This is a genomic window from Eubacterium sp. 14-2, assembly GCF_000403845.2.
Classification (GTDB): Bacteria; Bacillota; Clostridia; order Lachnospirales; family Lachnospiraceae; genus Petralouisia.
The window spans coordinates 854,910-1,316,282 of the sequence record NZ_KE159567.1 but is presented as its reverse complement, the minus strand read 5'-3'; the positions used below and the strand labels follow the sequence as shown (position 1 = coordinate 1,316,282).

The window sequence follows — 461,373 nt, the reverse complement described above, 5'->3', positions numbered from 1 at the left end:
GATACGCCCATATACGTCCTCCATCCGGTGAACCGCATGCAGCCTGTCCTGCACCAGTTCTCCCATGGCCCGCTGAAATTCCGGATATCCTCTGTAACCTAAATGAGAAGCAAAACGGACAACTGTAGATTCGCTGACTCCCACCATCTGCCCCAGCCTGGCTGCAGTCAGGAATGCCGCTTTGTCATAATTATCTGTAATGTAAGCAGCAAGAAGTTTCTGCCCTTTGCTCAAACTTCCATACCGTTCATTGATCCGGTTCAATAATGCGTTACCGCTGCTCATTTTGTTTTCCTCGATTTCTGTTTTTTAAAAATCCCTCCTGCGGCCTTTACACCACAGGAGGAATTTTTATTTCCTGTAAAACCATCCTGCACAACCGCCTGTCAGACAGGCCAGAGGGCCGTCCTTAACATGTGCAGTCTGCAAAGATGCATTTCATTTACTCTGACATCTGCTCGCCCGCAGAGAAGCCTGCAAAACAGGGTTCTCTCCAGTCTGTCTTTTTACACCGGGTAAGCGCCGTTTTTGGTGTCTGCTACAGCAGCGTCCACTCCGGTCTGCTGTGCTTCCCTGTATTTGAAAAATTCTGTGGCAACCTGCGGGAACAGTGCATAGGAAAGCACGTCCTCATCCTGCTGCTTCCACTGTTTCATTTCTTCTTCAATCTTGTGAAGTTCAGGCTCCAGCAGATCTGCATAGCGGCAGGTAATGGCATTTTTCTTGTCTTCGCCCAGTACCTTGTCGATAATTTCCGGATTGAAGGGTTTTACGGTCTGACCGTATTTTCCAAGCAATACGTCTTTTGTCTCTTTGGTAGCCACTTTGTAACGCTCGCCCATCAGTACGTTGAATACTGCCTGTGTTCCCACAATCTGAGAGGAAGGAGTAACCAGAGGCGGCTCGCCCAGGTCTTTCCGCACCCGCGGAATTTCTTCCAGCACTTCCATGTACTTGTCTTCTGCGTTCTGCTCTTTCAGCTGGGATACCATGTTGCTGAGCATACCGCCCGGTACCTGATACAGCAGTGTCTGGATGTCCACGCCCAGTACCTTTGGATTCATAAGACCGCTCTTTAACGCTTCTTCTCTCATGGGACGGAAATAGTCTGCAATTTCCTTCAGCAGCATCTGGTCAAAGGCCGGATCCATTTCGGTTCCCTTAAATGCCTCTGCCATAACTTCCGTAGCCGGCTGGCTGGTACCCAGAGCAAAGGGAGACATTGCAGTATCAATAATATCGCAGCCTGCCTCTACTGCTTTCATATAGGTCATGGAAGCTACACCGGAGGTATAGTGGGTGTGAAGCTCAATTGGAAGGCTGGTAGCTGATTTCAGGGATTTCACCAGTTCTTCTGCCTTATAAGGGGTCAGAAGTCCGGCCATATCCTTGATACAGATGGAATTTGCTCCCATTTCCTCAATCTTTCTGGCCATATCGGTCCAGTATTCCAGTGTATAGGCATCTCCCAGCGTATAGGAAAGGGCAACCTGTGCGTGGCCTTTCTCTTTGTTGGTGGCCGTTACTGCTGTCTGCAGGTTTCTCAGGTCGTTCAGACAGTCAAAAATACGGATAATATCAATTCCGTTTGCAATGGATTTCTGTACGAAATACTCTACCACATCGTCGGCATAGGGACGATAACCCAGAATATTCTGTCCGCGGAACAGCATCTGCAGTTTGGTTTTCTTAAATCCTGCTTTTAATTTCCGCAGACGCTCCCATGGATCTTCCTTCAGGAAACGCAGGGACGCATCGAAGGTAGCTCCGCCCCAGCACTCTACTGCGTGATAGCCTACCTGGTCCATTTTGTCAATAATCGGCAGCATCTGTTCTGTTGTCATACGGGTGGCAATCAGAGACTGATGTGCATCACGTAATACGGTTTCTGTAATCTTAACCGGTTTTTTATTTTCAGCCATGACTTATTCCTCTCATTCTGCCGCCTGGCGGCTTCTAAACTTTATGACGGACTGTTCGAAACACAGCCGCATAAACTCCATATGCGGTACGCCTCACAGGATATTCTGTACATCACTGCTGGCCCGGCCTGTATTTCGGACAGCCACGGTTATTAAAGGTTATTCCTAAATTCCAAAAATTGCCATAAATACGCCGGCTGCCACTGCAGTACCGATAACTCCGGCAACATTCGGTCCCATTGCATGCATCAGCAGGAAGTTGGTGGGATCTTCTTCCGCACCTACCTTCTGGGATACACGGGCTGCCATGGGCACTGCGGATACACCGGCGGAACCAATCAGAGGATTAATCTTTCCTCCGGTAACTTTACACAGTATTTTGCCAAACAGCACTCCTGCTGCAGTACCGAACATAAAGGCAATCAGTCCCAGAGCCACAATCTTTAAAGTTGTGATATTCAGGAATGCTTCCGCACTGGCGGTTGCCCCTACAGAAGTTCCCAGCAGAATAACCACGATATACATCATTGCATTGGATGCAGTCTCAGATAACTGGCGTACCACACCGGATTCACGGAACAGGTTTCCTAACATCAGCATACCAACCAGGGGTGCTGTGGTAGGAAGGATAATACATACCACTGCTGTAACCACGATTGGAAACAGAATTTTCTCCAGTTTGGAAACAGGGCGCAGATTCTGCATCTTGATGGCGCGCTCCTGCTTTGTGGTAAACAGTTTCATAATAGGCGGCTGAATAATGGGCACTAACGCCATATAGGAATAAGCCGCCACGGCAATGGGTCCCATCAGTCCTGTCTGCCCCAGTTTTCCCGCAAGGAAAATGGAGGTAGGACCGTCCGCACCGCCGATGATGGATACGGCTGCCGCTGCCTTGTCGTTAAATCCTAACAGAATTGCCATGAAGTACGCACCGAAAATACCGAACTGTGCGGCTGCGCCCAGCAGAAAACTGATGGGATTGGCAATCAGAGGACCAAAGTCTGTCATTGCTCCCACGCCCATAAAAATCAGGGAAGGAAGAATCGACCATTCATCCAGTGAATAGAAATAATAAAGTAAACCACCTACGCCATTGCTGGTTTCTTCCGGTGAAGCAATAATATCCGGATAAATATTTACCAGCAACATACCAAACGCAATCGGAACCAGCAGCAAAGGCTCAAATCCTTTCTTAATTGCAAAGAAAAGAAACACAAACGCTACCAGAATCATGACATAGTTTCCCCAGGTCAGGTTGAAGAATGCTGTCTGGTGCAGGAGGTTGGATAAAGTTTCTCCTACGTAACTCATATTTTACCTCCAATAATTAATTGTTTAAAGTTGCCAGCAATGCACCTGCTTCTACCGCCTGTCCAACGGTTACGTCAATGCTTGCCACAGTTCCGTCTTCCGGTGCAACGACAGGTGTTTCCATTTTCATAACTTCCAGTACCAGAATGGTATCGCCGCGTTTTACAGCAGCTCCTGGTTTGCTGTCGATACTGAATACTTTACCTGCTGCTCCTGCTTCAATCTTCACATTTCCTGCTCCGCCTGCTGCCGGCGCGGGAGCTGCTGCCGGTGCTGCCGGCGCTGCTGCGGGAGCCGCTGCTCTTCTCGGTGCTGCCGGTGCTGCCGCACCTGCGCCGTTTTCTTCTACAGTAACATCATAAACGTTTCCATTAACAGTAATTGTATAACTTTTCATTTTCGTTTCCTCCTGAATTTACAATTAAAATCTTCTTTTGATGGAACGTACTACAAAATCGTCTGTAGAAGTTCCGGTAGATGCTGCAATCGCCGCTGCGATTACTGCTGCCAGTTCCAAATCATCCTGTGCGTCCAGCACTTCTTCCACAGAGGGAGGAACCGGAGCCACAGGTTCTTTTGCCGCAGGTACTGCCTTACTTTCTTTTCCTTTCTCAAAATAAGAGAGGAATTTAAAGCAGCTGATAATCAGAGAAATCAGAATCAGTACCGCAAATACCACGCCCATTCCCATCAGGGTATTTAAAGCCGCATTGGTCATTTTTTCACCAAGGGTCTGTACCTGGTCTACGGTAATATCTTCCAGTTCCATGTTATGGGCCTTGTAAACATAAGTCAGAATAACCGGACGGTTTTCATAAATAATTTCCTGTTCACAGGTCAGGGTTTTACCGGACTTTGTAATCGTAAATTCGCCCAGTTCTACATATGCTCCCACGCCTTCCTGCGCTTCCTCCCATCGGTTAATCAGGTTCACCATTTTCTCATCATTGGATGCGAGACAGGCCGCTTTCTCGGACTCTGACATGGACTGCAGAATTTCCACGGTGTTCTCACATGAACCTTTCAACTGATCATAGGTGAAACCATTGTAATCAACCTTTGTCGGGTCTTCTCCACATGCTGTCAGGCCGAGCATGATCAGGCACATACTCAGAATCAGCAATATTTTCTTTTTCATAAACTTCACCTTTCTACTTTGCTACATGTTTTCTAACCGGTTCACCTGTTCCTTTTGTATAAAGCATTTCGAATGCCGCCACCGCATATTTTCTGGTGTCATCCGGTGCAATAATCAGGTCAACCTGTCCCCGGCCTGCCGCTGTCTCCACGGAAGACTGGAGTTTCTCATAGGCTTTCGCTTTCTCTGCGATTACATCTGCAGCTGCCCCGTCATACATGATCTTTGCAGCCTGTCCTGCGTCCATCATGCCGACTTTGCTTCCTTCCCATGCGTACACAAGGTCTGCGCCGATGGATTTGCTGTTCATCATCACATAAGCGCTGCCGTAAGCAGTTCCCACAATAATATTTACCTTCGGTACTGTTGCGCCTGCAAATGCTGCCGTCATCCTTGCCATTGCTTTGGCCAGATTCCGCTCGGAACATTCTGTTGCCGCAAATCCTTCCACATTGGTCAGGGAAAGCACCGGAATATCAAAAGCGTCGCAGAAGCTGATAAACTCTGCCGCCTTATTGCAGCCTCTTGCTGTCAGCACTTTGTCAAAACTTTCTGTTTTCTCACCATTTTCATCATAAACTGCAGAGGCATTGGCTACTGCACCGATGGATCTGCCGTTTAACCGGATAAAACCGGTCACCATGTTCCGTGCATAATTCTTTCTGGTTTCCACAAACAGATTGTCGTCTGCAATGTGGGTCAGCGCCAGTCTGGTGTCTTCCTGGCAGCCGGAAAGATTTGCACATACCCGGTTCAGGTCATCTCCGCATTCCTCTTCCCTTCCGCCTTCTGCGTTGCTGCCGGGCAGAATGCATACCAGTTCACGGATTGCTGCCAGAATCTCTTCTGTTGTTCCAACACCGTCAATGCATCCGTTGTTGCTCTCCTGATATGCAGCGTCTGCCGTATCGCATTTTGAAACATGGTTTCCTTTGATTGCATTGGGAGAATTCACAAACATTCTTCCCTTTTCCTTTTCCACAAAAGCAAAATCACTCAGTGCGGGTACAACGGAAAGTCCGCCGCCGCAGTTTCCGAATACTGCACAAATCTGAGGTACTACTCCGCTTGCAGCTGCCTGTGCAGCATAAATTTCTCCAAATCCGTTCAGTGCATCCACGGATTCCTGCAGACGCATTCCACCGCAGTCAATCAGGCCGATCACAGGCGCCCCCATTTTTACTGCCATTTTGTAAATTGCAGTAATTTTTCTGCTGTGCATTTCTCCGATGGTTCCGTTCAGCACGGAAGCATCCTGACTGTACACATACACCAGATTGCCGTCAATCAGGCCGTATCCGGTGATGACTCCATCGGATGGAGTATCAGACTGACTTAAGTCAAAATCTGTGTTTCTTGCAGTTACCAGAGCTCCGATTTCCATAAAACTTTGCTCGTCAAGAAGACCGGAAATTCTCTGTCTTGCTGAGTTGGTAGAATTACTCATTACTTAAACCTCCATAATGTATTTTAATAATTTTACAAAATTTTCTTCCGATTGTAATTGTATCTCTTTTGACGAAAATTTTCAATAGATATTTCAGGAAATTTGTTAAATACTTCACTAATCTGGAAATTCCGGTCATGATTTTTGTCATCCTGCCTGCTCTGTCTCAAAATATAATTCTTTTTCCATAAAAAACAATTTCAGAAGATACTCCTTATACCAGGAAGGCTGCAGCTTTTCGGCGGCTTTTGCAGCATAAACGGGGACTTCCCCAATCTGACGCTCTCCCAGGTAATATGTAACCTTTCCAAGCTGCTGGCCTTCTTTTACCGGGGCCTTAACCTGCTCCGGAATCTCATAGATAGTCCGCACCTCTTCATCCGTCCGTTTCAGTACCCGTATTTTTTCCTCTTTTACAAGCAGGGGAATGGAGACTTCCTGATAAAGCCTTCCGTTTTCCGGCACCGCCTCCTCCACTGTTACATTCGGAAATTCCCTGTCGTACTCATAAACATCCTCACAGTGGTAATTTTCCAGTCCGTAATTCATCAGCGCTCCTGTATCGGCCCATTTCCAGGTTTTGTTGTTGGGCCATCCGCAGGCCAGAAGAGCCACGATAAAAGTTCTATCTTCTCTCTGCAGCGCTCCCACATAGCAGTAGCCCGCATTTCCGGTAAATCCCGTTTTGCCGGACAGGGCTCCCTCCATCATCTGCAGAAATGCATTGTGGTTATTGCAGTTATAATGCTTTGTTCCCGCCAGATTTGTAAACTGATACGAAGGCGTACGGGTAATTTCCAGAAATTCTTTGTTCCGGATACAGTAACTCATAATTGTGGCCAGATCTTCCGCTGTAGTTCCGTGAACTCCCGTTCCATCGCTGGCGTCCAGACCGTTGGGCGTAATAAAATAAGTATCTTTACAGCCCAGTTCACTGGCTTTCTGATTCATTTTCGCGGCAAATCCTTCCACAGAGCCCCCGATATGCTCCGCAATGGCCACTGCTGAATCGTTGTGGGATTCCAGCATCAGGGAATAGAGCAGGTCTTTCAGTCGGAAACTGTCGTCTTTACTCATACCAAGACGCACCTGCGGCATGGAGGCCGCATAGCTGCTGACCTTCACCTCACTCTCCGGATTTCCTTCCTCCAGCGCCAGAATACAGGTCATAATTTTAGTGGTGCTGGCATTCGGCATATGCTCGTATCCATTTTTCTCATAGAGTACCCGGCCGCTTTCTGCGTCCATCAGCACCGCTGATTTTGCATAGAGACTGAATTCCGGCTGACCGGAAACAGCTGTGTCCTGCTGTGACTGTGTTTCCTGCTGCTGTTCTTCGGCAGATACAAGAGGGATTTCTCCTGTTTTTCCCCTTTCAATAATCTGTGTCAGGAAACAGAAACATAACAGTGTCCCGGCCATATATTTTTGTATCTTTTTCCTTTTTTTCATATCTGTTCATTCCTGTAGGTTGTATTTTCTTTTCATTATATGAAAAAACAGCCGGACATAGACTCTTTTATTTCAGAGTCCTGTTCGGCTGTTTTCACAGATCCTGTGTCTTTTCATCCTCTGTTATCTGAATTTCTCCGCCTGCTCCCGGATTAACTCCGGGTCTGCAAAATAATTGATTTTCATGGCAGAACGGACTTTATCCAGTGTTTCAGCTGCTGCTTTTTCTGCTTCTTCGCTTCCTTTTTTCAGTACCTCATAAATATACGGAATATCTTTCTGCAGTTCTTTTCTGCGGTTACGGACTGGCTCTAACACTTCCTGCAATACGTTATTCAGGAATTTCTTCACCTTCACATCCCCAAGGCCGCCCCGCTGATAATGGGCTTTCAGTTCCTCCAGATTTCCATAATCCGGCAGATACCGCTCAAAATGTTCGTTCTGGCAGAAAGCGTCCAGGTAAGTGAATATGGTATTTCCTTCCAGAGAGCCTGGGTCTTCCACCCGCAGATGGTTGGGGTCTGTGAACATGCTCATGACCTTTTTCCTGATTTCATCCGGCTCTTCCGACAGGTAGATACAGTTCCCCAGAGATTTGCTCATTTTGGCCTTTCCGTCCGTACCGGGAAGCCGCATACATGCCTGGTTTTCCGGCAGCAGTACCTTTGGCTCCACCAGAGTTTCTCCGTATACCGTGTTAAATTTGTGCACGATTTCCCTGGTCTGCTCAATCATGGGAAGCTGGTCTTCCCCCACGGGAACTGTGGTTGCCTGAAATGCGGTAATATCTGCTGCCTGGCTGATGGGATATGTGAAAAACCCAACGGGAATACTGGCTTCAAAATTACGCATCTGAATCTCGGCTTTTACCGTGGGATTCCGCTGTAATCTGGACACGGTAACCAGATTCATATAATAAAAGGACAATTCACACAACTGTGGAATCTGAGACTGGATAAACAGTGTGGATTTCTCCGGGTCCAGTCCGCAGGCCATATAATCCAGCGCCACTTCCACCACGTTCTGACGTACTTTTTCCGGGTGTTCCGCATTGTCCGTCAGTGCCTGGGCATCTGCAATCATAATAAACACCTTATCGTATTCCCCGGAATTCTGTAATTCCACTCTGCGCCGCAGAGAGCCCACGTAATGGCCTACATGGAGTTTTCCGGTGGGTCTGTCGCCTGTTAAAATAATTTTACTCATAATTTTCATTCCTCGCCTGTTTCTAATCAATATAAACCGTAATATCTGCTTTACTCCTTATTCTAATCATACTTTTGTTTTCTGTCAACAGACATTCCGCCCGGAACCGGATCCATGGTAGACTGAAACAGAACAATATGCTATCATAGTTGCGGAGGTGATTTTACATGCGCTATCATCATCTGCGCTTTGACATCTGGCTGTGCCTGCTCCTGGCTCTGTTTGTCAGTATTCTTCCCGCCAGTCTCACCGAACGTTTTCTCTCCCGTAATTATGAGAATTATGTGGAAGAACATACGGTGGCGGAAGGAGAAATCGGCGGTATGGCAGGAGCTGATGTTTTTCGTGCGCAGACCATTGAAGATCTGGAAACCCACGACACTTTTACGGTAGTTTCTCCAGGTATTGAATATCGCAACCGGGGCGCCGGATATTACGGAAATCAGTATCTGCATGCCCTGACTCTTCCTTCCGGAGAACGGGTGGCTGCGGCCATCAATATGGAGAATGTTCAGACAGAGGGAGAGTATTATTCCGGAGAAGCCACCCTTCCCGTAGGAAAAACAGTATGGGAAGATCTGACTTCCAATGAAAATTTTATCAGTCAGATTGAGTACAGTGAGCCCTTAAGCCGCAGAGATTTTTACATTGATATGATGGGCAGTGGCGGAAAAGTCAGCCGTGATGATTACACGGAACCTGCTGTAATGCTGGCACGGGTGCTGACTGTCATCATCTTTTTTCCTCTGTTTCATGCTCTGGGTTCCAGACTTGGAATATTTCCGGCATTTTTTACCAGACGAAAAAAGCAGACTTCTGAATGGGAGTAAAAATACACAGGCATTCTCTGTAACACTGTTACAGGCAATTTTCTGTGTGAGGAATCCTGCCGGAATGAAATATTGTCAAAAGAAAAGGAGACATAATTATGAACAATGAACCTGTAAAAAAAATTAACGTACCTTATCTTCTGTCTTACATATTTATACCTGCCCTGGTAACAGCCCTGTGTTTCTGGCTGGGCTATACTTTCTTCCATGACGGAGGTACAGGCGCGGTTATCCTGTTTATGGTTCCATCCGCCCTGTCCCTTCTGTGGTGGATTTTCGGCGGAAAACTGATTTTTAAAGGAAAACGAAAGAAACTGATGAAGGAACTTGAGCACAGCGGATTCCGGCCCAATCACACTTTTGACAGTGATATCTGCACAGTAATTGTGGATATTGAACACGGGAAGCTGGCCCTGATTTTTTTCTGGAACCCATTTCAGAATTATATTCTCCCTGCCAGCCGGATTACCAAAATCTGGACAGACGACGGAAAATCCGGCGCCGGCTTTATGACCGGCAGCAGCCGGGTCAGCTTCCTGTTTACGGTAGACAACATCCGAATCCGTGTCAATACCTTTACTTCCAACAAACGCTGGCGTATGGACAGTGAGTACATTCTTACCGGAATTTCAAAAGCCGATATGATGGCAAACGTACTGACAGAAGCAAAAGAGAGGTCTGCGTAATATGGGAATTTTTCGGAAAATGCGCTCCATTTTTCATGATGACTGGTGTAATCTCTGTCAGAGTGAAATGGACGTTCTGCACAAACAGCTTTATGCCCTGCCGGATATGACGGTGGACCACTATACGTCCCATGAAAATCCTGATTACTACCGGAATCACCTGATTCCGGTGGAAAAAAAGGCTCAGATACCCGCCGGCGTTTATGCCTGCGGCCTTCATGTCTACCGGTGTCCCGGCTGTGGACACCGCCGGACGAAACTTACTACTTTCCTGCCGGTACGGGATCAGGAAAAGACCGAAGAAATCCTGTTTTTTGACAATGGGGAACTGGACGAACTGATTTATCTTCAGAACAATGATTCCCCTGATTTTCAGGGGAAATCTTCGGAACGCCGACATGATTCTGCCGATTCCAGAATCTGTGGCCCATATCACTGTGATTAAAACGACGACTGCCATTTCACAGAGGCGGAAGTCTGTCCACCATGTAACATGATTCGCCCGGTGCGATAATTGATTTCCTGCAGGAAATACTGTGAAATATTACAGTATTTCCTGTGAAATCAAACATATGTGCTCACATATCTTCCAAGGATTCTTTTATTTTTCCCATAAATCCCTTCTTTTTACCATGCTTTTCTGCAGAAGCAGCTCCATCCTGCTTTTTCAGGGACTGGCCGCTGACTTCGTCAAATCTGCGCAATGCCTCTTTTGCTTCATCGTTTAAGCCTGTAGGTACCTGAACTACCAGAGTTACATAGTGGTCTCCCCGGACGGAAGAATTACGCAGGGATGGAATCCCCTTTCCTTTCAGGCGGATTCTGGTATCTGTCTGGGTTCCCGGCTTCACATCATAGAGAATATCTCCGTCAATGGTGCTGACACGCACTTCGCCGCCCAATGCTGCCTGTGCAAAAGAAACAGGCGCTGTAGAATATATGTTCATATCCTGGCGCTGGAAAATAGGATGGCGGCTTACATTTACTTCTACCAGCAAATCGCCTCTGGGCCCTCCGTTAGTGCCCGGTTCTCCTTTTTCCCGAATACGGACACTCTGGCCATTGTCAATTCCTGCCGGAATGGAAACTTTGATTTTCCGGCGTTTTGCAATATATCCGGTCCCCCGGCAGTCCGGACATTTTTCTTTGATGATTTTTCCGGTTCCGTGACAGTCCGGACAGGTCTGCACATTCTGAACCATGCCAAGAAAAGACTGCTGGGTATAGACTACTTTTCCTTTGCCACCGCACTTGCTGCAGGTCTCCGGCTGGGTACCCGGCTTCGCCCCTGTGGTATGGCAGGTGGTACATTCGTCTTTTAATGTAATTTCAATTTCTTTTTCACATCCAAAAGCTGCCTCTTCAAAGGTAATCCGAACAGCCGCCCTTAAATTTGTGCCTTTCATGGGGCCGTTGCTGGCGGAACGGCGTCTGGAACTTCCGCCGAATAAATCACCGAAAATATCGCCGAAAATGTCGCCCATATCCATACCGGAGAAATCAAAGCCGCCTCCGCCGCCCATGCCGCCGTCAAAGGCTGCGTGTCCGAACTGGTCATACTGACGTTTTTTGTCCGGGTCGCTTAAGACTGCATAGGCCTCGGAAGCCTCTTTAAATTTTTTCTCGGCCTCAGTATCACCCGGATTCATATCCGGGTGATACTTTTTGGCAAGCTGACGATATGCTTTCTTGATGGTGCCATCGTCCGCATTTTTATCTACTCCAAGGACTTCATAGTAATCTCTTTTCTGTTCTGCCATGATTATACTTCCTTATAATCTGCGTCTACCACATCGTCGTCTGCACTGCTGTAAGATGCATTTCCCATATCCGGAGCCGGACCTGCTGCTCCCTGGGCTGCCTGTGCATTCTCATACATCTTTGCAAATACTTTCTGTGCACTTTCCATAAGTTTTTCTTTGGCTGCTTTCATCTCGCCAACCTGATCGTCTGTCATATCCTCTGCATTGGGATGTGCTTCCACCATTGCTTTCAGCGCATTCAGATCTGCTTCCACTGCCGCTTTATCGGCTCCGTCAATGTTGTCTCCAACCTCTTTCAATGCATTTTCCGTCTGGAATACGAAGGAATCCGCATCATTTCTGGTGTCAATGGCTTCTTTGCGCTTCTTATCCTGAGCTTCAAATTCTGCTGCTTCTTTCACTGCTTTTTCAATATCCGCATCTGACATGTTAGAACCTGCAGTAATGGTAATATGCTGTTCTTTTCCGGTTCCCAGATCTTTTGCAGAAACGTTTACGATACCATTGGCGTCAATGTCAAAGGTAACTTCAATCTGAGGAACACCGCGTCTTGCCGGCGGAATTCCATCCAGACGGAACTGGCCCAGAGATTTGTTATCTCTTACAAACTGGCGTTCTCCCTGTACCACGTTGATATCAACTGCAGTCTGGTTATCTGCCGCAGTGGAGAAAATCTGGCTCTTTTTGGTAGGAATTGTCGTATTGCGCTCAATCAGTCTGGTAGCAACGCCGCCCATGGTCTCAATAGACAGGGAAAGGGGAGTTACGTCCAGAAGAAGGATTTCGCCTGCGCCTGCATCTCCTGCCAGTTTACCTCCCTGAATGGATGCTCCCAGAGCAACACACTCGTCGGGATTCAGAGATTTTCCGGGCTCCTTGCCTGTCAGCTGTTTTACTTTGTCCTGTACTGCCGGGATTCGTGTGGAACCGCCTACCAGCAATACCTGGCCCAGTTCAGAGGCTGTAAGTCCCGCATCCTTCAATGCATTCTGTACCGGAACTGCAGTCCGCTCTACCAGGTCATGGGTCAGTTCATCGAATTTTGCTCTGGTCAGATTCATGTCAAAATGTTTCGGGCCTTCTGCAGTCGCGGTAATGAAAGGCAGATTGATGTTGGTGGTAGTTGCGGAAGAAAGTTCTTTCTTTGCCTTTTCTGCCGCTTCTTTCAGTCTCTGCAGTGCCATTTTATCGCCGGAAAGGTCAATGCCTTCTGTTTTCTTAAATTCTGCCAGCATATAATCTGTAATTTTCTGATCGAAATCGTCGCCGCCCAGACGGTTATCGCCGGAAGTTGACAGCACTTCAATCACGCCTTCTCCAATTTCAATAATGGAAACGTCAAAAGTACCGCCGCCCAAATCGTAAACCATGATTTTCTGTTCTTTTTCGTTGTCAAGACCATAGGCAAGAGCTGCTGCAGTAGGCTCATTGATAATACGTTTTACGTCCATACCTGCAATTTTTCCTGCATCTTTGGTTGCCTGACGCTGTGCATCATTGAAATATGCCGGAACGGTAATAACCGCGTCGGTTACTTTTTCACCCAGGTAGTTTTCTGCGTCTGCCTTTAATTTCTGAAGAATCATGGCAGAAATTTCCTGAGGTGAAAAATTCTTGTCGTCAATGGCACGTTTGTGGTCAGTACCCATTTCTCTCTTAATGGAAGAAATTGTTTTCTCCGCGTTGGTAACTGCCTGACGTTTTGCCGGCTCTCCAACCAGTCTTTCTCCTGTCTTGGTAAACGCCACAACGGACGGTGTTGTCCTTGCTCCCTCTGTATTGGCGATAACCACAGGTTTACCACCTTCCATAACTGCCACACAGCTGTTTGTTGTTCCCAGATCGATACCAATAATTTTGCTCATAACAGAGACCTCCTCATAAAATATGATTATCTGAATTACATTATTTTACTGCACCACAGCTACCATGCTGTGTCTTACCACGCTTTCCCGGTACATATACCCTTTCTGCAGCTCCTGGGCCACAAACCCGGACTCGTATTCCTCGCTTTCCACCTGCATTACCGCATTGTGAAATTCCGGGTTGAACTCTGCCCCCACCGCTTCTATGGGTTTTACTTCCAGGCTTTCCAGTTCTGTCATTAACTGCTTATATATTTTATCCATTCCCTGTACAAAGGGGTCATCCTTTGATTCTTCGGGAACAGCGGATAATCCTCGTTCAAAATTGTCCACCACCGGAAGGATTTTCTCAATGACACTTTTCGCCCCTACTTCAAACATCTGGGTCTTTTCCTTCTCGGTCCGTTTACGGAAATTGTCAAATTCTGCCATCTGCCGCTGCACCCGGTCAGTGAGCTCGGCAATTTTTTCTTCCTGTTTATTCTTCTTTTCCTTTTTTCTGAAAAAACCTTTTTTTTCTTCTTCCTGTTCTTCTTCGGAAAGAGATTCTTCTTCGGATTCTTCCTGAGAAACTGTCTCAGCTGTTTCTTCTGTCTCTTCCTCTTCTGATAAAATGTCTTCTTCACATTCCTCCGGATTTTCAGGAGCGGTTTTCGCCTCTTCCGGTTCCATATGTTCTGTTTCCTGGCTTTCCATTGCTTCCATTTCTTTCTGTTCTGCCATATCTGTTCACCTTTCTGTTTTTCAGCATTTTCCAATATGGTATGTGTATCTATGTCTTCCTGGATTTTCGGAATACGGTATCAAGCTGATTTTTTAATGTTTTCAGATTATCCATAACATTTTCATAATCCATACGCTTGGGACCGATAATCCCAATGGTACCTGTCATCCCTTCTCCTAACTGATACGTTGCAGTTACCACGCTGCAGTCTTTCATGTTCTGGATGGGAGATTCTGCACCAATATACACCTGAATCCCCGTTTCTTCCTGAGAGGACAGGCTCTCATTTACCAGGCTGATCAACTGTTTCTTCTCTTCAAAGGCATCCAGCAGTTCTCTGGCTTTCCCGGAATCACTCAGTTCGGGATATTTTAAAATATTAGTAGTCCCGCTGGTATAAACCTCCAGCTCCTCATCTTCCTGAATAGCTCCCGCCAGTGCGTCTAACACGTCGCTGACAATATTGCTGTGAATGCCTGCCTGCTCTTTGAGCTTTGCAATGGTTCCCAGGTTGATTTCTTCCGCTGAAAGTCCGTTTAAACTGGTATTCAGCAGAATGTTCAGCTTCAGTAATGTTTCATTATCTAAGGCTTCCCCTGTGGAAATCATCTTATTCTTCACCAGATTGCCTTCCATCACAATCACCGCCAGAAGCTGCTCTTCGTCTACCTGAGACAGCTGCAGGAATTTTACTTTATTCTTATGATAGGAAGGAGAAGTAATCATGGCAGTGTAATTGGTATTTGCTGCAAGCATTTTCGCCATCTGCTGCAATACCTGTTCCATACGCTCCGTATGCTCAATCATGAACTCCTTCATCTCAGTGACTTCCTGATCTTTTTCCTTCATCAGATTGTCTACATAAAACCGGTAGCCCTGGTCAGAAGGAATCCTGCCTGCGGAAGTATGGGGCTGTAAAATATATCCCAGCTCTTCCAGATCCGACATCTCATTGCGGATGGTGGCGGAACTCAGATTCAAATCCGAATATTTTGAAATGGTTCTGGAACCTACGGGTTCCCCGGTATCCAGATAATTCCGGATGATTGCATTTAAAATTTTTCTTTTTCTTTCATCCAGTTCCTGCATTCCTGGCCTCCTGCGCCCCTGTTCTTCTTATGCCGGGCAGTTTCTTTTTCATTTTGTTAGCACTCAGCTTATTGGAGTGCTAACATCCATGTACTTAAAATAGCACTAACGTTTTTTATTGTCAATAGTATTTCTTCGATTTTATAATTTCTTTATAATTATTGCCGCAGTTTTCTGTGGAATACAGATGTCAGAAAAGCACACATCACTTTTTGGCAACTGTCGAAAATCTGTCACTTTCCAAACCGGAACTGATACGCCAAAAGCACCCTTTTCACATCCAAATCATACAATATCAATAAGTAACAATAAGGAGAACTTTATGGAAAAATTAATGGAAATCAGCCATGTGGGTTATTCCTATCATACCATGCAGGGGGAAACGCCTGCTTTATCCAATATAAATTTTACGGTTCATAAAGGGGATTTCCTGGCGGTTGTGGGGCCCAGCGGGTGCGGCAATGGGATGGTTCTGCAGGGGAAACAAATTACGCGGCAGCCACTGATATCTGCTGATTCCTGCTTCATCAATGGCTGCCATAGATAAAAATATGGGCTTCTTCTCCGTCCCAGACAACTTTATCCAGAATCATCCGCAGATATTCCCGCTTTTCCGGTACGGTTAAGGTGTCAAAAAGTCTGCGGAAGCCGGAAAGCTGTTCTAAGAGAACCTCCATCTGCTGTCTGTCCCCCTGAATATTTTTCCCCTCTTCCCCTGATTCTGCGCGTTCTCTTTCCAAGGATGTACATTCTTCATTCAGCTTTCGGATTTCCTTTTCTATCTGCTGAATAAAATTTTCCTCACCGCCGGATTTTGCCAGGACAGAAATAAGGTTCTGTATTTCTTTTTTCCGTTTCTGTATTTCCTGCTCCAGCAGGTCTGCCCCAGTGACTGTCTCTTCTTTTGTGTCATCCATTCTTTCCATAGCTTCCTTAAGCATACGATGGATGTCGGAATTTTCCTCTGTATACCGCAGCACTTCCCTGCACACCAGTTCATCCAGTGTATTTCCCTGCACATTTGGTACGGAGCATTTCTCCCCGTGGGTCATGTCTTTATACGGGCAGAGATAGGAAAATTTCCGTTCCCCCGCTTCTGTTACCTGTTTGGCTGAATAATATTTCGGGCGCATCAGGTGTCCGCAGGAACAATGCAAAATTCCTGAAAGCAAAGCTACGGGATTCTGAGGCTTGTGCCATCCTTCTCCCCTGGAACTGTTTTTTGCCAGAAGATTCTGGATTTTGGAAAAGTCCTGCCCGGATATAATTCCTGGATGCCTTCCTTTCGCTACAATCCATTTTTCCGGTGAATTATTTTTATTCTTATACTGGGTGGAAGAAGTTTTCGCATAGGCAATCAGTCCGTATGTTCCATCTGCCTCTTCCTGTCCCATACATACCTGGCAGCCCAGATTCCAGAAATAATCATAAGCTTCCCTGTCTGCTGTACAGTATACGGGATTTGTCAGAATGTCCCGGATAGCAGTTGTGGTATATTCATTGCCCCGCTTTGTCTGTATGCCGCGGCTCAGAAAATATTTGACAATTCCCATTAAGGACTGATTTTTAAGATATTCCTGAAAAATAAACCGGACGGTCTGCATTTCCTGTTCATCTACCGTCAGACGGAAAGATTTTTTGTTTTTTCCGTTGACAGATACTTTTTCTTCCGCTTCTGCCGCAAACCCAAGGGGCGTATTTCCTCCCAGCCACCTGCCCTTTCTTGCAAGCATTACCATATTGTCCCGCACCCGCTCTGCAATCTGCTCCCGCTCCATCTGGGCGAGAACTCCTGCAAAATAAAGCATGGCTTTTCCAATGGGAGTGGAAGTGTCAAACCGTTCCTTAATACTGATAAAAGAAACATCCAGCTTGTTCAGGGTTTCCACCAGACTGGCCAGGTCTGCAATGTTTCGGCCCAGCCGATCCAATTTGTAGCACACCAGATAATTGCAGTTTCCTTTTTTGATTTCCTGCATCATTTTCTGAAATTGGGGACGGTTGGTATTTTTGCCGGAGTAGCCTTCATCTTCGTATGTTACGATTTCGGCTTCCCCGGCTCCTTCAATGTTATACTGTATGTAATCCCGGCACATGGCAAGCTGGTTTTCCACACTTTCTCCCCGGCCGGTCCATTTGGATTTCCTGCTGTAAATAAAAATGACCATTCTATCTCTCCATCCTTTAGGCCTGTTTCCCGTATTTACGCAGACAGGACATGGCCTGCTCCAGGCCGGGGTTTCACCGCTGTGTTTTTCCCGAAATCACAGCCAGGAATTCCTCAGGCGATATTGCCGGAACTTCTGACCCATTGAAATCTGCAGCGTTTCGCGTAATAATATATTCTGCGCCTATGCTTTTTGCGCACCTGTCCTGCAGACAATCCTCAAAATCTTTAAATTCTGTCATCCTGACTGCCTTTAACACTTCTTCATGATTCGCACCCGCCACTTTCAAAAAGCTACATAAATCCAAAAGCCACTTTCTTCGTTCCTCTTCCGGCGCTTTTCTCAGTATATACCACAAATTTGGAACTGAATGAAATGCAAGGTACCCCTCCACTTCCCCTTCCGAACATTTTGTAAGCACTTTTTCAGACGCTTCAAAAAATGGCTCCCTTGTGGTAAGAAAATCAATGATCACATTTGTGTCAATCAAAACTGCCATATCTTTCAGCCCTTGCCTCCTCCAATTCTTTTTCCGGGTCAAAATCATCTGGTAAATACCGCTTCACCTCCGGCCTTGCTGCATCCAGCCTTTGAAAAGCCTGTATTGCCGTACTCTCCTGTTCCGGACAGAGAGCCGCTGTGTCTGCTTCCTGTGGCATTAACCTTTGAATTACTTCTATCAGGAAACTTATATTATCATCTGACAACCCGCTGATTAACTGCACCGCTTTCTGTTGTAACTCTGACATGGATTCCACTCCTCTTTTTTTAATTTCTGCAATCTGCTGTGTATCTGCAGCACATTTCTTTTCATTTCCTGCTGTAAGTCAAATACCCTGCAGCAAGCTACGGGGCATGACCTGGCTTGTTCTTTCCGCCCCAGGGGGCAGGGTATCTGACCCTCGCGGCATCCGCCAAATATCCGCACAAGCGCGGCTGCCTGGCTCATTGCTCGCGGGAATAAAATGACCATTCTATCTTTCCATCCTTTAGGCCTGTTTCCCGTATTTACGCAGACAGGACATGGCCTGCTCCAAAGTCACACCCGCTTTTTCCTGCAGTCTGGCTAAAATAACTGTATCTTCCAGTCCTTCTTCCTTTCCCAGCTCAATGATCATCTGCACTTTGCGCTGCTGCATTCCCTGCTGCATCCCCTGTTTTACTCCACGCTGTATTAATTTCTCTGATTCTGTCTCAATTACAGTTCCTCCCATAATATTCACCAGCCTTTCCTCATTTTCATTTTCATTTCCATTTGTAATATGTGTAATAATAATATTCACAAATCCCATCAGGTCTATGATTTCATCATCTGACAGTTCCCCGTCTTTATGCAGCCGGAGCATTTCATTCCTGAAATATTTCAAATCCCTGACAGCTTCTTCTATCCTTTCCCCATATGCAATTTCCTTCTCATATCTTGCAACATAAAAAGGAATATACGGAAACAGACGTTTTTCCACAATATATTCTTTTGTAAATTCCGCCAAAATTACATTCTCTGATTTATAATCCACACGCTGCCCGTCGGGAAATGTAAAGGTAATGGTGGTTGATTTTGGTGTTTTATCTGTCCTTTTTACATAAATAACGGAAAACCGCGGCATGGGAATAACAGCATGGCCAATATCCCATATGGCAAACTGCCTTGCAACTATAAATGCATATTCGGCAATTCTGATTGCCATGGAACCATCATCATAGCTCTGGCATTCCAACAGATAAATTTCACTTCCGATTTTCATCAGAAAATCCGAAATCTGTTCTTCTATTACTCCGGTGGTTAAATATCACAGTAGATTACGCAGAACAAATTTTCATATGCAAGGCGGAAGATTGAGCTGTAGCGAGGGCTACAGCGATTGATGACAACGTAGCAGATGGGGGTTTGGGCAAGTAAGATATTGCGATATTTAACCGTCGGAGTAATATTTCCCTGTTTCCATCTGGACTTTCACTTTCTGTCAGATACCCTTCCGAGGGCAGCACATCCACTTTGCATTCCTGCTCCTTTCTGTAAATATTTCTGTTTTTATTATATCGGCAAATCTTACCTGTGACAATAAAAATCATCTTTTCTTCAACGCTTTAGCATGACAGGTTCTTTTCTTCATTTTTTCTGTCATTTCTTTATCTTTATATATTTATTCTACATTTTTGTATGAATATGCCAATACTTTTTTCAGAGAATTTCTACACTTTTATGTAGATTTATTATTGCATTATATAGAAATATTCGCTATAATATTTTTACAGAAAGGAAGTGAACAAATGGCTTTTTCTTATGACAAACTATGGAAATTACTAATAGACAGGAAAATGACCAAAGAAAATTTCCGCATATTAATCAAGGCTTCACCGACAACTATAGCGGCAATGGGAAAAGGCGAAGGAATCTCCCCCAAAGTTTTAGACCGTATATGCACGGCTTTTCATTGCCAGCCTGGCGATATCATGGAGCATGTTCCCAACATTAATACGGCGGAAACAAAACCTTTTTCTGAACACGCTGAACCGGCAAAACCATTTTCTGAATCTAACGAACCAGTCAGATCTTTTAGCGAACGCAGCGAAGAATCTTCGCTTTCCACAAACTAACCGAATAAGATATGAAGAAACCATATCGGCGGGGTACCCGCCGCTGAATTATCAAAAAAATAATCCGGAAAGGAATGTTACTATGTCTTCACTGAAAGAACTGCTGCAAAAAGCAGATTCCTATAAACAAAAAATATCCTCTGCCAGGCCATTGGCAAAAGAAGAACTGAAATCCCTGGATGATTATTTCCGTGTCGGTTTTACTTACAGCAGTAATGCCCTGGAAGGGAATACCCTCACTATATCCGAAACAAAAATACTCCTGGAAGATGGTATCACTGTCGGAGGTCGCCCACTAAAGGACTGCTACGAAGCTGTCGGTCATGGTTCCGCTTACGACTTCATGCTGGAACTGGCACGTCAGCAGGATATGAAAATCACAGAAGATACCATCAGGAAGCTGCATCGCCTTTTTTACCAGAAGGTTGATGCTGATCAGGCCGGACAATACCGTTCCATTCAGGTTTACATTTCCGGAACCGAATATGTTCCCCCCGCTCCTGAGGAAGTGCCCCGACTGATGAAGCACCTTACAGATCAGATTTATTCATCCAAAGTTGTCCTGCATCCTGTTGAACTTGCAGCTATGGCTCACAGGCGGTTAGTGGATATACACCCTTTCATTGACGGGAACGGCAGAACCGCACGGCTCCTGATGAACCTTATTCTGGTCAATGCCGGTTATGGCGTAGTATCCATCCCTCCTGTCTGGCGGAACGACTATATCAACGCTCTTTCTGCCTCCAGACGGTTAAATGACATGGAGCCATTCTGTAAGCTGATTACTGAATGCGTGATTGAGACAGAACGCGATTATTGTCGTCTGCTTAAACTATGAGTGACAGAATATTAAAACGAAAAGGCATGTGCCCGCTGCATATGCCTTTCCTGATATTAAACCTCTTACTCCTTCTCCAGGTTCCGGGTATTTTTGTTTCATGTTCTCCCCCTGTCATAAATGCATATCATACAGGCAATGGAAAAGATTTCCTCCTTCCCCATCTACAGGGATCCCTCTTTAAATTTTTCCAGTTCCCTGCTGATTTTCTGGCAACCCGACCCTTTCTTAACCCTCATCTAAGACTTCCGACAAACGTGTGCCGCAGCTTAATATAAGCAATACGATTTCAAGCTCTTTCATTTTTCCCATCTCTTTCTGTTTGCTATACTATTTTGCCTTTCTCACTTATTCACCTTCTATGATTTCCAGAATTTTAATTCCACAGCCAATAATTATCATTGTAATTTCCAAACCCTGCATTTACTTTCATCTCCTTCCTTAAAATTAATTTCTTTATGTCTTTAATCCAGCATCTCTCCTTTAAGCAGAAAAATGGCAGGAAGGTTTTGTCCCTCCTGCCTGCTGACTCATTATTATAATATACAATAGAATCTGACAACTTTTTCCAATTTATCATAATTCCATATAAATATCCATGTTATGTATATTTTCCAGATCAATATTATTAGTTAAATTCTTCTGCCCATATATACTCCTGCCCATCTGTCGCTGGCATAATAATGCCAGAATCCATTCCTGTCAGTTCACCCTGATGTGTCACAAGTATACTTCCCTCATCTGTCCATGTAAAGGTGATTATAAATCCATAATAATCTAATTGTGCAGTATTAGCATCCACAATTTGCGCTGATTCCTCCAGCATATTTGTGGGATGCCCCAGAACCCCCAATGTAAATATTAAAGTATCTTCTCCAATTTCCAGGATGTCAATCCTTGGCGTAAATCCATCTACATCATAAGGTGTAAGATATGCCCCGACCCTTCCTGCAAAGGTTTCCTGACTATCATTCCTTCCGTTCCGTTCATTCTCAGCCATTTCAATCAGTTCCACATTTTTCTTTTCAAAATCATTCAATATTTCATCCATATTGAACTGTTCAGCCGGAACTGTTCCAACATACCATGACGTATTGTTAAAATATTGCTGCAATTCTTCGCTATCAAAGATATAGCCATGCCTTGCAAATATCTCATTTCTGGCTATCCAGAGTCTATCTGCTTCTATGCTTCTTATTTCTTCTTCTGAAAGATACCTGCTATTGCTATCTGGAAAGATATATTCTTGTGTCACTGCCATATATTCCTGAAGTTCTTCCTCTGTAAAATGTGTAACATCAATTTCTGTAATGCTTCCATCAGCGCTTACCAAGCCTATTCCATTTCCGGCTTCCAAATCAATATACACTGTCTTTCCTTCTAAGTCTCCTGCCTTACTATACTTGTCCGCCAATAATACATCTGCTTCTTCCAAAGTCATTCCAACTTTTACTCCATGGAAATTTAGCATTTCCTCTCCAGAACCTGTAAGTATAATCACCGATACTTTTCCATCCATACAGTCAGCTATTACTTTTCCATCTAAAAGTTCATATCCCATGCCACTCTCATTATATGTAAAACCTGCATTTTTCAACTCTTCTTCTGGTTGCCCAATCAAACCTTCCAGGTCAATGTCCACATTACTTTCTGTTTCCTGTCCATTTCCCAGGTAGTCTCCCTCTCCAATATCACTAATCAAAAACACTGGTATTTCACCATCATCTTTCTGCCCCAGGTATTTTAGGACCCCATTAAAATATGCTTTCTGTGTATCTTCATCTGGCTCCGCATTCATCAACCAGTCCCATTCTTTGACAGGTTTTTCATCTTCCTGCATGATAATGCCTATGTTAATCCCTCCTGTTCCAATGTAAACTCCATAATTATTTTTGTCTGTGTTCAATAAAGGGAAGTCTATGCTTATATTTGCTCTCACCTTTCCTGGGAATCCATCTTCCTGCCACTGCGTAAACCCACCCGTCTCTTCAAGTGTTTTTATCTCTGTCGGTGCTTCCTGTGTATCTCCACTACTTCCACTATACCCATTTTCTTCACTTCCTGATAAAAATATAATACTCAAAACCACCAGAATTACCAGGACTGCACCAACCCCCAGCAATATATTTTTCATTCTGCCTGTTTTCTTTGGTTCTTTTTCAGAAAACCCGTTTTCTGACCGGGCAGGTTCCGCCTGGCCAGACATTTTATTCTCTCCCCCCGTTTTTACATCATCTTTTCCTATTGTCTGCCCACAATATGGGCACTTTTCCCAATCGTCCTTTAATTCTTTTCCACATTTTTGACAAAACATATTTTTCCTCCTCAATCATGTTATTTGCCTTAACATTGCATTTAATATTACAGTGTGCCTATGGTATTACAATCTGATTATTTTGTTTGCTGTTTTCATGCAATTAAAATTTTCTTTTTCACATCAGTATGTGAAAATAAGTATTACAGCCACAATAAATTCAATCATATGTAAGAGTGTCCCATACCCCTTTTGATGTTCTCCTGTCACTTTCTCTTTTACCTCTTTATAGTTTTTTGGCCCATATAAAAGCCATAACGCTACATCACAAAAAATCAGGCCATCAACCACAGGAAGGAAATCTTGTACGACCTCGAACAGACTGCCCTGACCATGAAATAAATTGTGAAAGTTATATGTAAAAATTTGATACAGCAAGTAAGCGATACAGATGATGACTGGAACACATAATATTGACCTTACCATGTGCTCCTGAATTAAACTTTTTATCAAATTCATCTGTCCCTTTAATTCATCCATATCATTGTCTGTCTTTGTTTCTTTCATTTCAACCGTCTCCTTCTTTAATAAACAATCGTAATTTCTCACAATTCGCACAAAACCCTCTGTCTCCAGTCCATATTTTCCAAATATCTGGTTATAAACAAAATGTTGAAATCCCCTTTACGTTAGCTGCCAGCCAAATTATCTTTCACTGCGCTTTGCATCCAAAAATTCCTGCAACTCTGCTGCCGATTTACTGTCTGTAACAGCAAAACACATTTTTTTCTTCGCATTTGACAGTTCTATTTTTCCTGAAAAAATTCCCATCCTTTTACCCACTGAGACATCCAGGATTTCATTATAGGGTACTGAAGTTGCCTTCGTCAAAAAAGGAATCAGCTGAAGCACCCCGTTCGCATGTTCTATATATATAAATCTCTGATTTGTACATAAAATGTATGTGTTAAATGCTCTTGCGCCTTTCAGCCATCTTGTAATGGACAGCTTTTCTGCATGATAGAAACATATTGCCTCTTCATCAGGTTCCAATATTTTTACCATATCCTTTGATATGGAATTGGCGCCATATGCCAATATTACACCACCACTTTCACCTGAAAATGCCTTGCCCAACAGTTCTCCCTTCACTTCTTTGCGATCCCTGCTGCCAACAGCCATTTCATCTGAACCATAATTATCTTTCTGCTTCACACCTTCAGCTTTTCCATGTTTAAACTCTGCTCCGCACCTTGGACATACTTTCCACTCTTCCTCTATCTCATTTCCACAATTTCTACAAAACATATCTGCCCTCCTAATTTTTCATCTCAAGACATATTTAATCTCTAAAAACCCTTTTTCATCCCCACAGCAGGGGGAAATGTTATCTTCCTTTCCTCCAGCCAATTCCTGCATATAGTTTCCACTATGCTTCCTTAAGCATCAAAACAAGATTATAGGACTGTCACAAAAAAGCAAACACATACCAGGAATAGTCCGGGCATTTTATGAATCCCGGCTGTATGTTATGAATTTATCTTATTTTGCAGCAGCCTTTTTAGTTATTCTGCACTCTTCTTTCCAGCTAATAAGGCAATCACCGCAAATATGGCATTGATAAGACACCAGACAGCCCATATGTTTAAATCTGCATAACTTCCAGCCAAAGCAAATCCCACAACTGCGGCAATTCCAAAAAGAACGATAAGCGCTACGTTCCCACCATTTGAGCCTTTCCTGGTCGCAATAGAAACAATTCCACCTGCTATCATCATAATTGCAACTATGATTCCAGCGCTTCCGCCAAATTCCCCATTTTCTTCCAGAGTGTTTACTAAACCCACCATGCAAGACTGAAACGCAACAAGCATAAAAAAGAGAATGGATAAGATACCTGATACAAGTTTCCATGTTTTCATGAAGTTTCCCCCTTTCTTCCGTATTTTTATTAAAACGCAAAAGCGGTTTAATCCTGATTCCTGATTACTTCATCTGTTTTCTATGTCTGACAGAAAAAATCCCCTTTCAGTTAAAAAGCCTATAAAATATTTTCCATTACTCTTATACTCATATTTTCAAAATTATTGTGTAAAATGCATACAAAAATTCAAAATCCACACAATAGAGACAGACCATATACTTATGGTGCAATTCAGATTAAAAATTGTTGGTAAATAATTTTCTCAAGAACTGATATTCTTTCTTCTACCTTATTTCCTTTCTTATTTTCTTCTCGTATTTCTTTCCATGTGTCCATTTTACCAATACTTTAGTATTTTGTAAATATATTTTGTATTCCGTAATTTAATATCAACCTACAGAAAGGAGAACTCCATAATGCTCGGCGAAATCATACGAAACCTGAGAACCGCCCATAACTTAAACCAGGTACAGTTAGCAGGCGCACTAAACGTTTCCAAGCAGACCGTTTCAAACTGGGAGAACAATAATATCCTCCCCTCCATTGAAATGCTGGTTAAAATCTCACAGTTCTTTTCTGTGAGTACAGATTATCTGTTGGAACTGGACGACAGGAATTATATTGAAACCACTGGATTAAGCGATACACAGCTGGCCCATATACAGCAGATTATCTGTGATATTATTGACAGGAAGGGCTAAACTCCGTTTTTTAGATATTGGAAATCTTTCTATATTAATGTCTTCCTTTTTCCAAAAAATTTTCTGCCCTTCCCTCGAAAAATTAAACAGTCATTTCGCATTCGGCATACTGTCCCGCAGGATTGCAACTGCATACTGGTAGCCCTCCATAAAAGCTGCCATTGCCGCCCTGTCTGTCAACTCTTCTATTTTCTGTCTCAGTTCCTCCCTGTTCTGCCCTGAAACAAAGCTGAGCAGATTTTCTATTTCATCACAAATTTACATTACCGTTTTCGCTGTTAGTTTCTTTTATTCTTGTTCTATTGTCCCTGCCTCTGTAAAATCTAAATATCCTGCCACAGAATTGGACGCCTCTGCCCCCCCTGAACGTCCAGTACACCATCTGGAAATTGGAATTTAAGCATAATTCCACTATTCCACCCTGTTTAAAAAAGATATTCCATGCCGCCTGGCTGTGTATCACAGCTATAATATGTAATTCAAATACTGTTTTCTGGCATCTTCTTCCAACTGTTATAATCATTTATTATTTTTTACATCTGGCAGCAACATTTAATTGTTACTGATGATAACCGTTTCAAATCTTTTGTGCGTACAAATTCCAACTAAAAAAATCCCGGAAGCCCAAAATACGGGGTTCCAGGATACGCACAAAAGACTGGTTACCTGCTGGAATGCTGTCTATGCCATACAATTACACATTCTTGTCTTTTCATTATTATTTACTTTCCATTTATATTGTTCTATATTCATATATCCTATATCTTATATCTGTATCTTTTACCTCTTGTTTTGCATTGGGTTCTTTCTTCTTCAAATATATCTTATTTATTCATATATTTTCATCATTTATCAAAATTTAAAAATATATATCATTACCCACATAAATGTAACAAATTAATAAAGGAGAAAATAAACATGAACAAAAAAGAACAAATTTACATCCGTGTCACCAGAGAACAAAAAAGACCTGGGAAGATCTGGCCCAAAAAAATGAACTCACGCTTTCCGGACTGGTAACGCAATGTATGAACAACTGCGAAACCATATTCTCAAAATCCCACAGCAGAATGTTGGCTCTGATCCGTTATGTGCCGAAACAGAGCCATCTGCAATGAAGTCCACAGGAAAGAGCAGCTTCCCTGGCTGCTCTTTTTCCACTCATTTTTCTGTTACTGTAATTTCCAAATCAAAAATCCCCAGGCTTTCATCTGATCAATATTACCCTTTCCCAAACCAGACTTCACAATCTTTCCGAAAGAAAGGCACCCTGTAACAATAATCTTCCTATATCCTTCCCTACGCAGTTATTCCATATATTTTTTATCTGCTGCAGCGCTTTTTTTGCATCGTCCCCCAAATCATCAATCGAGCCTGATACTTTCAGCTCCAGAATAAATGACCTTCCCCGCAGGGACGGACTTTTCACCATGATATCTGACCACCCATTTCCTGACTCACGATTGGACTTCACCGGATAATTCTCACTCTGGCTTAAAATTCCCGCCAGGAAGCCATGATAAAAGCAGACACTTTATCTAACAATTGTTTCCGCTGTTGCTTTGTAAGCCCGGATTCCCTGACTTTCCCGGATATTTTTTCTATCCAGAATTCTTCTGCCTGCTCTCTGCTGAAAACCGAAGATACCTGCTCTGGCATATGTACTACAATCCTGATTTCCTGTTTTTTTCCCGCCATAACAACCACTTCCTGCCAGCAGAGTTCATAGTATACTATGCGCCCGCTGGTAATTTATTCTTTATGGGTTGTTTGAAAGGTTGTAAACATTTACTAAATCACTCCGTTTGTTTCCGCTGCTCTGCCATCGGCAAATCCACCCTCCTCTCCCTCCTGTCAGGACTTCTGGAACCGGAACACGGTTCCATCTTATTTTATGGACAAAAGCTGAACCAGAAAAGCTGCAATGCCATCGGCTATATGCTGCAGCACGACCATCTGTTTGAATGGCGTACCATTGAGAAAAACGTTCTGCTGGGACTGGAAATTCAGAATAAGCTGACACCGGAAACAAAAGAAATGGCACTGGATATGCTGAAAACCTACGGTCTTTACAAATTCAAAGACTCCCGGCCCTCTCAGCTTTCCGGCGGCATGCGCCAGCGGGCGGCCCTGATCCGCACCCTTGTGCTGAAACCGGAAATCCTGCTGTTGGATGAGCCTTTCTCTGCTCTGGATTATCAGACACGTCTCACCGTAGGAGATGATATTGGGGCAATTATCAAAAAAGAAGGAAAAACTGCAATTCTGGTAACCCATGATCTGTCAGAAGCAGTCAGTCTGGGCAGCCAGGTTCTGGTATTAAGCAAACGCCCCGCCACCATTCAGACTGTGGTAGACATTGATTTTCCCCACAATATCAGCGCTTTGGAACGGCGGAATTCCCCGGAATTTAAAAATTATTTTAACAGAATATGGAAGGAGCTGAATGAAGATGAGTGAAGTTTCCCTTGCTCAGCAGAATTTTCTGCTCACTCAGAAGAAGCATAAACGCACTGTCACAGTCAGCAGGCTGTGCATTTTTATTTTATTTCTGGCTGTCTGGGAAGGAGCCGCCAGACTGGATCTGATTGATTCCTTTATCTTCAGCAGCCCCTCTAAAATACTGCTCTGCGCTTATGGAATGATACTGGATCAGACACTGTTCGCCCATATCGGCATTACATTGTTTGAAACCATTGCCAGTTTTCTGCTTGTAATTATTGTCTCTCTGGCAGTGACAGTAATCTTATGGTTAAATAAAGGGCTTTCAGAAACACTGGAACCTTATCTGGTAATTTTGAACAGCCTGCCGAAATCTGCACTGGCTCCTCTGCTCATTGTATGGCTGGGCGCAACCTACAACACCATTATTATCACCGGCGTATCCGTGGCTATTTTCGGTTCCATCTTAAGCCTTTACACCAGCTTTCAGTCTGTGGATCCGGAAAAAATAAAACTGATTTACACCATGGGCGGCAGAAAATACCATGCCCTCATCAAAGTAATTCTGCCTGCCAACATCCCCACTCTGTTCTCACTTATGAAAGTCAATATCGGTCTGTGTCTGGTGGGGGTTATCATCGGAGAATTCATTGCTTCCCGTCAGGGACTGGGCTATCTGATCATTTACGGCAGCCAGGTGTTCAAACTTGACTGGGTTATCATGTCCATTGTAATTCTCTGCATTCTGGCCTGGGGGCTTTACAGCCTGATTACCCTTCTGGAAAAACGCTACCTGAAACATTTCCTGTAACATAAGGTTCTCTCAGGAGCCCCAGCCATTTTTCCGAAACATTCTGCCTGCTTTCATATCCCGAAACAGTCCTTTTTTCAGGGCTGTTTCGGATTCCTGAATTCCTGCCAGACAACCTCTGTTTCTTCCCTGGCGCAGAGGGAAATCCAGTAATCTCCAATCTGTTTCTGAACAAAACTTCTCTTCTGACTACTGCCGGAACCTTTCCCCACGGTATGTTCCTCCCTTTTCTCTTCTTTTGCACAGGCCGAAGACAGCAGGATACGGCTGCCAATGGAACATTCTCCGGAATCTGTTTTTTCCACATCAAACTCTATCTGTTCCACCGGAAAGTACATTCCTTCTCCGGTCATTTTAATGTAGCTTTCCTTCAGAGTCCAGATCTGGAAAAAACGGCTGAACACCGGCCAGTCCATTCTTTCTTCCCCTTTTCCCAGAATATAACACTGCTCCCTGGGGCTGCAGCAACGCCGGATCACCGGAAGTTTCACCTGTCTGATTCTTTCCCCGTCCACTCCCACTTCACACCGGGCAACTGCACACACCACAAGGCCTTTTGTGTTGCTCACATTAAAATAAATACCTTCTTCCGGCTTCCAGAAAGGCTTTCCGTGTATTCCTTTTTCCACATAATTTTTGTTAAATTCCATATGAAAGCAACTTTTAAAACCATGATTTAATATTTCATCTGCCAGTTTCCTCTGATATTTCAGATACTCTCCCGGCTTTTCTCCCTGCCTGAGACAGAAAGCATAATAAATCCTTATCATAATTCACCGTTTCATCTCCAAATCACCATTCGCGCTGGCCAATGGCGTCCTCCACATCGATCTGGATATCAAACCATTTCAGAATATATTCTACGGTTTCTCCTATGCTTTCCCTGGCTCCGGTTTCCAGTTCACTGTCATTTTCTTCAAATTCTTCCTGCAGGTCGTTGATTGCCAGGGTCATTTCGTCAAATTTCTCCTGTACCTTCTCTCTGTCTCTTTCACCTGTCTCCAGAAAGTCAATCACAGCCTGCACCGGAACTTTTATTTTATCCACCAGAAAATCCGGAAAATACCCGTCACGATACATATCCTCCAGCAGCATATAATCTGCGTCAAATTTTTTCATACTGATTTCCTCCATTTCCTGCTGCCTTTACTGAATTTTTATAAAAAATCTTCTTCCTGCTGCCTCTACTGAATTTTTATAAAAAAGTCCTCATAAATGCCAACAGGTATCCTTTCCTCAAAGGAATATTCTTCCGTAGTTTCCTTTTCAAAATTATAAACCACCACACGCTGCTTTTCCGGATCTGCAATCCAGTATTCCCTGACTCCCGCACTCTGATATTTAAACAGTTTGATAAAATAATCCATTCGTCTGCTGCCGGGAGAAACAATTTCAATGACCCAGTCCGGCGCACCGTGGCATCCTTTTTCATCCAGTCTGGAACTGTCACAGATCACAGACAGATCCGGTTCCACATAATTAAAATCGTCTTTATTCAGAAACACTGCAAAAGGTGCCGGATATACTTCACAATCACCTCCCCTGCCCTGAATATAATTTCCGATAGTTCTGTCCAGGATATGAACCAGACTCTGATGTGTTCTGCCTGGAGGCGCCATATCATAAATCTGTCCGTCAATCAGCTCCGCCCGCTGCCCCTGCGGCAGCGCATAAATGTCTTCTATCGTATGAAATTCTTCTTTCCTCAATGCTTCCATATGATTCACCTGCTCTTTCTTTATTTTCTGTTATACAAAAAAAACCCTTTCAGACTTCAGAACGGGAACATATTTCCTGTAAGACAAAAAGGAGCTGTAAATCCTTACAGCTCCCATTCAGCCAAAGAAGGGACTCGAACCCTCGACCTGCGCATTACGAATGCGACGCGCTACCAACTGCGCCACTTTGGCATATGACACGGAACTGTTCTGTTCCGTCCGTGATTGATAATTCTCAATTATTATACCCGCTTTGACAAAGTTTTGCAATCTTTTTTTCCGGAAAATTAAAAATTTTTCTATTGACATTTTCTGGTTTCCATTTATAATGTATTTTGTGTTTAATAATATTAAACACAAAATACATTATCAGTTTGACTTTACAATCACTATACTTTATGTTTATATTCAGAAAGGATGATTTCCATGGACATTGGACATCGTATGAAAGAACTGCGCATCCAGTACGGGCTGACTCAGCAGGAGCTGGCAGACCGCAGCGAACTCTCCAAAGGATTTATTTCTCAGCTGGAGCGCAACCTCACCTCCCCTTCCGTGGGCACCCTTCTTGACATTATACAGTGTCTCGGCACCACACCGGCGGAGTTTTTTTCCGACCCGGAGCCGGAACAGATTGTATTTAAGCAGGAAGACTATTTTATAAAGGAAAATGAGGATCTGCACCATACTATCAAATGGATCATTCCCAATGCCCAGAAAAATGCCATGGAACCGGTACTTATGACGCTGGCTCCCCACGGAACTTCCGAAATCCAGCTTCCCCATGAAGCCGAGGAATTCGGATATGTACTGAAAGGCTCCATACGTCTCTGCTACGGCGGAAGAACCTATACGGTCAGACAGGGAGAATCCTTTTATTTTAAAGCAGGAAAAAAACACTATCTGGAAAATTACAGCGGCAGGGAAGCGGCCATTCTCTGGGTTTCCACTCCCCCCAGCTTTTAGGAGGATAACAAACGATGAGCAAGCGACTGATTGATTTACAGCATATTACCAAATCTTACGATGGACAGACGGTTCTGGACGACCTGAACCTTTACATCCGTGAAAATGAATTTCTCACCTTACTGGGCCCTTCCGGCTGCGGAAAAACCACTACGCTCCGGATTATCGGCGGTTTTGAAGCGCCTGACACAGGCACTGTAATATTTGACGACAAAGACATTACCGGCCTGGCTCCCAACGAACGTCAGCTGAATACGGTATTTCAGAAATATGCTTTATTTCCCCACATGTCCATTGCGGAAAATATCGCCTTTGGACTGAAAATCCGTAAAAAAAGCAAAGCCTACATTGATGATAAAATCAAATACGCCTTAAAGCTGGTGAACCTGGACGGTTTTGAGCGAAGAAGCGTGGATTCCTTAAGCGGCGGCCAGCAGCAGCGGATTGCCATTGCCCGGGCTATTGTAAACGAGCCCAAGGTCCTGCTTCTGGACGAACCGCTGGGCGCTCTGGATCTGAAGCTGCGGCAGGATATGCAGTATGAACTGATACGCCTGAAAAATGAACTGGGCATTACCTTTGTCTACGTTACCCACGACCAGGAAGAAGCACTCACCATGTCGGATACCATTGTGGTTATGAACCAGGGCTACATCCAGCAGATCGGAACCCCGGAAGATATTTACAATGAACCCACCAATGCTTTTGTGGCCGACTTTATCGGGGAAAGCAATATTATTGACGGCCTGATGCTGGAGGACCGTCTGGTAAAAATTCTGGATGTGAATTTCCCCTGTGTGGACGAAGGCTTTGGCTGCAACACCCCGGTAGACGTTGTCATCCGTCCGGAGGATGTGGAACTGGTTGCCCCGGAACAGGGTATGCTGGAGGGAGACGTTATCTCCCTGATTTTCAAGGGCGTCCACTGGGAAATTGAGGTTCAGGCCAATGGCTTTGAATGGCTGGTACAGACCACTCAGATGCATCAGCCGGGTTCCCATGTAGGCATACGGGTAGACCCCTTTAATATCCAAATTATGAACAAACCGGAATCCAGTGACGAAAAGGCGGTGGAATCAGATGCGTAACCTGAAAAGACAGCTCCTGACGGGGCCATATCTCTTATGGATGGCAGGATTTATCCTGCTTCCGGTGGTAATGATACTTTATTATGCCTTTACCACCACCAGCGGCCATTTTACCCTGTTGAATATCACATCCATATCTGCCTCCATCCATATGAAGGCACTTTTGCTCTCCCTGAAGCTGGCACTGATCTGTACCGGAATCTGCCTGATTCTGGCTTATCCTCTTGCCATGATTTTAAACAAAATGAAAATCAGACGACAGGGATTTATTGTATTTATTTTTATCCTGCCCATGTGGATGAATTTCATGCTGCGTATTCTGGCCTGGCGGATGCTTCTGTCTAACAACGGTGTCATCAATACTTTTCTGAGCACCCTGCACCTTCCGCCTCTGGATATTTTAAATACGCCCTTTGCCGTGGTTTTCTGCATGGTGTATGATTTTCTTCCTTTTATGATACTTCCTGTCTATAATGCCATGGCGCGGATTCAGCCGGATATTATTGAAGCCGCCAGAGATCTGGGCGCGGGAAGCGTAACCATATTTTTTAAAATTATTGTGCCCCTTACCATGTCCGGGGTTATCAGCGGCATTACCATGGTATTTGTTCCGGCTCTGACTTCTTTCGCCATTTCCGACCTTCTGGGGGGCGGCAAGGTACTGCTTATCGGAAATGTGATTGAACAGGCCTTTATGCAGGAATACAACTGGAACCTGGGCTCCGGCCTTTCACTGGTACTGATGGTATTTGTCATTGCAAGTATGGCCCTGATGAGTTCTAAGGGAGACGAAGGAGGTGCCGGCGTATGGTAAAAAAATCTGCGGAACGGATATATCTGGCCATTATTTTTCTGTTTTTGTACCTCCCCATTGTGGTGCTGATTATTCTGTCCTTTAATGACTCCAAAACCAGAGTACAATGGGGAGGATTTACCCTGAAATGGTACAAAAACCTTTTTTCTGACAGTACCATTATGGCAGCTTTTGGAACCACCGTTCTGATTTCTCTGGCTTCCGCCCTGTTTGCCACCCTTCTGGGTACCCTGGCAGCTCTGGGCATTGACGCCATGAAAAAACGCAGTCAGGCCATTATGATCGGCGCCACCAATATTCCGCTGCTTAACGCGGATATTGTTACAGGCATTTCCATGATGCTTCTGTTTGTTCGTTTTACCAGACTGGGCATGAACACGGTGTTGATTGCACATATTACCTTTAACATCCCCTATGTTATCCTGAATGTGCTTCCCCGGCTGAAACAGAGCAGCCGCACCACTTACGAAGCCGCACTGGATTTAGGCGCTACGCCCCTGTATGCTTTTGTCAAAATCATCTGGCCCCAGATACGTCCTGGCGTGCTTTCCGGCTTTCTCATGGCAATGACCATGTCGCTGGATGATTTCTCCGTTACCTATTTCACCAAAGGCGCAGGCATCAACACCCTGTCCACCATGATTTATACGGAAATGCGCAAAGGCATTCGGCCGGAAATGTACGCCCTGTCCACCATTTTATTTTTACTGGCTCTGGTACTGCTGCTGTTTATGAACTTCGGACCTTCCGCCCGCAAAGAGAAAAAAGGAGAACTGTCCCCATGAAACATACATCACATTTCCCCCTCAAAATTTCCGGAATACGCAGATTTCTTCACAGGAACCGGAATAAAATACTGCTGCTGGCCGCATTTGCCCTCCCTCTTTTATCAGGCTGCGGCAAAGACTCAGAAAACACCCTGACCATCCTGAATTACGGAAAATACCTGGAACCGGAAGCCATTAAAATGTTTGAGGAAGAAACAGGCATTAAAGTGGAATATGAGGAATATATTACACCGGAAAATATGTACACCAAATACCGGGCCGGCGCCATTGACTACGATTTAATCTGTACCTCAGATTACATGGTGGAAAAACTGATTCAGGAAGGAGAAGTTCAGGAACTGAATTTTGACAATATCCCTCTGAAAGAAAACCTGGATTCCGACTATTTTGATTTTTCAAAATCCTTTGACCCGGAAAACAAATATACCATTCCCTATTTTTTCGGAACAGTAGGAATTCTCTATAACAAAGACATGGTAGATGAATCCAGAGTAAATTCCTGGAATATTCTGTGGGATGAAGCATACAGCGGACAGATTATCATGGCAGACTCTGTCCGGGACTCTTTCATGGTACCCCTGAAACTGCTGGGAGAATCTCTGAATACCACAGATGAAAAAGCCCTGAAACAGGCGCAGGATATGCTGATTCAGCAGAAACCTCTGGTCTATTCCTATCTGGTGGATGAAGCCCAGGACGAAATGATTGGAAATAACGCCGCCATGGCCGTTGTCTATTCCGGAGAGGCAGGCTATGCACTGGAATTTAATGACAAACTTGCTTTTTCCGTACCGGAAGAGGGTTCTAATATGTGGATTGATTCCTGGTTTATTCCAAAATCTGCAAAACAGAAAGAAAATGCCGAAAAATTCCTGAATTTCCTGTGCCGGGAAGATATCTCCATGATGAATTTTGACTATGTGTATTATGCCACCCCAAACATCAGAACCAGAGAATCCCTGGATGAGGAACTGCAGGAAAATACCACGATTTTCCCTCCGAAAGAAACTCTGGACAACTGCGAAGTGTTAAAACCCCTGGACGACGAAGCCACCATGAAGCTGAATCTGCTCTGGAAAGAAGTCAAGGCAGCGGACTGAATGGAAAAAACAAAACAGGCGGACTGCCATACTTAATATTAATTGCGGATAAATAAAAAAGAATGCGCCATGCGCATTCTCCGCCTGCGGCGGGTCGCTTTAGCGACATATTTCTTTTCCGCCGCAGTGCGATAATTATTTTGTCTTATAGGAAAACACTTTCACGCGTTAGTGTGACAAGGTCTTTCCTATAAGACAAAAAAGGTGCTGCAAAATTATCATAACAGATGATTTTGCAGCACCTTTTTATTGCTTACTGTTTTTCTGTATTCATAAAGTATTTCGTACCGTAAATGGTTGCACAGATACCACCTGCATTTGGTTTCTGCATACAGATATCAATGCAGTAATATGGAAAATCAAAATAGCTCTGGCGGCACAGACGCAATTTCCCGTAATTTACTCTTGCATTTTCCCGGTTTTCATGGTACAGTTAAGCCCACACAGAATCTGTGTGAAACATAATCTTCCAGGCTGCCAGCACAGCACAGGAGGTATTATGACATACGAAGAATTTAAACAGCAGCTTGTCACCAGTCTGAGAGAGCTGTTCCCTGCGGGCACCTGTATTACCATTCGCCCTTTCTCTCATAACAATCATATTCTGCTGGACGGCCTCACAATTCTGGAGCCAGGCAGTAATGTTTCCCCCGCCATTTATCTGAACCATTATTACAAGAGTTATCAGCAGGGCACTTCCTTTTCCGCCCTGCAGTCCTGTATTCTCCGCTATTATTATGAACACTGCAGTGTTCGGACTGTGGACACTTCCTTTTTCACCTGTTTTGAAAATATCCGATCCCGAATTGTCTATAAACTGATTCACTACGAAAAAAACAGAGAACTTCTGAAAGAAGTTCCCCATCTGCCCTGGATGGACCTTGCCATTGTATTCTATTGTCTGATACAGGAGAGGTCCGGTAAAAACGCATCCATTCCCATTTTTCATGAACATCTGGATTACTGGAACATCTCTGTGGATACGCTGTTCTCCCTGGCCCGGCAGAATACGCCTCTTCTGCTCTCTTTCTGCTGCGATTCCCTGGCAGATCTTATCTTTCCTGTCCTTGACGTCCTTCCGGAGGAAGAACGCCGCTCTGCCCAGGATACCCTGATCTCTGAAAGCGTTCCCATGTATGTGCTCACCAATCACCTGCGTCTGAACGGCGCCTGCTGCATCCTGTATCAGGATGCACTGAAACAGGTATCCGACCAGTTAAGGGACAGTCTCTACATCCTTCCCAGCAGCGTTCATGAGGTTATCGCCATCCCTGCCTCCCATGCAGGCAATCCCGGAGAACTGCCCCGGATTGTAGGCGAAATCAACCTGGCTGAAGTCTCGCCGGAAGAAATTCTCTCTGACCGTGTCTATTTCTATGACAGAAGTTCACGCCGGCTCTCCCTGTACTGATTTCCTGCTTTCAGAAAAATATTGCGGGAGTATCCGCCAGTATTGGCTTCCGACAGCTCCCGCAGAAATTTTTATACAAGTTCAAGATACAGCTTTTCGTACTTTCCGGCTGACTTCTTCCAGGAATGATCCTCGCTCATACACCGCTTCATCATGGCTTTCCAGTCCTTTGGATGGTTGCAGAACACATCATAGGCATATCGGACAATGGCGAGCATTTCCGTAGCATTGTAATTTGCAAAGCTGAATCCGTTGCCTGTATGCCAGATTTCATTATAAGGCTCCACCGTATCTTTCAGTCCCCCTGTCTCCCGGACAATGGGAATGGTACCGTAACGCATACTGATTAACTGGCTCAGGCCGCAGGGCTCAAACTGGGAAGGCATAAGAAACGCATCTGCACCGCCGTAAATCAGATGGGCCTTTTCCTCACTGTATCCTATGGTTGCAGAAACCCGGTCAGGATATTTCCAGTCGAAATGCCGGAAAAAATCCTGAAACTGTTCTTCCCCGGTACCCAGTACAGCCACCTGCACATTCAGGGTGTTCATCATTTCCTCTAACACCTCCCGGACCAGTTCAAATCCTTTCTGCCGGGTCAGTCTGGACACTATGCCGATTACCATTGCGGAGCTGTCCTTCCGAAGCCCCAGTGCAGCCTGCAGTGCAGCTTTATTCTGTTTCTTCCTGGCAATGGTTTTCACATCGAAATTCGCTTTCAGCCGGGGATCTGTTTTGGGATCGTATTCGGCAACGTCAATCCCGTTCACAATACCGGAAAGTTTTCCGGAAATCTCCCGCATTACGCCGTCCAGCCCTTCTCCGCCCTGCTGGCCCTGAATTTCTCTGGCATAAGTCTCACTGACTGCATTGACCCGGTTTGCATGAAGGATTCCGGCCTTCAGAAAATTTGTTTCCCCATAGGCTTCCATGGCTCCATAACGGTAATGAGAAGGCAGGTCCCGGCAGTTTTCAATATCATCAATCCGCCAGCGCCCCTGAAATTTCTGATTGTGAATAGTCAGCACGGTACGGATATTCCGATAAAATGCACTTTCCCGGTAAAATGCATCCAGAAACACGGGAATCAGCGCTGTCTGCCAGTCATGACAGTGTATGATATCCGGACAGAATCCCAGTTCCGGCAGACTGGCAAGCACTGCCCTGCAGAAAAATGCGAATTTGTTTACATCTTCAAAAATCTGATTATAAGGACCGTTTCCGGCAAAATAATGCTCATTATCTATAAAGTAATAATGAACCCCCTCCACACTGGCCTCATAAATTCCTATGTATTCCTGCTCTCTTGGCATATCTGCATGAAATTCAGTCACATATTTCATATTCTGCCGGTATTCTTCCGGAATACACAGATATTTTGGCAGAATGATCCTTACATCAAATGTTTCCTGATCCAGATATTTCGGCAAAGCCCCCGTTACATCTGCCAGGCCGCCGGTCTTGACAAAAGGATTTCCCTCGGATGCTGCAAAGAGTATCTTCTTCATGTAAAAAACCTCCTACTTATTCTCTCAGCTTATATTCTAACCGAATTTTGTCCGCAATTAAAGCTATAAATTCAGAATTTGTAGGTTTTCCTTTCCCATTGTGAATCGTATAACCAAATAATTCATCAATAGTGTCCATTTTTCCTCTGCTCCATGCAACCTCAATGGCATGCCGGATTGCCCGTTCCACCCGGCTTGGCGTGGTCTGATACTTCTTTGCAATGGAAGGATACAGGATTTTGGTAATGGAATTCAGCATTTCCATATCCTGTACCGACATGATGATGGCTTCACGCAGATACTGATAGCCTTTGATATGAGCAGGTACTCCGATTTCGTGGATAATATTTGTCACATCGCTTTCCAGATTCCGCTCTTCCAGATCCTGCTTTTTCTCATAGGCATTGACTTTCCGTACTTCTGCTACTCTGCGCAGTTCCGAATTCCGCACATGCTTGATACGGTTCAGCACCACTTCGTTGTCAAAAGGTTTCATAATGTAGTAATCTGCCCCCAGGGAAAATGCGTCCTCTGTGATTTTTTCCTGTCCAATTGCGGTTATTATAATAAACGCCGGATGTTTTTTGATATTTTTGTCGCTTCTGATTTTGTCCATCACTGTCAGCCCGTCCAGTTTGGGCATAACAATGTCAAGCAATACCACGTCCGGTTCCTTCTTTTTTATCATTTCGTATGCTTCTTCTCCATCTTTCGCTGTTCCCACTACCTGAAGTTCTTCGTCGCTTTTTACGATGTCTCCCAATTCCCTCAGCATTCTCTCATTGTCATCTGCAATTGCCACATTTAATTTTTCCACGCTAAATCCTCCTGTTGGTTTTCATAATAATCTCTCATAAAAGGCAACTATTTGTATTATATCCGCAAATAAATATTCCTTCAATAAAAAGATTTCTCCGATTTTCGACAAAGAAATCCTGATATTATCATATTCGCACGAACCTTGTCAAATTAGTGCTTTTTTACCATAACATTATTATCATACCGATTGTATCATTATATATTTTGTCGAATTGTGTCGTATCATTTTTGGAAAATGACATTTTCTATTCGCACGAGTGTGCATATTATTTGTTCTTCTACAGGAAGACACTTTGCGCTTTATCGTGACAGGGTCTTCCTGTAGAAGAACAAAGAATCCTGCTTTGCAGGATTCTCCGCCTGCGGCGGGTCGCTTTAGCGACATATTTCTTTCCCGCCGCAGTGTGATAATTGTCTTTTCTTCTATAGGAAATCCGGAGGAATTTCCTATAGAAGAACAAAAGGGCACAGGAAGCCTTTCGGATCTTCCTGTGCCGCTGCTGTTTTCTTTCTGTACTTTAATCTGCCGTTCTGGCTGCTGATGGCCTGCCATTCAGCAAATTTCCGTTTTCCCCTCACAATAATAGCGAAAATACTGCTCTTTTAACGTTTTGTATGCCCCTCGCGGCAGGTGAATATTCTTTCCGATGCTCAGAAAAATTTCCTGAGCATTCATACTGTCCACATGCTCCAGATTCATAATATAGGCAACTCCCACCCTTACAAATTCCTGATATCCGGAAAGCATATCATAAATCTCTGTCAGGGTCATATGCAGCAGGCAGCTGCTGCCGTCCGCAAACTGCAGACACTGATTCTTCCGCTGGGCCTCAAAGTAGACAATATTATTTAAAGCCACACGCTGCATTTTTCCATCAATCCGCAGAATCAGATATTTCCTGCGGTCTTCCTCCACTTCCCCGAAAATCCTGTCCAGAATCGGAAACAATATCTCCTCTGTGACAGGTTTCACCAGATACTGTGCCGCATTCACACCAAATGCTTCAAGGGCATGTTCCCTGGAGGTGGTAAGAAACACAATTCTGCTTCCGTTTCCCATATCGCGCAGTTCTTTTGCTGCTTCAATTCCCGGTTTTTCGGGCATATAAATGTCCATCAGCATCAGATCCGGAACATAATTCTCATTCCGAACCATATGGAGCAGTTCATCTGCACTTCCAAAATGCTCTGTTTTGAAATTTATTTCCGGATGCTCCCTTTTATAACTGTTCAACATCTGTTCTGTCTTATTTAATTCTTCTGTCTCATCATCACAGAGCGCTATCAGATACACAGACTGTACCCCTTTCCTATTTTTTATCAGTAAGATTATGTTACATTATACGACATAAAAATTATTTTCGGTATACTTTCCGGTATACTTTGTGCTTTTTATGGTACATTCTGTTAAAATCTGCTACAGCATTCCCAAAAGAGATTCCCAGGTCTTTTTCTTACCGGTAATCTCTCCATCCGGATTTTTATAACCCAGAACTTTTTTCTGATAAGAATTCACGGCTTCTTCCATTCCTTTTCCAAAATGAGGACGTTCTCCGCTGTCCTCCTCAATGGCTCCTCTGTAATAATTCAGAGCCTTCATCCTCCGTTCCAGAGAAGTCACCACCGGATGATATTTATTATCGCTTCTGGAAACCGTCAGGGTATTGCCAATGGTCTCGTCCCCGGCAATACCATCTGGTACAGAACCGGTGGTTTTCTGCACATCCCGAATAAACTGCTTCTGGGTATAGGTAAAATCCTGTCCGTTCCGGTCATCGCCGGAATAGACTATGTTCCCTTCTTCATCATAAACATACTGGCCCGGCCTGCAGTCTGCAACGGCAAATTCTCTGTTGTGGTAAGCGCCCGTCTGATTCTGGCAGATACCGTTCTTCCAGCCGGAACCCACCCGATACCATATTTCTGCCGGCTCATGTTCCCCCTGGGACGTCCCGGAATCATCCTCCGGTTCTTTCCGTCCGATCTGATTCTGAAAATCTGTCCACAGTCCGGGACTGTCCATCATCTTTCTGGGACAGTATTTTCCTCTGGCGTCAAAATGACGGATGACTCTCTCCACCGGAATATCCGTGTCCCTCAGCAGCTCTCTGACCAGTGCAATGGCGTTTTCACGGGCTTTCCCATAATCTCCGTCGCTGTTTACACAGATTTCAATATTGATGGTATTTCTGTTATCTGCATCCTTCACCGCATGAGAAGCATTGTATTCCACTCCTATGGAAAATGTACCGTCCTTATGTTCTGCAGCCTGACAGACACCGTCTGAACCCGCATAATAATGCACGGACGTGCTTAAATGTCCGGCGGCCTGCGCTGAAGCATGGCGGCGGGCATCTGCTCCTTTCGCATAGTTGTCCGTTTCATGAATCACAATATATTTTGGACGATTTTCATTTTCATATGTATTTTGCGTGGATACATAATCTCTGTTAATGGTCATGCCTGCATTCCTCCTCTATTCATTCCTCCTTTACCAGTTTATTCCTGTCCGGGCTTTGGAAGACCCCTCAGACAGAATTTCTTCACAGAGATTCCGGCGTCCTGTAAGATAAAAAAGAATGCGCTATGCGCATTCTCCGCGCGCGAGCGGATTGCGCAGCAATAAACATCAATCCCGCGAACTGCGCATCATTGTTTTTTTCTTCTATAGGAAATCCAGAGGAATTTCCTATAGAAGAAAAAGAACCCGGCAGGTTGGCCTGTTGCCGACCTGCCGGGTCCAAAGTGAAATATGTTGTATGTATAAGTACAGATAATCTGCCTTCCGGCAAATTATCACCTCTGACACGTTACATATGAACCATTACAGATACTCCATCCGGAATCACTGTAATATGGGCGTCTTTCCCTTTTTCTTCCAGGGCCTTTGCCAGCGCCTCATTCACATCAGCAGCTGTCTCAAAGCCCATTTCCTCTGCCATGGCCCGGTATTGTTCACACATCACATAAATCACTCTGTGACGCATTAAAATCCGGCTCTGAATCTGATATTCCCACTGATCCGGTTTTGTCTGATCCTGCGGAACTTTCAGAATTTCTTCCATCAGGCTTCCAGGACTTTCACAGTTTTTCAATGCCTGATAAAATCCTTCGCCCCCATGACCGTCTCCGCAGCTGGATACCATGATGATAATGCCGTCTTCTCCGGAAGCTGCCTCTGCGGCTGTCATTCCTTTTACAGACTGATACATATTCTGGTCCAGAGGATAACCGCCGTTTGTGGAAATGGCAATATCTGCGGCCTTTTCAGGGGTTACCTGACAATACTGACGGAGGAACCGGCAGCCGGCTGCATGTGCCTCAATTGCATCACCGGCCACCGCATGTACAATATTTTTGTCTGCGTCAATAATGACGTTGACAATGTACTTCTGGTCTGCCATCCTGCTGGCAGCAATCATATCCCTGTGAACAGGATTATTTTCCAGTACGCCTGTGCGGCTGTACGGAGAATCTATAAATGCGGAACAGTGGTTTCCAAGAACTGTAACCGCACTGGATACACCGGGCAGAACGCTTTTGCGCCCGCCGGAAAATCCTGCAAAAAAGTGTGTTTCAATAAAGCCTTCGCTCACCAGCAGATCGGCTTCTGCCGCTATTTTATTAATCAGCAGAGGTGCACCGGACGGAAGCGTGCCCAGATTTACCATATCGTCCATGTTCTGACTGTCATGAATGACAATTTTCTCCTGGTCCACAATTTCTTCCCCAAACTTGCCCACCAGTTCTTCCCTGGTGGTAGCCCGGTGGAACCCTGTTGCAATCAGTAAGGTAATGTCCGCCTGAGGGTTCCCTTCTCTGATTTCCTTCAGCATAAAGGGTATGATATGTCTGCTCGGCACCGGCCTGGTATGGTCAGAACAGATGATGACTGCCTTCTGCTTTCCTCTGGAAAGCTCGGAGAGCTTCGGAGAACCGATGGGATGAGCCATGGCGTCCAGAACAATTTCATCCTCTGTTTTATCTGTCTCTGGCATGGATTCAATGGAGGATTCCAGAATCTCATAATCCAGGTTATCATCCAGATGAAGCATCATACCTTCTCTGGAAAATGGAAGTCTCATATCCATAAAATTCACCTCTATTTTACGCCCATCCATCCGGCAATTACCATCATCTGCACTTCGGATGTACCTTCGTAAATCTCTGTAATTTTTGCGTCACGCATCATACGCTCAATGGGATAATCTTTTGTATATCCATATCCACCGTAAAGCTGCAGACAGCGGCGCGTTACATCAGAAGCATTTCTGGAAGCCACCAGTTTTGCCATAGCTGCCTTATGAGAAAACGGCTCATGGTCATCTTTGGCACATGCCGCCTGATATACAAGAAGTTTTGCTGCTTCGGTGTTTGCCTGCATCTGTGCCAGCTCAAACTGGGTATTCTGGAACTGGGAAATACGCCGGCCAAACTGTGTACGTTCCTGCACATATTTTACAGTTTCTTCAATGGCGCCTTCTGCAATACCAAGAGCCTGAGCCGCAATGCCCACACGTCCGCCGTCCAGAGTCATCATGGCATATTTAAAGCCTTTGCCCGGTTCTCCCACCAGATTTTCCTTTGGAACAATACAGTCCTCGAAAATCAGTTCGCAGGTGGAAGACGCGCGGATCCCCATTTTGTCTTCCAGTTTTCCAATGGAAAATCCCGGAAATCCCTTTTCAACGATAAATGCGGAAATTCCTTTGGTGCCCTGGGATTTGTCTGTCATGGCCAGCACAAAAAACACATCCGCCACTCCTGCATTTGTAATGAAAATCTTAGAGCCGTTCAGCACCCAGTGGTCGCCTTTGTCCACAGCAACCGTTTTCTGTCCGGAAGCGTCTGTTCCTGCGTTTGCTTCTGTCAGTGCGAATGCGCCAATCCATTCACCGGAACATAATTTCGGCAGATATTTCTGCTTCTGCTCCTCGGTTCCGAACTGATAAATGGGGGTACAGCAGAGCGAAGTATGAGCAGACACGATAACTCCCGTGGTGCCGCAGTATTTGCTCAGTTCTTCCACGGTCTGGATATAGGCCAGGGTGTCCATGCCTGCTCCGCCGTACTCTTCCGGAAAAGGAATGCCCAGAAGCCCCATCTCCGCCATTTTCTTTACATTTTCCATGGGAAATTCTTCTGTTTTATCAATTTCTGCCGCCAGAGGCTTTACTTCATTTACTGCAAACTCATGTACCATATCCAGAATATCCTGGTGTAATTCATCACTTTTAAAATCCATAACTTATCCTCCACATTTTTCTGATTTCTTCTGCTTCGTGTGCACAAAACATTGTTTGTATGTTCCGTAATTTATGCTTTCCGTGCTTTAAATGCCGCAGTCAGGGCCGGCACAACTTCATTCAGATTTCCAACAATTCCATAATCTGCCACATCAAAAATCGGTGCGTCTTCATCTTTGTTTACTGCAATTACAGTGTCGGAACCGGAAATTCCTGCCAGATGCTGGATTGCCCCGGAAATGCCCACTGCAAAATAGAGTTTGGGAGCCACCGTCTTACCAGACTGTCCTACCTGGTGTGCATGCGGCATCCAGCCTGCGTCTACCACCGCTCTGCTGCACCCAAGGGTTGCCCCCAGCTCTGCCGCCAGCTCCTCCAGCAGCCTGAAATTCTCTGCGGAACCCACGCCCCGGCCGCCGGATACGATAATCTCAGCTTCCTCCAGATTGACAGCTTCTGCAATCTCGCTGACACGCTCTACCAGAGTAGTACGGATTTCTTCCGGAGCCACATGAATCTCTTCCTTTACAATTTCACCGGTACGCCCTTCCTCATAAGCGCCCTTTTTAAACACGCCGGGCCTTACCGTTCCCATCTGAGGACGGTGCTCCGGACACATAATCGTCGCCATCAGATTACCTCCGAATGTGGGACGTGTCCAAGCTATATTTCCGGTTTCTTCATCAACGTCAATACCGGTACAGTCTGCAGTCAGACCTGTCTGCAGGCGGCAGGATACCCTAGGCCCCATATCCCGGCCATTGTTGGTGGCGCCAATCATCAGTGTTTCCGGTTTATATTTTTCCACCAGAGTAACCATTGCCTTTGTAAAGGCATCTGTGGTGTAATATTCATATTCCGGCCCGTCTACGATAATGGCAGAATCTGCGCCATAGCAGATGGCGTCTTTTGCCACGCCTTCAATATCTTTGCCAATGACTACCGCCACCAGCGGGCATCCTTTCTGGTCTGCCAGCGGTTTTGCCACATTCAAAAGTTCATATCCCACATTTTTTGCTTTTCCGCATTCTGTCTCGATGAACACCCATATATTTTTATAATCATTCAGATTGCTCATATCCGGCCCCTCCTTATAAAAGTTTTGCTTCTTCCAGCAATTTTACCACTTCATTTGCCGCATCTGCCGCTTCCATGCCTGCCAGCTTTACGCCTGATTTTTCCCTGACCGGCGTATAGGTCTTTTTCACTCTTGTGGGAGAGCCCTTTAATCCGCACAGTTCCAGTCTGATGGATGGAATATCTTCTTCCGTCAGCACCTGAATTTCTTTTTTCTTGGCAGCCATTTTGCTTTTGATGGTGGGATAACGGGGTTCATAGGGCAGTTTCACAACCGTTACCACTGCCGGAAGCCTGGTGGATATCATGTCATAACCTGCGTCATATTCCCGTTTTACCTGGATTTCTCCGTCTTTTTCCAGAATATCCAGTGCATATGTAATCTGAGGCAGATTCAGATGTTCCGCAATTTCAGGCCCTACCTGAGCGGTATCTCCATCTGTTGCCTGTTTTCCGCAGAGGATTAAATCGAATTTCAGTCCTTCTTTTTCTTCTATTGCCTTAATTGCCTCAGAAAGGATGTAACTGGTGGCAAGGGTGTCAGAACCGCCAAAATTTCTGCTGGAAATCAGATATCCGTCGTCTGCCCCCACTGCAAGACAGGATTTAATGGCCTCTTTCGCCTGTTCCGGCCCCATGGATATCACAATCAGTTTTCCGCCCATCTGTTCTTTCAGCCTCACGCCCACTTCCTGGGCATAGGTATCAAAGGGATTCACAATACTGGGAACACCTTTGCGGATCAGGGTGTGAGTTTCAGGATCTACCCTGATTTCGTTCGTATCAGGTACCTGTTTCATGCAAACACAAATATTCATAATGCTTCCTCCTCATTTTACAATTTATAACATACTTTTCCCGGATTCAGAATCATCTTCGGATCGAATACACGCTTGATTCCTTCCATAATCGCCATATTGGTTTCTCCCACGGAGTCTACAAGATATTTCACCTTGCCGGAACCAATGCCGTGTTCGCCGGAAACAAGCCCGCCGCAGTCTGTTGCTTCCTTATATATAATGTCAAAGAATTTATCCACACGGCTCTTAAATTCTTCTTCCTCCAGATCGTTGGAGCACTGGTAAATATGAAGGTTTCCGTCTCCTGCATGGCCGAAAGATTTAATGGTCAGCCCGCATTCTTCCCCTGTTTTATTGACAAATTCCAGGTAATCGGCAATTTTATTTACCGGGACTACCACGTCGCATTCATCCAGCAGCTTCGTCTCTTCCATAATTGCTTCCAGGAAAGAAGAACGTGCGGCCCATGCGTCCTTCATTTTTGAGGGAGTATCTGCCACCAGTACGTCAATGGCTCCCTCTTCCAGTACCAGCTCCGCTGCCTGTTCCACCAGAGCATCCACCTCTTCCTCTGAATTTCCATCCAGTGTTACCAGAAGGTACGCGCCGATTTCTGTTCCGTCCAGTTCCTGAGGAAATACGGATTTTCCAATGTATCGCTCGGAAGCCAGCACGATTTCCCGCTCCATAAACTCAATGGCCTGCGGGTCCATATGAGCCATTTTAAATTTTGGAACCGTTGCCAGCGCAGAATACAGATCTTCAAAGGGGATAATCAGGGAAGCTGCCACCCTGGGCGCAGGTATAATTTTCAAAGTCAGTTCTGTGATAATACCCAGGGTTCCCTCAGAACCAATCATCAGATTCAGCAGAGAATAGCCGGATGATGTCTTGGATACAGTGGCTCCCAGGCGGGTGATCTCACCTGTGGGAAGTACAACCGTCATGGCCCGCACATAATCACGGGTTGCTCCGTATTTTACCGCACGCATACCGCCTGCATTGGTAGCCACATTTCCGCCCACACATGCGAATTTTTCTCCGGGATCCGGGGGATACAGCATCCCTTTTCCCTGACAGTCTTCCGCAAGGTCGTTCAAAAGCACCCCTGCTTCAATTTCCACCACAAAGTTTTCCATATCATAAGATTTAATCTTATTCATTTTGGAGATATCCATAAGTACCCCTCCGTACAGAGGCACTGCTCCTCCCGCAAGGCCGGTGCCTGCTCCTCTGGGTGTTACAGGGATGTTGTTCTCATAACAGATTTTCATAATTCCCGCTACTTCTTCTGTGGAACGGGGCTGAACTGCCACATCCGGCATATGCGTCCCATATATGGGCATTTCATCTCTGGCATAATCCGGATTGATATCTTCTCCCTGGAAGACATAATCAGTGACTGCTTTCATCTGTTCCACGATTTCAGGTGTCAGTTGATTGTACATGTTGTTACCTCCTTGAAAATTTTATTTTTCCTGCTGTATTCAGAAACCAGTTTACTTTCTCATTAAAATCCCAGCAAAGACCCGGCATAACAGATCATGCCCGCCAGAACCGCATACAAAAGAAAATATCGAAATACTTTACTCAAAATCCTGCTTTCGGATCCTGCCTGTCCGATGGCTCCCACTCCAATGGCAATTCCCTGGGGACAAATCATCTTCCCGATGCCGGCGCCCATCACGTTTGCCGCTGCCATCCAGGTGGGATTCAGGTCAAGGGCTGCCGCTGTCTCACTCTGCAGTCCTCCGAACAACACACAGGTGGAAGTTCCGGAGCCTGTTACAAATGCACCCAGCGCTCCAATCAGCGGCGCTGCCAGCGGATAAAAGGATCCGGTTACAGCCACTAAAAACTTCGCTATATCAGAAATCATTCCGCTGTAACTCATGATTTTTGCAGTAGCCATCACAGCGCAGATCGTCAGTATGGTTTTCCAGTATTTTTTCAGAGTATGAAGAAAAACCTCCGCCATGTCTTTCGGGCCGGCTCCCTGTATGGCTCCTCCCATGACAGCCGCAAGGAATATCATGACTCCCGGCGTATTAATCCAGTTGAAGGTAAGAGCAGTTCCTCCTTCTCCCGCATACACCGCGACTGTACTCTTAACGCCTGCAATGGCATGATGTATGGGCGGACACAGGGGCGACGTCACCATCAGGAACAGGAAAATCAGAAGAAAGGAACTCCAGGCCTTCAGTCCCTGCGCCACTCCCACAGAATCTTTCTCTCCCGCTGTTTCAGAAACCTGAATGGCGTATTCTTCCTCCGGCTCTCTGTTAAAAATCTTTGCGGCTGCAATGATACATCCCATGGAGCAGATAGATCCAATAATGTCAGGCAGCTCCGGGCCGACAAAATGTGCGGTCAGAAACCAGGGTACTGTAAAGGATATTGCTGCGGTCAGTGTGGTGGGAATCATGCCCTTTAATGCTTTTATTCCTTTTCCGCAAATGCAGACCATCAGAAACGGAGAGATAAAAGTCAGAAGAAACTGTATGTTTACAATGCTTCCCGCCAGTGAAATCAGGTCCGTACCTGTCACTGCTGCCAGCGTCACTGTGGGAACTCCCACTGAACCAAAAGCGGTAGGCGTGGAATTCACCACCAGACAGCCCAAAACTGCACTCATGGGGTCAAGCCCGATGGCCGCCAGCATGGAGGCGGGAATGGCAACTGCTGTTCCAAATCCGGCCATGCCTTCCATGAAATTTCCAAATCCCCACCCGATAATCAGCGCCAGAACTCGTTTGTCTCCGGAAACCCCCGCCAGCATTTTCTTAACAAGTTCCATGGCCCCGGTTTTCAATGTCAGATTGTAGGTAAACAGAGCCGCCACAATCACCAGGCAGACAGGCCACAATGCATTCAAAATACCTTCCAGAGCCGCTGTTGAAATGCACAGGATACTCAACCCCCAGTATCCGCCTGCCAGAGCTGCTGTGATAAAAAGTGCAATGACACATGCTCTGTGTCCGGCCATTTTCAGGCCGCTGATGGCTGCGATCAGCCAGATAATCGGCAGCATCGCAAGTACAAATTCCAATAATAACAAAACACTTCCTCCTTTCTTTATATTGGGTAATCCAATGTATGAATTTATCCCTTATTTATACTTTATTTTTCTTTTATTACTGATTTTATGTTATTTTATTATTTATTGGATAATCCAATTCTTGAGTATATTATAGCACCTGATTCAGAAACATCAAGTGTTTTTTATAATTCCATCAATTTGTCCTAATTTCAGGTTCTGATTTTGTATATATTCACGGTAATTGGATTACCCTATTTGTATAATTTTAGTTCAAAAGTATCATATTTCATGGTATATGGGAAAAATACAGGAAGAATGTCTCCTGTGAAAGAAAGATTAAAACAAAATCAGAAGTGTTCACGGTAACAGTATAATATACAAAAACGAATAATGGATTTCTTTCAAAACATTATGGGCTGTATCCTATATCAGCCCATAATGTTTGCAGCCCTGGTAGATTCCGTCTTCCCAAAGGGCTGCGGTTACATATTCCGCCGCATCTTTTGCCTGCTGCATTCCGTCTCCCATGGCAATGGAATGGGCGGTATATTCCAGCATATCCAGATCATTGGTGCTGTCTCCGAAAGAATAGGTATCTTCATGGGCAACTCCCAGAATCTTACAGATTTCCCGGATTCCTGTAGCTTTACTGTAGCCTTTGGGCACAATTTCCATAAAATCTCCGCCCCGGTGGATAATCGTATAGTCTTTGCCGATTTCCTGTTCCAGCTCTTTCTGACGCTCCCGCTCCTTTAAATAATTTACGCAGAATTTGCTCACCTCCAGGCTGCTTTCATTTCCGGTAACCCGCACCAGCTTTTCGCCCAGCGTTCCCTGCAGCCCCCTGGGAAAAGGAGAATCCTCCGGAAACCGCTCCATATCCAGATAAATCAGATGGCGCCCCTCCAGCACATAGGCCGCCTCCATCTGCCGCAGAAATTCATTGATATGCTGAATATTTTCCGACGGGATTCTGTAATAAAATTTCTCTTCTCCCTGGAACTCTCCATAGGTACCGCACCCTGCCAGGATTCCGTCAAATCCCAGAGGCTTTAAGGGTTCGTCAGGTATAAAAATCCTGGTTCTTCCGCTGCTGATAAACAGGTAGTGGCCCTGCTCCTTCATGAGCCGGAAGGCCTCTCTTGTGCTGTCCGGTATACGCTGTTTCTGATCCCAGATGGTTCCGTCAATATCAAAAAACACTGCTTTTCTCATATTCCTGTCCTCTCTGTAGCTTTCATTCTCTGTATGTATATGCGCTTCATGGTTCACCGGCCTGTCACGATCTGCAAATGCATTCTGTCAGCCCTTCATAGGTGGACTGCCCGGCCTCCCACACCTGTTCCACACCTTTCGATTTCAGGAAAGCTGTGGTCTTTGGACCAATACTGTACACTCTGCACAGATTCCGGTCTGTGCCCAGCGCTTCCATAAACCGTTTTGCGGAAGAAGCGCAGGTAAAAGCCACACCGTCATATTTCTCCACGGACTGCAGCAGCCCCGGCTCCGGTGCTGTGGAACGGTTTTCATATACCACCACTTCTTCAAACCTGCAGCAGTCTGCCAGGGCCTCTTTCAGATGACTGCCTGCATTGCCCCCTTTCAGATACCAGATACATTCCGTTCCGGTCAGATGATTCCGCAGCGTTTCCCCAAGAGCATCGCTGTTAAATTCTTCCGGTATCAGATCCGGACAGATTCCGTAAGAGCCCAGCAGCTCCGCTGTCTTTTTGCCGATAGCGGCCACTTTACAGCCTGCAAGACTTCTTACATCCAGCCTCTGCTGCCGGAAATTTTGAAAAAATGCTTCCACACCGTTTTTGCTGGTGAACAGCAGCCAGTCTCCCTCTTTAAGGTTCTGTAAAACAAAGGTCGGCTTCACATGTTCAATTACCCCCACCTGTACCTCATCCACAGAAGCTCCCTGGTTTTCCAGCAGTTTTTTCAGCCGGGTGGGTTTTTCTCCGATTTTCGGCACCAGATACCGTTTTCCGGACAGGGGACGGTTCTCCAGAAAATTCAGTTCTTCCCGCAGAGAAACCACTTCTCCCACCACAATCAGCGCAGGGGAAATCAAACCTTCCCGGATTACTTTTTCTGCAATATGGTCCAAATCCGAAACGCATGTTCTCTGCTCCGGAGTGGTGGCCTGGGAAATTACGGCAATCTGGGTGCTGCCTGCCATTCCGGCTTCTTTTAATTTCCCGGCAATTTCTCCCACCTTGCTCAGTCCCATCAGGAACACACAGGTTTCCTTACTGTCTGCCATTGCCTGAAAATTGATGTCTGCCAGCTCATCATTCCTGTCATGGGCAGTCACCACATGGAAGCCCAGCGCTTTTCCCCGGTGGGTGATGGGAATTCCGCCGTAAGCCGGCCCTGCAATACAGGAACTGATTCCAGGCACCACCTGAAAAGGCACCCCATGGGCTCTCAGAAACATTCCTTCTTCCCCGCCCCGGCCGAATACATACACATCTCCGCCTTTCAAACGGACAGTTTTCTCATATTCCATGCTTTTCTGTACCAGAAGCCGGTTAATCTCCCCCTGTTTCATGGTGTGGTTGCTGCTGGCTTTTCCCACATAAATCTTTTCACAGCCGGCTTTCGCTTCTTCCAGCAGTTCCGGCGCAGCCAGCCTGTCATAGACTATACAGTCGGCTTCCCGGATTTCCTGCAGACCTTTTACCGTAATCAGTCCCGGATCCCCAGGACCGGCTCCCACCAGAACCACTGTTCCTGCAAGCTGGCTGCGTATTTCTCTGGCTGCCTCACGGGCCAGCTCCTCCGGTTCCCTGCCGGATACGGACGCGTAAGCCTGCCGGCTTCCGCTTTCATTCCCGAACATGGCCCTTAAACAGAACATTTCTTCCCCTTCTTTTCTCAGAACAGCTCCTACCGGAAGGTGGCAGCTGGCCCCCATTTCCTGAAGAAAACTGCGTTCTCCCAACGCTGCCGCTGCAGTCTCTTCATGGCTGAGGGCGTCCAGCATGGCCTTCAGCTTTTCTTCCCCTTCCCGAATTTCCAGAGCAAGAATTCCCTGGGCAGGAGCCGGTATCATCTCCTCCGGTTCCAGATACTGTGTGATTTTATCCTGCATGGACAACCGGTGCAGCCCGGCGGCTGCCAGAACAATCCCGTCCAGTTTTTCTTCTTCCATTTTTTGGAGCCGGGTGTCCACATTTCCCCGGATGCCCACAATGTTCAAATCCGGCCGCAGACGTTTTAACTGGAATTCCCTTCGTTTGCTGCCCGTTCCAATCACTGCTCCCTGGGGCAGCTCCTCCAGTGAGCTTTTTTCGCGCAGAATCAGCACATCTCTGGGATCCTCCCGTTTCCATGCTCTGGTAAATGCCAGACCGGACGCAGGCCTGGCCGGCATATCTTTCATGCTGTGTACTCCAAGGTGGATTTCCCCGGAGAGCAGTTTTTCCTCAATTTCCCTTACAAACACCCCTCTGTCCCCGATCTCATGGAGGGGTTTGTCAAGGATCAAATCGCCTCTGGTCTTAACCACCTGGATTTCAAATTCCTCCTGCGGGTAAGATTCTCTCAGTTTTTTGCATACATATTCCGCCTGGGTAAGAGCCAGCCTGGAACCTCTCGTACCAATTATATATTTCATGTTTTTTCTCCCATTCTTTTAAATCTGAAAAAGCTGTCCCACCAGCTTTTTATATTCTTCCTGCTTTTCTTCGGAATCCAGTTTTTTCAACTCCCGAATCGGCTCCCGCAGAAGCCGCTGCAGCGAAGCATTCAATACTTTTTTCAGAAGTTTCTGCTCTCTTGGAGTAAGCTCCATTTTCCGGTTCAGGTAATCGTAACCGTCCGTCACAATTTCACTGCACCGCTGCTGCAGAGATTCTATGGTAGCGTCCATGCGGCTCTGGAAAAACCAGTCCACCGTCTCCTGCAGCCTGCTCTCTGCCAGTTTTCCGCTTTCTTTTAGCAGGTGCTCCCGCTCTTTCTGATTCCGGTCTGCAATTTCCTGCAAAGTATCCAGATTGATTAACGTCACCTGAGGCTCCTCCCCAAAGGATGTGTCAATATCCCTGGGAGCGGCCAGATCCAGAAACGCCAGCGGCCCGGTGGGAGAAAAATCTTCTCTCCGCACAATCAGATGAGGAGAAGATGTGGCGCTGACCACAATTTCGCACTGTCCGATGGCCTGACGCCATGATTCATAGGGAATCACCTCAAGCAGGGGAAATTCCTCCCGGAGTTTTTTCGCATGAGAATAAGTCCTGCTGCAGGCAGTAACCTGGATTCCCTGATATTCGTATATGTATTTCAGAGCAAGTGAAGCTGTTTTCCCGCTGCCGATGACCAGAATCCTTTTTCCGTCAATACCGTAATCCTCCTGCAGCTTCCGTACGCCGATATAGCTGACAGACAGGGGCTTTTCGCTGACTTTCCATTCTGTTTTAATCTGCTTTGCACAGGTAATGGCGTCCCGCACCACTTTATTCAGTTCTTTTCCGCTGTAACCCATGGTTCTGGAATAGTCCAGGGCATCCTTCACCTGTCCCAGAATCTGGTCTTCTCCCAGCACAAGCGACTCCATGCCTGCGGCAATCCGAAACAGATAGCCCATGGCTTCCTTCCCGGACAGCCTGAGCAGATATTCCTTCAATTCCACATCCGGAAACATCCCTTCATAAATTTCCTGCATCTGTCTTTGCTGCTGTTCTGTTTCATACAGATAATAGACCTCGCTCCTGTTACAGGTGGAAAGCACCATACACTGTTCCACTCCCGCCTTTTCCCCTTTCTGGAAAAATTCCAGCTTCATGGCATCTGTAAACGAGGTCCTGTCCCGCACATCAAGCCGGGCATTCCTGTAATTTATCCCCAAAAAACCAAACTGCATGGTTTTCTTCATCTCCTTGTTGCATTCATTTTCTTCTATTCGCACGAACGTGCATAATTGTTTTTTCTCTTACAGGAAAACGTATTTTCCTGTAAGAGAACAAAGCGGACAGGTCCGCAGGGGTTCCCTGAATCCCTCACTCATGAGGGACCTGGACACTTTGCGCGCCGAGTGCGGTCGCTTTAGCGACATCTTCTATTCGCACGAGTGTGCATAATTTTTTTATCTTACAGGAAAATGTATTTTCCTGTAAGATAAAAAAGGGGCTGCACATCCGGCAGCCCCGCTTATGCCTTATCAGCATAACATATTTTTCGTTATATAGGAAGATAAATTATTCCCCTGGTACCTTTATCCGATATATCCCGCAAAAATAAATGCAAAGATATAGGAGGATGCAGCCACACATGCCCAGGTAACTCCACCCAGTGCAATAGGCTTAAGACCCTTGGAAAATACATCTTTGAACTTAATCTTAAATCCTACCCCCGCCAGTGCAGAAGCAAACAGGAATTTGCTTACCACTTTCAGCAGATCGCTTCCCACATCGCTGAATACGCCATAAGTATTCAGTCCTGCCATTACCACGAACCAGAGAATGAACATGGGGAATGTTTTCTTTACTACTGCCAGAATACTGTCGTTGCTTCCTGCTTCGCCGTTCTTTTTCGCATCTCTTGCCATCAGAACAGTCCAGACAATAGCCACAAAAATCAGCATGGTGGTACGCACCAGTTTTACATTCAAAGCGCCGCTGAATTCCGGATTGGCAATCATGGCCTGATAAGTAGCCTGAGCGCCGGCCACAGAAGAGGTATCATTGATAGCTGTTCCTGCCACGAATGCAAACTGATTCTCTGTAAATCCAATTGCCGGTGCAATATACGGATAGGAGAACGCTGAAATCGTATCAAACAGGAAAATCGCTGCCATACCAAATGCAATTTCCGCGTCTGTTGCCTTGATAATACGGCTTAATGTGGCAATTGCGGTTCCGCCGCAGATACAGGTTCCGCCGCCTACCAGAACAGAAGTATTCTTTGTAACTCCGATTTTCTTACCTATCAGCATTGCAACTGCAAAGGACAGGCAGATGTTGAACAGGATTAAAGGCAGCGCCCTTACACCGGTTCCCATAATGTCAGCAAAGCTCAGTGTTCCACCGGTCATGATAATACCCCAGTTCAGGAACTGCTTGCTGCAGTAAGTGGTTCCCTCTTTGAAATCCTTATCCACAGAAGGGATAATATTACAGATAATCATGGAAACTAATAATGCAACCATTGGTCCGCCCATGACCACGCGCCCGAATACGGAAGACTGTAAATCTGTAGATTTCGTCGCCAGATATCCAATCACCAGGCACAATGCAATGGCGCCATATTTTTTCTTTGAACCCATCTCTCTAACTCCTCCCAAATTAACAGGTTGCTCCTCCTACCAGATGAAGCTGTGCATCCAGTATTTCCTGTTTTCTTTCTAAAATATCATTTGCCAGAAGCTGTTTTTCCACTTCTTCAAATCCGATTCTTGCAATCGTATCTGCAAAACGCTCTCCGGTCTTGCCCTGTTCACGGAAGAACAGAATCGCTTTTTCCACTGTATCCAGAAGTTCTTCTTCTGTGGTGAAAATTTTGGATAAAGGCTGTCCGTGAGCAACTTTCTTGCCCCATCTTCCGCCTATGTAAATCTTATATCCCGGTGTTCCGTCTTCGATTACATCAAACGGGCACTGTTCAATACAGCGTCCGCAGTTGTTGCAGCTGTCTTTATCAATGGCAAGTTCGCCGTCTTCCAGCTTTGCAGCATTCATAGGACAGGCAGTTTCCACCTGACATTTCTTGCAGCCATTGCAGAGGTCTTCGTCCACGTTTGGAATTAACTGGCCTATAATACCCAAATCATTCAGGTCAGGCTTTACACAGTTGTTGGGGCAGCCGCCTGTGGCAATTTTAAATTTATGCGGCAGTTTAACAGTGTGATAGCCTTTGTAGAAACGCTCATGAATTTTCTGAGATAAATCAAAGGTATCATACAGTCCGTACTGGCAGGTGGTTCCTTTACAGGATACTACCGGGCGTACCAGAGAGCCGGTACCGCCGGTCTCAAGGCCTGCCTTTGCAATATACTCACGGAACGGCTCAATATTGTCAAAATGAATTCCACGAACCTCAACGGTAAGACGTGTGGTGAATTCCACATCGCCGTTTCCAAACTTCTCCGCTGCTTCTGCGATCACTTTCGTCTGTTCTGCTGTGATTTTACCATTCACGGTAATCACGCGGCCATTAAATAAATCTGTTCCTTTGTTGTTCAGAAATCCGAGCCCTTTTACTCTTTTGATTTCTTCCGGTTTAATTGTGCATCCCATGTCTCTCAATCTCCTTTTCATATTTTTTATGCTTCAGATAACCGAAAACCCATTAAATATTCAGAAATCCAGATACAATTTTCTGAAATTACAGGTGCCTGAGTTTACAGCTGTCTGTTTTATACTTCCACATCGCTGAATGTAATACCGCCTTCCAGTACCCGTGTATTCTTATAGCCATAGAATTTCAGGCGGTTCTGGAGCAGATAAGCTCTCTTTCCTTTATTACATACCAACAGTATCTTTTCTTCCGGATCCAGACCGTCCACAGGTCCTTCCACCGTGGTCAGTTCCACATAAGGCGCTCCTTCAATGGAAGGCGCAAGGCATGCGTCTACTACTTTATAGCCCTCTGCTGCTCCTGCTGCATACTCTGCCGGGGTAAATGTCTCAAATTTACCATTGATTTTGTTCATCAGAACATTCAGTGTATGCTCAAATGGATGGATTGCTGTGGAAAACGGCGGTGCATAAGCCAGATCCATATCTGCCAGGTCGGTAAGGGTTCCTTTCAGCATGATGCCTGTCACTGCGATATCCACTACTTTATCTACTGCTCCTGCGCCGATTACCTGCACGCCCAGAAGTTTCAGGGAATCCCTGTCTGCAATCATTTTAATCACAAAGGTGCCTGCTCCGGGGAAATAATGAGCTTTGTCATCCACAACGGTAATGACGCTGACCGGATGGAATCCTTCTGCTTCAGCCTGTGCTTCTGTCAGTCCGGTTCTTCCCACATTCATTCCTGGCAGCTTACATACGGCTGTTCCCAGCACACCCCGGTATCCAAGATTTGCACCCATAATGTTCTGAGCAATCAGACGTCCGCTGATGTTGGCTGTAGATCCCATAGGAGACCATGCAGCTTTTCCGGTGAGCGCGTTGTGCACCATTGCACAGTCTCCTGCCGCATAGATATCAGGAAGGTTTGTCTCCCCGTTCTCATTTGTCATAATGGTTCCTTTGAACATTTCCAGTCCGATTCCATCCAGAAATGCTGTGTTTGGCCGGATTCCAGCACTGAGTACCACCAGATCCGCCTTATATGCTTTCTTACTGGTAATTACCTTTTCAACTTTTCCGTCTCCCTCAATTCCGGTTACTGCCACTCCCGTCACCACCGGAATTCCGCTTTCCTGGAGCTTGCCTTCCACATATTCCGCCATCTCAGCGTCAAATCCGGGAAGTGCATGTTCTGCCATATCCAGTACGAAAGGACGAACTCCCTGCAGTTTTAAGTTTTCTGCAATTTCCAGACCAATGTAGCCTGCTCCTACCACTACGGCACGTTTTATGTTTCCTGCGTCCACCACGTCACGAATGCGGATGGCATCTTCCGGAGTCCTTACAAAGAACACATTCTCCAGATCGCAGCCTTCAATGGGAGGTTTCACAGGGCTTGCTCCAACGGAAATAATCAGTTTGTCGTAATCATGAATCTGTTCCTCTCCGGTCTTCAGATCCTTTGCCACAACTTTCTTCCCTTCCGGATCAACCTTCACTGCTTCCGTCTCTGTCAGGACGGTAACGCCTGTCAGTTTGGAATACTTCTCCGGTGTATTCACAATCAACTGCTCCCGTTCCTCAATTACATGGCCCACATAATAGGGAAGCCCGCAGCCCGCATAGGAAATATTCGCCCCTTTGTTGAGAACAACCACTTCATTTCCACGGTCTTCCCGCATCAGTTTTGCAGCCACTTTGGTTCCGGCAGCAACGCCTCCAAGAACTAATACTTTCATTTCATACCTCCTTAATCTATTGAAAATCGACAAAATTTTCTATATTTTTATGATAGCACTTGTTAAATTCCGCGTAAAATAGTAAAATTCAAACAGTACCATAGGCATTATCCTATAGACATATTATCTTCATCGCTATTTATATGATCACATGGGACAACACATGACAGGATATTTTACTCGACAGTTATAATCGGAGGAATAAAAAAGAAAAACGGAGGAGTCACCATGGCTACTTTAAAACAACTGAAAACCTTTATTGCGGTGGTAGAATATAAAAAGATGAGTGAAGCTGCCAGACGCCTGTACATTTCCCAGCCCACTGTAAGCCAGATTATTTCGGATCTGGAAAACGAATATCAGACCAGACTGTTCGAACGGTTCCCCAGGGAGCTGAAAATCACCCCGGCAGGCATGCTTCTGTTAGACAGCGCCAGAGAAATTATTGCAAGCCACGAACATCTGGAACAGTCCATGAAACATGCCAATTCCCTGCGCACACTGCGGGTGGGCGCCACCCTCACCATCGGCAATACCATGATGGGCACACTGGTGGAAGAACTGAACCGCCAGCATCCTGACATTGACGTAACCGTCTTTGTGGACAATACCAAAATCATCGAACACCGGATGATTAATAATGAACTGGACATTGCCCTGGTGGAGGGAATCATTGTCCGGCAGGAAATTATGACAGAGCCTGTGATTGAAGATTCTCTGTGTGTAATCTGCGGAAACAGGCATCCCTTTGCGGGCAGAAATTCCATAACCATTGAAGACCTGCGGCATCAGAATTTCATCATGCGGGAAAAAGGCAGCGGCACCCGCGCCATTTTTGAAAATATCATGCTGACCCATCACATTCCCTTTGTAACCAGGTGGGAATGCAGCAGCCGCTGCGGCATTGTGGATGCGGTACGCCATAATCTGGGCCTCGGCGTCCTGTCCCGGCGCTGTATTTCAGAATATGTGGAAAACGGCGATATTCGCTGCCTGCTTCTGGAAAATGTATCCATGAAGCGATACTTTTATCTCTGTCATAACCAGTGCAGACCTGTTACTTCTCAGATGCAGGATTTCATTCATCTTGTAGAATCCCTGCCCCAGGAGCAGGTATGACCTCCTCAGTTTCGGCAAAACATGTAAAAATTTTCTGTTTCATCTTTCCGGTTAAATTCTGCAGATATGGGAACACTGTTTCCATATCTGTATTATTGTCATCCTATATATCACAGGAGGTCATTATGCCCAAAGATTATGTTGAAGAATTCCGGGAAGATTTAAAGGAATTCCGCGAAATGACAGAAAAATTTTACCGAAAAGACATAAATATCGCCCAATACAAGCGATTTTCCGGAGGTTTCGGAAGTTATGCCCAGAGAGGCGGCGCCTCCAGTATGCTTCGTCTGCGTCTGACCGGCGGGGAAATCCAAAAAGACCAGCTTCTGTTTATCGCAGAAAGCATCGAAAAATATAAAATTTCACTGGTACATTTTTCCACCTGCCAGAGTCTCCAGTTTCACAATCTCTCAGAAGCACAGGTCTGCGCCCTGATAGAAGAATCTTTTGATCAGGGCATTATCACCAGGGGCGGAGGGGGCGACTATCCCAGAAACGTCATGTGTTCACCTCTTTCCGGCGTACAGAAAGGGGAATATTTTGATGTTCTCCCCTATGCAAAGGCCGCTTCTGACTATCTGCTGGGATTTATCCACACGGTAAAACTTCCCCGAAAATTAAAAGTATGCTTTTCCAGTTCTCAGGAAAACATCACCCATGCCACCTTCCGGGACCTGGGCTTTGTAGCCACAGAGCGGAATACTTTTGATGTATACAGCGCCGGAGGGCTGGGCCGGGAACCCCGTATGGGGGCTCTGGTGGCTTCTGATGTGAAGCCTTCTGAAATTCTTTACTGTATCAAAGCAATGGTGGATACCTTTGTCACTTACGGAAACTATGAGAACCGGGGAAAATCCCGCACCCGCTTTATGCAGGATACTCTGGGATGCGAAGGTTATATTCAGGCATTTCAGGAGAAACTGTCTCAGGCATATTCCAAAGAACGTCTGGATATTCATCCTCCTGTTCCTGCATACACCAAACAGGGAGATGGTCACAGGCCCCGGCATCCCCGCATGATTCCCCAGAAACAGGAGGGGCTCTACGCCCTGCATTACCATCCTCCGGGCGGCAGCCCGGACCCTGAGTTTTTCCGCAGTCTGTACAACGCCATCCTTCCCATGGAGGACGTGGTGCTGCGGATTTCTCCGGATCAGAGTCTTTACATTCTCAACCTGACCGGCTCCGAAGGAGAAAAACTGCTGTCCCTGACCAGAGACAGCGCAGAAACTTTATTCGAGACTTCTGTGTCCTGTATCGGCGCCTCCATCTGCCAGATTGGCGCCAGAGATTCCCAGGCTCTGCTGGCCGCCTGCCTGAAACGTGTCCGGCAGGAACATTTCCCCGACGGGGTACTGCCCAAAATCCATATTTCCGGCTGCCCCTCCTCCTGCTCCGGCCACCAGATTGCTTCCCTGGGCTTTCGCGGCGGCGTCAGACAGACCCCGGATGGACCGCGCCCGGCCTTTGCAATATACGAAATGGGCTGTCCATTCCAGGGCCAGGAAACATTCGCCGCAGAACTTGGCCTGATGCTGGAATCTGAAATTCCTGAATTTCTTGTGGAACTGGGAACAGAAATTGCCTCCCGCAGCATGACTTATCATCAGTTTGTAACAGAACATCACGAGGATTTTCTGGAAATTGTAAAAAAATATCTGTAACCCTGGTCTGACAGAATATTTTATAAAAAGAATGCTGCTTTGCAGGATTCTCCGCCTGCGGCGGGTCGCTTTGCGACATACTTCAGATTCGCCGCAGTGCAATAAGAGCTTTATTCTTCTACAGGAAAACACTTTCACGCATTAGCGTGACAAGGTTTTTCCTGTAGAAGAATAAAAAAGGAAGCCCGGTTCCTCATTTATGAAGGACCTGGCTTCTTACACAATACAATATTCACTCAAATCGGCCACAGCCTTACCTGTAGCAAACCCATTGTGCTGCAGGGGAGTATTACATATGATATCCGGGTCTCCGGTGGCGAACAGCGCCATTATCTCCTCCTGGCTGTGCTGCTCCCATTCTTCCCCAGTTGAAAAGACTTTCCCACAGTAACAGACAAAACCAAATATATTTTTCGGCTCATATTCAAAATAGGGCGCCCAATGGTGTTTATGGGTATTTTTCACAGTGATTTTTCCTGTTGCACCTTTAACCTTTAACTGGTATGTCTTTGTTTTTTTCCCGGCCAGATCCAGAGTAACTTTTGTCTTATTCAGTTTCGGGGCTGATTTCGCCCCGGCCTCATCCTGCACAGGTACCACCAGTACAAAAACCACAGCAATAATCGTGATAAATGTCACGAATTTTTTCATGATTTTCATAAATGATACCTCAATTTCTGATATATATGAATATGAGCTTTATGAAATTCAGGCATTACTGAAACTCCTAATATTCTGCTCATAAAACTTCTGCCGGTCCACCGGCTTTCCGTAATAAAAACCCTGAATATAATCGGGACTCAGCATACGCAGCTTTGTCAGTTCTTCTTCTGTCTCAATCCCCTCAAAGCAGACTCCCATCCCTATACTGTGGGCCATGTCCACAATATGCCCGATCAGCTTATAGTCAAAATCACTGGAGACCGCCTTAGAGGTAAAGCTCCGGTCCAGTTTCAGCAGATTCACCCGGAGATTCTTCAGATAAGCAAGGGAAGAATAACCCGTCCCAAAATCATCCAGCGCAATCTTGACCTGATTCTCATTCAGCACATCCAGCAGCCGCTGCACCGAATCATCATAGGAAATCATCCCGCTTTCGGTAAATTCAAACAGTACCGTTCCCGGATTGATGCCCAGCTCCCGAATTGCCGCCATAATTCCGCTTACCACATCCGACTTGCAGATCTGAATAAAAGAAAGATTGATATTGATGCGGAAATTCGGTATCATTTCCTGCCACTCCATCCCCTGACGCATGGCAGTCTGATACACCCACTCTCCCACCGGAATAATCAGGCCGCTCTCCTCCAGAATGGGAATGAAAATTCCCGGGGAAAGCATTCCGTATTCTCCACAGGAAAACCGAAGCAATGCCTCCGCACCCACAATCTGTTCTGTCTTCACGGAAATAATGGGCTGATAAAACACTTCAAATCCTTCGAACCCGTGATTCACCGCATAACGGAGCTTCTCCTGAATATCCAGACTCTTCATATAAGCCTTATAATCTTCCTCCCGGAAAATATAAGAACAGTTCTTGCCGTTTTTCTTGGCCATGCCCAGCGCAAATTCAGAATAATTGCTCAAATCCTCAAAATCCAGCTCTTCACTGGAAAATCCCACCACGCCGGAAGAAATGGTATAAAAGTTCCGGTATCCCTGCTCCCTGCGCTGTTCTTCAATCAGAATCCGGACCTGGTGATATTTCTTCCGGGCCTCCTGCACGTCATCTTCCATAAGCAGTACCAGAAATTCGTCTCCGTTTACTTTATAGCAGCGTTCTGTTCCGCTGACCTGCTCCATACACTGGGCAATCATTTTCAGAACACCGTCTCCCACCTCTATCCCATAGCGCTCATTCACTTCCTTAAAATTATCCACGCCGATGCGAAGCAGCGTTCCCCGTCTTCCTTTCTTCCTGATTTTCTTATAATCCAGCTGAAACTGACGTTCCGCAAACAGTCCCGTCACATCATCTGCCTTGCGCTTGCTTCCGATTTCCGTAATTCTTCCCACCAGCATCCGGCTCATTTCCCTGGTATCCTGAATTACCACACCGCGGCAGCTGATCCAGACCAGGCGCCCCTCCCGGTCCATCCATCGGTATTCCATATCATGTTCCGTCCCGCCCATATATTTCAGACGGTCCAGATCTTCCGATAAAGCCGGAAAATCCTCCGGATAAATTACCTGCTCCAACACTTTTCCTGCATTGGAAAAATGTGCGGAAGGCAAATCAAACTTTTCCAGCGCACGTTGGGAAATACTGTACTCATCTTCGTCCAGATCCAGCAAAAACAGATAGTCATCGGTACATCTGCCAAATACTTCCATAATATACTCAAATTCTTCTTTTCCCGCAAGATTAAACGACGCTTTTTTCTCCATAACTTTGCTCCACATCTTTTCTCACTTCTATCCTGTGTTTCATAAATACTTACCTTAATTGTACCACTTTTTATAAGTTTTTCAATAAAATCAAAAAAAAATTTCGTTTTTTCTGTACAAAATGCAAAAAACTCTTGACCGATATACCGGTATATCGTATAATGAGCCTATAAAATAAAAAAGGAGGAAGTTATGAGTAAAGTTGGTTTTATCGGTCTGGGCATTATGGGAAAACCCATGGCCCTGAACCTGTTAAAAGAAAAGGTTGACCTGCTGGTATACGACCTGAACAAAGAGGCTGTGGAAGAAGTGACAGCAGCCGGTGCATCTGCCGGTACTTATGGGGAAATCGCCGCCCAGTGCAGCATTATTTTCCTGATCCTTCCCAATGGAGACATTTCCAAAGAAGTTCTGTTCGGAAAAAGCGGACTGGCCTCTGCCATGACCAGCGGAACCATTGTCTGTGATATGAGTTCCGTCACTCCTGTAGAATCCCAGGAATGCTATCACGAGCTGGCCAAAATCGGGGTGGGTTTTGTGGACGCCCCCGTATCCGGCGGCGAACCCGGCGCCATCAACGGAACACTGGCTTTTATGGCAGGAGGCGACCAGAAAGACTTTGACGCTCTGATGCCCTGTTTCAATATCATGGGTTCTTCGGCAGTGCTGATTGGCGGCAGCGGCAGCGGTTCTGTCACAAAGCTGGCCAACCAGATTATTGTCAACAACACCATTGCCATTGTATCCGAGGCCTTTGTCCTGGCCACAAAAGCCGGCGCGGATCCCTTAAATGTATATCACGCCATTCGGGGCGGACTGGCCGGAAGCGCTGTGCTGGATGCCAAAATCCCCATGATTGTGGAACGGAATTTCGTACCCGGAGGCAAAATATCCATCAATCACAAGGACATCAAAAATGTGGTGAACACCGCTCATTCCCTGGACGTACCCATCCCCTACTCCGCTCAGCTGTATGAAATCCTGCAGACCCTGAAAATCCACGGACATATGAACGATGACCATGGCGGAATCGTACAGTATTTTGAAGGACTGGCTGACGTTCAGGTGAAAAAAACAGAAGAATAGAAAGGAGGTTTCCCATGTCATTGCATGCAGATGTACTGGATTCTTACGCTCCCCTGGACGAATCCCTGGCAGACACACTCCTGGAGCAGGAGATTTCCCAAAACAACAGAAAAATTGTGGTACTGGACGACGACCCCACCGGCGTACAGACCGTCCACGACATTTCCGTATATACCAGCTGGACAAAAGACAGCATTGCCCAGGGATTTGCGGAGGAAAACAAGCTGTTTTACATACTGACAAATTCCAGAGGATTTACAGCATCCCAGACAGAACAGGTGCATAAGGAAATTGCAGCCGCTGTAGATGAAGTTTCCAGAGAAACCGGAAAAGAATACATTTTTATCAGCCGAAGCGACTCCACACTCCGGGGCCATTATCCGCTGGAAACCACAATACTGAAAGAGGCATTCGAAAAGAACACCGGAAAACCTGTGGACGGCGAGATTCTCTGCCCGTTCTTCAAAGAAGGAGGACGTTTCACCATTGACGACGTCCATTATGTGAAAGACGGTGACAGGCTGGTTCCTGCAGCGGAAACAGAATTTGCCAGAGACAAAACCTTTGGCTACACTGCTTCTGACCTGAAAGAATATGTGGAAGAAAAAACAAAAGGCGCTTACCGGAAAGAAACGGTAACTGCCATCTCCCTGAAAGACCTGCGGGAAATGCGCCTCGACCTCATCGAACAGCAGCTCATGGAAGTCACAGGTTTTAACAAAATCATTGTAAACGCCATTGACTATGCTGACATAAAAGTATTCTGTATCGCTCTGTACCGGGCCATGGCCAAAGGCAAAACCTTCCTGTTCCGCACCGCTGCCGCTATTGTCAGAGTCATGGGCGGCGTATCTGAGCAGCCCCTGCTCACCAAAAAGCAAATGGTGGTAAAGGAAACAGACAACGGAGGTATTATCGTTGTGGGCTCCCATACGGAAAAAACCACCCGTCAGCTGGAAATGCTCAGGGAAAATTCCCACATTGCATTTGTGGAACTGGACGCAACACTGGTCAGAGACGAAGAGGCTTTTAACAAAGAGGTGGCCCGCTGCCTTGCTCTGGAAGAAGAATATCTGAAAGCCGGAACCACAGTCTGCGTTTATACCACAAGAGCACTGATTACCGCTGACACCGGAGACAGGGAAGACGACCTGCGGCTGTCTGTAAAAATCTCGGACGCTGTACAGTCCCTGGTGGGAAATTTATCCGCAGTCCCCGCCTTTGTCATCGCAAAAGGAGGCATTACCTCTTCTGATATAGGCACAAAAGCCCTTGCTGTCCAAAAAGCCAGTGTACTGGGCCAGATTAAACCCGGCATTCCTGTATGGCAGACCGGGGCGGAAAGCAAATTTCCGCTGACACCTTACGTTATTTTCCCTGGAAATGTGGGAGAAATTTCCACACTGAAAGAAGCTGCTGAAATTTTAATGCAAAAATAAGGCACTGCCTGCCAAAGACAAGACTTCCGTTTTCCGCAGGCTGCCCCCCCCCCTTTAAAATTTCAGGAACCATATGAACTGTATCATATATAAGGAGGATTTATTATGTTTCTTTTTTTATCACACCCGCTGGACCCGGAAGGATATGCATGGCCGGGAGAACCTGTTGTCAAAGTAAAGCAGTGCACTGATGTGTCAGAAGACTGCCCGTTCTGCAGTTTCACTTCAGAACTGCCCAACCACTGCGGCACCCACATGGATGCACCCCGCCATTTCGTAAAAGACGGGCTGAACATCAATGAACTGCCCATAGAGTATTTCTGCCATACGAAAGTAGCCCTGCTGGAAATCCCCAAAGGTCCTGCCGAGGGCATCCACAAATCAGACCTGGAGCCTTTTGCTGACACACTTTCTGAAGTTTCCTTTGCTCTGATCCGTACCGGAATGGAACAGTATCGAGATACCAGCCAGAACCTTTACCAGAACGAAGGCGCTTACATCGCACCGGATGCAGGTGATTACCTGACAGAGGAATTCCCCAACCTGAAAGGTGTGGGCATGGACTTCCTTGCCATCGGCTCTGCTTCCTCCAAATGCCCGGAAGGCGAACTTCCCCCGGACTGCCACCGCCATATGCTTGGGTATTATACCGGAAAATTTGTCACCGGTGTGGAAGACATGCATTTATCAGAAATTCCAAAAGGCGCAAAAATCACAAGATTCTTCAATGCACCTCTCAGAATCAAAGGACTGGATTCCAGCCAGGTGGTATGCATTGCTGAAATCGAAGATTAAATCCAAAACAGAAGAGCACCCTTTCGTAAACTCCATTTTGACGAATATCATTTACAAAAAGGTGCCTTGCATGAAAATCAGAGCTGCAGCTTCTGATTTCGCCGTAAAGTATAACGCAAACAGACCATAAAATCAATAGTTTCTTTTATGTATATACAGGTATATACCTGACCATATTACTATCCATTACAGGAGGTGCCATTACTTATGATAAACATATTATGTCTTATTGCTGCCTTCGGCGGCGGCGTTTTTGCCGCTTCCATCGGCGGATTAGCATCTTTCGTCCTCACCGGCGTTTTTGCCATCGCAGGTTCCGTGGCCAGCATGTGCGGCGCAGGCGACGCATCCAATATTCTGCTGAACTATGTTGCCTTCGGTCCTTTTTTTGGTCCGTACGTTGCCTTTGCCGGAGGTGTTGCCGCTTCTGCTTTTGCAAAAAAGAAGGGCCTCACAGAAAACGGAGCCGATACCATTACGCCGCTGTCCGGATTAAATGAGCCTGGTGTACTGCTGGTGGGCGGTGTTTTCGGTGTCATCGGTTTTCTGTTCAAAGAACTGGTGGCGGGAAACCTCTTTGCCGGAACCATTTCTCCCCGTCTGGTTACCGATACCCCCGGACTTACCGTATTCTTCTCTGCCATCCTGGTCCGTCTCCTGTTCGGCGGCAAACTGAGAACAGGAACGGAACTCATCAGCAAAGGAAAAGCCTTTTCCACCACTCTGCTGATCAGCATGTCTTACAGCCTTGTGGTGGGCGGCGTCTATGTGGGCGCTGTTTACGCAGGAGTACCCGTCGAAGGATTTGGCGGCTGCTATCCCCAGCTGATTTTCGGCATGGCCGCCTTTGGCCTGGCATTCGCTGCCATGGGACATAACTTTTTTGGCTGCCATCATATCGTAATCATTGCCGCTGCCGCTGTGGTGCAGTCCTACGGAGCAACAGAAAATCTCTATATTGCTCTTGCAGTCAGCATCCTGTTCGGCACTCTGTCCGGACTCCTTGCCGATATCACCGGCAATATGGTCAACAGCGGAACCGACTCCCATATTGACCCGCCGGCAACTGCCATTTTAATTATGACATTCCTGATTAATGCCTGCTTTCCCATAGGATAAGAGCAGACGTGTTTCTCAAAACAACCTGATTTCTTCTTTTGTCAGAAGGAGCCCTTTCCACTGCCTGGGAAGGGCTCCTGCCTTATGTATCTGATATTATTTCATTCCATCCGGTTACCTTACATTTAAAAAGAAACCTCAGCCCTGCCGGATAAATGCTGTTCTGACTGTTCTTCCTTTTGTTCCAGGAACTGCAGATTGATATTCTGGGCAATTGTCAGATGCCGCTCAATCAGCCACTCCAGCCTGTCCAGATCCCCCTCTTTTATGGTTTCCAGTATGGTCCTGTGCTCGGTAATGGTATCCTCCATTCGGCCTTCTCTGGAAAAAGAAGTTACGTTCAGCCAGAAAATCCGGTACATAAAACTGCGGTAAATTTCAAGCATGGACTCATTTCCCAGATACTGAACCACACTTCGATGAAATTCATAGTCCTTTCTTCCAAATTCCTCACCGGACCCGGTGGAATGAAAAATTTCTTTCTGACTGACCACTTTACTGTTCATTTTCAGAAAATATTCCTGTCCTCTGGACGTGTCCAGATGCAGAGACAGCTGTTTGAAACAATAGGACTCAATGGCATTCCTGATCTGATAGGTCTCATGGATGTCTTCTTTTGTCATACTGTGCAGAATAAATCCTTTGCTGGGCAGCATATCCAGGTAACGTTCCTGTTCCAGTCGCAGCACTGCATCACGAAAAGGAGTTCTGGAAACTCCGGCTTTCTGAGCCATTTGATTTAACGAATAAATTTTTCCGGCCTCCAGCTCCCCGTCTTTTATCATTTCAATCAGATAATCATATGCCTGCCCCTGAAGTGACTGCGATTCTTTCATAACGTATTCTCCCATGCCCGTAGATTTTATTTCTGTTCTTATTATGAACAAAAACTCTGCCTTCGTCAAGTAAGGAAATTCACTTTATCAGGTGTATCCGGCGGCACAAAGCCTCCTCAGATGAAATACGCATAAAATCCGGCTGTCCACATATACTGACTCTGAGGTGAATGCATAATGAAACAATTAAAATGCTGGTTCCTGGCCGGCACCTTTTTTGTTCTGATCATCGGAACCCTTTCCCACTTTCTGTATGAATGGACCGGACGAAATTCTCTGGCGGGTCTGTTTACCCCTGTAAATGAATCGGTCTGGGAGCATCTGAAACTGTTGTTTTTCCCCATGCTGTTCTTTTCCGCCATCATGATTCTGAGTCTGAGAAAAACTTATCCCTGTATTGCTTCCTCTCTTTCTTTTGGAATTCTGGCAGGAACACTGTTTATCCCGGCCTTTTTCTACAGCTACACCTTCATTCTGGGTAAAAATGTATTTGTTCTGGACCTCCTCTCTTTTCTGCTGGGTGTTATCCTTGGGTTTTTCAGCGCTTATAAATTCACCCAAAACTGCAGACTCAGCCCCTGCCGCCTCCTTCTGTACTGTGCTGTACTGGTTCTGCTGCTGTGTTTTATGGTGTTTACTTATGATCCTCCCAATATGGGAATATTTGCTGTGTACCATCCGTAAATCCCCAAACTGCTATTTTGCTATTGACAAATCCTGGAAAACTATTAAAATTAGAATTGGAATAATTCTAATTTTAATAGTTTATTTTATCTTATAGTCAGGAAAGACCTTGTTACGCTAACGCGTGAAAGTATTCTCCTGTAAGACAAAAAACAATTTTATTCAGGAAACATACATGCTCCGGCAAAAAAGAAGCATTTCATAAGCCAGCATGTTTAAAACGCAGAATTTCGCTCTGCGAAATTCTTTTTCTTTCAGTGAGGAGCTTATGACAAAAAACGCTGCGTATATTTTAGAAATAATTAACAGTTCTGAATGCCATTTAACAGCAGAACAGATTTATCTTCGTTTAAAAGATAAAAACCGGACGGTAGCACAGGCTACCGTCTACAATAATTTATCTGCTCTGTACAGACAGGGGCTGATTCGGAAAATTTCCATTGAAGGATACCCGGACCGCTATGACAGAATCCTCCGTCATGACCATTTACTGTGCAGAAAATGCGGAAAATTATCAGATGTTGTGCTGAAAGACCTGACGGAACTGCTGAAAAAACAGGTGGATGTAACTATGCTCTCCTACGATTTGAAAATAAATTACATTTGTGATGAATGTCTGAAAAAAGAACAGGACAGCAAAGACAACCAGACACCCTGTACATTATAACTGTGTATGAAAAAACAGGGTGAAGGAATCTGCCGATTTTTCACTGACTGTCTGTTTATGCCGTAAAGGGCACAGAATGGAGGAAATTATGAAATCAGGAAAAAAGTCTCTGTATGCTGCTATTGCATCTGTCTCCCGCCTTATTGATATGCCCTATGAGCCTGCAAACGGAGAACTCAACCATATCCATCAGAGACTGGTAAACGGAAGAAAAGAATTTGAACAGGCTGTGACAAAAACCATGGATGCAGTGATACAGATGAGTTCCATGGATTTAACTCTGGAATCAAACGTTGAAGCCCTGGAACAGATCAACACTTCCATCTCATCTTCTTCGGGCGCCATCAGCCAGTCAGCGGAACTGACTGCCGGAATTGCCACAGAAGTATCAAAGGCCCACGATAATCTGACTTCCACGATTATCGAGGTCTCTGACGAATCCGGCAAAATAATGGAAGGTATCCGAAACTGTGAAAGTGAACTTACTTCCATAACTGAATTATCCGCCTCTGCCACCACCACAGCCACCGGAATGAAAGCGGATATTCACGGGCTTCTCGATATTATTCAGAACATGAATGAAGCTATTGCAGCCATCAGCTCTATTTCTGCCCAGACCAATCTTCTGGCCTTAAACGCTTCCATAGAAGCCGCCCGCGCCGGAGAAGCCGGCAGAGGTTTTGCCGTTGTGGCTGATGAAATACGGAAACTTGCAGATGAGACCAAATCGCTGACCGGACGCATGGGCGTATTCGTAAATGATATTCAGATTGCCTCCCGCAAAAGTTCCGACAGTGTGGATACCACCGTAGCTGAACTGAAGCATATCAACGATTCTATCCGGAATGTCTGGGAAATCACCGGAAAGAACCGGGCCGGCATGGACAGCATCGCCGATTCCGTTTCTGCTCTGGCCGCTGTCAGTGAAGAAATCAGCAGCTCCATGAACGAACTGGATAATCAGATGCAGCATGTAAATGAACAGTGTCAGAGCCTGCAGGACGACACCGGTTCTCTTACCGGCGCCAGCCAGTCCATCGCAGAACTTGTAGAACCCTCCAAAACAATTGAAAAGCAGCTGGATGAATCTACAAAAATCATGGGAAATATGGCAAAAGATGCCTTTTACATGCTGGACAACCAGATTATCCTGAACTGCCTGAACAATGCAGTCAAAGCCCATCAGGACTGGCTGAAAACACTGGAGAGTATCGCCTGTACCGGAAAACTCAGAATCCTGCAGACAGACTGCACCAAATGCGGCCTTGGTCATTTTTATTATGCATTCAGGCCGGTAAACCCGGCCGTCACCGGGCTCTGGAACGGACTCGACCAGAAACACAAAACATTTCATTCTTACGGAACAGAAATGATTTCCGCTGTCCGCTCCGGCCGCACCGAAGAACTGCAGAACATTTACGAGAAGGCAGAACTCTGTTCTTCAGACCTGATTTCCGATTTCCAGGCCCTGTCCCGGACCATCGAATCACTGTCTGAGCAGCAGGTTCGGATTTTTGAAGCATATTCTTCCATGTCCGATGATATGCCTGAAAACTGAATTTCATTCCCGCAGGAACACTCAGGTCCCTGCGGGATAAATTTTTTCTATGTTCCGAGATTGGTATATCCCATCAGGCTCTCGTCTACTGCTCTGGCAGCTTCCCGGCCTTCCCGGATAGCCCATACTACCAGAGACTGTCCACGATGCATATCCCCGGCGGTAAACACGTGTTTTACACTGGTTTCATACGTTTCTTTGAGCGTTTCCACGTTTGTCCTCTGATTTAAAGCAACCCCAAAGGCGTCTGCCACATATTTTTCCGTTCCCAGGAATCCTGCCGCAATCAGTACCAGATCCGCATCCAGTTTCATCTCGGAGCCCGGCACCTCTGTCATCACCATCTGCCCTGTTTTCTCGTCTTTTTTACGCTCCAGCTTCACTGTGGTCAGGCCGCAGAGCTTCCCGCTTTTATCTTTTAAAAATTCTTTCACTGTGGTCTGATAAATACGGGGATCCTGGCCGAACAGAGCAATGGCTTCTTCCTGACCGTAATCTGTCTTACAGACTTTCGGCCACTGGGGCCAGGGATTATTCCAGGCCCTCTGCTCCGGCGCCTTTGGCATCATTTCAAGCTGTATCACAGAAACTGCTCCATGACGGATGGACGTACCCACACAGTCATTTCCCGTATCCCCGCCGCCGATAATCACAACTTTCCTGCCTTTGGCGGAAATGTACCGGTTGTCTTTCAAATCGGAATCCAGAAGGCTTTTTGTGGTTGATGTCAGGAAATCCACCGCAAAAAAGATACCTTTGGCGTCCCGGCCGGGCACTTTGATATCACGGGGAGTTCTGGCGCCGCAGGCCAGAATCACCCGGTCGTACTCCTTCAGCAGTTTTGCCGCCTTAACGTCCTTTCCCACATTGACCCCGGTAACAAATTCAATCCCTTCTTCTTCCATAATGCGGATTTTCCGGTCAATCACATGCTTTTCCAGCTTCATGTTGGGAATTCCGTACATCAGAAGGCCTCCCACACGGTCATCCCGTTCGTATACGGTAACCTGATGGCCCCGTTTGTTGAGCTGGTCAGCCGCCGCAAGGCCTGCCGGGCCGGAGCCCACAATGGCCACTTTCTTGCCTGTGCGCACCTTCGGCGGTTTTGCTCCGGCAAATCCCTGCTCGTATGCATTTTCAGTGATTCCATATTCATTTTCCTTCACCGTCACGGGGTCACCGTAATGACCGCAGGTACAGGCCGCTTCACAGAGAGCCGGACATACTCTGGACGTAAATTCCGGAAAATTATTGGTTTTCACCAGACGGTTATAAGCCTGCTCCCAGTTACCCGTATAGACCAGATCATTCCATTCCGGTACCAGATTGTGCAGAGGGCAGCCGGACGTCATTCCCATCAGCTCCATGCCGGACTGACAGAAGGGTACGCCGCAGGCCATACACCGGGCGCCCTGCCGCTGCTGTTCTTCTCTGGTCAGAGGCGTGTGAAACTCCAGAAAGTTCCCGGTACGCTCTTTGGGTGAAGCCGCCTTTGCTGTCTGTCTTTCATATTCCATAAATCCTGTTGGTTTTCCCATCTTCCGCGTCCCTCCTTATTGTTTCATATTGGCGTAAAATGCCTCAATCTGTGCCTGTTCCGAACTTAAGCCCTTTTCTTCCATCTGTACAATGGACATCATCATCCGGTTATAGTCATATGGAATGATTTTTTTGAATCCGGGCAGATAACTGCTGAAATTGTCCAGAATTTCTTTTCCTTTCCGGGAATTGGTCAGGGCCACATGTTCCTTTATCATATCTTTCAGTTCCATCACGTCATATTTGGACGTAAGTTCCTCAGAAAATACCATTTCTTTGTTGATTCTGGTATACAGATCATTTTCTTCATCCAGCACATAGGCAATGCCGCCGCTCATGCCTGCCGCAAAGTTTTTCCCGGTTTTTCCAAGAACAACTACCCGGCCGCCGGTCATGTATTCACAGCCGTGGTCTCCCACGCCTTCCACCACTGCAATGGCCCCTGAATTGCGGACACAGAACCGTTCTCCTGCCACACCGTTGATAAAGGCCTTGCCGCTGGTGGCTCCGTAAAGAGCCACGTTTCCGATAATAATATTTTCATCCTGCCTGAATTTCACTCCGGTGGGCGGATATACCACCAGCTTGCCGCCGGACAGCCCTTTTCCGAAATAGTCATTGCTGTCGCCCACCAGTTCCAGCGTCAGGCCTTTGGGAATAAAGGCTCCAAAGCTCTGTCCGCCTGCCCCGGAACATTTCACCAGGAAGGTGTCTTCCTCCAGGGTATCATCAAACCGTCTGGTAATTTCCGAACCGAAAATGGTACCGAAAGAACGGTCCGTATTGCTGACCTCCAGATCTATACTGCGCTTCTGGCCGCTTTCCAGTGCGGATTTCAGCTGTTTCATCAGCACTTTTTCGTCTTTGGTCTTTTCCAGTTCAAAATCATAGACCTGTTTCGGATCAAAAATAACCTTCGATTTTGGCCCGGCAAAGGGATTATTCAGAATACGGGATAAATCCAGCTCTTTTTCCCGTCCAGTCAGATCCTCCCGCATTTTCAGCAAATCGCTTCTGCCCACCAGCTCGTCCAGGGTGCGGATCCCCAGTTTTGCCATGTATTCCCGCAGTTCCTCTGCTATAAACCGCATGAAATTAACCACATATTCCGGCCTGCCTGAAAAACGTTTCCGTAATTTTGGATTCTGAGTGGCTATTCCTGCCGGACAGGTATCCAGATTGCAGACCCGCATCATCACACAGCCCATGGTTACCAGAGGCGCTGTGGCAAAGCCGAATTCTTCTGCACCCAGCATGGCCGCTATGGCCACATCCCGGCCTGTCATCAGCTTTCCGTCTGTCTCAATCCGCACCTTGTTGCGCAGACCGTTCAAAATCAGAGTCTGATGGGTCTCGGAAAGCCCCAGCTCCCAGGGAAGCCCTGCATTGTGAATGGAACTGCCGGGAGCCGCCCCGGTTCCTCCGTCGTAGCCGGAAATCAGCACCACCTGGGCTCCTGCTTTGGCAACGCCTGCCGCCACGGTTCCCACACCTGCTTCCGAAACTAATTTCACAGAAATCCTGGCATCTTTGTTGGAGTTTTTCAAATCGTAAATCAGCTGCTCCAGATCCTCAATGGAGTAAATATCGTGATGAGGCGGCGGGGAAATCAGCGATACTCCCGGTGTGGACAGCCTGGTCCGTGCAATCCAGGGATAAACCTTCTGTCCCGGCAGATGGCCGCCCTCTCCCGGTTTTGCCCCCTGTGCCATTTTAATCTGAATTTCTTTTGCGCTGACCAGGTAGCGGCTGGTGACGCCAAACCGTCCGGAAGCCACCTGTTTGATGGCGGAACAGCGGTTTTTTCCGTCAGAACCTGTCACCAGACGTTCCGGACTCTCTCCGCCCTCACCGCTGTTGGATTTTCCATGCAGGCGGTTCATGGCGATTGCCAGTGTCTCATGGGCTTCCTGAGAAATGGAACCGTAGGACATGGCTCCTGTCTTAAACCGCGTCACAATGGAATCCACACTTTCCACTTCCTCTAACGGTATTTCTTTTTTCGGATAATGAAAATCCAGCATTCCCCGGATATTGGCTTTCTTTTCCTCTCTGTCCGCCGCTTCCGTGTACTGTTTGAACATCTGGTAATCCCCCCGCTTTGTGGATTCCTGCAGCAGATGAATCGTCAGAGGATTATACAGATGGCTGTCTGCGCCGCTTCGCATTTTATGGCGGCCCCGGCTTTCCAGCGTCAGGTCTGTTTCCAGCCCCAGAGGGTCATAGGCACTGGAATGAAGGGCGTCCACATCCTGCTCAATATCTTTTAACGTAATGCCGCCGATCCGGCTTACCGTATTGGTAAAATATTTTTCAATCACATCGGAGCTGATGCCGATTGCCTCAAAAATTTTGGCTCCCTGATAGGACTGAATGGTGGAAATTCCCATTTTTGCTGCAATCTTTACAATCCCGTGGATAATGGCATGGTTGTAATCTGCAATGGCCGCATAGTAATCCTTGTCCAGCATGTGGTCGTCAATCAGCTGCTTTACCGTATCCTGTGCCAGATATGGGTTGATGGCACAGGCTCCATATCCCAGCAGTGTGGCAAAGTGATGTACCTCCCTTGGTTCCCCGGACTCCAGAATCATTGCCAGCGCAGTACGCTTTTTCGTCTTAATCAGATGCTGCTGCAGTGCAGACACCGCCAGCAGAGAAGGAATGGGCACATGATTCTCGTCTACCCCGCGGTCTGACAGTATCAGAATATTGGCTCCGTCCCGGTAAGCCCGGTCTGCTTCCACAAAGAGCCGGTCAATGGCTTTTTCCAGACTGGTATTCTTGTAATAAATAATGGGTATTTCCACTACTTTGAAGCCTTCCACCTTCATGGCCTTAATTTTCATCAGGTCCGTATTGGTGAGAATGGGATTGTCAACTTTCAGCACCTGGCAGTTGATGGGTTTTTCCTCCAGCAGGTTCCCGTCTTCCCCGATATATACGGTGGTACTGGTCACCACCTCTTCCCGGATAGAATCAATGGGCGGATTGGTCACCTGGGCAAATTTCTGTTTGAAATAATTGAACAGCGGCTGGTGATCCCCCGCCAGCGCTGCCAGGGGGGTATCAATTCCCATGGCCGCTGTGCCTTCCACGCCGTTTCTGGCCATGGGAAGAATGGCTTCTTTCAGAGATTCATAGGTATAACCAAAGGTTTTCTGCATCTGCTGGCGTTCTTTTTTCTCATATTCCGGCACACGCTGATTGGGAATTTTCAAATCCTCCAGACTGATTAAATTCCGGTCCAGCCATTCTCCGTAGGGCCGCCGGCCCGCATATTTTTCCTTTAATTCATCATCGTCAATAACTCTGCCCTGTACCGTGTCCACCAGAAGCATTTTTCCCGGACGGAGACGTTCCTTTGCCACAATTCTGGTGGGATCCATATCCAGCACTCCCACTTCCGAGGAAAGAATCAGGTTGTCATCCTCGGTAATATAATACCGGGAGGGCCGCAGTCCGTTCCGGTCCAGTACCGCGCCCATAAGATCTCCGTCGCTGAATACAATAGACGCCGGGCCGTCCCAGGGCTCCATCATGGTGGCATAATACTGGTAGAAATCTTTTTTCTTCTGGCTCATAAGTCCGTTGTTGGCCCAGGGCTCCGGAATAGTAATCATTACCGCCAGCGGCAGCTCCATACCGCTCATTACCAGAAATTCCAGGGTGTTGTCCAGCATGGCAGAGTCGGAGCCTTCCGCATTGACCACCGGAAGCACCTTCTGCAGTTCCCCTTTTAAATATTCGGACTCCATGGTTTCCTCTCTGGCCAGCATTTTGTCGGCATTTCCCCGGATGGTGTTGATTTCCCCGTTATGCACAATCAGACGGTTGGGATGGGCCCGCTCCCAGCTGGGATTGGTGTTGGTGGAAAACCTGGAATGCACCGTGGCAATGGCCGATTCATAATCTCTGTCCTGCAAATCTGCAAAAAACAGCCGAAGCTGCTCCACCAGAAACATGCCTTTGTATACAATGGTACGGCTGGACAGGGATACCACATAGGTGTCGTCGCTGGACTGCTCGAAAACACGTCTTGCCACATAAAGCCTCCGGTCAAAATCCAGTCCCCGCTCCACCCCTTTGGGCCGCTTTACAAACCCCTGCATGATATAAGGCATACAGTCTACGGCTTTCTGGCCAAGCTGTCCAGGAGCAATGGGTACGTTCCGCCAGCCCAGAAATTCCATGCCTTCTTTTTTTACAATGACTTCAAACATTTTTCTGGCCTGGTTCCGTTTCAGTTCATCCTGGGAAAAGAAGAACATGCCGATTCCGTAATCCCGCTCTTCTCCCAGCGTAATTCCCGCTTCCTGGGCGGCCTTTTTGAAAAATTTATGAGAAATCTGCAGCAGAATTCCCACACCGTCTCCGGTTTTTCCTTCTGCGTCTTTTCCGGCTCTGTGTTTTAAATTTTCCACAATTTTCAATGCATTTTCCACAGTCCGGTGGCTTTTTATTCCTTTGATATTAACTACCGCGCCAATTCCGCAGTTGTCATGTTCAAGCGCCGGGTCATACATGCCCATGGCTGTTCTTTTTGTTTCCTGCATTCTCTCATCCTCCCTGCTGTCCATTCCTGGCACTTTATCATGGTAAATCATTGCTCTGTCTGAACTAACTATACACCTTTTTTCCTCCGCTGTAAACAGTTTTTTTCTTTCTGTTTTCAGATAATATGATTATATATAAATATAAATAATTATTTTCAGATAATATAAGGAAGTGTTTTATAAAAAAGCAGTAATTGCAAACAATTCACTGCTGATATTTCCTGATTTTTCTTTTGTCTTACCGTTTAAAATCCGGAGAAAATTCAGATTTTTACGAATTGTGTGAGAATTGTGCAAGAATTGCAGACTGGCAGACATCATTTTTCCGGATATTCTTTCTCTTTCCAGTACCACCAGTTTAATTTTTCCTCTTCGTGCTGTTCATGCTCCGCAAAATATACTGCGCAGCGGTATACATACAGGGCGCACCTGTCCTCCTGAAACCCTTTTTTCAGACAGTCCTGTCCATAGAGTTCTTCCGGATCTTTTCCCTTTAAATCTTCAATACGGTGAATTCCAATATTTTCCAGATGCTGTTTCATTTTTTTCCCGATTCCCGGAATATTTTTCAGATCCCCGGTGGGAAGTCCCGCTCCTGAAGTGTTTTTCGGTGCTTTCATTTGATTTTTCTCCTTCTCTTTCCTTTTCAACATCAGTCTCTGTCAGCTCTCCTGAATACAAATTGTATGTGGGGGAAATTCCATTCGCTGACCTGACTATACCATACGGAAAATTTTTTTACAACTGAAAAAATTTATACAGTCCGCACGAGTGCGCATCCATATTTTTATCTTATAGGAAAGTCATGGACTTTAACGCTTTATAGCAGCAAGGTCTTTCCTGTAAGATGAAAAAAAGACGCCGGCTCATTCCGGCGTCTTTTATATTGCAGCATATCATACTGTCTGCTGAATAACAGGCTGCACTGCTTACTGAAGCAGGGACAGTACACCCTGTGTGGACTGATTTGCCTGTGCAAGCATGGACTGGCCTGCCTGTGCAAGAATATTGTTCTTGCTGTATTCCACCATCTCGGATGCCATATCCGTATCGCGGATTCTGGATTCTGCTGCTGTGGTATTTTCCACAACGTTATCCAGGTTGGCAATGGTGTGCTCCAGTCTGTTCTGAACTGCACCGAGAGCAGAACGCTGTGCGGATACTTTGGAAATTGCGTCTGCAATGGCGTCGATTGCATAGGTTGCGGCTGTTCCGGTTTCATCGGATACATTCAGATTCTTTACACCCAGTCCTGCTGCGTCCATGGCGTCGATATCAACGGTAATCTTATTGGTCATATCGGCGTCAGAACCTACATGGAGATTGAAGGACAGGGATTTTTTCACTTCCACAGAACCCTGTGTAATGGTGAATTTTCCATTTCCATCATTTGTTACGGCAGCTGCCTCGTCGGCTCCAATACTGGAAGCCTTCTGCAGTTCTTCTGCCATCATGGAATAAGCCTCTTTGGCGCTGATTACTTTTTCATCGCTCTTTGGCAGGGCAATGTCACCGATAACGGTATTGGTGGTTGTTCCTCCGTCTGTGCTGACACTGTCACCATCATGAATCTTTGCCAGAATCGCATCTTTTGTAAGTTTAAAGGCTTCTTCATCCACATCCGCTTCATCAACGATTGTATAGGTAATCTGATCTGTACCGCTTCCAATTACTACTGTACCTCCCACAGCCAGTCCGTTGACTGCATCGTATACATCTTTTGCGGCAATTGGAGTTTCCGCTGTGGCTGTCGTGGTAACGCCTCCAATGGTAACGCTGTCCCCTGTACTGAATGCTGCGGCTACTGTGGTAAGTCCTGCCCCTGCTTTGGCGATGGTTGCCGCTGTTTTGTCTACCACTTTTGCAGAGCTGATTTCTCCTGCTTCCAGAGCAGAAACTATGGTAAAGTTTCCCGCCTTCGTCACATCTGAATTATCAGTAGCACCCGCTTTTGTTTCAGATACGGTCACATTGGTTCCCACAACCTGCTTTCCGTCTGCCAGAGCAGATTCCACAAATTTTGCAACTACATCCACACCAACAGTTCCTGCCGCTTCATCAGGGGCACCGCTGCCGGCAGCTACTGTAAATTCCACATCTCCAACCTTTACTTTATCGCCTGCTTTCCATTTCAGGTCATCAGCCGCAATTTTATCGGTTAAAGTATAGGTATTTCCCTGATAGGTTACGCTGTCTCCTGCATTCAGGGTAGTTGTGACAAATGGAACAGCGTCAGATTTTACATACCCGTCCGTAGAAGTATTCAGTTCTCCGGCTTCTTTATGGTTTTCTGAGGTACCAATGGTATATTCCTGTCCGGCAATGGTAACCTTATCTCCGTTTTCCAGAGCTTTATCCAGCGTGAAAGTGGATGTTCCGCCGCCCAAATCAGTGAGTGTTCCCTTAAGGCCTGCGTCATGGGCTGCTACTTTCTGGGTAGTCACTGCACCGGCACGGTTGCCTTTCAGCAGATAAATCTCATTGAATTTGGTTGTCTCAGCCACACGGTCAATTTCTGTGGTCAGCTGGTTGATTTCCGCCTGAATTGCATCCCGGTCAGATTCTGAATTGGTTCCGTTGGAAGCCTGGGTAGCCAGTTCATTCATACGCTGCAGCATGGAATGTACTTCTGTCAGAGCACCTTCTGCTGTCTGCACTGCGGAAACACCGTCTTCTGCATTGGTGGATGCACGATCCAGACCACGAATCTGTTTTCTCATTTTCTCAGAAATGGTCAGACCTGCCGCATCGTCTGCTGCACGGTTAATCCGATAACCGGAAGATAATTTCTCCGAAGATTTTGCCTGAGCGCTGGTGGTAACTCCCAGCATTCTGTTCGAGTTCATGGCTGTTAAATTGTGTTGTACTACCATTGACATAATTTTTCCTCCTTGTCTTTGAATGCCGCAAATCCGTTTGCGTGCATGTGGGCTGCCTCCTGCCTTTCAGTCTGCAGGAGACAGCGGATGTTGTTGTATTCCGGCAGCGCTGCCGGCATTTTATAATAAGCAGAGGATTTCTCCGCATTATTACCTGTGTAACTCTGCTGTCCGCTCTTCCCTGCGCGCTTTCCTGCGCTCCGCCATAAGAATGGCTTTGATTTTTTCCTTTGCTTCCGGGGAAATTTCTCTGTCCCGGTAATGCTTTACCTCGTTGCCCGGATCTGCCGCCATACCGTAACGCTCCAGCGCTTCACTTCTCACAATGTTATAAGCTCTGGGGGCATCAATCAGAATCCGCAGATTGTTGGAACTGCCTCCCGCAAATACCAGCTTGATATCGTCTCCAATCAGCACATATTCCCCTGGTCTTACCGATAATTTCAGCATTTTAAACCTCCTGTTCTCTCCTGCGAAATCCAGACTTCTTTCTGAATCTGCAGGCCGCACATTTCCTCCACAATGGAAAATCCTGTTTTCCTGCACTTTACCGTGGTAAACTTTTATCACATGGAAAATCCGAAGGATTTTTCCTGCACAGAAAAGCTGAAAGACTTTTCCACATAAGAAAAAACTTTTGCAACAGTTCTTACAAAAATGTTGCAGAACGGAGGTATGAAATATGGGAACAACACAACCAATTCGCGGAAAAGATGAACTGAAAAAATTTCTGAATTACTATCAGAACTGCCAGCCCAACATCAGAAACTATTCTCTGGTCCTGTTTGGGCTGCACACCGCCCTGCGTATCAGCGACATTCTGAATCTGAACTGGGAAGACGTTTATGATTTTGACGGGACATGCTTTCGAGACCATCTGTTTCTCAGGGAACAGAAAACCGGAAAAGAAAATATCGTGGCGCTGAATAACCACCTGAAAGAAACACTGAAGCTCTATATGAAAAGCCGTAATCCGGCTCCGGAAGATTATCTTTTTACCAAAACAACCAATTACGGAAGGCCTCTGAGTCGTTCTCAGGCCTTCCGTATTATGAAAAAAGCGGCAGAAGAAACACTGCACACCTCCCATGTGAGCTGCCATTCTCTCCGCAAAACCTTTGGCTATCATGCATGGAAACAGGGGGTTCCGCCTGCTCTGTTAATGGATATTTTCAATCATTCTTCTTATGGCGTAACCAAAAAATATCTGGGAATTGAACAGGATGAGCGGGATTCCATTTTTATGAAAATTGATTTGTCATAAATTTTATCCTGAAAAATGAATCCAGGGGCTAAAGTTTTTCAGAGAAGCTCCGATATAAGAACTGTAAAGAAAAAATGCAACATTTTTGTAAGAAATGTTGCATTTTTTAGTATATCCATTTTATTAGATCTGAAACAAAATGGGCAGACTCCGCGCATATTACTTTTTGAGAATTACACAATGAAAAATTTCAGCCTGGAGATTGATCTTCCAAATTTTTTTTGATATAATTGTTCTATATAGAAATATTCTAACAGGAATTGAGGTGACAACCATAGAAACGAAAGGTGGATTTTATATTACACAGATTAAACAGCTTCAGGACAGGATTTTTGAACGGTTACTCCTTGATAACGGCATTGAAATAAGCGGCGGGCAGGGACGGATTTTATTTATTCTATGGAAAACAGATAATCTTACGATCAGTGAAATAAGTGAAAAAACCTCTCTTGCAAAAAATACCGTATCTGTTGTCATAAATGGAATGGTAAATAAGGGAATTGTTGAAAGAAATATTAACCCCCACAATCGCCGGCAAACGATTGTGTCACTCACTGAGTATGCAAAATCTTTACAGGAAAAATATGAATTGGTATCTCAGCAGATGAACGCATTATTTTATCAGGGCTTTTCAGAAGAAGAACAAAGAGAATTTGAGCGGTATCTTGCTCGAATACTTAAAACCCTGACTGAAAATCTGCATACAGACAAATAATTTTTACAGAGAGGAGCATTTCCGATGAAAACAGGAGAACATATCATTGAATTTATTAAAAAACAAAAAGTGGCATTTATTGCTTCCGTAGATGAAGATGGTTTCCCCAATATAAAAGCAATGTTTGCACCACGCAGGATTGAAGGAAACTGTTTTTATTTTTCAACCAATACATCCGCTATGCGCTCCCGGCAGTTTATGAAAAATCCAAAGGCAAGTATTTATTTTTTCAGTAAGGGACGCTTCAAATATGAGGGCATAATGCTAACTGGTACAATGGAAGTCCTGCAGGACGATAAAACGAAGCGGGAAATCTGGCGTACCGGGGATACCATGTATTATAAACAGGGCGTAACTGACCCGGATTACTGTGTATTAAAATTTACTGCAATAAAAGGCAGATATTATTGTGATTTGAAAACAGAAAGTTTTGATATTGAGGATTTAAAGTGGTAGATGCAAAGGATGCCAGATAGTGCGAAGGGGCGGCAAACAAATATAAATAAAAGGGGTTCCATTTTGGGCAAAATAAGTGCAGTTTCTTTTGACAGTCCCATTGCAGTCAAAGGTTTCTTTTCAATCACTTTCCAGTAAAACAATGCAACACCCGCTATTATAAAATAGCCGTGATAAGTAATCAACGTAGCAGTCTCTGCACCAAACACATCACCCACAAGCATGTTCTTTCCCAATGCAAAATGCAAAAGAATAACAAGTCCTTCCGCTATAAACAAACCTGCTATATAGCATACCCAAAAGGCAGGTATTTTCCTGATTATGAACAGGGATACAGGCATCTCCGTACCATTCCAAGGCGTTTTTCAACCTTGAAGCCTGTATCTTACGAAGAAAAAGAATAAGGGTTTTTGATAGATAGTAGAAATCCAGGGATTTTTATGCTATAATTCGTTACATAGTTGAATACAGATTTTACAGGAGGAAAGATTTCAATGCCACACATAAAATGGGTTGGAATAATTAATAGTGAAATAGCAGATTATCAAAAAGGAAATATGGATTGCAGCGCAAAGAAAATGGTATTACCTGCTACAATAAAAGAAATGATGATAAAAGCATTACCATTTGCGGTTCTTCCATTCATTGTAATTTTTTTATCCATTTTTCTTAAAACTTTTTTTGCAGGTGAAATGACTATATCCCCTGTATTTTTTGTTATTGGATTTATTGCGGGTTTTATCGGATTGATTGCCCACGAATGGCTGCACGCTATTGTATATCCTGCAAACGCAACTGTTTATATAGGTTTTCATCTAAAGTCTTTTGCTGCTGTTGCTCTGGTCTCTTATCCATTGAAAAAATGGAGATTTATCCTAATGTCTTTACTTCCTCTGTTATCAGGGATTGTGCCTGTTGTGATATTCTGGTTTAGCCCTGTTGCCTGGAAGCCCTGGAATGGTTTTTGGTTTGGCCTTTCAATCATGGGACTTATCAGTCCGTATCCGGATTACTTTAATGTTTATCAGGTGCTAAAACAAACTCCACCTGAATGTTACATTCAGAACCACGGTGATGAGACATACTGGATTGAAAATTTATCCAACTCCTGAAAACGTTATCGTATGGATTTCTATTATGGCTATATAAATGCAGGCTCTCCTTACTGCTCAGGCAGTCTTCAAAGGCCTGCCTGTATACTGGCTTCCAGGAAATTTCATAACACTACAAAACTGTGACACAGAGTATTTATTATCACCCCATTATTTTTATGGAGCAAACATAGCAAGCTGTATTACAAACCTTACAGGCAGTGCAGGATATTTCATCTGATTAAAATCCCCAACAAAAAACAACTCTTTGGCAGGATAATAAAATGCAAATGAGCCTGTGGATCCGCTATGACCCACCAAATCACCCTGTCCCAAAAAAGAAGTAAAAAGTTCTCCATGAAAAAACGCCTGTATAAATATCATCAAATCACTTTCCGTCTTTAAAGTGGCAGGAGTTTTCCTGATAGAACGAAAAAAGCAGCAGAGCTTTTTTATGCTCTGCCGCCTCTTTGTACTTATGCAAAAATAATTTTCCTCTGACACAACTTTTAGCTGTCTGATGCTGCCTGATCCTTTCTGTTCAGCAGCCAGATTGCCCCAATCAGAACAGTTCCCGCCAGAACAAGACCTGCTGTGGCTCCTGCAAACACGCCTTTATTCTGCTCCATCCATCCAAACAGCCTCGTCTCCACCCGAAGCACGGAGGTGAGATTTGCCCCAACATGGGCCAACAGCGCTCCGTAAAAATGACCGGATTTTTCCATAAACCAGGCCAGAAGAACGCCCAGCAGGCCTGCATAGACAAACTGCACCAGATTCATATGCAGCACACCGAACAGCAGCGCCGAAAACACCATGGCTGTTATCCTGCTGCGTTGTTCCCGTTTTGTGCCTTCTTCTGTCTTCTTTTCATTATTCAGAATCATCAGGTCACAGAGTCTTCCATACACCACGCCACGGTACAGCAGTTCTTCCAGAAAAGGCGTCAGCAGGCAGGCGCCCAGCAGCTCAAAGAAAATTCCGCCGGCAAAAAAATGCCCCGCCGCTTCCTGATAACCTTCTGAAATTTCCTCCAGTGTAGTCAGCGCCAGCACATTGTTTAACGCCATGCCCACTATCGCTCCTGCCAGGAACATCAGCAGACCGTTGATGATTTTCTGACGGTTTGTTTTCCGGGCAAATGCCATTCCCATATGTTCCCAGAACACAGTGGGTTCTTTTCTGTCCTTCTGATAATATCTGGCAATAAAAGGTATGGTTACCGCCACCGCCGCTGTCTGCAGGGCCATGTACTGTTTCTGGTAATCGGCTCCCAGAAAGGAAGCCAGCATGGCAAACAGGGACATGGCCAGATTCGTCACCACAAAATAAATAAATACGGGATAAATCACATTCCAGGATTTAAACATCGCATTGTTGCTGTAAGGATTATTATTCTGATTCATGATCTCCTTCCTTTTTCCGGTTCTGTACCGCTTTTTCGTCGGACTCTGCTTTTTCTTTCTCCAACGTCTGTACTACGCCGGTCTTTCCATGTTCTTCCGGTGTTTTTTCCTCACCAGGTTTTTTATCGTTTTCTCCCGGCGCTTTTATTTCACCGGTTTTCTTATCTTCTTTTTCCACTACCTGTTCCCCGCTGGTCTCATCCTCAATCTGAAGCTCTGTCTGCCGCACTTTGGCGTCCTGTGCAAGGGCCTGCATAATCCGCCGCACATCTGCCGGTGAAAACATGCCGATGGCTTTCACCAGTCCGTCAATATTATCCCGGTTTACCACCAGACTGCCGCCTTTTTCCAGGGGGATATTCAGACAGTTATCCGGATTGGACACATCGCCCAGACACAGCCTGTTATTCTCATAATCGCACTGGAAAATCACCCCGTTATAGATAATCTCTCCATTTCCGTCTGCCAGAGCAGAATAAGGCGCGTTCCTGTCCCCAATCAGCTTCCGGATTGCTTCTTCCCTTACTTCGTCAGATATATGTTTCAAAATATCCGGCTGTTTTTCCTGTCCATCCTTATCTTTGGCATCTTCATCCTTCCTGTTCCGGGAATCCTCACAGAAAAAGTTGCCTTTCCACATTCCGTCTGCCCCGTAGCCTCTGTACTCCACAGCAGAATGATCCATTTCATTCAGAATTTTTTCCTGTTCCATACGGGCATATTCCGCCGCCAGCTTCCCGCCGAAATTCCCCTTCTTTTCCTCCTGTATCACTCCATCTGCATATCCCTGAGCTGCCTGTGTAAAATAACCGTTTCCGGAAATTCCCTGTACTTTGCCTGACATAATTTTTCCTCCTTACCAGATATTAAAAGTGCGGTAATTGTTTTTTATTTTACAGGAAATCCGGAGGAATTTCCTGTAGAATAAAAAATGGCACTTACTTCCATCTCCCTGGAAATAAATGCCATCCGTAGCTATGATACATATCGGCAATTTCCGGAAAAAATTAACAGTCATTTGTCTGCCATCTTTTTACAGCAGATGTCTGCGCAGTTCCTCCCCGCTCTGTGGGCTCAGATAAGCCGGAGCAATATCAAATACTGTTTTGCATCCTGTCTGGCCTTCCTGGGCCAGGCGATAAGCAGCTCTGGCATAAGCCACAATCACACTGGCGGTAAATTCCGGATTGGAATCCAGTTTCAGGCTGTACTCAATCACATGGCTGTGTTCCTGTTCCCATCCGGTTTTACCGGAACGGATTACAAAACCTCCATGGGGAATTCCGCTGTGATTTTTCAGCAGTTCTTCCTCACTGATAAAATGCACTGTTGTATCGTAATCTGCAAAATAATTGGGCATGGTCTTAATGGTTTCTTCCACCTTTGCCCCGTCTGCTCCCTCTTCCAGTACCACGAAACACTCCCTGGTGTGTTTCTGCCGAGTGGTAAGTTCCGGATTGTCCCCTGCCCGTACAGATTCCAGAGCACTGTCCACCGGAATGGTGTACTGTTTCGCATTTTTCACACCCGGAATCCGGCGGATGGCATCGGAATGCCCCTGGCTGACGCCTTTTCCCCAGAAGGTATAGTCTTTTCCTTCCGGCAGAATTGCGTTGGCATACATCCGGTTTAAAGAAAACATTCCTGGATCCCAGCCCACGGAAATAATTCCCACATGGCTGTTTTCCTTTGCCGCTGCATCCACATTTGCAAAATGCTCCGGAATTTTCGCATGGGTATCAAAACTGTCCACCACATTGAAATGCCTTACATATTCCGGCGTCTGCTCCGGCAGGTCAGTGGCGCTTCCTCCGCAGAGAATCATCACGTCAATCCTGTCTTTCCATTCCTCTGCCTGAGAAATATGGCACACAGCCGCTTCTTCGGTGAGAATGGTAAGGGATTCCGGTTCTCTTCTGGTAAATACAGCCGCAAGTTCCATGTCCGGATTCTGTTTCACCGCACATTCCACACCTCTTCCAAGATTTCCATAACCTAAAATACCAATTTTAATGCTCATCTTCCGTACTCCTTTCCAGATATTCAATGACTTCCGCCAGCGTATCAAAAATTTCCTTTACCCCGGCCTTTCTCATTTCCTCAAAATCTTCTTCAAATCCATAGGAAACCCCGATGCAGTCAATGCCTGCTTCTCTGGCTCCCCTGGCGTCATACCGGCTGTCTCCAATCAGCACCACTTCTTCTTTATCTCTGATGTCAAGACGTTTCATCACATCATTGAGCACTTCTATCTTCGTACCGATATTTTCTTTCAGTCTGGCTCCCCCTATCAGGTCAAAATACTGAGCCACGCCGAGACGTTCCAGAATCCGTCGGCAGGGCACTTCCTCTTTGGAAGAAGCCACGCTGATTTTATAGCCTTTTTCCTTTAATGTCTTTAATGCTTCCTCCACACCGGGAAACAGTTCACATTCAAACAGGCCGATGGTTTCATAACGTTCCCGGAAAACCAGATCTGCCTCTCTGGCCTTTTCTTCGGAAAAATCATATTCTCTCTGAAAAGAGTCCGCCAGCAGGGGCCCGATAAAACGCCGGACTGTGGCTCTGTCCGGTTCTTCCAGCCCATATCTTTCCAGTGCGTACCGCACGCTTTTTGAAACACCTTCTTCCGTATTGACCAGAGTTCCGTCCAGGTCAAACAGAATCGTTGTCTTTTTCATAATGTCTCCTTTCTTCCTGTGCCATTTCCTGTATGGTTTCTCTATTCCAGGCGTTCCAGCAGTTTTCTGCGCTTTTCGTCAAAAAGCAGTTCCCGGTTATACTGATAATACCGTTCACAATTGCAGTCCTGCAAAAATCTGACACTGTAAAATCCCGAATTCAGCTCTGTAATAAACATCACCAGTTCCTGTCCGGTGCCAAAGGCTCCTTCCAGAAAATCAAAGGCATATTCCAACGTACTCAATGCCAGCGCCTGCTGTCGTTCATACCCCTGATTTTCCTCTTCAAACAGTTCTCCCACACGCTGAAATGCTTTCCGGGGTTCCCCGGCCCCTTCCAGTTTCAGGGTCTGCTGGAATTTTTCCATGGTCTGCATCAGTCTGCGGTACTGCTTCTCCTCCTCACGGGTGAGAAGTTCCGCCTTTTTCTTATTTGTATAATCTTTATTTAACTTCTGGCACACACTGGAAAACATCAGGCGTCCATCCGCTGAATCAGCATCTGTTTCCGTCAGCTCCCGAAATTCCAGCAGACAGGACTGAAGCATTTCCATATAATCTTCCCACTGCACCGCCTTTTTCAGTTCCTCACTGACCCTGGAAAGAATCAGCCCCAGAACACTGAGACGTTCATCAAAGGAAGCATGGGCAATTTTTTTCAGAAGGATTTCATCCAGATGTCCCTGAAAAATCTCATCCAGCTGATAATCCGTCTGATATTTATAATATAATTCCAGATAATTTGCAAAATCTTTCGCTATTTTCGGAAACTGGATGTACTGGCCCGCCACTTCCCAATCCACCGTTTTTCCCAGCTGTTCGTATACCTTTATAAAATCTGACAGATCTTCCCATCCTCTGGGGGTGGCAAAATTTTTCCCGTCCACGGCGGTCTCCATCCGATAAAAATTCTGTTTCCTGGTATTCAGATAGGAAATCACTGCTCCGTGAATTCCCTGATGATATGCATATTCCTTCCACACCTCGAAATCTGCTTCCACCTCAGTCTTTTTCACCCGGTCCATGGTCACCACGTCAAATTCCCGGACAGATTTGTTGTATTCCGGAGGATTTCCTGCCGCCACAATCATCCATCCTTCGGGAATCTTATGGGTGCCGAAGGATTTGCACTGCAGAAACTGCAGCATGGCCGGCGCCAGCGTTTCCGACACGCAGTTAATCTCATCAATAAAAAGAATTCCTTCTTTCAGTCCCGTCTGCTCCATTTTTTCATAAACAGACGCCACAATTTCGCTCATGGTGTATTCCGTCACGGCATATTCCCGCCCACCGTACTGTTTTCTGGAAATAAAAGGCAGGCCGATGGCGCTCTGTCTGGTGTGATGGGTAATGGTATAGGATACCAGTCCGATTCCGCACTCTTTTGAAATCTGTTCCATAATCTGGGTTTTTCCAACTCCGGGAGGCCCTAAAAGAAGCACCGGACGCTGGCGGATGGAAGGGATTTCGTAAGCCCCGAATTCATCCTTTTTCAGATAAGACTCTATGGTATTTCTGATTTCTTCCTTCACTCGTCTGATATTCATAATCTGATCCGTCTCTCTTTCTCATAATGTCTGCAGTTCCTCTTCCCCCAGAATCAGCTTAATGGCCCAGGGCGGTACATCCACGTCCTGGTAATCTTCCCGGAAAAATACAAAAGCCGTATCATACACGGGTTTTTTCAGGGGATAAATTCCGAATCCGTCCGTAAAATAAATCAGCCCCCGGAGCTTTCGAAAGGTTTTTTTCTCCAGAAGAGTGTTCACATAGGAAAAAGCCGGACGAAAATCGGTGCCGCCCATGCCTTTCACCTGAAACTGTTCCATATATTCTCCAAGCTGTTTCTGATTTTCGATCACCACATCTGACTGCACCCGCTCATCACACTGGATAATGTGAATGCAAAATCTGCGGTAAAAAGATTCTGACTGACTTAAAATACTGAAGGTTTCCTCCAGAAATTTCCGCACCAGCACTGCTTTGCAGGACATGGAGGTGTCAATGACAATTACAAAATCTTCGATTTTCTGTACTTCACGAGTTTCCTGAGGCTCTATTAATGGCATGTTTCCATATAATTCCATGCCATAATTGTAAAAGATATAATCAAAACTGTCCAGATCCACCTGCATTTCTTCTTTCAGAACGCAGAACTTTTTCAGAAAATCCCGGTAATCATACCGTTCCCGGTTCTCCACCCGAAGCTGTTCCTGCAGTCCCCTGGAATCCTCTGCCGCTTCTTTGGAGAAGGTTTCCAGTTCCGTCTCCATTTTATCCCGGATATCCTGCCACCGGTTCTGCTGCTCCATGGGAGATTTGGCCCCGGAACTGTCCCGCTGCCAGAGCATATGGTCGTCCACTGCAAATTCCTGTATCAGTCTGGCTGTCACCCGGATGTCAGGCTCTGCTTTCTGCAGCAGGTGAAACACACCCTCTCCGTGAATAACAGGTATTTTTTTCAGAAGCCCGTCATACACCGCCCGGCGGTAAGGTCTGGGGGGATTGCGCAGACAGCGCAGAGGCAGACTGTCCAGAACATATTCTGCCGCAATGTCACAGGCCAGATTCCAGTACATCAGTTCTTCCTCCTGTCTCTGTTTCCAGACATGGCCCAACAGACAGTGAAGAATGCTGTGCAGATAACAGCGGTTGACTAAAACGTTCCCGATTTTATACTGTTCTGTGAGAAACTTCGGGTTGTAACGGTAGACCAGACCATCGGTGGCCGCAGTGGTCAGGGACATGGACGGTTCCGGACTCAGGCTGTGAAGGGCCACATCCAGAAAACGCAGGTTCAGGTACAGCTCACTTCTGCAGTCCCGGAGAATTTCATTGCAGATATCCACTTTTTCCAGTAACGCTTCCTCAAACATCATGACAACCTTTCCCGAACAAGTCGAACCGCTTCCGCTTCCCCGGAAACCGCCGGTGGCAGATATCCATCAGGACACTTAAGAGTTCGGTGTTTTTCCGGTCTCCGGCCGCCTGTATCATCTGTTCCAGTTCTTCCCTGGTCTCTGCAAACGATTCTGCCATCCATTTCAATGCTTCCCGCTGCTCCTGTTCCAGAAAATACGCCGCACCTTCCCGGATGTGCTGTCTCAGCCAGAAGCTGTACTCTTTTTCGGCAGTTTCCGATAATTCCCAGGGGCAGGACAGCCTTGCCGCAGACATTTTTATATTATCTGTTAAATCCATATTATATTTCCCGGTTTCAAACAGTTTATCATACTCTGAAAAAATAATTCTGGTGTTCTGAAAGGTATTCCGGTACTGGATGCCCATGCCGTGGGTCTGGGTGGAAATAATTCTGGCCGGCGTATTTTCCACGGCTTCTTCAAAAAATTCCGGATAAACCAGACAACATCCTGCTTTTTCCCGTTCAGAGCTTCTTTCCGGCTCATCCTGCCGGTTCCTGCTGCCGGAAGAAAGTCCCTCTGCCAGAGGCCCGTCCCAGTAACATTCCACCACCACAGACTGTTTCAGATCCTGCAGGATTTCCCGGAGACAGGAAGGCCCCGTTTGCTGCCGGCACACAAGATGGGCCAGCTTTCCGCATCCGGTGAACCCGCCGGCTCCCATATAACTGATATTGCTGTAAAAAGACAGCTTCCGAAACCCGATACAGTTATAAAACACATATCTGCCCAGCCGTCGGATGGTCCTGGGCAGATACAGTTCTTCCAGCGCCTCTCCGCAGATACAGGGCAGGCCGCCGGAATGTTCCGGTTCCCCGTCCATCTCTTCTGCAAAGGCATAATCCGCCAGTTCCGTCACTGCAAGGCCCTCCAGCTCCTCTGGTATTACCACCCTGCCGCTGGCGCCGTAACATCTCAGAATACGGATTCCCTTATCAACTTTTTCAAAGGCAAAGCTCTGTTCTTCCATCCGCTTCCTCTCTTTCTTCTTTGCCGGAGTGTTTTCAGGCAGGCTCTAATCCCTGCTCTGTCAGCCGGCAAATCCTGCTGCAGACCTGGGCCATATAATTCCTGTCATGGGACACGCTGATAATGGCGCCTCCAAAATTTTTAAGAAGTTCCCGGATCACCGGGCCTGAAAGAGGCGAGAAATTCCGGGTGGGTTCATCCAGAATCAGCACGTCATTTCCCTCCATGCTCATTTTCAGAAACAGCAGCTTTGCTTTCTGTCCCCCGGACAACTCCGAAATACTGTGTTCCATTTCGTCGGCTGTATACTTCATGCTGCCCAGATATGTGCAGATTCTGCTGTATTCTTCCTTATCATAAGATTTCTGCAGAAATTCCACCGGGGTTTTTTCCAGTTCCAGCAGTTCTTCATAATTCTGGGGCATATATGCCGCATGAATATCTGTTCTGGCCAGCAGCTCCTCTGCAATCCGGGAAAGCAATGTGGTCTTTCCCGTTCCGTTTTTGCCCACAATGCAGATTTTTTCCGGACCCTGTACCCTGAGATGAATGTTCTGCGCCAGTTTCTTTCCCATTTCAGGCTGCCCCGGCGTCCCGGTTTCTCCCGCATATAACGCATCAATGGTTAAATCAAGAATTATTTTTCCATTTGGCATCCGGATATCCTCGGAAAATCTGGCAAAGATGGAATCTTCTGTGTCCGGTATCTCCGTCCGGTTTTCCTGCTGCTTTTCCAGTCTCCGGCCCATGGCTTTTACGCTGTGCATTTTCTTTTTCAGCAGCTGGCCCCCGTGGGGATTCTGTCTGGTTATCATGTTCTGCTGATATTCTACCTTCTGCTGGATTTTCCGATATTTTTCCATCTGCTTTTCATGCTCGCTGCGCTCCTTGCGGGCAAGCTGTTCCTGCCGCTGCAGACCATTCAGCCTCTCCCTTACATACTGCTCATACCCCATTTTCACTATGGTATGTCTGGCCTGGGTTTTTCGTTTCACCTGCTCCATATGAATAATTACATTGGCTGTCCGCCGGATAAAAGTCTCATCATGGGACACATAGAGCACCGGCAGGTCACTCTGGCTGATAAACTGTTCCAGCCATTCCAGCGTGTCCAGATCCAGGTCGTTAGAGGGCTCATCCAACAGCAGGATATCCGGCTGACTCAGCAGAATTCCCGCCATCTGCATTTTTACCTTTTCCCCGCCGGACAATGTGGCGATTTCCTGGTCTTCAAAAAAGAAACTTTTGGAAAGTCCCAGTTCCCTGGCCAGAGTTCCCAGTTCCCTGGGGGTTTTTTCAAAAAATTCAGGAATATGATAGAAATACTCATCCACCCTTCCCCGCTTCTGCTCCGGAGACAATTCCTGAGCCAGATAGCCCAGGCGATGGTTATTGCGGATAATTTCTCCGGTGTACTCCACATAAGGTTCCACCAGCACTTCCTGATAAATCAGCTTCAGCAATGTGGATTTTCCGTTTCCTTCTTCTCCAATCATTACTGCCTTGTCGCCCGGATGCAATACAAAGGAAAAATCCTTTACGATTTCCCGTAAATCTTTTCTGTGGGTAATAGTTATATTTTTCAGCTGTAACATCATGATACCTCCTCCTGTACTGCTTTCAGAGACGGAATTCAGGGAATTCCCATGTTCTGAAATACGTCAAAATCTGCTTTCACCTGAAGGCAAAGATTGCCGCCGAAAGCAGATTTCTCCCGGACATGATTCCGGTATCACATCATAAATTTTCCATATTGCTCTGCAGACAGACAGTAATCCGTCTGTGCAGACAAAATCCGGAATATCATGTACAAAATCCATTTCAGCAAACAATCAGAAAAAGAATTTCCCCTGCAGAATTCTGTGCAGCAAATACGCCGCCTGGCAGCATATTTTCTTCAGGCAAATCTTTCCATACATTTTCTGTTGATACAAAATGGATTATCTGAACATGTTATTCCTCGCTTTTCTTAATTTATTCTTTCATTCTGGCAGGCCCTGTAAAATCAGCATCCGGCCCCACAGGATGACGTTTCCGCTCCTATTATAGCAAATGAGCCCTGGTGTGTAAAGCCCGTTTCTTCCTGTTATATGATCGTTACCATAAGAATTCCGCTTTTTCCTGCGGCAATGGCCATCTGTAAGGCTTACAGTTCCTCCAGAAGCCGGGCCGCTGTCTTTCCCAGAAGAGGATGCCGAATCCAGGGCGCCAGCTCTGTCAGCGGCTTCAGTACAAACTCCCGGTTCTGCATATCCGGATGGGGGATGGTCAGCTCCGGCGTGTCAATGACACAGTCGTCATAAAAAATAATATCCAGATCCAGTGTTCTGGGGCCCCAGTGCACCAGCCGTTCCCGGCCCGCCGCCTGTTCAATTCTGTGAAGCTGTTCTAACAGTTCCCAGGGAGTCAGCAGCGTCCGCAGTTTTACCATTCCATTCAGAAAATCCGGCTGCTCTGTCATTCCATAAGGCCTGGTGGCCAGAATTTCTGATACCTGCTCCACCACACAGTCCTCCAGATTCCTCAGGCTCTCGATTCCCTGTTCCAGATATTCTTCCCTGTTCCCCAGATTGGAGCCCAGAGCCACAAACACATGATGCCAGCCCCGCTGGATTTCCACAGACACGGCTTCCAGGGGAAGGCCGATGGGCGCCCAGGGTTTTTCGATTTCCAGCCTGATTTTTTCCATGGCGGGAAAAGTAAGCAGCAGGGCCCGTGCCATCTGCTCCGCCGCGGTCTCTATAAGCTGAAAGGTATGTTCCACCATAAAAGACGTCATAAAACGTGAAACTTCTCCATAGTGGATGGTTTTTGTTAAATCATCCTTTAATCCCGCTTTCCTGGTATGGGTATAGAGAACCGCATTAATCCGGAACTTCTGCCCCAGCCTGTTTTCCTCCGGCAGCACTCCGTGTTTTCCAAACACTTCCAGGTTCCTGATGTGTATTCTGTCCAGATTTCTGTTTCTTTCCATATCTGCTGTCCCTTCTGTCTTTCCTGCACCTGTTTCCTCCCAGGCTTTCACTTTTCCACCTGCTTCCATCCTTCCCGGATGGCTTCTGCCATCTGAATGGCCCGTTTGTTTTCCCGGATATCATGAACCCGCACAAAAGCACAGCCGCTCATCACCGCCTGCAGGGTAGTGGCCAGGGTGCCCTCCATCCGCTCCGTCACGGGGAGATTTAAGGTCAGGCCGATGACAGACTTTCTGGAGGCTCCCAGCAGTATGGGGAAACCCAGACTTTTCAGTTCATTCAATTTGCAGATTACCTCCAGATTGTGCTCGTATGTCTTCCCGAAGCCAACCCCTGGGTCCAGTATTATTTTCTCATCTGAAATTCCTCCTGCCCTGGCAAGGGCCAGTGTTTCCTGCAGATCAGATTTCAGTTCTTCCATAAGATTCCGGTAAAGGCTTTCCTTCCGGTTGTGCATCAGACAGCAGGCAGCCCCGGAGGTTCCAATCAGTTTTGCCAGTCCCCTGTCATATTTCAGTCCCCAGATATCATTAATCATATCTGCTCCGGCTTCCAGCGCAGCTCTGGCCACCTCTGTTTTGTAAGTATCAGCAGAAACAGGAATGTCAAACCGCTCTTTTATTTTTTCAATCACGGGAGCTGTCCGCTCCATTTCCTCTTCCGCTGAAATTTGCTGATAGCCCGGTCTTGTGGATTCTCCGCCCACATCAATAATATCTGCCCCTTCTGCTGTCATCTGCTCCACATGGGCAAGGGCCTGGTCAATGGTGTTAAACCGGCCCCCGTCTGAAAAGGAATCCGGCGTCACATTCAAAATCCCCATCACATAGGTATGTTTCTCTGTCTCAAAAATTCTGTTTCCTATCTTCATGCTGTCTCCTCTTTCTGCTGTCTTCGGTTTCCGCTGTCCTCTGCCTTCTGTTTCCCTGTGCTTTTCCTTCTGCCTATCGGCCCATCATGCGCCAGAATTCCTCCTGCAGCCTTTCCTCCTGCTCAAAGACGCCTCTGGTCACCAGTGTTACCGTCTGAGTGCCAGGTTTTTTCACGCCCCGCATGGTCATGCACATGTGCTCCGCCTCCACCATTACCATTACGCCTTTTGGCCTGAGATATTTCATCAGAGCGTCTGCAATCTGAACCGTAAGCTGTTCCTGGAGCTGGGGACGCCTTGCATATACCTCCACCGTTCTGGCCAGTTTGCTCAGTCCCACCACTTTTCCATCGGGAAGATAGGCTATGTGAGCCTTTCCGTAAAAAGGCAGCAGATGGTGTTCACAGGTGGAGTAAAACACAATATCCTTTTCCAGTACCATACCGCTGTCCTTCACCGAAAAGGTTCTGGTAAGATACGTCTCCGGCGTCTGGTCGATACCTGCAAAAATCTCCTCATACATTCTGGCAATCCGGCCGGGGGTTTCTTTCAGTCCCTCCCGGCTGACGTCCTCTCCCATTCCTTCCAGCAGAAGGGTCACAGCCTGTTCTATTTTCCCTTTATCTATCATGGCACATGTTCTCCTTAATCTCTCTCAGATACGACAAAGAGCCAAAAGCAAGTATCACGGCATTTTCCTGCTCTGCCAGAGCCAGCGCAGCGGACACTGCTTCTGAAACCTTCCGGCAGCAGGTCACATCTTCGTGACAGCGGCGGGCCTCCTCTGCCAGAACCTGTCCGTCCAGCCCTCTGGGATGATCCGGCGTAACGGTAAATACCTTAAAGGCCAGGGGCAGCAGGAGCTTTAACATTTTCTCATGCTCTTTGTCTGCAAGTACCCCTATTATATAGATTATTTTTCCATTTGTAAAACCCATTTTCAAAGTTTCCCGCAATTTTTTTGCCGCGTCCTCATTATGAGCCCCGTCCAGCAGAAACAACGGCTTCTGACACACCGCAGAAAACCGTCCTTCCCAACGGGCCTGTCCCAGCCCCTTCACCAGGGCTTCCTCTGGAATCTCCCACCCTGCCTCTCTCAGTACCTTTACGGTTTCCAGTACGCAGACTGCATTTTCCACCTGATACCCTCCTGTCATAGACAGGCGGATTTCTCCCGCTTCCTCACAGAAAAAGCGCAGCTGTCCCTGTTCTCTGCGCACCTGGCGGGCCCATTTTGGTTCTGCATAAGAAAGAACCGCCTGCTGCCTTTCACACACTTCCTCCAGTATCTGCCTGACCTGCGCCTGTGGGGGCATAAGGGCCACTGCTGTTCCTCCTTCTTTGACAATTCCGGCTTTTTTGCGGGCAATTTCCTCCAGACTGTTTCCCAGAAATTTCATATGGTCCATGCTGATGGAGGTGAGAACGCTCACCAGAGGTTTCCTTATTATATTGGTGGCGTCTTCCTCTCCGCCCATGCCTGTTTCCAGTACCACCACCTGACAGCGTTTCCGGTAAAAATACAGAAAAGCTGCTGCTGTTTCAATTTCAAAAACCGTAGGCATCCGACCGCCTTTTGCTTTTACCCGGTCACAGCCTTCTTTCACGCGGTTTACCACCTCCGTAAACTCCGCAGGAGAAATCCATGCCCCATTCACCTGATACTGCTCTCTTCTGTGGAACACCGCCGGAGATGTATACATGCCAGTCCGGTATCCGGCTTCCTGCAGCACAGAAGAAAGCATGGCGCATACGGAACCTTTTCCATTGGTTCCCGCCACATGAATCGTATTCAGCCTGTCCTGCACATCCCCCAGTTCCTTCATCAGGGCTTCCATGGCATCCAGGCCGGGAATGATACCGCCTGTTCTTCCTGTCTCTTCCAGAAATTCCTGTACTTCCTTTTCATTTAACATATTTCTGTCCTCTCTGCCAGTATAATAATATACCTTCGGAAATATCACCAAATTTATAAAGAAATTCTTAATATTTATTATAGTATGTATAAAATTTGATTTTATCAGTTGACTTTTCTTAAAAAGTGAGCTAATCTTTGCTATGGAAATTCTAATATTCATATTTTGTTCACAATTAGTTCACATATTGAATTTTCAGCATAATTTAAGGATGGTGACCAGATGTTTAATACTGCAAAAAACACTTTACAGAAAGTTACAGCAAAATACAAGGCTTTTCGCGAAAAAAGAAATGCCCGTCCCCGAAAGCATCTCCTGAAGCCGGAGCAGAAAGAGACCATGATACATATTCTGAACCGATATTCTCTGGTATTTCATTATCTGTTGTCATGCGGCATCTGCTTTTTTATAGAAGTGATTTCCAGACATTCCTTTATCGGGGCTTTTCAGTTCATGTTCGACCGGAGCCTGGTATTTTTATATAATTCCATGATTGTATTTACCTCTCTGCATCTGGTGTACTTCTTCCGCAGACGGGCCCTGATGCGCACCATTATCTGTGTGGCATGGCTGTTTCTGGGAACCATCAACGGATGTATCCTGGCCAAAAGAGTTACACCCTTTACCTATACAGATGTAAAACTGATTAACGACCTGTTTACCATGCAGAGCAATTATTTCAGCAACAAAGAGGCCCTTGCCGTAATTCTTCTGGTTGCCGCTGTACTGACAGGAATCATAATTTTATGGAAAAAAGGCCCCGTATATCAGGGAAAACAAAATCGTTTTGCCAGCATCGGCGCCATCGGAATTTTTGCATTTTTTATTCCCATGGTAACACAGGCGGCGGTAAGCAACAATATACTGGCAGATTACTTTGAAAATATTGCCCAGGGCTATGAGGATTACGGATTTGTATACAGCTTTTCCGCCAGCGTGGTGGACCAGGGCATGACCGCCCCCAGAGATTATTCTCAGGAAACGGTGGACGCAGCCCTTTCCAAAGTGGAAGACAAACCTTCCGCCGGGGAAGATCTTCCCAACATTATCTGCGTATTGCTGGAATCCTTTACAGACCCAAAAGAAGTAAACTTTTTGAATTTCTCTGAAAACCCGGTGCCCAATTTTGACAACCTGTACAACAACTACTCTTCCGGTTATCTGACGGTTCCGGTGGTAGGTGCAGGCACCGCCAACACGGAATTTGAAATTCTGACGGGTATGGGTATGCAGTATTTCGGACTGGGGGAGTATCCTTACAAAACCATCCTGAAATCCACCTCCTGTGAAAGTGTTGCCTCCGACCTGAAAAATCTGGGTTATGGCTCCCATGTGGTACATAACAACGGCGGTAACTTCTACAGCCGGAGAAATGCTTTTACTCAGATGGGATTTGACAGCTTCATCAGCAAGGAAATGATGAACATCCAGGAATATACGCCTCTGGGCACATGGCCCACCGACGATATTCTCATCGGAGAGGTGGAAAAGGCGCTGGATTCCACAGAACAGCAGGATTTTATATATACTATTACCGTTCAGGGCCACGGTGCATATCCCACGGAAAAAATAATTGAAAATCCGGAAATTACCGTAACCGGAGGGGAAACAGAGGCCAGAAACAACGAATGGGAATACTATGTAAATCAGCTTCATGAAGTAGATAAATTTATTGCAAACCTCACTGACATGCTTTCCAGACGGGATGAAAAAACACTGGTGGTATTTTTCGGAGACCACCTTCCCACCATGGGCCTGACTGATGAGGACATGAAAAGCGGAAGTATTTTCAAAACCAAATACGCCACCTGGAACAATTTCGGTATGGAAAAAGTAAATCAGGATTTGACTTCTTATCAGCTGCTTGCTTCTGCCATGGATCAGGCAGGCATACATGAAGGAACCATGTTCTCTTTCCATCAGAACAGCGGTTATCAGGTTACAGAGGACTCCTCCAGAGACATGGAACTTCTCCAGTACGACATCCTGTACGGAAAACGCTACGCATACCATGGCGAGGATTTATATCCCGCTTCTGAAATGCAGATGGGCGTACAGAACGTAACTGCGGAAAGGCTGGAAGAACGGGAAGACGGTATGCACATATTCGGCAGCAACTTTACTCCCTGGAGCAAGGTATTTATCAATGGCACCAAAGTCTCCACTTCCTTTGTCAGCGATACGGAACTGATTATTTCCATGAGCAATTTTGAAGAAGGCCCCAATACCATTATTGTCAACCAGATGGGTTCTTCAGACACCGTATTCCGAAGCTCCAATGAAATCTCCTGGCTGAAGCCTCTGACAGAACAGCCGGAAGGCACAGAAGAAATTCCGGTGGACGACACGGTGGAAAATACACCCAGCAGCATTGACAAGGCTGTAAACGGAAACCGTACCGATGAAACAGATAATGCAAAAGACAGCGAAGCTGTAGATAATGAAAATGAGAATCTGGAAATTCCAGTAACACAATAAAAAGAATCCGGCTCTGCCGGATTCTTTTTATTGTGCACATTTGTTTTCTGTATTTATGTCTCCATCTGATAATTCTCTGCCTGAGACATAAACAGTTTATAATACAGGTTGTCCGTTTTCTTCATCAGATTTTCATGGGTATCGTAGTCAGCCACTCTCCCGCCGTCCAGAATCAGTATTCTGTCACAGAACACGCTGCTGGACATGCGGTGAGAAATATATACGGCGGTTTTATCCTCCACCAGCCGGTTGAATTTCTCATAAATTTCCGCTTCCGCAACGGGATCCAGAGCGCTTGCCGGTTCATCCAGAATCACCAGGGAACCTTCCTTGTACAGCGCCCTTGCAATGGCAACCTTCTGCCCTTCTCCTCCTGACATTTCAATACCGTCTTCCTCGTATTCTTTTCCGAATCTGGTGTCCAGCCCCTGTTTCAGACTGTCCGTTTTTTCCTTTAATCCCACTTCGTCAACCAGGCGGTTCATACGCTCCCTGTCCGCATCTTCCTGCTGACAGGAAATATTTTCACCAATGGTAAAATCAAACAGCCGAAAATCCTGAAATACCGCTGCAATTTTTTCCATGTAGGATTTGTAATCATAATCCTGAATATTTTTTCCGTTTATGAGAATCTCCCCGCTGTCCACCCGGTACATGCGGCACAGGAGCTTCACCAGCGTGGATTTTCCCGCACCGTTCAGCCCCACAATAGATATTTTTTCTCCCCGGTTTATCCGGAAAGAAACATCATCCAGCACTTTTTGCTGTCCCTTTGGATAGGTAAAGCTCACATGGCAAAATGAAATTTCCTCAATTTCTCCTGTAAAGGGCTCTTTTCCCCTGTCGGCAGTTTCCTCCTCCAGGCCCATAAATTCCATATAGGGCTCCAGAAAAGACAGGCACTGCCAGGTCTGCACCACCTTCATTCCAAACTCCACCACAGAACTGGAAAAATTCATGGCCGCAGACACATACATGGTCAGAGAACCAATGGAAATTCTGGCTCCAAAGGATTCTGACAGAGTGCGAAGCCCCACATAACCATAGCAGACAGCCGTTACCGCCTCGTTCACCCACCGCATGGCCCCCAGGCAAAGGCCGCCCCGCCTGGCTATTTTGATATACAGTCGGTTTCCTGCTTCCGCCTCTTCCATGACCCGGTTATGAAGCATGTTCTGCATCTGATACAAACGAATGTCTTTCTGGTATTCTTTTTCAAAACCAAGCTGAAAATAATATCCGTATTTCCGGTTCAGGGGAATGATTTCGCCGGTAAAAAATCTCTGATATTTTCCATAAGAGGCATAAATCAGAAGCATCAGCGTGATAGACACGCCCAGCACAGCCGGCAGCACCGGCCCCAGGGTTGCAATGACTGCCACAAGGCCCGCCAGCGTCAGAAATCCGCTGAACAGCTCTGACGAACAGGTGACTACCTGTGCAACAGCATCCTGATTGCGGATGGCAAACATGGCCCGTTCTTTTAAATCCAGATAATATGGATCTTCCAGACAGGAGTATTCCAGATTCATGATTTTTTCCGCCATGATTTTATTCATGGAAGGCACCACAAAAGACCGCTTCTCTTTCATTACACATTTCACGGTATGATTCAAAAAGGCAATTCCCACATTTCCCAGCACCACCACAAGGCCCAGAAGCAGCAGAGTTCCGGGCCGACGGCTTCCCATCAGCTCTTCGATGAGAAATTTCGGCATAACCACATTCAAAAGCAGCTGGCCGCAGGTGAGAAATCCACCGAAAATCAGCAGGAGCACATATCCCGGTGAAATCCGCCACACCAGTTTTAAAAAATGTATCAGTATTTTCATCCTGCCTGCCCTTCCTTCTGGTAATATTTTCCCTGTATCTGAAACATCCGGTAATATTCCCCTTTCTGCTCCATAAGTTCTTCATGGCTTCCGTATTCTTTCAGCCCTTCTTTGTCAAATAATGCAATTTTGTCACAGAACCGGGTGCTGGCAAGGCGATGTGAAATATAAACAGCTGTCTTTCCTTCCACCAGAACACTGAATTTTTCATAAATCTCTGCTTCTGCCAGGGCGTCCAGAGCCGCAGTGGGCTCATCCATAATCACCATGTTTCCGCCTTTGTACAGGCTTCTGGCAATGGACAGCTTCTGGCGCTCTCCTCCGGAAAAATCCGTCCCATTTTCATCAATTACCTTTAACATCATGGTATCCAGGCCTTTTTCAAGACTTTCCGCTTTCTCCAGAAGTCCTGCCTTTTCCAGAGCTTCCCGAACCCGTCTGTCATCCGTTCCTTCAGAAGTACAGGAAACATTTTCCCGCAGGGTAAATGCAAATACGTTGACGTCCTGAAATACTGCTCCGTACATCTGATACAGCTCTTCTTTGTGATATTCCCGGATTTCCCGGCCATTAATGTAAATGTGCCCTTCTGTGGGCTCAAACAGCCCGGTCATCAGCTTCACCAGCGTGGATTTCCCGGCGCCGTTGACCCCCACAATAGCAAGACGTTCCCCCTTATGTATCGTGAAATTCAGATGGCTGAATATATTGGTATCGCTGCCGGGATAACGGAACGTCACATCCTCAAACACCACCTCCAGGGTATCTTCCGGCTTTCTGGCTGTCCCGCCCGGCATATTGAGATTTTCATCCAGAAGACGGTAAAAGTCACCCACATACTGGCCCTGCTCCTGAATAAAGGCCAGATTTTCCCCGAAAGACAGCATGGAAGCCATCAGGGAAACAGCTGCCGTCAGATACATGGAAAAGGAACTCACAGCCATTCCCTGCCAGGCCTGATAAATCAGGATTCCATATATCATGCTGTCTGCCAGCAGCAGGGTAAACAGAGAGCAAAACCCAAGCAGGTATTCCCGGCGGGCAATCTGCCCCATAATCTGAGCATAGTCCCGGATCCTGTCTCCATAATTTTTCAGAATACGCTCTCTGAAATTGTAAATGCGGATATCCTTTCCATAAGAGAAATCATGGGTTGTCCGATAATAATAATTCATTTTCCGCTCTGCTTTTGCCACTTCTTCCTTTCGGCTGTAACTGTACCGGTGGCCCTTCCAGGAAACCAGAAGCGTTACCGCCACATGGAAAATAACTGCCAGCAGAATCCACACATTCAGGCTTCCGATTACCACAGCCATACCTGTGATGCCAACGGCCTGGGAGGGAATCTCCGCTAATTTATTGTAAATTCCTTCAATTCCTTCCGTGTTGTTGCTTCCGGCATTCATTCCTCTCTGGTTCCGCTCAAAAAACGACGCATCTTCCGTATGGCAGTAGTCCATGGTTACCATTTTCCTGAAAACGTCACTGAGATAATTCAAACGAATTCTGGTATTGTGAACCCGGATCACATTGTCCAGGTAAACTTTTACCGTGCCGGTCAGTCCCGCCGCCCCCAGGTACACTGCCATGGCTGTCATCAGTTTTCTGGCTGCCTCCTGTCCGCCCTGTTCCAGAATACCGATGGCTATTTTAGGCAGAAATACTGCAAAAAGGGGATAAATCCCGGCCGCCAGCGTAAAGAGCAGAATTCTTATTATCTGTTTTCTGTCCTTCTGGGCCATGTTCTGCAGCATACGCCTCAGCACCTGAAAAAGAGGCATACCGGACTGATTTTTTTCATCCGTCTCTTCTTTTTTCATTTTCCCTCCTTTTCCTTCCTGTCTGCCAGAGCGCTTCCTGCCCTGGCGTCATTTCATTTTCTTCTCAGGGATTACATCTGCCGCAGGGCTCATACCCCTGACTGAGCAGTTCCTGCCTGCTCTGGCTGCTGTACTCCCTGTTTTCTTCCTGCATCTGAGTAACGCTGCCGCAGGAAGGCCGATGGATTTTTCCGGTATTGGTATTGAGCACATATTCGGATTCTGCCAGTTCTTCCTCTGAGAGATCCTGTCCCGTTTCGGCATTATGGCCCGTCTCAGCGTTATGGCCCGTCTCAGCGTTATGACCTTCTGTGCTGTGTCCTCCGGGCTCTCCTGCCTGCCAGCTCTCACTGGGCGAACAGTTCCAGGTAATTTCCTTTCCGTCAGAGACTGCCACAATGGTTCCCTGTTCATCGGTACGGTACACCTTCGCCCCAATACTGCGGAAATTATTCATGGCTCCGGCTCTGGGATGGCCGTAGCTGTTCCCCTCCCCGCAGCTTATCACCACAGAAGACGGATTCACTTCCTCCAGAAATTCCATGGTATTGGCAGTGTCGCTGCCATGGTGAGCCGCTTTCAGCACATCTGCCGACAAATCCCCTCCCTCTTCCATCATATCCTGTTCCGCCTGTTCTTCCGCGTCCCCGGTAAAGATAAAACGGTTCTCCCCGTACTGCAGGAGTATTCCCACAGAATAATCATTCCAGCTGTCTCCGTAGTCCTCTTTGGCCGGAGCTATAATGGTATATTCTGCCTCCCCCAGCTTATATACCGTACCTGGAACGGGATATGTAATCTCTTTCCCTTTTTCTTCAATCACCTTCAGCACATCCTGATATGTCCTGGTATCTTTCTCCAGATCCGGAAGAATCACCGTGTCCCAGGAAAATTTGTACATTACCACATCCAGACCGCCCACATGGTCAGCGTCAGGATGCGTTCCAATCACATAGTCCAGATGCTCAATGCCCTGATATTGCAGGTAAGACCAGAGTGCAGTGCCCTGATCGTTATTTCCGCCGTCAATCAGCATGGCATGGCTTCCCTGACGGATTAAGGTGGCGTCTCCCTGTCCCACATCTATGTAATGGACCTCCAGTGTTCCATTCACGCTGCCACTGGCTGTACCCCGCTGACTTTTCTCCGCTGACAGACTGCCCTGTTCTGCTCCTCCTGTCTCTGACCGGGTATTTTGCCCCGCCGGGTTCTCCTGCAGGAGATTTCCGCAGCCTGCGGTCCACAGGCTCACCAGAAGAAGCAGCAGCAAAACTCTGCTCCACATCTGTTTTCTTCTGTTTTTCAACATCTGTTCCCCTTTCTGTCATCCATTTAAAATGATATTTTTTCTCTGCACGCATAAAACAGAAAGCCGGTCTTTATCAAATAATCCTGAAAGCCCGGCTTTCTGTTCTAATACTGTCCTGAATGAAAAACTTCACAGCGCTGTCAAAAAACAAAAACAGCGTTTTTTATAAATTAAAGTCCACCATAATTCCTTTGATCTCTTCCGGCAGTAAACTCTGTTCTTCCAGAATGAATCTGGTGTTTTCCAGAATCTTCTGCTGTCTGTCCTGAAGATCTTCCACCGGGAGAGACCGCGCTGCCTGAACACCGCTTCTGCGTTCTCTGGTCTGTTTCTGCTTCTCCAGCTCTTCTTCGATTTCCTGCGCCTGCTTCTCCTGTTCTGCCTGAGCTTCCTTCATTTCTTCTTCCTGCTCAGTCTTTTCTTCTTTGGTTTCCTCAGCCTTCTCCACGGTCTCTTCCAGTTTCTCATCCACCGTGTCTTTTGCTTCATTCAGAAGCATTCCCACTATTTCCTTGCTGGCAGCTTCCATGGCCTTCTCAGCGGCTTTGGAGGCGTCCACCATACCATGATGTTTCAGAGCTTCCTGTTTCATGGATTTAATGGCCTTTGTGGAGTCAGAAACCATGGACTGGCCTGTTACCATTTCCTTCTTCCAGTAGCCTGCCTGTTCGTTCAGATCCTTCATATAAGCATCATATTCTTCACCGCCATCGGGATATTCTTCCCTGAGCTGTGCTTTCTGCTCTTCAATGCTCTTCAGTTCTCCGGATGCCTCCAGTGTCTGCTCTTTGCCATCTTCAATCTGAGTCCGGCACTCGTCCATTACCGCATCCACTTCCGAATCTGATTCAAACTGCTTTTTCACAAAGTCCATGGCGTCCTTCATTGCTTTTTTCTTCCTGTCCGCAATTCCGTCCTGAAACAGGTTCAGTTCTGAAGCCTGAATACTTTTGCCCTGTTTCCCTTTATCCTTCTGATCCTTTTCCGCTGCATTTTCCAGACGGTCTTTTCCATACCCGTTTCTCACAGCCATTTCTTTTTCTGCTGCATTTCCTATCTTCATGCCTCTCTGCCCCTTTCTGTGGTCAAAAATCCATTCCAGTCTTCGTTTACCTGCATTATATATCGGTTTTTTTCGGAATTTCCTTAATTTTCCCACATAACAGGGTGTGAAAGGAGCATTTTCTGCCATAAACAGCGGCTGCGTCAGATTACATAATTCACCGTTTCTTTCAGTTCCCGTTCCCATTCTGCCAGATCTGCCAGAGTCACTTTGTCCACCACTTCATTTATGGCGTCATAAAGCATCTGCCAGAACCGCAGAGTAACACACTCTCCCCGGCGGCTGCAGTCATTTTCCGGCTGCTCCAGACAGCTTACCGGAGCCAGACTTCCCTCAATCCGGCGCAGAATCATGCCCACCGTGTATTCTTCCGGTTTTCTGGCCAGGGTATAGCCTCCGCCCGGTCCCCGGATGCTTTTCACGTAGCCGCATTTCTGAAGAACCGAAATAATCTGCTCCAGGTATTTTATGGAAATTTCCTGTCGTTTCGCCACATCCTTCAACCTGACAATCTGATTTTCTTCCAGCGCCAGTTCCAGCATCAGACGCAGGGCATACCGCCCTCTTGTAGAAACTTTCATATGTCATTCCTTCCTGTTCTGGCCACTCAGTCTTCTTCTGCTTTCTTCTCTGTCAGACTTCTCTGATAATTCATATGAGAAATGACCATCAGGGCGATTTTAAACAGCATGGCATCCTCAAAGGTACGGATATCCAGCCCCAGTACCTTTTCGATCCGCTCCAGACGATACACCAGTGTATTCCGGTGTACATACAGCTGACGGGCTGTTTCTGAAATATTCAGATTATTTTCAAAAAATTTATTAATGGTGACGGTAGTTTCCTCATCAAAAATATCCGGCACTTTTTCTCCGAATACCTCTTTCAGGAACATCTCACACAGGCTGGCGGGAAGCTGGTAAATCAGCCGCCCGATTCCCAGATTGCTGTAGGAAACCGTATGGTCTTCCGCATAAAAAATACTTCCAACCTCCAGCGCCATTCTCGCCTCCTGATAGGAGCGTGCAATATCCTGCAGCAATTCCACACGATTGCCATAGCCAACACGCACTTTTACAAGGGCTTCCATCTGAAGGTTATCCACAATCATCTCCGCAAGATTTGCCAGTTCTTCTTCCTGGGAAAGTTCCCGCACATCTTTCACCAGAATCACAGATTTCTCATCTACCTCCGTAATGAAATCCCTGGTGGTAGAAGCAAAAAGATTCTTCACGGTTTCCATTACAATTCCGTCTTTTTTACCGGATACTTCAATAATATATACCACCCGCTGGGCTGTCTCAATATGCAGCTTCTTGGCCTTATTGTACATATCCACCACCAGCATATTGCCCAGCACCACATTCTGCATAAAGCTGTTCCGGTCAAACTGCTCCTGGAAAGCGCTGACCATATTCCGAATCTGGCAGGCTGCCAGCCTTCCAATCATGTAGGCTTCTTCGCTGCCTGCCCGAGCAAGCAGAATATATTCCAGTTCATTCTCTATCATTATCTTAAAAAAATGGCATCCGGAAAGCATCTGGCTCTCCGCCATGGAATCTGCAAAAAAACGAATTGCCTCCTCCATTTCCTCTTCTGGCTGGTAAGTGGAAGCCAGCAGCTTTCCCTTATCACTGTACAGAGCCAGATCCACTCTGGATATTTCCTTGATTTCTTCTAATGTAACCTGTAATTTATGATTTGACAGCATATGTTTTCTCCTAAAAATACCATCCTGTTCCGCTTTGTCCGACAGACATCCATGAAAGGTTCCTGTAAGAAAAAACGGAAGCAACACATCTCTGCATCGCTTCCGAACATTAGTGTTATGAAATTATATTACCGAATTAGTGAGTAATTGTCAATTCAGTTTCTTTATCGAAAATGTGAATCTTTTCAACATCCATTGCCAGCTGGATAGAATCGCCGAGACGTGCCGGTGTTCTGGAATCCACTTTTGCAGTCATGCTGGTTCCATTGATGGTGTAGTATAACAATACTTCGGAACCCAGTAATTCGTATCCGGTAACTTTTGTGTTGAAAATGCTGTCTTTATGAGTCTCCAGAGCAATCTGGGAATCGTCAATATCTTCCGGACGGATACCGATTACAACCGTCTTACCATTATAACGACCGTCAACCAGTTTCTTGCTCTTGGAAGGAGGCAGTGTAATAGCAGTATCGCCAACCTGCAGTTTTGCGGTATCTCCTTCAATCTTGCATACAGCATCCAGGAAGTTCATCTGAGGAGATCCGATGAATCCTGCAACAAACAGGTTATCCGGCTCATTGTACAATTTCTGCGGAGAATCTACCTGCATGATGATTCCGTCTTTCAGTACAACGATTCTGGTTCCCAGTGTCATAGCCTCTGTCTGGTCATGTGTTACATAGATAATGGTTGCGCCCAGTCTCTGATGAAGGGAAGCAATCTCAGCACGCATCTGTACACGAAGTTTTGCATCCAGGTTGGATAACGGTTCGTCCATCAGGAATACTTTGGGTTCACGGACAATTGCACGTCCCATAGCAACACGCTGTCTCTGTCCACCGGATAAAGCCTTGGGCTTACGGTCTAACAGTTTCTCCAGGTCAAGGATTCTTGCAGCTTCTTCTACCTTCTGTTTAATCTCTTCCTTCGGAACTTTTCTCAGTTTCAGACCAAATGCCATATTGTCAAATACGGTCATATGAGGATACAGTGCGTAGTTCTGGAATACCATCGCAATATCTCTGTCCTTGGGTTCCACATCATTTACCACTCTGCCGTCAATGGAGAGTTCACCGGAAGAAATTTCTTCCAGACCTGCCACCATACGAAGGGTTGTGGACTTACCGCATCCTGAAGGTCCTACAAAAATGATAAATTCCTTGTCTTCAATCTCAAGGTTAAAATCTTTAACCGCTTCAAATCCGTTGGGATATTTTTTACAAATATTCTTTAATGATAAACTTGCCATTTTTCATTTCCTCCTGTAATATTCTGTCCCTGCAGAATTCTTTATGTGAATATACTACCAGACTTCCCCCGGAATTACCACCCGCCAACTACACAAAAAGAAGTATTCTTTCCTGTCACATTCGCCAGAAAAGAATACTTCCGCTCTGTCTCTTCGTTACTTTAACGAAATTTATGATGTTTTCTGTACAAATTGACGAATATCCTCTCATTCCGGCTTTCTGGATACATAAAGCGGAAAAACCGTTTCTTCCGGCTATTTCACTCCTGTTGTTCCAAACCCGCCTCTGTTGCTGTTTTCCAGAATCTCTGTCTCTTCAAAGACGATGGCAGGCTGGTTCTCCAGAATCCGAAACTGGCAGATACGGTCATTTTTGTGAATGATGGTATCTCTGGTAGCATAAACGGGCATCCGCCACATATCTTCATTTCCGCAGTAGCTCCCGTCAATTACGCCGCAGCTGTTGACCTGCAGAATTCCATAATTTTTAAATGTGGAGCTTCTGGGCACCACATGGGCTTCATATCCGGCCGGAAGCTCCATGGCAACTCCCAGAGGAATCAGCCTGAATTCCCCTGCTTTCAGCTCCATGGTCTCACTGGCGCGCAAATCAATCCAGTCTGATTTTCCGCCGATATAAGCCAGCTTCTCCAGTTCCGGATCAAAATACTTAATTCTGATTTTTTCCATCAGAAGCCGCCTCCCAGCAGATTCATGGCTACCGGATTATAGGAAAGATCCTGATATGCACGATAGGAATCTGACTGTTCCTGCTGCTTTTCTTCTTCCTCTTCTGCCTTTTCCTGCTGTGCTTCCTGTATCTTTGTATACAAATCTATAAATTTCAGGTAATCTTCGTAGGAAAAAAGCTGTTCCAGAATTCCCTGATAATAGCTTTCCTCTGCTTCTTCCACGGAAGCTGCCGCCACATTGCTGCCGCCGGCTGTTCCTGCATTCACACTGTAGGAAGCATTTGGCGCTGAAACACCCTCGTTCATATACTGGGTGACTTTTACCACATAATTCTGAGTTTCCTTAAAAGGCGGTATCCCGCCGTACTTTGCCACGTTATTGCTTCCTGCATTGTAAGCCGCGAGAGCCAGACTCACATCTCCGTCATACTTTGCAAGCATCTGGCTGATGTATTTGGTTCCTCCCATAATATTCTGATAGGGATCATAAGCGTCTGTCACACCCAGTTCCCGCGCCGTTGCCGGCATCAACTGCATAATTCCCTGAGCCCCGGCTTTGGAGGTGGCGTCCGGTCTGAAGTCAGACTCTGCCTTTGCAATGGCCTTAATCAGATTTTTGGGCACATTGTAGGTTCTTGCTGCCTCGTCAAAAATCTGCTCCAGTGAGGCTGTGGTCTGCAGATAGGAAGAAAAGTCTTCATTCTGTGCCGCCACAGGGGCCGTTGTCTGGGTTCCCGTACTGTCTGTACTCTGTACTCCGTTTACTCTCATGGAACGGACTCCTTTCTGTCACTTCTGAATCATTACAGTTTAATTTTGGAAAGCAGATCTCCCAGGCTGGTGGAAGCATTTTCATGAGACACATATTCTTCCACTTCTTTCGGCCTGTCCACATCCACCATTTCTTCTTCCAGCGCCTTCATGCTGAGGCTTACCTTATTGTCATTGGTGTTCAGAACTTTTACTTTTACTTTCTGTCCCACGTTCAATACTTCAGATGGTTTTCCGATTCTCTTCCTGGAAATCTGAGAAATATGTACCAGCCCGCTGATTCCGTCTCCCAGATCCACAAAGGCTCCATAGGGCATCAGGGATTCCACCGTTCCCTCCAGAATACTTCCCGGCACCATCATGGAAATTTTCCGGTTGTGCTCTTCCTGCTGCTGTTCCTTCAGAATCACTTTGGCAGAAAGTACCAGTTTCTTCCTGGATTCATCTACTGTAATGACTCTTACGTTCACTTCTTTTCCAAGCCATTCCTCTGTGGCTTCCACATAAGAGAGGGCAAGCTGTGAAGCGGGAATAAAGCCCCGGATCCCTTCCACATAGGCCACAACGCCGCTGGGTACAATTCCTGCCACTTTAACGGAAAGCTCTGTGCCTTCTTCCAGGCAGGTATTCAGTTTCTCCCAGGCAAGAATATCATTGGCTTCTTTTCGGGACAGCTGAATGTTGCCTTCCCCGTCGTCTGTCCGTACCACAGTAGCTTCTATCACATCCCCCGGATGTACCTCTTCCATTACATGAAACTCCGGGTCATTGCTCAAATCTTCCACCTTAATAATTCCCTGGGCATAATATTTCAGATCCAGTGTCACTTCCTCTTCACTTACACTGATCACTGTCCCGGAAATAATATCTCCTTCACTGATTTTCCGGAAGGAGGCTTCCAGTTCTTCCCTGTAATCTTCCATAGATTCCGCCATAATCAACACTCCTTTTCACCATGGCCTGGCCATGTATTACATAATTATTTTTATTTTAACAGAAACAGCGGAAAAATACCAGAAAAATATTGACTTTTCAAAGATTATTTACAGCAAATCAGGGAAACACAGCTTTACATCCGCCGGGTTTCCCTGATTTTATCATACTCTTTTTATCTGTTTTTACTGATTGACAATCGCAATTTTAAATCCGTCCATCCGAATATTCGTCTCCATTGCCTCATTAATTTCATCCAATGAGAACTTATGAGACACCAGTTCTCCCACCGGCAGCCCCTGTTTCACGGCCTCTTTCAGCATTTCCATGGCCTGCAGCCAGTCTTTTGCCTGATAGGTCCAGGAGCCCACAACTTTAATCTCTTTGTTGCAGATATCCAGATGGGGATTATAGGCAGCATCGCCATTATTTACAAAGAATCCCAGTTCGCACATGGAACCGCCCCGGCGCACATAATGCCATATGGTGGAAGCTGCTTTTGGAGAGCCGGTGCACTGGAACGCCATTTCAGCTCCCTTGCCTTCTGTCAGTTCTTTTATTACTTTTTCCGCTTCCTCTTTCAGGAAATTCACGGTCCATCTTGCCCCCAGTTTTTCAGCCATGGCCAGACGTTTCTCATCCCCGTCCACAGCAATGATATTCCGGCATCCCATTGTCCGCACAGTGGTAAGAAGAAGGAGGCCAATGGGGCCGCATCCCTGTACCAGCACAAAGGAATTGTGTTTAAAATTAAAAATTTCCTTTGCTTTCTCCACCGCATGAACCACAACTGCGGCAGGTTCAATCAGAAGCCTGCTGTCCGTATCTTCCATATCGGATACATTGAAAATCACTCCTCCGGCATTGATTTTAATATATTCTCCAAACCAGCCATTAAAGAAATGTTCTTCTCCGGCCAGAAGACCGAAAATTTCGCCTCCGTCGCACAGGTGAATCTGCTCCGGATGATTCTTACAGGTATCACAGGTTCCGCAGGGTTTTAAACCGGTTACAATCTTATCCCCCACAGCCAGAGGTTTACCGGAATAATCTGTGGTTACATTCTTTCCGATTTTTACCACCGTACCTGTTCCCTCATGGCCGAGCTGAATGGGGATATAGCCAAAAGGATCTCCCTTATACTCGTGTACGTCTGTTCCGCAGATGCCGCACCCCTCTACTTTTACCAAAACTTCATCTTCATTGATTTCCGGAACCGGAAGCTCTCTGACATCAATTTTCCTTTCCCCTGTCAATACTGCAACCTTTGCTGTCTGTGGAATATTACTCATAAAAATACCATCCTTTCTCCATCTGTTTTTTTACTGTTGAATCTGTACTTTTATTGTAAAATCCCACTGCTTCCGATACAAGTTACATATCCCCGGAAATGTTACATATCTTACACATTAAGGCAAATGTTAAAAATGTTACACCTGCCTCAATATGTAACATTACAGGTCTTTCAGCAATTCATATAATCCTGGCGGCATGGCCGCAATCAGAAGATCTGCCATTTCTTCCGGTGTAAGGGGCATCCTGTTTTTCGTCCACTCGGCTGTCATACAGATGGAGCCATGGCAGTACATACGCAGCAGAAAATCAATTTCCGGTGTTAAAAGGCCATCTCCTTTTTTATGAATGACATCCTTATAAAACTGATAAATACATTCGTAATCATAGTCTATCAGGCAATTCTGGGCAGAAGATGAAAAAGCTGAAGTAAAAAATATCTTTTCTTCCATCATCAGCCTGAATTTTGTAATCAGTCCTTCCCGCAGCGACAGACTGACGCCCATCTGCCGGAATGACTTCTGGGCCAGAATATCAAAATACCAGTTTACCAGATCATATTTGTCTTTGAAATGACGGTAAAAAGTGGGCCTGGTTACTTCACAGGCATCTACGATTTCCGTTACGGTAATCCGGTCCAGCTGTTCCTGCTCCATCAACGATACCAGCACTTTTATAAATTTTCTTTTGATTTTTTCCGATGCATTCATTTGCAGGGGTTCCTCCTCAAATACTGCTCATGGGTTTGCAAAAGTAAGGGCAGACCTTTCACGTTCCGGACAGGCCTTTTGCTGTTCTGCTGTTTCCGGTACACCCGGCGAGCCGGTCAACCACCAGAGAAACGGAAGGCTGAAAATAAATGTCCTTTCCGTTATTGCATTCGTACATAAAATCTTTCAGCGGCTTACTGGTATATTTTGAAAAATCGCCGTATATCCCAATCCTTACGCCATAATTGATGAATTTCTGCAGGATTTCTCCTGCCAGACAGGTACTCAGGATAAAAAAATCATCTGTAACAGCCTCTTTATTCAGGGCTATATCTGAGCATCCCGTTTCGTACTTTACCGTCATAATCAGGTCTAACGCTGACTGGACATCCGTAATCAGCAGCTCATCGCTGCTTACCACTGCAATCTCCGTATTATTTTTCTTTATAACTTCTGTTTTCATTTTTACCTCCATTTATCCTGAACTGGTTTCATTTCCTGCTATTCATACAAACTGTCAGCCAGATGGTCAATCATAAAATCAAAGGTTTCCAGGTGATGATATGGCAGGATATCCCTGTTTCTGATATTCATGATTAAAGAATAAATAACAGACATGGCCAGATCCGCATCCACTTTGCATTTCAGGCAGGGCTGATTTAAAAACAGCTGCCGGCTCATGTCACTGGATTCCTGGATTTTCTTCGCCTGTTCCTCTGATAACCGGTTCATTAAAATTGTGAAGTCCGTACTGTCCGACTCATACAGAAAATTGTTTTTATCATATTCCCGGTAAATGAGCTTCAGGGCTTCTGCAACGCCATGTTTATCTCTGTGCTTTTCTATTACCTCAGACGCCGCCCGGCAGATTTGCTCCTGCACGGAGCAGAGAACTTCACAGAAAAGCGCTTCCTTCGATTCAAAAAAAAGATAAAATGCTCCCTTCGAGATACCTGTCTGCCTGCAAAGGTCATCCACACTGGTTTTCTTATAGCCATACTGCGTCCAGCTCTGCTTACAGGCCTCCTGCAAGCTCCTTCTGATATTTTCCTTTTCCCGTTCTGTAAAACTTCTTGCCATATGTTTCTCTCCTGTCTATGACTAAAAATACTATTTAAGTCATATATATAATACAACCTTTGTACTTAAAAGTCAAGAATCAGTTTTAAAATATATAATCAGTCACTAAACAAAACAATCATGCTCCGATTCCACCTCCACTTCATCTGCCATCATAATCTGTTCCGCAAATTCCATCTGTTATACGTCCTCCCATAAGTTAAGCCTTCAAGCTATTTTGCTCAAAGGCTTTACTTTCATCATGCTCTGAAAATTCTTTTGATAACAAAAAGTCTCCATCTCTTCTTATACCTACAACTAAATTAGAATTCAATATTGTATTAATAATATCTTCACTCATACTTTCTGTATTGTACACATACATTTATTATCACCGTCACTTTGATAATTTTTAAATTTTAAGTCCATCAACAATAATATGTAATCTCACCAAAATATTCATACCATTTTTCCATAATTTCCTTACTATTCGCTTCTATAAACACCAATAATTTTCTTAAATCCTTTGAAGGTATCTGCGAATTATTATTACATACCAGCGTTTTCCCTTTTTTAGTTATCCATACCTTTGTCGAATTTGCTCTTGGGTCATGTTTTGCAATATGGATATGAATAGGTTCCGTTGGTTTATTTTCATTTGACCAGAAGAAAATTATATAACCACCAAATTTAAAAATTTGAGGCATTGTCAAAGCCTCCTTCTTTTGCAAATTCCAGAATTAAATGAGCATTATTTTCAACAAACTCCTTATAATACTCCATTTCAGCATCAGAAAATCCAACTATATTTTCCCATGTATAATCGGGAAGATAACATGTTGCATTATGAAAGCCATCAGAAACAGCTTTTTCAATATAAACTTTAACCCGTCCATCTGACTTCATTTCAGAATGAACAACTTCTGTTGTATCACCTAATGTTGCATAAGGATATACCATAAAATCAGCCTCCATCCATTCTATAAATCTACTATTTCAAGTTTATCAAAGAAAAAAGTAATCCAATCATTATTTACATTTTCCGGAATATAATTTGGCTCTAAGTGCTCAACAGCTATTCTCATTATATCCACCTGATTTTTATATTCTTTCACTATTTTCCTATAATTACTTACAATGGCAGCCCGTTCAACAGGATTTATATCTTGCCTGTTTGATATTTCTTCAATTATGGACTTATTAGCTTCGATTATAGATGGCTTAATATTTTTAGGAGTAACCATCCAGCCTAATGCACCTGAGATCTTATCTGCAAAATTATTGACAACTCCTGCCGCCGGCTCACTTATATTTCCTAAATCAAATTATATTTATCTCCCATGATTATCCCTCCAATCTCACCCAATGAAATAATCCTTTTAACTTTGTATTCTTCTAATACAACAATTCTTCATGAATCCTATGATTTTTGTATCGTTTCCAGTCTCATAGAATTCAATAAGTATTCCTTTAAATTCTTCCAACTTTTCAATGGGTATCTGAAAAATACCCATATTATTTTCAATCAACACCTTATTAGCCATAAGCTGCGCCACGCGCGTTTCATATTGATTACAAATAACACTTCCTCTGTTTTTGTAGTTGTAGGCGCATTAGCAAGAATCGCTTCTGTTTTAGGAAATGTAGTTCCTAATCCTTCCAGATTGGCACTTTTCCATATACTATCTACCAACATCCTTTTTGCCATTTCTATAGCTGTATCTCTCATAATCATAATCTCCAAATTATTTACGCTACTTTTCTTTTACTTCTTTGTCTATATTTCCGTTCAGTTTCGACAATCCTGTTATATTCCAACTCTGTCATTACACAAACTGTTCTGCCTTTTATTATAACAGTTGCCATAGTATTTCCGCAACATTCAAATTTCTTTCCAGGTGTGTATGCATTATTATCCATTTTAATTCCTTCTTTCCATATTTTTTTCACTATAAAAGCCACCAGATTATCTTTCAGTGGCTCTTTCTCATTTCCTATTTACTTCTTTTTAACATCATATCCGCCATTGTTACGTTTTCAATCAAAAACGAAGATGTGCTTGTAATACTTATATCCCGGGGTGTCAACATTGGCGATGTTTTAATTATTCTCCTAAATGTGTAAATTTATAGATATTACAATAGATTGACAATATATGGAATGTTTTGTAAAATAAAAATTGCAAGCAGCGTCCAACGTTTTATTTTGGCCAGATAGGACGGTTAGGTGGTTGAGTCACGTCAGGACAGCAATGTTCTGTTTATCGGATAGATACCCTTGCTAAGAAAGGAGGGTGATAAAGAAGTGACATTTTGTGAATTACTAATTTTTACTTTGGTAACTGGCATTGTTAGCGGAGTAATCTCTGCGTACATAGTCAGATTTCTTGATAAAAGACGCAAAAATGACCGCCACTCGCCAAAGCACGGTCATTAATGCGTTAATGAATTCAATTTATCAGCCACTTTTAATTATTTGGCTCAAACCATCTAACGGATGCTGTTTTGCATTTTTATATAGAGTCTTTTCTATACTCATTATCTTAAAGCATTCTATGTATGCTGTCAACTGATTTATTCGCATATAAGTCTTTATAACGCCATATATTGCTTTATATTCTAATACATTATATACAACGAATATCATGTGCTTTGAGGAAACAGGCTGAGACTGTTTATTATCTTCCGAATGCCTTTTACCATATTGACCACAGTTTCCGGAGACTTCAGTTCAAAGGCAATGTAATCCGTCTGGTCTGCAATATCCCCCTCTGCCAGCGGCAGAGGGATTACCTTATACTTTGTCATTGGTATACCTTTTCTCCAGTTCGTCAAAAAAATCGTTGCAGTCCCGACCTTTTCCTGCAGCAATGTCCCGGTAGCTTTCCATCACCATTTCCCGTACCTGTTTCTGATTTTCATCTATTTCTCTCCGATAATCCAAAACTTGCTGTGCCGGACTCATATAACTCACCTCTTTCACTCAAACATATCTTTAGGATACTCGAAAACCCCTTTCCATACAAGAAAATAACCTGTAAATTTTTTCTTTCCTTTCACATAGTCCTATGATCCCCATTTTATCAAAAGTAGACAAGTTCTCCTCACTTCTCCACGATCAATGTACCTGTCCTTTCTGTGGCTGTTTGAACGGATATTTTGCAGAAATCTCAATTACCTTTCTGTTATCATGTAAAATGGCTTCCAATTCGTTTTAGAGTAAATATATCAATAAATCTATTTCAAAAACACGCAAAAAAACAGGCACCCCAGATTCCTACTTCGAATATGCCTTACTCACTTTAATATCTTTTATATACATCTCCACGATTATCAATGTTTTCAATATTGATTATTTTTAACGTTTCCTTAATTGAATATATGATCCTGACATTTCCAGCTCTTGTACGGTATAAATTCTCATATCCCTGTAGTCTTTTTATATCTGCACCACCTGGCAATTGTTTGATAATATTCATAATTCTTTCCTGTAAAACTCTGTCCTGTTTACGCATAAATTTTAAAGCAGCTTTTTCAAAGGTTACTGTGTACCCATTCATAATGTTATACCCAACTCTTTTGCAACTTCATCCATTGTCATTGTATTTCCATCATTCACCTTTTCTGCATCCGTAATCATTTTCAAATCCCATTCATCAGGTTCTATTTCTTCTCCTGCATAGGCTTTTAAAGATTCCAACATATTAACTACAAATATAAGTTTACTGTCCGGCATATCATCAATTAACTGCATAACGCGTTCTTTATTACTCATACCTTCACCATTCCTTTTGCCATCTCTCTATGTATTTAATATACCATACAGGAAGCAAACATGTAAAGCAATTGTTTCATGATGCAATTCCCTAATCATCCATCTTTGCATTCTTCCATTTTCCCGTCCTATACTTCTTGCAGTTTGACAGCATAGAGTATTTAATGATTGTGGGATAATGCAGCATTTATCAGGCGCATACTCTTTATTACCAGGGAATAACAGATCCTTATCGACCGCCATGGATCCACTGTCACACTCATAATATTCATAGCTCCGCCACTCAGCAAAGGAATCTTTGTCATGTCTCCATAAATCGCACATGTAAGAACCGTCATACACATTGTCATTTTTATAGCAGCGAATATAAATGCCATTCCATATGGAATATGCAGCAGTCCGTTGTGTCACGATGTCACAATCATTGCAAAAAGCTGCAACGTTGTACACAGCGGACAACCATTGTACACGATGTACAACACTTTCCATATTTACGGAATCTGGGTGAACCGAAATCGCAAAGTATATTCACTGTCCAAATCTGGACAATCAGGTTCCTATAATGGGAATACTGTCACCCTTCCAGAATGGTAGGTTGATCCTGCAAAATTAAAAAGTTTTTCATTTTGCCACCTTTACAATGAAGGTAACTAACAGTAACCTGGATTCTTCCAATCGAACTAATCGGCGAATAACCATATATTTTAAAGGATACGCTTAGAATGAGCCTTTCTCCAAACGGAAAAACCCTTGGATTGTCACCACTTTTTCAGATAACTTTTTTAAGGTTGTTCCCCTGTACTCTGCTGGAGTTTGATATCCGAGGGAAGAATGTATTCTGTGATGATTATACCAGTTCACATAATCCCATAACTTCAATTTCAATTCCTTTAAATCCGTAAATGTTTCATTCCATACGAATATTCTCTTTTTTGTTCTATTGGCAGATAAAATATATCTTCTGTTTCAAAAAGGACTGAACATTTCATTCAGCCCTTTCTGTAACTACCATGTTAAATATCCAGTTTTTATATTGGATTTTCTGTACAGATATACACAATGGAACTGTTTATGGAAATTTAATAAATTGATTTCAGAAATCTCATTACTTTTTCTAAATAGCTACCCGATAGTCAACCGCTTTCTTTATCCTTGCCATCTCATTTGAATATATCCTGTATGCTACATTCTTTACTTCCTCTAAAGAATCATATGTATCTGGCTGTAACCTTCTGAGACTGCCTTTGCCAAAAGAATACAGCATATACTTATCCTCTTTTGGTTCATAGTTGATTTTGAATTCCATATTGATTACATCGAATAGATTTATCCTGCAATTACTGCAAACAACCGTTCCATCTGATATAATGTCTTTCCATTCTAAGTCCTTAAACCGCATATATAACTTGCCTCCCTAAAAAATTGAATCTGACCAATATTCCGGCTCTGGTGTTTTCACTTCAATTAACTTTCCATCTTTATCTGTCAATGTAATATCTGTATCCATTTGTATAATATCTTCTGTCTTATATTCCGCTTTCTTTCTATCCTGCAATGCCCTGAAAATCTTCCTGGCACATCTTCTGATCCCGGATTTTCTCAATGGGCAATCTGTTTGAATATTGATCTTTCCTGTCCTTTTCATACTTTTGGTGCAATAATCATCCAGGTCAAAATATCTGCTCAATTCTCCCATTTTACAGGCGAATTCTTTTTTATTTACGGTTTCCATAATGTTTTTCTCTTTCCTGATTCTCTTTCTTTAACTTTTTACTGATATTCCCTGGCTGTGTAGATACTGGACTGCCAATTGCAGCAGGCTTCCATTGTTGATGGTTTCATCCATGGTGCTATCCCATACACGGGGCTTATGGTTTACGGACAGACCTCCATGTAAGCCTGTATTCGCCCATATTGCCACCTGGTACCCAGTTGCACTTACATAATCATCCATGGAATTATAGTCAATAAATACACATGCCCTCTTTGCTAATTCGTCTATCATTCCCGTCATGATGGGCTGTAATGCTTTCTGTAGCTGATCCATGTTACTAATGTGTTTTGCCATTATTTTTCATCTCCATTTTCAATTTCTGCATTTTCTGGTATATGTCCGCTTTTCCTCAAATATCCATCTGCTGTCTGCTGAATGGTAATTGTTCTAATCCACAGATACCGTTTTCAATGTTTTTAAGCAGATTTCTGTTCATGGTCTCACTTAACAGGTGATTCCGGGTTATCTTTAGTTTTGTATATAGTGGATTGCCGCCATCTTTATTGCACATGGGAAGGTTAAAATTACCTTCGTGGACTTTTACTTCCGGTATGATGGAACCGACCTTTGATATTTCTATCCTTTCTCCTTCGGCTAATGCTTTTCTGCATTCATCCATATACATAAGAAGAATACTCCTGCCATTGGTTTTGTTTCTCCTTTCTTTTCGCCAATGAAATGACGCTTTCAATTAGTGGTGTATGTATTTGCCCTCCTGACGCTCTGTGAGGCTCATAGAGACATTTTGGATAAGGTCATGTAATTCCTCAAAATGTATTCAGGCACTAAAATAAGCCCACTATCAATCATATTTCTACAACTGATAATGGACTTATGTATGTGTCCAAATATTTAATTTCACGATGTACAGGATTCTTCCTTTCTTAGATACTAATTTGTTCGTACACTTGTTCTGATTACCTTTTGAATTTTAGTATCAAAAAAACCCTGATTCCTCAGGGTTTCTTAAGCTGCTGACGGGAATCGGACCCGTGACCTCCGCACTACCAATGCGACGCTCTACCGACTGAGCCACAGCAGCGTTTTTCTTACCGGATGGTTTCCCAACCGACTTGTCTAATATACTACACTCTGCATAGATTGTCAATATATTTTTACAATATTTTTGCAAATTTTCCCCGGATGCGCTGCAGGGCATTGTCGATTGCTTTCGGCTCCTTTTCCAGTACCACGGCAATCCGGCGGTAATTCATGCCGCCAAGATACAGGCCAAGAACCTGCTGCTCCAGAAGGCTGAGACTGCTTTCCAGTTTTTCCTGAATCGCCCTGGCGTTTTCCCTGTCGATAAAAAGCTGTTCCGGATTGACATTCTCAAAGGATTCCAGCAAATCCAGCAGGGTATCGGTGCCTTCTTCCCCCAGCTCCGTATCAAGGGAGATATAACTGTTTAACGGCTGATGTTTTTTCCGCTGAGACGCTTCTACCGCATGGTATATCTGTCTGGTAATACACAGGTCTGCAAAATGATAAAAAGACGTATCTTTTTCTTTCCGGTAATCCCGGATGGCTTTAAACAGCCCTATCATCCCTTCCTGGATCAGATCATCCGTATCACCGCCAATGAGAAACATGGCTTTGGCCCGTTTCCGCACCAGATACTTATATTTCTCCATAATGTAATCAATAATATCCGGCTGCCCTTTCCGCAATTCTTCAATTAACATTTCATCGGTCTGGTTCCGGTATTCGGTATCTCTCTGCACTGATTTTTCCCCTGATTTTTCGTTGCTGTTTTACTTCCTTAAGGTAATCAGTATGCTTCGCATACTGGTTACGACGGGTATTGCCCGCATGAAATTCACTTCGTGACAGCGGGCAGGCAGGTAATCAGTATGCTTCGCATACTGGTTACAGGCGTTGCCGCACAATTTCGTATGAAAGCACGCCTGCCGCCACGGAAGCATTCAGTGAATCTATTTCTCCTGCCATGGGAATGGCTGCTGTAAAATCACAGTTTTCCCTGACCAGTTTGCTGACTCCGTCTCCCTCACTGCCAATTACCAGACCGATGGGCCCTTTCAAATCCAGTTCATACATGACAGTTCCGTCCATATCAGCGCAGACAAACCAGATGCCGCGCTCTTTCAGTTCCCGGATGGTACCGGAAAGGTTGGTAACTTTGGCCACCGGCGTGTAGTTGATGGCTCCTGCTGAAGTTTTGGCCACGGTAGCTGTCAGGCCCACAGCCCGGCGTTTGGGAATAATTACGCCATGGGCTCCCGCCAGATTGGCCGTACGGATAATTGCCCCCAGATTGTGGGGGTCTTCAATATTATCAAGGAGAATCAGAAAGGGCGGCTCTCCCTTTTCTTCCGCAAGTTTCAGCATATCCTCCACTTCCGCATATTCGTAAGCTGCTGCAAATGCAATGACTCCCTGATGTTTTCCGGTCTCGGAAAGCTGGTTCAGCCGTTCCTTTGTGACAAAAGTCACAATGGTGTCGTGTTTTCTGGCTTCTCTGGTGACAGAGCGCACCGGCCCGTCCTGGCAGCCTTCCAGCACAAACAGCTTATCTATGGTTTTTCCGGAACGAAATGCCTCCATCACTGCATTTCTTCCTTCAATGGTCAGTTCTTCATATCTCATGACTGTTTTTTCCTTTCCCGTGTTCCGGCAGCCGACTGCAGGGCTTCCGGTCTGTTCTTACAGATTCCTGTTTTTTTCAGGCCCCGCAGAATCAGCTCCATCATGCGTTCTGTCTCGTCTTTCAGATACAGGTAGCCCACCAGCGCTTCAAATCCCGTTGCCCGGCGGTAATCCGCCACTGTTGCATTTTTGGCCATGGTAAAGGATTTGGCATTTCTTCCCCGTTTGTATACGGAAAGTTCTTCTTCTGTCAAATCTGGCAGCAGCGCCTCGGCCAGTTCCGACTGGGCATGGGCTTTTACAAGCTGGGCCGTTCTTTTATGGATAAAGTTCACATGTGTATTTCCCCGGCCCACCATCATGGTGCGGATAACCAGATCGTAAATGGCGTCTCCGATATAAGCCAGCACCAGAGGCGAATAGCTGCGGATATCCGCCCGCTGCATACCGAATTTTCCTAAAATATATTCATTTATGCCCTTTTCCATTTTACCCCTTCTCTGGTATCCTCCAGAATAATTCCCCGTTCCAGCAGAATGCCGCGGATTTCGTCTGCTCTGGCAAAATTCTTTTCCTTCCGGGCTGCCTGCCGCTCCGCAATAAGCTGTTCAATTTCCTCATCCAGGATTTCTTCCTTTTCCTCCAGGATAATACCCAGAATGCCGCACAGCTGTTCCATCCTCTGGTAAAGCTGCTCTGCAAGCTCCCGTGACGAAGTTTCGTCTGTTTTGGTATTGATATATTTTACCAGTTCAAATACAGCAGAAATTCCGTCCGCCGTATTAAAATCGTCATCCATGGAAGCCTCGAATTTTTCCACAAATCTGCCGCTTTCCTCCAGAACCGTTCTTTCCTGGTCCGTAATCTGTTCTGTCAGTGCATTTTTAGACAGATGTTTCAGATTTGAAGCTCCATTGCGGATTCTGTCCAGACCGTTTTTAGCCGCTTCCATCAAATCTGCACTGAAATTCAGAGGGCTCCTGTAGTGGGCGCTCAGCATGAAAAACCGCAGTACCTGCAAGTCATATTTCTCACTGATTTCCCTTACGGTAAAGAAATTCCCCAGTGATTTTGACATTTTCTTATTGTCAATATTTAAAAATCCATTATGAATCCAGTATCTGGCAAAAACTTTCCCGTTGCAGGCCTCGCTCTGGGCAATCTCATTTTCATGGTGAGGGAAAATCAGATCCTCTCCGCCCGCATGAATGTCGATTTCCTCTCCCAGATATTTTCTGGACATAACGGAGCATTCAATATGCCAGCCTGGCCTTCCCTGACACCAGGGAGACTCCCAGTAAGGCTCTCCCTCTTTTTTGGGTTTCCACAGTACAAAATCCAGGGAATCTTCCTTTTCTTCCCCGGTTATTTTAATATCACGGTGCCCCGCCTGCAGGTCATCCAGATTTTTATGAGACAGTTTTCCGTATTCTTCAAATTTCCGGGTACGGAAGTAAACGGTACCGTCTGCCGCCGGATAGGCAAAGCCCTTTTCAATCAGGGTGGAAATCATTTCCAGCATACCGTCAATTTCTTCTGTGGCCAGCGGATGGGTAGTCGCCGGCTTTACATTCATGGCTGCCATGTCCTTTTTGCACTCAGCAATGTAACGCTGTGAAATTTCCTGGGCAGTAACGCCCTCCTCCAGAGCCTTTTTGATAATCTTATCATCCACATCCGTAAAATTGGACACAAAATTCACTTCATAGCCTTTATATTCCATATAACGCCGCACTGTATCAAACACAATCATGGGTCTGGCATTTCCGATATGAATCAGATTATACACAGTGGGGCCGCACACATACATCTTTACCTTTCCCTCTTCCAAAGGAATAAATTCTTCTTTCTGTCTGCTCAGGGTGTTGTATACTCTCATAAGTTCTTCCTCCTGGTTATTTTCCGTTCTGATTTTTCAGTTCCCGCAGTTCCTTTTCCAGATCTATCACCCGGTTACAGAGGGCGGAATTCTCATGCTGCAGAATGGTAATGTCCTCCATCACCGGATCCGGCAGATGTATCTGATCCATGTCGCTTCTGGGAACTTTGATGTTATCCCGCTTTACAATTCTCCCCGGTACGCCTACCACGGTACAGTTCGGAGGTACCTCCTCCAAAACCACGCTGCCCGCACCGATTTTGCTGTTCTCCCCAATGGTAAAGGAGCCGATAATTTTGGCTCCGGCGCTGACCATCACATTGTCGCACAGGGTAGGATGGCGCTTGCCCGTTTCCTTTCCCGTACCGCCCAGAGTCACTCCCTGATAAAGGGTCACATTGTCTCCGATTATGGCAGTCTCACCGATAATCACGCCGCTTCCGTGGTCAATGAAAAATCCTTTGCCTATGACGGCTCCCGGATGAATCTCTATTCCGGTTTTCCTGGCTGCTTTCTGAGAAATTCTTCTGGCTCGGAAATAATGGCCCCTCAGATACTGTCTGTGGGCTTTTCGATAACTTATCATCACCCGAAAACTGGGATAAAGCAATACCTCCCAGGGTGTTTTTATTGCAGGGTCCCGTTCCCGGATCACTTCAAATTCTTCTTTTACATGCTTCCAGAATCCCATTTTCTGCCTGTTTTCCTTTCTGTCAGGATAAAAAAGAATGCGCTGTGCGCATTCTCCGCGCGCGAGCGGATTGCGCAGCAATAAACATCAACCCCGCGAGCTGCGCATAATTATTTTTTCTTATAGGAAAGTCATGGACTTTAACGCTTTATAGCAGCAAAGTCTTTCCTGATAAGATAAAAAACGGATAAATCCATCTCTGTCCAGAGACGAAATTATCCGCACGTTCAGCCACAGATTTCTGTTCTCTTCCTGTTAGTTTATGCAGAAACTTCCTGTTTGTCAATAGAAAAGTCACACCCACTCCCGAAAATCCAGAGAAACATCCTGCAAAAGTTCCACCGCCAGCCGGGAAATATCCATTTCCTGTATTTTCTCACTGACCGGCTCCTGTCTGCCACTGGAAACAGCATCCAGCCGGCGGCGGAATTCCGGTATCTTCCTGCAACTGTCCGTAATTCTTTCCAGCCGGCCTCCTTCTCTGTTCAGGGTAATCTGAAAATATCCGCAGTTGGCTTTCACTGCAGAATCCCGCACCTTCACGGTAAAAGAACGGGGATTCTCACTTTTCAACATGGATACAAAGGCTTCCAGGCTGGCAACCCGAAACATCATCCGCGGCCTGCTGAAGGAAATTTCACAGTCCGGCAGTGCTTTCTGACATAAAAATTCTGCTGCCTGTTCCCCGGAGGGCAATTTGAGAAGCAGCTCTTTTATCTCCGCCGCAGGTTTTTCTTCCGCTTCCAGACCATACACAAGGATTCCGCAGATTTTCTCCTCTGAAGTCAGAAGAAGAACGCCGCCATGCTCCACTCTGGTTTCCTCCAGCAGACGCTGGTAGTAGGCCCTGTCGCGGACTGCAAATATCTGACTCTTTTTCTGCAGAATATCGTTGGACAATCTTACCAGTTCCGCTATATCTGCCTCTTTGGCCTGTCTCCATTCCAGTTCCGGCATATCCGCTGTGTCCTGCCTGCGTTCCGGCTTTGGCATATCTGATATGTCCTGCTTCCATTCCAGTTCCGGCATATTCGCTGTGTCCTGTCTCCATTCCAGCTCTGCGGCTTTTAAATCGGAAACAACAGGAGGAAGTTCCCATTCGTTCTGCCTGGGAAAAAATACAAATCCCTGTCCTTCGTAATAGGCCGGGTCCGCAGGCAAAAGTATGGTAAAAGGGCAATTCTGCTGTTCCAGATCCTGCAGCAGCCTTTCCATTACCCGCCCCATTTTTCCCTGTCTGCGACAGTCCGGCCGGGTCGCCACAGCTACAATATAAGGTATCTGCCATCCTGAGCCGCAAATTTGAAAATCATAGGGATTCAGATGGATCATCACCTGAATTCTGCCTTCTTCTTCCATCACCAGAATACGGTTATCTGCTGTTTTCCACTGGTAATAATAGTCCACGAAGGGGCCGGAATCTTCCGGAAAGGCAGCTTCATATAAAATCCGTGTCTTATGTTTTTCCGGTTGGGTCAGATAACGTATGATTTCCATTACTCTTTACCGTCCGGAACTTCCGTCTGCCTGCGGCATCCGCCGCAGCCGTCACAGGCTCTTCCGCTGTCATACATGGGCAGGCTGCTCTCATACAGGCCCGCCAGCATACAGACCGCCTGAGCGGAAATCCCTTCCTCTCTGCCGGTAAATCCCAGCCTTTCTTCTGTGGTCGCTTTTATATTAATCTGATTTTGAGCAATCCGGAGGGTATGGGCAACATTCTGCTCCATCTCTTCAATAAAGGGGCGCAGCTTCGGCTTCTGGGCAATGATGGTAACATCAATATTTTCCACCACATATCCCTCCTGTCTGAGCAGTTCTCCCACATGGGCCAGCAGTTTCAGGCTGGAAATCCCCTTATAGGTATCATCCGTATCCGGAAAATGCTTTCCGATATCGCCAAGGGCTGCCGCCCCCAGCAGTGCATCCATGACAGCGTGAACTGCCACATCTGCATCAGAATGGCCTTCCAGTCCCATGGAATGGGGAATTTCCACACCCCCCAGTATCAGTTTTCTGCTCTCTTTCAGTCTGTGCACATCATACCCTGTCCCAATTCTCATATATATTCCGATTCTCCTTCTCTAATTTCCTTCGTATGTAATAAGGCTCTCCACGTTGTAACCGGATAATTTTTCTTTGCCTTTTAATCCGGCCAGCTCCATCACAAAACAGATTTTCACTACCTGTCCGCCCAGCTGCTCAATCAGCCCGATAATGGCTTCAATGGTTCCTCCGGTTGCAATCAGATCGTCGATAATGACTACCTTCTGTCCCGGCTTTATGGCGTCTTTATGCATTTCAATAACTGCGCTTCCGTATTCCAGAAAATATTTTGCCGCAATGGTTTCACAGGGGAGTTTTCCCTGTTTACGCACCGGCACAAAACTTTTATGTGCTTCATAAGCCACCGGCACACCGAAAATAAATCCTCTGGATTCCGGTCCAACCACCACATCATAATCCACGTCTTTCAGACTCTCTATCAGTCCGTCAATGGCAAGGTGCAGTCCGTCCGCGTCCTGCAGGATACTTGTCACATCCCGGAAAATAATGCCTGGCTTCGGAAAATCAGGAATACTTCTCACATAATCTTCTAATTTTTTCATTCTCGGTTCCTCCAATCCTTCCTCTTATGGTTTCTCCAAACTTTATGGCTGTTTTATATGTTCCCGTGCACACTGCAATGCAGCCTCCACAGTATCATCCATATCGAAATATTTATACTGTCCCAGCCTTCCGCCGAAAATCACATTTCCTTCTCTGCGGGCAAGCTCCTGATACTTTTCATACAGCTTTATATTTTTTTCATCGCTCATGGGGTAATACGGCTCGTCCCCTTTCTGCCAGCTTTGGGGATATTCTCTTGTAATCACGGTTTTGGGCTGTGTCCCGTATTCAAAATGCTTATGCTCAATGATTCTGGTGTACGGAATTTCATATTCCGTATAGTTGACCACTGCATTTCCCTGATAATTTTCTTCTTCCAGAATTTCTGTCTCAAACCGGAGCGAGCGGTATTCCAGTTCTCCAAAACAGTAATCAAAATATTCATCTATCATTCCGGTATAGATAACAGTTTCCGCAAGACTCTGATAATACTCCCGCTTTTCCAGAAAATTTTCCTGCAGGCGCACTTCGGTTCCTTCCAGCATCCCCTCAATCATTCCGGTATAACCGCCCATGGGAATCCCCTGATAATTATCATCAAAATAATTATTATCGTAAGTAAACCGAACCGGAAGACGTCTGATAATAAAAGCCGGAAGTTCCGTGGCACGTCTGCCCCACTGCTTCTCCGTATAGCCCTTTACCAGCCTGGTATATACGTCTGTTCCCACCAGATTAACAGCCTGTTCTTCCAGATTTTTGGGATGTTCCACTGCACAGGCCTTTTTCTGCTCCTCAATCTTTGCCTTTGCTTCCTGAGGTGTCACCACACCCCACAGTTTATGGAATGTGTTCATATTAAAAGGCATATTGTAGATTTCACCTTTATAATTTGCCACCGGCGCGTTGGTATAACGGTTAAATTCTGCAAATTTATTCACATATTCCCAGACTTCCCGGTTGGAAGTATGAAAAATATGGGCGCCATATTCATGCACCTGGATGCCTTCCACTTCTCTGGTGTAAATGTTTCCGGCAATGTGCTCCCGTTTATCAATCACAAGGCATTTTTTTCCTGCCTTTTTTGCTTCCTGTGCAAAAACCGCACCAAACAGTCCTGCACCTGCAATTAAATAATCGTACGTTTTCATTCTGTCTCCTTTTACAAACTTCCATATCCCCTACCAGTATAGTATACCGCGGTCATTTATACAAGAATTTTTTCTTTTTGAGATTCTCCTTCTGTTATCGTCAAATTTTCTGTAGAATTCTCTGTTTTTTGCAGGAAAAATGTCGGAAATTTCCCATTTCTTTCCACAATTTTAACACCCAGGAGCCTTTTGTTCTGGTATAATAAAAATGAGGTGATTGTATGGCAGTTAGCAATATTTTCAAAAACGATTATATGGAACTGTTAGAAAAATTACAAACAGAAAACCGGACTTTACTGGAAGAAAATAAAAAACTAAATGACACAGTGGGCTGGATGCATGACACCATCTGGCGCCTGGTCCGCAAACAACGTTCCGAGAATTCTTAATTATTCTCAGGCCCGGCCAGTCTAAGGACAGGCCGGGCCTGCTGCCTGAACGGCCGGCTAATCTTCTCTTTTCTTCACCAGCACAATCTTCGTAATCCCATTGCTGGAATCATCTTTTCTAGTCTGCAGTTCCGGAAAAGATTCTATGAGTTTTCCAAATTTGTGATACCCGTAATTTCGGCAGTCAAAATCCGAATACATTTTCTGAATCATATTTCCAAGTTCTGACAGATACATCCATCCGTCCTCGTCTGAATTTTCATCCAGAAGGGAAATCACCATTGCCTTTATGGATTTCAGATTGGTAATAGGCTCCGCATCTTTCACCGGAACTTTTTCCGGCTCCGCATTTTTTCCATTCTGTCTTTTTCCCCGTTCCGGGGGAGCTGTTTTTGGCTCAGGACTGCTGTTTTTGGGCTGCGGATTGTTATTTTTATACAATACGTCCAGTGTTTTAAACTGCTCGCAGGCCCTGACAAAAGGGGTAGGCGTTTTACTTTCTCCCATGCCTACCACGTGTTTTCCTGATTCCCGCAGCCGCATGGCCAGCCTGGTAAAATCGCTGTCAGAAGATACCAGAATAAACCCGTCCACCGGGCTGGTATACAGAATATCCATGGCGTCAATAATCATGGCCGAGTCAGAGGAATTTTTCCCTACTGTATAATTATACTGCTGAATGGGTGACAGGGAATTTTCCAGCAGGGAATCCTTCCAGGAATTTTTTGAACTGGAAGTCCAGTCTCCGTATATCCTTCGTATTGTGACATTTCCCAGTGTCTGGGCTTCTTTCGTTACAATTTCAATATACCTGGAAGATACATTGTCCGCATCAATCAATAAAGCGTACTTCTTTTCATCATCCATCTTACCTCTCCTTTTGTTCTGTCATTTCAGGGAAACGCTGATGAAAGCGTTTCCAGCGCCGGATTTGCGCTGCGATGCAGCAGGTTCCGCTGCAAATCTGTGCGCTTCTGCCGAAGCCTCTGAAGAAATGCTGATAAAATCAGCGCTTCTTCAGACTCCATTATAATACTTTCTTCCCCCGGACACAATCATGCATTGGAAAAAGAATAAATTTTCTGTTTCTGCACCATACTATACCGAGGTGATTTTATGGCGTCTTATGTATCTCCCGGTTTACGGGATCAGTTTGAAACCCTGTCGTCAGAGCTGCAGGACTGCATTCTGGCACGGAATGTTCAGCTTAATACCCTTCAGGACCTGATTCTGGTTCTGGAAGAAATTGTAAAGGAAGCGGAAGGCTGATGTTACCGGCTTTCTGTAAAAGAACAAATCAGACGGCTGCCATTGTTTATTACGGCAGCCGCCCGTTCTTTTACGATTTAATAGTCATGCAGCTGCCGATCTGAGCCATGGCTTCTCTTACCGGACGGCGCAGTTCTTTTTCCTGTGCGCTGCTGATTAATTCAAAGGTACTGCAAAGTCCCGCAATCTGCCGGTCCAGCTCATACAGATCTTCCCGTCTGTTCCGGTGGCTGTTGTCCTCCCGAATCCTGTTTTCCACTTTTTCTTTCAGATAATCTGTTTCTATATTTATCATATGGTATCTCCTCCTGCCTTTTGCTAAATTGTAACGGTTCCAACAATAGTATGCGCAAAATTCCTTTTTTCATGCTATAATAAAAAAGAATACACGGTGCACACTCTCGTTATGCAGCCGAATTCACAGCCACAAACACTGTCTTTTCAATCATGGAGGATATATTTATGAAACAGATTTCTTTCCTGTTCCTGCTGCTGTTGTTCTGCCTCCTTCTTTCCGCCTGCGGAAACAGTCAGACGGAAAAAGCCCCTGCCCTCGCAAAGGACTATCCGGCCGCAGACCACTTTCGAAGTCCTGTCACTTCCGTTCCGCCGGAAGAAATCAACGAAGGATTTTCTTCACCGGAACTGAATGTTCTGGAAGGGATTGAAGTGGAACTGAAAGACTCGGAAACGGAGCTGAACATTCCCGCTGATTTTATCGGCCCGGTCACTCAGGAAGATTTATCTCAGATTGCTTCTGACGCGGGCTACTCCTATGCCGCCCTGAATGAAGACGGAAGCGTCACCATGCGCATGAGCCCCAGTCAGCATCTGGAATTGCTTAAAGGCCTGGCAGATTATATTAATGAAAGACTGGAGGACATGACGGTTTCAGGAGAATATCCGGCATTTGGAGAAATCAGCGCAGACAAAGACTTTACCGTCTTTACCATTGTTCTGTCTTCTGAAAAACAGGAAACATCAAATTCTCTTTCTGCTATGACATTTTTCATGTATGGAAAACTGTATGCCGCCTTTTCCGGGAAGGAACCGGAACCCATACATGTGGAATATGTCAGCGGTGATTCCGGACGGGTCATCGAAGTCTTTGATTCTTCTGACATACCGAAGTCAGATACTCCGTAGCCTGCTGCAGCGGTCTGACCTGTTCTTTTCGCCCCGGAGAGCAGGGTATCTGCACTCACGGGACACTTATTCGCGCGGCATTGCAATAACATTTTATATGGGACAGACATTTCCTGAAATACAAAAACACTACCGATACATCTCGGTAGTGAACTTCCTGCTACTGATATTTAAAATAGCGGAAGAGGGATTTGAACCCCCGACACCACGGGTATGAACCGTGTGCTCTCGCCAACTGAGCTATTCCGCCGCAACCATATATTCTGTGAGTAACTCACAAATGGGACCTACAGGGCTCGAACCTGTGACCCTCTGCTTGTAAGGCAGATGCTCTCCCAGCTGAGCTAAGATCCCATGGTTGTCTGCAGTCTTGACTGCCGACTGCTTGACTATTATAATACGATATGAATACAAATGTCAAGAGGTTTTTACAATTTTTTTTGTAACAGTTCAAATATCGCCAAAATTATGGACAAATCATGCTGCATGAATGAGTTCATTATGACGACGATGAATGGAGGATTTTTTATGAATAAAAAGAGAAATTTCCAGCTGGTTGCTCTGGATTTAGACGGCACTTTATTCAATTCAGAAAGCCAGGTATCTGATGAAAACAAAGCTGCCATCAGAAAGGCTGCCCAGGACGGCATTACTTTTGTGGTATCCACCGGGCGCCCTTACCGGGGACTCCCACTGGAACTGATGACGGAGCTTGATATCCGGTATGCCATTACCACAAACGGTGCCGGAATTTACAAAGTTCCGGAAAAAGAATGCCTGTTTGAGAACTGCATGTCCGCCAGCCTGGCAGCAGACATTGTGGAGGAACTGCTGAAACTGGAAATCCACATGGACCTGTTCGTCCATGGAGACGCTTACACGCCCAGCCAGTGCCGGGAAATTTTTTTAAGGATTGAACGTCTTCCGGATTCCCTGAAGCAATACATTCTTTCCACACGGGAAAGTATTCCGGATATGGTTTCTTTTCTCCGGGAAAATCAGGTTCCGGTTCAGAAACTCACTTTAAATTTCCTGACAGATCCGGACGGGAACTATACAGACCGGGATAACGCCATCCGGATTCTGGATCAGTACCCGGACATCAGCTATCTTTCCGGGGGCTACGGCAATCTGGAATTTACCGGAGCAGGCATTTCCAAAGGCAGAGGTCTGGCACTGCTGTGCGGCTATCTGGATATTCCATTGAAAAACACCATTGCCTGCGGAGACAGTGAAAATGATCTGGATATTATGAAGGCTGCCGGTCTGGGCGTTGCCATGGCAAATGCCCCGGAGGAAATCCGAAATCAGGCCGATGACGTAACCTTAAGCAACGACCGCCATGGAGTGGCCGCCATGCTGGAAAAATGGACGGGCCAGCCCTCCTGACACAGGAATGAACGGTTCCTCTGATTCTGTCATGACACGGGCCCCGTTCCGCCAGCCGCAGGTGACCGGACGGGGCGTGAACGATAATATGTTTTCACCCTTTTTTCACAATTTTTTCACAGTATATTGACATTTTGAAAACTATGTTATAAATTATAAGAGACAGGATAAAGTGTGGCAATAACTTATTATTATGCAGGAATTTCCCAGGAATTTTCTGATATAATACAAAATCTCTGTCGGAATTTAATCAGGAAAGGAATGTACATTATGAGAGAAGGAAAAAAACGCAACAAAATTGTAAGTCTTGTGCTTGCAGCATTCATGATGGTTTCTGTGTTTGCTGTGGCGACTCCTCAGCAGGCAGAGGCGGCAGGTGAGCTGAGTTTAAAAGGCAAAGGAACATCTACTGCAACAATTTCAGATGAGGAATGCTGGGGTGCAACTGAAGAAGCTAATTTTATTAAATTCAAATCCAACGTAACCGGTTATGTCACCATTAAGATTTCAAATAACAGTTCTCTTGTTTCCGGTGGCGCTTACGGTTATATTACACTTAACAAAAGCAAAACCTCTGCCCTTGGCCAGACACGCGAGTATTTTGATACCAGTAAATCCAGTGTATATTATACACGGACTTACGGCGTTAAAAAAGGAAGCACCTACTACTTTAAAGTAGAAAGCGTTGGCGGTGTAAAGGTTAAAGCAACTGTGACCTCTCTTAACAAAGGTTCCAATACTTCCAGAGGGAAAGCAAAAACACTGAAACAGAATAAGACCGCAAAGGGTGTTATTATTGCAGGCGATAAAAGTGTTGACTGGTATAAAATTAAACTGACCAAAAAACAGCAGCTGAAATTGAGTTACAGTGCAAAAACAAATGGCCTTGCTGTATCTAATTCTTCTGCTTATTGTACCAGTGGAATTAAAGTTACTCTTTGCAAGAGCAATGGAAAACCTTTTATTTCCGGCAGTAACAACTATGATGCAATGAACTTAAAGTATCCCAAAGATACCACCACTTATTTTTTAGAAAATCAGTATGGCGCAAGAAGCGGTATTAATCCTGGTACCTACTATGTGAAAGTAGAACGCTATAATAAAACTTCTTCCGGATATTATACCCTTAAGTGGAAATAAGAATTACATAACGCTAACCACTTTTTCACAACATAAAAAACCATTATAACCAAAGAACCGTTCCGTCTGTGATATTCATAGACGGAACGGTTTCTTTTCGATTTTTCATAAATTTTTGTCTGGATACTACAATACTTTTCTAATCTCACAGTCATTTTCATAACGTTTTTATTATTTTGACGTTTCAATATCAATTCTTCCATCTTCTGAAAAAATAACTGCAAAGCATGTGCTTTTTCCTCTTTTCTTTTTCTGTTTAAAGCGTGCGATATAATTGGCAAGAGTATTATATCGTGCGCCACGCCCCGGATCACCCCTGACCACTGCATCTCCATCCAGAATTGCACCAATTGCACTGCACATTCCATCCAAATTTGCCATTAACGCACCATCTATGGCGGTGATTCCCATTATCATCCCATCTTCCTGCTCCATGAGTTGAAATGCCTTCACCTTATGACCCCTGTTCAAACTAACCAGACGTTCTATTTCATCTTTCAAAGACTCTTCATCCATAAAAACAATAGAGGTTCCATGAAATTGTCTGGAAAGTTTTTCAATAATCTTCTTAATATTCTCTCTTTTGCCATCATCAAGATCCATTTCATTCAGTCTTTGGATATGTTCCGGTTCTGCTTTTCCCAACTCCGGAAACTGATATTCTCCGTCCTGGTAGCAAAGTACATCTTTCCCTTTTATAATGACTTTCCAGTTCAAATGTCCCTGAAACTGAATACATGCCTGCGCAATCTTTTCAAAATCTTTCTGTCTGACAATCTCCCGTATTACATATTCTGTCATTGATATCAGAATTCCATGGCCATCATGAGCCGCTTCCATCAATTTTCTTACGGTTCGCAGATTTTTCTCTGAGAGCTTATATTTTTCTTCCCATTTTTTATCTGAACTGCTACCTTCCAGCCGAACACATGGCACATTTGAAACCATATCATCCGGAACAAAATATAATCTTGTGTTCAAGGAACGCTTTTCATAAAACTGAGAAGATATCTGTACTAACAATTGCCAGGGAGGAAGCTGATTCTTCTTAAGTATCTTCTTTACGCATTCATTTCTCAGTTTTTCACCATCCTGAATAAATCCGAAAAAATATGCTCTCCTTCTGTCATTTAACTTTTTTCCTTTTATCCAGCTGGAACTTACATCTTCTAATACCTCAATATAAAGATAATCTGCAAATTTTTCCTGTAACTCGTCCAATACAAGTTCTGCCAATGCCACTGCTGCTTCAGACGTCCCCTTCCCCATAAACACCCAACAGACAGCCTTTTCCTTTCCCCAGCCCTGAATACGGGAATCTTTCAAAACAGATGTTTTTTCAGCCAGTATTTCAAATCCCTGTTCTCTAAAACATGCTGCACAACCATTTTTCTGTTCTTCATTAAATATATATATCTTAATTTTTTCCTTTAACTCTGAAAAGTTTTTTTCCAAAAGATATACTGCATATTTGCAAATATTCAGTTCATATATTTGCCTTCCTGCTTTTTCCATATCAATTCTCCCCAACTAATTCTCCCATCTTTTCAGTCACAACATTCTGATAATCAAATATATACTTCTGTACTCCCAAAATAAATGTTTCAATATTATTTTCCTGCTGTAATTTATATACATTTATCAGTTCTTTCTGTTGGGACCTTATTTCCTTACTATTCCGTTCTTCAAAAGTTCTTCTGCATACAGATAAATACCCTCCCAATTGCTGCAGAACAGATGAATCATACAGTATATTCACAGCGCTCTTTTTATAGGCAGCTATTTCAGGAAGTTTTTTGGGGGATTCTTTCCCTTTAAAATACTCGTCCAAAAATTCGCAGATAGCATTTTTAAAATCCCGGACTCTCCCATTACCAGACTCATCAATTACCTGTATTTCCTTATCACTCCAATAATATCTCAAATCATCCCCCGGGTTTTCCATACAATAAACAACCAATGCACATCTCACCAATGCTTTTGTATTCACGATATCAATGCGTCCCTGATCTGAGTTACTTTGAATGACTGAATCCAGATAATCAAACATGGAAAGCCGCAGCGTTAAAATTCCTATCACATCTGCCACACATTCTTTGAAATTCTCTATGAGCAAGTCCATGGACGCTGATAAATTAGTCATGGTTTTATTCCAGGGAGAATCTGTAAGCCATTCATTTGTTATTTTCTGAATTTTTCTCCTCAGTTTTTTTCGTTCCCGCTCTGCATTTTTTAAATCAGCTTTTTTCATAGTTACCATAAATGTATCTTCCAGCAGATAAGAAAACAGTTCTTCTGATTCTTCCAGAATCTCTTTCATACTCTCCTGCAACAACAGATTCAATATACTGCTATATACCCCGTATTTTTCCAGGTCTTTTTCTAATTTTTTAATTTCTTCTTCTGATATGTCCACATACCTTTTCCTTATATAATCGCTGCTCTTCTGCTGTTCCATCTTTTCCTTCAAACGGGTTTTCAATTCTTTTTCCAGTCCCTTCCAGTAGCCTTCCGGAATTTCTTCCGGCAACTCTCCCTGAAGGGAAATTCTGTAATAATGAATGGTAACATGTGAAAGAATCTTTTCTATACATTTCACTCTTATCTTTCGATTTCTGATATCTTTCCCAACAAAATGCCCTACCTCATGACTGAGCATAACAAACATTAAACGGACGTCATACATTTGATTCTCAGGGATACTTGCAATAAAAATTTTTTCCTCATCTGTCAGAGAATCAAACAACTCCCGCACCTGCATATTATCCGTAATTCCCGGACATGCTATAAACTCATAATTATGTAAAACCCCCTGTTCATTTTCCATAGAATTTAAATATTCTTTCAGATTATAAATATAAGCATTATAAAACGCATTCAGCTTAACAGGCGTCTGATAAATTCTGATATTATAATCCAAAGACTGTGTAAATTGCCGGTCAGATTTTACCGAATTCTGGGCGTATAAACTAATTCCTTTGAATAAATCATAAAAAGATTCAAATAATTTATCTTTTTCCTCTATTGTATGTGCTTTTTCCATAATATTTTTTACCATATGCAGGGGCATAAGCAACGTTCGGAACACATAATCTGAAAAAAAAGTTGTTTCAAACCTTTGTAATACATTCAACGTCTGGTATAAATCCTTCTTCAGATTATGACAACGCACACAATCCGTATTATTAATTAGATCCATCTTACCAAATGCTTTGCGTAACATACTGCTTAAACTTTCAGAGTCCGTCTTCCCTTTGTCTGATTCCGATACACGGATAAACCTTCCATTTGCCACTTTTTTCATCTCATGAGGAGTCCCAATAATAGTGGTCACTCCCGTCAGATAATTTTGATAAAATTCATTAGAATGATTTAGAATACCACTATTATCCTGATACAGCAAACGAAATTTTGACCATGGAACATCTTTTAAAATAATCAGCTCATCATTACACCCTAACGTTGACTGTTTTTCCTTATTCAAATATTCCTCTCCGACAACATCTTTTATCTGATTATAAATATGATCAACACTTCCAGGACTCTGCTCTATGGCATGAATATATACAAAAGGCAGAATTTCTTCTTCTGGCCCATTGTCGCCATTTAATATCTCCCGATACAATGATGCCACTGTAAAGCTATAACACAGTGACCAATTAAAAAGAGAAATTCTTTCTGCTATACTTCCCGCTCCGCGATGCAAACTATCTACCAGTTCAGCTCCGGAAAGATAATTCCTGCTGAGCAATATCAGAATTAAATCACTGTTGTCCAATGTTAAATAAGTGACGGCACGATATCCTTCCTCCTCATTTGTCATAGCTTTTTCAAATTCTCTGCATTCTTTGCAAAATTCAGTGGTTTTTTCCGAATTTTTAAACTGTAGTAAAGAAAGAAACAAAAATGGATACTTTTTCTGTACATTTTCATCCCAAAAACTGTTTTCCCACCTCTCGTCTTCATCGCTCCGGAACCCAAAAATCACCTGTTCCTGGCACTTTCCTGTCATCAGCGTGCTTCGTTCTACAGAATATTTCCATAATCTTTTTAAATCAATTGCCCCTTCTGAGAAAAGATTTTTTCCCACCGAAATTCCATCGTAATAACCATAAGACAGATAGTCCCAATCCTGATGAACCTCTCTGGACGGCGGAAGAAAATCATTATGCAAAATAAATGGTCTGCAAATATTATACATATATACTACCCTCTTTATTGTATCTTACAAAATTTATCCATATAGCATAAAAAGGACCCTGTCTTAAAATAATGAGGGCCCTGTCTGTCAAATATCTATTCTTATATAATCACCAAATGAATCGTAATTTTTCAACTTTGTTTCATCTATTAAAAATTCCTCAACGGTCGGACCAGACAACTTTTTTGCATCCAAAAAAGTACTTGCTTCCGGATTCCGATTCGAAATAATTGTTGAAAACTGCTCCTGGTTATAAGGAATTTCTTTTAGAATACGTGACATTACACATATACCTTCTTTCTATGTTTTATATAGAATGCACAACATCCGGACATTATATGCAAGTTCGACTATGCATCCTAGGTTATTATATGCTATTTTTGTTAAATCGTCAATTAAAACATATTTTATGTTATGATTTTTATGCATTATATCTAATTTTTTCTTCTAAATACATGCATATTTATCCATATTTTCAATTAATTTTTATATAATCCTTAACAGGCATCATCAATTTGCTGCTTGTTCCTTCACAGACTGATACCTTCCTGTTTCAGAGGAACAGGCAACCTGGAATGAAAAGCCATATCCATTTCAGGTTGCTTTTCCCTGTTACATTAATAGCTGCCCATTTAAAATTCATCAATGTTCTGTTTATTTAAAATACGCCACGCCGCTCTCAAACAGCTTCATATCCTGCTCTCCATAGATATTCACTGCCACGCTCTCGCCCCGGCGTTCTGAATGAGCCATTTTACCAAGAACTCTGCCATCAGGGCTGGTAATTCCCTCAATAGCCATATAAGAGCCATTGATATTCCACTCCTCATCCATGGTGGGCCGGCCCTTTTCGTTGACATACTGGGTTGCCACCTGACCGTTTGCAAACAGCTTCTCCAGCCATTCTTCTGGCGCCACAAAACGTCCTTCGCCATGGGATGCAGGATTACAGTAGATTTTTCCAGGCTCTGCCTGTGCCAGCCAGGGAGACTTATCTGTGACCACCTTCGTATAAACCATTTTGGAAATATGGCGTCCAATGGTATTGTAGGTCAGGGTGGGAGAATCCTCATTCTGCTGGCGGATTTCCCCGTAAGGCACAAGGCCCAGCTTCACCAGCGCCTGAAAACCATTGCAGATGCCCAGCATCAGGCCGTCCCGCTCCTGTAACAGACGGTTGACTGCTTCCGCCATTTTCTGATTCCGGAAAGCATTGGCAAAAAATTTCGCGCTTCCCTCAGGCTCGTCTCCGGCAGAAAATCCTCCCGGAAACATGATAATCTGGGACTGCTCAATGGCTTTCACAAATTCATTCACAGATTCCCGGATCTCTTCTCCCCTGAGATTCCGGAATACTTTTACAATGGTATCCGCTCCGGCCCGCTCAAAAGCCTTCGCACTGTCATACTCGCAGTTTGTTCCCGGAAATACAGGAATAAACACAGTGGGCCTTGCCACTTTATGTTTGCACACATAAATCTTATCCGTATGGAACAGTTCTGTCTGCACTTCTTCTTTTCCTTCCACTGCCCTGGTTGGGAATACTTTTTCCAGTGTGCCTGTCCAGGCTTCAATGGCCTCTTCCATGGAAATTTCCGTATCTCCGTAAATAAATTTCTGCAGGTGGTTTACCTCGCCGATAACTCTGCAGTAAGACAGATGACCGCAGCCTCCGTCCTCTGTTTCTGTTTTTGCCCAGGGCTCCATGGCCGCCCCAATAGTTTCTTTCACAAAATCTGCTTTTTCCGCCGGAACCTCTGCAATAAGTTTTCCAAAATGAGGAGAAAACATACAGTCGCTGCACACATCGGATTCCAGGGTAACGCCCAGTTTATTTCCAAATGCCATTTTGCTTACCGCTGCTGCAATTCCTTTTCCGTCTAGGGCATAGGCAGATACAATGGCTTTCTGCTGGATCAGCTCGTGAATGGCGTCGTACAGCTTCATAACCTGAGCATATACCGGCAAATCATACCTGTCTGTGGCAATTTTGAAAATCATCAGCTTATTGCCCGGCTGTTTCAGCTCCGGCGTAATGATATCCTGTTCTTTTGCCACATCCACCGCAAAGGAAACCAGTGTGGGCGGCACGTCAATTTCATTAAAGGTTCCTGACATGGAATCTTTTCCTCCAATGGAGGGCAGCCCGAATCCCATCTGAGCACTGTAAGCGCCCAGAAGTGCTGCAAAAGGCTGGCTCCAGCGGGAGGGTTCTTCGTTCATCCGACGGAAATACTCCTGGAAGGTAAAACGGATTTTCCGGTAATCGCCCCCTGCCGCCACAATCCTTGCCATGGATTCCAGTACCGCATACACTGCTCCATGGTAAGGGCTCCAGGAGGACAGCTCCGGGTCAAATCCATAAGCCATCATGGTAACCGTATCACATTTTCCCTCTGCCACCGGAAGTTTTGCCACCATGCTCTGGGTCTCTGTCAGCTGATATTTTCCCCCGTAAGGCATAAACACACTGCCCGCACCGATGGATCCGTCAAACATTTCCACCAGCCCTTTCTGAGAACATACATTCAGGTCAGAAAGAGTTGCAAGCCAGGCAGCTTTCCTGTCGCCTTTTTTCAGGGCTTCTGCCACTCTGGGAATCTCTTTTTTCTCAAAGAAATTTTCCTCCCGAGCAGGAATGTCCACTTTTACAGAAGTTTCCTGATGTGCTCCGTTGGTGTCCAGAAATGCCCTGGAAATATTTACAATTTCCTTTCCCCGCCATTCCAGCACCAGTCTGGGTTCTTCTGTAACCACAGCCACTTCCACTGCCTCCAGATTTTCCTCTTTTGCCCAGGAAAGGAACTGTTCCTTATCTTCCGGAGCAATAACAACCGCCATACGCTCCTGAGACTCGGAAATGGCAATTTCCGTACCGTCCAGACCTGCATACTTTTTCGGAACTCTGTCCAGGCAAACACGCAGTCCGTCAGCCAGCTCACCGATGGCCACAGATACGCCTCCTGCTCCGAAATCATTGCACTTTTTGATTATATGGGCTACCTCTTCCCTGCGGAACAGACGTTGGATTTTCCGCTCTGTGGGAGGATTTCCCTTCTGCACTTCCGCGCCGCAGACTGCAGTGGATTCCGTATTGTGAGCTTTGGAAGAACCGGTGGCACCGCCGATTCCGTCCCGTCCGGTACGACCTCCCAGGAGAATGATTACATCACCGGGGTCGGAGGTGAGCCGCTGCACCGCCCGTCTTGGGGCAGCGCCCATTACCGCGCCGATTTCCATCCGCTTTGCCACATAATCAGGATGGTAAATTTCCTTTACATATCCTGTTGCCAGACCAATCTGGTTGCCGTAAGAGCTGTAACCGTGAGCAGCTCCCCGCACCAGTTTTTTCTGAGGCAGCTTGCCGTCCAGAGTATTTTTCACCGACACGGTGGGATCGGAAGCTCCGGTCACACGCATGGCCTGATATACATAGGTACGCCCGGACAGAGGATCCCGGATGGCCCCGCCCAGACAGGTGGCCGCGCCGCCGAAAGGCTCAATTTCCGTGGGATGATTATGGGTTTCATTTTTAAAATTCACCAGCCATTCCTCGGTTTTTCCGTCCACTTCCACCGGAACCACAATGGAACAGGCATTGATTTCATCCGATTCTTCCTGGTCCTCCAGTTTTCCTTCTTTTTTCAGCCGTTTCATGGCCATCAGGGCAAGATCCATCAGACAGACAAACTTATCCTCCCGGCCCTGATACATCTCTTTGTGGGTGTTCAGATAATCCTGGTAAGTCTCTTCCATAGGGGCCCGGTAAAATCCTTCCCCAAAGGCAACGTCTTTCAATTCTGTGGAAAAAGTGGTATGACGGCAGTGGTCAGACCAGTAGGTATCCAGCACACGGATTTCCGTCATGGAAGGGTCTCTTTTTTCTTCCTTCTGGAAATAATTCTGAATGTGCAGGAAATCCTTAAAGGTCATGGCAAGGCCCAGAGAATCATAGAGATTTTTCAGCTCCTGCTCCTGCAGTCCAGCAAATCCATCCAGAATCTTCACATCCTCCGGTTCCTCAAAATCATCCGTCAGCGTTTCCGGCTTTTCCAGTCCGGTTTCTCTGGAATCCACCGGATTAATGCAGTGGGTTTTGATGGCTTCAAGCTGCTCCCGGCTCACTTCACCTTCAATCACATAGGTGGTGGCAGAACGGATAATGGGATTTTCTGACTCATTTAACAGTTTCACACACTGCTCTGCAGAATCTGCCCGCTGATCATACTGTCCCGGCAGATATTCCACGCTGAACACCTGGGCTGTTCCTGCCTCAAATGATTCCTCGTACACATGGTCTACCGGAGGCTCGGAAAATACTGTCGCCAGGGCTTTCCGGTAAGTTTCCTCCGAAATATCCTCCACATCATAGCGAATCAGCACCCGTACCCCTGTCACAGACTGAATGCCCAGATAGCTTCTGATTTCTGACTGAAGCTCCCTGGCCTGAATGGCAAAATCCGGTTTCTTTTCCACAAAAATTCGTCTTACGTTGCTCATTGGTTTCCTCCTTCAATTTGTCCTGTTATCACACAGTATAACATGGAATATATAATTAGTACAATTAATATATTTAATACAATTTATATTATTTTCTTATTTACATTTGCCCTATTGACAGATTTATAATCCATACTTATAATAAAAGCAGATTTCACTTATAACATTGAAATATCCGGACTGTTACGAGGGGGAGGCGCCTGTGGACATTAATTATGAACTGTACAAAGTATTTTATCATGTGGCTTCCTCCCTGAGTTTTTCAGAGGCTTCCCGGAAACTGTTTATCTCCCAGTCGGCGGTCAGCCAGTCCATCAAGACGCTGGAAAAGAAACTGGAACAGCCTTTATTTATCCGCAGCACCAAAAAGGTACAGCTTACCTCTGCGGGACAGCTTCTGCTAAAACACATTGAGCCTGCCATTAATCTGATTGAACGGGGCGAACAGCAGCTTACAGATTCCGGCACCCTTGGCCTTTGCCAGCTCCATATTGGCGCCAGCGACACCATCTGCCGGTATTTCCTGGTACCTTATCTGAAACAGTTTCATGAAAAATTTCCGCAGGTTCCCATCAAGGTGACAAACGCCACTTCATTAAGCTGCGTGGAACTGCTCTCTCAGGGCAAGGTGGATCTGATTGTGAGCAATTATCCAAATTCCCGGATGGACAGCTCCTGTATCCGGAAAACAGTGGCCTCTTTCCAGGACGTGTTTATTGCAAATCCTGCCAGTTTTCCTCTGGAGCAGAAGGAAATTTCCTTCTGTGAATTAAATCAGTACCCGATTTTAATGTTGGATCAGAAAAGTACCACCAGTGAATTTTTACATAATCTGTTTCTCCGGTATCAGCTGGAACTGGTTCCGGAAATGGAACTGAGCAGCAACGACCTGCTGATTGACCTGGCGAAAATCGGTATCGGCATTGCGTTCATCCCCGATTACTGTCTCTTTGAACCTACCCCGGAGCTTTACATTGTCCGGACACGGGAGACAATGCCCCGGCGCCAGATTATAGCGGCTGTGAATTCCGGACTTCCGGTTTCTCCCTCTGCAGAGGAATTTTTAAAACTGCTTCCGGAAACTGCCGGCCCTTCATCTGAACTTTAGGGACAGCAGTTCAGACATAGCCCGCATACCTGCCTTTTCAGGAACCGTCTATGTCTGAACTGTTGCCTTTAAACCAGCTTATGGAATCTGATACTCTTAAAAACAGATGTCCTGTAAGCATAAATTATCAAGGAGGAATTTATATGACTTTTAAAATGGTTCACGAAAATTACAATGTACAGGATCTGGACAAATCCGTTGCTTTCTATCAGGAAGCCTTCGGACTGAAGGAAATCCGCCGCAATGAAGCTGCCGACGGCAGTTACATCATTGCATTTCTTTCCAACGAGGAAAGCACCTTTGATCTGGAACTGACCTGGCTGAAAGAAAAAGAAGGCCCCTATGACCTGGGCGACTGTGAATTCCATCTGGCTTTTGAAACAGAAGATTACGATGCCGCTCATGCAAAACATGAGGCTATGGGATGTATCTGTTTTGAAAATCCCGCCATGGGCATTTACTTTGTAACAGACCCGGATGGATACTGGCTGGAGGTAATTCCTGCCAAATAAAAATGAATGCGCACAGCGCATTTTCCGCGCGCCAGCGGATTGCGCAGTAATAAATTTCCTCTCCGCAGGCTGCGTATAGTTGTTTTTATCTTACAGGAAAGAGACTTTCACTCTTTAGCGTGACAAGGTCTTTCCTGATAAGATAAAAAATCTGCTCTTATGTGCAAAAGGCGGATAAACATTCATTCCGTCATTTGCATCCGCCTTCCTGCACCAGGATCTGCCTGTCAGTCTCTGTTCCAGAATGCCTCCACTGCACGCCGCACCCCGGAAAGAGTTACAGGCTGATATGACTCCCACTCTCTGGGAAACAACGACTGATATTCCCGCTGCAAAAACCGTTCATCCAGCAGCAGAATAATCCCCCGGTCTTCTTCTGTGCGGATAACCCGCCCTGCGGCCTGCAGCACTTTATTCATGCCAGGATACCGGAACGCACAGGCAAATCCGGCCTGTTCCCGCTCCTCATAAAACTGTTTCAGAATTTCCCGCTCATTACTGATCTGAGGCAGCCCCGTTCCCACAATGACCACTCCAATCAGGGATTCCCCTTTCAGGTCAATGCCCTCTGCAAACATTCCTCCCATCACGCAGAATCCAATCAGAGTTTTCTCTCGTTTTTCCGAAAACAATCCCAGGAATTCCTCCCGCTCCTGCTCCGTCATACCGCTTTCCTGGCAGACACAGTCCAGCTCCTCCCGGATTCCCTCCCTCTCCTGGAACTTTTCCCATACCTGTTCCATCATTTTATAGGAAGGGAAAAAGACCATGTAATTTCCGGTTTTTCCTCCTGAGGCCTCATAAATGTAATCTGCAATTTTCTGAAATTCCGATTCTGTTCTCCGTGTATATCTGCTGCTCACATCTGTGCCCACCGCCAGAAAATGCTGTTCCTGCCGGAAAGATGTACGGGCATACACTGCATAATTATCTTCTCTGACACTCAGCAGTTTCTTATAATAACTGACAGGCAGGAAAGTGGCGGAAAAAAAGATGGTACTGCGGCCTTTATCCAGGCATTCCTGCAGATTTACCGCCGGATTCACACAGAACAGCTTCAGTTTAAAACTCCTGTCAGATTCATGTTCCGTGTAAATCACATAATTTTCATCCACCCGCTCATGCATATTCAGAAAATGCCGCAACTCCAGATAAAATTCCTGCACTTCCTTTTTCTCCGGAAATGTAATGTCTTTTAAAAAGAACTCCTCCATTGCGGCTCCAAGCTGCATCAGGGAAAAAATCAGCGGACTGATATTTTCCAGTGTTTCACAGGATTCACACTCCCGCTTCAGTTCCAGCAGATGTTTATTGCACCGTTCCAGTCCCCGGACACATTTCAGGCTGTAATTCTTCAGAATTTTTTTCACATGAAGAAAATCTTCCTTGTACAGAACCGCACTGTACATTTCTCTGGCTCTGTCTGCCAGATTATGGGCTTCGTCTACCAAAAACAGGTATTCTCCTTTTACTCCCTCCGCAAAAAAACGTTTCAGATACACATTCGGGTCGAACACATAATTATAATCGCAGATAATATCATCCACCCAGAGGGCTGTGTCCAGGCACATTTCAAAGGGGCACACCTGAAATTCCTCTGCCTGGCGTATCAGAATCTCCCTTGTGATTTCATATTCTTTCTGCAGCAGATCGAAAACTGCGTCATTTACCCGGTCATAGTGCCCCTTTGCACAGGCACAGTGAACCGGATTACAGTCCATTTCCCCGCAGAGACAGAGCTTTTCCTTTGCGGTAATGGTGAGGACACGCCCCCGGTAACCCAGACTTTTCAGCAGCCCGAAGGCCTCCCCCGCCACAGTTCTGGTAATGGTTTTTGCTGTGAGATAAAAAATCTTATCTGCCAGTCCCTCTCCCACGGCTTTTACTGCCGGAAACACCGTAGTAATAGTTTTCCCTGTTCCGGTGGGAGCCTGGATAAACAGTATTTTTCTGCGGTTAATGGTGCGGTATACATCAGCAGCCAGTTCTCTCTGCCCTTCCCGATAAGGAAAGGGAAATTCCAGACCGGCAATGGAAGCATTCCGTTCCACTCTGGCCTCATACTGAAACTCAGCCCATCTTTCATAAGCAGCTGTCAGCCCTTCAAACCATTCCAGGAGTTCTTCTAACGTATAATCCTCATGAAATCTTCGGATTTCTTCTGTGTCCAGATTGCAGTAAGTCATCTGAACGGAAATTTCCGGCAGTTTCTGCTCCGCTGCCACCATATAAGCATAGCATTTTGCCTGGGCCAGATGAACCGGAACCGGCCCCTCCATGAAATTCACATCCTGATAAACCCCTTTTATCTCATCAATGGTTACATGAGTCCCCTCCGTAATCACGCCGTCTGCCCGGCCTTCCAGCACCAGAATATACCGCTCCCGCACCAGCTCTGTTTTCAGAAAAACCTCCGGCTGATAAGACGGCCCCATTCTTCTCTGAATTTTCCAATGTATTCTGCTTCCTTCCTGCATGGCCTCCTTCTGCATGGCCCGGCCTCTTCGATTGTCTATATCGCCGGAACGCAGAATGAATTCCACAAGATTCCGCACAGAGATTTTTATTCTTTCCATTGGTTTTCTGACCCTTCCTCTCCATATACACCGCTGACCGGACTTTCCGGCAGTTTACTGCCGGAGTGATACAAATATTATAGTATGGCTGAAAAGACTTTTGCAAGCATAATTGCTATTGTCTTACAGGAAATACTTTCGCGTGACAGGGTCTTCCTATAGAAGAAAAAAGAATGCGCCATGCGCATTCTCCGCGCGCGAGCGGATTGCGCAGCAATAAACATCACCCCCGCGAGCTGCGCATCATTGTTTTTTCTTCTATAGGAAATCCAAAGGAATTTCCTATAGAAGAAAAAACAGGACTGCCGCACCGTGTTTCCCGGTACAGCAGCCCTGCTCTGTCTGACTCTTCCTATGCTATGGCATATTTGCTTAAAACATTTTCAAAGGTAATATCTTCTCCACCGTATTTTACGGTCAGTTCCTTCTTCACTCCCAGGCCCATTACTCCCAGAATTGATTTTGCATCAATTACCATGCGCTGGTCTGAAATATCTATATCAAAGTCACACATACCAGCAGCACGTACAAAATCACACACTTCATCTACATCTGCCAAGCTAATAACTTTTTCATTCATCATAGTTCTCATCCTTTCTACTTCTGCACTCTGGAACCGTCATCCAGGTGCATTTACAAACACAATTAAGTTCTTATCTGAACTTGTGGCAAATTATGCCACCTTTTTTTCATTTTGTCAACTCTCTGTTTTCTGCCTCCGGAGGTAACATTACTAAAATGATATAGCTTTTTTTACTAATACTCTTTCATTTTAGCCATATTGTTTTACCTGTCTCTGGTACTTTATGTCTGTTCCTTCTTTTTGACTTTGTATAAATTCCCATGATTTTCTATTATTTTATGAGAAATTTGGCAATTTTCACATTTTTACAAATAATTCCGAGGACATTCCAGTAACAGAAATTTTTTTGTTTTTTCTCGAAAACAAAGGGTTATAAGCTCTTCCTTGACTATTCTGTGATAAAATTCTATAATTATTCATAACTATTCAGACGGAGGTGAAACTGCCATGGAATCAAAACATATGCTGTCTGTTTTGCAGCAGGTACAGGAGGGCACCCTGGACATCCATACTGCCTATGAGAAATTAAAAATCAGCCCCTTTGAAGATTTGGGATATGCCAAAATTGACCATCACAGGAAAATCCGCCAGGGAGCTCCGGAAGTGATTTACGGCGCCGGAAAGACAGCGGAACAGATGGAAGGTATTATCCGCTCACTGTTATCCCACTGCCCGGAAAATATTCTGATTACCCGGCTTTCCGAAGAATCTGCTTCTTATCTGTCCCTGCGTTTTTCCCTTACCTATGATAAACTTTCCCGTATCGGAATCGTAAACCGCAGGGAATACTGCACTGCTTCCGGTACTGTCCTGGTAGCCACCGGCGGCACCAGTGATATTCCGGTGGCAGAAGAAGCAGCCCTTACAGCCGAAGTACTGGGCAATCAGGTGGAACGCCTCTACGATGTGGGTGTTGCCGGCATTCACCGCCTGCTTTCCCATGTGGACAGCATTTCCAGAGCTACTGTGATTATTGCTGTTGCAGGTATGGAAGGAGCCCTGGCCAGCGTGATCGGAGGCTTATGCGACTGTCCGGTCATTGCAGTTCCCACCAGCATCGGATACGGGGCCAATTTTCAGGGCCTGTCCGCACTGCTTTCCATGCTGAACTCCTGCGCCAGCGGCGTCAGTGTGGTAAATATTGACAATGGATTTGGTGCCGGCTATCTTGCCAGCATGATTAATCATATAGGAGGTAACCAGATATGAAAACACTTTTTATTGAATGTAATATGGGCGCTGCCGGAGATATGCTGATGGGCGCTCTCTATGAACTTTTACCGGAACCGGAGCAGAACCGGTTTCTGGAGACCATGAACAGTCTCTTTCCCGATAAAATTATGATTTCTGCCAGCCCCTCTGAGAAATGCGGAATCTGGGGAACGAAAATGAATGTGGTGATTCTGGGACAGACAGAAGAAGAAGTAATTTCTCAGGAAACAGGCCATTCCCATCCGGAAGAACACCATCATCACAGTCTTCACACCACTTATCCGGAAATGCTGGCACGAATTGACAGCCTGCCCCTGTCCGCTTCCGTAAAAGAACATGCAAAGGCTGTATATACTTTACTTGGAAATGCAGAAAGCGCCGCTCATCACACCGATATTTCCCAGATTCATTTTCATGAGGTGGGAACCCTGGACGCCCTGATGGACGTTACAGGCTGCTGCCTTTTGCTGGAACTGCTGAACCCGGAACAGATTATTGCTTCTCCTGTTCATGTGGGAAGCGGCAGCGTCCGCTGCGCCCACGGAATTCTTCCGGTTCCTGCCCCGGCAACTGCGGAAATTCTGCGGGATGTTCCCATTTACTGCGGCAATATTCAGGGAGAGCTGTGTACCCCCACCGGCGCCGCGCTGTTAAAACATTTTGTCAGCCAGTTTATGACCATGCCTCCCATGGCAGTGGAAAAAGCAGGCTATGGTATGGGCACAAAAGATTTTCCTTCCGCCAACTGCCTGCGGGTATTCCAGGGAAACATGAACCTGCTTCCGGTCCCCTCTCCCAGACAGCTTCCCGGCTCTTATGCTTCCAGTCTGCCGGCCCGGTTCCAGGAGGATGAAACACATCCGGATTTCTATACGGAGCAGTTCCACAACCTGGATCAGATTCTGGAGCTTTCCTGCAACCTGGACGACATGACGCCAGAGGCAGTTTCCTATGCAGCGGGCCTTCTGATGGACGCAGGAGCACTGGATGTTTTCACCACTTCCGTTCATATGAAGAAAAACCGTCCCGGACTGCTGCTGACCTGCCTGTGCAATCTGGAAGAAGAAAGCCGTTTCAGCAGGCTGATACTGACGCATACCACCACAAGGGGCATTCGTATTCAGCCCTGTTACCGCAGAACGCTGGAGGCCCAGTTCCGCAAAGTCCCCACTCCCTATGGAGAAATTACAGTCAAAATCAGCACCGGATACGGTATCAGCAAATACAAACCGGAATACGAGGACGTATCTGCCGCTGCCAGACAGTGCAAAGTGCCTTTTTCCAGAGTATACGAAGCGGCCATGGACGCCTGCACCCATATGTAAGGGTGTTTTCTTATAGAAGAACAAAGAATCCTGCTTTGCAGGATTCTCCGCCTGCGGCGGATCGCTTCTGCGGCATTATTCCTTTCCGCCGCAGTGCGATAAGAACTTATTTATTCTATGGGAAGACCCTGTCACGCTAAAGTGTGACAGGGTCTTCCCATAGAATAAATAAAACCCGAAGGAATATCCTCCGGGTTATGTATTTCCTGATATTAAATGCTCTCCCAGATTAAGGAGTCATGGAAGCTGCTTCTGTATCAAACAGGCTTTCCTGTAAAGTCAGGATATCAGCTTCATTCGGTGTCCATACATTGTTCACCAGTTCCACGCGTACTGTTACGCTTTCTGCATCGCCGTAAGTAACATTTGCCAGTGTCTCTTTAAAAGAATCTTTCAGCATGGTTACAACTGCTTCATTCAGTGCAGCATCATCTTCTGTATCCCCGTCATAGGCTTCTGCTGCAGCATAGAAACTCTCCATGGTAGGTCCGAAAATATTCATCTTCTCGCATTTTACTTCCACTTCATACGTTTTGCTGTCCTTCTTTTCAGCATCGCCAACGGTATACTTCACATTTTTGTACACATCCTGCAGAACGGTTCTGAACTCTGCTTCCAGTTCCTCGGAAACCTGTGTCTGGTCAGTAATTGACGCCATCTCTGTATCAATTCCCTCGATATAGAGTTTTTCTGCTTCTTCCTTGGTGCCCACTTTTTCTTTTACAAAAGCCTCAGAATCACCTTTGTAGGAATTGTCCAACAAAGCCTTCACATACTGGCTGGCATCAAAAGAGCCGCCGCATCCGCCTAACATCGCTGCCACCAGCACTGCTGCCAGCAACACCATCACTTTTTTCATTTTCCTCATAATATTACTCCTTTTCGTAAATTTAGCTACACTACTATAATAATCGCTTTTCACCCTGTCGTCAATCATTTTTCACCAAAAAATTCAGTCAATATGCATAAAGTGCCAGATATCGGACATACTGTGATTATGAAACGGAATTTTTTTCTTTGTGGACTGACCGGATGGTGTCTTGAAATACTTTTTACCTCTTTTGACTCCTTCCGGAAACGCGAACTGCAGCTTATGGGAAAAACATCCCTGTGGATGTTTCCCATTTACGGCATGACAGCATTTTTCAGGCCTTTCTGCCGCCTGCTGAAACGCTTCTCCCCTGTCCTGCGGGGAGCATTTTATTCATGCCTTATTTTTCTGGGAGAATACGTCAGCGGAAGTATTTTAAAAAAATACCGAATGTGTCCCTGGGATTACAGCGGCGCAAAGACCAGTATAAAGGGCGTAATCCGCCTGGACTACGCCCCTTACTGGATGATTGCCGGACTTATTTTTGAAAAACTCCTGACCCGCACCTCCGGAAAACCTGACAAATCTCTCCAAAATATCTGAATACAGTGCGAAAAATCGGATATTTTCCGGAAAACTGCTACTCTTCTTCTGAACCTGAACTGCCGATATCCAGCGTATTCATGGTTCTTCTCTTCTGTCTGGCTTCCTCTGCAGCCTCCAGAATAAAATCTTTGATTTCCCTGGCATTTTTGATATGGGTCAGGGAAATCTGAGGATGTGTTACGTCACCGGTATAGCATACAACAGTGGCCAGACCGAAAATACGCTCTGTCAGGGTAGTGGTCAGTTTTACATCCTGTATTTTATACATATAACAGTAATTTTCTTCTGTCCGGAGCAGTCCTGTGTTGACGGTCAGGATTTCCTGACCAATGGTATATTTTGTAAAGGTCCAGGGAAGCCCCAAAAACAAAATTCTCTTTTTTTCCTGATACTCTCTGTTCTCACTCATCAAAACACCTCTTTTTATTTTACGTTGCCAGCATTTCTGAAATTTTCACTGCTGTTTTGATTGTACTATACTTTTCCTTTCTCTGCAATTTTTATCTTGAAATTTATAACCTTCTGTTATATGATAGTAAAAATCATTGTTAAAAATCAGGAGGAAAACTATGCAGCATTTAATGAGCCCGCTGGATTTGTCTGTGGAAGAACTGGACCGGCTGCTTACACTGGCAAATGATATTGAACAGAATCCCGGCAAATATGCCCATGCATGTGAGGGCAAAAAACTTGCAACCTGCTTTTATGAACCCAGTACCAGGACAAGACTCAGCTTCGAGGCTGCCATGCTGAATCTGGGCGGAAGCGTTCTTGGCTTTTCCAGTGCAGACACCAGCTCCGCTTCCAAAGGGGAAAGTGTTTCTGATACCATCCGTGTGATTTCCTGCTATGCAGACATATGCGCCATGCGTCATCCAAAGGAAGGCGCCCCACTGGTTGCCTCTCAGAAATCCGGAATACCTGTTATCAATGCCGGAGACGGCGGGCATCAGCACCCCACGCAGACCCTTACCGACCTGCTTACCATCCGTTCCCTGAAAGGGCGTCTTGATAATCTCACCATTGGACTTTGCGGAGATCTGAAATTCGGACGTACGGTTCACTCCCTCATCCATGCTCTGATTCGTTATCCACACATCCGGTTCATTCTGATTTCACCGGAAGAACTTCGTGTTCCCGGCTATATCCGGGAAGATGTACTGAAAAAGAACAACATTTCTTTCCGGGAAGTGGAACGTCTGGAGGACGCCATGGGCGAACTGGATATTCTGTACATGACACGGGTACAGCGGGAACGTTTCTTCAATGAAGAAGATTATGTGCGGATGAAGGATTTCTATATCCTGGATAAAAAGAAAATGACTCTGGCCAAAGACGACATGATTGTCATGCATCCCCTGCCGCGGGTAAATGAAATTTCCGTAGACGTGGATGATGACCCAAGGGCCGCTTATTTCAGGCAGGCCCGGTATGGCGTTTATGTGCGGATGGCCCTGATTCTTACATTACTGGAGGTGAAAGTATGCTGAACGTAGGCGCCCTTACCGAGGGATTTGTATTAGATCATATTCAGGCAGGCTGCAGTCTGTCCATTTACCACGATCTGAAGCTGGACCAGCTGGACTGCTGCGTTGCCATTATCAAAAATGCCCGCAGCAACAAAATGGGGAAAAAAGATATTTTAAAAGTGGAATGCGATATCGACACTCTGGATCTGGATGTGCTTGGTTTTATCGACCACAATATCACCGTCAATATCATCAAGGGTGAAAAAATTGTGGAAAAGCGGGAACTCCATCTTCCAAAGGAAATCAAAAATATTGTCCGCTGCAAAAATCCACGCTGCATCACTTCCATTGAACAGGAACTGGACCAGATTTTTGTGCTGACAGACATTGATACGGAAACTTATCGCTGTAAATACTGTGAGGAAAAATACGAGGGACATAAACGCGTAAGATAACCGCTCTTCGTCCCGGAACATTTCATAAAACCGGCAGAGTTTTCCAGTTTTTCGGAAACTCTGCCGGTTTTTCAGCTCTTTTTGATAAATTCTGTTTTACATTTCGGACAGGTAATGCAAATCTTCCCTTTTCCCTTTGGCACTCTTACTTTCTGCCTGCAGGAAGGACATTTATAAAAATGATAGATTTTCCGCTGCTGTGCCAGTTCTTTTCTCCGGTTCTTCTTTACTGCCAGTCCGTAACGCCAGTTCATGAATTTCTGATTCTCCTGATACCGCTTCTCCACCTTTCTGGACAGCATACGATAATATTCATATCCCATCATTCCCAAAGCAAGTACATAAAAAATATCCCATCGGGAAAACAGAGAAATAACCAGAAATACCATGGAAATTCCCAGATACACCTGTCCCAGCTGGTCTGCCCCGTATCGTCCCATCATAAAATGCTGCATCTTTTGTCTCATATTATCAACTCCTGTTTTTCTTTCCGTTGTTGCAGTTAATGGTAGCGCAGAACCTGCCGGAAGTCAATGGAGTTATTTTCTTTTAAGAATTTTTTATAGTTTGTTAATTCTCAGCAGGAAATTCCTCCGGATTTCCTGTAGAATAAAAAAACCCCGCAGCAAAGCTGCGGGGCCAGGCAGGGCTGTAAGCCGGGTTATGTCGTGGATAATCATCTATCTGGTCTGACTGTCGCCAGTCAGCTCATGCGACCTACCTGAAGCTGGCGGGCCACGTCAACGCTTCCTGTTCGGTCTTGCTTCGAATGGGGTTTACATGTGCCCCGGCTGTTACCAGCCGGGCGGTAGTCTCTTACACTGCCCTTCCACCCTTACTGTCAGATCTGACAGCGGTACATTTCTGTTGCACTGTCCCTGGAGTTGCCTCCGCCGGCCGTTAACCGGCATCCTGCCCTGTGAAGCCCGGACTTTCCTCACCTGCGGTCTTTCGACACCTGCAGCCGCGATTATCCACCCTGCCTGTTTTCCTCCGTTATCCTACCATATCTTTCAGCGGAAAGCAACGGTTTTCTCTTTTATCACAGTGAAAAATGTTCTCAGAATTTTCTCTGCCTGAAAAGAAAGCCCGCATATTTTCACACATTAAAGCAGCTTCCTCCGATAAATTCCCTTAAAATTGAATTTTTCGCAATATCCTCACTGGGCACCGGCAGAAAATAATCCAGGAATTTCAGAAGACGTTTTGCCTCCATGTATTCTGGACAGTCCTTGCCAATCTGGAACAGCAGCGGTTCCGCATACTGCTTCAGAACTGCCAGCTCGTAAATCAGCGCCGAATTGAACATAATGTCCGCTTCATCCTGGAAGGGGAAAATATACTGTTCCTCTCCTCTCCGCACAGATCCCCACATGGCTATGGTCTCTTTTGCGGAAATATTTCTGGTCCTTGCGTCCCTTACCATCCGGCGGATCATTCTCCCGTCTGTGGTAGGCAGGCTGTTATGTTCGTCGATATTCAGCTGTGTCAGCGCGCTGATGTATATTTTCAGTTTACTGGACTCCGGCAGAGATCCGGACAGTTTGCCGTTCAGCCCGTGGATTCCCTCCAGCACCAGTATGTCATTTTTCCCAAGTTTCTTGAAAATCCCCTTGTATTCCCTTTTTCCGGTGCGGAAATTATATGTAGGAAGCTCGATTTCTTTTCCTTCCAGCAATGCGGACATATCATGATTGAACAGTTCAATATCCAGTGCCTCCAGACACTCGAAATTATAATTTCCATTTTCATCTCTGGGGGTATCCACCCGGTCCACATAATAATCGTCCAGTGCAATGGGATGGGGCTTCAGTCCCTGAGCCATCAGCTGAATGGAAAGCCGGTGGGAAAAGGTGGTCTTTCCGGAGGAAGAAGGCCCTGCAATCATAATAAATTTTTTATCCGACTGAGAAGCAATCTGTTCTGCCAGCGTACCGATTTTACGCTCCATCAGCGCTTCCGCCACCAGAATCACATCCCGGATTCTTCCCTGGGCAACTGCGTCATTTAAGGCACCTATGGTTCCTATATCCATTTTCCTGCCCCAGTCCGCCGATTCCTTCAATACATGAAACAGTTTATGGGAAGGAGAAAACTCTGCCGCCTCTTTTGTATTTTTGTCCGGAAACAGCACCACAAATCCTTCTTCATACTGTTTCAGTTCAAAATATTTCAGATACCCGGTATCCGGTACCATATATCCGTAAAAATAATCCCTGTAATTACCAATACTGTATATGTTTACCTTTGAACTTCTGCGGTAGGCAAACAGACGCTCTTTGTCATGCATTTCCAGTTCCCGGAACAGAGCCACCGCATCGTCAGTGGAAATACTGTCTTTTCTGAGGGGTATGGCCTGTTCAGCCAGTGCAGTCATTTCTTTTCTCAGTCTTGCCAGATATGATTCGTCCGGAGTCTCTCCCGTCAGCTCACAGTAGTATCCCTGGCTGATGGAATGAGATACCTTCACCGTCACATGTTTTCCATCCTCTCTGGAAAGATTATACACAGCCCGCTGCATCAGGAAAGTCACGCTTCTGCGGTAAGCCTTTCTGCCTGCCCTGTCTCTGGTGGTCACAAAAAAAAGCTCTCCGTCTGATTTCACCTTCCGGTTCAGTTCCCGCAGACGATTATTAAACAGCACCAGTACAATATCATCCTTATACTGTGCCTGGTACTCCTCTGCGATTTCCCGGTAAGGCGTGCCCTTTTTATACTGTTTTTCCTCCCCGTTGATTTGAATGCGATACATGGTTTCTTCCATCTGTCTCTACCTTCTTTCCATCCTGCAAGTCTACCGGTACAGAAACGGCTGTTTTTCCGGCTGTGCAATAATTCTGATTCCTGAGGTACGTTCCTTCAGATAAGTTTCCATATAAGGAATAAACATTTTCTCCACCCCATAATGGCCTGCATCAATGATGGCAAGGCCCTGAGCCGCACTGTCAATCCCGTCATGATGGTCAATATCCCCGGTAATCAGTACCTGGGCTCCTGCATGAATGGCTTTTTTGATGACACTTTTTCCGGAACCGGGACAGATTGCCGCCCTGGCCACTCTGTCGTCGGGCCTTCCGAAAATTTTCACCAGTTCTACCCCGAAAACCTCTTTCACTTTCTGCGCACATTCTCCCACCGTCATTTCACAGGGAAGGCTCCCCACCTTTCCAATGCCCTTTTCTTCCTGATTTTCCTGAAAAACAGGGTCAAGAACCTGGCAGTCCTCAAGTCCCATGCGCTCTGCTCCAAGCTGTTCCATGCCTTTTATATCAAAATTCGTATGCATGGCGTAACAGGAAATATCATTCTGAATCAGAGTAATGATTCTCCGGCCGGTAAAATCTTTGGTATTTACCTTTTTCAGACCCTGAAAAATCAGAGGATGATGGGTCAGCAGCAAATCTGCGCCTGCTTCCACAGCTTCCCCAATGGTTTCCTCCGTGGCGTCCAGTGCAATGTAAACTGTGTTCACGTCTTTCCGGGGATTTCCCACCAGAAGTCCCACGTTATCCCAGTGGCAGGCGTACCGTTCCGGCGACTGCTCCTGTAATATATCTATGATTTCCTGACAGATCATATGCTTCTCCTTTCCTTCGGATCTTCAAACAGTTCCAGAGCTTTCTGAAGGTCCTCCAGTTCCTCCTGCACCTCTTCCATACGTCTTTGTACATTCTGTCTGGCATTTTCTTTTAAATGCAGCAGAATTTTCTGTTTCTGCCGCTGCTGATTCAGCAGGTATTCTTTCAGCACCGGATGGTTTTCTGCCAGCAGCACAGGCCCGTACCGGAATGCTATTCTGCCATATTGTCCGTCAGACATATGTTCCGCAGATTCTGCAGCATGGGCTTTTATCACAGGATAGTATTTCCCTTCTTCCCGCACCATATTTTCCGCTGTAATTTCATATCCGTTTTCATACAGAAATTTCCGAAAAGCCATCAGTTCCGACTGGGGCTGCAGCACCAGGGTTCTGGCGGCTTTTGCAGCCTGCTCTCCCTGACGGAGAATCCGCATCATCAGGCTGCCTCCCATTCCGGAAATTACAATCACTTCCGCTTCCTGCGGTTTCAGAGCGCTGCACCCGTCTGACAGGCGCGTCTCTATTCTGTCTTCCATGCCGTACCGTCGAATATGCTCTTCGGCCCGCAGCAGCGGCCCCTGATTCACATCCAGGGCAATGGCTTTTTTCACCTTCCCGCACCCCGCCAGATAGACAGGTATGTACCCGTGGTCAGTACCCACGTCTGCCAGAATAGCGCAGTTGTCCACAAAATCTGCCACTGCCTGCAGTCTTTTCGATAATTGTACCATATTTCCACAAGCTCCTGCTCTGTTTGTAAATGCTCAGATTTTAATCCAGATAATCCTTCAGCTTGCGGCTTCTGCTGGGATGGCGCAGCTTCCGCAGAGCCTTGGCCTCAATCTGACGGATTCTTTCTCTGGTAACATTAAATTCTTTTCCCACTTCTTCCAGGGTTCTGGCACGACCGTCATCCAGTCCGAACCGCAGCCTCAACACTTTCTGTTCCCGCTCTGTCAGCGTTCCCAGTACCTCCACAAGCTGTTCCTTCAGCAGAGTAAATGCCGCCGCATCTGCCGGCACCGGCACATTGTCATCCTGTATAAAATCTCCCAGATGACTGTCTTCTTCTTCACCGATGGGCGTTTCCAGGGACACCGGTTCCTGAGAAATCTTTAAGATTTCACGGACACGGTCTACCGGCATATTCATCTCCTCTGCAATTTCTTCCGGAGAAGGCTCCCGTCCCAGTTCCTGCAGAAGCTGCCTGGAAACACGGATCAATTTGTTAATGGTTTCTACCATGTGGACAGGAATCCGGATGGTTCTGGCCTGGTCTGCAATGGCTCTGGTAATGGCCTGGCGAATCCACCAGGTTGCGTAGGTGGAAAATTTGTACCCCTTCCGGTAATCAAATTTTTCCACAGCTTTAATAAGCCCAAGATTTCCTTCCTGAATCAGATCCAGAAACAGCATCCCGCGCCCCACATAGCGTTTGGCAATGGAAACCACCAGACGGAGATTGGCTTCTGCAAGCCGTTTTTTCGCCTCCTGGTCTCCCAGCTCCATACGCTTTGCCAGTTCAATTTCCTCCTCTGCACTGAGCAGAGGCACCTTACCGATTTCCTTCAAATACATACGAACAGGATCTTCGATGGAAATTCCATCCGGAACGGAAAGGTCGATATTCTCAACTTCTACTTCTTCCTCGTCGTCTATGAGGATATCGTCATCGTCATCATCGGAAATCCGCAGCACATCAATATTGTTGGATTCCAGAAAATCAAGGATTTTTTCAAATTTTTCCGCATCCAGTTCCATGTCATGAAAAAAGTCGCTGATTTCCTGGTATTCCAGGACATTTTTTTTCTTTTTCGCTATGGATAACAATTCCTGCAGCTTTTCGATAAATTTGCTTTTTTCTTCCATTTCGTTTCATCCTTCCATTCGTTGTTTATATTTTGTCCTTAATCGTTGGAAATATACAGTTTGCCATGAGGAGTCCCTGCAGCTTCACCACAGAACCCGGACAGCCTTTACGTCTGCCAGGAAAATTCCGCCATTCGAAGCTGCTGCATATTCTTCTTATCTGCAACCAGCCTCTGAAGCCCTTCCATATCTGAGGGATCCAGGTGGCGGGAACGGTAGCTGATACTGTTCTCCTTCAGTCTTATAACCGTTTCTTTCAGGGCTTTTTCACGTTCCGACTGTGTGGTAATCTTCTCCAGCCTTGCATGAAACAGGCCGGCAATCTCCTGCTGCTGTTCCTCCTCGTCAAACATGCTGATAATTCTGGCAGGATTCACCTCTCCTTCCTCTCTGTACTGGGCATAAACTGCCTCCGCTGCCTTCCGGTAAAGCTCCTCCGTAAAATCCTCCGGCCCGATATAAGGCTCTGTGAGCCGGAACAGTTCCGGTTCCTCCAGAAGCCAGGTAAGCATCAGCTTCTGAGACTGCTTCATGCCGTCCTCTCCGGGCTTTTTATGTTTCTCATTTATTCCGGATTTCAGCGGACGGGTTTCTCTGGCTATCCCCACTCTGGTACCCATATGCAGCACCAGTTTCCGCAGATTTTCAAAACCTGTCTGATATTTTTCGGCAATGGCTTCAATATAATTATTGCGCTCCAGCTCTTCCTCAAATTCCAGCAGCTTTTCGGCAACGGCATTATAAAAAGATGTTTTGCCTTCCGGATCCTTCAGGTCATAATTCTGCTCCAGTACCTCAATTTCAAACATAAAACTGTTTTTTGCACTGTCAATCCTCTGCTGATATGCTTCGGCACCCAGGGCTTTGATAAATTCATCCGGATCTTTATAAGGCTTCATGTCTACGATCTTCGCTGTAATCCCTGCTTCCTTTAAAATGGGAACCGCCCGCAGTGCCGCCTTAATCCCGGCTCCGTCACTGTCAAAGGTACAGTACACCTCTTTGGTATAGCGTTTTAAAAGATTTGCATGGCCCAGGGTAAATGCGGTGCCCAGAGACGCCACTGCATTGTCAAATCCGGCCTGATGAAGCGCTATCACATCCATATACCCTTCACACAGCAGAATATACGGCCTTTTGGACGCCCTGGCCAGATTCAGCCCGTAAAGATTCCTGCTCTTGTCAAAAATCATGGTTTCCGGTGAATTCAGGTATTTGGGTTCTCCTTTGCCCATTACCCGGCCGCCAAAACCGATTACCCGATGGTTTACATCCATAATGGGAAACATGACCCGGTTCCAGAACTTATCCTGGCCGCCCCGCTTCTCATCAATGGACACCAGCCCGGAATCCTTTAACAGGGAATCTTCATACCCCTGCTGCCGCAGGTACTGATACAGATCATCACTGAACTTGTTGGCATAGCCCAGCCCGAATTTCTTCATAATATCCCCGCTCAGGCCCCGGCCTGTAAAATAATTCATCCCCGTTTTTCCCTGCTCCATCCGAAGCTGGGCGTAAAAATATTTTGCCGCCACTTTATTGATTTCCAGAAGACGTGCCCGGCGGTCCGCTTCCTGTCTGGCTCTGCCGGACAGTTCCTGTTTTGGAAGCTCAATTCCTGCCTTCCCGGCAAGGGTTTCCATGGCCTCCTGGAATGTGGCATTTTCATACTGCATCAGAAATGTAATGACATTTCCCCCGGCTCCGCAGCCAAAGCAGTAGTACATCTGCTTTCCCTGAGAGACGGAAAAGGACGGTGTCCGCTCATTGTGAAAGGGACACAGCCCAAAATGCGTACTGCCCTTCTTCTGCAGACGCACATATCCGGAAATCACATCTACAATATCATTGGCAGAACGTACTTCTTCTATCAGTTCCTCGGAATAAAAAGGCATTTAATTCTCCTTTCCTGTCCGTACACTCTTAATCCTGCCGCCTGGCCGGTTTACTGTCTTAATTAATTTACCTGCCAGGCTTTCGGCATGAAATATTCTTCAAATTTGGCAATGGCATAGCGGTCTGTCATACCTGCAATGTAATCGCAGACCACACGTTCCTTTTCCTCTCCCTGCTCCATCATCTGCAGATACTGCCGGGGCAGGCGGTCCGTATATCTGTTGTAATAAATAAACAGCCTGCTTAACAGATCCTTTGCCCGTTCCTCTTCTCCTTTTGCCACGGGATTCCGGTATACGTTCTGAAACATAAATTTCCGCAGGCCTTTCATGGCCTGCTCCACCTCCTCAGACATACAGATATCGTTTTTTCCAAGGCTGTTGGTAATAATATTATGTATAAAAGTGTTCAGACGTTTCCGGGTGGTATCTCCCAGAATCTCCCTGTACTCTGCCGGTATATCTTTCTCGGAAAGCACCCTGCCCCGAATGGCATCATCTATATCATGGTTAATATATGCAATTTTATCAGAAAGACGCACAATTTTTCCTTCCATGGTAGACGGCATCAGTCTGGTCTGATGATTCATCATCCCGTCCCGTACCTCCCAGGTAAGATTCAGTCCCCGTCCGCCCTTTTCCAGTTTCTCCACAATGCGGACACTCTGCTCATTATGCCGGAATCCTCCCTCGCAGATTTCATTCAGCATATGTTCCCCTGCATGTCCAAAGGGCGTATGGCCCAGATCATGTCCCAGCGCAATGGCCTCCACCAGGTCTTCATTCAGCCGCAGCGCCTTTGCAATGGTGCGGGCATTCTGGGATACTTCCAGGGTATGGGTCAGTCTGGTACGGTAATGATCTCCCCGGGGCGTCAGAAACACCTGCGTCTTGTGCTTCAGCCTGCGGAATGATTTGCAGTGGAGAATCCTGTCCCTGTCTCTCTGAAATACCGGACGTATATCACACGGAGTCTCCTCCCTGTCACGTCCCCTGGAATTCTGGCTCAGTGCAGCAAAGGGGCTTAAATAGGTACGCTCCAGCAGTTCCATATTCTCTCTGATAAGCATTTCCCATCACCTCTCATATGATATATTCCGCATAAATTCTTCATTTCCTTTATTTTTTCTCAAAAATCCGCAGATTTTTACAAATCAGAATGAGACCGGTCATCCAGCATGGAGAATCCGGTCGATATCAGAAAACTGCAGGCAGTTCTGTCAGTAATTTCCAATCCGCCCCGCAATGGCTTTTGCCAGATGCCATACAGGGGATTCCATATGTTTTTTCACCTGTTCCAGCTCTTTCCGGATGGAAATTTTCTGGGGACAATGCTGCTCACACTTTCCGCATTTCAGACACCTGGAAGCGTTGGTGGGATTGGTGCGCAGCGTGGTGCACATAAAGTAATCCTTCATTCCGCTGAACCAGCTGTCTGTGTATCTGGTATTATATGCGGCAAAGCAGCCCGGTATATCCACGCCGCCCGGACAGGGCATACAATAACCGCAGCCGGTACAGGGCACTTTCATACAGCGATTGATTTCCGATTTTACCTGCTCCAGAACCGCCATTCCTTTTTCCGTCATACAGCCTGCTTTGGCTTTTGAGGCAATCCGTACGTTTTCTCTTACCTGTTCCGTGTCATTCATGCCGGACAGCACCACCGTTACTTCCGGCTGGTTCCAGAGCCAGCGCAGTCCCCATTCTGCCGGACTGTAGCCGGTTTTCTGAAGAATTTTTGCTGCTGTTTTCGGAAGGCCCTGCACCAGTCTCCCGCCCCGCAGAGGCTCCATGATAATAACAGGTATTCCTTTTTCATGGGCGCACTTAAGTCCGCGTTTTCCCGCCTGGGAATGTTCATCCATATAATTGTACTGAATCTGACAGAAATCCCAGTCGTAGGCTTCCAGTATCTTCAGAAAATTATCGGTATTTCCATGAAAAGAAAAACCGATATTCTGAATCTGCCCCTTCGCCTTTTTCTCCTCAATCCATTCCACAATCCCAAGTTTTTTTATCCGTTCCCACGCTGCAACATCGTTCAGCATATGCATCAGATAATATTCCACATGATCTGTCCGGAGACGCTCCAGCTGCTCTTTAAAATAACGTTCCATATCTCCTGGCTGTTTCAGATAATAATGAGGAAGTTTTGTGGCAATATTTACCTTATCACGATGGCCCTTTGCCAGAAATTTACCCAGGCATTCCTCACTTCCACTGTATGTATAGGCAGTGTCAAAATAATTCACCCCGTTTTCAAGGGCAAGCAGCAGTTCCCGCTCTGCTTTTTCCTGATCTGTGGACATACCCTTTTTGGAAAAACGCAGACATCCATATCCCAGAATGGACAACTGCTGCCGGTTCTTTGGATTTGTTCTGTATAACATATCTTCCTCCCACATGAATGCTCACTTTAATGCGCCGAGTGCGGTCGCTTTGGCGACATCTTCTATTCGCACGAGCGTGCATAATTGTTTTTCATCTTACAGGAAAACTCTTTCACACGTTAGCGTAACAGGGTCTTTCCTGTAAAAGAACAAAGCGGACAGATCCGCTTCAACTCCCTGAATCCCTCATTCATAAGGGACCTGGACGGTTTGCTGCGCCGAGTGCGGCCGCTTTGGCGACATCTTCTATCCGCACGAGCGTGCATAATTGTTTTTCATCTTACAGGAAATACTTTCACACATTAGCGTGACAAGGTCTTTCCTGTAAGATGAAAAAAGAGCTATTGCCGGATGCAATAGCTCTCTCTATGAAATTCAAATGCAGGAGATGGGACTTGAACCCACACGATATTGCTACCACAGGCACCTGAAGCCTGCGCGTCTGCCAATTCCGCCACTCCTGCACAACTGACAATAGCTATTATATATACTATAGGGAATTTTGTCAATACCTTTTTAAAATTTTTTTATTTTTTTTTGCAACAGGTCCGTCACATGGCCCCGCAGGCATGGTAATACCTTTATTTCGCAGAAATATGTCCCACGTTCTTAATCAGAATTGAAATGCTTCCATCGGGATTGGTGATAAACTCAATATGCTCTCCGTCCCGGTACTGCTCCATGGGGATTTTGATTTCCACTCCGGTGTCAGTGGTCAGATGCTGCTTTTCAAATTTCCTGGTGGTATGTTCCGACTGAGGTTCAATCCGAACATCTGCTCCCATCTTATATTTTTCCAGCTTTTCCTGTACCTCTTCTTTGTATTCCTCTTTTTCTCTGAATACTTTATCCAGTACAAAAGGCACATCCACCCCTCCTGTTTCTGCAAGCTGTTCATGAATAATCTGCTTTGTTTCCATCTGTACCTCAAACTGCTCCCCTTCATTGAAATACTTTTTCTGTACCGTGTCTATGGCACGGGTGACAATGGATAACTGGGATTTCGGGGACAGAGCTCCGCTGCAGTTTAAAAACAGTTTTGAAAAATAACTGGTCTTTGTGCCGTTGACTTCATATTTTTTCTCCGTCAGAAAAACGGTAAAATCGGACAGACTGATTATGGCAGCCTCCGACAGTTTCTGGGTTTCCGTGGGAAGAATTGCCCGGAATTTAATAATTCCATTGGTATTTCCAAAGGCGTCCGACTGAGTCTGATGGGTATAGGAAGTTCTGTAATCCATTTTCAGCAGTCCAAGATATTTTCCTCCGTCTGCCTCGAACAAAACCACTACAAAATCTGCCTGAGGAATCTCAATATTTTTATTCATAATCTCATACAGACGTTTTGCCATACACTGGCTTGCTTCCACAAACATTTCGTCTGTCAGCTCTCCCTCCACAAGAGCCTGCAGCAATCGGTACACCTCCGATTCCTCTGTGTGGAACCGGCAGGTTTTCTTCTCATCGGTAGTTTCGATTTTATAGATATGTTCCCGCAGGAAATCTCCAAAATCGGAACCGTAATCCAGCAGTGTATCGGAAAGCACCGGCATTCCCACCGTAGAATCCAGGATATGCACGATAACTTTCCGAAGCCTGATTTCTCCTTTTTCCATTTCTGTTCCTCTCTGGTATGAGACCGGGATGTAACCCGGCCATGTTCTGCTCCAAATGCCTGTCTGCAAATCACATAAAGGGTGATACCCCAAACTGTTCTGTATCCAGTTCCACCGGGCAGTGGTCGGAACCAAGTACCTCCGTGTGGATTTTCGCATCCGCCAGCCTGTCTTTCAAATCCTCTGACGTCACAAAATAGTCAATGCGCCATCCCGCGTTTTTCTCTCTGGCTTTAAAACGGTAAGACCACCAGGAATACACCTGTTCCAGTTCCGGATAAAAATACCGGAAAGTATCCACATAACCATGATTCAGCAAAACGGAAAATTTCTCCCGCTCCTCATCAGTAAACCCGGCATTTTTCCGGTTGTTCTTTGGATTTTTCAAATCAATCTCCTGATGAGCCACATTCAGGTCTCCGCAGTAAATCACAGGTTTCTGCTTTTTCAGGCCATCCAGATATTCCAACAGAGCTTCCTCCCATTCCATGCGGTAAGGAAGCCTTGCCAGCTCATTCTGGGCATTGGGCGTATAGCAGGTCACCAGATAAAATCCCTCATATTCCAGCGTAATCAGCCGCCCTTCCGTATCATGCTCTTCCCTTCCCATTCCGTAAGCCACGGAAAGAGGTTTGTGTTTCGTAAAAATGGCTGTGCCGGAATATCCTTTTTTCTGTGCATAATTCCAGTATGATTCATACCCTTCCGGCAACTCCAGGGAAATCTGTCCCTCCTGCAATTTTGTTTCCTGAATACAGAAAAAATCTGCATCCGCTTCTCTGAAAAAATCCAGAAATCCTTTCTGGACACAGGCCCGCAGGCCATTTACATTCCACGAAATAAATTTCATATTCTGCTGCTCCTTTCCGGTTCCACTGTTTCTTTTTCCTGATTATAACATCCTTTTCCGGATTTTTCCATCTCCGGCAGATACGGCGCCTGCTTTTCACCGTCCAACTCTTACTGTCTCACATGTTTCCTCTGATATCATCCTGTCAGGTTTCTTCATGATGAATGATTTCCTGCGTGTATTTCCGTTCCATCTCATGCCTTGCCTTCCTGTATTCCACAGTTTCAAAAAGTATGGAAAAATCATAATTTTCCGGGTACAGTTCTGAAGCAGCCACCTGAAGTTTTACCCGTTTGTGGTTAATCCATATTTTCTTTCCCGGAAGCTGTACCCGCAGCACGCCTTTTTCATTGGCAGGCACGCAGACTATGCCGATTTTTTTGTCAGGATAGACCATCACGCTGTCCCCCATCCTGTATCCCGGCAGAGAATCTTTTGTATGCTTCATTTCCTTTTGTTTTATGATTTTTCTGCAGTGTTTCTTTTCCGCCCAGCTATCTTTCCCATGGTCTTCTCCGACTGTCCCATCCTGGCATGATACCAGACAGGCCGCCTGCTGCATATTCTTTCTCCGGTCCTGATACGTCCCGGCTGTATTCTCCCCATAGGCGGCACAGACTGCTCTTCGTAAAATATGTTCCGGCATTCCAAGCCTGCCTGCAATATAAAAGGCACAGCTTTCCCCGGCTTCTCCAATCACCATCTGATACGTTGGCTGCAGTGTTGCCCGGTCAAAGGTCATCCTTGCATTTATCATCCCCTGAGCTGTCCTGGCATATTCCTTCACTTCCGGATAATGGGTGGTTACCAGAAAGTTCGCTCCGGTTTTCCGAAGTTCTTCCAGTACAGCCACTGCTATGCCCATGCCTTCTGCCGGATCTGTACCGGAGCCCAGTTCATCCATAACGATGAGACTGTCCCGGTCCGCTTCTTTCAGGATTTCCAGTACATTTTTAATATGGGCGGAAAAAGTGGATAAATTTTCCGTAAGATTCTGCCCGTCGCCGATGTCGCACAGATACCTGCTGTTCATACAGATATCCGCTTTCTGACAGACAGGGTGCAGTCCGCACTGGGCCATCATGCAGTTTAACATCACTGTTTTGACTGCTGCAGTCTTACCTCCGGTATTCGGCCCGGTAATCACTATTCCACGGATTTCCCCACCCAGTTCAAACTGCAGAGGTACATTGATTTCCGGGTCCATCAGAGGATGTCTGGCATCTTTCAAACTTATCCTGCGCTCCGTATTGATTTCCGGCTCTGTCCCCTTTAAATCCATACTCAGCTTTCCTTTGGAAAAAATAAAATCCAGTTTTTCCATTATCCTGATATTTTCCTGCATTCCTTCCGCTGCGTCTGCAACCATTGCTGTCAGTGTATACAAAATCCGATACACTTCGTTTTCTTCCTCAATTTTCAGCATCTGCAGTTCTTCATAATATTTTCCGGCGGCAGCCGGTTCCACAAACAGGGTATTTCCGGTGGCTGACTTATCCACCACACTTCCCTGTATTTTTGTTCTGCATTCTTTTTTCACAGGCACACATACTCTTCCGTTTCGAAAAGTACAGTAACTGTCAGTCATGCAGCTTTGGCTGGCACGCATCACCTGTTCTGCTTTCTGCTTCATCTGTTCCTGACATTTCCTTTGCCGGCTCCGAATCTGATAAAGCTCCTCAGAAGCATAATCATCCACTGATTCACTGCGGATCTGCCTGCTGATTTCTTCCCCCAGTTCTTCCATCAGATACAGATTCTCCTCATAGTATGCCAGAGGATTCTCATAGATTTTGCCTCTGTCCAGATAATCTTTCAAACGCCGGACAGCTGTGAGCCCTTTTTCCACCCGCTCCAGCTGCCAGGGTGTCAGACAGTCCCCTTTTTCAGAAATCATCAGAATTTCTCTGATTTCCTCCACATCCTGCAGCGGCGGTGTTCCCAGCTTCTCCAGGAGTTTTCTGCTGTTGGTGGTGTCTCTGATTTGTTTTCGCAGTTTGCCCTCCTCTAAAATAAAAGACGTCTGTCTGATCTGCTCTCTGGCAGCTTCTGTCATTGCAAGATTCATCCACAGTTCTTTCACTTTATCAAATTCTGTCTGTTTTTCAAAATTCATGATTCTTTCCCTTTCTGTCGATACTTCTGTACGCCTTACAACGCCAGTTCCAAAGGGTGTCTTTCCTAATAAGATAAAAAAGAATGCGCTATGCGCATTCTCCGCGCGCGAGCGGATTGCGCAGCAATAAACATCACCCCCGCGAGCTGCGCATCCATATTTTTATCTTATAGGAAAGTCATGGACTTTAACGCTTTATAGCAACAAGGTCTTTCCTATAAGATAAAAAAGCACGGCCATACAGCCATGCTTTTAAAATGTCCTCAATAATACAGGAATGCTGTCTGCATTCCTGCCGGAGTTTTATTGACACATATGATGATTCAGCAATTGTAAGGCGAAATTATGACAGGCCCCTTCCCCTGTGAAAAATGGACAGACTCCCAGACCGGAAGCCATACCTGTCTGTGCAATATTTATTTTGCAGCTTTCTCCATTACAATTACATTTAACATACATGTTCCTCCTGAAATGATTTTTGTCAATTATACATGCAAACTTTCCGGCTGTCAATAAAAATATAAGATTTCTCTTACACATCTCTTTTTTTTCCATGATTTTTATGATATTCTGAATGCGAACAAACCTGGAAGGAATGAGAAAATGAGAAGAAAAGACAGAGAAATAACAGATATCAATCATATTTTTTCTGTGATTGAGCGCTGTGACGTGGTACATATTTCCATGGCGGACGAACATGGGATGCCTTATGGAATTGCCCTGAATTTCGGTTTTGATCGTCAGGAAAATCATCTGACTTTATATCTGCACAGTGCCCTGGAAGGCAAAAAAACAGATATTTTAAAAAAGAACCCCAATATCTGGTTCCAGATGGACTGCGGCCATGAACTGGTATTCGGTACACAGAACAGTCCCTGCAGTTACAGCTGGAAATTCCAAAGCGTATCAGGCAGAGGCCGCGTTGTTTTCCTCACAGAAAAGTCTCAGAAAGAACATGCACTGAACCGTATCATCCAACACCTTACCAGGTCCCAGGATTCTTTTTCATTTCCTCCTCAGGCGCTGGAAAAAACATGTATCTGGCAGATTGTATCAGAAGATTTTACCGGAAAAGAACATGTATGAATGGCTGCTGTTTTTTCAGAAAATCACTGATATCCGGTCAGTTAAAATCCAGTCCGTCGATTACTCCTTTCAGTGTGTCTGCAGAACGTTTCAGCAGTTCCGTTTCCTCTTCATCCAGAGAAACGGGCACATGAGTTTCCACTCCATGAAGGCCGATTACAGCAGGCATACTGAGAGCAATGCCTTCCATACCGTAATTTCCATGCTGTATGGAAGATATGGGCAGAATGGACTTCTCATCTCTCACAATACATTCACAGATACGTTTCACCGCCATGGCTATTCCATAATAGGTGGCGTGCTTTTTGGAAATAATTTCATATGCGCTGTCTTTTACTTTTTCTGCGATCCGGTCCATTGCTTCTTCATGATCAAAATGTCCCCGCATTTCGCAAAAATCATCCAGCGGGATGCCGGATACATTTGCACTGCTCCAGGCTGCAATTTCACTGTCCCCGTGCTCCCCGATAATAAACGCATGAATACTGCGGCTGTCCACCCGCAAATGTTCACTGAGCACATATTTAAGTCTTGCAGTGTCGAGGACTGTACCGGAACCAATCACTCTGCGTTCCGGAAACCCGCTGAGTTTTACCGCCGCATAAGTCAGGATATCCACCGGATTTGATACTATCAGCAGGATTCCCTGAAATTCCTGTTTTGCAATTTCCGGAATAATATTTTTATAGACAGCCACATTTTTATTTACCAGATCAAGCCTGGTTTCCTCCGGTTTCTGACTGGCTCCTGCTGTGACAATAATAATGGCTGCGTCCGCAATATCATCATAATTTCCCGCATAAACCTTCATCTGCCCGGCAAAGGGGATTCCATGGGCAATGTCTTTCGCCTCCCCGTCTGCTTTATCAAAACTGGCATCCAGCAATACCAGTTCCGTAAACAGTCTGCTCTGCATTAATGTAAAGGCTGTGGCAGAACCCACAAACCCGCATCCGATTACAGCGGCTTTCCTCATATTCATCTGTTTTCCCATTGCGGTACCTCCCGTTCCATAACAATATTCTTATTATGGCCCCTTTCGGAAGGTTCTATTCCTGCCCTCTCCTGTTCTGTTACATATCTGTCTGCCCTTCTGATTCCAAATCCCCGGAGTCAGAATCAGAAACAGAAAGACTTCCCCTGTCCTGTCCAAAATGCTCTGTCTCCTCCCGGCTCTCATCAGGCAGGTCAGAAGGCTTTGAAATTTCCAGACTCATGACTGTCTCCATGCCCCCTGTGTGTACCGTCACCATCAGTACCCTGGATCCATTCGGTTTCACAATAATATCTGTGTCTGTCCTGGAAGTTGTTTTTTCTTCTGATATGGGTTTTTCTCTTTTTTCCGGCTGTTCCTGCAGCTTTTCCAGAGAAAAATCCCCCCTGGCTTCTGCCGTTTCTTTTTTCCTCTGATTTCTTCTGTTACAAATATCCGGCAAAAACATCTGACTGGCTGTATAACCTGCTACCTTCATACACATTCGATCTCCTTTCCTCTGTCACATCACTTTATATATCGGAAATCAGAAGGCATATGAACAGCCTTTTCTTTACATTGGCGTTCCTACTTCAATCAGATTACCGTCCGGATCATAAAAACGTATCACTTTTTGTCCCCAGCTGTGGGCCATAAGCCTGTTTACATATCGGATGGAAGGATACAGCCGTTCCAGTTTTTCCGTAAATCCTTCTATATCCGGTTCTTCAAAATACAGTTCGCAGGAATTGTTTTCCGTAATAATATCTTTTCCCAGAAATTCCTTCCAGATTTTCTCATCCTGGAGTACAAGTCCTTCCGTCAGAATCATATTGCCGTCATTGTCAAGTATCACATCAAGGCCAAACAGATCATGATAAAACTGTTTTGATTTTTCAATATCTTTCACGACAATTAAAATATTCTTTAATTTCATTCTCCTTTACCTCCTGAATTACGATTGCATACCAACCATATTACCGGTAATCCGTGTTATAATTCCCTGGTCGGGTTTTCACAGTCCCTGGCTTTGGAACAGCTGTTTCATTTCTTCCGGAGATTCCTGCATGCCCCTCTGAAACCATACCTCTGTCCAGCCATACAGACTATATGCCACAAATGCTTTCGCATAAGCCTCTCCTCCAGGCAAATCCGGCTTTAATACCATAATATCCAGAATGACATCCTTTAACAGATAGATCAGATGGCGTTCGTTCAGAAGCTGATAAAACTCTCTGTTCTGTTCAAAATGTTCAAATATCATGCCAATAACTAAGCTAAACGGCATATTGCCATTTTGCTCCCAGCCGCTTTTCCACCCGTAAAACAACTGATTGATATACCCTCTCAGAATATCTTCCTTACTGTTAAAATTACGGTAAAAAGAAGCCCGTCCAATCCCCGCACTGACGCATAATTCACTGATGGAAATATCCTCAATTCTCTTAACCTTCAGCAGTGTCAGGAAAGTGACCGCAGGCATCAATTATACCCTGGCCAGTGAAGAGCACCCTGATGAAAGTGTCTGTACTCAATCCATGGAAATCAGAGAAAGTATTCCCCATGTAATTGCAGAAGCGGAAAAACTGGGATATCATATTGACGAAATGGCCATTTCAGGCGGTTCAGCAGGCTGCTGTCTGGCTCTGCTGTATGCTTATCGTGATGCCAAAACCTCGCCTGTACCTGTGAAAATGGTCTTTGGAGCGGCAGGCCCATCCTCCTTTTATCCGGAAGACTGGAAATGCTATGGGTTTGACAGGCGAAGCGAGGAAAGCGACGCTGCTGCCAGGGAAATGTTCGGGACAATGGCAGGCAAAGAACTCAAAGCAGAATTCAGCACCCCTGAATATGAGGAGGAAATCAGGGATATTTCCGCTCTGCTCTGGATAAATGAAAACAGTGTTCCCACACTGGCGGCATAGGGGAAACATGATAAAGTCCAGCCATATGAAGGCTCCCGGAGGCTTCTGAAAGCCCTTGAAGACAACCAGGTTCCCCATGACTTTTACATATTCGAACATTCAGGTCATGGCCTGCAAAACGACAATAAAGTGTACGGAGCGTATATGCGGAAAATACTGGAATATCCTGATACTTACATGCCTGTAGAATGACTGCCCTATTCGGTCAGATTGCCTTTCCGGATATTCTCCCGGATGATTCTGTCTGTCACCTCAAACAGTTTCTCTGACCCTGTTTTTGTCTTACTCTGCCTCTTATAAACCTGTGCTGCAGTAACATTATGCTCCCGCCAGTCACTGCCGTTGTTGCTGTTATTCAGTAACAGCGGCTGAAGGTTGTCCATGGCATGGGCAAATTTCGATTCAGCAGTTTCACATGCCTCGAACTCATCAAATAATGCTGTAAATTCTGCTCTCTGTTCTTCGGGAAGAAGTGAGAATATCCGCTCTTTGGCGGCGTCCTCTCTGGCTTTTTGGGTTTTCAGGCCTTCCGTATCATATGCATAGGTATCTCCTGCATCAATTTCAACAATATCGTGAATCAGACACATCAACATTACTTTTGCAATATCCACCTCTTCATTGGCATATTCTTTCAGCAGATACGCCATAACTGCCAGATGCCATGAATGTTCCGCATCATTTTCATTTCTTCCATGTGATGACAAATGAGTCTGCCTGAATATATTTTTTACTTTATCTATTTCCAGAACAAATGCTATCTGCTTTTTTATACGTTCTTCCATGTCAGTACCTCTCCGTTTCTTCTGTGGCTATCATATGACAAAAGATACGGAATGTCAACCAGGAAGCCCTGCCCGCTCTGTTATTTATTGACTTAATCAGGAAAAGGGAATATAATAGAAATATTACTAATAGTAATATTGGAGGACTATATGGATCATATCATACTGGGACTCCTGCTATTGAGCAGCAGAACCATTTATCAGTTGCATGAACGAATAGAGAAAGGCCTTCATATGATGTACAGCAGCAGCATGGGAAGCATACAGGCTGCTGTAAAAAAACTGCTCCGCTGCGGATATATTCAGTATGAAGAGGCTGTTGAAAATGGAAAATACAAAAAGATTTATTCCATAACAGACAGTGGAAAACAGAAATTTACTGAGTGGCTCTCCACGCCAATGAGAATACAGAGCAGCAAAAATCCTGAGCTGGCAAAATTATATTTTATGGGTTTTTCAGAAAAAGAAAACCGTGAGACAAGATTACAGGAATATATCTCACACCTGGAAGAACAGTATGATGTGCTGAACGCCATCTGCAAAGAAGCAGAACATGTCAGTGTTTTGGATAAACACAGGGATATTCTTCGTTATCAGTTTGCCGCAGCTCAGTACGGTAAAGATTTTATGAAATTCAATATCGAATGGTATCAAAAACTTCTTGATGAAATGAGGAATGAAAAACAATGAAGCCGGTAAAATCAGCCAATTCACCAATTACATATTTTGTCAGCAGAACCGGGCAGGCCGAATGGATCCTTTTTATCCACGCCGCCTTTGTCAATCACAATATGTTCAAAGCACAGTTTGCGTATTTTGAGAATAAATATAATATTCTGGCTATTGACGTCATTGGCCACGGACAGTCAACGGATACCCAAAAAGGCGACACGATTGACAGGATGCCAGAATGGATATCAGACATCTTAAAAACTGAAAACATTGATAAAGTGCATATTGTGGGCGTTTCACTGGGCGCAGTTTTAGCACAGGATTTTGCCAATCATTATCCACATGCCGTAAGCTCACTGGCCTGCTTCGGAGGATATGACATTAACAATTTTGATAAAAAAATGAAAAATGAAAACAGTGCCAGGCAGAAACTGATGATGCTGAAAGCACTTTTTTCGGTTAAATGGTTTGCAAAAGCAAACAGGAAAATTTCCGCATATACTTCACAGGCTCAAAATGAATTTTATGCTATGAATATACTTTTTCCAAAAAAATCATTTATGTATCTGGCAACCCTTCATAATATGGTAAACAGGTATAAAACCGGACAAAGGAATTATCCTTTGTTAATCGGATGCGGAAAATTTGATATTCCAATGGAATTAGAGGCAATAAAGGCATGGAAAAACAGAGAACCTCATTGTACCGTGGTTCTTTTTGAAAATGCGGGACACTGTGTTAATATGGATGCGCCCCAGGAATTTAATAAAACAATGGAGGAATTCTGGAAAGATGCCGGTCAGTAAATCCACATGCAGCCCCTGTGCATTTAGAACTCATCCATAAATCAGTCTTCTTTTTCAGACAAAATAATTGTTGCGCCGTCAGGATTGTCCAGGACTTTTCCTGGCACAAATCCTGCATTTTGCAGCAATTCCCTTTCATGCTCCAGGGTCAGCGGAATATCAAAGTGGACGAAACTGTTTTCTGATATTGCAAACTGCTTTCTCCGTTTTAAATATACACTACGCAATAATTCCTCTTCCTCCTCACAGCAGGCAATGTAATCTCCCAGAAGGAAAATGCCACCTGGTTTCAGACCATTACAGATTTTCCGGTACAGTTCCTTTTTGCGTTCCGGCAGAAAATGATGCAGGCTTTGAAAGGAAATTACAGCGTCCCATTTTTCGTATCCAAAATCATATCTGATTTTATCCAGTTCCAACCCCGTTCCACATCCCAGGTCTAAAATTTTTTGGCAATCAGAAGGCAAAACTTCTGAAAACATCTGATAAGATTTTTCCCAGGCAGACATATGTTCCTCATAAACGTCCAATCGCTTTGTAAAAAATTCAGACATTTCCTCCAGTGGAGAATCCGATGTATCATGAAGCCATTGCTTTAAATCCTGCATATATTTTTCATTTAATCTCATTCTTTTTCCTGTTCGTTGCAAGTCTTATTTTACATTGCTTTTTATCTTATAAAAGCGTATCATTTTGATATGCTTTTATTGCCCATTTATATGGTTTCAAAGCCAGTGTACCCAAATTGTAACCAGCAACTTATTTACCTATTCTTTGATCCACGGCTCTTTATTGCCAATTTTTTCATCCTGAAGCATACTCCATACACACTCTGGAGATTCGGCATACAAACCAGACTCTCTATCCTGTAATAATTCATATGTCATTGTCTTTAGAAGCCTTTTTAACGCCTCTTCTTCCATGCAGTGTTCCTCCTGACTTATACGGTGCACTAAATAAACAGAAATAGCCTGTATTGATTTATTAATGTTGACACTCGTTGCTTTCATCCTACAATCTCCCTTCTGTTTTTCTTAAAACAAAGTTTTTCTGTTGCAACATTTGTTCCAAAAAAATACTGTTTGGGTAAATTTTCAGGTTCCAGCTCATTTATCAGCGTCTCCAATACTTTTTCCGCATAATTAGTTGCCAGCAGTTCTTCTTTATAAAAATTAATAATTGTAACCGTATTTTCATCTGCTGTTGTTCCAATTACGATATCATAATCATGCAGACTAATATCAGAGCTTCTGTTTTTCAGGATAAACCGCACCCATTCTCTGTCTGACTGATAAAATACCTTTATTTTTAAATTCCCTGGGGTATGAACGCAGTTATCATCAAATTCTAAATTATATCGATACGCCTTATATGCTCTTACTTTATATCCGGGATTTCTCTGCCGTATCTTTGCCTCCCTTGCTTCAAATATCCGCTTGTTTCTTTTTGCTATATTTTCTGCATGACTTTTTATCGCAGTAGCATAAAATCCTTTTCCAAAATCTTTGTAACCTTTCCCCTGTGTCACATCAATCTCGTTAATATCATATGTTGTTCCATGGAATAAATCTTTCATCGTCAGACCACCCCTTCAATCGCATTCATATACGATTTCAAATCCTGCAGAATTCCGTATATTCCCATGGAATTATATGTTTCATAACAAGTATCAATATATGGCAGCAAATCATATTTATCTAAAAGTTCACTGACTTCGCAAAAATCAATATTCCATTCCTGCTTCATAGTATTTGCAATAGTTATCTGCATATTTAAAACATTTTCCTCTCTGCTCATAGCAACATCTCCCTGCTGCGCTAATATCCCCCAATGCGGCATCGACTATATACAAGTTCATTTAGATGAACTTGTCAACATTTGAAATTCCCTAATTTTATTATCTAAATACACTACAAACGGTTTCCCCTCACCAAGAAAGTTGTCAGTTTGAACACAAAAATCTTTTATATCTTTATGCAATTTATCTTTACTATATAGTTTTTCCCCATTCTCATCTTCAATATCATTCATATATTGCCTAATATATAATTCTGCATCCAACGATAAATTTTTATATATATACAACGCATAATGAATCTCTAAAATCTTCTGTATCTTTTTTCTTCTCTTAAAAATAAAATTTCGGTCAAAAGTTGCAAAAAAACCTGCCAATAATTCATTGACCGCCATAACCGCTTCATAATAGCTATTGCCAGTATTATTTTTTTGCGGTATTGTTGACAATACCAACGCTTTGCTTCTTAATTTTATTAAATTCCAATAATACTCATTACAATTCCTCTTTTCCTCTATACAATATCCAATCAACGAAGAAAACATAAGCAATACTGCGCTTGAAAAAACACCAGTTGAAATACTTTCAAACCATTCTTCGTATTCTGTTCCGGCTGTACATAAGCAAAACGATACGCCTAAAGATAATACCGCAACCAAACAAGTAATTTTAAATGTTGTTCTATGTATACTCACAATTCTTCCCCTGATATAAATTTCTCTAAAAATATTTTTCCACAACTGATAATGTTAAAATCAACTACCCCTGAGCAAGCATCGGAGAATAAGAGCCTCCTATGATTAAACATTCCGCTTATTTTCCCGCTTTTCTTCCACGCTTCATGTTTTCCGGTTTTTTTGCAGTATCAGGTTCAGCCATATACCGCTATTTTGAACCGCCCCGTCTATTCTTCCGTCTTTACAAAGAGTAGTTATGAGACGTGTTGATATATCCCCTTTTTGCGCAATTTCTTCAAAAGTTAAATAGTCCATAATCCCCCTCCAAATACAATTTTATTATATTCCTTTTACAGAACAAATTCAATCGCATCTCTGAATTAATCGTTAGAAATTGCAGTTCTCCAAATCATCTCTTTATACTTCCATTCTATTGGACATTGCATAAGATTATAGAATATTGTAGTTCTTCCTTAACAAAAAAGTTCAAAATCCCATTTAAGAAAAAAGAGATTTTCGAGGGTGCATATAAATGTATCCAGTGCTTGCTATTCCAGTCTTGAACCCTGACACAGACAATGGCAAATAACTTATTCAGGCATATTTATTAAGAAGATGTCTTTTCAAAACGAACAAAATTTTCAACCCAATCCCACTAATACAAAATTATGATTTTTACACAATTCAGCGCTTTTTAAAATCAAACTCAAATTCTTTTTACACCTCATATATACAATAGTTACGCTCATATACCTCGCCTTTATGTATGAATGAAATACAAAAGTTCTGGCAAAACAGAAATGAAAAAACTGATTCACAGACAGGAGTATGGTGTCTTACAATTAAGAAATATATAAATGCAAAGGTATAAAATAAAAGTAACATAACATCTGAGTTATCGTGGATATTCTATTTGAAAAAATTTTAAAACAATTCCTGCTCCCTGGAAATCTTTAAAGCAATCCTGCGAGTAAAAAAGGAATGGCCAGAGAGTTGTAAAAAGAAAAAAACCTGGTAAATTCTGAATTTACCAAGATAAAATGCGGAAGATGGGACTTGAACGAATTTCCCTGCACCGCAAACCGGAAGTTGTTAATCGCTACCTTTTTATAATCTTCCATACATCATTTTCAACAATATATTGAAATTCACTCAAATTATCATCAGGCATTACATTGAGCAATTCATTAAAATCGCTTACTAAATTAACGTTTTCCAACTCTTCCTTACGAATCCAATGCATACTTCCCTCTTCAGATGATACGACATCTCTATAAAATTCGTTTGTTTTAAACAGGAAAACAAGATATCTGCCATTTTCATATTTGCCATCTTTTATTGGGAACTGCTTAACTCCGCACAATTTAGGATTCACAACTGTCAAGCCTGTTTCTTCTTTCATTTCACGTATTATAGCATCAACTATTGACTCCCCGATTTCAATATGTCCACCCGGAAGAGTAAATCCTTTCCAATCATTTTTTACTCTATCCTGTAATAAAATTTTATCGTCTTTATAAATAAGACATGAAGCGGTCAATTCAACTTTCTCTGTACGTTCCATTACGATTACCTCTCTAAATTCCGGTTTATCTATTCACTCCTCTGTAAACCCTGTATTTTCAAGGAATATCGCCTGTTAAATGTTCAAACCTTATGTATTTTCCCTTGTTTTTGCCCTTATGAGCCGAAACAAGGGAAATTTTTATTCTCCGCCGATTACCTTATCCAGCAACCTTGCGGAAGTACGCTTTGCTTCCCTTGTAGCGTGAGCGTAAATGTTCATTGTGGTACTGACATCAGCGTGTCCGAGAAGTTCCTGCACATCTTTAGGTGCTGCACCGTTTGAAAGCAGATAGCTTGTATAAGTGTGTCTGAGCATATGGAAGTGAAAATCCTCCAATCCCTCCACCTTTTTTCTCGCTGTCCTGCACATAATTCCCACCGTACTCGGTGCTTCAAATGCCCCGTCAGGTCTAAGGCAGACAAAGGATAGTTCCTTGTACCCCTCTGGGACTTCCTCCGACCTCGGCAGACTGTAAACCTCATAATAGGTGCGGTCTTTTTCTTTGACCTCCAAATAGTAATTAAGGCTGTACAGTTCCCCGTATCGGAAACGGTTTTTGTGCTGTTCTGTTTTCGCAGCTTTCAGGATTGCGGCAAGCGTATCGCAAAAGTCCACGGTGCGAATTTTTTTACGCTTCGTTGCCCCTATTTCTGTTTTATGCCTTGCCCCGTTGTAACGCATACTGCGGCGTACTGTCAGATATTGTTCTTCAAGGTTGATGTCCTGCCAAGTCAGACCACAGACCTCTGCTTTTGTCAAGTAAAAACTAAAAAAAATATTCTTTTTCTGCAAAGGAAAAGCACCACCAAAAGCCTGACCTTTCGTGATGCTTTCCAACTGCCTGTTACTTTCCTGCTCTGCTATGCCCCTGCTGGTGTTTCATTCATCAGCGGCATTTCTGCCGGATTGATTACTTTCCGTTTCTCCGGCATTTCATCTGAAAAGAAAATGTCGTCTGTTTTCCAGATAATCTCTACCCTGTCCGCTCCATAGACGTATACCCTTTCAATGACCTTTGACAATATTTCCTTGTCAAAAGACTGTAACGCCACTATGTCCGCAAGATTGTTCTCTGTCTCGTTCACGCCTTCCATTTTCTTATCCGCTTCTTTTATCTGCTGTTCCAAGCCGGGGATCAGTGTTTCAATCTCTGCAAGCCGTACCCGTATCTGTTCAAGGTCATGCAAATATTTCTCCCTGCTGCTGTTCCCGCTGCGGTAATCATCATAGATGGTAAACTTCCTTGCGGAAAGTCTTGCCTTCTCGTTTTGGAGCGTCTCTGCTTCGTCCGCTAACCTCTGGCTTTCCGACCACTGCTTTTTCCTGCGTTCCATGTCTGCCGACAGGAGATTTGCCATTTCCTTCGTACAGGTAAGAATGAGATTTTCCAAAAGCTCACGGTTGATTTTGCTTTCCGCACATTCCTTTATTCCGGTCTTGCTTGCCTGCGAGCAGCGGTAATTCAGGTGTCTGCCGCCCCCGAAACTCATGTATCTGTCACAGTATGGACAGAACAGCAAAGGGGAAGGTTTCCTGCTTTTTACGATTTTCTTTGGAATATGCGTAAATGCCTTTTCGTTTGCCCTGTCAAACAGTTCCTGTGACACGAGAGGTTCATGTGTCCCCTCCACAATCTGCCATTCCGAACGGTCATTTTTTATCTTCCGTCTGGCGCCGACGTGCGGGCGGCTGGTTTTATTCCATATGGTTTTTCCAAGATAAACCTCATTCTTGAGCATGTCCCCGATGCTTGTGGTGGTCCACAGCTTGATGCCTTTTTCGTGGTATGCCGTTTTGTTCACGCCGTTTTTCCTGATATGCTCTATGGGTGTCGTGACATGGTTCTCATTCAGGTAGCGGGTAATCTCTGATTTTGTCTTACCCTCCGCTGCCATTGTGAATATGAGCCTTACAATCTCCGCCGCCTCCGGATCAGGCACAAGCTGGTGTTTGTCCTCCGGGTTCTTGCAGTATCCGTATGCGGCAAAAGATGACACATATTCCCCTCTTGCCGCCCTCGTATCCATCGCCGTCCTCACTTTTACGGACAGGTCCCTGCTGTACATGGAATTGAGTATATTTTTCAGTGCAACGCTCATGCCGCCTGTCATTCCACGGCACTCCATGCTGTCAAAGCTGTCATTTACGGAGATAAAACGTATCTGCAATACGGGCAGTATCCTTTCAAGGAAATTCCCGACTTCCAGATGGTCACGCCCAAACCTTGAAAAATCCTTTACGATAATGATACTGAAACTGCCCTGCCTGGCATCTTCCATCATCATTTTAAACTGCGGTCTTTGGAAATTGGTGCCGCTCCATCCGTCGTCCACATATTCCATGACCGGACAGCCCTTGAATTCTTCCCTGCTTCTGATATAGGATTCAATCAGGTTACGCTGTGCGGTTATGCTGTTGCTCTCCGTCTTTGCACAGCCGTCCACGTTCCCGTCCTCGTCAGAGAGGCGGATATACATTGCGATTGCTTTTCTATTTCCCATTTCATGCCTCCCTTTCCTTTGCATAAGCAGCCAGCTTTTCCAGCATGTCATCATAATACAGGTGAACGGTAAGTCTGCGGTCTGCCCCGACTTCTATCTTCTCCACAAAGGCGTCCACCATCTTCTTTGTCAGTTTCCGCTTGTCACGGTAGGTGTCAATCACTTTCTCCCATTCCTTATCGGTCTGGAAGTTTATGGAATATCCCGCCCTGTATTCGGATAGTTCCACAATCCTCGCCTGCAGGCTCCTTTCCTTTACCCCGTCCTGTTCCTTAAAGGCTTCATACTGCTCCGCATCAATGATATGGCTCACATAGTCCTCATAGAGCCTTTCCTTATTCGCTGCAAGACTGTCCAGCTCCTTATGGCACTTGCGTATTTCCTTTCCGATGACATCATACCTTTCAATGCTTTCCTGCCTTGCGTTCAGCCTCCGTATCATTGCCACTTTGTCAAGGTACACATTCATGTGCGTATGGATCAGTTTCAGCACTTTTTCATAAACATCCGTATCATAAATCCTGTGTGAAAAGCACTTTTTCTTTAAAAAATGTGTGCCGCAGTTGAAAGCTGCCTTGTCTGTCCCGCTCCGCTGAAGGTACATGGTCTTTCCGCAGTCTGCACAGACTATCTTTTTCCCGAAGAAATTACGGTCTGACACACTGTATTTCCCCGGAGACTTTGCGGCTTTATGCGCTGCCTTCCGCCTTTCCATTTCCTGCTGTGCCTTCTCAAAAATTTCTTTTGACACTATCGGCTCATGCGTGTTCTCAACAATGATCCAGTTTTCCTCCGGCTCCCTCTGCTGGTGTTTTTCCCTGAAGGAATCGTTGGTGTGCTGCCCATGCACGCTGTCCCCCGCATAATAACGGTTGCTGAGAAATTTAGGGATGCTGTTTGTCTGCCACCTGATGTCAAATGTGTCCGGTATCTGTCCTGTACTCTTGAACCGTTTGTAAGCCCTCGGATTCAGCAGCCCTTCCCTGTTAAACGCTGCCGCTATCTCTGCATACGTCGCACCGTCAAGGAACATCTCAAACATACGCACCACATTAGGGGCTGTTTCTTCGTCATGGATGATCTGATACCTGTCAGCCGGGTTCCTTTTCAGACCGTAGGCAAGGTTGCCTGCCACGCATCTTCCCTTTGCCCAGTTGCTCCGGGCTGCCGCCTTGATTTTTTTCCCAAGATCCCTTGAATAATACTCATTAAAGATGTTTGACATGCAGACCGCAAGCCCGGCTTCCCCCTGTTCGGAGTCGTACCCGTCCGTAACTGCAATAAACCGCACCTCAAAAAACGGGAACACCCTTTCAATGTAGTTTCCTGCCTCAACGTAATTCCTGCCAAGCCTTGACAGGTCTTTTACTATGATACAGTTGATACGGCTGCTGCGGACGTCCTGCATCATCTCGTCAAATCCTGACCGCTCAAAGTCCGTTCCTGTTTTTGAAATGTCGAAGTATTCCTTTTCCACCACAATGTCCGTGGTCTGGTCAACAAACTTCTTTAAAAACTCCATCTGTGTCTCAATCGTATTGCGCTCCCTGTTTGCGCCACTCTCAAACGAAAGACGTGCATACAGCCCTGCCCTGTAAACCGGACGCTTTGCCTCTGCTTCATGCTCCGCTTTCACACTGGCAGCATCGGCGGCTGTCGTCCCTGCATTTACAAAATCCGTTTTCCTTGATTTCCTTGCCATGCTATACGACCTCCTTCCTTCCTGCCGTCTCCACGGAAACAGCGCATCCCGTTGTTTCTATCTGTTTCATCATGGACTGGTAACAGTCATCAAACTGGAACACTACCTCGATATGCTTCTTGTCAAAAACCTTTACCCTGTCAACCAGCTCCACAACCGCCGTCCTTGTCAGTCGGTCTATGTTCTGGTGTTCCGTGAAATAATCAAGCCACTGGTACTTTTCCGTCTTTGATTCCAGAATGTCCCTGATCTCACGCTGGATTGCCCGCACTGCCTCTTCCGCTTTTCTCCGTTTTGCATTGTATCCCTCATACAGTTCCGCATAGTCCTCTTTTGATACAACCCCTTCCTTCAAATCTTCATAAAGGAGGTTCCTCATTTCCTTGCAGCGCTGTATTTCCTGCTCCTTTGCCTCCCTGCGGTTTTCAAGTTCCTGAATGTCAAGCTCCTGAAAAGGCACCGTATCGACATATGCAAGGATACGCTTCATGTCAAGAATGTTCTGGATATGCGCCTGCAATACCCCAAGCACAAGGGACTCCAGTTTTTCCCTCGGAATACGGTGTGTGCTGCACTCCTTTGTTGCATTGTTCCGTGAACAGATATAATAGGAGTATACCTTTCCGCCTGCCGGGACATCCCTCTTGATCATGGGCGCACCGCAGTCCCCGCACACTGCAATCCCTGACAGCACATATACCTCTGTCTCATAAGGGGACGTGCGTGTATCCATGCCAAGCAGTTTCTGTACAAGTGCAAAGTCCCTTTCCCCGATAATGGGTGTATGGTTTTTCTCAATGCGCACCCATTCTTCTTCCGGCTTATCCACCAGCTTTTTTACCTTGTGGTTCGGCGTGGTGTGCTTTCCCTGCACCAGCGTCCCTTTGTAGACCTCATTTTCAAGGATTCTTCGGACGGACATGGCGCTCCATTCCGCCTGTTCATGTGTCTTGAAATTGTCCTGTATGCGGATTCCAAGACTGTGCTTATATTCCATAGGGGATAATACGTCATGGTCATTTAGGTAATCTGCAATGGCAGTCTGGCTCATGCCGCCGAGCTTCATGCGGAAGATTTCTTTTACAATCCCTGCCGCATAGGTATCCGGCACAAGCCTGTTCTTATCCTGTTCATCCTTTAAATAACCATACGGGGTAAATGCCCCTATGTAATCGCCATTTTTTCTTTTGACTTCCAGATGGCTCCTGATCTTTATGGAAATGTCACGGCAGTACGCATCATTCATCAGGTTCTTGAACGGAACCACGATGTCGTCACGTCCGTCCTCAAGGCTGTCTATATGGTCATTCACTGCAATAAAGCGCACTCCAAGAGCCGGGAACAGCCTTTCGATATACTTGCCCGAATCAATATACTCACGTCCAAAACGGGATAAGTCCTTTACTACCACACAGTCAACAATGCCCCTTTTTATATCTTCCATCATCAACTTAAACTGGGGACGCTCAAAATTGGAACCGGAATACCCGTCGTCCACCCGCTCCGACACGATTTCAATATCTTCCTTGTCTCTTAAAAAATCTCTGATAAGGGATTTCTGATTGGATATGCTGTTGCTTTCCTTTTTGCCTGCATCCGCAACATCGCCATCCTCTTTTGACAGCCTCACATAAATAGCTGCATGAAATATTTTTCTGATTTTCTGGATATTACCCATAACCTGTTCCTCCTTAAATGATTTTTAAGTCGGAACAAATCCCAGTAATATAGATATGTCCAAGCCGGGCTGCAAGGAGCCTTTCTCACAGTTTCCTTGCAGCCTGCCCTTTCTCTGGATTACATCATAACACACTTTCATAGGATTTTCCACGACTTTTTTTATTTTTTCTACGCCATCAGTAAGAGGTTTTCAAACGCATCCTCAAATGACACGCCGTTATTGGCAAACCGTATCTTTACCATTGTGTCCCCCACCTTAACCAGATAAGGATTTTTTACCTGATTGAGATACTGGCGCTTTTTTTCCTCCACGCTTTTCTTCCTGTCTATGCGGATTTTCCCTATATCAGCCAGTTCCTCCAGTTTTGCGTCTGAAAAATCCATCTCAAGAAACTTTCTATGATCTTCTGCTGTCATTCAACAAACCTCCATGAAAAAAATTGCCACCTGCTGTTATGCGGACGGCTATGTAAAAACCGGACGCATCCGGTCATGGAAGGTTCCCTATTCCCTGCTTGCTTCAAGCCTTTTTTGGAAATTCCTGTATATCTCTTTGTCTACCCACGCCACATACTCCTTAATGTCAATCAGTCCTTTCAGGTCATAGATCTGTGAACGCATGAACTGTTCTATCCGTTCAGTGGCATTTTCCCCCTGCCCTGTCAGCTTTGCAGACAGCTTTTCCCTGATTTCCTCCTGTACAGCCTGCGGCATTGCGGGTATGTAGTAAGGCGGAATGTACGGCACATTCCTCTGCGTTACTGCATCCTCATACTGGTAACTCTTTTCAAATTCAAGTAAAAATTTCCGTATCTGGACTCTGGCTTTTCCCCTGTTTTCCTCACTGACAAGCTCTGTCAGCCCGTCAAAGAACTGAACCAGTTCCAATTTTGTAAAGCCCATCTTTACATGCTCCTTTCGTCCTGCAATCCTCCATCCAGCAATTTATCTGAATGACATACGCTGCCCCAAAACGGACAAATATGTAAACAGCCGGACATCTGCCCGGCTTTGTAATGATTTACCCTGTTTCTTAAATTTACCATCTTCTGTCATCGTTATCGTTCCAGCGCATACGTCCGTATGTCTTTCTCTTTGCGGAAACAGCCAGTCCTGAAACGGCAAGTACCGATAAAGCCAAAAACACGCCTGCTGCTGCAAAATGTCTTACCTTAATCATATTTACCACCTTTTCCCTATTTGTTGTATCTGTCAAACACGCCTACCTGCACCTGTACGCCCTCCGTGATCCTGCCGAGCGTTTCTTCATCGACCTTTCCCATGTATTCTATGATACGGTCAAAGTTCAGCGCTGTTACCTGTTCGCATAATGCGATGCTGTGCTGATCCAGCCCCTCCGTCTTATACAACGATATGAATACATGCGTGGGCAGATTCCGTTTTTTATATATCTTTGTAGACAGCGGAACTACCGTTAAGACTGTGCTGTGCCTGTTTGCCATATTGTTACTGACCACCACCACAGGGCGCATACCGCCCTGCGTACTTCCCTGATACTGTATGCCCAAATCGACATACAGAATGTCGCCTCTCCTTATCTTCATCAACAGCACTTACTCCCTCCCCATATCGGTCTTTCCCTGTCGGCAGGACACTTTGTTGTATCGTACATATGGTACTGCATGGTAGAAAGCTCAAAAAATCCGACACCAATGTTTGCAGCATCATACATAAATTCTTCCAGATCGGACTCGTCCGCTGTTATATCATCCATGTTTTCCACGACAACCGTATCATACTGCCCGGTAATCAGATGGTTAATCAGCATATTTACCGCATCACGGTCAATATCCCTGTTCGGTCCCTTATTGACGATGGTTTCATTCATCAGTGCTATCCCTGCCAAGCTGCACTTCTGACGGTTCTGCTGAATGATCTGGCGGATATTGCTTTCTGACTTGTTGGAGTTCATAAACATGACTGCCGGATGCACAAGCAAGCCGACCTCAAAACTTTTCACATTACTGCACATGATAATCACCTGTTCTTTCTTCTATTCTCATTGACTGAAACAAAAGAGAAGTTTTTTGCCGGCATTATCCTCTCATACAGGAAAGCCTTGTCTGCTGTTATCTGATAACTGCAAGGCTCGCCTGTATCAGAGGATAACGTGGCGTTTCCGCCACATTACCCCTCTGTTCAATCTGAAAATATCAGACTGGCTCTCGCTTGTCCCCGAACCGGGTAACATACACTGGGACGGCGATCCCACACTGCGCCTCTGTCTTGCCCAACCAGACAGAGTCCGCAGGCAGCCACTCCCGAAAAATGCTTTCGCTGAAATTCCGGTGCCGTTCTATCTCATTACCTCTGGTTGCCATACCAGTAGGCACAACCCTCTGCTCCATACCTTCACGGGCAACAATGTTATCCATTGCAGGCACATCTTCGCACGAAATGGGATTCTGCCACCCCTTTATCCCCATGCAAGCATAGACGGATAAAAAGGCGAAAATAAAATCAGGTGTATGCGTGTCCTATAAAATTGTTTTGGCTTTTTCAAGCCTGCAACTATCATAACTGAAAGGGAGTTGTTTTCAGAGTGCCAGATTGCACTATTTATAGCTGATATATACCACCTTGAAAATTGAAAAAATCAGTCCTCCATAAATAAGAACTGAATCTTTTTTAATCATTATTCACTATTTCCAAGAGAAAGCTACAATGACGAATATCATATAAGATTGATTTTAAACATCTACTTCGATAATTTGTTTATAACATTACATACATAGCATAATTTAAAAATACCAGCTAACTTATAAGCTCCAAAGTTAGCTGGTATTTACTATTCTTTTTTGTTCACCATTTGAGTGATTGCATCAATAGCTATAATTATCGCTGAAATAATAAAAATAATACCACCAATTTCCCCAATGATTAATGGAATACCGTAATCGGCATTAAATACTACTATTCCAAAAGATATTACCATGATTAATGCGCTAAAAACCACTGTAAATTTTGATATTATTTTTATCTTCTCCATAAAGCCACCTCATATTTTATAAAGGAATGTTTTCTACTTTAGTTGTGTGCGAATGGTTTTCTGAATATGTTACAGGCTTTGTACCTGTAGCATTCGTTGTAATTGAAAAATCCAAAGTAATGTCTACAGTCAGCGAAGTAGGTTTTGTAGATGGTGACAAAGTATAGGTTGCCTTTTTCCAAGTAATGCTACATGTATTTGCCCATGTCCATAATGAAAGTCCTTTCTTATAATGACAAGTAACATCTACACTCTTAAAGTACCAACCAATTCCATTTGACAGAGGGGAAACAGTATAATCAACATCATAATACCATGTTACACCAGGAGTTCCTGTATCAAATGTGGCTGATGTAAAAGAACCTGAAACATCGCTGCTAAAAGTAGAAATATCCGCATCTGCTATGATGTCTTCAATATTCAAAACAGATGATTGTTGAACAAATTCCTTGTTACCTAATTGAAGAAAATCAATAATTTCATCCACTTCATTAGCATTTGGAATTTCACTCAAATCATACTCTTTGTAACTTTCTTCACTCTCAAATTCTCCCGAATATTCAGATGCTTTATAATCTTCCACCTCACATTCAGCCGGTGCCGCCATTACATTCAGCGAAGATGCGAGCATACAAATGCTTAACATAGAAGCATAAATTAATTTTGAAAACTTTTTTTTCATATTTTATTCTCCTCGTTTTAATATGGTATTGAAACAGGCACTACCTGATGAAAGTATGAATCAGCACTTTCTTTTGCTGTCTTAATTGTTTTAGCATTGCCAACAATACCTGCAATTCCATCAGCACCAACAATACCTGCTAAAACAGTTGCTATAGCTGTTGCCAAAGCACCAACCGGAGTGACTGCAATAACCCCCAAAACCAGCGCAAGCACTGTAGTTCCCCATGCAGAAGATATAGAGTCTTCACCACTTTTTATAGTATCCACAGCATTTCGAAAACCAATCAAAGCCGATGAGTTATTAGTTTCATATGTGTATTTGATGTTGTCCGGTATTTGAATCTGCCAGAATGTATATGGCTTATTGTTGTATCTCTTAATAGACGTAGAATAAGCATATTCATTATCCTTTGTTGCATTAGATGCGTAAGTTGCAGTTTTCGGCAATTGTATTACTATAGGCTGTGCATCTGCATTCTCGTAGATTGTCAGTATGTATGTTGAATTATCAAATGACGCTCTAACTCCAGTTTCTACTTCTGTAACAACACTTACATTATCCCTAACATATAATGTATATTCTTTGCCCTCCATTGCAAATGTTGTTGTTGTTCCTGCTTCCTGAGCAAATGCACTTATTGATAATGATAAGCATAAAACTATTGATAAGATTACTGAAAATAATTTTTTACCCATATAAAAACCTCCTTATAAACGAAATGTCATACGCTTCAATCCTATGGTTTTTAAATTTGAATGCAGATAAATTATTCCTTATCAAATGAAAAATCTTATACCTCACAAACTATTTATCAACACATTCAGCACCATATATTAACCTCCCTAGGGCAAATATATCAAACAATCAATTCACTTACAATAGAGGTTGCAGAAAGTGGCACTTTATTGCAGAAAACGGACACAAACGATTTTACCACATTGAATAATCAAACTGTTTTTTAAAAATACGCCTTTTTATCCCACTTCTTCTTTTTTCCTACGTTCATTGATAATACTGTAATAAATTCCTCCGGGCTTGGCAACTTCCCTACTCCAAACAGATTATCCCACATATTTCTTGTCCCCTTGTTCAAAAAACCTATCATAATAGCTTTCTCCATTTCCTGCCTTATTTCACTTTCACTTTTTCCTTCTCTTTTGGCAATTTTTTTAATTGCATCTTTAGCAGTTCTCTCACTCATTTTCTTTCTCCTTTCAGGTACTATAACTTCTTATCTATAATTTCTTATAACTGATATATCAATTTTAACTAATGTATACTTAACTAGTCAAACAGTTTGTGTCTACTTATTATGACACTTTTCGACAGGAGGTACAATATTGAGTCAAAACGGAAGTATCAAAATTCACTTAGGCGAACTACTTAAAGAATCTGGTTTAAGCAAAAACAAATTCTGTCAAAAAGCAGAAATTCAACGTTCTCAGCTAAATGGATATATCAATAATACCATTACACGATTAGATACGGAAGTACTAGTACGAATATGCAGGACATTAAATTGTTCCATTGCTGATCTACTGGAATATAATCCCCCTGATGAAAAATAGAAAACACAGTCTGAAATCTAATATTATTTCAGACTGTATTTCTAATATCAATACAAAAATATATAACAGCTTGTCCACAACCATTTCTTATAACGTTAAAATAATCTCAATCAATATATCCCTGCGCCTGCATACTATATAATTTTGAATACTCTCCTCCTTTAAGCATTAGTTCAGAATGAGAACCGCTTTCTTCTATGGCACCTGCTTTTAATACATATATTCTATTTACCAATTTGACTGTAGAAAATCTATGTGCGATTAAAATGCAAGTTTTTCCACCAATAAGCTCCCTTATCTTAGAACTAATATCAGACTCTGCAACTGGATCTAACGAGGCTGTAGGTTCATCTAAAATCAGGATTTGCGCTTTTTTAAAAAATGCCCTGCTTATTGCCAGTTTTTGCCACTGTCCTAATGACAACTCTGTTGCATTCGTCCATTCCATTTGCAACTTTGTATCAATCCCTGCTGGCAAACTATTTATATAATCATATATTCCACTTTTCTCTGCTGCATCAATAATTTCTTCTTCAATATCCATTCGTTCGACATCTCCAAGCCCTATATTCTGTTTAAAAGACAAAGGATACTTGATAAAATCCTGAAAGACTGCTGCAATATATTTATAATAACTCTCTATGTTCATATCTGCTATATCCTTATTATCAATATAAATATGTCCTTTATTTGGTAAATATAAACGTAATAACAATTTTAGAATGGTTGTTTTCCCAGAACCATTCAATCCGACAATTGCATATGTATTTCCACTTTCTATTTCCAGATTAACACCTTTCAAAATATAATCACTAGCTCCTGGATACTTAAACCATACATTAGAAAATATAATTCTTTCAAACTTTCCATTAAAGAAAAGTTCTCTTTTGGAACTTTTTTCTTCTTCCAGACTAATCAGTTCAAAAAAATTATTAACATATAATCCATCTTCATATATAGTCGTTATAACAGATAATATATTGGCTATTGCACTTTTAAAATTATCAATTGCACTAATGTATAATGTCAGATCACCAATGGAGATTTTCAATATAATAACTTTTATACATACCATTGCTTTGATAATGTAAACAACTATATTTTCTGCAAATTTGGCACCCATAGAGTTAAAGGAAAATTTTTTTCGTATTTTTTTATCTTCATGTATATATCTTTTGTACAATTTATCTATGTACTCAATAAAAAAATCTGTAACACCATAAATTTTTATTTCTTTAACATTTTCATGCTTTGTCAATAGTGCCTTTATATATTCGATAAATCTAATATTTTCAAATCTTTCATTGTATATTGCAAATTGCTTAATTGCAATTTTCATACTAATTAATAGCATTGGTATACTTGTAACTAAGCATATAATCATAGTTGGAGGATTGAATCTAACCAAAATAATGGCTGTAGATATAAAAACGCTAATTCCTTTGATTAGTAATCCTGTAGAATAAAGCAAATTCATTGTCCTTCCAACAGATTCTTCACTTGCCTTTTTTATTTTGTCATGCATTGATGCCTCTGCATAATGAGTCATGCTTATTTCTTTTGTTTTTTCAAGGATTGCTTTCGTTATATACTTATTTGTACAACTTGCTAAAATATTCTTAAAATATTGATTTGCCTCATCCATTATATTCTGAAAAAATTCTAAAAACATAAATCCAATTAACCAATACAATGCTAATTTTGTTGAACCTGTTTCAAATGCTTTCTGAATAGTATTAATGATGTTTTTCCAAATTATCATATTCAGTGACAAAGTTAATCCAGAAAAAATATTAACTATTAACATACCTATAAAATAAAATCTCGAACTTTTCCACAAAAGTTTGAAAACATTAATAAAGACATCTACCATATTTTTAATATTTTTTATCATATAAATCTCCATTCCGCTACTTAACCTTTAATACTTGCATTATTGTTCAATAATTTTATATAAGAAAAAACTCTCATCATTATTTATCAATTTGCTAACCATATCTGCTATTTTACTTATTTCTAAATCTTCAAATCCTTGTTGCATGATATTGATCAATTCTCTACTTCCAATTATTTCACCATCAAAAATCAAACTATTAATGCATTGTCTCATTTCATGAACCGTATTAATACCATATCCGCCACTTAACATGTTAAAATATGACATTTTATATTCCGATATGAAACTTATAATATAATTCTCATCTACTATGAAAACTATATTTTCCAAAAATTTTTTTACTTCTGAAAAATTTCTTAATAACATTTTTTTTGCATCTATGTATATAAATTCTTCTAAATTTGAAAGAACTATTTTTCCCACCTCAATATTTTCTTCTCCATAAACATCATAAATCACTTTTTTTATTAACGACAGAAAGATGCCATCATACAATAATTCTCTTTTGTCTTTATTGCTGCATCTTTTTAGGTAATATATTTTAACTATTTTTTTGTTTCCTAACTTTTTCCATTCAAAATCTCGAATACAATATTTCTGCCTACAAATTAACTCTCTTGGTCTGCTTTGTTTGCAATTTTGAGGAACATATTCTTCAACAAATTCTCTATTTCCCATGAAAATTATATCTATATTACCGGAAATATAATATTTTTTATAAAACTTTACAAGTTCACTATATTGACATTCCTTAATTACATTAATATCTCCAATAGCAAGATGCTTTGAATATTCTGTTCCTTCTAATAAATACCTGTATTCATTATTACTTTCATCCATTATTATTTTATAGTATTCTTCAATGACATCTGGTTTAATTTTTTTCATAATTTCATCTGTAATGTATATACCAGAAATAATTTCATTTACTCGCTCCATACACTCCGGAAGGTATGATTTATCTGTGCAAAATAAATAATATGTATAAAAATAATCCGTATAGCCCAAACATTTTATTTTTCCATTATAAAAATACTTATCAAAACTAATATTCATGTGTTCCAATAAGTGACTGAATCCTCTTTGATCTTCTTTTTCCCTCATAGAGCCACACTTAATAACTAATGCTATGCTGACTTGATTCTTAAGCATTTCCAGATTATAGATATAAAATCTGCTATCATTCTTTATTATAAATTCTTCTATTTCTTTCATTGGATTCACCATTAATAAATACCGATTGTTCTATTTTTATATATAAAGGAAATGCCATCCTACTGAAATCAGCAAGATGGCACCCCTCATGTGCGGTTACTTCTTTTTAGCAAGCTCCTCATTGGCGTTGTGGTTAACAGTACCGCCAGCACAGTACGGATTACAGATAGAAGGTCCCTGATCATGCGAATTGGCGATCTCAACTGTACCTGAGCATACACAACCTCCACGAGCCACATTCCCATCGTAGTTCGCACCTGTTTCCGCCTGTCTTCCCATAGGATTAACTAATTTCATATTCTCACCTCCTTCAGCACACATTTACTAAGTAAATGCTTGTTATTTATTTAAACACAGATGTGTTTAAACCTTTAAATAATCGGAATATCTTTTATTTTCTCAATTACTTCCGGCTTTTCCTCCAAAAGTTGATAATATGCCATTAATTCTCCCTTTGCATGTTCTCTATGATAATCGCAAGCATTATTTTTTACAGAGATATCTAATCCATTTTCGCAATAGCATGTAGCATAACATATACCGCAAAGATTTACCGCCCAACAGTTACTGCATTTATCAATAGACTGTTCATCATACTCCTGCAAATAAAACTTTTTTACTCTATCAATATCTATCCCTGTAAATACATTTCCAATGCTTGGCGAATTTCCAACTTTTTCACAGACAAGGAAATTTCCATCTACCTGAACATATATTCTTCGATTTCCGGGAATGCAACATCCATTTCTCCATAACCTTGTCTGCGGAATATCCGTCAGCGTCCTATTATGTATTTTTACTAAATTAGATGTGTGAAGCCCTTCTGCATATCCTTTTTGATCGCTGCCACTTAATACATTGTCCAATGCCCATGATTTTATTGAATCCAGTTCCCTTGTCTGATATCTATCAGTTATGTCTTTTTTATCTAAAAAGTCAACGGCAATATCCTCATCCCGTAATGTTCCGCCTTCAACATAATCACATTTTTTATCCAGTTCTTTTGGCAACCAATCTAAATCGTCAAAAAACTTTTGGATCATGTCCAATTTTTCTTTAGAATAAGGCGGGCAAACAACCGTGTTTATAATAATCCTTTCTTTTGCAGCTTCACCCATTTCTTCCACTAAATACCGCAAGCCTCTGATTGCTTGTTCAAATGAACCTGTCCCATCTACTTTGACTCTGTATGAATCATGAATAACCTTTGGACCATCCAAGCTGCATAAAACACTACACCCATCAACAGAAGCTATATATTTAGCAATTTCTCTTGTCATTAATGTGAGGTTTGTAGAAAATGAAAATGATAATTCTCTATCGCCCATAATGGAACGGCTATATTCTATACACTTTTTCATTAATTCAAACTTCACTAATGGTTCACCGCCATAAAAAGTAACAGCTACTTTCTCTCCACTATGGGAACAAGTATAATCTATTGCCCTTTTCGCCGTATCCCATTCCATATCCCTAGTTTCAAAATTTCTGTACGCCGGGTTGTATTCATGATAAACACAATATTTACATCTCAAATTGCACTTTTCGGTTAATTCTAAAATCACCTGCTGCAAATTCTGCCCCACAAGGTTTTTAAGTCTTTCATCTGATACTTGCACAAATTCCTTATATTTTGGAGCCTGCAAAATATGCTCTTTTTCAGAAAGTTCCAATATGCCCTCATATACCTCAAAGACACTCTTTCCTAAATCATCCAGATCCGTCTCAGATGCGAGCTTATTATATTTGAAAAGATAAGACAGAACTTTATATTCATCTTCATCACATTCAAACACTTTTCCTGTGCCTGTATCAAAGAAATATTTTCGACTTTCTGTTTCAAATGTAGTACCCAACCGACCGTAATTTTCATCTGGAACTAATTTATGAAATTTACTGATAATGTCATTATTTCTATCCATTTACTTTACCTCATCCCTTTCTGAACTTGATGAGATTATTATATACAAGATTTGACAACATTTTCGATGCTCGTAATTATTCCGAAGGTATATGTCATTTTTCCCTTTACTTATTAATCCAAATTCCACATCGAATTATAACAATGACTTCAACCCCTTATAAATATTTCCATCTACTGCGTTGTCGTCAATCGCCGTAGCCACCGCATCGCCTCATTCTGCCGCCTTGCAGAGTAAAAATCCATTCTGCGTCATTTGGCCGAAAGTAAATGTGTCAGTATACTAGTTATAATTTTTTGTGGAATTTAGGTTATTAAAGGATTCATACAATAATATTCCTACTATATTTAATTACTTAAAACAAATAAAAACAGCTTGAACCCATCCAAATCTAGCTGGTTCATACTGTTTTTGTTTAATTCTTATTCCTTGAATGTACCTTTCTTTAATATCAAAATATAGTCTGCCTGCTTAAAGACGTGTTGTCAACATTGCACCGCAATTCACAGTAATGTAATTGGAAAGCCCGCTATGTGGATAAGTGCAGGAGAAATGGCAGACCGCCGCATATGAGGCGTTTTTCCCATAGCGGCGGTTGGTCTTTGAAGGCTTTTTCCCTTATTGCTTCTTATTCTATTCAACTCAAGGCTTATTTCTCTTTATCATATACCCAAATACTTTTAATCTGATTTTCAATCTCGCTGAAAGTCCATCTCCTGCCACTCCTTGCCGCACAGTTAGGATCATTTACCATAAATCCCTCGTTATCATATCCATATATGACAATATAGTGACCAGATGTTGTGAAATCCCCTTTTCCCATAGCACATATAATGATTCCGCCATTATCAAGCACTGCTCTCATATTATTTACAGTGGAGCTTACGGATGAGACTTTAATGCCATACAGCTTTGGCACATCCTCCATCAAACCCCATGATGTGCCGGTTCCTTCCACATAATATCCATTTTCCATACTGTATGCAGCGATTTTGTCGGGAGTATGCGTTTCATCCCCGGTCAGATAGAATAATACCATAGACAGACACGTTGGTCCGCAACCTGCCAGTCCGATACAGCTATCCCCATAGGATTCATACCCCCAGCGCCTGTCCCATTGGAGAAACAGTGGAAATTCCTGCTCTTTTTCAGATGCAGTAATTCCCCCTGTCATTCCATTCCGATCAGGATACCCGGAGACAAAATCTGCCATTTCCGGATTATTTGCCAATGCCGCAAGCAGCTCCTTCGGATACTGGGAATGATTTTGATAAATCCCTTCTATCAAGGAACTTACCTGCCCCAACTCACCTAGCCGCTGCAGGACTTCCGCTTCCGTGCGTTCTGTAGGCTTGCCAACTTCCCATGCGTCAAGACTGTCAACATAATCTACATCATTCAATTTATCTGGTGGCTGCGCATCTGCGTTGGTCTGTACCATCCCATATTGCTGTATCTCCAGCCGCTCCAATTCCATCTGCATTTCTTCCAGACGGGCATAGATATTTCTAATACAAAACACAATTACAACCAAAACCGCCACTCTGACTAATAGTGATATCCACCTTATCTGCTGTTTTTTTCTTCTGCTCTCCATCTGCTGCCTGTTCATCCTGTCATTTCTGCCACCTGATACCATCCATGTTCCTCACAATCGTATCTATTTTTCTCCGCTATCTGTGTTGTCTGCGATTTTCCCTTTCTTTAACCGCAGGACAACATCCGCCTGCTCTGCCAGTTCCCTGCTGTGGGTAACTACAACCACACATTTCTTCTGTTCATGAGCCAACTTCTGAAAAATAGCTATAATCTCGTTTGCAGTATCCTCGTCCAGATTTCCCGTTGGTTCATCAGCTAACAGAATGGGCGCTTTGCTCGCCAATGCCCTTGCAATGGCTACCCTCTGCTGCTGCCCACCGGATAACTGCATCACATTTCTTTTCCTCTGTGCTTCATCAATGCCCATCTGTGCCAGCAATTCTTCCGCATCAGCTTTCCCTCCAAGCCTTACATTTTCAACGGGTGTCAAATAGTCAATCAGATTATAGTTTTGAAAAACCAGAGAAATATTATCCCTTCTATGTGCGTTTAATCCTTTATGCAAAATATCCTCTCCCGCAACAAAGATAGTTCCATCAATCGGTACATCCAATCCCGCCAGTAAAGATAACAGTGTCGTTTTTCCCGAACCACTGGAACCTAAAATAGCATACATGACTCCTTTCTTAAATTCATAGGAAATATGATCCAGAATCGTCTTATCCATCTGTGATTTATAATAATATGAAACATTCTTTAACTCTAACATACAGCCTCCTTTAGCTCATCTTACTTAAAATTTCTTTTGGTTTCTGTGCCACCACAAACATGCAGGACGATAAAACCGCAACCAAAATTACTCCCAGTATGGAACTTGCAGATAGCAGTATTATTTTTCCTGTCACTTCGGTTTCAACTCCCACAACCTCTGTTTCATACTCTATCGCTCCTGCACTTCCCGTCATGCCTTCTTCTGCTTTCTTCTGTTCTTCCTGCTGCTGCACCTGATAACCTACCAAATAATCTGCAATACTTTTTGACAGGGCAGGCGCACATATAGTTGCCAACATAAAAGAAATGCACCCTATCAAGATTCCTTCCACTATCATCTGAGCTATAATTGCACCCTTACTTTTTCCGATTGCCAAAAATACGCCAATTTCATGTACCCTGCCTTTCAGCCAAAAAAGAAATACAAGAAAAATAATGACTGCGCCTGAAACAGCGACTAAAATAAGTATCATGGTACTCATTTCATCCAGATCACCAAAATTTTCCGCCATCGTATCGCTCATCCCGGTATTATCAATAAAATCATAGCGTTTCCAGTCAATGTCAGCCTTTTTGATCTGCTCCTTTACCGTTTCATACTCATCCACATTTTCTACCCAGAATGTCGCATACTGATATAATGGATCTCCCTCACATCCATCCGGTTTCTCAGGAAAACGCAGATCTGTCATGATGATATTCTCGCTTCTATAACTGTCCCCATACATGATTGGAGTCATTTTATGAACCGTATCATAAATTCCGACTATCTGGGCGCTATAAACTTTAGATGTCTCACGCTCCTTACAGTTATTAAATTCCAGTTTATCCCCAACCGTCAACCCGTTTAATTCCGCCAGCTCCCTTGATATGACGCATACATCTTTATCGTTCGATGTAATCATACGTCCCTCGTTTACTTCTATGTTCCCGTTCTGCACGTCAAAATCCAGCCGCATTTCCATATTCCCCCGCAGTGACACGCCCAACAGGTCTGAATTCTGGTCTACATCCGGATCTTCAATCCGCATAAAATTCACAGGATTGACAACGATGTTTGCTGTGGTAATATTATATTCCGCAATCCCTTCCTGCCCTGCAAGCGTTTCAATATCCTCCATCTGAAGGGTTTCAAAAGAGTTGTCATGCCATATCATCCAGTCCCCAGATTCAAGCTGCTCTATGTGCGATCCATCCACGCTTCCATTCTGCCCTCCCAATTTTTCTATTGCCGCAGCCGTCCTGTCACGCCTGTTTGCTTCATTTTCTTCCATCCGAAAAGATGCTCCAAGCGCCTGTTTCCCTTCTGTCTGCGTCTGTACATTTGCTGATTTGCACGCCCATCCGGCATAAATCAGACAGGATGTTACAAACACAATACTGAAAAGCAGGATTGTCTTTGCCCGCTTTCTGACCAGACAGCGTATGCTTAACCCTAAGATGCCCATATTATCCCTCCATTTCTGATAAAATTTCCTTAACAGGTTTTTTTACACATGGGAAAATAGCAATTCCCGTCAGTATCACGACGCCGACCAACCCGATACATAAGACCAGCAGCATCCAGCCTAATGATAATTCCGGTGTCATACTGTTCCCCTGCATGATAGCCAGACCGTTACTGATTTGTGGCAATAAGAGTTTTGTTACAATTATTGCGCTGGCAAATGCAACAAAATAAATAAACATTCCTTCCAGTATCATCTGCAATAAAATATTCATTTTTGATATGCCAAGACTGATAAAAACGGCAATCTCCGTTTTTCGGTTCCGCATCCACATTGCAAGCAAAAGACCAGTTACGATACTGCCTGCAGCTACAGTTAAAATAAAGATTAAAAACGTGATTCTCCCTGTCTGTCCAATCATCATCTTCAGCTTTTGGTAGGTGTTGTCCGTCATCCCAATAGCCACCCCGTCCCAATACATTTTTTCCAACATTTCCTTGGTATCTGTTAGCCGCACCGGATCATTCACATATACTGCCGCCTTTACAAAACTGTTTACATCGGACAGACTGTTTACAAAATCTGCCGTTCCATAAATCTGGTTTTCAATACGGTTCACTACCTGCACATTTTCTGTCTGGCTGCGTTCTGTTCCGGACAGGAACAATCCGGCAACAACCGATTCCCGTTTCTTTCCATCCACCGCTTCAAATACGATTTTATCACCCGTCTGAATTCCGTTATGCTCTGCCAAAAACTGGTTGATTACAATATCTTCGCTTTCCTGCGGATAGCGCCCATCCGTAAGCCGATATACTTTATCCGCAAACGGACTGTCATTTTCCAGTTTGTCGTACCCATGAACAGTAAACACAGTTTCAGAACCTTCACTGCCCGAAAACGGGATACAGGTTGTGGAAATAACCTGTATCTCCGATATGCGGTTGATCCAGTTTACATCGGGGATATTTTCTATTGTCTGCATATCCTTTTCCCCAAAAGGGCAGTTTACATCCATGCTTTCCAATGTGATTTTACTTTCTGCATTTTTTCGGAGTTCTCTTTCCAGTTCCAGAGTCAATTTCCGTATTCCCAATGCACCTAAAACCATGCAGTTAATAACAAGAAACAGTAACAGCAATAAGACAGATTTCATCTTTTTTCTCCGAATATAGCAGAGCGCTCTTGTCAAACAATCCATCTTAACCTCCTACTGCCATCTTGTGATTACAACCTTATCAGCAATCCAATTTTTATCATCCTGACAAGTGCCGAATATATTGACATCTGTTTCTTTCTTGACACTATTTTTGTCAGTGTCCTCTCTCGAAATTTCTGTCTGCGATCCCATACTGAAATATATAACCTGAAAAACAACATCCTCCGCATAAGTTATATGAATGTTAGTTTCTTCCGATTCATATCCCGGAGCTGCAATACCTCCCTCCATTGAACCATCCTCATTTATGATCAGCGTCCGAGGCGTTATGGTGCATCCCGTATCTGAAAAGTCAACAACCCTCCCACTTAAATTAGCCCCATCATAGAATACTCCTTCCTCTTTGCTATCATCTGACATTTCACTGCTGCTTTCTGTACTGTTATTACCAGTATCTTCATAATTGCCCGCTATACCATTGCTGTTGTTTTCTTCACTATCATCTTTTGCTCCACTCGTTTCAACGTTGTCATTACTGCCACCATCTTTAATCGTATGTACATCTGGTGTATTTGATTGATCGTTTTCCTTTCCCGAACATCCCACCATACTTATGCACAATACCATGCATAAACATAAAACTCCTGCTGTTTTTAACATCTTTTTTTTCATCTTCTATACCTCTTTTCTTTTATTTGGCTTTTTTTCGCCTGTTTAAAGAATAGCATCCAACTATCCTAAAAATCTTCTATTTCACCATCGAATATTAAGACTTTTTTAGAAGATTTTTAGGATTTTTTTTGCTATACTTAGTACATATATCAAATAGATTGGAGATCAATATGAAAATTTTATTATTAGAAGATGACAAATACCTTTGCGATAATATGAAACAACAGCTTACAAAAGAAGGATACATTGTTGATGCCTGCAATGACGGAGAAGAAGGTCTCTTACTTGCATTAGATAGAAACAACGGTTATGATCTAGCTGTTATTGACCGTATGCTCCCGGTTATAGACGGTCTGGCTATTATAAAAGCAATGCGAAATAAAAAAATGCAAATTCCCATCATCATAATAACCGGGATGTCAGAATTGCAGGATAAAATTGAAGGCTTAGACAACGGTGCCGATGATTATCTTACAAAGCCTTTCCATATCAGTGAATTATCTGCACGAATCAGAGCATTAACCCGCAGACCAGCTATTCTTGCCGAACAAAGCTGCATTTCTTACCATGATCTTTCCCTTGACATTTCAAAAAGGCAGCTTGTATGTAAAAACAATCATTTGGTACTGACACCGACAGAATTTCATTTAATGGATATCTTTCTTGAAAAACCAGAGATTTTGCTTACAAGAGAACAGCTTGTACAAAAAGTTTGGGAGACAGATGCATCCGTGGAATCCAAAAATTTAGATAATTATATCTATTTTTTACGCAAAAGAATCCGCACCGTCGAGAGTGAATGTGTCTTGTCCTCTGTTTATGGTTCTGGATTTATATTGGAGGTAAAACATGATACAAAGGCTTAAACGGAATCTTTATTTTTTACTTATCGGTTCACTCATGTTCATCTTTTCTATCGTATTTTGTCTGATGATTCATGAGAACATAAAGGCTAAGAGGAAATCAGAGTTGGCTTATTTTAATAGAATGGCAACTACCCTTGTACTTCAATTAGAACATGAATCTGATTATCAAACATGTTTAAACCTTTATGAAGAACAAAGGGATATGTATTTTCAGATTTTATCGAATACAGGACATTCTCTCTACCAAAGTGAATATTTAAAAAACAATACTGATATTATTGATACTTTTCTGACCACATTACTTGACACAGAAGGAGATTTTACCTTTAGTTCTTCTAGTTTGAGGGACTATTATTATAGCAGGCAAAGCGGTGTTTATACAATCAAAGCGATAAATGGAAAAAATTATTATTGTGTAAACTGCCTGATTATTACAGACCGTGACAACATATATACTGTTGCAGCAATTAAAGAGTGTTCCAACTTTGTTACTATAATAAAACCAGAACTTGGATATTATTTTTGTATATGGTGTGGCGTCTTTGCTTGCGTTTTTTGCCTTTCCAAAATACTTATTGAAAAAGCTGTAAAACCCACCGAACAAGCCATGCAAAGTCAGAAAGACTTTATTGCTGCTGTTTCGCATGAATGTAAAGCTCCATTGGCAGCAATTCTTTCCTCTGCTGAAATGATTGAATCTGTACCGAATATTCCAGATACCATTAAAAATCATATACAAATGATTGATTCAGAGGTATCACGAATGTCCCGGCTTATTGGGGATCTGCTCCTGCTCTCATCTATTGATGCCGGAAACTGGTCTTTTCACATGGAAGAAATCAATATTGATACATTATTGATAAACCTATATACAAAATTTGAACAGATTTGTAGAAAAAAGAATATACTGTTACAACTTAATATACCGGATGAGTGCTTTCCACCACTTTATTCTGATGCAGACCGATTAAACCAGATTATCAGTATCTTTCTTGATAACGCTGTTTCATATTCTCCGTCTGAATCCGAAATTTCATTAAACGCATCAGTAGAAAGAAATGAATTGGTAATTACAATTATTGATCATGGGATTGGCATCAGCAACAAGGATAAGCCTTTTATATTTAACCGTTTCTATCAATGTGACAAGTCCCGTACCCAAAGAGAACATTTTGGACTCGGACTTAGTATTGCAAATGAATTAGTCAATAAACTAGAGGGGAAAATTCAGCTATTTGATACTGCTGGAGGGGGCTGTACGTTTAAAATTTCTCTACCACTTACAAAATAACTCTTGTTGACGAAAATTAGAGCGGCTGCTACATCTATACATTCATTGTAATTTCTATTACTCCATATGTAACATTGCCTGAATATAACAGCACTCATATTAACTTTACCAGACACACATATAGGGAAACTGTCTTTTCAAACAGTTTCCCTTATTATGTATAGATGATATACTTTATCGTGGCACATAGAATGTAACATCATCGGTTTTACTGTTATATACATAATATACAGCATCCTTTGGTACATTTGAATGATGCGAATACTTAATTGTCGATCCATCAATCAGCGTTACAATGGCAACATGGCTCTTCGTGTTATAATACATAATACTCCCCTCTGTTGCTGCACTACTAGAGGGAACCGATCTAAAATATCCTTTTCCCGTAAGATATGGAACAACACCGCCATTGTTGTAATATCCTGTACGAATCCAATTTGTGGAACCCTGATACCAATTCCCAGCTCTATCCTGTGGAATCCCGCCTGCATTGATACATTTGGATACAAAATTTGCACAATCACTTCCATTGTTATTTGCTGCGCTGTATTCTGGTATATCTTTAGCATGAGCCACTGCATAAGCCACTGCTCTCGATGCATCATATAAACTGTTGCTCGATTCGGCTGCCGCACTGATCAACACCTCATTAATATAATTTCTACCATCCTCATTATCTCCAATTTCAGTGTACTGTTCATCCTCCAAAACTTCAGACAAAATAACTTCTTCATCTGTTATATCCATTCTGTGATACATATCAAATCTGAAATCACTTTCTGAATCCAATACCATCATGGTCGGAACATATACACGATATAAGAAGCCTGTTAATACTGGCAGATTATAATAGGGCATAATCTTTTGTAGATACGCATCATACTCCTGCTGAGCAATTTCCTTTTCTTCTGCGCCTGCAATCTCATCTAACGCTGCTTTCATTCCCATCATATATGGGCTGTCCTCTGGATTCCGGATCAATGTCATGTCCACCAAGACATCTACATCCACATATAATGCATCACCCTTTTCTGTTTGGTTATGAACTGTTATGTCATAATTATCAAATGCATACACTCCTTCATAATTTTCCTCAATGTTTTCTACAACCGCTTTGCAGATAGCATCAACCTGTTCCTCACCAAGAAAACTGGTTTCATTTGTTACAGCAACCTCCTGTGCAGCATTGACTGGCATACCCGGCATCATCAAGGATAATATAACCGCACCTACTACAGCAAACGACATTACTTTTCTTTTTACTTTTGCTAATTGCATTTCTTTTCCTCCTTTTTTTGATATATTAGCAACTTTGGAGTGTTGACCACTCCTCCAATAAAAATATAATATTTATTCATACTTTTTAAACTAAATGTTGAAAAAACGACTCTGTATGTCATTTTTCCTATCTATTTTCCAATTTCTTTAAACTCGTTTACATTTATGAAGCATACAGTGATGACAAAACTTTTTCAAAAAAATACTGCCATATATGTAATCTTTATCACATATATGGCAGTATTTTCTTTCTTATGCAACTTTCTTATTTGGAAAACTTTTTCATTCCTGTCGGCTGCTTGGGCTGATGCAGACAGTACATACATCTGCTGTCGGCTGCTGCTTTCACAGAATTACGTGCTACTTTCTCCAAAATTGTAGCTGTAATATTTTTCTTTCCATTGCCTGACATATAATACACCTCCAATTTCATTTTTTCAATAAAAGTATACCTTATTCTACAGCTTATTCCGTTTAAATGTTGAAATTCCGATACAGCTTGTAATTTTTCCCTTAGAAAGTGTCCATACCGATATTATATCTATATTTTTACTCATATATGCGTATTTGTCTATTCACTCATGTTGTTGGAATATTTCTACTTCATGTGTAAAAATAATAATAGAAAGGAAGTTGTACATATGGTAAACAATCGTATTCGTGAACTACGCAAGAGCCAGAACATGTCACAAGAAGCCCTTGCGGAAGTAATTCACACTACTCAACAGGCAGTAAGCAGAATGGAAAATCACGCTTATGATATTCCTTCTGAATCGCTCATTAAAATGGCAGGCTTCTTTGAGGTTACTACCGACTACATACTTGGAATTTCTGATGTAAAACGTGATTACAACGGACAGTACCGCATGAATCAGGAAATGGATAGGTGCTACGATATTGTCCGCCGCTATCAGAAATTATCCGAAATTAACCAAAAGACACTCCGCTGCATACTTGAGCGCTTAGAGCAGGCGCAAAAGGAAAGCGAGGACGCATCTGCAAAGGAAGTGGATAAAAATGCTGAGGATAGCAATATGTGATGATGATTCAAAATTTACCGGGGAAATTGAAGCTCTGGTATTTCAGGAAAGCCAGAAGTTGGGTATCCGTGTAGAAACCGAAGTATTTTCTGACGGTAAAACCCTTTTAAAAAGCATTCAGGACGGCGAGCATTATCAACTTATATTCATTGACATCGAAATGAAGCAGGTAGACGGAATAACGGCTGCAAGGCACATCCGTGAGATAGACCGGACGGTACTGCTGATTTATGTATCAGGTTATGACAAATATTTAAAGGAACTGTTTGAAGTGGAACCGTTCCGCTTTCTATCAAAACCTTTAAATCCTGTCCAGTTCGCCCGCTATTTTAAGGAATCCTGTAAGCGCATCAATGAGACGGAAGTATTCTATCAATTTACATTCAACAAGGAAATACGGAAAGTGTCTGTAAGAGACATCGTTTATTTTGAAAGCAACAACAGAATCGTCTATATCCACCTGAAAGACGGCACTGATGAACACTTTTATGGAAAGCTCAATAATGTAGAAAAGGAACTGGCAGCAAGCAGGCAATATTTTCTGCGCATACACCAGTCCTTTTTGGTAAATTACGACTATGTTAAGAAGATGAACTTTTTCAATATTACTATCAGCTACATGGGGAAGGAAATGGAATTGAAAATCAGCGAGGATCGGCAAAAGGAAGTGCGCCAGCAGCTTTGTAAAATTGCAGGTGGAAAGGCGGTCATAGAAGAATGACTGAATATTTAACGATAATATCCGAACTGTTCCTGTCTCTGCTCCATCTCCTTATCATACGGAAATATATGAATGTATTTTGGGGACCAGAAATCAGGAATTTGAAGGGTTACATAGAGTGGGGCTTATATTATGTTTTTCTGCTCGTAGGCAATATCAATTCCGTGTTCCCACCCCATCTGTTATTGGTTGGGAACGTACTGCTGATATTTATGATCAGCTCGGCTACTCGTAAGAGAAGCCTTAAGCAGCGCTGCATATTTTCTTTATTGATATGCACAGTATGGATGTTAGTGGAAGTCATTGTCATGATGATACTAACATTTGTCGGTTTTGATTCCAGAACGCTTCAGGATGCCGGAAGTTTCATATCTAAAATATGTATGCTGCTGTTATCCGTCATCATAAGCCACTGCATCAAGGATAAGCACTATTCCGAAATTCCCCTGCTTTACTTTTTGAGCATTTTACTGATACCAGTCAGCAGCATTTATGTGATGCACCATATATTTCTTATTGCGGCTACCCATAGTGAGTATATGATATTCTCCGCCACAGCGAGTTTCCTGCTGCTTGTTGTAAACTATATTATCTTTGAGGTCTACGACTGGATCAGCCGAAACGCTGAACTGCGTGAACAAAACCGACTGTATGCGCAGCAACTGGAGCTTTGTAGCCAGCAGGCAGAAGAACGTGAAAGCCTCTATCTTGAAATCCGCAGAATCCGGCATGATTTGAAAAATCATCTTTCTGGGCTTCTTGGAATGGTTCAGACAGGGCAGATCAGTGATGCAGAGGAATACATACTGCGAATGTTAGATATTGGCGCCGGAAGTCTCCCGGAGGAAGTTTCCCGCAGCGGTAATATCGTTATAGATTCCTTAATCAATAATGCATATGCCGCAGCGCAAAAAGATAACATACAGTTTGATGTCAATGTTCTTGTACCCGCATCCCTTCCATTTGAAAGCGGGCATTTAGCTATAATTTTAGGAAACCTACTGGAAAATGCTCTGGAAGCCTGCCGGGATATTACAGACGGAAAAGGTTTTATATGCCTTGATATTTCTTATGCCAAAGACATTTTTCAGCTATGCATAAAAAACAACTATCAGGCAAAGCGGAAAAAAGATAATATCGGTCACTATCTAACCACCAAAAACGACAACATATATCACGGTCTTGGGCTTTCATCCATAAACCATGCTGTTGTAAATTATCATGGGCAAATGGATATAACGGACAATGACAATCTATTTCAGGTCATTGTGGTCATGTATGGTTCACATTCGGAGAAAGCCGGATAACAAATGATTGATTTCATATTTTTTAAGGAGCTGTCATGGAACATTTAGCAAAAAGATTAGCAGATTATATATGTGAAAAAGAAATTATTACCGAGGAAATGACGGAGATCTACAAGTACGGTTTCCAGTGCTTTTTAGAACTGTCTGTGAGTACCATATGCAGCATTATAATAGCCCTGTTTCTTGGTATGCTGCCTGAGTGCCTTTTCTTTTTCCTGCTTTTTATCCCCATGCGCTCCTACGGCGGCGGCTTGCACATGAAAACATATTTTGCCTGTTTTATAGGCTCCTGCCTGATACTCACAACTTCGCTGATGGCAGTAAAATATTTAACAGTTCCCATTCCGATCTCTTTTACACTGTATCTGTTTACTGCCATACTGATCCTGTTCATCGGTCCGGTTGACCATCCAAATCGGGAAGTAGATGCACAAGAAAACAGCACATTCATTAAGAGAACCTATTTTACGATGTTTATCAGCTTTTTATTGGCTCTATTTTTCATTTTTATGCAAAACACAAGATATATGCTACTTCAAACAATCGTATTTGTCTTTATCTCTGCTACTTCCCTCATCGGACGTCTGATATACAGACAGGCTTAGCTTTCTCTTTGCAATATAGCCTGTATTTTATCCTGCCAGCTTAGAATCTCCCGGTTATACTGCTCCCGCAGGCTGTCCGGCACTTCATCATCAAGCCTGCAAATATCATCATAATCTTTTCTTGGGAGCAGTTCTCTGTTTTCATAAAACCACTGCCAACGCCAGTTCCGAAGCAGACTTTCCGCCATAACCTCCGGCGAAGAAAATATTTCATCAACTATCATTGATAGGTTCTGCCCTTCCTCTTTGCCCAATAAACCGACCAGGGACACATAACCCACCTGATAGATATACGCAATATGGTAATCCTTTGATTTTTCGAGGACATCCGAAAAAATACTTATCAGTCCTTTATATTTATCCATCATACACTCTCCTTCGTCCAATGCAGGAAAACGTGCAAACCACATTTCCCGCAAATATGAATTTTAAAAACTTATTGAATTTATAGAAACAGTCTAACCACTGTGAAAACCTATATGCACATTTTTTGCACTCACATTTATAATAGCAAAAATATATTTCGGCAACATTATCTTCGCAGAAAAAGGCTTTATATTGCAGAAAAAGGTAAAAACTACAAGCTTTCTTCCACCTTTCGCACCCATTCCCTTACTTTTTCAATAAGTTCCTGTTTCCTTTCAAAATGCAGATAATGTCCACCCTCCAGTCGCAACACCTCACTCATATCCGTTTCTGTAATGACCTCCCTATGCAATGTTTCCCATGTTTCTAGTAGCTCGCAGTTTTCCCCTGAAACAAACTGTAATACCGGAACTGTTTCAGGGAATTTCATATCTCTTACAGACTCCAGACTACCTTCCATATGCTTTATTTCATTCATAATATCTTTGCTGTATGCGTAATCCATAGACAAAATGCGGAATACTTCCAGCTCCTTATCTGAATATGGATAAACAGTATCGGCATAAATAGCATTTTCGGGATGCCCGATAGAACGCAGTCTGGTAATGCCTAAAACATTTACTGCTTTCTGGAAATACGCTGATAATTTATTCAATGCTGCCATGCTGATCGGGAGCGGCTCTTCATCGGATTGTTTGGGAACAGACGGATCAATCCCTATAAAGCCCTTTACTTCCTGCGGATAGGCATTTGCCCAGTACAGGGAATACAGCCCGGAAAGCGAGTGAGGCATTAAATAATACTGATCACAGCCTAACCTTTGGGTACACTCATGCAGTTCTTCCACCACAACACTAATCTCACGTTCTGTTCCAACCCTGTCGGAAAGCCCATATCCAAACGGCTCTATGGTTATAACCCTGAAATCCTTTGACAATTCTTCCGCCAGCGGTAGAAATTCCAAAACAGGCGAGGACGATCCCCAACCGGGCAGCAATATGATTGTTGTTTCGTTGTCCTCTCCCTTTATATCCACCACCATATTATGCCCATTCACTTCAACAACCGTTCCATATGCAGCTTGTATTTTGGACTGCTCTGCCTGCTTGCAGATAAAATTCCAAATCATCAGTGCTGCAGCAGCTCCCAATAAAATCAAACCTGCCCATTTCATAATCTTCAATATCTTTTTTCTCATGTTCCTTTCCCCTTTCTTTTTCACAATATTTTTTGGTGTACAGTCAATCTCTGAAAATACCATTTTCTTGATCCTGTCATTGTTGGTTGTATTCCTGACTTCCCCGTTTTCTTCAATCAACTCCGAAGCATTATCAAGCATATCACTAATCCTAATCTGCATTGCTTCCATATCCCTCTTTAATCAGAAATTTTTTAAGCACCTCTCTTCCACGCCGCAGTCTGGTTTTTACCGTCTGGGGATTCATCTGAAGCTCCTGCGCAATCTCATTTACTTTTTTGTACTGGTAGTAATACGCCACAAAAATCTTCCAGTCTAACGGCTTCAACTGTTCTAAAATTCTTGCTATGATCCTCTGCTGTTCTCTTTGGACTATTAGCTGTTCCACGCTGTTATCAATTATCAGAATATCATCCATTAACTGTAAATTCTGCACTTTGGTATTTCTCAGCCAGTCCTTCGCCTTGTTCCTTGCGATAACTGCTATGTATGCCTTAATGCTGCTGTATTCTTCATAATTGATCCTTTCAACTGTATTCCACAGTGAGATAAACGTGTCTGCGACCACCTCCTCCACATCTTCTCTTGTTCCTTTTGAGCTTAATAGGTTTCTGACAATGGCAGTGATATAAGCGCTATACAAATCAATTATTTCTTCAAATGCTTTTTCATCCCTGTTCCGTAACCTCTTTAGTATGCTCTTTTCGTCCATTCCTCCAAATCCTATCTGCTCAAATTTTTTATCAATACGGCATCTGCAAGAATTTGGTTTCACTTTTTAGTAAAAACTGGAAATATTTTAACTGCTCTTATAAATCTGCATACTACAATGTTCTTTACCAAAAAAAGGCGCATAGAATCCCCTATACACCTTTTTCGTCTTTCTTGTATATGCTATAAGAGCTTGTCCAATCCTAGAGACATTTCCTCAAGCATATGTACTAAATATTCCTGCTGATTTACACTCTTACTGTTTAAGATATTTAGAATACGTTCTGTTATGGGAATTTCATTGAGATTTTCATATAAGAGATATGAAAGAGGGACAGCCAATGCATCTGCAATTCTCATGAAGTTTTCTAACGACATTGTTCTGCTCCCATGTTCGATCCGTTTGATAGAATCAACTGAAAGCTCCGCTTTCTCTGCCAGTTCAAATTGGGTTAAATTCTGCTTTTTCCGGTATAATTTCACGTTATCGGCAATAATATATTTTATATCCTTCATTTTCTAATTCTCCATTCTTTCTATTTTGTTGAAATGAAGAATCAGACGGAGGTCCTCTTTTCGACAGTCGAATGTATATATCCTGATGTATCAGCATTTTTCGACAGTAGCAAAAAAAAGAGTACACCGCACCGACCTGCCATGTCGATTTGTGTACTCGTAAGCTGCCGTATTTACTTTTCAGGAGTATATTGTACTGTATCAGACAGCGCATATATCCCTTAAAGAACAATCTATGTAAAAATCTAATCATCAAAAATTAAGAAAAAAATACACCCAACAACGTTTATTTGTTATCAGGTGTACACTAATAATCTTGTTGTTAATTGCATAGTATCATTCATTTGCACAACAAGATTAAGCCTGTTCAGGCTTTGTATTAGCTTGAAAAAATTATGCCGCACAGTAGTCTATATCATATCAAATATTTGCAGTCATAACATTAGCTTTGCAGAAAATGAACTGTTTTTGCAGAAAACGGAATAGGGCTTTTCCAGACATTGCTAACAATATCTAAAAAAGCCCTAAAATATCTTTCATTTTCCAATTTTATTTTTCCAAGCATTTTCCTATCTCTTCAACAATATCCTTTAAATAATTAAATCTCCTCTCAATTACAACATCATTTGAAAATTTAATAGAAAATTCTTCTTCTATTTTCACCAACAAAAAATACGCCTCTGCCGGAAGTAATGCAATTTTTTCTCCAAATATACTTTCTGAAAAAGGATCTTCACATTGTGTCAAATCCCGGAATAGGTATTTTCTAAATATTTCAAACACTTTTTCCTCAATATCTCCTTGCATCTTCCCACTCCTTATACCAGTTCTGCTTCACTATATTCTTGCAGCTTATTAAGAACCAGCTCTGCAATCTTTTCTCCATCGGTTCCGTTCATTATATTAAAAATTGGTACGCTGCTATCCTTACAAGAATCAATTAACGTAGTTACCTCATTATGAGTTATTTTATAATATTGTAGAACCCTACTCTGTTCTGACTCGTTAATATCAACCTGAAAAGTCGATATATTAAATGCATCCACATCTACACCATACTTGTGACGAATTCCTGTTGACAAATTTTCAAAATATTCGGCATTGTAATTATCATATAAGCAGCTCATTATTAATATATCTGGTCTTATAGCCTGCATAACTTCAAACATTGTTATTCCAAAATGCCCCGGAAATTTTTCGTTATATGGCATTATCCCTCCTGGGACACCAACAATTATTATGTCTGACTGTTCCTTCTTTTCTATATCCCTTATATATTTATTAAACCGATATATCTTTTCTGTTTCATTTAGATCAGAATACATAAAATCAGGAAAAGAATGTATGCCAAAAAGTCCCCCATATTGTTTTGAACCTACATGACTTACTTTATAACCTTGCTTACTAAAATATTGATTTACTTCTAATTGTATCTTAAATTTATGGGTAAGCTCATTCAAACCTGCAATTACAGCAATAGGCGTATTTATTTGCAACAGCTTCCATCTATGCTTAATGGTTGGCTGTTTATCAATTAAATAAGTTATCTGCTCTGGCTTGTTAGAACACAGTTCTTTTACCTTGTCACTAACTTCTGTTGCAAAAATAATTTCTTTATTATGACTAATAGCATCCTCTACATAGATCAACACTGCCTGCTCTATTTCCTCATTAGTGCAATCAGCAACTATCATGACACCTTGAAAATCCTGTCCATAGTCTATGGTTTCCAGAATATTAACTCCTATATTCTTTCCACCATCTACTATTCCCGCATCTTTCCCATTTACTCCCCAACCAGACGGCGCTAAGACATCTATTACTTCGTAATCTATAAGCATATCCCTATATCTTAAAATTTCACAGCAATTATAATTATATGGAAAAAGCAATACTTTTTTCATCAGTCTGTTTCCTCCAATTCTTCAAAATCCATTTTCAATTCTTTCAATATGCAATATTCCCTAAAATTTGTTTCTACAGCACTCCTAATTGAATCACATCGAGACAGCCTCTTCTCTACTGATAATTTATCCCTGTCTTCCGCATAAACCGCACACGAAGTACAAAATCGAAATGCCCAACATTTTTTACACACATTCTCTGAGATCTTGCCAACATTTAACAAAGTTTTTGCCTTATCTATATCTATTCCCTGTTCTACATCGCCAATAATCATCATCTTTGAATCTTCGTTAGTTCTTTCACATGGATAGAAGTTTCCATCAGCATTAACGAATAGCCTTTGCAGCCCTGGAACACAGGGACCACCTGGATGACCTATTTTATATCCAGATTCATCTCCTTTTAACATATCTGCAATATTATTTTTAATTCCACCCAAATAACCATTCACCAATGGAGAAACATCTTCTTCAATATCTCTATAATAATTGAAAATCACTTTAAATTGCTCATAAGAACGATTCATATAATATTCTGGTGCTTTTACTATTTCTTCTTTATAATTAACATCATTTTTTTGTGAAGCATTTACTTCTATACCCTTTACTCTTTCATCTCTCATAAAAAATTCATTGGAATCTCTATATCCATCTACAGGGTCCATAACCATATTAAAATGAACCCTCTGTAAGAAATCAGGAAAATCTTTTCTCAACCAACCGATATTTTCTATAACCTTGTCGAAAGTTCCCTTTCCTGATTCTGCATAAACTCTGTTTTTGTCCTGTATCTTTTTGGAACCATCCAAACTTATTGTTAAATAGAACTGATTATCAATAAAAAACTGAACAATATCCTTATTAAGAATCGTAGCATTTGTTGTCAAATTGTATTCAACTGGCTTTCCTAATGAGCATCCGTTAATATATGAAACACATTTGCGAATTAATTCCATCTCTAAAGTTGGCTCACCGCCATAAAATCCAAATCTTAATTTCGGCATTTGTGAACTATGTAAAATATAATAGTCAATTGCTTTTTTTGCCGTTTCAAAGGACATTCTCTTATTGTTATGCTTTCGGTTAATATAACTTCCAGAGTATACACAATATTTACAGCGTAAATTACAATTCTGTGTTACTTGTAGTGTAAGCATATGTACACTATTCCCTAACGCACTCTCTATATTCCTTGTCATGGGATGTTCTATCATTTCAATATACTGTGAACTCAAATAACCTTCATTCTGCAATTCCTTAATAATTTCATTATTCCCTCTATACTCACACTGCTCCGCTGCGCTTAATTCTTTAATTTCATTATAAGTATCTCTATTTACTTTTAATATGACATTCTTCGGAACATCATACACATAATATTTTCCACAAGTCCTAAACAAATGGCAGTTTAATTTCTTAATTGTACTTTCCATTATTCCTCCCATATGTTACAAGGGACTGCTTGTTCAACAGTCCCTCGTACACTCCACTTCCTGACATACAAACTAGCCGATCAGCATTAATGTTCCATCATTCTGGCTTTTTGTTCCATTATAGAGCATGGAATCAACGGAAGCAGCCGCACATGCTTTGCATACACAAAATGCACCTCCACATGCATACGCCTGAACAGTATTATTGTTGCCTGTTCTCTTCTTTCCTAATTTCTTCATTTATTTCACCTCCTACTCTACATATTTATGTCATTGAAAAACAACATATCAAATTAAACAGTTATATCCATCTGCACTCCTTTTTCTTCTGTGATTTTTCTAACATGTCCATCAAGCCCAATATCTAAAAGTTCTTCTTTCAGATCAGCTCTCATGGCTTTGCCATTTTTCCTCTTTTCCAGCAACTTTTCTGCTGTTTCTGCCTTGATTATTCGCTTTTCTTTCAATTTCTCTTCTTCTTTTCTTTTCGCCCGCTTCTCTTCTAACTGCTTTTGTACCTTTTCTTTATACACAGTACCGGGATTTTCATACGTATCCTTACTCCTGCCAACCATCCAATACGACACTTTTCCATTTTTGTCAATGACAACACCTGCACCAAGAATCTCATCATTATTTTCCTGTGCAAATTTTTCTATCCGTTCTGCATTTCCACTCATATCTGAAACTACTTTTTCATATTTCTCTGCTGTCTGCGGATCTGTTGCCATCCTCTCCACAACACTAGCTGAAATAGCCACATTATTATAACCACGGCTACCTAACATATAGGCATCTGACTGTTTTTCACTGTTAAAATCTGCTACCGTAATATTTACATCCGAGTATTTCTGTTTCAAATCACTCAGATAACTTTGAGCAGTCTCACTCAATCCACTACTTCCTTTTGCATTGTAGCTGGTTCTATTCGCTGCATATGTATTTGTATAGTCGGTTACTCCTGCTATTGCCATAGTATCATCCTCCCTTATTTAAATTTCAGACTTTTCTTTAATGATAACAGACTTTTAAACAAATACAATTACCCTTGCAGAAAATGAATTGTTTTTGCAGAAAACGGCACAAAAAAAATCTTTACAGACAGACTTGCTTCTGAAAAGATTTTCTTATACTTATTCTGCTTTTTCCAACATAACATTTAGTTCATCACTTTTCCCTATCAAATCATCATATCTCCCTAAAGCTGTAACCACTCCCTCCTTCAGTACAACGATCTGATCCACTTTGCTCAATATTTCTTTCTTATGTGTTATCACTATCACTGTTTTGTCTTTTAGCCGAGTATCAAGCAGTCCGTTTATTTGCTGTTCTGAATAAGCATCTGTGTTTGAAGTAGCTTCATCAAATAAAATAATCGGCTTGTCATGCACCAATGCCCTTGCAAGGGCTATTTTCTGCTTTTGCCCGCCGGAGAGCATTGCCCCATTCTGCCCTACCACATGATCTAAGGAAACCTCGTTTATAAAATCTTCAAGTCCACTGTCCTTGCAGGCAGCTTCTATCACTGTATCATCTATTTGTTTATACAGACAGATGTTATTCTTTATTGTGTCATTGAATAAGTAGATTTGTTGGCTCACAACAGATACCATATTTCGGTATTCTGGCAATGGCAGCTCTGAAATATTTTCTGCTCCCAACAGTATTTCACCGCTTGTCGGCTCATACATTCTCGTAAGAAGATTGATGATTGTTGTCTTTCCCGAACCATTGCGCCCGATTATAGCTGTCTTGCTGCATTTTGCAAATAATATATCAATATTCTTTAAAATGCACTTATCCCTTTCATACGCAAAAGAAACCTTCTGCAATCTCAAATCATTTGGACATAGATCCGTTTTCTTTCCATTATCCGTTTCTTCCTCCAATTCCATAAACGCATAATATCTTTTTGTTGACGGAATAATCCCTGATAACAGGTATCCTATATTTAGGATTGCAGAAATCGGTCCGGTAACGTAAGCACTATATGTAATGAAAGCGAACACACTGCCTACTGAAAGTTTCATATCAAACACTAAATTTGCGCCCAGTATGTATAATAATGTGGAAAGAAACTGTACCATGATACTATCTGTTATCGTATTCCACTGCCCTAACATATTCATCTGCTTTTGTTTCTCTATAATATTGTTCTGATTAAACTCAAACTCCTCATGCTTTTTATCCAAGATATTAAACAGCTTGACTTCCCGTACCCCTCCAACGGTATCTCCAAACCATTTAGCGTACTCCTGATTCCTTTTTATGAACTCGTCCATAATCTGTTTTTGCTTTTTTGCAAAGTATTTCATTACCACACACTTAATAGGTATAAACAGAAGAACCAGTACCGTCATTCTGAAATCTATTATGAATAAACCTATTATGCCGCCTGTCATGCTAAACGTCTGCGTAATTACGAAAAAAACACTGCTGTCAGCAATAGATGTCATCTGGTTAATATCCATGTTGATATTATTCAAAGTCTCCGCATAATTTGTGTTATTGAAATAGTTTACCCGCAGCTTCATAAGATGTGAAAAAGACTGTTCCGAAAGAAAATATTGTATCTTTGCTGAAATATCTACACGTTTCTTTTCCTTAACTATATCTATGAGGGAATTTATAGTGTAGATTACCATAGACGCCAAGACCAGCTCTATCAATAATTTCTTATTTCCACCAATAAAGCCATCGTCCATGATCCGCCTGCTGATCAGCGGAACACATAGATTTAACCCGGTAGAAACAAGCAGACAGCCGACAATTACAACTATTGTTTTTTTGTATCTGCCTAGTAACAGAAGTAATCTTTTTACAGCCTCTTTGTTATCCATCTTCTTCCTCCGTCAGTTTCGCTTCTATAATATGATATATTTCCTCAACATCTTTTCTGTCAATCAGTCCAGATATTTTTTTCTCAATCTTTTCTCCTTCAAAAGAGAACTGAATAATATTTATATTTCCCTCATTGCAAAGACTGATCTGCACATCACAATCAGGATATACTTTCAAATATTTATCTTGTTCTTCCACTGGAACGCACCATATGACCAAATCACTCTGTTTATAAAAAGTCTGGCTCTCTATAAAATTTTTCCAAGCATCAATATCTGATACCGGCTCCGGCATATATTCTAATGCATATAATACACTCTCCGGCTCCATTCCTATTGTATATGCGTTATAACCGCCATTGGCAAATGCCCTCTTTAGTTCTGTGAGTACATAGAACTTATCTATAACATCTTCCACTGCCAGTATCACTACCGGAACTTCAAGACCATTTCCCTGATAATAATTATGCTCAATTTGCCGTTGCCTTGTTTCCCTGCTCCAAATGAATCCTTGAACATCTATATTATGAATGTCCTCATTTCCAAGATATATTAAGTTCTTATTTCTTATATCCAAATTTCCTAATTCTGCCATAGAATAGGCTATTACCGTATCTGCTTTCCCCTGTATTTCATCATACGCCCCTGTAACTGTTTCAAAATAATACTCTGCCCTGCTCATAGTTCCTCTGCCCGATATATACGCCCTGTAAATCCAATCCGGCTCATAACCCTCCACTGTCATTTCAATATGGCTTTGCTCTTTTGCATATCTCTTTAATTTTACTATATCAAGAGTTTTGTCATTGTTTAGTTTATTTGCAATCAAAGCACATATATATGGCGCAGCATAACTATTACTTAATGATGTTATTGTTTCTATGTCACATATCTTAACAATATGTTCAGATGGAACAACCGAATCAATTCCCATCTGCATATAATCCTTAAAATAATTTAAAGGGCTATCTGTTGTTGCTATACCAATTACATTTGTTAAACTAGCCGGATATGTCACAAAACCCGAATTAGCAGTTGCCGCCACAATAATCAAACCATTATTCACATACTTATTAACCAAATTTCTTAACTTTTCATACTCATTAAAGTTTGTAGTTCCAAAACTTAAATTAACAATCGTTATATTGTTCTGATAACACCATTCAAATGCAGGTTCTATTTTTTCAATCCTTCCATTACCGTCTTTATCTAAAATTCTTAAACTATTCAACGTACAGTGAGGATTGTATTTTTTAACAATTAATGCACATAAAGTCCCATGTTGAAATTCTGTAATTTGAATTTCAACATAATCCTCCTTGCAATTATTGTCATCATCTACAAAAATCTTAGACTGTATTTTATCTATTCCAACAATTTTCCCACTTATTCCATTATCAATTATTGCTATTTGTTCATCATTCAATTGTTTCACCAATTTATCCTTTTATTTACATCACTTGAAAATCTGCGTATTCAGATAATGTTTCTATCACATGTTCAGCAAGTTTTTCATACATAGCTCTGCTATAAACATCATCTGGGTAGCTGGCTCTATACCTATCAACCTCTTCATCGTCAAAAGAAAGATATTTGATCGTCCCTTCTGTTTGCAACGAAAGTGAATCGTATGAATGATTCGATATTATAATAGCGTCAATATCTGCCTGATAACGGTATTTACACAATTTCTTTAATTCTTCAAAATATTCATTAGTATAAATATTGTTATGTATGCAGAACAATAACATATCACTTTTAATTGCATTAAAAACTTCAAAAGCGAAAACCCCAAAAAACTCGGAGTGTTTTTCAGATATGGGCATAATGCTTCCCGGTATTCCAATTAGAATTATATCGGGATTTTCTTCAATTTCCAACTCCTTTATATAATGATTAAATCCAATAATTTTTTCAGACTCATCAATTTGATTCCCATACATGAATGTTGGAAAAGAATGTAAACCCACTATTTCCATATTTTTTCTGGAAGAAACCACGCATACATTATAATCTAATTTATTCAAATATCGTTTTATAAACATTTGAACTTCCAGCTTATTACAACATTCTCCCATACCCGCAACAACTATTACTGGTGTATAAATCGACTTTAACTGTTTATTATCTGAAACTCGTAATTGAGTTTGTCTCCTAACATCTATCAATGCTACTTTTTCATTTGAACATATATCTTCTATACATGCATATGATTTTTCATCTATGTCCCTATTTAAAATAATCTTTTGTACAAATTTTGCAGATAATTTAACCACTTCCAAAATTTCATTTATATGTAAATTCGTTCTGATTGTGTCAATTAACAATAATGCATCAATTCGTTCCCAATTAACAGCATTTATATTTGTTTTTATTGGAATATTTTCTCCCACTTTCTTATTTTGTAATCCCCATCCAACTGGAGACAAAATCTCTCTTATTTCCATTGTCTCAATAAAATCGCCATACTTAATGACTGCCTCAAAGTCTTCATCATATGGATATACCAATGTTCTCATAATTTTCTTCCTTTCATTTATTCAAAATTGTATCCATTCTCTCTTAGTACACAATATTCCTTCATCATTTCATCTGCCGTAAAACGCATAGATGCGCACCTCTCTAATCGCTTCTTTGCAACTAATTTATCTCCGTCACTCATATCTGATGCACATCCATCACAATAACCCATTGCCCAACATGAACTGCACTGTGTTTTAGTATATTGAGCAATGTTTAATAGTTCTTTAACTTTATCAAGATAAAAACCATCTTCCAAACTACCTATTTTATATGCATAATTCGTTTCACTAACTCTTTCACATGGGAATAATTCTCCATCTACAGTAACAAATAGGCGATTGACACCTGGAATACATGGTCCACTTGGATACGTTTTTCCATTTGAAATGAAAGGCTTTTTCAAATGTTCATGCACGCTTTGTTTTAACTTATTAATATGTGCTGACAACAATTTTGAAACATCTTCTTGCTCCAATCTTCCAATACAAAACAAAAACATTTTAAACAACTCGTATTTGTAGTTTATAACAAATTCTTCTTGTATGTCTTTATACTCTTTCGCATCACGTTCACTGACCGTTGTAAATGTCACGTCTGCTTTCTTCATAAAATCTGAAGAAAAGAAGTCATTACTTATTTTAAAATTATTTTCTTCGTCAAATACAGCATTGAAGCTAATTGTATCTACATAATCTGGATATAATTGCTGGAATTTGTTCAAATTATCTAAAACCTTTGCAAATGTACCTTTTGTATGATCGGCAAAAACACGATTTTTATTATGTATTTCTTCTGGCCCATCTAAACTAATTGTTAAATTAATTTTATGTACCTGTAAAAAATCCATCATCTCATTTGTTAATAATGTTGCATTAGTAGTCATATTGAGATTTAATTGTTTACCACTAAATTTCATTTCACAATATTCCACAATATTCCTTATGAGCTCAAATTCTAATAAAGGTTCTCCCCCATAGAAACTTATTGAAGCAATATCAATATTTTTGCTATGATTGTAGTAAAAATCCACCGCTTGTTTTGCTGTTTCAAAATTCATGCGTTTATTTGTATGAACACGATTAACATAGCTACCCGAATAAACACAATATTTACACCTCAGATTACAATTTTGTGTAACCTGCAATATTAAAAGAGATAAATTGTTTTGTATATAGCTTTCCACTTTATCTGTTAAAGGATGCTCAATCTGGAAGTTTCTATCTATTGGTTGCAAAAAACCACGTTCCTTCAATTTGCTAATTCTTATATCTCCATTTGGAATCTCTTGCTCATTTTTCAATATATTATAGGTGGATTCATTTATTCTAATTATAGAATTTATATTAACATCATACAAATAACATGAGTTTAATGTTCTAAATGTATGAATAAAAAAATCATTTTTTTGCATTACATTATCCTTCCTCCAAAATTATATTTTTTAAAAATACAGCGATAGGCTATCCTATCGCTGTATCCTGTCAATTCACTGTCTTTCAAAAAAATTACATAGAAGACCATGTTGACATCTGCATTCCACTAGATACGACCTTTGCCAAATTCTGGACCTGCGTGGTATATGCGTCTGTAGTGCCACATGAGCAACCAATACCGCAAACAGACATGCAGTTGCAAGCAAAGGACATTACTGTACCATTACTTACTGAATTTTTCTTTCCTAATGTTTTTTTCATTGTCATATCCTCCTTTCATGAATATTTTATAAACAAAATTATTATGTAAACAATAATTTGATTATAATCTTTAAGATTTTTTAATTGTTTCACCTGACAACACTTCAACATTTTTTTCATAAGCAGAAGCTGCTGTTGTCATCAAAGGCAGAACAGCAATATTATCACTGCCAGTATTAGATTTATGTAACAAATTTGACATTCTCTGTCGGCTTGCATATACCTGACTTATATATTCAGCTTCTGCTTGTTTGCGTCTTGCTAATTGCTCCTTTTGACTTTTTTCAATTTGCTCTTCAAGCAATTCCTTTATCTTTTTATGGCGTTTCTCCCACCAAGTTTCCCCGTCACTTACATTTTCTAAACTGCTCCCCCCCGCTGGACCTGCATAACCATAACATTCTTCCGGCGATGCTCCAATAACATCATAACCAACATAGTTTGAACATCCGGTTATACCTTGAACCGAACATGCTGAACGTACCCGATTCAAAACATATTCCTCATACTCTGGATCAATTTTCATTCTTTCAAAAGCTTCTTCTTTAATTATAATTGCTCCCGATGAGTATGTAGAACGAGCCCATCCGCTAACGGGCATTTGGGATATTTCATTCATAACCCATTGCTTATACTCATCCAACGTCATTTCACCTTTGGATTTTCCACCAACTGAACTATTTGAAACTTTAGCTAAATTCGGTGGATAATTAATTGTCATGTCCCCAGGAAACTTCATAGCACTTGATTCTGTAACGCCACTATTTTCAATTGTTCCCACAATTTTATCTGAAAAAGATTCCGATACTTTTTCATTATTCTTATTTTGTATAGAACTTGTATAGGAGTTCCTATATGGATTTACTCCTATATTTCCAACATTTGCACCAAGCATAATTATTCTCCTCCTAGCTTTTTGTTAATTCCTTCTACTAATTCTGTATAGTCGTCAAACTGCGTACTCAATATTTCATCCTTTGAAAAAATAATTCCAAACTCTTTTTCCACTTCTATAAATAATTCTAAAAGATTAGCAGCAGAAAAACCTATTTCACTTGACAGAAATCTATGCTCTCTCATCATTTCAACTTTATCTGCACTACAGCCGAACTTTTCAGTAAAAACTCTATCCAACTTATCTTCTATACTTTTATTTGATACTGTCACACCGTATATCTCCTTTCTACGATTCCTCTGTCAGTCAGAACCACATCGTTTTCCTAAAAGGTCCAAACGAACAACATACATATAGTTAAACAAAGTCTAATTATGTTGAATAACAATCAAGACATACCTGTGACAAAATAAAGTGACAAGTTTAATTAAGCTAGGCTGCGCACTAATTTCTTAATGCGACAGCCAACTTTATACACACTAGACTTCGCAACCAGTATTTAGTTTTCCCTTTTCTTCGGTCTTTTCGGCTGGTGATAAATCGCTGAACACTCCGCCGTCCTGCCAAGAACTGTTTTTTCCACTTCATTCCGGGCAATTCTCTCCACTACCTTCAATACCTTGTTTGTAATCTTTTCTGTTTTCTTCATCTTACCTTTACCTCCTGTTTCAATAATTTTGCTACGCACATCAGAAGCGAACACAATATGATAGCGATTGACATATAACTTACATAGAGCTGGTTCATCCCCAAGATGTCCAATAAAATTATTACTGCTGCCTCCATCAATACAAGTAATCTGGCTGACTTTTTGTTTTCCTGCAATTCGTCCTTGTCCATATCAATGTTAGGGTGATTTACGGTTCCTATAATCTCAATGATAAGCACCGCAAAAAACAGTGTTACACACATAATATAAGACTTTTCCGATAAGATTGCAGCCACCTGAATAATTCCAATATAAGTTATGATTGTCGCAAGATAGCACTGCCAGAATTTATCTGCATGATAACCCCCGGTTCGTTTTCTCAATGAAAGAAAAAATACCAGAAAAATAATCGTTGCTATGAATTGATTAAAAAGCATACCGATTATCAGCATGGTTCCAACCGCAATAATATGTTCTGCCAAAGTTATCAAAACATATTCATAATAATCTCTGCTGGATTTTTCAATTATTTTTCGTTCCTCCATTTGAGTTACTAACTGCATTACTATCTTTTCTACCATAGCTATATGTCCCTCCTTTTATTCAGTATAAAGAAAAAACGAAATAAAACAATATCCTTTGCAGAAAGTGGACACTTTACAGCAGAAAACGGCACAAAAAAGCATCCCATATGCTCTATCCGACATATAAGATGCTTGTTATCAGGCAGGAATAATTATTGAAAAATAAAACTCATAATTATCATCCTTTATGATATATGATCCGCCATACTTCTCAATGACTTCAATAATATTTTTGATTCCTACTCCATGTTCCTCTGCCTGTACCAATTTTGTAGATTTTATTTCCCCATTCTCATATACAATCGGATTACTGAATGTATTTTTAACTCCGATCTTTATCATTCCATCTTCATTAACAAATTTCAACTTCAATATTCTTTTTCCGTCATCACATTTTTTACACGCTTCTATCGCATTATCAAGCAGATTAGATAATATTGTAACAATATCTTCGTCTTTCATCCACACACCAGACAAATCGTTTACACGCAGCACAACAACAATCCCGTTTGTATCTGCTTCCTGATACTTTGTATTTAAAATTGCGTTCACTATTATGTTATTCGTATCAATAGCATCCAGTTCCTTATCAAGTCTCCCATGCACCGCTTTTACATATTCTTCCAGTTTTGAATACTGCTCTCGATTCAATAGCTGTTCAATGCAATCAATTTGATTTTTATACTCATGTGTTTTCTTTTTCTGTTTGTCAAAATTTTCTGATATTGACCGATACATTTCTGTCTGGCTTTTGACCTGGAGTTGGAAAATTCTATGCTCATATAACTTTGTTTCCCTCTCCGCAATATCGTTGATTAAATAGAATACCACAATATTCATTCCAATCATTCCAAAAGCACCTACAAACACCAGCATGATCTGGTCAGTTGTTTCAACATTTTTAAAGAATGAAAGCATTGAAGTTATGATAACTATCGTAAATATAGGAAAAACCAACAATTTTAACCAATCCGTGTCACATAATACCTCGATTGACTTTTTTCCAATTTTTCTTCTTATAATGATAACGCCTAAAAATAATATTGCTCTTCCAAGTAGAATTACAAGAACATTCTCTAAATTATACTGTTTTCCTGTCAGCTCATTGCCTGAACATATTTCCTTGTTAATAGAGTATGCGAGATAATCCGTTGACAACAGCATCGCCTGATACAACAGCCCCAGTGCAAACGACTTTCCTATACTTATCTTCACATGCCATAACATAACCCCGGCATATATTGATGCCACCACTATTTGTTTTAAAATCATTACATTTGAAAATGTCCTTGCCATTATAAATACACTGATTTCAAGGACAAATAGCTGAACTATGTTGATCCAGCCCTTATTCCTCACTTTTCCAAATATTTCACAGAAGATTTTGCTACATAACACTTCAAAAAATAATATTAAAATTTCCACCACTAAATCAGACATTTAAACTTCTCCCTGATATAATATAAACTGCTCCTTTACATATGTATACCTTACTTTTGGTATAGATAATTCAACCCCGTTTGTCAATACAACTTTATATCTTTTGACATTCTCTATGTATTTTTGATTTACAAGGTAGCTTTGATGTATCCTTATAAAACCATTTTCTGCCAGTTCTTCCTCTAACGTATTCAATGTTCCATATGTGGTATATACCATCATATCATCTTCCATAATATGAAACTCCAATTTATGCAGATTGCTCTCAATATACAACAATCTTTCTAATGATATTTTCTTTGTCCCCTCCTTAAACTCAAACTCTTTTTTTGCAACTGAATAATTCAGTTTATCCATAATGGCATCCATACACTCATTCACTGTACTCTGAAAGTTAGCATTGCCTTTTAATAAATACCGGACGGCATCTAACCGATAGCCTTCTAAAGAATAATTCACATATGCTGTCACAAATACAATAAGTATATCCCTGCTTACCTTCCTAATCTTTTCAGCCGTCCTGATCCCATCAATCTTGTCCATGTTAATATCTAAAAAAACGACAGTATAACGCACCACCTCTATCCCCAAGTTTACCAATGCTTCACCAGAGCCATATGCATCTATTTTAAAGACCAGCCCTTTTTCCATCATATAACTGGAAATCAGTCTTTCTAATTCTTCTGTAAATAAACTCTCATCATCACATATAGCAATTCTGAACATCCATTTTTCCCTCCCCTCTCAATAATCTAATGGTAGCCTGTCTCTGAAGTATCGTACTTCCTTTAGCTTGTATTTCGACATATCGTGCCGAAATCTTTAATCCTCCACCTATATTCATAGTAAAGAAATACGACATGCCAAAAACAGTATGAATTAGCCCTTTCATTTTATTTCCCTTTAACGCATTAGTCAATTAAATTACAGAAAATGACCTGTTTATGCAGATTTTGACACTAATAAATAAGTGATTATAGATATCTTTACTTACTTATTAGCATGAAATAATCATAATTTTATTTTCCGAACCCATATTAGTCCTTTTCAGGTTTGTATTTTTCGGAAAAAGTGTTATACTAGGATTGTTTCTATTTGAATCCCCAAAATAAAGGAGCAATGATATTAGATATGAACATACAAGACCTAAATATTTCTGCTGCTGCCAAAGCTGCCCTGAAAAGCGTAGGTTTGACAAAGGTTTCAGAACTGGAAGGGCAAAACTATATCACTCTGATAGACAAGTTCCCCAAGAATTTTAATTTAGAACCCATAATCAACGAATTAAACGCATTAGGTCATCTGTTACCGCCAAGCGACGAAATATCAGTTTATGATGTCTCTATGTCAAAGCGGTTACAAAATGCCCTTATACAAAATGGCGTTATGTATCTTTCGCAGCTTTCTTCCTATCCCAAAGAAAGAATCCTGCATTTTAGAAATTTAGGAGAAAAAACAGCAATAGAGCTGGAACAGATCTGTAGGGCGTATCATATTGAAATACGGTCAATGTTATCCATCAAAGAGTATTTTGATAAATACCAGTTCCCCCAAAAAATCTACCCCCTGCTGTTCCAGTACAATATATCCTGCATGGACGACTTTAAACATAAAACAGCTAAGGACTTATACCATATATGTCAGGAAGATTACAGCCTTACCATGCGAATTTACTTTATTTTAAGAGAGAATGGAATTGCATTTAATAACTGGGAGGACAAATTTATCTTTGAGATCCTGCCTGAAAAAAAAGCCGCTATGCTCTGGAAAAAACATAAAGTCAGCCTGCTTTCACAAATCCCTGCATGTGATGAGCAGAAATTAAGACAGCAGATTTCATCTTCAAATTCATTTTCAGTAGCAATAAAGAATTTGTTATCAATTGGATAGATATGTAAAATAGTTGAATGACAGGTCACACCGATCTGTCATTCTTATTTCAGCAATTCATCATATGTTGTTTTTAATACATTTCGGATTGCCCTAAGCTGTGATGCCTGTATATGCTGTATGCCTCTCTCTATTTTGACTAATGCTTCTCTGGTGACAGATACATTTTGTAATTGCATCAGCGCCACCATTTCTGTCTGCCGGATACCTTTCTCTTTCCTAAGCCGCCTAATATTCTGCCCAATAAATATTTCATCCTGCTTTATTTTCTGCTCCATATTATCACCATACCCATGAACCCGTTTTAGTCCTATTTGTAAATATTGCATTCAATGCTTTTACTGATAAGGGACTGATTTCAGTCCATAATCTGTAATTTTAATTGCACAAAACGGATATTCATAGCAGAAAATGACCTTCTGTTGCAGAAAACGGCATATATATAATCTCAAAGATATGCTATACTTAAACAAAAAGTATTTAAGGAGGTTTGCATATGCGTATAGGACTGACAAATATGACTATCTCAAAGCTCTTTCCTCAGAAAACAGCTTTTTCCCAACCCAAAATAAACTCAACATCCGTGAACAATAATGGACACAGAAATACATTGGCAGATTTCTTATCAGGACATCGCAAAAATTCTTATGGTGTTGAGGGAATGTGTGCTACTAATAATCCAAATGCCAAAAAAATCATTAAAGTATCTGATGAAATGAAGCAGAAGATTTTTAACAGCGTAAAGGATTCATTTTACAAATACTACGGAATGTCTGGTGATAATGAAGCAGAATGGGAGACTTTAGCTCGTGCAAAAAACGAATACTATAAAACGTTAAAAACAAGTGATCGTGTATCTGCCGCCTATACATTGGGACAATTGGAAAAGAATTTTTCTAAAAAAATTTCTAATGCTATTAAAGAAAAAGTACCCGGTTGGACTGTAGGAAAACCCGTTTCACAAGATATTTTAGACGAAATATTTTCTGATGAGACATTGTTCAATTCAGAAATAAACGGTTCAAACACAAGAAAGAATCAATTTGACACATTTATTTAGCTGTTGAAAATCTTACAAAGCAGAAATTAACATTACAAAGGTGCTATACTTAAGTCAAGAAAGTATAGCACCTTCATTTTGCTCACCGCACACAACCACATTAAAAGTCTGTATTAATATGAATAATCCACCCTCATCCGAGCAGTTGCAGTAGAAACCTGACCTACGGACATGATAGAAATTTTCCATTTACCATAAGCCAAATGTCCATTCAGATCAGTAATTGTTATTTGTCCACTTCTTGACACATACCTTTCTGCATATGTACCATCAGGACATTCTACAAAAATATAAAATCCTGAACTGCCTGAGCTAACTGTCACATTGAGAGTAACTTTTGTTACAACTGCCTCTCTGGGAATAGATCCTGATGAAATAGTATATGCCGCTGACTCTGTACCTTCCCATGAGTTCATTTTTCCTGTCTGTCCAGTAAAATAACCTGTTGAATATGCTACAGCTTCATTTTCAATCACAGCCTCCTCAACTGCCACATTCTCTGTTGCTTTTACTTCGGCTGCTGAAACAGGCATTACAAGCATTACACAAAGTGCAAAACAGGTAATCAATGATAATAATTTCTTCATTTCCAAATACCTCCTTACAAAACATGATAATATATTCTTTTATGTGGCTGCAATACATGAACAACTATATAATACCAAAACATACAAAATCTTCAATTTCCTTTGCAGAATACGGTTCATTATTGCAGAAAACGGTAATTATATGCCCTCTGTTTATTGCATTGCTTCTACAAATCGGGATTATCTGCTTGAATCTCATATATTAATCATTTTCTGCTTAATATTGTCATTTTCTGCTTAATGTATTGCAAAATTACATTTATATCAAGTAAAATAAATCATAAAGGAGTGTTTTTTATGGATTTACAGATAAATGATTTGAAAATTTCTTACCATGCTAAAAATATACTTCATGAACTGGGATTCACTATGGTTTCCGATCTGGAAGGTCAAAACTATATATCTTTGATTCAGAAATTCCCCTTTAAACTTCATCATATTTATTCCATCATTCAGGAACTCAATGATGCTGGATATTTACTGCCCCCAGACAATGCAGTGTCAATTTACGATGTTTCTATGTCCAAAAGGCTTTTCCATATTCTTGAGAGAAATTATTTCCTCTACTTATCTCAATTAACTTTATGTTCCAAAGAAGAACTTGCAAGTTTGCGCAACCTCGGAGAGCAAACAATGATTGAGCTGGAAGAACTATGTCAGGCATATCATATAGAGCTGCACTCTGTACAAAGCATTAAAGAAAGTTTGGCTCAATATCACTTGCCTTTTACTTCTAGGCATTACGAAACTCTCTATAAGTACAATCTTGCTTCTATTGACGATTTCAACAAAATAACCACGCATGATTTACATATCATATGCCAGCAATATTACTACGACACCATGAAAGCATATTATATCTTAAAGGATAATGGAGTTGTCTTTCAAGAATGGGAAGATCAATATCTGTTTGAACTTTTATCAGGAAAAATTGCTCAGAAAATAAGCAGAAAATACCGGATTGATACTATTGCAGAACTACGATCCTGCTCTGAAGAATATATTGAGAGTATGCCTTCGGCAATATTGTCTAGTGTAAAAGCGATGTTAGTAGAATATCAAAAATAAGTATCTATTTATAGAGATAAAAAATCCCCTTGAACAATCACCATCTGATTCAAGGGGATTTTTCCGCTATTAGCCTTTCCAGTCATAACGGACACCGATTTGTTTATGAAATCAGTTTTTCCATTTCCTTCATATTCAATAATTCACTAAAGTTCAATTTCATATCCTGAAGGTTCTTTCTAAATTGACTTATAGGTTAAAACTAAAATAAGATAACCGCAGTTTTCTAGTTATATTCGCAATTAGTTTAACTTCTCTTGCCCTGTAATATCATAAAACTCATCGCTAAAAACTATTTTTGAATACTGAAAACTATTTTGTATTTTTTTTACATACTCAAAAGGGTTTTCCATTGGCAAAACCCCAATTGAGCGTATTGCTTCCAATGCTTCTATAACCTTTTTGCTAGAAGCATATTCAACTTCATCAGGAGAACTGGAAAAATCCATATATTGCTGTTTATCCCATTGAATAATTTGTTGTAATGTATTAGTTCCCTTTGTTGCAAGTACAAGACTTAAGAAGTCAGAGAAATTATTAGCTAATGGGTACACATAATAGTCACAAACAGTATCCGGATTTACAGCAAAAACCATTTCATCAAAACCTTTTATAAAAATATAATGTATTCCATTATCCCACCCGATTATAGTTGCTCCTATTGGAGTACAAAAATATTTAGAATTTTCTTCACGAGCCAATCCAATACACGAGGTATCTACTTTCAGTTTTTGAAATTTTTCGTACTCGTTGCTCAATGGAATCTTCCTTTCTTAATATCCAGCCCACCAACTTGTCACACTTGTATGTGTTGCTTTCGGCAGATGAATAAGATTACTATAGCTATTATTGCCGCCATAAGCTAATGGCTGAATATGATGAACATCATATAAAGAACGATTTAGGGTTACCCCTGTATTGTTCGTATATGTAGTATAATAAGTATCAGCTAGATTTGATGGACGTGTTGATGTAGCTCCTTTTGTATAGTTTGCTGGCGGTTTAGGCAAGTATTTTCCACTAGCACTATCACTAAATGAAAAAGTCCATGCATGACCTGTTCTATTCCAAAGTTGTGAATTAGTATTAGCAGATTGAACTTTACCGCCAGCATCATAATCCGTTAGTGTAAATTTGATACGATAGTAACCTGTTTTCGCAGTGCTTGTCCATGTATAATCAATTCCATACTCGGCATTTGTATTATAAGTATGATATACAGGACTTCCAACATTTGAAAATGTCGAACCTGTAGTGAAATTTCCCTGTAACTGTGCAGTCACTTTAATATTAGGTTTATTAATCGGAGATGTTGGGCAATCAGTATTAAACCACCATGTAAATGTTCCATTGCTGGTTCTTTTCAATCCTCCACGAAGCAAATAAATCTCGATTGATACATCTGCCGTAGATATACCATCTTGGCTTTCAGACTCTTCAAATTCAAATTCAATATCATCAAAAGCAAATGGTTCACCATTTTCGGCAACGGTTTCGCCAGTTTCGGCATTGTAGAAAAACGTATCGCTAGTGAAAATAGCTGTATCTTCGACAGCAGGAATACTACCATTATCATCGGTTTCGCTCGCAAATACAGATGTTCCCATGCTCATGACCATTATGAGCGATAAAGCTAAACATAAGATTTTTGTGAAATGTTTCTTAATCATAAAATACCTCTCTTTCAATTTTGTTATCAGTGATTATAATACACATACAAGAACAAGACCTGTACTTTTTTCACTATAATCTTCTGTGTTTTTATGTTTATGAATACACAGCCTAATTCAAACCATCGGATTCACCTCCTATTCAATAAAAATAACTTATGAAATTATCTGTATTTTAATATATTCTAATAATTTTCTTGAATAATTCAATATCCCTTGCAGAAAGCGACCTGTTTTTGCAGAAAACGGCATATGAATCTTTTTTAGCATATGATATGCTTAAAATATCATATATTGCTTTTTGAGAAAGGGGGAGATTATAATGCGCTACTAAAATTAATACCACATAACTGATTAGAATTAAATTAGGAGGATTAGAAATGAAAACAACAAAAAATTTTATTGCCCTTGCCTTATCCCTTGCGATGGTATGCTCTTTTTCAACCACCGCCTTTGCACAGGAAGCGAACATGCCTAATTACGATGAAGAAACAACAAAAATGTACGAGGAATTATACGCAGAAGATCAGGCAGTTATCGCTGAAATTGAACGCAATCTTCCTGCAATGTTGGAAGAAGGCAGAATCGCCGCTGAGAACGATGTCAAATCCGATCTGCCGGAAACAAGAAGTTCAGCATTAGGAACTTACGGAGATATTTTAGTAAGTCTTATGATTGACTCCGGAAGTGTTGGCTTTGCTGGACATGCTGCCATCGTTTCCTCAAACAGTGCAAAAACGATAGAATCGTATGCCAAGAATTGGAGTCCTATAGATAAAGATGGCGTTCAATATTACGATAACACATGGAATACCAAGTCAGGCGCACTTTTAGTTCGTCCTAACGGAGCTTCCTCCTCACAATATTCTACAGCCGCCGCTTTTGCCGCAAAACAGGTTGGAAAACCGTACAACTGGGTATTCACTAACAAAACCACCACTGAAAAGTTTTATTGCAGTCAGTTAGTATGGCAGGCTTGGTTAGATGCAGGAATCAACTGCGAAACAGGTTCAATTCCAAATGCTATCATTGCGCCTGCCGATCTGGTAAATTCATCGAATACTTACATTGTAAAAAAGGTTCAGTAATTTAATTCGCAAATTGCGAAGTGGATTCAATAATTTATTTTTATCAGCCAGTGCAATACTTCCAATTACACTGGCTGATTTTAAAGTGGAGATAATTTATGAAGAAAAGATTATTAACAATAGGCTGCATCCTAGTTATAGTTACTATATGTATTTTTTGCAACAAAATATTCAAAAAAAACAGTTTTTCTACTGAAAAAACTGCATATTATATCGTACATTCTGATATGTTAAATAAATCTGGCGGTTTAGTCGGAATTGATATAGATGGAAATATTACAAGTCAGGAATCATTAAAAATCCAAGATATTTCAAAAAGCGATTTAGTAGATAACACTTTCATTGCGGGGGGAAACAGGGCTAATAACCATCTACTAATAGATACGCAAGGAAATGTCACCGAATTTAATCTTTTGGATAATCCAAATTATTCTGGTGTCACGACTATTACTATTAATAATGAAAACATCGTTGCTGTGATGAATGGCAACATAACAGATAATACTTATCAAAATTTGTTTGTAATTCAAGATATACAAGGGAACATTTTAGAAAAAAAGATATTTGACATTTTTGCCTCGGATATTTTGTGCGAAAATAATACTGTTTACATTATCGGTTCATATCTCAATTTAGAAAAAGATCAATGGAGCGGTAAAATAATCAAATACAACTTAGCCGATTCAACAATTAAAGAAAATATAACATCACCTAATAGAGACTATAAGGAAGTTGTTCTCTATGATGGCAATTTATATTGTTCAGTTGCAGATATGAATGGATATATAAAAGAAATAGATATACTTGATATGGATTCATTAGAAAAATTGACCTCTATGAATTTTGATAAAAATATTAGCAGTATTTTTTCATTTAATAACTTTTTATATGGTGTGTTTGATAATATAATTTGCAAAATAGAATCCGATAGCACTATTGTCGAATTAAGCAGTTTACCACAAAATACTTATGTCAGCAGTTCTTTGATAAATGAAAACCATGTATACTTCTTTTCTCGAAATGAAGCTACAGAGAACAAGAATGGATATGTAAATCTAGGTTTTATTGTAGATTATGATATTTTAAATAATCAAATGAAAAGCACTCCTTTATCAATAGAAAATAAAAATTACGATAGCATTATCTTTTTTCCGGTTATAGAAAATCACAACTAATTAAAAATCTAAACAACACGAGCAAGTCAAAGTGAGAGTATTTTTCTATTGACTTGCTCATTTTATGGGATTGTGAATAAAATGTACTATCAAAACAAAAAATCCTCCTGAATCAAACCTAAGTTCAATTCAAGAGGACTTTTCCCTATCGGCTCTTTCCGTTCTTTACAGGCTCTTTCTTTGTCGCTTTATCCGTTGCCATCACCTTTGTTGTTTCCTGCTGGTGTGCCTCAAACGCCTCTGCCCCGTACTGGAACTCCGGCTCTGCCACTACTGCAAGTTCAACCGGATTAACAGCCTCCATGCTTTCAACGCTGCCTGTTTCCCGTTCTGCCTTATCCGTCTGGTACTTTTTCACGTCTGCGGCAAGCTGCTCTGTCTTTTCTATGGCGGCATCCGCACAGTTTAAGATACCTGACAGCAGCTTTCTCTTTGCCTGAAAGGGCTTCTTTATTAGTTCTGTCTTTGAGAACTTCTTTTCCCCATATTCCTTTTCCGGTTTATCCGCAAAGGTACGGAATGTGTTGGCGATCTTCTGTCCGGCTTCCCTCATGCCTGTGCCGAAAGCGTCTATCTTTCCAATGCTCTTATCCACGTCTGCTATGGACTCCTGCACATTCTGGCGGATACCCTCTAACTTTTTCTTAATTCCAAGAAATTCTGCCACTTTGTTCAGGGCAGCTTTCCCTTTCTGCTTTGCCGCCGTCACGATTTCCCCTGCCTTTGCCTTGATCTCTGTCTTGACTTCAAACAGTTTTTCTTTCATGGCTTTGCAGTCCTGTTCCAGCTTGTTTACTGCCCTTTTGAGTGACTGTTTCAGCCCTTTCTCTGCCTCACGCTCTTCCATCTTATGAAGCTGGTTTTTAACTGTCGTAAGCTCATCTAAGACCGAATCCATCTTTTTCTCCATGACATCGACATACGCCGCCATTTCAAAGATGCTGTTTGCAGCCTCTTTCATATTGTTTTTACGGAGCAGATCGAGCAGCTCCATGAGATTTTTTTCCTTTGTAAGTTCCACGTTTGCTGTCATTTCCATTTTTCTTTTCCTTTCCGCAGGGCGGTTCCCCGCCCTGCCCCTTTCTGGTTACTGGTTCTGCCTATCGGAACGGCAGCGGCTCCCCGCTGGCTTTCATAAAGCCCCTGTCATCGGTCTGCATCTGCTGTGATGCACGCTCCTTTCCCTCCTGCACTGCCTGTTCCTTTGCCTGATGGTACGTCTCAAGCACCGCATCGTTGAGCTTTTCCCTGAACTCCTTTGTGATCGGGAAACAAACGTCCCTGTACCTGTTGCCTGCCTTATAGGACGGCATTGCCACGAACATTCCGTTCTTGCCCTCCACCACGCTTACATTGCCCACCGCAAAGCTGTCATTCAGCACGATGCTCGCAAGACCTACCATGTTGCTGCCCTCACGCTCAAAAGGCGTTACCCTTACCGTAAACTCCGGCTCGTCCGGCTCCTCCGCCTCCATCTTGACCTCTGCCTTGCCTGTCTGCTCCATTTCTTCATAGAGCTTTAAGATGTCGTTGTACAGTTCCTCACGGAATTCCTTCGTGATCGGGTTGCAGACGTCCTTATAGACCGGATTGTTGTGTTCGTCCCTCTCCTTTGTGCGGAAACTGGGCATAGACACGAAATTGCCCTTGCTGCCCTCAAGCACCGCTACATTCGTGACCTTGAAGCTGTCCCCGAACACGAGGGTTGCAAATGCCCGCACACTCTTTTCCGGGTTGTTTACTGCGTTCAACTGGATGGAATACTCCATAAGTTCCTCCTTTTCTGCCCCTTCTGGACGATGAAATATTATTTTGTTATCTGAACTGCCTTTCCTTTTCAGAGTGTCAGGCAGGTTCATTCTTCCGCTGGCAGGCTTTTCTCCGGCATACGGATAAAACAGGATAATTGTCCCAACTGCCCTAAATCCAAATCTGTTTTCCCATGAAGGTAATTCGCAAGGGTTATCAGGAAGCCGTCCTGCTCATAGTAAATCCATTCGTCCTGCCCTTCCTCTTTCACGACGGTTACTGCAAAATCAGGCAGATAGCCGTCCTCCTCCCCGTCATAATTGCAGTAAACGCCTTCATGCAGGTTCAGCCCCAGTTCCGGGATATGCACATGCCACCCGCTGATGACGATCTGGTAATCCTCATCGCTTTCCATGATGTCGTCCGGGACTTCCGCAAGCTGTTCCATCTCTGCAAGGATTTCCTCCACTTCCCCCAGTCTGTATGCTTTTTCCATAGACAATATCCTCCTTAATCCCTTTTACCTCACAAGGTTCCTGTTCCAACTGTTCCGGTGTGCATTTTCCTTTCAGCCATTGATGCACCGTGTCCACGAAGTTTTCTTCCGCATCATACAGAAATTCTTTATCCGCCCTGTCATAAATGACGGTCAGGAAATACAGCGGTTCAAGCTGCCCGTCTGCCATGTGACAGAAAAATCCCTCATGCACGTTGATTTCATGGCGTGGCAGATAGACATGGACGCCGCTGGTCAGCAGTATGCCGCCGTCCATTTCCGTCTGCCTGTCCGGTTCCGTCGGCTCGGCTTCACATCCCCGCAGAATGTCCTCTATCGTGCCAAACTGGTACTTCCTGCTGTTTTCTTCCATGCTATTCGCCCTCCTTGTAGATACAATGGTAAATCAGCCGCATTGTCCCGCTGTTCTCACAGGTCAGCAGGGTAAGCTCTGTTTCTTCCCCCTGTGCTTTCACGGAATTGTCATACGGTCCTACAACTTCCCATGAAACGACTTCATACAGGTACACGTTCCCTGCTTTGTCCATGACCTTTACCGTGTCCCCCTCTGAGAGCCTGTTCAGGTACTTGAAATAAGTGCCGTACCTGCTCCCCCGGTGTCCGGCAAGCACACAGTTCCCCATGCTCCCGACTGCCGCCGTGTCGGATATATGCCCGATCCCATAGGCAAGCTGTTTACTGTCTGCACCCTCCACAATGGGATATTTCAGGTCTAGGGCTTCTATCTCAATCAGACCAATCACATTACCGGACGAAAACAGGGCTGCATCCGCTTCACTAATGGAGGCTTCGGTATCCTCCGCCTCCGTTTCATTCTCTCTTTCCCTTTCTTCCTCTTTTTCATCATCCTCTATCCGCTCCTGTTCCACGTTTTGTTCAAACTGTTCCATCAGTTCATTTGTCTTTTGATTTCCGTAGAAATGATAGAAAAGTGGGACTGACATAGCTGCCAGTCCCGCCGTAATGAATATTGCTGCCAAGATTTTACGCATCATCTTCCCTCCTTTCCAGACGGAAAGCAATGGTAAGTTCCCGGCTCCGCTACCCTTGCATTGTCCTGTGTTTCGCAAAGGTCCACATCTTCGGTCTTTCCGTTCTCCAAGTCTAACTGCACGTTCAGCTCATTCAAACGTGCCACTTTCTCATTCAGTTCCTCCTCCTGTGTAAAAGGCTTTTCGTATTCCTGCCTTGACTGCTCCATGTCACGCTGGTACTGCTCGATGCGCTTTTCCAGTTCCGGTATATTGACCTGTATGCCGTGGCAGAGGTTTTCCAGCTTTACCATGTTTCCCACGGGGCTTGTGGAAAGCTCCGCCTTGTAGTCGGTCTTTCCCCGCAGCACCATGTTGTTTACCCCGATGAAGTTCTTTTCCACCAGAAGCTCAAACCCCTTGAAACTGCCGATATGGGTGGTTTCCCCGGTCTTGCACTGGCTGACCGCCTGCAGCATGAATGTCCCGCCGTCTGTGCGCTCCGTGAATTTCGTGCTTTTCCCGGCAACGTCCACGGTAATCGCAAAGTCCGGCTCCGCAATGAGCGCCGCCTCCGCTGTCTTTGTGTCCTCACGCACACAGGCTAATTTCTCTGTTGCCGCCTTAATCAGCTTCGGGTAACGGATCATGAAGTTGTCCTGTAAGGAATACCGCTGGCTGTCATAACTGCTTTTCAGCATTTTCAGCCGCTGCACGTCGTTTTCAAGCTGCATCTTTTCCTTTATCAGTGGGTTTCCTGTCGCCACGGCTTTTATCTCCGCATAGGAAAGGGTAGCCTCGTCAATGTCCTCACAGGTTCTTGACACTGCCCTGCTTGTCATCACCTGCGAGATGAAGCGCTGCTTGTTTTCCACCAGCGACCATGAGTACGCATCAAATGTCCCTTTTGTGACATAACGGTAGATTGCGACCTCATCATTCTCATTGCCCTGCCTTACGCCACGCCCCTCACGCTGCTCAATACAGGAGGGCTTCCACGGGCAGTCAACATGATGCATCGCCGTAATGTGCGCCTGCACGTTTACGCCCGTCCCGCACTGGTCCGTGGAACCGATCAGTATCTTCTTTTTGCCGCTCCTCATATCCTTGAAGAGCGCCTCCCGCTGTGCATCGGTCTTTGCGTCGTGTATGAAGGAGATTTCCTCCGCTGGGATACCCTGTTTTACCAGTTCGGTTTTCAGGTAGTTGTAAATGTCGAACTGCCCGCCGTTTTTTATGCGCTCCGCCCAGTCAGGCGTCCATGTTGTTTTTGGTGTGCCGATGTCCGAGAAAATAAGCTGGCAGCCGATTTTACCGTCCCTGTTTCCGGCAAAATATTCGGCTGCCACGTTCGCTGCTACCTTATTCAGTTTCCCGTCCGGGTTATTCGGCGCATCCAGTTCCAGAAGCCTTGCGTCCGTCCCTAAAAGCCTTGCCTCCCCCGTTATCTTTAAGAAATTGTCCTCTTTCGGATCAACGCCGCCCCCGTGAATCCTTTCCGCACGTTTCGCAAATTCTTCCATGACCTGCTTCACATACCAGTCCGGCTCGCTCTCCACGATGATCGGCTTGCCTTCCCTCAGTGCGGGAACCGGGAGATTCAGCATATCCGCAGTCTGCACGTCCGCCACCTCACGGAATGAGGTCATAAGCTCCGGCACGTTTGTAAACTTGTTGAAACGGCTCTTGAACTTAAACCCGCTGCCTTCCACGGTCAGCTCCAGTGCGGTTGTCACTTCCCCGAAGTTTGCCGCCCATGAGTCGAAATGGTATATCCCCATGCGTTCCAGTGTCCTTTTCTGCAAATAGAGCTGCATCACATACAGTTCGCACATGGTATTGCTCACCGGGGTTCCGGTTGCGAACACGATGCCCCTGCCGTCGTTGATTTCATCAAGGTACTGGCATTTCAGGTACATGTCCATTGCCTTCTTGGAACCAGTGCTGGATATGCCCGACACGTTGTTGATTTTGGAGAAAATCGACAAATTTTTAAAATGATGCGCCTCGTCCACCATGACAGAATCAATGCCCAGTTCCTCAAAGGTAATCAGGTCATCCTTGCGGCTTTCCTCTGTCAGTTCCTTTAGCTGTTCGTCCAGCTTTTTCTTCTGTGCCTCCATCTGCTTGATGGTCCACTGCTCCCCCTTTTCCGCCTTGATCTCATCAATCGCAAAGGAGATTTCCTGTATCTGGTCCTGCAGCATACGCTCTTTCCGTTCCTTTGAGATCGGTATCTTCTCAAACTGCGAGTGCGACATGATGATGCAGTCATAGTCCCCGGTTGCGATACGGGACACGAACTGCTTCCTCCTGCTCTTCTCAAAGTCACGCTCCGTTGCCACAAGGATATTTGCGGACGGGTACAGCCGCATAAACTCCCCCGCCGTCTGCCCCACGATGGACTTCGGCACCACGATGACATTCTTGTTGGCAAGTCCGAGCCGCCGCTGTTCCATACATGCCGCCATCATGGTAAATGTTTTCCCTGCCCCTACACAATGCGCAAGCAGCGTGTTCCCGCCGAGAAGCACCCTTGCGATTGCGTTTTTCTGGTGGTCACGCAGCTTGATTTCCGGGTTCATTCCGGGGAATGTCAGGTGTGAGCCGTCATACTCCCGCAGGCGGATATTGTTGAATGTCTCATTGTAATAGTCCACATATTTCTGCCGCCGTTCCTGGTCCTTGAATATCCAGCTTTTGAACGCCTCCTTCATCTGGTTCTGCTTTTCCCTTGCAAGCATGGTTTCTTTCTTGTTTACCTCATAATGGTACTTTCCGCCTCCGTCATCTATCCTGTCACGGACTGTCACGGTACGCAGGTTTAAGGTTTCCTCAAAAATGGAATAGGCGTCAATCCGCTTCGTGCCGTAAGTCTCCGTTGCGGCAACGGAATGGTTGTCATGCCTTTTTCCGTCAATGAACCAGTTCATGTTGTAGGTGTTGAGCTTTACCTGTATCCCTGAATTTGTGTACTGTGTGCGGACTGCCCTTGCACGATATGGTGTTTTCAGAAGCTCATAGATGAACTCCTCATAATCCTGCGGCTCAATCCATGTGGTTCCGATACGCACGTCGATTTCAGACGCATCAAGGCGTTCCGGCTGCACGTTTTTCAATGCTTCCGTATTGACACCGAACAGCTCCGGGTTCTCCTTTCGGTACACTTCCGCAATCCTCAGCTTGTCACGCACGTTGCCGGACAGGTATTCGTCCGCCGTTTTCCATCCCGTGTTCAGGTTGTCGGGATTGTATTCCGTGGGTTCCAGATACACAAGCCCCTCAAGGTCTTTTAAGAGTACCGACCGCTTTACTTCCGCCTCCGCATCCGGGGAGAGTGTGCTTCCTTCCGACAGGCTTTCTATCTCCTTGCTGATGTCAGGCTCATAAATGCTTAACATGAACGGGATATTGACCGTCCCGAACTCATTGACGGACACATTCAGCGCCTCCACCGCCGTTTCCACACGCTCCACCTGATTCTTCGCACGGATCGTCTGTTTGTAGAACATATCCGCCTTTTCCACCTTTCCGTCCTCGTCCACGACCTCAAGGGAACATAAAAGCGGGTAATCCGCATCGTCACGGAACGCCTGCTGGCTCCCCCTCCCGGTCAGCGGTCCGTATTTTTTCACATAGGCATCGTACCTGTCATTTAGTAATTTCTGCTGTGCAGCCAGTTCCTCGCTGCTGCACCCTTCCGTCTGTATGAAGATTAGCTGTCTTGTGATTGTGCGGATTTCGTCCATGCCCTTTATGCGTTCCTCCGCCGTTGCCGACACTTCCTTGCGGTACATGACGGAATTTTCACGGTAGTAGAGTTTTCCGTCCACAAAGGTATAGGTGTAATTCTTCACGTCGGGATCAGCCTCGATGATGTCCTCCGTGTTTTCCTCCTCCGCCGCAAGCTCCGCAACATCGGTGATCCTGCCGGAAAGCTGCCCTACTGCTGTTTCCAGTGCGGATTTTAAGTCAAAATTCTCGTCATGGTTGATGCAGCTTGTGTATTTGCTGCCGTTGCCGAACATGCGTGTATCGTACTCCATTGTTCCAAGCATCATCTCCGGGTGCCCCGCAAAATAGGAATTGACCGCAATGCCGTCCTCCGTCCTGCCAAGATGCACCCAGTCCGGCTCCGTCACGATCTTGCGCTCCCTCTTTTGCAGAAATATGATGTCGCTTGTGACATCGGTTCCCGCACTGTCCTTAAAGGCTGTATTGGGGAGGCGGATTGCGCCGAGCAGCTCCGCCCGTTCCGCAAGGTACTTCCTTACGGAAGGATTCGCCTTGTCAAGCGTCCCCTTGCTTGTAATAAATGCCACAATGCCGCCCGGTCTGACCTTATCCAGCGCTTTCGCAAAAAAATAATCATGGATACGGAAGTTGTGCTTTGCGTACTTTGCGTCATAGAGCTTGTAATCGCCAAACGGCACGTTGCCCACCGCAACATCGAAAAAGTTGTCAGGGTACTGCGTTTCCTCAAATCCCCTTACCTTTATCTGTGCTTTGGGGTAGAGCAGCTTTGCGATCCGCCCGCTGATGTCGTCCTTTTCCACGCCGTAAAGCCTGCTGTCCTGCATGGTTTCCGGTAATGTCCCGAAAAAATGACCGACGCCGAGCGCCGGCTCTAAAATAGTCCCTTTACGGAAACCGAATTTATCCAGTGCGTTATAAACTGCCTGCGTGATGACGGGGGAAGTGTAAAATGCCGTGTTGACTGTCTCCCTTGCGTCCTCATATTCCGACGTGGAAAGAAGCTCTTTCAGTTCCGCATATTCTTTCTGCCAGTCATTATTCCTTTCGTCAAAAGCCTGTGCGATACCGCCCCATCCCACATACCTTGCAAGCACCTTCTGTTCTTCCGGTGTGGCTGTCCTGTCCTCATGTTCGATCTGCTTCAACAGCCGGATTGCCTCCACGTTCCACTGGTATCTTGTTTTCGGTCCGCCCTTTGGCAGTTCAGCCTCCTCAAAGTGGAAGTTCCCTTTCCGCTGCCTGTTCCGCAGGCTGGTGAGTTTGTCATCAAACTGCTTTTCCAAAGCAGACATCTTTTCATACGGCAGCTTTGCAAAATCTCGCAGGTATGCCGACATCCGTATCTCCCCGGTAAACATCTGCGCTTTTATCAGATATTCCATAATGGAATAAAGCTGTTCATAGGTTGCAGAAAATCTCTCCCGCTCCCCGTCCCGGCTCTTTAAGTCCACCATAAAGGCATCCCTGTTCTGGATATACTCCACAAGACCGTAAGCGTTGTTGTGGTATGCCTTTGTCTGTTCCTTATCTTCCAGATGGTTTATGGTACGGTTTAAGAAATTCAGCTTGTCCTCTTTTGGCAGGCTGCTTTCTGCCACCATCTGCAAAAACGGCTGGTATGGCACGACTGCGGAACATTTTGTCAGGTAGGTTTCCAGCGCATCACGCAGGTCGCCGTCCATTTCCTCCACCTGCCGCAGCGCTTCGGGGAACAGACTGCCCGCAGCGGGCTTTGCCACGCTCCCGTCAGGGTTTATTACTTCCCCCTCCACACGCTCTGCTGTTTCCTGTATATCTTCCTGCCCCGGCTGTACTTCTGCTGTTTCTTCCTGCTGTGTTTCTGCTGTTTCTTCCTGTCCGCTTTCTGCCGTCTGCCATGCTTCCGGTATTTCTTCCTGTCCGTTTTCCACCGCCTGCCATGTTCCCGGTATTTCTTCCTGTCCGTTTTCCGCCGTCTGCCGTGTTTCCGGTATTTCTTCCGCTGCCGCCTCCGTCTCCTGCCCTTCCTGCCGTTCTTCCTCCTGCCCGTCAATGCTGACCGCCGCAAAGTCCGGCTCCTGCAGCATACGTTCCTTGTATTCATGGTAGATTTCCATGAACCACGGCATTGCGGCAAATGCCCCCGGCGCTTCCCTGAAGCGCTCAAAGATTCCTTCCGTCAGGTAATCATTTTCCTCTATCATGTGCAGGATCAGGTCAGCGCAGTAGCGGTAATCCACACGCTTTTCCCCTTTTGTTCCGTCTGCCCGTGGATAGGAGATTTCAATGCCGTCCTTATCCCTGCTGATTTTGCACTTGCCAAAGGAATTGTCCGTGTACTCCGACATGAAGAAGCCTTCCCGCTGCTCCCCGTACACGCTTGCAAGGAACCCCGCCTTGCTTTCCATGTTTAAGTTTGTGGTAAAAATGTCATAAATCAGCGTCTTTACGGAAATATACTGGATTTCCTCATTGAAATATCCCTTCAACGGTTCCAGCCAGAGGCTTTCTTCCTGCTTTTCCCATTCATCTGCGGTAAGCTCCAGCGTGATAAAGGTTTTCCGGTGGATAAAATTGGTCTTGTCCGGGTTATGGCTTGAAAATCTGTCATGTTCAAACTGCTGCTGCACGTTATATGGGATACTGCCGTCCCTGCGGATTTTGTCAGACGCAAGCACTTCATTATACAGATAGTCGTAAAACTGCCTGCCGTGCCACACGTTTTCCCCGTCGCTGGCTATGACTTCATCATAAGCATCATCCCATGACAGCTCAATCTTTTCCCGTATGCCTTTGGCTTCAAGGATTGTGTGCAGGTTCTCAAGGCGGTTCTGCTGGTGCTGCCCCGCATCCTCCGAGAGATACCTGTCCGTATCCTCTTTTAAAATTTTTATCCATGTGGCGGCAGGGTGTTCCTCCATGATTTCCCCGATTTTGTCATAAGGCTCATGTGTCTGGTATGCCCCGTCAGCTATCATGCTTTCCACATAAGCCGCACAGTCCCACCAGTCAAGCTCCGTTTTCCACTTCGTGCCTTCCCCATCAAAATATTCAATGGAAATCCCCTCGTTGTTCTGTTCAATATTGCATCTGCCGTATTCATTCTCAAGGTTATTCTCTGTGCTGGCTGCATACGGATTCCGGCAGAGTACCCTTTCGATGAACTGCGCTTTATCGCTCATGGGCAGTTCTTTTGTAAATACTTCATATAACAGCATGTTTGGGACCGGACTCCAGAAACTTTTCTGGAAAAACTCATCCATAGGCTCCTGCCATACTGCCGCCGATATTTTGTCGGGATCAAATGCTTTCGGAGGCGTATAATATTCCCCCGTCATGATCAGCGCACCCAGTTCACGCTCCACGGCTTTCCAGTTCATATAGCCTTCTATTTCTGTCCCGCCCTCACGCCACTGGAAACGGAGTCCTTTTGCATGGAATGTGTCATATCCGTGCAGCCCGTCCCCCTCAAGGGGCCAGCCTGCACCGCCCTGTCCGTATTCCTTACGGACTGCCTTCACACGCTCCCCCGGATCGGAAATATCCTGAAACATTGCATAAATGCGTTTTTTACTGCCCGAAAACACGCCGCCCCTCATAAGCACCTGTTTCACATACTCATGCGGCACGGTAAGCGCCTGTTCCGGTTTCTGGTAGGAATATTCTTTGGGAACCTCTATATCCCCGTTTGCCGCAATCAAAAAGGAAGCCTGTTCATAGCTTCCTTTCTGCGTTTCCGAACTCCCCAAAGAATTGATCTCATTCAGTTCCTGCTCAATCTCCCGGTCAAGTTCTGCTTTCCTTATATTCTGCTGTTCATTTTCCTCTGTCTGTTGTCCGCTGTCCCCTAATGGAACTTCATCACTACTTCGTTCATCACGATTTCCTCTGCCTGCATCCTCGCCTGCTGCCGTAGCTGCCACATCTCCATTGTCGAGTTTTGGTCCTTCGGCGGGTTGTTCTTTAAGTAGCTGCCCTCCAGCTCGTCCATCATCCGGTTCGCTTCGTCCTCCACTTCCTGCATCTTCTCTGCCAGTTTCCCGAATCTCCGCAGCGTCCGGTATCTGCTGTTGTGGTTCTCTTTCAGGTACTCCATCGCCCTCACTGCGAACTTCCCTAAGTTTGTCATGCTCACCGTTTCCTCCGGTGTCGTGATGTCCGGGTACAGCATCCCGTCCGTTCCCTCGTGATACGTCATTGTTATCTCTGCCATTTGCAATACTCCTTTCTTCCATCTGCTTTAAATCTTTTGCAATGCCTCTCAGCACGCCACAGGATATATCGCTGAGCAGAGATCCTAAACGGTAGACTTCCTCCTCTGTTGTAAATGCGGTAATGAAGGAGAAATCCTGTTTTTCAGTGGGAAGGTCAAAGCCGCATCTTGTAAATACCGCATACATGACGCTTCTTTTTAACGCTTCCACTGCCGTAATCTCTTGCGCTCTGCCATTCTCTGTTATCTGTTTGTTTCCAGCCAGATTCACGAACTCGGTAATGCGTTCACCAAATTCTGAGTCCATTATGACTCCGATCTGTCTTTCTGTAAAGTCTTTTAGGAAAGATTTATCAGATTCTTTCCCTCCGGGCAGGGCAGCGCCCTCTTTTTCCCTTAACCATGCCGCATATGCTTTCACGGTGTTCCGGTCAAGCTCCCATGTCAGCCTGCTTTCCCTGCCCCCGGTATCGGATATGTCGAAAACATACCGCATATCCGGTTTTAAGGCTCTTGACGGGAAAATTGCGATACCCTTGCTGCCACGCCTTACATACCGCCCTACCATTTTCCATGTGTCGAAATCCGCAATCAGCGTTGCCCTCGGTCTTTGCTTGTAGACCATGAGGATATTGTCAAACTCATAGCGGTAGAGCTGCCCTGTAAGCCTGCATATGCTTTTCCATGCCTGCCCGCTTGCGGTCACTTCGTCTATGGCGGCATCATACAGCTTTGATGTTTTCGTGTCTGCGCTCATTCATCATACCTCCAATATTGCTTCCCGGATGTCCCTGCCGTCTATCTCGTCCCCAAGACAGTCCCATCCTTCGTATCTCTGCCTTGCGAACAGTTCTATCCGTGGCAGATCCCCGCACAGTTCCACAATGCGCTCCCGTACCACGTCCGGCTTTTTGCTGTGTTCCATGATCCGTGCGTCACACACCTGCGGGACAGCTTTCGATACCCTTTTTGGTCTGCCCCTTGTTCCAAGAATACAGATTTCCGAATTGGAACGTGTCCAGAATCCAAGCCCCATAAAGAATGTGTCAGCCTTCTTATTCCGTTTTACCCAGTTGAACCCGCAGGTCTTATAGGTAAAACCCCAGTCCTGCATGACAGAGATGCCTTCCAGCAGGCAGGGGAACGTGATCCACAAAAAAAGGATACAGTCGTCATCGGCTATATTTCCAACAGGCAATGACCTTATATCCTCAATGTTCATGGTGTGGTAATGGTTCTCTGCGCTCCTGCCTTCCCCCTTTTTGGAATACACCTTGTACTGCCACGGTGGATCGGCATAAATGATGTTATATTTCTTTCCCAATATGCCTATGCCTCCTGTACTTTTATCAGCATGGAGAAAAGTTTATATTCTTCCTTATCCATCTCCACGGTAAAGGAAACGGCATTTTCCCGCCGTCCTGCCCTGTCCTCTGCCTTCTTTATCTTCCTTGCAAGGCGCAGGAGGATAAAATTCTCTTTGGAAAGCGCCATGCACTCCTTAAAGTCCATGCCCGCCGTCTCAAGCTGCTTCTGCCTTTCCTGAATCTCTGCCGTAAGTTTTGCCCCGACTTTATTTTTATCCGTAATGTCTATGGACACTTCTGCCTTTGTCCTGCCGGAGCGCTCCCACTCCTTATGCAGCAGCTTTACAAGATGCTCCATGTTTTTAACCGTTTCTTTTCCTGTCATTCTTTCCATGTGGTTTTCCCCCTTTTTTTACCGTGATGGTCCTGATATTTGTTTCTGTTCTTCCTTTGCATGGTACATTCCGTCATACATCCCCTTGTCAAGCATCTTATCGAATACGTCCGGCTCGCTTGTCCCAAAAGTATCTTCCAGACCGTCCCTTGCAGCGTTCCTTACCCTGCCCGGAAGTCCTTCCTTCATCTCCACGTTTTTCTGCATCCAGAAATTCTTCCGTACCATATCCCGCAGGTCTGAAACATTCTCCACCCTGTCCGGCTCCCCGTACTCCTGTTTCAGAATGTCAAAATCAACCCTTGTAATATCACTCCCAAGATAAACGCCATGATCCCACTCTATGCCCGTAACCACGCTGTCATCATCGGGACGTTCCCCTTTGGGGTATCTCTCATATAGCTTTACGCCTCTCCCTACTATGAGCTGGCTGTCCGTCAGGCTCATTACCAGCAGGTCATCAGGGCTTAATGCTGCAAGCACACGGTAATCGTTCCCGTTCATGTTATGCAGCACCTCCCCGGCATGGAAAGTATGCTCCACAGGCTCGTAATGCAGGTATGGGAATAAAGGCTGTCCATCCGGTTTCAGGTTATAAATCCGCAGGACATCAAGACACTCCTTAGAACAGCGCCCCTCATCAAATGACCATTCGCCATTGTTGAATTTCCCGGCAAGGAATCCTCTTAATTGCGGCTCTCCTGTACAGAATGATGCATGTACACTTTTGTTTGCCGCAAAATACAGATCGCTCCAATCCGTCCCTCCTTCTTTTGTTTTATACAATGCGCCTATAGCATCTGCCACAGGCTCCGCAAACCTGCTCCATATCTCTTTCATGTAGTCTGTCAGGTCCATCAAGAAGTTTGTTTCCGTCCCTTTCTGATTTTCCACCACCATAACCATATCTTCTAATTTCATACTTCCTCCTTTTATCCGCATAAAAGGCAGCGCTTACCGTCGCTGCCCTGCTTCCATGCCAAACTGGAACAGGGAAAGCTGCACGTTCTCCTGCACCAGTTCCGGCTCTTTTTTCTTTTCACTTATCAGTTTCATCATCCGTGAGGCACACTGGGCAAAGGACTCCAGATACCCCTCCGGTCTGCCCGCATGACGGCGCATTGAAATCAGATCCCCGTCCTTGATGGCGCTTGCAAGTCCCGAAGCATAACCAAGCACGTTATAAAGGCTGATCTGCTTTGCCTCTTTTTCTGTCAGCATATCCCTGTTTGCAAGGAGATAGTGGAAATTGGGATCGGAAAGATAATATTCCAGCGCCTGCGCCGCACCGTCCTTTATTTCCCCCGCCCTTGCCATATAATCGTTGTCCACTTCCGGCGGCGGCTCCCGGTAGAAAATCTCCGGGTATTTTTCATAATCCCTGCCGTACTCCTCTACCATTTTCTGCTTATAATAAATGATGTGGTTCCGTACAAGGTTCAGACTGCCGCCGTCCGGGTAAAACGGATCGCTGCCGCCATGCTCCATAAGGTACTCCCACCGCTCAAATGACTTTGCCATCTCCTCTGCAAGATTTTCTTTTTCTTTCTTTTTTCCCATATGCCACCACCTATCTTGGTCTGCCTATAAAGACAATGGAAGAACGCCCCTGCACTGGTCTGTACACAACGCCAAGGCGTGTGTTTGCAGCCTCCACCACCTTTCCGTTCCCTACATAAATTGCCACATGTGTGATGTTCATGAAGCGCCCGTTCCTGTCATAGCTGTAAAATATCAGATCCCCCGGCTGCATCTCGTCATAGTTCACAAGCAGGTTGTTGTCATAGCAGAGCTTTCCCTCACTTGCCGCCGTATTGGAACCCTCATACATGATGCTTACGCCCGCACTGCGCCAGGCATAGTAGGCAAGGGAACTGCAGTCATAATAATTCCCGCTGTCACGGTATGCCTGACTGTACGGGTATCCTACCTTTGACAACGCAAACGCCACAACCTTCCTTCCGTTTTCGTCAGAAATGGCATCCACGATTGCCTGATACTGTTCCGGCGAAATCCCTTCCCCCGGATCGCCGCCCCCTCCGCCGCCAGTATAGCCGAGCATTGCAAGGTACTCCGGGTTCATAAGCTGTGCAAGGACTTCCTGTTCTTCGGCATTGAAGCCGTATACGGAAACCATGTCATAACACGATTTCAGCTCCACACGGACCTCTTTGACCGTCGTGGTTGTCGTGTTGCCTTCTTCGTCTGTCTCCGTGTCCGTCCTACTGGTAATGCGAAAGCTGCACATATCGTCAAATATGATTTTCAGGTTCTGCTTTGCCTTATCCGTCATATCCGTTGCCGTGTCGCCGTCCCCGTGCTTTACCATGTAGACCATGAGAATGTCACAGAAATTGTCCGGTGTGCCGGAACCTTCATAATTAACATAGATTTTCTCGCTTGTGTCATATCCGGCATGGTCATTCAGTTCCGCATTGACCTCATCATTAAATTCCGACATATATGCCGACAAGACTTCCTGTGTTGTTTCCCCCGACGATATGGAAGGGAAGAATATCGCAAACGGCGAATTGTAGATAACCGCTATGACAGCAATGACTGGAAGCGCAATGAGCGCCACTATCGCAAACAACGCAAGAAGAAACAGCCCCACATACTTCACGACATACTTTGCCATCATGGAAAAACGCATCAGAACAATGTCCTTTAATGCCTTCCCGATATTATCCTGATTATCTTCCTGACGCATTTTTGCCACAAACAGCTTTATCATGCGGTTTCTGGTGGAATTTTTCACATCACGCTTATCCATTGCAATCCCGGCGGCTTCTCCTGCTGCAATTCCAACAAGTACGCCGCCTGCCCCTGTTCCTGCTGTGGCTGCTGCCGTCTTTGCCGCCGCCTTTGATGTTTCTTTCGCCGCTTTCTTCCCTGTTTCCTTTGCGGTTTCCTTTGCCGCCGTCTGTGCGGTTTTCCTTGCTGTCTTGACCGCACTTTCCTTTACAGCCTTTTCCTTGATACGGCTTCTGGACTGTTTTTTCCTGAGTTTATCCTGTTTTGCTTTTGCCGCTTTTGAACGGTAAAGGTTCCTGCCTGCATCCACGGCATTTGTGGCAGGCTTCGCCAGCGTGTAAGCCGCCATGTACGCATCATGGATTTCACTGCCGCCCTCCATTTCATCTAATGCAGTCCTAGCCGCCACTGAAGCAGTACCGGAAGGAAGGGAAGGCTTCTTTTTGACTGCCGCCTCTTTTTTCGCTTTTGTTACACGGTACGAAGCAAACCCTGTTTGCTTTGCATACATACGGTTTTCTTTATTCACGGACTGCCGCACTTCCTGTTCTTTCCCCTGTCTGCCCTGTGTGTTTCTGTCCGCATATCTGTCCTGTGCGGTTGCGCCGCCGCTTCTGTCTTGTGTTGCTCCACCGCCATATTTTCCCTGTACGGTTCTGCCTTGTGTTGTTCCGCTGCCATATCTGCCCTGTACGGTTGCGCCGCCGCTTCTGCCTTGTGTTGTTCCGTTTCCTTTTCTTTCCTGTACAGTTCCGCCGCCATTTCTGCCCCTGTATTCCATGCCGTCTGCCGCCGTTTTTGTCTGCACCGTTTTTTTCTTATCCGTAACATGGACGGAACTCCTTTTTAACTTTATCTTTGCGTCTGCCGCCACGTTTTTCCCTGACGCACTTCCGGCAATCTTCGGTCCATGCTGTACGGTAAGGACATTCCTGCCCTTGATTTTTGTTTCCGGCGCTCCCTTTACTTTCAGTTTGGGCTTTTCCTTTGTGTGAATCACCATAGGCTTGTCATCTACTTTTTTAATGTTCAATCTGCACACCCCCAATCCGTTCTGCCGCAAGTATGCAGTATTCAGGATTCAGCTCAATACCGATATAACGCCGTCCGTTTTCTGCTGCAACCATCCCTGTCGTGCCGCTGCCAAAAAAAGGATCAATCACTATTCCATTCTCCGGGCATCCTGCAAGGATACATTTTAATGCCAGGTTCGGGGGAAATGCGGCAAAATGCGCTCCCCTGTAGGCAACCGTGTTGATCAGCCACACATCCCTGCTGTTCCTGTACTGGGAAATATCATCTTTTTTTATCTCACCCTGTTTTCTCGGTCTGTTGATTCCCTGCACCTTTCCATTCCCCTGTCCCGGCACTGCAACCGAATATTTGTTGCTGTCACTGCGCCCCCTCATATATCTTGCTGCCGTTCCAGATGCAATCGGCTCTGCAATCGCAGAAGCATCATAGTAATACCTGCTGGATTTTGAAAACAGAAAGACATGTTCATAGCTCCTTGTAGGTCTGTCCTTTACATTTTCCGGCATTGCATTTCCCTTCTGCCAGATAATGTCACTGCGCAGATACCACCCCGAATCCCTCAAAGCAAATGCCACCATCCACGGAATGCCTATCATGTCCTTGTTCTTGCACCCCCTGACATTCTGTGTAAGGGAAACTTTCTGTCCGTTCCTCCCTTTGGGGTTTTTCGGATCAAGACATGCCCCCTTGCTCCCTGTGCCAAAGTACGAGTCTGAAATATTCAGCCAGAAAGTTCCACTGTCTGAAAGTACCCTGTAAAGCTGCGCAAAAACCTCTGCCAGCCTTTCCACATACTGTTCCGGTGTTGCCTCCCTGCCAATCTGCCCTTCCACCCCGTAATCACGAAGTCCGTAATAGGGCGGCGATGTGATACAGCAGTCAACGCTTTTATCCGGCATTTCTTTTAATGCTGCAAGGCAGTCCTTATTGATAATGACATTACTCCTCACAGCCACAATATCCTCTGCCGCCACACCCTGTATCTGACCGTTTCCAGACACACCAATGTCCATATTTATCACCTTCCCTCTTAAAAAGCACAGGACACCCGAACCTTTCCGGCTTGGGTGTCCTGTCTGCTTCTTTCTTTATTTCTGTCCTGCACACTCTTTTTTCTTCTCCATTGCGATTTTCTCATGGATATTTGTGTTGTATAAATTATAGAGGTCCGTCCCTTTCTCAATGGTATTGTCAAAAGGGATTACCACGTTTCCGCACTTCATAAGCCCCATGCCGCTTGACGTGTTGGTTACAAAGCGCAACTGCGCCTCCGACACGCCGATAACCTCTGCCATGCGTGAACTGTCCGTGTTCGCCTGCTTCAAGAGTGCCACAAACTCCGAGTTGGCAAGCATGGTAGTAGCCGTATAATTTTGCAGCAGGTCAACGATGTTCTGCGTGATCCCGGTACACAAGCCGCCCTGTTTCCTCACTTTCTTCCAAAGCTGCTGTAAATACTTTGCGGAATACTCCGAATTTAACAGTACGTGGAACTCGTCAATATAGAGCCATGTCGCAATGCCCCTCTTGCCGTTTGCAATGATGCGGTTCTGTATGCTTTCCATCATTACAAGCATGGTGATAGGCGAAAGTTCCGTACCCAAATCACGGATTCCGTACACCGTAAAGCGGTTATCCACATCAACATTTGTCTGGTGGTTGAATATATTCAGCGAACCGTTGACAAACAGTTCCAGTGACAGCGCTATATCCCTTGCCTCGTCCTCCGGCTGGTTCATCAGTATCTCATAAAAATCGGACATGATCGGCACATATTTCTCCCTGTTCCTTGCAATCTCAATGTAGAGCTTGCGCACACAGCGGTCAATGATGGACTTCTGCCTTGAATTAAGGCTTTCCCCCATGCACTGTTCACACAGTCCGAGCATAAATTCGCCTTTTTCCCTTATCATGCCCTTGCTGTCGTTCAAGTCAAGACTCCATACGTCCATGTCAAGCGGATTGACATAGTTATCCGTGTAGGTTGACATATTTACCACTGTCCCGCCGTAAGTCTGGGCAATGTCAAAGTATTCATTCATCGGGTCAATGACGATAATCTCATCATTGCCGGAGAGGAACACGTTGCCCATTTCCATTTTACAGAAAAACGACTTGCCCGAACCGGGAACGCCGAACACAAAGCCGTTGCCGTTAATCAGCTTTTTGCGGTTCCCGATATTGATGTTTTTCGATACCTGATTGATACCGTAATAACACCCCTGTTTGTCGTTCAGTTCCTGCACGTTGAAAGGCATCAGCACCGCAAGGCTCTGTGTCAGCATGGTGCGCATGGTTTCCACCTGCCTGACCCCAATCGGCAGCGCAGTATTTAAGGATTCCCTCTGCTTCAGATAGTGTTCCTCTATCGTGACGGAGTTGCGCTTGCCTATGGTTTCCACCGTTTCCGTCATGCTGTCAAGCTCCTCTTTCGTGTCCGCCATAAGGATAACCGTCACGGACACATAATAAAGGCACTGGTCATTTTCCCTTACGTCGTCCATGATTTCCTCAATCTCTTTCTTCTCAATCCTCTTGTTATACGAGATTTCCGATGAAAAATCGTTGTTTTTGTTCCTCACACGCTGCTGCCTGATGATGTCCGACTCAATGCCGAGGTACTTCTTCTGCAAAATCTTTGTTGTCATGTCCTTTGGGATAGGGACAACATCAATGCTTGTAATGGAATGTACCGGAAGGCTTGTGATCTCATTCAGGAAACGGTCTGAAAGGCTGGACGGGTATTTCTTGATGAACAATGCACGGCAGAATTTCTTTTCGTCCTTGAAATAGTCCGGGTAAAACTGTATCATGCCGTTGCACAGGTCATTGCGGAAGTCCGCACCGACCTTCCTTGCCTCCCTGATGTCAAAGTCAAAGCTGCCCTCATCCCCAAGATGGTAGTAGTCATACAGCACCTTGATGCGCTCATTGCCGGAAAGCGGGACAATCTCTGCGCCAAGCTCCCCGAACGCCTTATGCACCGACGCCTCAATGGTTGCAAACTGCGCCTTTGCCTCCTCAAAATTCTTGCGCTCAATGGTAATGGTAAGGTAACGCTCCTGATCGATTCCCTGCCTGCCTTCATGTATCTTCTGCTCCATGATGTCGTTGTAGATCTTTCGGAACCCATTATAGCCGTCATTCTTCTTCTGTAAGAACACATAGTCCCTGACCTGCTCCATGTCCTTGTTTTTATTGTTGATTGTGATCTTGAAATTCACGTCCAGCGAATTTAAAAACCTGCAGTAACGCTCAAAGATGTCAATCTGCTCCGTTTCGTTGGTAGTGGTGTAATTGATGTCCTGAAAACGGTAACACTTTGAGAAGCGGTTCCTTGCCACCTCAAAAATGCCGTTCTCCGCCACCTTCATGATCTCAATCGTCTGTTGTATGGATTTCGGAGTTTTATAAAGCGGTTCACTTGCTTTTTTCAGCTCCTTAAATCCGTCTGCAAATATGCCCAAATCTGACCTCCTTTTCCATGCTGTTTTCAGCATTGCCATAAGGTATTGCAGCCGGAAAGTCCCGGCTGCATGATACCGGAACTTTCCGACCAGTAAAGGTCAGTCATTCCATTTATAGTTGCTTCTTTTTATCGGTTTCTGTACGGCGCTGTTCCCCCATACTCTGAATCAATGGATTTCCTCCTGATGTCTGATCCTGTACACAATCACGCCGACTGCGGCTGCAATGACTGCAACAACAGCAGCGACTTTCCCTGGAATGCCTTTCTTCCATGTCCTCTTTTTCATGCGCCTGCCTCCTTTCCTTTTTATGCGTTCCTTAATGCCTTGCCCTGTAAATGGCTGTGCCGATAATGGCTGTCACTACAACTGCAACGATCCCTGCTACTGCTTTCACTGTTTTCTTTTTCATTCTCATTTCCTGCCTTTCTTATTTTTTTTGCTGGTTTTCTTTTTTCCGCTGCCTTTCTTTCTGCCCTTCTTCTTATCCGCCTTTTTTTCCGCTTCTTCTTCCATGCGGATCTCACGGATTGTTTCCTCCCCTTCGGTGGACACATAGGCAAGCGGACGGTTGGCAAAGAGCATACGCATCTTTCTCCCCATATACTCGTAAAACCCCATGCCGTTGAATGAATAGAACCCTCCAAGCGCTATCGGGGCGGCAACCGGGATTGCCACATACACACTGGGGGTAAGACCGATATAGCGGTACAGCAGCAGCACGATCCCGCCGCCCGCCGCAACCGACGCCACGGAGAAGATAAGCTGCTTTGCCGTCAGCCCCATGACAACCGATTCCTTATAACGGTCTATATCCTTGTTGATTTCAATTACCATTTTTACACCTCCTGCATAAATTCCCTATCTGCTCTTTTCCTTTTGCTCCGGCTTTTTATCCAGTCCGTTTACCTGCTCATATGCCGCCATTCCGTCCGGGCAGAGTCCACGCATCTTTTCCACATTGAACTGATAAAGGGGATAACTGCAATACCCGCTTTTCTGCATCAGCCCTGTAAACTCGGCAATCCCGTTTTTCACAAGGAAGTCCTCAAGCTCCGGCATATTGTTTGTATCCACAAAGGCACAGTAGGGCGGTACGGAAGAAAGCAGGTTTACCGTCACGTCGCCATAAGGCTCCGGGAAGCCGTCCTCTGCTGTTGTCATTCCTACATAAAGGCTGTTGTTGTCCACGTAGGTGTTGACTGTCAGCGTCACATTTTCCGTAGTCCCAAACTGGGTTTTCAGTTCCAGCGTCCCCTCCGTTTTATTTTCCTGCGCCTGCTCTTTTTCCTCCGCCTGCACTGTTTCCGGTTCCACTGGCGTATATTCCGAGCCGTTCCGTTCCATGATTTCTGCAAACTGGCAGATGTGGTACAGGTTGTTGCCGACTTCCGTATGATATTCGTCAATATAGCGGCAGACACGCTCCTGTTCCCCGCCGCCTGAATACCTGATTTTGATCTTCTCTCCATCCGCAATGTGGAACAGTTCATCATACCTGCTGTTGATGAACCGGATACCCTTTTCTGCCTTACTGATATGCTGATCCAGCCATTCTTTCACATAACAGTGGATTTCAACATTATCATTTTCTTTTGCAGGATTGCAGCGCATCACATAGGCATACTTTTCCGTATCCGCACGAAAACCGTACTCCGTTGCTTCCTTCCCCTGAAATGCGTTCTGCGGATGACAGGCTGTATATTCACGCATCGTATCCAGATTCCGCATAAATCCGTCTTTGTCAGAACGCAGGCTATTCAGGAGGTTTTCCAGCCCCTCCTCAAATTCCCTTGTTTTCCATCGTTCATTTAAGTCATAAAATCTGGAATAGAACTCTTTATCACTCTTATATCCCCCATACATGACGCCAATGCTTCCTGTCTGCCCGCTGATCTGCATACTCTGCCTGTAAGTGTATTTCTGTTCCGCCTTAGTCAATGGTCTTATTTCCATACAGCCCTCCTATAATCCTAATGCCTTGCTTGTAAGCGACTGCGCTCCTTTGACGCTTCCCACGGTAAGGGCAATCGTAAAGGTCATCTCACACAGGTAAATGAGCGTTTTCGCCCAGTCTGCGTAACTGCCCGTAAAGGACGGAAGCCCCGCACTGATGAAGGCATTGCACAGCATGATTGCCAGCGCCATCGTGACTGCCTCAAACACCACGGATAAGAAATATTTGGCGTAGGTGCTTGCCGTATTTGCCACGTTCCGGTTGCCTGCCAGCGTGGAAAAGGCAATGGAGCCAATCGGCACGATGACCATGATCTTTAAAAAACGGAAGTACACCGTGTATATCATAAAAAAGCCACAGATAATGACAATGACGCTCAGAAGTGCCGCCAGTATCAGCATGATAAGCCCCTCACCGAAACCCAGCTCCTTTATGACGTCTGCCTGTGCGCTGTCAATGGCAAGCGTCGTGTAGCCGCCCGCCGACAGTGCGTTCACAAGGTTCCCGATTGTACTAAAAAATGCCTTCATGATAGTGACATTGTTTGCCACAAGCCATTCTGAAAGTCCGAGCCTTATCAGCATACGCAGGATCACCTCAAAGCGCATTTCCTCACGCACGTCCACACTCTCCGCACAGAACCCGATCACGAAGAACAGCACCACAAGGGAAGAACCCACTGCCACGAAAATCGGCTCCACGCCTTCCACCAGCCCCCACGGACCTCCGCCCTTAAAATTTACCGGGGACTGCCCCAACAGGGCAAATACAAGGCTTACCTGATTGTTCCAGAACCCGAACACCATTTCCAGAAGAGCCAGTATCTTGTCCCCTAACTTGAAAATATCCACTGAATCCTCACCTCTTTCCTTTTCAGGGAAAGGCGGCATCCCGCCCTCCCCCGCTGCTGTTTTTTTTAGAAACCGAGAAAAGTAAGGACAGCAGAAATGCTTGCCATCATGATCCCTGCCACAATTCCCTTGAGCGCCGAGTTCATGGTGGAGGAATCCTGCTGCTGGTATGCCTGCGCAAACTCCATGACGTTCTTTGCAAGGATAATGACACCCACCGCACCGATGACCGCAATCACGAGTGTCTTTAAGTTGTCAAGGGGCTGTGTGATCGCACTGGTTCCTGCCCCTGATGCAAACACTGTCATAGGCAGTCCGCCCACGGCAAGGTACGCCGCACCGCAGAACGCCGTCACAGCCTTCTTTGCCCCTGATAATCTTCCCTTTCCTGCCTTTGTCTCTGCTGCCACTGTTTCTGCTGCCATTGTTCCTGAAATAATCTCTGTTCTACGCATAAAAATAATCTCCTTTTCCATTTTGGTTTATAAACTGTTACTGACTGCTCTATCATGACGGGGCTTTCCCCCGGAATACTGTTAAGTCGGGCTTTCCCCGATGCGTTACTGCTTTAACCACCGCCTTTCCATTGGGGACTGCCCCTAGTTTTCTGAATGCCGCACAGTCTGGAATGTCTTTCTGATCTCACGCATCTTTATGACGTCTGTTTCCGGGTAGAATACCGCCAGTATGGTCTTTGTGGGCATACCAAGCGCAATCATTTTATGCAGCTCGTTCTTCTGCTCTTTGGAATATTTCCACTGCGCCATACGGTTCATAATGGTATCTTCGCCCTCCAGCCTGCGCCCTGCCGCCTCCGGTTCCGGCACAGGCTCTTTTGCCGCCTGCTTTGGTTTCGTTCCGGCTGTCTCCGGTTCCGGCACGTCCTCCTGTGCATACATGAGTTCATTGTCCTGTTCCCTGTTAAGCTGTTCCTTCTGCTCCTGTTCCTCCATGCTGATGAAGCGTTTCTGCATTCCGGCATCAGTGAGAAGTTCAAAGTCCTTGTAGTCGATTTTGTCAATATAGACATTTTCACCCTTCTTTTTCAGCTCCTCATAATAGGAAAGAGCCTTCGGTGTCAGCAGTTGGAACGGCAGCGCCTGTCCTCCACCTCCGCTGTTTGGGACATGGACATACGGCTTCCCTTTCCCGTCAGCGGTCTGGTCAAATGCCGGGTGTCCGAATGGGATAAACTTGCTGTCCATAATCGGATCAAAGCCACGGATAAAAATAATGCACTTCTTGTTGTCCAGCTTGCGCACTTCGTCCGCTGTGAAAAGCTCCCTGCCAAGCACGTCGTAATTGCGTGAGGAGCTTCCCTGCCTGCCCTTTGTCTCACCGCTTGATTTCTTGTCAATCGTGCCTTTGCCGAGCAGTTCCGAAACATACTTGTGCGTACTCTGCTCATTGCCGCCAAGATAGATAAACGTGTCGCAGTTGCCCGGAATGGTTTCCCAAGTGTCCTTGAAAAGCGCCTTTAACTGGGCGAAATTCTGGATAATGATGATGCTGGAAATCTCCCTTGAACGCATGGTTGACAGAAGGGAACAGTAGTCATCCGGCAGTGCGACATTCGCAAATTCATCAAGCATGAAGGTCACATGGATCGGGAGCCGCCCGCCGCAGTTGAAGTCTGCCTGATAGTAAAGCTCCTGAAAAATCTGTGTATAAAGCATTCCGATAATGAAGTTGTAGGACTTGTCGGAATCCGGAATGACGCAGAACAGCGCTGTTTTTGTCTCCCCGTCCCCGTTCACGCCAATGCCAAGTTCCGCAAGGTCCAAGTCGTCCCTTGACAGCAGCCGGAGTACCTGCTTGTTTTCCAAAAAAGCAAGCCGGGAGTTTGCGCTGATGATGATGGAACGGACAGTATCGCCCGCACCACGCATACATTTGTTGTACTGTTTCACCGCAGGGTGCGCCGAGCCGAGCTTTGAAGTTTCCTCAAGGAATTTCATGCGCACGTCCAGTCTGGAAGGCTTGTTCTGTTCCGTCACTTCCGCCTCCCCCAAAAGCTGTAAGACTGTCTCAAAGTTCCTCCTTGCAGGCGGCTCTTCCAGCCACACATAATAGAAGATTGCCTGTAGGAACAGCCCTTCCGCCTTTTCCCAGAAGGGATCGGAGGGAGTTGCGCCCTTTGGCGTGGTATTGCTGATAAGGTTCGTGATCAGCTTTACCACGTCCGTCTCCTCACGGATATAGGAAAAGGGATTGTAGCAGTCCGACTTTTCCATTTCCAGCAGGTTTATGACCTTTACGCTGTATCCGTTGTTCCTTAACATCTCCCCGCAGCTTCTGAGGATTTCCCCTTTGGGATCGGTACAGATAAAGGAACAGTTATGCGGCATCTGCATCAGGTTCGGCTTTACCTCATAAAAGGTCTTTCCTGCGCCGGAACCGCCGCATATCAGAATGTTCCCGTTGAGTTTCAGCCGCCGGAAATTCAGCGACATCTTCACGTTCTGGCTCAAAATGCGGTTGAAATTTTCGTCCTTGTCCGCAAGTATCTTGTTTGCCATTTTGGGTGATTCAAACCTTGCCGTTCCAAATTCCTTCCCCGGCATGAAGTTCCGCTGGCTTGTGATATACATTAAAAGGGCGGTAGCATAGACGATTAAGGCTATCACTACCGCTTTCATGGTTGTCTGGTTATAATAATTTGCAAATGGTTCGGCGCACACACGGTTGAAGGACTCCAGAAAGGCATTCATCTCCATTCCCGGCTCCCATGCGCCGTTCAGGAGATACCCTGCATAGGCACAAAGGACTGCCCCCAGTACGATAAACCACAGGGATACTTTTTTCTTGTTCTGTACCATAGGCGGCTACCTCTTTTTCGGTGCGGGCGCTTTTTTCGGTGCGGGCTTTTTCTTCCGCATAAGCTCCTGCTCCTTTGCTTTCCGCTCCACGTCCGCATACCGTTTCCGCACCTCCGCACTTACCCTGTCATAATGCCCTTCGTACAGGTCTTTTCCCTTCATGGTTGCGACCACACGGTTGTCCGCCGAATAAATCTTGTACTCCTTGTTACGGTCAAGAAAAGTCAGTATGGTCTTTCCATCATGGATTTCCATTGCCTTGTCCTTATTGATCCAGACATATTGGGCATTTTCTCCCCAAGTTCCCGGTATCCTTGTCTTTACGGCATGGTCATTTTCCTCCGTTATCAGTTTCTTTGTAATGGTAATGTCCGTAAGGTCAGGATTCTGTGCGGCGGCTACTGCCTGCATACGCTGCGCAAGCTCACGGTATCCTTTCATGCGGCTTAAAAACATTTCCTTATCCATAAGGACTCTGTGCTGCCCGCCTTCCCCTTTGGAAAGGACGCCGATCCGCTCAAGCTGCCCCACTACCTTTTCCGCCTGTTCGTTTTCAAGGCTGAAATTTTCCTTTACTTCCTCCACACTGATGCTCTTTTTCTCCATCGCATAGCTGCCGACTTTCTCAATCAGCCCGTCAAGAGCTTCTCCCACCCTTGCCGCTTCCTCAGTGTGGAGGCTGTCGTTTCCCTTTTTCTGCTCTTTCAGGAAAGACAGCACCTTATCCATCTCCTTTTCGTCCCCGTTTTTCAGGTAATCGTCAAACGTGGCAAGCCTGCCGGATTTCAGTTTCTGTATCATCATGTTTACCCGTGGGACTGCCTCCGTGTGGAAAATGATCTCGCTCATGCCGTCCTTTTTGTTGATGTCGGGCAGGACGGAATATAAAAGCCCGTATTTTTTCGCCATCTTCTGGACTTTCTTCATATCCTCTGTCGGGAACTGGAACACCTGCAGGTCCCCGCCTTTCATAAGAAGCCTGCGCATGTCCGTCTTTCCCATCGTTTTTTCATGATCCATGACCGCAATCAGGAAATCAACCGCCTTTTTCATTCCCTCGATAGTGCCGCCGCAGACCTTCATTGCAATCTCTATCCCGTCATAGCCGACACGGATAATCTGGACTGCCTCCTGTATTTCTTCCGCCATACTATTTCCCCCTTCCCTGTTCTTTTTTCTGTACCTGCTTTTTCAGGCGCAGTTCATCCAGTGTGCGCCTGCACAGATCTTCGGTTGCACTGTCCCTGTCTGAAAAATAATGTGTCTGCTGGTAATTTCCATCTGCAACCTCCCATGTGGCAAAGCTGCCGTTCTTCTGGTGTATCCCCATTTGTATCTGTTTACTGTCCGTGGGCAGGGTAGCTATTACGATATAATCATCATGCAACGTAAAGTTCATATACCACGCCTCCTATAAACTTGCTTCTTTCTTGACACGCTCCTGCACTTTTGCGGTATCCGTATTCCTGATTTCCTCCTCGCTCATGGAAATGCCGCAGGCAGACAGAAGTTCCGATAAGGTCTTTACTGCCTGTTCCTCCTGCACACGGTACATTTCAAGCGACACGAGCAGGTTTTCGATCTTCTGTATCCAGTCCAGCTGGGAACCCGTGAGTGCCTGATATTTCCTGCATACCGTATCCCTGTCTGCACCCGCTTCCGTAAGCTCATCAATCAGCTTGTTTGTCAGTTCTTTGTCATTTGTACGGAAAGCAAACTGTACCACAAACTCCTTGTCCCGCTCTGTCAGGACAATGTTTTTCTGCTGGAACATCTGCGCCGTCTCCGTTACTGCTGCCAGTCCCATTACTGCCCCTCCTTCATTTTGTTTTCATAGACTGCGATGTTTATGATCTCTTCCATCTGTTCTGCCGGGATTTTATTGTTTATCAGCACAAGCAACTGCTTCTCTGACAGCCCTTTCTCAATGGCTCCCCGTACCTGCACAAGCTGTTCCGGCGAAAGGTCTTTTTCCGCAAGCAGCTTTACAATGTCCGTTTTCTTCTTCAAGAAAAGCCGTGAGAACATGGAACTCATCACGCTCCCCCTGTCTTTCCGCTCCATGCGCTCCACCGGGACAAAACGGATAATATTGCCGTCCCTGTCCACGACTGCGGCATGGTATTCGATTCCGGGATAAAGCGCCGATTCCGGCATAGCGGGCGCACTGCTTTCCGCCTTTGTTTCCGGCTTCTTTTCCTTTTCCGGCTTTTTTGGTTCTGCCGCCGATTCCGGCTCTGCACTGACCATATTTTTTACCTGTTCCTCCAATGCTTTCCGCTCCTTTCTTACTGCTTCTATCTCACCATGCAGCCTTGCAATCTGCACCCTTGCCTCGTTTAGTTCATTCTGCTGCTTTTCCAGCATTTTGTCCTTTTCGGAAAGCTGTGAAAGGAGGTTGCTCTGTATCTGTGCATCCTGCCCCGCCGTCCCGATCTCTTTCAGTTTCTCATTTAAGGCGTCATACCGTTTTTCCTGACAGGAAATCTTTTCGACCACCTCATGGATCTGCTGCATAAGTTCCTTTGCATACGCCGCATCCTGCCCGCTCACCGGCTCTGCCTCCCTTGCCTTGCAAAGCACCTGTGAAAAAAGGCGTTTCATGGTATACGCCGTATTTTCCGCACTGGAAAGCACTTCGGTTATGGTATTCATCGGGACGCCTTTTTCATAAAACTCCAGCGCCACCGCCATCTGGTCGCCGCTTAACCCCTCTTTTAAGATTGCAGCCTTTTCCTCCTCATTGTAACCGTTGCGCAGACAGCGGGAATACACGCACATCTGTCTGTAATCGTATCTGCCAGCGCTGTATTCCTCTGTTTCCTCCTTTGTCAGACCGAACCGCAGGTCATCCTCTATCAGCTTTAAGATTTCTTCCGTATACTTCGGGTTCTGTTTCAGCCTGCCAAGATATGCTTTCAGATCCATGCCGCTAAGCGCCGTCCGTTCCTGCATCAATGTCCTCCCTTCCTGCCCGTTTTGGGCAAAAAATAAACAGCCGTTTTGGGGCTGTTACACTCATCTGGATTTTTCTTTCCGTTCCCTCTCCTTTTCCTGTTTCTTTTCCAGCTCCGGTTTTCCTGCCCTCTCCCCTGCCGTGATTTCCGCAAGGATGCGGGCGGCGATCCGTTCCTCTTTCGCCACTGCCTTCTCCTTTTCCCTTATCCGTGCGATCTCGCTCCGGTAATGTTCCTTAAATTCCGCAAGCTGCCCTGCCGTGTATCCTTCCTTTTCAAGCCTTGCCGACAGTGCGGCATACTGCCCATGCTCTTTCTCAAACAGGGCTTCCCCACGCTGGTAACAGTTTTCACATTCCAAAAGCGCCTCCATCTGCGCCGCAATATCAAAAAGCGGCTTCATTCTTGCACGTTCCTTGAATATCCGGCTTTTTTCCCTTGAAGTCTCTTTCTTCCTGTCCGCCATCTGTGCTGCCGTCTGCCTGATGTCCCCCGCCGTGGATGCATCGTGCCTTGCAAGGAACAGGTAATCTTCCTGTAATTTCTGCATTTTCCTGATGTCGTCACGGTACTGCCATGCCTTGCTGTACGGGCGCTTTTTTAAAAGCCCCGTTTTGTAAAGCCTTGCAAAATAGCGTTTCTGTATGCCGGACATTTTTGCTTTTTTATAGCGTTTTACACGACATCGCACGATTTTTGTTTCCTGCACATGCTGCACCTTTTTATAGGAAGAAAGATTCTCCTGTGCGATCCGTTCCCGTATGCGCTCCTCCGTGTAATCCTCCCCAAGCGATTTACACCGCCTGAACCTGCTCATGCCCATAGGCTTGATTGCAAGGTGCTTTCCTTCCGTCCTGTATGCGTTCTTTATCCCGTAACCCATTTCGGAAAGGACGGATAAAAAGGACTCATAGGTTGCCGACTGAATGACTGCCGCATCAATGTCACGCTTTATCATGTCCGCCCACACAAATCTGCCATCCCGAAAATCGTTCCATTCCTTATAATTTTCAGATTTCTTCGCCCTGTCCTCTGATATTTCAATCGTGGAAAGCCCGTACTCTTCACACAGGCGGTTCGTGACGGGCTGTATCTCCCTTGCCCAGTCCCCTTTCTTATAACGGTACTTTCTGCCGTCCCGGAAACTGACACTGTTGAAGATGATATGACCGTGGATATGGTTTGTGTTGTCATGCACCGCATACAGAGCCTCATAGTCTTTGCCGAGATACTCTTTTGCAAACTTCCCGATCACCTCAAAGGCAGTATCCGCATCCACTTCACCCTCCACGAAGGATATGATCAGGTGGTAGCCCTGCCTCTGATCCGTCTTTCCAAACTGTTCCTTTGTCTGCCGCATCTGTTCATATACCTGTTCCTGCTGGCAGTTAAGGGAACCCACGAACTGCCCTCCGCCTGTTTTCTCCGGCACGGTGATATAATCGAGTGCCTGTTTCAAGTGCTTCCCCGCATACCCTGCACCGCAGTCCCCGATATAAAGTATCTTGCTGATCGCCAATCTTTTCCGCCGCCTTTACCTTGTTTTCCCTCTGTCCTGTTTCTTTTCCGGTTCCGTGACATACTCCTGCATTTCATTTTCACAGGGGACATACTGTTTCATTGTTTCAAGACAGAAAAATATATCCGCTGTTTTGTCCGTGGATGCTGCATAAAACTCCTTATGGGAATATGGGTGTTTCTGTCTGCCGTAATAGTCCTCCTTCATCATGCCAAGCTCATCGTCACGTTTCAGCCGCCTCGTAATGTCAAAAAAGTCCCCCTCGTTTTTCTCAAACTGTCGCACCGGCTTGAAATGACAGCCCTGATAGAGAAAATAGCCGTTCTCACGCAGGCGCTCTTCCTGTGTCTCCGTCAGTGTATCCGTCAAATGGCTCCCCCCCCTTCCTTACATGCTGCCTATCTTATCCGCCGCCGCCCTTACAGTCATGTTGAGCTTTTTCATATAAGCGCTCAAAAGCTCCCTGTCCTCCGTGCGGTACAGCTTTGAATTATAGTTCCTTGTAATCTGGTTGATGTTGTTCCCGATTGCGTTGACCTCATTGATCAGCTCTTTCAGGAGGATACGGATTTCAGGGTAATCGTTGGGCTTTTGTGACAGCAGCAGCCGGATATACTCTGATTCTTTCATACCGCTTTCCTGAGCCTGCTTTTTCAGCCTGTCCGCCTCCTGCTGTGTCAGACGGAAAGGCTTGATGATGTCCTTTTTTTCTGCCGCCATCTACCGTGACCTCCCTCCGTCCTTCTTTAATGCAGGGGAAACATCCGGGAGCAGGTCCTCCCCCGCTTTTATCTGGTCTGTCATTTTCCTGACAGCGGCATCAATCCCACCCTCCCTGCTTATATCCGCAATCAGCGCCTCAGCAAGCGTCACCGCAAGCGCATCAAGCTCTTTTCCGTACCTTGTGCGGTCAAACATCTTATCCAGAATTTCTTCATCTTTCCGCAGGGTGTCAAGATAGTTTTTCTTATCTGCATAATCATCATCTTCCGGATCTAACACTGCCTCTTCTGCCTCCTGTAGCAGCTCATAATTCCATTCCGCAGCTATATTGACCGCATCTTCTATATCATATGGTTCCCAATGCACTTTCCCCTGCTCCCAGCACAGATCACCCCGGAACATCTTTCCGTCCATGTGTCCCAGGCAATAATCATGCCCTTCCATATAGCCAATCAGTTTCTGACCTTCTTCCTCCGTTATGGAAATTTCCCCTGCAACAAACTCTGCAAGTTCTTTCCCATCCTTAAAATCTTCCGGCTCCTGCCCTCCTATTACCTGTGATAGATACATCTGCCCGCCCGTGTAGCTGAAATCCTCATATCCGAATTGCAGGGCTTTTTCGTTTCCCAGTTCCAGCGTTTCCGTAAAAAGAACCGCTCCAAAATAATTTACCCTGACGCTTTCCTCCACGGACACCGGAAACCCGTCGTCATCACCATACCGCAGCTCATAACAGTGCATCTCCTCCGGCACTGTTTCCTTATCCACACGCAGCTCTGTGAAATATCCTGTCCGCCCCAGTAATTCTACTTCCTCAAGCACCTCTTTCTGCACATCCACGGTTTCCAACTGCAGCCACCTCCTTATCTGTATAAAATGAATCCCATGATTTCTGCCCCCGCTCAAATTCCGATAGGAATTTGCCAGATACGCACTTTGTAATACAAGTGCCTCTGGTTAGGGGACTGCCCCTAAAACCCCGCTGATACATATAGTGAACTTAAAATATGATAGAATATTTTTATTTTGATTGCACTTTCTGCAATCATTTTCCTGTTCTGATAGCACTTTTTAAGTTCATTTTTGGGAGGGCAGCCACGCCGCTTTTTCTGCCGTTTTTCAATGATAGTGCTTTTTGCAATCACTTTTACAGAATGATTGCACTTTTTAAGTTCTTTTTCCATGAATGAACTCACTTTTTGCAATCAGGCAGATTACCGTGCCATTTCCCGTTTTGGCGTGGCTGCTATGAGACATTTTTTTGCTTCCTGCAGCCACTGGTTGTAATCCTTGAACGGCTTCGGCGGCGGGCAGTTCTCCACCTCATAATCCAGTCCGTAGTATTTTTCCATGAGCGCATCCGCCGCTTTCCTGCCCGGTTCGTCATTGTCAAGACAGAAAGAAATCTTCCTGACTTTCGGGTGTTCCTCTAAAAATGTGGCAAGCGGCGCATCGGAAAGCATCCCAAGCGCCAGCTTGTTTGTCTCATAATCCCCACGGATTTCCACATAACTCATCAGGTCTATTGCCGCCTCAAATACCATGACCTCATCGCTGTTCCCATACCAGATATTGAACCCGTAATTCTTGTCATTGCCTGCCACGTCGCACTTAAAGGCTTTCCCGTCCCGGTCAAACACTCCCCTCATGCTTGCAAAGCGTGTTTTCCCCTGCACGTCATTCCCCTTAAAGACAATGTTGTGGTGGCTCTTTTCTTCATAGATCAGTCCGCAGCTTACAAAATAATCCACTGTATGCCTGTCAAGCGCCCTGTCCCCTGTCAGGTACGAATAAAGACAGTCATTGTTCTTTGAACGGGCGGGAAGTACGAAAGGCTTTTTCTTTTCTTCCGTGGAATGCTTTTTTTCCACATACACATTGGCACTCTTTTTGTCCCAGTCCCCGTCCCTCCGGTATCCTGAAAAATCAAGCAGCCAGAAAACAGCGTCCTTGACTTCCATGCCCGCAAAGACACGCAGGAAATCTATCTGCGAACCGCCGTTGTTTCCCCTTTCATGTTCCCTTGACCACCGGAACCAGTTCGTGCGGTTGTAAATCCGTATCGAATCCATTTCTTTCAGGGTGTGGTATCTGCCTATCTTTTTCACAGTGTAGCCGAGGCTTGCCGCTACCGCTGTCAGGTCAACGCTCTTTGCAATCGCAAGTTCCTCTGCCGTAAAACTTCTTCTTTCTTCCATCGCCTCACCTTGCTTTCCCTTTTTCCGCTACCATTGCCGTTTTCCCAAAATCCAGTGATTTATAGTCTGTAGAGAGATAAATTTTCGGGTGTTCCAGCAGCCCTTTTTCATTAAAGCTGAAATATTGGCTGTTGTCGCCTCCTACGATCACATGGTCATGCAGCGTAATCCCCATCAGGTCCGTCAGTTTCAGCATCCGGTCTGTAATCATGGTATCCTGTTTGGAGGGGGTAAGGCTACCGCTCGGATGGTTATGGACTAGGATCATCTTCGCCGCATTGGAAAGGATGCTTGCCTTAAACAGCTCCCTCGGCTCTGCAATGGTCTGATTGACTGCCCCCATGCTTACAATGCTGCAATTAATAGGGCTTCCATCCGATTTCAGGTTAATGATGCACAGCACCTCCCTGTCCATTTCACATAAAAAATCCCCCACTACTTTTACGGCATCCTGGGGAGTTGTGATCTTATGGTCTGAAAACAGCGGCGCATCCTTTACCAGCCTTACCGATACGACTTCCAGTTTAAAGGGTTCCTGTTCCTGCATCTGCTTTCTCCCCTCCCGGCTCAATACGGATAATAAATTCCCCCTCCTGCCGCTGCACCAGTTCCATAAGTTCCTTTACAGTCAGTTCTTTTGGTGTTTCTTCCATAAATATCCGCTAAACCTCCTATCTGGACTGCTTCGCTTCATAAATGTGTCCCTGTTCTGCCACAACTCCGTCCAGCCTTTTGTTTGGCGTGTCAGTTGCAAGCGTAATCTTCCGCAGGTCTTTGTCATAGTGGTACACCTGATTAGAAAGTCTCTCTCCCAGTTCCACCTGATCCATGTTTATTTCCGCAACCATCTGTGCCAGTTGCTCCGGTTCACCCATATTTACAGACACAGCGATCACCTCATGCACGGAAGAAGGCATCACATACAGGTCACTTCCCACTTTTTCTGCCAGTTTGTGCAGCTTATCCTCATAAAGCATGGAAGCCGCACCGCTGATTTTACACTCATTTGAGATAACCCACATGGTCTGTTCCGGTTCCATTTCTCCAATCATAAGGTCTGCCATTGATGGCGGCATACCGTCAGCAATAAACATTTCCCTCATTACCTCATTCATGGATTTTACTGTGGGCGGCAGGATACGCCTTGTGTTTTCCGCAGCAGCCTTAAACAACTGTTCCTCTCCCATTCCAAGCTCCTTTGCCAGATTGTTGTTGATCATGGTGCTTGAAAATCCCTTCTCATCCATGCTTACTACCCATCGGTAAATAATGGACAGGTCCTGAAACTCCCTGTGCGGCATTTTCTGTAACATATCTTCATTCTGTATGGTATTTACAAGCTGGAATATGATATTGTCCTTTGCCGCCTGCAAATCCAGCGGCGGCAGCACTGTCTGCTGAAATGCCTTATCCATTGCCTCTGCCGCATTCTGCATAGTTTCCTGCAAATCCCCTGTCCTTAAATACTCCTTATACATATCACTGATGTATATGGTTGGTGAAATACTGCCCCCACCCTCCAAACGAAGGCTCAATCCATCCATTTTACGGTTGATTTTCTCCACGGAGTCAACCCGCATCTCCGAGTCCTGATACTTCTCCGGCATATAATCCAGTAAATTTTCTTTTACAACTTCCTTGAAAACCTCATAATCCATCATAAATTCCATTCCTCCAATCAAAAGCGTGGTACATGCCTATGCCCCGCATTATTTTTCAATTCCATTCATGAACCCGAACTTCTTTTCAATATATTCCGTTTCAGACAACTGCCCTTCCAGCGCCATATTGTATTCCGACATAAAAACCTGTATTTCTTCCAGAACTGCATCTGTCAGGGACAGCGGATAGTCTGACGACGGAAGGATATACGCCCAGCACAGTTGAAAGACAATATCCTCATGCGGCATTTCCGCATCCCACATCAACACTTTTGGATTTACGCCCAAAGCCTCTGCAATACAACGGTTACGGTCCGGTTTTGGTGTACGGGTTCCATTTTCATACTGTGCAATGAACAGGTGTCCGTTCTTCCCAAAATTGCAGGCATTTCCAAGCTCCTTCTGCGTCATCTGCCGGAATGTGCGTATAAATTTCAGCCTGTCTCCATAAGTCATGTTTCTTCACCTCACTCTGCACTTTTTATTGCAGATAATAAGCCGGGGATTTCTCCTCGGCTTATCCATCTGTTCTGTTTCTATGCTTCTGCGCCGTCCCCGTCTTTTCTCTTTTTCCAGAAAAGAGCTGCAAGTCCGGCAGCAACAGCCGCAAGCCCGAACCCTGCAAATACCCACGGGTTCATGTTGTCCCCGGTCTGCGGGAGTTTCGGTTCCGTAGGCTTGTTTGTCACTTCAAGGGTGTACAGGGCCACTTTTGTCTTTCCATCCTTGTATTCAAACTTCACTTCCTTTGGCGTGGAATCAAGGAGATAGCCTTTCGGAGCTTCCACTTCCACTACGGTATAAGTGACTGCCTCCTCATACTTCCCGTCCTTAAATGCTGCAATCGGAAGTTCGCTGCTCTCTGCATGACCGTCCTTGTCCGTGGTAAGTGTCTCAATCACTTTCCCGTCCGTGTCACGGATTTCAAATTTTGCGCCTGCAAGCGCTTTTCCGTCCTCAGACTTCTTGCTGATGATGATCTTTCCAACTGCTGCTTCGTCCTTCATTGCTACTTTCTGGATTTCATCTGTCTCCTTCACCTCAAACTCAATATCCTGTGCGATTACATAGCCAAACGGCGCTGTTTCTTCACGGAGAATATATTTTCCGGCAGGCAGCTTCTCGATCATGTGCGGCTCTTTGCCGGAAGTCCACTTCTCCACCAGATTGCCGTCTGCATCAATGACGGAAAGGACAGCCCCCTCAAGCTCATTGTCGCCTGTAATGTCCGTCTTTGAAATCTGCACCTTGATCGGCTTGTTTTCAAATTCTGCCTCAAATTCGATTACTTCCTTATCATCGCCCTGATATGACGCATCCACATCAAATACCTTATCGGACTTCACATATCCCTTTGGCGCTGTCAGTTCCTGCACATAATACTTTCCAAGCGGGAGGTCAGATACAAAGGTCAGCTTTCCGTCCTTTCCGGTCACGCCACGCTCAATTTCAGTTCCGGCTTTTACAACTACTTTGCCATCCTTGTTCACGATGTCCTCTTTCGCAAACAGTCCGAATACAGCCCCCTCAAGGACTTCTTTCGTGCCTGCCTCTTTCTTTACCACGGTGATCTGCACTTTCTGTCTCTCATTGCTGATGTTCATTCCTGCATAAACCACTGCTGTTTCCTGATCGATATAGGAAAGGTCTGCTTCGATTGGTGTATCATCCAGAACGAACCCTTCCAGAGTCTTTGTCTCCACAAGGTAATATTTCCCAAGCGGTAAGCTGTCAATGCCTGCATAGCCTTTCTCGTCAGTGACGATGGTTGCCACAAGCTCGTCCGCCTCATAATAGATTGTGTCAAGACCATCCGGGCTTACAATGTCCTCTGCCGCATAGACTTCAAATTCAACTCCTGCAAGACTGTCCTTAAAATAATTGAAAATGAAGTCATACCAGTGTCCTTTCATAAGGGTAGTGTCCGTTACAAATTCGCCGTCTTTGTTGATGATGATTGCGCCTGTCGGAACTTCGTCTTTCATCACTGCACTCTGAATGTCAGCGGTATCTTCCACTGTAAACTGGATTTCCTCTGCTTTCAGATAGCCGTAAGGCGCAAACTCCTCACGGAGCGTATAAGTCTCCCCTGCTGTCAGCCTCTTGATAACATGGGCTTCTCCTGCCACGGAAGTCCATCTGTCAACCACGTTGCCGTCCTTGTCAATGACGGTAAGCATTGCGCCGGAAAGTTCTGCGCCGCTTGCAATGTCCTCCTTTGTAAATTCAAAGGTTGTAGGCTCATTCAGAAATTCGCTGCTGTATTCAGCAACGGCTTCATGCTGTCCCTGATACTCTGTCTCAAAAGTAACCACTTCCTCACTGGAAACATAGCCTTTCGGCGCTGCCAGTTCCTTAGCCTCATAAACCGCAAAAGGATAATCCTTTTTGAAAGCGATCCTGCCGTTTTCGTCAGATACGGCAGTTTCAAGAAATGTGCCTGCTTCAATGATTACTTCCCCATTGGCATTTTCAATATCCTCTGCGGCAAACAGACCGAACTTAGCACCTGCAACCGGGGTATCTTCCTCTGCATCTTTCTTAATAACTGACATATCCAGTTTCTGTCTGTCATTGGTAAATGTCACGTTTTCATAGATTACCGGGGTTTTATCGTCCACATAAACGAATGTTACAAGCTGTTCTTCCCCGTTCAGCACATATCCATAAGGCGCTTCTGTTTCCACTACACGGTACTGTCCGAGCGGAAGCCCTGAAATGCTGGCTTTCCCATCTTCCCCGGTTGTGAGCGTTCCTACAAGTTCGCCTTTTCTGTAATATCTTGTCCTGTTTCCGTCCCCGTCTGTCTGCATGTCAGCAGTATAAATATCCTCTGCGGCATAGACCTCAAATTTTGCCCCTGCAAGGGAGCCTTCCCTGTAAACGAACTCCTTTTCTTCAGAATCAGCAAACAAGCCGCCCTTGTAGCCGTCAAGGATTTCGCCTTTCTTCTCCACTGTCAGTTCCCCGACAACGGGTTCGTCCTCATATTCCACGGTAATGATTGCATCATAAGTGTCCGGATCAGTCTCATAGAACGTATCGGAATCAACCGCCACTTCCACATAATTTGTGTTCAGCACATACCCGTAAGGCGCTTTCACTTCCTCAATGCGGTAATTCCCAATCTTCAATACGTCAGGCAGGATCAAGTCGCCATCTTCGTCCGTGAAGAAAGAAGTGTGTGTAACCTTTGACGGATAAGTTGTAACCATCTTGACATACTCATTTTTGTCAAGGTTAAAAATCTTAAACTCTGTATTCGGGATAAGGACTGTCTGCTTTGTGTCAGCGTCCTTCTTGATCACACGCAGCTTTGCGGTAAATTCACGGTCAATGAATACACGCCATACCTGCGGCTCTGTCGGGTGGTTCTCCACAATCCTTACTTCAAAAGGTCTTACTGGCTGCATGTTATGCGGTGTGACTGTCTCAACTACCACATAAGTCCCATAAGGGATTGGCTGTGTCACGATATGCCCCTTTGCATCCGTAAAAAGGGTAGTCTCACCCTTGCTGCCGATTTCAACAGGTTTTGCGCTGTCAAAATCATAACTTCCATCTTCCAGTACGGATAAGGAAGATTTCAGGTATGCGGTAAAGCCTGCGCCGGACAATACAGGCGCTTCGGTGTCGTCCCCGTTGTCTGACACCTTGATAAGCTGGAACGGCTGCTTGATGACCTGCTCCGGCGATGTTGTGCTTCTTGACACTTCCGCTACCAGATCGCCCTCATAATCGCATACAACATCATGTTCTTCTTCATCGAGGAGATACCCCTCTGACGGTGTGATTTCCTTTACATAGTAGTTGCCGAGATAGAGGTTCTTTACCTCTGCATTGCCGCCCGCATCCGTTGTCATTGTCGCAACGAGGTCCCCTGCATGGAAGATAATGCCTGTTGCGCCGTCCGGGTGTGCAATATCGTCACGGGCATACAGACCATAGACTGCGCCCTCCAGCTTTGCGTCTCCCTGCGGAACTGCCTTTCCTGTCTCCTTATCCACCTTGTAGATATGGATTTTTGCGGTTGTCCTGTCATTTGTGAAAGTGTGGGTAAATGCTGCCTTTGCAGTTGTCTCCGGCAGATAGTTGAATGCAAAGCTGTATACATCAGAGCTGTTCCTGTAATATGCGTAAGGAGCCTGTGTCTCTGAAATATAGTAGCTGTTTGCGATTGGAAGGTCTACCGTGTAAGCGGCGCTGCCATCCTCCCCTGTCGTGACGGTCTGTAATGCTGTACCCTTTGTCGCAATGACTTCCCCTGCATAATTCCTGATGTCACTGCCAGCATAAAGCGTGTACTGTCCGCCGTCCAGAGGGTTCGTTGTCTCGGAATCTTTCTTTGTAACGGAAACTTCCGCTTTCTGTCTGGTATTCAGGACGGTTGTTGCCTCATACTGCACCTCTGCCATCTGATCCTTATATTCAATCTTCACTGTATGCGGCTCTGTATTGATGGTATATCCGTCAATGCTCTTTGTTTCCGTAACCACATACGTCCCAAGATGAAGGTCTGTAAGAACCACCTGCCCGTCACTTCCTGCCACAAGGTTTTCAGCGATCACATCCCCGTTGCTGTAGACTTTTGTGCCGTCTGCCCTGTAAATGTCTGCGCCTGCCGTCACTCTGAAAACAGCCCCCGGCAGTTTCTTTTTCTCATAAGTGAAATTGCTGCCATTCCATCCGGTCAGGACTTCCCCCTCTTTATAAATGGTAATCGCCCCAAGCTGCTCCTTGTCCGTTGCGCTGATCCCGGTTGTCTGCCCTGCCTTTACGGTCAGTGTGTGGACTTTGCCGCTCAGTACATATCCTTTTGGAGCGGTAATCTCCTTTACATAGTAGGTTCCTGCCGCAAGCGCACTGGATTTCGCATAACCGTTGCCGTCAGTGGTCATGGTATCTGCCTTATTGGTGCATCCGCTGTCAGAATAAATACCGTACACGGCTCCTTTCAGCTTCACGCCACTGGACTCATCGGTCTTAACGATCTCCCCATAGCCGATGTTTTCCGTCTTTACCTTGAAATAGGCATGGATCGGATCGGCGCTAGGTCTTTCCGAAACAAACTCCTGATAGTTTGCCTTTTCCGTAAGCCAGAACACACAGCTTGAAGTGGTTTCCACTTCGCCTGCCGTGGAGTTCATGGTTGCCATTGTTGCCGCCGTGTTTACTTCCCTGCTGGAAATGGTGACGCTGTTCCCGTTCTTTTCCACCTTGTACCCGCTAAGGGAAATGTCAAAATCCCCAAGTACGCCATTGCTGTCAGTAAGGGTTTTCTCGAAACGCTGGTTCCCCTCATTCCATTTCAGCTCATAAGTTTCCGCACCGCTCTGTGTCCTGCTTGCAAAACTTGGTCTTGTCGCATTATAAGACTTGCTGATGCTGCTTTTCAGGCTTGTATAATAGGCATAGGACGATGACGGGTTCGGAGCCGTATCGCACAGCTTTCTTGCTGCCGAGTCCCCGCCGTCAGTACCGAACAGGTTCCCCACGATCACCCACACCATCGCCTGTGTCGCTATGAACTGGTCACACTGGTCATTTGACGGCGCTGTTGCGCTGTTGCTGTTAAAGCCAAAATACAGGCAGTAACTTAAAAGTTTTTCCTGCTGTGCCGTCATGGAAGTGCTTGAATTGGGGTAGCTGTTCATAAGCTGCCCGCCGTCTGCCGCCAGACCAAAGTTCATGCAGTAGGCGGCATTGCCGTCCAGTATGGCATACAGGATCTTCCCGTGGTCATAACCAGCCTTTAACTCGCTTACCTCGCCGGACGCCCTTGTTGACGCATACCAGAAAGCGATGTTTGCACTGGAATTTGCCGCAAATGCAGTCATCCCATTGCCAAACAGCGTCGTAAAGACTGTCAGCAGGGCTAAGAATCCTGCCATAAATCTTTTCATTTTCTGTTTCATTCAGGTTTCCTCCTTATAATAGGGCAAAAAAATAACAAGTCATATAAAATGGCTTGTCATTTTCCGTTTACTGTTATTTTGTTTGGATTTCGTCTCTGTCCGTCTCCCTTAATATCCCCGGCGGAACCTGCATGTCTCAATTCCGACAGACGGATAAAGGGAAAACGGGCATTTTTCATTTGTATCAGAAGCCTTACAGGTCATATGTCAGTAAGGAATACCCCTCACCGTCTGCCTGCCATAACTCCGACCATTGTGAGTACCACCCTCGCAACCAGTGCAAGCAGCAACAGGAACAGTTTTGCTATCCCAAGTACCAGTTTCAGGAGCATCAGAACCGCCTGCAATATCCATTTTAATATGGTCAGCAGTACCGTTGCCGTCTTTCTCAAAACCATTCCCACCATAGATCTTTCCCCCATCCTCTACCGCAATCCTTACCTTGTACTGATCCCTCCGTTTAACCGCATCCTGCACAATGCCCTCATGCCTGCGGGTATTAAGGATTACCATATCAACAACGAACGGGGTTACGGATTTTATATTTCTGTATTCAGCCCTTCCAATACCAAGTGTACCTTCCGGCGCTGCCTGTTGTCAAGTTCAAGACATAATCCGGCACAATCCTGCATAATCCGGCATCGGTGTGTCCCTATCTGTAACAGCGGAACTCATAAAATTCTGTCCCGTTAAGGCTGCACACCCCTGTATATTCAATATAAAATACAGGCTCCGTTTCAAGCATCATCATCCCTGCAATGTAATCCGCTATCCCGTCCTCGCTTCCGAGTTTCCTCCCGGACGTGGTTGACGCTGCATTCAGGTCTGTTTCTACAAAAACGCTGTAATAGCCCAGTCCGTCATATGGATAATAGGAATGGTATTCTTCCTGCGTTATCTTCCCCTCTGCCAGCAGGCTTGCAAGGTTATCCGTGGTAGTTATCATCCCACCCGCCTGACACTTTGCAACTGCCTGACTGCATACAGATACGGGATCGTATGGCAATATGGTCACTGTCTGTTCCTGCTGCTTTGTTTCCTCCGGTTCTGTCTGCTCCTGCTGCCCTGTTTCCCCCGGCTTTGTTTCTTCCGGCTTTGCTTCACACTCCGGCTTTGTTTCTTCCTGTTTTTGCACATCTGCACTGCCTTGTGCGGGTTCTGTTTCCCCTTTCCGCTCCGGCTGACTCACTGTCTTTGGTTCGGGTGTGTCCGCTGCCCCCTTATCCTCCTTTTCCTGCCCCGGTTCTTTTGCCATTTCCTCTGCGGTCTGCTCTTTTCCGGTGTCCCCGTTTTGTGCCTGATACGCAGCAGTGACTTCTTTATTCTCCGTCATATCCGGTTCCACAACGTCCACTACTGTTTCAGCCGCTTCCGGCTCCATATCAGGTACAGCATTGTCCGTACTTCCACATCCGGCAGCAAGCATGACAGTTACGGATAAAATCAGGAATAATCTCTTTTTCATATGAATCACCTTTCCTTTCCCCATAAGGGGAAGGAAGGCTGTGTCCGTGTACCGCTGTCCTGTCCCTTATGGGAGTTTACACGGGACACATATCTGTTCAGGTCTGTCCCGTATTCTGTGCATCGTTTCCTCCTATGAAGCTACTGCATCCTGCTCCGGTATGCAAGCATTCTTTTCAGTCTCTTGTTCTTTGCATATGCCTTGTAAAATTTCAGCATCCACATGTCTCCCACCTCCTTTTCCGTCCCCGCCCTTTTTTCGGGGACAGGGGCTTCCCTCCCGGCATCACATTCATCCAGCAGCCCCTCCACACTCTGTAAAACCACACCATCAATATCCCCGCCATTTTTCAGGAATTTTGCAGCTTCCATCATTTCCCACGGATAAAGGCAGTGTTTAACAGCCAGTCCGCAGATCAGTTCCGCAGGCTTCTCCCCATATTCCTGTCTTACCCTGCAAATCCCCTTGTAAATCGCATCCAGCCATTTTCCTATGGCAGCATCTTTGTCAGATACCAGTGCAAAATCGGGGGACTGCCCCATTTCAATACATTCCTCCGCAAAGGAAAACCAGTGTTTCACGGCTTCCCTGCCGCTTTCAGGGCACAGCCTGATTAAAGATTCTTCAAAAGTTTTCTTATCCATTTTTACTCCTTTCATCGTCTGCCAACCGAAACGCCTATCATGGTCAGCACAATCCTCATAACAAGGGAAAGCAGCAGCAGGAACAGCTTTGCTATCCCAAGCACCAGTTTCAATGCCACAAGCGCCGCCTGTAATATCCACTTCAATATGGTAAGCAGTACCACCCCGGTCTTTCTTAAAACCATTCCTGCCATAAAACATTCCTCCTATCCCCAGTTGTCAACCAGCTCCATCATGGTTGGATCTTCGGGTTCCTCTGTAATACTGGCTGCTGTTTCCTTTACCACGGTTTCCATGACCATCCTTCCCATGCCGCCCTCCGCCACCCTTGCCGCCCCGCCTCCGAGGGCAGCGCCGAGCAGCATGATAATTTCATTCTTAACATCATTCTTTAGTTCTTCACGGATACCATCCAGGTCACTCCTTGAAATGTATTCCTCTTTCTTCTGTCCTCCTGTCTCCCTCAACAGGTTTTCTTCCCCAAAGCTGTTTGCATAGAAGTCTATGGCATCCGTTATGAACTGGTTTACAGACTTATGAATGTCCGTATTCAGTTCCGCAAGCACCCTGTTTACCCTGCGCTGCTGTTCATTGTCAAGATTGAGGCGGTAACTTCGGAAAACAATATTCGACTTTGCCATATGCCCCACTCCTATCCTATCTGGTCACGATGCTTTGCAAGGAAAACCCTGCCAAGCTGTTCATACCCCTTTGCATTTGCTTTGATGTCCTCAATGTACCGGATATTCCCGCTGTCATGTGAACCGAACAGCCTCATGACTGCCGCTCCGCCGCCTACAAACACAATCGGTATCACATCAAGGTTGTAACCGTGTTCTTTCAGGGTATTGTAGACTTTCTGTGCAAAATCACGCAGGCAGTCCTTTACGATGTTCATGTACTTATCCGGCAGTGCCGCCTCTCCGGTAGCCATGACCTGCTGTATCACGTTTTCCTCAAGTTCCTGCCCGATCTGCCTGTTACATTCCTCATTGATTATTCTCATGCAGCGGATAAGTCCCTGCTGGCTTGTGATACATTCCGCCTCATTCGGCTTGCCGTTCTCTATCGGCATGATGTCAATGGTCCAGCTCCCTATATCCACCACTACCACACGCCCCGGCAAAGTCCTCAACTGCTCTGCAACTGCCGCATAGCATTGTGGGAATACGGACACCCTTGCTATCCTTGCCGTGTACTTCTCTTTCTCAAAGCGGAAAGCGACTTCTTTCTTCTTTGACAGGTAATCAATGAAGTCCTGCTTCTCTGCACCGAACCTTGTCAGGGGAAGTCCTACCGATAAAAGGACATCCGCATTTCTCATTCCCCGTCTGTTCAGTTCCTTTGCGACTGCCGCAAGGGTAAGCAGATAGAAGTTGTCATTCTCAACTTTCGTGTCCCTGACCTCAAGACGTTTCCCGCCCACCTTGTAATACTTTCCGTCCAGTTCCACTACATCATCATAAAATGCGGGTTCCGTTGTGATCTCCTTTACCCCTGTCGTAAAAATCTGTGTGGCTGTTTTCATGTTCGACCAGCCGTGGTCAATCCCGATTACTTCAATATGTTTTTCCATTCTGTTCTTCCTCCATATCTTTTTCATGTTGCTTTATCTCTCCTTAAAATCTTTCTCATGCAGGGAAAACAATACTGTTCTGACTGTTTGTACGGACATCCAAAGCACATATCTTCCTTGTCCTGCTCCGTGATTTCAGGCTTGCTTTCCTCCCTGACACACTTCCTAGCGAGACACTGGCTGTTATTTCCGTAAAAGAACCTGCAGCGCATACAGCTTCTTAGGTCTTTTTCCAAATTTACCTGTGCTGCTATAATTCCGCTTTGTTTTGGAGCGTCCTGCACCCTTACGTTAATTCCCATCCACGCCACCCGCCTCTCTTACAGCGGAAAGCATGTAAATCTCCTCCATCTTTCTGTCTGCCAGCCCTGCTGATCTTGAAAGTGCAAGTACAAACACAACTGCTGCTATAATTCCTGCCGCTATCATCTGCCGCCCCTCCTTTTCTGCTCCGCTTTCTTTCTCTGTTCCGTCTCCATCCGCCTGACATACTCACGAATGTCAATCAAATCCTCCAAGTCGTAGATTTTGGAACTCATGGCACGGTCAACATTTTCAGGGGTACATTCGCCATGCTCTGCCAGCGCTGCCATTACTTTCTGCCTGATTTCTTCCTGCACCGCATCCGGCATTGCTGCTATATAGTGTGGCGGCAGCTTTGTAATTTCTGTGATTACCTCCTTTTCGTATCCGTAACTCTTTTCAAAGTCACTGATAAATTTTTCTTTTACCGATACTGCCTTCGTTTTGTTTTCCTCACTGGCTAATTCCACCAGTTCGTTTAGGAACTCAATCAGCTCTTTCTTCGTCATAGCCGTTCACATCCTCCTTTTTGCAATAAAAATAGGACTATATCAGCTATGCAGTCGGTGGCATCTGCCACTTCAAGAGCTAATTTAGTCCTACCTAAATAATTTTTATATTTTTATGCATCAGAAAAACAATCTTCACCTCCAAAACCACATGACTTTTATTCCCGCCGGAATCCTGATGCAGCATGGGCATTTGTGAGATATTTGATTGGTAAAACAGCGCTGCCTCCCATCAATACCTTGCTTCGTTGCAATTTTGAGAAAGGACTAAATCAGCTCAAACCCTTGTATTTACTGGATTTGTTCTAACTTTAGTCTTATTTTACCGTAAGCATCTCCAATACGCAAGCCTGTATAATAGGCTATCTGTATAGGCAGAAGTGCAGGATTGTTTTTCTTTTTCAGGAAGTCCTCTAACCTCTGATACTGTTCGTAGCTGAGCGTTGGTGTGGAAGCAGTTTCTCCGTCCTCGTCTGAGAACAGTTCGTATTCTTCTTTCTTTCCTCGCCATACCACATACTGCATCGGGTTAAAGGTTATCAGCCTTTTCGGGAATACTGCAAAACGGAACGCCCCTTGTAAAACAGCCGAAAATAATCGGAGATACCCTTTGCTGAGTGCCTTTGCGGTTGTGCCGTCAGGATTTGTACCTCCAAAGCTGAGAAAGTCTATATACGCCTGTAAATGGTCGGCGGTTACGGTTTTCAGCTTTCGGTTTCCTATCGGGTGCTGTTTGATACGGTTGACCGTTCCTTGATAAGACATTACCGTTCCATTGCTGAGATTGCCGGGTTTCAGTTCTTCCTCCACCCACAGATCGAGCAGCATACCAACCGTGATGTTTTCAGACTTCGCAACGAATTTCTTTTCCTCATAGTCAGCGATTGCCTTTCTGAGCAGGGCTTCTGTTTCAGACTTGCTTTCTGTTCCCACAAACTCTTTCTGTACTTTTCTGCCGCTTTCATCTTCGATGTAGAAGCGTGCGTACCACTTTTTACCTTTTTTCCTTACAGAACCTTTTGCCATAGATAAATTTCCCCTTTCTATCCGTGGCAATCGGAACTGTGACATATGGTGTGCGTAAAGCAATAAGGCTACTTATGCCGATGAGTGTCAGTCATCGTTTTCACTTGTCAAAGAGCCACGGAATTTTTCTTTTTCAGCAACCCTTTCTTCGGCTGCTGTCGCTATCCCGAACAGGTCGCCCATCTTTACAGCGGTGTGTCCCTCATCGTAGATATGTAAAATCCCATCTAAAAACTGCTTCATATCCTCGATAGGAAGTTCCATTTCTTTACGGTAAACCCTTTCCATAATTGCCCCTGACTCAATCGCATAGCGGCGTAAGGACTGCTTTAAGCCCTCGTCCTCCGCTACACGGTCAACCTCAGCCATAGCGTCTGCAAAGTGATAAGTCATAACCGTATAGAGGTCAATCATCTTTCCGAGGAATGTCGTGAGCAGTTGTTGGTGCGGTTCTCCCTTTACCACAGAAGAAACCGTATCAAGATATTTTTTGATATGTTCCTCCATATCCCTTTCACATAAAGTGCGGCTGTCGTATTCCTTATCTTCGGAAAGACCTGTCAGCCATTCGGGAGTGGTCAGGAGTGCTTCTGCCAGCCCGTTGATAATCATTGTACGCTTCGGGTCTACTCCGTCCGCTTCATATCTCTGAATGGTAGATTTGTTTACCCCGACACGCTTACCAAGTTCGGGCATTGTTAAGTTTAATTCTGTTCGGCGTTCTTTCACTCGTTCACCGACCTGTTTTGCGGTGAATGTAATTTCTTTTTTCAAGGTTTTCACCTCCTATTGCTGATAGTATAGCATAGCAAAACCTATTTTGCAACCATAAATTTAATAATAGGCAAAAATATTTCTTAATCAGTTGCAAAACAAGTTGACAAGAGATAGCGAAATAAGTATAATTACAGATACATAGTTGCAAAATGCGTATTTTGAAAGGAGGTTGATAAAATGAGCAACATCAAAATGGGTTTAACCATAGAAGAAGCAGCAGAATGTACGGGTATCGGAAGAAATACAATGCGTAAGTTGGTAGACTGGGGCAAGTTGCCTGTCCTCAAGGTCGGCAGAAAAGCGATTATCCGCAGGGATACTTTAGAGCGATTTATGAGCGTCAATCAGGGAAGAAACCTGCTCAATGAAAACGATGTCCGCAAAGTAGAATAAGCATTCTCCAAGCCCTCGGCGTTTGAGAGCGAAATACACCCCTCGCACAAATCTTCGATTTGTACTCTGGGTATTTCGCCCTTGCAGGGGGCACTGTATCACAGCTTCGGGCAATGCACCGCCGCTATGATACAGAAGAAAACAGCCCTCTGTTTTCTTCGCTGTCCGTCTGCTTACGCCGCCGAAACAGCGGCAACCGATTTATCGGTTGCAAAAAGAGTATTCCCGTCACGGGAGGAAGGAGTATATGGCAAGACATTCATTTATACAAATGTCGAAACTACCAAATGTCAAGGGAAGAATATCCTATATCACAAGCCACGCAAGGCAGGAAAATCTCTATGCCACCTACCGCACCGCCGACAATGAATTTTGGAGTAACCTTGCAAGGGAAAGCCAGCAGGAATTTAAGCGGAGCGGCACAGAGGGCAAATGTATTGAAGCAAGGGAATTGATTATCGCCCTGCCTGAAGTATATACAAGATACGAGCCGCAGGAAGTCCTTGAAGATTTTACGGAGGAGTTTCGCAGACGGTATGGTGTGGAGTGCGTGTCAGCCCTCCACCACAACAAACGCAAGACGAACTATCATATCCACCTTATCTTCAGCGAAAGAAAACTGCTTCCTGAACCTGACATCAAGATAGCCACACGCAGCGTGTTCTATGATGAAACGGGAAAAAGGGTACGCACCAAGAAAGAAATCACAGGGGAGGACGGACAGATACGAAAAGGCTGCACCGTCATAAAAAAAGGCGATGTTTACGAAAGCCACCTCTTTACTGTAAAAGATGATAAATTCAAAAGCGAGCCTTTTCTTCGGGAGGTAAAAGAGATTTACACCGGCCTCATCAATCGGCATATCTCCGATCCCGAACAGCAGTTAAAGGTCTTTGATAAGAACAGCGTTTATCTCCCTACAAAGAAAATCGGCAAGAACAATCCCAAAGCCGCCGAGATTGAAGCGGATAACGCCGCAAGGCAGGAATGGAACAGGACAGCGGATATGGCGTTGTTATCAGGTATTTCCGAAGCAAAGATTTTAGAAGTCAAGCAGACCGAAATACACGAAAAAGCAAGCCAATCTATCAAAAGCAAAGGCTGGCTGCCGAATCTGTTCCTTGGGATTGTGGCAAGGGCAAAAGATTTTCTGCAAAACCTTATTCGGGAAAAAGATATGCCGCCCAAGCCTACGCTTGATATTGATATGGCAGAGTTCCACCATATGAGAAATCTGATGATAAAAGTACAGGATAAGGCAAGGGAAATCAAAAACTTGCAGGATAAAGTTCTGCCGCAGTTGAAACAGCAGCTTGCCGATACAAAGGGGCTTTTCAAAGGCAAAGAACGAAAAGCGTTGGAGGTAAAAATCAAAGAAACCGAAGCGGAGATTGCCGACAGGCTGGATAAAATCCCCGATACGCTCAAAGAGGACGGTTATCCCGATGTGCAAGTTTTTATGCGTACTTTCCGAGAAATGGAAAGCGTTGTGGAACAGTACAACCGTGACCTTGCTGAGTGGGAATACCAAGCCAGCAGGAAACCGACAGCCGCCGCTAAAGAACAACGCAGACCGCCCGAAAGGCAGAGCGTGCTAAAACATCTGCGAGAAATACAGGAACGCAACAAGCAGAGACTACCGCAAAGACAGCGTAAGAAATCCATTGACAGAGATAGCCGATAGGCATTGAAAAACTGCCGTTATGGCGTTTCCCGTAGCGGCGGCATACATAATCATTTACTGACTGTAAGCGTGATTTTCATATCCTGAACATTGATGATTGTTTCTTTCTTGCACTTCGGACAGTAGAGAGGAAAGTTTTTTAATTCCGTATCTTCCCGTATCATAGTACGGGTTTTATTGCCGCATACAGGGCAATATATCCATTCTGAAATAATAGTTGGCATATAATATCATCACCGCCTATCATTATTTTCATATTCATCAAATTGTTTTGTTTTTTTCAATATCCACAGTGCGTAACTTAAGCTAATAATACATAATACTGCACTTGAAATAATATGAAACTTCATTGAAGAATTTTCAACAGCAAAAACGCTCGAAGAATTTACAAAACTATGTGCAATAATACACGGTAAAAGGCTCTTTCCTTTGTAAAAAATAATTGTAAAAAGAAAACCTATTGCGATTGCATAACAAACTTGTAAGAGTGTAGGTATTAAATCTTTTCCGTTCAGTAAGTTTACAATATGTCCAATTCCAAAAGTAACACTTGAGATAACAATCGCCAACTTTACATTGTCATTGTATAATGCTTTGAACAGAAATCCACGAAAAATAATTTCTTCAATGAATCCAACGCAGAGCATACTTAAAATATATAACACAGTTTCTAAAACAGACAGCTTCATCGTAACGCCATTCCATAGGTTAATACTCATAATTAGAAGTAGCGGAGTAAAATATAAGAAATTTCTAAGGCTTCCATCAAAAGAACACAGACCGTATTTTTCTTTTAAGTTGTGTTTACTCACAAAAACTAAAAGAAGCAATGTAAAAACTATAGCAACGGGTGCAGCAATTATTTTTTCAGTGCCAAGCGAAGCAGAAAAGCTGTCAGCAACACTAAACAAAACAACATAGGAAATAATCCAAACCAATGAGAAATTTAATTCATTTTTCTTATATAAACGATACATTATAATCCTCCTTTTAATGAATAAACTGTTCCGTCAAATACCAAGTCTAAATCAGATATAATCGTCTGTTCGTCATAGGTCATTTCGTTATTTGCAAACATACTTGCATATCCATGTGCAATCAGGAATAATGAACGGAAAATGGTTTTCGCCTGTTCTGTATTGACCTCTACTTCTTTACTCAGTATAGCTATAATAGGCTGTAATTCTTCAGAATTTATCAACTCAGAAATATTTTTTCCTATAAACTCATTTGTTTGAAATAGAAACCGAAACAAATTTTTTTCTGTTTCAGCAAAGCGTATATAATTCAGTCCAATATCTTTCATCGGATTTTCACTCTGAATATTAGTTATATATTCGGAATGATACTCATCTGCCTTAATATATACATTTTTTTTCAATTCCTCTATTGTTTTGAAATGATACATAACAGGTTGAGTGGAACAGCCTAATTTTTTTGATACAGTTCGTGCGTTGATATTTTCTGCTCCATCACTTCGTGCTATCTCAAATGCTGCATCTATAATCATCTCTTTTGTAATTTTCACCTTTGGTGGCATATTTTTCACCTCTCTGTCATATTATAATTGTTGTTATATAACATAAATTATAATAAAAAGAGAGATTTTTGTCAAGTTTCGTAACGAAAATATAGTAAAAATAAGCGACAGAGAATTTACTCCCTGCCGCCTTGTCTACTTATACGAATATAATTTCCCTCTCCACAATCTCCATAGCACAAGCCCAAATGTTATTCATTTGTCCAAAAATCCCAACTTTTGAGAAATCCAAACTTTCTTCTGTAAATCCTTTATTTAAGGCGTTTTCTGACAAAAAAGTTTGGATTTTGTTTTGGCTTTCTTTTGTCAAAAATGGAAATAAATTAGTTGGAACAGAGCTAAATAACAGTGTTTTTCTCATTTTGTCATAATTGGAGCATTGCATTTGGCGAAATGAAATCCAAACTTTTTTCTACAAGAATCCCCTATTATCAAGCCATTTTCAGAAAAGTTTGGATTTCTCCTAAGTTTGGATTTTAGGCCAAATCCAAAAGTTTAGATTTTTTGAACCCATTCTAAGGCATTTTTCGCCTTTAGGCGTTCTGTGATACCCTGTGCCTGCTTCATCTGTTCTACAAGTCTTTCAAAGCGTTTCTCCGCCTGTTTATCGACATCCGCAAGATAATCATTCAACTTGCCACTTGTGAGTAGCGTGGCGTAAAGCGCCCTCTTATGTTCCTGTAAATATCGCTTGTGTCGCTGCCCCCATAAACCGATAGGCTTGTATTCTTTTTCGGTTGGTAAAGTAAGACAAGGAATATAATAATCTCCTTGTAGTTCATACCAAAGACCATTGCTTTCATCATAAATGTACTTATCCATTAAAAAATCCTCCGTTATAATATATTCGCACATACATCACATTTCCCCGATTGCCACACTTTGTTATATCTTATTATGAGATTTTCTTGCCCTTGATTTTGCCCTTATAAGCAGTCAGGGAAAGAGTAAACTTGTGTGAAATCATATAAAGGGATAAGGCGAACACATTGCGATAAACCCTTTATTTTCAAGGCTTTTGGAGGATTTTATTGATAACCTATGGAGAGCAATAATCACTCATAATTTTATGGTTTTCAAATTCCGATTGTGATTTGATGATTTTTCTGTTAAACATTAGCTGTTATATTTTATTAATAGCCCCGCCTCTTTGCTTCGCTAATCAAATGCGGTTGGATATCAGGATATGTCCATCTTTCCGGCAATCCGTCCATTATGGTGATTTTCTCAATTTCACTATGTAACTCTGTTTCAAAACATTTGATATTGGCAAAGAACAACATCCCAAAAGATTCATCTCCCTGGTGCAGATTATCATGTGCTGTAACGGAATATACGCAGACAGGTTCCATATCAAATTCCAAAGCGCCTGTTTCCTCATACAATTCCCGTTTTGCTGTATCTATTATATTTTCCTGACTCTCCCGATGACCTCCGGGTACTTCCCATGTATCTCTGTCTTTATGTTTGCAAAAAATGTACTTATTCTGCGTTTTGGATATTATTACTGCAAATTTAAGCAATTCGTCCTCTATGCGTTCATAAAATTTTACTTCTGTCATTTTAGTTATCCCTCCATTTTTATCCTTAATTCATCCCGGTCTGTTACCGTTAAAATATTTTTGCCCGATTCAGGTTTTGCTTTGCGAAATAAAAGTCACGTCGTTTCCCCTGCCATGCTATATCCATTGAATAAATGCTGTTTTATCGTCACTGTTGTACCCTGCCTTTCTGTAAAAATCCAATGTACTTTTTTTCTCAAAGCCTGTGAGCAACATCATTTTATAGCAGTTTTCTTTTATGGCAATCTCTTTTGCGTAATCTAAGCACTGCGTTGCCAGTCCTCTTTTTCTGAACTTTTCATCAGTTATCACATTTTCAATAAAAGCATACGGCTGCTGGTTGTGCGTCGGGTTGGGAATGATGACGCAGACACAGGAAGATACGATTTCCCCATTTTCTTCAGCGACAATCACATGATGATTTTTAAATAACTATAGAATATCTCCTCACACAAAAACAGGGAAACCTGATAAAATCAAGGTTTCCCATACTTTTAACCAATGCGGAAGATGGGACTTGAACCCACACGAGCATACACCCACAAGATCCTTAGTCTTGCCTGTCTGCCAATTCCAGCACTTCCGCATTTCCGACGACCCATATATAGTAACAAATTTCGTCGAAAATGTCAAGGGTATTTTCCTGTTTTATACATATTTTTTTTCAAATTCTTCCGAACGCATAGGCTTGTCAAAGTAAAATCCCTGTATCATCTGTATCTGCATGTTTTTCAGAATTTCATACTGTCGCTGGTATTCCACTCCTTCCACACACACATTCATGCCAATCACTGCGGCAAGCTCGCAGACAATCCGCACAAAAGCATCGGCAAACTCATCTCTTCCAAGATCTTCGATAAAACAGCGGTCTATTTTTATCACATCCACGGGCATTTCCCGTATATGGTTCAGGGAACTGTAGCCTGTGCCGAAATCGTCCAGCGCCACCCGCACCCCAAGCTCCTTAATCTGCTTCAGAATGGTTTTCATTCTGGTCATATCATTAATCGCAAGGCTTTCCGTTACTTCCAGTGTGAGATTGGCGGGATTCAGTCCTGTTTCCTCCAGTACCTCCCGCACCCGATCCACCATATCGTTTCTCAGAAGCTGTACCACAGACAGATTGACATTGACTTTATATTCCGGATGGCCGGCGTCATTCCACTTTTTACAGTGATGGCAGGCCTGCAGCAGCACATGATCTCCAATGGGGTTAATCAGCCCAAGATATTCTGCCAGAGGAATAAATTCCGCCGGAGAAATAAATCCCAGCTTTTCACAGTTCCAGCGTATCAGCGCTTCCGCTCCCATACAGGGATTGCCCGGCTTCGACACGTCCACAATGGGCTGGTAAAACACCTCGAATTCATGGCAGGCATTCATGGTGGCGTTCCTCATATTCTTTTCCAGATCCAGACGCTTGAAAGAAACACCGTCCGCCTCTTCATTATAAAATTCATAGCGGTTCTTTCCTGCTTTTTTTGCCTCAAGCAGCGCCAGATCCGCTTTCTTAATCAACTCCTGTACCGTATCTCCATCCGACGGAAACCGGGCGATTCCCATACTCATGGTACAGTAGTAATCGGCTCCCTTCAAAAACCAGGGTTTCTCAAAAATCTCCCGGATATCTTCCAGAATCCTGTCCAGCATGGAAAATTTTTTATCTGTAACAATAATAATAAATTCATCGCCGCCCATGCGGTAACAGGTGCTTTCGATACCGGAAATCCGCTGCAGGCTATGGGAAATTGCCCGCAGCAGCACATCTCCGTACTGGTGTCCCAGACCGTCGTTGATGTGTTTGAAATCGTCCAGATCCATATACATCAGGGCGCCTTCCCCACCGTTTTCCCTGGTCAGGCTTATCTGGGCTTCCAGGTCCTTTTCACAGCGCATTCTGTTGTACAGTCCTGTGAGGAAATCATTATTTGCCTGCTTTTCAATCTTCTGCTGATACCGCTTTGTCTCGGTAATATCGTATACCGTATACAAATCCACCAGTTTCTGATCCACCCACCGGATTTCCCGCCGATGCACATCAAACCAGCGGTCATCTTCCTCTATGTACAGTTCACCGCTGCTTTCCTGCTGTTCTTTGTCCAGGGCCTGAGCCAGCAGCAGCTTCACGGTTTTTCCGTCCAGCCTGCCTCCGAAAAATCCGCAGAACTTTTCATTGGCAAACAGCAGTTTTTCTTCTGTGGAGCAAACGCAGATTCCGCACCCCATGTTATTTAAAATTTCAACCCCGGACATATATACGCCCATATCTCCTGCTTCCTGCTGCAAATGCCCTGCCGGGCCTGTGTGTTTTCCATCCATACTCATAACCTGTCACAATTCCTTTTCCCAATAATAAACAGACTGTAAATCCCTTTCTCATCCATACTGTATTCCTGCAGCAGAATAAATTCTTTTCTGAGACGAAGCTGCTTTTTCACATAATTCTTCTCATTGGAATACAGAATGATCCTGCCCTGCTCCGTCAGCACCTCCTTTGCTTTTGCAAAAAAATCCCCGTAAAACAAATCATGTTCTTCTCTGGTCCTGCGGCCTCTGTCCGGCATGTTGGTTATAATTTCATCGAACAGATAGTCATGCTGAAATGCAAAAAAATCCCGCTGGATAAAATTGACGGTTTTTCCGGCCAGAGCTGTATTTTCCCTGGCTCCGTCAATGGCTTCTCCAAAAATATCAATGCCATACATCACCCTTGCCGGACACAGCCTGTCCCGCTCAATGAGCATGGTTCCCACTCCGCAGAAAGGATCTAAAATCTGAGCCCGCTCCCTCAGATAAGGCTCTGCAAGATGCGCAATCAATGCCGCCTGCTCCGGCCGGATGGAGGCGGCCACGGTCCGCTTCCGATAGGCAAACCGATTTTCGCCAAAGGTATAGAGTTTCACCAGCGGCAGGAAAGTTCCGTCTTTACGCTCTGTCAGCCGGATTTCCACTTCGTAATCAGAGGTGGAATTATAAAGCCTGCGGCCTGTTTCCCGCTCCAGGGCAAAGGCACATTTCCCGGCAAAATCACTTCGTTTATCCAGAGGCATTCTGCTGTGAACACCCAGCCGGAAATAATAGCTGTCCTCCGCTTTATGGGCTCTGTCTAACAGCTCCATCAGATCAGACTGTGCCAGCGCTCTGGCTGCCTGTCCGGGATCCGGTTCCACTTTCCCGATATTCAAAGGAAACAAAAGTTCTCCATAGGTGGGAATTTTTAAAATGGGACGGATATGGCTGGTAATTACCCGCACGCCGCTTTTCAAAATGGTTATTTTCCCGCCGTGCACCTGAGATGCCGTTATTTTCTGATATTGTTTTCCGGTGGTCAGAATCAGTTCGTATGTCTCATCGTATCCCCGAAATCTGTGTTTCTGACGGCTCTGCCCCGTATGCAGCAGATTTCTGAGGACTTTCAGTTCTTCCCGGATATGCTTTTCTTCTTCCTCTTTGGGTTTATAATGTTCCAGACTGTTCAGGCGTTCTTCCAGTCCGGCTCTGCAGGAACTGATATCCAGCTCCGAAAGGGCGGAAAGATAACTGCTCTTTACAAACAGTTTTTGTTCTTTCCCGTATGTCTCATACAAAGGAGCGACAAACTCATTCTGTTTCAGCCTTCCTAATACCACTGCCGCATTTCCCCGGACTTTCGCGTCCTCGTGGCACAGCAAATCCAGCAGAACTGTGTAATCCCCCTTCAGGATTTCCAAAAGCTCCTGTCTGGACTCTTCCTGCTTCAGCTCCTGTTTCAGGGCAATCAGATCTTTTCTCAGATTCCCTCCCGTTTTCAGGCTTTCATATTGTTCCTTTACCATATGGCTCTCCTGTTCCTGGAAATTCTTATGGCTTTATTGTACTGTATTATCCTGTTTTTGGCAATAGGCGGAAACTCTGAGTTACCGAATTGTTCCCGGCCCTGCAGATACCTGCTTCCAACGGAAAACCAGTCTGAGCCTGTCCCGATATTTCTCAGAGACAGGCTCAGATCAGTTTCTATTCCTCCGGTTCCGTTCCATATGTATCCAGATAGTCCTGTACATCTTTCCTGAAACCTTCCCAGGCATCTTCGTTCTTTACATAATAAATGGGGCATTCCTTTCCGGTCACGTCATAATGACGAATTACATCCTCCACGGGAAGATTGAATTTCCCGCAAAGCCAGGCAGTCAGCGCTACCAGCGAGTCATAGGTCTCCTGAGTAAACTGTCCCGTCTCATCTTTGTGGCAGCACTCGATAGATAAGGTATCTCCGTTGCGGTCATTGGAGGCATAGGAAATCTCCGTGCTGGGAATGCACTGAACAATTTCCCCTTCCAGCCCTACCACAAAATGGCTGCTGGCCTTGGTTTTCTGAGTGTCTTTCAGACTCTCAAAATAGCTGCGGTTCTGAATGGCTGTGGTGCCCGGATTGGCAGTATAATGAATCACAATCCCCTTTATTTCCTCCAGTGCTGTCTGAGGCCTGGAATAGGGATTGGGTGTTAAAAGTTCCACCTGATAATCCGGCGTCTGGGCAATGACTTTCTGCTGAAACCCTTTTTCTTCTTTTTCCTTCTTATCCTCTGCTTCTACTTTCTGTGCCTTCACTTCACCAGGATTTTCATCCTTTTGGAAAATTCTTGTAATCCCAAACAGAATCAGAAATACTCCCAGACAGAGGATCACTCCTCTTTTGATAAGCTGTATGGTTCTGCGGCGTTTTCTGCGGCGTTTTCTGGCTAAGTATGCTTCTCTCCTTCTTCTCTCTTCACTGGTCACTGTAATCTCTCCGCTCTTTTTGTAAATTCTGCAATACATGCCTGTGTATGATCAGCATGTAACTCTTCCTGTGTTCTTTCCCTAGTATACACCCTTTTTCCCTGAAAAGAATTAACTTTCTTTAAATTTTTTGTAAGAAAAAAGTAAGAAGATTCCTGCTGTGCGCCGCTGTCCCATGATTTTAAAGCCTGGTAAAGAACCGCGGCAGGAAGCGTTATCCGCAAATTGCCAGGCCTGGCCGGCCGGTACCATACAGTCAGGACAGCCCTGCAAAATACTGCTCCACCGTCTGAAGGGTTTCATTCAGCAGTTCCTCCGTATGTGCCAGTGACAGAAACATGGCTTCAAACTGAGAAGGGGCCAGGTAAATTCCATGCTCCAGCATATAATTACAGTAGTCCGCAAAAGCCCTGGTATCAGAGGTTTTTGCACTCTCGTAATTCGTCACTTCCTGCTCTGTAAAATACAGGCAGCCCAGCGAGCCCACATGGTTCACCCGGTAAGGCAGTCCTCTGTCCTTAAGAATTTCCTGCATTTTTCCATAAAAACTGTCTGCTTTTTCATGCAGAGAAGTATAATATTCCGGATGATTTTTTAAAATGGTAAGCTGTGCAATACCTGCCGCCATGGCAACGGGATTGCCGCTTAAAGTGCCTGCCTGATAAACACCGCCGGAGGGAGCCACCATCTCCATGATTTCCCTTTTTCCGCCATAGGCACCCACCGGCATTCCGCCGCCGATGATTTTTCCGAAAGTGGTAAGATCCGGCGTTACATGGTAATACCCCTGAGCGCCGTCAATGCCAAGGCGGAATCCGGTAATTACCTCATCAAAAATCAGCAGTGCGCCATACTGGCTGCAAAGGCTGCGCAGTCCTTCCAGAAAACCGGGCAGAGGCGGTACCACGCCCATATTGGCCGCCACCGGTTCCACAATAACCGCGGCTATTTCTTCTCCGCACCGCTCAAAATGTTCTTTTACGCTGTCCAGGCTGTTATAATCCGCTGACAGGGTATCCTGGGTACAGCCCACAGGTACGCCCATACTGTCCGGTATCCCTGAGGTCATGGCTCCAGAACCTGCTTTTACCAAAAGCCCGTCAGAGTGTCCGTGATAACACCCGGTAAATTTTATAATCTTGTTCCGTCCGGTATAACCTCTTGCCAGACGGATGGCGCTCATCACCGCTTCCGTGCCGGAATTGACCATCCGTACCATTTCCACGGAGGGAATCAGCCCGCATACCAGCTCTGCCATTTCCACTTCCGCAGCGGTGGCCGCTCCAAAACTCAGGCCCCGCCTGCAAGCCTCTGCCACACGCTCTAACACCTCCTGGCTGCCATGCCCCAGAATCATGGGGCCCCAGGAACCAATAAAGTCAACGTAGCGATTCTCGTCCTCATCATAAAGATACGGGCCCTGGGCTTCTTTGATAAAACGGGGTGTGGTTCCCACTGAACCAAAGGCACGCACCGGAGAATTCACCCCTCCTGGCATTACCTTTACTGCTCTCTGAAATAATTCTTCTGATTTCGTCATTTTTGCTCCTTTTCCACTATTGCTGTGAGACAATATTACCCGATGATTCCCTCATCCATGCATTTTGCCAGCTCTTTCGCAAAATATGTGATGTAAATATCTGTTCCTGCCCGAAAGGCACTGACTGCCATTTCGCACATAATACTGGTTTCGTCTATAAATCCTGCTTTTGCAGTGGTTTTTACCATGGCGTATTCACCGCTGACGGAATAGGCGGCAATCGGAAGATTCGTTCTGTCCTTCACTTCCCGGATTAAATCACCGTAAGCCATGGCAGGCTTTACCATCAGTATGTCGGCGCCTTCCCCCACATCCAGCATAGCTTCTTTCAGCGCTTCCCTGCGGTTATGAAAGTCCATCTGATAAGATTTGCGGTCGCCAAAAGCCGGCGCAGAATCTGCCGCATCCCGGAATGGCCCGTAAAAAGAAGAAGCAAATTTTACCGCATAAGACATAATGGGAGTATTGACATACCCGTTTTCATCCAGTTTCCTGCGGATTGCCGCCACACGCCCGTCCATCATGTCAGAAGGGGCCACCATATCCGCCCCGGCCTGTACCTGGGAAAGGGCTGTCCGGGCCAGGTATTCCAGTGTCCGGTCATTGTCCACTTCCTGCCCATGAAGGATTCCGCAATGTCCGTGAGAAGTATATTCACACATACATACATCCCCTATCAGATACAAATCCGGGCAGACTTCTTTCGCTTTGCGAAACCCTTTCTGAACAATTCCGTCCTCTGCAAAGGCTCCGCTTCCCATTTCGTCTTTTTCACCGGGTATTCCGAACAGCATCACACTGGTCACTCCTGCGTCCAGAAGTTCTGTGAGCTTTTCCTCCATCCGGTCCACACTGTAACGATACTGTCCTGCCATAGAAGGAATTTCTTCCTTCAGGTTGGTTCCCTCCATAACAAACATGGGATATACCAGAGATGATTTATCCATTCTGGTCTCCCGCACCATTTTCCGCAGTACACTGCTTCCCCGCAGCCGCCTGGGACGATTGAGTAATTCCATTTTCGCTGTCCTCCCGATTTCTCTGATTTTGTACTTTCTGTGATTCTATGCTTTCTTTTATCTTTTCTTTCCTTTATTTTTTCTTTCTTTTATCTTTTCTTTCTTTTATCCTGTATTCTTTCCTACCTTTTTGGAGTTTCACCTTCTTCTATCTGTCTGGCCACTTCCTCCGTGATGGCCGCACCCAGATAATTTCTGCCGGGCTCTTGTTTTGCGGCATATTCCTGCCGGACATTTTCCATGGATATCCTGATTTCCTCCCGCAATTCTCTGGCAGAAATCAGGCTGCAGCCCTGCCCCCGGATAATAATCTGTTCCAGGCCATCGGAGGTTACCACCGTTACCCGGTACTTTCCGGCATTTTCATGGGCAAATTTCTCAATATACTGGTCTGCAGTTTCCGCTTCTTTCGTAAACACCACATGGATGTTGTGATAGTCCAGAAGTTCTGTCTTATGGCGCTGCACCCGGTAAGCGTCGAACACCACAATCAGGCTGCAGTTTCTTATTCCCTGGTAATTAGAAAGAATATCCAGAAGTTTCCCCCTTGCTCCGTCCACATTGTCCTCTGCCAGTTCTTTCAGATCTTCCCAGGCAAAAATCACATTGTAACCGTCCACCAGCATGTACTCCTCCCTGGATTCCGGCTGCCGGTAAGTACGGCCTCTGGAAGGAATGTGCTCGGAAGATGTGATTTTTTTTCTGTGAAACCCCTTTCGCCCCGTCTGTTTTTCCCGCCTGTTGGCGTTTAACGTACGGGAAAGGATAGCCTCCACTTCATCTTCTCCAATCCAGGCTTCCTCCTGAAACTTTTCCTGACCTGATTCCGTCTCCTGAAATTCCGTCAAAAGCCCTTCCTGCTGATTCCCGGACTCTGGAAAAACCGGGCTTTCCACATGCATATACTCCTTCACCTGATCCCATTTTACCAGAAATCCGGCTCCATGGGCGCAGAATACGGAATCCGGAGAATTCTCCAGATCTCCTTCCGGGTCATAGCCGGTCTGTTCCGCAATTTCCTGCTGATTGCGGCAGGGTTCATAACCTTTCAGCGCGCAGGACAGCCTTCCGTTCCCTCTGGTATAGGAAATCACTTCCCGCTGATAATCCCCCATGGCTGCCACCGGAACACTTCCCGTAATCACTGCCATTTTATCCTGCTGCAAAGGCGACTCAAAGGTTCCGTGCATCCGCTCCAGATCTGTCATGGCCCGTCCCACCATGGCTTCCGGCACTTCCAGCCGAAACTGATAATAAGGCTCCAGCAGCACCGTTTCCCCTTCCATCAGTCCCTGACGCACCGCCCGGTAAGTGGCCTGGCGGAAATCTCCGCCTTCTGTATGTTTCAGATGTGCCCGCCCCGTTACAAGAGTGATTTTCAAATCGGTAACTGGTGAACCTGTCAGCACGCCGCGATGCTCCTTTTCGGCCAGATGGGTCAGAATCAGCCGCTGCCAGTTTCTGTCCAGCACATCTTCGCTGCAGCAGGTGTCAAACACCAGTCCGCTTCCCGGCTCACCGGGCTCTAACAGCAGATGTACTTCCGCATAATGGCGGAGGGGTTCATAATGGCCCACGCCTTCCACCGGACGGGCAATGGTCTCTTTGTACAGAATCTTCCCGGTACCAAACGAAATTTCCACTCCAAACCGTTCTTTCACCAGACTTTTTAATATTTCAAGCTGCACTTCTCCCATAATCTGTACCTGAATTTCCTGCAGCCGCTCTTCCCATACAATATGCAGTTCCGGTTCTTCTTCCTGCAGCTGATACAGCTTCGGCAGCATGGCAGACACCTCGCATTCCGGCGGCAGAATCAGCTGATACGTCAGAACCGGAGTCAGAAGCGGAAGTGCCGCATCCGGCTCTTTTCCCAGTCCGGTTCCTGGACTGGTATTACTCAGCCCGGTCACTGCACAGATCATTCCGGCTTCTGCTTCCGGAACCGTCTCATATTTTTCTCCGGAATAAATGCGTATCTGGCTGACTTTCTCCTGTTTCTCAGTCAGCGGGGTTCTGACCTGGAGTTTTCCCCCTGTGACTTTCAGATAAGTAAGCCGGTTTCCCTGACTGTCTCTTGCAATTTTAAATATTTTTGCACCGAATGCTTCCGGATATTCCGGTTCACGGGTATACTGCTCCAGCCCTTCCAGAAATTCTTCAATACCTGTCATTTTCAGGGCAGACCCAAAAAAACAGGGGAAAATATTTCCTTCTGCAATCAGGGTTCTGATCTGTTCTGTCTTAAGCCTGTCATGTTTCAGAAAATATTCCAGCGCCTGTTCCTCGCACATGGCGCAGTTCTCATAAAATTCCTCTGTGTCTGTCTGTGTAAAATCCAGGCAGTTCCCGTTCAGTTCTGTCTGAATCTGTTTAAGCAGCATTGCTCTGTCTGTCCCCGGCTGGTCCATTTTGTTGACAAACAAAAAGACCGGAATCCGGTACTTTTTCAACAGTCTCCACAGGGTACGGGTATGGCCCTGTATACCGTCCGCTCCGCTGATAACCAGAATGCCATAATCCATAACCTGCAGAGTACGCTCCATCTCCGCCGAAAAATCCACATGTCCCGGTGTATCCAGCAGCATTATTACCGTATGTTCTGTCTGCAATACTGCCTGTTTGGAAAATATGGTGATTCCTCTGGCCCGTTCCACTTCAAAGGTATCCAGAAAGGCGTCTCCCCTGTCCACCCGGCCCATTTTGCGGATAGCGCCCCCTGTATACAGCAGTGCCTCAGACAACGTGGTTTTTCCTGCATCCACATGGGCCAGCAGGCCCACATTAATATGTTTTTTCTGCTTATACGGCTTATTTTCAGATGTTTCAGCCATCGAAAATGCCCCTTTCCGTACTGTAATTTCATTATTATAGCACAGAAAGGGGCAGAAGTCGAGTTCTTCATCCGTGGTCTTCCCGGACTCCTGCTTCTTCGATTTACATTCGTTGCTGATACAGACGTTTCCTGCCTCAGCGTTCACACACCATATAGAGCAGTGCATTTACAATGGCTGCCGCCACGTTGCTGCCTCCTTTTCTTCCCCTGGCCACAATATGGGGCACAGGAAGTTCCAGAATCATTTCCTTTGCCTGCACCACATTCACAAATCCCACCGGGGCACCGATAATCAGCTCCGGTTTCAGTCTTCCTTCCTGTACCAGTTCATAAATCCGCACCAGCGCAGTGGGGGCATTTCCCACTGCCAGAATCAGGGGCCGGTTCAGGGATGCCGCCTTGTCCACGCTGGCCGCCGCGCGGGTGGTACCCTGGATTCTGGCCTGCTCTGCCACATCTTCATCTGAAATAAAATTATAGCTTTCCATGCCAAGCTGCTGCAGCGCCCTCTTATTGATCCCTGCTCTGGCCATCTGAGTATCGGTGACAATACAGGCTTTTTTCTGAAAGGCTTCTCTGACAGCCTCCAGTACATTGGGTGAAAACACCAGGTTATCGGCGTAATCGAAATCTGCTGTGGTATGTATCACACGTTTGATAATGGGCGCGTACGCTTCCTCCAGTTTACGGTTTCCCAGTTCCTCTGTAATTATCTCAAAGCTGCGTGCCTCAATCTCCTGAGGCAGCACCCGTTCCAGTTCTGTTTTCATAAATCTTCTCCTTCCTGACTTTTCAGCAGTTTCTGAATGTCTGCTGTCACCTGAGCGGCTTTCCTGTGATTGACGCCTCCTGCAGTAATTCCCACGGTAATTTCTCCTTCTCTGGCAATGCCTGGAAAATAAAAATCACATTTTTCCTTATCAGAAGCCACATTTACCAGGATTCCCTTATGGCGGCATTCCCGGTAAATCATGTCGTTGACGTTTTTATCATCCGTGGCTGCCAGAACCATATCCGCCTCCTGCAGTTCTCCCGGCCGGAACGTCCTGTATTCCAGTGTAAGGTTTGCCTCCCGTTCTGCCAGTTCTTTTAAATCCTCAGAAATTTCCGGGGCCGTAACACATATCCTGGCTCCGAATTCCAGTAAAACTGATATCCTTCTTCCGGCAATGGTTCCGCCGCCGAATACCTGTACCTGCTTTCCTTCCATATTGATAAATATTGGAAAATATGCTCCCATAACTGCTCCTTTACCACTCAATCCCCCGCCTTGCTCCGATTTTCCGGTCATAGGGATGTTTTTTCTTCTCCATTACTGTTACATAATCAGCAAACTCCAGAAGTTCCGGGGCCGGATTGCGCCCTGTCATCACAAGCTCCAGATTTTCCGGTTTCTCTTTCAGAAAATCCAGAAGTTCCTGCCGGTTTATCATATTCTGGTTATAAACTGCCAGAATTTCATCCAGTACCAGTAAAATTCCCGGAGCTGTCCTGTGATCAGTCTTCGGCTCTCCTTCCCTGTGCTCCATCTCCCCGGTCCGGGACCGTTCCGCCATCTGGCCTGCCGCAGCCAGTACCTTTTGCAGATGACCGCTATAGCAGGCGGCTGCTTCCTGTTTTTCTTCCGGCGTCATCTGGAAGGTAAAACCAAAATTTTTTTCACAGAGCAGCAGCTGTATTTTTTCTGCTTTTTTCAAAACTGCCAGTTCGCCGGATGTGTTTTTTTTCAGAAACTGAGTAAACAGAACGTTCCCTCCGGCTCCGGCAAATCGGACAGCCAGCCCGATGGCCGCTGTGGTTTTTCCTTTCCCTTCTCCCTCGTATATGTGAATCAGACCCTTTTCTTTCATATGCCACGCTCCAGAATTTCATATATTTTATTCATATCCAGATGGCGGCGCAGGGTATCTGCCAGCAGATCGTACTGCTGTTCCTTATACTGGAAACGGTTTATCTGTCCTGCCACCTCCAGGGAAATTCCCTTCCGTTCTGCCAGAATTTTCACCAGGGCAGACGATATGCCCTCTCCGTCAAAAACACCATGAACATATGTTCCATAAACATTTTCTCTGTTACACCCATCCGGCTTTCTGACAGAATCTGTATCAGACTGCATACAGAGATAAGCCATTATCCCGTCTGTGCCCTCTTCTGCCGGGCTTACGCTGCTTTTCGTCCTGCCCATGTGGATTTCATAGCCTTCCAGTTCCATGCCTGTCAGTCCGGCCAGAGCCCCCGTCAGTTTTCCGAAGGTTCCCGTTACCCTGGTTCTGGTTTTCTCCTGAACAAAAACAGTTTCCATGGGAAGAAGGCCCAGCCCCCGCAGATCACCGCCTTCTTCCACCTGTTCCGGGTCGGACAGCAGTTCTCCTAACATCTGATAACCGCCGCAGATACCGAAAATCACGCAGCCCCGTTCTGCCGCCCGTAAAATGGCTCCTTCCATTCCGCTCTGGCGCAGCCACTTCAAATCTCCCATGGTATTTTTCGTTCCCGGAAGGATAATCATGTCCGCTTCTCCTAACTGCTCCGCTGCGGAAACGTAGCTAAGGGTTACCTCTTCCATATATTCCAGTACCGCAAAATCTGTAAAATTGGAAATCCTGGGCAGTTTTACCACTGCAATATGTATGGGACCTCCTTCCTTTCGGGAAGAAAACCGTTCTGTCAGGCTGTCTTCTTCCTCCACATCCACCTGCATGTAAGGAGCCACTCCGGCCACCGGAATCCCGGTAATCTCCTCTATCATTTTCACCCCTGGTTCCAGGATACTCCTGTCCCCGCGGAATTTGTTGATAACAGTTCCTTTTACATAGCTTTTTTCTTCGTCCGTAAACAGGGAAATGGTGCCTGCCAGCTGGGCAAACACGCCGCCTCGGTCGATATCTCCCACCAGCAGCACCGGAGCCTTTGCTGCTTTGGCCATCCCCATATTTACAATATCTTCCTGCTTCAGATTGATTTCCGCCGGAGATCCTGCCCCCTCGATTACAATAATCTCATACGCTTCTTCCAGTTCCCGGTAAGCGGCCATAACCTCCGGCATCAGCTGTTTTTTATACGCAAAATATTCTCTGGCGCACATGGTACCATATACTTTTCCATTGACAATCACCTGAGAACCCGTATCGCTGGTGGGTTTCAGTAAAATGGGATTCATCCGTACCGAGGGCTCCACTCCGGCAGCCTCTGCCTGCATCACCTGCGCCCGTCCCATTTCCAGCCCTTCTCTGGTGATAAACGAATTCAACGCCATATTCTGGGATTTAAAGGGTGCGGTTTTATAACCGTCCTGTTTGAAAATCCGGCATAAGCCTGCTGTGATCAGGCTTTTCCCCACATTGGACATGGTGCCCTGTATCATAATTGATTTTGCCATTTCTGTTTTCTCCCTGTGTGTTTCTCTGTTTTGTAATTTTCATTTATTTTACCACAAATCCCTGTCCTTTTCCAGAACAAAGGAGAAGGGATGTTTCTTATAGCGGAATAAAAAAAGAGAACCTTCTGTACCTGCTACAAAAAGGTCCCTTTTTATTCCGCTATGGGGTTTATGTACAAATTTTTATCAAATATCGGAGGGCAAAACAAATTTGCCTATCAGTTCATCCAGACAGATAGCCTGTGCAGACAGCTGTTCACTGGTTGCCGAGGATTCCTCTGCAGTAGCTGAATTAGACTGAACTACTTCTGAAATCTGGCCCACTCCCTGCTCTGCCTGCTTCATGGCGATTGCCTGGTCTGATGCCGTGCTGCTCACCGCTTTGGAAGAAGATGCAATCTTTCCGATTCCCTCTACCACTGTCCGAATTGACGCAGAAGCCCGTTCCGCTGCTTCATTTCCTTCTGCAACCTCCCGGATTGCACCCTCAATCAGCTCTCTTGTTTCCACTGCTGCTGTGGCGCTCTGTTCTGCAAGCTGGCGAATCTGGTCTGCCACTACGGAAAATCCTCTTCCTGCCTCTCCTGCTCTTGCTGCCTCAATGGAAGCATTTAAGGAAAGCAGATTTGTCTGAGATGCAATGTCTTCAATCTCAGAAATAATATTTCCAATCTTCTGAGAAGCCTCATTGATGCGTTCCATGGCTGCCACCATCATTTCCATCTCACCGCGGCTGCGGTCTGCTTCATCCGCATACTGCTGGGCAAGACGGTAAGACTCCTCCGCCTTCTCTGCCGCCAGTACAATATTGTCGGTGATGGTCATAATCGTAGCCTGCATTTCCTGTACAGCGCCGGCCTGGTCTGTTGCACCTTCAGCCAGGCTCTGAGAGGCCTCTGCCAGGTTCGTAGCCCCTGCGGAAACCTGTGTGGACGCCTCATCAATAGACTGGAGTGTGGCAACCATCTGTTTCTTTAACTCACGCAGCGAAAGATATATCTGTTCAAAATCTCCCGTATACCGTTTCTCATCTTCCGAATACACATCATAATTGGCATTGGCCATTTCTCCCAGAAGACGTTCTTCATCCGCAATGACAAAATTTAAAGTAGCCGCCATATGCCTTGCTACTTCTATCATCTCTGCCACCTCGTCTCTGGTAGCCACTTCCGGAAACGGGGAAGACAGATCTCCTTCTGCAAAGGTTTTCAGACGTTCCTTTAAATTGATCAGAGGTTCCGCAATGCTATCTGCAATTACCGTACCCAGATGAATGGCCAGATAAATAGCCCCCACAATTACCGCCACAATAACAATCGGCATTACCATACTGAGAACAGAAAGCTGTCCGGATAAAGATTCTCCTTTTGAAACCTTAATTTCCATAATTTCCGTCAGATTACTGTAAACTTCTTCATACATGGGAGCAAGTTCTCCCATTGCCCGGTCCTGAGCCTTGATACACTGCTCTTTATCGACAGTAGCACCCATATCCAGAATCTGCTGTTCCACTTTCCAGTATTCTTCCAGCTCTGTCTTCAGTTCCGCATAAATTTTTCTGTTCGCTTCTGTTACCATGGTTTTTTCCAGTGCTGCAAATTCTTTCTGGAATTCCTCTTTGCATTCGTCGTGCTGTTTCACCATGGAGTCAATCGCTTCCTGTTCTTCATATCCAATGGTACCGCGCAATGCGGATCTTGTATCCGCAAATGTGGCCATTGCCCTTCCCACATCTCCCTGGGAAAACCCGTAATTCACCAGTGCACTGGCATACAGACGGGATACCACAATGACCCCGATTACCCCAATAACTGCAACAATCGCCATCATTCCCGAAATCAGAGTAAAAGATTTTTTTAACCTTTCCTTAATCTGCATGTTGTTCAGTTTTTCTAACATTTCTCTCTCCGTCCTCCTAATAGATTTCCGAACTCCCATATACCCTTTCACTGCCTGGGGCCATATCAGGCTTTCGGACAGATGCCATGTCCGGAATGCAAACTGGAACCTGGATGCATGATTCAATATAAACTTCCATGTTTGTATTTTTCTATAACATCTTTCTTTATTTTACCTGCTTTGCCTGCTTTCGTCAATGATTTCAAAAAAATTGCAGAAATAAATGTCAGCTGCTTTCACCTGTGCCGGTCAGTCCTCTGACATGAGGCCTGCCCTGTCAGAAAACCAGTATTTTCTTCAGCGCTTTCACCAGAACTGTATTTTCTTCCCGGCTGCGCACTGCAATCCGGTACCATCCTTCCTCCAGCCCCGGAAAATTACTGCAGTTGCGGATTCGGATTCCGTATTCTTCCAGTGCATTGTCCAGCCCTTTCCTGCTCCGGAAAAAAATGAAATTCGCTGCATGACCGTAAATCCGGAGTTCTTCCGGCGGATACAGAGAAAGCTGTTCCAGCAGAAAGGCTTTTTCCCGTGCCACAGCCCTTCTGGTTTCTGCCAGAAATGTCCGCTCTCCGGCCGCTGCAATCCCTGCCTCCTGAGCCGGAACCGACACATTCCAGGGCTGGGTCACTCCCCGCATTTTTTCCAGTATTTCCAGATTCCCGCAAAAACCATAGCCCAGGCGGATCCCAGGCATTCCAAAGGTCTTTGTGAACGCTTTCACAAGAAACAGATTTGTATATTTTTTCAGGAAAGGTTTCATGGAATCCGGATGACAGCCGGCCCCGTAATCCGACAGAGAAGATTTCCCGTCCGCTTCCTGTTCCAGTGGCACGAAATCCAGAAAACATTCGTCCACCACAAGCACTGCCCCGGCCTTCCTGCAGCGGTTTAGCAGCTGCACCAGCATGTTCTGTTCTGTCAGCACCCCGGTGGGGTTATTGGGATTGCAGACAAATACCATATCAATGGTATCATCTGCCTGCGCCAGGGAATGTTCTGTGATCCGAAACCCCTGTTCCGGACTCAGATACTCCCGGATCACCTGACAGTCCACGCTCTTTAATGCCTGCTCATATTCCTGAAAAGCAGGTGCAAAGACCATCGCTTTCCTGGGCTTTAACGCCAGTACCAGAGAAAAAATCACCTCTGCAGCACCATTTCCGCAGATAATTTCCTGTGGTTCTGCCTGCTCCAGCTCTGCAATGGCCTGCCGCAGCCTGTCACACCCCACCTGGGGATAATGGGTAATCCCATCCAGCGCTGCCCTGGCGCGTTCCACTGCACATTCAGGTGCGCCCAACAGGTTAATATTCGCAGAAAAATCTGTGAAATCAGGATAGCGATAACTGTCTCCGCCATGTTCGTACATTGTCTTCCTCCTTCGTCTCCTGTCTTTCCTTCCCTTTATCCAAAGTCCTGAATCTGTCCGGCTATCTGAAACTGAAGCGTTCCCGCAGCAACATCCCTCCTCCGGTCAGAAACAGCACTGCCACAGCCATGGGAAGCATAAAATCATCTTCCCCTTTCATCATCTGAAACAATGCCAGCTTTCCCAGATACTTTGACGCACCGATATTCACAAAAAAGTATACCACCGACATCATATAACCCAGCACCACCTGATTGGTGATTCCGCTGACAAAAAATCCAATGCTGCCCAGAAAACAGATTTCGCAGAAGGAGCCCAGCCACAGTCCGGTCATGTCAAACCGGCTGTTTCCCTGTTTCATCAGCCAGAGAAATACCGTCACCACTATGGCCAGAACTGCTGCTGCCCCCAGCAGACGTATCAGATACAGCTTCCACAGGGATGTGGCCCTGGACTTTTCCAGCAGCCAGATTTCCCGGTTCTGTTCCGGCATAAACAGAGGCGTCAGCAAAAGGATTCCCGCAAAAGCCGCATACATTTCCATTACTTTCGCCGCCTGCTGGCTGTCCAGATTCCGAAAACTTACAAAAAATCCTGACATGCAGCAGAACAGCAGCGTAACCAGAAGATGCGGAGCATACTGCCTGCGAATAAAACTACTTCCTGCGCTTAAATATTTTTCCATAAAGAGTCTCTCCTTCCCTGCGCTTCTTTTCATATAATACAAAGGTCAGACACAGCAGCAGCATGGATACTGCAGCATAATATCCCCGGTTCAGAAACAGTTCCTGCCGCTGGCTCCAGAATTCACCGGTGGCACCCAGAGCGTTCCAGCGCACAATCAGATGAAGCCCGAAATTTCCCGCCAGCGCGGCAGACGCAAACAGGCTGGCAATGGCCCAGAATACCTGAACAAAAATGGAAATCACATTTTCCGTAAGTTCCGTAATAAAAAATGATACAGCCAGCACTGTCATAATTTCCGGCAGAAGCCAGACAACACTGTATTTCAGAAAGGCCAGTACATCCGGAGTAACCCCCATGGTTTCCGCATGATACTGATAGGGCATCTGCATGATGCATATGGTAATCAGCACCGGCAGAAAGGCCATGCACACATTGGCCAGATAACGGCTTCCCACAATCTGAACTCCGGAGGCTTTATGGGCAAACACCACCTGATCTGCCTGGGCACGCTTATCTCTCAGGCAACGGGTTACCCCCAGGAAAATGGGCAGAACCGCAAGGATAATCCCCGCATAATCACAGAACAGCCTCGCAACAGCTCCGGTAATCCTGTCTTTTTCACAGAGGGCGTCAAATTCCTCCACTGCCTGCTCATAGGTCATGGGAACGCTCACGCCTGCTTCCAGTTTCTCTTTGCTGTAATAACTTCCCGCGCCGATAATCTCACAGGCCCGTTCCATATTTTTACAGAATTCCTCATAGCTCAAAGACTCTTTTGGAACAACAGAATATCCAGTCTGAGCCTGAAAAGCTCCTTCCATGGTGGACAAGTCATAATCTGCATAATATTCCTGCTCTTCCTGTTCCAGCTCAGCCATACTTTTCCCGGTACATTCCTCAATAATGGATACAATTTCATTCAGCTCCCCATCATTCAGCGTAACACCCCGGTAAAATCCCATGGGATAGGTGGAATAAGAATTATGCTCTGTTTCCCGCATAAGACCCGCCAGCTTTTTTTCCATCACTGCCGATTCTTCATGGCTGTTGACGGAGCCATAACTTTCCTGGCCCGGCTCCGGCCGCTCAAACCGGTCCGTAATCACTTCCCCCATCTGACTGGAAAGGAACATGACAAAGATTATCACATAGAGATAGTACACCATACTCTTTAAAATCTGCCTGCATTCTTTTACAAATAAAGTCCCAAACATGCTCCCACCTCCTATTCTCCGGCCTTTGCGGCAGAAGTATGGTTCATCAGGTACATATAGGCGTCTTCCACATCGGGACTGGCAGGCACTGCCCCTTTCATGGGAGATTCCTCCGCAATGATTTTAATATTGGCCGAAGATCCGTTGGTGAGAATCCCGGTCACCAGAAACTGCTCTTTTACCAGCGGCAGTTCCACGGCGGATACTTCCATGGTATAAACTTTGCCTTTCACAGCTTCCAGCAGCCCGGACACGGTCCCCCGGAACAGGATTTCTCCACAGTTCAGCACTGCAATATTCTCACAGGTGGCCTCAATATCTCCCACGATATGGGTGGAAAGAATCACAATCCTGTCTCTGGCAATTTCGCAGAGCAGATTCCGAAACCGCACCCGTTCCTCCGGATCCAGCCCGGCGGTGGGCTCATCTACCACAATAATTTTCGGGTCGTGAATGATTGCCTGGGCAATTCCAAGGCGGCGTTTCATTCCTCCCGACATGGCCCTTATCTTTGTCTTATGCTGGTCTCCCAGATTTACTTTTTCCAGCATTTCCGGCACCTTTTTGGCCCGTTCTTTTTTACTCATGCCAGACAGCACAGCCAGATAATCCAGCCCTTCATAAGCTCCCATATTCCCGTACATGGAAAAATCCTGCGGCAGATATCCGATAATTTCCCGAATCTTCCTAAACTGTTCCAAAGGTATACCGCAGAGTTTTACTTCCCCTCCGCTCTTTCTGGTAAGGGTGGTCAGCACCTTCATCAGTGTGGTTTTGCCGGCTCCGTTTGGGCCAAGCAGTCCGAACATCCCCGGCCCGATTTCCAGATTTACATGATTCAGCGCCTGTTTCTTTCTGAAATTTTTCGATAAATCCCTGATTTCTATTCTGTTCTCCATAGTCCTTCCTCTCTTTCTGCTTCAAAGCCTCCGGTCTGTGCTCCGGTTCTGAAAAACAGTATAAAAAGAATTTATCTACGAATTTCCTATAAAATTATGATTCTTTTATGTTGCAAAATTCTCATGTCCCGCTGCCTGCTCCAAAAATCCGGTTTTCCCGAACTTTTATCTGCTTCTCACTCCTGCCGCCAGCGTGGCAGCCGCAATGGCTCCCTGGCTTACGCTGTTTTGCAGAGAAAGGCTTCCGCCATGGTTCTCACAGAGCAGCCGGCAGACGGACAGGCCGATTCCGAAATGCTCCCGGCTGTTTTCTTCTTCACTGAAATAAGTTTCCATTCCTCTTAACAATGCTTTTTCTGAAAATCCCGGCCCGTCGTCCTTTACAAACACCGTAAATTCCTTCTCCTGCACCACCGGGTATACCTGAACGGAAGTTCTGGCATAGCGCAGCCCATTGCTCAGGAGATTTTCAAATACTTCCATCAGCAGATGTTTATCCAGAAACAGCTCCTGTTTCGTACTGTCCAGGTGCAGACTGATTTCTTTTCCGGTATGGCCCCGAAGCCCCTCCAGGACCGCCTCCATCTCTTCCGCCAGCTCAGAAAGAGTGTACCATTGCCCCTGGGGCTCCCATTTTTCCATATTCTGAATAGTGGTCATGGTGGTGGAAAACCGCAGCAGCCGTTCCTGCTGCTCGTGCATGGTATCCAGCTTTTCCAGTAAAAGCTCCTCCGTAACCTTTCCTCTGGGCACGTATTTCTGCAGAAACTCCGTATACCCCCGGATCACCGTCAGAGGCGTGCGGATATCGTGAGCAAAGGCAGCGTTGATTTTCCGTTGTTCTTCCTGCTGTTTCCACTGGTTTTTCTTATTTCTCAGCAGTGTTTTCCGAATCTGTTCCACTTCCTGACAGAGCTTTCCCATCTCATCCTGACTGTTCCAGGTCATTTCATGGCTGTAATCTCCCAGACTGATATAATTTAATCCCTGTGAAATAGCTGTGATCCCCGGTCTGATTTTGGTTTCCAGGAAAAATCTCCCCACAATTACAAAACAGATCACAAGATAGAGATACAGGCAGTTGCTGTAAAAAAACTGTATGAACATTTTCAGGGAATCCCATTTCACAAATCCGTATCCCTCCAGGGCTTTTCTCCATTCCAGCCTGCTCTGTACGCTCACTTCCTCCACCACACGCCTGGCCAGCACATCCAGCCAGGCCAGACACAGGTTCCGGGTAATCCAGTAAAATGTTCCCACACCCGCCATGCCGATACAGAGATACCACACCAGGGAACGAATCAGGGATTTTTCCTGCATGTATTTCAAAAACTGTTCTGTCTTTTCCTCTAACCAATCCATTTATAACCCACACCCCAGACTGTCTCAATATGCTTTGTTTTCCGGTCTGTTTTCTGACGGATTCTGCGCACATGTTCCGCAATGATCGAGGCATCCGCCTCCCCGTCAAAGCCCCGGACTCTCTCGTAAATCTGCTCTTTTTCAAATACCTGGCCGCTGTGGGTAATCAGCAGTTCCACAATGGCGAATTCTGTTTTGGTCAGTCCTGCATCCGCTCCGTCCACCAGCACCTGACGCCCGGAAAAATCCACCGTAAGGTCTCCTTTCATGTAAATATTGCTGTTTTGCTGCCTCCGTTCTTCCCGGCGCAGATGAGCCTCCACTCTGGCCAGCATTTCATCCATGCCGAAAGGCTTGACAATATAATCGTCGCCCCCTGCCTTAAATCCGCTGACTCTGTCCTGTTCTTCTGTCCGGGCTGTGAGAAACAGAATGGGGCAGTCCACATAGTCCCGGATTTTCTCACAGACCGTATAACCGTCCATATCCGGCATATTTACATCCATAATAATCAAATCCGGCTGATGCTTCAGCTTTTCCATGGCCTCCATTCCGTTTTTGGCTGTGAAAACCAGATAACCTTCCAATTCCAGATATTCTTTCAGAAGTTTGCGGATATCTCTTTCATCATCCACAGCAAGTATTTTCTTCATGTCTCTCTCCCTTCGGAACCGTGCGCTACACCCGTTCTGCCTTTCACAGGAACTGCTGTTTTCACTATGTACGATTATACCTGTATCCAGATGAAATGGCAAGTAACAGTTATCTCTGTTTTGCACAGGGCAGAGCTTTCCCCGGTAATTACCAAAAATCAGGCTCCCCGTTCCCGCTGTCACCATAACCGGTCATGGACTTTGCCGCCCGTATATGGTATACTTACAGGCAGAAATCAGAGAACACCGTGAAAATTTCAGAAACCGGCACTGCCGGATAAATAATAATAAGAGGTATCCCATGACACATAAAGAAAAAGCCGAACAGCTTCTGCACCAGCAATATCACTGCTCCCAGGCATTATTCGGGGCATTCGCGGGAGACTTTGGACTGGATTTAAAAACTGCATTTAAAATCAGCACCTGTTTCGGAGGCGGTATGCGCCAGGGCGGAACCTGCGGCTGTATTACCGCCTCTCTGCTGGTATTGGGCATGGCTCTGGGATTTTACGACTCTCAGGACCAGGAACTGGAACTGTACGGCAACAAAAAAACAGAGGAATTCCTGCATCTTTTCACAGAACGGATGCAGGGCGCCGTCAACTGCCGGGATATTCTGGGAAAAGACATTTCTGTTCCGGAAGAACTGGCTGAAATCCGTAAAGAAGGTCTGATTCTGAAAAAATGCCCTCAGGCTCTCAATACCAGTATTGAAATTCTGGAAGACATTCTGAAAGATTTTCTGAAAGACATAACGGAAAGCAGTATCGGTCTGGAGGACATCCCGGAAAACAAGGTTATGCAGAGCGTACTGAAAAATATCAGCAAACTCCAGCGATTTCGAAAAAATGTCAACCATCTCCTGTTTTCTTCCACAAAAAATATTGCTTTTATCCAGTTTGATATCCGTAAATTCAAGATTGTAAATGATTTATACGGGGAGAAATTCGGAGATGAAATGCTGGATTTTATCCGGGAGCAGCTAAATAACATCTGCAGTCAGGAGCAGCTTTTTATCAACCTCCGCAGCGACGTTTTTATGATTGTCACGGAATATACGCAACAGGAAGAACTGCTGTCGCTGATTCACCGTCTCGATGAACAGACTGCTTCTTTTAAAGATGTAAAAATTCAGATGTCCTATGGTGTATACATGGTGGAAGACCGGAGCATGGAGCCGCGGCAGATGGAAGACCGGGCGGCCATGGCCCGGAAAACCGCCAAACGCAGCGTACTGACCAATATATTATTTTACAGAGAACAGTTTAAAGATTCCCTGTACAATCGGAAATTTATTGAGGAAAACATGCAAAGCGCCATCACAGAGCGTCAGTTTGTAATGTATCTCCAGCCCAAATACAGTATTGCCCGGAATAAAATTATCGGAGCAGAGGCTCTGGTACGGTGGCGTCATCCAGAACGGGGCATGATTTATCCGGACCAGTTCATCCCCATCATTGAGGAAAACGGTTTTATCCGAAACGTGGATTATTACATCTGGTCCGAAGCATGTCGGTTTATCCGAAAATGTAAGCAGCAGGGCCTTGCTCCCTGTCCTGTCTCTGTCAATGTATCCAGAGTTCACCTTAAGGACGACGCCTGCATCCGCTTTCTGGATGAACTGATCAGAGACAACGGTATTTCACGGGATCTGCTGGAACTGGAAATTACGGAAACCGCAGACGACCAGCAGGTCAGCCTGAAAGCTCTGCAGCTGAAAGAGGAAGGCTTCACTCTGCTGATGGATGATTTCGGCAGCGGTTATTCCTCCCTGAATATCCTGCTGGAAACTCCTTTCGATGTGATTAAACTGGACCGGAAATTTATGGAAAATATGATGGTATCCAAAAAAGGCAGGCTGATCCTGGAACATGTGGTGATGATGGCCGACAGGCTGGAACTGGGTCTTCTGGCAGAAGGGGTGGAGACCAGAGAACAGGTGGATTTGCTGCGCAGTATCGGCTGTGACCAGGTACAGGGCTATTACTATGCAAAGCCCATGCCGGAGGAGGAATTTTTTGAGCTGTTCCGGAAACAGCAGGAAAAAGATACTGAGTCATATTCCTTATAATACCTTATCTGTCACTTAGTATATGAAAATCCTCCGGTTTTCACCTGGTTACAGATAAAATCAATCCTTTGAAATCCACGCATCTCCCCCCGGATGACTATCCGGGGGCCAAATCTAGCTGTTATTTCCATCTAACCATTTAACTATGTAATGACACGCTACTCCGCCCATAACCGTAACCAAAAAAGATATTAAAAATTCTAACATACACATACCCCTTTCACTACATAAATAAAAATTTTCAGACTCCACAATTCAATATTTTTTGTCGCATATCATGCGATTTTCTTTATATTATCATTTTCTGGTTTGCATGTCAACATTTTTTCGTACTATATGCGAATATTTTATTTTTTCTCGACCATTTTGTTGCATATTTGCGAATTATATGATATTATATAGTTGATAATGGAGGTGCTGCAATGAATATAGGAGAACGAATAAAACAGCGAAGAACTGAACTGGGATTGTCTGTAGATGAAGTTGCTTCTCGTCTTGGAAAAAATCGTGCTACAATATATAGATATGAAAATAACAATATAGAAAACTTCCCCATTACTATCTTGGAACCCCTTGCAAAAATATTAAATACTACTCCTGCCTATTTGATGGGATGGGAAAAAGAAATGTTTACAAGTATTTCAAAAGAATTAAAAATCTCAACAGAAGCTCTATATTCTATAAACGCATTTTCACTTACTATTGATAAAAAAACAGAATATTCTATGATGGACATATTTAATGCCATGGTAATACACAAAAATTTTTATGAAATTATAAAGGAAATGCTTTTATATGTTTCTCGTTCAGAAGATGAATGGCAAAAAATGATAGACTATCTTAGCGATAATAATATCATGAAAGCAGTAAGTCAGGATTCCATAAAAGCATTTTGCCGATCAAATATTACTGATAAATTTGAAAAATTAATTTTTGACGTTTTAAATTCAGATATTAACAACTTTGATAAATTAATGAGAAGTGAGAACAAAAATCTTACTCTCAAGGCCAAACCACAAAAGAAAAATCTTACTATTAGTACTATAAATAAAACAAATAACATCAAAACCACAAACAGGATTAATGATTTCAATGATATTTCAAATAATTCTAATACAATTAGCTGCCATGAAAACACCGAATTAGCAAATGAATTTTTTACTGACCTAAATGAAGCCAGAAAATATTTAGAAACGCATCAAGTGGCTGCATTTAACGGCATTAAAAATTTATCTAATGAAGCAATTATTCAAATGGCAAATATTGCAAAAAACAACAGTATAAATTATAGGAGAGAAGAATGAGGGAGATATTAACTGAAGATCGATATAAATTTTTAAAAAGGGAAGCCCATAAATTACTCAATTTGTCATCCAACAATAATCCATTTTACCTCGCTAAGGCATTAAAAATGAACATTAATATTTGTTCTCTCAAAGATGAGTTGAAGGGATTTATATTAGATAACTCCATTTACATTAATGATAAACTTGACTTATATTCACAAAAAATCATATGTGCACATGAACTTGGACACTATATATTACATAGAAATCTTAACGCATTTGAATTATTTGATACTGATACTGAAAGTATTACTGAATTTGAAGCTAACTTATTTGCCAAAGAGATAATGCCACAAATGTTTTCAAGAATAGATATGAATGAAATTAAATACGTTTCTGATTTTAATAAATTCATAGAGAATCAAATCAGATTCTCAAAATAAATACCAATTTTCAAACCCTTTTATCAGAAACTTAAATAAATAAAGTGATTATAAACAATTTTTTTTAGAAATAAAAGAATAAATTCAACAAATTATTTCTGAAAGAAACGCAGGAGTTCACAAATACAGAACCAAATGCCCTGACCATAAAAAATAAAAAGACACCATGCAGGAAGCAAATATAGAGCAATATCCTGATTAATTCTGCACAACTTATATTATTTCCATTTTACATACCTCAAAACAGACTGTCGTATCTGTAATTTCATACGACAGTCTGTTTTTAAATTTACACTTATTGAACTGCTATTCCATAAAGTATGTTTTTTATCAACACATTTTTATCATTATCATTCCTTTACCCCGAAATGTTCAAACAGCATCTTCTCTGCTTCTTTGGACCAGAGCCCTTTATTTCTCTTACAGCATTCATCCAGTTCTTTAAAGAAGGGGTCTTTTTCTCCCAGTTTTCCAAAATCATCAATGGCTGTCATGGGCATATCAAACTGTGTGTAAGCCAGTTTTTTCCCACCGGGAATGTCAGGCAGATTACTGGTGGCCTCTGCAATGGAATCCATGCCTCCCACATGAGTAACCATAACTGCAGAGTTAATCAATCCTCTGGCTGATTTTTCAATGGCCTCTTTCATATCATTGGTATTGCCGCCTGTGGAACCCATGATTTTGGTTCTGGCATAATGGCAGTCATAGAGGTTCATGCTTGCGGAAAACTGTGTGTCTGTCGGGCCTGCAAAGAAATTCATGCAGCCATCCACAGAAAGCAGACGGTTACCCATTTCTGCAATACTCTGTACCGGAGCATAGACAAACACGTCACTGTATCCCACGCCTTCGGTGATGGCCCGAAGCTCTGCCACAGGGTCTTCCATACCGGCAGTATTGATATAATGGAGTTCCACGCCCTTTTCTCTGGCTTCCGCTTCTGAAACCACTTCTTTTGCCCTGGCAATTTTCTCGTCATTGATGTCTGTCACCACAATACGTTTCGGTTTGTTTTCAAAGGTAAGGCCATAGCTTACCGCTCCCAGACCCATGGGGCCGCAGCCGCCCAGAATCAGAATATTTCCGCCGGCCAGTGTTCCCATTTTGTGCTCATAGGAAAGATGTTCATTGTGGTAGTTGCTGTGATATCCGCCGATACAGCAGCTCATGGGCTCTGCAAGAGAAGCCTCAAAGTAGCTGTCCCCGTCGTACTCCCAGATACATCCCTTTTCGATGACGTCATTCGGGAAAATACAGTAGGTTGTGGCGCCGCCGAAAAATTCATAAGAATATCCCGGTGATTCCATCTGTCCGGGGATGGCCGGCTGCTGGGCAAATTTTTTTCCTTCGTGGAACTGATCTTTCCATTTCGCACCTACTTTTACAATATCTCCGGTAAATTCATGGCCGATAATGACCGGATGTTCCGCAACGTTTTCCGGTACCCGTTTGTGTTCCTTTCCTGCCTGCACCATTTTCCAGGTGGACATGCAGATACTGTCGCTGACCACTTTTACCAGAATTTCATCCTCTTTGATTTCCGGAAGTTCAAACTCCTCCAGTCTGATATCATTTGCTCCGTAAAGTCTGACGCCTCTTGCTTTCATATTTATTTCCTCCTGATTTTAATTTAATTTTTCCAATACCCATTCTGTCCGATCTGTTGTTTTAAATTCCTCCAGAACAGCTTCGTCTTCCAGCATGCTGCAGATTTTTCCCAGCAGTTCCAGATGTTCATCCCCTACTCCTGCAATGCCGAATACAAGCTGGGCCTTTTCTTCTCCGAACGCAACGCCCTGCGGATACTGCAGAACCACAATGCCGGTCTTTTTCACCGTTCCTTTGGCCTGAGATGTCCCGTGGGGAATCGCCACTCCAAGACCCATATAGGTAGTCACGATTTTTTCCCTCTCCTGCATGGCTGCAATATAAGAAGAATCCACATAGCCCAGTTTTACCAGAAGCTCTCCTGCCGCCTGAATGGCTTCTTCTTTGGAAACAGATTCCAGATTCAGTCTGATTCCGTCTTTTACCAGAATCCCGGTTCCAACGGATGCGGGCCCGGTTTCCTCCTGGGGCTGTACTGACCTGCTGTTCTTCTGTCCTTCCCCTTCCACTGCTGTCAGCTGTGTATACAGGGTATCCAGAGCAGGATCTGCCAGGAAATTATTGATGGTCACTATCTGAGCATCGGGCACCGACTTCCTTGCCCGTTCAACCAGTGTAACCTGCACCACTGCAATGTCGCAGTCCGGCGGAATGGTATCTACCGATGTATTGATTACCGTCAGATCCGGCCGCTGTGCTTTTATCCGGTTTCGGAATTTCGTTGCTCCCATGGCCGAGGAACCCATGCCTGCATCGCAGGCGAATACCACCTTTTTCACACCTTCCGCTATGATGGAAACCGGAACATGGGATATTCCCTTTGCTTCTGCTTTCCGTCCGGCCATCTCTTCCTGCGCTTCTTCCAGGCTTTTGCCTTTGGACATACGGATAATAGCAGAAGAAACCCCAAAGGAAATCACAGTGGCTATCAGAACGCCCACAATTACCTGAATCATTCTGTTTCCCGGCGTCATCATCAGATATGCGATAATGGAACCTGGGGAAGCGGGTCCCACCAGTCCGCAGTCCGTCAGAGTGAACCAGAAAATGGCAGCCACATTGCCCAGAATCGGCCCCACAATCACAAGGGGATTCATCAGAATATAGGGGAAATATATTTCATGGATACCGCCTAACAGATGGATAATCACTGCGCTGGGCGCAGACTGTCTGGTTTCTTTATCCTTGCAGAAAAACATGTAAGCCAGCAGTACCCCAAGTCCGGGACCGGGATTTGCCTCCAGCATATACATGATGGATTTTCCGGTCTCTGCCGCCTGAGCGGTGGCAATGGGCGTAAAAATCCCATGATTCAGAGCGTTGTTCAAAAACAGTACCTTTGCCGGCTCGATAAAAATCCCGATCAGCGGAAGTACGCCGTGTTCCACCAGAAAAGTCACTCCTGCAGACAAAATGCCGAGAATCAGGTTCATAAAGGGTCCTACTGCCAGAAATCCGAACATGGCCAGCAGCATCCCCAGAATGCCCACGGAAAAGTTGTTAATCAGCATTTCAAAACCTGCCGGCATATGCCCTTCCATGGCACTGTCAAACTTTTTTATACAGAATCCTGCCAGAGGCCCCATAATCATGGCTGCCATCAGCATTGTGGTGTCTGGATCGCTCATAATAGCGCCCACTACGGCAATTGCGGCTGTCACGCCTCCGCGCTCGCCGCCAATAAGCCTTCCGCCTGTAAAAGCGATTAAGATTGGAATTAAATAAACTAAAACAGCTGAAAAAATTGTGGCAAATCCCTCATGTGGAATCCAGCCTTTGTCGTTAAAAAACGCGGCAAGAAAACCAAATGCGATTAACGCACCAATATTGGGCATAATCATTGCTGAGAGAAATTTACCAAAGCGCTGAACTCCGTTTTTCATAAATTATCTCCTTTGACATTGGTTTGCTCCTGACTGCAATATCACTGTCCGTATATGGATACAGATGATTCCTGAGAGGACTGCCTGTTGTGCATCAGATAACCGGTATCTTATAATTTCTGCATTCTTCCAGAAATTCCTCTGAAAGGCTGCCGTCGGAAATAATAAGATCCACATCCTCCAGTCCGCAGATGGTATATGTACTTTTCACCCCTGTTTTGGATGAATCCATCAGGATAATCTTCTGTCCGGCCCGGTTCATTACAGTCCTTTTCAGGGCTGCTTCCTCATCCACGCCGCAGGTAAATCCTGTCTGTTCACAATAACCGGTGACACCCATAAACACCTGATCGAAATTAATTCTTCGCACTTCCTGTATTGTATGAATTCCGCATACGCTCATGCTGTACCGGTTCATGGTTCCCCCCAGCACATGTACTGCCGGATTCTTTAATCTGGAAAGTTCCGCCGCACAGGTCAGCGAACTGGTATATATCAGGTTTGACTGGTCTCTCATGCAGGCTGCCAGCGCCGTAGTGGTACTTCCGGAATCCAGAAAAACTGCGGTGTCTTTCCGAATGAGTTCCAGTGCCTTTTTTGCAATCAGCTGCTTTGCCTCAATATTGCGCACCAGCCTGCGGCTTAACATATCATCGGTTCCCACTACAACGTCCACGGATTTTGCGCCTCCATGCACCCGGACAATCCGTTTTGCTTCATCAAGAGCTTTTAAATCTGTGCGCAGTGTCATTTCGGATATCTGCGGAAATTTCTTCTTTAACTGTGCAAAACTGATATTTCCGCTTTGATTTACCAAATCTACAATTGTATTCCTGCGCTGTTCCATTGCATCCATTTTCATACCTCCTGGGAGTCCGCAGCCAGTCACAGGCCATGGCTCCGTATTTTCACTTCATAAGCATCTTCTCCCTTCATCTTATCACATTTTTTCACTTCTGCAACCTTTACTTTTGTTTCAAAAATTCTCCCTTCGAAAGTTGTTGTTACGAAAGTTTATATTGTTATAATAACAGCATTTTTCCCCTTTGTCAACTGTTATTTCAAAAGTTTTGTTCGTTTTTGAAACAACAGTTCTGCTATTGTCTGTACAGGAAACATCAGGATTACGTCAGGGACTTGCAGACAGCTATTAAATCCCATTTTTGACTTCTGTAAGGAAACATGCTATATTGAAAATACTGGAAATTTTTCCGGAAATTATACAGAGAAAGGAAGTAAATTTAGAACAAAGTGGGCAAGCCCACTTCAACTCCCCTACCCCTCACTCATGAGGGGCTTGCACATTTTGCTGCGCCGAGCACAATTGCGAAGCAATATTTCACCTCTTGTGCGAGTACCCTCGCTTCGCTGGGGCAGACCCTGCGCATAATTATTTTTATCTTACAGGAAAGACCTTGTCACGCTAAAGCGTGACAAGGTCTTTCCTGTAAGATAAAAAAAGGCAGTGACCTGTATGCGTCACTGCCTTTTTCCTGTTCCTTATTTATAATTTACGATTTTGCCAAAATCTGCTTTCAGGGAAGCTCCGCCAACCAGTCCACCGTCAATGTCCGATTTTGAGAACAGTTCCGCTGCATTACCTGCATTTACAGAGCCGCCATACTGAATACGGATCGCTTCTGCAGTTGCTTCGTCATATACTTCTTTGATACATGCACGGATTGCTGCACATACTTCTTCTGCCTGGTCGGAAGTAGCTGTTTCTCCGGTTCCGATTGCCCAGATCGGTTCGTAGGCAATGACTGCCCCTTTTGCCTGATCTGCAGTTACATTCTGGAATGCAATTTTAATCTGCATACGGATCCAGTCAATATAAATGCCCTGTTTTCTCTGGGTTAAAGATTCTCCGCAGCAGATAATGGGAGTAATTCCATGCTCGAAGGCTTTCAGCACTTTTTTATTTACTGTCTCGTCAGTTTCCGCGAAATATTCTCTTCTCTCAGAATGGCCGATTACCACATATTTTACACCGGCATCTGTCAGCATATTCGGAGCAATCTCTCCGGTATATGCACCGCTCTCCTCATAGTACATGTTTTCTGCACCAATGTTGATATTGGAGCCTTTTGCTGCTTCCATTGCAGGAATAATATCAATAGCCGGTACGCAGAATACCACATCCACCTCATCGTTTGCCACCAGCGGTTTCAGTTCATTTACCAGAGCAACTGCTTCGCTGGGAGTTTTATTCATTTTCCAGTTTCCTGCAATAATTTTCTTTCTTGCCATAATCTTATCCTCTTTCTTTTACCTGATAACGAAAACTCTGTCCGCCATCTGATTTCCGTTTATTTATTGGTTGCTGCTGCCACGCCGGGAAGCTCTTTGCCTTCCAGGAACTCCAGAGAAGCTCCGCCTCCGGTGGAAATATGGCTCATCTTATCGCCGAATCCCAGCTGATTTACTGCTGCTGCAGAATCGCCGCCGCCGATAATGGTAGTTGCATCTGTCTCTGCCAGAGCCTTTGCCACTGCAATGGTGCCTTCCGCAAGGGTGGGATTTTCAAATACGCCCATAGGTCCGTTCCATACCACAGTCTTTGCAGATTTTACCGCGTCTGCAAACATTGCTGCTGTCTTGGGTCCAATATCGCATCCTTCCCGGTCTGCAGGCATATTTTCCGCATCATACATTACCACATCTACCGGTGCATCAATAGGATTGGGGAATTCTGCAATGGTTGCGGAATCAACCGGCAGTAATAATTTTTTGCCGAGTTTCTCTGCTTTTGCAAGCATTTCCTTACAGTAATCTACCTTGGTATCATCTACCAGAGATTTTCCGATTTCATAGCCCTGTGCTTTTAAGAATGTATAAGCCATACCGCCGCCGATAATCAGGGTATCGCATTTTTCCAGCAGATTGGAAATTACATTCAGTTTATCCGCAACTTTTGCGCCGCCCAGAATTGCAACGAACGGTCTTACCGGATTCTCCACTGCATTTCCGAGGAAATCAATTTCCTTCTGCATTAAGTAACCAACTGCCGCTGTTTCAACCAGCTCAGAAACTCCCACGTTAGAGCAATGCGCTCTGTGTGCGGTTCCGAAAGCGTCATTTACAAAAATATCACAGAGTGAAGCCAGATCTTTGGAGAACGCTTCTCCGTTTTTGGTTTCTTCTGCACGATAACGGGTATTCTCCAGTAAAATAACTTCCCCGTCGTTCATGGCTTCTGCCGCTGCTTTTGCATTGGGTCCCACTACTTCAGGATCTGCCGCAAATTTCACTTCCTGTCCCAGTAATTCGGAAAGTCTCTTTGCCACCGGAGCCAGTGACAGTTCCGGTTTGGGTTCTCCCTTGGGTTTGCCCAGATGGGAACAGAGAATTACTTTGCCGCCGTCGGCAATCAGTTTCTTAATGGTAGGAAGGGCAGCTACCAGACGGTTTTCGTCTGTGATTTTTCCTTCTTTTAAAGGTACGTTAAAATCGCATCTGCAAAGAACACGTTTGCCCTTTACATTGATGTCGTCTACAGAAACTTTATTTAAAGACATAATGAGTAACCTCCTGCTTGATTATTTGACGGTTGAAAGAAGCCTGCCTTTGAAATTCCGCGCCGGGGCAGTCTCTTTAAGGGAACAGGTTCTTTCTCAATAGAAGAAAAAAGGGTCCGGTCCTTAAAAGACCGGACCCTTTTTGAGTCTTATCTGCACCTGTACAGCCTGTCTCAGAAAAAGGCAGCCTGCTCTGTACAGTAATTATTGATTCTTATGCTAATTCGCTGAAATATTTGATTGTACGAACCATCTGGCTTGTGTAGCTGTTCTCATTGTCATACCAGGAAACAACCTGTACTTCAAATAAGTCATCAGAAACTTTGGAAACCATGGTCTGTGTAGCATCAAATAAGGAACCAAATTTCATTCCTACGATATCGCTGGATACGATTTCGTCTTCGTTATATCCGAAAGATTCATTTGCTGCTGCTTTCATAGCTGCATTGATTCCGTCTACTGTTACATCATTGCCCTTAACAACTGCTGTTAAGATGGTGGTGGAACCTGTAGGAGTCGGGACACGCTGTGCAGAACCGATTAATTTGCCGTTCAGTTCCGGAATAACAAGACCGATTGCTTTTGCAGCGCCTGTGCTGTTGGGAACGATATTTACTGCTGCTGCACGGGATCTTCTCAGATCGCCTTTTCTCTGAGGTCCGTCCAGAGTCATCTGATCGCCTGTGTAAGCGTGGATGGTGCACATAATACCGGACTGAACTGCTGCATATTTGTTCAGAGCGTCAGCCATCGGTGCCAGGCAGTTTGTGGTACAGGATGCTGCGGAAATAATGGTATCTTCTGCTTTTAATGTTTCATGGTTTGTATTGAAAACGATAGTAGGAAGGTCGTTTCCTGCCGGAGCAGAGATAACAACTTTACGTGCGCCTGCATTGATGTGAGCCTGTGCTTTGTCTTTGGAGGTGTAGAATCCGGAACACTCCAGAACAACGTCTACTTTTAAGTCTCCCCATGGGCAGTTATTTGCATCCGGGAAAGCGTAGATCTTGATTTCTTTTCCATCAACAGTAATGGAATCTTCACCGGCAGTAACCTTATCTGCCAATGCATATTTTCCCTGAGATGAATCATATTTTAACAGGTGAGCCAACATTTTGGGACTTGTTAAATCGTTGATTGCTACTACTTCGTATCCCTCTGCACCAAACATCTGTCTGAATGCCAGACGGCCGATACGTCCGAAACCATTGATTGCTACTCTTACTGACATGATAATTCCTCCTAATTTTGAATGAATTTGTTTTTGCTTGGATATAATACCCAACTTGTTTATATTTTAACTAATATCCGAAAAAAATTCAAGGGCTTTTTCAACTTTGTTCGCGGATTTTGGCAACAAACCCGTTTTTGTACATTTTGTTGTTTTTGTCAAAAATCACTCTGTATCTTTTGACAATCGCAGAAATGTGGTCTATTATTCTGTTAAAAGATTAACAAACATAATCTGACAAATGATAATTATGCTTAAAGGAGGTTTTCCATGCTTTGGGATACACACATGCACACGCATTTTTCCACCGACAGCGATGCGGATACTTATGAAATGATTCGGTCTTCCATAAAGGCCGGCGTTGACGGAATCTGCTTTACAGACCACCTGGACATTGGCTATGATACTTCCCCTGAAAAATTCATGCTGGATATTCCGGCATATTTTAAAGAAATGCAGGCAGTTCAGACAGAATTTCAGAATGAATTTCCTGTCTGCGCGGGAATTGAAATCGGTCTGCAACCTTACCTGAAAGATGTGCTTCCCGGAATTATAAAGGAACATCCCTTCGATTTTGTCATTGGTTCCTCCCATGTGGTTCATGGCCAGGATCCCTACTATCCGGAATATTATACAGGTAAAACGGAGGATGAAGCCTACCGGGAATATTTTGAATCCATTCTGGAAAATCTGGCTGTTTTTGACTGTTTTGATGTATATGGGCATATTGATTATGTGGTACGGTACGGCCCCAACCAGAACCGCTATTACAGCTATGACAAATTTGCTGACGTACTGGACGAAATTCTGCGTGTTCTGATTGAAAAAGGCAAAGGAATTGAAATCAACACCGGAGGCTTCCGATATGGTCTCGGTCATCCCAACCCTGCTGAATGCGTATTGCGCCGCTACCGGGAAATGGGCGGTGAAATTATCACCATCGGCGCAGATGCTCACAAACCTTCGGATGTGGCTTACGATTTTTCAAAAGTACCTGACCTGTTAAAACAGGCGGGCTTTAAATATTACACCGTGTTCCGGAACCGGAAACCTGAGTTTTATAAACTGTAAAAATACGCGCCATTTGCGGTGCGTCAGAGCATACGCATATTATTTTTCTTCTATAGGAAGACACTTTCGCGCGTTAGCGTGACAGGGTCTTTCCTAATAGAAGAAAAAAAGGTGCAGTCCCCTCGGTCTGAAAGGGGACTGCACCTTTTGCTGTTGCCGGCTGTGGTCAGCCGGCAATTTTCTCGCTCCCCGCAGGATGCATATTACGTTCCTCTGTTCTGTCATGGAGCCAGCTCTGTTATTTTATTTTTGTCCGTCAGGCTGTAGCCTTCTATCCTTCCATTTGCACACATCAGATAAAAACAGTCCCCGATGTAGGTGCCCCGCACTCTCCAGGAATACATGTCACTGTCACTGCAGTCAATACTCAGAACCTCTTTAAATGCTCTGTCCTCGTAGGAATACAGCAGATAGCTGTTCTTCATCTCTTCCCCATATCCTTCTGCCTGGAAACCGAAAATGTTTTTCTCCGTGTCAATCAGAACTGCTTTATATTCGTACAGTGCCTGTGCGTAATGATAATCAGACAGGTTCTGTCTGGACTGTTCTTTTACATCAGCCGGATTGGATATATCAAACATGGAAAGTTTCAGTCCTTCTGTAACCCCGGTGTTTTCATCTGCTTCCATGCCGATTCCCAGAAGAAGGTCTTCTCTGTAAAAATGCAGATACTCAGAAAATCCGCTGATTTTCAGTTCCCCCAGTACCTTCGGCTGTTTCGGGTCAGACAGGTCTACGGAAAACAGGGGGTCCGTCTGCCGGAATGTTACAAAATACCCGGTATCTCCCATAAACCGGGCGGAATAAACCAGTTCATCTTTTGCCAGATTTTCTATTTTCCCGGCAACGTCCAGTTTTTCATCCAGCACATACAGGCTGTTGGTGGTCATCCGATCCATCCCGTCATATCCCAGTACCTCACCGGTAACATCATCTTTTATTTCCTGCACATTCTGGGATTCCACTGTGGTTACCAAACGCAGGTAACCCTGATACTCGTTCATGGCCATATCATCCCGCAGCGTTCCTTTTACCGTACCTTCCGCTTCTTTTTTCATCTTTCCGTCCCGATAAGAAAAACGGTAAATTCCGGTGCTGTCGCTCTTTGGGCCCTGCTCCTCGTAATTTATATAATTTCGGTCTGTCACATAGATGTTACCAGGGCTTACATAAAATTTATCCGCAGCGGTTACGACAGCTGCCGTATCTGTGAATTTATCCGGCTTTTCCATATTAATGGAAACCATTACCAGATAGGAGGCCGTATCTGTTTCCTCCGGCAGATAAATTTTATCCGGGGAAAGGGGCTCTCCGTCCACTTCCGGAACGTACGCCCTGTAATCCTGCTCCAGCCTGGGCCTGCAGGCGCTGCACTGGGTAAAGAAGTAAAGATACCCGTCTGAAATTCTGGATTCCCGGTAGTTTCCTTTTACGGTAAAGGTGTGATACTCCTGCGGCTTTGTTCGGTCTTTGATATCATATACATGAATTTTGCTGTAAGCTGTTTCCCGATAATATTCCTCCGGCTCTGAATCGAACAGGCTGGTCACTGCTTCTTTTATGGTATCCAGAAAATTCCTGCCGGACTCTCCCTGTTCCTGTTCTGAAATGCCCTGACTCACCCATCCGTTTTCAATTACCACAAGACGGTCTTTCCACACATAAATATTGCTGATTTCATTGTCAAAACTTCCCACTTCTGCCGCTTCTTTCAGGCCGCCCTCTGTGTCAGCAATCTGAACATAAAATTTTCCATTCCGGGCAATTACCTGATAGAGATATCTTCCGTCATTTTTAATGATATCCGCTTCGTCCACATCCGCTTCCTGCTGATTGGTCTTTCCGTACATTTTCTCATCAGAGTTTTCCCGGAAAGCAGTATCTGCAGCTCCGTCTTCCGTTACTGCTTCTGTGCCTGCTTTTCCTTCAGATGGGACATCGCTTTCCTCTCCACCGGTATCCATGGCTCTCTCATCTGTAACCAGCTCCATGGATTCCTGTTCTTCCCAGACCTCAGAAAAAGCCTGATACAGTTCCTGGTAGGTGGTACCCTCTTTCAGCTCTCCTCTGTCTGCAGTGACTTTTTCAATGGCTGTATCTTCTGTCTTTGTCCCTTTTGAAATTTCCTTCGGGCCAAATGCGCTGTCCTGGTCTATGGAACGCCCTGCTGCAAACAATACCGCCGCCACGCAGGCTGCAACTGCTGCGGTACCGCACCACCATCCGCGGTAACTTTTCCTCCTGTTATTCTCCTCCTTTTTCTTATTGTCCATGGCTTCCCTCCTGTTCTTTTCTGTGTTTTCCCTCAGCCAGGCTTCCATACGGTCCGGCTTCAGGCTCTCCGGTATCTCTTCTGATTCCGCTGCCTTTTTCAGATATGCCTCCATGGTTTCTTCTGTCCATGCTTCGTTATTATCCTGTCTGCCCATCCCTACACCTCCAGCTTCTTTCTCATTTTTTGGAGCGCCCTCCGGTATCCGGATCGGACGGTACTGTGGTTTTTTCCCAGAATGTCCGCTATTTCCCTGCTGGTATATCCGCCGAACACAGATAAAGCCACCACGAACCGTTCTTCCTCCTTTAATTCCCCAAAAACCTGCCTCACTGCAGACGCCATGGCAAAATCCGGTTCCCGTGACAGTGATTTTTCCTGTGAGGGAGAAATCTCTTCAATATTTTCTTCTCTGCGAAACCAGACTTTTCTCCTTTTCCTGCACCGGTTTATCAGAATCTGCATAATCCAGGGGCCGAATTTTTCTCTGTCCCTGAGCTGATAAAATTTTTCATATGCAGCCAGCACCGCATCCTGCACCGCATCTTCTGCTTCCTGCTGATTCTGCAGGTAAAGCCAGGCCGTTCGGTACATCTGCGGGTAAACTTTTTCATAACACCGCATAAACTCTTCCATATGGGCCTCCCTCCTGAAGTCGTTCGGATATCCTGATTTATCTGTGTATATTATTCTTTATTTCTCTTCTTACATAATAAGAGTTCTTTTTACGCCGAAATGTTGCATCAAGATTTTACCAGTTAGCAGATCCTTTTTCAACCAGTCAATCAGCTCCTCTTTTTGCTTTTACCGTACTTCTGTGCTTTGGATTCAGGCAGTCAGGTGAAAATATAAAACTGCCCCTTTGGATCATCAGCAGAGCAGCGATGTCAGTCTAACACAATGTTGATTTTTTCTCCGGTTCCACTCTGAAACGAATAGTGGAACCGGCTGTTTTCCTGCCTGGTAACAATAAAAAATTCCTCACTCGTATCCACATCGAACTGTGGAATACGGTCAGGATCTGTCACTTCAACACGTTCAAAGCAGTCTTTTTCATTGAACTGCAATTTTTTTATCTGCTCTGCAATCAGGGTGTATGCATTTCTGTTGGGAAGTGATTCGGCGATTTCCATATCTGCTTCCAGCACACGGGCAAGATATTGGGCATATCCCTGTGGAAGAATTTCTTCCGCAGGAATAACAAGTTCTTTCGTATCAGAACTGCGTATTTTTTCTGTGAGCACGGCAATCATTTTTGGGGAAAGCACGATAACATCGTACTTTCCCGTGATTCTGATTCTGTATTCTTTCATCAGCACTCCGCCCCTCTGAGACGTTCCACAAGCGCCTCCTTTGAAAAACTTTTCATTGATACAAGGGTAATGATAAGCGGCACTGCAATCAAAACGCCTGCGTAGGCAAGGGCAAAAACCACAGGGAACTGAAACGCCATGTAAAATGCGCCCATACCATAAAGTGCCTTGCAGAGTGCATAACCGCACAGCGTACCAACAGTCATAGTGACGCCAACAGCAGCAATAACTAAAAGCAGACTTTCGCCGAGAAGCATTTTTCGGATTTGACTTTTACTCATACCAACAGACTCAAGCATTGCAAGTTCCTGTTTACGGGTAACGATATTGCTAATCAGCGTATTCATCATACTCAAAATACTGAACATCATAATAAAAATGGCAAGCCCGCTAATTGTCCCAAACAGTTGATTTGTGTTCTGCTCATACATAACTCTGCGGTCCGCAAGTGTCTCCATGTCAAGCTCAGACTTTTCCGCTATCATCTGTTCAAGCGCTTCACCGACTTCATCTTCCTTATCGGCTTCCGTTGATACAAGCAAATCAGAGTTTAAACTGTCATAGGATAACCATTTCAAAACAGCCTGTTCAGGCATTAAAAACCATCCGTTAAGCCCATTATGGTCAAGCACGTACTCATCATTCAGAACGCCAAGTATCGTAACTTCCTTTTCTGCCATTTTACTGCCGTCATAGTAATGAAGTATAATCTTATCTCCAACCGTAAATTCCCAACCGTAAATCTCTGCTGCATTATCATTTCCTGCCGCAAGGATATACCCGCCGCCCATCAGCTTATCGTAGTCGGCGTTTCCATCTGCCAGATATTTACCGATTTCTTTTGTTTCTTCCTCAGTTAATGGACATATTTCGTCATTGTTGTTGTACTCATCATTTTTCGGATAATCAAAAAGCACGCCAAAGTTCTTTATTTCTGTTACCTTTTTTACGCCATAAAGAGCAGTAATCCTTTGTATCAGTTCACTGTTCAGCGGGGAATCCGCCTGCATACCACTCATCCCATTTTCATTTAACGAAACAGCGGATGGTGAATACTGAATATGAAACTCTGCTTCTTTCCAAATCCCCTGCCTTGCGTAGTTTTCCTTATCAAAGGATGACATATAAGTGGCTGCCGTCATAAAGAGGACGCCGCCGAGCGCAAGAGAAGCCAAAGTGATAACCGCTTTCTTTTTGTTTTTGGAAAAGTTCATGATACCTAAACCAAACGGTGTTAAGCTGCGGCACATTTTTTTGTTTGCTGTCTTTTTCATATCATCCTGCGCTGTGTAGCGCATGGCTTCCACAGGGGATACCGCAGCCGCCAGGCGGGCAGGCCTGTGTACGGAAATCATCGTGATGATATAAACCGTCACAAATACGCACACGGCAATCAACAGCGTATTGATAATACGAAAGCCCGACGGAATAATAAAATAGCCCGCTGCCGCGCCTGTCAGAATACCGATGGGAGAGGCATACAAAAACAGCCTGCTTCCCTCTTTTGATACGAGTTTCTTCATCTGTTTCCGTGTCATTCCAATGGTGCGAAGCTGTCCGAACTGATGTATTTTCCCAATAACGGACAGATAGAATACGCCGTAAATAACAAGAATACAGGCAAGCAGAATAACCGCACCCACCAACCCGTAAATCAAAACATTCTGTGTATTTACAGACAATGATTCCATAAACATCTTTGACGGACTGATATATTTTCTTTCAATGCCTGCGTCACTGCCAATGAGATACATCGCCTCCCTGCAGTCATCAGCGTTCATTGCAGCTGCACCGTAAAGTCTGGCATATACTTCATAAGGCATATTCTTTAACTGACTGCCATTCTCGGCATAGCCTTTAGAAAAGAATACGGAAAACTGTTTTGCTGTATCTTCCCCTTTCAGGATACCTGATACCACAAATTCCTCTGTATTGCCGTCATAGAAAGTAAATGTTACCCTGTTTGCAGGCACAGGTTCGATACCCATTTTTTCAAGCATTGCCGCCTGTACTGCAATTTCATTTTCTGTTTCGGGAAGTCTCCCGCTTTCGAGTTCTCCAATTTGAATTTTGTCGGACAGTTCGCTGACATAATACGGCATTATATCAAAGCCATCCATTTCAGAAAGAGTACCTGTCTTAACCTGTATCTGATATGCAATACGCTCATCATTTTTCAGCGTTTCCACCTGCTCATCCGTCAGGTTATAATAACCTACCTGCTGTCTGTGGGAAAGTTCATTCCTGACCTGCTGATTTTGTCCCATTGCAAACATAAGGATTGCTGTTAAGAGAGCCGAAGCCAAAACAATGGTAATCATCACAAAGATGTTACGCATACGGCCTGATTTCAGACTTTGCTTTGACATTTGCGTTATCATTTTCAAACTTATTTTTTTGCCGCTCATTTTTAAGCCCCCTTATGATTGGATTTTCCCATCTTCAATGCGTATTCTCACATCTGCTTTTTTTGCGATTTCCGGATTATGGGTAATCATTACAATGGTCTGGCAGAATTTTTCGCCTGTCATTTTCAAAAGGTCAATGACCTTATCACTGGTGCGGCTGTCAAGATTGCCTGTGGGCTCGTCGGCAAGGATAATAGCAGGCTTGGATACCAATGCCCGTGCAATCGCCACACGCTGCTGCTGACCGCCCGAAAGGTGGCTCGGATAATTTTGCAGCTTTTCGTCAAGCTCAAGAAAGCGGACAATTTCTTCCAAAAACCCTTTATCTTCTGTTTTCCCGTCCAGACGCACAGGCAGCACGATGTTTTCGTATGCGGTCAGATAGGGAATAAGGTTGTAGTTCTGAAAGATAAAACCGATTTTTCTCCTGCGGAACACCGTGAGCTGTTCCTCGCTCAGTTTTTCAATGTTCTGATTTTCCACCTGCACACTGCCGGAAGCAGGAGTATCCAAACCGCCGAGCATATTGAGCAGGGTAGATTTTCCACTGCCCGATGTTCCGACAATAGCAACAAACTGTCCGTTTTCCACAGATACGTTCACATCGTCCAGAGCTTTGACAAGGCTTTCTTCCCTGCCATAATATTTTTTTAAATGAGATGCACATAAGATTGACATATTCATTTCCTCCTTTCATTCTCAGCATCTTACTGACAGTCTCATCTTATACCGCACCGGAAAAAGAGCCAATAGCAGGCGCAAAATCTAACATCTACACTGCAAAATCTAAAAATGCACAGAAAAAGCCGAGGGGTTTTCGTATCAGGAAACCTCCCGGCTATGGAAATGACATTCAATTTTATCTCCTGGGAACTGGTAACAATATCTTCAAAGTAAATTTCCCATTTGCCTGTGCTGTGGTACAGGTACCGTTGTATTTTTCAGCCGCCTTTTGCATATTGGAGATACCGAAACCGTGCAGGAATTTATCTGCTTTTGTTGTGTGGCCGTCTGTATGCGTTTCGTCGAAACAGTTGTTTTCAACAAGAACAGACACAAAATTCTGCACCTTACCTGCTTTGACAAGTATCACCCGCTGTTCTTCCGGCAGCTTTTCGCTTGCTTCAATGGCATTATCTATCCCGTTTCCGAAAAGAGTGCTGATGTCAGACGGTTCCATAAAATCTATGCCATCAAAATCAATGCCTGCCGAAAAATCAATATGCTTTTCACGGGCTTTTTCTGCCTTATCCTTAATCAGAATATCAAGAAAATGATTGCCTGTGTGGATATAGTCCTCATAATCTTCAATCTGTGAACGTATCTCCTTTGCCATCTGGCGGGTGGCTTCTGTGCCCTGACCACTCTCAAACACAAGCAGATGATTTTTCATATCGTGGTAAATGGAGCGTATGCGTTCTTCGTCTTTCAGCCTGTCCTGATAATAGGCGTACTGCTGTTGAAGCTGTGCGATGCGTACCTGATTTCTCTGTTCCTGCTCCCGGAGATAAGATACATTTCGGGAATACAGGAATTGTACGATAAAAAATACACCGCATACCGATGCAGATAAATCTAAAATAAAGGTACCGTACATTCCCAGATTCAGATAACTGTATGTGCTTGCAAACGATACCCAAAGAACTAACAGAAAACTGATTGACAATATAGCCGCATCTTTCGGTTGAATTTCATATTGAAAATTCTTTAAAAGTCGGCAAATGGCTGCTATAATCATCAATCTAATCAGCAGAATAATAATATAAGCCTGCCATTTGACAGCAAAATTTCCATCCACCTGCGTGGTTATGCCGCCCTGAAAAAGCCAGTACATAATAAGAAAGCCAACTGATTCAGAAAGCGGTATCATCAATAAATAAGCTAACTCCATAATAATCAGCGCACAATGAAACGAGACCTTATAACAGAGCAGAACCAACACTACCATCGAAGCTGACAAAATGAAAATACGAGATGCCCCTATATCTGTAAAAAAGGTGATCATAACAACTACTGCTGCATAAATAACAGGCGGTATCATTCTGCTTATCACTTTTTTAAAACGGCAGGTTTTACAAAAGAATAAAATTATTACCTGGAAAATTGCCGCTTCCGTTACCGTCAGTGCAACATCAAGTAAATTATAAATCCTTTAGTCCACCTCTTTTCCAGCAGATACAGGCAGTAATAACAGGTGTACTGTTGCTAAAGCTGTGCTATCTGAATTTTATCACACTGCTCCTGCTCACGAAGATATTTCTTAATTTCATCTGCATTTATATAGTCTATTGGAGGTTTTAGCAACTGTGTAAACGTACTTTTACCAGAACCATTCGGACCTGCGAAAACAACGATCTCAGGATTCTTTTGAAACTCGTTCACCGTAACGCTCCTTTCTCATCCTTTTTCCTACTTCCGTTCGGATTCCATCCTCATTTTCCCGATATATGATTTGGCTTTTTCTGTCATATATAACCGTTGAGATTCCCAATGCTCTGTTCTTCTCTAACTCAATTCTTACTGCAGCATTCGCACGCCTGATAACTGTCTCATCAGATAATTCTTCTCTCTTCAAATCCTACACCTTCTTTCCTCATCAAAATTCCTTTACAGCTCCTGAACATCTAAGGATCGGTTTTGCAGACCATATTTTTCAAACTTATATCGAATATAGTCTGAAAATCCTCTTCATGCGTAGACAAAATAAACTGGTATTCTTTAAAATCTGTCCTTAAAACTTCACAAAAGGATACAACATTCAGTTCGTCCATAGTCTGAATCGGTTCATCAATAACTACACATCTTATATTGTCTTGTGCATATATTTTATTTAATGTAAGAGCAATAGAAATAGACACAGCGGATAATTGTCCGGAACTCAAGGTATATAATATATCATGTTCCTATCTTCCTTCTGCCTCAAAACGAATCCTCTCTCCACCAATAATATTCATCCATATGCCCAAGCTACCTTGATAATTTTGCAAAATCCTTCCTGCATACAGATAAAAAGGAATCTTTAGTTGATTTACCAGTTTTTCTCTATACATGCCTAAGTCATTTTTCACCTTATTTTTCAATTCCTTCAGATTCTTTTCCGTTCCGGCAATTCTACTTGCCCTTTTACATAACTTCTTCAGTTCATCTTCCTGATCTGATAATGTTTTTCTCTTACTTCCATAATACTCCTGCTCAATATATAATTTTTTTCACGTTCATCTTCTTTGGAAATATACTGCACCTTATCTTGTTGATTATTATAATTTAAAGTAAAGACATTTTTATACTGATATTTTTCTTTATTACTATAATATTCATCTGGTAATTCAGATTTATTTTGTTCCAGCACCCTTATAAATCCATTCGCAATCTCATCTGCTTGGTCAAACGCATCTTTTCCAATCACATACTCTTTTGGTATGGCATAATTTCTTCCGCTTTCGCAAAACTCCTTGTGATCGCTCATCACCAGATTCCAATTCTTATATATTTGCCGACAAACATCATTTAAATAGCACTCATTCTGTTTCAGATACTCTTCAATTCATTCCTTGCAGTATGAATCATAGATTATTTTCAAATCATTCATTTTCTGAACTATCAACTTCTGGAAATCTCCCTTGCCGTTTTCAATCACCTGCCGATATGAATCCAATTTCTGTATTACTTCTGACTTGTTTCCATATGGATGCCCACATAAGGGGCATTTGCTGTCTGACAATTCACCGTAATCTTTATCCAGCAATGCTTCCCACTCTTTCTTTATTTTTTCCTGCAGCTTCACAATACTGCCCCTGGCTTCATCTTCCTCTTTAATATTCTTTCTGTAACTTTTAATCTCTTCTTTAATTTGTGATGTCTGCTCTAAGTTTAAATCCAAACTCCTCTTTGCTAAGTTGTTTCGTGGTGTAATTTGTTAATTTTGGTAAGGAAAATCCGGGAGTTTTGTCTGGATTCTACCTGTTGCATAGATTTTTAGGGGATTGTATTGTCATTTTATTGTCACTAATAAAACCGACAATCTACTTTATATACCAACTATATAATAGCCGTATCTCCTCATTTGCAATATAAACATCCGGAAAACTATTGTTTTTTATTAGTTCAATAAACTGTTGTTTTTCTGCATCATTTAAGTTTCTGTATATGTGCCTCCACTGCTCAATTTTATCCGCATTATCTTTTCTCTTAGTAATAAATAGCTCTGGCATATATATCAACTCTTCAAATTCCTCATATGTACTTCCAAATGCATGATTGAAAAACTCTTCTTTAGGTCCCACTACTGCATGTGTTGCATTCAGTATACATTGTACCCCTCTTAACATTTTTGCATTCCAATACTCTCCTATGTATTTTCTGTCCATACGATGCTCTCCTGAAAAAGGCATATATTTCATTGGAAATGACCATATGCTTGTATCCAATTTTTCCTTCTTAAATGCTTTATTTAATTCAATATTTATCTTTAGTCGATAATATAATTCTTGTGGTGTATCCTTAAAATTAAACAACACATAATTTGACAAATTCTTAAATCCATGCCTTGCAGCTAGCCACTGCGCTTCTTTATATATCCTCACATTTTCTTCATCTGAATGATCAAACGCAATTCGCAATGGTTTCACTTCTAATCTTGCCAGTTGTGTAATTGTTTCTTCTGTCAGCAAACGGGCATCTGTCCCTTGATTAAAATCAACATATCTGTTCTGTTTCAACTTACGCTTACCAGATTGTTTTTCATAACTTTGGTTTCCTCTTCCAAAACCTAATTCGACCAAATCGTCTACAATTTGTTCTAATTTTGGCGAAGCCAAAATATTATTATCCATTAACATCAAGTTGCGTTTTTCTCCATACAACCTCTTAACTTCTTTTATTTGGCCTCTAATGTCAATATAATCACAATACGTAGATTCAAGTGTACTTACCGCACAAAATTTACATCTTCTAATACAGCCTTTTGTAGTCGAAGCCAAATATGCATTTTGTACTTCATATTCGTAATCCAAATATTCGTTACCCTCTTTATCAATTATACTATAATCAGGTATCATAAGATCCACTGGAACCGTTTCATTCCCTAACATATTTATATGATTAAGCAATCCTTTTCTTATGGTTATTCCCTGTATTCCTTTTTCAGCTCTTAAATCATGTTCTAGCAATGTTGCCATAATACCACCAACATGCAAATCACCTGGATTTTTCACCGAGTTGTAATAGTATTTTATAGTATCAACTGTCTTTTTCCAATAAAATGTAAATAGTGTAGTAACGTAGATTCTATCCCACTTTTGATTTTTTAAATCTTTATCTTTTCCTTTTACAAAAACAACTTCATCACCAATCTCTTTGTGATATGCACTAATTTTCATCAATCCTAGAGGTGGATATTTGTTTTTGTAATCGGCTTCAACCAATAATATTTTCATCTTTATCTCAATTCTTATGTGTTTCTATATATTTTTCTACCAATAGGCGAACATTTTTCCATCCACTTACCATCGGTGTTTCAGAAACACATGCATCTGTGTCTGCATGCATCCATGTGTTCAACAACTTTATATAATTCTCTTTATTAACTAACGTATTTAACACACTATGTTCTTTATTATCAATAATATTCTTCGAGCGCAACAAATTTACACAGCCATTGTAACAAGTCGGTAATTTCCCACTTTCAAAATCCCCTCCTTGTTCATCCAACCATAATTTCAAAGTATACTCTAATAGGCATCTACATAAAGCCACTGCAGCTACTGGATATTCTTTTATATTTAAGCTCTCTAATTCAATCAACATTTCCTTGCCTTTTTCGTTTAAACACTTATACTCACTATAGTCATAATTCTTACATAAAACTAGAGCTTCTTTTGTTTCAGCATGTTTGCGTGGAATATTCTTTGGCCTACCTACTCCAGTATCATTATCCTCTTTCTTTTGGTTATTCTTTTCTGAGTCATCCTTATTACCGCTTGTTCCATTTTCTGCACCATTACTATTTTGTGTTCCATTTGATGACTTGTCTTCCGAATCGTTATTTGCATTATTAGAACTATTTTCAGACTTATTATCCTTCTTCTTTTTTACTTGTGTTTTGTATTCATTCGGAAGATTATCAACATAGCCTTGAAAATCTGACTTAAATCTGAAATTACCTGTAGCAGTATTCGTTATAATATCATCTACAAGTTTCGAAAGCATTTTCAAAACTTGTTCCTCTGTATCCAAATAGCTCATATTACTATTATTATCAAACTGTATATTGTACACGCCTTTAAACAAAGAAAAACTGACTACTCGCTCCAGTTTTGATATCCATCTATTCATCTTCATTTTTTCCAGAAGTTCTGTACTTGTATTTTGATTCGTTTTCAAAAATTCTACTATTGCATATGATTTGGTTTTGTTACCATATGCTGCATTAGCCTTCATTTTAGCTTGAGAATCCCATTGTTTTCTTCCAATCCCATTGTTGACATCATTATGTATCTTATTTAAAAAGTGAATTGCATCATCCGCCTCATTATACACAACACACTGAATCGAACTATCACCATTATATTGGAGTTTATATATTTCTGCCACATAAGGAAGCTCTGCTAACACATCAGCATTCCCCTTATATTGTGTCATCAATTTCAAACATGTAATACGTCGATTACCGTCATATACAACGTATTTTCCTATTTCATCATCAAAACATACTATTGGCATTTCAAATGGATTCAAACCATCTGCAATAATGTCATTTGCTAAATTTAACATTTCTTTTCTTGAATCTCCGACATTAACTTTAAACATAGCAATTATTGCACTAACTTCATCCTGTACTTCTTCAACATACCTATAATTGTCGGGATTAACATACAATTCTAAAATATCAAGTGTCTTATAACTATAGTTCCTCATTCGTTCAGTTCCTCCTAATCAAATATTACCTTCATAACCCCATTCTCCATATCATCGATACTGTAAATCGTATCCATGACCTCAAACGTCTCCCTCAGATTACCTCTTGCACTCTTCCATCCAATTCCATCTGTAAACCATACAAATGTAAATCCTTCTATTGTATCTGCCTCTTGTGAAAGCATTTTATAACTCCTTGCGGTTTCATTCAGTTTTGAGCCACCACCGCCATAAAAGTTTGTCTCTATACCATAAATCATCTTATCCGTCCTGATTACAAAATCAAATCTCTTAGCAGCCTTACCCTGATTAGAAAGTGCAGATAAATCAACGTTCCACTTCTCTTCAATGTCCTTAAGATACATTTCTTTGAAGTAATTTACATCCTTTTTAAACCCTGCTGTAACAATATACTTTTCAACTAAATCCTCCATTTGGTGACCGCCACGATTCTTACGACCATTAGAGTCCAATCCAGTTTCAATACCCAAAGCATAATCCACAAGATTGTTTACCAAATGATTTGCAATCATATCAAATAATCCGGTCTTACGCATAAATACCTTGTACTGCTCCACACTGTAATTCATCTGCTTGAAATTATATAAGAACGCACCTTCTTCATCCTGTGCATATATTTCATTACTTCTCACCGCAAGAAGTAACGGAACGCATTGCAATGTTTCCGGATACTTTGTCACTATCTTCTCAAAATCTTCTTCAATATTTTTTGAACTAATCAAGGAATTTAAGATGTTTAATTCCACCTTGATTTCATCTACATTTCTTACGACCTTTTCAAAATCAATATAGTAATCATAACTTGATATACTCGGTCTGAACCTACTCAACCATTCATCAAAATTTCTATTTGTCATTTGCTACCTTCTCCAATCTTCTCCTGGATATCTCCAGGTATTCTTCACTTACATCTATTCCAATAAACTTCCGTCCAAATCGTACCGTCTCTACTCCTGTAGTTCCTGAACCACAAAAAGGATCTAAGATAACTTGTCCTTCCTCAGTCGATGCCAGTACAATTTTTTCAAGCAAATATTCCGGTTTCTGTGTAGGGTGCTTACCTTCTGTTTTCTCCGAAGATTTCGTCAGTGCTCCTGCCCACACATCCTTCATCTGCTTTCCACCATTCATTTCTTTCATTTTCTGATAAGCAAAAAAATGCCGAGACTTCTTATCATTCTTCTTAGCCCATAAAATGGTTTCCGTAGAATGTGTGAAGCATCGACATGATAAGTTTGGTGGTGGATTTGTTTTCTGCCATGTTATGTTATTGATTATCTTGAAGCCTTCCTGCTCCAATGCCATGCCAATCGAATATATATTGTGTAGTGTTCCTGATATCCAAATCGTGCCATTCGGCTTTAGTACTTTCTTACATAACTTAATCCACTTTCTATTAAACTTATGTTTTTCTTCGACGCTGGTTCCACTTTCAGAAAGTTTATCCCATGAGCCTTTATTTACTGAAACCATCTTTCCACCCTGACAGGTAATGCCGTCATTACTTAAAAAATAAGGCGGATCTGCAAATACCATATCAACAGATTCCAGTTTCATTTTTGTTAGAATTTTAAAGGAATCGCCTAATATTAACTGCGATTCTTCAATCTCGAAAAATAATGGCACTTTTTTTGTAAATAAGTTCTCCATTACTTCTAGTCTCCATGCCAAACATTCCGTTATCTGCACTATATAGCAAGTCTCTAACTAACACAAATCATATAACGCAGATATTCAAACAAATTAGTCATCATTAATTGGACACTTTACAGAATAATAACAACGATGATAATCCTCTCTCCAATGTAGACAATCTGTGTATCCACAACTACTTCCTAATTTTCTACACTTCCTACACTATGATTGTGGCATTGTCCCATCATAACAAAAACCAAATGCATCTTCAATTTCAGTTCTTCCATATGCTATTTTTCCGCACACTGGATACTCTGCCATTTCAAAATGTGGCATAAAACTCCTTCCTTCTTTTTATCTCCATGTAAAAGAGTAGTCCTTCTTACACATAAGTTCTAATAATTGCATATAATTACTTCTTTGCCAACTCTGTTAGATGCATCTGAATTAATCATACGCTTTACACTTACAACATCTATTTTATAGCCTTTGTTACCATACAGCTCATTTATCAAGTCTGTATTATGGTTTGTGAGCATACAGTAGCAACCTCTGGCTGTTAATTCATCGAAAAGATTTGCCAGTCGCTTATGGCTTTCTATGTCAAATCCCTCTTTTGTGTATGACTCAAAAGAAGTAGGATTCAATGGTGCATACGGGCTGTCTATAAATACAAAATCGCCCTTCTTTGCATCCTTACATGCCAGTTCAAAATCACCATCTATAATGATTACTCCCTGCAAGTACTTTGAAGTAGCCATAATAACCTCTTCATCAACCGAAGCCCTACGACTATTGTTGTACGGAACATTGAAAAGGCCCTTACCATTTACCCGATACAAGCCGTTAAAACAATGCTTATTTATAAACACAAACAATGCAGCTAATTCCACATCATACTCCGCTTTCATCAGCTTGTCATTGTAATGTTCTCTGAGAGAATAATAATATTCTTTACCATCCTCCCACATTTCCGCATCAAGTTTATTTACTGCTTTCAGAAATGCTTCCGGCTCACCACATATCTTCTTGTATGCATTTATTAGTGCTTTGTTAATATCATTTATGAGAGCATTTGCAGGTAACAATTCAAATGTAACTGCACCGCCACCCACAAATGGCTCATAATAATTATTATATTTTACAGGCATTTTCTCCTTTATCTGTGGAATCAACTGACGCTTACCGCCAGCCCATTTCACAAATGGAGCAACACTCGAATTACTCATTGATGATTCCTCTTCTCTATGTCCACAAAAGGACAATCTCTCGCATATTTATTATACTTGCAAACATACAAGATAGCAACCACAACTTTCACTCTTTGTGAATTATCTTACTTCTGAAATACAAATATATACTCATGTGCAAGAATCAGAAAATTATTGTTCTGTTTTTCCCAATAATCAGTAGAACGACAATTATGCTGCTCTTTAATTATAATTTCTTTATTCGCAAATCCTGCCTGTAAAAAGCATTCCATCATACGAAATCCTAATGGAATGACCTTTCCACATTTTCTTACATCCCCAATCATTACTGCACACATTTTTCCTTTTTTCAAAACACGATATGCTTCATTTGCAACCTTCTGCATCTCATCTAAAAATGCTTCCACACCTAACAAAGAAATGTCCCCTTCTATTCCTTTACTATATTTGATGATATTGGCATATGGCGGATGTGTACAAATAAAGTCAATACGACAATCTTTGATAAAATGCAAATCTGTAGCATTTCCATTTCGTGTAAAGATTTTTGAATTTGTTTCACATTGGAATTGTAAATTCGTTTCAGAAATTAAAACAGATTGCGGATTGATGTCGACACCTACCGCATGACGATTAAGTAGCTTTGCCTCAACTAAGGTTGTTCCACTACCCATAAATTGATCTAAGACCCAATCACCAGGATTAGAATAACGAAGTATCAGATTTCCTGGTACATATGGTGACCAGTTTCCTCGATACTTCCCTGAATGCGTTACCCAACTGCCTCTGTCTGGAAACGACCAGACTGTTGTTGGTTCAAGCCTGAAATTATTTGGTTGTAAACCTATAAGCCATTCCTCCTTCTTTTAATATTGATTTCTATATAGTAACTCATTTTCTCAGAAAAATCCACAGCAATTTTCTTTCACTATAAGTGAATTTATCTGTTATGCATCTCATGAGATAATATTCACAAATAGTGAAAGAGGACTTGTTATGTATTTTGAAAATGACACTGACCTATATCGTGTTATAGGCGCAAATATAAAATATTACAGAGAACAAACAAAATTAACACAGGTACAACTTGCTGAACAGGCTAAAATCAGCATCAGCTATCTCTCCAAAATCGAAGCAGCTGGATGTGATAAGAGTCTTTCAATATCCGTTCTTAATCAAATTGCAAATGTACTCGATGTTGAGATTGGTGTATTTTTTAAGGAGGTATCTACTTATGACACAAATAATTAACTACTCATTACCTTTCGGAGATCGTATTTCAATGCGTAAAAATCTAATTCAAGTTTTTTTATGTGAAACCCCCGGTACCGGAATAGGAGATAATGCATCACGTTATCAATACAACGTCGAACAATTTGGTAATTATGGCATTTTTCTTAAACGTCCAACCCAATTAAATAAGGGCTTTGATTTTACTGTAAATATTGGCGGACTTTTTTTTAAAAGAAATCGTCGATATTCTAATCCAAGTCACCAAGACATTATAGATGCTTTAACAGATTGTAAAATTAATTTTCCTCTCATTTACCCTTTCATCGCACAAAAACTGCAACAAATATACGATTGCCACCCTATATCGCTCACTCCGTCTGGTGCTACTTTCTGTGATTATGCTGGTAATGAACATCCTGTCGAAATCATCTTATTAGCTGTGAAATGGTTATTTATGGAACAAGATTGTGCATATTGGAATTATTCCGGACGTGCCATGTTCTATGATGTTTTGCAAAAAAATGCATTAATATACTACTAATACATAGCAAGGGAGCTTCCTATTCTAAAATCTCCCTTGCTATTTTTACCTTCCTCTCCCAACATCCCTAACCTTCTCCCCGTTCCACTCCATAAACTTCTCCAGAAGATTAATCCCGTCAATCACAAACTGTTTCATAAACTCATATGCCTTTTCCAGTTTGTCCTTTAGGCGCAGTATCCAATATCAATTAAATTATTTACACATTCCAATTCCCATGATTCTATCAGCGCAATGACACCTTCTAACTGACCTGTCTTTCGGTACAGCTGGAATAAAGGTGCATTCATTTCTGATGACACTTTTATTTGCCATACCATTTCTCTATACTGACCGGGACATAGCATTCACAATAAAGTTTTTCCACCATACCTGTTCGTTCCTGAAAACTGTAGCCTGCCTAAAACTCTTTTTTCATAAATCTTACCGCCAAAATAATATTATCATTAAATTTTTTTGTTTGCAAGAATCAAACATTTCTCTTAACTGACATTTTACCGCATACAAAAATCCCGCTCACGAACTTATGCAAGCGGGATTCTCTCTTCCGTTCCGGCCCTTTCCTGCTCTGCAGGAATATTACAAAATTTCCCGGACTTCTTCTTTCAGTTTTCTGATATCAAATTTATGGATATCTTCAATCAGTTCTTTGGATACTGCCTGAATCTGTTCCGTGGATGATTTACATTTTTCCACAATTTCCTTAAATTCTTCCATGGATTCCAGCGTATCCTGCGCACTTTTTGTATTGGACTCTGCAGACCGGGTCAGGTCAGATACTCCGTCTTCTATGGTATCTTTGGAATTTTTCAGCCCGGTTACCTCTGAGGCAATACCGCCGATCACTTCCCCTACCTGCTCAATTTCCTGATTCAGTGAAGTGAAAATTCCTTTCGTCTCCTGTATTTTCTCCGTCTGTCTGGTAAAGGCTTCGGTGACCTTCTGAGTAATATCCACACTGACATTGGAGTTCTGAATCAGTTCATTTACAATATTATTAATCTGCTCCGACGATTCTCTGGACTGGTCTGCCAGTGTGCGGATTTCTTCTGCCACCACTGCAAATCCTCTACCCTGTTCTCCGGCTCTTGCCGCCTCAATACTGGCATTCAGTGCCAGAAGATTGGTCTGGCTGGAAATACCCGCAATAATCTCCGTAACAGTACGAATCTGCATGGCCGACTGATTGGTCACATCTGTCTGGGCCCTTACTTCTGAAATAGCCTGGCTGCTGGTCCGGTTAATAGAAACCAGATCTCCCATAATCTTTTCGGCTGTCTCACTGCAGTTTTTTACGGTATCCGCACTTTGGGTCAGCATTCCCACATTTTCGGCAATTACATCTATCGCATGGCTCATCTCTGTAATCTGAAGGCTGATGTCCTGTGTCCGCTCTGCCTGAGAAACGGTATTTTCCCCGATAGAATCTACTTCTTTTCCCACAATTTCCATGGCGGCTGTCAGGTTTCGGAAAGAATCGTCAAAATCTTCCGATACCTCTGTCAGAGAGTCTGCGGCATTTTTCACACTGGTAATCAGCCGGGCAAAAGATACCACCAGGGTATTCATGGAACGTACCATTTCTCCCAGTTCATCTCCCCGCTCCGCCAGTTTGTTGTCTTCCAGGGTCAGGCTTCCGTCTGCAATCTTTCCAAGATTCCCCACGATACTGTGTATCCGGTCATACAGCCTTTTTCCTGCAGCCAGTACAATTACCAGGACAGCAATGTCAACGGCAATCAGTGCCATCATCCCGTGAAAAACTGACATTTTTCCCTTTGAAACAAGCTGAAGGATGCCTATCGCACTTCCTCCGATAATCAAAATAAACACTGCCGCTACGCCAAGGGCAGCTCCCAACAGTTTTCTGCTTTTTTCTGTCTTCTGCACTTTCTTCTCCTCCCGAACCGGTAACCCGTGCCCATTCAGGCAATATCATTACCTTTCTGTACTGCTTTTTCATATTCAGGGCTCTCCCTCAGTGCAGATTATACTGTTTCCGGCTGTACCTGCCTTTTTGCACCAGGGGTCCCTCTTCCGTGGAGATTATACCTCATTTTTCACAAAATTTCCACTTTTTTATTCTGCAGCCAGTCCCGGAGTTTTTCCTGTATAGAGCTGATAATATCTGCCCTGTTGGGCAATCAGGTCGTTATGGGTGCCCCGCTCAATGATCCTTCCCTGCTCCAGCACCATAATACAGTCGCTGTTTTTTACAGTGGAAAGCCTGTGGGCAATCACAAAGGTAGTTCTGCCTTTCATCAGTTTATCCATGCCATCCTGTACCAGACGCTCTGTTCTGGTATCAATGGAACTGGTAGCCTCATCCAGAATCAGCACCGGCGGGTCTGCCACCGCCGCTCTGGCAATGGCCAGAAGCTGCCTCTGTCCCTGACTCAGATTGGCTCCGTCTCCGGTCAGCATGGTCTGATAGCCTTCCGGCAGCCTGCGGATAAACTGATCCGCATTGGCCAGTCTGGCAGCGGCAATGACTTCCTCATCTGTGGCGTCCAGTTTCCCATAACGGATATTTTCCATAACCGTATTGGTAAAAAGATGGGTATCCTGCAACACGATGCCAAGAGAACGCCGCAAATCTGCCTTTCTGATTTTATTGATATTGATTCCGTCGTAGCGGATTTTCCCGTCCTGAATATCATAAAAACGGTTAATCAGGTTGGTTATCGTGGTTTTTCCTGCTCCGGTAGAGCCTACAAATGCTATTTTCTGTCCCGCGTTTGCAAACATTTTTACATTGTGAAGCACAATTTTGTCAGGATTATACCCAAAGTCCACGTCATCGAACACCACGTCTCCGGTCAGTTCAATATAATCGGTGGTGCCTTCTGCCTGATGGAAATGTTTCCAGGCCCAAAGTCCCGTCCGCTGTCCGGACTCTGTCAGAACACCGTTTTCCTTTCTGGCATTGACCAGCGTTACATATCCATTATCTGTTTCCGGTTTTTCATCCAGCAGGGCAAATATACGCTCTGCTCCCGCCAGCGCCATTACCACGCTGTTTAACTGCTGGCTCACCTGGTTGATGGGCATATTAAAGCTCCGGTTAAAGGTCAGGAAGCTGGCAAGGCCTCCCAGGGTAAATCCACCTGTATGGTTCAGGGCCAGAATTCCGCCCACCACAGCGCAGACCACATAACTCATATTTCCAAGCTGCAGATTCACCGGGCCCAGCATATTTGCAAATTTATTTGCATTGTTGGCACTTGCAAACAGCTCGTCATTCAGTTCCTGAAAATGCTTTTTACTCTCCTCCTCGTGGCAGAATACCTTTACCACTTTCTGCCCTTCCATCATTTCCTCAATATACCCGTTGACTTTTCCCAGGTCTTTCTGCTGGGCAATAAAATATTTACCGCTCTTTCCGGCAAAGGTTTTGGTGGCAAAAAGCATCACCGCCACCATAAACAGAGTTACAACGGTCAGAGGCACATTCAGAATCATCATGCTGGCCAGAACGCTCACAACCATGATAATACTGGATAAAAGCTGAGGCAGGCTCTGGCTGATCATCTGGCGCAGGGTGTCGATGTCATTGGTATAGACTGACATAATATCGCCATGGGAATGGGTATCAAAGTATTTCACAGGAAGGCTCTCCATATGGGTAAACATCTCATCTCTGAGACTGCGCAGCGTTCCCTGTGTTACTTTTACCATTACCCGGCTGTATGCCCAGGTAAAAAGGGCTCCCACGCCATAAATCATGCCCACCTGGCCGATGGCTGCTGCCAGAGGGCCGAAATCCGGATTTTCTGTGCCGATCATGGGCAGAATGTAATCATCTATCAGCGTCTGCATAAACAGGGTTCCCCGTACATTGGCAAACACGCCCACAAGAATGCCCGCCAGTACAAAGATCAGATGAAATCTGTAATTTGCAAAAATATATTTCATCAGTCTGGCAAAGAGTTTTCCGGGATTCTTAATCTTCGGTTTCGGGCCCCTGGGCCCTCTCCTTCCCGGCCCTTTGGGCTGAGGCCCGGAATTCTTCCTGTTTTCCTGATTTTTAACCATTTCTGTTTTTTCTGTTCCTGCCATTATCTGTCACCTCCCTGCTGATCGAAATCTCCGCCGCCTCCTGTCTGAGACTCATAAACATCCCGGTAGATTTCGCTGCTGTTCAGCAATTCTTCATGGGTACCGAAATCGGCCACACTTCCGTTCTCCATCACGATAATCCGGTCTGCATTCTGTACACTGGAAACACGCTGGGCAATAATCAGTTTCGTGGTATCCGGAATTTCCGTGGCAAATGCCTGCCGGATTTTACTGTCGGTGGCCGTATCCACTGCACTGGTAGAATCATCCAGAATCAGAATTTTCGGCTTTTTCAGCAAAGCCCTTGCAATACAGAGACGCTGCTTCTGCCCGCCGGATACATTGCTTCCTCCCTGTTCGATATATGTATCATATCCTTCGGGAAACTGTTCAATAAATTCATGGGCACAGGCCATTTTGCACACCCGCACGCAGTCTTCTTTCGTGGCATTTTTATCACCCCATCGGAGATTTTCCAATATGGTGCCGGAAAACAGCACATTTTTCTGGAGTACCACCGACACCTGATTCCGCAGGGATTCCATATCATACTCTTTTACATTGATTCCTCCCACTGACACAGTTCCGGCAGTTACATCATAAAGACGGCTGATCAGATTCACCAGACTGGATTTGGCGCTGCCGGTGCCTCCGATAATCCCAATGGTCTCTCCTGCCCGAATTTCCAGATTTATGTCCTTTAACACCGGCTCTTCACTCTCCGCACTGTAGGCAAAATCCACATGTTCAAAGACGATCCCTCCATCCGGTACTTCTGTAATGGGGTGTTCCGGGTTGGTCAGGCTGCTGGTTTCGCTGATGACTTCCGCGATACGCTCTGCACTGGCCATACTCATGGTTACCATAACAAAAATCATGGAAAGCATCATCAGGCTCATAAGGATATTCATACAGTACGTCAGCAGACTCATAAGCTGCCCGGTAGTCAGCCCGTCGGCAATAATCATTTTGGCTCCCAGCCAGCTTATGGCCAGAATACAGCCATAGACAGCCACCTGCATCAGCGGGGCATTCCAGGTCAGGATATTCTCTGCTTTGGTAAACATGTTGTAAATATTGCCGCTGGCTCTGGTAAATTTCTCATTTTCATACTCTTCCCGCACATAGGCTTTCACCACCCGGATAGCCGACACATTTTCCTGCACGCTGGCATTCAGATCATCATACCTGGGAAATATTTCCTTAAAATATCTGACGGCTTTACTCATAATCAGAAACAGGCAGACTCCCAGCAGAATTACGGCAATCAGATAAATACTTGCCAGTTTTGCATTAATCAGAAATGCCATTATCATGGCGGTTATCATGCTGATGGGCGCACGCACGCACAGACGCAGGATCATCTGATAAGCATTCTGTATATTGGTAACATCTGTTGTCAGACGTGTCACAAGACCCGCTGTGGAAAATTTGTCAATATTGGCAAAAGAAAAAGTCTGAATATTGTCAAACATGGCGGTTCTCAGATTTTTTGCCAGGCCTGTGGAGGCACTGGCTCCATATTTTGCTCCCATCATGCCTGCCAGCAGTCCCAGCGCCGCCAGCACCAGCATGACAGCCCCTGTTTTGTAAATATAACTCATATCCCCTTTTTCCACACCGTTGTCAATAATAGCTGCCATTAACAGCGGTATGAGCATTTCCATAATCACTTCCAGAATCATGCAGACAGGCGTTATAAAGGAATCTTTCTTAAACTCCTTTACCTGTCCCAAAATTGTTTTTACCATTTCTGTCCCTCCTTTTTCTGTCATAAAATCATCGTGTCTGTTCCGGTTTTCCGTCAAAATTGCAAAGTCGTGAACAGCTGCGCGCAATATCTTCCTCCAGGTTCCGCTTCAGTTTTTCCGCCACTGCCTGAAATGCTTCCAGTTCTTCCTGAGTGATGTTCCGTTTACACCTTTCTTCCAGTATATCAACGTACCCGATATGCTGCTCATGAATCTTTCTGCCTTTTTCTGTCAGCACCAGTTTCTTTAAACGGGCATCCTGCTCCACGGATTCCCGGCAGATATATCCTTTTTTCTCCATCAGCTTTACAATACTGGTAACGGTGGATCTGGCAATGGAAAATTCTGTTTCAATATCTTTCTGAAAAATTTCCCTTTCGGAATTTTCAAACAGAAATCCCAGAATCCAGCCATGCATAACGGTCACTTCATCCATGCCTCTCTGACTGGCTTCGTATGCAATCATATTCCGGAAAAACAGATTATCCAGAGTTTTTATCTGAAAACCAAGCATATCCTTTCGGTTCATTTCATAGTGCGCCTCCTTAAAACAAATTTTAATTGTTTTATATGGAACTATTATATGCAGATTAATTATATTGTCAAGAAACAATTTATGAAATTTGCAGCCATTGCTGCCAGATATGATAAAACATGGGTGTTTTGCGAACACCAGGAAATTGCGAAATAAAAAAGAATGCGCTATGCGCATTCTCCGCGCGCAAGCGGATTGCGCAGCAATAAACATCAACCCCGCGAGCTGCGCATCATTTCCGCCGCAGTGTGATAATTGTCTTTTATTCTACAGGAAATCCAGAGGAATTTCCTGTAGAATAAAAAAACCGGGAGATATTTACCTCCCGGCCAAACCGTACCTTTTACCTCTGCACCCGTCCGGAGCCATCTCCGCCGGCCAGTTTTTCCACCTCTGAAACCGACACAAGATTATAATCTCCTTCTATGGAATGCTTCAATGCGGAAGCCGCCACTGCAAATTCCACCGCTTCCTGTGTGTTCTTTCCATTCAGCAGCCCATAAATCAGTCCGCCGCCGAAGCTGTCTCCGCCTCCTACCCGGTCGGTAATGTGGAGATGATATTCTCTGGAGAAACAATAATGTTCCCCGTCGTAAAGCATGGCAGCCCAATCGTTGTCACTGGCTGAAATGGAGGTGCGCAGCGTAATGGCCACCTTCTCAAATCCAAATCTGTCCGCCAGCTGTTTTGCCACGCTTTTATAGCCTTCTTTGTTCAGCTTTCCACCGTAAATATCCGTATGTTCCGCCTCTATGCCAAATACGTCTTTGGCGTCCTCTTCATTGGAAATACACACATCCACATACTGGCAGAGTTCAGTCATGGCTGTCCGGGCCTCTTCCCGGCTCCAGAGTTTCCCCCGGTAATTCAAATCGCAGGAGATCTTCACCCCCTGGGCTCTGGCTTCTTTGCAGGCCTCCCGGCAGATTTCCGTAACATTTTTCCCAAGGGCCGGCGTAATTCCGGTAAAGTGAAACCACTTTGCTCCCTGGAAAATGGATTTCCAGTCAAAGTCTGAGGGTGCGGCTGTCTGGACAGCGGAATGGGCCCGGTCATAAATACATACGGAGCCCCGCTGAGAAGCTCCCTTCTCCAGAAAATAAATTCCCACCCGCTCTCCGCCGCGGACAATCATTGAGGTATCTACCCCATACTGCCGCAGACTGTTTACGGCTGCCTGACCCACCGCATGTTCCGGCAGCTTCGTTACAAATGCTGTGTCCACCCCGTAATTGGCCAGAGACACCGCCACATTGGCTTCACCGCCGCCAAACGTGGCCTGCATACGGTCATTCTGAAAAAAACGATAGTATCCTTCCGGCGCCAGACGCAGCATAATTTCTCCAAATGTAATTACTTTTGCCATTATCCTCGCGCCTCCTCTATGATTTTACGTGACTTTTTGCATAATTTTGTGATTTCTTCCCAGTTCTGGCTGTCAATCAGCTCCTCAGTTACCATGTAAGAACCGCCGCAGGCGGCAACTACCGGAGCTTCCATATATTCCTCCAGATTTTTCAGAGAAATTCCCCCGGTGGGCATCACTTTGAACATGGGAAAGGGCGCGCTCATGGCCTTGATTTTGGGAAGGCCTCCGGACTGTTCTGCCGGAAAGAATTTAATCAGTTCCAGTCCTGATTTTAATGCTGCATGGTAATCGGTAGGCGTGGTGCAGCCCGGAAAGATGGGAACCTTCTTTTTTGCAGCATAATCCACCAGTTCCTGGTCATATCCGGGGCTGACAATAAACTCTCCGCCGGCCGCAAGCACATCATCAATCTGTTCTTTTGTGGTAACCGTACCTGCTCCCACTGTCATTTCCGGACAGGCCTCTTTCATCAGCCGGATGGCTTTGTCTGCCCCTGCTGCACGGAACGTCACCTCTGCCACAGGCACTCCTCCCGCACACAGGGCTCTTGCCAGAGACGCCGCATCCCGTTCGGGGTGGTTCAGTTTAATCACCGGCACAATGCCGATTTCTGATATTTTCCGGTTAAATTCATTCATACTATTTCTCCAATCTCATGTCTAAGCCTTCTGATTCTGTTATTTCTTAATCGTCCCGGAAAGTTCTCACACTCCGGAATAAGCTGAATATCCCCCGTCAATGGGCAGCACCACTCCGGTAATTGCACTGGCCGCACAGTCATCACACAGGAAAAATACTGCTCCCAGCAGTTCTTCTCCCTCTACAAACCGTCTCATGGGTGTGCCGGCCAGAATTTTACTGGTACGGGGCGTAGGCGTACCGTCCTCCTGAAACAGCAGGGCCCGGTTCTGGTTCGACAGCAGAAATCCCGGCGCAATGGCATTGCAGCGGATTCCTGTTCCTGCAAAATGAGTGGCAAGCCACTGGGTAAAGTTAGATACCGCCGCTTTTGCTCCGGAATAGGCAGGTATTTTGGTCAGCGGTACATATGCATTCATGGAAGAAACATTCAGAATGCAACCGGACTTCCGCTCTGCCATATCTCTGGCAAATACCTGGGTGGGAAGCAGGGTTCCCTGAAAATTCAGCTTAAATACAAAGTCCACTCCGTTGGGTTCCAGGTCAAAAAATGTCTTCTGGCCCTCCGTACGCTCATGATGATATTCATTGTCCGTAGTGGCACGGGGATTGTTTCCTCCCGCCCCGTTGACCAGAATATCACATGGACCAAGATCTGAAAGAATCTGCTGATGAATCTCTTCCAGTTCCTCTGCTTCCAACACGTTTGCCCGGTAGCCCCTTAAAATAAAACCTTCCGCCTGAACTTCTTCTGCCAGCTTCTCCACAGCTTCCTGATTCAGGTCCAGTGCCGCTACTTTTGCTCCGGCCTGTGCAAAGGCTCTGGCCATGGTGCCGCAGAGCACGCCGCCGGCTCCGGTCACCACCACAACCTTATGGGTAAAATCTGTATTCAATGGTAATTCCAACATAAACTCTGTTCCTTTCTGCTTAAATTAACGCGTATAAACATTGATTTTCATAATATTTCCCATTACACCTTAAATCCGAAATAATCACAGGTATTCTGGTAACACAGATTCCGGACAAGCTGCTCCAGCTCCTTTTCCTCAGCAGGATACTGGCCGCTTTCCACCCATTCTCCCAAAAGCTCGCAGAGCACCCGGCGAAAATATTCATGACGGGTATAACTTAAGAAAGAACGGGAATCTGTCAGCATTCCCACAAAACAGCCCAACACCCCGTTGGCAGCCAGTTCAGTCAGCTGGCTGCGCATTCCATGCCGGTTATCATTAAACCACCAGGCGCTTCCCTGCTGGATTTTTCCAGGAATACCTCCGCCCTGAAAACATGCCATAATGGTGGCAAGGGCCGTATTATCTGCAGGATTCAGAGAATAGAGAATGGTTTTGGGCAGGCTGCCATGTTCCTCAAACTCATTCAGAAGAGGCGCCACATGCTCCACACCGGACCGGCTGTTGACCGCATCATATCCGCTGTCCGGCCCAAGTCGTTCAAACTGAATCTTACGGGTGTTCCTCAGACATCCGAAATGAATCTGCATTACCCAGTTTTTTTGCGCATACTTTTCAGCGCAGCCAATGGTTACCAGTGTCTTATAGGTATCTCCCAGCTTCCGCTCCGGGCAGATCCCTTCCATGGCCATGGAAAAAGCCCTGTTTGCAGTCATCTTATCAGGCTTTTCAAACATACAGTAATCCAGTCCATGATCGGCGCACAGACATCCATGGGCCTCGAAATAATCCATACGTTCACTCAGGGCTTCCACCACATCCTCTGCTGTGTCAATCTCACGCCCCGTCACTTCTGCCAGTTTTCTGATATAATCTCCAAATCCCGGCTTATCAATATTCACTGCCCGATCCGGCCGAAAGGCCGGAAGCACTGTGATTTTCATTGAGGGATCCGCCTTGATCTGTTCATGGTACTCCAGGCTGTCCAGGGGATCATCTGTGGTACAGATGGCCCGCACATCAAATTTGTCCATGAGAGAACGGGCAGAATATCCTTTCAGTATTTCGTTGCAGCAGTCGTAAATATCATCTGCATGTTCCGGCGTCAGCGGTTTCCTGATTCCGAATATCCGCTGAAGCTCCAGGTGGCTCCAGTGATAAATGGGATTGCCCACAAGTTTCGGCATTACACCTGCAAATGCCCGGAACTTTTCCCGGTCCGGCGCGTCGCCGGTGATTTTATCCTCGGTAATCCCTCCGGCCCGCATCACCCTCCATTTATAGTGGTCCCCGCCCAGCCAGATCTGGGCGATATTTTCAAATTTCCGGTCCTCTGCAATTTCCCGGGGACTGATATGGCAGTGATAATCAATAATGGGCAGTTTTTTTGCAGTGCCATGGTAGAGTTTTTCCGCAGTGGAAGTTGACAGCAGAAAATTTTCATCCATAAATGTCCTCATATCGGTTCTCTCCTTCTAACTGTTACCGGCTTCCCGCTCCAACATATCCCAGCAGCCCCACATATACATAATGCCCAGAGCTCTGTCGTACAGACCGTATCCCGGCCGGCACTGCTCGCCCCAGATATGGCGTCCATGGTCGGGACGGATATATCCTTCATACCCGCAGTCATGATAAGCCCGCATAATTTCCAGAATCCCCACATCTCCGTCACAGTCCCGGTGGGAAGCCTCTGTGAAATCTCCGTTTGGAAAATGCTTCACATTGCGGATATGGGCAAATGCAATTCTGTCACAGTAGGTACGGATAATATCCGGTACATCGTTCTCCTGATTTGCTCCCAGGGAGCCGGAGCACAGGCACAGGCAGTTATGGTCATCGTCTACCATGGACAGCAGACGCCCGATGGATTCCTTATCCACCAGCAGTCTGGGAAGGCCGAAAATATCCCAGGGAGGATCATCCTGATGGACAGCCATTTTTATGCCTGTCTCGTGACAGGTGGGCATAATAGCTTCCAGAAAATACTTCAGATTTTCCCAGAGTTTTTCTTTGGTAACCGGGCGGTAGGCTTCAAACAGTTCATCCAGTCTGGCCATGCGCTCCGGTTCCCATCCGGGAAAAGTCATACCATGAAGGTTTTTCAGAATATAGTCCGCCATTTCTCTGTAGTCTTCCTGAATTTTAGCCTTTTCATAGAACAGCGCTGTGGAACCATCCTCCATGGGATGGAACAGATCCGTTCTGGTCCAGTCAAAAATCGGCATGAAATTATAGGTCACCACTTTCACCCCGAATCTGGAGAGGTTGCGCAGTGTCTGCTTATAGTTTTCTATATACCGGTCACGGGAAGGCCGGCCGATTTTGATGTCGTCGTGGACATTTACACTTTCCACCACATCCATATTAAAACCATGCCCTTCGATCTGCCGGCGCATTTTCTCAATTTCATCCACTTCCCATACTTCTCCTGCCGCCTTGTCATGCAATGCCCACACCAGACCGGTTACACCGGGAATCTGCTTAATCTGTTCCTGGGTAATGCTGTCATTCCCCTCGCCGTACCAGCGAAATGTCATCTGCATAATATCCCTCCTTTTCCGTCAAATCCGTGTATCAAAAAGCCCGCAGAAGGAATCCACCGGATCTGTTCCGGTAAATGCTTCTTCTCCTGCCATCAGCTTTGCCACCAGTGCATCCAGCGTTGCATCTTTACTGTCATAGGTATTGATATAAGTACGGGCCTGGGGAATATCGGCCAGTACAAAAGGATGCTGCACGCCTACAACCACCACCGGAAGTTCAAACACATACCAGGGAATCTCTCCGCCGCCTTTTGTCATGCCGAATGCAGGACGGGCAACGGGCTGGAATCCTCCTGGGATATCCACCAGAGTAATAATCAGATCCTGATTTTCCCGGAACTCCTTAATGGGGGTTTTTCCGGCAAAATACATATTGATATCCGGTTTTTCCCCGGCTTCCATTTTTTTCTGCATCTGCTCTATGGGACTCTCATAGAGAAAGGCGTCAAAACCCTGAGCACACAGCTTTTCTTTCAATACTTCCGCAGGAGATTTTTTTGCGGCAAAAAATGCTCCGATTCCCGGTGCGGACAGCCCCTTAACATAGACAATCATAATCCGTCTGTAGCGCTGAGGCGTGACGGGCAGCACATGTTTGTCCTTATATTTCACCAGCGTAATGGCTTTGTCAGAAATCTCTTTCTGCATTTCCTTATGGGCCTCACAGCCCACAATTTCATGAACCTTCTCTTTTGGAGGCATAAGTTCCGTTTTTCCTTTTCTGTGCAGGCCCATATGGGCTTTCAGCGCCAGTATCCGGTGAAGGGCGTCGCTGAGGCGTTCCTCCGTAATGCGTCCGTCCAGATACCCCTGTTTCATACTGGCAAAATCTTCCTCCATTTCATTGAAAAACAGGAACATGTCCACACCGGCGGCAATGGCAGCCGGAAGCACGTCGCTCCGCTTCATGCGGCAGGTAAGGCCTACCATATGGGAAGCGTCTGTCAGCACCATACCGTTAAATCCCAGTTTCCCCCTGAGAAGTCCCTGAATCAGTTCCGGAGACAGGGTGGCAGGCATCATCTCGTCATCCGTAAGTCCCGGATTAAAATGCCGGGCATAATCCGGCTGCATAATATGTCCTGCCATAATGGCTTCTAACCCGTTGTCAATCAGGTTCTGATACACCTTGCCGTAAGTTTCGTCCCACTCTTTACAGCTCATGGAATTCACACTGTTGGCCACATGCTGGTCACGGAAATCCAGCCCGTCTCCCGGAAAATGCTTGGCTGCACAGCAGAATCCCGGATTGGCATGGGCTCCTTCCATATAGGCTTCTGTCATTTCAGCCACCCGCCCGGGGTCGTTCCCGTAAGTGCGCAGGCCGATTACCGGATTTTCCCAATTATACAGAATATCACTGACCGGTGCAAAAGACAGGTTGCAGCCCACTGCGGCAGCCTCCCTGTTGGACATATATCCAAGCTGATAAGCATATTCCGTATTTCCCGTGGCGGCGATTTTTGTCTGACTTCCGATGGTGGTTCCGTCGGTGCAGGCACCGTCTCCGCCATTTTCCGTGTTGCAGGCAATAATCAGGGGAATTTTGCTGTTCTCCTGTAAAATCCGGTTCTGTTCATAAATTTCATCTGCAGTTCCCGGATTGTACCGGATGCCGCCGATATGGTAATCCCTTACCGTCATTTTCAGGTAATCTTCCTCCCGGCTGGCCCCCATATTGAAAAACAGCTGGCCGATTTTCTCGTCCACCGTCATATCTGCAATGGTGTCCTCCACCCATTTGCAGTCTTCCTCTGACAGGTAAAATGGCTTTGCTTTCATATCCACCATAAGTTAATCCTCCTTTAATCTTGTAAGAAACTGCTCCGTTTTTTCCTGCTGATACACTCCGCCATAAGAACCTTCCAGAAAATGCTTCAGCGCTGTTTCCCGGAATTCTTCCCAGCTCTCAGCCTCCCGGCCTGCCAGAATGGGATAAAAAAAGACTCCGTTCTCTTCTGACGCCTTAAGGTCCCCCGGAGCATCTCCGCACATCAGCACATGCTCTGGCTGATACCCCCGTCTGAGAAGCTGGCTGATACAGAAAGACTTGCTGCCGGAATCCTGGGCCAGAACCACATCCGTGTATTCCAGAAGCCCGTGTATCTCCCACTCTTTCTGTACCGCCTCCGGATTGGCACTGGAGACAACAGCAATATCCGCCTCCTGATACGCTTTTTTCAAAGCTGCTTTCACGCCTTTAAAAGGCTGTTTGTCAGCTTCGTCAAGGGCTTCTATGGACCGGTTTACCGCAAGGCTCCAGGAAAGAGCTTTCCGGAGGCAGACGCTGTCTGCCCCGGCAATCTCACGTTCCAGAGCCTCATTGGACAACTCGGAAGTTTCATTCACCCATTGCTCCAGACGCTCCAGTTCTTCAATTTCACAGTATTTTTCCTGTATCTCTCTCAGGGCTCTGGCCAGCCCTTTGAAACGGTTGATCCCCCTGGTCATGGTATATAGATTGATTTCATTCCAGCGGGCCAGAATTTCCTCCTGCCAGGCATTAAGTTCCCACTCTGCCACCATGCACGGACCAAAACACCGGAAATGCTTGATATCCATGGTATTCATGGCACAGCCATCACTGTCCACACAGACCAGGAAATCATTTCGTTTTACATATTCTGAAAATTTATCTTCCATAAACCCTCCTTCGGCATATTTCCGGCATTTTTCTGCCGCAGGTCTTCTTTTTCATATACCGGACCTTTTACTGTTACGGTTTTGCTTATTTGCCATGGCGGCGGGCCAGCTCTGCCACGTTTTCCTCCACCCGTCTTTTATTCAGCGGATAGATAAACCACAGACAGAAAGCAACCAGCACAAACCCCACAGCCGGAGCAATACAGGACATTTTGAAAATGCCTTCCGTCACATCCGGATCAAAGGCTGTGGCCTTAGTATAACCAATCAGGGAAAGAAGCACGCCGGTCAGACCGGAAGAAAGAGCCTGTCCCACTTTTCTGGCAAAGGAGTACACCGCGTAAATCGTCCCGTCTTCCCTGACATGGTTTTTCACTTCCGCATCGTCGATAACATCCGTAATCATGGCCCAGATTATGGTATTAAAAAATCCCATTCCCACAAATGCTGCTGTAAAAAATGCCACATATACGAAAGGATTTGCCGGATGCACAAAAAAACAGATTATAAACACCGCTGCGGAAATCAGGCAGGATACAACAGAAAGTTCCTTTTTTCCAAACCGGGTGGAAAACTTTACAGCCAGCGGCGCACAGATCGCCAGCACTGCAATGGAGCCTGCCAGAGTGGAGGCTGACTGTGCCTGGGGGCTTCCGTAGAAATTGGGAAATACAAATCCCGCCATTCCCTGCATGGTAAGCTGGGCCAGAAGCAGGGCGATGGCAGCTGCAATAATACCCAGCAGAGACTGATTGGTTACCAGACTTTTCAACAGCTTTCCGATTTCCAGCTTCTGATTGTTGGCCGGCACATCTACCCGTTCCCGTACCAGTTTAAAACAGAGCAGGTAGCAGATAACAGCCAGTACACTGAATACTCCTGCAATTACGGTCATACGGGGACCGGAAAGAACCGTGTTTCCTTTTACTGTCTCAAATGCAAACAGCGGCGTACCCACACCGATAACCAGTCCTGCCAGAGTAGCTCCAATGGTTCTCCAGGTGGACAGCTCTGCCCGGTGTTTCGGGTCTGAGGATATGGCGGAAGCCATGGAACCATAGGGAATATTCACTGCGGTGTAAAAGATGGATCCCCACAGTATGTAGGTGACAACCATCCAGAACACCCGAAAACCATACGCCATATCCGCAAAAGACGACAGATAAATCAAAAATGAGGCAATCGCCACCGGACCGCACATCCGTTTTATCCAGGGACGGAATTTTCCGTCTTTGGTGGGTCTGGAACGGTCTACAATCTGTCCCATGGTTACGTCAGTAAATGCATCTATAAACCGGGCCGCCATCATCAGCCCGCCCACAAGGCCGGCGCTGATGCCCATAACATCCGTGTAAAATTTCAGCATAAAGCTGGAAGATAAAATAAACGTAAAATCATTTCCGAAATCACCAAACATATATCCGATTTTGTCCTTCATACCAAAAGGCCGGACGGAAGTTTCAGAATTTGTTCCCATAGTATTCCCTCTCTTTTCTAAGATTTTGCAATACTTAAACAGTATCTGCCGTTTTTCTGTGATTTATGCCTGTTCCCGGTCAATCTGAATCAACTGGGCATTCAGGCTTTCCACAAATCCCTCCGGCATCATGGAGCCTGCCATATTGGCCATATCTTCCGGCTTCATGGATTTCATCATGTCCCACATGCCCACACCCGGAGCAAGGTCAAAGTTTGTGGCCAGTTTGATGGCCCTGGAAGTAATTTCCATGGCTTTCGGGGATTTTGCTATTTCTTCCATGGTGCAGCGCACATTATATTTTCCTTCCGGAAATTCCATGGGCGCTTTCAAATCCAGATCTCCCACCAGCTTAAACCAGTTTGCCACCCCTTCTGCCCGCTCATTTACCTCCGGCAGCACATAGATTTCCGGCTCTTTTTCCACCTTCTCAATGGTCATGCTGTCTCTGCAGTGCCCTGCCGAAGCCAGAATAGTGTTGAAACCTTCTTTTAATGCAACGGTAAAAACAAATACTTTTTCCGCACTTTTTACACTTTCCAGCTCTCCGTTTACAAACAGCGAAACCACCGGCTGATTGGAATACACCCGGATTTCCGTGGTTTCTCCCGCCCGCTGTGCATACCGCCTGCCGCAGAGATGAACCATGGGTTCCTGACTCCAGTATGCCTTATAAATATAATAGCTGTCCTTTCTGGTTTTCCGGTCCATGGTCACAAGGCCCTTGTTGTTCCTTCCTGCCACGCCTCCTTCATTTCTGGCTGCACACCCGAAATCAAACATATTCCATACATGGCTGGACCAGAGCCAGGGCCGTTCATCCAGCACTTTTGCCATATGTTCATGATAAAGAGCCTGATATTCCTCGCTGTAGTCCTTGCAGGCCGGCTCAGGCCCATGATAAGTGACAATTCCCTCGCAGCCATACTCGGAAACGCCCATGGAAATTTCCGGATGTTCTTCATGAAACCTGTCAAACCAGGGTCCGTTGTCCTCCATCTTCCCGCCGTACCAGCCAAAATAGTGATTATAGCTTTCTACATCCGTAATCCCGTGTACCGGGCTGTCCGTGGGCGTCATGGACACATGGGCAATGGTGGTAAGCCTTGTGGGATCCATCCGTTTGCACAATTCATTCAGTTCTTTGTGATTTTCCAACAGCTGCTCCGAAATGCCCCCAATTAAAATCTCATTGGAAATGCCCCAGAAACAGATACTGGGATGATTGTAATTCTGAAGCACCAGTTCCTTTAACTGAGTAATACAGTTCTGGTGAGCCGCCGGGTCTTCGTTCATTACGCTGATAAAGGGAATTTCCGCCCATACCACAAATCCAAGTTCGTCACAGGCGTCATAAAAGTCCTGTGAATGCTGATAATGGGCCAGCCGAATGGTGTTGGCGCCCAGTTCTTTTATCATGCAAGCGTCGTTGTAATGGTCTTCTCTGGTCAGAGCATTTCCCTTATAAAGCATATCCTGATGGCGGCTGACACCCCGCAGAGGAGTGGGTATTCCGTTTAAGATAAATCCCTTATCCGGATCGCAGGAAAAGCTGCGAACGCCTGCCCGTACAGCCACCTCATCATATGCTTCGTTGCGCCTCTGCAGAGTGGCTGTTACAGTATACAGATATGGATTGCCGCAGTCCCACAGGGTTACATCCGGTACATAAATTTTTACTTCCGTGCTGTCTGCGGGACGCACTGCGTTTGCCACTTCTCTGCCCTGCGCATCCCTGATACTGTACTGAACTGTGAAATTCTCATCCACGTTCACCGGCCAGGATTCCAGCTTAAATTCCGCTCCTCCTCTGCCATCCGGCCTGGGAGTCACCATAAATCCGCTGCTGCCCCAATGCTCCAGGTCAAAATGAGCCTCTGGCACACTGATTAAATTTACGCCCCGGTAAAGGCCTCCGTAAAAAGTAAAATCCGCAGACTGAGGATAGACGCTGCTTTTATTTTCATTGCTGCAGGCTATGGTCAGCAGATTTTCCCCTTCTTCTTTGCAGGCGTCTGTGATATCCGCCCGGAAGATGGAGTAGCCTCCTTCGTGATAATATTCCCCCTTCCCATTCACATACACGGTGGCCTGCTGTCCTGCCGCCAGAATTTCAAGGAAAATACGCCCTCCTTTCAGAGGCTGCCTGGGTGTCTCAAAGGTTCTGGCATACCAGTAGCATCCTCTGTCGTAACTGCCGTTTCCGTCATGACCGTCCACAGCATTCCAGGTGTGGGGTAGCTCCACTGATTCCCATCCTTCCGGCATCACTTCCGGGAGTTTTTTGTTTTCTTTTGAAAATTTCCACTCCCCATTCAGATTGATCATGTTTCGCATATGGTTCCTCCTTTTTATTTTCTACAATATTTTTCCAGATGAGGCGTTTTTTTATACGTTACTTTTTACAATTAATACTGGATTTTTCTGTCATTCTTTGTCGTTTATGTACAGAATACATCTTACTTATCTTTACTTTTTCTGACGAGATACGATTTTTGGTATTTTTTGCATTATTTTTATGTTGCGTTGATTTCACCTGAAAAATGTGCAAAAATATATAAAATTTATACGGATAACAATTCGAAAAAACACGCCGGCGTCCCGGTAAGTTCCGGAAAAATGAATGAGAAAAGAGGTTGAAAATCATGGAGCAGATATTGCTGTCTTTTGTGCAGGATTTACTGAAAAATAACACCATTCCGGTTCACTGTATCACCCTGCCCTGCGAGGACTATTCCTGGCTTGATTTCGGCCTTCGTTCCACTATTCTGGAAAATCACGACCATGAGTTTATCCGCAGCTATCTGGATAAACTGAACGAAAATACCATATACTATCTGAAAGACACCCTGCACTGCATTTACACCATTCTGCGCATTCCGGACAGTTCCGGACTGATGATCTGCGGCCCTGTGCTGTTAGAGGAAATGCCTCCTGACCGGCTGAAAGAGGTGTCCCGGAAAATGAAAATTCCGGAAAGACAGCAGCCAGTCCTGCAGGGCTTTTATCTGCGGCTGACCTGTTTTCCCTCTCCCACTGTTTACAACAATATTTTTCTTACTCTTGGAAATTATCTCTTTGGCGAAAACCAGTACGAAATTATATTTAATGATTTTAATGACATGGACAGCTGGTATGAAACCTATGCCCACTACAGTAATACAGAAGATTCCCGGATGAATATCCGGATGATTGAAGAACGATATGGAATTGAAAATCAGATTCTGGACGCAGTGGCCAGCGGCAATGAAACCAGGGCACTGAACATTATATCCAGCCTGACCGGACGTAATCTGCCTTACCGGCTGCCCTGCAGTCTCAGGGACAGCAAGGATTACGCCATTTCCTTTAATACGCTGCTGCGCAAAACTGTCGAACAGGCCGGCGTTCATCCCATTCATATTGACGCCCATTCCAACCAGAATGTGAAGCTGATTGAGCAGTCTTCCAGCAAAGCCCAGTGCAGCGCCATCCAACTGCAGCTTGTGCGCAATTACTGCCGCATGGTGCGCAAATATACCCTCCGGGATTACTCTCTGCTCACCCGGAAGGTCATGACCTGGATCAGCACTGATCTTACCCTGGATCTGAGTCTGAATGCCATGGCAGAACTGCTGAATGTAAATGCCAGCTACCTGTCCACCCTGTTTAAACGGGAGGTGGGGATTCCCCTGACTGATTATGTCAACCGCCAGCGGGTAGAGCTGGCCAAAAAACTGCTGGTGGCTACGGATTTTCCCATTAAGATCATTGCAGAAAAATGCGGTGTTCCGGATGTATATTATTTCAGTCGAATGTTCAAAAAACGGACGGGATGTACACCGAAAGTTTACCGGGAACAGGCTGGAAGGGAACAGGGGCCGTAATGGGAACTACCCTCTGTCTGAATCTTTCTGTTCATATGCAAGGGTATTGTATTCCTGCAGCAGTTCCCTTGCCCTGGCTTTAAAATCCAGAAAAATCCTGTCATGGCAGTTATAATATTCCCCTGCCATACACTTTTCCAGCTCATTCATAGTTCCACCTCCGTTACGGGACAGACCCCTGCCAGCTCGCCCAGACGGATTTCTGTTTCCAGCCCGCTGCAACTGTTTTTAAGAATCTCCGGTTTTACCTCCAGCCGGTCTTTTTCCAGCAGCAGAAGTATGGTGGAACCGCCGAACTCAAAATATCCTTTTTCTTCCCCCTGAAATACCTTTCCTTCTCTGGGGTAATTGTGAATTTTCCCCACCATCATGGCCCCGATTTCCATTTGAATCACAGTCCCGAATTTGGGCGTATGAATCTGGACATATTCTCTGCTGTTTTCCGCAAATACAGGAAAGGCTTCGCAGGCTGTGGGACGCACACAGTGGAGCTTTCCCGGAATTACCCTGTTTCTTGTTACCGTACCGTCGCTGACATAACAGTAGCGGTGGTAATTCTGCGGGGTCAGCCGGAAAATCAGACAGGTTCCGCCGGAAAACTGTTTCGCCAGCTTCCGGCTTTTCAAAAGATCTTCCAGCCGATACTCAATATGCTTAATCTGATACGTCTGTTCCTCACTGACCGGATACACACTCAGCCAGCCGTCACAGGGGCTGATCAGATGTTCCGGCGTAATATCTATCTCTTTCATAAACCGTTTTCTTGTAAAAAAATCATTGAATGTACGGTACTTTTTCTCATATTCGCTCATATCTATCCCATGTTTTCTGATAAACAGGGGAACCAGCCACCAGGACAGCCTGGAATCCAGAAATCTTCCGGCTGTTCTGGATATAAAAGGACGTGTCAGCAGTTTCAGACATAAGCGTCCAGGGGGTGTTTTATACAAAAATCTTACTGTGATTGATTCTTTTTTCATACGTCTTACCTGATCCCATCTGTAAATTTATAAATTCTACTATATTATAACACGATTCAGAACCCTTTTCCACTTCATACTTTCCCAAATTTTCCGCTTCATGCAGGATTACAATACATCTATGAAATACCCAAAAAGAACGATTCCGGCACATCCACTCCGGAATCGTTCTTTTCAGGTTCTATAATTTTGATATAATTATTCTATCTCTTTTCTCTGTCCACTGTCAACAACTTTTTATACTATTTTTATCAACATTGTTTTTAATACTGTTTTCAAACAGAAATTTTTCTGTTTGAAAACAGGTTCACTTTTATCATTATTTATATTCCTTTTAATTTTTCAGTATGCCCTGTCCCTGAACGCTCAGAAACACTCCTTAGAATTATACCGTTTGAATGATTGTTCTGCTCTTTATACTCTTTTCAGCAATATTCTGATTCTTTTTCCATCTTCCGGATTTCGCTCTCCGTCATCCCGGAAATCCTGGCAACCTCTTCACAGGCATAGCCTGCTTCCAACATGGTAAAAATCATTTCTTTTTTTCCTTCTATAAGGCCTTCTTCTCTTCCTTCTATAAGGCCTTCTTCTCTTCCTTCTCTTTTTGTTTCTTCAAATATTGTCCACATATCCGTCTCTCCTCCCTGTTTCAGGATATTATAGTCTATGTTGCAGCTGGCTGCACTCATCACAGCCATCATAACGGAACGTTCTACTTTGTGCCCTCTTGCATATGCAATAGCTGTTTCCCTGGTCTCCGCCAGAGGCTTCTCCTTATTATTCATTATTTCCAGCAGACTGAAAAAATCCACATTATTCATATTGTTCAGCTTTAACCTGCTTTTCCCTGCTTCCACAAGCGTAATCCTGTAATCATTGACATAAGGTTTCATCCTTTCCGGTATATCAAGGATACCGTGCAGAGACAGTGCCCCGTCCCAGGGTTTCTCCCCATAATAAATCAGAACCGTAATCACCGGTGTAAACCTGTCTGCCCGTTTCATCCTGGAAAGATACTCATCTTTATCCATCCCTTCAGATGATTTATAACGTCTGGCATTCCTGTCATACTGTTTCTTATAGGCACTGTAATCATACCCCATAATCCTCATTGGCATGGCATAATGGATATGTTCCTGATGCTCCAGCCCCAGCAGCACAAACTGTACACCGGAAACCGACGATATTTTCTGAATTTTGATATTATCCCGAAATGCTTCCACGGTTCTTGCATACTCTTTATGCTCTGTCACTATGGATTCATCCGTATCTTCTTCCTCCAGCTCATCCGGATGAATTACCGATTCTCCGTCAAACAGCACTGCATTAAAAAGGTCTGCAAACTGCCCGTTGTCCCGCCAGTAATCTTTTAAAACAGTGGCAGGTTTTAATTCCTTCTTTTTCTTCGGCATATTTCCGTCCTCTCTTCTGTTTCTATCAGTATACTATCAAATCTGCTTTCTTTCAAGTTCACTTTTCCTGCTGTGCACCTGTGATATCTGTACATGTTGCTCTTTATATCCTCAATTTATTCTTACAACGTAACCATTCTCTGTTCAGATGATATGTTTGCTTCGGCAAGAAGGCATACCCCCATGTATATGAAAAACCGGGAGACTGACCTCAATAATTTCCTGAATATGATTTGTTGATTGAGGAAACGAAACTTCTAAATTAAAAGAAAAATAATTGCCATATGTAGCCATAGTTCATAGCAGGCACAAAAAAGAGTTTTAGATATGGGTAATATTTCGAAATATACAGGATCAATGAATAAAATCCAAGGTGCAAATAATCCATCAGCAATACAAGCCAAAAGCAAGGTACTACAATTCAAAATGCACTGAATGCCTCTCCTGTCTTTCGGAAATTATCAAATAATTCTCACAGAATGAATAATACAGCGATTCATGCATTAACGCAACACCCAGGACAACAGAAAGTAAATGCAGATAACATGGAGATGATATTATCATCTATGATATGTGTATGATTCAGTTTTTATATAAAGACAAAAAAACGGAACTATAAAATAGTTCCGCCGCCTGCTACAATATCTCCATCATAAAATACAACTGCCTGTCCTGGTGTAATGGCCCGCACCGGTTCATGGAACCGGCAGAATACTCTGTCATCTCCTGCTTTCTGAATGGTACAGGGCGCTCCTTTGTGATTATAACGGATTTTGGCCGTTACTTCCAGTTCCCCGTAAAGTTCCGGGATAGACATAAAGTTCAGCCTGTCCCCGTAAAGCTCCGTTCCGAATACCTGGTCATTGGTGCCCAGCACCACCTCGTTGGTCTCTGTCCGAAGCTCCGTCACAAATATCGGAACCCCCAGGGCAATTCCCAGGCCTTTGCGCTGGCCGATGGTATAGTGGGTGATTCCTTTGTGCCGGCCCAGCACCTTTCCATCTTCTGTGACAAAATTTCCCGGAGGAGGCACAGCTCCCTTTCTTTCCCGCTCAATGAAACCGGCATAATCCTGATCCGGAATAAAACAGATTTCCTGGCTGTCCGGTTTATCTGCAACCCGAAGTCCGATTTTTTCCGCCATGGCACGGATTTCCTGTTTGGTATAATCTCCCACCGGCATCAGGGTACGGGCAAGCTGCTGCTGGGTCAGATTATACAGTGCATACGTCTGGTCTTTCCCTTCCGCAGCCGATTTCTGCAATGCAAACCTTCCATTGGGAAGCTGCCGGATTCTGGCATAATGACCGGTAGCAATATAGTCTGCGCCGATGGCCATACTGCGCTTTAACAATGCTTCCCATTTCACATAACGGTTGCAGGCAATACAGGGATTGGGGGTATGTCCTCTCAGATACTCTTCTGTAAAATAGTCTATCACATTTTTCTGAAACTCAGCCCTGAAATTCATGACATAATAAGGAATATCCAGCATTGCCGCCACCCGTCTGGCATCCTCCACTGCGGACAGGCCGCAGCAGCCGCCCTGCTCTTCCTGCACCTGCTCCGATTCCTGCTGCCAGATCTGCATGGTAACGCCAATAACTTCATATCCCTGTTCTTTTAAAAGCCAGGCTGCCACCGAAGAATCCACGCCGCCGGACATTCCCACTGCTACTTTCTTTTTTTCCATAAATTTCAGTAGTCCTCTTCCTCTTCTTCCTCGCTGATATCATTTTTTGGCTTTTCCAGCCCTTCAATCTGAATTCCGTTTTTCTCCGCATAATCCCAGAGAGCCGCATGAATGGCTTCTTCTGCCAACAGGGAACAATGTACTTTTACCGGAGGAAGCCCGTCCAGTGCCTCCATTACCGCCTTATTGGTTACCTGCAACGCTTCCTGTATGGTTTTGCCTTTCACCAGTTCTGTGGCCATGGAACTGGTTGCCACAGCCGCACCGCAGCCAAAGGTTTTAAATTTTACGTCCTGGATAATTCCGCTGTCATCTATATCCAGAAAAATACGCATAATATCACCGCATTTGGCGTTTCCCACAGTTCCCACGCCGCTGGCATTTTCAATCTCTCCTACATTTCTGGGATTTTTAAAATGATCCATTACTTTTTCACTATACATTGTTTTCTCCTCCGGATACTTATTTTAACTGTTGTGTTTCTTATAATCTTCATATAAGGGAGACATTTCCCGCAGCTGGTTTACGATTTCCTTAATTGCCTCCACAGTGTAGTCAATATCTTCTTTTGTGGTATCTGCTCCCAGAGTCAGCCGCAGAGAGCCATGGGCAATCTCATGAGGCAGGCCGATGGCCAGCAGTACATGAGAGGGGTCCAGGGAACCGGACGTACATGCAGAACCGGAAGAACCGCAGATTCCCTTCATATCTAGCATAATCAGCAGAGACTCTCCTTCCACAAACTGGAAACAGAAATTCACGTTGTTGGGCAGACGGCTGGTTCTGTCTCCGTTTACCCTGGTATAGGGAACTTCTTTCATCACCCGGTCAATCAGGTAATCCCGCAGTTCCTGTTCCTTCCCGGTGCGCTCCTTCATGCTGACCACTGCCAGCTCCACAGCTTTTCCAAATCCCACGATTCCCGGCACATTCTCCGTACCGGCCCGGCGTTTCCGCTCCTGAGCGCCTCCGTGGACAAAAGAACGGATTTTGATTCCTTTTCGGATATAGAGGAATCCAATGCCTTTCGGACCGTTCAGTTTGTGGCCGCTGCTGCTTAACATATCAATATTCAGGGCATCCACATCAATGGGCACCTGTCCGAATGCCTGTACCGCATCGGTGTGAAATGTCACTCCGTGCTCTCTGGCAATTTTCCCAATCTCTGCCACAGGCTCTATGGTTCCGATTTCATTATTGGCAAACATAATGGAAATCAGAATGGTATCCGGCCGTATGGCCTTTTTCAGTTCTTCCAGCTTCACCACGCCGAATTCATCCACATCCAGATATGTGACCTCAAATCCGTTCTGCTCCAGCCACTGGCAGGTATGGAGCACTGCATGATGTTCAATTTTACTGGTAATAATATGCTTTCCCTTATCCTTATACGCTTCCGCTGCAGCCTTGATGGCCCAGTTGTCAGCCTCGCTTCCTCCGGCGGTAAAATAAATCTCATTGTCTCTGGCGCCGATGGCCTTTGCAATGGTTTCCCTTGCTTTTGACACCGCTTCTCTGCTCTTTCCGCCAAATTCATAAACGGTTGATGCATTTCCGTAAAATTCCGAAAAATACGGAAGCATTGCTTCCACTACTTCCGGTGCTGTCCTGGTTGTTGCCGCATTATCCAGATATATCATTTTTCCCATATTTCCCACCTCTGTTACTTAAATTAAATCTGCCTTTTACTTTCCTTTACCAGTTCTCCTATATAAATGCTGTTCACCGTATCGTTGATACTGTCATTGATACGCTTCCAGACAATTTTGCTGACGCACTGGGCGGAACTGCTGCACTGCCGGTTACTGTCAATTCCGGCGCATTCCACCGGAGTCAGATCTCCCTCCAAAGCTCTTAAAACATCTCCCACGGAAATCTCTTCCACAGGTTTTGCAACGGTATATCCGCCATTGACGCCCCGGAGGCTTTTTACCAGCCCTGCTTTCTTCAGCTTTGCCATAAGCTGTTCCAGATAGCTGACGGAAATCTCCTGCCGCTCCGCAATGCTGTTCAGAGCAACCGGCTTTTCCTCTCCCCAGACTGCCAGATCAATAAAGGCCCGCAGCCCATATTTTCCTTTTGTAGATAATTTCAACCTATCACCTCTGAATTCCGAGTGTTTTAGTCGGGATTTGTCACAAACGCATAGTACCACGTTTTTCTCCCTCTGTCAAGTTTCTTTTTCCATATGATTTTCCATGCGGCGGCCCTTCTGACCTGCGCTGTAAAAGGGCCGGGTCATACCGGTATGAAAAGGCGCCCATGGGGCGGAGGGTCCAACTGCCGCTCCCCATGCATTTTTCCCCGTTTCAGTACATAGACTGAAATAATCCTGAATTTTTCCCTGGAGGCATTATGAATTTTAAATCTCTGCGCAGCCATCCGCTGATTACCGGAACACTGCTTCTGACCCTGTCGGGACTTCTTTCCCGGCTTATTGGCTTTTTTTATAGAATATTCCTTTCCCAGAGGATTGGTGCTGAGGGAATGGGAATTTACCAGCTTACTTTTCCCATCCATATCCTTACCATTTCTCTGACTTCCTCCGCCATACAGACCGCCATTTCCCGGTTTGTGGCCCAGGCTGCCAGTTCCGGCTGCAACCGTGATAAAGGCTCTTCTTTCTGCCGGAAATCCTTTCACAATGAAAAGTGTTATCTGACTGCGGGCCTTATGCTGTCTCTGTCCCTTGCCTTTGCCTGCACGATATTTTTATACCGGTTTTCGAACCGGATTGCCACGGAATTTCTGGAGGAGCCCCGGTGCGCCCCGCTCCTTCAGATTCTCTCCCTCACCATTCCTTTTGCCGCCATCCATTCCTGTATCAACGGCTATTTTTACGGTCTGAAAAAAACATTTGTACCCGCGGCTTCCCAGCTGCTGGAACAGTTTGTCCGGGTGGCCGGCGTATGGCTTTTTTTTGAAATTTCCATGGAAAAACACGGGGCCATCTCTCTGAACCTTGTGATGTGGGGCATGGTGGCCGGAGAACTTGCCGCAGTTCTTTTTTCCGTCAGTTTTCTGCGCAGAAAAAAGAACCAGGGCAGCCGCCTTGGGGCCATGAGACAGATATTTTTCATGTCTCTTCCCCTAAGCGCCAACCGGGTTCTGGTAAATATTCTTCAGAGCATGGAAGCTGTCATGATTCCAGGACAGCTTCGCCAGTTCGGCTACTCCACCTCCGAATCCTTAAGCGTCTACGGTATTCTGACAGGTATGGCCCTGCCCATGGTGCTGTTTCCTTCCGTGCTCACCAATTCCGTATCTGTCATGCTTCTTCCGGCCATTGCGGAAGCACAGGAAAAGAAGGAACACGGCTATATCCTGACCCTGATTAAACGCACCTGCTTCTACAGCCTTCTGCTGGGCTTCGGATGTACCATGATGTTCCTGTTTCTGGGCCGGTGGATGGGCTCATTTCTCTTTGGAAATGAGCTGGCCGGAACTTTTATTGTGATCCTGGGCTGGATCTGTCCTTTCCTGTACCTTTCCACCACCCTGCACAGTATTTTAAACGGTCTTGGAAAAACCACTTCCACCTTCTTTTTAAACATTATGGGACTGGGCATACGCATTGGATTTGTCCTGTACGTTATCCCTGCCGCCGGCATTAAGGGTTACCTGTGGGGACTTCTGTTAAGCCAGTCTGTGATGGCATCAGGCGCGCTGTTTCTGCTTCTGCGCAGAAAATAACAGGCCCGGCACCGCTAAAATTTACGAAATTCATTGATATCATTCACCAGTTCCCGTATGCATCGGATCTGATTGTCAAACACACCTGCCTGGTACAGGTTAATCAGAATCATGCCCACGGGGACTGCAATAATCATACCCACAATGCTGCTGATCCTATATCCGATGTACATGAAAAACAGCGTTGCCAGAGGATTCATACCAATGGTATCTCCCACAATTTTCGGCTGAATCACCTGCCGCACCACCTGAGTTACCGCGTAAAGGATAATCAGGCCCACCGCCATCCGGTAGTCTCCCGACAGAATTTTAATGACAGCCCAGGGGGCCAGTACCGTTCCTGTTCCAAAAAAGGGAAGCATGTCCAGAAAGGCAATGATAAAAGCCACCAGCAAAAGATAGTTGACCTTCAGGATAAACAGCCCGATAACCAGCAGTACATAGACCACTCCCATGATTTTAAACTGTGCTTTGAAATAACCGCCTACCACCCGTTTTAAATCCTGAATCACTCCGGCAACCCGGTTCCAGATGCCGGAAGGCACATTTTTCTTAATTTCAGCCAGTATGGCGTCCCGCTCCGCTGTAAAAAAATAGGCGGAAAGAATGCTCATAATAATGGCTATCAGCGTTCCCGGCACATTTTTGGCAAAGTTGCCCGCCGCCTCAAAGGTGGGCTCTCCTATGGCCTGCACCAGTCCGCCCACATATCCTGCCAGTTCAGAAGTCACCTCATTAATATCTTCCTGCATATCTTTGGGAAGCCTGTCATAAAACACCTGCAGGTTTTCTCCGATTTCCTGAAAATCTGCCTGAAAATTCTCATAAATTTCCGGAAGGCTGGAAATCAGGTTCCCCGTTTCCACCACCAGCCGGGAAACAGCCAGATAACCAAGCCCGATGACTGCCGCCAGCACTCCGATAATAATCATCATGGAGCTGTGCTTTCTTACAATTTTTACTTTTCTTTCCAGAAAACGCACCAGTGGATTGGCAATCATGGAAATAATCCAGCCAACCACAAAGGGCATGAAAAATACCAGTATTTTTGGAAAAATAACACAGAGGCATACAATGGTAAACACTGCCACCAGCAAATTTACCAGTATCTTCCAGTATTTTGTCGACTGCTTCAATCTATCACTCCCTGTTTTCGTTCCACACCGTAAGCTGCTTCCAGCTCTTTTACTTTTTCATCATAGGCTGCCTGCTGCCTGGTCTGAATTACCTGCTGATGAATCTGCTCCTGTACCTGATCGAAAGGCTTTACAGAGCCTTCCTTCTTATCTTCCACCAGAATCAGGTGACAGCCAAACTGGGTTTCCACCGGACCGATTAACTTTCCGATCTCTCCCTCAAAAGCTGCCTTTTCAAATTCCGGCACCATCTGCCCTCTGGTAAAGTATCCCAGATCGCCTCCCTTTTCCCTGGAAGGACAGGTGGAATATTTCTCTGCCGCTTCTGCAAAATCCAGTCCCTGCTCCAGCTCCTGACTGACACTTTCAGCCTGCTGTCTGGTATCCACCAGAATATGTCTGGCCCTTACCTGGGCTTTCTCCTGAAACTGTTCCATATGCTTCTCGTAATATTCTTTTTCTTCCGCTTCCGTTACCTGGATGCTTTCAACCACACTGGTTGCAGCCATATGGCTGGCCAGCTCCACTTTTACTTTCGCCACCAGCTCCTGGTATTCCTGAGACTCTGTAATCCCTTCTTCCACTGCCATCTTATAAAACAGATGGAAGGCAATCAGCTGATCCAGTACCTGCTGTTTTGCTCTGGGATCTGACATGTAAATCTGCTGCTCCGGGGGATAATTGCGAATCAGATTGTTCAGCTCCTGCTCTGTAATTTCATGTCCTGCTGCTACTGCTAAAATTTTTTCACTCATGTTTTCTGCGCTTTTGCGCTTCCTTTCTGTATTATTAATTTTATATTTAATTTTTAATTCTTGTATTTATAATTCTTATTCTGTCAGATTCAGGTGACAGCAGGCTCTGCTGCAAAGCCATTCCTTCCTGTCTCTGCTGCTATTTTACCACAGGAATCCACCTTCGTAAAGACAGTCCCCTGTCCATACTCATACATTATATTTCCTGCCCCACATATAAGTGGAAAAATAAATCACAGAAGCAATAATCACAATGGAAGGCCCGGTGGCCACATTTACAAAGTAGGAAATAATCAGGCCCAGTATGCCGGAAAACAGGGAAAACAAAAGGGACAGGAAATGATACTCCCGCATATTTTCAGATATGTTCCGGGCAGAGGCTGCCGGAAGAATCAACAGAGCATTGATAATCAGAATTCCCACCCATTTGATGGAAACCATAACGATTAATGCCGTCAGGACTGCAAAAAGGTTTTCCATCCAGGCAACGGGAATACGCCGGCTTGCCGCCAGAGTGCGGTTTAAACTCACTGCCAGCAGACTGTTAAATCCAAACAGCCAGAATATAAGGGTAATTATAAAAATCAAAACAAGATATAATATTTCCTGCGGTGTAATACTCAGAATATCCCCCACCAGAATACCGGAATATTTGCTGAAATTCCCTCCCTTTGACAGAATCGCCAGACCCAGGGCAACACTGCAGGAGGAAAATACGGAAATCACCGTATCAGTGGACGCCGCTATCCGGCTGCTGATCTGATTTAAACACAGGGCAAACACCACAGCAAACACCACCATGGAGATACTGGTATTTTCCACGCCGAATATCACGCCCACAGCAATTCCCGTCAATGCGGAATGGCCCAGTGCATCGGAAAAAAAAGCCATTTTCCGATTGACGATCATAGTTCCCATCAATCCGAACAGAGGCGTAATAATCAGCACCGCCAGAAAGGCATATTTCATAAAATCATACTTAATCCAGGAGAAAATCTCCATCTGTTTTCCTCCTTTTCCATTAAGACTTATTGCCGTTTACATCACTTTGGCACACACCGGAAACTGCCTCCGGTTCCTGCCGGGAACCCTCCTGTTTCATGAATGGTTCTTCCCCTGTATGAAACACTCCGGCAAATTCCCTGCTCTGGAATACTTCCTTCACACTTCCCTGTTTCAGCACTGTTTTATCAAGAAGAATCACTTTATCAGCATACTTTCTGACGTACTCCAGGTCATGGGAAATCAGGATTACAGCCAGATCATACGCTTCTTTCAGCTGATAAATCGTCCGGTAAAAAAGCTCCATTCCGTTCTGATCCATCCCGGACACCGGCTCGTCCAGCAAAAGCAGGTTGGGAGAATCCATCACCGCCATGGACAGCAGCACTCGCTGCAGCTCGCCGCCGGACAGATTGCACACCTGCTTATCCAGCAAATGCTCCGCCTGAAAAATGCTCAGATGTTCCAGAATCTTCTCTTTTACTTTTCTGCTTTTCCTCAGAAATACCGGTGCGCTGCTCTGGTAGGAAGCGATCATGTCATAGACACTGACAGGCGTTTGCTTTTCCACATTTAAAGACTGGGGCACATAACCAATTTTCATTTTCTGAATCCTGCCGTTTTCCCGGTCTTTGAACTCTATGTTTCCCGTATGGGCCATTTCCCCCAGAACAGCCCGGATTAAAGTGGACTTTCCGGCGCCGTTGCGTCCGATTACCGCATTCAGGCTGCCGCAGTGAATATGCAGATTAATATCCTCCAGAATAACCTGGCTGCCCAGGGTTACGCCCAGATGCTTTACCTTAATGCAATGCAGCCCGCAGGGTTTTATCATTTTCCGCAATTTCCGTCCTCCTGTTCTTCTGACAACTTACCAGTCCGCCTGTTCCAGCACCTCAATGTTTTTCTCCATAGCTTCCAGGTAACTGTCCTTCTCGTACCTGCCTCTCACCAGGGTATCCAGATAATATACCTGGCAGTCTGTCTCCGATTCCACCGTTTCTCCCAGCTTTCTGCCATACTGTTCTTCTGCCAGAATCACAGAAACCTGGTGTTCCTGGATTTCCTCCAGTAAATCGGCAAGTTCTCCGGCGCTGACCTGACGCTCTTCATCCAGATTCAGACAATACACCACATTTAAACCCAGTTCTTCCGCCACATAGGCGAAAGCCTCATGGAAAATAATCACATTGAGGGATTCTGAGGAGGGATTGCCCTTTTCTGCCCCTCCCGCTGCTTTTCCTTCCAGCTTCTGTCTCAGCCCTGTAATCCGTTCTGTCAGCCCGGTAATTTTCGCACAGTAGCTGTCTGCATGTTCCTGATAGAGCCTGGCATGTTCCTGGTCCATCTGACTGATGGCGTCTGCCATATTCCGGACCATCTGCAGGTATCTTCCGGTATCCATCCACCCATGAGCGTTCTCTGTTCCGTGAATATGATCCTCCTGTATGTGAATTTCTTCCTGTGCCGAATGTTCTTCCGGATGAAAGCCGCTGCCATATTCCTCCAGCAGCTCCACTCCCTCCGTTGCCTCTTTCACTTTAAGAGCCGGACAGTTTTCTCCTGCTTCTGTCAGAAATCCTTCTATTCCGCCTCCGTTTACTAAAAATAAATCTGCCTTTGATAATAATATCATATCCTGAGGTGTGAGCTGATAGTCGTGCAGACATCCGGTTTGAGGCTCGCTTAAGTTTTCCAGCCATACCCCATCGCTGTCTCCCACAATATTTACAGCGGCAATATAGATGGGATAAAAGGAGGTCACAACCCTCAGTTTTCCATCCTCCGCTGCCTGCTCCTCCAGACTCATATAGATCCTCGTAAAAATACCGCCTGCCAGGGTAATGGCAAGCAGCATGCAAAATACAAACAGATATTTATTTCTTTTCACGTTTTCCTCCAGATTTTGCAGGTTTTCCTGCATTTTTGCCAGGCGCCGACAGATTTTCTGCAAGTACCCTGGCAACTTCCGGTATTTCGTCTATAAAATTCCATATTTCTTCCCGTCCCTGTCTGGTCTGTGCAGAGTAGGGGAACACCGGAGTACCTTCCTTCAGCTGCAGGCCATTGCGGATCATTTTTACATGCTTCTGCACCTGGCTTCGGTTAATCTTATCCAGCTTCGTTGCTATGATAACAGGATCAAATCCCTGATAGACAATCCAGTCATACATCTGCCTGTCGTTGGCGGAAGGTTCATGGCGGATATCAATCAGCAGAAATACCACCTGAAGCTGTCTGGAAGTATGCAGATAATTTTCAATCATCTGTCCCCATTTTTCTTTCTCCTTGGGAGACACTTTTGCATATCCATACCCTGGCAGATCCACCAGATAAATACAGCTGTTAATATTATAGTAATTGATGGTCTGGGTTTTTCCCGGCTGGGCAGAGGTTCTCGCCAGAGCCTTCCGGTTCATCAGTCCGTTAATCAGGGACGATTTTCCCACATTGGATTTGCCTGCAAAAGCCACTTCCGGCCTGTCTGTGTCCGGCAGTTTACTTGTAATTCCGCATACTGTTTCCAGTTCTGCTGATTTAATAACCATACTATTCTCTCTTTCAGACTAATTTATAAACAGAATCTTTATTCCGGCAGAAGGGCTGCCTCCAATACCTGCTCCATGTTTTCCACAAACACAATTTCCAGGCCTTTTTTAATTTCCTGTGCAATTTCCGCCACATCCGGCTCATTCTTTTCCGGCACGCAGATAGTACGGATTCCTGCATTTCTGGCCGCCAGTATCTTTTCTTTCAGGCCGCCGATGGGAAGCACCCTTCCCCGCAGCGTAATCTCTCCTGTCATGGCCACATCCTTGCGGACTTTCCGTTTGGTGATGGCGGAAAGCATAGCGGTGGCCATGGTAATTCCCGCAGAGGGACCGTCCTTTGGTACTGCTCCTTCCGGAATGTGAATGTGAATATCCCATTCCTGAAAAAATTCTTTGTCAATTCCGTAATTTTCGCTGACAGAACGGATATAACTGATTCCTGTCCGGGCTGACTCCTTCATCACATCGCCTAACTGCCCGGTAAGCTGGAATTCTCCCTTCCCCGGCATAATATTTACTTCAATCTGGAGGGTATCGCCTCCCACGCTTGTCCAGGCCAGTCCTCTTACAATTCCGATTTCATCTGTCTCATTTACCAGATCATAATTATATTTTTCTTTTCCCAGCAGCTTTTCCAGCCTGCTGTCCGTTACCTTGACCGTTTTTTTATTTTTCTGATAAATCTCTCTGGCTGCTTTCCGGCAGATTTCCCCGATTTTACGTTCCAGATTCCGGACTCCTGCTTCCCTGGTATAACCGCTGATCAGATGCTCCAGTGCATGATCGCTGATGGTAAGCTGCCCCTCTTTCAGGCCGTTTTTCTCCATCTGTTTGGCAATCAGATGCTCCCTGGCAATATGTGCTTTTTCATTTTCCGTATAGCTGCTGACCTCAATAATTTCCATACGATCCAGCAGAGGTTTGGGAATGTTCTGCAGGGAATTGGCTGTTGCAATAAAAAGAACTTCTGACAAATCCAGCGGAAGTTCCACATAATGGTCCCGAAATTTGCTGTTCTGCTCACTGTCCAGTACCTCCAGCAGAGCAGAAGACGTATCGCCTTTGTAATCGCTGCTTATTTTGTCAATCTCATCCAGCAGCATCAGAGGATTTTTTACACCGGCATTTTTCAGACCATTGGCGATTCTTCCTGGCATGGCTCCCACATAGGTCTTTCTGTGGCCCCGGATTTCCGCCTCGTCCCGAACGCCGCCAAGGCTGATACGCACATACTTTTTATCCAGTGCACGGGCAACAGAACGGGCAATACTGGTTTTGCCCGTTCCGGGAGGCCCTGCAAGGCAGATAATGGGGCTGTCGCCTTTCTTTGTCAGGTTCCGCACCGCCAGAAATTCCAGCATACGCTCCTTGACTTTTTCCATACCGTAATGGTCCTCGTTCAGAATACGCTCCGCATCTTCCAGATTCCGATTGTCTTTGGACGCCCTGTTCCAGGGCAGTTCCAGAAGTGTCTCTATATAACCGCGAATCACTGCACTTTCTGAGGAATTCAGCGAAACATTTTTAAATCGTTCCACTTCTTTTTCCAGCTTTTCCTTTACTTCCGGTTCTGCATTGAGCTTTTCTGTTTCTTCCAGGTAATGCTCTGCTTCGGATATGGTATTATCCTCTCCCAGCTCTTCCCGGATCAGCTTCATCTGCTCCCGCAGAATATACTCTTTCTGATTTTTATCTACTTTTTCCTTTACTTTGGTCTGAAACTCCGTTTTAATCTGTATAATGTTGATTTCATTCAACAAAATAATCATCAGTGTTTCATACCGCTCCTGAACGGAATCTGCCTCCAGAATCTTCTGTTTTTCCTCATAACCCACCGGCAGATTATTTCCAATGTAGTCTAACAGCTTTTCCAGCTCGGATATTTCCGCCATCTGTCTGGCAATTTCTTTCCCGTGTTTGGGATTCAGCAGACAGTAACGGGTAAAGGTTTCCTGTATGCCCCGTATCATGGCCTCCTGAATTTCCACCGGAAGAAGTTCTTCCTCCCGGCTTAAGGGTTCTACCTCAGCTTTGAGGTATTCCTCCTGTTCCAGGGAAATCAGACTGGCCCGTGTCTCGCCTTCTACCAGCACCCGAACCACATTATTCTGCAATTTGATGACCTGCTTGATTACCACAATAATTCCGATGGTATATAAATCTTCCAGTTCCGGTTCTTCTTTTTCAATGTGCTTCTGAGTCACCAGAAATACCGTCTGATCTTCCATCATGGCCGTTTCCACTGCCCGGACAGACTTACTTCTGCTCACATCAAAATGTGCCACCATACCGGGGAGGATAGTCATTCCCCGAAGTGCCACTGCCGGAATTTTTCTGTACGCTTCCTTCATTTTATCTCTTCTCTCCTCAGGCAGATTTGCTCTCACTGCCAAATGCAATCTCCACTTCCTGTTCATTTTCCACTGCTGCCTTTGTAATATGGCAGTGGGTAATGGACTCGTCGGAAGGTACCCGGTACATCAGATCCATCAGTACCTTTTCCACGATTGCGCGCAGTCCTCTTGCGCCTGTTTTTCGTTTCAGGGATTTTTCCGCAATTGCCTCAATAGCCTCCTCCTCAAAAGTCAGGGCCACGCCGTCCAGCTCAAACAGCGCTTCGTACTGGCGAATCAGAGAATTTCTGGGTTCTTTCAAAATACGCATCAGGGCATTTTTGTCCAGGGCTTCCAGTGAAACGGTTACCGGCACACGCCCTACAAACTCCGGAATCAGACCGAACTTTACAAAATCCTGAGGCAATGCCTGTTTCAGGATAACTCCCAGATTTTTTTCTCTTTTGTCTGCAATCTCCGCATTAAATCCCATGGACTTCTGATCCATTCTGTTTTCCACGATTTTGTCCAGACCTTCAAAAGCGCCTCCGCAGATAAACAGAATATTGGTGGTGTCAATCTGAATCAGTTCCTGCTGGGGATGCTTCCTTCCGCCCTGAGGGGGAACGCTTGCCACGGTCCCTTCCAGAATTTTCAGAAGCGCCTGCTGCACGCCTTCGCCGGACACGTCTCTGGTAATAGAAGGATTTTCGGATTTTCTGGTGATTTTATCAATTTCATCAATATAAATAATGCCTCTCTGGGCACGCTCAATATCATACTCCGCTGCCTGAATAATTTTAAGCAGAATATTTTCCACATCTTCTCCCACATATCCGGCTTCCGTCAGTGCTGTGGCGTCTGCAATGGCAAAAGGCACGTTCAGAATCCTTGCCAGTGTCTGAGCCAGCAGCGTCTTGCCGCAGCCCGTGGGTCCCAGCATCAGAATATTGCTCTTCTGCAGTTCCACCCCAAGATTGGCCGGCGCCAGAATTCGTTTGTAGTGATTGTATACTGCAACAGAAAGCACTTTTTTGGCTTCCTCCTGTCCGATTACATATTCGTCCAGAAATTCTTTTAATTCCACCGGTTTCAAAAGATTGATTTCTTCCACTTCCTGCTGGACATTTTCCTCTTCTTCCAGTTCCTCTTCTATAATTTCTGCGCAAATATCTACGCATTCATCGCATATATATGCCCCATTTGGCCCTGCAATCAATTTGCGGACCTGCCCGTCTGTCTTTCCGCAGAAAGAGCAGCGAATCCTGTCATCTATTCTCCCAGCCATTTCTTCACTCCGTTCTTCCTTTTCTTCAAGATTAAACAGGGAAGCCAGCTGCTTTCCCTGCCTGCTGCACAGGACACATGCTGCAGCCGGAACTGCCCTTTGTATAAATCCCTGTGCACTTAAGGGACAGTGGCAAATGCCCGCTGTCCCCTCAGTTCTTTTATTTCTTACTTTCTGTTTGTAATGACACCGTCAATCAGGCCATACTCTTTTGCTTCCTCCGCAGACATATAATTGTCACGTTCCGTATCTGCTGCAATCACTTCATATGGTTTCCCTGTATTTTCAGATAAGATGGTATTCAGACGATGTTTTGTCTTCTGAATATTATCCGCCACAATCTGAATGTCTGTTGCCTGGCCTTTGGCTCCACCGGAGGGCTGGTGAATCATGATTTCCGCATTGGGAAGGGCAAAGCGCTTGCCTTTGGTTCCTCCCGCCAGAAGAAATGCACCCATACTTGCTGCCAGTCCGATGCAGATGGTCTCCACATCGCATTTAATATAATTCATGGTATCGTAAATTGCAAGTCCTGCTGTTACCACGCCTCCTGGGGAATTGATATACAAATGAATATCTTTCCCCGGATCTTCCGATTCCAGAAACAGAAGCTGTGCCACAACAAGTCCTGCTGTGGTTTCATTTACTTCCTCTCCCAGAAAAATAATCCTGTCTTTTAACAGCCTGGAATATATATCGTAGGACCGTTCTCCTCTGCTGGTTTGTTCAACGACGTAAGGTACTAAACTCATTCCATATTCCTCCTTATTCCCAATCCCCAGATATGGTACATGTCTTATGCTTATTCTGCCTGTTCTTCTGCTTTCTCCACAATCAGATCCACAGCCTTCTGAATTGCCAGATCTTTCTTCATGTTTTCTTTCTCATTGTCGCCGATCATTTCTTTCAGCTTGTCAGCTTCCATGTTATACATTCCGGCCATATTTTCAATTTCAGCGTTCACATCTTCATCCGATATCTCGATGTGCTCTGCTTCTGCAATGGCCTCCAGTACAAGGCCGGACTGAATCCGTTTCAGCGCATCCGGCTTCATCTGCTCCATCAGCTGCTCAACGGTAGAGCCTGTGAACTGCAGATACTGCTCCATTCCCAGTCCCTGCTGTGCCATTCTGTTAGCAAAATCATCCACCATGGAACGGGTCTGGGTATCAACCATTGCATCGGGAATCTCCATCTGAGAATCTTCGATAATCTTCTGAATTGCTTCTTCCTCTTTTGCATGTCTTGCTTCGTTCTCTTTGCGCTCTGTCAGTTTCTTCACAACGCTTTCTCTGTATTCTGCAAGGGTGTCAAATTCCGAAACGTCCTGTGCAAATTCATCGTCCAGATCCGGAAGCTCTTTGGTCTTAATCTCATTGATTTTCACCTGGAATACTGCAGGTTTGCCTGCCAGCTCCGGTGCATGATATTCTTCCGGGAATGTTACATGGACTTCCAGCTCATCACCGGTATTTTTTCCAATTAACTGTTCTTCAAAATTATCAATAAAGGTATGGGAACCGATAACCAGAGAATGGTTCTCACCCTTTCCTCCTTCAAATGTTTCTCCATCCATAAAGCCTTCATAGTCAATCACCGCCGTATCTCCGTCAGCCACTGCCCGGTCTTCCACGGTAATCATTCTGGCATTGCTCTCACGCTCTTTCTCTATTTCAGCGTCTGTCTCTTCTTCTGTTACAGCCACATCCGTCTTCTTCACCGGAACGCCCAGATATTTGCCCAGAGTCACCTCCGGCTTCACAGCAACTTCTGCAGTAAATATGAAACTCTTTCCCTTTTCAATCTGTTCCACACCAATCTCCGGCCGGGAAACAATCTCCAGTCCGGACTCGTCAGCCGCTTTGGGATATTCCTGAGAAACAAGCTCATTGACAGCATCCTCATAAAAAATTTCCGGGCCATACATTTTCTCAATCATATGTCTTGGCACTTTTCCTTTACGGAAACCCGGAAGGCTGATTCTGCTTTTCTGCTTCATATATGCATTCTGAATTGCTTTTTCCAATTCTTCTGCCGGAACCTCAATGGTGAGTTTTGCCATATTTTTCTCCAAGTTTTCTACCTGTACGCTCATTGCTACGATTTCCTCCTTAATATATGTGGTAATCCTTATAACTTTTACTATTATAAAGCCTGATTCCCTAACTTACAATCATTTTAAAAGTATAGCACACTTCTTATAAAAATACCAGCACTTTTTTCAAAACTGACATGAACTTTCCTGCATCACAGAAATTGTCTTCCGGTCCGTATCACACCGACAGAAAAAGAATCCTGCAATGCAGGATTCTCCGGCTGCCGCTTACTCCAGATCCAGCAGTTCCTGCATGAAATTACAGTAATCGCTTCTCTGTTCTCTGATAAATTTAATGGCTGTGGAAGGATGGCTGTTCAGAATACCTGTTACAAGATAGGGAATATCATATCCCCATACCACGCCTTCTGCCTTTAATTTCAGCATATGTTTTTCCACAAAGCGGATGATGGGAATTTCATCATATTTGGGATTTTTCAGGAAACTGAGCAGCGGCTCCATAAAGCAGTTCCCGGCTCCCCGTCCCATGCCGCTGACTGTGGCATCCAGCAGGCTGACTCCCATACGGCATGCTTCAATGGTATTGGCAAAGGCAAGCTGCTGATTGTTGTGGGCATGGATTCCCACATTTTTTCCGTTGGCTTCCGCAATCTCCACGTATTTCTGAGACAGCTTTGTAATCTGCTCCGGATAGAAGAACCCGAAGCTGTCCACCAGGTAAATGGTGTCCACCGAGCTTCTTGCAAGAAGCTCCAGGCCTGCGTCCAGGTCATCGGTATTTACTTTGGAAACCGCCATAATGTTTACACAAACTTCATACCCTTTCTTTTTCAGATGTTCAATCATTTCAACGGCTGTGGGTATCTGATGGATATAAGTGGCCACCCGCACCATGTCAATGACACTGTCCTTTTTCGGCAGAATATCCCTTTTGTAATTACAGCGTCCCACATCCGCCATCACAGAAATTTTCAAAGGCGACCGATTATCCCCCACAACAGCCCGGATGTCTTTTTCTTCACAGAACTTCCATTTTCCAAAGGCCTTTGGATCAAACAGTTCTCTGGAGGCTTTATAACCAAATTCCATATAATCAACACCGGCTTTTACATTCGCTTCATACAAATCATGGACAAACTCATCCGTAAAAGCAAAATTATTTACAAGTCCGCCGTCTCTCAGCGTACAATCCACAACCTTGATATCGGGACAATAATCCATTAATGTTCTCTTATTACACTGTTCCGCACTCATTTCTTATCCCTCCGTAATCTGTCTTTTCGCACTTTAAACCGTTAAAGTTCCTTTATCATACAAAATATTTGTCTTTTTGTCAACCTGGATTTACACAGGCTGCTGTTTTAAGCCCCGGTTCCGGCGAAAAAGGGTGACATGGAGAGAATTTTACCGTATAATTGATTTATCAATTCAGATTACGAAAGGAAACCAGACTATGACAGAACGGGAAAAAATGCTGGCAGGCCAGCTCTATGACTGCGGAGACACAGAGCTGCTGACCCAATGGCATAAAGCAAAAGATTTAATCAGGAATTACAATCAAACGGATTCTGCAGATTCCGAAGAAAAAGAACGGATTCTGAATGAATTGCTGGGCGGACGGGGTAAAAATCTGTGGATTACCCCGCCCTTTTATGTGGATTACGGCAATAATATTTATTTTGGAAATAACTGCGAAGTAAATATGAACTGTACGTTTCTGGACGATAATAAAATTATCATCGGAAATAACGCGCTGATAGCGCCCAATGTCCAGATTTATACCGCCTTCCATCCCACAAATGCAGCGAACCGGTTCGGACCCGCCAGGGAAGACGGTTCTTTTGAATTCTGTAAAACACAGACTGCCCCTGTTGTCATCGGAGATAATGTATGGCTGGGAGGCGGCGCCATCCTTATGCCGGGCGTAACCATCGGCAATAATGTTGTCATAGGAGCCGGAAGCGTTGTCACCAGAGATTTTCCGGACAATACCATCGCCTGCGGAAATCCTTGCCGTATTATAAGAAAAAACGACATCTGATTTATGTCCGGAGGCTTTATGTCAGTTTCCGGATCATGGCAAGCACCCGTCTCCCACAGGTTCGGATTGCTTCTTCTGACAGTTCTCCTCTCTCACAGGCCTGCCGGATATTCTCATCATCCTGGGGATTTCCCGGCATAATAATATCATTTCCGGCAACGGCGCATTTCCAGGAAATGCTTCCGTCCGCCGGAACTGTTGTATTCCAGTCAGACATTACCACACCTTCAAATCCCCATTCTTTCCGCAGGACTCCTGTACAGATATCTCCAAAATTAGCTGCATGAAAGCCATTGATACGATTATAGGAGGACATAACAGCAACGGGCCGGCTTTCCCTGACTGCAATTTCAAACCCACGAAGATAAATTTCCCGTAAGGCCCGCGGGGAAATACAGACATTTACACTCATCCGGTTATCTTCCTGATTATTGCAGGCAAAATGCTTCACCGTAACACCGCAATTTCCATCTGCCTGCACACCGGAAACAACTGCCGCCGCCATTTTTCCGGACAGGAAAGGGTCCTCCGAATAGTATTCAAAATTCCTTCCACACAACGGATTCCGCTGAATATTCATCCCAGGCGCAAGCCACAGATCCACATAAAACTCTTCCATCTCCAGAGCCACAGCTCTGCCAAATTCTCTCATTAAATCCACGTCCCAGGTCTGGGCCAGCGCTGTCCCCACGGGAAAAGCCGTACAATACTGATAATAGGTGTCCGCATCCTCATGAAATTCCATTTCCTCCAGAAAACCGTTCTCCAGAGAGCCCAGAACTCCCACCCCATACACAGAGTCTGATTTCCGGTCCACCTGATAGCTCTGGCGCAAGCGCAGCCCCGCCGGCCCATCCGCCATAATCAGCGAACGTACACCATATTTATGTTCCAGCGTTTCCGTGGTCTCCCCGGCTGAACCCGGCACCCGGACGCCCGATGAGCCCAGAGTACTGGCTCCCTTTACAACATTTCCATATAAAAGAGGAATCAACTCCTCAACGGACAGTTCCTGCTCCTTTCCTTTCAGCTCTTCCTTACTTCCTCCCTGCCCGCCGGGCATCGGAGTCACGGAATATTTCGTTTCCCGGTTCTGCTCCCCGCGGGGATGGAACAGAAATTCTGGCGTCTTCTGCTTTTTTGCCATTTTCAACCATTTTGAGACATTCTCCTTCACAGATTTCGGTTCGGCAAATTCTTCCAGAACTTTTTGTGCCGGACGTATTCTTTCCGTACGCTCCAGCACCACAGACTCCGGTACTGTAAGAATTGCCGCCGGTTCCAGAGATTCTGCATGTTTTCCCAGCCACAACCCATAAGAACCTTTCTCCACTATCCAGGCCTGCTGTTCTTCTGAAAAACCAGCCATCTGTTTCTGGTCTGTGACAACTCTGAGCTGTTGGGATTCCCCCGGCTGCAGTAATCCCGTCCTGGCAAATCCGGCCAGCCGGTAGCATTCTTTCCCCTGAGGCCCAAACAGGTACGACAGCCCTATCCTTTCCTCATCAGCCGCAGAACACTCTGCTTCTTCCATCTCTTTCTGAGGTAATGTTACATAGACCTGTACAACTTCCCGGCTTGCATAAATTTTCCCGATATTTTTCACAGTAACGATAAGCTCCGCGCCTGTTTCCGTAATTTCCAGTCTGTCAAAATCCACGGAAAAGTCCGTATAGGAAAGTCCGTAGCCAAAGGGAAACAGGGGCTGTACACCAAAACTGCTGAAATACCGGTATCCCACATAAATTCCTTCCCGGTATTCCTCTGTTTCCAGATTTCCGTTCAGGGCTCCAAACTCCTCCGCCGAAGGATAATCTTCATAGCGCTTTGCCCAGGTAGCTGTCAGCCTTCCTCCAGGTACAGATTTTCCAAGCAACACGTTGGCCGCCGCGTGTCCTCCCTCCTGTCCCGGCAGGGAAATAAGCAGAATCCCTTTTATATTCTCTGCCTCCTGTAGTATATCCGTCAGTTCCACTGGTGCTCCCACATTCAGAATCAGCACAATGGGCATGTTCTGACGGTTCAGAAACAGAATATCCTCCCGCTCCTGTCTGCTTAAATAATAATCCCCTTCTGTTCTGCTGCGGTCTTTCCCTTCGCCGGAAATGCGGCTGATTACATACAGCGCCGTCAAAGCGCCTTTCACATCTTCTTCTGAAATACTGCGGCCCTCCGGCATGGAAAATGGATTCAGGGCATAGGCGTCAAAAGGATTTTCCATCTTTTCGGCGTCCTTTAGCACCTTTTCCTTCCATACATTCCTGGCATCCTCATAACGCTTCTCGTAATCTATCAGCCATTCTTCACTGGTGATGGGAACCCCTGCCTCTTTCAGTCCCCGGTAAACAGAAATATTTTCCCGGTTGTTCACGTCCCCGGAACCAGTTCCGCCTTTCACCGTTCTGACTGCGCCTCCGCCAAACAACCCTGCGGGCGCAGAAGTTTTAAGGGGAAGAACCCCTTCATTTTTCAGAAGAACCATGCCTTCCGCTGCCAGTTTTCCGGCCAGTTTTCCATGCAGGATTTCCCGTTTAGATGGACGTTCTTCCATTGTACCACTGTGGACCTGTTGTAATACCGCCATACTTTCTCCTTTCCAATCTTATTTTCTGACACGAACAGAATCCAACCCATCATATATTGCTTTCACACAGAGTTGGATTCCTTCGTTTCATTTTATACTGCTTCAGGCTTCAAACATAACTGAACCTTATATTAAAAGCAACTTTTTTTCTGTAAAACTTCCCGTCATTACTCCTTTACTCCGCCAAGGGTTACGCCTGCAATAATATATTTTGACAGGAACAGATACACCAGGATAATTGGAACAATTGCCACCAGAATCATCATGTATATTTTACCCATATCAAAATTCATATAATCCGCACCGCGAAGGGTCGCAATGAGTATGGGCACCGTCATTTTATCTTTGGACTGAATCACCAGTGCCGGAACAAAATAATTATTCCATGAACCCACAAAGGTGAAGATTGCCTGTACCGCAATGGCCGGCTTCATAATGGGAATCACAATCTGGTTAAAAGTCCGAAATTCCCCGGAACCGTCAATTCTTGCCGCCTCCACCAGAGACAGGGGAAGGGAGGACTGCAGGTAGCTGTACATAAAATAGAATACAGCCGGAGATGCAATGGAGGGAATAATCAGCGGAAGCAGGGAATCATACATTCCCATATTTGTAATTAACCGCAGGAATCCCATTGCTGTCACCTGCGTGGGCATCACAAGGATTGCCATGATAAAAGTAAAGGCCGCTTTCTTTAATTTAAAATTATACGCATAAAGGCCATAAGCTGTCAATGCCGAAAAATATGTACAGATTGCCGCTGAACAGCCGGAAACCACCAGGCTGTTTAAAATCCCCCGAAACATGGGAAATGTACCGTCGTTAGCCACATTTTTCAGATTTTCCAGAAAATAATTTCCCGGCAGAGCAGAAAAACCTTTCTGCAAATCTCCATGGGACCTCGTGGAATTGATAAACAGAATATAAAAGAAAAACAGACACATAAACGACAGGATAATCAGTACAATATGCGCCAATATACTTCGTGCATGGTTGGAGCCTTTTGATTTCATAACTTTATCCCCTCCTTTGCTTTTTTGCTTTTTTCGCTGCCGCTTTCGAGCCATCCGGATCATCATTATTGGTCATCCGATATACTACAAAGCATAAGATACCGCTGACAACAAACAGAAATACCGATAATGCGCCCGCCATACCATAATTCTTACTCTTTAAATGACTGTTCAGAAACATAATCAGGGTCATGGAGGTACGATCCGGCGTCCCCTGTCCGTTTGTCAGAATCTGAGGCACATCAAACATCTGCAATCCGCCGATAATAGAAGTAATCAACGTATAGGCAAGAATTGGACGTATCTGGGGAAGGGTAATATAGAAAAACCGCTGCAGGCTGTTACATCCATCCAGTTCAGCCGCCTCGAATACATCCGGGCTGATTCCCATAATGGCCGCCATCAGCATAATTGTGGAATTTCCAAACCACATCAGGAAATTCATAAGCCCTACCAGGGATCTTGTTCCCCATACAGAACCCAGAAAATCCACCGGCTGACTGATCCATCCGAAAGAAGTCAAAATGGAATTGATGGGCCCGTTCGTGGAAAACATGGTAAAAAACAACATGGCAAAGGCAGAAGCCATAATCAGATTCGGCAGATATATCACCACCTTAAAAAACTGTGTTCCATGGATTTTAAGCCTTGCGTCCACAAACCACTCGGCAAGCACCAGAGCAATTACAATCTGGGGAATAAATCCGATAATCCACAGTATCATGGTATTGCCTGCATATTTCAGCATATCCGAACCCAGCAGGCTGATATAATTCTCCAGACCCACAAAATTCGGCCCTATCTCTTTAATCCCTGAACGGTAATACTCAAAAAAACTATACCGGACAGTATCCACCAGAGGGATCAGAGAAAATATGAAAAAACTCACAAAAAATGGAAGGATAAACAGATAGCCCCATTTTGCATAATCTATTTTTTTATGTTTCTTTTCCATAAACTGCCACCCCTTTCTGTTTTTATCCGGCGCCGCCCATTCTGCATACCGCAGCGCCGGCTCTTTTCATTCTGGCTGCAAATCCCGGTTATCCGGGCTACGCTGCCTTATCCTGCGCACCAGGACGTCAGAATCTCTTTATTCCGGCCACTGAATTTCCGTAATATCCGGGTAACGCTCAATAACTGCTGTTTCGAAGTTCGCTTTTGCTTTTTCGAAGTCAACGTTCCCCTGCAGATAATCATTAAAAGAATTCTGGATTAATTCCACACAGCCCTGATCGTAAGCAGAAAGAGGCGCAATCACGATATTCTCTGCCACCGGTGCAAAATATGCAAATGCGTTCTGTCCGCCCAGGAAATCAGAAGCAAACTTCTTATCATCTTTTGCCGCCCGCTGCATACCGCTCTGAGTATTGGTAAAGTCCGCATAATCTTTGGAAATCTTTAACAGATTTTCCTGATCTGCAGTCACTGCAAGGATGATATCTTTCACATGCTTCGGGTTATCTGTGCCGGTACATGCATGAACATAGGAACCGCCCCAGTTATATTCCTGCGGAGGATTGGTAACTGCCCAGGCGCCGTCTTCACCATCCCAGTTGGGCTTCAGCGTAAAATCAATGCCCCATGCCGGAAACAGGAAAGCAAACACCTTTGAAGTGGAACCCATTGCCTTGTTCCAGTCATCATTCCACTGGCCTTTTATATTTTTGTCAAGATATCCCGCATCCAGCCATTCCTTCGAATCGCTTACCCAGTCCATTATTTTCTGATCCACTTTGATTACAGTTTCTCCGGGGCTGACCCAGGACTGGGCAATACTGTTGCCATAAAGCCGGAACGTATCCGCATAAGAGGAAAATGTAAAATACCCCTTCGCCTTCAGTTCTTCCGCTGTTGCTTTCATAGTATCCCAGTCCTTCACCTTTTCGCCCACTTTTTCCGGATCATCCGTACCGAATACATCTTTGGCAATATCCCGGCGGTATACCAAAAGTCCCGGACAGCACTGCCAGGTGGAACCTCTCTGAACACCGTTTGCATCAGAAGCTGTAACCTTTGTGAAACTGTACTGATCCGACAGATCCTTTTCCGGATCGATGCCAAGGTCTGTCAGGGGCATGGCTGCGTCTGCATCTGCATCCGTATATTTGTTCACATAATCTGTCTCGGACAAAAAGATATCTACTTTATCGTCTGCCGCCGCATCCGCCTGATTCAACAGCGCTTCATCCAGTTTCTGCTGGTATACGCCATCCTGATTGGGATTTATGGTCCAGTGGATTTCCGTCCCATCCTTTAATGTAGTTACCGTTCCGTCTTTGGAGGTTTCCTTCACCTCCGGATAAACCGCCTCCACACGCTGACGGAATTCATCGTTCCAGCTGTAAATATTGATGACTTTCCCTTCCTCTGAATCGGATGCTTCTCCCGCTCCGGAGCCGGACGACGTTCCACATCCTGCCAGCGCTCCCATTGCCATTGCAACAGCCAATAAGATACTAACTGTCCTCTTTTTCATTTGATAAATCCTCCTTCTTTTTTCTGCGGCATCTGCCTTACACTTCTACCGCACATTTATTGTGTGGCAGGATTATATCGTAGATTCCAGGACGAATATACTACGAATTTTAACAAAATGTCAGATTCATGACACCTTTTGAAAATATTATTCCTGACGCGATATACCAAAATCCATGTTTTTATTTTTAGGTCATAATTCTGATATTTTTCTCATATTTCTGATTTTCTCAGAAGTAAAATTCCTATATGATATTCCTTAACCATATGGAAAGGAGAAAGAAATTTGAAACGTATAAAATTTACCGATGAACATGGAAGTTTCGTAATCAGCCAGCCGGAAAATACCAGTTACCTGTACTTTCCTCTGGCTTCGGAAACAGGATTAAAAAGCGCCGTAACCCCCAGCCTTGGCGGGGACGCCAAGATTGACCAGGAAACTTTTCTTCTGGAACCGGTAAGTTCGGAAAATCTCCATAATAACCGTTCTGTCCGGAATTTCTGGTGTACCACGGAAACTGGAGACGTCTGTTCCGTCTCCGGCGCTTCTGCGGAACAGGAAGCGGCAAAATTCACTTCCCGGCAGGAGGAAAGCCAGGTGTCCGCAGGATTTATGTGGCATACATTAAATCGTTCCTTCAAAGCTCTGCAGCTTACATCCACAGTGGATCTTTTTATTCCAAAAGACGAAAATGTGGAAATCATGCATGTGACAATCCAAAACCGGTCGGAATCTGCCCGGAAGCTGACAGCCTGTGCAGGGATCCCAATTTACGGCCGCAGTGCAGACAACATCCGTGACCATCGGAATGTAACTTCCATGCTTCATCGCATTGATGCAGAAGAATACGGAATCTTTGTCCGCCCCACCATGTCTTTTGATGAGAAAGGCCACCGCCCAAATGACCGGATTTATTACGTTATGGGCTGTACCGAAAGCGGATCTGCACCAGTGAGCTTCTATCCCACCGTGGAAGATTTTATTGGAGAAGGAGGCTCCTTTACTCATCCCCGTGCCGTATACGAACAGTATCCGGGATATCCCGCCCCCTGTCAGGCAGCCGGAAAAGAAGGAATGGGCGCTTTCCGTTTTGAAACCATTTCCCTTGCCCCCGGCGGGCAGGTATCATATATCATCCTCCTTGGAGCAGAAAACAGCCGGGAAAAGATTCACCATATTTTCCGCAAATACAATACCTCAGAAAAGGTACAGGCTGCCCTGGCTGATACGAAATCCTGCTGGCAGGAAAAAGTAAAAGTCAGCTTTCATACCGGTGACAGAGATTTTGACTGTCTCATGAAGTGGATCAGCTTCCAGCCCTTCCTGCGCCGGCTGTTTGGCTGCTCCTTCCTCCCTCATCACGATTATGGCCGGGGAGGCCGGGGATGGCGCGACTTATGGCAGGACTGCCTCTCTCTTCTTCTGATGGAACCGGAAAATGTCAGGGACATGATCATCAAAAACTACGGCGGCGTCCGCATGGACGGAACAAACGCCACCATTATCGGAACCGGAGACGGAAATTTCCTTGCAGACCGCAACGGTATTACCCGTGTCTGGATGGATCACGCCCTCTGGCCGCTGATGACCACAAAACTTTACATCGACCAGACCGGAGACATTGAAATCCTGAACCGGCAGGTTCCCTATTTCAAAGATGCGCAGGTAATGCGGGGAACAGCCCTGGATACCCTCTGGGACCAGGCAGATGGAAATATGCAGCTTACAGATAAAAAAGATATTTATACCGGAAGCATTTTAGAGCATCTTCTCATCCAGCAGCTTACTGCCTTTTACGAAACAGGAGACCATAATATCTGCCGGCTGCGGGACGCAGACTGGAACGATGCGCTGGATATGGCCTCGGAAAAGGGCGAAAGCGTTGCCTTCACCTGCGCCTATGCAGGCAACCTCCTGGAACTTGCCGCCATGATCCGTCTGCTGGACAGCAGTTCTACAGTCCATACCGCTGAACTTCTGGAAGAAACAGAACTTTTACTCTGCGACCACCCGGAACTTTATAACGACACTGGCAGAAAGCAGAAAATTCTGGCTGACTATACTTCCCGTTGTAAACATACTGTCAGAGGCAGACGCGCCGTTTTTTCCCTTTCTGTACTTGCAGCAGATCTGTCCCAAAAAGCAGCCTGGCTGATGGATTATGTGAGAAATCAGGAATGGATAGAAGGAATGGAGGGAGAAGGCTGGTTCAACAGCTATTATGACAACCAGGGACAGGCTGTGGAAGGAATCCACAATGGACAGGTTCGCATGATGCTGACCGGCCAGGTCTTTGCCATCATGAGCGGAGTGGCGGAGGACACCCACATCAGGAAAATTGTAAAAAGTGCAGATCATTATCTTTACCGGAAAGAAACAGGCGGCTACCGTCTGAATACTGATTTCCATGAACTGAAATCTGATATGGGACGCATGTTTGGATTCGCCTATGGGGAAAAGGAAAATGGCTCCGTCTTCTCCCACATGGCAGTCATGTACGCAAACGCCCTGTATCGCCGGGGATTTGTGAAAGAAGGCTGGAAGGCTTTAAAAACCCTCGCCGATACCGCCCTGAATTTTGATACCAGCCACATTTATCCTGGCATCCCGGAATATTTCCGCTCTGACGGACGCGGAATGTACCACTATCTGACCGGAGCGGCGAGCTGGTACATGATGACCATGATTACAGAAGTTTTCGGCGTCCACGGAGAATCCGGAGATCTTATTTTATACCCTAAACTTCTGGCAGAACAGTTTGATTCAGATGGAAATGCCTCCATCACCGTCCCTTTTGCCGGAAAATGTTTTACCATCGTATACAAAAACACAGAAGGCAAAGATTTCGGCGCCTGTACCATTGGTTCCGCCCTCTGCGGGCAGACCATGCTTCCTGTCTGTGAAGATTCCTTTGCGGTTCTCACACGGGAAAGCATAAATGCCCTGCCGGATCACGCATACACAATCACAGTAGAACTTATTTAAAAGGAAAGGATGAAAACTGCAAGATGAAATATGGATATTTTGACGACGATAACAGAGAATACATCATAGAACGGCCGGATACGCCAGCCCCATGGGTAAACTATCTTGGCTCTCCGGAATACGGTGCAATCATTTCCAACAATGCCGGGGGCTACAGCTTTGCAAAATCCGGCGCAAACGGACGCATCCTGCGCTACATTTTCAACAGCTTTGACCAGCCTGGCCGATATCTCTACATACGCGACAATGAATCCGGAGATTACTGGTCCGCTTCCTGGCAGCCAGTCGGGAAAGATTTAAAAGATTATCAAAGCACCTGCCGCCATGGAATGGGCTATACCCAAATAGAATCCGTATATGCCGGAATCATTTCCAGGGCCTCCTACTATGTCCCCCTGAAAAAAGCCCATGAAGTCTGGGCCCTGTCCCTGACGAACACCTCCGAAAATCCCAGAGAACTTACCATTACCGGATATGGAGAATTTACCAACCACAGCAACTATGAGCAGGATCAGGTAAATCTGCAATACTCTCTGTTCATTGGCCGCACGTTATTTGAAGAAAACAGAATCATGCAGCAGATACATGGCAATCTGGATTCCCTTCGGGAAAACGAAAAAGTGGATGAAAAAAATGTAACGGAACGCTTCTTTGGTCTTGTCGGAGCCGAAGTTGCTTCCTACTGCGGAGAAAAGGAACACTTTCTTGGAAAATACCATGGATACAACAATCCGCAGGGAGTTTCCTCCGGTAACCTTGGAAATATCACAGGCTACAACGGAAACTCCTGCGGTGCCCTCTCCTGCAATATTACTCTTGAGCCGGGAGAGACAAAAACCATTGCATTTCTGCTGGGAGAACAGGAATCCCCAAAAGCGGCAGCCATCCTTTCTGCTTACACAGATACGGAAAAAACCGTAAGGAAGGAACTGGACGAGCTGAAAAACTGCTGGCATAACAGGATGGATCATCTGAAAGTCAGCACCCCCAGTACGGAATTCAATACCATGATCAATACCTGGAATGCATACAACTGCTTTATGACCTTCCTCTGGTCCCGCGCAGCCTCCTTTATCTATTGCGGCCTGCGCAACGGTTATGGTTACCGTGACACCGTACAGGATATCCAGGGAATCATCCACCTTGCACCGGAACTGGCGGCAGAAAAAATCCGCTTTATGCTTTCTGCCCAGACAAGCAGCGGAGGTGGTCTGCCCCTTGTAAAATTTACCCATAATCCCGGACATGAAGATACCCCGGACGACGCTTCCTACCGACAGGAAACCGGGCATCCGGCTTACCGGGCAGACGACGCTCTCTGGCTCTTTCCAACCGTTTATAAATATATCGCTGAAACAGGAAATATGGATTTTCTTGAAGAACGCATTCCCTATGCGGATAAAGAAGCAGACAGTGTGTACGACCATCTGAAACGGGCCATCCGCTTTTCTCTGGAACATTCCGGTCCTCACGGCATGCCTGCCGGGCTTTACGCAGACTGGAATGACTGCCTGCGCCTGGGGGCAGACGGAGAATCCTCTTTTGTGGCGATGCAGCTTTATTATGCCATGACTGTTTTGAAAAAGTTCGCAACATACAGGCAGGATACAGACTATCTGAATTTTTTAACAAAACAACAGGAAGAACTTGGCGCACTCATCCGGAAACTGTGCTGGGACAAAGACAGATTTATCCGGGGTTACACAGAAAAAGGCCAGCCTGTGGGCTCTGCCGCGGACCCGGAAGCCAATCTCTGGTTAAACCCTCAGAGCTGGGCTGTTATCAGCGGACTTGCCGATATGCAACAGGCTGACGCCATACTTGACAACGTTTATCACCGGTTAAATACGGAATACGGCGCGCTGCTGATGGATCCCCCTTACCATGCCCATGCCTTTGAGGGCGCACTGGCAGTGATTTATAATCCTGGCACCAAGGAAAACGCAGGTATATTTTCTCAATCCCAGGGGTGGCTGATTCTTGCGGAGGCTCTCTGCGGCCATGGAGAACGTGCCTTTACCTATTTCATGGAAAATGCCCCTGCCGCCTGGAATGAGCAGGCAGATATCCGCCGCCTGGAACCATATTGTTACGGGCAGTTTACAGAGGGAAGGGCCAGCAAACACCCCGGACGCTCTCATGTACACTGGCTCACCGGTACCGCTTCCACTGTTATGGTGGGCTGTGTGGAAGGCATTTTAGGACTTCGCCCCGACCCGGAGGGAATTAAAATCTCCCCGTCCATACCAAAGGAGTGGACACATTTTGAGATTGACAAAGACTTCCGCGGAAAACATCTGCATATCCTTGTGGAAAATCCCGGCAGACGGGAATCCGGCTGTGAAAAACTTACGCTGAACGGCAAAAAGCTCACCGGAAATTATATCCCGGCCAGCCTTCTTCAGAAAGAAAATGAAATAGTGCTTGTATTATAAAGGCAGCTACTCCGGGGCAGATTCTGCCCCGGTTTCAATATCCCATTGCACCATATAATTGATATCCCGGTATTTTTTCGGCGTCATACCCACAATTTCCCGAAACTGCTGTATAAAATGGCTCTGGGAAGAAAAGGAGAGACGGTTGGCAATCTCAATAACAGAGTAATCACTGTAGCGGAGCAGATTTCTGGCCTTTTCAATTTTCTGTTTCCGGATATAGGCGCTGACAGAATCCCCGGTTTCCTTTTTAAACAGCCTTGAAAGGTAGCTGGACGACACTCCAAGTTCATCTGCCAGGTCTTCAATGGTAATACGTTCTTTGATATGGGAATAAATGTATTCCTTACAGGCGCTGATATGTCTGGAGTTGGTATCACTCCGGCGGAGTATGCGCATCTTTTCCGCATAATCCAATACCATTTCATCATGCAGATTATGCACTCCCTGCACAGTATGAATATCATCCAGCTTCTGAATATAAAAATCACTCATCCGAAAAGCCTGTTCCAGCTCCATACCTTTCTGCCTGCACAGACGTGTAATCATGGCCGTCGTAATCACAAAATGATATTTCAGATTCGTTACCTGATTGCGGGACAGTATGCCAACGCCCTCGCTGTCCAGAAACCGTTCCTGTTCACAGTTCTTCCGAACTGCAGCCACATTTCCGTTGGATACTGCCTGATAAAACAGAAATTCTTCTGTCGGTTGTCTGTGTTCGATTTCATCCACATCATCTTCCGCTTCAAAAAGAAGCCACTCATCCTGATATCCCACAAAGCTCACCCGCCTTTCTTCTGTAACCGCCTCAGCAGAGCTTCCTTTTTATAAGCCCTGATATTTTCCTCAATCTCTGTATAATCCCGCTCAAACAGTTCGTCGCTGATCTGTCTGTACAAACGCTCTCCGGGCACTTTCAGCAAAATTTTTTCTATCACAAAATCCTTGCTTTTCTGTCTGTACTTTGGCAAACTGTTTTTCTCCTGAATACGTGCAAGCTCCGGCCGCCACAAAAGGCCCAGTTTCCGTTTCCAGTTGACTTTGGGATTCTCCCCGGCTTTCCGCAGCAGGTAAAAATCCGGCCTGCCCTCTTCCAGTTCCACTGTAATAATGCCCCACCAGTCAGGCACATGTTCCTCTACATGGTGGGCGTGTTTCGTCCCCGCCACAATATAGTTATAATCAAAATACTGATTGTAATCTCTCACCTGACGGCTCAGCCTGGCATAAGTGTCCGCATCGCTTTTGATTTCCAGTCCGCAAAGGGATTCCGGAAGCACCATTACCACATCTGCACGGCTCCGCCCCACTGACTTTTCTTCTATAATCCTGATTTTCCCGTATTTTTCTTCCAGAAAATCAAACAGCGGTTCTCTGATATCCTTATCGTAAAGCATTTTCGGCCCTCACTTCTTTTGGATGTTCTCTGTCCGGTTCCGGTTTCTGCCGGAATTTTCAATGATATCTGTATCAGTTTACAGTTTAGCACATATAATGGCAGAAATCTATGGGAAAGGGACACAAACCCTCTGGTCTGGCTGCACATTTATTCCTTGACAAATATATATCGCAGTGCGATAATCAGAATATAACTATCGTACTGCGATATATTTACGGTACTCAGGCATTGAACCGGACAGTGAGGTGGTGACATGAATGCCCATATTCAGAAAGTATACGTTCCGATGACAGAAACGGGATTTTACATTTTACTTTTTCTGCGTAAAGAAGCCCACGGTTACAGTATTGTGAAACAGGTGGAAGCGCTGACACAGGGAGAAATCCACATCAGTCCCGGCACCATGTACGGCAGCCTGTCAAAAATGGAGAAGGACGGTCTCATCCGTTTTGTCCGGGAAGAAGAAAAGAGAAAAATTTACTGTATTACGGAACTGGGGACACAGGTACTGGAGCTGGAACAGAAACGGATAGAGCGACTTTACCGGACTATGAAAGAGGTGTGTGATAATGAAAGACATGAAAACTGAAATCAGATTTTTTTCAATTCCTGAATGGAAAAAAGAAGAAGATTATCTCAGAAACCAGCATAAACTGGGATGGGAATTTACTTATGTGAATAAGATTGGATGTTACCACTTTGAAAAATGTGAACCGGAAGATGTGATTTATCAGTTAGATTACAACCCTGACGGCCTGGCCCACAAATCAGAATATATTCAGATATTTTCTGACTGCGGATGGGAATATATGCAGGATTTTTTCGGGTACAGTTATTTTCGAAAGCCTGTCTCTGAAATGAAGGGAAAAGAGGAAGAAATCTTCTGTGATGACACCTCCCGGCTTGAAATGATGAAACGGATATTCCGGGGACGCATGGTTCCGCTGCTTTGTGTTTTTTTCCTGATTATCCTGCCAAATCTGTTTATACAGCTCCATAATGTCACACTGGCCGGGCAGATACTGGCAGGAACCTTTTCCGTCCTGTTTGTGGTATACCTTATAATGTTTTTCTGGTTCGCCATACAGTTTTGGAAGTATCAGAAATCCCTGTAAGAACAAGGAGAGATGTTCCGGAAGCTGCCGCAAAACCAGCCTGCTGCGGCGGCTACAAAACATAATTCAGATTCGGCAAATCCAGTTTGTTTTTTAATCTATTTTGTTTAACTTTCTATGACTAATTGCCGAGTTTATATTTCAATTATATACTATATTTAGGCTTACTAATTTTCTGTTGCCAAAGTGTCGCCACTAAATAATTATAAATCCAATTTCTATCCTCGTGAAATTATTTCTTCAAACATTTCGTGGTGCAACTATAGGATTACAATACATATTTTACTTCACTGACGGAACAATTTCGTATAATCTGTCCGGGTGTCTGCGATATGGTAAATATAAACCACTGTGCCAGTCTGCTTATAAATGACAACATGCTTATCACATATAACCATTCTGTATCCCTGCTGATTCAGCCATTCATCTGGTGTTAAAGAACCTGAATCCGGAAACTCCCCCAAACGTTCTGTTACGTTCAATATATGGTCACTTATTTTCAAAGCTGTTTCCACGCCAAACTGAACCAGATACCAGTCTTCAATCCGCTCCTGTTCTGCCTGAAAAACCTTCGCGCGGAGCTGTAAAATCTGTTCCCGCCTTTCAAAAGCCTCTATACTCATAAGAACCAGATCACCCTCACCATTTTTAGTAATATATATTGGCTCTTTTGTTTCTTTTGCCATATTAGAAATCGTTGTGTAATCATTTCTTAATGACGCTGATGCTTTTATGATCATCCATATCACCTCGTATCATTTTTTTGATATAATTATATCTCTATTATCACCTTTCGTAAAGTATTTTCACAAATTATTCAAAACACTGTGGGATGATACACAATTTACACAACACAAATGTGTCCGGCCAGATAATTTCACTGGCACAATACCTGTCCACTTATTTCCGATTTATCGCCGCTTTCAGCAACAAATTTTGCCCTTTCAACAGTTTCCGACAAACTCTTTCATCCACTTATCCAGTTCTCTCTGGCTGCGAATCACAACGGTTTTGTATCCGTACTGCTCCAGCACCTTCCGATACCGTTCCTTCTGGCTCTTCTTCCTGTGAAGCAGCCACCAGATAAATTCCCGGTTCATCCGTTCCACGCATCCCTCTCCCATGGAATCCCTGGTTCTTCCCCGGTTCTGAACATACCGTTTCCAGGCCCGGAAGAAACAGGAAAGACGTCTGAAATCCATTAAAACAATGGTATCTGCTTCCTTCAGACGTCTTTCATATTCCAGAGCGGAATAAGTCCCGTCAATCACCCAGGACTTATGTTCATCCAGAAACTGTTTCACAATCTCTGCTGATTCCGCTCTGCTTCTCTCCTGCCAGCCGGGAAGCCAGTGCACCCTGTCCAGGTGCAGAACAGGAATCTGAAATTTCTCGCCCAAATATTTTGCAAGGGTAGATTTCCCGCTGCCGCTGTATCCGATCACTGCCACGCGCATTTTTATCTCCTCCCAACACAGGCGGCCACTTCTGCCAGCCCTCCGGGCCCTCCTCAGGGCAAACCTTAAACATTCTTAAACTGGGCCATATACAGATTATAATAATGGCCTTTCTTCTCCATCAGTTCCGCCGGTCTGCCCTGTTCCAGGATACCTCCTTTATCAATGACAAAAATCCGGTCTGCCCGCTGTATGGTGGACAGCCTGTGGGCAATAACAAAGCTGGTACGTCCTTTCAGCAACGCTTCAATCCCTTTCTGCACCAGAATCTCCGTGTGGGTATCTATACTGGAAGTAGCTTCGTCCAGAATCAGGATTTTCGGCATACTCACCATAGTTCTGGCAAATGCAATCAGCTGGCGCTGGCCGATGGACAGTCCCGCTCCGCGCTCTTTTAACACAGTATCATAGCCCTTTTCCATCTTCATAATAAATTCATGGGCATTGACCGCCTTTGAGGCCGCAATGATTTCCTCCTCTGTGGCTTCCATATTGCCATAGAGAATATTTTCTCTGACTGTTCCCTGGAAAATAAAATTCTCCTGTGTCATCACACCCATCTGCCGCCGCAGACTTTCCATGGACACCTTCTGAATATCGTGTCCGTCAACGAGAATCCTCCCTTTCTGGATATCATAAAAGCGGCTGATTAAATTCACAATGGTGGTTTTTCCCGCTCCGGTAGGACCCACAAGAGCAATGGTCTCTCCCGGCTGAATCTGAAAACTTACATTTTCCAGCACTTTTGTTTCCGCAGGAGTTCCCTCATCATAAGTAAAGGACACCTGCTCAAATTCCACTTTTCCCTGAATATCCGGCAGTTCCTGTACATCCGAATTGTCAAAAATATCCGGCTTCGTGTCAAGAATTTCAAAAATACGCTCTGCCGCTGTCAGATTGGTAATCACCTGATTGTAAAAATTACTCAGGTTCATCACCGGATTCCAGAACATATTGATATAGGTGCCGAAAGCCACCAGCATACCAATACTCACATATTCACCGCCAATCATCTGAATTCCCACCCAGTAGAGAATCATGGCCCCGATACCCCAGCAGAAATCTATGGCCCCGCCGAACATATCTGAAATCCGCACCGCCCTGATAAAGGACTGTTCATGCTCTTTCACCAGACCTGCAAAAATATCCTGTGTTTCATGTTCCGCATGGAAACTCTGAACCACATTCATTCCTGCAATGCCCTCATGAACATAGGCGTTCAGATTGGAGCCTTTCTTCCGGAAAATCTGCCAGCGGGCATGGGAAAATTTCTGGATAAACCAGATTGCCGCCGCCATTACCGGAATGCTGCTTAAGGAAGCCAGCGCAAGGCGCCAGTCCTTCACTACCATAATCACCACCACGCCGCAGATGGTAATAAAATCAGGAATCAGAGTGGTAACTGCGTTGACCAGCACATTTTTCAGGGAATTTACATCCCCGATGACCCGCGCCAGAATCTTTCCGGTGGGACGGCTGTCAAAAAAAGAAAAGGACAGTGTCTGGATATGCTCATACAGCTCCTGCCGGATTTCCAGCAGAATCTGATTGGAAATCCGTGCCATCACATACATACGCACCTTTACCATAACAATAAAAATCACGTTGATCATCAGGGTAACCGCTGCCAGCCTGGCCAGCCCCTCCATATCTTTTCGGGCAATGTATACGTCGATTGCCTCTTCAATAATCAGAGGGTTAATCAGGGAAATCACAACGGTGATAATCATACAGACCAGCACTCCGGCCACCTGAAGTTTATATTGAAACAAATAGGCAAACAGCCTTTTGAGCGTCTCCTTTTTCCCGATACCCTCAAGCTGTTCGTCCACTTTATAAGAATTAACTGCCAAAATCACACCTGCTTTCTGTCTGTTTCTGTCTGCCTCTCCAGGTTTCCTCTCGCAGGAAAACACTTTCACTTATCAAAGCGGCAATGTATCCTGGGGAAGAAACACATCAGGCCTGCCCCGGCGCTGTGCCCATCTGAGCCACATAAGTGTCATAATAAAGGCCCTGTTTCGCCAGCAGTTCCTCATGGGTTCCCCGCTCTCTTATGGTTCCGTCCTCCAGAAAAATAATCTCGTCTGCCCGGCGTACTGCGGAAATCCGGTGAGCAATAATAATTTTCGTGGTATCCAGTGTGTCCAGGGCCTTCTGAATCTCATATTCTGTCTCCATATCCAGAGCTGAGGTGGAATCGTCCAGAATCAGCACCGGATTGCGTTTTGCAATGGCTCTTGCAATACTGATACGCTGTTTCTGGCCGCCGGACAATCCCACGCCCCGCTCCCCGATAATGGTCTCATAGGTCTCCGGCATATTTTCTATAAATTTTCTGGCCTGAGCCAGCCCGGCGGCATGGACCATGGTTGAACTGTCCAGAGCCACCCGTTTGCCCATACGGATATTCTCGGAAATAGTATCAGAAAACAGAAATACATCCTGCATAACGGTTCCGATACTGCTGCGAAGCTGTGCCAGAGACAGTTCCCGCACATCCACACCGTCCAGCTTCACACTTCCTTCTTTCACATCAAAAAAGCGCATCAGCAGGTTTACCATGGAAGTCTTTCCGGCCCCGGTAGCCCCCATCACCCCAAGGGTTTTCCCCTGCGGCAGCGTAAAGGAAACATCTTCCAGAATTTTCTGGTTCCCTCTGGCAAAGGATACATGCTCAAAGGAAATTTCTCCTTTTACCTGTTCCAGTACCACGGGATTTTCATGCTCTGTAATGGAAGATTTCTGCTGATAAATTTTATTGATTTTTTTACAGGAAGCAACGGCCGAAGACAGATCATTGGTCAGCCATCCCAGCATTTCCATGGGCCACACAATATTCCGGCAATACTCGGAGAACGCCACCAGCGTACCCAGCGTCATCTCCCCGTGGATAACCTGAACTCCGCCGATAATCACCATTACCACCGGCAGCAGCTTTCCGGTAAACTGAAACACCGGATAAAACCGTACCAGTGTTTTTGCCTGCTGCATATTCAGATCATAATACTGCCGGTTGTGGGAAAGAAATTTTTTAATCTCAAACTTTTCCCGTGCAAAGGCTTTTACGGTGCGTACCCCCGCCAGGTTTTCCTCTGCAATGGTGGTGAGCCTGGCATTCTCCTCACTGATAGATTCATAAATCTTATCCAGTTTCCGCTCCATGAAAACAGCGGTAATTCCCATCAGTATCATTACTCCAAGGGGCAGAAAAGCCAGTTTCCAGTTCAGGGTAAACATACAGTAAAGCACCATGGAAATGTGGATGACCACCTCAATGGCCAGCATTCCCACATACCCCAGTGCATTCCAGACCGCGTCCACATCATCTTTTACCCGCGCCATCAGCTCTCCCGTATTGGTGTCGTCAAAATAATCCATGGAGAGCCCTTCAATATGGGCAAACAAATCTTTCCGCAGTCTGGCTGCAATCTTAACACTTACCGCATCAAAGGTAAATTCTTTCAGATAACCGCCCAGACTCCGGCCTGCCCCGATAATCACTATCATGGTAAGCAGTCCGCCCAAAAGCTCCATTTTCCCCTGAATGATAACATCATCCACAATACTTTTGGTGATTACCGGATACAGCATATCCAGCACAATGGCTGTCACCATACAGAAAATGGCAAACAGATACGCATACCAGTAATGGGCGATATAATTCAGTATTTTCTTCATAATCTTTCCTTTCCCAGATGTCTCCCGGTGACAGTTTTCATACTGATTCGAGTCCCTGTGACATACTTCAGATTCGCCGCAGTGCGATAAGAACTTTTTATTCTGTAAGAAAACATTTTCACGCATTAGCGTGGCAAGGTCTTTCTTTTAAGATAAAAAAACCCCGTGGGCTTTACCCACGGGGTTTCTGTCTTCCTGTTATCTGTACGCACTCTGCACATACAAATCCACTGCTATTTCATTCTTCAGGCACATCCGATACATGTGCATATCTTTCCCTGAAATTAATGTGGAATCCTGTCTACAGTCACCGAGGTAAATCTGCAAGTTGTCTCTGTGAAATTATTTCTGTTCTTCTGTGCTAACTTAATCATGATCTTACCTCGCTTTCTTTTATTTTATCTGATTTCTACGTTCTATTAAAACATGTCTGCTAATATTTGTCAATTACTTAATTTTTATTTTTTTCCCCTGATAACTGCTGGTGTAAGTTTTTCCCCGGTAAACTTTGCAGGCTCTCACTGCAAAAGTATACGTCTTCCCGGATTTCAGATTCTTCCTGGTATAACGGAGGCTCTTTGTGGTTTTCAGATTCTTCCAGGAACCTTTTGTCCCGGTCTTATACGAAACGATATATTTGTCAGCCCTGGGCACCTTATCCCATTTTACAGCAGCTTTCTTCTTCCCGGCCGTTACTTTAAACTTCACATCTGCCGGATTTGTGGCAGTATACAGAGAAGTGTAGGACTTGCTGAACACCTGCTTTTTATTTACGGTCCGGTACGCCTTTACTGCAAACCGATAACCGGTGGCAGACCTGAGCTTTTTCACAGTACAGGAAGTTCGGCCGGAGGTTACCGTTGCCAGCTTCTCCCATTTTTTCCCGGAATACTGATAAATCCGGTACCCTTCCGCGCCGGAAACCTTCTTCCAGCTCAATTTGATACTGGTGGCCCCGGACGAGGCCTTAAGACCGGTCACATCGGAAATATCTTTCTCGGAATTCTGAGGCTGCTCCAGCTTTGGAACAATGGAATCCTTATAGCTGTCTCCGCAGACAGAACAGGTGTGCAGGGTATAACCTTCCTCCGTATAAGTGGGCTCCACTTTGCTGGCAACATATACATGGTCCGCCACTGTGACGGTCTTTGTCACAGTACAGGAAGTGTCTCCCTTTACAGAGGCAGTGATTACGGCGGTTCCCGGCCCCTGCACGGTAATCATTCCGCCGGCGTCAACCGTTGCCGCCGCAGGATTACTGCTGACAAAATCAAAACCGGAAGCCGCGAGCTTCGGCTTACTGGCCTCAAACAGTTCATTTGCATGATAAATATCCATGGAAACTGCCGTTCCCTTATCTTTGCATACAAAGGCCTGATTTGCCGCTGGCTGCAGATGCAGCAGAGATTTCCGTATGGAAATGCCCCTGGTTACCTGTCTGGTTCCGGAAAGAGACGTCTCTGACGCCTGTGCATTGTCAAAAAACTGTACCCAGTGCCAGATTCCTCCGCTGTCCTGAAAGCAGCCGATTCCAATGCTGGTCATTTCCGAATCCGTGATATTGGCCAGATGGCCTGGGGAACTGATCCAGGCCGCCATTACAGCCTGGGGAGAAGGATAACCAACCGCTATGTTCTCCGCTCTGCGGGTACCCCGGTCAGTGGCGGTAAAACACTTCGTCCCGTCCGGTCTGGTGTGACTGTAATACATGGCCAGTTCCGCCGCCCGCTGCATGGCAACCTCTGTCAGGGCCTGGTCCTGTTTCAGGGCCCCAAGTCCTCTCCTGGCACGTTCCTGATTAACCAGCGCCAGCACTTCATTTGCATAGGAATAATGCTCCGTACCGCTGATATCCACAGTGACCTTTGGATTGGTTTCCTCATAATTCTCACCGGCAAAGGCTCTGATCTCTTTCAGAATTCCGTCTGCTGTCTGATATCCGGTCAGTACCTTCTGAACTTTATTGTTCCCGTCAATCAGAACCGTAAAAGGGAATCCGGCTCCTGCCCCCTCATTGAGAACGCCAAGGTCATAATATTCAAACGCGGCGTCCCATATACTGCTCCCTCCATCATAACAGAACAGAATATGCTCATTCCCGTATGTTGCGGCAAAATTTTTCACCGCTTCCTGAGAGGCTTTATTAGCTTCTGCAAAAACCACCCGTATTCCCGCACTGCTTACCCAGTCGCTTTTTGCAATATTCCGGATGGTAGCCTGGGAATTCCCACAGGTTGTGTATCCAAATACAAGCACTGTGACTTTTCCCATCTCTGTTTTGGTAGAAACCTCCCACCCATTTATGGAAGCAAAGGTATATTCCATATTGTCCGGCTTCTCCCCGGAAGCTGCCTGAGCTTCCATTCCTGCAAAATTTCCTGCCAGGGGAATCAGCAGCAGCCAGACCATCAGAAACAGTGCGCGCAGATATGCCTTTTTCATTCTAATCTCCTTTCCATAGCAAACTTTTACAAAAACAGGAAGAATTTTACATAATTAAAAATATAATTTAATAAATTGTATCATGAAAAAAGCCGGTATTCAACTGAATACCGGCAGATTTTACCTGATATCATACACGCTTCTCAACCGGATTCCCTGAGGCTCTCCGGAAAGAATTTTTACCCGCTTCTCTCCTGCGTTCATGTCAAAATAATTATCCGAAAGAATGAAGTCTTCCTGTTCATTCCGTATTTCCACGCTTTTTGCATAAGCGTCTGCGGATATTATGATTTCGTCCTCTTCCAGCCGGAAGGAAAGGCGGGGATTTTCATAGCGGAAGTATTTGGGATAAGAGAAAATCACGGTTCCCTCAGATATGACTTTTCCGTTCTGTCTCATTCCAAAACTCACATACTCTGAAAATATGTCCGTTTCCGGCAGCATCACTTTCTCAAGCCAGACACTGGTAAGGGCCGGAACATGCACCTGACGGATTTCACCCCTTCTGAGAACCTCTGCCGCGGCATTTCTTACTTCCCAGAATACCTCCACCTGCTGGTCTGCTCTGGTCTCATTTGCAACATTTAAGCGGATGGACTTTTCAAATACAAAATGCTCCCGGTTCATATCGGCTTCCTTTGTCATCATTCCCTCTTCCTGACAGGAAATCATCAGAGGTGCAAAAAACCGTTTTTCCATATAATGCAGAGCCTTCCAGCGGCCGCAGTAATCAATGGAGGACCAGGAAATCACCGGCCAGCAGTCGTTTAGCTGCCAGACAATGGCTCCCATGCAGCGGCCCCGGTTTCTCCGGAAATGCTCCACCCCATACCGGATGGCGTCAGCCTGCAGAAGCTGGGACGCATAGATTAACGTATTAAAATCCGAAGGATAGAGATAGGTCTGCTGGAGATAATTCATGATTTTTCCATTGGCCCCGTACTGTCTCTGGTGCTTTTCCATCACATAGGAAAACAGGTTCATATCCCTGGGATCGTCGGTGATGGTTTCCAGTGTTTTTCTGGCAGGCAGGGACTGGAAGCCAAATTCTGACGCATAGCGGAAAAAGTATTTCCGATATTCGGAAAAAGGCCTGTTTCCATGCCACACGCTCCAGTAATGCACATCTCCTCTGTCCGGGCTGTTCGGCTCATCAAAAGCTCCTCCGGAAGAAGGGCTTGCAGGCCAGTAAAAGGTCTGGGGATCGTGTATCTTAAGCACCTCCGGGATCAGCTGCTCATACATGAGGATATAGTCCCGCACCTCTGTCTTTTTCGTAACCCAGTGATGTCCTTCTTCCACAAACATTTCCATCTCATTATTGCCGCACCACAGGCCCAGAGAGGGATGGTGGCGGAGGCGTTTTACATTATCCACAAATTCCTGACGGATATTTTCCTTAAATTCCGGCGTCAGTTCATAAACGGCACAGGCAAACATAAAGTCCTGCCAGACAATCAGCCCCAGCTCGTCACAGATATCATAAAACCAGTCTTCCGGATAATATCCGCCGCCCCACACCCGGACGGCATTATAATTTGCCGCCACACACTGTTCCAGCAGCTTTCTGGTGGTATCCGGCGTTACCCGGCCCAGCAGATGGTCCTCCGGAATATAGTCGGCCCCCATGGCAAATATGGTAATGTCGTTGATTTCATGGGCAAATCCCACGCCCCATTCGTCCTTTTCTGTTTTCACGGTAAGGGTGCGAAGACCGATTTTTCTTTCCCACACATCAACAGCAGTCCCTTCTGCATACAACGTTACTTTTACCTGATAAAGAGGCTGCTCTCCATACCCGTTAGGCCACCAGAGACTGGGACTGGTAATATGAATTTCTGCCGGAGAATCGAAATATGTCCGGGTTTCCCCTTCCGGCGTGGTGAGTTCCACCGTATAAGCAACCCCTGGGCTGCCGGGATTTTCATCCCCACCGGAGTTTTTCACAGAGATTTTTTCCACAGCACAGCCATGGGCTGATACTGCCTGTTCCCGTTCTGCTTCCACCTGAAACTGCAGGCTGACCTCTCCGTCCGTATGCTCCTGCCGGATATAGACGCTGTCCAGTCTGGCGCCGGTGATACCCAGCAAAGTTACTTCCCTGAAAATACCTGCGTCCGGCAGGTGGGCGCCCCAGTCCCAGCCAAACATACAGTGGGCTTTCCGGATGTGGACAAAGCCGTCCATGGCGTCTTCGGAGCCAAGGGTCCTGCATTCTGCAAATGCATCCCGGATAAATTTAAGGGGGGAATGAAGGAGGACTTTCAGCTCATTTCCTGTCTCTTTCAGGATATGGGTCACATCGTATTCCCAGATACGGTGCATATTATATGCCGCCCCCACCTGGGTACCGTTGAGATAAATATCAGCAATGGTGTCCAGCCCGTCAAAACGGAGCAGAATTCTGCTGCTGGCCAGCAGTTCTTTTTCCGCGTCAAAACACGTCACATACTCATAATCTTTTTCCATCAGGGACAGCGCACGGATTTCATTGTCTTTCCAGAAAGGGTCTTCCATCTCCCCCCTGCGCAGCAGATCCGTATAGACCGTCCCCGGAACAGCTGCGGGCCTTAAGGGTTCCCCCGGCCCGTGCATCTGCCAGTTATTATTTAATTTCTGCTGTATCAATGCGGTTCTCCTTCTCACTCTGCTTTCGGATATTCGTTGCACAACAGGCGGTAGGGCGCTTCATCTTCCTCAATCTCCGGGAACCGTCCGATGGGCTCATAAAAACGGTTATCGTTTTCGTCATCGTTGCACATGGACACTTCTCCCAGAAGCACGTCTCCGCTTCCTTCCTCCACATGGAAATCATGATACATGTATGGATAAATGGTAATGCTTTCTCCCAGCGTCAGCTTTACTTTTGTACCTGCCGGAACCGTAAATTCCCGTCCGTCGCAGTTGACCGTCACGTCCGTATCCGCAAACTTTCCGTCTTCCGTGGAATTGTAAACGGTAATCAGTACATTTCCGCCTCCCCGGTTGATAATGTCTTCCATTTTATTCCAGTGAAAATGCATGGGCGCCATCTGTCCTTCTTTCACAAGGAGGAGTTTTTCCGCATAGGTTTTGGTGTACTGATCCATTTTCAGATTACCGTTGCGGATGGTAATCAGGGAAAATCCCACTTCATCAAATTTTCCGAGCCCGTAATCCGTAATATCCCATCCCAGCATATTGTCCCGGATTTCATTGTATTCTGCCCCTTTTGTCTTCCAGTCCTCTGCCGACCATTTGCAAAAGGGCGGAATTTCAAATCCATGTGCCTGAATGATTTCTTCCATATGTCTGATTTCCGCATTTATTTTTGAACGTTTCATCTTCTTTTTCCTCTCCTTACAATTAATAGCTGTGACTGACCGTTTTGTACTGCAGATTTTCCCGCAGCATCAGGTTTCCAGCAGTTTATTCGCCTCTTCTTTTACCTGCTCCAGTTCCGCCCCTGTCAGAAACTTCAGGGTAAGATGTGTAACTTCCGTTTCCAGAGGTTTCAGTGTGTGCAGGCTGTGTTCTCTGAAATGGTACGTTCTTCCGTACACACTGGAGTTGGCAGGCTCAAGGCCCACCACATAGTCCCCGGATGCAATGGATTTCCACTGCATGAAATACGGCAGTTCGTTCAGATTGTATTCTATTTTCAGGCCAGTTCCCAGTTCTTCATTGAGCACCGCCCCAAAGGTATTTCCCTCTGAATCTGCCGCCATTTCATGAAGAAATACATATTCCGTCTCATTATCCCTGGGGGGCTCCATTTTACTGTAATCCTGGATATGGGCGGCCGAAACTCCATCCCTGGGCTGCACCTTTCGGGTGGGCAGCACAATCCTGGATTTTTCAGATAAGAAAGGATATCCCACATTGATATGATACAGCAGCATCATGGGCTCCGTCCGGAATCCCTCATTGGAAATCCTGTCTTCAATACAAATCCTGTGTTCTCCGTATACGGTGGTAATTTTCCTCCTAAGCACAAGATTTTCTCCGAACAGCTCCGCCTCCCGGAGTTCTCCGGTTAAGGTCAGCGTATAATCTTCTCCCTTCCAGCAGGCGTCTGCTCCCACATGCTCTGCCGGCGTGGTGCGTATCCTTCCGTGCATGGGATAATCTTTTCCTTCTATCCTGCAGGGCGCACCGATATTCTCAAGGCCGCAGGTAAACAGAAGACCGCCCATAATACTGCGTTGGGCTTCTTCCCCTCCGGTATCAAAATGATTTCTGCCCATCAGCCCTGGTTTTGACAGAAAACTGATATTATGCCCCTGAAAGGATGCTTCTGCAATGTCCATACATTTGTCTGCCATCACCGTAAATTCCAGCGGGCCGTTTTTCACCTGATATGCTTTCATGCCCCTGGCTCTGCCCTCTTCATAAGTTACCGGGCGTGCATACATAAGCTGCTGCATGGTTCCCACATGGCTGAGTAAATTTTTCTTCTCCATGGTTTCCGTGATTTCACCTTTCCAATACAATTACTCTTAAATTCCTGAAATGCATATAAAATTCACAACATCATTTTCCGTGAAACATATAAAATTCACAACATCATTTTCCGTGAAATATATATTAAATTCATAACATCATTTTCCGTTTACTTTCAGCAGTTCCAGCATCAGGCTCACGCTCCCGGCCTGATAGCCGCTGCTTCCGTAAACTGCCTGCAATCCCGGATTTACAATCAGCAGCAGCGGAAGTTTTTCCGGATCCGTATACATTCTCCGTGCCAGGGGTTCCGTCAGTTCGTCAAAATCTCCGGCAACCACTTTTATTTCCGGAAATGCCTCTGTCACCTGCCAGAAAGCCGGGGTTTTCTGTATGTGCTCATCCCGCACCACAAAACAGATTCCCGTCTCCATGGCCCGGAAACTTTCCCGAAGCTGATACATTTCATTCAGTACATGCTCTGTGGGTTCTTCCCCCGGTTCCAGAAATGCCAGAATATGTACGCCCTGGGCAGTCAGCGCAGAAGCAGTGGTCATGCCGCCCTCCTCCCGGAGTTCAAAATCATCCAGCTGTCTTGATACCAGCAGCTCCTCCGGCTGTCCGGCACGCATATATAATTCCACTTCTCCAGGACATCCCGGCTCCAGACAGAATCTGTATTCCGCTGCAAGCTGGTCTCCTCCTGGCAGCCGGTTTGCAGTGAGTATCCGGTAGGATCCAGGCTCCAGTTCCAGCTTCTGTTCCAGCGTATCAAACTCCAGTCCCTGATAATCCAGGGTGACAAAATTTCCCTGCTGAAACTGTCCGATGGTCCAGTTCTGATAATAGTTCCAGTTCTCTTCCGGTTTCCGTTTCAGGGTAAGGGTTACCCGCTCCGATGATTTCTCTTCCTCCCCGGTTCCTGATATTTTCACAAACTTATCTTCCTGATAAACTTCCACTTCCTGTTCTGCCTGGCTGATACGGGCCGGAACTCCCAGGGTGCGCAGAATAGCCCCACACAGGATTTTCCGGCTCATAAGGTTGCCAAACCGGAGTTTCATCGTACCCAGGGGCGTGGAAAAAATCGTCCTGTAATCATATGCTTCCTCGTAATGAATGTGTTCCTGGATATAATTCCAGAGGGTCTTTGGATGTTCCCGGAAACGTTCTTTTTCTTCTTCACTGAAATACCCGGAAAGCTCCTGCCTGTAACAGGTCAGTTCTTCATAAAATATCCTCGGACAGAGAATGTACTTTTCATACACATCAGGTTTCCCCTTTTCTTCCCATTCAGAACGGTATTTTCCCGCATACTGCAAATGATGTTCCAGCACATCTGCCCTGACATCTCTGTAATCTTTCCTGCTCAGGCTGTGCAAAAGACCTGCCCGGTCCGGGTTGTCATCCTTTGCAAGGAACTGGTACACCTGGTCAAAATTTCCTGCTGCAAGGCGCAGAAGTTCCTGTTCCTTCGGATATTTTTCTGCCAGTTCTTCTCTGTAATAACTGCGTATCCTTTCCGCCCGCAGAACTGCCGCTGCCTGAATCCGCTGGCGGTTCCTGGCTTTCTGCTCTCTGGTGGGAACAGTCCTGCCAGGTATCTGTTCCTCAGGCGCCTTTATGTCAATATCTGTCCAGACGCCAGTACGGCCCTGTTCTTCTGTCAGAGTAAGCAGAACCTTATCCTGCTGCCTGGTATCAATCAGTGCTTCCGCTGTTTTTTCTCCCCGGACTGCCCACAGGTGAACGGTTCCCATTCCTGTGCGCAATGCCGCAGTTCCGTCCTCATCTGCTGTCAGCACCGCCATACTGCCATACTCGGCGCTGTTCAGAAGTTCCAGAAAGACTCTGGCATATTCTGCCGGAGTGCCGTCCGGCTCTGTCACCTTTATCTTAAATTCTACGGTTTCCGTATACCGGAACGTTACATTGTTATAGCAGGGCATTTCTCCCTGCCGGAAACAGGATTCCTGGTTGCCGTAATCTGAAAATTCCCTTGCGTGAACCATCATGGTTCTGGAGGAAGCATTGGAAAACCATCCTTTATCCAGCACTGCTTCCGGCTCACACGCTCCCAGAAAATGCCAGTCTCCATCCACATAAACCTCCACCCAGGCATGATTATCGTCACAGTGCGCCCATCTGGGCGTATACACCTGTCTTGCAGGAATTCCCACACTGCGGAAAGCTGTTACCGCAAAGGTAGATTCCTCCCCGCACCTGCCCGCTCCGGACCGGTACATGGTCAGAGGGGATATGGTCCTGAAATCAGAAGCCTCGTATGTCCCATTTTCCGCACACCAGTAGTTTATCTCCAGCACTGCCTCTTCCATGGTCTTTCCCTGTATCCGCTCCCTGAGCTGTTCATAAAAGAAAGGCCGGCAGTCCTCAATATTTTCCGAATTAATCCGATAGTACAGGACATTATGCAAAAATATTTCCTCCGGAAGCTGCCGGCACCACTCTGCTGTCTCACGCAGCATAAGTCCGTGGCGGACAAAAGCCAGAAACAGTTCGAACTCATATTCTCCCATATCACGCAATGGCATGGTTCCATAAAAAAATTTCATCAGAAGCTGTTCCTCTGGTGTACATCCTTCCATTTTCCTGCAGATTTCATCTTTTAAACTTCCCATCTGCCAGAGACGGCTGTCATATTGCCTTCCGACATATTCCCACAGTGTTTTTGAAAACATTTCTGATTTCCTCCTTTCACATTACCTCATCCAGTGCCTGCCGGGCTTTTCTGATTTCCTCTCTGTCCGTGCGCAGAATTTCAAATTCGCTGAACGCAGGAAGTCCCATATGTACCCGCCCGTTTCGGTAAATCATTCCGCTGTCCAGTGTTTTTTTTCCGGACATGTGAAAGCTGGCTGCATGAAGTTCTTCTGTCATACTGCGGATTACCCCATCATTTACACCGCTGCCCAAAAGAATCTCAATCCGGCCCTTAGCCTGCGCAAGAAGTTTTCTCAATACTTCTTTTCCTTCCATGCAGACAGGGGCCTGACCGGAAGTGAGGATGGTGTCAATCCCCAGGGAAACAGCTTCTTCCAGTGTCTGATATGGATCCCGGCAAACGTCAAAGGCCCGGTGCAGCGTCATCCGCAATGGGCCTGCACATGCTTTTAACCGTCTCATTCTGTCCGTATCAAGGTCTCCCTCCGGCTTCAGGCATCCCACTACAACGCCCTCTGCTCCCAGTTCCCGGAACATACAGATGTCCTCTTCCAGCATCTGAAATTCCTCATCTGTATACAGAAAATCCCCGAATCTCGGACGAATCAGCACATGCAGAGGAATCCTGCACCTTTCACGGATCTGTCTGAACTGGCTGACCCCCGGCGTCGTCCCGCCGATCAAAAGATTTGCACATACTTCCAGACAATCCGCTCCTGCCTCCTGAGCAATTACCGCAGATTCCACAGAATCCACACATACTTCCAGCTTTCTTTTCATGTTCCACCTCAGTTTTCCGGAAAAAACAGTCCTGCTCTGAATGTCATATTCCCCCGGCTGTCAGACAGCCGGAGGAATACTTTTCTGTTCAGGCTGCATTTCTCCTGATTTTATTTTTTATTCTTTTGCTGCCTTCCACTCGTCAATCTGTTTCTGCATTTCTTCAATTACTTTGTCAATGCCGGTGGCTTTCAGTTTTTCCTGCAGTTTGGGCAGATATTCTTCCGGATCCACGCTTCCGGTAAACAGAGATTTTCCAAATTCATCCATGACATTTCCAAATCCTGCCACTTCCGTGCTGACCGGATTCAGATCAAAATCGAATCCAAAAGAGGGAGCTTCCACAGAAGAATCGTTAAATTCTTTAAAAGTTGCCCATTTGTCCACAGGTTCATTTTCCAGTACATAGGTATTAAACAGACCGCCCTGTACCCAGTAGGAAACCGAGTAATTTTTCCTGGTTTCTTCATTCAGTTTGATTTTATTTTCATAAACGTAAGGTTTGCCTTCCGCCGCTTTTGCCTCTTCTTCCGGAATCTCCACTTTGTCCCAGTGCTCGCCTTCGATTCCATAGTTCAGAAGATTTCTCAGATATTCGTCTGTATTAACCAGATTCAGAAATTCCACTGCTTTTTCCGGATGTTTGGTCTGAGCGTTCACTGCGGTCAGAGCGCCCCGTGCGGAGATGTTTGTCACATAAGTATCCATAATGGGTGTTGCAACCACTTCATATCCCAGGTCTTTGCCCCATACCAGTTCTGCATAGGGCTGGCCATCGCCTTTTGTTACAAAACGTTTGATGGACTTGTCATCAGAAGCGGTGGCAGCGTCCTTGTTGATGTAACCTGCCAGATAATATTTCCGCATGGTATCCAGTGTGGATTTCATTTTCTCTGTTTCAAATACATTTTTAACGGTAAGGCTGTCATCGCCGTATTCAATGCCCACCGGATCCTGAATCAAATCCATATAGATGGGTGCGGAATAGCTGCTGGTTAAGTACATGGGCACCACATCCGGTTCATTTTCATGAATCAGTTTCAGCCAGGGTTCCAGATCTTCCAGGCTGTGGATTTCGTCTACCGGAACATTGTATTTGTCCACATATTCTTTGGTAAACACCCACATGGGCATACTGCCGATTTCTTTTTCACTGGGGACACCGTAGGTCTTGCCCTGTACTTTGGCTGCCTCCCAGAACCGGCTGTCAATGGTTTTGTACATCTCTGTGTCTTTAATATAATCATCAAGGGCAAGGAATGCGCCCTTGTCAGCATTCTGGAAATAATTGTTGGCCCAGGAGCAGGTAAAGCACAGATCCCAGTCGTCTCCGGTATTTACCACTACCTGCATTTTCTGGTTGTAATCGCCCCATCCGGCGGTATTGATTTTCAGTTTTACCCCTATTTTTTCCTGGGTATATTCATTGACTTTCTCCAGCACCTTTTCCTGGTCTTTCTGAGCGTCTCCAATCTGCCACCAGGTCAGTTCCACCACTTCTTCTCCGCTGGAATTGGTTTCTTTCTTTCCGCCGCAGCCGGCAAGCAGTCCCGCTGCCATAACTGCCGCAAGGCCAAGTGATACAAATTTTCTGAATTTCATGATTTCTCCTCCTTGTCTAATCTTACTCCTTCACAGCCCCTACCGTCAATCCATTTACAAAGTATCTCTGGAAAAACGGATAAGCAAAGATAATGGGTAATGTGGATATTACCACAATTGCCATTTTAATGGTTTCTTTCGGCATATTCGCCGCCACCGCAATACCGTCTACTCCCATGGTAGCCTTGTTGTTGGCCAGCCAGTCAATGGAGCTTTCAATCTGAATCAGCAGATACTGCAGTGGTATCAGATCTTTGTTGTCCATGTACATCATGGCGTTAAACCAGTCGTTCCAGTAGCCCAGTGTCAGGAACAGCCCAATGGTGGCAAGTCCCGGCAGCGCCATGGGAATAACTATCTGGAAAAACAGCCGCCACTCTGAAGCTCCGTCAATTTTGGCGGATTCCACTACCGCATCCGGAATACTGGTCTTAAAAAAGGTCCTCAGCACAATAATATTAAAAGAATTCAGGCAGAGGGGCAGGATCAGCGCCCATATGGTATCCTTTAACATCATTACCTTTGTGACAATCAGATAGTTGGCAATCATACCTCCGCTGAACAGCATGGGAATGGTGATGACTGTGGTAAAAAATTTCCGGCAGGCATAATTTTTTCTGGACAGGGTATAGGCATAGGTACCTGTCAGAAGCAGTCCGATCAATGTTCCGAGAATCGTCACAAGAATGGTCACGCCATAGCTTCTCAGAATATTCTCACCTGCGCTTACTATATACTCGTAGGCATACAGACTGAATTTTTCCGGAATAAACCGGTATCCGTTCATGGCCAGTGATTCCTCGTCCGTAATGGAAATAATGATAACGAATATAAACGGAATCACGCAAATCAGAGACAGGACTGCCAGAAATATGTTGAACAGCACATTTGTGGGCTTCTTAATCTGGTTATATTTACATCCTTCCGCCTCAATCGCCCGGATTTGCTTCTCTATTTTCCTTCTGGATATTTTTTTGTCAGACATGATTTTCCCTCCCTTCTCAGAATAATGCATTTTCATTGTCCACTTTTGATACGATTTTATTAGCAATCATAATCAGGACAAAACCAACCGTTGACTGAAACAGTGCGGCCGCCGCGCTCATTCCGATTTCTCCGCTGGTCTTAAGGGCCCGGAAAATGTATGTATCAAGTACATTTGTCACAGGATACAGAGGCCCGGAGTTCTTGGGCAGCTGATAAAACAGGCCGAAGTCCGCTTTGAAAATTCCTCCTACTGCCATAATCAGCAGAATGGTAATGACCGGTTTTAACAGAGGCAGCGTAATGTACTTAATCTGCTGCCATTTGGTGGCTCCGTCCAGCACTGCCGCTTCATAGTATGTTTTGTCAATACCGCAGATGGACGCCAGATAAACCACGGTGTTGTAGCCCATTCCCTTCCACTGGCTCATGAAGATAATGATAAAGGGCCAGTATTTTGTCTCTGCATACCAGGAAATCGGTTCTCCGCCGAACTGCTGTATAATTGCATTAAAATATCCCTTTTCCGGATTCAGGAATGCAAAAACGCAGTAGCTTACCACTACCCAGGACAGGAAGTAGGGCAGGAACATGGAGCTCTGATAAATTTTCATCATCCCTTTATTCCTGATTTCATTCAGCAGCAACGCCAGGATTACCGGTATCACCACGCCCAGAACGATAAATGCTGCGTTATACAACACGGTGTTCCTTACAATTATAAAGGCGTCTCCGCTGCTGAACAGGAACTTGAAATTGTCAAACCAGACCGTCTCGCTGGTAAACAGGTTGTAGAAAAATCCGTCCCCGGACAACCGGAACTTCTTAAAGGCCACCAGGATTCCAAATAATGGAAGATACGCAAAAAACAGAAACCAGATTGCGCCCGGCATACTTAAGACCAGCAGTTCCTTATTTGCTTTCAACCGGCTTACAAAATTTCCTTTCGGCTTTACAGCCTTTTTTTTGTTTGCTTTCACTTTGAAACCTCCTTCTTTGTTTCCTGCATATTTCCTTACCGGTTCGTCAATATGCAGTATGTTTTTTGGTATATTTACTATATCATTGTGGAATTTGCATGGAAAGTTGAAAACTTTTAGGTTCATTGCACAAATTACAGTTATGTTTTTTATAAGATAAAAAAAGGCTTCTGCCCTCTGATGTAAAAACACACGCTCGGGCAAAAGCCAGTGAAACCACATATTTTTTCTAATATTTTTTCATCTCCCGCAGAGAAGCCGGAGACACCCCATAACACTGCTTGAATTTCCGGTAAAAATAACTGGTATCCGGATACCCCACCTGCCTTGCAATATCATTGATTTTCATGTTTGTATTCAAAATCAGCTCCTTTGCAATTCCGTTTTTGGTATTGCTTAAATAGCGGGCAAAGGAACACCCCACTTCCTTCTGAAAAATCTGTCCCAGATAGGACGCATTCATATGGTATTTATAAGCCAGGGTTTTCAGATTCATATCCTCTTTGTAATTTTGCTGTACTTCAGCAATAATCTGACGCACCACTGGAGTGTACTGGGAATCCTCTTCATGCATACAGGCGATAATCTCCGTGATTTCCGAGACAAAGGCTGTCCGGATTCCATAAATATCGTCCGCCCGGAAAATGGTCTCAATCAAATCGGTTATGTCCTGAAAATTGCCTGATTCCAGCTTGTATTCTTTTTTTATTTCCTGCAGCAGCATGGCCATTTTTACTGCCATCTGATACAGAGAGCCTGCGGAAGCATCTCCCCGTATATTATTGATAAACAGATCTTCCATGTAGCCCACTGCCGCTTCCGTTTCTTTTTTCAGAATAAATTTTCTGAGCAGCGTTTCATCCATACTGAGGGCTTCGGTTTTCCTGTTCTGAATCTGCCGCTGGCTGATACACGTTCCGTACCCTTCCAGAATCAGATATTTCTGGAGCTTTCCGGCCATCCGGTAACTTTCCGGAAGCTGGGAAAAGCTCTGAAAAGAAGGTCCGATACAGAGAAAGGTCATCACATTAAACCTGCTTTCCACCTGATTCTGAAGCTCTGAGAAATAGTCCTGCACTTCTGTCTCATCCATGGTTTCCCCTTCCAGCACCATCAGCAGGCTGTCCGGCGGCAGATGGACAATTTTCAGTTTTTCTTCCTGTTTCAGTTCCACGATCACATCTGATATTTTTTTCTCCTTCAGGCCATCCATATTCCATTTCATCAGGGCCGCATAATACGTTCCGCAGTCGGCAGAGAGCCCCAGCATTTTTGCATACTGCCGGTACTCTCCTTCCTCTGCCCCGCCTCTTAAAAAGTGCATCCACTGTGTTTTTTCATCAATGTACTGAATCTTTTTCCGGTCCATCTCATCCAGTTTTTCCACAGTTTCCCTAAGCTGGCGTTCCAGTTCCTCCTCGTCGATGGGTTTCAGGATATAGTTTTCCACTTCCAGACGAATGGCCTCTCTTGCGTAATTAAATTCATCATATCCGGTCAGAATGATGAAACGCACCTGCTCTTCTTTTTCCCTGATTTTGCGGAGCAGCTCCAGCCCGTCCATTTCCGGCATACTGATATCTGTAACCACAATGTGGACCGGTTCCTTTTCCCACATTTCCAGGGCCTCCACACCGTCGTGAGCCATATGCACCACCTCAAGGCCCAGAGATTCCCAGTCCAGAATATTCCGGATTCCCTGTAAAATCAGTTCCTCGTCTTCCACGATCATTACCTTCTTCATCCTTCCATCCTCCGCTTTTAAGATGTAAAAATCCCTCAGTTCTCCACTTCTTCCCCGGCTTCCTCATCAGGGAGTTCCTCGCCAGGAGTTTCCCCCGGCTGAAACCGCAGAATTACCCGCAGTCCTCCTCCGGTTCCGGCTTCCATATGAATCCCATATTCTTTGCCGTAGACAGCCTTAAGCCTCCGGTTCACATTCGCAACGCCAATGGAGGCCTGCTTTTCCATAATGTCGTCTTCCAGTTCCCTGTTCTTTACTGCCAGTTCCTCTTTTGTCATTCCGTTTCCGTTATCTTCCACCACAATCCGGAATGTTTCTTCTTTCTCAACGGAAATCCGGATAAAATTATCTTTTTCTTTCATCCGGATTCCATGGATAAAATAATTTTCAATAATGGGCTGCAGTACAAATTTAATCACAGGCGTCTTAAGATATTCCTCCGGACATTCCACAACAGTCTGAAACTGTCCCGGATAACGATACTCAAACAGCTCTATATATTTCCTGCTGTAGTGAAGTTCCTGGGCCAGTGTAATTACATCTGCTTCCTTAATCTGTGCACGGAAGGTTACAGCCAGGCTGTAAAGCATTTTCCCCACCTCCCGGTCCCCGTTGCAGATGGCTTTCATTCGTATGGCCTCCAGGGTATTATACAGAAAATGAGGGTTTATCTGGCTCTGAAGGGCCGCCATCTCCGCATTCTGCTGTTCGATTTCCGCCAGATACCGCTTCCTGATATGATCATCCAGCCTGACGCACATCTCATTGAAATACCGGGAAATTACGTCCAGCTCGTCTCCGTTTCGGTCAGAGGGAATACGCACGTTCAGATCCCCCTCCATTACCTTTGTCATTCCGTCCAGTATCCGGTCCAGCCTTTTTGCAAGGCGCTGCAGGTGGTACCGCACAAATACTTCTCCCAGAATCAGCACCGCCAGTCCTATGGTGAGAATCATCAGAATAACAGGTACCGGTACTGCGGACGCCCGGCTTTTTTCCAGATAGCTGACGGTGTGGTACCGGCCTGTTCTGGTCTGTTCCGTATAAGCATTTAAAAAATGCTCCAGTGTTCCCGCCTCCTCTTCAGCCATGATTTTACTTATTTTATTTTTGCCGGTGGAATCAAAAACCATGGTTCCTCCGTCACTGTATACCATCAGTTCCGCTCTGGAATAATACTGCCGGATACGTTCAAATTTACTGCCCTGGAATCCCAGAAGCATACAGCCCTTCACCTGCATGTTGATGGGGTCGCGTATTTCTTTTATATAGAAAAAGCAGTCTTCCTCCACCAGGCTCCCCTGCTCCAGATGCTCCAGAAATGTTTTATCCCCGTACCTTCGGTAGCCTTTTCCGTCCCTGGTATATTCTGTGAGCACCCCTCTGTCATAACTGTAAAGCATAATGCGGTGCAGGCTCTGATAAGCCTGGAAAGCGTCCAGGAAAAAAGTTTCAATGCCTTTGTAAACACTGATTTTGCTTTCAATATAGGTATCCAGCCGATACTGCTGATAAGCCGCCGGCCCGTCTGTGAGATAATGGAGCCCGTCGTTTAATTCCATATTTGACTTGTACAGATCCTCATGAATATACTCCGCAATATCAGAGGTTTCTTCCAGATAGGCGTTGGCAGATTCGCTCATCATTCCCATATAATTCAGGTTCTGTTCCAGAAACCGGTTTCTGGTGCTGGTAAAAAAGGAAATGCCCATTACCAGTACCACACAGCACAAAATTGCCGTATCAATATATAATAATTTGCTGTATAACTGTCCTGATGTTTTTATTTCCATAATTTTCCTCTTAGCTGTGTATCAGCCGCAAAATCACAAAAAGGAAATGCAGATTCCTGCATTCCCTGATTGTCTCTGTTTAATTTCTGCTTTCCAGTTTCTGCATGATACTCTGATTCATAAACATAATCAGAAACCCGTAGACGCTGCCCATAAACAGCACTGTTGTCCCTGCTGAAATCTCAAAGGCTGCCAGAAGAACAGCAAAGGCTGCCAGATTTCCAAGGGTGGACACGGGCCTTGCAATCAGCAGAGTCACCGCGGTCTTTACAATCTGTATATTTCCCATTTCATAACGGCTGGCCAGCAGATAAAGATTCGGCGTAACCAGAAGGATACCCGCAAACAGCAGTATAAACACAATTGCCAGCGGAAGAATCCGAACCTGTACCGTAAAAAATTCAATATTTGTCCAGCAGAGCAGAACTGCTGTCAGCTGCCCTGCTCCCAGCTGCACCTTCTGCAGGAAATCGGAACAGTAGCCTTTCCTGTAGTCGGCAAACCCGCTCCGCTCTGTTCCCTGAATGAGCCGGTTCATGGCATACATTACCGCCGAAAGAGCCGGAGCCATGGGAAGCAGGCACAGCAGAAACAAAGGAAGACATTCCCGTATCTGGCTGGCTCCCACAAACACCAGAAACAGCAGAACCGGAAGATTTGAAACCACAAACAGCAGGTTTACCATTACAAAATAGCATACTTTCTCACAAAATCCCAATATTTTTTCCAGACGGAATAATTCTTCCATGGGAAAACACCTTCCTTTCTTATATCAACAGATACTGATTTTTTTTAACCTCTGTCACACTTCCACCAGGATGGTCTTAATCTCGTAGGCATGAAGGGACAGATGAATCTCATCCTGACTGAAGGGGCCTGCAGGCCGCTCCCTTAAATCACCCTCAGCCCAGCCTTTCCAGGAAATGCCCGGATTCACCGTTACTTCCTGCCGGGAGCCTGCATATTCATGGAACCGGATTACAAGATATGCCCCGTCCTCGGATTTTTTCACTGCGTCCAGCTCTACCTGATCGTTGTCAAAGGACAGGAAACTGTCACAGGGAAGGCTGCTCTTTCCTGCCAGAACCTCCATGGGCTCATTTAAAGCGAAGGCCTCTTTTACCACTGCTCCTTCCACAAAATCCCCTTTGTGCGGAAGCAACGCATAGGTGAATGTATGCTCTCCCTGGTCCTGCAGATGATCCGGATGGGTTCCTGCCCGCAGCAGAGAAATCCGCATTACATTGTCTTTGATGTCGTGACCGTATTTGCAGTCATTTAAAATGCTCACCCCGTAATTGCGCTCTGACAAATCTGCCCACCGATGGGCCACTGTCTCAAATTTGGCCTGATCCCAGCTGGTGTTCCAGTGGTTGGGACGTCTTACATTGCCGTACTGTACATCATAAGTTCCGTAAGTGGAACGTACATCCACCGGAAATGCTGCCTTCAGAAGCTGGTGCTGCTCATGGAATTCCACATTTGTCCGGAAATCAATTCTGGGACTGGTGCTGTAAAGCACCATATCCTGCCGGATACAGGAATCCATATAACTCCATTCCATATGGATAATCATGGTCAGGGGCCCCATCTCCGTAATTTCAAATGTGGTAAGCTCTGTAATCTCACGCATTTTTTCCTGATAAAAAATATCAATATCCCATGCGTCGTTTCCCAGGGGTTTATCTTCAAAAACCTGCAGTACATTGCCCCGCTGTCCTTCGGGCAGTACATGACGTCCGCAGGTCTTGTCAAAGAGTTTTCCTATCTGTCCGTACTGATTGATGGAAATCTGATAAAAAGGCGTTTCAATCTCCCTGCCGTGGACTGAAAATACTGCTTTGGGCACATCCTTTTTCTTTTCTTCCAGTATAATGGTTTTGGTTCCCATGGACGGTACATCTTTTACTTCCACATAAATGACTCCCTGCCCCTTCTGGGAAACCAGTTCGTTTCCGTCCTCATCTCTGCAGATTCCGTCTGTTTCTGCGGGAACAGATACAATCTGGGACACGGTCCACCCGGAATCATTAAACACGGTATAGGTATTTTCTTCCGGGGTCAGCAGTGTCTCGCAGGCTTCCTGTACCACGTCGGCGGCAATTTTTTCAATCAGCCCGTAATCTTTCCGGGAGTCCTCATATACCTCATGGATAGATGAGCCTGGAATAATATCATGGAACTGGTTGGTCAGGATATGTTTCCATCCCTCTGTCAGCTTCTCCTGCCTGCTTTCTGCCAGATTTCCTTTCTTAAGAGCCGCCATTACCGTCATCCATTCCGCTTTTCGGTAAAACAGCTCCATTTTACGGTTCATGCGTTTATTGTAGCCCTGGCTTGTATAGGTGCCCCGGTGGTATTCCAGATATAACTCTCCGTCCCAGGTGTGGACATACTGGTCCGTATCTTCCACGTTGTCATGCAGCCTGCGGAAATATTCCCCTGCCGTGGACATTTTCAGATTGGGAAGCCCTGGGATTTTATCCATTCTTCTGCGGTATTCCAGCATATCCCGATTGACTCCGCCGCCTCCGTCTCCAAATCCAAAGGAAATCAGCAAATCCTGATTCACCTGTTTTTCGCTGTAGGCATCCCAGACTCCTTTTACAGTGGAGGGAAGCAGTTTTCCGTTATAGGTGTAAAACCAGGAGCCCGGCTCATTCCAGGGTTCCGGGGTGGTAATAAAATGGGTCAGAATTTCACTTCCGTCAATCCCTTTCCACCAGAATGTGTCATGGGGCATACGGTTATACTGGTTCCAGCTTATTTTCGTGGTCATAAACGTATGAATCCCGGCCTTCTTTAAAATCTGCGGCAGCGCCCAGGAATAGCCGAACACATCCGGAAGCCATAAATATTCCACTTCCCGGTCAAATTCGTCTTTGATAAATTTACTGCCAATGAGTATCTGTCTGGTCAGTGATTCCCCGCTGGTCAGGTTGCAGTCGGCTTCCACCCACATGCCTCCGTCCACTTCCCAGCGTCCCTCTTTTACCTTCCGGCGGATGTTTTCGTAAATTTCCGGAAACTCCTGTTTCATATATTCATACAGCTGCGGCTGGGTCTGGAGAAAAATATACTCCGGATACAGTTCCATCAGACGAAATACTGTGGAAAATGAGCGGGAGCATTTCTCTCTGGTATGCTTTAACCGCCAGAGCCATGCCACGTCAATATGGGTGTGACCCACACAGTATACATTGATCATGGAGTCTTTCTCCATTCCGTCAATGCTTTCATTCAGGTAATCGTCTGCCTGATGGAGTGATTCGTAAAACATTTCACTGCCTGGCCGGGACCAGTCGATGCAGTGGCATGCACTGTCCAGGGATTTCCGCAGCATATGCTGTATGGGGCTGGAAGAATCCAGTTCTTTTATGGTCTGCCATACCATGGATGCCAGATAATAAAAGTCATCTGCCTTTTCATCCAGCCAGGCCAGATCTGCCCGTGCAATCCGGTGTTCCTGTTCTTTTGGAACCCCGCCTCCTTCCAGGCCCGACCACAGGCGGAAGGTAAGATCCACGGAAGTACCGCAGAGACTGTCATCCAGAAAAACTTCTTTGTGGTTTACATCCACTCCCTGATACATGTTTCCGTTCACATAGAGCATGGACTCAAAACCGGAATTGTTGCCTGCCCCGGTATTTCCGAAATCAAAAATACCCAGAATTTTCTTTCCTTTCCATTCAGCCGGAATTTCCACTTCTCTGTGGAGCCAGAGATATTTATCCCGCCCTTTCCAGGTATCTCCTGTTTCCAGAGTATACCAGTCTTCCCTGTCTCCTGCAAACTCCGCATCACCGGATACATGTCCGGCCGAAAATACGGGAAGTTTTGGGTTCACCACACCCTGTCTTTCCTCTGCCGCCTCAAAGTTTTTCAAAGGGGTAACGTCCCTGTACCGATACTGTTCTGCTTCGCTGATACGCTGTTCCAGTTTCCTGTCTGTCAAAAACATAATGCCTTCCTCCGCTTACAATCCGTCTTTTTTGTAATCTTATCCTATCATGGAGGCGTCTTTCTCTCAATTCAAAAGATTCTATATTTGGTGTACAAATTTTATGTTGCATCAGCGCAGTATGGGACAGCCGCAATAATCCAGTACCAGCTCGCTGAACATGGCATTTGCCCAGGAAAACCACTCTCTGGTGTATTTTCTGTCATCATTCACATGGAAGCTCTCGTGCATCAGGCCTGTGCCGCCGTCTGTTTCCGTAAGGATACGAAGAATTTCCAGTTTCCTTTCCTCTGTTTCCGCAGTCAGTCCCTCCATGGCCAGCGCAATGGGCCAGATATGGTTTACCGGCGTATGGGAGCTTCCGATACCGGCCCCTTTGCTGCCTTTATAGTAAAAGGGGTTTGCCTCGCTCAGAATCAGCTTTCTGGTATTTTCGGCAACCTCTTTCCGGTTTCCTCTGTAACCCAGATATTCCATGGAAAGCAGGCTTGGTACATTTGCATCGTCCATCAGACTGTACTGGCCGTAGCCGTCTGTCTCATAGGCGTACACCTCACCAAACTCCTCTGTCTTTACAACTCCCCAGGTTTCTATCCCCTGATAAATCTCTTCTTTCAGGCTGGCCGCCTCTTTTTGCAGCCCTTTGTCTTTCAGAACAATGTCTGCAATTTCTTCCAGATACCCCAGCACCACAACAGCAAACATATTTGAGGGGATGAGATAACCATAGGTACATGCATCATCGCTGGGACGAAATCCTGACCAGGTCATTCCGACTCCCGATTTTACCAGAGCTCCCTTTCCTTCCCTGGAAAGGGTGTCTTTGAAATATGTGCCAGGCCGCATAAAGCGGTAGGGCGACCGCTCCTCATGGTGCTGCTCTGTGCAAAATACCTGCAGGATTTTTCTGGCTCCTGCCTGAAAAGACAAATCGAACTGGTCCACCCGTCCGGTATTTTTCCAGATCAGGTAAGCAAGCTGCAACGGATAACACAGGGAATCCACCTCATATTTCCGTTCCCATACCCATCCGTTCTGCTCCGTGATATCACGTTCCCAGCAGTTTCCGTTCTCCGCCTCATTAAAAGCATTGGCATAGGGATCCGTCTGAATATACTGAAACTGGCGTCTTGACAGGCCTGTCAGAATTTCCCCCAGAGCCGGTTCTTTTCCGGCCACCGGAAGAAAGGGCCGCAGCTGGGCGGTGGAATCCCGCAGCCACATGGCGGGAATATCCCCTGTAATCACATAAAAGGTCCCGTCATCCATGGATTTCACCGTGGTATCCAGTGTATTGAGGTAACAGTTCTGAAATATTTCAGCTATCCTGGGGTACTTTTCTAATTTTTCTTCCACGGTCTGAAACACATGGCTGATGGAAGCATACTTCTGTTTCTGTGTCATTTCTTTCTCCTCCCACAATTCTTTCTGTCATAATCTGTCCGGTCTGACTCATTCCGGAACTTCATAATAACATCCCCGCCGGGCAGAAACAATTGCCTCCAAACGCACAGAAAGAATATGTCCACTGAAACTGATATTATTCCAGATACGCCTCCTGCTTTCTCCTGGTATACGGAAAATCCTGACTGACTCCATGACATTGTTCCTCTTCTGTCAGTGCCTGTTTCAGGGCCTGCTCCTTTGCGTATCGGGTATATTTTTTTACAAATTCTGTCTTTCCCTGGGTATACCTGTCCCGGTCATGTTCAAACTGTTTCCATAAACTGAGTTTCAGTTTTACATATTCCCCGGCAGCCTGAGGGTGGGCATTCAGGTAATCCCGGAAATACAGTTCATCATTGTCTCCCGCCCGGCGCAGATGCAGGTGAAACACCCTTTCTGCAAACCCCTGTTCCGTATACCCCTTATTGAAGGACAGACGCTGTTCTTCCTCTGACATACACAGGTATCCCGCTGACGTAAGGTACCGGGAAAACCATTTCAAATCACTGTTTTCTGTTATCTCCACCAGAATGTCAATGATGGGCTTTGCCTGAATACCTTTTATGGCTGTGCTGCCGATATGGCTGATACGGACCGTCTGTTCGGCAGGCAGATGTTCTTTTAACAGGGCCGCTTCTTCCTCAAACCAGTCTTTCCAGTATGGTTTGTACTCTGTCAGAAAAATGGGAAATAACTGCCACAGTTCTTCGAGACTCATTTCAGAAAGTTGTCTGCTCATCCTGGTTCCTCCTTTGAATCTTTATATCCGGATGCCATAATCATCAAATATTGAAATCTGCCCGGTTTCTATCATCTTTACCAGATACTTGCTTTTCACTTCCTCCAGAAATCCGGGAACAGCGTCTTTATGATTTTTTAAAAACCATTCTATATGATTATATAAATATGTTATTCTGATATCCGGATCATTCAAATCATTTGGCACTCTGCTCATTCTTTCATCCATGCTGTCAAATCCGACAAAAGGTTCCAGCAACCTGTTTTTTGCCATTTCAATATATTCTGAATTATTATCAATTCCTATCCCATGTCTTTTCAGCTGCTGGCACACTCTCAACGACGTTCCTGATCCAAGAAACGGATCCAGTACAGTATCTCCCTCGTTTGAACTTGCCAGTATCATCCGCTCATAAAGCCCTTCCGGTTTTTGTGTGGGATGCCGCTGTCGATTCGTATTACAATAATGCATATGGGAAAATTCCCACACATTTCCCGGATTCGCTCCGCGCATATTATTTACGCTTCTGTAAAATTTCTGTGGTACTCTTATATCGTCAAGATTAAACGTAAAATTTTTTGTATTCTTTGTAAAGTACAAAATATCATCATGTCTGGGACTGAACCCTTTCGTTTTTCCCACGCCCTGAGTATAATACCATGTAATCCATCCATTAAATACAAATCCAAACGTTCTTTCCAGTATTTCATATATATATGAAATATATCTCATTCCCATAAAAACATATATACTTCCATTATCCTTTAATACTCTGCTGCATTCTGAAATCCAGTTCTTACTAAATTCTATATATTCATCAAATTCAAGCCTGTCCTGACTATTTCCATAATTTTTATTCAGATTATAAGGTGGATCCGTCACAACCAAATCAATGGATTTATCCGGTAACTCCTGTAATTTTCTGATAGCATCTCCTGTAATTAAAAACTGATTATCTATTTTATCCATCCGTTTTTTGACGCCTCCCTGTAAAAATCTTCTATCGTTCTCCGACTGCTGTGCAAATATTTATAATCCAGTAGCTGGCACATTTCCCATGTGGTTCTGTACTGATAAGAAACATAATGGATATCTTTTATCTGTATCTGCCCTGTTCCCAAAGCGGGATTATAATTTATATCTGCGTCACTGATAAACTTCAAATCATATACGTTATAGTCTGATACTTCCATAATTCCATCCATTAAACCCGTACCTGCATTTTTCTGTACATATACCTTGTGTTTTATGGAAAGAATAACAAACATAAAATCCGGATCTCTCACATATGCAGTCCGTATCCTGCTAAAACTTGTAATATTCGGTCCCTTACCACTGTTCGGAATATCATCCGCCGTGGCTTTCACATCCACATTTCCTGTCAGAACTGTATTCCCTTTTCTGAACTGTAAAATAATATCCGCCATTCCCAGACGTTCCTGGGCTTCCACATTAATAAGATGATAATCATTATCCATGTTGTCTCTGATTCCTGCAAACACTTCATCCGCCCAGGCTTCCATCATGGGGCCGGCTATTTTATTAATATTTTCAAGAGGCAGACCCATTTTTAAATTCTGATTTATTATAATTTTATCATCACCTGTTTCTTTTTGTCTGTCAAGAATCTTTCTGACCTGAGTAATAACAAATTCTGAATCTTCTTTATATGTTGCAGATTCCAAAGGCTGCTTTAAAAGTAAATCTTCGTATCTCAAAATTTCAACTCTTTCGATAAATAGTTCCTTTTATTATACCACACTCCTCATAGAATTACATGGAATTCCTCCTCTGAATTCCGAGTCAGATACTGCCGTTATGATTGCTTTTACGGTTATTTATGGTATAATATACAGAACAAAACGGACAGCCCGAAACAGGAGGTATCCTTATGAATAAAATCAGAGAATTTACAGAACAGGAAGCAGAACGCTATGTGAAAAACCATGGCCTGTTTCCGGCTGACGCGAAACTGAGTATCAGAACTCTTGCTTCCGGAAGCGACGACACGGAAGGGCTGGTGAACCTGATTTATCAGATAAAGGATACCCATACCAGAAAATCCCTGATTTTCAAACAGGTTATGCCTTATGTGCTGGCACTGATGAAGCATGAGGGTGTCATGCGCCCCACCGCCAGAGGCCGCACCGCCAAGGAAGTGCGGGCCATGGTGCTCATGAACGTGATTTACCCCGGAATTACTCCGGAGGTATATTTTCAGGATACCGAACAGGGCATTATCTGCATGGAAGATCTGAGCCATCTGAGAAATATGCGGTTCCAGCTCACCGACCGGCAGCAGTTCCCCGATTTTGGAATACGAATCGGAGCCTTTCTGGCTGAAATGCTGTTTTTTACTTCAGACCTTTATCTGGATGCCCAAACGAAAAGGCAGTGGGAACAGCTTTTTGACGCACAGGAAGCCAAAGAACTGCTGCTGGATCTGCTGTTCCAGGAAAGCTGCGCCCTGTTCGACTCCCACAGGCCCTTTGAAGCAGGCGCCCGTGAAACCCATCAGCGCATTGCCTCAAACCGGAAGCTGAAAGCCATGGTCCATGATATGGGCACACGGTTTTACGAAGGAAAACAGTGTATCTGCCATACGGATTTACATACCGGAAACATTATGATTGCCCCTGGCGAGACACGCCTGATTGACTGCGAATACGGTGGCTATTCCGCCTTTTTCGGAGACCTGGGGCGAATCGCCGGCAGCTTTATTGTCAATTATGTTTCCTGGCTGGGAACACCGGAGATTCCATACGAATCACGCCTTTGCATGCAGCAGTACGACCTCGACATGATTCGCGGCCTGTTTCACGGCTGTCTGGAAACCCTCAGACAGCTGTTCACAAAATACCGCCCGAAACGTCCCGCACTGAGAAGAATCGACCCGGAAACATATTTTATGTCTTTCTTTTATGACAGTATCCGCTGCGCTGCAGTCACTGCCGCATGCAGAACGCCTTCTGACTGGACTCAGCCCTGTGACCTTGCCCGTATCAAAAATACAGAGCTTATGGGACTTGTGCAGAAACGTGCCCTGGAAATTGCAGAATATACTCTGGAGCACGGAGAAAATTTCCGCAGCATTGAGGACTTCTGCGGTTTCATCCAATGCTACGCCGGTGTAAATGTACAAAAGGAAATAAGCCGCCAAAGGAGCACTTCCGGAAAATGTCCTTTCCTGTAAAAGAATCTGTAAAAACCTCCGGCATTGTAATACGGATATGATTTGTAAATAAAACATGGTACCAACAGTCCAAAAGGGGCAGGCAAAACCTTATTGTCTGCTCTGTTTTTTTGCTCTTATTACAGTGAAGTATCAAAAAAACGAAACAAACACAATATAACAGTTGACAGCAGACATATACTGTTATATACTGTTATCATCAAAAAGAAGGGGGAAGGTAATGAAAATTATTATAAACACCTCTCTGATGGTTCCCATCTATGAGCAGATTACAGACCAGATAAAAACGCTCATACGCAATGGCGAATTAAAAGAAAATGATAATCTTCCGTCTGTCCGCACATTGTCAAAGGAATTGAAAATCAGCGCTTTAACTGTCAAAAAAGCATATGACAGTCTGGAAAACGAAGGCTTTACCATAACCGTACACGGCAAAGGAACCTATGTAGCAGCCACAAATCCGGAACTTTTGCTGGAGGAACAGAAAAAGGAACTGGAAGCTGATTTAGAACAGGCAATCCAAAAAGGCAGACGCTGCGGAATAAGTGATGAAGATATCAGAAGTTTATTTGAACTGATTTTGGAGGGATGACAGATATGCTGAAAATTGAACATCTGAAAAAAGAATATGATAATTTTTCTCTGGACTGTTCTTTAGAAGTACAGGAAGGTTGTGTCACCGGATTAATCGGACAGAATGGTGCAGGAAAAAGCACAACTTTTAAGGCGGTACTGGGACTGATTTCCATGGACAGCGGCAATGTTACGGTTCTTGGAAAAAAGCCGCAGCAGTTTACACCAGGGGACAGGGAAGACCTGGGCGTTGTCCTCTCTGATTCCGGATTCAGCGGATATTTAACGATTAAGGATATGATTCCTGTCTTAAAAAATCTGTATAAACATTTTGATTATCCGTTTTTCATGGAACAAACACGCAGATTTCAACTGCCCATGGACAAAAAAATCAAAGATTTTTCAACGGGCATGAAAGCAAAGCTGAAAATGCTTGCAGCAATTTCCCACAATGCGAAGCTGTTAATCCTCGACGAGCCCACAGCAGGCCTTGATGTGATTGCCAGAGATGAACTGCTGGAAATGTTACGGGAATTTATGGAAAAAGACGAAAGACACTCCATCCTTATCAGCTCTCATATTTCGGGTGATCTGGAAAGTTTATGTGACGATCTTTATATGATACACAACGGAAAAGTAATTTTACACGAGGATACGGACGTATTGCTCAGTGATTATGCCCTGCTGAAAGTGGACGAAAAACAGTTTCAGCACATGGAAAAACAGTTTATTCTGCGTTACAGAAAAGAAACCTATGGATATAGCTGTCTGACCGATCAAAGACAGTATTATGCGGAAAACTATCCGAAAACTGCAATCGAAAAAGGAACCATAGATGAAGTTATTACAATGATGATAAGGGGGCAGGTATTATGAAAGGTTTATTGATCAAAGATTTCAAACTGATGAAAGGACAGAAAACTTTTTTTATCCTTATCGTTGCAATATCTGCCGGTATAGCAGCTTTTTCTGATAATCCGTCATTTATCATTAATTTTCTTCCTTTTGTTTTATCGTTATTCACATTAAGTACCATAAGTTATGACGAATTTGATAACGGAAATGCGTTTTTATTTACGCTGCCTGTCAGCCGGGCGAGCTACACCGTTGAAAAATACTGCCTGGCAGGCCTGCTTGGCGGCGGTGCATGGATTTTGGCAACTCTTTTCGCCATGATTTTTGGAATATTGAAAGAAACAACAGCCATTTCTGAAATTGCAATGACAGCTGTCATGATTTTACCTGTATTAATTGTGATACAGGCGGTTATGATACCATTCCAGCTGAAGTTTGGCGGTGAAAAAGGAAGGATTGCCTTAATTGGTGCATTGGGCCTGTTGTTTCTTACCGGCATTATAGTCGTAAAGGCAGCTCAGATTTTCGGGATTGATATAGAAAATATGATCAGTCATCTGCCCACGGTAAGTATGGGCATCCTGGTTACTGCTCTTATGACTGCCGCAGTTGTTATTTTACTGATATCTGCAAAAATCAGTATCTCTGTTATGAAAAACAAAGAATTTTAGGAGGATATCCATGTCTGGCTTATTATGTGTAATCGGATTGATTACTTTCACTTACTGGCTGCTGGTAAAGCGGAACGGGAAGAAGTAATTACAGAGGGCTGTCAGTTTCCCGGCAGCCCTCTGTTCCCGTTGCATGAATGTGCATGACAGTTTCGTTCAGAGGAATTCATTCTCCTGCTTTCGGCAGTTCCTCCAGAGATTTGAACGTATAACCCATCTCCTCCCATTTTGTCAGCAGTTCATCCAGAATTTCCCCGTTTGTCTTCGATGTATTATGTAACAGTACCACTGCTCCCGGATGTACCCGCTTCAGCAGTTTGTCAAAAGCCTCCTCATGGGTGGGCTGGCTGTCCTGATTCCAGTCCACATAGGCAAGGCTCCAGAATACCGTTCTGTATCCCATATCTTTTGCAAGCTGCAGGCTGGATTTACTGTATTTTCCCTGAGGAGGACGGTAATATTTCGCCATGGGAGTCTGGGTTACCTGTTCATACAGGGCTTCCAGCTCTTCCAGTTCTTTAGAGAACTCTTCTTTTCCCATCTGAGACATATCGGGATGATGATAGCTGTGGTTTCCCACAATATGCCCTTCTTCTATCATTCGTTTTACCAGATCCGGACTGGTTTCCAGATAATTTCCCACAACAAAAAATGCTGCCCTGGCCTTATGTTTTTTCAATGCATCCAGAATTGCAGGGGTATTCCCGTTTTCAAACCCGCAGTCAAATGTAAGGTACAGAACCTTTTCCTGAGTATCCTCCGCATAACATGCGTTGTACTTTTCCATTTCCTGAATGGAAGCGTTGGCAACCGGCAGTTTTCCTTCCTCCTGAAAACTCAGTCCCCAGTTTTCCTCCCCATCGGTCTGAATGGCTGAACTGATGGTGGGTGCAACCTGAGCTGCAAACCGTCCCAGGAAAAAGGAACCGGCGAAAAGCACCAGTACCGCCAGACATGTTGTTATTTTTATATTCCGCAGCACAGTAACTTCCTTTCCGCTCCTGTAAAGAGCAAAGTTCTTTTGTTACATTATATTGGCCAGGAAGGTTTTTCATACCGTAAAACCTGCGGTTTTTATGGAACGGGCTTCAGAAATACCGCCAGTTCTCAGATTCAGGAATGTTACTTCTGACCGGCACATACGTCTGCCGGATCATTCCCCGGGGGAATAAATAATCGCCTCTGCAAGCTCTTTTGCTTTCTGCTCTGTGGTAAAATAAGCTGTGAGTCTCAGTCCAAAGGGAATCGCTGTTCCCATACCTCTGCTGGTAATCACATTCCCATCTTCCGCCACTTCCTCAAATGTCACTTCCGCTCCGGTGAGCTTATCTTCAAATCCCGGATAGCAGGCAGCTTTCTTTCCCTCCAGTATTCCGGCCTGTCCCAGAAAACTGGGCGCCGCGCAGATAGCCGCCACCAGTTTTCCCTGCTCTGCAAAAGACTTTATGATACGATTCACACCGGAATGGCCCCCCAGGTTTGTGGTGCCCGGCATTCCCCCCGGCAGTACGATTCCCTCGTATTCCTCAAAATTTACTTCCTCAAACAAAGCATCCGCCAGAACAGTAATTTTATGGGAGCCGCAAACCTCCTTTTGTCCCATAACAGAAATGGTTACCACGTCAATTCCGGCCCGGCGCAGAATATCCACCACGGTCAGTCCTTCGATCTCCTCAAATCCTTCTGCCAGAAATACACCTGTTTTTTTCATATTATATACATTCCTTTCTTTTATCGCAGTAACTTCATTATATCACAGATCATTCATGTTAAGAACCCCGTCGTTATAATCTTCCACATCAAATTCAATGTCTCCGGTAACCACACTGCCGGAACCAATCACAGCATTGTCTCCGATATGGGCCCCCGGATTAATCACGGTATTTCCGCCAATCCACACATTATCTCCAATGGTAACCCCGATTCCGTACTCATAACCGGAATTTCTGGAATCCGGATGAACGGGATGGCCTGCGGTATAAATGGATACATTGGGTGCAAACATGGCATTTTCCCCGATAACCACTTTTCCCACATCCAGAACCGTCAGGTTGTAATTGGCATAAAAATTATTTCCCACCTCAATATTATACCCATAATCACAGTGAAAAGGTGTTTCCACATGGATACTCTCTTTGCAGCTTCCCAGAATTTCCCGTATCAGCCGGCCCTGTTCCTCACTCTGTTCCGGGGACAGCTGATTATAACGGTAAATCCGCTTTTTATTCTCATTTCTCTCTTCTGTCAGTCCGTCCAGCCAAGCTTTGTAAGGAAGCCCGGCAAGCATCCGTTCTTTCTGATTCATATCTCACACTCCAGTACCATAACGCCGCAGCCTGCCAGTATCAGCTTTTCCCCTGCCTGATTTTCCGGCAGATTGGAAAGAAGCACCTTGCTTACTTTATATTCCAGCGGCAGCTCCGCAGCTTCTCTGCCAAAATTAGCTGCAACCAGCACCCTTTTCTTTGGGGTTTCCTGATTTTCTTCTTCCGAAATCCGGTAAAATGCCATGACCGATTCCTGCTCCTCATATACGGGCGCAAATGTTCCGTAAGTAAATACTTCCTTATATTCCTCTGACTTGCGCAATGCAATCAGTTTCTGATAATAGCGGAGCACGGAATCCTCATTTTCCTGCTGGGCTTTTACATTGATTTCGGAATAATTCGGGTTCACTTTCATCCAGGGAGTCCCACTGGTAAATCCTGCATTTTCCTCACTGCTCCACTGCATGGGAGTTCTGGCATTGTCCCGGCTCATATCTGCGCAGACACGCAGAGCTTCTTTCTCGGTAAGCCCCGCCTTTCTGGCAGTCTGATACTGGTCTCTGGTACTGATATCATCCCATTCCCCACTGTTGTTCCACTCACAGTTCTGCATTCCGATTTCCTGTCCCTGATACAGGAAAGGAATCCCCCGCAGCAGCAGGCTCACGGTTCCCAGCATCTTGGTTCCTGCAGCATTTCTGGCATATTCCGGCAGAAATCTGGAAACACCTCTTGGCTCATCGTGATTTTCAATAATATTTGCCTTAAATCCCACTTTCTGCACTTCAAGCTGAGAATCTACAATGGCTCTGCGCCACTCCTTAAATTCAATAGCCGGTGCCTCATACCAGCCATGTTCTCCTTCACTGAGGCAATGGGCACTGAAATCAAAAATCGTGGAAAAGTGCCCGTTCTCTCCGATAAATTCTGACAGCTCATCTTCATGCATGTTAAATACTTCTCCAACGGTAAAGGCGTCGTATTTTGCAAATGTGTTGTTTTTCAGCTCTTCCAAAAGCTCCCCTACCCCATTGGTCTGTTCCACCGCCCGGTGATAGCCTGCCAGCCCGTCCGGTCCGTCCGGTTCCAGGTCCGGGAAATTCACATCTTTTTTGATATTGATAATGGCGTCAATCCGGAAACCTGCCAGTCCCTTATCCAGCCACCAGTTAATCATATCGTACAAATCCTGTTTCATTCTGGGATTTTCCCAGTTCAGGTCCGGCTGCTCTTTTGCAAATGCATGGAAATAATATTTACTGGTTCCCGGCACCGGCTCCCAGCAGCTTCCTCCAAAATAAGACCGGTAATTTCCAGGAGGATTTCCGTCTTTTCCTTCCCGAAAATAAAAATAGTCGGCATATTCTCCTTCCGGGTCTGCAAGGGCCTTCTGAAACCATTCGTGCTTATCGGAGCAGTGGTTGATTACCAGGTCCATCACAATCTGTATTCCGCGCTTTTTCGCTTCTGCCAGCAGTTCCTCAAATTCCTCCATTGTACCGAACTCCGGCGCGATTCCGTAATAATCCGAAATATCGTACCCCTGGTCCACAAAAGGAGATTTGTAAATGGGAGAAATCCAGATAAGGTCAATCCCCAGCTCCTTCAAATAGTCCAGTTTTGCAATGATTCCCCGTAAATCCCCAATTCCGTCTCCGTTGGTATCATAAAAACTTTTCGGGTAAATCTGATATGCCACTTTGTCATGCCACCATTTTCTCATTTTCGCTTCCATTTTCTTCCTCCTGTCCCACTGTCTGATCCATCCTGTGGTATCCTCTGTTATCCTTGCGGATTTTTCAAAAACCCTTTCTTTCTTTGTAAGATACTGCTATTATAATGATATATTTATGGATTTTCTTGCAATATATTTGCCTGTTATGACATAATCCTGCTCTTTTCCGGCAGAACTCTTTTGGAAATTGTAAGAACAGGACAGCCTGCAGCACAAAAGGGGAGGTGAAACTGTGAAAAAACTGCACTCGCTGATTTCAGAACAGAAAGAAGACGCCCGGCACGGAGAATCCTTTTTTCCCATACAGAAGTATATTACTTCCTTTTCTCCGGAGTATCCGGTGCTGACCACCCACTGGCACGAAGAGGCGGAATTTACTCTGATTTCGGAAGGAAAGGGGATTTATCATATAGATCTGACCGAATATGAAACAGAGCCGGAAGATCTGATTTTTGTTCCTCCTCTGGCTCTCCACTCTGCCTCTTCTCCGGAAGGCTGCGGCCTTGTGTCGGAGACTTATGTATTTCATATGAATTTTCTGGGCGGTAATTCCACTGACATCTGCTCCACCCGATACCTGCAGCCGCTGGCCCATCATGAAATGATTCTGCCGGGCGTTATCAAACCGGAGCACCCGGCTTATCTTTCTCTGCGGAAGATTTTCGGACAGATCAGCAATCTGTATGACGGTGGAATCCCCGGATATGAGCTGGCCCTGAAAGCGCTGTTTTTGCAGATGATTTTCCTGCTGCTTCAGTTTAAGGAACATGCCCCTTCTTCCGACAGCTCCAATGCTGTCTATTCTGAAAAACTGAAAACCGTACTGGATTATCTGGAGCTGCACTACATGGAAACCGTCACGGTTTCCGACCTGGCCGGCCTGTGTTATTTCAGCGAATATCATTTTATGCGTTTCTTCAAAAAACATATGAACATGACCTGTGTGGAATACCTGAATAACCTGCGGCTGGAAAAGGCTGTGGAACTGTTAGAAGATGAAAACGCTTCCATTCTGGAGGTTTCCCTGTCCGTGGGGTTTCACAACCTTTCCTATTTCCACCGGGCATTTAAAAAGAAATACCATATGACGCCGGGAGAATTTCTCAGGATGAAAACCAAAGCCCCGCCACAGGAATGACGGGGCATAAAATCGGCGTTATCGCGCAAAAGCAGGGGCATATTTTGCAGCAAGGAGTATGGCCTCCACCATGCTCACTTCTCCTGCTGTTCCTGTTCCTGCAATGTCAAAGGCAGTTCCATGGTCTACGGAGGTGCGTAAGATGGGCATTCCGCCAGTGACGGAAATGGTTTTTTCAAAATCAAGGGTTTTTGTGGCGATATGGCCCTGGTCATGGTACAGGGACAGAACACTGTTATAGGTTCCCATGGCCGCCTGATGGAATACGGAATCCGCACCGATGGGCCCGGCAACCGGATATCCTTCCGCCTTTAACTCCTCCACTGCCGGAATAATTTCATGCACCTCTTCCCAGCCAAACAGCCCATGCTCCCCACAGTGGGGATTTAATCCCGCAACAGCCATGGTTCCCCCTGTCACACCCAGTTTTTCCAGTGCCTTCAGGCAGCGCTTTACATAGTCTTTGATTCTGTCTTTTGTAATCAGATCCAGCATTTCCCGCATGGATACATGTCTGGTCAGGAAAAACACCCGCATACCGTTGGTTTCAAACATGGTCAGGGGATCTTCCGTGTGGGTCAGAGCCCCGAATATCTCCGTATGGCCGATAAAAGGAACGCCTCCCGCCCGCAGAGATTCTTTGTTAATGGGTGTTGTGGCCACTGCATCCACACTGCCGGAACTGGCAAGAAGAATGCTTTTTTCAATATATTCGTATGCGGCTTTTCCGCACATACCGTTTACTTTTCCAAATACAACCTGGCTTTTGTCCAGATTTTTCAAATCAATTAAATTCAGCACGCCCTGACGGAATTCCCCTTCCTCAGGCTCCCGGATCAGATGAATGTCAAGCTCTGCACCGGTAATCTGAATTGCCTGCTCCATAATGGTCTTCTCTCCGATTACAACGCACTCTGCCGCTTCAGACACCTCCAAAGCAGCCGCTGCTTTTGCAGTAATTTCCGGTCCGATTCCCGCAGCGTCTCCCATGGGCACTGCAATACGTGGTTTTTTCATATTTTTCACCCTTTCTTTTTTCTTATGCTCCTACCATACTATACACACATTACGCCGGAACCTGTCAAGGCCTTTTTCTGTAATTTTTAACCAGAAAACATAATATTTTCCATAATATTTTCTTTTTCTTTGCAGATAATAACACCATGATAAGCAGCAACGTTTCGAGGCGGACATCATTCCGAAGAATGAGCCATTTCGGAATGATGTTCTTATCAGATAACAAAAAGAAAAAATATTTGGAGGTGAATCGAAATGTCTAACAGCAATTCTGGTTCTAACACAAGTAAAATGGCAGTACCTCAGGCAAAAGAGGCTATGAACCGTTTTAAACAGGAGGTTGCTTCTGAAATCGGCGTACCTTTGAAAGAAGGTTACAACGGTGACTTAACTTCTGCTCAGGCTGGCTCTATCGGCGGAGAAATGGTTAAGAAAATGATTATGAAACAGGAACAGCAGATGTCCGGCGGACAGCAGTAATCATCGCCGTTCTGACTCCCTGAAGCACCCCGGTGCCATAAGAATTATTTATTCTGAAGGAAGACATTTTTATGCTTTAGCCTGAAAGCCTTCCCCACAGAATACAAAAAAAGGATGCGGCAGAATTTTTGCCGCATCTTTTTTTGTATTCCCTTTATGCTTCCTCCTGAACATCTCCGGCAGTGTTCACATGGAATTTTCCGATTTCCTCCCGCAGGGTTTCCGCGCTCTTTCTCGTCCTGGTCACCTGTTCCAGCACCTCTGCAGACTCTTCCGCAATCACAGACGCCCGCTGTGCAATCTCTGTGGTGCCCTCTGCCCCTTCCTCTGCCGCTCTGGAAATATCACTCATGGAGTTTTTGATTCCTTCCATGTTGCCTGACAGCTCCAGTGCAATGGTACTGAATTCACTCATCAGCTCATCCACAGAGGCCCCATCCTGGTCATACTGTTCCCCAATGGTAAGAAATCCTTCATAATCTGAGGTTACGTCTTTTACCACGAAATCCAGCAGTTTTCTGGCATTGGCGGAAAGATTGTCCACCGCCTGGGTTACTTCCTGGGTCACTTCCTGTATCTTGATTACGGTCTGTCTGGACTGTTCTGCAAGGGCTCCGATTTCTCCTGCAACCACTGCAAAGCCTCTGCCTGCCTCTCCTGCCCTTGCCGCTTCAATAGAAGCATTCAATGAAAGGAGATTGGTCTGGGAAACCACATTCATAATCACGCCCGACAGCTCATATATCTGGTCGATTACCTTTGCATTTTCCAGGGCAGTCTCTAAATCCTGCTGAATTTCTTTTTTCAGCAGGGCCGCTTTTTCCTGAGCGCCCTTAATTCTTAAGTTGGTTTTCTCTGCCCTTCCTTTAATTTCAGCGGCTCCCTGTGCGCCGTCCTGGGAACGCCGGGCAATCTGCTGCACTGCCGCATGAATTTCTCCTGCTGATTCATCTGCCATTGTGGTGGTGGCAGCTGTTTCCTCCATACCTGCAGACAATTCCTGCGTTGCCGCAGATACGCCTGCTATATCGTCGTTCAGCTTCGCCACACACTCATTGACAGAGCCTGCTGCAAAACTGATGTTCTCAGATTCCTTCTGTACCTGGCTGATTAAAGTTACCATGGCTGATTTCATTTCTTCCATGCTTCTGGCCAGACCGCCGAAATCATCTCTCCGCTGCGCAGATTTCTTCATAAAATCTCTGGTATAATCCCCTTCTGCCATACAGTTCAGCTGCTTTACAACGGCTCCCAGAGATTTTGTAATATCCGTCACAATCAGAAAAGCCATTCCCATAAGCAGCAGAATTGCCACTGTTATGGCCCCAACGGATATCCCTTTTATGACTTCAAATATATGTTTTACTGATGCATTATTTTTGACCGCCAGTTCTTCCAGTTCATCCACATAATTCCCGGTACCCACTACCCACTCCCAGGGTTCAAATACCTTGCTGTATGCGCGTTTTGGGTAAGTTTCCGTACTGCCTTCTTTGGTATAATAATATTCGGTAAATCCTCCGTCTTCCTGAAGCCCGTTCTTAATGATATCCTTTATCATCTGATATCCGTTGCTGTCTTCTGTTTCCAGACGGTTGGTGCCTTCCGTTTCCTGCCCCAGCAGAACCACATTGTCCCCTTCACAGGTATCAATCCAAAAATAACCGCTTTCACCATAGCGGAGCTCTCTCACCAGATCTGCCGCCAGTTTTTTTGCCTCTTCCTCTGTATACGCTCCGTCCATATACTCCGCATAAATTTTCTCCAGCAGAGTAATTACATTTTCCACCTGTCCCTTAATCTGCTGGTCATAGTCAGCATAGAGGACTTCCTTCATACTGGAAACTGACTGCCGGTAGGATTTCTCCATACCGCTCATATTCAGTATCCCCAGGGCACACATGGACAATGCCGCCGCCACCGTCAATATAACCAGTTTTGTACGCACCTTCAGATTTACAAACATAATTTTTCATCCCTTTCTCTGAAACACACACTCTTCTTCCTGTAAATTTTATCACATGCGAAACGAAAGGGCTGTATTTTTTTACATACAAAGCAGAATGTCAAAAGAAGTCAGAGCTTTTTATTCTTTACTTTTTCCGGCTTATTTTATATACTTTCTGTAACTGCAGAGACTTCCTGGTACAGCTTTCCTGCCATATCTGACCAGGGGACTCTGAAATACTGTTTTTCAGGAGATGTTTTTATGGAAATTGAACGTAAATTTTTAATCCGGTCATTACCAGAACAGCTGGACTCTTTTCCTTTCCATCAGATTGAACAGGGCTATCTCTGTACGGAACCGGTAGTCCGCATCCGCAGACAGGATGAGGACTATTATCTTACTTATAAGTCCAGAGGGCTGATGGTCCGGGAGGAATACAATCTTCCTCTGACCAGGGAAGCCTGGCTTCACCTGAGGCCCAAGGCAGACGGCATTCTGATTACCAAGAAACGTTATCTGATTCCCCTGCCGCCGCACCATACCATAGAACTGGATATTTTTGAAGGAGAACTGGCTCCTCTGATTCTGGCGGAGGTGGAATTTGACACGGAAGAAGAAGCAAAGGCTTTCGTTCCTCCGGAATGGTTCGGGGAAGATGTGACTTATTCTGACCGATATCACAACAGTGTGCTGAGCAGAGGCATCTCCTCTTTACCGGAGCGGCCCCTGCCATAAGAATTTTTCTGAATCTGCTATACGTCTTTTTTCACCACGGGTATCCAGACTTCATACCGGGCATTCTGCGGATCCGGACTGATATATACTTCCACATCCGGGGCGTTGGCATATTCATATCCGAAAGCGGGCAGCCATTCTGTGACAATGCGCTGCTCCAGTTCCTGAATGGACTGGCTGATTCCTTCTCCCGGAAAAATTGCCCAGGTGGCTGCAGGTACCATGTATTCCTCAAATTCTTCCTTCTCTTTTGAGTTTGAGACAGCAATGCAGTATCTCCAGGTTCTTCATCGTTACAGAAGCTGACGCCCAGCACTCCCATGGGCTCTCTGTCCATCCTGCCGGCCAGCTTCTGCAGGGTTCCATTCTCGGAAATCTCCTGCCATTTGGAGGGAATCACTGCAAATTTTTCTCAATTTCTTTTTCCAGCGGTACGGAACCCCCACAATGCAGAAAGATTCCTTTGTTTCAATCCGATAATTCATTTCCTCTGCTCCTTTCACCGTAATCTTAAAAGTAATGGGAGGAAAAAGCCCGGAGAACTGCCTGAACAGTGCATTCTCTCCGGGTTTCCTGATTACTCTATGACCTCTCCGCCTGCGGACTAAACGCCCAGAGAACTCATAAAAGATACGCCGCTTATAATAATAATAGCAGCCGGAATCAGTGAAATAACAGAGCATACCAGCCCGGCAATCGCCATTCCTCTTCCTTCCTTATGTCCTGACAGGGCAATGCCTGCCAGTATGATGCCAATGATTGCACATGGAATAGAAATAAAATAAAAACAGCAGGACATTACCAGTGCAACAATCCCCAGAACCATTGAGGCTATTCCAAAGCCAATTCCTCCGTTTGTCTGTCCTTCCATAAATTTTCTCCTTTCAGAATAAATCAGATGTTTCCATATAAAACACAGCATTTGCAGAAAAAATCTGCAGCTTATTCAGCGCTGTTTAACGCCATAATCGTATCTGTCACTTCCTCTAACGCCTGCTTAATCTGTACGCTGGTGTGCGCCATACCCTGAGCAAGTTTCTGGACTTCATCTGCAACCACGGAAAAGCCTTTTCCTGACTCTCCTGCTCTGGCCGCTTCTATACTGGCATTTAATGCAAGTATTTTCTGACGTTTGCTGAATCCTTCAATCTGCCTGGTATTATCGTTGGCAACCACAATCTGCTCTGCTGCTTTACAGATTCCCTCCTTCATTTCAACCACAAGTTTCTGATTCTGCATGGTTGCATAACTTGCTCTGACAAACATATTGATTACATCCCCCAATAACCGGGCGGAAGCATCAATTTCTGTCTTCGTTTTAACATTTACCTCATGAAGGGCTCTGATATACTCCTCCTCATCAATCCCCAGCTCCCTGGCTGTCTGGCGGAACTTTTCCTCATCCGGATTTTCCGGCAGTACCTGTCCGCCGATTACGCTCCCCAGAACGGTTCCGTCATCTAATGTAATCGGTATTCCAAAGTCAACCAGTCCTGCATGGCAGGGATACACTCCTTCTCCTTCCCTGTCATTTTTCTCACATCTTTTGCGTCCCTCTGTGCTGCCTCTGGTCAGTTTAATACAAAAATCAGTAAAATTATAGCAATCACTGATATACTCCCCGTCGTCTCCTACCGCCACCGTTGCAAGACCGGTGCTGTGCGCCCAGTTGCTCATGATTTCTTCGAACTTTTTCATATCGCAAAAATCCTGTAACTTCATAATAGCCTCCTTTTCCGGCATACCCTGTACCAATTACATCCCTATAAACAGACAATCAACCGGCGATTCTGAAAAACTCCCTCGCTCCGGCAAATGTTCAGATGCCAGAAGGCTGACTTCATATACACTATTTTAAAGGAATACCAAAACAAAATCAATGGTTCTTCTCATTTTTATTCCTGTCATCCATTAAATATTTTTCACTTTTGCAATATCAATCAAGTCCGGCTTTTCGCTGGCGCCGGCATGTTCCAGACTTTCTGCCAGAGCATTGGCCGTATCCATGGCGGTAATGCAGTATACCCCGGTCTCGATGGCGTTCCGGCGGATTAAAAATCCGTCCCGGCTCTTATCCCGGCCCTGGGTGGGGGTGTCGATTACAAGGTCGATTTTATGTCCCAGAATCAAATCCATCACATTGGGGGATTCCTGAGATATTTTATTGATACGTCTTGCGCTGATCCCGTGATTCTGCAGATATTTTGCGGTACTTCTGGTAGCGTAAATCTTATAGCCCAGCGCTTCGAATCTTCTTGCCACATCCACAGCTTCCGGCTTGTCCGCATCTTTTACCGTCATAATCATCTGCTTATGTTTCGGAAGCTGCACGCCTGCCCCCAGAAATGCCTTGTACAGGGCCTCGTCAAAGGTCCGGGCAATTCCCAGACATTCCCCGGTAGACTTCATTTCCGGCCCAAGGCTGATTTCCGCCCCGCGCAGTTTTTCAAAGGAAAATACCGGCATCTTAATGGCCACGTACTCCGCTTCCGGCGCAAGGCCTGTGGGATAGCCCATGTCTTTTAAGGTATTGCCCATAATGACCCGTGCAGCCAGATCCACAATGGGAATTCCCGTTACTTTGCTGATATAGGGAACGGTTCTGGAAGAACGGGGATTTACCTCAATCACATATACATCCTCACCCATGGCAATAAACTGGATGTTGATTAGTCCCACCACATGAAGGGCCCGCGCCAGCCTCCTGGTATATTCCACAATTTTATTTTTTACTTCCTGGCTGATGGTAGGCGCAGGATAAACGGAAATACTGTCACCGGAGTGAACTCCCGTTCGTTCAATATGCTCCATAATACCGGGAATCAGAATATCTGTGCCATCGCAGACTGCGTCCACCTCAATTTCTTTTCCCTGCAGATACTTGTCCACCAGAATAGGATGGTCCTGGGCAATCCGGTTGATAATTTCCATAAATTCTTCAATTTCTTCATCGGTATACGCAATCTGCATCCCCTGGCCTCCCAGCACATAGGAGGGGCGCACCAGTACCGGATAACCCAGGCGGCTGGCTACTTCTTTCGCCTCCCCGGCGGTAAATACCGTACCTCCTGCCGCCCGCGGAATTTCCGTCTGTTCCAGAATTTTATCAAACAGTTCCCGATCTTCTGCCGCATCCACATCTTCTGCCCTGGTGCCGAAAATCGGAACGCCCATTTTCATCAGGCTTTCCGTCAGCTTGATGGCTGTCTGGCCCCCGAACTGCACCACCGCCCCGTCCGGCTTTTCCAGACGGACAATACTCTCCACATCCTCCGGAGTCAGCGGTTCAAAATACAGTTTGTGGGCAATGTCAAAATCTGTGGACACGGTTTCCGGATTATTGTTTATAATGATGGTCTCATAACCTTCTTTTGCAAAAGCCCAGGTACAGTGTACGGAACAGTAGTCAAACTCAATCCCCTGGCCGATACGAATGGGCCCGGAACCCAGTACCAGCACCTTTTTGCGCTTTTTCCTGCCGGATGTTTCGTTTTCCTCACCGGAAACTTCCGCCCCGCTGTCAGCACAGGCCTCATTTTCACTGCCGAAACAGGAATAGTAATAAGGCGTCTCCGCCGCAAATTCCGCCGCACAGGTATCTACCATTTTAAATGCCGCTGTAATTCCCTTTTCATAACGCAGATTACGGATTTCCTGTTCCTGTTTCCCGGTGAGCGTCCCAATTACAGAATCCGGAAATTCCAGTCTCTTTGCCTCTTCCAGAAGTTCCGGCGTCAGGGTTTCCTGTTTCAGCCGTTCTTCCATTTCCACCAGAATAGATATTTTATCAATAAACCAGAGGTCTATTCTGGTAATTTCATAGATTTCCTCAGGGGAAATTCCCTGACGCAGCGCTTCCGCAATGACCCAGATTCTCCGGTCGTCCACTTTTTCCAGACGCTCCTTCAGTGCTTCCTGGGAAAGCCCGGAAAAATCATAGCTCATCAGACTGTCCACATGCTGTTCCAGTGAACGGATGGCTTTCATGAGAGCGCCCTCGAAACCAGTGCAGATACTCATTACCTCTCCGGTGGCTTTCATCTGGGTGGTCAGACTCCGTTTTGCGGTAATAAATTTATCAAAAGGAAGTCTTGGGATTTTTACCACACAGTAATCCAGCATTGGTTCAAAACTGGCATACGTTTTTCCGGTAATGGCATTTCTGATTTCATCCAGCGTATAGCCCAGAGCAATTTTTGCCGCCACCTTTGCAATGGGATAACCCGTGGCCTTGCTTGCCAGTGCAGAAGAACGGCTCACACGGGGATTCACTTCAATCACACAGTATTCAAAACTGGTGGGGTGCAGGGCATACTGGACGTTGCAGCCTCCGGTAATATTCAGCTCGGAAATAATATTCAGTGCAGATGTACGCAGCATCTGATATTCCTTATCTCCCAGTGTCTGAGACGGAGCCACCACGATACTGTCCCCGGTATGCACTCCCACCGGGTCTATATTTTCCATATTGCAGACGGTGATACAGTTTCCTGCCCCATCTCTCATTACTTCATATTCAATTTCCTTCCAGCCTGCAATGCACCGTTCCACCAGCACTTCCCCCACCCGGCTTAAGCGCAGCCCATTGGCAAGGATTTCCATTAACTCCGTTTCATTGCGGGCAATTCCGCCGCCGCTTCCGCCCAGGGTATAAGCGGGACGCAGCACCACCGGATAGCCGATGGTATTGGTAAACGCAATACCGTCTTCTATATTATGCACTACCAGAGAAGGGGCACAGGGCTCCCCGATTTTCTCCATGGTATCTTTAAAGGCCTGCCTGTCCTCCGCCCGGAAAATCGTATCTGCTGTGGTTCCAATCAGCTTTACTCCGTGTTTTTCCAGAAATCCGGACTCCGCCAGTTCCATGCCCAGATTCAGGCCTGCCTGTCCTCCCAGGGTGGGCAGTACGCTGTCCGGCTTTTCCTTTATAATAATCTGCTCCAGCACCCCTGCTGTCAGGGGCTCAATATACACCCGATCTGCAATTTCCTTATCTGTCATAATGGTGGCCGGGTTGGAATTGACCAACACCACCTCCACTCCTTCTTCTTTCAGCGAGCGGCACGCCTGCGTGCCCGCATAATCAAATTCCGCCGCCTGCCCAATGACAATAGGGCCGGAGCCGATAACTAATACTTTTTTAATATCCGGATTTTTTGGCATTACTGGTTCCCTCCCATCATACTGATAAACCGGTCAAACAGGTAACTGCTGTCCTGGGGTCCCGGACATGCTTCCGGATGGAACTGAACAGTAAATACCGGTTTCCCGATATATTTTAATCCCTCGTTTGTTCCGTCATTTACATTGATAAAAGACGGAACCGCCACAGATCTGTCAAGATGTTCCGTATCCACCACATATCCATGGTTCTGGGAAGAAATATATACCCTTCCTGTTTCCAGATCCTTCACCGGATGGTTGCCGCCCCGATGGCCGTATTTCATCTTATGGGTATCGGCCCCGTTGGCCAGAGCCATAAGCTGATGGCCCAGGCAGATAGCAAAAACCGGAATGCCCGATTCATATAATTTCCGGATCTCTCTTATGATATCTTTGCAGTCTTTGGGATCTCCCGGCCCGTTGCTCAGCATAATTCCGTCCGGACAGGAATCCAGAATTTCTTCTCCGGCGGTATGGGCCGGATAAACGGTAACACTGCATCCTCTGTCCTGCAGGGACTTTGCAATATTTTTCTTGGCTCCCAGATCCAGAAGGGCCACTTTTTTTCCTTTTCCCTTTAATGTGAAGCTGTCCCTGCAGGTGACCTTTTCCACCACATTTCCGGTCCGGTATGCTTTCAGTCTTGGAATGATTTCCTCTGTCCGATATTCCCCGTTGGTGGTAATCATACCGTTCATGGTGCCCTTTTCCCTGAGAATTTTCGTCAGAGCCCTGGTATCAATTCCTGCAATTCCCGGAATATCGTGTTGGGTCAGAAAATCCTGAATGGTTCCCTGACAGCGGAAATTACTGGGAACCCGTGACAGTTCCCGGACGATATAGCCTTCTGCCCAGGGCCGTTCCGATTCCATATCCGGCGTAATCCCGTAATTTCCAATCAGGGGATACGTCATGGCAACTGCCTGCCCGGCATAGGAGGGGTCTGTCAGAACTTCCAGATATCCCGTCATGGAAGTATTAAAGACAATTTCACTGATTACTTCCCTGGCGGAGCCAATGCCGGTACCCTCAAACACCGTTCCATCCTCCAGTATTAGAAATGCTTTCATTTATTTACCGCCCTTTCTGTCTGATTTTTGGCAAAAAAAAAAGAGTTCACTGCATCATTGCATTCTTTTTCCTGTTCCTTTACCCATTATTTATTTATGCCTGAATTGTAAAGATTTTACCACACTGCAGACCATTTTTCAAGATTTTTAAGAGGTAAATCCGTCATCAAATTTTCCTTATTGACACATTGGTCATAACATGGTAATATTAATTTACAAAAATTTTGGCAATTTGTACATATGTCAGCGTATATTCCATTCTTTCTTTGTACTATTTGCAGTAGTTTTTTATGACATATATGTAAACCAGTTGTTATTTTGCATATATACCGGAGATTCCCGTACAATTCCTGCCCGGCGGCAGGCCGCGTGCCGGATTCCCGGCTGCACCGGGACAAAAATGAATCCTGTATTCTGACCATTACATTGCCTTTCATAAGGAGGAAAACTATGAAAAAGAAAAACCTGACAAAAGTTCTCGCCCTCTCTCTGAGTATGGCGGCAGCATTATCCCTTGCAGCATGCGGCAGCACTCCCGCATCCAACAATGATACTAAAAAAGAGGAAACGGAGACCACACAGGAGAACAGCGGCGAAGAAACAAAAAAAGACAGCAGCGGCAAAACAGAAATCAGCGTTATCGCAGCTCAGTATGGTCAGAACACTGCAGACTGGTGGAAAACCTTTGAAAGTGATTTTGAAAAAGACAACGAAGGAATTGACCTGAACGTGGAAGTTATTTCCTGGAATGATATTTCCACCACAGTCAACACCCGTGTTGCCAACAATCAGGCTCCTGATATTCTGAACATTGACGTATTTGCAGATTACCAGGCTGACGACCTGCTTCTTCCTGCAAAAGATTATGTATCGGAAGAAACCTACAACAAAATGTATGAAGCGTTCCTGGAGCAGTCAAACGTTGACGGAACCATCTGGGCTATTCCGGACCTTGCTTCTGCACGTGCCATGTATTACAACAAAGACATCCTGGAAGGCGCCGGCGTGGAAGCTCCTCCCGCTACATGGGATGAACTGACAGAAGCCTGCAAGAAAATCAAGGAAAAATATCCGGATGTTTACCCATGGGGTATTGATATGACAACAGATGAAGGCCAGGCAGCTTTCGCATACTATATCTGGAACAACGGCGGCGACTTTACAGACGCTGACGGAAACTGGACACTGAACAGCGCAGAAAATGTAGAAGCTATCGAATACGCTGTAGGACTTATCAATGATGGTTATACCAACACAGATCCTGCCAATGAAACACGTTACGACCTGCAGGATATGTTCGGAACCGGTAAAGTTGCCATGATGATCGCACCTAACAGTCTTCCTACCTATGTAAAAGACGGCGGCAATGAAGTAAACTACGGCATGGCTCCTATCCCCAACAACAACGGCACTTCCGTATCTGCCGGCGTTATGGACCGTTTCATGTGCTTTGACAATGAATACTCAGACGAAGAAATGGAAGCAATCAAAACTTTCTTTGATTATTTCTTTGAAGACGAACGCTACTCTGCATGGGTTGAAATGGAAGGTTTCCTGCCTGCTACCAAGACCGGCGGCGAAGCTCTTGCAGCAAAAGATGAATCCATGGCTCAGTGGATTGAGATCGTAGGAAGCTGTAAATTCTATCCTACCGCAAAAACTGAGTGGGCAGACGTAAAACAGGGTGTTATCAGCGCAGAACAGAATGCACTGTTAGGCGGAAATGTTCAGGAACTGCTTGACAGCTTACAGGCAGAAATTGCTCCGTAACATTTTGTATCACCTGCATCCCATGATGTAAACACGTAAGCCCCGATTAAGGCGAGATATGAGGCCGGGCTGTTACAGGCCCGGTCTCATTTTATAAGAATGATGAGGTGAACCTGTGAAAAAAATAATTCGAAAAATAGAACCTTATATCTGGATTTTGCCCAGTGTCCTGCTTATGCTTGTCTTTATTCTGGTTCCCATCGTATTTGTTTTCCGAATGGCACTGAGTAAAGTCAGCCGGGCCGGACTGATTAAAGGATTCACCGGATTAGCCAATTTTACGAAAATCCTGTCGACTCCTACTTTTTCCATGGTTTTGAAAAATACGCTGGTATGGACAGTGACGGTAGTGGGTCTTTCCACATTGCTCGGATTTATTCTGGCTCTCCTGTTAAATAATGCATTTAAAGGCCGCAAAGTTGCCAGAGCCATCGTGGTATTCCCATGGGCAACCACACTGGTTGTACAGGCAAGTATCTGGAAATTTATCATTGACACCGACTATGGTACGCTGAATACACTGCTGATGAAGCTGGGCATTATCGACCATGCAGTAAACTGGACTCCTTCTGCCGGCGCCTGGTTCGCCTGGGAAATTGCCTGCGGTATTTTTGTAACCATTCCCTTTGTTACTTTTACCGTCCTGTCCGGTCTCCAGTCCATCGATGGCAGCTACTATGAAGCCGCAACGGTAGACGGTGCCAGTTACTGGCAGAAACTGTTTAAGATCACGATCCCGCTGGTAAGCTCTTCTCTGACCGTCAGCACAGTATTAAATATTATTTATGTATTTAATTCATTCCCAATTATCTGGAATATGACAAAAGGAGATCCCGGCAACCGTACCGACACTCTGGTTACCTATCTGTACAAACTTGCCTTTTACAATGGTAAGCAGGGAGAGGCAGCGGCTGTATCTGTGATCGGCTTTCTGATTCTGTTAGTCTGTGCAACTGCCTACATGGTGGTGACCTTAAGGAAGGGAGATGAATAAAATGAATGAAAACGTAAAGAAGCCTGTAAACGGCAAAAAACTTACACTGAAGATTCTCCTGTACCTGGTTGTATTTATTATATGTGCACTGATTCTTTACCCGTATTTTGCCATGCTCTGCACTTCATTAAAGGATCGTTCCGAGATATTCTCCGCACAGGGTACTATTCTGCCGAAAAACGTTCTGTGGTCCAACTTTACGGATATATGGGACAGAGCTCCCATGGCAAAATACATGCTGAATTCTGTTCTGATTGCAGGAGGTTCCACAATTATCGCTCTGCTCTGCGGAATTCCTGCAGCTTATGCTTTATCCCGTATGAAATTCAAAGGCGATATTATTTTCCTGGGCTTTGTTATTGTTTCCCAGATGTTTGCACCGGTAGTTCTTCTGATTGGTATTTACAAAGTCATGATGACCTTAAACCTGACTAACAGCATTCTTGGATTAATCTTTATCAATGCCGCTTTTAATCAGGCATTTACCATCTGGCTGCTGCGGGGTACTTTCATGAGTATTTCTTCTGAGATGGAACAGGCTGCCAAAATAGACGGCTGCAACCGTCTGGAAGCCATGATAAAAATCCTGCTTCCGGTAGCGGCCCCTGGTATTGTAACTACTCTGATTTTTGTATTTATCAACGCCTGGAACGAGTATACCGTGGCGCTGACACTGATTTCAGATGACCTGAACAAGCCTCTGACAGTAGGTATCAACATCTTTAACGGTTACAACATGATTGAATGGCAGTATCTGTTCTCTGCTTCTCTGTTTGCAATCGCTCCGGTGGTTATTCTGTTTGCAATTATCGAAAAGAATCTGGTCAGCGGTCTTGCATCCGGTGGTGTAAAAGGCTAGAAACTGACATAATAAAAGCATCTGTGGCAGAGTATGGAGCACCCATACCCTGCCATATTTTTATCTGAAAGGAGAATACAATGACCAAACCCCAACATACTGTCCTTCCCGTTTCATCAGAAAGAAAACATTGCCCGTCAAAACTGATCACGTTTTTACTGATTTTCACGCTGTCGCTGTTTCAGATGTCCGGCATCGTTCAGGCAGCCCCCTCCCGCCCCTCGGACAGGAGCAAAGCGGGGAACGGCAATATCCTTGTGGGTGTTTCCGGCACCTTTGAGCAGAAAGACAAATCTGCCATCCTCAACAGAATCAACGCCATCCGCAAAGAGGCCTGCGAAAAAGGCTATCCCAATCCTTCCAACGGGCGAAAACTCACCATGGCAGATTATGTGCCCATGAAATGGTCCTCTGATCTGGAATGGATTGCACAGCTCAGGGCGGCGGAAAGTACCGTAAATGAAAGCCATACCCGTCCAAACGGGCTGACCTGTTTCAGTATCCGCAGAAATAACCAGCAGAGCTGGGCTGAGAATCTGGCATGGAATTACTCCGGGCTGATGCAGGGGATTGAACAGTGGTATGGAGAAAAAAATGACTGGGTGAAGCAGAATTCCCATGCTGTCACCGGACACTATACCAGTTTAATCACTGCCCCCAGTATTGCAGATACATAAATGGATTTTTAATTGATTTCCCCAACAAACTTATAGAAAATCCTAATATTCTGGACTTTCTCTCCATTGATGGTCTGAGGTTCCGAAACCTCAATCTTTTCGATCAGGCGATTGACGATCTCTGTGGTCAACTCCTTAATCTCGGCACATTCCGCCATTTCATCGGCAAGGCGTTCCGCTTTATCTGCGCTGTCCTCCAAATTTTCTGCCATCGCTCTTAACTTTTCGATTTGCTCTGTATAGTCTTTCTTTTCCTGCTCAAAATGCGCAGACAGCAACCGGAACTGTTGCTCCGATATCATCTGCTTCGACCAGTCACTATACAGCTTAATGAATTGTTTATCAGATTCTTTTAACTTTTTCTCTAAGACAGTCACTTTTTTATCAATATTTGTCCTCCTGTTTGCCGATGACATATCCATCTGGCCAAGCACTTTCCTCATGAATTTCTCCCGGTTTTTAATGACTTTTCCTGCATGGAACTGGATATCGGAAAAAAACAATTCTTCCAGCGCCCCCGCGCTGATGCGGTGCTGGCTGCAGAACTTCGTCCCTCTTACACGATAGATGCGGCACTGGTAATACGTCTTTTCAAGCAAAGGTCTGTTCGGGTTCCTTCCGTCCGTATGGATAATCAGGTTATTTCCACAATCGGCGCATTTTAAAATCCCTCGGAACTTGTTGTCATAACCAGAAGTACAAGGCTTCACTTTTGTATGCCTGTCAAAGATTTCCTGCACGGTATTCCATGTATGCTCGTCCACAATGGCTTCATGGTTGCTGGGTATAACTATACGTTCCTTAATCGGGATATAACCTCTTGTCTGCTGTTTAAAATGCTTCTTATCATACCTCTGTACCCAAAAATAACCTTTATACAGCGGATTGCGGAGAATACGGAAAACCGTTTCCTGTTTCCAGTTATAAGCGTCATCATCTGCAATCAAAAATTTCCCAAAATACTCCTGCTTATAATAGGCTGATTTCGGAATTTTCTCTTGATAAAGGACTTTCCCGATTTTATTATTCCCATAGCCTTTCAAAGCAAGCTGGAAAATATAACGGACTGTCGGCGCTGTCTCTTCATCCGTAATCAGATGGTTCTTGTCTGCCGGGTCTTTTTTGCAACCGAAGGGAGCATGGACTCCCATAAATTCGCCTTGGCAGGCACGGATATACTTGCCAGATTTTACTTTTTTGGAAATATCCCGCGAATAAAATTCATTTAAGATGTTCTTGAATGGAGTGATGTCCATCTCGCCGCTATTCGCTGAATCTACACCATCATTGACAGCAATATAACGGACATGATGGTTCGGGAAAAATACCTCAATATATGCCCCGCTTTCTAGATAATTTCTGCCAAGTCTGGACAGGTCTTCCGTTATGACGCAATCCACGTGCCCAGCTTCGATATCCGCAATCATTTGTTGAAACGATGGTCTATTGAAGTTGGTGCCTGAATATCCGTCATCTATGTAAACGCTGTCTTTGATACAATTTGATTTTTCCTTAAACCCCATGATTTTTTACCGATACCCCGCGATTTTTTATCATACTCCATGATTTTCCTATACCCCGTGATTTTTCCCCATACTCCACGATTTTTCCTATACTCCGTGATTTTTCCCATAAAAAATCAAAAGCTTTGGAAATATCCTGGCATCCGTGGTATAATTGCTTCATTGAACACTTAAGGAGGCACACGGAATGGACGTATACCATGATAACAATATATGGGGGAAAGGCTCGCCTGAAACCAAGCTGACAGCCCTCCCTGTCAATCACTCTTTTCTTTGGGGAGAACAGGAAATACTTATCCCAACAGTCTATGTAGGCAAAGCAGGCGCCGCCCTCGATGTATGCGCAAAAATCCCGATAGAAGATATGGCGGCATTTCTGAAAAAATGGGATTATGAGCGGCGGATGTCCCTAAAAACCCCAGAAGAATTTGAGCAGATAGATGCGGACAACCCCGGAAGCAGGGAATTTGCCGTAGAAATATGCCTTGATGGTACGCCACTGGTGCGCCGCATGAGCAGCAGCCTGAGATGGTATCCGGAAAATATAATTCAGATGGGGAATGCCAATCCAGCCAGCGAGGACGGATTTGAAAATAATAAATCTGCCGAGGAATGGATGGGGACTTATGGCTGCGACAAGGGATGCTGCTGGTATTTTGAGCGGCTTTCCTATAATTGGGACGGAGAACCGATACTGTCCCCTCAGAAAATATCACTTGCTTTCCGGGCAAACTTAATCTCCATCACTGCGGGGCATTTTTCCTCTGACGTTTCCTGTGATGGCAAAACGGTAAAGACAGCCCATCCCATAACCGGTCAGGAATACACCCTGACACTGCATAGTTGCGAACAGATCAGGAACAGCTTCGCAGAAATTGGAGCGAAAGGTGTGGTTTACCCAGAATACTGCCAGATACTCTCTTACAGCATTGCACCAGAAATAGACCGCAGCCTTTTTTGCATCCGCGACTGCGCAGAAGGCGACCACCCAAGAATGGGTGATGCCCAAGGGCCGCCGGGCGGGCCAGACGGCCCCACAGCAGTTTTTATGGCCGGGAAAAATGCCGCTCCTGACAAACGGATGGCAGCTTCCTCCCTGCATTTTGAGCCTGTGTCAGAAGTGCAGTGGCGGATGGTATTCCAGATAAAGCCAAAGAATGATGCAGAAATCAGCTTTCCCATCAAAGCATGATCCCACACAAATAGCAGCATAAACATTAACCACACAGAATCCCCCGGAGCCGTTTTCTTCCCTGCTCCGGGGGACTATATTCTCATGCCTTTATCTCCATCCCGTTCTTGAAAGTGAAGCGGATGTCCTCCCTGCTGTACACCGTGGCGTACTCCACAAGGCTGTACCAGTCGTCCTCGTTAAATTCCGTGAGCGGGCCGTCCCGCTTTTCCAGGGCGGAAACAAACCTCCCGATCTTCTCCCGCTTCGCCTGCCGCTCCGTGATGGCCTGGCTGACTTCCGAAAGCCGCCCCTTCGCCCTGTTGAACCGCCCCGCCAGCCCGTCATACTTTTTCTGGTACTCCGTCTGGTCAAGGGCGACGCGGGCATTCTCCGCCACGCACTGTTCAATCAGCTCCGCCACCACGTTCATCTCCTCCTGCAGCCGCAGGCGCTCCGTCTCCAGCTCCGCGGTGCCGAAAAGCGTGTCTTTTATGGAATCGTAATCCTCCCGCACCCCGTCCTTTTCTGCAAAGATGGCATTGGCCGCTTTCAGGAAAAGCTGTTTGATGGTTTCCTCGTCAAGGTGGGGCGTGCCGCATTTCTCCCCGCCGTCAAACTTGTGGTTGCACTGCCAGATGGTCTTGCGGTACTTGCTGTTGGAATGCCACACCTTGGAGCCATACCAGCCCCCGCAGTCCGCACATTTTATCCGGCCGGAGAATACGCCCATGCTGCCCGCCCGGTTCTTCCCGGAATGCCTGGCCGCCATCTGGTGCTGCGCCTCCTCGAACACGGAGGGGCTGATGATGGTCTGGTGGTTGTTCTCCACATAATACTGCGGCACCTCGCCCTCGTTTACCTTCTTCTGCTTGGTGAGGAAGTCCACCGTGTACACCTTCTGCAGGAGAGCGTCGCCTTTATATTTTTCGTTGGTAAGAATGCTTTTGACCGTGCTGGAAGACCATGCCTCCTTGCCACCGGGCGATGGGATGCCCTCCGCCGTCAGCAGTTTTGCGATTGCGTGGGGCGAGCGCCCCTGCAGGAAGAGGCCGTAAATCCTGCGGACGGTCTCCGCCTGTTCCTCGTTGATGACGAGGTTTCCATCTTCGCCCCGGTCGTAGCCCAGGAACCGCTTGAACGGCACCGTGACCTTGCCGTCCGCGAACCGCTTCCTCTGCCCCCAGGTGCAGTTCTCCGAGATGCTCCGGCTCTCCTCCTGCGCCAGCGAGGACATGATGGTAAGGAGCAGCTCGCCCTTGCTGTCAAACGTCCAGATGTTCTCTTTCTCGAAGTAGCACTCCACCCTGTTCTCCTTCAGCTTCCGGATGGTCGTGAGGCTGTCCACCGTGTTCCTTGCGAAGCGGGAGACGCTCTTGGTGATGATGAGGTCGATGGCGCCGGAAAGCGCGTCCTCCACCATTTTGTTGAAGCCGTCGCGCTTTTTCGTGTTACAGCCGGTTATGCCTTCGTCCGCATATACAGATACGAATTCCCAATCCTCGCGCCCGTTGATGTAGTTCGTGTAATAGTCCACCTGCGCCTCGTAGCTGCTCTGCTGCTCCTCATGGTCGGTGGAGACGCGGGCATAGGCGGCCACCCTGCGTTTTTTATAGCTGCCTATCGGCGCCGCCGTGTGCCTGTTCACCGTGGCCGGTATCGTGATCACGCTCTTTGCCATCGCTCTTTCCTCCCTCCATAAAAATTGAATTCCAGGCTGCCATCCGGAAATGCCGTGATTTCCTCTATCTGCTTTTCAAACTCCGCTTCGTCAAATTCCTCCAGCCCCATCATGTGCGCGGAAACCTGCCTCAGCTTGTAATCGGTGCAGTTTGGGTTATGGCACTCCACATTCTTCCTTTTCTTGCCGATGCAGTACCAGTACACCCACTTCCCCGCGCCGTTCACCCGGTGGTATGTATTCCCGCAGGCGGCGCACCGTATCTTCCCCTGGAAGCAGTCCGTGACCGTGGCGATGTGCCTGGGCGGGTCCAGGTGCAGGTTCTTCCAGACTTTCGTCTCCCCGCCGGTGAGATGGAATTCCAGGTCCCCGTTTTCCATGACGGTGATGCCCCGGACAGCCTTTTCAAACACAGCCCCGTCAAACTCATCCATTCCAAGCATCCGCGCCGAAATCCGCTCCAGCTCTTCCTCGCTGAAATTCACGCTGGTGCAGCTCATGCCCGTCTCCTTTTTGGAGCGGCATATCCAGTGTACATAGGTCTTCCCCCTTATGGTCCCTTTCTTCCGTGTGAACGGCTGCCCGCAGACGCCGCATTTCATCTTCCCTGTAAAAGGGTAGGCGGGATTGACAAGCCCCGCCCGCCGTTCTATCTCCGCCTGGACCTTTGCGTAGGTTTCCCGGTCAATGATGGCTTCATGGCAGTCTGCCATGTAATACTGCGGCAGCTCCCCGCCGTTCTTTACCTTTGCCTTGGTGATGGGGTCCGCCATGTAGCATTTCTGCCGCCGGATGTCGCCGGCATAGACCTCGTTGAAAATGAGCTGCCGCACCGAGGCTTCCTGGAAATCGTTGCCAAGAGTGGTGCGGATGCCCACCCTGTTCATGTTCTCCGCAATCCGGCGGAAGGAAACGCCGTCAATGTACATCTGGAACATCCAGCGGACTGCTTCCGCCTCTTCCGGTATGATGACATATTTTTTCTCATCCTCATCATACCGGTATCCGAGGATGTGCTTGTTCGCCGTCCCGATCTCGCCGGACTGGAACCGCCGCCTGACTCCCCACTTCACGTTTTCCGAGATGCTCCGGCTCTCCTCCTGTGCAAAGGACGCCAGGAGCGAGAGCATCAGCTCCCCATCCTCTGAAAGCGAATTGATGTGTTCCTTCTCGAACCGCACCTCGATGCCGAGGGACTTCAAATGCCTGACCGTCTCCAGAAGGTCGACCGTGTTCCTTGCGAAGCGGCTGATGGATTTCGTCAGGATGATGTTGATCCTGCCCGCCTCGCAGTCGGCGAGCATCCTTAAGAATTCGCCGCGCCTGGCCGTCCCTGTCCCGGATATCCCGCAGTCCGCGTACACCCCTGCGTATTCCCATTCCGGATTGTTCTGGATGAGCGCGCTGTAATGGCTTATCTGTGCGGAAACGGAATTCATGAGCCGCTCCGTGTCCCTCGAAACACGGGCATAGGCGGCCACCTTTTTCCGCCCTGCCAGTGCGGGGATGGCCGGCTCGATTTTTCTGATTTTCTTCAATAGAAACCACTCCTTTCCGCTACCATTCATCACTCCAGACCGCACTTATTGCAAGGTTTTTCCGGCTAATAATGTACCCAGAATTGGCCGGTGTTTCTGCAAAAGTATTGTATCAATTTCCGAATATTCCTCTTTGGTGATGGCGCCTTCTTCGAGCATCGCCCGCGCCACGGCAAGCGACATCCGGTAGCGCATCTCCGCGCGGAATTCCCCCTCACTCATCTGCGCCGCCTCCCCCGAACCTGGCTTTTATATAGCACCCGTGGGAGCAGTATTTCCTCCTGGAATCCCCATAGACGTCAAACTGCTCCCCGCACCTGGCGCAGGTGAAGGAATAGACCGCCCTCTGCCTTATCTGCTCCGGATGCCCGTGCCACCACTTCTCCCGGCACTCCCTGGAGCAGAACGCCCGCCGCTTCACGCCCGCCGTCTGCTGCAGCGGCTTCCCGCATTTCCGGCAGATGCCTTCCTGCGCCTGGGCGTCCTCCTGCCCGTCCTGCGCCGCCTGCCCCGCCAGGCCGTTCCTCCTGCAGAAGCTGCGCACCGCGTCCCTGGACACGCCCGCCAGCCTTGCCGTCTCCGTATATCCCATGCCTGCCCGCCGCAGGTCTGAAACCTTCCTTTTCTGTTCCTCCGTCATGAAAAACACACCTCCTGCCATATGCCACCGCAGGGACGGGAATCGGACGGTTGCATCGGCATTTTTTCTGCGCCTCCCGCCGTGCGGAAAAATAGCTTTCACATATAGGCCACGGAAACGGGGGAACTGAACCCCCTGAAATCAAAAAATGGCCCACGACATTTTATGTGCCGCGGGCTTGTCACTATTCGCGCCGGGCTTTACGCCATGGCGCGCCTCCCGTTTAGCTGCCACACATCGTGGCTCTTGATCTGCCGGACGGCGGAGGATACCGTGCTGGCATGGCCGTGCCTATGGTAGTAGGCCGTCCCCTTCGTGTGCTTGTGGTAGATGCGGACCGGATACCGGTCATAGGAAAGTTTCTGGACGATCCAGCAGTGTTTGGTGCATCTGGACTGGACCTCAAAGAAGTCATCCGTCTGGCGGATGAGCCGGAAGTAAGGGGAAGTGAGAAGTGTGCGTTCTTTCGCAGTGAACATCAGCATCCCTCCTTCCGCCGCCCCCTGCGTGGCAGGCGGGCTGTTTCCATAAACTGTTTTTTCATAGGCGTGTGCCTCCTTTATTTTTCTGCCGCCGTTCCCGGCAGCGCCCTTTGGGGTAGTGCCATGTTAAATCAGATTCCGCAGATTATCCACTCATATCTGCGCCATAAGATGCACAAACTTTCCATCCGTTTCCTGTGTAGTTTACACCCACTAAAAAACGGGCCCGCGGCACATGGGAAAATGCCGCGGGCCCTGCTGTCTGTATTTATATCCGGCTGGCGTGATCGAGCGAAATCCATCCGTTTCTCTTTTCCCGGTAGGATTTCAGCAGCCCCCACCGGGATGCGCCTTTCCCGTCCGCTTCCTCAACAATGGTAAATACACCCATACCAGTCACCTTCCCGGTCTTGGGCTTATCCGTCCCAGGCGCTTCCCGGATGTTCAGGTCGGGGATGGACACCCGCACAAGGTACGGCTGGAATGCCGCCGCCCTGGTATACACCGCCTTCCCCGATTCATCAAACACGGAATGCCCCGGATTTTCGTCCGCACACTTCTTGGCGTTCCCCAGCGACTTGAACGCCCCTTTCTGCGAGGATGCGTCCGCCCACGACTTCCGGACGCGGTACCAGGCTTCGGTCTCTGCGGGAGCAGGCTTTGGTGAGCCTCCCGCCGTGCCAAGGATGCCTTTCAGGATGGAGAGGATTTTCTCCCCATAGCCAGCTCCCGCCGCCCATCCTTTCCCGGCCGGATTTTCTTTCTGCCCAAGCCACTCCACATATTCCGCACAGCCCCTCGTGACATACTTAAAACGCGGGTCAATGCAGGCGTTCTTCAGTTCGTCCGTGGAGGCGTAGGCTTTCAAATGCTGCACCTGCGCCCGGATGCCGAGCTGCGGCGTGCCAAAGGAATTTCCCTTCATACCATTGGAAGTCACGCCCATGCCGCAGAAATTGTTCTGTGAAAGCGTGACCGCAGAGCCGGAAAAGGTAAAATTGCCGGTCTCAAGGCAGGACTGTGCAAAGGCGACGTCGCCCCGGACTCCCTCCGCCTTACCCTCGGAGAGATACAGCGGAACCGTATCGAGGACAGACTGCGCCACTGCCGGATTCTTCCCTTTGATATAATTCCTCATCTGCTCTGCCGTTGCCGCGGAATCCCCCATGATCTTCGTGTATCTGCCCGTGCCGGAGGATGCGCCTCCCATCGCCGCCTTGACTGCTTTGCGGAACCCGTCCATCGTGTACCCCGCGCCAAGCTGCGTCCATAAATGCTCCGGGTCGCCGTGGTTGCTGGCAATGCCCCGTCTGTGTCCCTCTTTGTGGCTGATGACTACGCCATCCTCCAATGGATTCAGGCTGTATTTTTTACAGAGCATGGCGAACAGCTCCACCGCTGCCTCATAGGTTCTTTTTGCCACCGCTTTTGCCGCGGCCACATCGGAGCAGGTAAAGTTAGAGCCTGCCGTGTACCGGATACACGCAGGCTCGCACATCTCCACCCCGATATGGGTATTGTTCCCGCTCCCCTTATTCCCGCTTCCGCAGTGCCATCCCCTGTGGTTCCACGGGAGCGTCTGGTACACTGCGCCATCGTTCCCGTCAATGAAACCGTGGACGCAGGAACTATCGTGCGCCGGGCTATTCCAGCTATTGATGAAAGCGGATGCCTTCGGCTGCGGGCAGCCCACGGAATGGAGCATCAGCCCCTTCACCGTGATCTTCCGCCCTGCCGTATAGCAGGGGTTCCTTGTCAGGATGCTTTCCACCAGTTTCACGATTATTCATCCCCCTTCCCGTCCTCTGCCCTGTCATGGAGCTGCTCCAGGATATCCTTCAGCTTTTCCGGGATGGGCAGCCCAAGGTGTCCGGCGTTCTCTAAAAGGCTCACGCCCTCATTGGAAATATAGAAAAAGATAACCGCCGTCCGCAGGACAGAGCCGTTCCCGATGACCTGCACATCGAGGATGTTGGCGATCCCCACCAGCAGGAAGATCAGCACCTTCTTTGCGATGCCCTTAAATCCCACCTCGCTGGACAGCTTCTTATCCGCCGCGGCGCACATCACGCCCGTGACATAGTCCACCACGACAAATACGACAAGCGCGTACAGCAGGCCGTCACAGCCGCCTAAGAACCAGCCGAGCCATCCCCCGATGGCCGTAAAGATGAGTTGGATCGTGTTCCAGAATTCCTTCATGTTGAAACCTCCTTTAAATGATTTTTTGTATGATAAAAGGCCGCCCGCCAATGGCGGACAGCCCCGTATCCAAAAGGATATTTATTTGTGTCGTTTACACAAGTATCTGTGGGAATCTTTGTCACATTTATGCCCCTGTTTTCCTTGCTATTTCACGGCTTCAGAGTGATTAATAACACTACCCAAAGCCCCGCCTGCCCGGAAAACGGGAGGCGGCACGGGAAATAAAAATGCAAGGAGGACACCCTATGAAAACAAAAAATATCAAAGTCTTATACAGCAGCCGCTATTCCCAGAGCGGCGGAATCCTGCGCACCGGCTCCGGCCCGTGCTGCACGGTGCCGAAGATACAGATGGAGGGGAAGTGGCTGGAAGCCCTCGGCTTTTCCATCGGCACCCCGCTCATCGTTGAATACGAAGAGGGCTTCATCCGCATCCGCACCCTCACCGCCGAAGAACTGGCGGCAAAAGAACAGCGGGAGACGCAGGCGGAGATTTCCCGCAGGATTGCGGAACTTGAAAAGATGAAGCGCCGCGCGGAAAAAGAAGCCGCATCCCTCTCCATGGTCGCAGAGCCGTCTGACAGGTACGCCGCACAGCAGTAAATCCCCGCCGGGATTCCCCCGGCATACACACATCCCTTTTACCACGGCAGGGGAAACGCCTCCCCCTGCCGTAAAGCCGTCACTGCCCCTCGTCCGTCAGCGTGTAGGTGATCTTCATCGTCTTGTCCGCCGTCTTCACCACCGCCGAGGACAGGTTGTTTATGGTGCCCAGGTATGGCGTGCGCAGGAACATATACCTCGCGTCATACGCCCAGGAGATGCAGAAGTTTTTATAACAGAACAAAGGCGTCTGCACGTCCTCCGTCTTTTTGTTCCCCTTGTTCTGCCTGACCGTGTCGTCCGCGAACAGCAGGAAGTCATACCCCACGATGATGTCCCCCATCAGCTCCATGGCGTTCCCCGCAAGGCTCCCTCCCAGGGCGTTCCCCCTTGCCGTGAACCCCGCCGGGATAAACGTGACGTCGGACGGGTTCGTAAGGCATATCTTGTAGAACCCGGTGTAGCCGTAGTTGAACGTGTAGAGGTACCCGCCCCGGATGCTGGCGCGGGTCCAGGTCTTGTACAGCTCGTAGTTGGTGTCGCGGTACCCCATGGTCGGGAGCTGGACGTTGGTGAGCGTCCATGTGCCTTCCGTGTAGCTGAAGTCCGTGCGGTCTATCTTTATCCATTTCACCGAGGCGTTCCCGGAGGAATTCGGGCTGTTGCAGAACCCGTACCAGTACCCGTCCCATCCGTTCAGGAAAAAGCCGTAATAATACACGTTCTTCTTAAAGCCGAACACGGACGGCTCGATCTCCCAGCTTTCCAGCTCCTGCACGGAGCTGTCGTTCAGCTTCTCGTTGACGCACAGGCTCACCATGGGGAGCCTGGACCTGCTGATGGTGATGATGTTTGTGTTGCTGCAGTTGATGGACCAGACCTCCTCCTTCTCAAAATCGCATTCTATGGCGTTGCTTAAGAGCCACCGCTTCCGGTTCGTGCATCCGGCAATGGAGACCGCCTTCATGACCACGAACGCAGTGCCGTCCTCTGTTTCGCTCCCATACACGTTCTTGCCGCCCCAGGAGCTTGTGAGGGCGGCCGCGGCTATCGTGCCGTTGCCCTGGCTCGTGGTGAAGTCCCACACGAATTTATAGCCCCTGTCGATGGGGCCGCTCTCCGTCTGGTTCATGCTGCCCCGCGCCGTGTCCGTCCCAAGGTTCACGTCGTTGGAGGCGTAGGCCACGGGGTAGTTCGCGGACATGGGGTAGAGGTTATCCTTCCGCTCCTCCAGCGTATCCGCAAACAGCAGGATGCCGCCCAGCGTGTTCGGGCAGATGGGCAGGAGCTGGCTGTTCACCGTGATGTTCTTCGAGCTTGTGCCGGAGTCGAAATACACCCCCAGCAGGTTGCTCCCAAGGATGTTGTCCACGGCGTCCGTGACCATGTTCTCCTCCCGGATGGTTTCTGTCTCCCCGCTGCCCGCATCCGTCAGTTCAATCGTCATAGTCCCTTTCAGTTTCATGATGCCCTCCTTACTCCGGCAGCACAAGGCCGGTAAACCCTGTAATAACTTTTGGGAATGTTTCTGTGTGGCGGACGGCTTTTTCCTGCGGCCATGAAACGGCAAGCCGCTCTTCCGCCGGCCTCAGGCATTGTTTCTGCGTAAGCATGGCCGCCGGGAAATACTCCTCGAATTCCAGCGTCCCGTCCCAGTTCTTCGTCGCGCCCGCCATCGCCTGGCCGCTGATGGAGGCGATGCACCCGCCCGCAGGGACCGCCGCCTCCCCGCCTTCCGCCGAAAGGTACACGCGGAACGTGTGCATCCGTTCCTGCACAATTCCCGCCAGCGGGTAATAGAGGGAGAGGATGTGCCTGCCGCTGCCGAAAGTTTCTTCCGGGTAAACCGACAGGATCTCGTTGTCGTCAAACTCATAGGCGGCAAGGATGGAAACCCTCCCGTCCTCCTTCCACTTCACGGGCAGCGAGACATCCACTTCCACATCTGTACTCCCCGCTGTTTCCGTTTCCACACCCCCGTTTCCTTCCCCGGAATCCACAGCCCCGCCGGATTCTGCGGGGAGCGGCACGGTGACTTTCCCCTCTGCGGACGCCTGCCGCTCCACCTGGGCGGCGGAGATTTCAAGCATCACCTGGCCGATGAACTGCGCGTCCGTCTCCTGGGAGGACGCGAACTCCATGCTGATGACCGCGCACCTGGCTTTGGAAAGGCTGTACGCCTTCGCGTTGGTGTAGGTGAACAGCCCCATCTTCCCCGCCTCGATCTGGTTTAAGAGGCCGGAGATGTTCTTGTCATTTTTCGATTTCGCCTGCGCCAGCCTTGGGTTCTTCCCCACGCATTTCAGCGTATGTTTTCCCCCGATCTTACAGTTAAAGGAAGTGATACACGCAACCTGGCTCCCATCCGCCTGCCCGCCCGTGAAGGTCAGCACATCCCCCAGGTCAAGCGCCGGATTGCCGATGGTGCTGGAATCAAAAGGCACATAACTGACCACCGCCAGATCATTTAAAATGTTCCGGCAGAGCTGCTCCCGCGTCTCCTCCAGCCCGAACTGCAGGAGCGGGTTCACCGCCAGGTTCATGGTCAGCCCGTCGTCCGGCTCCAGGGCGTAATACTCCGCCGTCTGTGTGCGCAGGTTCGTGGAGCTGACCGCAGTGTACCGGGTGATGAAGTCGGAAAAGCTGCTGGTGAACCGGTGCCTGCTCTTTACCTCCATCACCGGCTGTGTCCCGTATTTGCGCAGCTCCAGCTTCCCCTCCCGGCTGATGCAGAAAAAGCCGCCAAGCACCTGCCCCACGAAGTACAGCACGTCACGGTACGTCTCAATGTCATTCTCCGGGTAGATGGAGAGCAGCTCCGTGCCGTTGGGCATGGCCTCGATCTCCGCCTGTGTGTGCGCCAGCTCCACGGCACAGGCTTTGCAGCATAAATCAAGAAAAGCGTAGGCATTGCCCACGGTCTCAAATCCATTGAAACTTTTCTCAAAGCGGAGCATATAGTCGTAGGCTTTCAGCTCCAGGCAGTGCGCCGTCCGGTTCGCCTCGCTGACCTCGAAGATGCCCATCGGCACTTCCTCGAAACTCCCGTCCGCAAGCCGCAGGTGGTAGGAAAGCCGCACCTTCGCCCCTTCCAATGTGTAGCGGTCAATCTGGGAAAAGAGCGTGACGCCCATCTCGGCGGCGTACACCGTCCCCAGCTCGATCTCTGCGCTGCCGCAGCACTGCGCCGTGATGTACCCGCTCCCTTTCACGATATCTTTGTAAACGAATGGGTATACAGCGCCGCCCTTTGTCGTGATCTGCCCCGTCCAGCGGTAGTTCCGTGTGTTCTCCTGCACCGCCCGCAGGAATGCCTCGCTCACCGGGTACATCCGGATGCCCACCTCCCCCTACAGTTCCTTCAAAGTAAACGACACTTTCCACAATCCTTTATAGGATGTGTCTTTCACAAGAGCCGCCTTATAGCCGCTGATAAACATCTCCGTCCGCTTCATTTCCAGCGTCTCCGTGTCAAAGTAGTCCACAGTCAGTTTTTCTTTCTGTTTAAACCCCGTCAGCATTTTCAGCCATTTCGGGGAAACGGAGAAAGCGGCGGGGATGGACACCACGCCCATCCGCACCACGTCCCTCTGCGTGGTCCCGGCCTCCGTCTCGCCCCCGGAGTCCGCCTCAACATCTGCCATCTGCACCTCATAGGAATCGGGCAGGGGGAGCGGCACACCGTCAATTGCCAGATACTGTATATATGCCATACCGCTTTACCTCCCTCCCGACCTTAAGTTCTGCCTTGCCTGGGCATCCACCACCACTTCGTCCAGCAGCGTCCCGCCCACATACACGGGGATGCAGATGGTCCCGCCGCCCGCCATTTCCTGCAGGCCGGAAAGCATCTCCCGGAGCCCTCCTAAAAGCTCGCCCACGGAAGAATCCCCGGAGGAATCCCGTCCGCCCTGCATCCCCTGGACAGTCGCCTGTGGCTGGAGCATTAAGTCGGATGCCACGCCGGACACGGCCTTCTTCACCATGCCCCGGCTCTTTTCGATGCCCTTTGCCAGCCCGGACATGAAGTCCGGCATCCAGCTTTCGTAGTCTGTCAGCGGCCCCTCGTCCGGCACGGAGAAGTGCAGGAAGGAGCGTATCTTATCCGCCACGTCCGACACCGCGTTTATCACGTTGCCGATGGCGCTGCGGATGCCGTCCGCAATGCCGTTGATGAAGTCCTTCCCCCACTCCAGGGCTTTCCCCGGCAGCGAGGTGATGAAGCTGACGGCGGACTGGAACCCGGACTGCACCACGCTCCCCAGGGAGGAAAGCGCGGAGCGTATCCCGGACACCATGGCCTTGAAAGCGTTCACCGCCGCCTGCTTTAAGTTGGACGCAATAGACGACACTAAATTTTTCAGCCCGTTCCATGCGGACGAGGCCGTGTTCTTTATTGCCGTCCAGATATTGGCAATCGTAGTTTTCAGCCCATTAAACAGGATGGAAACATGGTTCACAAGCCCCTGCGCCAGTGAGCCGACCACCTGCTTGATGCCGTTCCAGATATTGGACGCCGCATTCTTGATGTTGTTCCAGATGTTGGCGGCGTCCTCCTTCAGCTTGGTAAAATTCCCGGTCACCAGGTCGATAAGAAGAAGCACCGGTCCAAGCACTACGTTCTTTATCAGCTCCCATGCCCCGGAAGCCGCTGTCTTTATCCCGTTCCAGATGCCCTGCAGCGTTGTGGAGAGGTTCTCCCACAGGGAGCGTATCATGTCCACGATCCCCGTCAGCACGGGATTGTTCATCATGTTCGTCCAGATATTGCTGAAAAAGTCTCCCACGGACTGCCACAGCCCGCTCCACCATGCCGGGATGCCCTGGAAGAATGAGACCAGGGAATTCCAGGCATTCGGTATGGTCTCCGTAAAGAAAGAACAGATGACTTCCCATGCGGAAACAAAAAATTCCTTGATCTGCGTCCAGATGGCGTTCACCGCATCCCGGAACCACTCACACTTGTTGTACAGCACCACAAGTATCGCCACCACTGCCGCAATCGCCAGGGGCACCCAGCCGATAGCCGCCACCACGGCGGAGATCGCCGGAATCACCGTCCCGGACACGAAAGCAATCACGCCGGAAATGGCACTGGCGATCTGCGGCACCACGGTCATAATTGTTCCGATTGCCCCGACCACTTTCCCGATGACGATCAGGACGGGGCCGAGCGCCGCAGCCACAAGGGCGACCGTGACAATAATCTTCTTCGTGCCTTCGTCCAGGCTGTTCAGCCAGTCCACAAGCCCCTGTATCCAGCCAACAATCTGCCGGATGTACGGCATCAGGATTTCGCCTATGGATATCGCCAGTTCCTCAAGCTGGCTCTTTAGGATGGTGAGCTGCCCCGCAAGGTTATCCTGCATGGTGGCCGCCATCTTCTCCGCCGTGCCGTCACAGTTGTTGATGGCGTTG

General features: G+C 45.1%; 432 protein-coding genes, 6 tRNA genes, 1 other RNA gene and 6 pseudogenes (2 of these 445 running past the window's edge). 87 read left to right on the top strand and 358 right to left on the bottom strand.

The genetic code is table 11. The features are described 5' to 3' along the window. The 8 genes from C805_RS13240 to trpS form a co-directional block, all read right to left on the bottom strand. Positions 1 to 285: the 5' end (the start) of a MurR/RpiR family transcriptional regulator gene (locus C805_RS13240; RefSeq protein ID WP_016214374.1), read on the bottom strand. Its footprint begins 630 nt before the window's first position; 285 of the gene's 915 nt are visible here — the first part of the coding sequence; it begins with the start codon at positions 283 to 285; its stop codon lies off the left edge, out of view. 221 nt (positions 286 to 506) lie between these two features. Then, the gene (locus tag C805_RS13235) at positions 507 to 1,922 is read right to left on the bottom strand and encodes an oxaloacetate decarboxylase subunit alpha (protein WP_016214373.1); all 1,416 of its coding nucleotides are present in this window, start codon (positions 1,920 to 1,922) and stop codon (positions 507 to 509) included. 165 nt (positions 1,923 to 2,087) lie between these two features. After that, the gene (locus tag C805_RS13230) at positions 2,088 to 3,236 is read right to left on the bottom strand and encodes a sodium ion-translocating decarboxylase subunit beta (RefSeq protein WP_016214372.1); all 1,149 of its coding nucleotides are present in this window, start codon (positions 3,234 to 3,236) and stop codon (positions 2,088 to 2,090) included. Positions 3,237 to 3,252: 16 nt separating this feature from the next. Continuing rightward, positions 3,253 to 3,633, bottom strand: coding sequence for a biotin/lipoyl-containing protein (locus tag C805_RS13225; RefSeq protein WP_016214371.1), 381 nt, complete (start codon positions 3,631 to 3,633; stop codon positions 3,253 to 3,255). Between the two features lie 24 nt (positions 3,634 to 3,657). Beyond that, positions 3,658 to 4,374: an OadG family protein gene (locus tag C805_RS13220; protein WP_016214370.1), complete on the bottom strand. Its 717-nt coding sequence runs from the start codon at positions 4,372 to 4,374 to the stop codon at positions 3,658 to 3,660. A gap of 13 nt (positions 4,375 to 4,387) precedes the next feature. Further along, on the bottom strand, positions 4,388 to 5,821 hold the full coding sequence (locus C805_RS13215) for an acyl-CoA carboxylase subunit beta (RefSeq protein WP_016214369.1): 1,434 nt from the start codon (positions 5,819 to 5,821) through the stop codon (positions 4,388 to 4,390). A gap of 147 nt (positions 5,822 to 5,968) precedes the next feature. Then, complete coding sequence (locus C805_RS13210) at positions 5,969 to 7,273, bottom strand: D-alanyl-D-alanine carboxypeptidase family protein (protein WP_016214367.1); 1,305 nt, start codon at positions 7,271 to 7,273, stop codon at positions 5,969 to 5,971. Positions 7,274 to 7,396: 123 nt separating this feature from the next. Then, complete coding sequence (trpS, locus tag C805_RS13205) at positions 7,397 to 8,479, bottom strand: tryptophan--tRNA ligase (RefSeq protein WP_016214366.1); 1,083 nt, start codon at positions 8,477 to 8,479, stop codon at positions 7,397 to 7,399. A gap of 167 nt (positions 8,480 to 8,646) precedes the next feature. Here trpS and C805_RS13200 point away from each other — a divergent pair, with 167 nt between their 5' ends. The 3 genes from C805_RS13200 (at position 8,647) to C805_RS13190 (ending at position 10,440) form a co-directional block, all read left to right on the top strand. Beyond that, entirely contained in the window at positions 8,647 to 9,309 is a 663-nt protein-coding gene (locus tag C805_RS13200) for a hypothetical protein (protein ID WP_016214365.1), read from the top strand. Between the two features lie 98 nt (positions 9,310 to 9,407). Continuing rightward, positions 9,408 to 9,995 (top strand): hypothetical protein, encoded by a 588-nt coding sequence (locus C805_RS13195; RefSeq protein WP_016214364.1) that lies wholly within the window; start codon positions 9,408 to 9,410, stop codon positions 9,993 to 9,995. A gap of 1 nt (position 9,996) precedes the next feature. Then, positions 9,997 to 10,440, top strand: a complete 444-nt coding sequence (locus tag C805_RS13190) for a hypothetical protein (RefSeq protein WP_016214363.1) — start codon at positions 9,997 to 9,999, stop codon at positions 10,438 to 10,440. A 133-nt stretch (positions 10,441 to 10,573) separates the two neighbouring features. On the opposite strand, the gene dnaJ is transcribed toward C805_RS13190, so the two are convergent. The 4 genes from dnaJ to hrcA are packed head-to-tail and all read right to left on the bottom strand — an operon-like array spanning position 10,574 to position 15,436. Beyond that, positions 10,574 to 11,755, bottom strand: a complete 1,182-nt coding sequence (gene dnaJ / locus C805_RS13185; protein WP_016214362.1) for a molecular chaperone DnaJ — start codon at positions 11,753 to 11,755, stop codon at positions 10,574 to 10,576. A 2-nt stretch (positions 11,756 to 11,757) separates the two neighbouring features. Beyond that, positions 11,758 to 13,623 (bottom strand): molecular chaperone DnaK, encoded by a 1,866-nt coding sequence (gene dnaK / locus C805_RS13180; protein ID WP_016214361.1) that lies wholly within the window; start codon positions 13,621 to 13,623, stop codon positions 11,758 to 11,760. Positions 13,624 to 13,668: 45 nt separating this feature from the next. Then, the gene (grpE, locus tag C805_RS13175; RefSeq protein WP_016214360.1) at positions 13,669 to 14,346 is read right to left on the bottom strand and encodes a nucleotide exchange factor GrpE; all 678 of its coding nucleotides are present in this window, start codon (positions 14,344 to 14,346) and stop codon (positions 13,669 to 13,671) included. A gap of 49 nt (positions 14,347 to 14,395) precedes the next feature. Beyond that, the gene (hrcA, locus tag C805_RS13170; RefSeq protein ID WP_016214359.1) at positions 14,396 to 15,436 is read right to left on the bottom strand and encodes a heat-inducible transcriptional repressor HrcA; all 1,041 of its coding nucleotides are present in this window, start codon (positions 15,434 to 15,436) and stop codon (positions 14,396 to 14,398) included. A 322-nt stretch (positions 15,437 to 15,758) separates the two neighbouring features. On the opposite strand from hrcA, the gene C805_RS27510 reads away from it, so the two are divergent. Next, positions 15,759 to 15,983 carry a hypothetical protein gene (locus C805_RS27510; RefSeq protein ID WP_016214358.1) on the top strand — a complete coding sequence of 75 codons (225 nt, stop codon included), beginning with the start codon at positions 15,759 to 15,761 and terminating at the stop codon, positions 15,981 to 15,983. On the opposite strand, the gene C805_RS13160 is transcribed toward C805_RS27510, so the two are convergent. From C805_RS13160 to C805_RS26995, 4 genes are all read right to left on the bottom strand, one after another. Beyond that, complete coding sequence (locus C805_RS13160) at positions 15,964 to 17,604, bottom strand: recombinase family protein (RefSeq protein WP_016214357.1); 1,641 nt, start codon at positions 17,602 to 17,604, stop codon at positions 15,964 to 15,966. The genes C805_RS27510 and C805_RS13160 overlap by 20 nt on opposite strands. A gap of 73 nt (positions 17,605 to 17,677) precedes the next feature. Beyond that, positions 17,678 to 18,103 carry a type II toxin-antitoxin system VapC family toxin gene (locus C805_RS13155; protein ID WP_016214356.1) on the bottom strand — a complete coding sequence of 142 codons (426 nt, stop codon included), beginning with the start codon at positions 18,101 to 18,103 and terminating at the stop codon, positions 17,678 to 17,680. After that, entirely contained in the window at positions 18,087 to 18,353 is a 267-nt protein-coding gene (locus C805_RS13150) for a hypothetical protein (RefSeq protein ID WP_016214355.1), read from the bottom strand. Before C805_RS13150 ends, C805_RS13155 begins: the two co-directional genes overlap by 17 nt. A 240-nt stretch (positions 18,354 to 18,593) precedes the next feature. Beyond that, positions 18,594 to 19,349, bottom strand: coding sequence for an RpnC/YadD family protein (locus C805_RS26995; protein ID WP_016214354.1), 756 nt, complete (start codon positions 19,347 to 19,349; stop codon positions 18,594 to 18,596). A gap of 526 nt (positions 19,350 to 19,875) precedes the next feature. On the opposite strand from C805_RS26995, the gene C805_RS25800 reads away from it, so the two are divergent. Together C805_RS25800 and C805_RS13140 are read left to right on the top strand one after the other, a co-directional pair. Then, positions 19,876 to 20,202 carry a helix-turn-helix domain-containing protein gene (locus tag C805_RS25800; RefSeq protein WP_016214353.1) on the top strand — a complete coding sequence of 109 codons (327 nt, stop codon included), beginning with the start codon at positions 19,876 to 19,878 and terminating at the stop codon, positions 20,200 to 20,202. Between the two features lie 82 nt (positions 20,203 to 20,284). Next, on the top strand, positions 20,285 to 21,040 hold the full coding sequence (locus tag C805_RS13140; RefSeq protein WP_016214352.1) for a Fic family protein: 756 nt from the start codon (positions 20,285 to 20,287) through the stop codon (positions 21,038 to 21,040). Positions 21,041 to 21,668: 628 nt separating this feature from the next. Here C805_RS13140 and C805_RS25185 read toward each other — a convergent pair. The 4 genes from C805_RS25185 to C805_RS13120 form a co-directional block, all read right to left on the bottom strand. After that, a complete protein-coding gene (locus tag C805_RS25185) occupies positions 21,669 to 23,354 on the bottom strand; it encodes a YARHG domain-containing protein (RefSeq protein ID WP_016214351.1) in 1,686 nt (561 codons plus the stop codon). A gap of 123 nt (positions 23,355 to 23,477) precedes the next feature. Next, a complete protein-coding gene (locus tag C805_RS13130; protein WP_016214350.1) occupies positions 23,478 to 23,861 on the bottom strand; it encodes a hypothetical protein in 384 nt (127 codons plus the stop codon). 138 nt (positions 23,862 to 23,999) lie between these two features. Next, positions 24,000 to 24,602, bottom strand: coding sequence for a zinc-ribbon domain-containing protein (locus C805_RS13125; protein ID WP_016214349.1), 603 nt, complete (start codon positions 24,600 to 24,602; stop codon positions 24,000 to 24,002). A 257-nt stretch (positions 24,603 to 24,859) separates the two neighbouring features. Beyond that, positions 24,860 to 25,216, bottom strand: a complete 357-nt coding sequence (locus tag C805_RS13120) for a hypothetical protein (protein WP_016214348.1) — start codon at positions 25,214 to 25,216, stop codon at positions 24,860 to 24,862. A gap of 418 nt (positions 25,217 to 25,634) precedes the next feature. On the opposite strand from C805_RS13120, the gene C805_RS13115 reads away from it, so the two are divergent. Next, on the top strand, positions 25,635 to 25,919 hold the full coding sequence (locus C805_RS13115) for a helix-turn-helix domain-containing protein (protein ID WP_016214347.1): 285 nt from the start codon (positions 25,635 to 25,637) through the stop codon (positions 25,917 to 25,919). Between the two features lie 1,243 nt (positions 25,920 to 27,162). On the opposite strand, the gene C805_RS25795 is transcribed toward C805_RS13115, so the two are convergent. Both C805_RS25795 and C805_RS13105 read right to left on the bottom strand, forming a co-directional pair. After that, positions 27,163 to 27,393, bottom strand: coding sequence for a PD-(D/E)XK nuclease domain-containing protein (locus C805_RS25795; RefSeq protein ID WP_242832664.1), 231 nt, complete (start codon positions 27,391 to 27,393; stop codon positions 27,163 to 27,165). 20 nt (positions 27,394 to 27,413) lie between these two features. After that, a complete protein-coding gene (locus C805_RS13105; RefSeq protein WP_016214345.1) occupies positions 27,414 to 27,617 on the bottom strand; it encodes a hypothetical protein in 204 nt (67 codons plus the stop codon). Positions 27,618 to 27,680: 63 nt separating this feature from the next. Here C805_RS13105 and C805_RS13100 point away from each other — a divergent pair, with 63 nt between their 5' ends. Then, positions 27,681 to 28,379 carry an ABC transporter ATP-binding protein gene (locus tag C805_RS13100; RefSeq protein ID WP_022751057.1) on the top strand — a complete coding sequence of 233 codons (699 nt, stop codon included), beginning with the start codon at positions 27,681 to 27,683 and terminating at the stop codon, positions 28,377 to 28,379. Further along, entirely contained in the window at positions 28,372 to 29,172 is an 801-nt protein-coding gene (locus C805_RS13095) for an ABC transporter permease (protein WP_016214343.1), read from the top strand. Before C805_RS13100 ends, C805_RS13095 begins: the two co-directional genes overlap by 8 nt. 77 nt (positions 29,173 to 29,249) lie before the next feature. Here C805_RS13095 and C805_RS25180 read toward each other — a convergent pair whose 3' ends face one another. From C805_RS25180 to C805_RS13080, 4 genes are all read right to left on the bottom strand, one after another. Continuing rightward, positions 29,250 to 29,942, bottom strand: coding sequence for a 4'-phosphopantetheinyl transferase family protein (locus tag C805_RS25180; protein WP_016214342.1), 693 nt, complete (start codon positions 29,940 to 29,942; stop codon positions 29,250 to 29,252). Between the two features lie 22 nt (positions 29,943 to 29,964). After that, on the bottom strand, positions 29,965 to 30,291 hold the full coding sequence (locus C805_RS13090) for a DUF5713 family protein (RefSeq protein WP_016214341.1): 327 nt from the start codon (positions 30,289 to 30,291) through the stop codon (positions 29,965 to 29,967). Between the two features lie 65 nt (positions 30,292 to 30,356). After that, positions 30,357 to 30,890 carry a Uma2 family endonuclease gene (locus C805_RS13085; protein WP_016214340.1) on the bottom strand — a complete coding sequence of 178 codons (534 nt, stop codon included), beginning with the start codon at positions 30,888 to 30,890 and terminating at the stop codon, positions 30,357 to 30,359. Between the two features lie 119 nt (positions 30,891 to 31,009). Next, positions 31,010 to 31,082, bottom strand: a tRNA-Thr gene (locus C805_RS13080). A 234-nt stretch (positions 31,083 to 31,316) separates the two neighbouring features. Between C805_RS13080 and C805_RS13075 the strand changes: the two genes are divergently transcribed. The 6 genes from C805_RS13075 (at position 31,317) to C805_RS13050 (ending at position 37,057) form a co-directional block, all read left to right on the top strand. Then, complete coding sequence (locus C805_RS13075; RefSeq protein ID WP_016214339.1) at positions 31,317 to 31,856, top strand: helix-turn-helix domain-containing protein; 540 nt, start codon at positions 31,317 to 31,319, stop codon at positions 31,854 to 31,856. A gap of 14 nt (positions 31,857 to 31,870) precedes the next feature. Further along, positions 31,871 to 32,944 carry a spermidine/putrescine ABC transporter ATP-binding protein gene (gene potA, locus C805_RS13070; protein ID WP_016214338.1) on the top strand — a complete coding sequence of 358 codons (1,074 nt, stop codon included), beginning with the start codon at positions 31,871 to 31,873 and terminating at the stop codon, positions 32,942 to 32,944. Then, positions 32,937 to 33,758, top strand: coding sequence for an ABC transporter permease (locus C805_RS13065; protein ID WP_016214337.1), 822 nt, complete (start codon positions 32,937 to 32,939; stop codon positions 33,756 to 33,758). Before potA ends, C805_RS13065 begins: the two co-directional genes overlap by 8 nt. Then, positions 33,752 to 34,543, top strand: coding sequence for an ABC transporter permease (locus tag C805_RS13060; protein ID WP_016214336.1), 792 nt, complete (start codon positions 33,752 to 33,754; stop codon positions 34,541 to 34,543). The genes C805_RS13065 and C805_RS13060 overlap by 7 nt, the downstream gene beginning before the upstream one ends. Continuing rightward, complete coding sequence (locus tag C805_RS13055; RefSeq protein ID WP_016214335.1) at positions 34,540 to 35,646, top strand: ABC transporter substrate-binding protein; 1,107 nt, start codon at positions 34,540 to 34,542, stop codon at positions 35,644 to 35,646. Before C805_RS13060 ends, C805_RS13055 begins: the two co-directional genes overlap by 4 nt. Before the next feature lie 499 nt (positions 35,647 to 36,145). Further along, on the top strand, positions 36,146 to 37,057 hold the full coding sequence (locus tag C805_RS13050; RefSeq protein WP_016214334.1) for a DUF5688 family protein: 912 nt from the start codon (positions 36,146 to 36,148) through the stop codon (positions 37,055 to 37,057). Positions 37,058 to 37,128: 71 nt separating this feature from the next. Here C805_RS13050 and glgA read toward each other — a convergent pair whose 3' ends face one another. From glgA to C805_RS12975, 16 genes are all read right to left on the bottom strand, one after another. Then, complete coding sequence (glgA, locus tag C805_RS13045; protein ID WP_016214333.1) at positions 37,129 to 38,565, bottom strand: glycogen synthase GlgA; 1,437 nt, start codon at positions 38,563 to 38,565, stop codon at positions 37,129 to 37,131. Between the two features lie 16 nt (positions 38,566 to 38,581). Next, positions 38,582 to 39,382: a sporulation transcription factor Spo0A gene (gene spo0A / locus C805_RS13040; protein WP_016214332.1), complete on the bottom strand. Its 801-nt coding sequence runs from the start codon at positions 39,380 to 39,382 to the stop codon at positions 38,582 to 38,584. Positions 39,383 to 39,937: 555 nt separating this feature from the next. After that, entirely contained in the window at positions 39,938 to 40,678 is a 741-nt protein-coding gene (locus tag C805_RS13035; RefSeq protein ID WP_016214331.1) for a LytR/AlgR family response regulator transcription factor, read from the bottom strand. Between the two features lie 123 nt (positions 40,679 to 40,801). Further along, positions 40,802 to 41,845, bottom strand: coding sequence for a peptidoglycan recognition protein family protein (locus C805_RS25175; RefSeq protein ID WP_016214330.1), 1,044 nt, complete (start codon positions 41,843 to 41,845; stop codon positions 40,802 to 40,804). 349 nt (positions 41,846 to 42,194) lie between these two features. Beyond that, positions 42,195 to 43,475, bottom strand: a complete 1,281-nt coding sequence (gene larA / locus C805_RS13030; protein ID WP_016214329.1) for a nickel-dependent lactate racemase — start codon at positions 43,473 to 43,475, stop codon at positions 42,195 to 42,197. An 11-nt stretch (positions 43,476 to 43,486) separates the two neighbouring features. Continuing rightward, complete coding sequence (locus tag C805_RS13025; protein ID WP_016214328.1) at positions 43,487 to 44,629, bottom strand: acyl-CoA dehydrogenase; 1,143 nt, start codon at positions 44,627 to 44,629, stop codon at positions 43,487 to 43,489. 71 nt (positions 44,630 to 44,700) lie between these two features. Further along, complete coding sequence (locus C805_RS13020) at positions 44,701 to 45,708, bottom strand: electron transfer flavoprotein subunit alpha/FixB family protein (protein ID WP_016214327.1); 1,008 nt, start codon at positions 45,706 to 45,708, stop codon at positions 44,701 to 44,703. Positions 45,709 to 45,721: 13 nt separating this feature from the next. Then, positions 45,722 to 46,525, bottom strand: coding sequence for an electron transfer flavoprotein subunit beta/FixA family protein (locus tag C805_RS13015; protein ID WP_016214326.1), 804 nt, complete (start codon positions 46,523 to 46,525; stop codon positions 45,722 to 45,724). Between the two features lie 17 nt (positions 46,526 to 46,542). Beyond that, complete coding sequence (locus tag C805_RS13010) at positions 46,543 to 47,955, bottom strand: FAD-binding oxidoreductase (RefSeq protein ID WP_016214325.1); 1,413 nt, start codon at positions 47,953 to 47,955, stop codon at positions 46,543 to 46,545. 62 nt (positions 47,956 to 48,017) lie between these two features. Beyond that, positions 48,018 to 49,565 (bottom strand): L-lactate permease, encoded by a 1,548-nt coding sequence (locus C805_RS13005; RefSeq protein ID WP_016214324.1) that lies wholly within the window; start codon positions 49,563 to 49,565, stop codon positions 48,018 to 48,020. A 405-nt stretch (positions 49,566 to 49,970) separates the two neighbouring features. Further along, positions 49,971 to 50,762, bottom strand: a complete 792-nt coding sequence (locus C805_RS13000) for a Cof-type HAD-IIB family hydrolase (protein WP_016214323.1) — start codon at positions 50,760 to 50,762, stop codon at positions 49,971 to 49,973. A gap of 64 nt (positions 50,763 to 50,826) precedes the next feature. Then, the gene (hemC, locus tag C805_RS12995; RefSeq protein WP_016214322.1) at positions 50,827 to 53,172 is read right to left on the bottom strand and encodes a hydroxymethylbilane synthase; all 2,346 of its coding nucleotides are present in this window, start codon (positions 53,170 to 53,172) and stop codon (positions 50,827 to 50,829) included. Between the two features lie 18 nt (positions 53,173 to 53,190). Continuing rightward, positions 53,191 to 54,417 (bottom strand): glutamyl-tRNA reductase, encoded by a 1,227-nt coding sequence (hemA, locus tag C805_RS12990; protein WP_016214321.1) that lies wholly within the window; start codon positions 54,415 to 54,417, stop codon positions 53,191 to 53,193. Between the two features lie 351 nt (positions 54,418 to 54,768). Further along, complete coding sequence (locus C805_RS12985) at positions 54,769 to 55,818, bottom strand: YeiH family protein (protein ID WP_016214320.1); 1,050 nt, start codon at positions 55,816 to 55,818, stop codon at positions 54,769 to 54,771. A gap of 19 nt (positions 55,819 to 55,837) precedes the next feature. After that, positions 55,838 to 56,788: a 4Fe-4S dicluster domain-containing protein gene (locus C805_RS12980; RefSeq protein WP_016214319.1), complete on the bottom strand. Its 951-nt coding sequence runs from the start codon at positions 56,786 to 56,788 to the stop codon at positions 55,838 to 55,840. 119 nt (positions 56,789 to 56,907) lie between these two features. Then, complete coding sequence (locus C805_RS12975) at positions 56,908 to 58,530, bottom strand: FAD-dependent oxidoreductase (protein ID WP_016214318.1); 1,623 nt, start codon at positions 58,528 to 58,530, stop codon at positions 56,908 to 56,910. Positions 58,531 to 58,758: 228 nt separating this feature from the next. Here C805_RS12975 and C805_RS12970 point away from each other — a divergent pair, with 228 nt between their 5' ends. Together C805_RS12970 and C805_RS12965 are read left to right on the top strand one after the other, a co-directional pair. Continuing rightward, positions 58,759 to 59,649: a LysR family transcriptional regulator gene (locus C805_RS12970; protein WP_016214317.1), complete on the top strand. Its 891-nt coding sequence runs from the start codon at positions 58,759 to 58,761 to the stop codon at positions 59,647 to 59,649. 125 nt (positions 59,650 to 59,774) lie between these two features. Then, a complete protein-coding gene (locus C805_RS12965) occupies positions 59,775 to 61,313 on the top strand; it encodes a nitrite/sulfite reductase (RefSeq protein ID WP_016214316.1) in 1,539 nt (512 codons plus the stop codon). A gap of 216 nt (positions 61,314 to 61,529) precedes the next feature. Here the strand turns inward: C805_RS12965 and C805_RS12960 are convergent, their stop codons facing one another. Together C805_RS12960 and C805_RS12955 are read right to left on the bottom strand one after the other, a co-directional pair. Next, on the bottom strand, positions 61,530 to 61,973 hold the full coding sequence (locus C805_RS12960; RefSeq protein ID WP_016214315.1) for a hypothetical protein: 444 nt from the start codon (positions 61,971 to 61,973) through the stop codon (positions 61,530 to 61,532). Positions 61,974 to 62,021: 48 nt separating this feature from the next. Continuing rightward, positions 62,022 to 63,701, bottom strand: coding sequence for a putative bifunctional diguanylate cyclase/phosphodiesterase (locus C805_RS12955; RefSeq protein WP_016214314.1), 1,680 nt, complete (start codon positions 63,699 to 63,701; stop codon positions 62,022 to 62,024). A gap of 192 nt (positions 63,702 to 63,893) precedes the next feature. On the opposite strand from C805_RS12955, the gene garR reads away from it, so the two are divergent. The 4 genes from garR to C805_RS12935 all read left to right on the top strand — a co-directional run bounded on the left by garR (position 63,894) and on the right by C805_RS12935 (position 68,140). Continuing rightward, the gene (gene garR, locus C805_RS12950) at positions 63,894 to 64,787 is read left to right on the top strand and encodes a 2-hydroxy-3-oxopropionate reductase (RefSeq protein ID WP_016214313.1); all 894 of its coding nucleotides are present in this window, start codon (positions 63,894 to 63,896) and stop codon (positions 64,785 to 64,787) included. A 14-nt stretch (positions 64,788 to 64,801) separates the two neighbouring features. Continuing rightward, the gene (locus tag C805_RS12945) at positions 64,802 to 66,226 is read left to right on the top strand and encodes a four-carbon acid sugar kinase family protein (protein ID WP_016214312.1); all 1,425 of its coding nucleotides are present in this window, start codon (positions 64,802 to 64,804) and stop codon (positions 66,224 to 66,226) included. A 105-nt stretch (positions 66,227 to 66,331) separates the two neighbouring features. Next, positions 66,332 to 67,021, top strand: a complete 690-nt coding sequence (locus C805_RS12940) for a cyclase family protein (RefSeq protein WP_016214311.1) — start codon at positions 66,332 to 66,334, stop codon at positions 67,019 to 67,021. A 207-nt stretch (positions 67,022 to 67,228) separates the two neighbouring features. Continuing rightward, positions 67,229 to 68,140 carry a DUF7973 family transport facilitator gene (locus tag C805_RS12935; protein ID WP_016214310.1) on the top strand — a complete coding sequence of 304 codons (912 nt, stop codon included), beginning with the start codon at positions 67,229 to 67,231 and terminating at the stop codon, positions 68,138 to 68,140. Between the two features lie 125 nt (positions 68,141 to 68,265). Here the strand turns inward: C805_RS12935 and C805_RS12930 are convergent, their stop codons facing one another. Beyond that, a complete protein-coding gene (locus C805_RS12930; protein ID WP_016214309.1) occupies positions 68,266 to 68,976 on the bottom strand; it encodes a GntR family transcriptional regulator in 711 nt (236 codons plus the stop codon). Between the two features lie 177 nt (positions 68,977 to 69,153). Between C805_RS12930 and C805_RS12925 the strand changes: the two genes are divergently transcribed. The 3 genes from C805_RS12925 (at position 69,154) to C805_RS12915 (ending at position 71,885) form a co-directional block, all read left to right on the top strand. After that, positions 69,154 to 69,660: a DUF6512 family protein gene (locus tag C805_RS12925; protein WP_016214308.1), complete on the top strand. Its 507-nt coding sequence runs from the start codon at positions 69,154 to 69,156 to the stop codon at positions 69,658 to 69,660. Positions 69,661 to 69,928: 268 nt separating this feature from the next. After that, on the top strand, positions 69,929 to 70,327 hold the full coding sequence (locus C805_RS12920; RefSeq protein WP_016214307.1) for a Fur family transcriptional regulator: 399 nt from the start codon (positions 69,929 to 69,931) through the stop codon (positions 70,325 to 70,327). An 88-nt stretch (positions 70,328 to 70,415) separates the two neighbouring features. Beyond that, positions 70,416 to 71,885, top strand: coding sequence for a methyl-accepting chemotaxis protein (locus C805_RS12915; protein ID WP_016214306.1), 1,470 nt, complete (start codon positions 70,416 to 70,418; stop codon positions 71,883 to 71,885). 47 nt (positions 71,886 to 71,932) lie between these two features. On the opposite strand, the gene C805_RS12910 is transcribed toward C805_RS12915, so the two are convergent. The 5 genes from C805_RS12910 to C805_RS12890 all read right to left on the bottom strand — a co-directional run bounded on the left by C805_RS12910 (position 71,933) and on the right by C805_RS12890 (position 81,309). Then, positions 71,933 to 73,423 (bottom strand): glutamate synthase subunit beta, encoded by a 1,491-nt coding sequence (locus C805_RS12910; protein WP_016214305.1) that lies wholly within the window; start codon positions 73,421 to 73,423, stop codon positions 71,933 to 71,935. A 15-nt stretch (positions 73,424 to 73,438) separates the two neighbouring features. Next, on the bottom strand, positions 73,439 to 77,980 hold the full coding sequence (gene gltB / locus C805_RS12905) for a glutamate synthase large subunit (protein WP_016214304.1): 4,542 nt from the start codon (positions 77,978 to 77,980) through the stop codon (positions 73,439 to 73,441). 317 nt (positions 77,981 to 78,297) lie between these two features. After that, complete coding sequence (locus C805_RS12900; RefSeq protein WP_016214303.1) at positions 78,298 to 78,600, bottom strand: helix-hairpin-helix domain-containing protein; 303 nt, start codon at positions 78,598 to 78,600, stop codon at positions 78,298 to 78,300. A 309-nt stretch (positions 78,601 to 78,909) separates the two neighbouring features. Beyond that, positions 78,910 to 80,859 (bottom strand): flagellin N-terminal helical domain-containing protein, encoded by a 1,950-nt coding sequence (locus C805_RS26990; protein WP_016214302.1) that lies wholly within the window; start codon positions 80,857 to 80,859, stop codon positions 78,910 to 78,912. Positions 80,860 to 81,009: 150 nt separating this feature from the next. Continuing rightward, a complete protein-coding gene (locus C805_RS12890; protein WP_016214301.1) occupies positions 81,010 to 81,309 on the bottom strand; it encodes a carbon storage regulator in 300 nt (99 codons plus the stop codon). Positions 81,310 to 81,541: 232 nt separating this feature from the next. On the opposite strand from C805_RS12890, the gene C805_RS12885 reads away from it, so the two are divergent. The 4 genes from C805_RS12885 to C805_RS12870 all read left to right on the top strand — a co-directional run bounded on the left by C805_RS12885 (position 81,542) and on the right by C805_RS12870 (position 84,406). Beyond that, positions 81,542 to 82,123 (top strand): tyrosine-type recombinase/integrase, encoded by a 582-nt coding sequence (locus tag C805_RS12885; RefSeq protein ID WP_016214300.1) that lies wholly within the window; start codon positions 81,542 to 81,544, stop codon positions 82,121 to 82,123. A gap of 202 nt (positions 82,124 to 82,325) precedes the next feature. Beyond that, positions 82,326 to 82,838: a MarR family winged helix-turn-helix transcriptional regulator gene (locus C805_RS12880; RefSeq protein WP_196811062.1), complete on the top strand. Its 513-nt coding sequence runs from the start codon at positions 82,326 to 82,328 to the stop codon at positions 82,836 to 82,838. A 24-nt stretch (positions 82,839 to 82,862) separates the two neighbouring features. Next, complete coding sequence (locus C805_RS12875; RefSeq protein ID WP_016214298.1) at positions 82,863 to 83,294, top strand: pyridoxamine 5'-phosphate oxidase family protein; 432 nt, start codon at positions 82,863 to 82,865, stop codon at positions 83,292 to 83,294. Positions 83,295 to 83,788: 494 nt separating this feature from the next. Continuing rightward, complete coding sequence (locus tag C805_RS12870; protein WP_016214297.1) at positions 83,789 to 84,406, top strand: DUF3267 domain-containing protein; 618 nt, start codon at positions 83,789 to 83,791, stop codon at positions 84,404 to 84,406. Between the two features lie 156 nt (positions 84,407 to 84,562). On the opposite strand, the gene C805_RS0104940 is transcribed toward C805_RS12870, so the two are convergent. The 13 genes from C805_RS0104940 to C805_RS12815 form a co-directional block, all read right to left on the bottom strand. Continuing rightward, complete coding sequence (locus C805_RS0104940) at positions 84,563 to 84,769, bottom strand: hypothetical protein (RefSeq protein WP_022751042.1); 207 nt, start codon at positions 84,767 to 84,769, stop codon at positions 84,563 to 84,565. 125 nt (positions 84,770 to 84,894) lie between these two features. Further along, a complete protein-coding gene (locus C805_RS0104930; protein ID WP_016214296.1) occupies positions 84,895 to 85,791 on the bottom strand; it encodes a CPBP family intramembrane glutamic endopeptidase in 897 nt (298 codons plus the stop codon). After that, complete coding sequence (locus C805_RS12865) at positions 85,778 to 86,635, bottom strand: hypothetical protein (protein WP_016214295.1); 858 nt, start codon at positions 86,633 to 86,635, stop codon at positions 85,778 to 85,780. The genes C805_RS0104930 and C805_RS12865 overlap by 14 nt, the downstream gene beginning before the upstream one ends. 189 nt (positions 86,636 to 86,824) lie before the next feature. Next, entirely contained in the window at positions 86,825 to 87,811 is a 987-nt protein-coding gene (locus tag C805_RS12860; protein ID WP_016214294.1) for a diaminopimelate dehydrogenase, read from the bottom strand. Next, complete coding sequence (locus tag C805_RS12855; protein WP_016214293.1) at positions 87,801 to 88,472, bottom strand: HAD hydrolase-like protein; 672 nt, start codon at positions 88,470 to 88,472, stop codon at positions 87,801 to 87,803. Before C805_RS12855 ends, C805_RS12860 begins: the two co-directional genes overlap by 11 nt. Positions 88,473 to 88,513: 41 nt before the next feature. Beyond that, the gene (locus C805_RS12850; protein WP_016214292.1) at positions 88,514 to 90,019 is read right to left on the bottom strand and encodes an AAA family ATPase; all 1,506 of its coding nucleotides are present in this window, start codon (positions 90,017 to 90,019) and stop codon (positions 88,514 to 88,516) included. Between the two features lie 21 nt (positions 90,020 to 90,040). Beyond that, positions 90,041 to 91,351, bottom strand: a complete 1,311-nt coding sequence (locus tag C805_RS12845; RefSeq protein ID WP_016214291.1) for a vWA domain-containing protein — start codon at positions 91,349 to 91,351, stop codon at positions 90,041 to 90,043. Next, positions 91,341 to 92,363, bottom strand: a complete 1,023-nt coding sequence (locus C805_RS12840; protein ID WP_016214290.1) for a leucine-rich repeat protein — start codon at positions 92,361 to 92,363, stop codon at positions 91,341 to 91,343. The genes C805_RS12845 and C805_RS12840 overlap by 11 nt, the downstream gene beginning before the upstream one ends. Before the next feature lie 34 nt (positions 92,364 to 92,397). Continuing rightward, on the bottom strand, positions 92,398 to 93,960 hold the full coding sequence (locus C805_RS12835) for an ATP-binding cassette domain-containing protein (protein ID WP_016214289.1): 1,563 nt from the start codon (positions 93,958 to 93,960) through the stop codon (positions 92,398 to 92,400). A gap of 548 nt (positions 93,961 to 94,508) precedes the next feature. Then, entirely contained in the window at positions 94,509 to 95,405 is an 897-nt protein-coding gene (folK, locus tag C805_RS12830) for a 2-amino-4-hydroxy-6-hydroxymethyldihydropteridine diphosphokinase (protein WP_022751039.1), read from the bottom strand. Then, the gene (gene folP, locus C805_RS12825; protein ID WP_016214287.1) at positions 95,384 to 96,208 is read right to left on the bottom strand and encodes a dihydropteroate synthase; all 825 of its coding nucleotides are present in this window, start codon (positions 96,206 to 96,208) and stop codon (positions 95,384 to 95,386) included. Before folP ends, folK begins: the two co-directional genes overlap by 22 nt. A gap of 73 nt (positions 96,209 to 96,281) precedes the next feature. Beyond that, positions 96,282 to 96,839, bottom strand: coding sequence for a GTP cyclohydrolase I FolE (gene folE / locus C805_RS12820; protein ID WP_016214286.1), 558 nt, complete (start codon positions 96,837 to 96,839; stop codon positions 96,282 to 96,284). Further along, complete coding sequence (locus C805_RS12815) at positions 96,829 to 98,124, bottom strand: bifunctional folylpolyglutamate synthase/dihydrofolate synthase (RefSeq protein ID WP_016214285.1); 1,296 nt, start codon at positions 98,122 to 98,124, stop codon at positions 96,829 to 96,831. The genes folE and C805_RS12815 overlap by 11 nt, the downstream gene beginning before the upstream one ends. A gap of 222 nt (positions 98,125 to 98,346) precedes the next feature. On the opposite strand from C805_RS12815, the gene C805_RS12810 reads away from it, so the two are divergent. After that, entirely contained in the window at positions 98,347 to 100,602 is a 2,256-nt protein-coding gene (locus C805_RS12810) for a sulfatase-like hydrolase/transferase (protein ID WP_016214284.1), read from the top strand. 53 nt (positions 100,603 to 100,655) lie between these two features. On the opposite strand, the gene C805_RS12805 is transcribed toward C805_RS12810, so the two are convergent. From C805_RS12805 to glf, 40 genes and pseudogenes are all read right to left on the bottom strand, one after another. Next, the gene (locus C805_RS12805; RefSeq protein ID WP_016214283.1) at positions 100,656 to 102,434 is read right to left on the bottom strand and encodes an ABC transporter ATP-binding protein; all 1,779 of its coding nucleotides are present in this window, start codon (positions 102,432 to 102,434) and stop codon (positions 100,656 to 100,658) included. Continuing rightward, positions 102,431 to 104,254 carry an ABC transporter ATP-binding protein gene (locus C805_RS12800; RefSeq protein WP_016214282.1) on the bottom strand — a complete coding sequence of 608 codons (1,824 nt, stop codon included), beginning with the start codon at positions 104,252 to 104,254 and terminating at the stop codon, positions 102,431 to 102,433. Before C805_RS12800 ends, C805_RS12805 begins: the two co-directional genes overlap by 4 nt. A 64-nt stretch (positions 104,255 to 104,318) precedes the next feature. Continuing rightward, positions 104,319 to 105,563 (bottom strand): ComEC/Rec2 family competence protein, encoded by a 1,245-nt coding sequence (locus C805_RS12795; RefSeq protein ID WP_022751038.1) that lies wholly within the window; start codon positions 105,561 to 105,563, stop codon positions 104,319 to 104,321. Between the two features lie 163 nt (positions 105,564 to 105,726). Next, positions 105,727 to 106,812 carry a hypothetical protein gene (locus C805_RS12790; RefSeq protein ID WP_016214280.1) on the bottom strand — a complete coding sequence of 362 codons (1,086 nt, stop codon included), beginning with the start codon at positions 106,810 to 106,812 and terminating at the stop codon, positions 105,727 to 105,729. Further along, a complete protein-coding gene (locus tag C805_RS12785; RefSeq protein WP_016214279.1) occupies positions 106,770 to 107,207 on the bottom strand; it encodes an RrF2 family transcriptional regulator in 438 nt (145 codons plus the stop codon). The genes C805_RS12790 and C805_RS12785 overlap by 43 nt, the downstream gene beginning before the upstream one ends. 26 nt (positions 107,208 to 107,233) lie before the next feature. Continuing rightward, positions 107,234 to 108,337 (bottom strand): PucR family transcriptional regulator, encoded by a 1,104-nt coding sequence (locus tag C805_RS12780; protein WP_016214278.1) that lies wholly within the window; start codon positions 108,335 to 108,337, stop codon positions 107,234 to 107,236. A gap of 136 nt (positions 108,338 to 108,473) precedes the next feature. Further along, positions 108,474 to 109,586 (bottom strand): ABC transporter ATP-binding protein, encoded by a 1,113-nt coding sequence (locus C805_RS12775; protein ID WP_016214277.1) that lies wholly within the window; start codon positions 109,584 to 109,586, stop codon positions 108,474 to 108,476. A 255-nt stretch (positions 109,587 to 109,841) separates the two neighbouring features. Next, on the bottom strand, positions 109,842 to 110,276 hold the full coding sequence (locus tag C805_RS12770) for a dUTP diphosphatase (RefSeq protein WP_016214276.1): 435 nt from the start codon (positions 110,274 to 110,276) through the stop codon (positions 109,842 to 109,844). Next, positions 110,276 to 111,049: a lytic transglycosylase domain-containing protein gene (locus tag C805_RS27415; RefSeq protein ID WP_016214275.1), complete on the bottom strand. Its 774-nt coding sequence runs from the start codon at positions 111,047 to 111,049 to the stop codon at positions 110,276 to 110,278. The genes C805_RS12770 and C805_RS27415 overlap by 1 nt, the downstream gene beginning before the upstream one ends. A gap of 32 nt (positions 111,050 to 111,081) precedes the next feature. Beyond that, entirely contained in the window at positions 111,082 to 111,984 is a 903-nt protein-coding gene (locus tag C805_RS12760; RefSeq protein WP_016214274.1) for a 30S ribosomal protein S1, read from the bottom strand. A 183-nt stretch (positions 111,985 to 112,167) separates the two neighbouring features. Next, positions 112,168 to 113,274: a zinc-dependent alcohol dehydrogenase gene (locus C805_RS12755; protein WP_016214273.1), complete on the bottom strand. Its 1,107-nt coding sequence runs from the start codon at positions 113,272 to 113,274 to the stop codon at positions 112,168 to 112,170. A 162-nt stretch (positions 113,275 to 113,436) separates the two neighbouring features. Continuing rightward, complete coding sequence (locus C805_RS12750; RefSeq protein ID WP_016214272.1) at positions 113,437 to 113,985, bottom strand: TetR/AcrR family transcriptional regulator C-terminal domain-containing protein; 549 nt, start codon at positions 113,983 to 113,985, stop codon at positions 113,437 to 113,439. Positions 113,986 to 114,043: 58 nt separating this feature from the next. After that, complete coding sequence (locus C805_RS12745) at positions 114,044 to 114,448, bottom strand: DUF4180 domain-containing protein (protein WP_016214271.1); 405 nt, start codon at positions 114,446 to 114,448, stop codon at positions 114,044 to 114,046. A 38-nt stretch (positions 114,449 to 114,486) separates the two neighbouring features. Then, complete coding sequence (locus C805_RS12740; protein WP_016214270.1) at positions 114,487 to 115,065, bottom strand: TetR/AcrR family transcriptional regulator; 579 nt, start codon at positions 115,063 to 115,065, stop codon at positions 114,487 to 114,489. 199 nt (positions 115,066 to 115,264) lie between these two features. Next, the gene (locus C805_RS26340; RefSeq protein ID WP_155957615.1) at positions 115,265 to 115,405 is read right to left on the bottom strand and encodes a hypothetical protein; all 141 of its coding nucleotides are present in this window, start codon (positions 115,403 to 115,405) and stop codon (positions 115,265 to 115,267) included. A gap of 67 nt (positions 115,406 to 115,472) precedes the next feature. Beyond that, entirely contained in the window at positions 115,473 to 115,751 is a 279-nt protein-coding gene (locus tag C805_RS12735) for a DUF4160 domain-containing protein (RefSeq protein WP_016214269.1), read from the bottom strand. Then, positions 115,735 to 116,004, bottom strand: a complete 270-nt coding sequence (locus C805_RS12730) for a hypothetical protein (RefSeq protein WP_016214268.1) — start codon at positions 116,002 to 116,004, stop codon at positions 115,735 to 115,737. The genes C805_RS12735 and C805_RS12730 overlap by 17 nt, the downstream gene beginning before the upstream one ends. A 20-nt stretch (positions 116,005 to 116,024) precedes the next feature. Next, the gene (locus C805_RS0104900; RefSeq protein WP_022751036.1) at positions 116,025 to 116,288 is read right to left on the bottom strand and encodes a hypothetical protein; all 264 of its coding nucleotides are present in this window, start codon (positions 116,286 to 116,288) and stop codon (positions 116,025 to 116,027) included. Positions 116,289 to 116,569: 281 nt separating this feature from the next. After that, a complete protein-coding gene (locus C805_RS12725) occupies positions 116,570 to 116,773 on the bottom strand; it encodes a hypothetical protein (RefSeq protein ID WP_016214267.1) in 204 nt (67 codons plus the stop codon). Positions 116,774 to 116,793: 20 nt separating this feature from the next. After that, positions 116,794 to 116,994 (bottom strand): hypothetical protein, encoded by a 201-nt coding sequence (locus tag C805_RS26335; RefSeq protein ID WP_155957614.1) that lies wholly within the window; start codon positions 116,992 to 116,994, stop codon positions 116,794 to 116,796. Between the two features lie 87 nt (positions 116,995 to 117,081). Further along, positions 117,082 to 117,144: pseudogene (locus tag C805_RS27505) on the bottom strand (flagellar basal body protein); the annotation flags it as partial. 542 nt (positions 117,145 to 117,686) lie between these two features. Continuing rightward, positions 117,687 to 117,851 (bottom strand): type II toxin-antitoxin system RelE/ParE family toxin, encoded by a 165-nt coding sequence (locus tag C805_RS26330; RefSeq protein ID WP_016214264.1) that lies wholly within the window; start codon positions 117,849 to 117,851, stop codon positions 117,687 to 117,689. Next, positions 117,838 to 118,008, bottom strand: a complete 171-nt coding sequence (locus C805_RS26680) for a hypothetical protein (protein ID WP_016214263.1) — start codon at positions 118,006 to 118,008, stop codon at positions 117,838 to 117,840. The genes C805_RS26330 and C805_RS26680 overlap by 14 nt, the downstream gene beginning before the upstream one ends. A gap of 337 nt (positions 118,009 to 118,345) precedes the next feature. Next, complete coding sequence (locus C805_RS12715) at positions 118,346 to 118,603, bottom strand: type II toxin-antitoxin system RelE family toxin (protein WP_016214262.1); 258 nt, start codon at positions 118,601 to 118,603, stop codon at positions 118,346 to 118,348. Continuing rightward, on the bottom strand, positions 118,600 to 118,818 hold the full coding sequence (locus C805_RS12710) for a hypothetical protein (RefSeq protein WP_016214261.1): 219 nt from the start codon (positions 118,816 to 118,818) through the stop codon (positions 118,600 to 118,602). The genes C805_RS12715 and C805_RS12710 overlap by 4 nt, the downstream gene beginning before the upstream one ends. A gap of 717 nt (positions 118,819 to 119,535) precedes the next feature. Further along, positions 119,536 to 119,772 carry an IS3 family transposase gene (locus C805_RS25780; RefSeq protein WP_081640280.1) on the bottom strand — a complete coding sequence of 79 codons (237 nt, stop codon included), beginning with the start codon at positions 119,770 to 119,772 and terminating at the stop codon, positions 119,536 to 119,538. Between the two features lie 160 nt (positions 119,773 to 119,932). Next, the gene (locus C805_RS12705) at positions 119,933 to 120,217 is read right to left on the bottom strand and encodes a hypothetical protein (RefSeq protein ID WP_016214260.1); all 285 of its coding nucleotides are present in this window, start codon (positions 120,215 to 120,217) and stop codon (positions 119,933 to 119,935) included. Between the two features lie 15 nt (positions 120,218 to 120,232). After that, positions 120,233 to 120,550, bottom strand: a complete 318-nt coding sequence (locus C805_RS12700; protein WP_016214259.1) for a hypothetical protein — start codon at positions 120,548 to 120,550, stop codon at positions 120,233 to 120,235. 30 nt (positions 120,551 to 120,580) lie between these two features. Continuing rightward, positions 120,581 to 120,886: a hypothetical protein gene (locus C805_RS12695; protein WP_016214258.1), complete on the bottom strand. Its 306-nt coding sequence runs from the start codon at positions 120,884 to 120,886 to the stop codon at positions 120,581 to 120,583. A gap of 55 nt (positions 120,887 to 120,941) precedes the next feature. After that, positions 120,942 to 121,217 (bottom strand): hypothetical protein, encoded by a 276-nt coding sequence (locus tag C805_RS12690; RefSeq protein WP_016214257.1) that lies wholly within the window; start codon positions 121,215 to 121,217, stop codon positions 120,942 to 120,944. 344 nt (positions 121,218 to 121,561) lie between these two features. After that, a tRNA-Thr gene (locus C805_RS12685) sits at positions 121,562 to 121,634 on the bottom strand. A gap of 73 nt (positions 121,635 to 121,707) precedes the next feature. Continuing rightward, positions 121,708 to 122,316, bottom strand: a complete 609-nt coding sequence (sigH, locus tag C805_RS12680; RefSeq protein WP_016214256.1) for an RNA polymerase sporulation sigma factor SigH — start codon at positions 122,314 to 122,316, stop codon at positions 121,708 to 121,710. Positions 122,317 to 122,461: 145 nt separating this feature from the next. Further along, complete coding sequence (gene rlmB, locus C805_RS12675; RefSeq protein ID WP_016214255.1) at positions 122,462 to 123,199, bottom strand: 23S rRNA (guanosine(2251)-2'-O)-methyltransferase RlmB; 738 nt, start codon at positions 123,197 to 123,199, stop codon at positions 122,462 to 122,464. Further along, complete coding sequence (locus tag C805_RS12670) at positions 123,196 to 123,687, bottom strand: Mini-ribonuclease 3 (protein WP_016214254.1); 492 nt, start codon at positions 123,685 to 123,687, stop codon at positions 123,196 to 123,198. Before C805_RS12670 ends, rlmB begins: the two co-directional genes overlap by 4 nt. Continuing rightward, positions 123,672 to 125,078 carry a cysteine--tRNA ligase gene (gene cysS / locus C805_RS12665; protein ID WP_016214253.1) on the bottom strand — a complete coding sequence of 469 codons (1,407 nt, stop codon included), beginning with the start codon at positions 125,076 to 125,078 and terminating at the stop codon, positions 123,672 to 123,674. Before cysS ends, C805_RS12670 begins: the two co-directional genes overlap by 16 nt. A gap of 16 nt (positions 125,079 to 125,094) precedes the next feature. After that, on the bottom strand, positions 125,095 to 125,769 hold the full coding sequence (gene epsC, locus C805_RS12660; RefSeq protein ID WP_016214252.1) for a serine O-acetyltransferase EpsC: 675 nt from the start codon (positions 125,767 to 125,769) through the stop codon (positions 125,095 to 125,097). A gap of 294 nt (positions 125,770 to 126,063) precedes the next feature. Then, entirely contained in the window at positions 126,064 to 127,266 is a 1,203-nt protein-coding gene (locus C805_RS25160) for a GNAT family N-acetyltransferase (RefSeq protein WP_016214251.1), read from the bottom strand. Then, a complete protein-coding gene (gene ispF / locus C805_RS12650) occupies positions 127,266 to 127,832 on the bottom strand; it encodes a 2-C-methyl-D-erythritol 2,4-cyclodiphosphate synthase (protein ID WP_016214250.1) in 567 nt (188 codons plus the stop codon). Before ispF ends, C805_RS25160 begins: the two co-directional genes overlap by 1 nt. Positions 127,833 to 127,853: 21 nt before the next feature. Beyond that, positions 127,854 to 128,378, bottom strand: coding sequence for an adenine phosphoribosyltransferase (locus tag C805_RS12645; RefSeq protein ID WP_016214249.1), 525 nt, complete (start codon positions 128,376 to 128,378; stop codon positions 127,854 to 127,856). A gap of 42 nt (positions 128,379 to 128,420) precedes the next feature. Beyond that, the gene (glf, locus tag C805_RS12640; RefSeq protein ID WP_016214248.1) at positions 128,421 to 129,530 is read right to left on the bottom strand and encodes a UDP-galactopyranose mutase; all 1,110 of its coding nucleotides are present in this window, start codon (positions 129,528 to 129,530) and stop codon (positions 128,421 to 128,423) included. A 221-nt stretch (positions 129,531 to 129,751) separates the two neighbouring features. Between glf and C805_RS26325 the strand changes: the two genes are divergently transcribed. After that, positions 129,752 to 129,919, top strand: a complete 168-nt coding sequence (locus C805_RS26325) for a hypothetical protein (protein WP_016214247.1) — start codon at positions 129,752 to 129,754, stop codon at positions 129,917 to 129,919. Between the two features lie 57 nt (positions 129,920 to 129,976). Here C805_RS26325 and C805_RS12635 read toward each other — a convergent pair whose 3' ends face one another. Next, positions 129,977 to 130,786: an NYN domain-containing protein gene (locus C805_RS12635; protein WP_016214246.1), complete on the bottom strand. Its 810-nt coding sequence runs from the start codon at positions 130,784 to 130,786 to the stop codon at positions 129,977 to 129,979. A 40-nt stretch (positions 130,787 to 130,826) separates the two neighbouring features. Here C805_RS12635 and C805_RS27325 point away from each other — a divergent pair, with 40 nt between their 5' ends. Together C805_RS27325 and C805_RS26675 are read left to right on the top strand one after the other, a co-directional pair. Then, the gene (locus tag C805_RS27325) at positions 130,827 to 130,952 is read left to right on the top strand and encodes a hypothetical protein (RefSeq protein WP_256379635.1); all 126 of its coding nucleotides are present in this window, start codon (positions 130,827 to 130,829) and stop codon (positions 130,950 to 130,952) included. 83 nt (positions 130,953 to 131,035) lie between these two features. Next, positions 131,036 to 131,188, top strand: coding sequence for a hypothetical protein (locus tag C805_RS26675; protein ID WP_016214245.1), 153 nt, complete (start codon positions 131,036 to 131,038; stop codon positions 131,186 to 131,188). A 70-nt stretch (positions 131,189 to 131,258) separates the two neighbouring features. On the opposite strand, the gene C805_RS12625 is transcribed toward C805_RS26675, so the two are convergent. Further along, on the bottom strand, positions 131,259 to 131,483 hold the full coding sequence (locus tag C805_RS12625) for a hypothetical protein (RefSeq protein WP_016214244.1): 225 nt from the start codon (positions 131,481 to 131,483) through the stop codon (positions 131,259 to 131,261). Between the two features lie 167 nt (positions 131,484 to 131,650). Here C805_RS12625 and C805_RS12620 point away from each other — a divergent pair, with 167 nt between their 5' ends. Next, positions 131,651 to 132,334, top strand: coding sequence for a hypothetical protein (locus C805_RS12620; RefSeq protein ID WP_016214243.1), 684 nt, complete (start codon positions 131,651 to 131,653; stop codon positions 132,332 to 132,334). Positions 132,335 to 132,510: 176 nt separating this feature from the next. On the opposite strand, the gene C805_RS12615 is transcribed toward C805_RS12620, so the two are convergent. Then, positions 132,511 to 132,584: transfer RNA gene (locus C805_RS12615), tRNA-Met, on the bottom strand. A gap of 31 nt (positions 132,585 to 132,615) precedes the next feature. Continuing rightward, positions 132,616 to 132,688, bottom strand: a tRNA-Val gene (locus C805_RS12610). Between the two features lie 174 nt (positions 132,689 to 132,862). Here C805_RS12610 and C805_RS12605 point away from each other — a divergent pair. Both C805_RS12605 and C805_RS12600 read left to right on the top strand, forming a co-directional pair. Continuing rightward, on the top strand, positions 132,863 to 133,723 hold the full coding sequence (locus C805_RS12605; RefSeq protein ID WP_016214242.1) for a Cof-type HAD-IIB family hydrolase: 861 nt from the start codon (positions 132,863 to 132,865) through the stop codon (positions 133,721 to 133,723). A 270-nt stretch (positions 133,724 to 133,993) separates the two neighbouring features. Then, positions 133,994 to 134,863 carry a hypothetical protein gene (locus C805_RS12600; protein ID WP_031200991.1) on the top strand — a complete coding sequence of 290 codons (870 nt, stop codon included), beginning with the start codon at positions 133,994 to 133,996 and terminating at the stop codon, positions 134,861 to 134,863. Between the two features lie 171 nt (positions 134,864 to 135,034). On the opposite strand, the gene C805_RS12595 is transcribed toward C805_RS12600, so the two are convergent. The 4 genes from C805_RS12595 to C805_RS12580 form a co-directional block, all read right to left on the bottom strand. Further along, a complete protein-coding gene (locus C805_RS12595; protein ID WP_016214240.1) occupies positions 135,035 to 136,378 on the bottom strand; it encodes a hypothetical protein in 1,344 nt (447 codons plus the stop codon). A 1-nt stretch (position 136,379) separates the two neighbouring features. Further along, on the bottom strand, positions 136,380 to 139,064 hold the full coding sequence (locus tag C805_RS12590) for a hypothetical protein (protein ID WP_016214239.1): 2,685 nt from the start codon (positions 139,062 to 139,064) through the stop codon (positions 136,380 to 136,382). Between the two features lie 87 nt (positions 139,065 to 139,151). Next, the gene (locus C805_RS12585) at positions 139,152 to 139,346 is read right to left on the bottom strand and encodes a hypothetical protein (protein WP_016214238.1); all 195 of its coding nucleotides are present in this window, start codon (positions 139,344 to 139,346) and stop codon (positions 139,152 to 139,154) included. Between the two features lie 372 nt (positions 139,347 to 139,718). Next, complete coding sequence (locus tag C805_RS12580; protein WP_016214237.1) at positions 139,719 to 143,564, bottom strand: phosphoribosylformylglycinamidine synthase; 3,846 nt, start codon at positions 143,562 to 143,564, stop codon at positions 139,719 to 139,721. 202 nt (positions 143,565 to 143,766) lie between these two features. On the opposite strand from C805_RS12580, the gene C805_RS12575 reads away from it, so the two are divergent. Both C805_RS12575 and C805_RS12570 read left to right on the top strand, forming a co-directional pair. Then, positions 143,767 to 144,672 carry a LysR family transcriptional regulator gene (locus tag C805_RS12575; protein WP_016214236.1) on the top strand — a complete coding sequence of 302 codons (906 nt, stop codon included), beginning with the start codon at positions 143,767 to 143,769 and terminating at the stop codon, positions 144,670 to 144,672. A 143-nt stretch (positions 144,673 to 144,815) separates the two neighbouring features. Further along, entirely contained in the window at positions 144,816 to 145,184 is a 369-nt protein-coding gene (locus tag C805_RS12570) for a VOC family protein (protein ID WP_016214235.1), read from the top strand. A gap of 227 nt (positions 145,185 to 145,411) precedes the next feature. On the opposite strand, the gene C805_RS12565 is transcribed toward C805_RS12570, so the two are convergent. Both C805_RS12565 and C805_RS12560 read right to left on the bottom strand, forming a co-directional pair. Further along, positions 145,412 to 147,760, bottom strand: a complete 2,349-nt coding sequence (locus C805_RS12565) for an ATP-dependent DNA helicase (RefSeq protein ID WP_016214234.1) — start codon at positions 147,758 to 147,760, stop codon at positions 145,412 to 145,414. Positions 147,761 to 148,112: 352 nt separating this feature from the next. Continuing rightward, a complete protein-coding gene (locus C805_RS12560) occupies positions 148,113 to 148,343 on the bottom strand; it encodes an HPr family phosphocarrier protein (protein ID WP_016214233.1) in 231 nt (76 codons plus the stop codon). 447 nt (positions 148,344 to 148,790) lie between these two features. On the opposite strand from C805_RS12560, the gene larB reads away from it, so the two are divergent. Beyond that, a complete protein-coding gene (gene larB, locus C805_RS12555) occupies positions 148,791 to 149,552 on the top strand; it encodes a nickel pincer cofactor biosynthesis protein LarB (RefSeq protein WP_016214232.1) in 762 nt (253 codons plus the stop codon). Further along, positions 149,549 to 150,880: a nickel pincer cofactor biosynthesis protein LarC gene (gene larC / locus C805_RS12550; RefSeq protein WP_016214231.1), complete on the top strand. Its 1,332-nt coding sequence runs from the start codon at positions 149,549 to 149,551 to the stop codon at positions 150,878 to 150,880. Before larB ends, larC begins: the two co-directional genes overlap by 4 nt. 229 nt (positions 150,881 to 151,109) lie before the next feature. Here larC and C805_RS25155 read toward each other — a convergent pair whose 3' ends face one another. After that, the gene (locus C805_RS25155) at positions 151,110 to 151,748 is read right to left on the bottom strand and encodes a hypothetical protein (RefSeq protein ID WP_016214230.1); all 639 of its coding nucleotides are present in this window, start codon (positions 151,746 to 151,748) and stop codon (positions 151,110 to 151,112) included. A gap of 129 nt (positions 151,749 to 151,877) precedes the next feature. On the opposite strand from C805_RS25155, the gene C805_RS12545 reads away from it, so the two are divergent. Next, the gene (locus C805_RS12545) at positions 151,878 to 152,294 is read left to right on the top strand and encodes a putative ABC transporter permease (RefSeq protein ID WP_016214229.1); all 417 of its coding nucleotides are present in this window, start codon (positions 151,878 to 151,880) and stop codon (positions 152,292 to 152,294) included. Positions 152,295 to 152,331: 37 nt separating this feature from the next. Here the strand turns inward: C805_RS12545 and C805_RS12540 are convergent, their stop codons facing one another. Further along, positions 152,332 to 152,706 carry a PH domain-containing protein gene (locus C805_RS12540; protein ID WP_016214228.1) on the bottom strand — a complete coding sequence of 125 codons (375 nt, stop codon included), beginning with the start codon at positions 152,704 to 152,706 and terminating at the stop codon, positions 152,332 to 152,334. Positions 152,707 to 152,866: 160 nt separating this feature from the next. Between C805_RS12540 and pyrB the strand changes: the two genes are divergently transcribed. Together pyrB and C805_RS12530 are read left to right on the top strand one after the other, a co-directional pair. Continuing rightward, entirely contained in the window at positions 152,867 to 153,787 is a 921-nt protein-coding gene (gene pyrB / locus C805_RS12535; protein WP_016214227.1) for an aspartate carbamoyltransferase, read from the top strand. Then, positions 153,781 to 154,221, top strand: coding sequence for an aspartate carbamoyltransferase regulatory subunit (locus C805_RS12530; RefSeq protein WP_016214226.1), 441 nt, complete (start codon positions 153,781 to 153,783; stop codon positions 154,219 to 154,221). The genes pyrB and C805_RS12530 overlap by 7 nt, the downstream gene beginning before the upstream one ends. Before the next feature lie 71 nt (positions 154,222 to 154,292). Here C805_RS12530 and C805_RS12525 read toward each other — a convergent pair whose 3' ends face one another. The 13 genes from C805_RS12525 to C805_RS12470 form a co-directional block, all read right to left on the bottom strand. Beyond that, positions 154,293 to 154,688: a hypothetical protein gene (locus tag C805_RS12525; RefSeq protein WP_016214225.1), complete on the bottom strand. Its 396-nt coding sequence runs from the start codon at positions 154,686 to 154,688 to the stop codon at positions 154,293 to 154,295. Positions 154,689 to 154,857: 169 nt separating this feature from the next. Next, an RNA gene (gene rnpB / locus C805_RS25355) (RNase P RNA component class A) lies at positions 154,858 to 155,207 on the bottom strand. Between the two features lie 113 nt (positions 155,208 to 155,320). Then, positions 155,321 to 156,985, bottom strand: a complete 1,665-nt coding sequence (locus tag C805_RS12520) for a nucleoside kinase (protein WP_016214223.1) — start codon at positions 156,983 to 156,985, stop codon at positions 155,321 to 155,323. A 30-nt stretch (positions 156,986 to 157,015) separates the two neighbouring features. Next, positions 157,016 to 157,798, bottom strand: coding sequence for a Nif3-like dinuclear metal center hexameric protein (locus C805_RS12515; RefSeq protein WP_016214222.1), 783 nt, complete (start codon positions 157,796 to 157,798; stop codon positions 157,016 to 157,018). Further along, on the bottom strand, positions 157,795 to 158,532 hold the full coding sequence (locus C805_RS12510) for a tRNA (adenine(22)-N(1))-methyltransferase (protein WP_016214221.1): 738 nt from the start codon (positions 158,530 to 158,532) through the stop codon (positions 157,795 to 157,797). The genes C805_RS12515 and C805_RS12510 overlap by 4 nt, the downstream gene beginning before the upstream one ends. A gap of 40 nt (positions 158,533 to 158,572) precedes the next feature. Continuing rightward, complete coding sequence (gene rpoD, locus C805_RS12505; protein WP_016214220.1) at positions 158,573 to 159,670, bottom strand: RNA polymerase sigma factor RpoD; 1,098 nt, start codon at positions 159,668 to 159,670, stop codon at positions 158,573 to 158,575. Between the two features lie 107 nt (positions 159,671 to 159,777). Continuing rightward, positions 159,778 to 161,568: a DNA primase gene (dnaG, locus tag C805_RS12500; protein WP_016214219.1), complete on the bottom strand. Its 1,791-nt coding sequence runs from the start codon at positions 161,566 to 161,568 to the stop codon at positions 159,778 to 159,780. A gap of 62 nt (positions 161,569 to 161,630) precedes the next feature. Continuing rightward, positions 161,631 to 162,638 (bottom strand): deoxyguanosinetriphosphate triphosphohydrolase, encoded by a 1,008-nt coding sequence (locus C805_RS12495; protein ID WP_016214218.1) that lies wholly within the window; start codon positions 162,636 to 162,638, stop codon positions 161,631 to 161,633. 150 nt (positions 162,639 to 162,788) lie between these two features. After that, positions 162,789 to 163,961 carry an aldo/keto reductase gene (locus C805_RS12490; protein WP_016214217.1) on the bottom strand — a complete coding sequence of 391 codons (1,173 nt, stop codon included), beginning with the start codon at positions 163,959 to 163,961 and terminating at the stop codon, positions 162,789 to 162,791. A gap of 380 nt (positions 163,962 to 164,341) precedes the next feature. Then, positions 164,342 to 164,425 (bottom strand) — tRNA-Leu (locus C805_RS12485). A gap of 117 nt (positions 164,426 to 164,542) precedes the next feature. Next, on the bottom strand, positions 164,543 to 165,577 hold the full coding sequence (locus C805_RS12480) for a nucleoid-associated protein (protein ID WP_016214216.1): 1,035 nt from the start codon (positions 165,575 to 165,577) through the stop codon (positions 164,543 to 164,545). 70 nt (positions 165,578 to 165,647) lie between these two features. Continuing rightward, entirely contained in the window at positions 165,648 to 166,427 is a 780-nt protein-coding gene (locus C805_RS12475; RefSeq protein ID WP_016214215.1) for an exodeoxyribonuclease III, read from the bottom strand. A gap of 145 nt (positions 166,428 to 166,572) precedes the next feature. Next, entirely contained in the window at positions 166,573 to 168,543 is a 1,971-nt protein-coding gene (locus tag C805_RS12470) for an endonuclease MutS2 (RefSeq protein ID WP_016214214.1), read from the bottom strand. Between the two features lie 603 nt (positions 168,544 to 169,146). On the opposite strand from C805_RS12470, the gene C805_RS12465 reads away from it, so the two are divergent. After that, positions 169,147 to 169,629, top strand: coding sequence for a pyridoxamine 5'-phosphate oxidase family protein (locus C805_RS12465; protein ID WP_016214213.1), 483 nt, complete (start codon positions 169,147 to 169,149; stop codon positions 169,627 to 169,629). 37 nt (positions 169,630 to 169,666) lie between these two features. Here C805_RS12465 and C805_RS12460 read toward each other — a convergent pair whose 3' ends face one another. The 4 genes from C805_RS12460 to C805_RS12445 form a co-directional block, all read right to left on the bottom strand. Continuing rightward, positions 169,667 to 170,623 carry an L-lactate dehydrogenase gene (locus C805_RS12460; protein ID WP_016214212.1) on the bottom strand — a complete coding sequence of 319 codons (957 nt, stop codon included), beginning with the start codon at positions 170,621 to 170,623 and terminating at the stop codon, positions 169,667 to 169,669. A 79-nt stretch (positions 170,624 to 170,702) separates the two neighbouring features. Beyond that, positions 170,703 to 171,101, bottom strand: a complete 399-nt coding sequence (locus tag C805_RS12455) for a hypothetical protein (protein WP_022751027.1) — start codon at positions 171,099 to 171,101, stop codon at positions 170,703 to 170,705. 75 nt (positions 171,102 to 171,176) lie between these two features. Continuing rightward, positions 171,177 to 171,539 carry a VOC family protein gene (locus C805_RS12450; protein WP_016214210.1) on the bottom strand — a complete coding sequence of 121 codons (363 nt, stop codon included), beginning with the start codon at positions 171,537 to 171,539 and terminating at the stop codon, positions 171,177 to 171,179. A gap of 78 nt (positions 171,540 to 171,617) precedes the next feature. Continuing rightward, on the bottom strand, positions 171,618 to 172,085 hold the full coding sequence (locus tag C805_RS12445) for a TetR/AcrR family transcriptional regulator (RefSeq protein WP_016214209.1): 468 nt from the start codon (positions 172,083 to 172,085) through the stop codon (positions 171,618 to 171,620). On the opposite strand from C805_RS12445, the gene C805_RS26320 reads away from it, so the two are divergent. Together C805_RS26320 and C805_RS27500 are read left to right on the top strand one after the other, a co-directional pair. Then, on the top strand, positions 172,072 to 172,527 hold the full coding sequence (locus C805_RS26320; protein ID WP_242832663.1) for an alpha/beta hydrolase family protein: 456 nt from the start codon (positions 172,072 to 172,074) through the stop codon (positions 172,525 to 172,527). The genes C805_RS12445 and C805_RS26320 overlap by 14 nt on opposite strands. Positions 172,528 to 172,539: 12 nt before the next feature. Then, a pseudogene (locus C805_RS27500) lies at positions 172,540 to 172,719 on the top strand (alpha/beta hydrolase); the annotation flags it as partial. Between the two features lie 5 nt (positions 172,720 to 172,724). On the opposite strand, the gene C805_RS12435 reads toward C805_RS27500, so the two are convergent. After that, positions 172,725 to 173,312: an HD domain-containing protein gene (locus C805_RS12435; protein WP_016214207.1), complete on the bottom strand. Its 588-nt coding sequence runs from the start codon at positions 173,310 to 173,312 to the stop codon at positions 172,725 to 172,727. A 150-nt stretch (positions 173,313 to 173,462) separates the two neighbouring features. Here C805_RS12435 and C805_RS12430 point away from each other — a divergent pair, with 150 nt between their 5' ends. Together C805_RS12430 and C805_RS12425 are read left to right on the top strand one after the other, a co-directional pair. Next, positions 173,463 to 174,002 carry a PadR family transcriptional regulator gene (locus tag C805_RS12430; RefSeq protein ID WP_016214206.1) on the top strand — a complete coding sequence of 180 codons (540 nt, stop codon included), beginning with the start codon at positions 173,463 to 173,465 and terminating at the stop codon, positions 174,000 to 174,002. After that, entirely contained in the window at positions 173,999 to 174,790 is a 792-nt protein-coding gene (locus C805_RS12425; RefSeq protein ID WP_016214205.1) for an alpha/beta fold hydrolase, read from the top strand. The genes C805_RS12430 and C805_RS12425 overlap by 4 nt, the downstream gene beginning before the upstream one ends. A 41-nt stretch (positions 174,791 to 174,831) precedes the next feature. Here C805_RS12425 and C805_RS12420 read toward each other — a convergent pair whose 3' ends face one another. The 20 genes and pseudogenes from C805_RS12420 to C805_RS12340 form a co-directional block, all read right to left on the bottom strand. After that, entirely contained in the window at positions 174,832 to 175,419 is a 588-nt protein-coding gene (locus tag C805_RS12420; RefSeq protein WP_016214204.1) for a class I SAM-dependent methyltransferase, read from the bottom strand. A gap of 138 nt (positions 175,420 to 175,557) precedes the next feature. Further along, the gene (locus C805_RS12415; protein WP_016214203.1) at positions 175,558 to 175,800 is read right to left on the bottom strand and encodes a hypothetical protein; all 243 of its coding nucleotides are present in this window, start codon (positions 175,798 to 175,800) and stop codon (positions 175,558 to 175,560) included. After that, a complete protein-coding gene (locus tag C805_RS12410; protein WP_016214202.1) occupies positions 175,797 to 176,366 on the bottom strand; it encodes a DUF3990 domain-containing protein in 570 nt (189 codons plus the stop codon). Before C805_RS12410 ends, C805_RS12415 begins: the two co-directional genes overlap by 4 nt. A gap of 2 nt (positions 176,367 to 176,368) precedes the next feature. Next, positions 176,369 to 176,587: a DUF3791 domain-containing protein gene (locus tag C805_RS12405; RefSeq protein WP_016214201.1), complete on the bottom strand. Its 219-nt coding sequence runs from the start codon at positions 176,585 to 176,587 to the stop codon at positions 176,369 to 176,371. A 57-nt stretch (positions 176,588 to 176,644) separates the two neighbouring features. After that, positions 176,645 to 177,280 (bottom strand): hypothetical protein, encoded by a 636-nt coding sequence (locus C805_RS0104865; protein ID WP_016214200.1) that lies wholly within the window; start codon positions 177,278 to 177,280, stop codon positions 176,645 to 176,647. Positions 177,281 to 177,424: 144 nt separating this feature from the next. After that, positions 177,425 to 177,577 (bottom strand): hypothetical protein, encoded by a 153-nt coding sequence (locus C805_RS26315; protein WP_016214199.1) that lies wholly within the window; start codon positions 177,575 to 177,577, stop codon positions 177,425 to 177,427. A 784-nt stretch (positions 177,578 to 178,361) separates the two neighbouring features. Continuing rightward, a complete protein-coding gene (locus C805_RS12400; protein ID WP_016214198.1) occupies positions 178,362 to 178,826 on the bottom strand; it encodes an 8-oxo-dGTP diphosphatase in 465 nt (154 codons plus the stop codon). A 141-nt stretch (positions 178,827 to 178,967) separates the two neighbouring features. Continuing rightward, positions 178,968 to 179,588, bottom strand: a pseudogene (locus C805_RS12395) (site-specific integrase); the annotation flags it as partial. 101 nt (positions 179,589 to 179,689) lie between these two features. After that, a complete protein-coding gene (locus C805_RS12390) occupies positions 179,690 to 181,330 on the bottom strand; it encodes a recombinase family protein (protein ID WP_016214196.1) in 1,641 nt (546 codons plus the stop codon). A gap of 1 nt (position 181,331) precedes the next feature. After that, positions 181,332 to 183,032 (bottom strand): recombinase family protein, encoded by a 1,701-nt coding sequence (locus C805_RS12385; protein WP_016214195.1) that lies wholly within the window; start codon positions 183,030 to 183,032, stop codon positions 181,332 to 181,334. Between the two features lies 1 nt (position 183,033). Then, entirely contained in the window at positions 183,034 to 184,710 is a 1,677-nt protein-coding gene (locus C805_RS12380) for a recombinase family protein (protein WP_016214194.1), read from the bottom strand. 170 nt (positions 184,711 to 184,880) lie between these two features. Next, positions 184,881 to 185,129, bottom strand: coding sequence for a DUF6870 family protein (locus tag C805_RS12375; RefSeq protein WP_004055598.1), 249 nt, complete (start codon positions 185,127 to 185,129; stop codon positions 184,881 to 184,883). Between the two features lie 87 nt (positions 185,130 to 185,216). Further along, positions 185,217 to 185,615: a hypothetical protein gene (locus C805_RS12370; protein ID WP_016214193.1), complete on the bottom strand. Its 399-nt coding sequence runs from the start codon at positions 185,613 to 185,615 to the stop codon at positions 185,217 to 185,219. A gap of 136 nt (positions 185,616 to 185,751) precedes the next feature. Then, positions 185,752 to 185,892 carry a hypothetical protein gene (locus C805_RS26670; RefSeq protein WP_016214192.1) on the bottom strand — a complete coding sequence of 47 codons (141 nt, stop codon included), beginning with the start codon at positions 185,890 to 185,892 and terminating at the stop codon, positions 185,752 to 185,754. Positions 185,893 to 185,908: 16 nt separating this feature from the next. After that, positions 185,909 to 186,277, bottom strand: coding sequence for a type II toxin-antitoxin system PemK/MazF family toxin (locus tag C805_RS12365; protein WP_022751023.1), 369 nt, complete (start codon positions 186,275 to 186,277; stop codon positions 185,909 to 185,911). Next, positions 186,277 to 186,705 carry a hypothetical protein gene (locus tag C805_RS12360; protein WP_016214190.1) on the bottom strand — a complete coding sequence of 143 codons (429 nt, stop codon included), beginning with the start codon at positions 186,703 to 186,705 and terminating at the stop codon, positions 186,277 to 186,279. Before C805_RS12360 ends, C805_RS12365 begins: the two co-directional genes overlap by 1 nt. Positions 186,706 to 187,521: 816 nt before the next feature. Further along, positions 187,522 to 187,722 (bottom strand): hypothetical protein, encoded by a 201-nt coding sequence (locus tag C805_RS12355; RefSeq protein ID WP_016214189.1) that lies wholly within the window; start codon positions 187,720 to 187,722, stop codon positions 187,522 to 187,524. Positions 187,723 to 187,738: 16 nt separating this feature from the next. Further along, positions 187,739 to 188,404 (bottom strand): hypothetical protein, encoded by a 666-nt coding sequence (locus C805_RS12350; RefSeq protein ID WP_016214188.1) that lies wholly within the window; start codon positions 188,402 to 188,404, stop codon positions 187,739 to 187,741. Between the two features lie 17 nt (positions 188,405 to 188,421). Continuing rightward, on the bottom strand, positions 188,422 to 189,102 hold the full coding sequence (locus C805_RS12345; protein ID WP_016214187.1) for a geobacillin-26 family protein: 681 nt from the start codon (positions 189,100 to 189,102) through the stop codon (positions 188,422 to 188,424). A 263-nt stretch (positions 189,103 to 189,365) separates the two neighbouring features. Continuing rightward, on the bottom strand, positions 189,366 to 189,608 hold the full coding sequence (locus tag C805_RS12340) for a hypothetical protein (RefSeq protein WP_016214186.1): 243 nt from the start codon (positions 189,606 to 189,608) through the stop codon (positions 189,366 to 189,368). Positions 189,609 to 189,747: 139 nt separating this feature from the next. Here C805_RS12340 and C805_RS12335 point away from each other — a divergent pair, with 139 nt between their 5' ends. After that, positions 189,748 to 189,975 carry a helix-turn-helix domain-containing protein gene (locus C805_RS12335; protein WP_016214185.1) on the top strand — a complete coding sequence of 76 codons (228 nt, stop codon included), beginning with the start codon at positions 189,748 to 189,750 and terminating at the stop codon, positions 189,973 to 189,975. Positions 189,976 to 190,081: 106 nt separating this feature from the next. Here C805_RS12335 and C805_RS12330 read toward each other — a convergent pair whose 3' ends face one another. From C805_RS12330 to C805_RS12295, 9 genes are all read right to left on the bottom strand, one after another. Next, the gene (locus C805_RS12330; protein ID WP_016214184.1) at positions 190,082 to 191,869 is read right to left on the bottom strand and encodes an ABC transporter ATP-binding protein; all 1,788 of its coding nucleotides are present in this window, start codon (positions 191,867 to 191,869) and stop codon (positions 190,082 to 190,084) included. Between the two features lie 39 nt (positions 191,870 to 191,908). Then, positions 191,909 to 193,087 carry an insulinase family protein gene (locus tag C805_RS12325; protein ID WP_022751021.1) on the bottom strand — a complete coding sequence of 393 codons (1,179 nt, stop codon included), beginning with the start codon at positions 193,085 to 193,087 and terminating at the stop codon, positions 191,909 to 191,911. Between the two features lie 96 nt (positions 193,088 to 193,183). Further along, positions 193,184 to 193,384, bottom strand: a complete 201-nt coding sequence (locus tag C805_RS12320; RefSeq protein ID WP_016214182.1) for a RumC family sactipeptide — start codon at positions 193,382 to 193,384, stop codon at positions 193,184 to 193,186. A 74-nt stretch (positions 193,385 to 193,458) separates the two neighbouring features. Beyond that, the gene (locus tag C805_RS12315) at positions 193,459 to 195,009 is read right to left on the bottom strand and encodes a RumMC family radical SAM sactipeptide maturase (protein WP_016214181.1); all 1,551 of its coding nucleotides are present in this window, start codon (positions 195,007 to 195,009) and stop codon (positions 193,459 to 193,461) included. A 649-nt stretch (positions 195,010 to 195,658) separates the two neighbouring features. Beyond that, on the bottom strand, positions 195,659 to 196,648 hold the full coding sequence (locus tag C805_RS25145) for a C39 family peptidase (RefSeq protein WP_016214180.1): 990 nt from the start codon (positions 196,646 to 196,648) through the stop codon (positions 195,659 to 195,661). A gap of 21 nt (positions 196,649 to 196,669) precedes the next feature. Continuing rightward, complete coding sequence (locus C805_RS12310; RefSeq protein WP_016214179.1) at positions 196,670 to 197,317, bottom strand: ABC transporter ATP-binding protein; 648 nt, start codon at positions 197,315 to 197,317, stop codon at positions 196,670 to 196,672. 10 nt (positions 197,318 to 197,327) lie between these two features. Next, on the bottom strand, positions 197,328 to 198,767 hold the full coding sequence (locus C805_RS12305) for an ABC transporter permease (RefSeq protein WP_016214178.1): 1,440 nt from the start codon (positions 198,765 to 198,767) through the stop codon (positions 197,328 to 197,330). Position 198,768: 1 nt separating this feature from the next. Next, a complete protein-coding gene (locus C805_RS12300) occupies positions 198,769 to 199,968 on the bottom strand; it encodes an ABC transporter permease (RefSeq protein WP_016214177.1) in 1,200 nt (399 codons plus the stop codon). Between the two features lie 9 nt (positions 199,969 to 199,977). Continuing rightward, a complete protein-coding gene (locus C805_RS12295; protein ID WP_016214176.1) occupies positions 199,978 to 200,598 on the bottom strand; it encodes a hypothetical protein in 621 nt (206 codons plus the stop codon). A gap of 170 nt (positions 200,599 to 200,768) precedes the next feature. On the opposite strand from C805_RS12295, the gene C805_RS12290 reads away from it, so the two are divergent. After that, entirely contained in the window at positions 200,769 to 201,464 is a 696-nt protein-coding gene (locus C805_RS12290; RefSeq protein WP_016214175.1) for a response regulator transcription factor, read from the top strand. Next, positions 201,448 to 202,755, top strand: coding sequence for a sensor histidine kinase (locus tag C805_RS12285; RefSeq protein WP_016214174.1), 1,308 nt, complete (start codon positions 201,448 to 201,450; stop codon positions 202,753 to 202,755). The genes C805_RS12290 and C805_RS12285 overlap by 17 nt, the downstream gene beginning before the upstream one ends. Before the next feature lie 174 nt (positions 202,756 to 202,929). Here C805_RS12285 and C805_RS12280 read toward each other — a convergent pair whose 3' ends face one another. Next, complete coding sequence (locus C805_RS12280) at positions 202,930 to 204,033, bottom strand: amidase domain-containing protein (protein WP_016214173.1); 1,104 nt, start codon at positions 204,031 to 204,033, stop codon at positions 202,930 to 202,932. A 265-nt stretch (positions 204,034 to 204,298) separates the two neighbouring features. Next, complete coding sequence (locus C805_RS12275; RefSeq protein WP_016214172.1) at positions 204,299 to 204,445, bottom strand: cyclic lactone autoinducer peptide; 147 nt, start codon at positions 204,443 to 204,445, stop codon at positions 204,299 to 204,301. 229 nt (positions 204,446 to 204,674) lie between these two features. On the opposite strand from C805_RS12275, the gene C805_RS12270 reads away from it, so the two are divergent. The 4 genes from C805_RS12270 to C805_RS12255 all read left to right on the top strand — a co-directional run bounded on the left by C805_RS12270 (position 204,675) and on the right by C805_RS12255 (position 207,706). After that, complete coding sequence (locus C805_RS12270; RefSeq protein WP_016214171.1) at positions 204,675 to 205,073, top strand: helix-turn-helix domain-containing protein; 399 nt, start codon at positions 204,675 to 204,677, stop codon at positions 205,071 to 205,073. After that, on the top strand, positions 205,051 to 205,794 hold the full coding sequence (locus C805_RS12265) for a LytR/AlgR family response regulator transcription factor (RefSeq protein ID WP_016214170.1): 744 nt from the start codon (positions 205,051 to 205,053) through the stop codon (positions 205,792 to 205,794). Before C805_RS12270 ends, C805_RS12265 begins: the two co-directional genes overlap by 23 nt. A 68-nt stretch (positions 205,795 to 205,862) precedes the next feature. Further along, positions 205,863 to 207,101 carry a sensor histidine kinase gene (locus C805_RS12260; RefSeq protein ID WP_242832662.1) on the top strand — a complete coding sequence of 413 codons (1,239 nt, stop codon included), beginning with the start codon at positions 205,863 to 205,865 and terminating at the stop codon, positions 207,099 to 207,101. Positions 207,102 to 207,136: 35 nt separating this feature from the next. After that, positions 207,137 to 207,706 (top strand): accessory gene regulator ArgB-like protein, encoded by a 570-nt coding sequence (locus C805_RS12255; RefSeq protein ID WP_016214168.1) that lies wholly within the window; start codon positions 207,137 to 207,139, stop codon positions 207,704 to 207,706. Here the strand turns inward: C805_RS12255 and C805_RS12250 are convergent. From C805_RS12250 to C805_RS12165, 20 genes are all read right to left on the bottom strand, one after another. Then, positions 207,703 to 208,074 (bottom strand): hypothetical protein, encoded by a 372-nt coding sequence (locus tag C805_RS12250; RefSeq protein ID WP_016214167.1) that lies wholly within the window; start codon positions 208,072 to 208,074, stop codon positions 207,703 to 207,705. The two genes, C805_RS12255 and C805_RS12250, sit on opposite strands and share 4 nt — an antisense overlap. Positions 208,075 to 208,283: 209 nt before the next feature. Beyond that, positions 208,284 to 209,432 carry an alpha/beta fold hydrolase gene (locus tag C805_RS12245; RefSeq protein WP_031200984.1) on the bottom strand — a complete coding sequence of 383 codons (1,149 nt, stop codon included), beginning with the start codon at positions 209,430 to 209,432 and terminating at the stop codon, positions 208,284 to 208,286. Next, positions 209,422 to 209,982, bottom strand: a complete 561-nt coding sequence (locus tag C805_RS12240; RefSeq protein WP_016214165.1) for an RNA polymerase sigma factor — start codon at positions 209,980 to 209,982, stop codon at positions 209,422 to 209,424. Before C805_RS12240 ends, C805_RS12245 begins: the two co-directional genes overlap by 11 nt. Before the next feature lie 182 nt (positions 209,983 to 210,164). Beyond that, positions 210,165 to 210,497 carry a helix-turn-helix domain-containing protein gene (locus tag C805_RS12235; protein ID WP_016214164.1) on the bottom strand — a complete coding sequence of 111 codons (333 nt, stop codon included), beginning with the start codon at positions 210,495 to 210,497 and terminating at the stop codon, positions 210,165 to 210,167. A 549-nt stretch (positions 210,498 to 211,046) separates the two neighbouring features. Further along, complete coding sequence (locus C805_RS12230) at positions 211,047 to 211,304, bottom strand: hypothetical protein (protein WP_016214163.1); 258 nt, start codon at positions 211,302 to 211,304, stop codon at positions 211,047 to 211,049. Between the two features lie 11 nt (positions 211,305 to 211,315). Further along, positions 211,316 to 212,401 carry a TIGR04066 family peptide maturation system protein gene (locus C805_RS12225; RefSeq protein ID WP_016214162.1) on the bottom strand — a complete coding sequence of 362 codons (1,086 nt, stop codon included), beginning with the start codon at positions 212,399 to 212,401 and terminating at the stop codon, positions 211,316 to 211,318. After that, entirely contained in the window at positions 212,401 to 213,834 is a 1,434-nt protein-coding gene (gene ccpM / locus C805_RS12220) for a Cys-rich peptide radical SAM maturase CcpM (RefSeq protein WP_016214161.1), read from the bottom strand. Before ccpM (C805_RS12220) ends, C805_RS12225 begins: the two co-directional genes overlap by 1 nt. Before the next feature lie 72 nt (positions 213,835 to 213,906). Next, complete coding sequence (locus C805_RS25770) at positions 213,907 to 214,074, bottom strand: CLI_3235 family bacteriocin precursor (protein WP_016214160.1); 168 nt, start codon at positions 214,072 to 214,074, stop codon at positions 213,907 to 213,909. A gap of 53 nt (positions 214,075 to 214,127) precedes the next feature. Continuing rightward, positions 214,128 to 214,808, bottom strand: coding sequence for a DUF6033 family protein (locus tag C805_RS12215; protein ID WP_016214159.1), 681 nt, complete (start codon positions 214,806 to 214,808; stop codon positions 214,128 to 214,130). 159 nt (positions 214,809 to 214,967) lie between these two features. Further along, entirely contained in the window at positions 214,968 to 216,674 is a 1,707-nt protein-coding gene (locus tag C805_RS12210) for an ABC transporter ATP-binding protein (RefSeq protein WP_016214158.1), read from the bottom strand. Continuing rightward, a complete protein-coding gene (locus C805_RS12205) occupies positions 216,667 to 218,109 on the bottom strand; it encodes a S8 family serine peptidase (protein WP_016214157.1) in 1,443 nt (480 codons plus the stop codon). Before C805_RS12205 ends, C805_RS12210 begins: the two co-directional genes overlap by 8 nt. Before the next feature lie 16 nt (positions 218,110 to 218,125). Continuing rightward, positions 218,126 to 219,193, bottom strand: a complete 1,068-nt coding sequence (locus C805_RS12200; RefSeq protein WP_016214156.1) for a TIGR04066 family peptide maturation system protein — start codon at positions 219,191 to 219,193, stop codon at positions 218,126 to 218,128. A gap of 17 nt (positions 219,194 to 219,210) precedes the next feature. After that, positions 219,211 to 220,608: a Cys-rich peptide radical SAM maturase CcpM gene (gene ccpM / locus C805_RS12195; RefSeq protein WP_016214155.1), complete on the bottom strand. Its 1,398-nt coding sequence runs from the start codon at positions 220,606 to 220,608 to the stop codon at positions 219,211 to 219,213. Between the two features lie 94 nt (positions 220,609 to 220,702). Then, positions 220,703 to 220,891, bottom strand: coding sequence for a CLI_3235 family bacteriocin precursor (locus tag C805_RS25765; RefSeq protein WP_016214154.1), 189 nt, complete (start codon positions 220,889 to 220,891; stop codon positions 220,703 to 220,705). Positions 220,892 to 220,961: 70 nt separating this feature from the next. Beyond that, positions 220,962 to 221,786, bottom strand: a complete 825-nt coding sequence (locus C805_RS12190; RefSeq protein WP_016214153.1) for a hypothetical protein — start codon at positions 221,784 to 221,786, stop codon at positions 220,962 to 220,964. Between the two features lie 2 nt (positions 221,787 to 221,788). Then, a complete protein-coding gene (locus C805_RS12185) occupies positions 221,789 to 222,058 on the bottom strand; it encodes a hypothetical protein (protein WP_016214152.1) in 270 nt (89 codons plus the stop codon). Positions 222,059 to 222,285: 227 nt separating this feature from the next. Then, positions 222,286 to 222,435, bottom strand: coding sequence for an AgrD family cyclic lactone autoinducer peptide (locus C805_RS12180; RefSeq protein ID WP_016214151.1), 150 nt, complete (start codon positions 222,433 to 222,435; stop codon positions 222,286 to 222,288). Then, positions 222,432 to 223,016: an accessory gene regulator B family protein gene (locus tag C805_RS12175; protein WP_016214150.1), complete on the bottom strand. Its 585-nt coding sequence runs from the start codon at positions 223,014 to 223,016 to the stop codon at positions 222,432 to 222,434. Before C805_RS12175 ends, C805_RS12180 begins: the two co-directional genes overlap by 4 nt. A 141-nt stretch (positions 223,017 to 223,157) precedes the next feature. Beyond that, a complete protein-coding gene (locus C805_RS12170) occupies positions 223,158 to 224,459 on the bottom strand; it encodes a sensor histidine kinase (protein ID WP_016214149.1) in 1,302 nt (433 codons plus the stop codon). Next, positions 224,460 to 225,185 carry a LytR/AlgR family response regulator transcription factor gene (locus C805_RS12165; protein WP_016214148.1) on the bottom strand — a complete coding sequence of 242 codons (726 nt, stop codon included), beginning with the start codon at positions 225,183 to 225,185 and terminating at the stop codon, positions 224,460 to 224,462. A 393-nt stretch (positions 225,186 to 225,578) separates the two neighbouring features. Here C805_RS12165 and C805_RS12160 point away from each other — a divergent pair, with 393 nt between their 5' ends. Next, positions 225,579 to 226,349: a DNA-directed RNA polymerase subunit alpha C-terminal domain-containing protein gene (locus C805_RS12160; protein ID WP_022751016.1), complete on the top strand. Its 771-nt coding sequence runs from the start codon at positions 225,579 to 225,581 to the stop codon at positions 226,347 to 226,349. 44 nt (positions 226,350 to 226,393) lie between these two features. On the opposite strand, the gene C805_RS12155 is transcribed toward C805_RS12160, so the two are convergent. Continuing rightward, positions 226,394 to 226,627, bottom strand: a complete 234-nt coding sequence (locus tag C805_RS12155; protein ID WP_016214146.1) for a helix-turn-helix domain-containing protein — start codon at positions 226,625 to 226,627, stop codon at positions 226,394 to 226,396. A gap of 218 nt (positions 226,628 to 226,845) precedes the next feature. Between C805_RS12155 and C805_RS12150 the strand changes: the two genes are divergently transcribed. Continuing rightward, the gene (locus C805_RS12150) at positions 226,846 to 227,409 is read left to right on the top strand and encodes a DUF3879 family protein (protein WP_016214145.1); all 564 of its coding nucleotides are present in this window, start codon (positions 226,846 to 226,848) and stop codon (positions 227,407 to 227,409) included. Between the two features lie 113 nt (positions 227,410 to 227,522). Here C805_RS12150 and C805_RS12145 read toward each other — a convergent pair whose 3' ends face one another. Then, positions 227,523 to 227,996 carry a hypothetical protein gene (locus C805_RS12145; protein ID WP_016214144.1) on the bottom strand — a complete coding sequence of 158 codons (474 nt, stop codon included), beginning with the start codon at positions 227,994 to 227,996 and terminating at the stop codon, positions 227,523 to 227,525. 297 nt (positions 227,997 to 228,293) lie between these two features. Here C805_RS12145 and C805_RS12140 point away from each other — a divergent pair, with 297 nt between their 5' ends. Beyond that, a complete protein-coding gene (locus tag C805_RS12140) occupies positions 228,294 to 229,064 on the top strand; it encodes a DNA-directed RNA polymerase subunit alpha C-terminal domain-containing protein (protein ID WP_016214143.1) in 771 nt (256 codons plus the stop codon). Between the two features lie 242 nt (positions 229,065 to 229,306). On the opposite strand, the gene C805_RS12135 is transcribed toward C805_RS12140, so the two are convergent. Together C805_RS12135 and C805_RS12130 are read right to left on the bottom strand one after the other, a co-directional pair. Next, positions 229,307 to 229,822, bottom strand: a complete 516-nt coding sequence (locus C805_RS12135; RefSeq protein ID WP_016214142.1) for a hypothetical protein — start codon at positions 229,820 to 229,822, stop codon at positions 229,307 to 229,309. Between the two features lie 15 nt (positions 229,823 to 229,837). Then, complete coding sequence (locus C805_RS12130) at positions 229,838 to 230,734, bottom strand: HNH endonuclease signature motif containing protein (RefSeq protein ID WP_016214141.1); 897 nt, start codon at positions 230,732 to 230,734, stop codon at positions 229,838 to 229,840. 380 nt (positions 230,735 to 231,114) lie between these two features. Between C805_RS12130 and C805_RS25140 the strand changes: the two genes are divergently transcribed. Further along, the gene (locus C805_RS25140) at positions 231,115 to 231,822 is read left to right on the top strand and encodes a YiiX/YebB-like N1pC/P60 family cysteine hydrolase (RefSeq protein WP_016214140.1); all 708 of its coding nucleotides are present in this window, start codon (positions 231,115 to 231,117) and stop codon (positions 231,820 to 231,822) included. A gap of 98 nt (positions 231,823 to 231,920) precedes the next feature. Further along, positions 231,921 to 232,997: a hypothetical protein gene (locus C805_RS12125; RefSeq protein ID WP_016214139.1), complete on the top strand. Its 1,077-nt coding sequence runs from the start codon at positions 231,921 to 231,923 to the stop codon at positions 232,995 to 232,997. Between the two features lie 145 nt (positions 232,998 to 233,142). Here C805_RS12125 and C805_RS12120 read toward each other — a convergent pair whose 3' ends face one another. The 44 genes and pseudogenes from C805_RS12120 to C805_RS11920 all read right to left on the bottom strand — a co-directional run bounded on the left by C805_RS12120 (position 233,143) and on the right by C805_RS11920 (position 280,036). Continuing rightward, entirely contained in the window at positions 233,143 to 234,036 is an 894-nt protein-coding gene (locus C805_RS12120; RefSeq protein WP_016214138.1) for a DUF6674 family protein, read from the bottom strand. 61 nt (positions 234,037 to 234,097) lie between these two features. Further along, positions 234,098 to 234,856: a SpoVG family protein gene (locus C805_RS12115; RefSeq protein ID WP_022751015.1), complete on the bottom strand. Its 759-nt coding sequence runs from the start codon at positions 234,854 to 234,856 to the stop codon at positions 234,098 to 234,100. After that, positions 234,853 to 235,242 carry a hypothetical protein gene (locus C805_RS12110; RefSeq protein ID WP_022751014.1) on the bottom strand — a complete coding sequence of 130 codons (390 nt, stop codon included), beginning with the start codon at positions 235,240 to 235,242 and terminating at the stop codon, positions 234,853 to 234,855. The genes C805_RS12115 and C805_RS12110 overlap by 4 nt, the downstream gene beginning before the upstream one ends. Next, positions 235,148 to 235,615 carry a hypothetical protein gene (locus C805_RS12105; RefSeq protein ID WP_004055714.1) on the bottom strand — a complete coding sequence of 156 codons (468 nt, stop codon included), beginning with the start codon at positions 235,613 to 235,615 and terminating at the stop codon, positions 235,148 to 235,150. The genes C805_RS12110 and C805_RS12105 overlap by 95 nt, the downstream gene beginning before the upstream one ends. Position 235,616: 1 nt before the next feature. Beyond that, positions 235,617 to 236,258 (bottom strand): class D sortase, encoded by a 642-nt coding sequence (locus C805_RS12100; RefSeq protein ID WP_034228655.1) that lies wholly within the window; start codon positions 236,256 to 236,258, stop codon positions 235,617 to 235,619. Next, positions 236,255 to 242,890 carry a DEAD/DEAH box helicase family protein gene (locus C805_RS0104825; protein WP_242832685.1) on the bottom strand — a complete coding sequence of 2,212 codons (6,636 nt, stop codon included), beginning with the start codon at positions 242,888 to 242,890 and terminating at the stop codon, positions 236,255 to 236,257. Before C805_RS0104825 ends, C805_RS12100 begins: the two co-directional genes overlap by 4 nt. Positions 242,891 to 243,816: 926 nt before the next feature. Next, positions 243,817 to 244,098 carry a TnpV protein gene (locus C805_RS25760; protein WP_371197643.1) on the bottom strand — a complete coding sequence of 94 codons (282 nt, stop codon included), beginning with the start codon at positions 244,096 to 244,098 and terminating at the stop codon, positions 243,817 to 243,819. Positions 244,099 to 244,942: 844 nt separating this feature from the next. Next, positions 244,943 to 245,506 carry an MT-A70 family methyltransferase gene (locus C805_RS12095; RefSeq protein WP_016214134.1) on the bottom strand — a complete coding sequence of 188 codons (564 nt, stop codon included), beginning with the start codon at positions 245,504 to 245,506 and terminating at the stop codon, positions 244,943 to 244,945. A gap of 5 nt (positions 245,507 to 245,511) precedes the next feature. Continuing rightward, the gene (locus C805_RS12090; RefSeq protein ID WP_016214133.1) at positions 245,512 to 245,883 is read right to left on the bottom strand and encodes a hypothetical protein; all 372 of its coding nucleotides are present in this window, start codon (positions 245,881 to 245,883) and stop codon (positions 245,512 to 245,514) included. 18 nt (positions 245,884 to 245,901) lie between these two features. Further along, positions 245,902 to 246,804, bottom strand: a complete 903-nt coding sequence (locus tag C805_RS12085) for a hypothetical protein (protein WP_016214132.1) — start codon at positions 246,802 to 246,804, stop codon at positions 245,902 to 245,904. Positions 246,805 to 246,837: 33 nt separating this feature from the next. Further along, positions 246,838 to 247,443 (bottom strand): hypothetical protein, encoded by a 606-nt coding sequence (locus C805_RS12080; protein ID WP_016214131.1) that lies wholly within the window; start codon positions 247,441 to 247,443, stop codon positions 246,838 to 246,840. A gap of 10 nt (positions 247,444 to 247,453) precedes the next feature. After that, positions 247,454 to 249,679, bottom strand: coding sequence for a C40 family peptidase (locus tag C805_RS12075; protein WP_242832661.1), 2,226 nt, complete (start codon positions 249,677 to 249,679; stop codon positions 247,454 to 247,456). Further along, positions 249,660 to 250,571, bottom strand: coding sequence for a DNA-methyltransferase (locus tag C805_RS12070; protein ID WP_051075013.1), 912 nt, complete (start codon positions 250,569 to 250,571; stop codon positions 249,660 to 249,662). Before C805_RS12070 ends, C805_RS12075 begins: the two co-directional genes overlap by 20 nt. 189 nt (positions 250,572 to 250,760) lie before the next feature. Next, a complete protein-coding gene (locus C805_RS12065) occupies positions 250,761 to 253,139 on the bottom strand; it encodes a VirB4-like conjugal transfer ATPase, CD1110 family (protein ID WP_004055739.1) in 2,379 nt (792 codons plus the stop codon). A 414-nt stretch (positions 253,140 to 253,553) separates the two neighbouring features. Further along, positions 253,554 to 253,976 carry a PrgI family protein gene (locus C805_RS12060; RefSeq protein WP_016214128.1) on the bottom strand — a complete coding sequence of 141 codons (423 nt, stop codon included), beginning with the start codon at positions 253,974 to 253,976 and terminating at the stop codon, positions 253,554 to 253,556. A gap of 24 nt (positions 253,977 to 254,000) precedes the next feature. Further along, the gene (locus C805_RS12055) at positions 254,001 to 255,095 is read right to left on the bottom strand and encodes a DUF4313 domain-containing protein (RefSeq protein ID WP_016214127.1); all 1,095 of its coding nucleotides are present in this window, start codon (positions 255,093 to 255,095) and stop codon (positions 254,001 to 254,003) included. A 9-nt stretch (positions 255,096 to 255,104) separates the two neighbouring features. Beyond that, positions 255,105 to 255,947 (bottom strand): hypothetical protein, encoded by an 843-nt coding sequence (locus C805_RS12050; RefSeq protein ID WP_031200980.1) that lies wholly within the window; start codon positions 255,945 to 255,947, stop codon positions 255,105 to 255,107. Between the two features lie 65 nt (positions 255,948 to 256,012). Beyond that, positions 256,013 to 256,402 (bottom strand): hypothetical protein, encoded by a 390-nt coding sequence (locus C805_RS12045; protein WP_004055745.1) that lies wholly within the window; start codon positions 256,400 to 256,402, stop codon positions 256,013 to 256,015. 144 nt (positions 256,403 to 256,546) lie between these two features. Then, positions 256,547 to 258,766, bottom strand: coding sequence for a VirD4-like conjugal transfer protein, CD1115 family (locus tag C805_RS12040; protein ID WP_016214126.1), 2,220 nt, complete (start codon positions 258,764 to 258,766; stop codon positions 256,547 to 256,549). A 6-nt stretch (positions 258,767 to 258,772) separates the two neighbouring features. Further along, positions 258,773 to 259,915: a PcfB family protein gene (locus tag C805_RS12035; RefSeq protein WP_016214125.1), complete on the bottom strand. Its 1,143-nt coding sequence runs from the start codon at positions 259,913 to 259,915 to the stop codon at positions 258,773 to 258,775. 1 nt (position 259,916) lies between these two features. Further along, positions 259,917 to 260,165: a hypothetical protein gene (locus tag C805_RS12030; RefSeq protein WP_016214124.1), complete on the bottom strand. Its 249-nt coding sequence runs from the start codon at positions 260,163 to 260,165 to the stop codon at positions 259,917 to 259,919. A 12-nt stretch (positions 260,166 to 260,177) separates the two neighbouring features. Next, the gene (locus tag C805_RS12025; RefSeq protein ID WP_016214123.1) at positions 260,178 to 260,573 is read right to left on the bottom strand and encodes a hypothetical protein; all 396 of its coding nucleotides are present in this window, start codon (positions 260,571 to 260,573) and stop codon (positions 260,178 to 260,180) included. Further along, complete coding sequence (locus C805_RS12020; RefSeq protein WP_016214122.1) at positions 260,573 to 261,721, bottom strand: coiled-coil domain-containing protein; 1,149 nt, start codon at positions 261,719 to 261,721, stop codon at positions 260,573 to 260,575. Before C805_RS12020 ends, C805_RS12025 begins: the two co-directional genes overlap by 1 nt. A 63-nt stretch (positions 261,722 to 261,784) precedes the next feature. Continuing rightward, positions 261,785 to 263,242 (bottom strand): relaxase/mobilization nuclease domain-containing protein, encoded by a 1,458-nt coding sequence (locus tag C805_RS12015; protein ID WP_016214121.1) that lies wholly within the window; start codon positions 263,240 to 263,242, stop codon positions 261,785 to 261,787. Positions 263,243 to 263,257: 15 nt separating this feature from the next. After that, entirely contained in the window at positions 263,258 to 263,611 is a 354-nt protein-coding gene (locus C805_RS12010; protein WP_004055757.1) for a hypothetical protein, read from the bottom strand. A gap of 18 nt (positions 263,612 to 263,629) precedes the next feature. Further along, positions 263,630 to 263,962 carry a plasmid mobilization protein gene (gene mobC / locus C805_RS12005; RefSeq protein ID WP_016214120.1) on the bottom strand — a complete coding sequence of 111 codons (333 nt, stop codon included), beginning with the start codon at positions 263,960 to 263,962 and terminating at the stop codon, positions 263,630 to 263,632. Then, complete coding sequence (locus C805_RS12000; protein ID WP_242832683.1) at positions 263,963 to 264,805, bottom strand: LPD28 domain-containing protein; 843 nt, start codon at positions 264,803 to 264,805, stop codon at positions 263,963 to 263,965. It abuts the gene before it with no gap. Positions 264,806 to 264,936: 131 nt separating this feature from the next. Then, positions 264,937 to 265,149, bottom strand: coding sequence for a hypothetical protein (locus C805_RS11995; RefSeq protein ID WP_016214118.1), 213 nt, complete (start codon positions 265,147 to 265,149; stop codon positions 264,937 to 264,939). 30 nt (positions 265,150 to 265,179) lie between these two features. Then, entirely contained in the window at positions 265,180 to 266,163 is a 984-nt protein-coding gene (locus C805_RS11990) for a DUF3991 and TOPRIM domain-containing protein (protein WP_016214117.1), read from the bottom strand. A gap of 4 nt (positions 266,164 to 266,167) precedes the next feature. Then, a complete protein-coding gene (locus tag C805_RS11985) occupies positions 266,168 to 266,710 on the bottom strand; it encodes a JAB domain-containing protein (RefSeq protein WP_016214116.1) in 543 nt (180 codons plus the stop codon). Then, a complete protein-coding gene (locus C805_RS27320; RefSeq protein ID WP_016214115.1) occupies positions 266,688 to 266,816 on the bottom strand; it encodes a hypothetical protein in 129 nt (42 codons plus the stop codon). Before C805_RS27320 ends, C805_RS11985 begins: the two co-directional genes overlap by 23 nt. Positions 266,817 to 266,834: 18 nt before the next feature. Beyond that, on the bottom strand, positions 266,835 to 267,824 hold the full coding sequence (locus tag C805_RS11980) for a DUF5688 family protein (protein WP_016214114.1): 990 nt from the start codon (positions 267,822 to 267,824) through the stop codon (positions 266,835 to 266,837). A 48-nt stretch (positions 267,825 to 267,872) separates the two neighbouring features. Then, positions 267,873 to 268,280 carry a helix-turn-helix domain-containing protein gene (locus C805_RS11975; RefSeq protein ID WP_016214113.1) on the bottom strand — a complete coding sequence of 136 codons (408 nt, stop codon included), beginning with the start codon at positions 268,278 to 268,280 and terminating at the stop codon, positions 267,873 to 267,875. An 80-nt stretch (positions 268,281 to 268,360) separates the two neighbouring features. After that, positions 268,361 to 273,739: a SpaA isopeptide-forming pilin-related protein gene (locus C805_RS11970; protein ID WP_016214112.1), complete on the bottom strand. Its 5,379-nt coding sequence runs from the start codon at positions 273,737 to 273,739 to the stop codon at positions 268,361 to 268,363. A gap of 224 nt (positions 273,740 to 273,963) precedes the next feature. After that, positions 273,964 to 274,161 carry a hypothetical protein gene (locus tag C805_RS11965; protein WP_016214111.1) on the bottom strand — a complete coding sequence of 66 codons (198 nt, stop codon included), beginning with the start codon at positions 274,159 to 274,161 and terminating at the stop codon, positions 273,964 to 273,966. 230 nt (positions 274,162 to 274,391) lie between these two features. Then, positions 274,392 to 275,204 carry a prolipoprotein diacylglyceryl transferase gene (locus C805_RS11960; RefSeq protein WP_016214110.1) on the bottom strand — a complete coding sequence of 271 codons (813 nt, stop codon included), beginning with the start codon at positions 275,202 to 275,204 and terminating at the stop codon, positions 274,392 to 274,394. Between the two features lie 140 nt (positions 275,205 to 275,344). After that, positions 275,345 to 275,848 carry a hypothetical protein gene (locus C805_RS11955; RefSeq protein WP_016214109.1) on the bottom strand — a complete coding sequence of 168 codons (504 nt, stop codon included), beginning with the start codon at positions 275,846 to 275,848 and terminating at the stop codon, positions 275,345 to 275,347. Between the two features lie 11 nt (positions 275,849 to 275,859). Then, positions 275,860 to 276,042 carry a hypothetical protein gene (locus C805_RS11950; RefSeq protein WP_016214108.1) on the bottom strand — a complete coding sequence of 61 codons (183 nt, stop codon included), beginning with the start codon at positions 276,040 to 276,042 and terminating at the stop codon, positions 275,860 to 275,862. Positions 276,043 to 276,054: 12 nt separating this feature from the next. Then, positions 276,055 to 276,489, bottom strand: a complete 435-nt coding sequence (locus tag C805_RS11945; protein ID WP_016214107.1) for a hypothetical protein — start codon at positions 276,487 to 276,489, stop codon at positions 276,055 to 276,057. 11 nt (positions 276,490 to 276,500) lie between these two features. Next, positions 276,501 to 277,424, bottom strand: coding sequence for a ParM/StbA family protein (locus tag C805_RS11940; RefSeq protein ID WP_016214106.1), 924 nt, complete (start codon positions 277,422 to 277,424; stop codon positions 276,501 to 276,503). Positions 277,425 to 277,715: 291 nt separating this feature from the next. Further along, on the bottom strand, positions 277,716 to 277,853 hold the full coding sequence (locus C805_RS26310; RefSeq protein ID WP_016214104.1) for a hypothetical protein: 138 nt from the start codon (positions 277,851 to 277,853) through the stop codon (positions 277,716 to 277,718). Further along, a complete protein-coding gene (locus tag C805_RS11930; protein WP_016214103.1) occupies positions 277,850 to 278,236 on the bottom strand; it encodes a hypothetical protein in 387 nt (128 codons plus the stop codon). Before C805_RS11930 ends, C805_RS26310 begins: the two co-directional genes overlap by 4 nt. Before the next feature lie 324 nt (positions 278,237 to 278,560). Beyond that, positions 278,561 to 279,262 (bottom strand): annotated as a pseudogene (locus tag C805_RS11925) (site-specific integrase); the annotation flags it as partial. 87 nt (positions 279,263 to 279,349) lie between these two features. After that, positions 279,350 to 280,036: a helix-turn-helix domain-containing protein gene (locus tag C805_RS11920; RefSeq protein ID WP_016214101.1), complete on the bottom strand. Its 687-nt coding sequence runs from the start codon at positions 280,034 to 280,036 to the stop codon at positions 279,350 to 279,352. A gap of 180 nt (positions 280,037 to 280,216) precedes the next feature. On the opposite strand from C805_RS11920, the gene C805_RS11915 reads away from it, so the two are divergent. Further along, positions 280,217 to 280,432, top strand: coding sequence for a helix-turn-helix domain-containing protein (locus tag C805_RS11915; protein ID WP_004612412.1), 216 nt, complete (start codon positions 280,217 to 280,219; stop codon positions 280,430 to 280,432). Between the two features lie 247 nt (positions 280,433 to 280,679). Beyond that, positions 280,680 to 282,116 carry a MobA/MobL family protein gene (locus C805_RS11910; protein ID WP_016214100.1) on the top strand — a complete coding sequence of 479 codons (1,437 nt, stop codon included), beginning with the start codon at positions 280,680 to 280,682 and terminating at the stop codon, positions 282,114 to 282,116. Between the two features lie 50 nt (positions 282,117 to 282,166). Here the strand turns inward: C805_RS11910 and C805_RS25755 are convergent, their stop codons facing one another. The 24 genes and pseudogenes from C805_RS25755 to C805_RS11795 all read right to left on the bottom strand — a co-directional run bounded on the left by C805_RS25755 (position 282,167) and on the right by C805_RS11795 (position 306,836). Next, complete coding sequence (locus C805_RS25755) at positions 282,167 to 282,340, bottom strand: cysteine-rich KTR domain-containing protein (RefSeq protein ID WP_016214099.1); 174 nt, start codon at positions 282,338 to 282,340, stop codon at positions 282,167 to 282,169. 9 nt (positions 282,341 to 282,349) lie between these two features. Further along, on the bottom strand, positions 282,350 to 283,093 hold the full coding sequence (locus C805_RS11900) for a CPBP family intramembrane glutamic endopeptidase (protein ID WP_016214098.1): 744 nt from the start codon (positions 283,091 to 283,093) through the stop codon (positions 282,350 to 282,352). Then, positions 283,093 to 283,656, bottom strand: a complete 564-nt coding sequence (locus tag C805_RS11895) for a TetR/AcrR family transcriptional regulator (protein ID WP_016214097.1) — start codon at positions 283,654 to 283,656, stop codon at positions 283,093 to 283,095. Before C805_RS11895 ends, C805_RS11900 begins: the two co-directional genes overlap by 1 nt. 495 nt (positions 283,657 to 284,151) lie before the next feature. Then, positions 284,152 to 284,478 carry a TnpV protein gene (locus C805_RS11890; protein WP_016214096.1) on the bottom strand — a complete coding sequence of 109 codons (327 nt, stop codon included), beginning with the start codon at positions 284,476 to 284,478 and terminating at the stop codon, positions 284,152 to 284,154. A 311-nt stretch (positions 284,479 to 284,789) separates the two neighbouring features. After that, complete coding sequence (locus tag C805_RS11885) at positions 284,790 to 285,218, bottom strand: NUDIX hydrolase (protein WP_016214095.1); 429 nt, start codon at positions 285,216 to 285,218, stop codon at positions 284,790 to 284,792. Positions 285,219 to 285,335: 117 nt separating this feature from the next. Then, positions 285,336 to 285,644, bottom strand: a pseudogene (locus C805_RS0104805) (GNAT family N-acetyltransferase); the annotation flags it as partial. A gap of 76 nt (positions 285,645 to 285,720) precedes the next feature. Next, positions 285,721 to 285,804: transfer RNA gene (locus tag C805_RS11880), tRNA-Leu, on the bottom strand. A 62-nt stretch (positions 285,805 to 285,866) separates the two neighbouring features. After that, on the bottom strand, positions 285,867 to 287,543 hold the full coding sequence (locus tag C805_RS11875) for a sensor domain-containing protein (protein WP_016214094.1): 1,677 nt from the start codon (positions 287,541 to 287,543) through the stop codon (positions 285,867 to 285,869). Then, positions 287,540 to 289,033: a methyltransferase gene (locus C805_RS11870; RefSeq protein WP_016214093.1), complete on the bottom strand. Its 1,494-nt coding sequence runs from the start codon at positions 289,031 to 289,033 to the stop codon at positions 287,540 to 287,542. The genes C805_RS11875 and C805_RS11870 overlap by 4 nt, the downstream gene beginning before the upstream one ends. 178 nt (positions 289,034 to 289,211) lie before the next feature. Then, positions 289,212 to 289,976 (bottom strand): peptidoglycan recognition protein family protein, encoded by a 765-nt coding sequence (locus C805_RS11865; RefSeq protein ID WP_016214092.1) that lies wholly within the window; start codon positions 289,974 to 289,976, stop codon positions 289,212 to 289,214. A gap of 256 nt (positions 289,977 to 290,232) precedes the next feature. Beyond that, positions 290,233 to 291,516, bottom strand: a complete 1,284-nt coding sequence (gene hemL / locus C805_RS11860; protein ID WP_016214091.1) for a glutamate-1-semialdehyde 2,1-aminomutase — start codon at positions 291,514 to 291,516, stop codon at positions 290,233 to 290,235. A gap of 35 nt (positions 291,517 to 291,551) precedes the next feature. Beyond that, positions 291,552 to 292,535: a porphobilinogen synthase gene (gene hemB / locus C805_RS11855; protein WP_016214090.1), complete on the bottom strand. Its 984-nt coding sequence runs from the start codon at positions 292,533 to 292,535 to the stop codon at positions 291,552 to 291,554. Between the two features lie 122 nt (positions 292,536 to 292,657). Then, the gene (locus tag C805_RS11850) at positions 292,658 to 295,369 is read right to left on the bottom strand and encodes a translation factor GTPase family protein (RefSeq protein WP_031200974.1); all 2,712 of its coding nucleotides are present in this window, start codon (positions 295,367 to 295,369) and stop codon (positions 292,658 to 292,660) included. A gap of 136 nt (positions 295,370 to 295,505) precedes the next feature. Next, entirely contained in the window at positions 295,506 to 296,141 is a 636-nt protein-coding gene (locus tag C805_RS11845) for a precorrin-8X methylmutase (RefSeq protein WP_016214088.1), read from the bottom strand. Further along, positions 296,138 to 296,611 carry a precorrin-2 dehydrogenase/sirohydrochlorin ferrochelatase family protein gene (locus C805_RS11840; RefSeq protein WP_016214087.1) on the bottom strand — a complete coding sequence of 158 codons (474 nt, stop codon included), beginning with the start codon at positions 296,609 to 296,611 and terminating at the stop codon, positions 296,138 to 296,140. The genes C805_RS11845 and C805_RS11840 overlap by 4 nt, the downstream gene beginning before the upstream one ends. Before the next feature lie 10 nt (positions 296,612 to 296,621). Continuing rightward, positions 296,622 to 297,221 carry a cob(I)yrinic acid a,c-diamide adenosyltransferase gene (locus C805_RS11835; protein WP_016214086.1) on the bottom strand — a complete coding sequence of 200 codons (600 nt, stop codon included), beginning with the start codon at positions 297,219 to 297,221 and terminating at the stop codon, positions 296,622 to 296,624. Continuing rightward, entirely contained in the window at positions 297,218 to 298,750 is a 1,533-nt protein-coding gene (locus C805_RS11830; RefSeq protein WP_016214085.1) for a cobyric acid synthase, read from the bottom strand. The genes C805_RS11835 and C805_RS11830 overlap by 4 nt, the downstream gene beginning before the upstream one ends. A gap of 186 nt (positions 298,751 to 298,936) precedes the next feature. Further along, a complete protein-coding gene (locus C805_RS11825) occupies positions 298,937 to 300,649 on the bottom strand; it encodes a methyl-accepting chemotaxis protein (protein ID WP_016214084.1) in 1,713 nt (570 codons plus the stop codon). A 277-nt stretch (positions 300,650 to 300,926) separates the two neighbouring features. After that, positions 300,927 to 302,021 (bottom strand): pyridoxal phosphate-dependent aminotransferase, encoded by a 1,095-nt coding sequence (locus tag C805_RS11820; RefSeq protein ID WP_016214083.1) that lies wholly within the window; start codon positions 302,019 to 302,021, stop codon positions 300,927 to 300,929. 61 nt (positions 302,022 to 302,082) lie between these two features. Next, the gene (locus tag C805_RS11815; protein WP_016214082.1) at positions 302,083 to 302,706 is read right to left on the bottom strand and encodes a hypothetical protein; all 624 of its coding nucleotides are present in this window, start codon (positions 302,704 to 302,706) and stop codon (positions 302,083 to 302,085) included. Next, on the bottom strand, positions 302,678 to 303,922 hold the full coding sequence (locus tag C805_RS11810) for a hypothetical protein (protein WP_016214081.1): 1,245 nt from the start codon (positions 303,920 to 303,922) through the stop codon (positions 302,678 to 302,680). The genes C805_RS11815 and C805_RS11810 overlap by 29 nt, the downstream gene beginning before the upstream one ends. A gap of 11 nt (positions 303,923 to 303,933) precedes the next feature. Further along, the gene (locus C805_RS11805; RefSeq protein ID WP_016214080.1) at positions 303,934 to 304,821 is read right to left on the bottom strand and encodes an ABC transporter ATP-binding protein; all 888 of its coding nucleotides are present in this window, start codon (positions 304,819 to 304,821) and stop codon (positions 303,934 to 303,936) included. Positions 304,822 to 304,986: 165 nt separating this feature from the next. Then, the gene (locus tag C805_RS11800; RefSeq protein ID WP_016214079.1) at positions 304,987 to 306,183 is read right to left on the bottom strand and encodes a sensor histidine kinase; all 1,197 of its coding nucleotides are present in this window, start codon (positions 306,181 to 306,183) and stop codon (positions 304,987 to 304,989) included. Further along, complete coding sequence (locus tag C805_RS11795; protein WP_016214078.1) at positions 306,171 to 306,836, bottom strand: response regulator transcription factor; 666 nt, start codon at positions 306,834 to 306,836, stop codon at positions 306,171 to 306,173. The genes C805_RS11800 and C805_RS11795 overlap by 13 nt, the downstream gene beginning before the upstream one ends. A gap of 301 nt (positions 306,837 to 307,137) precedes the next feature. On the opposite strand from C805_RS11795, the gene C805_RS11790 reads away from it, so the two are divergent. The 3 genes from C805_RS11790 to C805_RS25130 all read left to right on the top strand — a co-directional run bounded on the left by C805_RS11790 (position 307,138) and on the right by C805_RS25130 (position 310,636). Beyond that, complete coding sequence (locus C805_RS11790) at positions 307,138 to 308,907, top strand: C-GCAxxG-C-C family (seleno)protein (RefSeq protein WP_016214077.1); 1,770 nt, start codon at positions 307,138 to 307,140, stop codon at positions 308,905 to 308,907. Positions 308,908 to 309,329: 422 nt separating this feature from the next. Further along, complete coding sequence (locus tag C805_RS26980; protein ID WP_016214076.1) at positions 309,330 to 310,211, top strand: helix-turn-helix domain-containing protein; 882 nt, start codon at positions 309,330 to 309,332, stop codon at positions 310,209 to 310,211. Next, the gene (locus C805_RS25130; RefSeq protein ID WP_016214075.1) at positions 310,208 to 310,636 is read left to right on the top strand and encodes an ImmA/IrrE family metallo-endopeptidase; all 429 of its coding nucleotides are present in this window, start codon (positions 310,208 to 310,210) and stop codon (positions 310,634 to 310,636) included. Before C805_RS26980 ends, C805_RS25130 begins: the two co-directional genes overlap by 4 nt. A 350-nt stretch (positions 310,637 to 310,986) precedes the next feature. On the opposite strand, the gene C805_RS11785 is transcribed toward C805_RS25130, so the two are convergent. From C805_RS11785 to gap, 6 genes are all read right to left on the bottom strand, one after another. Beyond that, a complete protein-coding gene (locus C805_RS11785) occupies positions 310,987 to 312,246 on the bottom strand; it encodes a zinc-binding dehydrogenase (RefSeq protein ID WP_016214074.1) in 1,260 nt (419 codons plus the stop codon). A gap of 18 nt (positions 312,247 to 312,264) precedes the next feature. After that, positions 312,265 to 314,130 carry a PTS mannitol transporter subunit IICBA gene (locus tag C805_RS11780; protein ID WP_016214073.1) on the bottom strand — a complete coding sequence of 622 codons (1,866 nt, stop codon included), beginning with the start codon at positions 314,128 to 314,130 and terminating at the stop codon, positions 312,265 to 312,267. A 94-nt stretch (positions 314,131 to 314,224) separates the two neighbouring features. Then, positions 314,225 to 314,986, bottom strand: coding sequence for a DeoR/GlpR family DNA-binding transcription regulator (locus C805_RS11775; protein WP_016214072.1), 762 nt, complete (start codon positions 314,984 to 314,986; stop codon positions 314,225 to 314,227). A gap of 644 nt (positions 314,987 to 315,630) precedes the next feature. Beyond that, positions 315,631 to 316,380 carry a triose-phosphate isomerase gene (gene tpiA, locus C805_RS11770; RefSeq protein WP_016214071.1) on the bottom strand — a complete coding sequence of 250 codons (750 nt, stop codon included), beginning with the start codon at positions 316,378 to 316,380 and terminating at the stop codon, positions 315,631 to 315,633. A gap of 59 nt (positions 316,381 to 316,439) precedes the next feature. Continuing rightward, complete coding sequence (pgk, locus tag C805_RS11765) at positions 316,440 to 317,648, bottom strand: phosphoglycerate kinase (protein WP_016214070.1); 1,209 nt, start codon at positions 317,646 to 317,648, stop codon at positions 316,440 to 316,442. 214 nt (positions 317,649 to 317,862) lie between these two features. Further along, positions 317,863 to 318,879, bottom strand: a complete 1,017-nt coding sequence (gap, locus tag C805_RS11760; RefSeq protein WP_016214069.1) for a type I glyceraldehyde-3-phosphate dehydrogenase — start codon at positions 318,877 to 318,879, stop codon at positions 317,863 to 317,865. Between the two features lie 270 nt (positions 318,880 to 319,149). Here gap and C805_RS11755 point away from each other — a divergent pair, with 270 nt between their 5' ends. Next, complete coding sequence (locus C805_RS11755) at positions 319,150 to 319,950, top strand: histidinol-phosphatase HisJ family protein (RefSeq protein WP_016214068.1); 801 nt, start codon at positions 319,150 to 319,152, stop codon at positions 319,948 to 319,950. Between the two features lie 221 nt (positions 319,951 to 320,171). On the opposite strand, the gene C805_RS11750 is transcribed toward C805_RS11755, so the two are convergent. From C805_RS11750 to C805_RS0104770, 15 genes are all read right to left on the bottom strand, one after another. Further along, the gene (locus C805_RS11750; protein ID WP_016214067.1) at positions 320,172 to 322,379 is read right to left on the bottom strand and encodes a beta-propeller domain-containing protein; all 2,208 of its coding nucleotides are present in this window, start codon (positions 322,377 to 322,379) and stop codon (positions 320,172 to 320,174) included. Between the two features lie 2 nt (positions 322,380 to 322,381). Next, positions 322,382 to 322,858 carry an RNA polymerase sigma factor gene (locus tag C805_RS11745; protein ID WP_016214066.1) on the bottom strand — a complete coding sequence of 159 codons (477 nt, stop codon included), beginning with the start codon at positions 322,856 to 322,858 and terminating at the stop codon, positions 322,382 to 322,384. A 251-nt stretch (positions 322,859 to 323,109) separates the two neighbouring features. Then, complete coding sequence (locus C805_RS11740) at positions 323,110 to 323,535, bottom strand: hypothetical protein (protein ID WP_016214065.1); 426 nt, start codon at positions 323,533 to 323,535, stop codon at positions 323,110 to 323,112. Then, a complete protein-coding gene (locus C805_RS11735) occupies positions 323,535 to 325,943 on the bottom strand; it encodes an ABC transporter permease (protein WP_016214064.1) in 2,409 nt (802 codons plus the stop codon). The genes C805_RS11740 and C805_RS11735 overlap by 1 nt, the downstream gene beginning before the upstream one ends. Positions 325,944 to 325,955: 12 nt before the next feature. After that, positions 325,956 to 326,621, bottom strand: a complete 666-nt coding sequence (locus tag C805_RS11730) for an ABC transporter ATP-binding protein (protein WP_016214063.1) — start codon at positions 326,619 to 326,621, stop codon at positions 325,956 to 325,958. A 181-nt stretch (positions 326,622 to 326,802) separates the two neighbouring features. Further along, positions 326,803 to 327,834, bottom strand: a complete 1,032-nt coding sequence (locus C805_RS11725) for an ATP-binding protein (protein ID WP_242832660.1) — start codon at positions 327,832 to 327,834, stop codon at positions 326,803 to 326,805. A gap of 314 nt (positions 327,835 to 328,148) precedes the next feature. Next, positions 328,149 to 328,325 carry a hypothetical protein gene (locus C805_RS26305; protein ID WP_016214061.1) on the bottom strand — a complete coding sequence of 59 codons (177 nt, stop codon included), beginning with the start codon at positions 328,323 to 328,325 and terminating at the stop codon, positions 328,149 to 328,151. Between the two features lie 754 nt (positions 328,326 to 329,079). Further along, complete coding sequence (locus C805_RS11715; protein ID WP_016214059.1) at positions 329,080 to 329,409, bottom strand: hypothetical protein; 330 nt, start codon at positions 329,407 to 329,409, stop codon at positions 329,080 to 329,082. Between the two features lie 78 nt (positions 329,410 to 329,487). Continuing rightward, positions 329,488 to 329,823 (bottom strand): hypothetical protein, encoded by a 336-nt coding sequence (locus C805_RS11710; protein ID WP_016214058.1) that lies wholly within the window; start codon positions 329,821 to 329,823, stop codon positions 329,488 to 329,490. 142 nt (positions 329,824 to 329,965) lie between these two features. Beyond that, the gene (locus tag C805_RS11705) at positions 329,966 to 331,378 is read right to left on the bottom strand and encodes a radical SAM protein (protein WP_016214057.1); all 1,413 of its coding nucleotides are present in this window, start codon (positions 331,376 to 331,378) and stop codon (positions 329,966 to 329,968) included. A gap of 7 nt (positions 331,379 to 331,385) precedes the next feature. Continuing rightward, entirely contained in the window at positions 331,386 to 332,858 is a 1,473-nt protein-coding gene (locus C805_RS11700; protein ID WP_016214056.1) for a hypothetical protein, read from the bottom strand. A 14-nt stretch (positions 332,859 to 332,872) separates the two neighbouring features. After that, positions 332,873 to 333,736, bottom strand: coding sequence for a type II restriction endonuclease (locus C805_RS11695; RefSeq protein ID WP_016214055.1), 864 nt, complete (start codon positions 333,734 to 333,736; stop codon positions 332,873 to 332,875). Next, complete coding sequence (locus tag C805_RS11690; RefSeq protein WP_016214054.1) at positions 333,726 to 334,529, bottom strand: DNA-methyltransferase; 804 nt, start codon at positions 334,527 to 334,529, stop codon at positions 333,726 to 333,728. Before C805_RS11690 ends, C805_RS11695 begins: the two co-directional genes overlap by 11 nt. 380 nt (positions 334,530 to 334,909) lie before the next feature. Continuing rightward, positions 334,910 to 335,743 (bottom strand): DNA adenine methylase, encoded by an 834-nt coding sequence (locus C805_RS11685; protein WP_016214053.1) that lies wholly within the window; start codon positions 335,741 to 335,743, stop codon positions 334,910 to 334,912. 107 nt (positions 335,744 to 335,850) lie between these two features. Beyond that, positions 335,851 to 336,573: a TRM11 family SAM-dependent methyltransferase gene (locus C805_RS0104770; RefSeq protein ID WP_081640273.1), complete on the bottom strand. Its 723-nt coding sequence runs from the start codon at positions 336,571 to 336,573 to the stop codon at positions 335,851 to 335,853. A gap of 148 nt (positions 336,574 to 336,721) precedes the next feature. On the opposite strand from C805_RS0104770, the gene C805_RS11680 reads away from it, so the two are divergent. Further along, positions 336,722 to 336,976 carry a helix-turn-helix domain-containing protein gene (locus tag C805_RS11680; protein ID WP_016214051.1) on the top strand — a complete coding sequence of 85 codons (255 nt, stop codon included), beginning with the start codon at positions 336,722 to 336,724 and terminating at the stop codon, positions 336,974 to 336,976. Next, positions 336,960 to 337,499 (top strand): hypothetical protein, encoded by a 540-nt coding sequence (locus C805_RS11675; protein WP_016214050.1) that lies wholly within the window; start codon positions 336,960 to 336,962, stop codon positions 337,497 to 337,499. The genes C805_RS11680 and C805_RS11675 overlap by 17 nt, the downstream gene beginning before the upstream one ends. Positions 337,500 to 338,078: 579 nt before the next feature. On the opposite strand, the gene C805_RS11670 is transcribed toward C805_RS11675, so the two are convergent. The 13 genes from C805_RS11670 to C805_RS11610 all read right to left on the bottom strand — a co-directional run bounded on the left by C805_RS11670 (position 338,079) and on the right by C805_RS11610 (position 355,769). Further along, complete coding sequence (locus tag C805_RS11670) at positions 338,079 to 339,389, bottom strand: methyl-accepting chemotaxis protein (RefSeq protein WP_016214049.1); 1,311 nt, start codon at positions 339,387 to 339,389, stop codon at positions 338,079 to 338,081. A 189-nt stretch (positions 339,390 to 339,578) separates the two neighbouring features. Beyond that, positions 339,579 to 341,534 carry an ABC transporter ATP-binding protein gene (locus C805_RS11665; RefSeq protein ID WP_031200967.1) on the bottom strand — a complete coding sequence of 652 codons (1,956 nt, stop codon included), beginning with the start codon at positions 341,532 to 341,534 and terminating at the stop codon, positions 339,579 to 339,581. A 23-nt stretch (positions 341,535 to 341,557) separates the two neighbouring features. Beyond that, complete coding sequence (locus tag C805_RS11660; RefSeq protein ID WP_031200966.1) at positions 341,558 to 343,309, bottom strand: ABC transporter ATP-binding protein; 1,752 nt, start codon at positions 343,307 to 343,309, stop codon at positions 341,558 to 341,560. A gap of 28 nt (positions 343,310 to 343,337) precedes the next feature. Beyond that, a complete protein-coding gene (locus tag C805_RS11655; protein WP_016214046.1) occupies positions 343,338 to 343,838 on the bottom strand; it encodes a MarR family winged helix-turn-helix transcriptional regulator in 501 nt (166 codons plus the stop codon). Positions 343,839 to 344,187: 349 nt separating this feature from the next. Continuing rightward, a complete protein-coding gene (locus tag C805_RS11650) occupies positions 344,188 to 345,210 on the bottom strand; it encodes a sugar kinase (protein WP_016214045.1) in 1,023 nt (340 codons plus the stop codon). After that, positions 345,210 to 345,851, bottom strand: a complete 642-nt coding sequence (locus tag C805_RS11645) for a bifunctional 4-hydroxy-2-oxoglutarate aldolase/2-dehydro-3-deoxy-phosphogluconate aldolase (RefSeq protein WP_016214044.1) — start codon at positions 345,849 to 345,851, stop codon at positions 345,210 to 345,212. The genes C805_RS11650 and C805_RS11645 overlap by 1 nt, the downstream gene beginning before the upstream one ends. A 66-nt stretch (positions 345,852 to 345,917) precedes the next feature. Then, positions 345,918 to 346,763: an SDR family oxidoreductase gene (locus C805_RS11640; protein WP_016214043.1), complete on the bottom strand. Its 846-nt coding sequence runs from the start codon at positions 346,761 to 346,763 to the stop codon at positions 345,918 to 345,920. Positions 346,764 to 346,825: 62 nt separating this feature from the next. Further along, positions 346,826 to 348,226, bottom strand: coding sequence for a glucuronate isomerase (gene uxaC / locus C805_RS11635; protein ID WP_016214042.1), 1,401 nt, complete (start codon positions 348,224 to 348,226; stop codon positions 346,826 to 346,828). A gap of 15 nt (positions 348,227 to 348,241) precedes the next feature. After that, a complete protein-coding gene (uxuA, locus tag C805_RS11630) occupies positions 348,242 to 349,312 on the bottom strand; it encodes a mannonate dehydratase (RefSeq protein ID WP_016214041.1) in 1,071 nt (356 codons plus the stop codon). 18 nt (positions 349,313 to 349,330) lie between these two features. Further along, positions 349,331 to 351,103 (bottom strand): glycoside hydrolase family 3 protein, encoded by a 1,773-nt coding sequence (locus C805_RS11625; protein ID WP_016214040.1) that lies wholly within the window; start codon positions 351,101 to 351,103, stop codon positions 349,331 to 349,333. Positions 351,104 to 351,106: 3 nt separating this feature from the next. Further along, the gene (locus C805_RS11620; RefSeq protein ID WP_016214039.1) at positions 351,107 to 351,955 is read right to left on the bottom strand and encodes an HAD family hydrolase; all 849 of its coding nucleotides are present in this window, start codon (positions 351,953 to 351,955) and stop codon (positions 351,107 to 351,109) included. Between the two features lie 85 nt (positions 351,956 to 352,040). After that, positions 352,041 to 353,432: an MFS transporter gene (locus tag C805_RS11615; protein WP_016214038.1), complete on the bottom strand. Its 1,392-nt coding sequence runs from the start codon at positions 353,430 to 353,432 to the stop codon at positions 352,041 to 352,043. 63 nt (positions 353,433 to 353,495) lie between these two features. Beyond that, positions 353,496 to 355,769 carry a glycoside hydrolase family 2 protein gene (locus tag C805_RS11610; protein ID WP_016214037.1) on the bottom strand — a complete coding sequence of 758 codons (2,274 nt, stop codon included), beginning with the start codon at positions 355,767 to 355,769 and terminating at the stop codon, positions 353,496 to 353,498. Positions 355,770 to 356,077: 308 nt separating this feature from the next. On the opposite strand from C805_RS11610, the gene C805_RS11605 reads away from it, so the two are divergent. Next, positions 356,078 to 357,298 carry a helix-turn-helix domain-containing protein gene (locus C805_RS11605; protein ID WP_016214036.1) on the top strand — a complete coding sequence of 407 codons (1,221 nt, stop codon included), beginning with the start codon at positions 356,078 to 356,080 and terminating at the stop codon, positions 357,296 to 357,298. A gap of 6 nt (positions 357,299 to 357,304) precedes the next feature. On the opposite strand, the gene C805_RS25745 is transcribed toward C805_RS11605, so the two are convergent. From C805_RS25745 to C805_RS11575, 7 genes are all read right to left on the bottom strand, one after another. Beyond that, complete coding sequence (locus tag C805_RS25745) at positions 357,305 to 357,448, bottom strand: maltose acetyltransferase domain-containing protein (protein WP_016214035.1); 144 nt, start codon at positions 357,446 to 357,448, stop codon at positions 357,305 to 357,307. Beyond that, entirely contained in the window at positions 357,445 to 358,278 is an 834-nt protein-coding gene (locus C805_RS11600; RefSeq protein ID WP_016214034.1) for a phosphatidylserine decarboxylase, read from the bottom strand. Before C805_RS11600 ends, C805_RS25745 begins: the two co-directional genes overlap by 4 nt. A gap of 425 nt (positions 358,279 to 358,703) precedes the next feature. After that, positions 358,704 to 359,690: an RpnC/YadD family protein gene (locus C805_RS11595; protein WP_016214033.1), complete on the bottom strand. Its 987-nt coding sequence runs from the start codon at positions 359,688 to 359,690 to the stop codon at positions 358,704 to 358,706. A gap of 613 nt (positions 359,691 to 360,303) precedes the next feature. Beyond that, complete coding sequence (gene mnmA / locus C805_RS11590; protein WP_016214032.1) at positions 360,304 to 361,383, bottom strand: tRNA 2-thiouridine(34) synthase MnmA; 1,080 nt, start codon at positions 361,381 to 361,383, stop codon at positions 360,304 to 360,306. Positions 361,384 to 361,388: 5 nt separating this feature from the next. Then, complete coding sequence (gene nifU, locus C805_RS11585) at positions 361,389 to 361,826, bottom strand: Fe-S cluster assembly scaffold protein NifU (protein WP_016214031.1); 438 nt, start codon at positions 361,824 to 361,826, stop codon at positions 361,389 to 361,391. A 24-nt stretch (positions 361,827 to 361,850) separates the two neighbouring features. Next, positions 361,851 to 363,032, bottom strand: coding sequence for a cysteine desulfurase NifS (gene nifS, locus C805_RS11580; RefSeq protein ID WP_016214030.1), 1,182 nt, complete (start codon positions 363,030 to 363,032; stop codon positions 361,851 to 361,853). A gap of 23 nt (positions 363,033 to 363,055) precedes the next feature. Next, on the bottom strand, positions 363,056 to 363,478 hold the full coding sequence (locus C805_RS11575) for an RrF2 family transcriptional regulator (RefSeq protein WP_022750995.1): 423 nt from the start codon (positions 363,476 to 363,478) through the stop codon (positions 363,056 to 363,058). Positions 363,479 to 363,738: 260 nt separating this feature from the next. Here C805_RS11575 and C805_RS11570 point away from each other — a divergent pair, with 260 nt between their 5' ends. Beyond that, on the top strand, positions 363,739 to 365,076 hold the full coding sequence (locus C805_RS11570) for a polysaccharide biosynthesis protein (protein ID WP_016214028.1): 1,338 nt from the start codon (positions 363,739 to 363,741) through the stop codon (positions 365,074 to 365,076). Positions 365,077 to 365,090: 14 nt separating this feature from the next. On the opposite strand, the gene ytvI is transcribed toward C805_RS11570, so the two are convergent. The 11 genes from ytvI to C805_RS11520 all read right to left on the bottom strand — a co-directional run bounded on the left by ytvI (position 365,091) and on the right by C805_RS11520 (position 377,452). Then, a complete protein-coding gene (gene ytvI / locus C805_RS11565; RefSeq protein WP_016214027.1) occupies positions 365,091 to 366,212 on the bottom strand; it encodes a sporulation integral membrane protein YtvI in 1,122 nt (373 codons plus the stop codon). Next, positions 366,209 to 366,967, bottom strand: a complete 759-nt coding sequence (locus C805_RS11560) for a peptidylprolyl isomerase (protein ID WP_016214026.1) — start codon at positions 366,965 to 366,967, stop codon at positions 366,209 to 366,211. Before C805_RS11560 ends, ytvI begins: the two co-directional genes overlap by 4 nt. A 189-nt stretch (positions 366,968 to 367,156) precedes the next feature. Continuing rightward, positions 367,157 to 367,969: a metal ABC transporter permease gene (locus tag C805_RS11555; protein ID WP_016214025.1), complete on the bottom strand. Its 813-nt coding sequence runs from the start codon at positions 367,967 to 367,969 to the stop codon at positions 367,157 to 367,159. Between the two features lie 19 nt (positions 367,970 to 367,988). Beyond that, positions 367,989 to 368,804 (bottom strand): metal ABC transporter ATP-binding protein, encoded by an 816-nt coding sequence (locus C805_RS0104750; RefSeq protein ID WP_242832682.1) that lies wholly within the window; start codon positions 368,802 to 368,804, stop codon positions 367,989 to 367,991. Positions 368,805 to 368,840: 36 nt separating this feature from the next. Next, entirely contained in the window at positions 368,841 to 369,860 is a 1,020-nt protein-coding gene (locus tag C805_RS11550) for a metal ABC transporter substrate-binding protein (protein ID WP_016214023.1), read from the bottom strand. Then, a complete protein-coding gene (gene yihA, locus C805_RS11545; RefSeq protein WP_016214022.1) occupies positions 369,847 to 370,518 on the bottom strand; it encodes a ribosome biogenesis GTP-binding protein YihA/YsxC in 672 nt (223 codons plus the stop codon). The genes C805_RS11550 and yihA overlap by 14 nt, the downstream gene beginning before the upstream one ends. Positions 370,519 to 370,556: 38 nt before the next feature. Next, positions 370,557 to 372,872 (bottom strand): endopeptidase La, encoded by a 2,316-nt coding sequence (gene lon / locus C805_RS11540; protein ID WP_031200961.1) that lies wholly within the window; start codon positions 372,870 to 372,872, stop codon positions 370,557 to 370,559. Between the two features lie 16 nt (positions 372,873 to 372,888). Then, a complete protein-coding gene (gene clpX, locus C805_RS11535) occupies positions 372,889 to 374,142 on the bottom strand; it encodes an ATP-dependent Clp protease ATP-binding subunit ClpX (RefSeq protein ID WP_016214020.1) in 1,254 nt (417 codons plus the stop codon). 167 nt (positions 374,143 to 374,309) lie between these two features. Next, complete coding sequence (gene clpP, locus C805_RS11530; protein WP_016214019.1) at positions 374,310 to 374,894, bottom strand: ATP-dependent Clp endopeptidase proteolytic subunit ClpP; 585 nt, start codon at positions 374,892 to 374,894, stop codon at positions 374,310 to 374,312. A gap of 50 nt (positions 374,895 to 374,944) precedes the next feature. Then, complete coding sequence (gene tig, locus C805_RS11525) at positions 374,945 to 376,237, bottom strand: trigger factor (RefSeq protein ID WP_016214018.1); 1,293 nt, start codon at positions 376,235 to 376,237, stop codon at positions 374,945 to 374,947. A gap of 228 nt (positions 376,238 to 376,465) precedes the next feature. After that, positions 376,466 to 377,452: an aldolase catalytic domain-containing protein gene (locus C805_RS11520; protein ID WP_016214017.1), complete on the bottom strand. Its 987-nt coding sequence runs from the start codon at positions 377,450 to 377,452 to the stop codon at positions 376,466 to 376,468. Between the two features lie 199 nt (positions 377,453 to 377,651). Between C805_RS11520 and C805_RS11515 the strand changes: the two genes are divergently transcribed. Further along, positions 377,652 to 378,239, top strand: a complete 588-nt coding sequence (locus C805_RS11515; RefSeq protein WP_016214016.1) for a sugar O-acetyltransferase — start codon at positions 377,652 to 377,654, stop codon at positions 378,237 to 378,239. Positions 378,240 to 378,255: 16 nt separating this feature from the next. Here the strand turns inward: C805_RS11515 and C805_RS11510 are convergent, their stop codons facing one another. The 4 genes from C805_RS11510 to C805_RS11495 form a co-directional block, all read right to left on the bottom strand. Further along, positions 378,256 to 380,823: a glycoside hydrolase family 3 N-terminal domain-containing protein gene (locus tag C805_RS11510; protein ID WP_016214015.1), complete on the bottom strand. Its 2,568-nt coding sequence runs from the start codon at positions 380,821 to 380,823 to the stop codon at positions 378,256 to 378,258. 167 nt (positions 380,824 to 380,990) lie between these two features. Next, positions 380,991 to 381,836, bottom strand: a complete 846-nt coding sequence (locus C805_RS11505) for a carbohydrate ABC transporter permease (protein WP_016214014.1) — start codon at positions 381,834 to 381,836, stop codon at positions 380,991 to 380,993. Between the two features lie 4 nt (positions 381,837 to 381,840). Beyond that, the gene (locus tag C805_RS11500) at positions 381,841 to 382,791 is read right to left on the bottom strand and encodes a carbohydrate ABC transporter permease (RefSeq protein WP_016214013.1); all 951 of its coding nucleotides are present in this window, start codon (positions 382,789 to 382,791) and stop codon (positions 381,841 to 381,843) included. 138 nt (positions 382,792 to 382,929) lie between these two features. Next, positions 382,930 to 384,315 (bottom strand): ABC transporter substrate-binding protein, encoded by a 1,386-nt coding sequence (locus tag C805_RS11495; RefSeq protein WP_016214012.1) that lies wholly within the window; start codon positions 384,313 to 384,315, stop codon positions 382,930 to 382,932. A gap of 285 nt (positions 384,316 to 384,600) precedes the next feature. Here C805_RS11495 and C805_RS11490 point away from each other — a divergent pair, with 285 nt between their 5' ends. Next, a complete protein-coding gene (locus C805_RS11490; protein WP_016214011.1) occupies positions 384,601 to 387,300 on the top strand; it encodes a GH36-type glycosyl hydrolase domain-containing protein in 2,700 nt (899 codons plus the stop codon). A gap of 23 nt (positions 387,301 to 387,323) precedes the next feature. Continuing rightward, the gene (locus C805_RS11485; RefSeq protein WP_016214010.1) at positions 387,324 to 389,735 is read left to right on the top strand and encodes a glycoside hydrolase family 94 protein; all 2,412 of its coding nucleotides are present in this window, start codon (positions 387,324 to 387,326) and stop codon (positions 389,733 to 389,735) included. A gap of 6 nt (positions 389,736 to 389,741) precedes the next feature. Here C805_RS11485 and C805_RS11480 read toward each other — a convergent pair whose 3' ends face one another. Both C805_RS11480 and C805_RS11475 read right to left on the bottom strand, forming a co-directional pair. Then, entirely contained in the window at positions 389,742 to 390,524 is a 783-nt protein-coding gene (locus tag C805_RS11480; protein ID WP_022750992.1) for a helix-turn-helix domain-containing protein, read from the bottom strand. Further along, complete coding sequence (locus C805_RS11475) at positions 390,521 to 391,135, bottom strand: sce7726 family protein (protein ID WP_016214008.1); 615 nt, start codon at positions 391,133 to 391,135, stop codon at positions 390,521 to 390,523. Before C805_RS11475 ends, C805_RS11480 begins: the two co-directional genes overlap by 4 nt. A gap of 255 nt (positions 391,136 to 391,390) precedes the next feature. On the opposite strand from C805_RS11475, the gene C805_RS11470 reads away from it, so the two are divergent. Together C805_RS11470 and C805_RS11465 are read left to right on the top strand one after the other, a co-directional pair. Further along, a complete protein-coding gene (locus tag C805_RS11470; RefSeq protein ID WP_016214007.1) occupies positions 391,391 to 391,726 on the top strand; it encodes a PadR family transcriptional regulator in 336 nt (111 codons plus the stop codon). Next, the gene (locus C805_RS11465; protein ID WP_016214006.1) at positions 391,707 to 392,252 is read left to right on the top strand and encodes a DUF2812 domain-containing protein; all 546 of its coding nucleotides are present in this window, start codon (positions 391,707 to 391,709) and stop codon (positions 392,250 to 392,252) included. Before C805_RS11470 ends, C805_RS11465 begins: the two co-directional genes overlap by 20 nt. 287 nt (positions 392,253 to 392,539) lie before the next feature. Here C805_RS11465 and C805_RS27315 read toward each other — a convergent pair whose 3' ends face one another. The 21 genes from C805_RS27315 to C805_RS11370 form a co-directional block, all read right to left on the bottom strand. After that, a complete protein-coding gene (locus C805_RS27315; RefSeq protein ID WP_016214005.1) occupies positions 392,540 to 392,992 on the bottom strand; it encodes a type II toxin-antitoxin system prevent-host-death family antitoxin in 453 nt (150 codons plus the stop codon). Between the two features lie 204 nt (positions 392,993 to 393,196). Continuing rightward, on the bottom strand, positions 393,197 to 393,709 hold the full coding sequence (locus tag C805_RS11460) for a P-loop NTPase family protein (RefSeq protein ID WP_016214004.1): 513 nt from the start codon (positions 393,707 to 393,709) through the stop codon (positions 393,197 to 393,199). 65 nt (positions 393,710 to 393,774) lie between these two features. Next, entirely contained in the window at positions 393,775 to 395,562 is a 1,788-nt protein-coding gene (locus tag C805_RS11455) for an ABC transporter ATP-binding protein (protein ID WP_016214003.1), read from the bottom strand. A gap of 106 nt (positions 395,563 to 395,668) precedes the next feature. Beyond that, entirely contained in the window at positions 395,669 to 397,390 is a 1,722-nt protein-coding gene (locus tag C805_RS11450) for an ABC transporter ATP-binding protein (protein ID WP_016214002.1), read from the bottom strand. Positions 397,391 to 397,837: 447 nt separating this feature from the next. Next, entirely contained in the window at positions 397,838 to 399,832 is a 1,995-nt protein-coding gene (locus tag C805_RS11445; RefSeq protein ID WP_016214001.1) for a CAP domain-containing protein, read from the bottom strand. Between the two features lie 120 nt (positions 399,833 to 399,952). Beyond that, a complete protein-coding gene (locus tag C805_RS11440; RefSeq protein WP_016214000.1) occupies positions 399,953 to 402,460 on the bottom strand; it encodes a beta-mannosidase in 2,508 nt (835 codons plus the stop codon). A 14-nt stretch (positions 402,461 to 402,474) separates the two neighbouring features. Then, entirely contained in the window at positions 402,475 to 403,155 is a 681-nt protein-coding gene (locus C805_RS11435) for a D-lyxose/D-mannose family sugar isomerase (RefSeq protein ID WP_016213999.1), read from the bottom strand. A gap of 69 nt (positions 403,156 to 403,224) precedes the next feature. Further along, complete coding sequence (locus C805_RS11430; protein WP_016213998.1) at positions 403,225 to 404,304, bottom strand: aldose 1-epimerase family protein; 1,080 nt, start codon at positions 404,302 to 404,304, stop codon at positions 403,225 to 403,227. Positions 404,305 to 404,412: 108 nt separating this feature from the next. Then, a complete protein-coding gene (locus C805_RS11425; protein ID WP_016213997.1) occupies positions 404,413 to 406,953 on the bottom strand; it encodes a transglutaminase domain-containing protein in 2,541 nt (846 codons plus the stop codon). Between the two features lie 16 nt (positions 406,954 to 406,969). Continuing rightward, positions 406,970 to 407,716: a copper homeostasis protein CutC gene (locus tag C805_RS11420; protein ID WP_016213996.1), complete on the bottom strand. Its 747-nt coding sequence runs from the start codon at positions 407,714 to 407,716 to the stop codon at positions 406,970 to 406,972. Between the two features lie 117 nt (positions 407,717 to 407,833). Then, entirely contained in the window at positions 407,834 to 409,318 is a 1,485-nt protein-coding gene (locus C805_RS11415; RefSeq protein WP_016213995.1) for an ABC transporter substrate-binding protein, read from the bottom strand. 22 nt (positions 409,319 to 409,340) lie between these two features. Next, positions 409,341 to 410,303: a carbohydrate ABC transporter permease gene (locus C805_RS11410; RefSeq protein ID WP_016213994.1), complete on the bottom strand. Its 963-nt coding sequence runs from the start codon at positions 410,301 to 410,303 to the stop codon at positions 409,341 to 409,343. A 16-nt stretch (positions 410,304 to 410,319) separates the two neighbouring features. Beyond that, positions 410,320 to 411,282, bottom strand: a complete 963-nt coding sequence (locus tag C805_RS11405; protein ID WP_016213993.1) for an ABC transporter permease — start codon at positions 411,280 to 411,282, stop codon at positions 410,320 to 410,322. Between the two features lie 229 nt (positions 411,283 to 411,511). Further along, a complete protein-coding gene (locus C805_RS11400) occupies positions 411,512 to 413,026 on the bottom strand; it encodes a response regulator (protein ID WP_016213992.1) in 1,515 nt (504 codons plus the stop codon). A 35-nt stretch (positions 413,027 to 413,061) separates the two neighbouring features. Next, positions 413,062 to 414,819, bottom strand: coding sequence for a sensor histidine kinase (locus C805_RS25125; protein ID WP_016213991.1), 1,758 nt, complete (start codon positions 414,817 to 414,819; stop codon positions 413,062 to 413,064). Between the two features lie 79 nt (positions 414,820 to 414,898). Beyond that, positions 414,899 to 415,567: a DUF624 domain-containing protein gene (locus tag C805_RS11395; protein WP_016213990.1), complete on the bottom strand. Its 669-nt coding sequence runs from the start codon at positions 415,565 to 415,567 to the stop codon at positions 414,899 to 414,901. 54 nt (positions 415,568 to 415,621) lie between these two features. Beyond that, a complete protein-coding gene (locus C805_RS11390) occupies positions 415,622 to 418,780 on the bottom strand; it encodes an alpha-mannosidase (protein WP_016213989.1) in 3,159 nt (1,052 codons plus the stop codon). Between the two features lie 111 nt (positions 418,781 to 418,891). Continuing rightward, the gene (locus C805_RS11385; protein WP_016213988.1) at positions 418,892 to 420,184 is read right to left on the bottom strand and encodes a glycoside hydrolase family 125 protein; all 1,293 of its coding nucleotides are present in this window, start codon (positions 420,182 to 420,184) and stop codon (positions 418,892 to 418,894) included. Positions 420,185 to 420,320: 136 nt separating this feature from the next. Beyond that, positions 420,321 to 420,965, bottom strand: coding sequence for a GrpB family protein (locus C805_RS11380; RefSeq protein ID WP_016213987.1), 645 nt, complete (start codon positions 420,963 to 420,965; stop codon positions 420,321 to 420,323). Between the two features lie 21 nt (positions 420,966 to 420,986). Next, a complete protein-coding gene (locus C805_RS11375; RefSeq protein WP_016213986.1) occupies positions 420,987 to 421,934 on the bottom strand; it encodes a DNA-methyltransferase in 948 nt (315 codons plus the stop codon). Next, positions 421,922 to 422,683, bottom strand: coding sequence for a hypothetical protein (locus C805_RS11370; protein WP_016213985.1), 762 nt, complete (start codon positions 422,681 to 422,683; stop codon positions 421,922 to 421,924). The genes C805_RS11375 and C805_RS11370 overlap by 13 nt, the downstream gene beginning before the upstream one ends. 173 nt (positions 422,684 to 422,856) lie before the next feature. Between C805_RS11370 and C805_RS11365 the strand changes: the two genes are divergently transcribed. The 4 genes from C805_RS11365 to C805_RS11350 all read left to right on the top strand — a co-directional run bounded on the left by C805_RS11365 (position 422,857) and on the right by C805_RS11350 (position 426,257). Further along, on the top strand, positions 422,857 to 424,158 hold the full coding sequence (locus C805_RS11365) for a phosphotransferase (protein WP_016213984.1): 1,302 nt from the start codon (positions 422,857 to 422,859) through the stop codon (positions 424,156 to 424,158). A 220-nt stretch (positions 424,159 to 424,378) separates the two neighbouring features. Then, the gene (locus C805_RS11360; protein WP_016213983.1) at positions 424,379 to 424,750 is read left to right on the top strand and encodes a GntR family transcriptional regulator; all 372 of its coding nucleotides are present in this window, start codon (positions 424,379 to 424,381) and stop codon (positions 424,748 to 424,750) included. Positions 424,751 to 424,755: 5 nt separating this feature from the next. Beyond that, the gene (locus C805_RS11355; RefSeq protein ID WP_016213982.1) at positions 424,756 to 425,607 is read left to right on the top strand and encodes an ABC transporter ATP-binding protein; all 852 of its coding nucleotides are present in this window, start codon (positions 424,756 to 424,758) and stop codon (positions 425,605 to 425,607) included. Continuing rightward, entirely contained in the window at positions 425,604 to 426,257 is a 654-nt protein-coding gene (locus tag C805_RS11350; protein WP_016213981.1) for an ABC-2 transporter permease, read from the top strand. Before C805_RS11355 ends, C805_RS11350 begins: the two co-directional genes overlap by 4 nt. A 166-nt stretch (positions 426,258 to 426,423) precedes the next feature. On the opposite strand, the gene pdaA is transcribed toward C805_RS11350, so the two are convergent. From pdaA to C805_RS11330, 4 genes are all read right to left on the bottom strand, one after another. Then, positions 426,424 to 427,239, bottom strand: coding sequence for a delta-lactam-biosynthetic de-N-acetylase (gene pdaA, locus C805_RS11345; RefSeq protein ID WP_016213980.1), 816 nt, complete (start codon positions 427,237 to 427,239; stop codon positions 426,424 to 426,426). A 171-nt stretch (positions 427,240 to 427,410) separates the two neighbouring features. Continuing rightward, the gene (locus C805_RS11340) at positions 427,411 to 427,968 is read right to left on the bottom strand and encodes a DJ-1 family glyoxalase III (RefSeq protein ID WP_016213979.1); all 558 of its coding nucleotides are present in this window, start codon (positions 427,966 to 427,968) and stop codon (positions 427,411 to 427,413) included. Positions 427,969 to 428,010: 42 nt separating this feature from the next. Further along, complete coding sequence (locus C805_RS11335) at positions 428,011 to 428,562, bottom strand: sugar O-acetyltransferase (protein ID WP_016213978.1); 552 nt, start codon at positions 428,560 to 428,562, stop codon at positions 428,011 to 428,013. Continuing rightward, positions 428,559 to 430,259 (bottom strand): glycoside hydrolase family 13 protein, encoded by a 1,701-nt coding sequence (locus C805_RS11330; RefSeq protein WP_016213977.1) that lies wholly within the window; start codon positions 430,257 to 430,259, stop codon positions 428,559 to 428,561. The genes C805_RS11335 and C805_RS11330 overlap by 4 nt, the downstream gene beginning before the upstream one ends. Positions 430,260 to 430,491: 232 nt before the next feature. Between C805_RS11330 and C805_RS11325 the strand changes: the two genes are divergently transcribed. Further along, positions 430,492 to 431,397: a helix-turn-helix transcriptional regulator gene (locus C805_RS11325; protein WP_016213976.1), complete on the top strand. Its 906-nt coding sequence runs from the start codon at positions 430,492 to 430,494 to the stop codon at positions 431,395 to 431,397. 18 nt (positions 431,398 to 431,415) lie between these two features. On the opposite strand, the gene pdxA is transcribed toward C805_RS11325, so the two are convergent. Beyond that, positions 431,416 to 432,414, bottom strand: coding sequence for a 4-hydroxythreonine-4-phosphate dehydrogenase PdxA (gene pdxA / locus C805_RS11320; RefSeq protein WP_016213975.1), 999 nt, complete (start codon positions 432,412 to 432,414; stop codon positions 431,416 to 431,418). Positions 432,415 to 432,669: 255 nt separating this feature from the next. On the opposite strand from pdxA, the gene C805_RS11315 reads away from it, so the two are divergent. Beyond that, positions 432,670 to 432,894 carry an alpha/beta-type small acid-soluble spore protein gene (locus C805_RS11315; RefSeq protein ID WP_016213974.1) on the top strand — a complete coding sequence of 75 codons (225 nt, stop codon included), beginning with the start codon at positions 432,670 to 432,672 and terminating at the stop codon, positions 432,892 to 432,894. A 154-nt stretch (positions 432,895 to 433,048) separates the two neighbouring features. Here the strand turns inward: C805_RS11315 and C805_RS11310 are convergent, their stop codons facing one another. Continuing rightward, complete coding sequence (locus C805_RS11310; protein ID WP_016213973.1) at positions 433,049 to 434,860, bottom strand: methyl-accepting chemotaxis protein; 1,812 nt, start codon at positions 434,858 to 434,860, stop codon at positions 433,049 to 433,051. Positions 434,861 to 435,103: 243 nt separating this feature from the next. Here C805_RS11310 and C805_RS11305 point away from each other — a divergent pair, with 243 nt between their 5' ends. Continuing rightward, positions 435,104 to 435,577, top strand: a complete 474-nt coding sequence (locus tag C805_RS11305) for a CYTH domain-containing protein (protein ID WP_016213972.1) — start codon at positions 435,104 to 435,106, stop codon at positions 435,575 to 435,577. A gap of 17 nt (positions 435,578 to 435,594) precedes the next feature. Here the strand turns inward: C805_RS11305 and C805_RS11300 are convergent. The 5 genes and pseudogenes from C805_RS11300 to C805_RS11280 form a co-directional block, all read right to left on the bottom strand. Further along, positions 435,595 to 436,107, bottom strand: a pseudogene (locus C805_RS11300) (GyrI-like domain-containing protein); the annotation flags it as partial. Positions 436,108 to 436,181: 74 nt separating this feature from the next. Beyond that, entirely contained in the window at positions 436,182 to 436,448 is a 267-nt protein-coding gene (locus tag C805_RS26300) for a hypothetical protein (RefSeq protein WP_016213970.1), read from the bottom strand. A 71-nt stretch (positions 436,449 to 436,519) separates the two neighbouring features. Then, on the bottom strand, positions 436,520 to 437,299 hold the full coding sequence (locus C805_RS27410; RefSeq protein ID WP_016213969.1) for a PocR ligand-binding domain-containing protein: 780 nt from the start codon (positions 437,297 to 437,299) through the stop codon (positions 436,520 to 436,522). 189 nt (positions 437,300 to 437,488) lie between these two features. After that, positions 437,489 to 440,743 (bottom strand): carbamoyl-phosphate synthase large subunit, encoded by a 3,255-nt coding sequence (gene carB, locus C805_RS11285; RefSeq protein ID WP_016213968.1) that lies wholly within the window; start codon positions 440,741 to 440,743, stop codon positions 437,489 to 437,491. Next, the gene (locus C805_RS11280) at positions 440,743 to 441,813 is read right to left on the bottom strand and encodes a carbamoyl phosphate synthase small subunit (protein ID WP_016213967.1); all 1,071 of its coding nucleotides are present in this window, start codon (positions 441,811 to 441,813) and stop codon (positions 440,743 to 440,745) included. The genes carB and C805_RS11280 overlap by 1 nt, the downstream gene beginning before the upstream one ends. 450 nt (positions 441,814 to 442,263) lie before the next feature. Here C805_RS11280 and C805_RS11275 point away from each other — a divergent pair, with 450 nt between their 5' ends. From C805_RS11275 to C805_RS11260, 4 genes are all read left to right on the top strand, one after another. Then, a complete protein-coding gene (locus tag C805_RS11275; protein WP_016213966.1) occupies positions 442,264 to 443,583 on the top strand; it encodes an ABC transporter substrate-binding protein in 1,320 nt (439 codons plus the stop codon). Between the two features lie 115 nt (positions 443,584 to 443,698). Continuing rightward, entirely contained in the window at positions 443,699 to 444,577 is an 879-nt protein-coding gene (locus tag C805_RS11270) for a carbohydrate ABC transporter permease (protein WP_016213965.1), read from the top strand. Position 444,578: 1 nt separating this feature from the next. Next, positions 444,579 to 445,436 carry a carbohydrate ABC transporter permease gene (locus tag C805_RS11265; RefSeq protein WP_016213964.1) on the top strand — a complete coding sequence of 286 codons (858 nt, stop codon included), beginning with the start codon at positions 444,579 to 444,581 and terminating at the stop codon, positions 445,434 to 445,436. Between the two features lie 80 nt (positions 445,437 to 445,516). Further along, positions 445,517 to 446,113 (top strand): CAP domain-containing protein, encoded by a 597-nt coding sequence (locus C805_RS11260; RefSeq protein ID WP_016213963.1) that lies wholly within the window; start codon positions 445,517 to 445,519, stop codon positions 446,111 to 446,113. A gap of 8 nt (positions 446,114 to 446,121) precedes the next feature. Here the strand turns inward: C805_RS11260 and C805_RS11255 are convergent, their stop codons facing one another. Next, positions 446,122 to 447,636, bottom strand: coding sequence for a recombinase family protein (locus C805_RS11255; protein WP_016213962.1), 1,515 nt, complete (start codon positions 447,634 to 447,636; stop codon positions 446,122 to 446,124). Between the two features lie 187 nt (positions 447,637 to 447,823). On the opposite strand from C805_RS11255, the gene C805_RS11250 reads away from it, so the two are divergent. After that, positions 447,824 to 448,828, top strand: a complete 1,005-nt coding sequence (locus C805_RS11250; protein ID WP_016213961.1) for a hypothetical protein — start codon at positions 447,824 to 447,826, stop codon at positions 448,826 to 448,828. 82 nt (positions 448,829 to 448,910) lie between these two features. On the opposite strand, the gene C805_RS11245 is transcribed toward C805_RS11250, so the two are convergent. From C805_RS11245 to C805_RS11225, 7 genes are all read right to left on the bottom strand, one after another. Next, positions 448,911 to 450,488 (bottom strand): recombinase family protein, encoded by a 1,578-nt coding sequence (locus C805_RS11245; protein ID WP_016213960.1) that lies wholly within the window; start codon positions 450,486 to 450,488, stop codon positions 448,911 to 448,913. Further along, positions 450,473 to 452,026, bottom strand: coding sequence for a recombinase family protein (locus C805_RS11240; RefSeq protein ID WP_016213959.1), 1,554 nt, complete (start codon positions 452,024 to 452,026; stop codon positions 450,473 to 450,475). The genes C805_RS11245 and C805_RS11240 overlap by 16 nt, the downstream gene beginning before the upstream one ends. A 45-nt stretch (positions 452,027 to 452,071) precedes the next feature. Then, positions 452,072 to 452,248 carry an SHOCT domain-containing protein gene (locus C805_RS26665; RefSeq protein WP_016213958.1) on the bottom strand — a complete coding sequence of 59 codons (177 nt, stop codon included), beginning with the start codon at positions 452,246 to 452,248 and terminating at the stop codon, positions 452,072 to 452,074. Further along, positions 452,241 to 452,666 (bottom strand): hypothetical protein, encoded by a 426-nt coding sequence (locus tag C805_RS11235; RefSeq protein ID WP_016213957.1) that lies wholly within the window; start codon positions 452,664 to 452,666, stop codon positions 452,241 to 452,243. The genes C805_RS26665 and C805_RS11235 overlap by 8 nt, the downstream gene beginning before the upstream one ends. Before the next feature lie 200 nt (positions 452,667 to 452,866). Next, positions 452,867 to 453,145, bottom strand: a complete 279-nt coding sequence (locus C805_RS26295; protein ID WP_022750980.1) for a hypothetical protein — start codon at positions 453,143 to 453,145, stop codon at positions 452,867 to 452,869. A 271-nt stretch (positions 453,146 to 453,416) separates the two neighbouring features. Beyond that, complete coding sequence (locus C805_RS11230; protein WP_016213955.1) at positions 453,417 to 454,928, bottom strand: N-acetylmuramoyl-L-alanine amidase; 1,512 nt, start codon at positions 454,926 to 454,928, stop codon at positions 453,417 to 453,419. A 2-nt stretch (positions 454,929 to 454,930) separates the two neighbouring features. Continuing rightward, positions 454,931 to 455,350, bottom strand: coding sequence for a phage holin family protein (locus C805_RS11225; RefSeq protein ID WP_016213954.1), 420 nt, complete (start codon positions 455,348 to 455,350; stop codon positions 454,931 to 454,933). A 248-nt stretch (positions 455,351 to 455,598) separates the two neighbouring features. Between C805_RS11225 and C805_RS11220 the strand changes: the two genes are divergently transcribed. Beyond that, complete coding sequence (locus C805_RS11220; protein ID WP_016213953.1) at positions 455,599 to 455,955, top strand: SymE family type I addiction module toxin; 357 nt, start codon at positions 455,599 to 455,601, stop codon at positions 455,953 to 455,955. Positions 455,956 to 456,034: 79 nt separating this feature from the next. On the opposite strand, the gene C805_RS11215 is transcribed toward C805_RS11220, so the two are convergent. The 4 genes in view from C805_RS11215 to C805_RS11200 are tightly spaced (at most 18 nt apart) and all read right to left on the bottom strand, a layout consistent with a single transcriptional unit that may run on beyond the window. Continuing rightward, the gene (locus C805_RS11215) at positions 456,035 to 457,420 is read right to left on the bottom strand and encodes a hypothetical protein (RefSeq protein ID WP_016213952.1); all 1,386 of its coding nucleotides are present in this window, start codon (positions 457,418 to 457,420) and stop codon (positions 456,035 to 456,037) included. A gap of 10 nt (positions 457,421 to 457,430) precedes the next feature. Further along, positions 457,431 to 459,287, bottom strand: a complete 1,857-nt coding sequence (locus tag C805_RS11210; RefSeq protein WP_016213951.1) for a hypothetical protein — start codon at positions 459,285 to 459,287, stop codon at positions 457,431 to 457,433. 18 nt (positions 459,288 to 459,305) lie between these two features. Next, positions 459,306 to 459,668, bottom strand: a complete 363-nt coding sequence (locus C805_RS11205) for a hypothetical protein (RefSeq protein ID WP_016213950.1) — start codon at positions 459,666 to 459,668, stop codon at positions 459,306 to 459,308. A 6-nt stretch (positions 459,669 to 459,674) separates the two neighbouring features. Further along, on the bottom strand, positions 459,675 to 461,373 hold the 3' portion of the coding sequence (locus tag C805_RS11200; RefSeq protein ID WP_016213949.1) for a phage tail tape measure protein. Its footprint extends 1,238 nt past the window's final position; 1,699 of the gene's 2,937 nt are visible here — the last part of the coding sequence; the start codon falls outside the window, past its right edge; it ends in the stop codon at positions 459,675 to 459,677.

Coding starts and splice junctions, on each gene's coding strand:
- C805_RS13235 (WP_016214373.1), bottom strand. CDS start 1,922: ATGGCTGAAAATAAAAAACCGGTTAAGATTACAGAAACCGTATTACGT.
- C805_RS13230 (WP_016214372.1), bottom strand. CDS start 3,236: ATGAGTTACGTAGGAGAAACTTTATCCAACCTCCTGCACCAGACAGCA.
- C805_RS13225 (WP_016214371.1), bottom strand. CDS start 3,633: ATGAAAAGTTATACAATTACTGTTAATGGAAACGTTTATGATGTTACT.
- C805_RS13220 (WP_016214370.1), bottom strand. CDS start 4,374: ATGAAAAAGAAAATATTGCTGATTCTGAGTATGTGCCTGATCATGCTC.
- C805_RS13215 (WP_016214369.1), bottom strand. CDS start 5,821: ATGAGTAATTCTACCAACTCAGCAAGACAGAGAATTTCCGGTCTTCTT.
- C805_RS13210 (WP_016214367.1), bottom strand. CDS start 7,273: ATGAAAAAAAGGAAAAAGATACAAAAATATATGGCCGGGACACTGTTA.
- trpS (WP_016214366.1), bottom strand. CDS start 8,479: ATGAGTAAAATTATTTTAACAGGCGACAGACCCACCGGAAAACTCCAT.
- C805_RS13200 (WP_016214365.1), top strand. CDS start 8,647: ATGCGCTATCATCATCTGCGCTTTGACATCTGGCTGTGCCTGCTCCTG.
- C805_RS13195 (WP_016214364.1), top strand. CDS start 9,408: ATGAACAATGAACCTGTAAAAAAAATTAACGTACCTTATCTTCTGTCT.
- C805_RS13190 (WP_016214363.1), top strand. CDS start 9,997: ATGGGAATTTTTCGGAAAATGCGCTCCATTTTTCATGATGACTGGTGT.
- dnaJ (WP_016214362.1), bottom strand. CDS start 11,755: ATGGCAGAACAGAAAAGAGATTACTATGAAGTCCTTGGAGTAGATAAA.
- dnaK (WP_016214361.1), bottom strand. CDS start 13,623: ATGAGCAAAATTATTGGTATCGATCTGGGAACAACAAACAGCTGTGTG.
- grpE (WP_016214360.1), bottom strand. CDS start 14,346: ATGGCAGAACAGAAAGAAATGGAAGCAATGGAAAGCCAGGAAACAGAA.
- hrcA (WP_016214359.1), bottom strand. CDS start 15,436: ATGCAGGAACTGGATGAAAGAAAAAGAAAAATTTTAAATGCAATCATC.
- C805_RS27510 (WP_016214358.1), top strand. CDS start 15,759: ATGGAAAAATTAATGGAAATCAGCCATGTGGGTTATTCCTATCATACC.
- C805_RS13160 (WP_016214357.1), bottom strand. CDS start 17,604: ATGGTCATTTTTATTTACAGCAGGAAATCCAAATGGACCGGCCGGGGA.
- C805_RS13155 (WP_016214356.1), bottom strand. CDS start 18,103: ATGGCAGTTTTGATTGACACAAATGTGATCATTGATTTTCTTACCACA.
- C805_RS13150 (WP_016214355.1), bottom strand. CDS start 18,353: ATGTCAGAGTTACAACAGAAAGCGGTGCAGTTAATCAGCGGGTTGTCA.
- C805_RS26995 (WP_016214354.1), bottom strand. CDS start 19,349: ATGAAAATCGGAAGTGAAATTTATCTGTTGGAATGCCAGAGCTATGAT.
- C805_RS25800 (WP_016214353.1), top strand. CDS start 19,876: ATGGCTTTTTCTTATGACAAACTATGGAAATTACTAATAGACAGGAAA.
- C805_RS13140 (WP_016214352.1), top strand. CDS start 20,285: ATGTCTTCACTGAAAGAACTGCTGCAAAAAGCAGATTCCTATAAACAA.
- C805_RS25185 (WP_016214351.1), bottom strand. CDS start 23,354: ATGTTTTGTCAAAAATGTGGAAAAGAATTAAAGGACGATTGGGAAAAG.
- C805_RS13130 (WP_016214350.1), bottom strand. CDS start 23,861: ATGAAAGAAACAAAGACAGACAATGATATGGATGAATTAAAGGGACAG.
- C805_RS13125 (WP_016214349.1), bottom strand. CDS start 24,602: ATGTTTTGTAGAAATTGTGGAAATGAGATAGAGGAAGAGTGGAAAGTA.
- C805_RS13120 (WP_016214348.1), bottom strand. CDS start 25,216: ATGAAAACATGGAAACTTGTATCAGGTATCTTATCCATTCTCTTTTTT.
- C805_RS13115 (WP_016214347.1), top strand. CDS start 25,635: ATGCTCGGCGAAATCATACGAAACCTGAGAACCGCCCATAACTTAAAC.
- C805_RS13105 (WP_016214345.1), bottom strand. CDS start 27,617: ATGGCGGGAAAAAAACAGGAAATCAGGATTGTAGTACATATGCCAGAG.
- C805_RS13100 (WP_022751057.1), top strand. CDS start 27,681: ATGGGTTGTTTGAAAGGTTGTAAACATTTACTAAATCACTCCGTTTGT.
- C805_RS13095 (WP_016214343.1), top strand. CDS start 28,372: ATGAGTGAAGTTTCCCTTGCTCAGCAGAATTTTCTGCTCACTCAGAAG.
- C805_RS25180 (WP_016214342.1), bottom strand. CDS start 29,942: ATGATAAGGATTTATTATGCTTTCTGTCTCAGGCAGGGAGAAAAGCCG.
- C805_RS13090 (WP_016214341.1), bottom strand. CDS start 30,291: ATGAAAAAATTTGACGCAGATTATATGCTGCTGGAGGATATGTATCGT.
- C805_RS13085 (WP_016214340.1), bottom strand. CDS start 30,890: ATGGAAGCATTGAGGAAAGAAGAATTTCATACGATAGAAGACATTTAT.
- C805_RS13075 (WP_016214339.1), top strand. CDS start 31,317: ATGGACATTGGACATCGTATGAAAGAACTGCGCATCCAGTACGGGCTG.
- potA (WP_016214338.1), top strand. CDS start 31,871: ATGAGCAAGCGACTGATTGATTTACAGCATATTACCAAATCTTACGAT.
- C805_RS13065 (WP_016214337.1), top strand. CDS start 32,937: ATGCGTAACCTGAAAAGACAGCTCCTGACGGGGCCATATCTCTTATGG.
- C805_RS13060 (WP_016214336.1), top strand. CDS start 33,752: ATGGTAAAAAAATCTGCGGAACGGATATATCTGGCCATTATTTTTCTG.
- C805_RS13055 (WP_016214335.1), top strand. CDS start 34,540: ATGAAACATACATCACATTTCCCCCTCAAAATTTCCGGAATACGCAGA.
- C805_RS13050 (WP_016214334.1), top strand. CDS start 36,146: ATGACATACGAAGAATTTAAACAGCAGCTTGTCACCAGTCTGAGAGAG.
- glgA (WP_016214333.1), bottom strand. CDS start 38,565: ATGAAGAAGATACTCTTTGCAGCATCCGAGGGAAATCCTTTTGTCAAG.
- C805_RS25175 (WP_016214330.1), bottom strand. CDS start 41,845: ATGACCATTAACAGAGATTATGTATCCACGCAAAATACATATGAAAAT.
- larA (WP_016214329.1), bottom strand. CDS start 43,475: ATGGATATGAGACTTCCATTTTCCAGAGAAGGTATGATGCTTCATCTG.
- C805_RS13025 (WP_016214328.1), bottom strand. CDS start 44,629: ATGGATTTTAAAAGTGATGAATTACACCAGGATATTCTGGATATGGTA.
- C805_RS13020 (WP_016214327.1), bottom strand. CDS start 45,708: ATGAGCAATCTGAATGATTATAAAAATATATGGGTGTTCATCGAGACA.
- C805_RS13015 (WP_016214326.1), bottom strand. CDS start 46,525: ATGAATATTTGTGTTTGCATGAAACAGGTACCTGATACGAACGAAATC.
- C805_RS13010 (WP_016214325.1), bottom strand. CDS start 47,955: ATGTACAATCAACTGACACCTGAAATCGTGGAACAGATGAAAGCAGTC.
- C805_RS13000 (WP_016214323.1), bottom strand. CDS start 50,762: ATGAGAAAAGCAGTGTTTTTTGATATTGACGGAACCATCTGGGATCAG.
- hemC (WP_016214322.1), bottom strand. CDS start 53,172: ATGAAATATATAATTGGTACGAGAGGTTCCAGGCTGGCTCTTACCCAG.
- hemA (WP_016214321.1), bottom strand. CDS start 54,417: ATGCAGTTTGGTTTTTTGGGGATAAATTACAGGAATGCCCGGCTTGAT.
- C805_RS12985 (WP_016214320.1), bottom strand. CDS start 55,818: ATGGGTTCAAAGAAAAAATATGGCGCCATTGCATTGTGCCTGGTGATT.
- C805_RS12980 (WP_016214319.1), bottom strand. CDS start 56,788: ATGGGATGCACAATTAAACCGGAAGAAATCAAAAGAGTAAAAGGGCTC.
- C805_RS12975 (WP_016214318.1), bottom strand. CDS start 58,530: ATGAAAGTATTAGTTCTTGGAGGCGTTGCTGCCGGAACCAAAGTGGCT.
- C805_RS12970 (WP_016214317.1), top strand. CDS start 58,759: ATGGCTACTTTAAAACAACTGAAAACCTTTATTGCGGTGGTAGAATAT.
- C805_RS12965 (WP_016214316.1), top strand. CDS start 59,775: ATGCCCAAAGATTATGTTGAAGAATTCCGGGAAGATTTAAAGGAATTC.
- C805_RS12960 (WP_016214315.1), bottom strand. CDS start 61,973: ATGAAAATCATGAAAAAATTCGTGACATTTATCACGATTATTGCTGTG.
- C805_RS12955 (WP_016214314.1), bottom strand. CDS start 63,701: ATGGAGAAAAAAGCGTCGTTTAATCTTGCGGGAAAAGAAGAATTTGAG.
- garR (WP_016214313.1), top strand. CDS start 63,894: ATGAGTAAAGTTGGTTTTATCGGTCTGGGCATTATGGGAAAACCCATG.
- C805_RS12945 (WP_016214312.1), top strand. CDS start 64,802: ATGTCATTGCATGCAGATGTACTGGATTCTTACGCTCCCCTGGACGAA.
- C805_RS12940 (WP_016214311.1), top strand. CDS start 66,332: ATGTTTCTTTTTTTATCACACCCGCTGGACCCGGAAGGATATGCATGG.
- C805_RS12935 (WP_016214310.1), top strand. CDS start 67,229: ATGATAAACATATTATGTCTTATTGCTGCCTTCGGCGGCGGCGTTTTT.
- C805_RS12930 (WP_016214309.1), bottom strand. CDS start 68,976: ATGAAAGAATCGCAGTCACTTCAGGGGCAGGCATATGATTATCTGATT.
- C805_RS12925 (WP_016214308.1), top strand. CDS start 69,154: ATGAAACAATTAAAATGCTGGTTCCTGGCCGGCACCTTTTTTGTTCTG.
- C805_RS12920 (WP_016214307.1), top strand. CDS start 69,929: ATGACAAAAAACGCTGCGTATATTTTAGAAATAATTAACAGTTCTGAA.
- C805_RS12915 (WP_016214306.1), top strand. CDS start 70,416: ATGAAATCAGGAAAAAAGTCTCTGTATGCTGCTATTGCATCTGTCTCC.
- C805_RS12910 (WP_016214305.1), bottom strand. CDS start 73,423: ATGGGAAAACCAACAGGATTTATGGAATATGAAAGACAGACAGCAAAG.
- gltB (WP_016214304.1), bottom strand. CDS start 77,980: ATGCAGGAAACAAAAAGAACAGCCATGGGCATGTATGACCCGGCGCTT.
- C805_RS12900 (WP_016214303.1), bottom strand. CDS start 78,600: ATGAAAGCACCGAAAAACACTTCAGGAGCGGGACTTCCCACCGGGGAT.
- C805_RS26990 (WP_016214302.1), bottom strand. CDS start 80,859: ATGTCAATGGTAGTACAACACAATTTAACAGCCATGAACTCGAACAGA.
- C805_RS12890 (WP_016214301.1), bottom strand. CDS start 81,309: ATGCTGAAATTATCGGTAAGACCAGGGGAATATGTGCTGATTGGAGAC.
- C805_RS12885 (WP_016214300.1), top strand. CDS start 81,542: ATGGGAACAACACAACCAATTCGCGGAAAAGATGAACTGAAAAAATTT.
- C805_RS12875 (WP_016214298.1), top strand. CDS start 82,863: ATGAAAACAGGAGAACATATCATTGAATTTATTAAAAAACAAAAAGTG.
- C805_RS12870 (WP_016214297.1), top strand. CDS start 83,789: ATGCCACACATAAAATGGGTTGGAATAATTAATAGTGAAATAGCAGAT.
- C805_RS0104940 (WP_022751042.1), bottom strand. CDS start 84,769: ATGATATTTATACAGGCGTTTTTTCATGGAGAACTTTTTACTTCTTTT.
- C805_RS0104930 (WP_016214296.1), bottom strand. CDS start 85,791: ATGAATCAGAATAATAATCCTTACAGCAACAATGCGATGTTTAAATCC.
- C805_RS12865 (WP_016214295.1), bottom strand. CDS start 86,635: ATGTCAGGCAAAGTACAGGGAATTTCCGGAAACGGTTATTTTACACAG.
- C805_RS12860 (WP_016214294.1), bottom strand. CDS start 87,811: ATGAGCATTAAAATTGGTATTTTAGGTTATGGAAATCTTGGAAGAGGT.
- C805_RS12855 (WP_016214293.1), bottom strand. CDS start 88,472: ATGAAAAAGACAACGATTCTGTTTGACCTGGACGGAACTCTGGTCAAT.
- C805_RS12850 (WP_016214292.1), bottom strand. CDS start 90,019: ATGAATATCAGACGAGTGAAGGAAGAAATCAGAAATACCATAGAGTCT.
- C805_RS12845 (WP_016214291.1), bottom strand. CDS start 91,351: ATGATGTTTGAGGAAGCGTTACTGGAAAAAGTGGATATCTGCAATGAA.
- C805_RS12840 (WP_016214290.1), bottom strand. CDS start 92,363: ATGGAAGAACAGAGCTTTGCCTTTGAAAAAGTTGATAAGGGAATCCGT.
- C805_RS12835 (WP_016214289.1), bottom strand. CDS start 93,960: ATGATGTTACAGCTGAAAAATATAACTATTACCCACAGAAAAGATTTA.
- folK (WP_022751039.1), bottom strand. CDS start 95,405: ATGGAAGCAGGTGGAAAAGTGAAAGCCTGGGAGGAAACAGGTGCAGGA.
- folP (WP_016214287.1), bottom strand. CDS start 96,208: ATGAAGATAGGAAACAGAATTTTTGAGACAGAGAAACATACCTATGTG.
- folE (WP_016214286.1), bottom strand. CDS start 96,839: ATGATAGATAAAGGGAAAATAGAACAGGCTGTGACCCTTCTGCTGGAA.
- C805_RS12815 (WP_016214285.1), bottom strand. CDS start 98,124: ATGTTAAATGAAAAGGAAGTACAGGAATTTCTGGAAGAGACAGGAAGA.
- C805_RS12810 (WP_016214284.1), top strand. CDS start 98,347: ATGTTTAATACTGCAAAAAACACTTTACAGAAAGTTACAGCAAAATAC.
- C805_RS12805 (WP_016214283.1), bottom strand. CDS start 102,434: ATGAAAATACTGATACATTTTTTAAAACTGGTGTGGCGGATTTCACCG.
- C805_RS12800 (WP_016214282.1), bottom strand. CDS start 104,254: ATGAAAAAAGAAGAGACGGATGAAAAAAATCAGTCCGGTATGCCTCTT.
- C805_RS12795 (WP_022751038.1), bottom strand. CDS start 105,563: ATGTTGAAAAACAGAAGAAAACAGATGTGGAGCAGAGTTTTGCTGCTG.
- C805_RS12790 (WP_016214280.1), bottom strand. CDS start 106,812: ATGGGAACGGGAACTGAAAGAAACGGTGAATTATGTAATCTGACGCAG.
- C805_RS12785 (WP_016214279.1), bottom strand. CDS start 107,207: ATGAAAGTTTCTACAAGAGGGCGGTATGCCCTGCGTCTGATGCTGGAA.
- C805_RS12780 (WP_016214278.1), bottom strand. CDS start 108,337: ATGCTGTCAAATCATAAATTACAGGTTACATTAGAAGAAATCAAGGAA.
- C805_RS12775 (WP_016214277.1), bottom strand. CDS start 109,586: ATGGCAAGTTTATCATTAAAGAATATTTGTAAAAAATATCCCAACGGA.
- C805_RS12770 (WP_016214276.1), bottom strand. CDS start 110,276: ATGGAAAAAATCAGAATTAAGTATTTTGATCCGGAACTGGAGAAGCTG.
- C805_RS27415 (WP_016214275.1), bottom strand. CDS start 111,049: ATGAGAGTAAACGGAGTACAGAGTACAGACAGTACGGGAACCCAGACA.
- C805_RS12760 (WP_016214274.1), bottom strand. CDS start 111,984: ATGGCGGAATCTATGGAAGATTACAGGGAAGAACTGGAAGCCTCCTTC.
- C805_RS12755 (WP_016214273.1), bottom strand. CDS start 113,274: ATGAGTAATATTCCACAGACAGCAAAGGTTGCAGTATTGACAGGGGAA.
- C805_RS12750 (WP_016214272.1), bottom strand. CDS start 113,985: ATGAATGCATCGGAAAAAATCAAAAGAAAATTTATAAAAGTGCTGGTA.
- C805_RS12745 (WP_016214271.1), bottom strand. CDS start 114,448: ATGAAAACAGAAGTTATAAAGAAAAATAATACGGAGATTGCAGTGGTA.
- C805_RS12740 (WP_016214270.1), bottom strand. CDS start 115,065: ATGGCAAGAAGTTTTACAGAACGGGAAAAGGAAAATATCAGAAGGAGC.
- C805_RS26340 (WP_155957615.1), bottom strand. CDS start 115,405: ATGAGTGAAGATATTATTAATACAATATTGAATTCTAATTTAGTTGTA.
- C805_RS12735 (WP_016214269.1), bottom strand. CDS start 115,751: ATGCCTCAAATTTTTAAATTTGGTGGTTATATAATTTTCTTCTGGTCA.
- C805_RS12730 (WP_016214268.1), bottom strand. CDS start 116,004: ATGGTATATCCTTATGCAACATTAGGTGATACAACAGAAGTTGTTCAT.
- C805_RS0104900 (WP_022751036.1), bottom strand. CDS start 116,288: ATGGTTACTCCTAAAAATATTAAGCCATCTATAATCGAAGCTAATAAG.
- C805_RS12725 (WP_016214267.1), bottom strand. CDS start 116,773: ATGAGAGATACAGCTATAGAAATGGCAAAAAGGATGTTGGTAGATAGT.
- C805_RS26330 (WP_016214264.1), bottom strand. CDS start 117,851: ATGACAAAGTATAAGGTAATCCCTCTGCCGCTGGCAGAGGGGGATATT.
- C805_RS26680 (WP_016214263.1), bottom strand. CDS start 118,008: ATGAGTCCGGCACAGCAAGTTTTGGATTATCGGAGAGAAATAGATGAA.
- C805_RS12715 (WP_016214262.1), bottom strand. CDS start 118,603: ATGAATGGGTACACAGTAACCTTTGAAAAAGCTGCTTTAAAATTTATG.
- C805_RS12710 (WP_016214261.1), bottom strand. CDS start 118,818: ATGAGTAATAAAGAACGCGTTATGCAGTTAATTGATGATATGCCGGAC.
- C805_RS12705 (WP_016214260.1), bottom strand. CDS start 120,217: ATGCGGTTTAAGGACTTAGAATGGAAAGACATTATATCAGATGGAACG.
- C805_RS12700 (WP_016214259.1), bottom strand. CDS start 120,550: ATGGAAACCGTAAATAAAAAAGAATTCGCCTGTAAAATGGGAGAATTG.
- C805_RS12695 (WP_016214258.1), bottom strand. CDS start 120,886: ATGGCAAAACACATTAGTAACATGGATCAGCTACAGAAAGCATTACAG.
- C805_RS12690 (WP_016214257.1), bottom strand. CDS start 121,217: ATGTATATGGATGAATGCAGAAAAGCATTAGCCGAAGGAGAAAGGATA.
- rlmB (WP_016214255.1), bottom strand. CDS start 123,199: ATGAGATATGAAGAACTGACCATTGAAGGAAGAAATGCAGTGATGGAG.
- C805_RS12670 (WP_016214254.1), bottom strand. CDS start 123,687: ATGGAAAAGGGCATAAATGAATATATTTTAGGAAAATTCGGTATGCAG.
- cysS (WP_016214253.1), bottom strand. CDS start 125,078: ATGAGAGTATACAACACCCTGAGCAGACAGAAAGAAGAATTTATTCCT.
- epsC (WP_016214252.1), bottom strand. CDS start 125,769: ATGGGATTCTGGAAGCATGTAAAAGAAGAATTTGAAGTGATCCGGGAA.
- C805_RS25160 (WP_016214251.1), bottom strand. CDS start 127,266: ATGGAAATCATACGTTATCTGACCCAACCGGAAAAACATAAGACACGG.
- ispF (WP_016214250.1), bottom strand. CDS start 127,832: ATGAGAATTGGGACAGGGTATGATGTGCACAGACTGAAAGAGAGCAGA.
- C805_RS12645 (WP_016214249.1), bottom strand. CDS start 128,378: ATGAAAAAATTAGAAGATTATGTGAGAAGTATTCCTGATTTTCCGAAG.
- glf (WP_016214248.1), bottom strand. CDS start 129,530: ATGAAAACGTACGATTATTTAATTGCAGGTGCAGGACTGTTTGGTGCG.
- C805_RS26325 (WP_016214247.1), top strand. CDS start 129,752: ATGGCAGTTAGCAATATTTTCAAAAACGATTATATGGAACTGTTAGAA.
- C805_RS12635 (WP_016214246.1), bottom strand. CDS start 130,786: ATGGATGATGAAAAGAAGTACGCTTTATTGATTGATGCGGACAATGTA.
- C805_RS27325 (WP_256379635.1), top strand. CDS start 130,827: ATGAAAGCGTTTCCAGCGCCGGATTTGCGCTGCGATGCAGCAGGTTCC.
- C805_RS26675 (WP_016214245.1), top strand. CDS start 131,036: ATGGCGTCTTATGTATCTCCCGGTTTACGGGATCAGTTTGAAACCCTG.
- C805_RS12625 (WP_016214244.1), bottom strand. CDS start 131,483: ATGATAAATATAGAAACAGATTATCTGAAAGAAAAAGTGGAAAACAGG.
- C805_RS12620 (WP_016214243.1), top strand. CDS start 131,651: ATGAAACAGATTTCTTTCCTGTTCCTGCTGCTGTTGTTCTGCCTCCTT.
- C805_RS12605 (WP_016214242.1), top strand. CDS start 132,863: ATGAATAAAAAGAGAAATTTCCAGCTGGTTGCTCTGGATTTAGACGGC.
- C805_RS12600 (WP_031200991.1), top strand. CDS start 133,994: ATGAGAGAAGGAAAAAAACGCAACAAAATTGTAAGTCTTGTGCTTGCA.
- C805_RS12595 (WP_016214240.1), bottom strand. CDS start 136,378: ATGGAAAAAGCAGGAAGGCAAATATATGAACTGAATATTTGCAAATAT.
- C805_RS12590 (WP_016214239.1), bottom strand. CDS start 139,064: ATGTATAATATTTGCAGACCATTTATTTTGCATAATGATTTTCTTCCG.
- C805_RS12585 (WP_016214238.1), bottom strand. CDS start 139,346: ATGTCACGTATTCTAAAAGAAATTCCTTATAACCAGGAGCAGTTTTCA.
- C805_RS12580 (WP_016214237.1), bottom strand. CDS start 143,564: ATGAGCAACGTAAGACGAATTTTTGTGGAAAAGAAACCGGATTTTGCC.
- C805_RS12570 (WP_016214235.1), top strand. CDS start 144,816: ATGACTTTTAAAATGGTTCACGAAAATTACAATGTACAGGATCTGGAC.
- C805_RS12565 (WP_016214234.1), bottom strand. CDS start 147,760: ATGGAAAGAATAAAAATCTCTGTGCGGAATCTTGTGGAATTCATTCTG.
- C805_RS12560 (WP_016214233.1), bottom strand. CDS start 148,343: ATGATGAATGAAAAAGTTATTAGCTTGGCAGATGTAGATGAAGTGTGT.
- larB (WP_016214232.1), top strand. CDS start 148,791: ATGGAATCAAAACATATGCTGTCTGTTTTGCAGCAGGTACAGGAGGGC.
- larC (WP_016214231.1), top strand. CDS start 149,549: ATGAAAACACTTTTTATTGAATGTAATATGGGCGCTGCCGGAGATATG.
- C805_RS25155 (WP_016214230.1), bottom strand. CDS start 151,748: ATGAGGAAAATGAAAAAAGTGATGGTGTTGCTGGCAGCAGTGCTGGTG.
- C805_RS12545 (WP_016214229.1), top strand. CDS start 151,878: ATGAAACGGAATTTTTTTCTTTGTGGACTGACCGGATGGTGTCTTGAA.
- C805_RS12540 (WP_016214228.1), bottom strand. CDS start 152,706: ATGAGTGAGAACAGAGAGTATCAGGAAAAAAAGAGAATTTTGTTTTTG.
- pyrB (WP_016214227.1), top strand. CDS start 152,867: ATGCAGCATTTAATGAGCCCGCTGGATTTGTCTGTGGAAGAACTGGAC.
- C805_RS12530 (WP_016214226.1), top strand. CDS start 153,781: ATGCTGAACGTAGGCGCCCTTACCGAGGGATTTGTATTAGATCATATT.
- C805_RS12525 (WP_016214225.1), bottom strand. CDS start 154,688: ATGAGACAAAAGATGCAGCATTTTATGATGGGACGATACGGGGCAGAC.
- C805_RS12520 (WP_016214223.1), bottom strand. CDS start 156,985: ATGGAAGAAACCATGTATCGCATTCAAATCAACGGGGAGGAAAAACAG.
- C805_RS12515 (WP_016214222.1), bottom strand. CDS start 157,798: ATGATCTGTCAGGAAATCATAGATATATTACAGGAGCAGTCGCCGGAA.
- C805_RS12510 (WP_016214221.1), bottom strand. CDS start 158,532: ATGGTACAATTATCGAAAAGACTGCAGGCAGTGGCAGATTTTGTGGAC.
- rpoD (WP_016214220.1), bottom strand. CDS start 159,670: ATGGAAGAAAAAAGCAAATTTATCGAAAAGCTGCAGGAATTGTTATCC.
- dnaG (WP_016214219.1), bottom strand. CDS start 161,568: ATGCCTTTTTATTCCGAGGAACTGATAGAAGAAGTACGTTCTGCCAAT.
- C805_RS12495 (WP_016214218.1), bottom strand. CDS start 162,638: ATGCTTATCAGAGAGAATATGGAACTGCTGGAGCGTACCTATTTAAGC.
- C805_RS12490 (WP_016214217.1), bottom strand. CDS start 163,961: ATGTTATACAGAACAAATCCAAAGAACCGGCAGCAGTTGTCCATTCTG.
- C805_RS12480 (WP_016214216.1), bottom strand. CDS start 165,577: ATGGAAAAAGGAGAAATCAGGCTTCGGAAAGTTATCGTGCATATCCTG.
- C805_RS12475 (WP_016214215.1), bottom strand. CDS start 166,427: ATGAAATTTATTTCGTGGAATGTAAATGGCCTGCGGGCCTGTGTCCAG.
- C805_RS12470 (WP_016214214.1), bottom strand. CDS start 168,543: ATGAATTTTGAAAAACAGACAGAATTTGATAAAGTGAAAGAACTGTGG.
- C805_RS12465 (WP_016214213.1), top strand. CDS start 169,147: ATGAGAAGAAAAGACAGAGAAATAACAGATATCAATCATATTTTTTCT.
- C805_RS12460 (WP_016214212.1), bottom strand. CDS start 170,623: ATGGGAAAACAGATGAATATGAGGAAAGCCGCTGTAATCGGATGCGGG.
- C805_RS12455 (WP_022751027.1), bottom strand. CDS start 171,101: ATGAAGGTAGCAGGTTATACAGCCAGTCAGATGTTTTTGCCGGATATT.
- C805_RS12450 (WP_016214210.1), bottom strand. CDS start 171,539: ATGAAATTAAAGAATATTTTAATTGTCGTGAAAGATATTGAAAAATCA.
- C805_RS12445 (WP_016214209.1), bottom strand. CDS start 172,085: ATGCCTGCGGTCACTTTCCTGACACTGCTGAAGGTTAAGAGAATTGAG.
- C805_RS12435 (WP_016214207.1), bottom strand. CDS start 173,312: ATGGAAGAACGTATAAAAAAGCAGATAGCATTTGTTCTGGAAATAGAT.
- C805_RS12430 (WP_016214206.1), top strand. CDS start 173,463: ATGGATCATATCATACTGGGACTCCTGCTATTGAGCAGCAGAACCATT.
- C805_RS12425 (WP_016214205.1), top strand. CDS start 173,999: ATGAAGCCGGTAAAATCAGCCAATTCACCAATTACATATTTTGTCAGC.
- C805_RS12420 (WP_016214204.1), bottom strand. CDS start 175,419: ATGAGATTAAATGAAAAATATATGCAGGATTTAAAGCAATGGCTTCAT.
- C805_RS12415 (WP_016214203.1), bottom strand. CDS start 175,800: ATGAAAGCAACGAGTGTCAACATTAATAAATCAATACAGGCTATTTCT.
- C805_RS12410 (WP_016214202.1), bottom strand. CDS start 176,366: ATGAAAGATTTATTCCATGGAACAACATATGATATTAACGAGATTGAT.
- C805_RS12405 (WP_016214201.1), bottom strand. CDS start 176,587: ATGAGCAGAGAGGAAAATGTTTTAAATATGCAGATAACTATTGCAAAT.
- C805_RS26315 (WP_016214199.1), bottom strand. CDS start 177,577: ATGGACTATTTAACTTTTGAAGAAATTGCGCAAAAAGGGGATATATCA.
- C805_RS12400 (WP_016214198.1), bottom strand. CDS start 178,826: ATGGAACGTACAGAGAAAGTTGAATTGACCGCTTCATGTCTTATTTAT.
- C805_RS12390 (WP_016214196.1), bottom strand. CDS start 181,330: ATGGGAAATAGAAAAGCAATCGCAATGTATATCCGCCTCTCTGACGAG.
- C805_RS12385 (WP_016214195.1), bottom strand. CDS start 183,032: ATGGCAAGGAAATCAAGGAAAACGGATTTTGTAAATGCAGGGACGACA.
- C805_RS12380 (WP_016214194.1), bottom strand. CDS start 184,710: ATGGGTAATATCCAGAAAATCAGAAAAATATTTCATGCAGCTATTTAT.
- C805_RS12375 (WP_004055598.1), bottom strand. CDS start 185,129: ATGACAGCAGAAGATCATAGAAAGTTTCTTGAGATGGATTTTTCAGAC.
- C805_RS12370 (WP_016214193.1), bottom strand. CDS start 185,615: ATGGGCTTTACAAAATTGGAACTGGTTCAGTTCTTTGACGGGCTGACA.
- C805_RS26670 (WP_016214192.1), bottom strand. CDS start 185,892: ATGATTAAGGTAAGACATTTTGCAGCAGCAGGCGTGTTTTTGGCTTTA.
- C805_RS12365 (WP_022751023.1), bottom strand. CDS start 186,277: ATGAAGATAAGGAGAGGCGACATTCTGTATGTCGATTTGGGCATACAG.
- C805_RS12360 (WP_016214190.1), bottom strand. CDS start 186,705: ATGTGCAGTAATGTGAAAAGTTTTGAGGTCGGCTTGCTTGTGCATCCG.
- C805_RS12355 (WP_016214189.1), bottom strand. CDS start 187,722: ATGGAGAAGATAAAAATAATATCAAAATTTACAGTGGTTTTTAGCGCA.
- C805_RS12350 (WP_016214188.1), bottom strand. CDS start 188,404: ATGAAAAAAAAGTTTTCAAAATTAATTTATGCTTCTATGTTAAGCATT.
- C805_RS12345 (WP_016214187.1), bottom strand. CDS start 189,102: ATGGGTAAAAAATTATTTTCAGTAATCTTATCAATAGTTTTATGCTTA.
- C805_RS12340 (WP_016214186.1), bottom strand. CDS start 189,608: ATGAGTGAGAGAACTGCTAAAGATGCAATTAAAAAAATTGCCAAAAGA.
- C805_RS12330 (WP_016214184.1), bottom strand. CDS start 191,869: ATGATAAAAAATATTAAAAATATGGTAGATGTCTTTATTAATGTTTTC.
- C805_RS12325 (WP_022751021.1), bottom strand. CDS start 193,087: ATGAAAGAAATAGAAGAATTTATAATAAAGAATGATAGCAGATTTTAT.
- C805_RS12320 (WP_016214182.1), bottom strand. CDS start 193,384: ATGAAATTAGTTAATCCTATGGGAAGACAGGCGGAAACAGGTGCGAAC.
- C805_RS12315 (WP_016214181.1), bottom strand. CDS start 195,009: ATGGATAGAAATAATGACATTATCAGTAAATTTCATAAATTAGTTCCA.
- C805_RS25145 (WP_016214180.1), bottom strand. CDS start 196,648: ATGGTATCAGGTGGCAGAAATGACAGGATGAACAGGCAGCAGATGGAG.
- C805_RS12310 (WP_016214179.1), bottom strand. CDS start 197,317: ATGTTAGAGTTAAAGAATGTTTCATATTATTATAAATCACAGATGGAT.
- C805_RS12305 (WP_016214178.1), bottom strand. CDS start 198,767: ATGGGCATCTTAGGGTTAAGCATACGCTGTCTGGTCAGAAAGCGGGCA.
- C805_RS12300 (WP_016214177.1), bottom strand. CDS start 199,968: ATGGATTGTTTGACAAGAGCGCTCTGCTATATTCGGAGAAAAAAGATG.
- C805_RS12295 (WP_016214176.1), bottom strand. CDS start 200,598: ATGAAAAAAAAGATGTTAAAAACAGCAGGAGTTTTATGTTTATGCATG.
- C805_RS12290 (WP_016214175.1), top strand. CDS start 200,769: ATGAAAATTTTATTATTAGAAGATGACAAATACCTTTGCGATAATATG.
- C805_RS12285 (WP_016214174.1), top strand. CDS start 201,448: ATGATACAAAGGCTTAAACGGAATCTTTATTTTTTACTTATCGGTTCA.
- C805_RS12280 (WP_016214173.1), bottom strand. CDS start 204,033: ATGCAATTAGCAAAAGTAAAAAGAAAAGTAATGTCGTTTGCTGTAGTA.
- C805_RS12275 (WP_016214172.1), bottom strand. CDS start 204,445: ATGTCAGGCAATGGAAAGAAAAATATTACAGCTACAATTTTGGAGAAA.
- C805_RS12270 (WP_016214171.1), top strand. CDS start 204,675: ATGGTAAACAATCGTATTCGTGAACTACGCAAGAGCCAGAACATGTCA.
- C805_RS12265 (WP_016214170.1), top strand. CDS start 205,051: ATGCTGAGGATAGCAATATGTGATGATGATTCAAAATTTACCGGGGAA.
- C805_RS12260 (WP_242832662.1), top strand. CDS start 205,863: ATGAATGTATTTTGGGGACCAGAAATCAGGAATTTGAAGGGTTACATA.
- C805_RS12255 (WP_016214168.1), top strand. CDS start 207,137: ATGGAACATTTAGCAAAAAGATTAGCAGATTATATATGTGAAAAAGAA.
- C805_RS12250 (WP_016214167.1), bottom strand. CDS start 208,074: ATGATGGATAAATATAAAGGACTGATAAGTATTTTTTCGGATGTCCTC.
- C805_RS12245 (WP_031200984.1), bottom strand. CDS start 209,432: ATGCAGATTAGGATTAGTGATATGCTTGATAATGCTTCGGAGTTGATT.
- C805_RS12240 (WP_016214165.1), bottom strand. CDS start 209,982: ATGGACGAAAAGAGCATACTAAAGAGGTTACGGAACAGGGATGAAAAA.
- C805_RS12235 (WP_016214164.1), bottom strand. CDS start 210,497: ATGAAGGATATAAAATATATTATTGCCGATAACGTGAAATTATACCGG.
- C805_RS12230 (WP_016214163.1), bottom strand. CDS start 211,304: ATGCAAGGAGATATTGAGGAAAAAGTGTTTGAAATATTTAGAAAATAC.
- C805_RS12225 (WP_016214162.1), bottom strand. CDS start 212,401: ATGAAAAAAGTATTGCTTTTTCCATATAATTATAATTGCTGTGAAATT.
- ccpM (WP_016214161.1), bottom strand. CDS start 213,834: ATGGAAAGTACAATTAAGAAATTAAACTGCCATTTGTTTAGGACTTGT.
- C805_RS25770 (WP_016214160.1), bottom strand. CDS start 214,074: ATGAAGAAATTAGGAAAGAAGAGAACAGGCAACAATAATACTGTTCAG.
- C805_RS12215 (WP_016214159.1), bottom strand. CDS start 214,808: ATGGCAATAGCAGGAGTAACCGACTATACAAATACATATGCAGCGAAT.
- C805_RS12210 (WP_016214158.1), bottom strand. CDS start 216,674: ATGGATAACAAAGAGGCTGTAAAAAGATTACTTCTGTTACTAGGCAGA.
- C805_RS12200 (WP_016214156.1), bottom strand. CDS start 219,193: ATGAGAACATTGGTATATCCATATGATGAAGACTTTGAGGCAGTCATT.
- ccpM (WP_016214155.1), bottom strand. CDS start 220,608: ATGCAAAAAAATGATTTTTTTATTCATACATTTAGAACATTAAACTCA.
- C805_RS25765 (WP_016214154.1), bottom strand. CDS start 220,891: ATGAAAAAAACATTAGGAAAGAAAAATTCAGTAAGTAATGGTACAGTA.
- C805_RS12190 (WP_016214153.1), bottom strand. CDS start 221,786: ATGCTTGGTGCAAATGTTGGAAATATAGGAGTAAATCCATATAGGAAC.
- C805_RS12180 (WP_016214151.1), bottom strand. CDS start 222,435: ATGAAGAAAACAGAAAAGATTACAAACAAGGTATTGAAGGTAGTGGAG.
- C805_RS12175 (WP_016214150.1), bottom strand. CDS start 223,016: ATGGTAGAAAAGATAGTAATGCAGTTAGTAACTCAAATGGAGGAACGA.
- C805_RS12170 (WP_016214149.1), bottom strand. CDS start 224,459: ATGTCTGATTTAGTGGTGGAAATTTTAATATTATTTTTTGAAGTGTTA.
- C805_RS12165 (WP_016214148.1), bottom strand. CDS start 225,185: ATGTTCAGAATTGCTATATGTGATGATGAGAGTTTATTTACAGAAGAA.
- C805_RS12160 (WP_022751016.1), top strand. CDS start 225,579: ATGATATTAGATATGAACATACAAGACCTAAATATTTCTGCTGCTGCC.
- C805_RS12155 (WP_016214146.1), bottom strand. CDS start 226,627: ATGGAGCAGAAAATAAAGCAGGATGAAATATTTATTGGGCAGAATATT.
- C805_RS12150 (WP_016214145.1), top strand. CDS start 226,846: ATGCGTATAGGACTGACAAATATGACTATCTCAAAGCTCTTTCCTCAG.
- C805_RS12145 (WP_016214144.1), bottom strand. CDS start 227,996: ATGAAGAAATTATTATCATTGATTACCTGTTTTGCACTTTGTGTAATG.
- C805_RS12140 (WP_016214143.1), top strand. CDS start 228,294: ATGGATTTACAGATAAATGATTTGAAAATTTCTTACCATGCTAAAAAT.
- C805_RS12130 (WP_016214141.1), bottom strand. CDS start 230,734: ATGATTAAGAAACATTTCACAAAAATCTTATGTTTAGCTTTATCGCTC.
- C805_RS25140 (WP_016214140.1), top strand. CDS start 231,115: ATGAAAACAACAAAAAATTTTATTGCCCTTGCCTTATCCCTTGCGATG.
- C805_RS12125 (WP_016214139.1), top strand. CDS start 231,921: ATGAAGAAAAGATTATTAACAATAGGCTGCATCCTAGTTATAGTTACT.
- C805_RS12120 (WP_016214138.1), bottom strand. CDS start 234,036: ATGGAAATGACAGCAAACGTGGAACTTACAAAGGAAAAAAATCTCATG.
- C805_RS12115 (WP_022751015.1), bottom strand. CDS start 234,856: ATGAACCTGCCTGACACTCTGAAAAGGAAAGGCAGTTCAGATAACAAA.
- C805_RS12110 (WP_022751014.1), bottom strand. CDS start 235,242: ATGGAAAAAGCATACAGACTGGGGGAAGTGGAGGAAATCCTTGCAGAG.
- C805_RS12105 (WP_004055714.1), bottom strand. CDS start 235,615: ATGGAAGAAAACAGCAGGAAGTACCAGTTTGGCACGATAGAGGACATT.
- C805_RS12100 (WP_034228655.1), bottom strand. CDS start 236,258: ATGATGCGTAAAATCTTGGCAGCAATATTCATTACGGCGGGACTGGCA.
- C805_RS0104825 (WP_242832685.1), bottom strand. CDS start 242,890: ATGGAGGAACACCCTGCCGCCACATGGATAAAAATTTTAAAAGAGGAT.
- C805_RS25760 (WP_371197643.1), bottom strand. CDS start 244,098: ATGACAAACTTAGGGAAGTTCGCAGTGAGGGCGATGGAGTACCTGAAA.
- C805_RS12090 (WP_016214133.1), bottom strand. CDS start 245,883: ATGGAAAGAATGACAGGAAAAGAAACGGTTAAAAACATGGAGCATCTT.
- C805_RS12085 (WP_016214132.1), bottom strand. CDS start 246,804: ATGAAATTAGAAGATATGGTTATGGTGGTGGAAAATCAGAAAGGGACG.
- C805_RS12080 (WP_016214131.1), bottom strand. CDS start 247,443: ATGGGAAAAAAGAAAGAAAAAGAAAATCTTGCAGAGGAGATGGCAAAG.
- C805_RS12070 (WP_051075013.1), bottom strand. CDS start 250,571: ATGCCGGATAAAAGCGTTGACTGCTGTATCACATCGCCGCCCTATTAC.
- C805_RS12060 (WP_016214128.1), bottom strand. CDS start 253,976: ATGGTAATTGAAATCAACAAGGATATAGACCGTTATAAGGAATCGGTT.
- C805_RS12055 (WP_016214127.1), bottom strand. CDS start 255,095: ATGGAAATAAGACCATTGACTAAGGCGGAACAGAAATACACTTACAGG.
- C805_RS12045 (WP_004055745.1), bottom strand. CDS start 256,402: ATGCGTAGAACAGAGATTATTTCAGGAACAATGGCAGCAGAAACAGTG.
- C805_RS12040 (WP_016214126.1), bottom strand. CDS start 258,766: ATGGTACAGAACAAGAAAAAAGTATCCCTGTGGTTTATCGTACTGGGG.
- C805_RS12035 (WP_016214125.1), bottom strand. CDS start 259,915: ATGGCGGAAGAAATACAGGAGGCAGTCCAGATTATCCGTGTCGGCTAT.
- C805_RS12030 (WP_016214124.1), bottom strand. CDS start 260,165: ATGAACTTTACGTTGCATGATGATTATATCGTAATAGCTACCCTGCCC.
- C805_RS12025 (WP_016214123.1), bottom strand. CDS start 260,573: ATGGGACTGGCAGCAGTAACGGAGACGGCGCAGATGTTCCAGCAGAAA.
- C805_RS12020 (WP_016214122.1), bottom strand. CDS start 261,721: ATGCAGGAACGGACGGCGCTTAGCGGCATGGATCTGAAAGCATATCTT.
- mobC (WP_016214120.1), bottom strand. CDS start 263,962: ATGGCGGCAGAAAAAAAGGACATCATCAAGCCTTTCCGTCTGACACAG.
- C805_RS11995 (WP_016214118.1), bottom strand. CDS start 265,149: ATGGAAAAAGAACTTAAAAAGTGCAATCATTCTGTAAAAGTGATTGCA.
- C805_RS11990 (WP_016214117.1), bottom strand. CDS start 266,163: ATGGAAGAAAGAAGAAGTTTTACGGCAGAGGAACTTGCGATTGCAAAG.
- C805_RS11985 (WP_016214116.1), bottom strand. CDS start 266,710: ATGCAGGAACAGGAACCCTTTAAACTGGAAGTCGTATCGGTAAGGCTG.
- C805_RS27320 (WP_016214115.1), bottom strand. CDS start 266,816: ATGGAAGAAACACCAAAAGAACTGACTGTAAAGGAACTTATGGAACTG.
- C805_RS11980 (WP_016214114.1), bottom strand. CDS start 267,824: ATGATGGATTATGAGGTTTTCAAGGAAGTTGTAAAAGAAAATTTACTG.
- C805_RS11975 (WP_016214113.1), bottom strand. CDS start 268,280: ATGACTTATGGAGACAGGCTGAAATTTATACGCACATTCCGGCAGATG.
- C805_RS11970 (WP_016214112.1), bottom strand. CDS start 273,739: ATGAAACAGAAAATGAAAAGATTTATGGCAGGATTCTTAGCCCTGCTG.
- C805_RS11965 (WP_016214111.1), bottom strand. CDS start 274,161: ATGGGGGAAAGATCTATGGTGGGAATGGTTTTGAGAAAGACGGCAACG.
- C805_RS11960 (WP_016214110.1), bottom strand. CDS start 275,204: ATGAAAAAGAGATTATTCCTGATTTTATCCGTAACTGTCATGCTTGCT.
- C805_RS11955 (WP_016214109.1), bottom strand. CDS start 275,848: ATGGATAAGAAAACTTTTGAAGAATCTTTAATCAGGCTGTGCCCTGAA.
- C805_RS11950 (WP_016214108.1), bottom strand. CDS start 276,042: ATGGCAGGAATGGTTTTAAGAAAGACCGGGGTGGTACTGCTTACCATA.
- C805_RS11945 (WP_016214107.1), bottom strand. CDS start 276,489: ATGGCAAAGTCGAATATTGTTTTCCGAAGTTACCGCCTCAATCTTGAC.
- C805_RS11940 (WP_016214106.1), bottom strand. CDS start 277,424: ATGGAAAAACATATTGAAGTAATCGGGATTGACCACGGCTGGTCGAAC.
- C805_RS26310 (WP_016214104.1), bottom strand. CDS start 277,853: ATGATAGCGGCAGGAATTATAGCAGCAGTTGTGTTTGTACTTGCACTT.
- C805_RS11930 (WP_016214103.1), bottom strand. CDS start 278,236: ATGACGAAGAAAGAGCTGATTGAGTTCCTAAACGAACTGGTGGAATTA.
- C805_RS11915 (WP_004612412.1), top strand. CDS start 280,217: ATGAGCAACATCAAAATGGGTTTAACCATAGAAGAAGCAGCAGAATGT.
- C805_RS11910 (WP_016214100.1), top strand. CDS start 280,680: ATGGCAAGACATTCATTTATACAAATGTCGAAACTACCAAATGTCAAG.
- C805_RS25755 (WP_016214099.1), bottom strand. CDS start 282,340: ATGCCAACTATTATTTCAGAATGGATATATTGCCCTGTATGCGGCAAT.
- C805_RS11900 (WP_016214098.1), bottom strand. CDS start 283,093: ATGTATCGTTTATATAAGAAAAATGAATTAAATTTCTCATTGGTTTGG.
- C805_RS11895 (WP_016214097.1), bottom strand. CDS start 283,656: ATGCCACCAAAGGTGAAAATTACAAAAGAGATGATTATAGATGCAGCA.
- C805_RS11890 (WP_016214096.1), bottom strand. CDS start 284,478: ATGGATAAGTACATTTATGATGAAAGCAATGGTCTTTGGTATGAACTA.
- C805_RS11885 (WP_016214095.1), bottom strand. CDS start 285,218: ATGACAGAAGTAAAATTTTATGAACGCATAGAGGACGAATTGCTTAAA.
- C805_RS11875 (WP_016214094.1), bottom strand. CDS start 287,543: ATGAGTATGGATGGAAAACACACAGGCCCGGCAGGGCATTTGCAGCAG.
- C805_RS11870 (WP_016214093.1), bottom strand. CDS start 289,033: ATGGTAAAGGAACAATATGAAAGCCTGAAAACGGGAGGGAATCTGAGA.
- hemL (WP_016214091.1), bottom strand. CDS start 291,516: ATGACGAAATCAGAAGAATTATTTCAGAGAGCAGTAAAGGTAATGCCA.
- hemB (WP_016214090.1), bottom strand. CDS start 292,535: ATGGAATTACTCAATCGTCCCAGGCGGCTGCGGGGAAGCAGTGTACTG.
- C805_RS11850 (WP_031200974.1), bottom strand. CDS start 295,369: ATGGCTGAAACATCTGAAAATAAGCCGTATAAGCAGAAAAAACATATT.
- C805_RS11845 (WP_016214088.1), bottom strand. CDS start 296,141: ATGAAAACAGAACTGGAACGGGTGCTGCCTCAGGAGATTGAGGCACGC.
- C805_RS11840 (WP_016214087.1), bottom strand. CDS start 296,611: ATGGGAGCATATTTTCCAATATTTATCAATATGGAAGGAAAGCAGGTA.
- C805_RS11835 (WP_016214086.1), bottom strand. CDS start 297,221: ATGAAAGAAAAGGGTCTGATTCACATATACGAGGGAGAAGGGAAAGGA.
- C805_RS11830 (WP_016214085.1), bottom strand. CDS start 298,750: ATGGCAAAATCAATTATGATACAGGGCACCATGTCCAATGTGGGGAAA.
- C805_RS11825 (WP_016214084.1), bottom strand. CDS start 300,649: ATGTTAGAAAAACTGAACAACATGCAGATTAAGGAAAGGTTAAAAAAA.
- C805_RS11820 (WP_016214083.1), bottom strand. CDS start 302,021: ATGTACGAACATGGCGGAGACAGTTATCGCTATCCTGATTTCACAGAT.
- C805_RS11815 (WP_016214082.1), bottom strand. CDS start 302,706: ATGGAAAAATATTTAAGCGCAGGAAGTAGTTTTATTCGCAGGCAGTAT.
- C805_RS11810 (WP_016214081.1), bottom strand. CDS start 303,922: ATGTTTGGGACTTTATTTGTAAAAGAATGCAGGCAGATTTTAAAGAGT.
- C805_RS11805 (WP_016214080.1), bottom strand. CDS start 304,821: ATGGAGAACAGAATAGAAATCAGGGATTTATCGAAAAATTTCAGAAAG.
- C805_RS11800 (WP_016214079.1), bottom strand. CDS start 306,183: ATGGATTGGTTAGAGGAAAAGACAGAACAGTTTTTGAAATACATGCAG.
- C805_RS11795 (WP_016214078.1), bottom strand. CDS start 306,836: ATGAAGAAAATACTTGCTGTGGATGATGAAAGAGATATCCGCAAACTT.
- C805_RS11790 (WP_016214077.1), top strand. CDS start 307,138: ATGACACATAAAGAAAAAGCCGAACAGCTTCTGCACCAGCAATATCAC.
- C805_RS26980 (WP_016214076.1), top strand. CDS start 309,330: ATGAATATAGGAGAACGAATAAAACAGCGAAGAACTGAACTGGGATTG.
- C805_RS25130 (WP_016214075.1), top strand. CDS start 310,208: ATGAGGGAGATATTAACTGAAGATCGATATAAATTTTTAAAAAGGGAA.
- C805_RS11785 (WP_016214074.1), bottom strand. CDS start 312,246: ATGAAAGCAAGAGGCGTCAGACTTTACGGAGCAAATGATATCAGACTG.
- C805_RS11780 (WP_016214073.1), bottom strand. CDS start 314,130: ATGAAAAACGGAGTTCAGCGCTTTGGTAAATTTCTCTCAGCAATGATT.
- C805_RS11775 (WP_016214072.1), bottom strand. CDS start 314,986: ATGGATGCAATGGAACAGCGCAGGAATACAATTGTAGATTTGGTAAAT.
- tpiA (WP_016214071.1), bottom strand. CDS start 316,380: ATGGCAAGAAAGAAAATTATTGCAGGAAACTGGAAAATGAATAAAACT.
- pgk (WP_016214070.1), bottom strand. CDS start 317,648: ATGTCTTTAAATAAAGTTTCTGTAGACGACATCAATGTAAAGGGCAAA.
- gap (WP_016214069.1), bottom strand. CDS start 318,879: ATGTCAGTAAGAGTAGCAATCAATGGTTTCGGACGTATCGGCCGTCTG.
- C805_RS11755 (WP_016214068.1), top strand. CDS start 319,150: ATGCTTTGGGATACACACATGCACACGCATTTTTCCACCGACAGCGAT.
- C805_RS11750 (WP_016214067.1), bottom strand. CDS start 322,379: ATGGGCAGACAGGATAATAACGAAGCATGGACAGAAGAAACCATGGAG.
- C805_RS11745 (WP_016214066.1), bottom strand. CDS start 322,858: ATGGAAGAGTTTATGCGGTGTTATGAAAAAGTTTACCCGCAGATGTAC.
- C805_RS11740 (WP_016214065.1), bottom strand. CDS start 323,535: ATGAAAGAATACAGAATCAGAATCACGGGAAAGTACGATGTTATCGTG.
- C805_RS11735 (WP_016214064.1), bottom strand. CDS start 325,943: ATGAGCGGCAAAAAAATAAGTTTGAAAATGATAACGCAAATGTCAAAG.
- C805_RS11730 (WP_016214063.1), bottom strand. CDS start 326,621: ATGTCAATCTTATGTGCATCTCATTTAAAAAAATATTATGGCAGGGAA.
- C805_RS11725 (WP_242832660.1), bottom strand. CDS start 327,834: ATGGAGTTAGCTTATTTATTGATGATACCGCTTTCTGAATCAGTTGGC.
- C805_RS11715 (WP_016214059.1), bottom strand. CDS start 329,409: ATGAGCGATCACAAGGAGTTTTGCGAAAGCGGAAGAAATTATGCCATA.
- C805_RS11705 (WP_016214057.1), bottom strand. CDS start 331,378: ATGAAAATATTATTGGTTGAAGCCGATTACAAAAACAAATATCCACCT.
- C805_RS11700 (WP_016214056.1), bottom strand. CDS start 332,858: ATGAGGAACTATAGTTATAAGACACTTGATATTTTAGAATTGTATGTT.
- C805_RS11695 (WP_016214055.1), bottom strand. CDS start 333,736: ATGACAAATAGAAATTTTGATGAATGGTTGAGTAGGTTCAGACCGAGT.
- C805_RS11690 (WP_016214054.1), bottom strand. CDS start 334,529: ATGGAGAACTTATTTACAAAAAAAGTGCCATTATTTTTCGAGATTGAA.
- C805_RS11685 (WP_016214053.1), bottom strand. CDS start 335,743: ATGAGTAATTCGAGTGTTGCTCCATTTGTGAAATGGGCTGGCGGTAAG.
- C805_RS11680 (WP_016214051.1), top strand. CDS start 336,722: ATGTATTTTGAAAATGACACTGACCTATATCGTGTTATAGGCGCAAAT.
- C805_RS11675 (WP_016214050.1), top strand. CDS start 336,960: ATGACACAAATAATTAACTACTCATTACCTTTCGGAGATCGTATTTCA.
- C805_RS11665 (WP_031200967.1), bottom strand. CDS start 341,534: ATGGTTAAAAATCAGGAAAACAGGAAGAATTCCGGGCCTCAGCCCAAA.
- C805_RS11660 (WP_031200966.1), bottom strand. CDS start 343,309: ATGGTAAAAACAATTTTGGGACAGGTAAAGGAGTTTAAGAAAGATTCC.
- C805_RS11655 (WP_016214046.1), bottom strand. CDS start 343,838: ATGAACCGAAAGGATATGCTTGGTTTTCAGATAAAAACTCTGGATAAT.
- C805_RS11650 (WP_016214045.1), bottom strand. CDS start 345,210: ATGGCAAAAGTAATTACATTTGGAGAAATTATGCTGCGTCTGGCGCCG.
- C805_RS11645 (WP_016214044.1), bottom strand. CDS start 345,851: ATGAATGAATTTAACCGGAAAATATCAGAAATCGGCATTGTGCCGGTG.
- C805_RS11640 (WP_016214043.1), bottom strand. CDS start 346,763: ATGTTGGAATTACCATTGAATACAGATTTTACCCATAAGGTTGTGGTG.
- uxaC (WP_016214042.1), bottom strand. CDS start 348,226: ATGAGGACATTTATGGATGAAAATTTTCTGCTGTCAACTTCCACTGCG.
- uxuA (WP_016214041.1), bottom strand. CDS start 349,312: ATGCAGATGACATTTCGCTGGTACGGCGAGGGGAATGACAGCATTACC.
- C805_RS11625 (WP_016214040.1), bottom strand. CDS start 351,103: ATGGTGGATATGAAAGCAAAGCCATTTTACCTGTCAGAGGAAGACTGC.
- C805_RS11620 (WP_016214039.1), bottom strand. CDS start 351,955: ATGGAAGATAAATTTTCAGAATATGTAAAACGAAATGATTTCCTGGTC.
- C805_RS11615 (WP_016214038.1), bottom strand. CDS start 353,432: ATGGGAACAAATTCTGAAACTTCCGTCCGGCCTTTTGGTATGAAGGAC.
- C805_RS11610 (WP_016214037.1), bottom strand. CDS start 355,769: ATGCGAAACATGATCAATCTGAATGGGGAGTGGAAATTTTCAAAAGAA.
- C805_RS11605 (WP_016214036.1), top strand. CDS start 356,078: ATGGAGCAGATATTGCTGTCTTTTGTGCAGGATTTACTGAAAAATAAC.
- C805_RS25745 (WP_016214035.1), bottom strand. CDS start 357,448: ATGAATGAGCTGGAAAAGTGTATGGCAGGGGAATATTATAACTGCCAT.
- C805_RS11600 (WP_016214034.1), bottom strand. CDS start 358,278: ATGAAAAAAGAATCAATCACAGTAAGATTTTTGTATAAAACACCCCCT.
- C805_RS11595 (WP_016214033.1), bottom strand. CDS start 359,690: ATGCCGAAGAAAAAGAAGGAATTAAAACCTGCCACTGTTTTAAAAGAT.
- mnmA (WP_016214032.1), bottom strand. CDS start 361,383: ATGGAAAAAAAGAAAGTAGCAGTGGGAATGTCCGGCGGCGTGGATTCT.
- nifU (WP_016214031.1), bottom strand. CDS start 361,826: ATGTATAGTGAAAAAGTAATGGATCATTTTAAAAATCCCAGAAATGTA.
- nifS (WP_016214030.1), bottom strand. CDS start 363,032: ATGGGAAAAATGATATATCTGGATAATGCGGCAACAACCAGGACAGCA.
- C805_RS11570 (WP_016214028.1), top strand. CDS start 363,739: ATGAATTTTAAATCTCTGCGCAGCCATCCGCTGATTACCGGAACACTG.
- C805_RS11560 (WP_016214026.1), bottom strand. CDS start 366,967: ATGAGTGAAAAAATTTTAGCAGTAGCAGCAGGACATGAAATTACAGAG.
- C805_RS11555 (WP_016214025.1), bottom strand. CDS start 367,969: ATGGAGATTTTCTCCTGGATTAAGTATGATTTTATGAAATATGCCTTT.
- C805_RS0104750 (WP_242832682.1), bottom strand. CDS start 368,804: ATGATAAAACCCTGCGGGCTGCATTGCATTAAGGTAAAGCATCTGGGC.
- yihA (WP_016214022.1), bottom strand. CDS start 370,518: ATGGTTATTAAATCAGCAGAACTGGAAACAGTATGCGGAATTACAAGT.
- lon (WP_031200961.1), bottom strand. CDS start 372,872: ATGAAGGAAGCGTACAGAAAAATTCCGGCAGTGGCACTTCGGGGAATG.
- clpX (WP_016214020.1), bottom strand. CDS start 374,142: ATGGCTGGGAGAATAGATGACAGGATTCGCTGCTCTTTCTGCGGAAAG.
- clpP (WP_016214019.1), bottom strand. CDS start 374,894: ATGAGTTTAGTACCTTACGTCGTTGAACAAACCAGCAGAGGAGAACGG.
- tig (WP_016214018.1), bottom strand. CDS start 376,237: ATGAGCGTACAGGTAGAAAACTTGGAGAAAAATATGGCAAAACTCACC.
- C805_RS11520 (WP_016214017.1), bottom strand. CDS start 377,452: ATGAGTGCGGAACAGTGTAATAAGAGAACATTAATGGATTATTGTCCC.
- C805_RS11515 (WP_016214016.1), top strand. CDS start 377,652: ATGACAGAACGGGAAAAAATGCTGGCAGGCCAGCTCTATGACTGCGGA.
- C805_RS11510 (WP_016214015.1), bottom strand. CDS start 380,823: ATGGCGGTATTACAACAGGTCCACAGTGGTACAATGGAAGAACGTCCA.
- C805_RS11505 (WP_016214014.1), bottom strand. CDS start 381,836: ATGAAATCAAAAGGCTCCAACCATGCACGAAGTATATTGGCGCATATT.
- C805_RS11500 (WP_016214013.1), bottom strand. CDS start 382,791: ATGGAAAAGAAACATAAAAAAATAGATTATGCAAAATGGGGCTATCTG.
- C805_RS11495 (WP_016214012.1), bottom strand. CDS start 384,315: ATGAAAAAGAGGACAGTTAGTATCTTATTGGCTGTTGCAATGGCAATG.
- C805_RS11485 (WP_016214010.1), top strand. CDS start 387,324: ATGAAATATGGATATTTTGACGACGATAACAGAGAATACATCATAGAA.
- C805_RS11475 (WP_016214008.1), bottom strand. CDS start 391,135: ATGCTTTACGATAAGGATATCAGAGAACCGCTGTTTGATTTTCTGGAA.
- C805_RS11470 (WP_016214007.1), top strand. CDS start 391,391: ATGAATGCCCATATTCAGAAAGTATACGTTCCGATGACAGAAACGGGA.
- C805_RS11465 (WP_016214006.1), top strand. CDS start 391,707: ATGAAAGACATGAAAACTGAAATCAGATTTTTTTCAATTCCTGAATGG.
- C805_RS27315 (WP_016214005.1), bottom strand. CDS start 392,992: ATGATCATAAAAGCATCAGCGTCATTAAGAAATGATTACACAACGATT.
- C805_RS11460 (WP_016214004.1), bottom strand. CDS start 393,709: ATGCGCGTGGCAGTGATCGGATACAGCGGCAGCGGGAAATCTACCCTT.
- C805_RS11450 (WP_016214002.1), bottom strand. CDS start 397,390: ATGAAGAAAATACTGAATTATATCGCCCATTACTGGTATGCGTATCTG.
- C805_RS11445 (WP_016214001.1), bottom strand. CDS start 399,832: ATGAAAAAGGCATATCTGCGCGCACTGTTTCTGATGGTCTGGCTGCTG.
- C805_RS11435 (WP_016213999.1), bottom strand. CDS start 403,155: ATGAAACGTTCAAAAATAAATGCGGAAATCAGACATATGGAAGAAATC.
- C805_RS11425 (WP_016213997.1), bottom strand. CDS start 406,953: ATGTTTTCAAAAACACTGTGGGAATATGTCGGAAGGCAATATGACAGC.
- C805_RS11420 (WP_016213996.1), bottom strand. CDS start 407,716: ATGAAAAGAAAGCTGGAAGTATGTGTGGATTCTGTGGAATCTGCGGTA.
- C805_RS11415 (WP_016213995.1), bottom strand. CDS start 409,318: ATGAAATTCAGAAAATTTGTATCACTTGGCCTTGCGGCAGTTATGGCA.
- C805_RS11410 (WP_016213994.1), bottom strand. CDS start 410,303: ATGTCTGACAAAAAAATATCCAGAAGGAAAATAGAGAAGCAAATCCGG.
- C805_RS11400 (WP_016213992.1), bottom strand. CDS start 413,026: ATGAAGAAGGTAATGATCGTGGAAGACGAGGAACTGATTTTACAGGGA.
- C805_RS25125 (WP_016213991.1), bottom strand. CDS start 414,819: ATGGAAATAAAAACATCAGGACAGTTATACAGCAAATTATTATATATT.
- C805_RS11395 (WP_016213990.1), bottom strand. CDS start 415,567: ATGGAAGAATTATTCCGTCTGGAAAAAATATTGGGATTTTGTGAGAAA.
- C805_RS11390 (WP_016213989.1), bottom strand. CDS start 418,780: ATGTTTTTGACAGACAGGAAACTGGAACAGCGTATCAGCGAAGCAGAA.
- C805_RS11385 (WP_016213988.1), bottom strand. CDS start 420,184: ATGACACAGAAACAGAAGTATGCTTCCATCAGCCATGTGTTTCAGACC.
- C805_RS11380 (WP_016213987.1), bottom strand. CDS start 420,965: ATGAGCAGACAACTTTCTGAAATGAGTCTCGAAGAACTGTGGCAGTTA.
- C805_RS11375 (WP_016213986.1), bottom strand. CDS start 421,934: ATGGATAAAATAGATAATCAGTTTTTAATTACAGGAGATGCTATCAGA.
- C805_RS11365 (WP_016213984.1), top strand. CDS start 422,857: ATGAATAAAATCAGAGAATTTACAGAACAGGAAGCAGAACGCTATGTG.
- C805_RS11360 (WP_016213983.1), top strand. CDS start 424,379: ATGAAAATTATTATAAACACCTCTCTGATGGTTCCCATCTATGAGCAG.
- C805_RS11355 (WP_016213982.1), top strand. CDS start 424,756: ATGCTGAAAATTGAACATCTGAAAAAAGAATATGATAATTTTTCTCTG.
- C805_RS11350 (WP_016213981.1), top strand. CDS start 425,604: ATGAAAGGTTTATTGATCAAAGATTTCAAACTGATGAAAGGACAGAAA.
- C805_RS11340 (WP_016213979.1), bottom strand. CDS start 427,968: ATGAAAAAAACAGGTGTATTTCTGGCAGAAGGATTTGAGGAGATCGAA.
- C805_RS11335 (WP_016213978.1), bottom strand. CDS start 428,562: ATGAATCAGAAAGAACGGATGCTTGCCGGGCTTCCTTACAAAGCTTGG.
- C805_RS11330 (WP_016213977.1), bottom strand. CDS start 430,259: ATGGAAGCGAAAATGAGAAAATGGTGGCATGACAAAGTGGCATATCAG.
- pdxA (WP_016213975.1), bottom strand. CDS start 432,414: ATGAAAAAACCACGTATTGCAGTGCCCATGGGAGACGCTGCGGGAATC.
- C805_RS11315 (WP_016213974.1), top strand. CDS start 432,670: ATGTCTAACAGCAATTCTGGTTCTAACACAAGTAAAATGGCAGTACCT.
- C805_RS11310 (WP_016213973.1), bottom strand. CDS start 434,860: ATGTTTGTAAATCTGAAGGTGCGTACAAAACTGGTTATATTGACGGTG.
- C805_RS11305 (WP_016213972.1), top strand. CDS start 435,104: ATGGAAATTGAACGTAAATTTTTAATCCGGTCATTACCAGAACAGCTG.
- C805_RS26300 (WP_016213970.1), bottom strand. CDS start 436,448: ATGGAAGGACAGACAAACGGAGGAATTGGCTTTGGAATAGCCTCAATG.
- C805_RS27410 (WP_016213969.1), bottom strand. CDS start 437,299: ATGAAGTTACAGGATTTTTGCGATATGAAAAAGTTCGAAGAAATCATG.
- carB (WP_016213968.1), bottom strand. CDS start 440,743: ATGCCAAAAAATCCGGATATTAAAAAAGTATTAGTTATCGGCTCCGGC.
- C805_RS11280 (WP_016213967.1), bottom strand. CDS start 441,813: ATGAAAGCATTTCTAATACTGGAGGATGGAACGGTGTTTGAGGGTACC.
- C805_RS11275 (WP_016213966.1), top strand. CDS start 442,264: ATGAAAAAGAAAAACCTGACAAAAGTTCTCGCCCTCTCTCTGAGTATG.
- C805_RS11265 (WP_016213964.1), top strand. CDS start 444,579: ATGAATGAAAACGTAAAGAAGCCTGTAAACGGCAAAAAACTTACACTG.
- C805_RS11260 (WP_016213963.1), top strand. CDS start 445,517: ATGACCAAACCCCAACATACTGTCCTTCCCGTTTCATCAGAAAGAAAA.
- C805_RS11255 (WP_016213962.1), bottom strand. CDS start 447,636: ATGGGGTTTAAGGAAAAATCAAATTGTATCAAAGACAGCGTTTACATA.
- C805_RS11250 (WP_016213961.1), top strand. CDS start 447,824: ATGGACGTATACCATGATAACAATATATGGGGGAAAGGCTCGCCTGAA.
- C805_RS11245 (WP_016213960.1), bottom strand. CDS start 450,488: ATGGCAAAGAGCGTGATCACGATACCGGCCACGGTGAACAGGCACACG.
- C805_RS26665 (WP_016213958.1), bottom strand. CDS start 452,248: ATGAGTGAGGGGGAATTCCGCGCGGAGATGCGCTACCGGATGTCGCTT.
- C805_RS11235 (WP_016213957.1), bottom strand. CDS start 452,666: ATGACGGAGGAACAGAAAAGGAAGGTTTCAGACCTGCGGCGGGCAGGC.
- C805_RS26295 (WP_022750980.1), bottom strand. CDS start 453,145: ATGTTCACTGCGAAAGAACGCACACTTCTCACTTCCCCTTACTTCCGG.
- C805_RS11225 (WP_016213954.1), bottom strand. CDS start 455,350: ATGAAGGAATTCTGGAACACGATCCAACTCATCTTTACGGCCATCGGG.
- C805_RS11220 (WP_016213953.1), top strand. CDS start 455,599: ATGAAAACAAAAAATATCAAAGTCTTATACAGCAGCCGCTATTCCCAG.
- C805_RS11215 (WP_016213952.1), bottom strand. CDS start 457,420: ATGAAACTGAAAGGGACTATGACGATTGAACTGACGGATGCGGGCAGC.
- C805_RS11210 (WP_016213951.1), bottom strand. CDS start 459,287: ATGTACCCGGTGAGCGAGGCATTCCTGCGGGCGGTGCAGGAGAACACA.
- C805_RS11205 (WP_016213950.1), bottom strand. CDS start 459,668: ATGGCATATATACAGTATCTGGCAATTGACGGTGTGCCGCTCCCCCTG.